Genomic DNA, 461,373 nt, shown 5'->3' with positions numbered 1-461,373 from the left:
GGCCCTTCACATCGGGCGGATCAACCATCACCTGCCGGTCAAAGCGACCGGGTCGCAGCAGGGCCGAGTCAAGCACGTCGACTCGGTTAGTCGCGGCGATGATGATAATGCCGCTGTTGCCCTCAAAGCCATCCATCTCGGTGAGCAACTGGTTGAGGGTCTGCTCCCGCTCGTCGTTGCCGCCGCCAATGCCTGCGCCCCGTTGACGACCCACAGCGTCAATCTCGTCAATAAAGATGATGCAGGGAGCGTTTTCTTTGGCTTTCTTAAACAGGTCGCGCACGCGGGAGGCACCCACGCCCACAAACATTTCGACAAATTCAGAACCCGAGATGCTGAAGAAAGGAACCCCGGCTTCGCCTGCGATCGCCTTGGCCAAGAGCGTTTTACCGGTTCCAGGAGGGCCAACCAGCAGCACCCCTTTAGGAATGCGGGCACCAATGGAGGTGAACCGCTCCGGCTTTTTCAAAAAGGTAACAACTTCTTCTAGCTCTTCTTTGGCTTCGTCAATACCGGCCACATCGTCAAACATGATGCCAGTCTTGGCTTCCATCATGAAGCGGGCCTTTGACTTACCAAAGTTCATCGCCTGACCAGGCCCACCCATCGACCCATTGGAGCGGCGGAACAAAAAGAACAAACCACCAATCAACAGCAGCGGGAACAGCAGATTGCCCAGGGCACCCACCAGAGCGCCGTCGTTGCGGGGCGGATGAGAATCGAGGCTGATGTTGGCCGTACGTAGGCGGCTGACCAGGTCGGGGGAGTTGCCCGGCAGGTCTACCCGCCAGCGCATCACCCGGCTGTCTAGGTCAGGATCAACGGCTTCAACAATGGCTGTTCTGCCGCCGTCATAGAGGTCTACGGCGGTCACCCGACCGGCATCGAGATAGTCGAGAAAGCGACCATAGGTAAGGCGGGTATTGGCCGCATTACGCCCCATATCGGCAGGGGCCGACGAAAACGCTCCTTGCCACAAAAAGAACCCCACTACCAGCAGCGGCAGGGTCCACAGTAAGGCTACTCGCCAGGAAAATTTCATACCAATGGCCTCTTCTGACTAACGTGCACAGTGTTAATGCGGGTTTAGTTAACGGGGTTGACTAAACTTGACCCTGCATTTGGCGTGGCTAACAACCTAAGTTGGCCAGACCTGGCAGGACAATATCCCAACGCGAAAAAGAAATATGAGATAAATCTTTACTTAATGTAACGTAAGCAACGCAACTGGATCAAACTGGCCCAGGAAATGTTGTTAATTCGAGGGATTAACGACAGTCTATCGCTTCTTTAGCGGGAAGGCCGGGGAGCGAGATGCCGAAGCAGAGGTGGTAGAAGAGCAGGGAGCCGCTACCACCTCTTGCCTTATACCAACGCTAGAGCCGCCTTCAGGCGAGACACGTCAAACTCGCGCTGGCGCAAAATTAGCCAAGATTCCATTAGGTCTGGTCCTTGCAGAGCACCCATCAACGCAGCCCGCATCGATTTCATCACCAGTCCTTTTTTAACCCCCTGGGCTTTGGTCACGTCATTGACCAAAGCTTTCAAATCGTCCAGGGTGGCAGGGGCTGGGTCATTCAGCCCGGCGAGAATGCCCTCCAGTACCGCAGCGACGCCGTCGAGTTGCACCTGAGCTTTGGCATCGTCGGCAAAGTCGACGGTTTCGGTAAAGAAAAAGCGGCTTTGCTCAACTACGTCGGTAAGCCGGGTCAGGCTAGGGGCAAGCATGCCCACCAGCGGCAGCAGCCAGCGGCGATCGGCATCAGGGTCAATGGCATAGTCGGCGGCTTGGAGGTAGGGCAGGGTCAGGTCTAACAGGGCGGCGGGCTCCATCGCGTGGAGGTATTGGCTGTTGAGCCAGTCGAGCTTGTCCCAATCGAACTTGGCCCCGGCTTTGTTGACGCGATCGAAGCTGAACTGCTGGGCGGCTTCGGCGAGGGTAAACTGCTCGGCGGCATCGGGAGCCGACCAGCCCAGCAGGGTCATGTAGTTGACCAGGGCCGGAGCCACAAAACCCATTTTTTGAAAGTCAGAAATGGAGGTCACGCCGTCGCGCTTGGAGAGCTTCTGCCCCGTCTGGTTGAGAATTAGCGGCGTATGGGCAAATTCGGGCACGGCAGCACCCAGGGCTTCGTAGAGCAAAATTTGCTTGGCGGTATTGGCAATGTGGTCTTCGCCGCGAATGACGTGGGTAATGGCCATCTCGATGTCATCGACCACTACGGCCAGGTTGTAGAGGGGCTGGCCAATGGTGCTGGCAGAGGAGGCGCGGGCCACTACCATGTCGCCGCCCAGGTCACTGGCCTGCCAGGTGACCGGGCCACGCACCAGGTCGTGCCAGGTGATGGTGCGGCTGTCATCGATCTTGAAGCGAATGACGGCGGTGCGGCCCTCGGCTTCATAGACGGCCTGCTGGTCGGGGGTGAGATCGCGGTGGCGGTTGTCGTAGCGGGGGGCCTGGTTCTTGGCTTTTTGGGTCTCGCGCATGGCGTCGAGTTCTTCAGGCGTATCGTAGGCACGGTAGGCTAAGCCCTTGTCGAGCAGGGTTTGAATGGCCTGGCGGTAGAGATCGAGCCGCTGCGACTGAAAGAAGGGGCCTTCGTCCCACTCCATGCCCAGCCACTTGAGGCCGGTGAGAATGTTTTCGGTGAATTCTGGTTTGGAGCGCTCTTCGTCGGTGTCTTCGATGCGGAGAATGAACTGGCCACCCTCGTGGCGGGCGTATAGCCAGTTGAAGACGGCGGTGCGGGCGGTACCAATGTGCAGCGTCCCGGTGGGGCTAGGAGCAAGGCGAACACGAACGGTCATGGGAAATTCCTGCACTCTCGACAAATGGGACAGTCTTCTATTTTAGGGGGTGGGGGGTTGGCCCTCAAGATCGGTCTTTAGCCACCCCAGGGGCGTCGTCTAACAGACCAGTCCTTAGGGCGCATGCCCTGCGCCCTAAGGACTCGGGGGTTAACCAAACAGGATGTCGTGTGAGCGGTGCATTGCGGCCAAGAGAGTGAGATGAAGATCCCAGGGTTTTTCAAAAACCCTGGGATCTGGGGGTGCCCCGTAGTACCAATCCACCCATGTCCCCATCTACTCCCCCACCGCCTGCCGCACCCAAAGCTCTACCCCCTCAGCCAGGGTTTCGGCCAGCCTCGCCTGCTGTTGCGGGTCGACAATCCACTCAAACTCGTCGGGGTTGATCATAAAGCCCAGCTCTAGCAGCACCGAGGGGGCGACATGGGGGCGAGTGAGGGCAAGGTTGTTCCAAAACACGCCGTAGGAGGGGCGGTCTAGCTCGGCCACCAGATAGTCGTGGAGAAACTGGGCCAGGCTGTGGGCCTGGGTATGGAACCAAAAAGCCCCAATGCCAGCGGTATTTTGGGCGTCGCCAGCGTCGGGCAGGGCGTTGTAGTGAATGCTGAGGGCAAGGGTGGGCTGGTCTTGGGCAATCTGGATGGCGCGATCGTTGACGCCAAGGAAGCTGTCGTCGGTGCGGGTCATGATCACGCGGGCACCCCGCGCTTCTAGGGCCGCTTGCAGCAGCAACGAAACATCGAGGTTGGGGGTCTTCTCGGGGGTGCCGTCGGGGCCACGGGCACCCAGTTCGTCGCCGCCGTGGCCGGGGTCGACAAGAATGGTGGTGCCTGCCAGGGGGCGATCGCGCTGCACTGTGGGCGGCTGTTTGAGGGAGAGTACCAGGGTCGTGCCTTCGTAGCGCAGCTTGTAGCCCCACTGTTGGGCGGGTTTGAGATTAATGCGGTACTGCACCTGGTCGGGCAGCAGGGGCGACCAGTCGAAGCGATCGATCAGGCCATCGTCGGTGACGAAGATGGTGTCGGTCTGGGGCACGGTGTTGTGCAGGGTGAGAGTAAAGACATCGGTGTCTTGCTGAATACTGACGGGTACGGGCACCTGAAGGGGGAAAAGAATCTCCGTCCAGCCGGGCACCTGGCGAGAGGTAATGCCGCGAATCTGCGATCGCACCCCCGAAGCCCCGGCCACCGCCTCTGTCTCACTGACGCGGATCCAGCCGCCGTAGTCGAGGCGCAGCCAGTCGCCTTCGCGGGCGGTGACGCGGGCGCGGGTGCCCTGGGGCAGGGGGGTGAGGCGCGAGTAGTCGGTGCTGGGGCCGGTGCGGGCTACCCCGGCGGGCACCGTTACTTCCACCACCGTCACGGCGTTGACATCCATGACGCTCAAGGTGCCGGTCGCTGTTTCGGTAACGGTGGCTCCATTCTGGCTGAGGCTATAGACGGGCTGGCCCAAAGTGCCTGGCTCTGCTGCGACAAAACAGCGTTGGTAGGGGGTGGGGCCAACTGCGGTGGGGCTGGTCTGATCGATCAACACCCCTGAGTTGGGCGGCAGAGCCTGACTGCTCTGGGGTACCAGGGCGTAGGTCTGCCCCGCTAGCGAGGCCGTCACCGTGGCGTTGGCGGGAGCGATCGCCCCCAGGCACACCCAGTCGCCAGGGGCGTGGGCCACATCTACCGAGGGCACCAGAGAGCCGCCAGCAAAGCCCAGGGTATCGGGCAACTGCGGGCCTGGGGCCAACCGGGTAACGGCGATGGAGAGGGTTTGGTCGCCCTGGCTGAGGGTAAAGGTGTTGGGGCCTAGATCTAGCGATCGCGACGGGGCAAAGTGGCCCGCTGCGCTGCGGCCCTCAATTGGTTCGCCGTTGAGCAGCACCGGTTGATCGGCGGCTCCCGTGCCAATCAAGAAGATTTGCGCCGCCGTGGTCTCGTGGCCATTGGGGGGGTAGACCACCTGGAGCGGAGCCTCGGCACGGGCGATCGCAGCCATGCTCACCGTACCCAGACTCGCCAGCGCCGCTGCGCCCCATACCCACTGCGCCATAGCTTGTACCTAGTGCGATCGCTACTCCGCCAGTCTACGCCCCTGGGTAGCGTTCTCCAACCCTCAACCTGGCCTAGAGCATTGGCCTAGAGCGACTCGCCCAACCCCTGGACCCAATCTTCGCCGAGCTGAATAGTGATGTCAGAGTTGAGCACGCCCGTACTTTCGACCCGCACTTCGCCAATGCCCAAAAGCCGGTGCACCAGTTCGGCGGTGGCTCCATCCCCCCGCTGGGCCACCACCCGACTCATGGGTAGGGGTTGATTGAGTGGGCGATCGATGCGGAGATCAGCGTAGCCGTGGTCGCGCAGGGCCTGGGTCAGGGTTTCGACTGCCACCGGGTCACCCGTGCTGTCTTGAATGGCGATGCGCACGCGGCTGGGGCTACGGGTGGCCACCCGCTGGGTGCCATAGCCAAAATATTGATCGACCAGGCCATCGATCTCACTGTGGTTGGGCAGCCAATAGCTCAGCGAAAAATCTCGGGGGTTGCTGAAGGTGCCGGGCAGCATCAGCATTTTCACGTTAGAGCGATTGATTTGAGCGCCGTAACCCACCAGCGCCAGCAGTTCTTCGACGGTGAGGTTGGTATCGACATTGGACTGAATCACCGACAGAATCTTGGGCAGCCGGGCGATCGTGGCCGGATTGAGCGTCTGTTCGGTAAACGCGCGCATAAACGTCTGCTGGCGCTGCACGCGACCAATGTCACCATGGGCATCGTAGCGAAACCGCAAAAACTGGAGTGCCTTATTGCCATCCAGGACTTGTTCGCCCGCTTTGAGGTTGATGTAGAGGTGCTGGCTATCGTCTTGATACCGCATGTCTTGGGGCACATTCACCGTCACCCCGCCCAGGGCATCGATCAGCTTTTCGACCCCCTGCACGTTGATCCGCACGTAGCGATCGATCGCCACGCCGCCGAGCATGTCACTGACCGACTCTGCCGCCAGGGCCGGACCACCATAGATGTTGGCCTCATTGAGTTTGGTCAGACTACCGCGCACATAGGTGCGGGTATCGCGGGGCAGCGACAGCACCACCAACTGCTCGGTTTGCGGGTTAAAGCGCAGCAGCAGCATCGAGTCTGACCGGCCTTCAAAGGAATCGACTAGGGCGTGATAGCCCAGCCCTTTGAGCTCAGGCGGCACCTCTCTGACATCGGAGGTCAGCACCTTAATGCCCAACACCAAAATGTTGACTGGGCGGGTCAGGCGCGGCAGGCGCAGACTGCCTGAAGACAGCATTGGCGTTTCATGGCTAAATACCTCTGCTTCGTCGGCACTGAGCTGCTGCTGAAGCGGCGCTGTCGACAGCGATACCGCCAACAGGCCGCCAGCCACCCCAGAGATGCCAGCCACCACCGCTAGAGAAACGCCTAACCCCAGCAGCCGAGTCCATCGCCGCTGCTTCCTAGACAGTTTAGAGAGCCCTTGGCGGCGATCGCGCGGCGTTCCCTCGGAGGTTCGGGGTTGCATCTGGGGATGATTACGATGGGACACCAGCGAAAAACCTAGCTATCAACACAAGCAAACGGAGCGGCGGAGAATGGCCTGAGCATGGCTACAGCGACTCGCCTAAGCCCTGGTTCCAATCTTCGCCCAGCTGAATAGTGATGTCGGAATTTAAAGCACCGGTACTTTCTACTCGCACTTCGCCAATGCCCAAATACCGGTGCACCACTTCGGCTGTAGCTCCATCGCCCCGCTGAGCCACAATGCGACTAATCGGTAGAGGATCGTGCAACGTCTTATCGACAAACACGTTGGAATAACCACTATCCCGCAGGGCCTTGGTGAGAGCCTGCACCGCTACCGGATTATTGGTGCTGTCTTGAATGGCGACCCGCACGCGACTGGGGGTACTGGTGGTGGCCACCCGCTGGGTGCCATAGCCAAAGTACTGATCGACCATGCCATCGATATCGCCATAGTTGGGCAACCAATAGCTCAAGTTATAGTCTTGGGGACGGCTAAAGGTGCCGGGCAGCATCAGCATCTGCACATTAGACCGGTTGATTTGTGCGCCGTAACCCACCAGCGCCAACAGCTCTTCTACGGTGAGGTTGGTGTCGACATTGGACTGAATCACCGACAAAATCTTGGGCAACCGGGTAATGGTTGCGGGGTTAAGGGCTTGCTCAGTCAGCGATCGCATGAACATTTGCTGGCGCTGAATCCGACCAATATCACCCTGGGCATCGTAGCGAAACCGCAGAAACTGGAGCGCCTTATTGCCATCCAGGGTTTGCTCGCCCGCCTTGAGGTTGATGTAGAGGTGCTGGCTATCGTCTTGGTACTTCATGTCTTGGGGCACCGTCACCGTCACCCCGCCCAGGGCATCAATCAGCTTTTCGACCCCCTGCACGTTGATCCGCACGTAGCGATCGATCGCCACGCCGCCGAGCAGATCGCTCACCGATTCTGCCGTTAAAGCCGGGCCCCCATCGCGATTGGCCTCATTGAGCTTAGTAAGGCGACCGCGCACATAGGTGCGGGTGTCGCGGGGCAACGACAGCACCACCAGTTGCTCAGTCTGAGGGTTAAACCGCAGCAGCAGCATCGAGTCTGACAGACCATCAAAGGAGTTGACTAAGGCGTGATAGCCCAGACCTTGAAGCTCAGGGGGCACGTTGTCTACATCCGACGACAACACCTTGATGCCCAGCACCAAAATATTGACGGGCCGGGTTAGGCGCGGTAGCCGCAAGTTGCCACTGGATGAAATTGGGGTTTCTTGGCTGAAGACACCCGATTCTTCGGCGCTGAGCTCCTGCTGCATGAGCGGTGCAGCCGACAGCGAAACCGCCAGCAGCGCCCCAGCCACGCCAGATATCCCCGCCACCCCTGCCAGCGCAATTCCCACTCCTAACAGACGCGGAATACGGCGACGCGGCTTAGCAGGCACTGGCTGAGGATGTCCCTGGGGTGAGCGGGCTTTTGAATGTTGGGGATTTCGTTGAGACACCACAAACCTCAGGGGGCAATTAGGAGATGATCGACTGAAGACAGATCTGTCTAAAGACAGAACCTGAAAAATTTTAGCTGCATGGTAACAGCAATTCAGCCAGCCGATTCACGTAATCTAAGCCAGGCCTAAGAATTCACGGTAATTTCTACAAAAATTGGTGATTACCCTAGGGTAGCCGCTTACTCAACTGGCTAAAACCAGGCAAGCTCACAGACTTGCCCTGCAACAGCCGGATCATCAGCACCAGACTGGTCAGGGTGTACCCTGTCGTCACCAGAGTATTGGTAATCAGCAGCCGCAGCGAGAGCCCCGGCGACAGGTGGCTGCCAGCACTGAGCAAGCCATAGGTCACGAGCCAGGTCAAGGCCAGGGTAATCACCAGGCGGCTAACCGCCAGCTCTTGGCGGCTGCCCTGCTTTTGCCACAGGCTATAGACCGCAGGTACTACCCCAAAAATCGGCACCAGATAAAGGGTCAACTTCAAGCGCTCAAGGGTTTCACCCGAGCCGGGGCTAGCTTGTTTCATAAACCAAATGTGCCCTGAACGATGGAACAGCGGAGAGGAGTTGTTATAGGGTATGCCCAGATTTTGGCCTCTACAATCAGCGCCGATGTCCTAAACATCTTAGATTGTGCCACTCGAAGGGAGGGCATCTTCATTGCCCTGCCCCAGCAGGGTGTGCAACTGTTTCAGCAGAATTAGGGGTTTTGAGTGGCAGGCTTTCCTAACGCCTCAAAAATTTGATGGGCCATGTCTAGCTTGGTGCAGGGAGGGATGACAATTTTGTCTCCCGTTTTGGTCAGCAGAATGGCTTGGTTGCGATCGCCCCCAAATCCGCTGCCCGCCACATCAACCGGGTTCGCCACGATCGCATCGAGCCCTTTGCGACGCAGCTTGTCCATCGCTGGGGGCAAAATATCGCCGGTCTGGGCCGCAAAACCAACCAGTTTTTGATGGGGCGATCGCCGCTGGGCCAAATCGGCCACAATATCGGGCACCGGGGCCAGGGGCAGCGCCTCGGGCAGGTCGGCCTTGGTGAGCTTGGTCGCGGCCTGAGTGGTCGGTTTCACGTCGGCGACCGCCGCTGCCATCACAATCCAATCGGCTGGAGCAAGGTGAGCTAGCATGGCCTGGTGCATCTGCGCAGCGGTGGTCACCTCGACGGTCTGAATACCCCCCAAACGGGCCTTGAGGGCCTCTTCCATCGGCCCGTGCACCAGGGTGACCGAGGCTCCCCGATGCAGTGCTGCCTGGGCCAGGGCCACCCCCATTTTGCCGCTGGCTGGGTTGCCAATAAAGCGGACCGGATCTAAAAACTCGCGGGTGCTGCCGGTGCTGATCAACAGTTGCTGGCCCGCTAGATCGCGCTTGCCCCCAGTGTGCAGCAGCGAGTGAATGTGGCTGAGAATGTCGGCAGGTTCGGCCATGCGCCCGGTGCCCACGCGATCGCAGGCCAACACCCCACTGCCTGGGGCGATCGCGTGGTAGCGATCATCTTGCAGCACCTGCTGCCAGTTGCGCTGCACCGACGGCTGCTGCCACATGTCAGTGTTCATGGCTGGGGCCAGCAGCACCGGGCAGGTAGAGGCCAGCACTGTGTTGGTCAACAGGTTGTCGGCTAGGCCGTGGGCCAGCTTGCCCAGGGTATTGGCGCTCAGGGGCGCAATTACAAATAGTTCAGCCCATTCGCCCAGTTCAATGTGCAGCGGTCGTCCCTGGCTAGCCTGCCAAAACTGCTCGTCGGTGTAGGCGGGGTGACGCGCCAGGGTAGCTACGGTCAGCGGCGGAATGAAGGCCTGCCCCTGCTGGGTCAGCACCACCCGCACCGCTAGACCCTCCTTGGCCAGCGACGAAATGACAGAGCAAACTTTATAGGCCGCAATGCCGCCGCTAATGCCCAGTAGCACCCGGCGGGGAGCTTCCCCAGTTGTAGACCTGCCTGTCATGCCCGCTCCGAATGCAGAAACCTCGATTTAACCATAGGCAAGTTAGGGCGAACACCGTTCGCCCCTACCGGTGGGGAATATGCAGCTAGGATTTAGGGCTAGACCCGCTACGATTCATCGTAGGGTTCGAGGTCGAGCAGGTAGACATAGGACTCTACTAGCTCAGGTCGCTGAAAGGCGATCGCCCGCAGTAAGTGCCAGTCTTGCAGCCCCTCAAAAGCGTTCTCGTAGGCATCGGTCTCTAGACGAGTAGCCAGCTCAGCCACCGTATCCGGTGTCATATCTGAGACGGTTTGCTGCGAAACATGTAGGCTTAGCATAGTCCTTTCCCCCTTGGTGACAGTTACCCCAGAGCGGCGCCATACCCCCTAAAGGGCCGATCCTCGATCGCAGCCTGAAGTCATTCACTCTGCTTCTATCCTAAAGGGTGGCTCAGGGGATTCTGCCCGGCCTGCCTCAAATCTTCGCAAAACCCACTAATCAACTCTATGACCTGGGGCGGAATTTCATGCCCCATAGCCAGTTCGTGCCAGGTCACCGGCTGGCCGTGGGCCGCCAAAGCAGCTCTGGCCTGCTGGGCGAGAGCTAGAGGCACCACCGGGTCGAAGGCTCCGTGCACCATCATCACCGGGCGGGGGCTAACCGGAGCCTGGGCCACACCGTGCAGATAGCCACTCAGAATAATCTGCCCCGCCAGGGGAATTTGCGACCCCACATCTAGCGCCATTGCGCCCCCCTGGGAAAACCCAGCCAAGAAGGTTTTTTCTAGGGGAATACCAGTGGTCTGGGGCAGATTCAGTAACCAGGTTTTCAACCGCGCTTGACTAGCTTGCAGATCGTCCTGGGCCGTGAAATCGTGGGGGCGACGAAAATCATACCCCGAAGGAAAGCCGTACCACATCCGCCCCCCAGGCGCTTGGGGATGAGGCCACGGCGCATCGGGAAAGACCATAGCCAGGTTGCTGAGCTTGAGAGCAGGCGCTAAGCCCACCAGGTCGGCGGCGTTGGCTCCCCAGCCGTGCAAGGCCACCAAACACCAGTCGGCGGTATCTGGACCATAGGTGAGCGCCTGAAGCGTTTGATCGGTAGGCAGCATAAGATCCTTAGGTTAGCGGTAGCGTTGACGGGCTGCCAGGCGCACCCGTTTTTCGGGGGTGAGTGCCTCGTAGCAGTGGGGGCAGCTGATCCCCGCTTCGTAGTGGGGGGAGGCTTTTTCGGCAGGGCTGATCGGATGGCCGCAGCCCAGGCACAGGTCGTGGTCGGTGGGTTGCAGATGGTGGTCTACGGCAACGCGCTCATCAAACACAAAGCAGTCGCCCTGCCACAGGCTGTCATCCTCGGGCACGGTCTTGAGATAGTTCAAAATACCGCCCTGGAGGTGGTAGACCTGCTCAAAGCCCCGTTCCAGCAGATAGGCAGTGGCCTTCTCACAGCGAATGCCGCCCGTGCAGAACATTGCCACTTTTTTGTGCTGAGCCGGGTCGAGGTGGTTGGCGACGTAGTCGGGCAATTCTCTAAAGGAGTGGGTTTGGGGGTTGACTGCGCCTTTAAAGGTGCCTAGCTCCACCTCGAAGTCGTTGCGGGCATCGATCAGCACCACCTCGGGGTCGGTGATCACCTGGTTCCAGTTGTGGGGATGGATGTACGTGCCGACCTCCTGCCGGGCAGGGTTGACCTCGGGCCGCCCCAGGGTGACGATTTCGCGCTTGAGTTTCACCTTCATGCGCTCAAAGGGCGCTGCCGCCGTGGTGGATTCTTGGTGGGAGAAGGGGCCAACCTCGGGATGGGAGTGGAGCCAGTCTAAAAGGAGATCAAGGCCCTGGCGATCGCCCGCTACGGTCGCATTCAGCCCCTCACTGGCCAGTAGAATCGTACCCCGCAATCCCCAGGCCAGGCAGCGTTCCAATAGCTCAACCCGCAGCGCCCCTGGCTCGCTCAGCGGCACAAATTTGTAAAAGGTGGCAACAACCCAGGTCATAGTGCGATCGCAGTGGGCAAAGTCATCATTATAGAAGCTCGGGCCGAGGTGGCGAGGGCGGTAGGAGACATCCAACCAGGCTTAGGCCTGATCAGGTATTTGCTCGGTATACCTCTGCCGCCGCCCGATGCAGCAGAGAGTGGCGAAAGATCAGGTCATCCATCGATTTGCCGTAGCCGCCGCCGATGACGCAGGCGACGGGGTAGCCTGCTTTAACGCAGGTTTCTAGCACGTAGCGATCGCGCCCGTAGATCCCCGCATTGGTCAGCGCCAGTTTGCCCAGCAGGTCATCGCGGTGGGGGTCAGCCCCGGCATCGTAGAGCACCAGGTCAGGCCGCACCTGGGCCAGCAGATCGGGCACATACTGCGCTAAACAGTCTAGATAGGCCTGATCTTCCATGCCCAATGCCAGGGGCACATCCAGGTCGCTGGCCTGCTTGCGGGCAGGAAAGTTCTCCTGGCAGTGCATGGAGAAGGTAAATACATTGGGATCATCGCGAAAAATCCAGGCGGTGCCGTCGCCCTGGTGCACGTCTAAATCCAAAATCAGCACTCGATTGACACGACCCTGCTGTTGCAATACACGGGTAGCGATCGCCAAATCGTTAAAAATACAAAACCCTGATCCGTAGTCAGGAAAAGCGTGGTGGGTGCCCCCAGCGGTGTTGCAGGCCAGCCCTCGCTCTAGGGCCAGCTTGGCGGTGAGAATGGTGCCCCCCACCGCCGTGCAGGTGCGCTTGACCAAAGCAGCACTCCAGGGCAGGCCAATGCGGCGCTGGGCCTTGGCATCGAGGGTGCCAAGGCAGTAGGCGTTCACATACTCACGGTGGTGAACAAACTCTAGCCAACTCTGAGGCGGTTCGCCGGGCTGATAGATCTGGTCGGGGGTAATCACGCCGTCGCGCAGCAGGCGATCGCGCAGCAGGCGAAATTTGGGCATCGGAAAGCGATGCCCGTCGGGCAGGGGGGCGACATAGTCGGGGTGATAGATAACCGGAAGCTGACTCAACACCCCAGGGGAAAAGTTTCTATATATCTACATGAATGATGACAGCGATCGCCGCTGTCGCACATCTAGGGCATGGGCGACGCTGCCCTCAGACCAATCTAGCGCCAGATCGGTACCCTCGGGCACTACCGCCGGAGCGTAGGGCTGCACCGCAGTGGCGGGCTTTGGCGGCGGATTCACCGGCTGGGGCCGAGACACTGAACGGCGCTGAGCCTGGGGAATAGGCCTGGGCTTTGGCGGCGGCGCAGTCGGCGCTGCCGGGGGCAGCTCAGAGGGGGTTTCAACAATTCTGAAGCCGGGCACTACCACCCCGTCACGCTGGGGTGAATAGGGAGCTAGACGCTTAGGGTGAGGTGGTCGGGCCGGGGTCGGAGCCTGGGCGACGGGGCGAGGACGCACCTTTTTGCGTTTTGGGCGGGCCGATGCCTTGATCTGCTGGGTCAGCACAAAGCAACCAAACCCACACAGGCCCAGCAGGCTAATCAGGCCCCAGGCCATCACCCCGCTAAATTGCGGCTCGGCCTCAAGAGGCTCGACCTCAATGGGCTCAACCTCGGAGGCGGATGCTAAGGATTGGGGTGTAGCAACGGTGATCGGGGCCTCGCGAACGGGCATATCTTTCACCGGTTCATTGAACATGAGGCCGTGGTAGGCGATCGCCGACACACAAACCAGCACCAACCACAGCCCCCCCAACAAGAACAGGGGTCGATAGGTCAGTAGCCGCGCCCAAAACAGGCCAGAGATCACCGCCGGATCGCGAGCCTCGGAGAAAGGCTCAGGGGGAGGTGGCACAGGGGGTCGAGAGAAGTGCTGGGCCATAACGTCACCTAGAGCCACCGGTTAATAAGCTCAGCGTCGCCAATGCTGCCAATTTCAATATCAAAACACTCAATTTAGAACCAATTGTAGGCGGTCTTGCCCGTGGTTACCAGCCTTGGGTGGTTGGCTGGGGGCGGCGCTATAGGTTCATGCTGCCCACGCTAGGGCTACCTCTATCGCAACACCATAGCAGGCACAAAATCTTGGGGGTTTTGGGCCACCCAGCCGGCGCTAGAGTTGAGTCGCACTTCAAAGAAGAGAAACGAGTTGGCCCCGCTCCGCGTCGTGCCCCCATTGCCATCACCGGGTGCGACAGCCCCCAGGCGATCGCCCTGGCGCACCGTCTGCCCAGCTCGAACATCTAGGTTGGCCAGGTTGGCGTAGCGGGTTTGTAGCCCCTGGGCATGGTTGACGACCACCAGGTTGCCGTAGATCGCATCAGTGCCAGCAAACGCGATCGTGCCTGGCCCCACCGCAAGCACCGCGTTGCTCGGCGGGCTAGCCAGAGCAACGCCTGTGTTAAATACCAGCTTGCCCTGGGCTGGGTCGGGCTGCCAGCCATAGTTGACAATTACCTGCGATCGCTGGGGTAGTGGGTAGCCCCCCAGTGGACTGGCTGACGCCGCCGGGGCCGAGGCGGTAGTGCGCACCCCCGGAAACCAGTTGACCCCTGGCACAAAAACGCTAGCGGGCACAGTGCTGACACAGCCATTGACCTCAAACAGCACATCGGCCCGGCTATTGTAGGCCTCGGCCACCTGCTGCCAGGTTTGCCCTGGGGCCACAGACACCCGCAGACCGTTGTAGGGCGGAATCAGCAGCTCTTCGCCAGGTCGCACAGCGCCCCCTTGGACGGCGGCATTGAGCCCCATGATGGTGGCGGGCAACAAACCGTACCGTTGAGCAATGGTGTCTAGGGTTTCGCCCTGGGCAACCCGGTGACGGGTCAGCCGCGACAGCACTGGTTGAGGACAACGTGACGAGGTGGTTGGGGCGGTAGTTTGGGCGATCGCCCCAGGTAGCAAGGCCCCCTCTAACACCAAGGCGGTGGTCAGCCCCGTGAGCAGCATCGCTGGTTTCATCGCGCTCAGCCAACTACAAGTTAGATAGAGATGGGTCGCCCGCTGTGGGGTCCATCGCTGAAGCCCAAACGGGCCTGAGCTGGGAGCGGCCCAATTGAGAAACCAGTGTTTTATAGAATCGTAAACTGCCATGACGAGTCGCGTTTCAATCCACCTTGACTTAGCCCCATGCCCCAAAGGGGTACAGCCCCTATAATAGGCAAGACAGCCTCGATTGCTCAGGGGTTGCCTCCGATTTTCCGAGGCACCGTCTAACCCTGCGATATTATTCTCTTCAAAGAGTGTTCGTTAGAGTATGACCATTCCCAGGGGCCAGGCCGCTTGGTTACATAGCTCAGGGCAGCCTCAGCAAGCCAAGGCGGGCGGCCAGGTTACACAGGCACAGTAGCAGAGGGCAAAGACATGAACTCGTTGCCAAAGCAGGTTCCCCAGCAGGTTATGTGGATAGCGGCAGCCCTCATGGTCGGGGGCGGTGCGGGTTGGGCCGGTCACAGCTATGTGTCGCAAGCGAACCTGTCTTCCGCCTCGGCTGAAGCGGCCCCAGGGCTGACCGCTGAGACAGCTCCTGCCCTTAAAACATCACTCATTCAGAGCGCTGATCCACCCTCTGAGGCGTCGGCCTCAGCCCAGATGGGGGCTAGCCAAAATTTTATTGCTCTAGCGGTAGAGCGGGTTGGCCCTGCGGTAGTGCGCATTGACGCTGAGCGATCGGTGCCCAATATGACCCCCGACGCCTTTAATAACCCGTTCTTTCGGCGGTTTTTTGAAGAAGAAATACCCCCCTCGAACCTGCCCGATCGCCTAGAGCAGGGCACTGGCTCAGGGTTTATTCTCTCCGCCAGCGGTCAAATTCTCACGAACGCCCACGTGGTAGAAGGGGCTAAAACCGTAGAGGTAACCCTGCGAGACGGGCGCAAGTTTGAGGGCCGCGTCGCCGGGGTCGACTCCGTTACCGATGTCGCCGTCGTCAAAATCGAAGCGGAGGATCTGCCAGCGGTGCAGCTGGGCAGCACCCAAAACCTGGCTCCGGGGCAATGGGCGATCGCCATTGGCAACCCCCTCGGCCTCGACAACACCGTCACCGCTGGCATCATCAGCGCTCTGGGCCGCAGCAGCAACCAGGTGGGCATTCCCGACAAACGTGTGCAGTTCATTCAGACCGATGCCGCCATCAACCCCGGCAACTCCGGTGGGCCACTGCTCAACGATCGCGGTGAAGTGATCGGCATGAATACCGCCATTCGGGCCAACGCCCAGGGCCTCGGTTTTGCGATCCCGATCGAAACCGCCAAGCGCATTGCCGATCAGCTGTTTGCCACCGGCCAGGTGCAGCACCCCTTCCTCGGCATTCAAATGGTGGAGCTATCCGCCGAAATGGTCGAGCGCATCAACGCAGAGCAACAGCTCAACCTTAAGCTCGACGATGACGACGAACCCGGCGTGCTGATTGTCGGCGTGATGCCCAATAGCCCAGCCCGCGCCGCTGGGCTAGAAGTTGGCGATGTCATTCGCGCCATTGAGGGCGTGCCCGTAGACAGCCCCCCTGATGTGCAAGCCCAGGTAGAAGCCAGCGCCATCGGCGATACCCTCACCCTCGAAATTCACCGCGATGGCCGCGACCAAACCATTGCTGTCAAACCCGCTGCCATGCCGTCTGATCAGCGGTAGCGGGCAGGGAGAAGGGTGGCTAGGGTTAAAGAGCCAGGGGAGAACTTGCCCCTAATCGATGGGTTTGGCCAGCCTCGCCCCGGTACGCAAAATTTGCCCGGCCAGCACCGCCGCGCCAAAGCCGTTGTCGATATTGACGACGCCAATGCCCGCCGCACAAGAATTGAGCATGGTGAGCAGGGCCGATAGCCCGTTAAAGCTGGCTCCATAACCGACGCTGGTGGGCACGGCCACAATGGGGCAGTCGGCCAGCCCAGCCACCACGCTGGGCAAGGCCCCTTCCATGCCCGCGACCACAATTAGTACGTCTACGTCGCGAATGAGCTGGCGGTGGCGCAGCAGGCGATGCAGCCCCGCTACCCCCACATCCCATAGCCGCTTGACCTGAAACCCGCTCAGCTCGGCGGTGACGGCAGCCTCTTCGGCCACGGGTAGGTCGGCGGTACCCGCCGTCAGCACCCCAATAATGCCAGGGTGCTGGGCCTGCCAGTGCAGCGGTACCAGAGCACAAATGCGGGCCATCTCGTAGTACAAGACCCCTGGAATCTGCTGCTTGACCTGAGCGAACACCTCGGGTTCGATCCGAGTCGCCATCACGACAGGGTTGTGCTGATGCAGGCTACGCATGATCTGCACAATTTGGTGAACGGTTTTGCCCGGCCCCCAGATCACTTCGGGAAAGCCGGTTCGCAGGGTGCGATGGTGATCGACCTTGGCAAAGTCGTCAATGGGTTCAAAGTCGAGATATTTGAGCTGGTTAAAGGCAGCATCAGGGCTGAGCTGACCTTGAGAAACAGCGCTGAGTAAAGCACGAAGAGCGTCGGGCTGGGTCACAGGGGAACCGGGGCAGGGTAGAAGGGCAGAAATAAACAAGCAGGTAAACCATGGCTGGCAGCATTAGGCCAGATCAGGGTTGGGGAAAATGTCACAGGGTTGACATATCCAGGCTACCTCAGTGACATACTCGCCCCGTACATTAATGATTAATCGTTCACTCCTCAACACCACAAGCGCCGGAGCTAGCTCCGGCGCTTTTTTGTCTTTGGGCATCCGGAAAGCCGGAGGGCAATTCTGTATTAAGTAGCCAGGCTCCAATCCTAAATCCTGTTTGGTCACCCCCCGGTTCAGCAGGGCGCATGCTGTGCGCCCTACGGCTTGGCCGTTGGAGAATCGGGGTTAGGCAATTCGGATTTGGTGTAACTCCATAGCCTGCCGCTGGCTGGGCCGGTGGCCTTTTACCCCCACGGGGGAGCATACTTGTCCTATCTATTAAATGTAAGCGTTATGAAACGGCCTCTACACGCGATCGCTCTGGCCAGCCTAGGCCTAGTGTCTCTGACCCTGCCAGCCCTCGCCCGCCCCGAGATTGCCAGCGGCGACCAGCTACTCACCACCGATGTAGAGGGTTGCCTGACCCGAGCCGACCGGCTGATTGCCAACCTCGGCGTACAGTTTGACCAGGGCGGCATCGATCGCACAGGCTACTTCGAAGATGGGGCCTTTCGCATTCTTTGCTATGGCGCTGGCGATGACAGCAGCCTAGCCGTTGTGTTTGCCACCCATGAGCAATCGGCAGATGTGGCCGCCAGCTTCATTCAAATGATGCTGGGTGAGCTATCGCAGGCGGAGACGATCTCGCAACAGTAGGCCTGGCGAGAGGGTAGCGGGCAGAGCCTGATCCTATAAAACAGAACCAATCGCTAAGCCGATCGCAACTAAGCCAAAGGCAAAAATAGCCGCCCCGGCTAGCCGATTTAACCACTTCAGCCGGGTGGGCGTCAGCCTTTGGCTAAATAGCGTGACCCCCCAGCTCAGGCACAGCCACCACAGGGCCGACCCCAAAAACACCCCAAAAATTAGAGCCAGCGAGGCCCCCCACGACTGACTGCTGTCCACCAGGCCCAGCCCGGCAAAAATTGCGATAAAAGAAAAAATAGTCGCGGGGTTGGTCAACGTCAACACCAGGGTTGAGGCGTAGGCTCCCCACAGCCCGCGACTAGAGAGCTTGGCGGCCTCGCGGGCTGGGTCGGCCCGTAGCGTGGTGAGGCCCAAATAACAGAGGAATAAGCCACCCATGAGCCGCAGCATCTGGGTATGGTCAACCAGCAGATCGGCAACGGCGGTGAGGCCAAAGCCAGCGATGCAGCCATACAACCCGTCGGCGGTGGCGGCCCCCAGCCCCGTGACCAACCCCATCCACCGACCCTGGGTAAGCGACCGGCGAATGCAGAGCAGCCCAATGGGGCCGACAGGAGCCGCGATCGCCAGCCCCAGCCCCATGCCTTTTAGCAACGTCCAACCTTCCATAGCCCCTCCTTACGGCTCGCTCAAGTGATCCAGCGATGGCACCTGGGTTTCTTTTACCGTGGACAGCACGATTAGGGTACGGGTTTTGACGACTCCTGCGATCGCCTTGAGGCGATCGGTAATCAGCGACTCTAGGGCGTGAGTATGGCGGCAGCGCACCTTGAGCAGGTCGTCGTCGCCTGTGACGTGGTGACACTCCAAAATTTCGGCGGTTGCCATAGTTTTTTAACATAGACAATACCTGTAGGGGCGTTGCATGCAATGCTCTTACAGGTGTCTGCGCTGTAACATCCTGTATCCCCTCCATCAATCCAACCTCCATCTCTACCTTTCGATAGAGAAAATGTGGCACCTTAGGAATGGCGCTTTTCACTGCTCTGTTGGGAGAGGATTATGGTTTCTACAATTCGCGGCTATTTGCAGCCCATTGCTGACTTCTTTGCCGGGTTTGGCACCCCGGAACCGATTGTGCATTGGGGCCACCCGGCCATGATGGGCATCGTCATTTTTGTGATGGGTAGCTTTACCGCCTACATGGGCTGGAAGGGCCGCATCGGCGACGACGACCCCCAGAAAAAAGCCGAAAACCGCCACACCCACAAGCGTCTGGCCCTGTGGATGTTTACCTTTATTAGCCTGGGCTACACGGGCGGCGTGCTGTCGCTGGTGATGCAGGAGCAAGACATCTTTCAAAGCCCCCACTTTTGGACGGGCAGCCTGGTGATTGGTCTGCTGGGGCTAAATGGGGCGATCTCCTTTAGCAAATTTGGCGGCGGCAAAGACTCGTTGCGTACCGCCCACGCCTACCTGGGCAGCGTTGCCTTGGCGGTGATGTTTGTCCACGCCTTTTTGGGCCTGCGGCTGGGTCTTTCGATTTAGATGTTGTCGGCGTGATGGCAGAACGCCAACATCAAAAGCCAACCCCCTTGGTTACGATAAGGCATACGATATTGCGCCGGAAGGACTGGGGCTATGACGTCTACTCCGCTGCCTACCCCTCCTGCTACCGATCAGCGTGTGGTTTACGGTGGCATTAGCTGGCAGCAGTTCAAGCTGATTCAGGCTGGGTTTGCCCAGTCGCCGGGGGTGCGGCTGGGTTACTACCACAACACTATCGAGATTCTGATGCCAGGGCGCGACCACGAAATGTTTAGTCGGCTGATTGGTTTCTTGATTGGCCTGTTTTGCCTAGAGAAGGGGATCGAATTTGAACCCACTGGCTCTATGACTCAGGAAAAAGAAGGGGAAGTCTCAGCCCAGGCGGATGAATCTTACTGTTTTGGCGCGTCAAAATCCATGCCTGACCTGGCTATTGAGGTGGTCTTTACCAGCGGTGGCATGGGCAAGCTTCAGCGCTACCAGGCGCTCGGAGTACCCGAAGTGTGGTTTTGGGAAGATGGTGTGTTTAGCCTATACAGGCTGCAAGGTGATAGGTACGAGCCGATTACCCGCAGTGAAATTCCAGAACTCGCCACTCTGGATATAGCTCTGCTGAGCCGCTGTGTGTTGCTAGGTCAAACGTCTCGCTTAGAAGCCGCAAACGAATTTCGCCAAGGGCTGTGATTCTAGAATTCGCCTTTTGAAGGCAGAGATTGAACCAGGGTAAGGCCCCCACAGAAAGCAGTTTTCTGCGGGGGCTTTTGCTTACTCTGCCGCTGGGGCGTAGCGGCGGGTGTGGATGGCGAGGTATTCGCCCTCGCGACCGGTGGGGATGAGCTTAGACCAGCGATCGGGGTCGGCGTAGCCGATCGCCCCGAGGTGGTGGATGGTGTCGCGCACGGCACCGTAGTCGCCAATGGCAATTAGGCGCACCAGTTCTTGGTTGCGCACGGGTAGCTGAAATTCATAAGTCATGGGTGTTCACCTTCGGTAAAGAAAACGGGGAACCGCCTAGAGCATCCCGTAAGGGTGCCGTACCGAAGGCTTGACCTAAAATAGGCTCAGGCATTTCGGCTTAGCTACGATAAGTCGGAATGATTAGGGGTTTGGGAGAGCTGGTACCTCTCTCATTCCCCGCCTAAACCATTCTCCGCAAGAAATAATGTACTAAATGCGCTCTAAAAGCTCAACCGTATTCGCAAAAGGTCATTAAAAATGTACGAACTACAAACTGAGCTTATGGCCATAAGTGTTCGCTACGATACCTTGACCCATTTAATTGTGATGCGCTTAAATAACGGAGCCAACGGAGCCATTTTTAGTTTTCCTACTATTGCTCAAGGGTTAAGCCATGCTGCACTAAAAGGTTCAGCCATGGTCTAAATCCCCCCCAGCGGCACAGGGTTACATTGGAAAAAGCTAGATGCCGACCTCAAAAAATCAGGCATATGGATTCTCAGCTCTTCTCGAAAGAGAAATTATTTCAAAGATATCAGAATCACTTAGTTCTCGGCAGCCTAGCCCCACGTCATCAAGTATCTTTCTTGTGCTTTCTACATCTAAAAGCGTAAAAGGAACCCCTAATATATTATTGGATAATATTTTTGCCTGCTGAAAGCTGACAAACAGGTCTTCCCTGTAAGATTTATAAAACAAGCTATCGGATCTACACATCAGAGCAGGTTGTCGCTCATCTTCTCGCGTGATAACAACGAGACGTGATGAAAAATCTATGCGAAACAAAGAAACTGTATCAACTAAAGCAACTGTTATATTTAGAGCTGGCTCTTGTGCCTTCCATGCATATGCAGATATAATTGCAGAATAAAGTTCTAAGCGAACTCGCAATCCCGTCCACGGCTTATCTTTTGCAGCAGATCTTAATTTCCCTCTAAATGACGAATAGTAATTACATGTTTTTTCGTTGGTGGGATCTAAGATTATCAAAAATATATTCTTGGTGGTATTATCTAGCCTTGCTTCATTAGCCAAGTCGGGAAGCGTAACTGAACGGAAATATCTTCCGGTGTTACCCTTATACCAATATTCTGAAACTCGATCTCTTCCCTTTTTTAGCACTCCCGAAATATGGGGCGAGTCCACAATCTCCATAATGGCTGATTGTTCCTCTGGAGGATTCAGCCAAAGAACCAAACAAGCAATACTTATAGATGTAACGAGAGCAGCCAACAAATTATCTAAGATCGAACTAATGATTCCTGAAGCGGATGCAGTTGGCTTTCCCGAAAAATACGGAACCATAAAAAATCTTGCAATAAGCAAAGATATAAATGCAAGAAACGAGCTGCCAAAAAGCAACCTTTTTTGATATTTTTTAACTAGCATAGGAATTACTACAAGGATACTGAGGGGTTATCAGAACAGCTTAGAGATACTACCAAGAGCCATTGTCAAAATGTGGCTGGGAATAATATATTGATCTTAAAAAAGTACGAGTTTGGCCACTTGAGTCGACATAGATTTTCCTGCCATGTGACACTTTGTCGTTAGCTATAATTATCCCCTGACCTGACAGAAGCCGTTTTTCAAAGAGAAAAGAAGAGCCAGATTTCGTTTTCTCTTTTAGATACTCACAGGCGCGCTTAAAATGACTACAATCTTTAAAATCATAATTCCAAGACGAAGTCACATCTATCGAGTACCTAGTAAATAAATCATTATTCCTTAGCAGAAAAGCTGGGCCAAAAGCAAAGTCACCGCAATCCAAATTCTCTCTTTTCAAACACATACAATCAAGTAAGGAGATGGCAGCTTCCATGTCTTGCTCGGCAAGTTCAACGAAGGCTGCTACAGAGTTAAATATAATACTCTCACCTCCACTAATTGCAGGATTAACGCATAATAGAATAGATGTCTTGATGGAACCTATCGCTTCGAGGGTTCCATCTACATGAAGATTCTGTTCGGAAGCAGTAGTGAATGCATGCAATTTAGTTTGAATGACCGTATTAGGCTGGTTGATCATTTTTCCATTCAAGTGAGATGAAATTATATTCACGCCCTTGCTATAAAGATTGATAATATTACTGCCTTTGTAGCGACATGGAATATACGGTTCACCAAGACATAAGATTGATTCCAAGGTTTTTATGATATCAACATTAATTTCGCAAGATCTGGAATCAAATAAAGCAAAGCCTTGATTCACGTATCTTCTGATGATTTCTCTAGCTTCTTCTTGAAAATCATTGCTATCAAAGTCAATCTCAACAGGTGATTCACTAACAACTTCGCCAAACCTGCATCGATATATACTTTTGGGTGAAATGCCTTTAAGAAAAGCAATAAGATCTTCTTTAGTTATTAGATTATCTATCATGAGGCCAATTAAAAATAAATATAAAAGCCGGCGAATCATTTTGCCAGCGATTATAGAACAAGTCTCCGGTTATTGGCATTGTATAAGATAGAGTCAGAAGAGTGGCTTCAGCAATGTGCCTTCTCCAAGTCGCAACGGCAGCGTTCTCGCCTATGACTACCGTCCTCAACCTAGACGCACTCACCCGCAGCCTGACCAGAGAGCAGTTTATCGGTCTCTGTCAGAGCAACCCAGACCTTCAGCTTGAGCGATCGCAGCAAGGAGAGTTAATCATTGTGAGCCCAGTTGGTGGTGAGAGCGGCAACCGAGAAGCGACCCTAATTACTAAAGTCGGCATTTGGAACGAGCAAACCCAGCTTGGGTATGTCTTTAGTTCCTCCACCATCTTTAGCCTGCCAGAGGGTGGCGATCGCTCTCCAGATGTGGCTTGGGTCGCTAAACCTCGCTGGCAAGCCCTTAGCCCCGCCGAGCGAGAAACGTTTCCGCCCATCTGCCCCGATTTTGTGATTGAGTTGCGCTCTCGTAGCGATCGGCTTCAACCCCTACAGGCCAAAATGCAGGAATATCTAGCTAGCGGGCTTCGCTTAGGTTGGCTAATTAATCCCCAAGATCAGCAGGCAGAAATTTATCGCCCTAACAAGGCTGTTGAGGTGCTGCAACTACCTGCACCCTTGTCTGGAGAAGATGTGTTGCCAGGGTTTGCGTTAGTTCTGTAGAAACCTCAATCAGCCCTAAATTTGATGCTTATGCTTGGTCAAAAAGCGATCGAGCTGGTTGGCGAAGGCTTGGGTATCGCGCTGGTTAAACGGTCGGGGGCCACCAGTTTCTACCCCACCGCTACGCAATTCATGCAAAAAATTTCGCATCGATAGGCGTTCGCGAATATTGCCCTGGTCATAAAATTCGCCGCGCGGGTTGATCGCATAGGCTCCCTTTGCGATCGCATCAGCCGCCAGAGGAATATCTGCCGTAATCACCAGATCGCCAGGCTGTAGCTGCTGAGCAATGTAATTATCAGCCACATCTAAACCCGATCGCACCTGCACCGCCTCAATATAGTCAGACCCAGGAATCTGCAACTCCTGATTGGCCACCAACGTAGTTTTGACCTGCACTCGTTTAGCAGCCCGAAACAAAATTTCCTTAATCACATTCGGGCAAGCATCCGCATCAACCCAGATCTGCATGGTTTATGCTTCCGTCTTAATAGCGGGGGCTGCATCTAAACGTTCTGCCAACCAAACTTTAATAATAGCCTCACGCTGAATACCCAACCGCTGGGCTTCCTTATCCAATGCAGCCAACATCCACTGGGGAAAGGTAATTTCAATCGCTCGAGGCTCTAATCCGGGGCGTCTAAGTGTAGATAGATCAAAGTATTCTAGAACGTCTTCGCCTTCGTCAAATTTGCGATCTAGGTCTTCAGCGTTCATAGAGCAATACCTCATTATCGCGAGAACGACGTACAGAAATAATCCGAAGGTTTGTACCTCGATAGGTAACAATTGCAGACCAAATTTTCCCTTCAATTGTACCAATCACCAAAGAACGAGGTTCCACCGCTGATGTAGCCTCTAACTCCACCCGGTATTGATCACGCCAGAGTAGTTTAGCTGTTTCAAAGTCAATGCCATGTTTAGCTAGATTGCTGCGGCTCTTGTTAGGATCATACTCAAACTGCACTCTGAAGCCCTGCGAGACACCAAGACGTCTAACAGCATAAGTCTAGCAAGCGCAGACTTACCACCACTCAAGGAGAGCTAGATGACGTTGGCAAAGGCTAGTTGGCTCACTCGCTCTGCAAGATCTCTTGATAGTCTTCGGCCTTGAGCTTGCGCTCCATCAGCGCCGCCACCGCTTCTTCAGCAGAAATATCGCCCTTAAGCAACAGGTACACCTGCTGCGAAATCGGCACCGAAATTTGCTCGCGCTGGGCAATATCGTGGAGCACGTAGGCGGTGTTGACCCCCTCAGCAGTGCTGCCCAGTTCTTCTAAAATTTGCTCTAGCGGTTTGCCCTGGGCCAAGCCATAGCCCACCCGGTAGTTGCGGCTGAGAGAACTGGTGCAGGTCGCCAGCATGTCGCCCAAGCCCGAGAGGCCCAAAAAGGTTTCGGGCTGGCCGCCCAGGTGGGTGCCAATCCGCATCACCTCCGGCAGGGCGCGAGTAATTAAGGCCGATCGCGCATTCGAGCCCAGGTTTAACCCCTCGCACACACCGACGGCGATCGCAATTACGTTTTTCAGCGTGCCACCCAGCTCGGCCCCCAAAGGGTCGGGGCTGCGGTAGGCACGAAAGTTTTCGCCGGCAAATACGTGCTGGGCAGCCTCGGCGGCGGTTTCGTTGGCGCAGGCGATCACAGTGGCAGCGGGCAGCCCAGCTTCGATCTCTTTAGAGAGGTTGGGGCCAGAGAGCACCGCCACGGCATGGTTGGGAAAGGCCCGCTGGAAAATCTGCGAGGGGGTCAGCGTCGTTTCGGGGTCGAGGCCCTTGGTGGCGGTGACCAGCACCGTCGTTTCAGGAATATTTAACTCCTTCAACCGCTGCACCAGATCCGGCACCCCCTTCATCGAGATTGCCGACATAATCACCTCTGCTCCGTCCACCGCCTCTTCGAGCGATAGATCGCCGCTGCGCGACCACATCCGCACCCTATGGTCATTGCTGTTGGCAATGTGGGCTAGCGCTTTGCCCCAGGCACCAGAGCCAAGAATGGTCAGGGTAACCTGGCGGTGTTTGTAAGCCTCGAAGACTTGGGCCGGGGTTTGGGTGGCAGTGAGCATGGTGATTAGGTGGTGGGGTGGAGGGTAGATGGGTGGATGGGTGGATGGGTAGGTAGGGGTGAAGGGTGAAGGGTGAAGGGTGAAGGGTAGAGATCCTACCCATCTACCCCCTACCCATCCACTCCTAATTAGGCGGTTTGCAACGAGAGCGACGCTTGCCCCAGAGCATAGTCGGGAATGCAGTTGTCGGCCATGAACTGGTGGTAGGCGCGAATGTTGCGATCGCACAGATCCTCACTCCATCCACAATACTCGCGTAGCACCTGGGCCACTACGGGCAGGGCATCAAAGCCATAGTTGTGGTGCATGGCCACGGTGGTGCGGCGGCGCAAAATATCGACAAAGGTGTGGGCCATCTCAGCCTGGGCCGCAAAGACGATTTGAGCCTGAATGTCGTGGGCGTACTCGACGATGGGCTGAGCCAGGGCGGGGTTGTCATCGACTAGGGCCAGCAGGTCGCCCGTTCGAGCCCCGTAGATGCCGATCAAATGGTCGAGCACGGGGGTAGAAATCCGGTGGCGGTAGCGATCGTGCCATTCGCCGACTTTGGGGTTATCGAGCAGAATGGCACCGGGCAGCGATCGCTTATGGGTGGGGCAGGCGGGCACCGACTCACCCCGATGACGAAAGACCGCATTCACAAACTCTTCGCCCACCTGGCGATGGGTCGTGAGTTTGCCGCCAATCAGCGAGATCAGATTCTTGGCACCCTCTTTGCCGTGGTCGTGCAGAATGTGGGCGCGGCTAATGCTGCCCGCCTTTTTGCCCTCGGCGTAGGGCAGGGGCCGCACACCAGCGTAGGTAAAGCGCACATCCTCACGGGTGAGGTGGGCCGCAGGCAGTACGGCATTGGTCTCTTTAAGCAGGTAGTCGATTTCGGCGTCATCGGCCTTCACGTTATCGAGAGAGCCACTGTAGCGCTCGTCGGTGGTGCCAATCAGGTATTGGCCCAGCCAGGGAATGATGAAAAAGGGCCGTCCGTCCGATTTGGCCTCTACGTATAGCGCCGAGCCAGGCGCACCCGGAAAGGCATCGACAATAATGTGGCTCCCCTTGGTGCCGCCAATCTTTTGCCCCTGGCTAACTGGCGATTCGCTGAGGCCGCAGACCTCATCCACCCATGGGCCAGAGGTGTTGACTACTACGGTTTGGTCGTGGGTGGTCACCTCAAAGGTTTCATCACTCAGCACATCGCGGCAGGTCAGCCCAGTAATGCGCTGAGCGCTGAGGTGAATATCGTCTACCTGGGCATAGTTTAGGGCGATCGCCCCGGCCTGCTGGGCATCAAGAATATTTTCTAAGCACAGGCGCTCGGCATGTTCAGACTGGCCATCGTAGTATTGGGCCGACCCGGCTAGCTCATCGGCATCCATCGCCCGAAACAGCTGCCGGGTCTTCTGGCGCGACAGCATGCGGTGGTTGGGCAGCGACTTGTCGTAGCTGAGCACGTCGTAGAGCACCATGCCCACCTGAATGACCCGGTAGCTGCGCGAGCCGCTGCGATAGATCGGAATCGTCATCTGGAGAGGTTTGGCCAGGTGGGGCGCATTGCGTAGCAGCACCTCCCGCTCATGCAGCGACTCGCGCACCAGATGAAACTCGAAATATTCTAAATAGCGCAACCCGCCGTGAATTAGGCGGCTCGACCAGCTAGTGGTGCCACCGCCAAAGTCGCCCTTATCAATAATGAGCGTTTTAAGCCCCCGCAAGGCCCCATCCCGAGCCGTGGCCGCACCGTTGATGCCGCCGCCGATCACAATCAGGTCGAAGGGTTGGTTGGTGAGGGTTTGAAGATTACGCATGGGGTAGGAGTGGATGGGTGGGCGGGTGATCAGGTGGACGGGTGGATGGGTGGGCGGGTGGATGGGTAGCCTAGGCAGATCCCAGGGTTCTGAGACAGGATGGGGCTACGACAGATAAATTTGTGAGAGAACCCTGGGATCTGACCTGCGTAGACCTGCGTAGGGTGGGTACTGCCCACCACCCACCTAAAGCTAACCGAGAGAATCGCTGGGCTTTGAAGCACAGGGTGCGATCGCAGACAGCTAGCGATCGCACCCGCTACAGGTCTAAACGTTGGTCAGCCATGATCTCCCTCTACAAGTGACGACCCAATAGCGCGAGGAGATCCCAGGGTTCTGCGGTGGGTGGGGCTGTGACAGACCAATTGGGACAAGAACCCTGGGATCTGGGCTTAGCCTAGCGAGTTGGTCTTGAGCCTAGGGTAGGGTGGGCAGTGCCCACCCTACGGGTTATCGGGCAGCGGCATGATCAGGCGATCGCCAGTTCCTTCTCAGGCTCGGGCTCAGGCTCGGGTTCGGTCATATCGACCGCATTCGCTTCCCTAAACATGTGGTTGGCCCACTGCTGCACATCGTACTCAGTGATGGCCTTGTGCATGGTTGCCATACGGCGCTTTTGCTCCTCAAGCGGCATGTCGAGGGCAATGTCGATGCACTCGTCCATATTCTTGTCAGAATAAGGATTGGTGAGCACTGCATCGGGCAACTCCACCGCTGAGCCGGTAAATTCTGACAGCACCAGCACGCCGTTTTCGCCACCGTGGGCAGCGATGTATTCTTTAGCCACCAGGTTGAGACCGTCGCGCAGGGGCGGAATCCAGGCGATGTCGGCGGTTTTGTACAGCGCCATCAGGTCATCGAAGGGAATCGGCTCGGTAAACAGCGAGATCGCGTTCCAGGTGAGGGTCGAGTATTTGCCATTGATCTGGCCAACCAATTGCTCAATTTCGCTCTGGGCGGTTTTGTAGACCCGCATACCAGCAGCGGCCTTCACGGCAGTCATGATCAGGTTGACCTTGCCGCGCAGCTCGGGGCGACGCTCTAGCAGACGCTCGAAGCAGAGCAACATTTCTTTTGCGCCCTTCACATAGTCAACCCGGCCCGCCGAGACAATCAGCTTGTTGTCGCCAATGTCGTTGCGGATCTCGGCGACCCGCTGCTGCACCGAGGGCTTGTTGACCATCTCGTGAATGTAGCCGGGGTTGGTGCCGACGGGGAAGGCGTCAACATTGACCGTGCGGCCTTTGTACTCAAGCCGGGTGGTCATGTCGGGTTCGGCCAGGGCGGTACCGAAGGGGGTAAAGGCCTCGGGCACGGGCTTGCGTTCGACCAGCTTCACATCGCGCAGGCTGCGGGCGGCGGAGACAAAATTCTCGACGTAGCGGGGAATGTGAAAACCGCAGAGATCGCAGCAGAGCAGGCTGTCGATGATCGCCTCGCGCCAGTGCAGAATGTTGAACACATCGGCGGCGGGGAAGGGGGTGTGGTGGAAGAAGGCGATCTTCACATTGGGCATTTTTTGCCGAATGTAGAAGGGCGTTAGCCACAAGTTGTAGTCGTGAATCCAGATCAGGGCGTCGTCGGCAGCCTCTTCGCAGGCGGCGTCGGCAAACAACTTGTTGATGTACTGAAAGTTTTCCCAGTCAGAGCTTTCGTAGGTGAAATGCTCGGGGAAGGAGTGAAGAATCGGCCAGATCGCCTCTTTGGCGGTGATGTAGTAAAAATCTTTGACCCGCTCAGCGGTGAGGGGAATGCGGCGGATAACGGCGCGATCGCTCCAGCCTTCCATGGTGACGCGGTCGTCAAAGCTTTCCTGCTGATCTTCGGCCACCTGTTTCCAGGCCACCCAGGTGCTGCTATCGGCGTTGGCAAAAAAACTTTTTAGGGTCGGCACAATGCCGTTGGGGCTTTTTTTCTCGCGGTAGACGGTTTTGCCGTTTTCAACGACCTCGTCGTAGGGTTCGCGGTGATAGAGAATAACTAAAGAGGATTTCATTATGACTGGTTGCTCCTGGCTTTTTTGCTTTTGGCAATGGGCGCGGGACGGCTGCTGGGCAAACTCCACACGTACTGTTACATTACGTAGCAATTCTATGTATATAGACCTACGCTGGCATCTACCTGGGGGTATATCCCTATGTCTATAGATAGATGCCGTGCCCGAATTCTATGATCTTTGTGAGTATTGCCCAAATCTTGAGGGCTGGCCGGGGGCCTCAGATGGTGATTTGGGGGCGCTGAGCCAACGCTATCTAAACGTCCAGATTTCCCTCATCCAGAGGAATGTAGGGACTGGCCCGACCCAGCGGTAAAGACGAAAGGCGCAGGGTAATAAGAATTTTTAGCTCAATGAGACGATACCCATAGGTCGAAGGGGCTTGGTAGGCTAGATCTGCTGCTGCTCCTAGCGTTTCGTCCTATGCCAGTGCTTTCTGCCCAACCGTCTGCTCAAGATACCGCCTCAGAGGCATTGCCCAGTCAAACCGTGGTGCTAAATGTCAGCGGCATGAAGTGCGCCGGATGCGTGCGGGCCGTCGAGAATCGATTGGCCCAGGTAGATGGGGTGCGATCGGCTACGGTCAATCTAGTAACCGAGGTGGCGGTGGTCGAAACCAAAACCGGGTCTGTTACTGCCGAAGACTTGGTAGAGCAGGTGTCTCAGGCCGGCTTTACCGCTACCCCTCGCGCCACCGACGGCGATGGCGATGACCTGACCGCCTGGGTAGAAGCGAAGCGAGCGGAACAAAAGCAGCAGGGGCGGCGGCTCGGGATTGCGATCGCCCTCCTAATTCTCTCCACCATTGGCCACCTCAACCACTTTGGCTGGCTGACGATCCCCATCCTCAGTGACCTGTGGTTTCACGCCGTTTTGGCGACGGTAACCCTGGCGTTTCCGGCGAGAGAAATTTTGGTCGATGGCTGGGCCGGTCTGCGGCGATTGACCCCCAATATGAATACCCTGGTGGCTCTGGGCAGCGGCAGCGCCTACCTGGCCAGTGTAGTAGCGCTGGTGTTCCCTGACCTGGGCTGGGAGTGCTTTTTTGAAGAGCCGGTGATGCTGCTGGCGTTTATTTTGCTGGGCCGCACCCTAGAGCAGCGGGCGCGGTACCAGGCGGCAGATGCGCTGCGATCGCTAGTCGAACTCCAGCCCGCCGTGGCCCGACTGATCTCTAACCCCGCCACCGCCGGGGCCGCCCAAACCGGCGTCGAGGTGCCCGCCCGCTGTGTGCAGGTAGGCGAATGGGTGCAGGTGCTGCCCGGCGAAAAAATCTCCGCCGACGGCACGGTGGTGGCGGGCCAAAGCACCGTGGATGAGTCGATGCTGACCGGCGAGTCGATGCCGGTGCTGAAGCAGCCCGGTGATAGCGTGACGGCAGGCACAGTGAACCAGAGTGGTGCGATCGCCCTGCAAGTGACCAGCACCGGCCAAAACACCGTGCTGGCCCAGATGATTCGCCTGGTAGAAACGGCCCAAAGCCGCAAGGCCCCGATCCAGCGGCTGGCCGACCTGATCTCGGGTTACTTCACCTACGGGGTGATGTCTTTGGCCACCCTCACGTTTTTGTTTTGGTACTTCATCGGGCTGCACCACTGGCCCCAGGTGATGCACTCGGCCCTGGGCATGGCCCACATGGGCCACACCATGACCTACACCTCCTCGACTCTGCTGGTGAGCCTGAAACTGGCGATCGCGGTGATGGTCGTCGCCTGCCCCTGCGCCCTGGGCCTGGCTACCCCCACCGCCATTCTGGTCGGCTCGGGCCTGGGAGCAGAGCGCGGCCTGCTGATACGCGGCGGCGACAGTCTCGAAACCATTCACCACCTCGATACGGTGGTGTTCGACAAAACCGGCACCCTCACCCTGGGCCAGCCCCAGGTCACCGAGGTTCAGGTGCTGGCAGATGACCTGACCGAAACCGATATTCTGCAACTGGCCGCCACCGTCGAGAGCGGCACCCAGCATCCCCTGGCCAAAGCCATCCATCAAGCTGCGGCCGCGCGGGAACTCGATCTGTTGCAAGCCGACGAATTTGATACCCAACCCGGCCTCGGTGTGGCCGCTCACATTAGCTGGCACGACATCGTGCAGCCCTGCGCCCTGGGCAATCAGCAGTGGATGAGCCAGCGAGAAATGGTGTTGGATGGTGACGTGCAAGACCGGGTCAAGGCCCTGGCGGAAGCGGGGCAGACAGTGGTGTATGTGGCGCTGAGCGATCGCGTGGTGGGGCTGGTGGCGATCGCCGATCAGCTGCGTCACGATGCCGCTGCGGTGGTCAAAGACCTACAAGACCAGGGGCTCCAGGTGCGGGTGCTGACCGGGGATAGGAAAGAAGTGGCGGATGCGATCGCAGCCCAGCTCAACCTCAACCCCAGCCAAGTCACCGCCGAAGTTTCCCCCCAGGGTAAAGTAGACGCGATTCGTCAGCTCCAGGCCGAGGGGCACACCGTCGCGCTGATGGGCGACGGGATTAACGATGCGCCTGCGATCGCCCAGTCCGATGTGGGCATTAGCCTCCACTCCGGCACCGACATCGCTATGGAAACCGCCGATGTCATTCTCATGGGCGACCACCTCTCCGCCCTACTCGAAACCCTCACCCTCAGCCGCGCCACCTTCAATAAAATTCGCCAAAACTTAGCCTGGGCCTTTGCCTACAATCTGGTGGCGATCCCCTTAGCAGCAGGGGTGCTGCTGCCCACTGCCGGAGTTAGCCTCAGCCCCGCCGCCGCCGCCGGCATGATGGCGTTTAGCTCTGTGGCGGTAGTAGTTAATTCGTTACTGCTACGTCGGAAGTTGCCTAATGTGCTGACAGCTTGAGAGTGCAAGAGTGAACGTAATTTTGCACACACAAATTTTCTAGTGAGAAATAACTGATATATCTCTTTTTCAGGCTTCACCCCAATGCAAAGATGGATCCGCGTTCTTGTAAGATGGATTGCTAACCCTTATGCCAAACCAATTGTGAGCAGTTGGCTCAAAGAGCAGGTCAATTCAGTGAATAAATATGAGAGATGGTCTCTTGGCATTGAAGTCACAGGTTTTATTGCTGTTATAATCTCTATTCTTTTGTTATCACAGCAAACGCATGCACAAGTCGAATCACTATACAGCAGTTCATATGCGGCGGTTGTCGACAAACAACTTTCATTAACAAGTATTTTTATTGAAAAGCCAGAATTGGGCTCTTATTTCTTAAAGAATGATAAACCTAATATCGACCTCAAGGATCTGGAAGAAAGCGATCTTAATGCGTATTACCAGGCTATAGCTATGGCCGATTACTACTTAGATTTCTTTGATTTATTCCATGACCAAGTGAGCTATTTTCTTCCACATTCTCGTGACCCTAAAGGTGAGTCGTATTTGGGTTGGGAAAACTATATCACTGAAAGCTTCAAGCAAAGCCCCATACTATGTCAAAGATTAGCGCAGGTTCAAGATTGGTATACACCTGGGTTCAAAGAATTTTCAAGATGTTTTCAAAAAGGATACTAGCCCTTACTGAACCTGGGTAAATATAGAGAGAATGCAATAGTTGCAGCTATTAATAAGGCATCGTCTTTGATCCATGAAATTCAGCTTGAAAACGTTGGCGATTGGAATCTGTTTAATTGAGCGAGGCTCTTCAACTACGAATGAAGAGCCTTCTAGAAAAGAAAAAAGCAAATCAACTCACGACTGATAAAATTGCTGCGCTAGATGCGATTGGCGAGCTAGATAGCATTTTGAATCGGGTTAACGCAATGCTGGCCGCTTAAGCCAAGCTAATTCACGTTTTGCGGAGGTCTTTGCCAACGCTCCTGCGTTGACACCGCATCCCCAGACGCTCCTGCGTCCCCTTAAGTACGGGACGCAGGAGCGCCATCATAGGCAACGATAACGTGGCCATCAACTCTGCGAGGCTCAGATGCGATCGCAGGTTGAGGAAGGCAGCTCTGGCAAAGTTTAGCGATCGGCATTGAAACTGGAACCTTTGCTATAGATAGTTAGTCTAGGGCTTAAAACCATAGCAGCTTAGCGCTATAGGACTTAGTTGCTTACTATTGCTTGAGAATTTTTCTTGGCTTTTCGAGAACTTTGCAAAGGGTCTACTTGAAATGTCAAGCTGTGTCGAATAACAACAGCTAACCAGCCTTCAACGAGGCTTGAATATTTTGTATTAATTGTCACGCAGTGTAGAAATGAGATTCTGGTCTCTTAAAGTAGTATGGCAATTCACAAAAAAAGACTCCTCGGAGAATTTAAGAGAGCCATAAACTTTGGCAGGCGACACCTCGAAGACATATTTATTTTTCAAAACTTCTCTGGAAATCTCTATCGCAAGCGAATTCTTGAGCATGCTGAAACCCTGCCGCCTCTTTGCTCAGAAGACTCTGCCCTAGTTAAACAACTCAGGCAGGATGGTGTAGCAATCACCTCTTGCAACGATCTCGCGATTAATTCTACTCCTTTATTTTTGGAGTTTGCCTACAAAATCAAGGAGAAATTATCAAGGGAGAAGCCTGGCAATGTTTTCAAAGAATTATTTTTACTAGCCTCACCCTCTCTAGTTAGCAATCACTCAGAAATATTTCTTTGGGGATTAAACGAAAAGTTTTTGAACATAGCTGAGACTTATTTAGAATTGCCGGTCGCCTACCACGGAATGTATTTTCACCGAGACTTTGCCAATGTCAAGCCCGCCAAATCAAAGCTCTGGCATCGAGATATGGAAGACTATCGTTCTCTAAAAATCATAGTTTATCTGAATGATATTTATGATGAGTCCTGTGGTCCAATGCAATTCATTCCCAAGAGTATGGGTGAAAAAGCATTAAAGAAGCTCGGTCGTAATTACGGCTACATAGAGGATTCACTCATGCAAAGCCTGATACCTTCCCATAGCTGGCAGTCTTGTCTAGGGCCAGAGCAGACTGTTATTTTGATGGATACGGCGCAACTTTTTCATCGGGGCAAGGTTCCTCGATCTGCAGATCGCTTCGCTATTTTTTTCGACTATACTTCCAGATATCCTAAGCGTCCTTACTATTGCAAGTCATCTCTGCCCAAGGAAAAAATGCTTTCTTTAGCATCGGGTTTGTCTGATCAACAGATAAAAGCTCTTTTTTGGCGAGATGTTGTTGATTAAGTTCCAGATCGCGACGAACTGCGTCAAGAGTTTCTTGAGCTGAGGATGAATATGTTCGTCAAGCGTTGAGTTTTGCAGCGTCTTGTCTCGTCATCCTCATATTTATGGTGAATGCAGGGTAAGCAGGGCGGCTGGCTTAGCTCCGGCGATCGCCGCACCGATTCGTTAGAATCAAGCCGATTACTCCAGGGGCAAACCATGGCAAAGCCAATCATCATCACCGGGGCGTCTAGCGGCATTGGCTACGAGTTGGCCAAAGTCTGTGCGGCCAAAGGCCACGACCTGGTACTCATTGCCCGTCGCGAAGATCGATTGCTAGGGCTTAAAGACAGCCTTCAAGCCGCCCATGGGGTGCAAGTGCTCACCTACCGGGGCGACCTTACCGATGCCAACACCCGCTACCAATTTTTTGACTGGACTCAGTTTAAAGGCATTACCCCCTATGGCCTCATCAACAATGCCGGGTTTGGGGCCTTGGCCCCCTTTGCCGAAACCGATTGGGATCAGCAAAATGCCATGCTTCAGCTCAACATTGTGGCGCTTACCCATTTGACCCGGCTATACCTGCCAAGCATGATCGCCCAGGGGCAGGGTCGCATTCTCAATATGGCCTCGATCGCAGCCTTTTTGCCGGGGTCTTATATGGCGGTCTACTACGCCAGCAAAGCCTACGTGCTGTCATTTACCGATGCCCTCGCCACCGAGCTAGAGGGGACTGGGGTCACAGCCACCACCCTCTGCCCTGGCCCAACCGAGTCTGAGTTTCAAGATAAGGCGGCCATGCAGAATGTAGCCATGTTTGATGCTAAAAACTTGCCCACCTCTGGGGATGTAGCCATCTACGGCTATCAAGCGATGGAAAAAGGACAACGGATTGCGGTTCACGGCACCAAAAACAAAATGCTGACCCTGGTGACCCGGCTGTTGCCCCGCAAAAAGCTGGCTGAAATTTCTCGCGATACCCAAAAGCCCGCCTAGGAGGCACAAGGTGAGCGATCGCGCGATGCAACAGCGCCTTTTAGGGCATCTAGAGCAGGTGGCGCGCGATCGCAACCCCTTCTTCGCCTCTGCCCACCACTTTTTTGTGCAGCAATACATTCAGCAAGAATTCTCCCGCTGGGGTGACGTTGAAAGCCACACCTTTGATTTTCAAGGCCAAAAGCATACCAACTGGATCTTGAACCTGCCGGGCCAAGATCTCAATCGCCTGCCCATTCTCGTCGGGGCTCACTACGACTCAGTGCCTGGCTCCCCCGGAGCCGACGACAACGCCACTGGCCTAGCAGCGTTGCTAGAGTTAGCCCGCGCCTTTAGCACCCAGCCCGGCAAATCTCCCCTGCGCCTGATCGCCTTTGACTTAGAAGAATTTGGCCTAGTCGGCAGCCGTTGCTATGCCGCCGACCTGCATCAGCGGGGCGAGTCGATACAACTCATGCTCTCGCTCGAAATGCTGGGCTACTGCTGCCACCAGCCCCATTCCCAGACCTACCCAGCAGGGTTAGAGCGCCTCTATCCCAACCGGGGCAACTACATCGCCCAGATTGGCCAGTGGCAGAGTCTACCCACCATGGTGCAGTTATGGTGGGGGTTTCGGGCCGCTGGGGTGCGTAGCCAGTGGTTGCCAGTCATCCAGCAGGGTAGGGCGGTACCCGACACCCGCCGCAGCGACCATGCCCCCTTTTGGGATTTGGGCTATCCGGCCATCTTGATTACCGACACGGCTAACCTCCGCAACCGCCACTACCACCAGCCAACCGACACCCTAGAAACCCTAGATCTGGCGTTTCTCACCCAGGTATGCCAGGGGTTACTCCACGGTTTGCGCCGCCTGTAGCTGCTGAGCGTCGGCCCCAGATTTGATCACCATCGCCGGGTCAACCCAAGCCCCGTCATATTTCATACCCCAGTGCAGGTGGGGGCCAGTGGTGCTGCCAGTCATGCCTACCCGGCCAATGCGCTGGCCAGAGGCCACCATCTGCCCCTGGCGAATTTCAATGCCCCCGGCGCGATCGACCAACACCCGGCCCCCTTCTTTTTCGATCACCACGCTGCCCTGCATGTGGCAGTAAATGTGGGTCCAGCGGCCTGACTGAATAATGGCGGCGGTGCCACAGGCGGTGTGGTCATGCACGTCAATCACCTTGCCCTCCCACCAGCTACGAATATAGCTGCCCATAGGGGCGGCCAAATCTAGCCCATAGTGAAAGCGGTGGCCCCCCATGGGGTGCTGCCGATAGCCAAAGGGCGAGGTGTAGCGGGAGAAATTTTCTAACGGAAACGACGCGCCCAGCCAGGGGTGGGCCGAAGCGGTCTCGGCGACAGCCCCCAACTCGTCGGCAATGCCCTGGGCGGTCGATTGAATCAGTTCTGCCATCATGCCAATGCCGACGCTTAACACCACAATCCAGCTCAGGGCCTGCGCCCCGCCACGGTGACCATTCATATTTGCAAAACTTGAGTGGCTGAAATTTGCAACAGTACAACTGCTTCATAAGCATAGTTCATTTGTACCAAATCACCAAGATTTACTGCCAGCTTGAGTTAGACCGAGTCGAGGCAGTTTAGACAAAGTTCTCCCCTGCTACTGTCATCAGGTCGTTCAGCCGATAGATATGGTCGGGGCTAAAGTCTGCAATTTTGAAGAGGAGCCACTTTGGCACTGGGGTTGATGCAACCAACAACAGGCTAAAGGCGATCGGCGATCGCACGGTAAGGCGATGTTTGGAAAATAATTTTCCCAATGGTGAGCAATGCCCACCCTACGGCAGCTACAGTCGCTGGATTAAAGCAGACATCTTCTTCTCCAAAAATCGCCTTAGGCCCACTCAGCGCCAGCCCGTTCAGTTAGCCCGGAGCATCATGACCCAGATCGGGGCAACGATCCCCTGACTCTGGTGCCGGCCCAGCCAAGGCTCCTGGGCCACCATGAATGATTTTGAAGAGAAACCCCCTATTCCGCCATGCCAATCAATTATTTAAATAACCTTAGAGGCGCTGTCACCAAACGTTTGGGTATGGCTGGCCCGCTGCAAGTGTTGGCCTACCGGGGCTACGGCAGCGCCGACCAACTCTGCTTTCGGGGCCGAGTGCTGCGCGATGATGGCCTTCACCCCTGTGACGAAGACTGGCCGCTGTGGAAAAATGCCCTCAATATGTTTCGCCGGTTTGACCACGATGAAGTGTCTGGGGCGCGGCTGCGGCTAACTTTTAACGACCAAACCCACGAGGTGGAAACCGATAAAGCGGGCTTTTTTATCGATGAGGTGCGGCCCCATGCCCCCTTGGCCGACGATACTCTATGGCACGAAGCCCACATTGAACTGCTAGAACCTCGCTCTGATCAGGGAAGCGTTCAGGCGGTGGCCCAGATGCTAGTGCCGCGATCGCAGGCGCAGTTTGGCGTGATCAGCGATATTGATGACACCATTGTGCACACCAGCGCCACCGATCTGTGGCAGATGATTCGGCTAGCCTACTTGGGCAATAGCCAAACCCGTCTGCCCATACCGGGGGTACCAGACCTCTACCAGGCGCTTCAGGTGGGGGGCGATGGGCAGCACGAGAACCCGATTTTCTACGTCTCCAGCAGCGCCTGGAACATGTACGACCTGTTTGAAGAGTTCATGGATGCCCAGGGGCTACCCGCCGGGCCGATCTCCCTGGTGGCCCTCGATCTGTCTTGGTCGAAATTGTTTTCCTTCGAGCACAGCGACCACAAGCGCGGCGAAATCGAACCTATTCTCGACCAATACCCCGAGTTGCCCTTTATTTTGATTGGCGATAGCGGCCAAAAAGACCCCGAGATCTACACTCAGATCGCCTGCGACCATCCCAATCGCATCGCCTGCATTTACATCCGCAACATTCCTAAAGAACACCCCGATCGCCAACCCGAACTAGAGGCTCTAGCAGAGCAAGTACGGCAAGCCGGTAGTGAGCTAGTGACCTTTGAGGATGCGATCGCCGTTGCCCACCATGCCCACGATCGCGGCTGGATTGAAGCTCATGCGATCGAGGCCGTGCAGCAGTCTGCCGCCACCGCCTCGCCCCTTCCCTCCACCTAGCCCTAGCAACGGTGGACAGTCCTAGGTGACTAGCTCTCTTCGTCTCTGGGGGGCAGAGAAGGTAGGGTATGGCTGTGGTTAGCCCCATCGTCGGGAGTATCGATCACCTCGACAATGCCAGTTTCGCCATTGAGCCGCACCCACTGACCGCTGTGCAGGCGCTGGGTGGCATTGGTCACATCCATTACCGCTGGAATGCCGTACTCGCGGGCAATAATTGCCCCGTGGGAAAGGCGGCCGCCCACTTCAGCAATCAGCCCCTGGGCGCGGGCCAGCAGCGGTGCCCAGCCCGCATCGGTGTAGGGCACCACCAGAATGAAGGGGCCTGTCGTCGCTGTCACGGTCTCAAGTTGGGTCATGACCACCACGGGGCCAGCGACCGTACCCGCACTCGCGCCAATGCCAGACAGCTTTTGCCGCACGGTGGCTCCGGGCGCTAGGGCCATCTCGCGGCTGGGAGGTTCGTTGCCAAACACCAAATAGGGCACGACGGCCATCTGCCGGTCTTGATCGTACTGGGCCTGGCGCTGCTCAATCTTCACCCGAATGGATCGCCAATCGGGCGCAGCCTTTGCAACCACGGTTTGAATCTCCTCCAGGGTGAGGAAGAAAATGTCGTCTCGTGCGGCCAGGTGGCCCTGGTGCTGCCACTGGGTCGCCAGGGCTAAAATGCTCCACCGCAACTCGGCCAGCAGCCGGTTATAGAGGGTGTTGACCTGCCCCTTCAGATCGAGGCGGCGCTGCACTAGAGCCATTTTCCGACCCTGGGCAGGGGTAGAGGGGGTCTTAGGTGGGGGTGGCTGCCGCACAAATTGAGCCAGCAGCTCACGCACCGGGCTAGGATTTTCTCGCCAGGTGGCCACGGCAATGTCGGTGCCAACGGGGCTGAGATAACCGTATTTGGCAATAAACTGGCTGATCTCCTGGAGTAGCGAGTCGCCATCGGTGCTTTCGGCCAGGGTAGACATCAACGAAGAGCTATCGGTAATGCGATCAAGCTCCGGGGTCGAGAGCACCTGGCGAATGTCCTGGGCGATCGCCCGCAGATCCTCCAGGGCCTCAATCTCGACATTCTGCATGGGGTTGAGGCTTTCTTCGGGCACCTTGAGCAGGGCGCGGCGCAGGGCAAAGCTCAGTGGTCCCAGAATGTTGTAGTAGGTGACCTGCTTAAGCAGATCGAGGATTGTGTCTACTCGGCTCAGCAATTCCTGGGGCGTGAGGGCATCGTTGGGGGTATTGGCTAAGGCTTGCAGAGCAGGCTCAAAGCGATCGCGGTTTTCCTGGGTAAATTGTTGTTCCAGCTTGAGTTCGCGCCTTAGCAGTCGCACCAGGCCAGGCACGTTCTTGAGGGTAGAGCCCAGGGGCGGGCGGCTAAACTTGGCACCACGGGTCAAAAACTCTAGGCTCTCTGGGGGCAGGCCCATGCGGCGAAAGATATCCCCCAGCAGGGTGGCGTTGAAGTAGGCGTGGGCGTGGTGCAGGGTGGCGGTGGCTTCAAAGTCGAGGCCGCCCGAGCGATCGCCCAGCACCACCGTAAAAATCTCCCCCCAGACGCCACAGGTCAGGGGTCGATTGATTGACCAGGTCAAGGGCCGAATCGTGCCGGGGATCACCTCAGCGGCGATTTTGCGCGTCCACAGGGGTTGCAGGGTGGTAATTGGGCGACTCTGCAACAGCCACAGGGCCTCACCGTCGTAGCTCCACTCGATGTCTTGGGGCACGCCCTGATAGCGGCTCTCCAGATGGCGGGCCAGGTAGGCGACCTGCTGCAACAGCCGCGCCGGGGTTTGGCCTTCGCCGTCTACGGTCAGCGTTAGCGCGTCAGAGATCTGCCAGTCGGCCTCGGCAATCTCCGCCAGGGGAGGCAGATCGTCGGGCTGCACCAGTACCCGGTACTGTTCGGGCGTCACCTGACCCCCAACCACCGCCTCGGCTCCCCCCGGTAGCGCCTCGATCACCACCGCATCACCGCAGCGGGTAATTGGGTCGCGGCTAAAGGCTACCCCCGAAAACTGGCCCTGCACCTGCTGCTGCACAATCACCGCCAGACCCCGTTCTGGCAGGCTCTGGCTCTGGCGATAGGCCAACGCCCGCTGAGAATTGTAGGAGGAAAACACCCGCACGATCGCCGCCGTCAGCCCCTCCTGGTCGGTGATATTCAAAAACGACTGGTAGATTCCCGCCGCCGAGGCGCTGCCCATATCTTCATCCTGGGCGGACGATCGCACGGCAAGCGGCTGAGTGGGGGAGGGATCGGCGATCGCCAGTAGAGCGGTCGGGTCATCCCCAGCGGGCAGCACATAGCCGCGCGGCACCGGGTAGCCCCAGGCTCGCAGCTGGCCCAGAGTAGCGGCTTTTTGGCCAAATTTAGCCGCATCGAGGGGGGCATCAAGGGCAACTAAGCCGCGATCGCCGCGAAAAAACCGAAACATGGTGCGAGACTCCAATCGTCCTTGATCATCGGGCAAATCGAGATCGTCCGGTAGCTTTTGATAGATCCAGGCGATCAGCACGCTAAGACAGGTCATCGCCATAATCAACGCCCCATCCTGGTGGCGCAGAGCGGTAATCAGCGGCAGCAGCACCAGCGACAGCAGTCGACCCTGCCGTCGCTCGCGAAAGATCGTAAATCCTAGCCCGCTAAGAATAAACGTCAGTAGCGCCGTGGGCCAGTCATAGACCGCAATGCCCCACACGACATTGGTGGTGCCTGCCCCCTTAGCAAACCAGTAGCGCCCCATCACCAGCCCAATCAGGGCAATAATTTCCCAAACCGGATCCGCTGGGAAGTAATAACGGGCTAGCAGCACCACCCCAATGCCCTTAGCAGCCTCTAGCAGCACCGCCACAATGCCCGCCACCTTGCCGCCGTGATAAAACGCCGCCGACACCCCGACATTGCCGGTGCCCACCCGCCGCAGTCGCTGCCCAGTCAGCAGTCGCGTTGACCAGCCGGTCAGGGGCAACCCACCGACCACCGGAGCCAGCACAAAAATCAGAAAAGCACCCCAAACCTGGGTCAGGGTCATGGCAATCAACTTAAAAGACTACAGCGGCACAACGGCGAACAGGAGAGATCTAGCCGTACAGGGTCTGAGGCAGATCATCAGGCTGAGCCCTGCGCCTTACACCTTACACCGTGAATCCTATCCCTATTCCCTCTAACCCATACTGTTTGCCGCCCCTAATCTTGGTAGGGCCTAACCTCATACTGGACAAAGGCGTGTGGATGCACGGATGGTGGCAGAGGCTGATTTTCGTAGTATACGTAGGGGTTGGGCGGCATGCGCATGGGATAAACCATCGGGGGCGGCTGAGAAGTGCGCCGCTGAAGGTGCATCAACCACAGGGCAAGAATGGCAAAGGCTGTCCCGCCACCCAGCATGAGCATCATAAACAGGCCCAAAATACCCCAGAGAATCATAGTCTGGGTTTCGTTGTTGCGCGGAATCGACTCCATCAGCCGCACCTGCTGAGAGGTCATATTCTCGACCGTCTCCTGATAGGTATCCAGCTGTTCTAAGACTTTATCGGTTTCAGCCCGTTGCCGCTCCAGCTGAACTTTGAGATCATCGGCCAGATTCTTTTGGGCGCGCAGTTCGTCTTGCAGGCTGCTCACCAGATCTTGCTGCCGAGTCAGATCGCGCTCTAAGCGATCTTGCAAAATTTCTTGGCCTACACCGGGAGGGGGCGGCACCGGCACCGTCTGAATGTTGAGACTTTCGGCACTGGGGGGCGGAGGTGGTAGCGTAGACCTGTTGCTCGGCTCCGATCGCACCAGCATAGTCAAAACGAGCAGTGCCCCCCCGGCAGCACAGCAGGTGATTAAGATAGGTTTCTCCTTCGTCAATCCCTGCAAAATCTCATTCCCTTGTAGTGGTGGTGGCCAGTCAGATTTTCAGGAACTGTCAGGAGCGGGCTTCAGAATGTAGCTTTATCTAGGAGCAAACTTGCCGCAGGTACAGCTCCAAAGGTAGCAGAGTCAAGACCAAGAGGTCTCTAGATCACTATAACAAGAAGCCAACGGCTCCCTAATATCGACGAAATCTTAGAAAATATCCCAGGGAAACCCTCGTTTCTGCGAGATTGATTATCAAATTATTATACATTGGCCAAGAATTGGCACAACAAATATACTGATTGTCCTCGGTTAGTCATCCCCTGGGCCAATCCCGCTATTCTACCTAGTACTGGCTGGCAGAAAACGGGCAACCCTCAGCTAGGGTTACAGAGGCTGGGGATCTCTATAGCGCAGCGAAAAACCGGGTCTTTAGATGACGGCTCCCTAGCCGCCCTCCAAGGAACCCGGTGATGGTGACGATGACTTACCGTTCTGTCGGTAAGCAAATTAGTTAAATGAGCACTCCACCGTAATTTTGAGATTGCTCTCGGCGGTGCCTTTTGTAACGTAGGGAACTCCTGCCTCTCCGCCGACCTTGAGGCCAAACTCTAGGGTGACTTTTTCGACATTGGCGGTGGCCATGTCTTTGAAGGCATTCATGGTGTAGCTAGTGTAGGTACGAATGGTACTTTCAATAGCTTTAAAGCTCTGAGCGGCATGCACCTGGGCGGCTTGGGGGGTCATACCCAGGCCCTTGGCTGTGCGGGTGGTTTCAGCGTAGGGGTCGGGGGCCGAAGGGGGGGCGACCACATCGTCGGTGGCTTCCATATAGATTTCGGTGCCATCCTCTAGGCGGATCGGTACCAGTTGGGTCATAGTGCACACTCCGATGGTTAAGATGCGTATCCACCCATTAGCATGCCCTAACCGGCGCAGGTCTCACCACAGGGAGCGATCGCTGTGCCGATAGGTTTTCCGTACTGCAACCGCCCCCCACATCCCCCAGATTTTGTTTATAAAAATAAGAAGGGATTTATGGGCAAGAGGGCAGCGATGGCTGATTTAACAACTGATTCGTACATCCGGGATGGCGAGTTTCTGTACCCCGCCGAAGATGCCCAGCAGATTTTGAGCATTGCGATCGCCCGTCAAACTGAGTCTGGCGAGCTTTCTCGTACTCAGCTACTAGAAATTGCCGACGAGCTGGGGATCTCCGCTGACCTGGTTACCGAAGCCGAGCGCGAGTGGGACGTCAAGAAATATGAATTGGCCGACCAAAAGCTGTTTGATAGCCAGCGACGGCAGCGCCTTCACCACGATTTGGCCCAGTTTTTGATCATCGGCGGTGGTGTGGTGGTGTTTCAGCTGGTCACGGGCGGCTGGCTGTGGAACTGGTTGCTCTACATCACCTTAGGCCCCTGGGCACTGCAAATTGCCTGGGATGCATGGCGCATCTATCGCCCCAACGAGTATAGCTACCGCAAAGAGTTTCAGCGCTGGCGGCGCAAGCAGCAGATGAAACGGGCCGTAGGTGGCGTCATGCAGCGGCTGTTGAGATTCTCTTGATTTTGGCTTGTCGCCCTGCTAAATCGGGGGTAGCTCACCAGGATTTGATATTAGATGTGAACGTGGGTCTTAGCCGAAGTAGCGGCTGACACGCGATCGCGCACCCATCCAAACCAGTCTTCCAACCCTTCCCCCGTTTTGGCCGAGACAGAAATAATCGTCACATCGGGGTTCATCTGCCGCACGTTGGCGGCGATTTGCTCGATACTGACATCCAGGTAAGGGGCCAAATCTACCTTGGTGATCAGCAGGCAGTCAGCCTCTTGAAACATGATCGGGTACTTGAGGGGCTTGTCTTCGCCTTCGGTGATGCTCAGTAGGGCCACTTTGGCGTGTTCGCCCACCTCAAACTCGGCAGGGCAGACCAGGTTGCCCACGTTCTCGACCAGCACCAAATCCAGGGCATTCGGTTCGTAGCTGTGCTCTAGGGTATGGATCCCACCAGCAACCATTTTGGCGTCGAGATGGCACGATCGCCCCGTATTAATCGCCACCACTGGCACCCCGTACTGGCGCAGGCGATCGGCGTCGAGTTCGGTGGTCATGTCGCCTTCGATCACGGCGATCGCCAGATCCCCATGCAGCCCCTCCAGGGTGCGCTCCAGCAGCGCCGTCTTCCCCGCCCCAGGGCTGCTCATGATATTCATGCAGGTGATGCCCCAGCGGTCAAAGTGGGCGCGGTTGTGGTCGGCCCCGCTCTGGTTGACGTGGAGCAGATCGATTCCTAAAGCAGCGTCAAAGGTTTGGTGCATAGGGCGATTCTAGATTGGGAATTTGCGATTTTGGATTTTCCGATGCCCCTCCTAGGAGGGGCGGGGGTGGGTCTGCAAGACTTTTAGATGAGATTAAGCCGAGACATGAAGCGGTGCATTGCTGCGCTAATACACCCTACGGTTGGGCGATCGCCTCCGCATACTCTACCCGATCGATCTTTAGCTCGCGCCCGGAACGAATGTCGCCCATGGGTGCTTGGCAGGTAGGGCAGGCGTATTGCAGGCCAATTTCGGGCCGGTACTCGCTCTGACAATCGTGGCAGTAGGCGATTAGCGGTGTTTCGTTAATCACCAGCTCGGCCCCGTCTAAAAAGGTGCCACGGGTCTGCACCTCAAAGGCAAACTGTAGGCCCACCGGCTCCACGCAGGTAAACTTGCCGACGGTCAGGTGAACTTTCTCGATCGCAGGCTGCCCCGGCTGCGCCTCCCACCAGTCGCGCACGGTGAGGATGAGAGCCTTGGTCATATCGGTTTCATGCATGGCAGGGAACGGGGGGGAAAGAGTGAAGAGGTAGAGGGGTGAAGAGGTAAAGGGGTAAAGAGCTGGAGACGCGATCACTTCTTCACTTCTTCACCTCTCCACACTTCCCTACTCCCAGGGCTCATCCACGTTCATATTCGCCTCTTCATGGATGTACGAGGGCTTCTCGCGACGGGGTAGCTGGCCCGATTTTACTAAATGGGCCATGGTGTCGCAGATCACGCGGGTGGCCATCAGCGCGGTCATGTCGCTGACGTCGTAGGGGGGCGACACCTCCACCACTTCGATGCCGCAGACGGTGGTTTCTTGAATGATGCGCTTCAGCAGGTAGAGAGCCTCGCGGGGTAGTAGACCGCCGGGTTCGGGCCAGCCGGTGCCGGGCACAAAGCCCGCGTCGATGCAATCGATGTCGAAGCTAATCCAGACGCAGTCAGTGCCGTCGGTGGCGCGCTGGATGGCAAAATCGGCGGCGGCATCGAGGCCCATTTCGGTGATGTCGGTGACGGTGAGAATGTTGGTGGCCCGCTCGCGGCAGACCTTCACCCCCTGGCGCGGCACCTGCCAGCCGCCGATGCCCAGCTGCACCAGGTTTTTGGCCGGGGCGTTGGCCATATTGGTGGCGTGGAACCAGGGGCAGGTGTGCATGCGCTCATCCAGGTCGGTTTCTTGGGTATCGACGTGGCGATCGAAGTGGATGATGCCGACCTTTTTGTCGCCCAGGTGGCGGCAGATGCCCCGCACCGTGGGGAAACCGATGGAGTGGTCGCCCCCCAGCAAGATCGGGAACGCGCCAGAGGCAAACACGTGGGCCACGCCCTTAGAAATCTGGTCGAAGGACTTCTCGTTGTTGGCGGGAATGGTGAACACATCGCCCACATCACAGAGGGTGATGCTTTCGCGCAGGTCGATCCCCATCTCAAAGTTGTAGGGGGTGTAGAGGGCCGAGATGCGGCGAATACCCTGGGGGCCAAAGCGGGTGCCAGGGCGGTAGGTAGTGCCGCTGTCGTGGGGAATACCGACGATCGCCACATCGAACTCGCCCACCCGGCGCACATCTTCGACGTAGGGTGCTTTGAGAAAGGTGTTGATGCCTGCGTAGTGGGGCAGCTCACCACGAGAAAAGGTGGGGATGGTGCGATCGCGAATGCTGGCCGCCGCCTCTAGGCCGTACTCCAGACCCTGGGAGACTTCCTGCTGCCAGCCGGTCATGGGCAAGCGAGCTTCCATCTCTAGGGCGCGCTGGGCCTCAGAAGACTGGCCATTGGGGCTTTGAAATACTGGATCATTGGCGGGGTCGGTGGTCATCGGAAAGCCTCACAGGGATAACTTGAGCACTAGACTAAACGCGATTCCCAGGCCAGGTACAGCAAAGCCCGGGAAAATCAGAGAAGTTGACGCGATCAACTTCTAAAATCCTCCCGGGCTTTTGTCCCGCCGTGTAGTTGGCCATCACCAACCCGCCTCTCTCGGACCAGCCGTTCAGCACCATCGCCAAACCGGAACCCTAGAGGCTTAAATTCAGTTTTAATGCCAACACTCTAAGCCCAGCCATCACTCAGGTCAAGCCTCAGTAGTCACCGCATCTTGGGTCGCATCAGAGGGGATGACCGATCGATCCTTGGGACGAAACAGGTGGGTGTGGTCGGGGTTATACAGTCGTGACCTCACCTTTTGCCCCCGCAGCGCTGGGCTAATCACGTAAAGCGTAGTGCGAATCAGGTCTTTTTCGCGGGTGGTTCGGGCCATTTCCGACAGTGGAACGACTAAAAGCTGCTCATCGGGCCAGCCAATCCGAAAGCAAATCGCCACCGGGGTATCCGGCTCGTAGTGCTTTAAAAGCTGGGCCTGAGACTCTTCCACATGGCGGGCACTCAAATACAGGCACAGGCTGGTTTTGTGGGCCGCCAGACTGGCCAGATCCTCCGCCTCGGGCACCTGGGTGCGCCCGCTAATGCGGGTGAGAATGATCGACTGCACCAGCCCCGGAATGGTCAGCTCAGCATTGAGCTTGGCCGCCGCCGCCTGGTAGGCGCTAATACCCGGCACCACTTCAAAAGGCACCTCAGCCTCCGCCAGCGCCTGAATTTGCTCGTGGATGGCGCTGTAGAGGCTGGGGTCGCCCGATTGCAGGCGAATTACCGACTTGCCGGCCCGCACCCGCTCCACCATCAGCGGCAGAATGCTCTCCAGGGTCATCGTTGCAGTGCCAATACGCTCAGCATCAGGGCGGGTCCACTCAAGGATTTGCTGGGGCACCAGAGAGTTGGCGTAGAGAATCACATCCGCCTGGCTTAGCAGGCGCTGTGCCTTAACCGTCAACAGTTCTGGGTCACCCGGTCCAGCCCCTACGATATAGACCCCCGGCGCTAGGGGCGCAACCTGCGAGGAGGTGCCCGCAGGAAAATCTTGGATTTTAGGCGAGGTCGCGGCGTTGGCCATAGGGCAAAAGTCAAGAATTCATACAGCCCCCAGATCATAGCCACTTTGTTTCAAGTATCCGTGAACTCCAGGTATTTCACCGGAATTTAGCCGCCGCCTCAGGAGAGTGGAATGGTAGATGCACCCTGATTCAGACCTCTGAGGATAGCTAACTCAGGGGTCTTTTTTTATCAATGACCGAGGGCTAAGACCGAGGGCTAAGTAGATAGTTGTGATTAAACGTAGGATAGGCAAAGGGCAAAGCCTGTGCCCATCGCCCTGATGATGGGCATGCAAGGGATGGTTATGATGGCTAGAGCATCGACATCGAGCGAGGATCCAGCCCCATGCTCCCTTTTCTGTCTCGCATTGATATTTTCCCCGTCAAGTCGCTAGATGGGGTTGCGGTGTCCCAGGCGACGGTGTTGGGGAGTGGGGCGCTGAGGGGCGATCGCACCTATGCCCTGTTTGATGCCCAAAACCGCTTCATCAACGCCAAGCGCACCGCCGCCATCCACCGCCTGCGATCGGCTTTCTCTGACGATGGCGAGTTCATCACTCTAGCCGTGGATAGCGATAGTTCAACCGTCACCTTTTCCCTGCACCAGCAGCGCCCAGACCTAGAAACCTGGCTAGCCAACTACTTTCAGCAGCCCGTCACCCTACAAGAAAACCACGACCTCGGCTTTCCTGACGACACCTATGCCGCTGGACCAACGGTAATCAGCACCGCCACTCTCCAGACCGTCGCCGACTGGTATAGCCTTACCCTCGACGAAACCCGCCGTCGCTTCCGCACCAACCTGGAGATCGACGGTGTGCCTGCCTTCTGGGAAGACCAGCTTTTCAGCACCGATGAAACCCCCGTCTGCTTCACCATCGGTGATGTGGTGCTACAAGGCATCAACCCCTGCCAACGCTGCATTGTGCCCACTCGCGACGCCCTCACCGGATCTGCCACCAAAAGCTTCCAAAAAACCTTCGCCCAGCAGCGCACCGCCACCCTGCCGAGCTGGGCACCCCCCCAATGGTTTGACCATTTCTACAAACTGGCGGTCAACACCAACATCGCCAATCAATGCGGGCAAAGTCTTAGGGTTGGGGATAGTGTTAGCCTGCTTTAACACAGGCAAGACCATGCACAGAGCGATCGCCCCCCCGATCACCTACAAGCCGAGACCGATGCGAAGCGCGACATGCCGCCTACAGCCTAATACGTCCGTCGGGTCCAGGGCGGCGGAACGTCCCTGGTTGAGGGGGTCTGGGAACAATCGAAATGTCCCCAGCGGTAGACCTGGCTACAATACCCAATCCTGCCTCACCACTCATGCTTCAACAGGGCAAATGCCATTCGCCCCTACGGTTCAGCCGTTTGGGAATCGGGATTTTGTGCTGCGGATTTGCTCTGAAAATGACCCTAAGATGGTGCATCGCTGCGCGGATGCACCCTACAGTTTTCATCCTTCCAGGTGTCGCCTTAGCGGCATGGACAATTGGTATCAATCCCGGCCTCTCGCTTCAAGGTATAGGCGATGACTACCCTCTCTAGCAATATCTCCAGCCCTGCCGCCGCCTACATCCACATTCCCTTCTGCCGTCGTCGCTGCTTTTACTGTGACTTCCCAATTTCAGTGCTGGGTAACCAGCAGCGTGGCGAGACCTCAGGCACCGTAGAAAGCTATGTGGACGCGCTCTGTGCAGAAATCGTAGCCACCCCAAAGCTGAATGAACACCCCCTCAGCACTGTGTTCTTCGGCGGCGGTACTCCATCTTTGCTCTCTGTCCCCCAGCTAGAAACGATTCTGGCCCAACTCGATCGCCGCTTTGGCATCGCCCCCACCGCCGAAATCTCCATGGAAATGGACCCCGGCACCTTTGACCTAGAGCATTTGCAGGGCTACCTAGCCGCAGGCATCAACCGCATCAGTCTCGGCGTTCAAGCACTAGACGATGTCACCTTAGAAAGCTGTGGCCGCTACCATCGCGTTGCCGACGTATACCAGGCTGTAGATTGGCTACACCAGGTCGCCATGCCTAACTGGAGCCTCGATTTAATCTCTGGATTGCCCCACCAAACCCTGACCGATTGGGAAACCGGCCTATCTAAGGCCGTAGCCCTCCAACCTCACCACCTTTCCATTTACGACCTCACGGTAGAGCCACAAACCGTCTTTGCCAAACGCTACCAACCGGGCGATGCGCCCCTGCCCACCGACGATCAAACCGCCACCATGTATCGGCTGGCTCAGCAATGGCTAACTGCCCAGGGCTACGACCACTACGAAGTCTCTAACTATGCCCAGCCGGGACACCAATGCCAGCACAATCTGACCTACTGGCGCAACCAGCCCTATTACGGGTTTGGCCTGGGGGCCGCCAGCTACACCCAGCACCAGCGCGTCAGTCGGCCCCGCACCCTGACGACCTACGGCGAGTGGGTCAAGGCCTTTCAAGCCGCTGGGGGAGTTCACAGCGAACCACCAACACCAACCCTGGAACAATTATTGGATCGGCTGATGCTGGGGCTGCGGCTCAAAGAGGGGATTAACGGCGATGAGCTGCGATCGCATTGTTCTCCTAAAACCTGGTCAATGCTCCAACAAACCCTCAAGCCTCACATTGAGCAGGGATTTGTCATCGTTGAAGGCGACACCTGGGATGATCTCCGCTGTTTGCGTCTCAGCGATCCCGAAGGTTTTCTGTTTTCTAATGTGGTGCTGTCTGACTGTTTTCGGGCCTTAGAAGAACAGTAAAAGTACTCTCCACGCTAATGCCCTGCCCCGGCTTTGCAGTAAAGTAGATCCCTGTGACATTTTTATGGCTGACCCATGCCCAAGGTTTTAGTTTCCGACCCCATCGATCAAGCGGGCCTCGATATTCTCTCCCAAGTTGCCCAGGTCGACGTCAATACCAGCCTTTCGCCCGAAGAATTGGTGGCGACCATTGGCGACTACGACGCGCTGATGATTCGCTCTGGCACCAAGGTGACCAAGGCGGTGATTGAGGCGGGGCAGAACCTCAAAATCATTGGCCGGGCTGGGGTAGGAGTCGACAACGTCGATGTGCCTGAAGCCACTCGACGGGGCATTGTGGTGGTCAACTCCCCCGAGGGCAACACGATCGCAGCGGCAGAGCACGCCCTGGCGATGATGATGTCGATGTCGCGCTACATTCCCAGCGCCGATCGCTCGGTCAAGGCGGGCGAATGGAAGCGCAAAGATTTCACCGGGGTCGAAATCTATAAGAAAACCCTGGGCGTGGTGGGCCTGGGCAAAATTGGCTCCCATGTAGCCACGGTCGCCCGGGCCATGGGCATGAAGCTGCTGGCCTACGACCCGTTTATCTCCGCCGATCGCGCTGAACAGCTAGGCTGTCGCCTGGTGGAGCTAGACCTACTGTTCCGCGAGGCCGACTACATCACCCTGCACCTGCCCAAAACGCCAGAAACCACTCACTTAGTCAATGAGGCGGCCCTGGCTACGATGAAACCCACGGTGCGGATCATCAACTGCGCCCGTGGCGGCATCATCGACGAAGCGGCCCTGGCTAAGGCCGTACGGGAGGGCACCATCGGGGGTGCCGCCCTGGACGTGTACGAGGCTGAACCCCTGGGCGAGTCGGAACTGCGGGAGCTGGGCAAGGAAATCATTCTGACCCCCCACCTTGGCGCGTCTACCGAAGAAGCTCAAGTGAATGTAGCCATCGATGTGGCTGAGCAAATTCGCGATGTGCTGCTGGGGCTACCGGCGCGATCTGCGGTAAATATTCCCGGTCTGCGCCCCGAGGTGATGCAAAAGCTGCGCCCCTACCTGCAACTGGCGGAAACCCTGGGCAACCTGGTGGGGCAATTAGCTGGGGGTCGGGTCGAAGAACTCACCGTGCGGCTCCAGGGCGACATCGCCGGGGGCGACACCCAGCCGATCATGGTGGCGGCCCTCAAGGGTCTGCTTTCCCACGCCTTGCAAGAACGGGTCAACTACGTTAACGCCTCCATCGAAGCCAAGGAGCGGGGCATCCACGTGATTGAAACCCGCGACGCCGACATTCGCGACTACACCGGCTCGCTGAACCTGTCGGCCAAGGGCAACCTGGGCGAGCACTCGGTGACTGGGGTGCTGCTGGGAGGCAGCGAAATTCGGGTCACCGACATCGACGAGTTTCCGATCAACGTGCCGCCAACGCAGCATATGCTGTTTACCCTGCACCGCGATATGCCGGGCATCATTGGCAAAATTGGCTCGCTGCTGGGCAGCTTTAATGTCAATATCGCTAGCATGCAGGTGGGCCGCAAAATTGTGCGCGGCGACGCGGTGATGGCCCTCAGCCTCGATGACCCCCTGCCCGAAGGCATCTTGGAAGAGATTCTCAAGGTGCCGGGTATTCGCGATGCCTACACAGTTAATTTGTAGGGGGGCAAGGCGTAGGGTGCTTAAGCTGCGGTGGGCTAACGCGATAGGCGGTGAGTAAGTGGTGGGCAGTGCCCACCCTACAGCCGAAAATTTGGGGCTTTAGCCCGCACGGGGCAGGCCCAATCTTGATAGTTGCGAGGCAATCTCTAGAATGGCTGTGGTCAACACCTGGTGGGAAGTAAAGGTACTGTGCGATCCGGCCCTAGAGGATACGGTCTTCTGGCGATTCGACAGTTTTGGCAGCCAGGGTACATCTACCCAGCAGCGGGGTTCCTCCTGCGTAGTTCAGGCCTATTTTCCGCAGCATCGGCTCGAGTTGCTCGATCTATCGGCCCTAGCCCTGCTGATCAAGCAAGATGCCCTGTGCAGCAATCTAGTGTTGCCCCGCATTAGCTGGCAGCTCATTGACGAAGAAGATTGGTCAAAGAGCTGGAAAGACCACTGGCAGCCGGAGCCGATCGGCGATCGCTTCTTGATCACCCCGGCCTGGCTCGAACCGCCCGATGGCAATCAGCGGCTGGTGCTGCGCCTCGACCCAGGGGTAGCCTTTGGCACCGGCAACCACCCCACCACCCAGCTCTGCCTGGAGTCGCTCGAAATGCGGCTCACCTACGAAAAAACCGATGTCACAATTGCCGATATTGGCTGTGGGTCTGGCATTCTCTCAATTGGAGCGCTGCTGCTGGGAGCTAAAAAATCCTACGCCGCAGACATTGACGATCTGGCGGTGCATTCAGCTATGGGCAACCGCACCCTCAACGGGCTGACGGAAGAGCAGCTGCCGCTACTTCATGGCAGTTTAGATGCGATCGCCCAGGCCATGGATGCCCCCGCCGACGGCCTTGTGTGCAATATTCTAGCTGAGGTGATTATGGACTTAATCCCTCAAATGCACACCATTGTCACCGCCGATGGCTGGGGCATTCTCAGCGGCATTTTGCTCGACCAGTCTAAGCTAGTCGCCGATACCCTAGAGCAGCATGGCTGGGTGGTGTCTACCCTCTGGCGACGGCAGGAATGGTGTTGTCTCAACGTGCGGCGATCGCCCTCCTAAGCCCATGACGCTCTCCAATTTCAACTTTGTGCTCAAAGTGGTGGCCGTTTCTGGGGTGCTGAGCGCAGCCATCAAATATGGGGTACCGGCGCTGCTAGCAGATTCCCAAGCAGGGCAAAATCAGCCAGCCCTCAGCCTAGTGCTCCTGCTACTGATTGCGCCTTCAGTGCTGATGGGGGGGTTATTCTGGCTGCGTCGCCGTTCTACCCTCTAGGCACCATCCATGCGCACCATCGACAGCATCAACGCCAAAATTCGCCAAGGCAAAGCGGTGGTGCAAACTGCCGAAGCCTTTAAGCTTCAGGCCCAAGAGCAGGGCATAGCCGCCGCCGCCAAAGCCGTCGATGTGGTGGTAACTGGCACCTTTGAGCCGATGGAATCGTCGGGGGCCATGCTTAACCTCGGCCACACCGACCCACCGATCAAGCTGCTGGAATGTTATCTCGATGGGGTGCCGGCCTACGCGGGCTTTGGCGCAGTGGATGTTTGTCTGGGGGCCAGCCAGCCTGCGGTAGCAGGGCGGGGCGGCGACCTGGGCGACACCGAACCTGTGCGTGAGCACGGCGGCGGCCACGTGATTGCCGATTTGATCGCCGGACGCAGTGTATCCCTCCAGGCCACGGGCCACGGTACCGACTGTTACCCCCGCACCTCGCTCGAAACCACCATTACCCGCGACACGATCAACCAGTTTTACCTGTACAGCCCGCGCGGGCTATACCAAAATTTTATTGTTGGGGTAAACGGAGGCGATCGCACCCTCTCCACCTACCTAGGCCCGCTGCAACCTCGCCTGGGCAACGCGGTCTACGCCAACCCCGGTGCCCTCTCCCCACTTTTAAACGACCCCGATCTTGAAGCGATCGGCATTGGCACCCGCATTTTTTTGGGCGGCGGCGTCGGCTATGTCGCCTGGGAAGGAACACAGCACTTTCCCCTGCAGCGGCGCTTGCCCAACCGCACTCCCATTGGCCCAGCGGCCACCTTGGCCCTGATTGGCGATGCCAAACAAATGCGGTCAGAATGGGTGCGGGGCTGCTATTTCAAAGGCTACGGCCCCTCTTTGATGCTGGGCGTAGGCGTTCCCATTCCCCTACTCAACGAAACCGTTGCCGCCCACTGTGCGGTGCAAGATTCCGACATTGTTGCGCCAGTCATGGATTTTTCCATTCCTCGACGGGTGCGCCCCACCTTTGGCCTGGTGAGCTACGCTCAGCTCAAGTCGGGGGCGATCGCCATCGAAGGGCAAACCGTACGCACGGCACCGCTAGCCAGTGTTTACCTGGCCCGCCAGGTGGCAAACGAACTCAAGGGTTGGATTGAATCTGGCCAGTTTGAGCTGGCGGCCCCGGTGGCATCGCTACCCCAAGACCGCGCCTTTCTGCCCCAAGATGCCCTGAGCGGTTAACCTGGCCAACATGTCGCCTACTCGGCACTGCTCTCGTGGTTTTCTTCGCGCTTTTTAGGGCGATTCGAGAGGCGTTCGGAAACCGGCTCGGAACGAGTATCTGTTCCCAAATTGCTGCCTTTAACCCCAGCAGGCCGACGGCTGGGCATGGGCGGGCGACTGCCCCCTGGCCCACTGCGCAGGCCAGGATTTCCCCGCCGTGGCCCACCCCCCCCGCTGCCCTTAGGCCGTTTCTTCGGTGGCACAATGCCCACCACCGAGGCTTCGCTGAGCACCAAAACCTTGGCTTCACGCTTCACCTTAAAATCCCAGAAGTAGCCCACGGTACGCCCTTCAATCGTGCCGTGAAGCAGCAGCTTGAACGGTTTAGAAGTGCCAGGGGTACGCTTTGCCCCTTGGAGAATTTTGACAGCAATGCACTGGTCTTCAGGCGTGTATTTAATGACTTCGCCACGAATGGAGAAAAAGTTGTCGTTTACCGGCGGCAAATCCGCCAAATCTGGTTTTTCAGCGGTGGTTTCATCCCCGTCTTCTGCGCTGTCCTCGCTGGCGGGGGTTTCGCCAGGCAACCCTAGGGTTTCAGGCTCCCAAACGCCAACGATTTGCAGGTGCAGATCTTGATCGTCATTATCGAGCTCGCGCCGAGTGCGAGGATAGACGACCCACAGGTGAGGCACTGACAGATCGATGTGTTTCTTCACCAAGCTAGTAATGCGGCCCAGCAGGACTGAGTCAATGACGTGACCGTCTTCAGTGATGAGATTGCCCCGGTTGAGCTGGTCAGCCTCGCTGGGTTCGTAGGTGCCACGTACCAAGCCAATCGCCCGGTACTGCATTGGCTCACTGGGGGGCGCAATGGGTTGATAGCGATAGGCATCAGGGTCGATCTCAGGCTCAGGGGGCGGAGCAGGCGGAGCCTTTTTGGCTACCACAGTGTCTACCGGCTTGATCGCTGGCTTAACCGCTACTGCGTTGGTCTCTGGCGCTACAGCCGGTCGCACCGGTCGCACCGGTCGTTGGGGAGGAGACAGTAACGATGGCCGCTCCGCTGCGGGCGCTGCCCCCTGGTCGCTACCGTCTTTAGCTGTAATGTCGCTTTTATTAGAAGCGTCTTGTTCTGCAGAACCCATGACACCACCGATCTCCTCTCAACATGAACCAGCTACCCAACGCAATGGCACTTTGCGCATGACTTAGCCTGTAAGCCTAGCGTAACATTCACCCTTAAATGTGCATTGTTAGGGCAAATATATTAAGCATTAACGCAACCGATCAGAAGCTTTACTCCTGACTGACTGCCCCTGCGATCGCCCACTTGCCCCTAGGGGTCACATCATTTGTCACCGCGAAGGGGCCAATGGAGGTAACTCATCTAGTTTTCATCGCTGACGGTTAGCAATCCGTATTGTTTCTGAACAGCTTGGCAACTTCTTTGCTACTGTAACCCTGTTCATCGGCTTAATTAGCTCTGGGTTCAAGTCCACCCCAAAGCCGAAGCGCTAGAATCATTGTTCTGAATTTTGCGATCGCCCCGACTTTTCGCCGTGATCCGCTGCTCCCCTGATGAGGTAGACCTGTGACTGCAAACCGCAATCGTTGGCTCGTTGGTACCGTTCTAACCCTGGCGTTAGCGGCCTTTTTGTCGATATCGCTCCTGCCCCTTTTGGGTGGCAACGGCACCCGTCGGGGGGGAGAGCCTACCGAGGCCAATCCCACCGCCACCGACCCCGCCTCCGTGCAGGCCGAGCTAGAAGCTCAGGCCCGGGGCTATGAGCTAGTGCTAGAGCGCGAGCCCGACAACCAAACAGCCCTGCAAGGCTTGGTAGATGCTCGAATTCAGCTCAATGATATTGATGGGGTCCTAGGCCCGCTAGAGCGGCTCGTAGAGTTAAACCCCGACGTTCCCGACTACGCAGTGTTGCTAGCCCAAACTAAACAGCAGCTCGGTGATCTAGAAGGTGCCGCTCAGACCTACCGCCAGGTGCTAGACCAACAGCCCGGCAACATGAACGCCCTACAAGGTCTCACCGTACTATTGGTTCAGCAAAATCGACCTCAAGCCGCCATTGGGCTGCTTCAAGACACCCTTAAAACCGCTGAGCAGGTGCAGGCTGAAGGGGCGACAGCGGGCATTGATACCGTTTCTGTGAAGCTACTCCTGGCTCAGGTGCATGTAGAGGCCAACAGCCCTGGCCAAGCGATTGCGCTCTACGACGAAACCATCGCCACTGCCCCAGAAGACTTCCGCCCAGTGTTGGCCAAAGCTCTGGTGCTGCAAGAACAGGGTGAGGCCGACACCGCTCAGGCCCTTTTCGCCCAAGCCACGGCCCTCGCCCCAGCGCAGTTTAAAGATCAAATTGAGCTCATGTCTACCCAAAATCAGGCTGCCCCTACCACGGGCAGCGAAAGCGTAGATCCTTTAGAGCCAGCCCCTGCCACCGAAGGTTCAGCAGACTAATTCGGCGCTGCATTGCCTTAGGAAAATTTCCAGAAGTATCCGGCGACTGTAGCCACCGTAGGGTGGGCACTGCTCACCATTAGGGAACAAGTTTTTCAGGGTCGCCTCCGTTAAAACGCTTCGCACGGCGTGTGGCTATCGAGCCTCCACCGTGCGAAGCGATCAAAATGTTCAAAAAGATAGGCTAGCTCACAGCCCGAGCGGGGGTACCTGAAGTCACCGATTGACCGGAAGCATCGGGGGCAGTCTGGCTATCGGCCACCGTCTCAAACTCAATGTGGTTGAACAGAGTGGTGACAAAGGCAAATAGCAAAAAGGGCAGCGACAGGACTAAAATTAGCCCCACTGTCGCCAGGGCGAACATGGGCTGGCGGGCTCCCATCAGCGCTAGAGAAGTGGCCAGACTGATAAACAAAATGACCAGCCACGCAATAATTTGGCCATAGATATCGCCGAAGGTAAGGGTGCAAGCGAAACGATACTTATTCCCGAATTCCATGGTGCTGTCCTGCCACAATCAGTCCTATAGGGATCAGCATATCGGCCTGACCCTAGCCACCGTTATTTCTCAACATTTCCATAAAAGTTGCAATAAAATGTTGCAGTTCGTAGGTTACGGTTCATACTTCCGAGGGACTATCCCTTGCTCATAGTGCTTAGAGCTATAGACGCTGGGCATTTCTCTGCCGATAGTTAGGGTTATGGGTTACCAATACATTCTGTTTTATAAGCCCTACAATGTGCTGAGTCAGTTCAGCGAGGGGAGCACACCACCTACGTCTGATTCAGCGTCTCGGCTTACCCTCAAAGACTTTGTGCCCATTGCCGATGTCTATCCCGTGGGGCGGCTCGATCGCGATAGTGAAGGCCTCATGCTGCTGACAGACCACGGCCAAGTGCAGCATCGCCTTAGCAACCCACGGTTTGCCCACCCGCGCACCTACTGGGTTCAGGTTGAGCATAGGCCAGCCCCCCCAGCGCTAGCTCAACTGCGCCAGGGGGTTACGATCAAGGGCTATCGTACCCGCCCGTGCCAGGTAGCCTTGATGGCGACCGACCCGCCGCTACCGCTACGAGAACCGCCCATTCGTTACCGCCAAAGCATTCCCACCGCTTGGCTAGAGATGACCCTTCAGGAGGGCAAAAATCGCCAGGTTCGGCGCATGACTGCTGCTGTCGGACACCCGACCCTACGGCTGGTGCGGGTTGCGATCGCCCATCTAGGCCTAGGCAACCTCGAACCTGGCCAATGGCGATTTGTCACCCCCCGCGAGCGCCAAGATCTCTTACAACTTTAGGAGCGAAGGTCAGTCCTGACGAAGACTCCGCTACGTAGCGGAAAGTGGTGGAGTCTTCATCAAGAATCGATAGATTGAGCAGATCAGGGCTAGACCAGTAAGCTACCATGGGCTTCAGCAGGGTAACAGAAGGCAGCTATGCAATACTTAACGTGCAAGCCGATGCCACTCTGCTAGTCGTCTATATCAACGTGCCTCTATCTTGACCAGACCGGGGCTTCCCCAAGTGCTGGTCAACCGACCCACTTATTCACGGCCTAGACCTTTGGGCTGACATTGGATCGAGGGTGCTACAGGTTCCATCGTGCTGGCTAGCTGGTTTACCTTTGGATCATCGCTAGGATGCTAACTTGCCCTTTTTGTGAGTTTGAAAATGCCGCTTCTCAGCGGTCCTGCGAACGATGCGGCCAGCCACTTCAGCGATGGCGAGTCATCGATTTTCCTGCCCCTGGTGCAGCAGCGATCGCCTCCGACGACTGCTACAACGGCTATCTCGACGTTGACCAACGCTACCGCCTCATTCCTGCCTCAACGGTCGGTGCCTTTAGCGAGTCGGCTGCAGCCCTACTAGTCCTTGACTGCCAGCCCAAGGCTGACTCTCCGTTGCAAGCCTTACAGCAGGCCTGGCTTGAAACTCCAGGCCTCGATCCGGCCTACCAGCCGTTGGCCGCTACGGTACCCCTTGAGGCCTATCCCTACCTAGCTCTCCAGGCCGACAACTTTCCAGCCATTCCTGAGCTGCATCACGCCTGGCAAACTCCCCAGCGCACTCTTCTGTTGATCGAGGACCGCAGCACTTGGCTACCGCTGAGTGTGGGTTGGACGGCTATTGACGACCCACTGCAACATATTCAGTGGCTGTTTGAGACCACGCTGCTGTGGCAAGCGCTAGCCCCTTGGCGGGGGCAGGCCACACTACTCAATCCTCAACGGCTGACGCTGAACGAAAATAGCCTGCTCTGCCTGAGCCAGATCGATCAGGTACCCAATCAAACCCCGTTACCGCTACAGACCCTGGGACAGATGTGGCAAGCGCTGCTTGACAGTACATCAACCAGCCTGCCGCCCAAAGTACAAACCTTGGCGAACACCTTACAGGAGGGCGTTATTAACGATATTGCCTATGTGCAAGACACCCTGGCTGAAGCTGCCCAAGCCTATCAACAACCAGAGGTCAATCTACCCCCAGTAGCGTGGGCAGAGACTGAAGATCCGGCCATTGCGATTTCTCAACCTAGCCTTGAAAACCTAGAGCTAGACGTTGACACGGTCTTTGATACCCAAGAGCTTACTGAAGATGAAGGCAGCGGACTGATTGAAGCACCCACTATGGTGTTGCCGATGAAGCTGGCCGATCTCGATGATGCGGGCCAGAGTCATGTAGGGCAACAACGTCATCACAACGAAGATTGGTTTTTTACCCAAACTCAGTTACACAAAGTCAGCGGCCCCCAAGGTACTATCATGCGAGCGAAGGGGCTTTACATCCTCTGTGATGGTATGGGTGGTCACGCGTCAGGAGAAGTAGCCAGCCAGCTAGCAGTGCGCACGTTACGAGACTATTTAACCCAGCACTGGGGCGATCGCCTGCCCAATCAAGAGACGCTTGTCGACGCAGTGATAACCGCAAACCAAGCTATTTTCGATATTAATCAGTCCAATGCGACCTCGGGGATCGGGCGCATGGGTACAACCTTAATCATGGTGCTTGTGCATAACCTCAACATCGCCGTGGTGCACGTAGGCGACAGTCGCCTGTACAGCTACAACAAGCGCTTAGGGCTGCGGCAGATGACTCTCGATCACGAAGTAGGCCAACGTGAAATTAACCGGGGCGTAGAGCCAACGTTAGCCTACGCCCGTCCCGACGCCTACCAGCTAACCCAAGCCCTAGGGCCAAGGGGGCAAGAAGACCTCATTCCCAGCGTGGCTTATCACGAGATTACCGAAGACACATTGCTGCTACTCTGCTCCGACGGTCTCAGCGACAACAACTTACTAGAACGTTATACCGACAGTCATGTTGCTGGTCTCTTGAGTTCTAAAGCCAACCTAGAGAATGGCGTCAATCAGCTCATTGACCTAGCTAACGAAAAGAATGGCCATGATAACATCACGACCATTCTTATTCGGATCAAGCTTCAGCCAGATATGTCATCAATCATTGGTTAGGGTAATGACCGCTTAGGGCTGGCGGCTTGACTCAGCAGTTTAGTACTGGGTTAATCTTCTTCCCAAGACTGTACGGCCAACAGTTCTTGAATTGGATCTTGAGTGGAAAAGTCGAACTCTTCTAGTTCATGTTTCCAGTGGGCCCAGTCATCACCAAACAGGAAAGCGATTTTCCAGATAGGATCGCTGGGACTAACAACTTTGGATTTCTTAACTAGAGACTCAACTTGGCGCTGAAATTTCACCATCGGGTGAGCGACAACTAAGTCGGCGATTGCTTCAGTCATATTTTAGATTAAAAAAGCTCTTGGGAACGTCGGTCTAGGGCTAATCTGCACACTCTTGAAACTTGCGCAGGCACCAACCCTCTATTCAGGAAAACAGCATAACACAAGAAGGAAAAAACGCAATTCCTGTCTATGCATGTTCTGCAGGAGCAGCTTTCCTTTTGTCTATCAGATAGCCACTAGCCCTTAGTATACCCAACGGCAGCGACAGTTGTTGGTTGACCAGCCCCCCAAGAGGGGTAGATAACCGTACCGTGGCTTTAGCTTACGGGCGCTTGGAGCAAAGGGTTACTCAATAGTCGCTAAACTAGAGATCGCACCCTTTGCCGCTTCAGCACTGACCAATGGCTCAAACCGACCTATCTGCACCTCAAGCTAGTGTTCCCATGTCCTTGCCTCGCACCAGTGAGTCAGAGGCTCTCAAGCGCGTTCGCCATACCTTCTCCCACGTGATGGCGATGGCGGTGCAGACCCTGTTCCCTAAAGCCCAAGTCACCATTGGACCCTCGATTGACTATGGCTTCTACTACGATTTTGACAGCCCGACCCCCTTCACCGAGCAAGATCTGAAGGCGATCAAGAAAGAGATGATTAAGATCATCAACAAGAAGCTGTCCGTCACCGAAGAGACCGTCACGCGTGAAGAGGCCCAGCGGCGCATTGAGACGCTGGGAGAGCCCTACAAGCTAGAGATTTTGCAAGACTTGCAAGAGCCGATCACGCTCTACCACTTGGGTGACCAGTGGTGGGATCTTTGTGCTGGCCCCCACGTAGCTAATACCGCTGACCTCAACCCTAAGGCGTTTGAGCTAGAGAGCGTCGCTGGGGCCTATTGGCGCGGTGACGAAAATCGGGCTCAGCTCCAGCGCATTTATGGCACTGCCTGGGAAACCCCCGAACAACTGCAAGAGTATAAGCGCCGCCGCGAAGAGGCCAAGCGCCGCGACCACCGCAAGCTGGGCAAAGAGCTGGGTCTGTTTATCTTTGCTGACGATGTCGGGCCGGGCCTACCCCTGTGGACCCCTAAGGGCACGGTGCTGCGCTCTACCCTAGAAACATTTCTTAAAGAAGAACAGACCAAGCGCGGTTACCTGCCTGTGGTGACGCCCCACATTGCCCGAGTCGATCTATTCAAAATCTCGGGGCACTGGCAGAACTACCGGGAGGACATGTTTCCGCTGATGGCCGACGATGACGCGGCCCGTCTAGCGGAGGAGGGCTTTGTAATGAAGCCGATGAACTGTCCCTTCCACATTCAGATCTATAAGAGTGAGTTGCGATCGTACCGGGAACTGCCCCTGCGACTGGCGGAGTTTGGCACGGTCTATCGCTATGAGCAGTCAGGAGAACTAGGTGGCCTGACCCGAGTGCGCGGCTTTACGGTAGACGACTCGCACCTGTTTGTCCGTCCTGAGCAGCTTGACGATGAGTTCCTCAAGGTAGTGGATCTGATTCTGTCGGTGTTCCGCAGCTTAAAGCTCAAGAACTTTAAGGCTCGGCTCAGCTTCCGTGACCCTGAGTCAACCAAGTACATCGGCGGTGACGCGGTGTGGGAAACGTCGCAAAACGCCATTCGCCGCGCCGTGCAGACTCTGGGGATGGACTATTTTGAAGCACCGGGAGAAGCGGCTTTCTACGGCCCCAAGCTCGACTTTATCTTCCGGGATGCCCTAGAGCGGGAGTGGCAGCTGGGCACGGTACAGGTCGACTACAACCTGCCGGAGCGATTTGATCTGGAGTATGTGGCCGAGGACGGCTCGCGTCAGCGCCCGGTGATGATTCACCGCGCTCCCTTTGGGTCGCTGGAGCGGCTGATCGGTATTTTGATTGAAGAGTATGCAGGCGATTTTCCGCTATGGCTGGCCCCGATGCAGATGCGCCTGTTGCCCGTTACCGAAGAGCAATTGGGCTTTGCCCAGTCGGTGGCCGATCAGCTGTTAGCCAGGGGTGTGCGGGTTGAGGTCGATGGCAGCGGCGATCGCCTGGGCAAAATGGTGCGCAATGCCGAGAAGGCCAAGGTACCGATTATGGCCGTGGTCGGGGCAAAAGAGCTAGAAACCAATGCCCTCAGCATTCGCACCCGTGCCCAGGGCGAGCTGGGTGCACTGCCTGTGGCTGAGGTGGTAGAACGGGTAGCGGGGGCGATCGCCGCAAGAGAAGACTTCTAACCGCTAGGGAGCTTCGGGTAAATCGGCCTCAAGCTGGCGCAGATCGCTGAGCGATTGTTCCATAGCGTCAATCAGCGATCGCACCTCCTGCTCTTGCTGCTCTTGCTGCTGCTGCGCCAGACCAGCTAACACGCTAAGACAAGCATCCATGCCAGCCGCAAACTCATAGCGACTGACAGTAGTTTCGCCCCGAAAGGTGCCGTCGGGGTAGCCACTGATGCAGCCATAGACACCAGCCAGGTTGAGCAATGCCCCATAGGCCCAGTGGTCGGGAGACACATCGGTAAAGGGCAATACCAGCGTGTCCTCACTGGATTGAGCAACAGTGCCTTCATCAATGACCTCTTGCTCAGCTCCCCGACCATCGGCAGTATCGGACTCTGCCTGAGCGGGTGCGACCAAAACCAGCGCCCCTAGCGCAGCACCCAGAGCAATTCCTAGACCTAACCTTGATCGCTTGCGTGAGTGCAGCATTCTCAACCTCCTATACAAAAGTTCATCAACGGATCTCTCATCGCTCTCGCCAGTCGCCCCGGCTTTAGTCTGAGTCTGACAGAGGCTTCCCAAAAAGTGATAGTATCCTTGGCCTGAATGTTCCTCAACCGTCGGAGGCTTTTGCGGTGTCAACGCCTGTTTCTGTTATTGTGCCTGCGACGACTGCCAACCTCGGCCCCGGCTTCGACTGTTTGGGGGCCGCCCTTACCCTATACAACCGCTTCCACTTTACGGCCCTCGATCAGCCAGCCGATACTGTTGCGATCGCAGTCAACGGGCTAGAGGCTGACCGAGTTGTGACAGACGGGTCTAACCTGGCCTACAAAGCGTTTGCTTATTTTTATCAACAACAGGGCTTGGCGGTGCCAGCGGTAGCTATTGCCATCGATCTAGAGGTGCCCCTAGCACGAGGGTTGGGCAGTTCGTCGACAGCGATCGTCGGTGGGTTGCTCGGGGCCAATGCTCTCAGCGATCGCCCCCTCGATCAAACCGCTTTGGTCGAGATGGCCATTGCCATTGAGGGTCACCCCGATAACGTAGTGCCAGCCCTGGTGGGAGGTTGCCAGCTAGCCGTGACCCATGCTGACGGCACATCTACCCTATGTTCGATCCCCTGGCATGCCGACATTACCCCCGTGGTGGCAGTACCCGACTTTGAGTTATCTACAGCCGAGGCTCGTCGGGTCTTGCCTCCTACCTATAGCCGGGCCGATGCTATTTTTAATACCGCTCACCTGGGCCTATTGCTGCGGGGGTTAGAGAGTGGTCGGGGCGACTGGCTGCAAAAGGCTCTAAGCGATCGCATTCACCAGCCCTACCGCCAAGCCCTAATCCCTGGCTATGAGGTCGTGGCCGCCGCCGCCGCCGCCGCCGGAGCCTACGGATTAGTGATTAGCGGGGCTGGCCCCACCCTGTTAACCTTAGCGCCAGCGGCCCAAAGCGCCGCCGTGGGTCAAGCCATGGTTGTCGCCTGGGCAGAGGTTGGGCAATCGGCCCAGGCCCACGAACTCGCTCTAGAAACGACCGGAGCCCAAATCGCTCAAGCCTAGGGCAACCTCCGCCAGAGAGGTCTTGACAGGACTCGGGCTGGGAAAGGTAACGATTTAGATATTGACGTATCTAAATGTGAGCGCTCGCTCCAATTAATACAAATAGGCAAAATGGCTCAAACGCTTGCACAGTCTTGATGCCAGGCTTTTTTGTGTCAATATTTTGAGATTTTCGCCAAAAATCACTTATCAAATGTTTATTAAGTTTCCTATACTGGAATCGAGCGCAAAGATAGGTATATTTCTCTATCGACCTGTCATCCGGTTTATTTCTTTGGTTGTGCCCCTTAAAGCCACAACCCGCTCGCTGAAGTCCTCCGACCTTCTCGCCTAGGGTAGGCCGCCGCGAACAGCATTGGTAGCTACGTCCTTCAACCGATGTCTACCCAAGGTGTGTGTCCGCCTCAAATCAGACACTGAAACCGGAACCTGAATGCGCTGGCTGTTTTGTTGTAGTACTACTCACGCGAATTGTCATGCTGACCGAGCAATTTCCGTGGCTAACGACCCTAGTTGTGTTGCCTTTGCTGGCGATTTTGCCAATCCCTGTCCTGCCCGATCGCAATGGACAGACCCTACGCTGGTATGCCCTAGGGATAGGCTTCATCGAGTTTTCGCTAATTCTCTATACCTTCATTAACTTCTATAACTTCAACCAGCCTGGTCTACAGCTAGTTGAGCGCTATGACTGGGTGCCCCAGGTGGGTTTAACCTGGTCGCTGGGAGCTGATGGCTTGGCCATGCCCTTAGTCGTCCTCAGTGGGTTAGTGACTACCCTGGCGATTTTGGCATCTTGGAACATCACCCGTCGCCCTCGCCTGTATTTCAGCCTGTTGCTGATTATGTATAGCGCCCAGGTCGGGGTCTTTCTGGCCCAAGATCTGGTCATGTTCTTCTTTATGTGGGAATTAGAGCTGGTACCGGTGTACCTACTCATTTCCATCTGGGGCGGTAAAAAGCGCCTCTACGCAGCTACCAAATTTATTCTCTACACCGCCATTGGCTCCATCTTTATTTTGGTGGCGGCTTTGGCCATGGCTTTCTACGGCGACACCGTCACCTTCAACCTGACAGAGCTAGCCCAGAAAGACTACAACCTTACCTTCCAGCTATTGGTTTACGCTGCATTCTTAGTGGCCTTTGCGGTCAAGCTGCCGATCTTCCCGCTGCACACTTGGCTACCCGATGCCCACAGCGAAGCGCCTGCGGCAGTTTCGATGATTTTGGCTGGGGTACTGCTCAAAATGGCGGGCTATGGCCTGATCCGCATGAACATTGAGATGTTGCCCGATGCCCACCTTTACTTTGCCCCGGTGCTAGCTGTCTTGGGCGTAGTCAATGTGATCTACGCTTCGATGACGGCCTTTGGCCAAGACAACCTCAAGCGTCGCATGGCCTACTCATCGGTGGCTCACATGGGCTTTGTGCTGATTGGCTGTGCTTCCTTCACCACTCTCGGTATGAGCGGTGCCATGCTGCAAATGATTTCCCACGGGCTGATTGCGGCGGTAATGTTCTTCCTTTCAGGGGTGACCTACGAGCGCACTCAAACCTTAGATATGGATGCCATGGGTGGGATGGCGCGCAAAATGCCGACCGCCTTTGCGTTCTTTACGGCATCGTCAATGGCATCGCTGGCCCTACCCGGCATGAGCGGTTTCGTCAGCGAGATTGCCGTCTTCTTGGGGATGGCCACCAGCGATGTTTACAGCACGACCTTCAAGACAGTCGTCATCATCGGAGCAGCCGTGGGCGTGGTGCTCTCTCCGATCTATCTGCTCTCTATGCTGCGACGCATTTTTTACGGCGATGCAGGTCAGGTTGTTGCCAAGGTACCTAACATCATCGATATTCGCCCTCGGGAGGCCTTTGTGGCGGCTTGCCTGCTGGTGCCGATCATTGGCATCGGTCTATATCCCAAGCTGGCGACTCAAGTTTACGATGCTAAAACCGTGGAAGTGGCAAGCCGAGTACAGCATACGTTGGTAGCGGCGGCCCCGACGTCATCTCTCTACGCCCACATCATTGTGGCTCCCCAGGTGACAGTAGCCGAACTGCCCACTCTGGCTATCCCTCAAATCGACTAGGTTGAGAAGGCTCAATTAGCTCGGTTTTAACCGCACTTTGGCTATTCGGCCAAAGTGCGGTTTTTTATCGGCTTATGGGATTTCGCGCCATCTTAAGGACAATCTAGACACTGGCTTTGGGTACTCTGACAACGACGTTTCACTCGTCACAATGACACTATCGAGGTGCTTAGATCTCCAATCTCGCTCGATCTAGGTCGTTGATTAGACCATCACCGCAAGTTTTCAAAAAAGCTATGGCTCAGCAATACAAATGCCCTCACTGTAATAACCAACATTTGCTGCGGATTGGGGTGCGGGGTATTCGCCAGTGCTCTCGCTGTAGAGCCTATGTCGATGTGCGATCGCCCCACTGGTTCAGGCGCTGGATTCGTGATTTGGCAGCTTAGGCCTTGGCATTGCTCCCCAGAACGCGCTACAGACTGATTCTCGCGCTGTCTAGCAGGTACTGCTCAGCTCATTGTTGTGCCAGGTTAGGCCCGAGGATAGAGGGATTCCTTGCGCCCCCTCAAAATGCTGCCCCATGGATAGAGCCGACCAGCGTGGGGTGAGGGACAATAGAAAGGCCCTGATCGATTCAGTACCTATGGCCGGCAAGTATTTTGAAAAACCAGGTCCCGAATTAGCCGACCGTGTGCCCCCCGGCCAGCATCTCGCTAAGGGCTTTCCGGTGCTGACCTACGGAGACACGCCTGCGATCGCCCCAGCAGACTGGTCACTCACCATCAGCGGACTGGCTCAGCCCCAAACGTTTTCCTGGGCCGAGATTATGGCTCTACCCCAAAGCGACTTTACCGCCGACTTTCACTGCGTAACCACTTGGTCAAAGCTAGATGTCACCTGGCGGGGGGTTCGCATTAGCGATCTGATGGAGCAGCTAGTGGTGGATCCGGCGGCAGCCCACGTGATGTTGCACTGCTACGGCGGCTACACCACGAATCTAGCCATCGCAGATTTTGTGCGGCCCGACAATTTTTTGGCCCATACCCTAGAAGGTGAGCCACTGCCCCCCGACCACGGTGGCCCCATGCGGTTGGTGGTGCCCCACCTCTACGCTTGGAAAAGCGCTAAATGGCTGAGCGGCATTGAGTTTTTGGCAGGTCCTGCTTTGGGCTTTTGGGAGCGCAACGGCTACCACCAGCGAGGTGAACCCTGGGCCGAGGAGCGCTATAGCGATCGCTAGCTCTTGGCGTTCGAGCGATCGGGGCATTCAACCGCTGAACTTGACCATGCCTCCCACTCGGCGGTAGCGTTAGCCCACCTTGCCCACCTGCCATTCCGCCTGCCTCTATCCTCCTACCGATTGCCGTAGCGCCCCCAGCTAAGAAACGCTGTAACCACATAGAGCACAATAGTAGACCCAATGATAGACGGCACTACCGGCACTCCCTGAAAACTCCAGGTTAGCCAGGTCGAGGTAAAGTCGTACTGCTGAAGGAGATAATCGGCCATCCACTGGCCCACAAATACACCAATTAGACCAATGAGCACTAGGCCCAAAAGTTTGCCCGGCACCTGTCTAGGAACTAAGATATTGGCCGTGAAAGCGCAGGCGATCGCAATCAAGACTTGAACTAGCAGGCTGATCAAATCATCCATGTCGGTGTACTCCTAACCCAGAGCTAATTGGCTGCTGGGATTGCGTGTTATGCAGCTATAGCCAGTCTGGTTGAGACACCTAGCACCGGAGGTTCAAAGGTTTGAACGTCGTTGGTTTTGGGAGGGCTTAACCACTGCGACTATGGCTGTAGCGTTACTGCACTCACCTCAATATTCCCTGGGATCGCTTTAGGCAAGCGCCAACCAGGGACAACAAGCAGCTAGCTAAATCCATCCGTGGATAGCAGCTTGGTAGACGGCCTGATAGCGGTTTTTAGCTTGTAGCTTAGTAAGGCTGTTATTGATGTGGAATTTTACTGTACTTTCGCTGATGTATAGCTGGTTAGCGATATCGCGATCGCGCAGCCCCCGGGCCAACAATGCCATAATTTCGCGCTCTCGCTCTGAAGGGCGAGGGCTGCCTGGAGGCGTGGCTATAGCCTCAACCCACTGGCCCTGATGCACAAGCTGCACAACCTGACAGAGCTGATCGGCAGTCACTGTCCAGTCGATCACAGCTTTGACCTGGGCCGGAGGGGCAGAAAAAGCGTTCACTCTAACCCAGATGACGTTGGCAGCCCCCTGAACCAAGGAGGCGCTGTTGGTAATAATTACGGTCTCTGGATCAACAGGATCGGCAAGGGTGAGTCTAGCTTTGTAGACGAGACAGGTCAGAGCAACCTGCACCAGAACCGCCTCGCACTGAATGCTGACCTTAGGGCCGTACGGTCCGCCACTGTAGGGAACCTGGAGCGTAATTTGCACCAGCTGCTGCTGAGGACCAGGCTGGGTTTGCAAACCGCCCCCGAGACAAGTGGCCATAAATTGTAGCTGGTGACAGCGCGATCGCCAGCGCGCCGCCAGTTGCTGAGCCGAGGGGTCGCCCTCAGCCTCAGGCACGGCCACAATGGCTTCTAACAAAACTCCGGTTGAGCCATAGACCAACCGAGCATAATCACAGTACAGTGCGTCTAGCAGTTCGGCTAGCTGCACAAAAATATGGTTAATGGAAACCGGCAACAGCACTTCGGTGCCCACCAACGCCATCGTGGTGGACTTGAGAATCGTGGCCAGCTGATCGGAGAGGGGCAAGGGTTGGCTGAGAGCAGCGCTTACCGCCGATCCAGGCGACTTGACTTTTACACTGAGGGCAGCATCAAGGGCAACGGTGGCAGTCATGCAGAGCACCTGCAACACCTCTAGAAATTCTGCGGCCATGGGGCTATGGCTAAAGGTAGCCAGCACACCAATCACGCGATCGCCCGTCATCAGCGGATAGCCTGCAAACCCCTGGATGTTGTTGGCGATCGCCCAGTCTCGGTCTTTGACCCAAGCCTCATCGGCCAGGTGGTTGCTGAGAAAGGGTACCCGATTTTGAGCAATTTTGCCCACCTTATAGGCCCCCATGGGCACCTGAGCAAAGGAGCCGTCGGTGTGGGTATATAACCCAGAGGAGGCCACCAAGCGCAGCATGGTCTGATTGGGTTCCACCACCCAGATGCGGGCAAAAGCGCAACCAAACTGATCGACTAAGCCATCGGTAACAAAGCGCGCAATCGTCTCAATCTCAAGACAGCCAGAGAGCCGCTGGGCAATTTTATTAACCCGCTGTAAATTGAGCAGCAGCCGGGCCTGACTGGGCAAAGCAGCTCTGGAACTATCCACGCCGACGGGGGCAGAACTCACGGGTGTTTGAGCCATATCCCCTATAGGGTGAATTGAACCTTCACAATCCTCTGTATCGGCCAACACGGTTTAGAGGCTTTTATAGCGATAGCTAAGCCAATCAAGGCGTTTCCTGAATAAACATGGCTCAACCCATGAAACGGCGTTGCTAAATTGAAGCCTGATGGTGTTGCCGAATTGAAGCATGAATGTGGGTAGGGGCAAACGACCGTTTGCCCCTACGAGAGACATTGCTGCCTGTCATTCCCGCCTCTGCGGGAATGACAGGCAGCCCGTTTTCGGTTGGTGAATTTATCAAACTTCACAGAAGGGTAACCGCTCAGAAGAAAGACACATTTGTCAAGGCTTAGTAAAGTTTATACATTAGGCTCGGCAACGCCTCAGTTTCTTTTGTTAAAACGTGAACGGAGTATGAGTTTTGCCAAACGTTTAACCTTGGCCCGCGAGCTACCCGGACTGTGCATCTGCCTCTCGTAATTATTTAAAGCCCCCCGTTTTGGAGAAGCAGATGAAGGAGAGATCGATCGGTATCGGCCTGGGGGCCGTTGCCTTGCTTACTCTGGGTGCTCTATGGCCAGACTCCGCTCAAGCCTTTTCCCTTGGCACCCCGGTTACCGTCACCAATATCCTCGATAGAGGCGCTTTAGGATCTGATATTTTTCAGGGCCCCACCGATGTCGTAGTGATTGGTGACGAAGTAGAACTCAGCCAGTTCGGCGGTATCTGGGATATCGATCTCGGCGATCGGTCGATTTCATTTACCCTCAACTCACTCTTTGGCAATGTTACGTCCGGCAACGACATCTACCGGTTCCTCGCTACTGATTTTGGTGAACCTGGTCAGTATGCAGTGACCGGGTTCACCGTTATTCCCCAAGAGAACAGCCTAGAGTTTGCCATTAATCCCATAGTCAGGCAGAGGGGAAACAACTGGATTGATATTGTGTTTCCCCTGGGGTTCGCCCCTGGAACTCAACCCAATTTAACAGCCATTCCTGGGCAACTCGGCTTCCGCGTTGATCTCACTGTGGAACCGATCCCGATTCCCACTCCGGCCTTGCTACCGGGACTCATGGGTATGGGGCTAGCGATCTTGCGCCAACGGCGTGGCCAGGCTTAAGCGGGCTAGCGAATCAGTTCATCCAGTCTGATCAGAAGGTTTCTGGCGGCGGGTTAGGGGCCCCAGCGCTGCCAGTAAACCGTTCTTTAGCCGCAGTAAAGGCGTCTTGCATAGCCGATTGAATCTTCTGAGGATCGGGTTTTTTGCCCCCCATTAGATCGCCAAAGTAGACACAGGCCCCTTCCCCGAGTCCCCAGGTGTAGGCAGCGGCCCACGAGGCTGCGATCACACTACCAAAGCCAGGAATGAATTTGACCAACTCTCGCCCCACGGCTTGGGCAAAAAATCCACCCGCGATCGCGCTAATCAGACCGCCCGCCTGAGAAGGGCTGAGGGTTTGGCCGTAGAGTTTGCCCAGCAGCACAACCATCGACACCTGCAGCGACGTCAATACGGGCATGGTGGCAAAGGGCAGGGGCACAGCGGCCAGGGTAGCGGCCATGACCGCAAAGGCGGAGATATAATGTCGCCCCACATCTCGGTAGAGATTGCCCAGCTGTTCGGTGGCTTCGGCTTGCTCATCTAGCAGCTGGTAGAGAGCTTGGGCTTCGGCCTCGGGTAGCAGGTCAGCCAGGGCATCCCGCAGGGCCTCAAGACCATAGAATACGGGGTCAAAGCCGTCTTCTTCTAGGGTGAAATCAATTAGGACGCTGCGATCGGCCAGCCCCTCAAAATTGGCTTGCACCGCCGCAAAGGGGCGATCGACAGATTCGTCCGTGGGGGGATAAGGGAGATGGTTGTCGAGACTGGGGGGGTAGACCTCGTGGCTAGAGGTCACCACCAGCAAGCAGGGTATTGTGGGAAACTGCTGGCGCAGGCGCAGGGCGATCTGCCTGAGGGTGTCGGTAGCGAAGTCATTAATTTTGACGGTCAGGATGAGAATGCGCCCCGGGCTAGTACTCGCACTAAGATCATTTACTAATTCAGCAATGATGTCGTCAGTGGCTTGGGTTACATCGCCCAGACCCACCGTGTCGGTGAAGATCAGCAACGGCAGATCTTCTGAGGGGTAGGCATAGCGCTGAGTATGCTGGGTGTGGGGCTTAAACCCCTGGCCAATGATGTCGGCAGAAACACCGGTTAGCCCTCGGACAATGGAGCTTTTGCCGGCTTGGGGCTTGCCGATCAGTAGGGCCTCGGTGGTGGGCAACTGCTCTCGCACCGCCGCCAAAATAGTGGCGACCTTGTCGTCGTCAACGTTAAACCACCGGTTGAGTTGTTCCGCGGGTCTGAGTTTGCGGGTGCGATCGCGCATTTGCTGCCATACCCCCGTCAAAAAAGACGCCTTCGCCGAGGGTTGGTCTGGTGAGTTAGCTGGTTTAGAATCGCCCATGCCCCTGATTTACCATGGTTTACTGGCTAAAACAACCTCCTTGTATCCTACTGCTAGGGCTGAGTTTCGCCAGGGTGAGCCACCATCAGGGTTCGTCTGCTCAGAATAGGTGACGGGTGTTGTGGCGTGGCGGTTTAGTCGTCAAGCAGCACCGAGGGATTGCCCGGCAGGGTAGCGGGCTGTCGTTTGGTGCTCCCTGCCGATCGATGGTTGCGACCGTCGAGTTTGCCCTGGGCAATGGGCACCGTAAAGTGAAACTGACTACCTTTGTTTTTGCCTTCAGACTCAGCCCAGATCGTTCCCCCCAGCCCCTCGACGATCTGGCGACACATCGCCAAACCCAGGCCCGTGCCCCCGGTGGTGCGGCGGAGCGCGCCCTCCTCTTGATAGAACCGGTCAAATACGATGTTGAGGCGGCTGGGTTCAATGCCACGCCCGGTGTCGGCCACGGTGACCTGGAGGTGGGTAGGGCTAGACCGGGTAACTTGAATCGTAATTTTGCCGGTGGGAGGCGTAAATTTTTGGGCATTGTCGAGCAGTTTGGCTAGCACCTCAACCAGCCACTCACCATCGGCCCGCACCAGAGGAACCTGCTTCGGGATTTTGACCTTAATGGTCGGGGTTTTAGCGTTATCTTGGCTACCGTGGATGCTGCTGAGGGCCAAGTCTACACATTCTTGAATCGATAGCGACTCCAGATTCCACTCGACCCGTCCACTCTCCAGCCTTGACAGGGTGAGAAAGTCTTGCACCAGCTTGCGCATGCGCTCGGCATCTTCGAGGGCCGATTGCAGCATGATCTGGCGAAGCTCGTTGGGCATATCTGGCTCGGTGGCGAGGCTTTCGAGGCAGACCTGAATGGTGGAGAGGGGGGTGCGCAGTTCATGCCCCGTGATCGCGATCAGGTTGGCGCGGGTTCGATCGAGGGCGGCCAGCTGCTGGTTGAGGTCTTGGAGGTTGGCGTAGGCTTCGGCCTGAATGATGGCAACGCTGAGCTGAGTGGCGATCGCATCGACCAGAGCGGTATCGTCTTCGCTCCACTCATAGGGTTGGGGTTGGCAGTGGTGCAGCTCAATCAGGCCCACCAGTCGCCCCTGGTAGGTGAGGGGCACAATCAGCCACGACAAAATTTGCCACCGCTCAATCAACGGCTGAATCGCGTCTAGCTCTTGGCGAAAGGGAGAATCGCGGGCCTGGGTGTCAGCAATGGCAACAATTTCTTTCGTGTCTTGCACATAGTCAAATAGAGGATTGGTTGCCAGGGGCCAGGTCTCGCCCAGCAGAGATTCGACTCCGTTGTTGAGGTGTTGGTGTGCGATCACCAGCGTGGCATCGGTGGCACTACAGGGATAGATCAGGCAGCGACAAACCTGCAGGGCCTGACCCAGTTCTCGAGCCGCCTTGGCAAAAATTTCGTCAGCGTTTAACGACTGACGCACCACCGAGGTAATTGAGTTGACCAGGCGTTCGCGACGCTCTTGGGCGGAGATCGCTTTATAGGCTTTGAGCAACTTGTACTGCCCCGCCTGGAGGTAGGTCACTAACCTCTGGGTAAACGGGTCGGGGCCGCCGCTGCCGTCTAGCCGCGCGGTGGAGGCCAGGGTGGGATCAATGTAGGCCTGCCGGGCGATCGCAATTTTATCGCTCAGGTCAGGGCGATATCCGACGATGCGATCGAGCAGCAGCGCCGCCGCTTGCTGACTGACAAAGCGGTCTTGGGTCCAAATGCCTTCAAACCGTCGGGTTTGGTCGAGGGTAGACCCGCCATGGATCAAGGGCTCAGGCGATCGCTCCCGGCAGATTAAACAGGCGTTGTAATCGTCTCCAATGACAACTAGATGCCACTCCTGGGTGAGAGCGTCGTCAGCATCAAAAGCGATTGTTTCGTAGTTCTCAGAGCGGCTCACAAAGCTGGTACCCAGGGCCGACAGCACGTAGACCTGGTCACTCAGTTCGGCAATGCGTAGGTAGCGATTGGCCTCCTGCAAATAAAACCGCTCCTGCTGAAAACTGGCAATCACCAGCGACTTCGCCGTGCCCGCCAGCACGTGATCTTCCATCGCGTGGGACAACGCCGTCAGCGAGGTTTTGAAATAGAGGCTAGGCCTAAGCTGGGGAATTGCGCTCAGCAATTCTTCCACCACGGATGTGGAATTGCTCATCGTTCAGGGTTAGGGAACTGTCAATTCAAAGATGCTGCACTGGAACTCAAAATAGAAACCACAGAGACCAGGTGCCTCGGCAGCAGTTACTTTCACCTAGACTACCAGTTGCCTCTCTATCTACGGCACTTTGTAACCATTTGCCAAGATCAGTCCTTGCCCCGTTCACATTTACTAAAACTCAAATTCGTGACTTCCCAAAAACTAGGCACCCGAGCCAGTGACTCGGGTGCCTAGACAATCTCCGCGTTGAACCGGAGTAATGAACTAGATGGTATAGCGTAAAGCTACATCACACCGCTCATATCGCTGGTGTCTTTCAGGAAACCGCTGTAGGCTTCCATGCCGTGTTCGCCAATATCCAGACCCTTCATTTCTTCTTCGGCACTTACCCGCAGGCCCATGGTGGACTTGAGGATTAGCCAGAAAATGCTGGAAATTACTACGGTAAACAACCCAACCGACAGAACGCCGAGGATTTGAGCTCCTAGCTGGCCAATACCACCGCCGTAAAACAGGCCGCTGATCGCATCAGGATCACCCGCTTGGGTGAAGTTGTTGGGATTAGCAAACAGACCTACAGCCAGGGTGCCCCAGATGCCGCACACCAGGTGCACGGAGGTAGCGCCCACGGGGTCATCAATTTTGATGCTGTCAAAGAAGCCCACCGAGAACACCACCAGGATGCCTGCCACCAAGCCAATCCAGAAAGCACCGGCGTAACCCACAACAAAGCAGCCAGCAGTAACGCCTACGAGACCAGCCAGAATGCCGTTGATCGTCATCGATAGGTCAGGCTTGCCGCTGAGAGCCCAGGAGGTAAAGGTGGCGGCCACACCACCAGCTGCTGCTGCAAGGTTGGTCGTGACTGCAATGTAGGGAACGGCCAAGTCTGCTGCTAGTTGAGAGCCGGGGTTAAACCCAAACCAGCCCAACCAAAGAATTAGACAGCCCAGAGTAGCAATGCTGAGGTTGTGCCCCGGCAGAGCGCTAACTTGCCCTTCGGCGGTGTACTTGCCCATGCGAGGGCCAAGAAATGCAGCGCCCATGAGCGCGGCCCAGCCGCCAACGGAGTGCACAATGGTCGAGCCAGCAAAGTCGTGGAAGCCCATTTCAGCCAACCAACCGCCACCCCATAGCCAATGGCCAGTGATGGGGTAGGCAATAGCCGTGAGTAAAACGCTAAAGACAATAAAGTCAACCAGCTTGATGCGCTCAGCCACAGCCCCCGACACAATGGTGGCAGCGGTGCCCGCAAAGGCGGCTTGAAACAGAAAGAACGTGTCCTTCGTGAGGCCACCAGCAGAATCAAGACCGTAGAGCTCAGGCGCACCACCGAGGAAGAAGTTGCCCCAGCCAACCCAGCCGTTGCCGCCGCCAAACATCAGCGAAAAGCCAACGAACCAAAACGACAACGTGGCCAAAGCAAAAACGATCAGGTTCTTGGTCAGCACGTTGACGGCATTCTTTTGCCGACAAAAGCCGGTCTCTAGCATGCCGAAGCCGGCATTCATGAAAATAACGAGGAAAGCGGCAATCAGTACCCAGATGTTATCTAAGGTATTTTGCAGATCATCGACAGTCAGCTCTTCTTGAGCCTGGGCCGCAACTCCCCAGATGGCCAGAATAGCTAGCGTTAGAGGAATACAGGCTACCCAAGCCCAGCCGCCAATGCGGCTAAACAGACGCTTAAACGCCTTGTCAAAAGGCGGCACGCTGGAGTCCCAGAAGCCGGTCTTAGACCGTTTCCGAAACCTAGAACGGTTACGCAACACTAAGTTAGACATCTCAACAGACGTTCCTTCAACACAATCAGACAGTGAACACGGCTTAACGGTGTTAGACCTGAACCCTCCACCGCAGCGCGGCGAGACAGACCAGTATGGGAGCTAGGGCCACCAGGACTTAATTAAGCCCGAGGACCGATATGCCAAGAACGCAAACTTCTACTGGCATGGACATCAACAAGGTGATGGCTGTGGAAATTTACGCTCAACTGCCCTGGCACTTCTATGGCGTTAGCAGGCAGATGTATTTGCGCATACTCAGAACAAAACGATTCCATCAATTCTGAGTCAGTCAATCTGTATCGAGGGATACACAATGTACTGTAAAGACGCTATCTGCCTTGTATAGCCTTGAAAACAGAGGACAAATTGACCACAAAATTGTCTTCTAAAAAGAGGCACTGTCAGAAAATTGCGTCCCTCAGCAGTCGGGTCAGGTGCGTTCACTCTGTACGGCTAAAGAAGATCTTGAGAATGATTTTGGGTTAAAAGGGTTTTTAGCGACGTTTTCTGGGATTGGTTTTCCTGGGGTCAATGGTTCGGGGACAGTCCTTTTTGAGAGGACTCTTTTATGGGAGTACATGGAGTCCAGCCAGATTGCAGCTAAACCGGCGGACGATGGGCTTGCAGGTAGCTTTGGGGGCCGAGGCGTTCCAGCTCATTTTGCTTGGTCATGACCGATGCACTCAGATCGCGGCGATATTGCTCTATTTTGTCAAGCAGGGAAGGGCGATCGCAGGCCAAGATTTGCACGGCAAGCAGTCCAGCATTTTTGGCGTTGCCAATGGCCACCGTAGCAACTGGAATGCCTGCGGGCATTTGCACAATTGAGTAGAGCGAATCTAGTCCCTGCATGGTGCGACTGACTACGGGCACCCCGATTACCGGCAGCGGGGTGAGGGCGGCCACCATGCCCGGCAGGTGGGCCGCCCCACCTGCGCCAGCAATAATGATCTTGAGCCCGCGATCGCGGGCCGTCTGAGCGTAGGTGACCATGCGCTCTGGGGTGCGGTGGGCCGACACAATCGCCACCTCGTGGGCTACCCCAAACTCAGCGCAGATCTCTATGGCTGCCGCCATGGTGGGCAGGTCTGAGTCGCTACCCATAATGATGCCAACTTCGGGACCAACGTCAGAAATAGTCATAGCCTAAACCGCTGCTAAACTTGCCCTCCTATCATCCCACTGGCCCGACCCTGAGCGGTTCACCGAGCAGTTCTAGACTCGACGATTGGCGATCGCCAGGAAAGGTTGAGTTTCGTTGCGGGTCGTTTTGACGCAGCAAAACATCATAGAATTTTACAGAAGTTAGCAAATCCCCAAGCCCACCCATGACTGCCACTGACGATAAGACCGTAGTTCGCGAATATTTTAATGCCACGGGCTTTGACCGCTGGCAGCGTATCTACGGTGATGGCGAAGTCAACAAAGTTCAACTCGATATTCGCAAGGGCCACCAGCGCACGGTAGACACGCTCTTGGGCTGGCTGAATGCCGACGGCAACTTAGATGGGCTGACCTGCTGCGATGCGGGCTGTGGGGTTGGCAGTCTGTCTATTCCTCTAGCTCAGGCCGGGGCTAAGGTTTACGCCAGCGATATCTCCGCCAAAATGGTCGAAGAGGCCCAGCGCCGCGCCGAGGTCACCCTAGAGGGCAAAAACCTGCCGACCTTTGAGGTCAAAGACTTAGAAGAGCTAGCGGGCAGTTACCACACGGTGATTTGTTTAGACGTGCTGATTCACTACCCCCAAGACAAAATGCAGGGCATGATTAGCCACCTGAGTTCCCTAGCTGAGTCGCGGTTGATCATGAGTTTTGCGCCAAAGACGGTGTTTTACAGCGCCCTCAAGAAAGTGGGTGAGTTTTTTCCGGGGCCAAGCAAAGCTACCCGCGCTTACCTGCACCGCGAGGCCGATATTATCAAAGCGCTAGAGGCCGATGGCTGGCGAATTGAGCGTCGCGCCATGACCAAGACCCAGTTCTACTTCTCCCGGCTGGTAGAAGCGGTCAAAGACAAGTAAACCTGACGTCTGATGGGGTAGCGCAGCCATGACCTTAGAACGACTGTGGATAGCGATCGCAGCAGTGCTCGGCGGCACCGCCGTAGCGGCTGGAGCCTTTGCGACCCATGCCCTCAAGCCCCAACTCAGCGATCGCCTGCTGGCAGTGTTTGAAACCGCCGCTCGCTATCAGATGTATCATGCCCTGGCTCTGCTACTAGTGGTCCTGATTCGCAGCCAGGGGCTGGGTGCTTCGGGCTGGTTGACCGCCGCAGGCTGGGCTTTTATTGCCGGTACAGCCGTGTTTTCGGGCAGTCTCTATGCCCTGGCCCTGAGCGGACAGACCATTTTGGGCGCTGTAGCCCCGGTGGGCGGCGCAGCACTGATCGCAGGGTGGAGCTGCCTGCTGGCAGCCGGTCTGCTAGGAGCAGCGAAGTCCTAAAGTGAACTCACCCCGACGAACCAGCGAGTTAATCGACCAACCCCATCCACTCCCCTAGCCCCCAGCAGACCCTAAAAGAGCAAGCTATGATAGCCCTGTGTTCCGTCGGGCTTATATGTTTGACTACCTATCGCCATCGCCGCGATCGCTGGCTACACACCAGGAGATCATTGACTATTTGGAGCTTCACCAGGCAGCCCAAGAGTTTCGCCTAGAGCTAGAGCACCGCGACAATTTAGCGGCCTACTGCCAGTGGTATGACCAAATGGCCGCCGAAAACCAGCGCGACTTGGAGCACATGCGATTAGAAGTCAATTTATTGACCCTTTTTAACCGCCGATCACCTTAATTACAGTCCAAACCTGTGCTCACGATCAGACTAATAGTCTGCCAAGCCAAAGATGACAGATGAGTGCGGGTTCAAGGTTTGCGGTGCACGGTTCAAGGCTGGTCGTGAACCTGAAATCTTGGCTAGATAAGCTACAGGGTTTCTAGCTCATCTTTTTTGAGGTGAGCCCGCATAGGGCGCTTTGCCCCTTCGATCTCAAACTCGACTTGCACCGGAAAATTGGGGCTGATAGGGCGACCCTTGTAATCGGTCAGAATGTTCACCACAGTTCCTTCGAGACCCTTGGCATCGAAAGCTTCGTTGCGGTGCAGCGGGTGGTGATAAAAGATAACTGATTCTTTGATCCGGACGCGTTCACCAACATTCATAGCACACACTCGCTCTTACTCAGTCCTCCCTAGCGCCTAGCACTCTAGGTGGAAATTCAATTTCAATCCTATTATCTTTGCACAGGATGGCTCCCGTACCCCAGATCAGGCTCCGCAGATTAGACCAGCCGTCGCGCCAAAGCTAGTCGGTAGGCTGCATCAATTCATGCAGGCGCTGGGCCATCGCGGCCATCTCGGGATTGCTGCGGGCGGTGCTCTCAGTGCGAGCCTGAAATGCTTGCCCAATTTCGGTATCGTAGAGCAAATGCCGCGCCTGGTCGAGTAACTCAGGGGCACGCTCTAGGGGCTGAGGTTGTTTAGCCATCAGCACTTCATCCATCTGTACGATTAGCTGAGAAATGGGCCGCAGCCAGCTAAACTGCTCATGGCTGAGCACTAGACGCAGGTAATCGCCTTTGTTGGCGATCGCCCCATGGTTAGCCTCGTAGCGATCTTTCTCAGCATCCATCAAAATTTTGTGGGCCTTCAGCAGCAGAGGCCGCAGCTCCCGCAGGGGGGCAAAGGCCGGGTCAGAAGCAGGGTTACCAACAGTCATGCAGCTCTCGCGTACTCTTGTCATACCCCCTTTACCATTTCACGAAAAGAGGGCGATTTCAAGGGCGGGGCGGTGGGGGGAGATAACCCCCGTGGTCAAAACGAGTTTGATGTCACAATAACCCTAGGTTTTTTGGCATAGCCATGGATTTCACCACCGTTCACCCGGGTCAGCTTTCGATTATAGCTAGCGATTTTGACGCCCGGCCCATGAGCTTTGTACAAGATGGCGAGCGTCTGGGATACGAGCCCGCCGTTGCCCGCGCCCTCGGCGAGGTGCTGGGCCTCACCCTGGCATGGTTTGACCATCCCCCCGACCAGTTCTACCCTACCCTGAGCACTGGCGACTATGACGTCGTCTGGTTTAGCCAGGCCATCACCCAAGATCGCCGTGCCTGGGCCGACTTTACCCGACCCTACGGTCGTTTTGACGAGGCCGTGCTGGTGCTCAAAGCCAGCCCCATTCGCACCCTCTCAGATCTAGCGGGCAAGCGCCTGGGCACCCTAGCTGGCAGCGCTCCCATGGCCCTAGCCGAAGCCCTACCTGAGCTAGAATGGGTCTGCTTTGCCGGAGCGGAGCAAACCCTACCCAACGTGCTATCGGCCCTCAGCCAGGGCACCGTCGATGCCCTGGTGGGCGACGCGCTGCTGTTGCTCACCGCCGAGGCTGACACCACCAGCCTACGGGTGGCCTTCCAGCTGCCCAGCCAGCACCCGTTTGGCATTGGAGTCCTGCCGGGCAACCGAGAGCTGCTAGAAGCGCTTAACCAGGCGCTCAACCAGCTCATAGTCGACGGCACCCTGGCTAAGCTATGGGCACAGTGGATTCCCTACAAGCCATTTCCCTTCTAGCCTGGATGATTCACCCCCGATTTAGTAGGGCATAGACTATGCGTCCCTACGGGTTGGCTGCTTGAGCATCGGGGTTATGCCATTCGGATTTGCTATAAATCAGCCCAGAAGGCTCAGGGTAAGCGGCATCCACTGAGATCGCCGCTGGCTTGAGTTGAGCAATGAACTCTGTGGCGGCGGCTACGGCCATGGGCTTCGAGAAATAGTAACCCTGCCCCCCCTGGCAATGGTTCATTTGCAGATAACGCATTTGTTCGACGGTCTCGATACCTTCAGCCACCACCGAGAGATTCAGGCTAGTAGCCAAACTCAGAATCGCTTTGACAATTTCGTAGTCACCCGGACAGGGGTTCGGGCTGTGCAAATTGGTGATAAACGACTTATCAATTTTGAGAATGTCGATGGGAAAGCGGTGCAAGTAGCTCAGCGACGAATAGCCGGTGCCAAAGTCATCCATACATACCTGAATGTGGCGCTGACGCAGCTGCTTGAGCAGATCGATCGCCAGCTGAGCATTTTGAATCAGCACGCTCTCGGTAATTTCAATCTTGAGGTGCTGCCCCTGGATACCGTTGCGGGCCAAGGCGGCGTCGATCTGCTGAATCAGGTCAGGGCGCACAAACTGCTTGCCGGAAAGGTTGACATTTAAGGCCAGCTGACGGCTGTGGGCAAAGCGATCGCGCCACTGGCTGAGCTGACGACAGGCTTCATTCAAGGTCCACAGATCAAGCAGGGTAATCAACCCAGTATTCTCGGCCATGGGAATAAACTCGAGAGGCGACACCAGCCCTCGCCGAGGATGTTGCCAGCGCACTAGGGCCTCAAACCCCTGCACCTGGCTGGTGGCCAAGTCAATAATGGGTTGGTAATGCAGCCGCAGTTCATCGCGTTCGAGAGCGCGGCGCAGGTCGTTTTCCAACTCCATTTGCTGCACCACTAGGGTGTGCATGGGGGCGTTAAAGATGGCGTACTCACGGTTGCTGCCCTTGGCTTTGTACATGGCGATGTCGGCGTCGCGCAGCACCTGGTTGGGGTCAGTGTAGGTATTAGCGCTGAGGGCAATACCAATGCTGGCATGCACAAACACCTCATGGCCCTCCAACAGCACGGGGGCTTCGAGAATGGCATGAATTCGCTGAGCCAGGTGAATCGCTACGGTGGCATCGCTGAGGTCAGTCAGCAACACCACAAACTCGTCACCCCCCAAACGGGCCGCTACATCTACCGGGCGCAAGCAGGTTTGTAGCCGCTGGGCCACCACCTGCAGGAGCTGGTCGCCAATGGCATGACCGAGACTATCGTTGATTACCTTAAAGCGATCTAGATCTAAAAACAGCACCGCAAATTGCTGAGAGCAGCACTCGGCTTCAAGGTCGGAGGGTAGGCGATCTGCCAAGGTTGAATCGCTGAGGCCAGGATGTTGATGGCAACGCTCGTGTAGCAGCGCCAGGGCATCGGTCAACCGTTCTGTAAACAGAACTCGATTGGGCAGGCCGGTGAGGCGATCGTGGGAGGCATCGTAGCGGAGTTGTGCTTCGAGACGTTTGCGTTCAGCTAGCTCGGTCTGAGCCTGGGCATATAATTCGGCCTGGTGAATGGCGATCGCCAAATGATCGGCCAGGCGCTTAATCAGCTTGATTTCAGCCTCACTCCAGACGCGGGGGCCAGCGCACTGGTGCACGCTGAGAATACCTTTGACAACGCCCCGATAGCGGATAGAAACGGCTAAAATAGCCCCAATTTCTAGCGACTGGGCCAGGGGCAGCATGGGGGCCAAATCAGGTGATTGGGTCACGTCATCGACCACCACTGGCGCTTCCTCAGCTAAGATTTTCTGGGCGTGGGGATTGCCCTCAATCGGAATCACCTGATGTTTAAGATCTTGGTAGCCAGAGACGGTGGCGGTGGCGGTATGCTCCAGTTCGGTATCGGTGCTCTGACAGAGAATCACCATGCTGCGGCTAGCGTTAAAGGTATGCAACATCTTGTCAGCGGTCCGTTGTAGCAGGGCCGCCAAATCTGAGCTGTCGCTAATGGCGCTAATGATATCGTTGAGCAGCTTTTCTTGCTGGGCCAGCACAGCAGTTTGAGTCAATAACTGACTCTGCTGGAGAGCAATCGCAACCTGGTCAGCGAGTTGGCTGGCCAGAGAAATTTCCTTGGGCTGCCACTGCCGAGGGCCGCGACAGTGATGCACACACAGCAGCCCCCACAGGTCGCCGCCGCAGTTGATCGGCACCACCAGGTTGGCCTGCACTTGAAACCCCACCAGCAAATCGCGATAGCAGGGGTTAATGCTAGCCCCATGAACCGTGTCGGTGTGGTGGGTGCGCCCCTGACGATACTGTTCTACCAGGGTGGGGTTGTTGATCAAGCAGGTATCTTCAATCGTCTTGCCGAGGATAGCGGTCCAAGGCGGCAGCACCGCTTCGACGACCATGGTGCCACTACCATTGGGGTTCAAACGATAGATCAGCACCCGATCGGTTTGTAAAAACTGCCTGATCTCAGATACCGTAGTCTGCAAAATTTGGTCGAGATCTAGCGATTGATGAATGTGCTGAGTAATGGTGCGAATCAGGCGTTCTTCTTTGGCCTGGCGGCGCAGGGCCTCTTGAGCGTCAACCAGGGGAGTGACGTCGGTCGCGACTGAACCCAAGATTAAAATGCCATCTTCCCCAGTGCTGACCGGAAATAGCACCGAGCTAAACACCTTGCGCTGTCCCTCTAGATACAGCGAATCTTTAACGGTGATGGGGGTTTGGGTGGCCACAATCTGCTGCACCCGCTGCATAAAGGTGTTGTGAGCCGAGGGCGGCAGCAGATCGGCAAACTGCTGGCCAGCCATTTCCTCAGGGCTGAGGCCAAATTGGTCAGCGGTGGCTTGGTTAACGCGCAGGTAGCGCCCAGTGGCATCAAACAGGCTAACCAGGGCCGGGGTGTTGTCGATAAAGGCCTGCATCTGCTGACTGGTGTGGACTAACACCTGCTCGGCCTGTTTGCGATCGCTCACATCGAGCACCATCGTATCCCAGGCGATGCGGTTGTCAGCCAGACGAGCCAATCGCCCCATACCCTGGAGCCACTTTTGCCGCCCCGAGGGCGCAACAATGCGCCATTCGCCAAACCAGGGGGCTAGGGACACAGCAGACTGGTGCAGTAGGCTCTGCAATCTACTGCGATCGCCCAGATGAATAGCCTCCCACAGCAGATGGGGCTGCGCATGAAGTTGCTCAACCGACAATTCCCAAAGCTCAGCACACCCCTGGCTGATGTATACAATCTCCTCTACTCCTGAAGGGCAGGAAACGTGGCAAATGAGACCTCCCGGCAAGTTGGTCGTAAACTGCCGCAGTCGCGCTTCGCTGGCTTGGGAGAGCTGTTCAGCCCGGCGCTGATTGGTAATGTCTTGACCAATGCTGGTCATGCTGTGAACAGTGCCGTCTGGGTGAGTCCGTAGGGTGTTGTTCCAGGCCATCAGGCGGCGATCGCCACTGCGGGTGACAATTTCATGTTCGTGCTGAGCGATGCTTTCACCCCGAGCCATGGCGGCTTCAAACAATACCCGCAAGGGCTGCTGGTCTTCGAGAGGAATAAACAAGTCCAGCCAGTTGCCCCCAACCACCTCGTGGCGCTGCCACCCTGTGAGACTCAACAGGTAGTCATTGCAGAGCAAAATTGTGCCTTCAGGATCAACGACTAGCCCAGCTAGGGCCATAGTCTTAAGTACGGCTTGAAAATGTTGTTCTGATGCCTGAAAAGTAACCATTTGGCTATTGACCGGCTCTGCATTGCGATCGCTGACAAGAGGCGTTAAAGCATAGGGGCAACTTGGTGGCCAGTCATCGGTCATAGACTCAGCTCTGGGAGAAAAAGCAGCCCGAGCGGGACATGCTGCACTACCACCCTAAGCTTCTCCCATTTATTTTTCCCAGCATGAGACCACGGACTGCCGTACAGATTCACAGCTCTTAATGCTTTTTAGCTTGTCCGATATAGCCATAGTCACCTGGGTTAGGCCATCCAGCACCCTAAGCACGTTCGAACGTGCTTAGGGAAAATGACTTAACCGGCCTGGCTACAGCTATACCTAATATTCGCATTTTATCGGCGCACACCTAGCCCCCCTTGGGCTGCCCCCAGATCCACACCGTATTTTGCAGTGTTGCCGAAAAATTATGCAACCCTACAGGAACTGTCGCCAGTTTTCGCTGCGAAATAGCGCCCGCTCGGCGCGCCGCCGCCGCTGTAAACCGGGCATCACATTCCCCCCCGCATAGACCCAGCGACCAAACTCCTCAGCTGCTCCCGCGAAATCGCCAGCATTGACTTTTTTCAGCAACGTCGACGCCTGAAGGTTGCCCGCGCCAACGTTAAAGGTAAACGACACCAGGGCCGAAAACTGGTCACTGGTCAGCGGGCGAGTGACGGCAGTAGCGACCGCCTTTTCGTATTTAGTAAGGTCACGCTTGAGAATATCTTCGGCCTCAGCACGGGTGATGGTGAGCCCTGGAAAGACTTGGGGCGGCCCCGCTGCCGAGGTGTGGCCATAGCCAATAGTCCAAGGCTCTCCCCCAGTACCAGGGTCGGGGTAGGCTGTGAGGCCCAGCCCTTCAAACCCCTTAATAATCTCTAGCCCGGCAGCGTTAATGGTGTTGCCTGTAGAAGGCGGCGGCGGTGGCGGCGGTGGCGGCATAGGCTGAGGTTCTGGCGCACCCGTGCCAATGGACACAGTCATGGCACGGGGATAATCGTCCCGCAAAAACCACGTTTTAAGACTGCCAATATTGACTACCTGCTCCTTAGGGTTGCTGGTAGAGGGATACTTGGTGATGCGAGAGATCCAATAACCTCCCTGCATTAGGTAAATCGCAATGTCTGTCTCTTTTATCCAGGTTCCCATGTAACCTCCCCGGAACAGTCCGCATACCAGGAATCTACAATACTTTCAGACTTATGAATCATTTAGTTCTAGGATTGTGCCCCATTCACAGAACAATGCCCCAATTCAATCTCTTTTCAGGCTGGCGATCGCCGGTTCGCGCTCAACCAGACCTGGGCAGAATCCGGCAGATTTTCCCAGCCAGGCGATTCAGTCGTTAAGATATTCGAAGCTTAACGTTTTGCCAGGGTCCTAATTATTTCTATGGCTTTGCTCGCTGCGACCGCTGATCTGCCTTCTCGTCTGGTGTCGCCTACGATTCGCCGTCTGCCCAACGGATTGACCGTGATTGCTGAGCAAATGCCGTTAGATGTGGTCAATCTAAGCCTGTGGCTGCGAGTGGGTTCGGCAGTGGAAAGCGATGCCATCAACGGGATGGCTCACTTTCTAGAGCACATGATCTTCAAGGGCACTCAGCAACTTCAGTGCGGCGAGTTTGAGCGCCGGGTCGAGGATCGAGGGGCCTTTACCAATGCCGCAACCAGCCAAGACTACACCCAGTACTACGTCACTACGGCACCGCAAGATTTTGCCGCTCTAGCACCCCTGCAAATTCAGATGGTGATGGCTCCCCGCCTTAGCGACGAAGACTTTGAGCGAGAACGCCCCGTCATTTTAGAAGAAATTCGCCGGGCCGACGACAACCCGCGTCGCCGCAACTACGCCCGCACCATGGAGCTGGTGTTTGAGCGTCTACCCTACCACCGGCCGGTGCTAGGGCCAGCAGCGGTGGTGGAGGGGCTAACTGCCCAGCAAATGCGTGAGTTTCATAGCACCTGGTACCAGCCCCAGAGCATGACGGCGATCGCGGTGGGCAACCTACCCGTCGAGACGTTGATTGCAACAGTGGCAGAAGGCTTTGAGCGAGCTATGGCCGAGAGAGCCACGGCGGCAGCAGCCACGCAGTCTAATTCGATGGAGCGGTTTAAGCCGCTATTGCCCGGCGACCTAGAGCCTGCGTTTACCACTGTGCAGCGGGCGGTCCATACCGATGTCTCGCTCACCCAGGCTCGATTGGTGATGGCTTGGCGAGTACCGGGCGTGGCCCAGCTAGACGACACCTACGGGCTCGATATTTTGGCCTCAATTTTGGGGCGAGGGCTAACCTCACGCCTGGTGCGCGACTTGAGAGAAGACCGCAAGTTGGTGACTAGCATCAGCTGCAACAACATGACCCTGGCTCACCAGGGGGCGTTTCTGATCTCGGCGCAGTTGCCGGCTGAGCACTTAGAGGTGGCAGAGGCAGCGATCGCTCAGCACATTGCCACCGTGACCCAGCAACGGGTCAGTTCGACAGAGCTGCGCCGGGTTCAGACCCAGGTGGCTAACCGGTTTATCTTTGCTAACGAAACTCCCAGCGATCGCGCCGGGCTATACGGCTACTACCACACCCTCACGGGCGATATTGCCGACGGCATCAACTACCCGGCCTATATTCAGCAGCTGGGCGTAGACGAGGTACTAGAGGCCGCCCAGAGCCATCTCTCGAGCGAGGCCTACGGGGTTCTCGCGGTGCACCCAGCTTAGGCCAATCGATCATCAGGTGAGGAGAGCATGTGGACTGCGATCGCTCAGCATATCAGCGCCAAAACCGGGCAAGCCTTCACCATTCAAGAACGGCGATCGGTGAGTGGTGGGTGCATTAACCAGGCCTACCAGATCAACGACGGTGCCCAGGCGTTTTTTATCAAGCTCAACCAGGCATCGCAGGTAGCTATGTTTGAGGCCGAAGCCCTGGGCCTCAGCGAGATGTATGATAGCCAGACGATTCGGGTGCCCAAACCCCTGTGCTGGGGCACCGTAGATGGTTCAGCCTATATCGTGATGGAATGGCTCGACCTGGGCGGCAGTGGCGAGGCCTGGGGGCCGATGGGCAGCGCTCTAGCTGCTATGCACCGGGTCACGAGCGACCAAGGCTTTGGCTGGCGGCAAACTAACACCATTGGGGCTACCCCCCAGCCCAACCCCTGGACTGAGACCTGGCTGGAGTTTTACCGAGAACAGCGTCTGCGCCACCAGTTTCGCCTGGCGGGTCGTCGCGGCGGGCGGTTTCCGCGACAGCACGAGCTGCTGATGGCGCTCCCCGATTTGTTAGCTAGTCACCACCCAGCTCCAGCCTTGGTGCATGGCGACCTGTGGTCGGGCAATGCGGCAGTGACTGCCGAGGGTGAACCGGTGATTTTAGATCCGGCGACTTACTATGGCGATCGCGAAGTCGATCTGGCCATGACCGAGCTGTTTGGCCGCTTCCCGGAGGCGTTTTATCGCGCTTACAATGCAGCCTACCCCTTAGAGGGAGGCTACGCTACCCGCAAAATTTTGTACAACCTGTATCACGTCATTAACCACTTCAATTTGTTTGGCGGCAGCTACGAAGCCCAGGCCAATCGGATGATCGACCAGCTGCTGCGCTAGTCAGCTGCTTAGGGTTTTGCACCGACAGGCTCAGGTAAGTGATCGCGGCGCGATCGCATCTCCAAATACACCAGCAGCGCATTCACATCGGCGGGGTTGACACCGCCAATGCGCGAGGCTTGGCCAATGGTGAGAGGCTTAATCTGGTTCAGTTTTTCTCGCGCCTCTTTAGAGAGGGTTTCTATGGTCATGTAGTCCAACGATTCGGGCAGTTTGCGGTTAGTGTTTTTAGCCACCTGATCAATTTGGTTCTGCTGTCGCTGAATATAGCCCGAGTACTTGATATCGATCTCGGCTCCTTCTTTCTCTTCCCGCAGCAGATCGCCATGGCCCAACCCATAGTGTTCTAGCGTCCCGTAGTGAAAACCAGGACGTCGTAACAAATCGGATAGGGTAATCGAGCCTTTGATGCGCTGATCGGTATCCGCCGCAATTTGCTGGCCGAGGGCATCATGCTCTTTGATACGAGTGACGTGCAGGCGCTCTTTTTCGGCGGCAATGTTGGCATATTTGTCGGTAAACGTCTCCCAACGGCGATCGTCAATGAGCCCAATCTCTCGACCCAGGGGAGTGAGGCGCTGATCGGCATTGTCCGATCGCAGCAGCAGCCGATACTCAGAGCGCGAGGTTAGCATCCGGTAGGGTTCTCGCAGGTCTTTGGTGCAGAGGTCATCGAGCAGGGTACCAATGTAGCTGCCTTCGCGGGGCAGCACCAGTAGCTCTTGCCCCCGCACCAGTCGGGCCGCATTTACCCCGGCCACAAAGCCCTGGGCCGCCGCCTCCTCATAGCCGGTGGTGCCATTCACCTGGCCCGCACAAAATAGCCCCTCGACGCGCTTGGTCATCATGGTCGGGTAGCACTGGGTAGCGGGCAGATAGTCATACTCCACAGCGTAGGCAGGGCGCAGCATGGTGCAGCGCTCTAGCCCTGGCAGGGTGCGCAGCATCGCCAGCTGCAACGTCTCAGGTAGGCCAGTAGAAAAGCCCTGCACATAGATCTCAGGAATGTCGCGCCCTTCGGGTTCTAGAAAAATCTGGTGGCTGTCTTTGTCGGCAAAGCGAACGATTTTGTCTTCGATGCTAGGGCAGTAGCGGGGGCCTTTAGAGTCGACCCAGCCGCCGTAGATCGGCGACAGGTGCAGGTTGTCGCGAATCAGCTGGTGAGTCTCTGCGGTGGTGCGGGTGAGGTGACAGGGCATTTGCTCACGCTCGACCCAGGCCTCGGGGTCAAAGCTAAACCAACGCACGTCTTCGTCACCGGGCTGAGGTTCTAGCGCGTCAAAGTTGATCGAGCGGCGATCGACCCGGGCTGGAGTGCCCGTCTTCAGCCGCCCGGTCTCAAAGCCCAGGCGGTTGAGGGTATCAGTTAACCCAGTGGCAGCAAATTCGCCCGCTCGGCCCGCCGCCATCGATTTGGCCCCAATCCAGATCGTGCCACCCAAAAAGGTGCCGGTGGTCAAAATTACAGCTTTGCACTTAAAAGCCATACCAAAGTAGGTTTCAACCCCGATGACTTCGTCGTTGGGGCCGAGCACCAGGTCGGTCACCATGCCCTCGCGGATCACCAGATTTTCCTGGTTTTCGACGATGGTTTTCATCACGGTGGCGTATTCACGCTTGTCGGTCTGCGCCCGCAAGGCCCACACGGCGGGACCGCGTGAGCTATTGAGCACGCGCTTTTGTAGGTAGGTGCGATCGGCCATTTTGCCAATTTCGCCCCCTAAGGCATCGACCTCGTGGGTGAGCTGCGACTTGGCGGGGCCACCAACGGCAGGGTTACAGGGCTGCCAGGCAATTTTGTCGAGGTTGAGGGTAATTAGCAACGTGCGGCAGCCTAGCCGCGCCGAGGCCAGGGCTGCTTCACAGCCAGAGTGGCCCGCCCCCACGACGACGACATCGTATTCATCTAAAAACTCTACAGAAGCGTTCATGCAGGCGGCTACTCAATGGGTGACGCAATTAGGGCCAGACATGATCAATTTTAGCGGGTCGGTGGAGCCAACACTGCGGCATTAGGCTCTGCCATGGTTGTCAGTGGCAGCAGCGTATGGGCAAAGATCGTTGGTAGGAGCCAATAAACCCGCCTGACGGTTCGCTCCAGCGGTGGGTTATCTCGCGGCTGGAGCGTCGACATGAGAGTTGTCTTCAGGGTGCGATCGCGGCATACGAACGGTAAAAGTGGTGCCTGCCTGCGCCGTCGAGACAACCTCTACCGTACCCCCGTGAGCAACGACAATCTCGCGCACAATGTACAACCCCAGGCCAATGCTACCTGGCACCCGCTGCGCTGTCGATTCTGGCAGGGTATGGCGCATGAGCGGATCAAAGATCGTGGCCAGCATCTCTGGCGGAATCGGCGGCCCTTCGTTATGCACGCTCAAGACTACGGTTGATGTATTTGAAGAGATCGATAAGTCAACTGGCCTTTCAGTTGCCCCGTGCTGCAGGGCGTTGCCTATCAGGTTAGAGACAACCTGGCGCAGTCGGGCCGCATCCCAGTCACCTGTGAGGTCGCCGTTTGGATGAAAGCGCAGCGTGCGCTGCGGGTAGGCAAGGCAAAATTCGTCGCAGACTTTGCAGCAAAGTTCTTCCAAATCAACCGGACCGCACGTCAGCGGCATCGCGCTGCCTAGCCCTGTCGACGCGAAATCGATCAAGTCGCTAATCAACCGCGTGATCGCCTGCGTGTTCGTCTGGATCATCGCCAGCGCTCTGGCAGAGCCAGGGCCTGCGGCTGTGGTGCGCGAAACCAGTTGAGCGGCCATGCTGATGCAGTTCAGCGGGTTGCGTAGGTCGTGGCCGAGAATAGCCAGAAACATGCGGCGCGACTGATCGACACGGCTGGTGTAGCTGCCGACGGCCTCTGCAAGAGATTGATCGAGCGACTCGTTGAAGCGGGTGATGTCGTCGATGGCACTGAGGTCGAGCTGCGGGTCGCTAAGGTACCACAGGCGGAGCACGCTGGCGCGCAGGGCGCGGTATTCAGCGACGACCTCCACAATGTCAAATCCTGAGCCCACACGGGCCACACCGTGCCGTACCGAGGCGTGGTCGAGCGGGTTGCTCGCGCCGCCGCCAGCGCCACCGTGCCCCTTAGACTTGCTTACCTGCTGCGCAGAGCTTTGGCCGACTTGCATATCCCGTGCGGTTGCCCGCAGCATCGCTTCGGCATCGTCCCGCAGGGCGGGCTTGGTCATCTTTGCCCCAGACTCGAGGCTGCGCGCAAACATTTCCCATTCTGCCAAGATCGGCTCGACGTTCCCCAGAATAAAGTCTGCCAGTCGCATCGATCCCTCTGTTGAGAACGGTTTAAGCATAGAGGAACGATACTTCAGGAGTGGGTGTAAACTTAGCTGCCTAGGGTCTCTGTAAAGACGATTAGCATAGGAATACGTCAGCTCAAATCTACCCAGAGATTGATTAGGTTAAAAAAATTACCATAGCTGTGGTCAGCCTAATCAAGACATCTCCTTTAAGAACGTTTGAACGTTCAAACGTTCTTAGGGCTTCTGGATGTCCTAACCCAGGTGATCATGGCTATATTTACTACAACCAACCTCACAGACTCAGCGCCAGCAGGCAGGGCAGGTTGATCATCGTCGCGATCGCCCACAGCCCAGAGCGTAGACACCTAGATGGTAATTCTGACCAAAACCGGGTGTTGCTGAAGTAGTTAGGAACCTCAGATCCCAGGGTTCTGCTCCGAGCTGATGGGTTGCAGCCAAGAACGCGGCTAGAACCCTGGGATCGTTAGCTCAGCCCCCTTTGCAGCGTAGTTTTGAGGCTTTCTACCAGTTCGTCTACCTCCGACTCCAGCGTCAGGTAGTGGGTGCAGGCTCGCACACAGTTGGGCGCTTGTAGAGTGCGCAAAAACACGCCCTGGGTTTCTAGCTCATCCACCAGCCGCTTGTGCCAGGCTGGGGAAGGTTGACCGTTCTCCAAAACCCAAAACGAGACTAGGCCAGAATCGGGCGGGGTTTGCCGCACCGGGCAAATCTCAGGCAGTTCTTGCAGCTGTGACCACAGCCGCTGGCTGAGGTCTACCAGGCGCTGGTATCGCTGGGCAGCAGTGCCCCATTCAGTCTGATGGGCGATCGCAGTTCGCAACCCCGCCAGCAGCGGGTAGTTAGAGGTGGCCACCTCATAGCGCTGGGCATTGGGCTTCCAGCCAGTGGGGTTGGCAGCGGCATCGGTGGCAATGCCCCGCCAGCCAATAAAGGTCGGAGCCATCTGCGCCATGGCCTCTGGGCGGATGTAAAGGCCTCCCAGACCGGCTGCGCCACACCACCACTTGTGGCCGGTAAAGGCATAGAAATCGACACCAAGGGCAGGCAAATCTAGGGGCAATGAGCCAACCGACTGGGCCGCATCTACCAGGGTGAGCACGGGTTGGGGGCGATCGCTACAGGCTGCCACAATGGCCGACAGCGGCAGCACCTGGCCTGTATTCCAAAAAATGTGGCTAATCACCAACAGCCGGGTGTTGGGTTGCAGATGCTGGGCCACTACCGCCGCCGGATCGCCACCGTTGACGGTTTCCAGCAAAGGGCAGGTGCTGTAGGTGACGCCAAACCGACGGCAGATTTCCTGTACGGCAGCGATCACACCAGGGTGTTCGCAGTCTGACAGCAAGATGTGATCGCCAGCATGCCACGCCAGCCCCCAAAGGGGAATGTTACACCCCACCGTGACATCTTCAGTGAGGGCAATGGTGTCAGCGGTGGTGTTTAGCTCACTGGCGATCGCGGCTCTGGTCTGGGCCGCTTCAGCGCTTATCCACTGGTTAGCCGCTCCTGAAAACGGCCCCACAGCTTGAATTTGTCGGTGGGCCTGAAAAATAGCCTCTAGGGTAGCCTGGGCCATCGGCCCCTGACCGCCATAGTTGAAGTACTGTTTGCCGACTAGGGCCGGAAACTGCTGGCGATGGGCCACAAGGCTATCGACCGATGGGTTAGACAGAGAATTGCTCACGCTGAAGACTTCGGTTCGGGGTCTTTTCAACCCTATACCACAGGGACTGCCTTAGCCCCTTTAGGAGTTCTAAGGTAGGCGATCGCCCTTTTGAACCCGCTGTTTCAAGCACAGTCTTTTAGCATGCTTGGCACCTCACCGGTCTAAACGACCGCACAGCCACCCTCATCCAGGACTCCTGGCTGGGCCACAACCACCTCGGCCTCCCCGGAAACCTCGATAGGGTATACCATAGCTTTTAGAGTAGTTGTAAACGCTGTCTTTTTGGTCTATACGACCTAAATGTTGGCATGACTTGTGGTCTTCTTTGGCTTTGGTTTGACACGCATCAGCGACAGAAATCGCTGAGTCACGCTTTGCGCGCCATTCTTTGCCACCTCATGCTCCGCACCGGTTTTTACAGGCCTCTGCCAATCAGCCCGTTCGGTTCTCGTTTTACTTTCTGTCACACAACGCGCTTTGTCTGCTAGTTACCCCCTGCCGTCACGTTTTAGTTCAGGGGATGGCTCACTCAGTCCCCTGAAGCTTCCGCCTGAGGTAACCACGCCCAATCTTCCGCTGATTCGCTGGATCACCGACGATGTGCTGTTTCACTATCAGCGCTGTAGTCGGCGGGCGTTTTTAGATCTTTACGGCGATCGCGCCCAACAAGCCCCTCCCTCTGACTATCTGCTCAAACTGCGCCAAGACAGCCTGAGCCATCGAGAGCGAGTGTTTGCCGACTACTCCCCCCTCTACCGACCCGAATTTGACTCCGGCGATTGGGCTACCGGAGCCAAAGCCACCCTAGATCTGATGGCAGAAGGAGTTGAGGCCATTCAGCAAGGGGTGTTAGTAGCCGATGCCGCCCTGCCCGGGGTGCAGCTGGTTAGCCAGCCCGACCTACTCATCAAGCAGCCTGGCTGGTCTTGCTGGGGCAACTGGGTATACGTTCCCGTCGATATTAAGCTTGGTAAAAAACCCAAGCTCGACTACCAAATAGTCGCTGCCTACCACGCCTACGTGTTGTCGCGGGTGCAAGGGGTCTGGCCCGATGCCAGCTGTTTGGCCCTCCGTGGTGGCCAAATGTACAGCATCGATCTCGGGCGCTTAGTGCTTAAGCTACAAACGGTGCTGAGCGACTGCCTGCGCGACCTACGCGGTGTTACCGTCCCAGAATTGTTTATTTCCCACAGTCGCTGCGACCTGTGCCACTGGTTTAGCCACTGCTACACCGAAGCCCAAGCCACCCGCCACCTATCGTTGCTGCCCGGCGTCACTCCGGCCCGCTACGAGTTTCTCAAACAGCACAACCTCACAACCGTGGCCGCCCTGGCCCAAGCCAGCCCCGCCTACCTAGCTCCTCTAACGGGCTTTGGCGAACAGGTAGCCGAAAAACTGGTACACCAGGCCCAGGCCCTGCGCGACAACCGGGCTATTCCCCGCAGTGCCCCCCACGCCCCCCACGGCTTTCCCCTGTGGCCTGAAGATTTGCCCGAAGGTGAGATCGAACTTTACTTCGACATCGAAGCGGCCCCTGACCAAAACCTGATCTACCTCCATGGGGTGCTGGTGGTTAACCATCGCACTGGCGAAACCAACTTTCATGCCCTACTGGCCGAAAGCCACCACGAAGAGCGCCGCGCCTGGAATGATTTTCTCGATCTGGTGCACACGTATCCCCACGCCCCGGTCTACCACTTCTGCCCCTACGAAGCACAGACGGTGCGCAAGCTAGGGCAGCTCTACGGCACTCCCCACCGCCAAATAGAGGCTCTGCTCGATCGCTTCTTTGACATACATAAATGTATTACCGACGGGGTGACGCTACCCATTGAGAGCTACGCCCTCAAACACATCGCCCGCTGGATGGGCTTTGACTGGCGCGATCAGGGAGCCAATGGAGCCCAGTCGATCTGCTGGTATAACGCTTGGGCCGAAACCGGCGATCGCACCTATCTCGACGCCATTCTGCGCTACAACGAAGACGACTGCCGCGCCACCTATCACATCAAAGACTGGCTGGTAAAATTTGCAGAGCCCTACTGGGATCAGCTTTATCAAACAATGGGCTAAGGCTAAGGCAGGCTTGGCTCTCAGCCCATTGAGAGTTAGATTATTGGGCAACCGTGCTGTAGGCACCCAAAATCTGGGCCAGATCAGGTACGGCCCCCGCCACATCGCCTTTGACTGACTGGCGCAGTTTGCTGTACGACGACTTCACCAACCCATTGTTGGTATTGGCGATGCGGCTGTCGGTCACACCAAGAATGACATCGGCGGCCTGAACTTGATTTTGGCTCAAATACGCCACCGGATCGCCGGCCTGCACCCCTTCGGCCCACATTGGCTCTAGGGCGGCCACAACCTCCGGCAAGATGCGCTCAATCGCCCCAGGAATATAGCCTGCGCCTACCCCTTTTACCACACCATAGGTGGCCTTAAGGGCCATGCCGCCTAGGCCGCCCTTGGTCGCCACCTGACGATCGATGAGTTGGGCACAGTCCGCCACCACTCTGTCCTTAACCGCTGGATCCTTTGTAATATCGCTTAACGCCATAACAGTACTCTTAAAGCCAATAACAGTTTTTAGACGAGTTTATCTAGCTCTATTGTTCATACCCGCTCAATCCAATCCCCATTTTCCTGGCCAGATTCGAGGGGGCTTAACAGATCTATGAACTTTACTCAAGCAACGGCGATCGCCCTCTTCCCACCGCCAGCCTCGACTACCCTAGGTTAGCCAGGTCAACCACCCAGGTCTGCCCCTCTAGCTCAATGCGATCGCCCGTCACCAGTTTGCGTCCCCGCCGCGTCTCAATATCGCCGTTGACCCTGACCACGCCATCCTGAATCATCAGCTTAGCCTGCCCTCCCGTGCCAACCGCCTGCATTTGCTTTAAGAACTGGTCAAGTTTGATGTACTCAATACTGGGCATAGCGCTAAAAAGAAAATAGTAACGACACAGTCAACAACAACAGAGTAATAGAAAGTCTTCAACTCTACAGGCTAGGCTGCCCCTTACACTCAGGATATAGGGTGTTTTTACCCTTGCCACTAGCGAAGAGGCACGATGTTGACCAACCACCAACTCCTGCAAGAACTAAGACAAAAACAACAGCAGCTAGAGCATTTTCGCCGCGCTGCCGGTAAATCACTTCAGGCGATGTTAGACCAGCACGATTGGGGGATTGTCACGGGGGCCGGTCACCGAGGACTGCCGCTACTCACCCTGCGCTTTGATCATCGCATCGCCCTTGACGATCCGTTCTTGCTGGCCCTAGCAGAAGAAGCTGAACAAACCTGGGGGCCTGTAGATTTTGCCCTGTTCTCTGGTGAAACCCATGACCCGGTCAGAGTGTTAAGCCGCACCCTCCTCGATCAGCGGTGGCGGTGGCGGCAGTCAAGCCGCTAGAGACGGGTCTAGCCTGTAGCGCTGGAGGCAGTCTAATAGCTTAGCTTCAGCGCATTGACGGGCACATCTTCCCACGACTCTACCTGACGCAGTTGGGCAATCCAGCCCGTTGCCCGTTGCTCGTCGGTTAGGTTGTCTTGAAATTCTTGGTGACAGGCCTGAGCCTGAGCCTCATCACAGCAGGCAATGCAGGAATAAATAATCCCAGACGGATCAATTTGCTCGTTGACCCAGATCATGCGTAGCTCCCTAGACATCACCAGCCGACTCTAGCATCTCTACCGGCGCTCAGAGATCAGGATGCCGCCATTTGTGGTGCGCCCACGCTGACTACAGTCTGTCTAAGTTCGGCGATCGCCTGGAGTTGATAATCGTTCACTTCCTGAAGCTTGGTCACGGCACCGGCTAAGTTGTCTAAGGACTGCCGCAAACCGTTGACGCTTTCCTGCGCCGGGTTGATCAACTCTTCGCACACCGCGACCTTACCCATGAGCCCCGCCAAATCTCGATGCTGCTGGTGCAGATCAGCCTCAAAAGACTCAACCTCGGTACGTTGGGTAGCCAAAGCCACCTCACTGCTCTCAATGTCTTTTTTGAGCTGGCTAACAGCTGTTTGAATTTGATTGATCTCCGCTTCTAAGGCCTGAATAGTATCTGTGGTCTGCTGACGCTGAAGATCAATGGTGTTGAGCAACGGTTCTAGATCAATGGCGCTGACCGGAGTTTCTTCCACCGCTAGGCCCTGACGTCGCCGCAGTACCGCCTGGTGTTGGCTCAGCACCTCTTCCCGCTCAATTAAGTTGCGGCGCTGTCCCACCAGAGTTGCATTGAGCATTTGGTAGCGGTCTTCCTCCTCAGCCAGTTCTGTACCCAACTGAAGGCGATCGAACTCACTAGCCTGTTCCATTTTGGCCTGAATCTCTTCTAGGGCCTGCTGCTCCAGAGTCAGCTCTTCTTCTTGATCAGAGACAAAGTGCGACATTTTCTCCAAATCTGTTTCCAAGTCCCTGACCATCGTTTGGAGTTGCTCTAGATCCATCGCCTCTAGAGCCGCTACATTTACCTTTTTGCTCAACCGCACCTTGTCGGTTGTGTTGAGCAAATCATAAATTTTTTGGTGCAGGTTACCCTGGGCTTGTAGGGTAATCGACAGCGCCTGAACCTGATCTTGATGGCTCTTAATCACCTGCTGCCGAAGCTTCAAATCTTCTCGTTTGGCCACCAATTGGGCTTCGGCCTGGCGCCAATCGGCCCAGCGCTGTTTTAGCTGGCCAGCCTGCTGATCTAGCTCCTGCTGACGCTGCTCTAAACCCTGACGCTGATCTTCAAGAGATTGCCGATAGTCGCCCAGCAGCCCCTGATGATAGTTCAAACCATCAGTTGCGTGAGTGAGCGGTTCCCGCAGCGCCTCAACGGGCATAACAGCCTCGGTGAGACGATTGAGCGCTCCCTGAAGATTAGCCACCTGGCTTGGATCCAGGCCAGCCACTGGATTGGTCTCAGCCCGCTGTTCTTCTAGGCGGCGCATTTCGCCATTCAGGTGAGCCCATGCTCCTTCTAAGTCCTGGTTTTTACGGGTTAACTCCTCCTGCTGCTGCTCTAGGGCTTGGCGGAGTTGCTCTAGTTCCTGACGTTGGGCGTCGAGCTGCTCAACGTCTGCTTCAGCCTGCTCAACTTGCTCCTGGCGGGCTTCTAAATCTAGCTCACGTCGGTTCAGCTCCTGACTTTGAAAGGTCAGCGACTGCTTCCACTGCTCAATTTCTTCTTCCTGAGTTTTAGATTTCTTGCTTAGGTTAGAAAAATTCTGCAAAATGCTGGTAAGCGTGCGTCCAGCTTCATAGTGACGCTGTATCTGGCGGTTGCCGCTTACTTCTACCATCACCAGGGCACCGGCATTGTAGGAAGCATCGTCAGGAGCGGTGAGACTTTCGTCACCCGTCACAGCACTCCAGCTATTTTCACTACGCTGGCAGGCCAACAGCTTAAATTCAGGCTTGCCGCTGCCGATAAATCCGGTCTTTTTTTGGACTTCTGCTAGGTACAGCACGCTGGTGGTCCTCGTGGCTTAGAAGGTCAACTTTAGGGGTTAAAACGGCTAGAGAGTGAAGTTAGCGGGGTCAGCGGTCAACAAGATGAATAAGGCACGAGCAAGAGAAAGTCGCTTGACCTCATTTTTAAATGATGTTTCGCCCGACAGGCTAGGCGCTGTAGATCAGCTCACTGGCTAGATTACTTAAACCATTTAAGGACCTAACAAATGTGCCCTAGATGACAAGCTACCAACTCTCAAGGGGCCAGAGCTTGAATCTCAAGGACTGAGCTCACACACTAATCTACTGCCTATCCTAGTCTTAAACTAGGGTTTCTGACGCCTTCTTAGCCCACCTTCCATATGAAGGAGTTGAGTTGTGCCAAGCGATCAGGGCACAGGGCTATACAAAGTGCTAATGAATACCCCCAGGCAATTACGCTGCTACCCCTTGCGCGACTACTGCCAACAGTTGACTATTTCAAGCCATTGCCCCCAATTGTATGTTTAGTTTTGCTGCCAAAGCTATTTGGCATCTTAGCTAATTTTTATGGGACAGCGGCAGTTTTGGGGGTAGCCATGGCTTAACCCTAGAGCCTTCGCAGCGGCACGCCGCTACACTTAATCTTGATAGTGCCCAAGCAGCCCTAAGGTCGAGCAGGCGGTGATAGCGCCTTGGCCCAAAAATCATCAATTGTGCGCTTTATACTGGGAGCAGATGCAAAGGATTAAAGCCCTAGCCCCCGTAGCTTCAAGGGTCAGGCCGGCCGCCCATGACAGGGGCATGTGTGAAGCTCATTAGACAAAGGGGTAGGATTAAGTTTCTAGTTAGGGCATTCTGAGCCAAGCTGGCGTTTTTCCGCCATGCCTGGTTAATCAGGTGTTGTTCCCATCCTTGGGTTGCTTCATGCAGGGTTATTTGTCAGAAATTGATATTCGCAGCATCTTGCAGCTCATCGAACTGGGGCAGCGCACTGGCGAGCTTTACTTGGAGAGCTACGGCAGCAATAGCAATCAGCCCCTCGGACAGCCCTTTGACGGCGCTTTGATGGTGAGTGATCCCCCGTCTTGGATTGTGTTTTTGGCCAACGGTCAGCTTGTTTATGCTGGCACCACCGACAACAAACTCGATCGCCTACGGGACCATTTACACCGCTACGGCATTGATAAGGCATTGCCTGATCCCACGACTACTGCTGCGATCGCCGCCTTTAACTCTCTCGAATACGGCACCCTGTGGGCTTTGCTAGAGCAACACGTCATCACCCCCGACCAAGGGCGAACCATTCTCAGCCATATGGTTCACGAAACCCTATTCGACTTGCTGAGCCTACACCATGGGGCCTTTGTCTTTCAGCTCAGCTCAGCCCTCAGTCCTCAGCTGATGACTCACACGATTAGTAACTTGGTGGCTGGGCTAACCCAGCAAATTCAAACCTGGCATCAGCTGCACCCTCACCTGCAATCTCCCGACCAATGCCCGGTGCTGCTAGCGCCTGAGGCTTTTCGCGCCAGTGTATCTGATCAGGTCTACCGCCGTATGGTCACCTGGATGGACGGCAAAACGTCAATTCGGCGAATTGCTCGCTATCTGAGTCGCGATCTGCTGAGCGTGGCTCGCAGCCTGGTACCCGCCATTCAACAGGGTCAGATTAGCCTCGTATACAACTCAACGGAGGCAAGCCCGGCCCTAAACAGCCAACGCCCCGATCCAAACCGTTTACCCCGAATTGTCTGTGTCGATGACAGCACCACTGTGCGCCAGTCGGTAGAGAAAATTTTGGATGGCCAGGGCTACGAAGCCACCTCCATTGGCAACCCGCTTAAGGCTCTGGGGCTGTTGTTTCAGCTCCAGCCCAACCTGATTCTCTGCGACATTACCATGCCCGAGCTGGATGGTTACGAGCTGTGCGCTATGCTGCGGCACTCCAGTGCCTTTCGGCAGACCCCGATTGTCATGCTGACGGGCAAAGACGGATTTTTAGACCGAGTCAAGGCCAGAATGGTAGGAGCGACTGACTACCTTACCAAACCCTTTGGCTCTGGCGAACTACTGGCCCTAGTTGAGAAATATGTTGGCCCGGGCGATCGCAACCGCCCCCGCCCCGACACGCTACTGGCTGAAGCCATCGAAGATGAGTTTGACATTGACTTCAGTGAAGCCTCCCTGCCTCGGTAACATTCCTTAGATTAGAAACGGTTTTGGATCAATTTCGATAAGATTCGCCATAATCTAAACAATCAGGTTGGTTAATTTGTCTCAACCTACGGCAGAGTTTGCGTTTGAGGGTACGTTAGAGTCACAGGACTTTGCGTGGCAGTCACTGTCCCTAGAAAGACAGACAATTTGCACCTCTAACCCCTAGCGATGCTATCTGCCGGTACGTCTCTGGCCATTGAGCAGGCCTTCTTAAATCAACCTATGAGTACAGTTCTGGTGGTAGAAGATAGCGTTCCCCAGCGGGAAATGATTACAAAGCTACTGCGAGGGGTTGGCCTGACGGTAACCGTCGCCAGCGATGGCATGGAAGCCCTAGAACAGATGAAAAACCAGCGCCCCGATATGGTTGTGCTTGACATTGTTATGCCCCGCATGAATGGCTACGAGCTTTGCCGTCGCATCAAAGCCGATCCCTCTACCCAGAACGTGCCGATAGTCATGTGTTCATCCAAGGGCGAAGAGTTTGATCGCTACTGGGGTATGAAGCAGGGGGCAGACGCTTACATTGCCAAACCGTTTCAGCCGACCGAGCTAGTAGGTACGGTCAAGCAATTACTGAGGGGATAATCTAAGAGGGCTATGGTAGGCAATCCTGACTTTCTCACCCAGACCGGACAAGACCAAGATCCAGAGCTGCAAGAACTGGAAACACCTGACGGCGAATTATTTCTGCGTTTTTTTGTCACAGCCGAAGACGAGTTTGCTCTACCCGCCACCGGCATTCGTCGCATTATTGAGCAACCCCCCGATCGCATCACACCGATTCCTAACGTTTCCCACCTGCTGCTGGGTACTCTCAACGAGCAGGGGCGGGTAGTATGGGTGGCCGATCTGGGTCAGTTTCTCGGCTATTCTGCCATTCTGAACACCGATCGCCCAGAGATTTCGGTCATTGCCATCGAAGACCAGGGAACTATGTTAGGGTTGGCCGTCAACCGAATTGTGGGCACTCGCTGGCTCAACCCTGACAAAACCCAGGCATCAGACAGCAGCCCAGACACCATGGCCCCGTTTTTGCGCGGTGAATGGGTCATTGACGCCGAAGAGAATAAGACTCTCAGGTTGCTCGACCACGTTGCTGTCATTCGCTCAGCTCGCTGGGCCACCTAGGGCCTAGCCCATCCTCACCCCCTTAGGACACTTGCACCGGCAGGAGAAGACCATGGCTTCAGGCATCGATTACTCTCAAGCCTATCAAAAAGCAGAACGAGCCTACGTACAGGGCAACTATCCAGAGGCCGCGGCGGTTATCGATCAGCTCGCTACCGATTACCCCGAAGACCCCAGTGTGCTGCTGCTGCGAGGCCACATCTACTGCTATGGCTTGCAGCAGTACGAGGTGGCAGCGGCTCAATACAGCGCGGTGCTCGACCTCACCTCCGAGCCGGAGTACGTTGACTATGCCAGCAATGGGCTTGATTATGCCAACCAGTTCGCAGCCAATGGCTCAGCCGTAGACTACGAAACTGATGCAGGAGAAACCTTCTTCGACGCGGGTACTTCGCTGTCGATGGATTTAGAAAGTGGTCTTGGGCCAATGAGCGACGCCGACCTATCAGACAGCCATCTCGAGCTGGACGACTTCAGCCTAGAGGACGATTTTCCTGCCTCCATCGCCGAAACTGGCGCGGGTCTAGCCGATCCCTTTTCTAGCAGTTCTCGTGACCCCTTCGGCACACCAGGTATAGGCACAGAGGATAACTTTGGGAGCGACGCGGCGCAGAACAATCGCTGGGCAGCCGGACAAAACGGCCTTAGCGACATCACCTTCGATGACGATCCCCCCTTTGACTCCTTAGAAATTGTCGATGATAGTGATGACCCCTTTGGCGGGACAGTCCTCCATGGCGAGGACCTCTATGGCGGCGGCCTAGCCTCCCAGTCGTTTGATCAAGACTGGCCCCCAGCCGACGATGGTGGCGACGATATGACCGTCTTTGCCCCTGAGCCCGATCTACTGACCGATGATTTGGATACCGCCAGCGATAGTATCGCCGACTACGACGCCTACGCCGAAAATGGCTACCCATCGGCGCTAGAGCTAGACGACAGTGTCCAGCCCAGCAGCAACGTCGATTTTCTAGACGAATTTAGCGATTTTGACGATCTTGGTAACTTGCCTGACTTTGAGCTGTCAGATAGCTCCGCCGGCTTTACTACCCCGTCCGTGGGTACTTCAGGCCTTAGTTCTACCGATGATAACGGCGGTTACAGCAACGGCACTTCAGCCTTTGACCTGAGTGATATGGGCGATCAGGCGGCGATTAGCGATGACGATATCTTTAGTATTGCCGGGGCTACCGATAGCCTGCCGGTCTTTACCCAGGGCGACAGTCATGAGGTAGAGGCGGTGTCGGCTGAGCAAGACTGGCTGGGCTTTTTAGACAATGCTCCTTTGCCCCATAAAGAAATTATCGTGGCGATCGCCGCTGGAGTCGCTTCGGCCTTGGCGGTCGGAGTGATTAACTTTGCCGCCTCTACCCTGCGGCCGGGTCAGTCGATGCCTAAGGATGTACACGCGGCCATGGCTTTAGCCGGTGGCGTTGCTGGATTTGGCGCAGCCTTCGGAGCGAGCCACCTGGCCAACCGCCAGATGAAAAAGAGCGTCGATGATCTACAGCATCAGTTTGACACCGTCATTCAGGGCAACTTGACTGCCCGAGCCACGGTCTTCACCGAAGATGAGTTTGGTCGTCTGGCCAGCAGCTTTAACAAAATGTCGCGGGTGATTTTAACCACCACCAGTGAGGCCCAGCGCAAAGCCCAAGAGCAGGAGCAGGCCAAAGAAGACTTACAGCGCCAGGTTATTCGCCTGCTAGATGACGTAGAGGGCGCGGCACGAGGCGACCTAACCGTACAGGCGGAGGTCACCGCCGACGTGCTGGGGGCTGTCGCCGACTCGTTCAACCTCACCATTCAAAACCTGCGGGAAATTGTAGAACAGGTGAGTGTGGCCGCTCGCCAGGTCAGCAAAGGCTCTACCGAAAACGAGATTTTTGCCCGCAGCCTATCGGCAGACGCCTTGCGCCAGGCCGAGGAATTAGCAGTGACGCTGAACTCGGTACAGGTGATGACCGACTCGATTCAGCGGGTGGCCGAGAGCGCTCGCGAGGCAGAGGAAGTGGCGCGGACGGCATCGTCTACGGCGCTCAAGGGCGGCGAGTCGGTAGAGCGCACAGTGGCGGGGATTCTAGAGATTCGCGAAACGGTGGCGGAAACGACCCGCAAGGTGAAGCGTCTGGCGGAGTCGTCCCAAGAGATTTCTAAAATTGTGGCGTTGATTTCACAGATTGCTTCCCGTACGAACCTGTTGGCCCTCAACGCCAGTATTGAGGCAGCCCGAGCTGGGGAAGCAGGGCGAGGCTTTGCCATCGTGGCGGACGAAGTGCGGCAACTAGCTGACCGAGCCGCGAAGGCCTCGAAGGAAATTGAGCAGATTGTGCTGCAAATTCAAAGTGAGACGGGCGGGGTCATGACCGCGATGGAAGAGGGCACGCAGCAGGTGATTGAAGGCACCCGCCTGGCGGAACAGGCGAAGCGATCGCTCGAAGACATTATTCAAGTGTCAAACCGCATTGACGTGCTGGTGCGATCGATCACCGCTGATACCGTGGAACAAACCGAGACGTCACGCGCGGTGGCCCAGGTGATGCAATCGGTAGAACTCACCGCTCAGGAAACCTCCCAGGAGGCCCAACGGGTGTCGGGGTCACTGCAAAACCTAGTAGGAGTGGCTCGCGACCTACTCACATCAGTGGAGCGCTTTAAGGTGAACAAAGATAACTAGGTGGAGTTAGCAAACGGGAGTGAACTGGTCACGGTAGAAAAGTGTTCAGAGGGGAATCGTCATGTCGCCTGAAGATCAAAAACGAATCTTGGGGTACTTCATCGAAGAAGCCAAGGATCATCTCAACACCATCGAGCAGGGGTTATTGAACCTGGCGGCTACCGTCGACGACCCCGAGATGATGAATGAGGTGTTTCGGGCGGCCCACTCGGTGAAAGGGGGAGCGGCCATGCTGGGGCTGAACAGCATTCAGCGCACCAGCCACCGCATGGAAGACTTTTTCAAAGTGATGAAAGAGTCGCCCATGCGCCCCGATCGCGACTTGGAGACCATGCTGCTGCAAATTTTTGACGGGCTGCAAGAGCAGCTAGAGCAGTTGCAAAGCCCCTTTGGCCTGACCAACGACCAGGCTCAAGAGATCATGGCTCCCCTAGAGCCTATTTTTGCCCAGGCCGAAGCCCATATCGACGCGTTAGTAGCCGCAGCTCCAGCCACCGCTCCGGTTGCTCCGGTCGCTCCGCCTCGTCCGGCAGTGGTCACGCCCCACCCCGAAACCAGCGCCCTTCAGCTGGTATTTCGCAGTGATATTCCCGCACTGCTGCGGGATATGCTGGCTGCCTTTAAGCAACCCGACAATGGCAGTTCCCGTCAGGAGTTGAGACGGATCTGTCACCGCCTGCACAGCATTGGCGAACAGTTTGAGCTGAATGCATGGTGTGCCCTAACCCAGGTTGTTGAAGGGGCAATTACAAACTCGCAGCAAACCTACCGTACCCTAGCCCCGGTAGTCATTAGAGACCTGAAGCAGGCCCAAGACCAAGTGCTGGCTGGGGCCACCAGCCAGGTTAGTGCGTCTACCACTCTGCAAGACCTGCTACCCATCCCCGTTGCCCCACCCATTAGCGACGACTCTGCCCTTGACGCGCTGCTGGCCGAGGCCCTTAACGATGACTCTGGAGAAACCGATCTAGCCGATCTCTTTGCGTCCGCAGAAGAGGGTGGGGTTGACGACCTGGCCTTGACCAATGCCGACAGCTGGCTAGAACAGCTAGATTTAGTCGATAGCGACAATATCACTGATACTAGCCTAGAGTCGGTATTTGGCCAGTTAGACGAACCTTTACCGACTGAACCGACTGTGCCCCAGCGGTCGATTGGCAGCATAGGGCCAGAAGTGGGAGCCGCCGAGCTCAATAGCCTAGCTGATCTGTTTGAAGGAGTGACTGACGGTCTAGATGGTATTTGGGAAGACGACCTCTCTGACGTATCCCTGAATGATTTAGATCTCGATGACGCCGACACACCTGAAGACTTAGACGCAGAGTTTGCCGATTTACTGGCTGCCGATGGTGACGATGGCAATTCTGATGCCCAGGCCAGCGATGATATGGCCAGTCTGTTTGGTTACGATTTAGATGCTGGGCCACCGTCGGCACCGGCTGACGATCTCGACTTGGAGCTGGAGATGACGAGCGGGGGCGATCGCCCTCATACCCCAGCCACCCCCTCCGCTCCCTTGACAGAGCTAATGGCTGACGCGCCAGCACCGTGGGCAGAGGCAAAAGCTGAAGTCACTACGGATCCCTTGGCTGATTTTCTTGTCGATCAGCCGCTACCTGTGGCTTCGGCAGAGAGGCCTACAGTGCCCGAAGGCGATGATTTCTTTAATCTGAGTGAGGCCGACACCGCGACCACCAATGCCGTCACCGCAGACGAGCTGGATGGATTCTTTGCATCGCTTCAGGAGAACGACGTTGAGGGCGAGGGCGACTTTGAGGGCGACTTTTTTGCCAATGATGACGCCCAAGCCATGCCCGAACTCACCCTTGAGCTCGCCCCCGATAGCTCAGATGGTCCTGCCGTTGGGGCCGATCATGGCTTATTCGCAGACAGTTTGACGTCCTCCAATACCCTAGATCCCGATCTAGCGGAGAGTGCTAGTGCTTTTGGTGAAGCGACTGGCAACTTTTTCGCAGCAACAGATCCTTTAGAGGACGACCCCTTTGGGGAATTGATTCTAGGAAACAGTTCGGTAGAACAAACGCTGGAGTCAGCCGATCCCCCTGAGAGGTCTGAAGCCCAGGCAGATGTTAGTTTCGATGCTCCGGTAGAGGATTGGGGAGACGACCTTGGTACTCCTACGGCTGATGTCACCGCTGCCGATGGCAGTAGCTTCTGGGAGGATGACAGTGACTTTGATGACGCTGGTTTCGATGACTTGGACAGCTTGCTCGATGGGGCTGGAACTGATGATGCAAACCAGGCAGACAGTTTTACTCTAGATCCTCTGATGGAGGGTTCCGAGGACGAAGCTCCAGCAGTGCCGGAGGTAGCTAAGGACAAGCAAAATAATCTCGAAAACGGAGCTAGTCATGGACTTGCATCTGCCTCTCAAGCACTGGACGACGATGACTTTGACGACCTAGAGGCGCTGCTGGGGGAAGGGTTCTCCAGTAGCAGCGATCTGAGCGCTGAGCGGATGAGAAGCCGCACCTCACCCCCGAGGCCGCCCGAGGATAGCGCGATCGCTCCAGTCGGTGACGATGAATTTGGTGATTTGGAAAAGCTCTTGGAAGAAGCTGACCAGCTAGGCGGGTCAGCTCCATCACTTGGGTCGCGGCGGGCGACGGGGCAGACCTCTCGGCGATCGCCCCGGCGGGCGACCAATACCAACGACCAAACCATGCGGGTTTCGGTAGGCCACCTCGACAACCTCAGCAACCTGGTGGGAGAACTGGTCGTCAATCGCAACTCCCTAGAGCAAGACCAGGAGCGTCTGCGGCAGTTTCTCGACAACCTGCTACACCAGGTGTCACAGCTCAACGATGTGGGCCAGCGGATGCGCGACCTCTACGAGCGATCGCTGCTGGAAAGCTCTTTAATTGCCAACCGTCAAGCCTTTGCCCTAGGGGTTTCATCCTCTGACCGGGGGGGCGGCAGCCACGCCACCGGAGCCACCTTCGACGCCCTAGAGATGGATCGCTTCACCGGGTTTCACACCCTCTCCCAGGAAATGATCGAGTTAATCGTCCGGGTGCGGGAGGCCTCGTCAGACATTGAGTTCACCATCGACTCTACCGACCAAATTGCCCGCCAGTTTCGTCAGGTCACCACCCAGCTTCAGGAGGGGCTCAACAAGGCGCGCATGGTGCCCTTTGGCCAAACCGCCGATCGCCTGCCCCGCGCTGTGCGCGACATTTCGCTCAAGTGCGGCAAAGAGGCCCAGCTGGTGGTCGAAGGGCGCGACACCCTAATCGACAAAATGATTCTGGAGCGCCTCTACGACCCGATGACCCACCTGGTTAACAACGCCATTACCCACGGCATTGAGACACCGGAAGAGCGCATGGCCACGGGCAAACCGAGGGAAGGCATTATTACGGTGCGGGCTTTCTATCAAGGCAACCAAACCGTGATCTACATCGCCGACAACGGCGGCGGTATTAATCCGGCAGTGGTTAAGGCCAAAGCACTCAAGCAGGGGGTGATCACCCCCGCCGAAGCCCAGACCATGACCGAGATCGAGGTCTACGATCTACTGTTCTTGCCGGGCTTTAGCACCCGCGACCAGGCCGATGACTTCTCGGGGCGTGGCGTGGGCATGGACGTGGTGCGCACTGCCCTATCCGACATTCGCGGCTCGATCACCATCGAGTCTGAGGTGGGCAAGGGCACCAGCTTCACCATTCGACTGCCCCTTACCCTCAGCATTACCAAAGCGCTTAGCTGTGTCAACAACCAGGCCCGCATCGCCTTCCCGATGGACGGGGTCGAAGACATGTTCGACGTGCCCAAAGAGCGCATTCAAACCGATGACCAGGGCCATGCCTGCATTCTTTGGCGCGATACCCTGCTGCCCTTCCGTCCGCTGAGTGAGCTGCTACGCTTTAACCGCAGTCTGGGCCGGGGTCGGGTCTACGGCGGTCCCCAGGACGAAGATGTGGTGTCGATGGTGGTGCTGCGCAGCGCCAGTACCTTTATTGCCCTCCAGGTTGACCAGGTAATTGGTGAACAGGAGATTGTAATTAAACAGTTAGAAGGGCCGGTGCCCAAGCCCATTGGCATCGCGGGTGCGACGGTGCTTGGGGACGGACGCGTCATGCCCATTGCCGATGTGCTAGAGCTCATTGACCTGGCTAGCGGTCGTCTGCGCCGTGACGCGTCTACTTCGCTGTGGGCTCAGACGGTCGATGAGGAACCCATTGAGGTCGTAGCTCACACTGACCCAACAGTCCTGATCGTAGACGACTCAATTACGGTGCGCGAGCTGCTGTCGATGAGCTTCAACAAAGTCGGCTACCGAGTCGAGCAGGCCCGCGACGGTCAGGAAGCCTGGGAAAAACTGCGCTCTGGCCTACCCTGCGACCTAGTCTTCTGCGACATCGAAATGCCCCGTATGGATGGCCTGGAACTGCTCTCTCGTATGCAGAAAGACAGTGCTCTCAGCCAAATTCCTACGGCAATGCTGACTTCACGGGGGGCCGATCGCCACCGGCAGATGGCCGTAGATCTAGGGGCCAAGGGCTACTTTACTAAGCCTTATCTAGAGGAAATGCTGCTGGATGCGGCTAAACGCATGCTCAACGGCGAAAACATGGTGCCCAAAAAGGTTGAATAGCGGCCTCTAACCCACGCCCAAGATAACGCTGGCTGCAATATAGCTGGACAGTCTGTAATTCGCGATAGGATCAAAATACCTTGAGCAACTCAAACCCATGACTGTAGCAGCGCCAGCCGCCATCAACTGGGCACCGATTTTCGACGCTTTTTCAGCGGCCTTAGGCGAGGGCCGAGTGGTGCGGCGCAAAGAAGAAATTTTGGTCTACGAGTGCGACGGGCTGACCAGCTATCGCCAGCGCCCTGCCGTAGTGGTGCTACCTAAGACCACTGAGCAGGTGGCGGCGGCGGTAAAAATCTGCAACCGGTTCCAGGTTCCCTTTGTGGCGCGGGGCGCGGGCACAGGTCTCTCTGGGGGAGCGCTACCGATCGAAGATTCGGTGCTGATTGTCACCGCCACGATGAACCAGATACTCTCGATAGATTTTGATAACCAGCAAGTGGTAGTGCAGCCGGGAGTGATCAACAACTGGGTGACCCAGGCGGTGAGTGGGGCGGGTTTTTACTATGCCCCTGACCCCTCTAGCCAGTCGGTATGCTCGGTAGGGGGGAATGTGGCCGAAAACTCGGGCGGGGTGCACTGCCTCAAATATGGCGTTACGACCAACCACGTGCTGGGACTCAAGGTAGTGCTGCCCAATGGTGACATTGTAGACATCGGCGGTGAGGTGGCCGAAACCCCTGGCTATGACCTCTGCGGCCTGTTTGTCGGCTCCGAGGGCACCCTGGGCATCGCCACTGAAATTACCTTGCGCATTCTCAAAGCGCCTCAGTCGATTCAGGTGCTGCTGGCCGACTTCACCTCGGTGGAAGCGGCGGGGGCAGCGGTATCGGCTATCACCAGCGCGGGCATCATCCCGGCGGGGATGGAAATGATGGATAATTTCAGCCTCAACGCGGTGGAAGATGTGGTGGCGACCAACTGCTACCCCCGCGACGCGGCAGCAATTTTGTTGATTGAGATCGATGGACTGCCGGCAGAGGTGACGGCAACGGGCGATCGCATCGCCGATCTCTGCCGCCAAAACGGTGCCCGCACCCTCACAACCGCCACCGATCCTGAGGAGCGTCTGCGCCTGTGGAAGGGCCGCAAAGCCGCCTTTGCCGCCATGGGCAAACTCAGCCCCGACTACTACGTGCAGGACGGCGTGATTCCGCGCACTCAGCTGCCCTACGTGCTCAAAGAGATTGAAGCCCTAGGCGACAAGCACGGCTACCGGGTGGCCAACGTGTTTCACGCGGGGGATGGCAACCTGCACCCGCTCATTCTTTACAACAATGCCATCCCTGGCGAGCTAGAGCAGGTGGAAGAACTGGGCGGCAACATTCTCAAACTCTGCGTGCGGGTGGGCGGAAGCATTTCAGGCGAGCACGGCATTGGGGCAGACAAACGCTGCTATATGCCCGATATGTTTTCGCCCTCAGACCTAGAAACGATGGGCTGGGTGCGCCAAGCTTTGGACCCAGCTAGGCTAGCGAACCCCACCAAGCTCTTGCCTACCCCCCGCACCTGTGGCGAAGCGGCCCATAGCCCTGCGGCACAGTCGTTCCCCGATGTGGAACGATATTAGCGAGTTGCTTTTGAGGAGGCTCGATGGAGTCTGCTGGAACTGCTCTGGAATGGGTCAGACCGATGCACGGTTAGGGTTGAGATGGTAAAAGATGGCTCGGCTGAGGGCAGTGCCCCCTACGACTGGTTGAATCACTCGTTGACCGCCCTACACCGCGCCCATCGCTACCGGTCGGTACAGGCGATCGAGGGCAGGGCAGGGGCGACGATTCAGTGCCAAGGACAGCCCCTGATCAACTTTGCCAGCAATGACTACCTGGGGCTAGCCAGTGACCCCAGACTAGCGGCAGCAGCGATCGCCGCTATCCAGACCTATGGCACCGGCAGCACTGGCTCCCGCTTGCTCAGTGGTCACCGCCAACTCCATGAGGAACTGGAACAGGCGATCGCCACCCTGAAGGGCACTGACGATGCTTTGGTATTTAGCTCGGGTTATTTGGCCAATCTGGGAGCGATCGCCGCTCTAGTCGGCACCCCAGACCTGATCGTGGGCGACGAATACAATCACTCCAGCCTGCGAGCCGGGGGCAAAGTGAGTGGGGCAACGACACTAGACTACCGCCACAACGATACAGACCACCTGAAGCAACTGCTGGAGGAGCACCGCGATCGCCATCGCCGCTGTCTGATCACCACCGACAGCGTGTTCAGCATGGATGGAGACCTCTGCCCCTTGCCAGCCATACTTGACCTAGCGGCAGCTTACAAGTCTATGGTGCTGGTCGATGAAGCCCACGGTACCGGCGTGTTTGGCGCTGGTGGCAGTGGCGTAGTTGAGCACCTAGACTGCACCAAACGACCGCTGATCACCGTTGGCACCCTAAGCAAAGCTCTAGGTAGTCTGGGGGGCTACGTGGCTGGTTCCAAGCCACTGATAGAATTTTTGCGCAATCGTGCTCCCGGATGGGTTTATACAACCGGGTTATCACCGGCAGATACAGCGGCGGCACTAGCGGCGGTGCAGATTGTACAGCACGAACCCCAACGCCGTGACACCCTGTGGCGCAGCGTTAACCACTTAACGCAACAGATCGATCAGATTTTGGCCGAGGCCAAAAAAAATAGCCTAGGGCTAAAACGATTGCCCTCAGGCTCCCCTATCATTGGGTTGCAAATTTCCTCTGCCGCCGCCGTGGTTGAAGCCAGTCGACAGTTACAGCGGGCTGGCCTGTGGGTAGCCGCAGTACGCCCCCCCACAGTGCCCACCAGCCGCCTACGCATTACGCTGATGGCAACTCATCAGCCAGCCCATCTTGACCACCTGACAACTGCTCTACGAGCCCTAGCCAACCAGCCCTAGCTGGGGCTCAGGGCAGCGGAGAGGGGTGATTTGACGGCCCGTTGAGCAGTGTGAGTCCAAAAGGAGGGTGCAACACTGCCGCCTAGCTCTGGAACGAGCTTGTGATAAGGCAGAGGTAACGTAGTCAGTTGGGGTTTGGCATCGCGGTTTAAAGCATCAAGCACCCAAGGCATCAGCGCCATGGCTTCGTCTGGCAGCAGAGTGAGATAAAACTGACAGGCTTGGTTGTAGCGGCGAATGCCTTTGCCACGACTTACCCCCGCTAGCACCTCTGCCCCCAGATTGACCCCAATACGCAACACCAAAGGGCGATCGGGTACCAAAACATCGGGCGCAGAGTAAGCGTAGATGCAAAGGTAATTCAACCGTTGCTGGGTGTCTGTCCAGGACACCTTGGGTGGTGTACTGGCGTAGGACTTTTCTTTGTTGATAGTGACCGCAGTATTTTGAGCGTCGGCAAACTGGGCATAAAACTCGCTGCGCAGTCTGGAAACTTGCTGAGTTACCTCTGGGGTCATAGCTTGCCTCCATTGTAAACACCTGGACGATCAGCGCTGGAGTCGCTAACGCTTTGAGCTCCAGCGGCGCTGCTTGTGGCGGGCCAGGGTCTTGCGCTTTTTCTTCTCGATGGGGGTTTCAAAGTGGCGGTTTTTCCGCATGTCAGAAAATATGCCTGCACGGGAAACCTTGCGCTTGAATCGACGCAGGGCTGATTCAATATTTTCGTCTTCTCCCAAAACAACTTGGGCCATTTGTACTCCTGAAAATCTTTGCTGGTCTATGGGGATGACATTCCCCAAGCTCAGCCTAACAACAAACAAAGCTTGAAAGCTTATTTAGGCACGGGAAGAAGACGAATCAATCTACCCATGCCATCGGCGCTGAACCCATACGGATTCCACTAACCACGTTAACCCCAGTGTTAGGGTCAACCGACTTACTAGGATTCCATAGAAATCCATGGAATCCTAACTTGACCTCTGGCCTTGGCCTAGCGGCGGCTGTTCCAGCCACCACCACCACCACTGCCGCCACCCCGAGACTCCCGGGGGCGAGCTTTGTTAACCTTCAAATCGCGACCCATCCACTCAGCCCCATCTAGAGCTTCAATAGCGGCATCTTCATCAGCCTCGTTTTCCATCTCTACGAATGCAAAGCCACGAGGCCGACCGGTTTCACGATCGGTGGGTAGGCTAACGCGGCTGACGGCACCGTATTCGGCAAAGACCTCAGTGATTTGGTCTTGGGTGGCGTTAAAAGCCAGGTTGCCGACGTAAATTGACATGATTACATCTCCGAAACAAAGAGAAAGAGAGCATGAAGTTATAGGAGATGTACCCAAACTCAGACGATAGCCAAGCTGGCAATGCAACTAAAAACTTGCTCTACCCACCATAGCATAGGGCCTTTGTGGACCTGGTTATAGATCTGTCAGACAACCCTGGTTGAGGTACAACCTGTAGCTGACTGAGCTGGGTTGTCTAAACCAGGGGCCTAATCTTCTGGCAAGACCCATTTAGGTGGCTGGGAGGCCCGCTCCATAACCCTGCGCCGCACGGCCTCATCGGCGATCGCCAGCATGTCATCGAGGGAGGTGTCGGCAATAAATTTTGAGGCTTCTGCGGTGTACTTCAGGTTAGGGCAGTCGTTGCCCAGCACACAGCCGTTTTTGCAATCTACCGCGCAATTAACCGCCATAGTCTCTATTTCATCCCCATAGTTCAGCATTTGGGCATCGAGATTCTTAAGGATCTCTCAAATAATTGCCCTTAAAAATTGTAACAACCTCGACCCATGCCTTAGGGAGAGAATTTTGGCTGGGTTAGAGCGCGAGGCAAAGGTGTCGGTATTGAGCAGTTTAGGTGGGCGACTTAGGGGTAGTCAGGTATGACTTTACTTTTGGTAGAGCATTATTTAAGAATGTCACGGCCATCTCAGCCCGGATCTCGTCTCATGAGCCGCAGGCCCCAGGCCTGGATAGCTAACTTACCATCACGCTAAGGAGATTTCACCATGGGCGACCCTAGTGAGGTAAGACCCCGCTGGCCCCTATGGCTACTGGGAAGCCTGCTGTTGCTCTTGCTGGCTCTAGCCTATTGCTACATGGTGGATCCTGAACTGATTGATCTACTGGCAGTAGGGCAATAATCGGAACTTGGTATAGAACCTAGGGTTGTTCGTCGAGTTTTCTGGTTTTTGGCGGGTTACTTTAACGTTAGCCCCAGCTAAAAAACGTTAAGCCCAGCCGTATGAAGCCAGTCCCGGGGGAGAGAGATCGCTAGACTTTAAGAGCAACGGTGCCCCAGAGGTGTCTCTGGCGGTGCGCTCTGCCCTTAATTGCAATACCTGTGACCTATTCCCCCGCTAAGTCTTTTCGAGCGCGTCGATTGCTGCCCTGGGTGGTGGCCATTACTCTACTGCTGGTGTTTTCGGGCAGCCTAGTGCATCTGCTCACCGAGTCATGGTGGTTTGAGTCGGTGGGCTATGAGTCGGTGTTTTGGCTGCGCCTGCGGTGGCAGTTGGCTCTGGGGCTAGGCGCCTTTGCCCTCTATGCCGGGGTGCTGTGGGCTAACTACGCCATAGCTCTACGCATTACCCGCGATCGCCCCTACCGGTTCTTGAGCCGCTATAGCGATCTGCACCAGCGGGAGCAGATTGGACGCTTGCTTAACTTGGGGGCACTGGGCCTAATTGTTGTGCTGGCCCTGGGTGTTGCGCTGCGATCGGCGGCGACCTGGCAAACGGTGCTGCAATACCTCAACCCCACCGCCTTCGGCACGGCTGACCCCATTTTTGGACGCGATATTAGCTTTTACGTCTTTCGGCTACCCCTGTGGCAGGGGATACAGGCGAACCTGTTAGGGCTGCTGGTGTGGGGCCTACTGCTGGCCGCCACCGTCTATGCCCTCAAGGGCGAGGTGCGCCCCGAACGCGGCTGGAAGTATTTTCTCACCGGGGAAGCTAAGGCCCACCTGTGTATTTTGCTAGCGGCGATCGCAGTGATGCTGGCGGTAGGCTTCTGGCTCGATCGCTACCTGCTGCTGTACTCCGACAGCGGAGTGATTTTTGGTGCAGGCTATACCGATGTTCATGCCCGGCTTCAGGCCTACTGGCTCATGGGGTTTGTCACCCTGGCCGTGGCAGCGCTGTTTCTGATTGCCCTGGGGCGCAGCGGCTTTTCGCTACCCATCTTTGGCATTGTGATCTATCTGGGAGTGCTGGTGCTGGTGAACGGCCTGTACCCGTGGTTTCAGCAAAACTTTGTGGTCGAGCCCAACGAACTCACCATTGAGCGGCCCTACATTGAGCACAACATTGCCTTTACCCGGCAAGCTTATAACCTCACCAGCGTTATCTCAGAACCCTTCCCCGCCGAAAATAACCTCAGCCGGGCCGTGGTCGATGCCAACGGGCCGACCATTGGCAATATTCGCCTGTGGGACTACGCTCCCCTGCTAAGCACCTACAAACAGCTGCAAGAAATTCGCCTCTACTACAACTTCGAAGATGTTGATATCGATCGCTATACCCTCAATGGCGACTACCGCCAGGTAACGCTCTCGGCCCGAGAACTGCCGGTCGAGCAACTGCCCCCCGAGGCCCAAAACTGGATCAACCGCCAGCTCAAATTTACCCACGGCTTCGGAGTGGTGATGAGCCCGGTCAACCAGGTGACCCCCAATGGACTGCCTGAGTTTTTTATTCGCAATGTGCCCCCCGTCTCGACGGTAGATGTGCCCCTCGATCAGCCTCGCATTTACTACGGCGAAAGCACACGCAACTACATTTTTACCGGAGCCAACACTGACGAGTTTGACTACCCCCTCAGCAATACCAATGCCGCCTATCGCTACACCGGAGTCGGCGGCGTGCCTTTGGGTTCTTGGCTACGGCGGCTGGCCTACGCCTACGATCTGGGCAATTTTCGGATTTTAATCTCCAACTACTTCAGCCCCGACACCCGCATCCACTATCACCGCCTGCTTGCCGATCGAGTGCGTCAGGTAGCCCCGTTTCTCACCTTTGACAGCGACCCTTATCCAGCCCTCGTCGAAGGGCGAATTAAATGGATTTTGGATGGCTATACGAGTAGCGATCGCTACCCCTACTCCGAACCGCTCAACCGGCGCAACGACCTGATTTCTCTCGTAGACAGCGCCAACCCGCTGATGCGCAACGGCGTCAACTACATTCGTGACGCTGTCAAAGTCTTCATCGATGCCTACGACGGCACTCTAGAATTCTATGCCCGCGACGACCAAGACCCCCTGTTAGCGACCTACAGCCGCATCTTTCCCAACCTGTTTAAACCCATCGAAGCGATGCCCGCCACCTACCGTGAGCACCTGCGCTACCCCCAAGATATCTTCACCGTGCAGGCCCAGATGTACCGGGCTTACCACATGGAAAACCCCGAGGTGTTTTACAACCGCGAAGACCTGTGGCGGTTTCCGGAGCATGTAGAAGAGGATGTCGTGACGGCGATGGAGCCTTATTACATCATCATGAAGCTCCCCAGGCTGGCCCAGGAGGAGTTTTTGCAGATTTTGCCGTTTACCCCCGCCAACCGCGACAACATGATCGCCTGGATGGCAGGCGGCTCTGACGGTGAAAACTACGGTCGGCTGTTGCTCTACGAATTTCCTAAGCAAGAACTGGTGTTTGGCCCCACCCAGATCGAGGCCCGCATTAGCCAAACCCCAGAAATTTCTGAACAGCTTACCCTCTGGAGCCAGCAGGGGTCGGGGGTGATTCGAGGGACGCTGCTGGTAATTCCCGTTGAGCAGTCGTTGCTGTACGTGCAGCCGATTTATCTGCGGGCCGACCAGGGCGAGTTGCCTGAGCTGCGGCGAGTTATTTTGGCCTACGGCGATCGCGTGGTTATGCGCGAAACCCTCGACCAAGGTCTAGACGCAATCTTTGGCGATGCGCCCGCACCCCAAGCCGCTACCCCAACCGCTCCTGGTGAGGCAGCCCCCCTGCCAGACACCATGGCAAATTTGATTCAGGCCGCCCTAGAGTCTTACCAGGCGGGTCAGCAGGCCCTTCAGCAGGGTGACTGGCAGCGCTACGGTGAAGCCCAGCAGCAGCTAGAAACTATCTTGAGGCAGCTCGATCAACAAAATCCGTAACATTTGGGGTGACATTAGAGCCGGTTTACACGCGGTTACAGGATGATGTGTCAATATCAGCCACCGCGGGCATACTATAGGGAATTCTCCGGCCTGTGCGCTGAATTCATCGAATTCAATAGACCCCTATGTCTAATACGCCCCCCAATGTTCTGCAAATGGCCCGCCAGGGCAACCCAGATGCGATCGCGGCTCTGATGAATCGCCACCTAGAGGCCCAGGGCATTACAGCCTATGTGGCTCAGCAGGAGAATATCCTGCGGGTTAGCCTGGAGAGTGCCCAAGTGCCCAACCAGGACGATCTGGTGGCCTACGTTAAAAAAGGCATTACTGGCCTAGAGCTAGCCGCTGTTCACCATCTGATTGTGAGTGGCAAACAGATCGGCACTGACACCAGTGCGTGGAGCGAAGACCTGGTGCTGCACGATGTTGCCCCCGCCGTCGCTGACGACTTCACTCTAGATCTTGATCTCGCGAATACAGCTGCCGCACCTGACCTAGACCTCGGGTTTGATCTAAACACTGCTGACAGCACTGACGCCGATCTAGATCTAGGGTTCGATCTAAACCCTGCTGACAACCTCGATCTAGACCTGGGAGATTTTGACACTGCCCTGGGTGGCAACCTCAACGGAGAGGAACTTGATCTGGGCTTTGGCGACGATGGCGGACTCGGGTCTACCGCTGATTTTGATCTAAACTTTGCCGATAGCACCAGCGACTTTGACCTTGCCGACACTGGCACTAGCCCCGATGCCAATGCCGACCTAGATTTCGATTTGGGATTAGACGATACGGCTACCGATGCTGACCTGAGTTTCGATCTGGGGTTAGATAATACCGCCGATGCAACTTCCCCTGCCGCCGACTTCGACTTTGATCAGCTAGGGGAAACCCCAAGTGATGCGACCGGTGTCGCGGCTAGTGACGACTTTGATCTTGATCTGGCATTGGACAACGCGCCTACGGCTAACGCTGCCGACGACTTCGACTTCGCCATGGGCCTAGGACAAGACCCCAGCAATACAACCGGTGATGCAACCAATGACGACTTTGATCTCGACCTGGCCTTAGGCGATGCACCTGAAGTAAACACTGCCGACGACTTCGATTTTGCCATGGACTTAGGGGAAGGCCCCAGTGACGCGGCTAGTGACGACTTTGATCTTGACCTGGCCTTGGGCGATGCGCCTGAAGTGAACGCTGCCGACGACTTCGATTTTGCCATGGACTTAGGGCAAAACCCCAGTGATGCGACCGGTGATGCGGCTAGTAACGACTTTGATCTCGACCTGGCCTTGGGCGATGCGCCTGAAGTGAACGCTGCCGACGACCTCGATTTTGCTATGGACCTAGGGCAAACCCCCGGCGATGCGACCGGTGATGCGGCTAGTGACGACTTTGATCTCGACCTGGCCTTGGGCGATGCGCCTGAAGTGAACGCTGCCGACGACCTCGATTTGGCCATGGACCTAGGGCAAGCCCCCAGTGATGCGCCCGGTGATGTGGCTAGTGACGACTTTGATCTGGACCTGGCCTTGGGCGATGCGCCTGAAGTGAACGCTGCCGACGACCTCGATTTTGCCATGGACCTAGGGGAAGGCCCCAGTGACGCGGCTAGTGACGACTTTGATCTCGACCTGGCGCTGGGCGATGCGTCTGCTGAGGCTACCTCGTCCAACGATTTAGAGGTGGGTCTGGGGTTAGGGGATACCCCTGGAAATGCAGACCTGGATCTAGTTGATGAATCAGCTGCGGATCTCACCGACGACAACTTTGATCTCGACCTAGAGTTCGACAATGCCCCCGCCGAGACAACTGCGGCAACGCTCGATTTTGATCTGAGCTTAGAGGATGATTCGGCAGCGACGGCTGTAGAGGATCTGGGTCTGGGTCTAACCGAAGATCCCTCTGAAGATCCATCTGGAGTTAGCTCGACTGACGCCCTGGACTTTGATTTAGGTTTTGACGAGGCTGCCCCCGACCTTGATCTAAACCTGACCGAGGCCTCTGCTGACAATAGCGAGGCCACCGCTCTCGACTTCGATTCAAATGTTGATGATGGCACTTCTGACTTAGATTTGAGCTTTGATCAGGACGATCCGAGTGAGTCTACGACTGATCTAGGTTTCGATTTTGATGCTGACGCTATTCTGGGTTTAGGTGAAGAGGCTGACGAGGCCGATCTGATGGCAGCCGATGACGCGGCCACTGTAGAGCTAGACGGCATCGACTTTGACCTTGAGACTCCGGCTGCGCCAGCCACTGCGCCCGACGTTAGTGACGATCTAGATGATCTGTGGGGCGATAGCGAGGATAACGCTGCCCTATCTTTCGATGCGGCCCCTGATGTGCCAGGGGTTAGTAGCCCCTGGTCGGAGGATGCCGATTTTCCGGCGATCGATGATATGTCTGCCTTTGACAACGGCTTCGAGCTAGAGTCCGATGCCCCCAGTGACCCGATCAATCTAGACGCGCCTGCCGACGACCTGGGCTTTGACAACCTAGGCTTTGACGACTTGACTGCTGACAGCTCAAGTTCCGACAATCTCGACCCCACTGATCTCGACTCCAATGATCTAAACCTCAGCGACATGGGCGCTGACAATCTAGACATCGATGGCCAGGGTCTAGATCTAGACCTCAATTCTTCGGCGGTTGGAGGATGGGATACCGACGAGCCCGAACCTGCAGAATTCGAACCGGAAGGATTTGAACCTGAAGGATTCGAACTTGGAGAGTTTGAACCCGAGGGATTTGAACCTGAGGGATTTGATACCGAAGAATTTGACCTAGAAGCAGCCACCTCAAACGATGCGGACTTTTCTGACCTCGGACTCTCTACCGATGCCACCACAGGCCCGTTCGACCCAGGTCTAGAAGACCTACCTCCCGAACTGTTAGTGCCAGACGATCTAGCCTTCGAAGACTTGGGGGCCGCCGCCGATCTTGACCTAGCGGCTGAACCCAATAGCCTAGTGGCAGAGGCTGGGAGCACAGAACTCAACATGGCCTTTGATACCGATGAGAATTGGGCAGGCGTTGAAGAGTTGGGTGACGAGGGCACCACTGACTTTGATCTCGATGTCGCCGATGCCGATCTATCTTCTGAATCGTTTGAGATGCCGTTGATCGATGGGGAGGAGTTGACTACTCCCAACGATCTGTCCCCTGATCTGCTCGGTTTCGAGTCATCTGGGTTTGAGGCTGAGGTTTTTGACCCCGGCAGCACAGATTTCGCCTCCTGGGATGAATCAGCAGGGGACTTTGACCCCAGCTTGGTGCTTGACCCGTCCGCCGATTTCGATGACAGCGCCTATGCCACGCCTAACCCCTTCGAAGTTGACGCCTTTTTGGCCGATGACGAAACGCTCACTAGCATTGATACCCTGGAGCTAGATGCAGAGGCAGGCACGGCTGATGCCTTTGGCTTTGAGGCCGATGCTGATATGCCCTTTGCCACTATGGAGCTAGATCAAACTGTGGGGGGTGACTATGCCCCCGCCGATGATCTGAGGTTTGACGGTGACTTAGGAGAACAGGGTCACTATAGCGATGAGTTGGCCTTTGAGCCGCCTGACATCTACGTAGCGGCTGACCCAACGTCAGATCGATTGGTCGATAATGCCGCTGCCGAAGAGCTGGCGCTTGAATCGGTCGAATGGGGTGGCGATGAGTTAAAGCCCCCTGGTTTTGGTGAAGCAGACTTTAGCAACGAGGGTTTTGAATCGCAGGGCTTTGGGGATACAGCGTTTAGCGATCCGGCTTTTGGTGAAGCAGACTTTAGCGATCGCAGCATAGACGACGCAGGGTTTGATGATGAGGGGTTTGACGACGGGGCGTTTGATGCTGACGTGTTTAGCGATCGCCCCGAGACAAACGGCTTCATTCCGAATGGAACGGCAGTCATTGATGACGAACCCGACGCCACCGACGATTTCATTCAAGAATTTGGCTCAGACCCCTCTACCCACGTCTCGCTAGCTCCTGATCAGTTTAACGACGATGGCCGTGGGCGCCGCTCAGGGGGGTCTGGTCTGCCCATGCGGTTAATTTTAGGGCTGGGTCTGGGGGCCGTGGCGCTGGTATTGGCGGGGCTATTGCTCAACAGCCTGCTGGGACGCCCACAACAGCCTACCCCTGGGGACGGCGACCCGGCGGTCATTGAGCCTACCACCCCTGATCCGGGTGGTGAGGCCCCCGCCCCTGATGGTGAGGCGCCCGCCCCCGCCCCAGTTGACCCGGCAGCGGTAGAAGAGGCCGACCTCTTTAGGCAGGCCGTCAATGCGGCTCAGGCTGCCGCGAACCAGGCTCAAACTGCCAATACGGCGGCTGACTGGCAGGCCGTAGCCGACGCTTGGGCCAGCTCGATTGCCCTGATGCAGCAGGTGCCCGAGACTGACCCCAACTATGCGATCGCCCAGCAAAAGGCCGTAGAGTACCAGCCCAATTTGGCCTACGCTCAGCAAAATGTGCAGCGGCTCCAGTAGATCGCCTAGTCAATCGCTGGGGAGATTCTAAGGTGGGTCGGGAGCGAGCATCCCCCCTGACCCACCTTTCAAGGTCAAGATCGGGCGGTGATTTTCCACAGCCTGGGGTGGCCGGGTAGAATGGGACGGTTGTATTCAGACCAAAGCCTTGATTGAACGCTACACCCTGCCCGAAATGGGCGACCTCTGGACCGACGACTACAAGTTTAAGACCTGGCTGCGGGTCGAAATTGCGGTGTGCGAAGCCCAGGCCGAACTGGGCTACATTCCCCAAGAGGCCGTAGACGAAATCAAGGCCAAAGCCAAGTTTGACCCCAAGCGCATTCTCGAGATCGAAGCTGAGGTACGCCACGATGTGATTGCCTTTCTCACTAACGTCAATGAGTACGTGGGCGATGCGGGGCGCTACATTCACCTGGGCATGACCAGCTCTGACATGCTGGATACGGCGCTGTCGCTGCAGATGGTCGACAGTCTTCAGGTGATTATGACCCACGTGGAGAACTTGATTCAGGCGATTCGCTACAAGGCCCAGGAGCACCGCGATACGGTGATGATCGGTCGTTCCCACGGCATTCACGCCGAACCGATTACCTTTGGCTTTAAGCTGGCTGGCTGGCTGGCTGAGATGCTGCGCCACCGGGAGCGGTTGGCCCATCTACAAGATGCGATCGCCGTGGGCAAAATCTCCGGCGCGGTAGGCACCTACGCCAACATTGACCCCAAAATCGAGGCGCTGGCCTGCCAAAATTTGGGGCTGCGTCCCGATACGGCTTCCACCCAGGTCATTTCTCGCGATATTCACGCTGAGTTTATGAATGCGCTGGCGCTATTGGGAGCCTCGATTGAGCGGTTCGCCGTAGAAATTCGCAATCTCCAGCGCAGCGATGTGCTGGAAGTGGAGGAGTTTTTCTCTAAGAAGCAAAAGGGCTCGTCGGCCATGCCCCACAAACGCAACCCCATTCGCTCAGAGCGGTTGACGGGGATGGCTAGAATTTTGCGGGGCAACGCGATGGCGGCGCTAGAGAACGTGGCCCTGTGGCACGAGCGGGATATCTCCCACAGTTCGGTTGAGCGGGTGGCCTTTCCCGACAGCTGCATTCTCACCCACTTTATGCTGGTTGAAACCACCGGGCTGATTAAAAATCTGCTGGTCTACCCCGAAAATATGGCCCGCAATATGAACGTCTACGGCGGCGTAGTCTTTAGCCAAGGGGTGATGCTGGCGCTGGTTGACAAGGGGTTGGCCCGCGAAGAGGCCTACGCCATTGTGCAGTCGTGCGCCCACCAGGCCTGGAACACCGACAACGGCAATTTTCGCCACCTGATTGAGGCCGACGATCGCGTCAAGGCCAACCTCTCCCCAGCGGAGATCGCCACCTGCTTTGACCCCGATCGCCACCTGCGCAACCTCGATCAGGTCTACCAACGCCTGGGAATCTAGGCTGCGATCGCGGCAGCCAAAGAGAACGACTCAAATGGCATAGGCTTAGAGCTAAGACCAAATCCTAATCTGTCTACCCCCGATTTGTAGGGGCATTGCAGTGCAATGCCCCTACGAGGTATCGGTTTCAAATCGGTGTTTTGTGGGTCGGATTTGGTATCAGACCAGTTGTTGTAGAGGCGGCGCTATGGTTGGACTTTTAAGCACATTGCCAAACAGCCCGATCATCGCATTCACAATTTTGCTGCTGGTGACGCTGATTATCCCGCCCATTTTTGAGCGGCTGCGGCTGCCGGGACTGGTGGGGCTGCTGGCAGCGGGGGTAATTTTAGGCCCGAGTGTGCTGGGGTTGTTGAACCCCGCTGGGGAGGTCGAGACCCTGCTTTCTGACGTGGGCAAAATCTACCTGATGTTTGTAGCCGGGCTAGAAATCGACCTCAAAGACTTTAAGCGCACCCGCAACCGCTCTCTAGGGTTTGGCTTTTCCACCTTTGCGGTGCCCCTAACGGCGGGGCTGCTGCTCAGCCGGGCCTTTGGGTTTGACTGGGTGGCGGCGGTGCTGATCGGCTCATTGCTGGCTTCCCACACTCTGCTGGCCTACCCGATTGTGATGCGCCTAGGCATCAGCAAAGAACCCTCAGTCACGGCCACGGTGGGGGCGACAATTTTTACCGATATTGGCGCGCTGCTGGTGTTGGCCATGTGTGTGGCAGCCCAGGCCGGTGAGTTTTCGGCCCAAACGGTGGTGACCCAGTTGGTGATGCTGGGCCTGTTTGCCACGGCGGTGCTGGTGGGCATTGACTGGGCAGGCAAGCAGTACTTTAAGCGCAACGGCGATCGCGAGGGCAACCAGTTTTTGTTCGTACTGGCGGCGGTGTTTGTAGCGGCGGTGGGGTCGCAGCTGATCAACGTAGACAAAATTGTGGGGGCCTTTTTGGCGGGGCTAGCGGTCAACGACGTAGTCGGCCATGGCCCGGTCAAAGAAAAGGTGGAATTTGTCGGCGGGGTGCTGTTCATCCCGTTTTTCTTTGTGTGCATGGGGCTGCTGCTCAACCTCCAGGTCTTTATGGAGTCAATTACCACCAACCTGGCCTTTACCCTGGCCCTGACCAGCACCCTAATCGCCAGCAAGTTTTTGGCGGCCCTAGTGACCAAGCCCTTTTTTGGCTACCGCTGGGCACAAATTTTGACCATGTGGTCGCTGTCGATGCCTCAGGTAGCGGCTACCTTGGCCGCCGCTTTAGTAGGGCTACAGCAAGGCATTATCTCCGAGCTAGAGTTTAACGCCGTCATCGTGATGATGCTGGTCACCTCAGTGGTCGGGCCACTGCTAACCTCCCGCTTTGCCGGACGACTGGTGACACCTAAGCTAATTCGACCTGAGTCAACCTCTCTGTGGTTTGACTACGGATCTGCCCCCGAAAACCGCGCTGACTCGACTATCACCGGCCCGTTTACCGTAGTGGTGCCGATCTATAACCCCATCACTCAGCGATACCTGATCGAAATGGCTGCTCTGCTGGCTAGTCATGAAGGGGGCTATGTCATCCCGGTCACCGTGGCCCGTGCCCATGTGCACATGGATGATCCTAATTTGGTCGATGCCTTGGGCCAGAGCCGCAAACTGCTGCAAAAGGCCGAAAGCCTCAGCCAGGAGTTTAACGCCCAGGCCTACTCGGTGCTGCGCATCGACGATGACGTGTCAGAGGGCATTACCCGCGCTGCCCGTGAGCAAAACGCCAGTCTCATTTTGCTAGGCTGGAGCCGCCAGGGATTTCGGGCCAAGCTATTTGGCACCCTGGTGGACGATGTGTTTTGGTCAAGCCACTGCCCGGTAGCCGTGGCCCGACTGCTCGCCGAACCGATCGACATTCATCGCATTTTGGTGCCGATGAAGAACATTACCCCCCAGGCGGCACGGACGGTGCGCTTTGCCCAAATGTTTGCCGATACCCACAAGGCTGCGGTGACGCTGCTGCACGTGTGCGATCGCCATACCCCCGACGAGCAAGTCAAAGCCCTCGAAGCAGCCCTCAACAAGGTCATGGCCAGCGGTCCCCAGATTAGCTGGAACTTGATTACCCAAATCCACGACAACCCTGCCGAGATCATTCTTGAAACTGCCCGCGACCACGACTTGATTGTCTTGCGATCGATGCGGCGGCGCACCGCCGGTGGGTTGGCTGTGAGCGATGTCACTCACCAGGTGATTGACGAAGCCACTTGTTCTCTCGTGCTGTTTGGCGAACCCCACACCTAAGCTCAACACAGAACCCCCTACGTATCTGAATACGCGGGGGGTTCTGCTAAAGAGATCGCCAGAAAACACGATCCCGGCTTTGTCTAGCGACTGTAGCTGCCGGAGGGTGGGCACGACCCAGCACTAGGGAGAAAGTTTCCCAAAAATCACCTAAATTGCCGCGATCGCCTACAGAGGAGACTTGGCTTTGTCCGAGCGCTGAAACACATCTTCTAACGAAGCGCGCTTACCGTTGGTCTGGTTGGTACGCAGCCCGTTGAGCACATTGGCCAGCAGCGCATCCACAGAAAACCGACCACCGCCGTTGATTACAAAGAACAGGAAGGTAGCTGCGTAGATGGCCGACAGTTCTAGGTAAGGAATGCTAAAGCCCGCCACCTTGATGTGGTGATACATGGCCACCGTCATGGTGAAAAACAGACCCAGAGCAGCAGGCCGGGTAAACAGTCCTAGAGCCACCAGGGGAGCCCCAATCAACTCGGTGAAAGCGGCCATGTAGCTGAGGGTAATGGGAAAGGGCAGACCCAGGTAGGCGACGTAGGCCTGGGCAAAGCTCTCAATGTTAGCTAGCTTGTCAAGACCGTTATGAACCATCACAACACCGGCCACAACTCTCAGAATTGTCCAAGAAATCTGAAAGGCCATGTTGGTGGACTGATTGGGCTGAAGCGCAAGCCCGCCCAAGGATAGGATGCGTTGCTGAGCAATCATGGGGATTAAGAAAAGTTAACATCGTTATTAGTTATCGTAACGAAGTTTTAAGTAAAGTAAAGGGTCTGCTTATACAGATTTGCTTCCTAGGCAAAAAAATGCTCTGGCGGTGTTTGAGGCGAAGAAATGAGTGTTTGGGCTCAGGCGGGTGGGCTGTAGGGCTGCGGGTTATCCCGTCACGGGCGTGCCGATTGAATGTGAGAGCCAGTGTTAACTTTTTTGTCTAGATGTCGCCTTTCCTTGTGAGAGGGCGTAACGGAACTTGATAATCAAAGCAGAAACGCAGATACATCAAGGACATACCCATGGGTTTAATCAAGTCTATTTTTGGGACTATCTTTGGACTGCTGGGCGGCATCTTTAAGGCCGTCGCTGGTCTGGTTAGTGGGGGCAAAAAGTCTGAGTTTTTCTTGGAGCTAGAGGAAGCCGTCAGCGATAGCCTGCCCTCCGCTGACCCGGCTCCTGCAGCTAAGGCTGAGCCAGTGGCCGCTGCCCCAGCCAAGGCCGCGACTAAAACACCAGCTAAAACCCAAGCTCCGGCGGCTCCAGCAGCTCCGGCTCTTGCGCCCGTGGCAACTACCGCCATTGCGCCCGCGCCCACCGGCTTTGCCAGCAACTACCTCACCAGCGTGGGGACAGCCATGCCCCGCCGCCGTCGCCCTGGCCCCAGCCTGTCTCCCTTTATGGATATGGCTAAGCAGGTTAAGGCAAGATAGGTCTAAGACAGGTGCGATCGCGCCTACATTAGCGGGTTACAGTACCTATCTAAGCCAGGGATGCCATTGGTATCTCTGGCTTTGTTTTTGCTTGGTCTTTAGGGGGTGGGGCTAGCCGCCAGAAACCGCAGACTGCTGTACAGGTGAAAGGCCCCATCCCAGGGCGAAGGCAGCGATCGCCCCAGCTCTATATGGGTTTCAAAGGGTGGCAGCAGATCAATAAAATCGAGGGCACCCTCGCCAAAGCCACTGAAGTCGGTTCTGGGCGCAGCCAAAATGCAGTCGGCGAAGTAGCGCTTCATGGCCTTCCAGGCGGTGGCGGCAATCAGTGGTGATGGGAAAGCTTCAGCGGGCGGCAGCGGTATGGCGTCGCGGTATTTGTAGGTGCGATCGCAGAACCGCAAAATGCATCCCCGCCCGTGCAAATGCCAATCGATAATTTCGCCATAGTCTTGGGTGGCATCTTTGCGTTTGAGCTTGCCTCGGGCATCCAGGTCAACCACCGATTCGTAGATCGGCAGTTGACCTACTACCCACTGGGTAATGTCGCGCCAGGCGAGTTGAATAGTGCCCCGCTGACCGGTGCTACTTTGGCAAACTAAGGTGAGCTGTGGGTCTACCGCTTGAATAGACTCTACCCGAAAGGTCGATAGCTCCTTGACCTGCTTGGCCGTCGCCCAGCAGGCCGGAGTGCCCCCGGCCTTGAGCTGTTCGCAAAAGTATTGGAGTTCTCCCGCTGGCCCGACCCGCAGCAGCCGCCAGTGCTTGCTAGGCAGTCGAGTTCTGGCGGTGTAGGCGTCGATCTGCATGACACGGGCAAGGCCCTGGGCAGCCGCCTCGCGTTCAGAGCCTGTCACCGGCTCTAGCACCAGTACCGCTGCCGCCTCGGCCCCCGGCTGCTGCTTGGCGGCGCTGAGGTCGTGCTCTCGCTGCTGGGCTAGGCGATCGCGCACCCGCTGCACGCCCTCGCGGGCCTGGCTGAGCACTTTGGGGTTGGCAGTGCTTTGCAGCAGCCGCGTGTAGATGACCTGGGCTTTTTCTAGCTCGGTTTTGGCCTCCCAGTATTGCCCCATCGCCAGCTTAAGCCACGGGTCTTGAGGGTTCTTTTGCTGCCACTGCTTGATGAGCTGAGCCGCCTGGGTCAGCTGCTGTGCCCCCAGGGCGGCTGAAACAAGGTCATACATGGGTCGAGGGAGAAAGCTTTGCGTGGTAAGACTTTAACACTTGCTCTGAAGTCACAAGGGAGAACACCCTTGGCCTAGGGCATTACGTCGGCTAACCGCAGCTTTAGGTCAGGGAATTGGTGGGATGCGATCGCATCCCCCTGTCGATAAATCTGCTTTTTATAATCTGGCCCCGCCAGTTGGCACACCGTCAGGCTGGGCTGCTTGGGTCGGCCAATAAATTCCACCCCGCCTAACCCCCGAAAATCCAGAATCTAGTATTCGATGATGCCGAGCAGGGCATAGTCTTCTACCTTGCGGGCATAGTCATCTTGCCAATTGGTGCTGACCACCTCCACCACCATGACAATGGGCTGGCCCGAGGTCACAATGGGCTCTCGCTGCCACAGGGGTTCTGCCTCTAGGGCTGGTTCATTCAGAATGATCACGTCTGGGCGCAGGGCGGTGGCTTGATAAGCCGGGGGCTGAATCAAACAGTTCTTCGGAATCGTCCACCGCTCCCCACGCCGCAGAATTTCGGCGAACAGGTAGCCCACTACCTTGCCAGCGACCGACTCGTGGGGGCCAGTGGGTTCCAAATCGCGCAGCTCTCCGTCGATCAGTTCGTAGCGAGGGTCATCGCCATAGCGAGCTAGAAAGTCTTCTAGGGTTAGGGATGTAGATGGGGCTTGCACCATAGTTGTTTACCCACCAGTTCGGCCTAGTTCAATTATGCAGTTAAATGAGGGATGGTTCTGGAGGCCGACTGTGGCTCAGATGCTGTTTACCCCCGCCGAGGCCCTGTGTCAGACGCAAAACCTTCTCGTTCTCTCGCCAACATTGCGGGCATTGTGGCCGTCGCTACGATCATTAGTAAGTTTGTGGGGCTGTTTCGCCAGCAGGCGATCGGGGCGGCCTTTGCGGTGGGGCCAGTGGCCGACGCCTACAGCTTTGCCTATATTATTCCTGGCTTTTTGCTGATTTTGCTGGGGGGCATCAACGGGCCGTTTCACAGTGCGATAGTCAGTGTGGTAGCGCGGCAAGACCGCAAAGACACCGCCAAACTGATCGAGGCGGTCAACACCCTGGTGGGGCTGATTTTGATCGGGGTGTCGCTGCTGCTGGTGGTGCTGGCGGGGCCAATTATCGATACCATTGCCCCCGGTTTGTCGCTGACCGACACAGTGGCCCGAGACATCGCCGTGCTGCAACTGCGGATTATGTCGCCGATGGCGCTGCTGGCGGGGCTGATTGGCATTGGCTTTGGGGCGCTGAATGCCGATAGCCAGTTTTGGCTGCCCTCGATCAGCCCAATATTCTCTAGCGGGGCGGTGCTGGTGGGGCTGGGGCTGCTCTACGGTGCGATCGGCGGCGACATCACCAATCCAGAGTTTTACCTGCTGGGCGGCGCGGTGCTGGCCGCCAGCACCCTGGGCGGCGCGGTGTTGCAGTGGCTGGCCCAAATTCCAGCCCTGTGGAAGTCGGGGCTGGGGCGACCACGCCTGCGGTTTGACTGGTCGATTCCGGGGGTGCGTGAGGTGATGCGGGTGCTGGTGCCCGCCACGCTGTCGTCGGGGATGCTGCAAATCAACCTGTTTACCGACCTGTTCTTTGCCTCGTTTATACCAGGCACGGCAGCGGCGCTGAGCTACGCAAATTTGCTGGTGCAGACGCCCTTGGGCATTATTTCGAACGTGATTTTGGTGCCGTTTTTGCCGATGTTTGCCCGGCTGGCCGCACCCGAAAACTGGCCAGAGCTAAAGACTCGCATTCGCCAGAGCCTGCTGTTTACGGCGCTAACGATGCTGCCGCTGGGAGCGCTGTTTGTGGTGCTGGCGCTGCCGATTGTGCGAGTGATCTACGAGCGCGGAGCGTTCGACCAAGACGCCTCAAACCTGGTGACGTCGTTGCTGATGGTCTACGGCATTGGCATGTTTGTGTACCTGGCCCGCGACGTGCTGGTGCGGGTGTTTTATGCCATAGGCGACGGCCAAACCCCCTTTCGCATTAGCCTGATTAACATTGTGCTGAATGGGGTGCTCGACTTTTTCTTCATTCGCTGGCTGGGGGCACCGGGTCTGGTGTTGGCCACGGTGGGGGTAAATGTGTTTTCGACCCTGGCGCTGACGGCGATTTTGCACCGCAAGCTGCGGGGGCTGCCGCTGGGGGAATGGGCAGGGGCGATCGCACTCCTGACCCTCTTAAGCTTTGTCTCGGGCACCGCCGCCTGGGGCACCCTGCAAGGGCTCGAAATCTGGCTGGGCACCGAGGGCTTGGGGGTGCTGGCGCTGCAACTGGTGATCCCTGGAGGGGTGGGGCTGCTGGTGTTTACAGTGGGGGCATTTTTGCTGCCGATACCGGAGGCAAAGCAGCTGGCCGCCCGTCTGCGGGAGCGGGTAAGGCGGTAGGGGGAGTGGATGGGTGGATAGCCAGCGCTACATATTGAGCCTATTGAAATAAACGAAACGCCCCAGCTGAAAACCCGCTGGGGCGTTTGCATTGGTTAGCTCGTGGTCACCCCTCGGCGGCGGGTCATGATGCTGAGGTATTCGCCGCTGCGCCCGGTGGGTATGGGGTTTGACCAGGCAACTTTGTCGCAGTAGCCTAGCGAGGCCATATGGTTAATGGCTTCTATCAGCGCGGCGTAGTCGCCGAGCAGAATGTGGCGCAGAGTCTCTTGGCGGTAGGTGGGTAGGGTAAAGGAGGTGGGGAGGGCATCCCCAGGGTCGAACTCTTGAAACATACGGGTAACTCCGTTTTCGGTAAAGAAAACGGGGAACTATCCAGATCCCTCTTTGTGGTGAGTTGAGAGACCGGATCTAGAATGAACCCAGTCATCGCAGCTTACCTAACCTAAGTTGGGATGATTAGGGGATTGGAGAGGCGGCAACCTCTCTCTTCCCCGCCTAGAATCATTCCCCGCAAACATTACCCTACAAGAACTTGCCGGGGGGTTCAACCGTATTGCCTAGCCGATATCTAACGGACTCTTGACACCTCTGCCCCCTCGATTAAGCACATGGGTGTAGAACATGTTTGAGTCGAATGGACTCTCGAACCTGGTCAAGCAAACGCGGCGGTTGAGATGGTGACATAGGTAGATGTTGGCTAACCCCGATATAAAAAGTGTTATCCAGCACTTTTGACGGATAAGCAACCCAATCTTTAGAATCAACTATCAGATCTACCGGATAAAACACCGAAAACTCGGGCTTATCCAGCAAATACTCTGTTTAATTCCTTAAATTCGGGTTTCATCCTGTAAAACCGCTAGATAATGCAGAAAATGTAGAGTCCTATCAAGCAGATCTGACACTTAATATATAGTTAGATACAGTAGGTTAGAGCCACAAGAGCCATGAGGTCTCCAGTCAAGTGATTCCTGATACACTCATAGTTCCAACAGAATATGTTCCATCAGCTATAGATATTAAGAGAGCACTGCTTTCTTACAACAAGATTTTACTGGTAACTCCTACTGATAGAGATGTAATACCTTCAAGAACCTTTGGGATTGCGATGGGATTACCCCCAGTAATGACGTGGGATATGGGACCCGTTCAGCCCATGGGAAAAACTGCGAGGTATGACAACGACTTTGATGAATTAGCTAGCACCCTTAAGGATGCCATTGATCAGGGAGTAGTTGAAATTATTTCAACCTACAAGGAGATCTCGCCGGGAAGTATTCTTTTCGGCACTGTGGGTATTGAAGATTATCCACTTAATCCTCAAGCAGTTTTCTGGATTTATAGGTCAATGGCTTCAGATCAGGCTTTGCTTGATGCCGTATTGCATGATCGATACTTATCATCGTTGACTAACAAAGAAGATGTACTAGCTCTTGCCCTTCAGGGATGTGGAGAGGGCAAAATAAATGACATACAAGAGTTGCCTCTCACTGATAAATATCACGAAGATGCAGAATTACGTCAAGCAATCTCTCGTATTAGCTACGCAAGACTGGGTTCTGTAGTCAAATATATTGGCTACTGCCATGAAAAAAATATAGTACCTGTCTTGCCTAGTGAAGGCTATCAAAAAATCACCAATCTCCTACTTCAAAACAGCTCTTCTATTATCAGGCAAAATGTTGAGCCTAGCGACAGTTTTTGGGTTCGACTTAATCGCATTCAAAATGTGATTCATGAGGATTTTGTCGATACTGATGCTCTTGAAAGCCTGAGTATAAAGGAAATATTAAAGCTCCGAAGCAAGGTATGGGGTAAAACTTTCACAGCTAAAGAGAAACTGTTTGAATCGCTTCGAGAAATTGCACTAAACACAAGAAATGATGATGATTTCATGAATGAAGCGACACAGCAGGTCAAAAGCTATAGAGCAGAGGCTGAAGAACTCGAGTCTGAATGGAAAAAAGTTCGTTTAAAGTTGATTTGCGAAATTGGTGTTGTTTCAACTGCTGCTGCCCCAAAATTTGTAGGTGAAATCACTCAGATAGGTAATGGCATGGGCAGTGCAGAATTAATTTTAGTTGCGGGAGGTGTTTGGTTTCTACAACAAGTTAAAGAAATAGGTGCTCAGACTATTGAGCTTCAAGAGAGGGAAGCAAAGTTTAGGAGAGGTGCAGGATTTGGTTTCACAAAATCATACCCTTCCCTTTTCAGGAAACAATAATCTTTAGCATTTAGCAATTGCAGTGCAGCGGATTGACGAAAGACTTTGGTGCTTAATTCGATTTTATTGTAACCACTGACTGCAACCGTTAGATCTACCACTATCGCACTTTGAGTAGCCTTATGTTCGCTAATAGAAGATCGCTCCCGTTAGCCTGGCATCAAGGATTTAGACTTCATCCATGACAACAGCAACATTGATTAATCGAGACGCGGTCTTAGCTAAGATTCGCGCGGGGCTGCGGCGGGGGCAGCAAGAATTGGCCGACTGGGCCGGGGGGCAGCTAGCGGTGTCGGCGGTACCTGGCTCCGGCAAGTCTACAGGCATGGCGGCGGCGGCGGCGATCGCACTAACCCAACCGACAACTGCCGCATAATAGAAGTACGCGCGCAGCGACAGGATGCAGATAATGGCAGAGCCAATCACCCTTAACGATATTTACGCCCTATTCCAAACCTCCCAAGCCGAGGCCGATCGCCGCTTCGCAGAAGCTGATCGCCGTGCTGCAGAAGCTAAAGCCGAGGCCGACCGCCGAGCTGCGGAAGCTGGACAGTCTTTGGCAGAACTCAAGCGGTTGGTTGACAACACTACCCGCGCGGTAGATGGACTCACGACCCGCTGGGGGCAGTTTGTTGAGAACTTAGTAGAACCTGCTGTACTGAGACTATTTCAGGAACGGGGGATCGATGTGCAAGAGGTCAGCCGCCGCATGCGATCGCAACGGCCTGGCGCTGAGATGGAAATTGATATTTTCGCGGTGAATGGTGATGTTGCCGTTGCTGTGGAAGTCAAATCGCGGCTGTCTCGCCAGGACGTAGAGTACTTTTTAGGGTGTCTGAAACGGTTTAAGCAGTCATTTCCCCACTATGCCACCTATGACATTTACGGTGCTGTGGCAGGCATTGAGATCGACGAAGGGGTCGACCGCTTCGCCTATCAGCGGGGACTGTTTGTAATTAAGCAAACTGGCGACACAGTGATGATTGCCAACAACTCAACCTTTCAGCCCACAGCTTGGTAAACCCTATGGTGACAGCAGCACCCGTAGATCGAGAGGCGGCGCTACAGGCCATTCGCGCGGGGCTGCGGCGAGGGCAGCAAGAGCTGGCCGACTGGGCCGGGGGGCAGCTAGCGGTGTCGGCGGTGCCCGGCTCCGGCAAGTCTACAGGCATGGCGGCGGCGGCGGCGATCGCGATCGCCCGCCACCAGCTACACCTCAACCGCCAGCTAGTGCTCGTCACCTTCACGCGATCGGCGGCGGCCAACCTCAAAGCCAAAGTGCGCGGCCACCTCAAAGCCCTGGGCCTGCCCCAGACTAGCTTTACCGTCTCCACCCTGCACGGGCTGGCCCTCACCATCGCCACCCGCAACCCCGAACTGTCGAACCTGAATCTAGACACCCTGACGCTGGTGTCTCCGGCGCAGAACAACCGGATCTTGCGCACCTGCGTAGAGCAGTGGATTGTCGCCAACCCCGACCTCTACCACCGACTGATTGAGGGGCGGCAGTTTGACGGCGAAGAAACCGAGCAGCTGAGGCGGCAGTCGGTGCTGCGTACCGAAGTTTTGCCCAGCCTGGCCCACACCGTCATTCGCGAAGCCAAAAGCTCAGGGCTGATGCCCGCTGATTTGCTCGATTTAGCCCAGTCGGTAAACCACGCTTTGCCGGGGGAGGTCGAAGACTACGACCTGCTGACCATTGCCGCCGGACTGTACGATCGCTACCAAGCCCTGCTTTCACAAAGGGGCTGGATCGACTACGACGACATGATCCTCGGTGCCCTGCGGACACTGGAAGACTCCGACAGCCGCCGTTTCTGGCAGGAGCGCACCTTTGCGGTGTTTGAAGACGAGGCCCAAGACTCTTCCCCCTTGCAAACACGGCTGCTGACGCTGCTAGCGGCCAACCCCGACGATCCAACCGGGGAGCCTAACCTGGTGCGGGTGGGCGACCCCAACCAGGCGATCAACTCTACCTTTACCCCGGCGGATCCGGTGTTCTTTAACCAGTTCTGCGATCGCTGCCGTCAGCTAGGTCGCCTGGTAACGATGGATCAAGCGGGGCGCAGCACCGGGGCAATTATGACCGCCGCCAACCGCCTGCTGGCCTGGGTCAACCAAGCCCAAGTGGCGGGGCCAGAAACCCCTTTTCGCAACCAGGCGATCGCCCCCGTGCCCCCCGACGACCCTCAACCCCTGGCCAACCCAGCCCCCCTCGGAGCCGGAGTCGAAATTTTGTCGCCGCCGACTACGGTAGATTCGGTGAGGCTGATCGCCCAGCGGGTGAGCGATCTTTACACCGAAAACCCTGACCTCAGCTTTGCCATTTTGGTGCGGGAGGGGCGTCAGGGCAAGTTTGTCGGCGATCTGCTGCGAAATCCAGACCAGGTAGGGGTAGATTTGGCCGCGCTGGGGCTAGCGGTTTACGACGTGGGTGAGCAAGATCGCCAAACCCAGGTGCCCACCGAGATGCTCACCCTACTCAAATTTATTGAGCGCCCCCACTCGCCCGACACCCTCAAGGCAGCGTTGCGAGTGCTGGTCGATCGCCAGCGGGTGCCCACCCAAGACCTCAATACCCTGGCCAAAGCGCCAGAGCAGTTTCTCTACCCCGGCCCTCTAGATGCACCGCTCGATAGCGAAGTAGCGCGGACAGCGCGACGATACTGCACAGGGCTGCTGAGAGCCCGCCTAGAGCTGCCCCCCTACAGCCTGTTCTCGTTCATTGGCCTCACCCTGGGCTACAACCAAAGCGAGCTGGCTACCGCCGATAAACTGGCTGCCCGCGTCAGTCAGCAGATCCGCAATGACGACACGCTGGCCGCTGCGATCGCCGTCCTCCAAGACATTGTTGGGTCTGAGCGCTTCACCGCCGTCGACACCGAGGATACCGATGACCTCTATACCCGCCCCGGCCAGCTCACCTTGATCACCATGCACAAGGCCAAGGGGCTCGACTGGGACGTGGTGTTTCTGCCGTTTCTCCACGACAAAACCATCCCTGGTACGCTGTGGGTGCCCCCCCAGGGAGAATTTCTCGGCGATTTTACCCTGGCCGAGGTGGCCCGTGCCCAAATTCGCGCCCATGCCCACGCTGGCTTAGGTCGAGGCGAAATTCCTGACATTGTTACGGCCTGGGAGCAGGCCAAGCATCTTAAAGCGGCTGAAGAATATCGTCTGCTCTACGTCGCCATGACCCGCGCCAAGCGTCTGCTGTGGATGTCTGCATCCCAGCAGGCACCGTTTACCTGGAGCAAACCTGAGACGGTACAGGGAGCCACCCCTTGCCCGGCGCTGCCCGTGCTGCGGGAGGGGCGATTAAATTCAAGCTTTTAGCAGGTTTGAACGTTTCAACGTGCGGGCATTGAAACGTTCAGACTTTTTAGTCGATGCGTTCAATCTGCCAGAGAATTTGGTTGCCCTCTCGCCGCACCCGCGACACTGACCAGTTGCGCCAGGCCCAAAACTCGCCCCTGCTGGTCACAGCACTGGCGTTAACATCCATTAAATCGGCCAGCTCAGAACTGGTGATCAGGTAACCCTGCTTGGCAATTTCGTCGGCAATTTGCAGGGTTTCTAGAACATTGCGGAGGCTGTCAACTCTAACCTCGCGGGGTAATGAATCAAAATTTTCGTTAATCGGAGAAGTCCCAGAGTCTGCCATGATGCATGATGCCGTCCAAAGCTAAAACAAGCTAAATTCTACCCTCTGGCACTGGCATTACGCACTGTAAAGGCTATAAAATATGCCCGCTTTTCATTAAGAAAACTTATATGAAAATTTCTTGCGCACAATTTAATCGATGAATTCACGGTTATCACCCTGTGATTGGTCACTCTAAAACGCTTAGCAATCGCCCTGTCTCGGGTAGCAGCGATCGCCGCTACCCGAGACAGGGCAGCCCTTACACGCCGCTGGCAGAGGGGCGACGACGTTCTTGCTGAATCAGCACGTAGCCGACGGCAAGCCAGAAAATCAGCAGGCCACCGGTAATAGCCAGCACAGGCAGCAAACCCAGACGGCCAATCAGGGCGGGAGCGGCAGCGGTAAACAAGCCACCTCCCACAATAGGCTCAAAAAACAACTGCTTGTAGGCAAACCCCTCAAAGGCACCCGTGCTGTTGTCAGGATCAACCATGCGCAGCAGCAAGATGCCGGTGGCCGTCACCCCCATCGACTGCCCCAGGTCACCAATGCCCTTCTCGAACCAAAAGCTGGGAAAAATGCGCGGTGCCCACAGCAGAAAGCACAGCACGTTCCAGGCGATGCCAACCACGCTGAGAATCAGAAAGACCCCCAGATTGCCGCCGATCACTCGCAAAGAAATAGAGGCGATCGCCGAGATCACCACCACATCTAACGCAACCCCGGCAATGTTCTGCACCATGGGGCGAATCACCAGCGCCCCTATCCCCAGCCGATTGAGAATGGACTGGGTAATGATGCCACCAATCAGCGCCAGCGGAAACAGGGGCACAAACTGAAACACCGCAAAACCGCCGTCGCCACCCCAGGTTGCAGCCTCGACCCACCGGAGGGCTTCGAGAATGAGCCAGCCAATGGCGATCGCCATACCGACAATGGCAAAGTTGATCGACAGCGGGTCAACCAACAGGTTCCGCAGCAGGCGCGCCCGCTGCTGGCGAATCTCTGGGGTCTCGGCAACCACATTGAGATCAGGAATCTCCTCAGGCTCAATCACTCGGCGATTAACAGTATCGATATGGCCCTTGCGTCGGCCCCAGTCGGCCAGGGCGGTGCCAATTACAATGCCTGACACAATGCCCACGGTGGCCAGACCTACGGCCAGATCGGCCCCATCGGTAAAGCCCAGCTCGTTGAGGGTGTCAGCCATACCCCCGGCGGTGCCGTGGCCGCCCTCAAAGCCAATCTCGATCAGGGCAGCGGCAATGGGGTTGACGTCAAACACCGGCCCCAAAATCAGCAGGGTAGCCAAGATGCCTACGACGTACTGGCCCCAGGCCAGGGTTTGGCCAAAGACTACCTGGGGAGCCGCCGTGCGCCAGATCTGGCGCGGGGCCGGAATCGTTTCGCCCAAAAACAGGGCCGCAAACACAATATTGATAAACACCCCCGGAGACTGCGACCAGACGCCACGGATATCTTCAGTAAACAAGCCGCCCGCCAACAGCGACTCTGGCCCGGCAATGGCGGTGGCAATGCTGCCTAGCACCTCTGGCCCCAGCAGCAGCGCCAGCGCCCCCGCCAAAATCGAGGCGGGCAGGTAAAGCCTCTGGCACCATCGAAAGCGCTGCTTGAAGTAACGCCCGGCCAGCAGCAGCAGCGCCAGCAAAACAAAGGCAAATAAAACAGTGCGAAGGTTAAACACAGGCGTCTCCCGGTAGGTGCCAGCAAGAGGCAGGGAACAAACACCCCTTGCATTGCTATACAGCCATTGATCCTAGGAGCTTGCAGTAACCCTGGGCACATGCACTAAATTATTCGTAGACAGAATAATTTATGGAGCGTTACGTCCATGGCCAGCAAAGACCAGATCAAGCAACACCTTGCCCTTACCAGCAAAATCAACTTCAAGGGCGTCACTCCCGCCAAGAGCGAAGACCCCCGCAAGGCGAAGATCATGCAACACGTGAAGAAGAGTCTGGGATAGGTGTGGATGGGTAGGCGGGTGGATGGGTAGGCGAGTAATGTGGGCGAGTTAGAGCTAGGTGCGACTTTCTCACCTGCGCCAAAACCTGCCTACTCACCCACCCGCCTACTCACCTACTTGCCTACAAATACCCCATCGGGTTCACCGGGTTGCCATTCTGGCGCACCTCAAAGTGAAGGTGAGGGCCGGTAGAGAGCCCGGTGGAGCCCACAGCAGCGACGGTTTGCCCCTGCTGCACCGCTTGCCCCTCGCTAACCAACAGGCGGCTGGCGTGGGCGTAGAGTGTGCTGATACCATCGCCGTGATCGATGATCACCGTTTGACCATAGCCGCCATACCAACCCGAGAAGATGACGCGGCCTGAGTCGGCGGCATAGATTGGGGTACCCTGGCTAGCCGCAAAGTCGACGCCCGCGTGGAACCGGCTGTAGCCCAAAATTGGGTGGCGGCGGTTGCCAAAGCCGCTGGAGATGCCGCCATTGGCAGGGAAGACAAACCGCCCTGTGCCGCGAATCACGCCGGTGCTAGCGGCGATTTTTTGGCGAATTAACCCGGCGATTTGCTCAGAGTCGCGGGCGAGCTGAGCCTCGGCGGCCTCTAACGCCCCACGGCGGTCTTTCAGGCGCGCGATTAGCTGCTTTTCTTCGCTGGCTTCAGCCTCGTACTGCTGCTTTTGGGAGAGCAACTGCTGGCGCAGCAGGGCCACCTGGTTGCGCTTGTCTTCTACGGCTGCCTTTTTCTGCTGAATGGCATCGGCCTGGGCTTTGATATCGCTTAGAACCTGGCGATCGGCAGCGTAGACCCGTTTGAGCTGGTACTGGCGATCGAGAAACTCATTAAAATTTCGGCTTTGCAGCAGCACCGCCCAACCTTCGCTGCCCTGCTGACGCTGCAAATATTGCAGCCGGGCTACGGTACCAGTGCGCACGTCTTCGTAGTCGGCCTCGGCTTTAGCTAGCTGAGCTTCATAGTCTTTCAGCTCTTTCTCGGCTTGCTCAAGGCGAAACTCGGTGTCGGCAATTTGGTTGGCGGTGTAAACAATATTTTGCTCGAGATTTTGCAGGGTCGATTCTGAGTCGGCCTGGCGGTTTTGCAGCTCGTTTTGCTGCTGCTGAAGCTGGTTGCGCTGCTCTTCGAGGGTCTTTTGCTTATTTTGCAGGTCTTGAATGGATTCGGCCACCAGGGTAGGCGGCGCTGATTGAGCCTGGGATAGGGTCGCTAACCCCAACCAACTGGCTAGCGCCAGCGCCATCACCACGCCCAGCCACCGCCACCAAAATGCACGTTTCTGCCCCCGGGGCATAGCCAGGGGTTGTCGGAACAGGGTAGACACAAACGGGGATCGCAATGGGGTCACAGGCGGTACCTGATTGTGTAATTGGGAGCTGAGCCCTTGACCGTGAGCACTATGGTCACTATCTCAAGGGCAAAACAACTACGCCAGCCAGCCGATTTAACCACTTCAACCCGGGTAATGCCAGCCTTTGGCTAAAAAGTGTTACACCCTAACTCAGCCCGAACCCTGGGGGACAGGCCCTGCGTCTCTACTGGTAGATATTGGCAGCCTTCAGCATGTGATAGGTAATCAGTAGCTGAGTCAGCGCCAGGGGATAGCTTTGCAGCGTTTCGCCCGTGGTGCCGACCACCTTGCCAATATCGGTATTGCCCTGAATGCTACAGAACTGGCCCAGGTAGGGAATTTCGTTGCACAGGGTGCGCTCTAGCTCTTGCACTGGCTTTTCGGTGGCGTGGCAATCGATTTCGAGCAGGTCTACGGGCTTACCCATGTCGCGATCGAGCCCCATACGCACCGCATCACTCAAAGATCCCCCGTTTTTATCTTCGAGCAGGTGGGTAAAGTCGGGGTGGGGAATAGTGGGCCGCATCACCAGTCGCACGTTGAGCAGCAGTTCGTCTTCGCTTTTTTCATTTTCGGGTGGGTAGAAACTGACCACTACATCGGCCCACTGACGCTGAGGACGAATGAAGGCTTCGGAGTCTTCTTCTCGCGCTTCGATTTGCTTGATCACTTCTTCGGGGGTGTAGCCGCGCTTGCGGGTATCGCGCTTGATCTTCCAGTTGGCCCGCAGGTCTTCGGGGGGGGCTAGATAGACCTTGACATCGTAGGCGTCGCGGCAGGCGCGGGTTGAGTAGCCCAGCAGACCTTCGACAATCACAAAGCGTTTGGGTTCGATATATTCGGGGGCGTCAAACTCGCCGCTGGTGTGGTTGTAAATGGGCTTGAGGATGGGTTGCCCAGTGCGCAGCAGACCTAGGTGCTGCTGAATAATATCGATGTAGTTGCAGTCGGGGTGTAGGGCCGAAATGCCCATCTCCTTGCGCTGTTGGCGATCGTAGCGGTGGTAGTCGTCCGTGCAGATGGTGGTAACCTGGTCTTCGCCTAAAATCTGAGCGATGCCCCGTGTCAGGGTCGTTTTGCCTGCGGCGCTATCGCCCACAATACCGAGGATTACGGGACGACTCATGAATTCCTCCAGGGGGTTCTAATCAATAGTTAATTACCCATTGTAGGAACCAGAGGGATCATCACCAAATTATTTATTGCGCTGCTTACAATGGCTCTAGGCCATTTTTAAGCACAGCTGTGCCATCTACCTGGGCCATCTGTCGCCATCACACCAGCAATGTCTGGCCTTTGCAGCCATAGCTGGCACTTGCGGGCACAGGTTGTGCCCTTGGTCATCCCTAGCCGCTAGGGCGAAATTTTGTGAGCCGAAGCCCATGCCTGCCATCAACCCCGCTCTTTGTTCTGACCCCAGTTCTGACCGCCCTGCCCTGCCTGAGCTGCTGGCCCCAGCAGGCAACTGGGACTGTGCCAAAGCCGCTGTCGAAAACGGGGCCGATGCCATTTACTTTGGCCTCGATCGCTTCAATGCCCGCATGCGGGCCGAAAACTTTACCGAGGCCGATTTGCCTGCTCTCATGGCCTTTCTCCACGGTCGGGGCGTGAAGGGCTATATCACCCTCAATACGCTGGTGTTTCCTTCAGAGCTGAGCGAAGCAGAGCAGTATCTCAAAACGATGATTACGGCTGGGGTAGATGCGGCGATTGTGCAGGATATTGGCATTTGTCGGCTGATTCGCCACCTATCGCCTGATTTTCCCATTCATGGTTCGACCCAGATGACGGTGACTAGCACCGCTGGAGTTGAGTTTGCCAAGGACCTAGGCTGTCAGCTTGTAGTGCTGGCGCGGGAGTGCTCACTGCAAGATATCGCCAAAATTCGGGATCAGATGGGCGATCGCAACCTTACCCTGCCGCTAGAGGTGTTTGTGCACGGAGCACTGTGCGTCGCCTACTCAGGCCAGTGCCTGACTAGCGAAGCCCTGGGGGGGCGATCGGCCAATCGGGGCGAGTGCGCCCAGGCCTGCCGCATGCCCTACGATCTGATCGTTGATGGGGAACGGGTCGATTTGGGCGATCGCGCCTATCTGCTCAGCCCCCAAGATCTCTCTGGGCTTGCGGTGCTGCCTGAGCTGGTGCAAACCGGCGTTAGCTGTCTCAAAATCGAAGGGCGGCTGAAAGCACCGGAGTACGTGGCGAGTGTGACGCAGGTATATCGACAGGCGCTAGATCGGTTGGCGACAGATCGGTCGGCTTCGGGGGCTTTGGGATCAGCTACCCATCCACCCATCCACCCATCCACCCATCCACCCGCCGCAGAGCGCTACCAGCTCGAAATGGCCTTCTCCCGAGGTCTCTACACGGGCTGGTTCGAGGGCATCGACAACCAGGCGCTTGTGCATGCTCGCTTTGGCAAAAAACGCGGTGTTTACCTGGGCGAGGTCACCCGCGTGAGCGAAAATGCGGTCTTTCTTAACGCCCAAGCCCCCCTCAAAGCGGGGGATGGGGTGGTCTTTGACAATGGCCATCCCGCCGAGCACGAGCAGGGGGGGCGCATTTATCAGGTCGATGTCTTGGGCCAAGAGACCCGGCTGGAGTTTGGTCGTGATGCGCTCAACCTACGCCGTATCCACAGCGGCGATCGCCTGTGGAAAACCAGCGACCCGGCGCTAGATAAGGCCATTCAGCAGACTTACAGGGGCGATCAGCCTCAGTTCACTCGGCCCATGACGGTAGACATTCACGGCGGTGTGGGGCAAGCGATGGTGGCGATCGCCCGCGACGGCCAGGGGCATATTGCCCAGGTCACCTCGGCGATGCCCTTAGTTGAGGCTCACTCCAAGCCGCTGACGGGCGATCGCCTAGAGCAGCAGTTTGGTCGCCTGGGCAACACTCCGTTCTACCTAGACGGCCTTAACAATCAGCTCCAGGGCTCGGTGATGATCCCCGTCAGCGAGTTGAACCGGCTGCGACGAGAGCTGGTGGAGCAGTTAGAGACCCTGCGCGAGCGTCCTCGCCTGTGGCAGTTGACCGCTGAGGCAACGCTACAACAGATTCTGCCTCACCCATCACCCGCTTTACCGATCGCCCCAGCGACCCTCACGGCCCTGGTTCGCAATCGTGCCCAACTCGTCGCTGCGACCCAAGCGGGCATCGAGACCATCTACTGCGAGTTTGAAAACCCAGCCACCTACAAACAGGCCGTGGAATGGTTTCGGGCCAACCGCATCGGCCCCGGCCAAACGGTTTGGGTGGCACCTCCGCGCATTACCAAGCCGCTGGAGAACTACATTCTCGACCAGGTCAGGCGATCGCAGGCCGACGGCTATCTGGTGCGCAACTATGACCATCTGGCCTATTTTGCCGACCAGCGCTGTATCGGCGATTTTTCTCTCAACGTGGCCAATGCCCTCACCGCTGACTATCTGCTCAACCACTACGGGCTAGAACGGGTGACCGCGTCCTACGACCTCAATGCCGATCAGCTAGTGGACCTGCTGCGTTCGGCTCCGCCCCATTGGTTTGAGATTACCCTGCACCAGCACATGCCCATGTTCCATATGGAGCACTGTGTATTTTGCGCGTTTTTGTCTGAGGGCAAAGACTTTCGCGACTGTGGCCGCCCCTGCGAGGGGCAGTCGGTGCAGCTCCGCGATCGCGTGGGCACCGAGCACATTCTGCTGGCCGATGCGGGCTGTCGCAACACGGTGTTTAATGGCCTGGCCCAAACCGGAGCCGAGTACGCCCAGCGGCTAATGCAGGCGGGGGCCAGGCACTTTCGCCTGGAGTTTTTAAATGAACCGCCAGAGCAGGTCGAACGGGCGATCGCCCAGTACCGGCAGCTGCTGGCTGGCGACATTAGCGGCAACCAGCTTTGGCGCACTCTCAACGTGCAGAGCAAGCTCGGGGTCACCCGTGGCCCCCTAGACACCAGATCTAGCTCGGGCAGAGGTTAGACCTCCACGAGTGCAGCGTCAAGACCAACCGGTAGGGGCGTAGCAGGCTACGCCCCTACAAATCGGGGGTAACTAACCAGGATTCGGTATCAGTCGCAGAGGTTTGGACCAGCCTCAGGGCCTAGGGCCGGAGGAGCCCTTACCAGGTTGGGTAAAATGCAGGGAATACTGACCTTGACCTGCAATCGCGGTAGACGGCATGGCGATCCAACCCATTCAGTACGAAACACTGCTCTCGGTCTGTACCGACCATGAGGGGGCCTTAGCTCTGCTCAAACATCATCGCCCCTACCTAGAAGCAGTGCCCAGTATGCGGCGGCCCGAAGAGAGCGTGATTACGCTGCCGTTGCCCAACATTCGCGTGCGCGATGCGGTGCACCTCAACCCTCAGGGCCCAGGCATTGCCCCGGGGGCCGTGATGACCCTACCCTGCGATGTGGCGCTGCTGATGTGCGATCCCGAATGGAAAATTAAAACCGGGATCGAAATTTTGATCTACATTCATCGCCCCCAGGAAGATTTTTCAGACCTCCTGATGCGCTGGCGGCACACACAAATTTTGTGCGATCGCGGCTATGAGTGGCTGCTGCCGCAAAAACACGAGCATCTGCTCAGTGACGGCACCGACAAGAGCCATCCTCTGTTTGTGGTGTTTCCAGAAACCCCCGATCACATCCTTCAGGGGCTGCGGGGGGCGGGGCTACCGACGGTGGTACTGCCCTTGGGCCAGACAGAAACACTTTCCTTTGAGCCCGAGAGCGATCTGGAGATTGGCGATATCCCTGAGCTAGACGACATTGACACCAGCGCCTTAGAATCGCCGGATGAGTAAACGCTGGGACTTGTTCGACTCTCCGGTTTGGCGCTGGGGACGCTGGTTTTTGCTGGGGTTTTTGGCCCTGCGGCTGATCTTTTGGGTCACCGCTTTTCCCAACCCCGACGAAGCCTATTACTGGCTCTGGGGCCAAAAGCTGGGCTTTTCCTACTACGACCATCCGCCCTTTCACGCCTGGGTACAGGGGGCGTTTAGCCGGGTGTTGGGGCGATGGCCCGTAGTACTGCGGCTGCCCAACCTGCTGAGCAACGGCATTTTGGGGTTCACCCTCTACCACATCTGCCGCTATCTCTATGGCGATCAAACCCGCGATCGCTTCTGGCTAGCTGTGCTGTTAACCGTGGCGTCGCCGCTATATTTCTGGTATCTGGGGCTGGCCTGGCACGATCACTGGCTGGTGACCTTTGCAGTCATCAGCAGCTTTTTGTTTGTGCGCTATGTCGATGGCAGCGTTGAGGGGGGCCAGGGCAGCAGTTGGGATCTCTATGGCGCGGCCCTATGTCTCGGCCTGGCAGGGCTGTGTAAGTACAATGCGGTGTTTGTGGGGCTGGGCTTTTTAGCGCTGGTGGTGAGCCATCAACGCAGGCGACAGGTGCTGCGCGATCGCCGCCTCTACCTGGCTCTGGGGTTGGTATTGCTGGTGCTCTCGCCCATTCTGATTTGGAATGTGCAGAACGACTTTTTTTCGTTTCGGTTCTACCGCGATCGCACCTCCGGCGATGGGTTTAGCCTCAACCTGCTGCAACCCGTGGTGTTTTTGGCCCTGTGTGGCCTCACGCTCGGTCCTATCCAGTCCTGGAGCGTGGGCCGATGGCTAGGTAAAGGTGGTCAGGGTGCGATCGCGCGATCCTCCTGCTACCCAGCCCTGGCGCTATGGGTGTTTGCTCTGTCTACCGCCGCTTTTACCGCCCTCTCTACCGTCTCCGTCGCCCTGTTTTACTGGAATATTCTGGCCTACCCGCTGCTGTTGCCCCTGCTGAGCGATCAGTTTTATCGACCTCAGCTACAAAAGCCAGTGCGGACGGCTCAGTTGGCGATCGCCCAAGCCCTAGGACTCATAGTCGCCGCTGCTCTAGTGGCCTACTACACCCTAGTGCCCCTAGGCAGCTTCTTTGGGGCCGTTGACCCCGACGGAGCCGCCCTATTTGGCTGGCCCCAGATCGCCCAAGCCGTTACAGCCCAGGCTGACACCCTAACGGATCCGATACTGTTAACCACTGACTACCGCTCGGCCTCAGCCTTGGCCTACACCCTCAACCGCCCCGACGTACTGGCGATCTCAGGCCGCCTCGATCAGTTTGACTTTTGGTATGACGCCCCGGCCCTAGAGGGCCGCGACGCCGTGCTCTTGGGCGAAACCTGGCACCCCATTTGCCCCACCCACCGGGCCATGTTTGACCGGGTAGACCCGCCAGAGATCGTTGAAGTGCGCCGCTTTGGTCAGCCCCTCCAAACCTACGAAATCGTCAGGGGCTACGGCTTTAGGGCCGGGCCAGAGGGATATCCGCTCCAGCCCGACTACCCGCTGGCCTTCACGAGCAATGGCGAACAGTGCTTACCCGAGTGAAAGGGCTTTGAGCCTACTGGTCCGCTAGAGCCTTTTGAGCCTCGTCTTGAGCCAGCTTCAGCACGATGACCCCTAGGGGCGGCAGCGTCAGATCGAGCGAGAAAGGCCGGTTGTGGAAAGCCCAGTCCTCGGACCACTTGCCGCCCAGGTTGCCCATATTACTGCCGCCAAAGTCGCGGGCATCGCTGTTAAACAGCTCTCTGTAGTAGCCCGGCTCGGGCACGCCGACGCGGTAATGGCTATGGGGTTGGGGGGTAAAGTTGCACACGACCACCACAAAGCCGTCGCTGTCCTTGTCGCGGCGAATAAACGCCACCACACTGTGGCGGTTATCGCTGCAATCGATCCATTCAAAGCCGGCTTGGTCAAAGTCTTGGGTAAACAGGGCCGGTTCACTGCGATAGAACTCGTTGAGCTTGCCCATAAAGTACTTGAGATTGGCGTGGGGCTGGTGTTGCAGCAGGTGCCATTCCAGGTCACCCCACACGTTCCACTCGCTCCACTGGCCAAACTCCATGCTCATAAACAGCGTTTTCTTGCCGGGGTGCATGAACATGTAGGTGTAGAGGCAGCGCAAGTTAGCAAACTTTTGCCACTCGTCACCGGGCATTTTGCCCAGCATATTGCTCTTGCCATGCACGACCTCGTCGTGGGATAGCGCTAGCATGAAGTTTTCAGTGAAGGCGTACCAAATACTGAAGGTGACGTTGTTTTGATGAAACTGGCGGAACCACGGATCCATGTTGAAGTAGTCCAACATGTCGTGCATCCAGCCCATGTTCCACTTGAGGTTGAACCCTAGGCCACCGACGTAGGTGGGCCAAGAGACCATGGGCCAAGCCGTAGATTCTTCTGCGATCGACAGCACGCCAGGAAAGTAGGTGAACAACACATGGTTCACCTGACGCAAAAAGTCTGCCGCCTCAATATGCTCGCAACCACCATACTCGTTAGCCACCCACTCACCGTCTTTACGGAAGTAGTTGAGGTAGAGCATTGAAGCCACCGCATCCACTCGAATTCCGTCGATGTGGTACTTTTCAAACCAAAAGATAGCGTTGGCCACCAGGAAGTTGCGCACTTCATTGCGGCCATAGTTAAAGACCAGTGTGCCCCACTCTTTGTGCTCACCTTTGCGGGGGTCAGCGTGCTCGTAGAGGTGGGTGCCATCAAAGAAGGCCAGCCCGTGGCCATCCTTAGGAAAGTGGCCCGGCACCCAGTCCACGATGACGCCGATGTCGTTGGCGTGGCACTGATCAACGAAGTACATGAAGTCGTCGGGAGTGCCGTAGCGGGAAGTGACGGCATAGTAGCCGGTGACCTGATAGCCCCAGGACCCATCGAAGGGGTGCTCGGCCACGGGCAGCAGTTCGATGTGGGTAAAGCCTAGTTCTTTGATGTAGGGAATCAGCCGATCGGCTAACTCCCGATAGGTCAAGAAGCGGGCACCGGGCTTGAGTTCGGCCACGGTAACCACCGGCTCTGGAGTGCCGTCGGGACGCAGGGCTGGGGTAGCCGACGATTCATGCAGCCACGAACCCAGGTGTAACTCGTAGATGGAGACAGGCTGGGTGAGGGGCTCAGTTTGGCGACGCTTCTCCATCCAGTCGGCGTCTTGCCACGCGTAGCTATCTAAATCGGTGACGATCGAAGCCGTTTTGGGTCGGGTTTCTTGCTGAAAGCCGTAGGGGTCAGACTTTTCGTAGATATGGCCGTCGTAGTTCTTGATTTCGTACTTGTAGTGGGCACCTATATCTAGGCCGGGGATGAATAGATCCCAAATGCCGTTAGAGAGGCGACGCATCTGGTGCTTGCGGCCATCCCAGTAGTTGAAATCTCCCAGTACAGAGACGTTGCGGGCATTGGGTGCCCACACTGCAAAGTAGACCCCGGTAACCCCCTCCACCTCGGTGTAGTGAGCACCGAGTTTTTCGTAGATGCGGTGGTGGTTGCCCTCGCTAAACAGATGAATATCAAAATCGGTAATGGCGCGGGTCTTAAACGCGTAGGGGTCGTAGATGACGTGGATGTGCTCCGCAATGGCGTACTTAAGCTGGTAGTTGGCCAGGTCTTGCACCTCTAACACGCACTCAAAGAAGTGAGGGTGGTGGTTGGGCTCCATCTCCACTTCTTTGTGCTCCTGTGGCAGCACTACCCAGGCTTTGTCAGCTTGGGGTAGGTAGGCTCTTACAGCCCAAACAGTTCGGCCGGCCTGCTGCACCATGTGCGGCCCTAAAATCTCAAAGGGGTCGTGGTGTTGGTTCCAGACAATCCGGTCAATCTGCTCAGCGTCAACGGTTGCAGGCATATTATTAAAGGTCCACCGGGGATATAAACGGTTTGTGTGAATTTACTATCTGCGGAATAGAGTAACAAAACTTAGCGGTTTCCACAGGGAAATTTTTGCAGAGGTTAGCTGCTTTGCGCCCCTATCTAAGGAAAGGCACCACAGGTCTAAGCACACGCCTGAGCTGCAACAGATAAATGAGGTGAGCTAGATCGGGGTCAACGACGGTTTCGGTGTTGGGGTCTCGCAGGCGATCTTGCAACACTGCGTAGTCAGCAGCGGTGATAGATTCGCCCGTCAAAGGCGATCGCGCCTCGGTAATGACCTGGGTACGCAAAATTTCTTCAGGAATATCCTCTGGCGGCGGTAGCGCTAGAGCAGTGCTCCCCAGAATGGCTGTAATTGCTGGCCCCAGCAGGAGTAGATGCGGGCGAGGCATAGAGAAAATCGGTGATTTAGCTTTTGTATAACCATAGCTTGCTGGGGGTACTGTCCAGCGTTATCTCCAGGCTGTGCTAGGCTGCATGGCAAGATTTGTGTGTTCGTTATTTCCCTGGGGGAGATTGCATGGGTTTCTTACGGCTGTTTTCTGCAGGAATAGTAGCGCCTGTGACCCTGCTGGGGTTACTGGCTGGGCCGACCATCCTGCCCGCCCGAGCCGACACGATATTAGAAGAAGCAGGCACTATCTACCCAGCAGAGTCGACCTACACCTTTGAGGGCACGGCTGGGCAGACCATGACCATTACCCTCGACAGTACTGACTTTGACCCGGTGTTGACCCTAAGGGATGCCGAGGGTACAGAAATTGCGTTCAATGATGATTTTGGCGGCACGCTCAACTCCAAAATCACAATTACGCTGCCCGCAGATGGAACCTACACCGTTGTGGCTCGGTCGTTTTCGGGGCAGGGGGGTGACTACGATTTGGTTGTCCGCACCGCCACCGAGTTTGAAATCACTTTGGCTGAAGCCGAGGCCCTGGTCTTAGCCGAAGACTACCCAGACGCCATTGTGGCCTACACCGAGGCGATCGCCCTTGACCCCGACCAACCGTCGGCTTATCTGGGTCGCGCCCAGGCTGTTCTCGGGCAGGTCTACCTAGAAGGAGGAGAGGCGATTGAGGGGCCAGAAGATATCCCTCTAGAGGCGCGGGAGTTGGTGATTGCCGATTTTGAGCAGGCGGCCAATCTGTTTGAGGCCAGCGGGTCTGAGGACTGGGCTATTTCCCTGCGGGAGCAGGCTGAGGTGCTACGCAACCTCAATGGCCCCAACTAATTTTCCAAATTCTCCAGCAACTTTTCCGGACGGAGGCTCGTCTAGGCAGAAAAGGTGAATGGTAGATGCACCCTGAAAAGTCCCACTGGCAATTGCCAGGGGATTTTTTTTTGCCTATCCCAAATTATTCATGAGGACAGGCGTTGAAGGCTGTCAGACCAAATCCGAGCCCCATAACTCCGATATGCCAATGCCACTCGTAGGGGCGCAGGGCCTGCGCCCCTCTGAACCGGGGGGTAACTAACAAAAAGGGATGTAGGTCATGACCTACATCCCCTGTGGTGTGTTAGAAACCTAACCGAATGGTACTGAGGCCTTAGTCAACCGTGACTTTGCGGTAGGGCACAGCGGTGGCGATGTTGATTTCGCCGGTAGACACGCGGGCGGGAGCGGCACCAGTAGCACCGATGCTGCGGGCCATGTTCAAGAACATTTGAGGGTTGCCAGCGGTAACCTTCTTCTCTTGAGGAACGTACCGCTTGACCTGAGACTGCCACACAATCTGGGGGAAGCCCAGTTGGTTGCGGTGGTAGGCATCGTAGCGGGGGTTCTTGATGTGAATGGGGCGCTCGCCTTCGGGGCGACCGGGCAGCACACGGCGCTTTTGGTAGGGCACGGTGTTGTAGCCAAAGCTGGTGAGATACTCTTCGCTGTCGAGGAGTTCATCGACCAGGCCTTGGATGCCCTTGTTGGCAACCACAATAGACCAGGCGATTTTTTCGCGATCGCTATAGACATCGCGGCCCAGGATCTTCTGCACGCAGTGTTCAACAAACTTGTAGTTGCTGTTCTTTTCGTAGAAGCTGCTGTAGAACGTGGGCGACAGCGCCAAACCACGAATAAAGTCACGCACGGTGATTTGGCCGTTGCGCAACTGCGATTCCAGGAAGATCTGGCGATCGCACTTGAAGGCGTGGAAGAACATCTGCCGATAGGCTGCCTCAATCAGCGAATCCATATCGCTGGTGTCGTACAGATCATCGGTAGAAAAGAATCTGGGCTGTTCGTCGCCACCGATTTCGTAGCTGGCAACACGCTGGTTTTGGCTGGACGGGGAGTAATTTAGTAGCGGAAGAGACACGTTTGAATCTCCAGAATCTTAGGAAAATTTACAAACTTTAAGGACGATCATACGGGAATGGCTGCCGCGAACCTGGACCACCTGAGTAAATCAACATAGTCCTTAACATTCCATAGGGGCAGGCACTCCAGAGGCGGTAACGCCTAGGGATGGGTCATGCGGTGGGGGTCGATCAGTTGGTCAAAGGCCGCTTCAGACACGTACCCGAGGGCGAGAGCTGCTGCCTTGAGGGTGAGGTCATGTTCAAAGGCGTGGTGGGCAATTTGGGAGGCTTTGTCGTAGCCGATCGCCGGACTCAGGGCTGTAACTAGCATGAGTGACTGCTCCACATACTGGTCGATTTTTTGGCGATTGGGGGTCATGTCAGCCACCAAAAATTCAGAGAAGTTGTGGCAGCTATCGGCCATCAGGCGCGCCGACTGTAGCAGGTTAAAGATGATCATCGGCTTGTAGACATTCATCTCTAGGTAGCCGCTAGCTCCGGCAAAGGCCACCGCTGCGTCGTAGCCCATCACCTGTACCGCCACCATGGCCAAAGCTTCGCACTGGGTAGGGTTGACCTTGCCTGGCATAATCGAGGAGCCTGGTTCGTTCTCTGGCAGGTGGAGTTCGGCAAAGCCCGCCCGCGGGCCACAGCTCAGCAGGCGAATGTCGTTGGCAATTTTGTAAAGCGATACTGCCAGGGTTTTGAGCACGCCGCTGGCCATTACCATGGCGTCGTGGGCACCCATGACAGTGAACTTGTTAGGGGCAGTCACAAAGGGTAGCCCGGTCAGGCGAGCAATGTGCTTGGCGGCAGCCTCAGCAAACCCCGGCCCGGCATTGAGCCCGGTGCCGAGGGCCGTTCCGCCGAGGGCCAATTGGTATAGCCCCGGCAGAGCACCGTCTAGGCGCTTGAGGTTGTCGTCGAGCATGCCCACATAGCCAGAAAATTCTTGCCCCAGGGTGAGGGGCACGGCATCTTGCATATGGGTGCGGCCAATTTTAACGATGTCGGCCCAGGCTGTGGCTTTTTGATCTAAAGCATCTCTGAGGGCGGTAACGGCGGGGCACAGGGTATGGGTAAGCGCCTGAGCAGCGGCAATGTGCATCGCCGTAGGAAACACGTCGTTGGACGACTGGGACATGTTGACGTGGTCGTTGGGGTGAATGGGGGTTTTGCTGCCGATCGCACCGCCGGCCATCTCAATAGCGCGGTTGGCAATCACCTCGTTGACGTTCATGTTGCACTGGGTGCCGCTGCCGGTCATCCAAACGTGAAGGGGAAAGTGATCGTCGAGCTGGCCGGCAATCACCTCATCTGCCGCCTTCGCAATTAACTCGGCCTGCTCTGGAGCGAGTTTGCCCAGATCGGCATTGGTCAGGGCGGCGGCCTTTTTGGTCAGGGCGATCGCATGCACCACCTCCAGGGGCATTTTGTCTTGGCCAATGGAAAAGTAGCGAATCGATCGCTGGGTTTGAGCCCCCCAGTAGCGATCGCTCGGTACGGCGATCGCCCCCATGCTGTCGGTTTCTTGGCGGGTTTGCGGTGCGGTATCGGCCATAAAAAATCCCCTAAAGTGGCATCAGTGCGGCATGATCCGATTCAACCATAACCAAACTTTTATGGCGCTCATGACTTGCGAACTCCGGCCACAACCACCAGGGAGTGAACGCCCCCCTAGCGACGGCGCTGCTTGCTGACCATCTTGCGCGACAGCCGCAGGTTGATTTCCTCCCGCTCGGCCCAGTCTTGCAGCACCCGCAGAAACAGGTGTTTGTCTTGCCCCTGGAGAACGGCGGTTTGGTCGGCGGTTTCAATGCTGTAGGGATAGCCGCCGCCGATAATCACTTCGCCCCGCACCCAGTTGAGGTACTGGGTAATCTGGCCGCTCTCCCACATCCAGCGCGGCATTTCGAGGCGCACGGGGTAGCCATCGCGGGTGGTTTTGAGATAGGTGAAGGCGATCTGGTCGCCGTAGCGGTCGTACTGGTCCAGAATACCGCCGCGATCGCACTGAAATACAGCCGTGCGATCCCCCCAGTCCATCAGCCGGGCCAAGAGTTGGGCATCGTGAATTCCTTCAGTGGCCTCAAGCCCGTAGGCGTGGTGCAGCATGCCGGTCAGGTCGTGGGCGTAGGACGTATCGACGTAGCCCACCAGGGGAACTCGCTTGCGATCGCTAGCTTCTAGCAGCGACAGCATCGACTGCACGTAGGCAGTCTGGCTCTCCTGGTCAAAGGCTTCGGCAAAGGTGACTACTAGCGCGCCGTCAAAAAATACCAGGGTGCGCTCCGGCTCCTGACAGGCGTTGATATATTCCACCAGGCGGGCCACTTCCATTTGAAAGCGACGGATATTGACCCGCCGTTCGACCGGCTGGGCAGGGTTTGGCCCCAGGTCAGCGGGGGTCATCAGATCAACCCGCACATCTTTTTGGTAGGGACGAGTAGCGCTGTGGGGGTTTTCAAACCAGCCAATTTGCAGCAGCGCAATCGGGATAGAGATATCTTTGCCAGGGGCAATTTGGGATCCGTCTACAGCAAAGGTGGTAATGTCTTCGAGCACTGTCTGCACCCACTGGGCGCTCTGCTCGCGGTTAGTCCAGCGATCGCCCACGGGGCCAGATTCGGCAAAAAAGAAGGGCAAAATGCCTTTGTTTGCCTCTGTGTCGGCGGCGATCGCCTCTAACGGACGCGCCCCCACCGGGCCAGAATGGTGGTCTAACTGAGCGAGTTGTTGGCTATGGGTCAGAGCCGCAAACTCAGCCCACGCTCGGTGGTAGGCGTGCAGCAGCTCAAATTTAGCCCGACTAAAGGCGCTAAAGGCCGCCCGTTTTTGGTCGAGCAGGGCTTTAATTTGGCTAGTACTCACTGGCATAACCCATCCGTCGCTTAGAACGCCTGTATTAACGGCTGATTCTAACGGGTTTGATTGGGCTTGTCACGGGTTTGGCCACAAGGCCTGCGATCGCGTTGCCGACCCACCAGACCAGCAGACGATCAAAGCGGACAGGCCTAAGCCCACCCGCTTTAATCGTTTCTATCGGTCTACCTGCTAATAGACCTTGACTGACCCTAGACTCAGCGGGCTAGTGGTGGTGGCCGTGGTCATGGCTGTGCCCATGATCGTGCCCCGGCAGGTGGTGGTCGTGGGTGTGGCCGTGGTGGCTGTGCACCGCTGCCGCCTGGGAAGCCGCCAGAGAGGGATTGATCGCCAGGGCATCTTCTTCGAGCAGATCAGCGATGTGCTTATCGGCCCAGGTGGCGGCCATAGCCAAAAAGGCGGGGTCGTCGTTAACGCAGGGCATTTGCACGTAGGTAACGTGGGGGTGCTTGCGGCGCAGCCCTTCGATGATGTGCTCGACATCGAGCAGGGTTTCGTGGTTTTCGGTGGCAAAGCCGATGGGCATAAACACCAGGGCGGTGGCCCCGAGGTCGATCAGGTTGCGGGCAGCCAAGTCGGCGTTGGGCTGGGTCCACTTGATCAGCGGGGTGTCATGGTTGAGCCAGCCCACCGAGATCAGCGGGTATTTGTGGATCAGCTTATCCCGCACCTTGTCGTAGAGCTTTTGGCTTTCGTCAATACCGGAGGTGAAGCCCTTGGCCTCGTGGGGGCAACCGTGGTTCATCAGTACGATGCCGGTTTGGGAGGGTAGGTGAGCGACGGCCAGGTGGTTTTTGATTTTGTCTTCGACCATCGACGCCAAATAGTCGATATAGTCGGGCGCATCAAAGAAGGACGGAATGTAGCGGGTGCCCTGGACCCAGTGCTCGGTGCCATCAGACAGCTTGACTAGAGCCTGGTTCACCTGCTCGATCGCAATGCCGCTAGTGAAGATCGAATCGACTACCAGCAGAGGATAGATGAGGAGTTTGTCGTAGCCCTCGGCTTTGACTTGCTCAAGCACCTGGTCGGGCAGAAAAGGCTTGCAGAAGTTGAAGGCTTTAAACACCTTGATGCGATCGCCCCAGCGCTCTTTTAAGTTGGCTTCAATACCGGCCCGCTGGGCTTCAAAAATAGCATTGTGGGGAGAAATAAAATTGCCGTGCTGGTGGCTCCACTCGTGCAGGTCGAAGGCAGCTAGCAGCTTTGCCAGCGGGGGATAAACCCAAGTGGGCACCGGAGCAAACTTGGCGGTCAGCAAATTGAGGGCTTGCTCGTTGTAGTTGGCAAAGTCTTCGTAGCTTTCGACTTCGCCGTAGCCCATCAGCAGCACCGCGACCCGGCTTTCGCCAGCGGGTGAAGTGTGGGAGTGAGATGCAGACGCTTGAATAACGTCGGGGGTTGCAACCATAATGCCTGCTCTTCGGAGGAGTGTCTTGTACAGGCTAACATCCCCCTACCGGGGATAACATTAACAAAACCAGCAGGTTCCATAGACCTTGAAGAGTTTATGGACTTAGATTTAACCTGTGTGGGCATAGTACTGAAGCCGGTTGCGGGCTCTTATCCCCCTAGGGGAATATCTATTGGCTAGTGGTGCGGGGGACGGCGATGCCAGCCCCGATCGCTTCGCCAATCGCCTCCAAAAACTCCTGCTCTAAATAGGGTTTAGTAAAGTAGCCGGTCGCCCCCAGCTGCATGGCCAGCCAGCGGTGCTTGTCGTTGCTGCGCGATGTCAGCATCAGGGTAGGAATGTTAGCCAGCGCTGGATGTTGACGGCGAGCGGTGAGAAATTCGAAGCCATTCATATTGGGCATTTCAATATCACAGACCACCAGCCCCACAGCAGGATTTTGCTCAAGCTGCTCTAGGGCGACTTGGCCGTCGCGGGCTTGCAACACTCGGTAGCCTGCCCGCTCCAGGGAAAGCGCCAGGGTGCGACGGGAGGTAATGGCATCATCGACCACCAGCACAGTCGTCGCTGGATGCAAGGCGGCCTGCGAAATAACGGCTGGAGGCGCATCTAGCGTGCCTAGAGTAACAAGACTAGAAGGTTCAAAGCCGAGGCTAACCTGGCGGCTCAGCAAATTATCTAAAAAGGCCTGACCGTCGATCACTGGAATGACGCTACCATCGCCCAGCACGGTACAGCCGTAGGCATAGGTAGGCGGGCTCAGGGACGGGCCAAAGGGTTTGATCACCGATTCTTGCTCGGTGACAAGGCGATCGATTTGAATGGCAAAGTGGCGATTACCCCGCGCCAAAATCAGCACGGGCGCTTCCCAGTCGGTGGGGGAGGGCACGGCGGCTAGCACCTGGCTGAGGGGTAGCTCGGGCCGCAGACAGCGGTAGGTCAACAGATCGTTTAGGCCGTAGACTGGCACCTGCTGGTCGTGCCAGTCTAGCCAAGTCTGAGTTGATGATTGGGTGAGCTGTGCTGATCGAGGCACCAGAACTTCGGTAATGCTGTCGCTGCGAAAGGCGATCGGAGTGGATCCCACAAAACAGATCAGCAGGTTGACAATGCTCAGGGTCATGGGCAGCGAAAGGGTGAAGCGGGTGCCTGCTCCCGGCACGGAATGCACAGTGACAGTGCCCTTGAGCCGCTGTATTTGGTCGCGCACGACATCTAAGCCAACGCCCCGACCTGACAGATCGCTGACCTGTTCGGCGGTAGAAAAACCGGGTTCAAAAAGATAGTTATGGAGTTGAGCGGGGTTAGCCGCAGCGACTTCCTCCGGCGAGAGCCAGTTTAGATCGATCAACCGTTGGCGTACCCGTGCTAGATCGAGGCCACGGCCATCGTCGCTGACCTCGATTTCGATCTGGCGGCCCCGGTAGCAGGCCCCGATGGTGATTTGACCAGCCTGGGGTTTGCCCTGGCGATCGCGCTCTTCAGCCGATTCTAAGCCGTGGTCAAAGCCGTTGCGCAGCAGATGTAGTAGAGGGTCGTAGAGCTTTTCTAGCACGGCTTTATCGACCAACAGGGTAGTGCCTTCTAGGATCAAATCGGCGGGTTTGCCGTAGGCATTAGACAGATCTCGCAACACGCGCGGAAAGCGATTGAGCACCTGGCCCAGGGGCACCATGCGGGCGTACATCAGGTCATCTTGCACTTGGGAGAGCATTTTGCGCTGCTGCCCCAGCAGCTGGTCAGTCTGGTGGTTAAACAAACCAATATCGGCGGCGGCTTCTTCGAGCTGCACCATCTCTTCGAGCAAGGTTTGGGTGTGGGTGTAGAGGGCCGTGTAGGTATCCATTTCGAGCGAGTCAAAGCCGGGGGGGCGGGCCGGGGCAGCGACAGGCGACGCAAAGGTAGATTCGCCGATGGTGATGGGCTGGCGCTGGCGATCGGGGGCGATCAAGATTTGGTCGGAGACGCTTTGGAGCTGCTCTACGGTGGCGCGTACCCGTTCGAAGCGGCTGACCAGTTCTTTGAGACCAAGACGGATTTGGTTGGTTTGCAGCGCCAAACCGTTGCGGTTGATGGTGAGTTCGCCCAGCTGGTTATCGAGGCGGGCGAGACGCTGGGTATCGACCCGGACGGTGAGGGTGGGGGCGGGGGTGGGGAGTGAGGGGGTAGGAGGTGGGGGAGTGGGAGTAGGAGTGGGAAGGCGGGGAGGGGGAGGGGGAGGGGGAGGGGGAGTGGATGAGTGGATGGGTGGATGAATGGGGGAGGTGTCAGGGGGGATATCGGTGGCGGGGGGGGCGGCGAAGGCGGCATGAATAGCGCTGTCTTCAGCGGCGGTGATTAGAGCAGGTGAGCCAAACAGGGATTCGAGGGAAGGGGCGATCGCTGGGCTGAGGATATCGTCGCTGGGGTCAACCAAGCCTAGTGGTTCTGCACCGGGCGGCTGGGTTGGGGCTGGGCTAGGGAAATGGGAGGCTGCCGCTTCTGCCGAGATGACTAGATCGGCTGGGGGGAGCTGGGCTTGGGTGAGCCAGGCCAGGGCATCGGCTTCGCTGGGGAGGTCTGCATCCCAGTTGGGTGTAACCAGGTCTGCATCGTCCCCAGCTTGATCGCCAAAGACAGTCGCTAAGAACGACTCTGCCATGGGTTCTAGAGAGAGTTCTGGGAGAGGTGCTGGCGGTGCAAGGCTGGTGGCTAAGGCTTGCAGAGCGGCTGAGGGTTCGCCGCCAGTGGTGGAGCTAGCGGCTAAGACGGCGGCGCGGCCCTGGGTAAAATCGGCCACAGCCAGTCGAGTGATCTCGATCGCCTGGTCTGGATTCGCCGCTAGAGCCTGGAGGGCGGTCTCCGCGATCTGGGCAAACCCAGAGAGATCGAGCAGTTCGGCAAAGCCCATAAAAATTTCGGCCTGGGCGCGCAGTTCGCCAGCAACTTCGTGGGCTTCGGGCTGCTCTAGCACTCGGTTGAGGTGGTCTAGCCCCTGCTGCACATCGACTTCAAAGATCGAGGTGGCCATGTCAAACCCTAGATCGGAGGAACTGGGGATGAAGTTTTCGGTGGCAGCCATAGCGCTGGCGAGGCGGGTTTCGAGGTCTTGCAGAATCGGGTCTGCCTGGGCTAGGGCCTGGTCGCCGTCGAACGCGCCCTTGATGAGCTGCTGGGTGAGGGGCAGGCGCAGACAGTCAAAAGCTTGCAGCAGCAGGCTTTCTAACTCGCTGTCGAGCACGACGGTGTCGCTGTAGAGGGCTTTGAACACAGCCTCGAGACGGTGGGCGATCGCCTTGATTGGCTCTAACCCCACGCTGGCAGCTCCCCCCTTGAGCGAGTGGGCCGCCCGCATGATTTGGTGTATTTCGGCGGTGTCGCGCTGCGATCGCAGCGCCAGCAGCCCTGACTCAATGGTTTGCAGCAGCTCCGGGGCTTCTTCAAGGAAGAACTGATAGGCCTGGTCACGGATGTGGGGGTTGGTTGCCATGGCAGGGGGGGGTGGATGGGTAGGGGTGAGGGCAGAGGGGAGTGGGGGAGAGAAAGAAAACTGAAGGCAGGTCAGCTGTTGTTGATGCGGTTCTAAGGCAGAGATTTAGGGGTTACCGATGGGTTAATGGTGGGCAATGCCCACCCTACGGGTTCATTGGGGGCCAAATTACACCCATGCACCCCCTACCCCCCACCCATCCACTCTTCTAGCTGACCTTGAATCGACCTACTTCTTCCTGCAACGCCTGGGCTACAGAGCGGAGTTCAGCGAAGGCGTCAGACACTTGGTTGGCGGCGCTGGAGTTTTGGCTGGCGGTGATCGCCACATTATTAATAGTCTTGCTCACCACCTCAGAGGCTTGCGATTGAACGACGGTGGCATCGGCGATCGCCGCGACCAGGGCGCTAATCTGGCGACTGACGGCGGTGATTTGGTTGAGGCTCTGGCGGGTTTCATCCACTAGCTGGGTGCCGGTGACCACCTGCTCGGTACCAGTTTCCATGGCCGTGACTACGGCGTTGGTTTCGGACTGAATGCTGGCCACCAGTTTCTCAATCTCGGTGGTGGCTTCTGCCGACTGCCGGGCCAGTTCGCGCACTTCTTCGGCGACCACCGCAAAGCCTTTGCCCCCTTCACCAGCCCGAGAGGCCTCAATGGAGGCGTTGAGCGCGAGCATGTTGGTCTGGGCGGCAAAGCCGCTAATCAGGTTCACGACGTTAGAGATTTTTTGGGACGATTCGCCCAGGCGCTTCACTTTTTTAGCAGTGTCAGCCACCGTTTCACGAATGGCCATGATGCCGTCTACGGTGCGGTTCATGGCGTCGTCGCCCTGGGCCACGGTTTGCTCTGCCTGGAGCACAGCCGCCTCGGCTTTTTCAGCGTTGGTGGCCACCAACTGCACTGAGCTAGTCAACTCCTGGACGCGATCGAGGGCGGCCAGCATCGACTGGGCCTGCTGCGTTGCCGACTCGGCCAGGGTAAGTACCGAGGTTTGGTTGACGTCAGTGGTGTCGGCCACCTGGCGGGAGGCGTCTTGCACCTGCACCACAATTTTACGCAGGTTAGCAATGGTGGCGTTGTAGGAGTCGGCCAGGGTGCCAATTTCGTCTTCGGTAACCTGGGCGCGCACAGTCAGGTTGCCCTGGCTGACGGGGTCCACATCCATCAGCAGTTGCAGGGCGCTGCGCTGAAGGCCTTCTTTAATCTGCCGCTGTTCTTCGGCTAGGGAGCGGGTTTGCTCGATCAGCTGCACCCGCTCGATCACCAGACCCAGTTGCAGACCAATCTGCTGGAGAAAGTCAACTTCGACCTCCTGCCAAGGGTGCACCGCTTGGCAGTGGTGGGTAATTAGCAAGCCGTATAGCTTACCCCGGCTCAGCACAGGCACGCCCAAAATAGATTTGACTTCAAGACTTTGTAGCAGCGCTAGGTGCTCGGGGTGAAACGTAGCCGTAGCAACGTTGTCTTCAAGGAGCATGCCTGCGCTCCGATATTTATCTAGCGTTTCGGTGGGAATGCAGGGATCGCCCAGCTGCTGATCGTAGGCACTGGATAGCATAGCCGCCACCGACTCAGCCACAATTTGCCCACTCCAGTCGGGGTTGAACTGGTAAATCACGACTCGATCGGACTCAAGAATATCGCGAACCTCAGTTACCAGGCGATCGTAAATGGGCAACAGGTCGGTCGAATCAACGGCTTGAACCCCGGTAATGGCAGCGGCCAGGTTGGCCCGGCGGGTGTTAAGGGTTTGCTCGCGCAGGAAGCCGCGCACCCGCACCACCAGCTCGTTAAAGGTTTGGGCTAGGGTTTGGGCCTCAGACGACCCGGTCAGTTCGGCCCTGGCGTTGAGGTTGCCCTGGGATACCTCTTGAGCTGTGCCAGCCAACGCATCGAGCGGTGAGGAGACCTGCCGGGCTACGGCTACGGTCAGCAGGGTGGCTACACCGCCCAGCACCAAACTTAGCAGCCCCAGGGTAACCAGGTTATCGCGACCAGAAGCGCGAATTTCGGCAATATCCATAGAGGCGATCGCCACCCAGCTAAGCCGGGGCACCGTTGCCATCGAATATTGTTTGCCTTGGTAAGAAAAGGTGGCGACAAAGCTGTCTGAGCCCTCAACAGAGGCGGCAGAGACTTCTAAATCTTTTATCGGCGAGGCAGCTCTGAGCTGCTGTTGAAGGTCGTTGATGGCCGTGGGGGAGTCGGCAAGAGTGGCTGCGGTGAGGGCCGTGGCAAGGTCACCGATCACCTGGCCACCAACCAGGTTAAGAGGTTCATTCGCTAGAGCGGCCTCTTGCCCCTGCTGGTTAAAGTTAGCCAGTACGAAGTTAGCGCTAGGTTCGTACAGCTGCACCTGCTGAGAGCCCTGAAGACCAGCGTTGGCCAGGTACTGGCTGAGCTGCTCAAACTGTAGAGCCGTAATAAAGAACTTCACCACCCCCAAAAATTCGTCGCTGTTGGGATCGCGAATGGCATAGCTCAAGTCAATACCGGCCTGCAAGGTAGCGTCGTCAGAACCGGGCTGGCCAACCCAAACCCCCTCGCTTTTAGCTAGCTCCCACCAGTCTTCACCAGATTGCACAAAGTCAGAGGGCAGGCTGCTATAGCCCACGTTGAAGCCGTTGGCCTCGGTAACGATAATCTCAGCAAACTGTTTAATCTCAGCGGTCTGGGCGAGATACTCATTAAACGCAGGGTTAGGAGCCAGCTGCCTAGACTGCGTGAAGCGTGATTCGAGGGTTGCCTCTGGCTGCTCCGGCAGGTTGAGGCTATCCGCCAGGGTACGATCGCGGCGCACTTTGTCTAAGACGAGGGGGTTTTGGGCGAAGACCTCGGCAAAGGCGATCTGCGTTGTGAGGTTACTACCCATGTTTTCGCTGGCCAGCAGCGCTTGACCCCGCAACTCCTGGTTGATGGCAGTACGGGTGCGGCCTTGGGTTAGCCCGTAGGAAATGACATTTTCCGCTAGCAGAGGTAGCAGAGTCAAGGGCAGAACCGTAGCCAAGAGCTGCTGCCTCAGGGTGCGCCCCGCAAAGTAGGACTTAACGGTTGAGGGTTTGGGCTTAGGGGCAACGGGGCTATAGTCATTGGCCTCAACCATCTGGGATGGTTGGGAAGGCTGAGACAACGAGGGCATTTGAGTCATAGCAAATAACCTTAAAAAGTTGATTAAGTGGGTTGAAGGAAAGGCTGGGGGACAGCCAGCAACGGTGGGCACGGTAGACGGCAAACCGGCGTCAAAAAATCTGGCCGGATTAACGCTGTAGCTGAGCCATGGCCGCCAAAACCGCCGTGCCGTCTAAAATCAGCTGCGGTTGGCCAGCGCTATCGAAGCAGCACCCTTGAAGAAAAGGCAACAGATGGGGTTCAATGGGCAACCCACGCACGCCTTCGGCGGCCCCCGCCCCAGCGTTGAGCACTGGCTGAATGGCGTCGGTGGGGTAAGTCACCATGGCATCGACAGCACTGACCACCAAGCCCAGGGTGGAGGGTTCATCGCCGGACTGGGACGCCGAGTAGGGGGGCTTGAGCACCACCACGGTGTGCCGGGTGGCGGCTTCGGCCTGGTTGTACCAGGGGGCAAACCCTAGGAAATGGCCTAGATCGGCCACCCACAACATGTCGCCCCGCCAGTTATAGATGCCCATCACCCAAGGGGCCATTTCAAACATCGGTACCACCTGGCCAATGGCCAGCTTCAAGATTTCGACCAGGTTGGCCCCCGGCAGCAGCAAGGGCAAATCTCCGTTGAGGGTAACCTGCAAGAATTGCGCCTCTGATGGTCCACTACTGGCCGCTTCGATCAAGCGATCGGCTTCCGCCGCCGGGAAAGAGGGCTCTGGGGAGTCAGAGGTCGCGGCTTTGGCCTCAGAGGCGATCGCGGCTTCAAAATCCATAGCTCAGCATCCTTAAGTTCTAGATATATAGGTGGGCAGAGCACCAGCAGCACCCATCTAGGCCTGTCTCTAGCGGGTTGCACAGCCTTGCATCCCACTCAGCGCTTAGCGGTTGCCTTCGATTTCTCAGGGGATAGCCCTAAACTTTGACCAGCTGATTCACGGTCTGCATCAGTTCGTCTTGGTCAATCGGTTTGGCCAGGTAGGCGTCGGCCCCCTGCTTTAGCCCCCAAAACTTATCCATTTCAGTGCCTTTGGTCGAGCACATGATCACAGGTACCTGCTTAGTGGTGATGTCTTCTTTAAGCTCACGGCAAATTTCAAACCCGCTGCGATCGGGCAGTACCACATCGAGAATAATGAGATCAAAGCGATGGATTTTGACCTGTTCTAACGCTTCTGCTGCGCTGTTTGCGGCAAGCACGGTAATACCGCGATCGCGCAGGCAGAGGGTGAGAATTTCTTTATCGGTCAGGCTATCTTCAACAATCAAAACTTTACTCATAACAAGCTTCACCAAAATACAAATTAATTTGACTCAGACCACGAATTCAATTCCCTAAAAAAGCCTAATTGAGCAAGGCAAGCAGCGTTTTTAGGGTTATACAATCAAGCTACAATCAAATGCTTGAGATATTTTTGAATTACCGAAAGAATGACAATCGGCTCTATTGGCTTGCTCAAAAAGTCGGTAGCCCCCAGCAGGCGAGCTCGCACTTGATCAACCAAGCCATCGTTGCCACTGAGAATAATGATTGGAACATTTTTAAAATAAGAGATTTTGCGTAAATTACTACAAATTTCATAACCACTTGCATCGGGCATAACTAAATCTAGAAATATCAGATCAGGCTTTTGGGCCAGTAAAATTGGAATAGCTTTTACCCCCTCTGTAATAGCCACAAAATTATAGTCTGCGGCTCGAATCACTTGACCCAAAGTTTGACAAACCATAGGGCTGTCATCAACACAGGCAATGGTTACGGAGCGATCGCACAGTTTATTTCCCGCATTCTTGACCGTTGAAGCATTTAGCCCAGCTCCTATAACCGGAGCATAGTCAGCGATTTCAACTAGGCTAATCCAACCTGCGCGAATGTAAGGCTGCAACACTTGGGTTAGCGTAAGCACGTCTTGCCCCAGTTTGACCGCTAAATCTCTGAGACTACGTTGACCATCTAGCAGATGAATGAGCGATGTATAAACCTGAGGCGAAACATGGGTTTGGATTTTCTCAGGATGCACAATTACGGGAGCCAGGTTAGGCGAGTAAGCCTCTAGCCCCACCTCCAGCCACGATTGCCAGAGATCTGTAATCGCAAACAGCCGCTCCGTATTGTCTGGATAGATGGGTGCTTGGTTGGGATCGAGGGCTGGATATCGTGTGAGCTGATATTGCGTTGCTCGGGACTGCACTACATCAAACAAAATGTCGGCAATGATGTTTGCAATAATTGTTCCTAACGCTTTTTTGGACAAATATCCTTGGCGAAACCAATCTAGAAGCAGGTGATAGTCCCAACAGTGAAGCCAGACTGATGGGGAAGTAGCACCCTGCGGCAAAGCCAGTTGCCCCAGATCAAGTTCAGGAGCATGAGCCCGAACCTGACGGTACCATTGCCGGATCGGGTGAACTCCACCCGTGCCATACAGCACCTGGCCTTGATTAATAAACAGAGTCCAGTGGTGTCCTGTAGGAGAAGACCAGAATAGCTCCCCACTGAAGCTTTGGTGTTTTAGAACCGAGAAAATTTTTAGCTTTTTAACCTGCAAATAGTAAGCCAAAGGCTTAGAATACTGAACCGATTTATCATTCATGCCAAGCACTCAATACAGAATAGTGTTATCTAAAACCGTTTTAGATTAGCCACATTCAAAATTAAAGTAGTTCACCAAAATACTCAAAATGCGATCGCAAACCGGGCTTGTTTTCACGTTAAACAGCAATGATCACCTTCCACTCATCAATCATTCAAGTGCCAAGTAATTTCGCCAGTGTACAGCGACTTAAGTCAGACAAATATCCCTAAAATTTAACGTATAGAAGCAGTCTTTCTTAGTCAAATTTGCCATGCTCGACAGACATGCCTAGGGCTTAGTCAGCGCGATCGCCTGATCCCAGAGACCCACAACAAAAAGATTGAGTCAACCAAAAACTAATTCTCCATTTCAGCAGCGGCTTAGCAACTAAAGCATACCTATTACATGAGTTGAATTCCTGATTGAGTTCAACCACTTAAGATTCAGACTCCAGGCATTACACCCTTCATTTTTGGCAAAAATTTACATACTCTACTCGTCAATCAGAAGGATTTAATTACATCTATAATGATAAAACCAAAATGTGACAAAGCTGTGAACAAAGCAATCAAATAAGCCCATTTCAAAGATCATCAAAAAAGCTCCTGAAGTAACTTCAGGAGCTTTTTTATAAACCGATATGATGATTTAATGAAATATTTTAATCAGCCATTTGTTGAGCTCTCTCTTTTAGAGCAGTAGAGAGTCAACCTCTAGTAAGAACAGAGGCGGCTCTGTTGCATCTAACGTGACCAAAGTGGTGATACCCCGAAGATGATTCATCATCAAATATGTGGCAGGTAACGCGCTGAAGTCCGATTTGCGAGCTCTCTTTAGGCTAGGAATACCGTCTACCCGCAGTCCCAGCATCCCAAACTGAGACGAGTCAATGATCACAATTGACTGAAGCAACGGTGTCTGATCGTTCGCTGGCCCATAGGCTGGGACGGTTGAGAGGCTAAGGTCAGAGTTAGTCTGACCTGGCAGCAGCGGCACCGATTGATACACCCGATCAGCGACATCCATAATCGGAACGTTTTCATGGCGCAGCTGAGTCAAGCCCAGACCGCGAGTCGGACCGTCATCCTGGGGAGCAACTACCCGGCGGGCCATCGCCAGGGGCAGACAAAACCAGTTGTGGCGGAGCTGAAAGGCAATCAGCCGCAGGGTGGGTTCTTGGGCGGGAAGACGGCGATAACGGGTGAGGGCAGAAGTCATGGAAAAAGGGGAAGTGAAGAAAGCTTTGAATTTTGAATTTTGAGATTTGAATTTAAGCCCTTAACTAAGCACCAAGCATTTAAACCTAAGCACTTAAAACTCCGTTAGGACGCCACGGCGGGTTGAATCATGTCTTCGAGGGTTTTGAGCAGGGTCTGCTCGTTGTAGGGTTTAGTAAAGTAGGCGGCAGCCCCTAAACTCATGGCCATTTGGCGGTGCTTTTTGCTGCTGCGCGAGGTGAGCATGGCCACGGGCAGATCTCCGTGGTCGGCTTTGGCTTTGAGCCGGGCCAAGAACCCGTAGCCATCGAGGCGGGGCATTTCGACATCGCAGATCACCGCCTCAACCGCCAAACCGGCGGTGAGTTTGTCGAGGGCATCTTGCCCATCTTTGGCTTGGGCTACCTGGTAGCCTGCTTTTTCGAGGGTGAGGGCTAGCAGTCGACGCACATTGATCGAGTCATCGACCAGCAGCACAGTGGGTCTGCGGGCAGCGGTGCTAGCCTCATAGCGCGGGCCACTGGCGAGAAAGGCGGGAATCGGAGTTTCCTCTAGGGTGCTGGCCCCCGAAGCTTCACAGCTCGCGATCCAGTAGAGCAATTCGGCGGTGTTAACCAGGGGCACGACCTGGCCGTCACCCATGATGGTGCAGCTATTGAAGCCCTTGGGCATGGGCAAATTGCCAATTACTCGGCGAAGGGCCACCTCTTGCTCACCCCAAGATCGATCGACTTGCAGGCCGACCAACCGCTGGTTGACCTGCACCAGCATCACGGTAGGGGTCGAGATAGCCGGGGCGGTTTCGGGGCTTTCGATAATCACCGGGCAGTTGAACTGGAGCCAGTCGGCCAGGCGCACCAGCTGCACCAGTTCGCCGTTCCACTCAAAGCTGTCTCGGCCTGCGGTGGTGAGCACCTCGTCCGTGGGTAGGGCAAAGATTTCTTCGATCGCATCCACCGGAAAAGCCATACGCATGCCCTTGCTCTCGGTGATCAGCACCCGCGTCACCGAGAGGGTGAAGGGGATCGACAGGGTGAAGGTGGTTCCTTCGCCAGGCTGGGTATCGACTTGAATATCGCCGCGAATGTCTTTTAGCTTGCTGCGCACCACGTCCATGCCGATACCGCGTCCGGAGAGATCGGTGACTTCTTTGGCGGTGCTAAAGCCCGGCTCAAAAATCAGCGCCAGGAGCTCTTGGGTGCTCGCGGCGGCGAGCAGGCTGGCATCGAGGCCCATTTGACGAGCCCGATCGCGGATTTTTTCTACTGCAATGCCGCCGCCATCGTCGCGGATGGTGATAATGGTACGGCTACTCTGCTGCACAGCGCTGATGGTGATCGTGCCGACGGCGGGCTTGCCGCGCTGCTGCCGGGTGGCGGCGTCTTCAATGCCGTGGTCAAAGCAGTTACGAATGATGTGCATCAGTGGCTCTTGCAGGGCCTCTAGCACGTTGCGATCGACCAGGGTGCGATCGCCTTTGAGCTTGAGTTCTACTGGCTTGTCGTACTGCAACGACATCTGTCGCAGGGAGCGAGGATAGCGATCAAAAATATCTGAGAGGGGCCGCATACGCAACTGGGTAATATTCTTTTGCAGCTGGCGGGAGGTTTTGCGCAGGGTGTGGGTGGTTTGCTCGGTGCCATCGAGCGACAGCTCAATGTCGGCCCCCACCTCTTGCAGCTGAATAATAGATTCAATAATTTCGCGAAAGGGCAGGTGCAGGTCGCGGTATTGATCGAGTTCGAGCACGTCAAACTGCGATTGCAGGGTGGTGTCGGCAGAGACGGGTAGCAGGCTAGAGGAAGCGATCGCCAGGCCGTTCTGCATCGCTGGGGCAGCAGGCAGCAGCGGCACCGACGTATCTTGGGTAGCCACGCGATCGTAGGCCGCGCGCAGGTCACTGTTGGCCTGATCGAGGGTGTGCATGCGAGCCTGCATGGTGCCCACCAGCCCCCGCAGACGACTGACCTCTAGCTCTAGGCGGTGGCGCTCGATCGTGAGTTCACCAAACAGGTCACTGAGCTGGTTGATCTGCTTAACCGGCACTCGCACGGTGCTGTCGTCATCGACCGAGTCAACATCGGGGGCAGGGCTGCTGCTGGGGGCCGTACCTTGGGGGTTATCCCAATCAACCGCCGCCCGATCTTCAAAATTAAACACGGCTCTGCCCCCCACCGCTGACCAGGGGGCAGATACCTCAGGGTCGGCACTACTCTGCACACCGCTTTCTAGCTCTGACCAAGGAACCACCATGTCAGCACCCAGGTCGTCCTCTGGCCAGGTGATACTAGCCTCATTTAGGGCGTCGGCCCCTAGGTCGGCCTCGATATAGTCGGGCCTCAGCGCCGGATCATCCCCCAGGGGCCAGAGGGGGGCCGTAATTTCGCCATCCTCCAGATCGACCAGGAGAGCATCGGGATGGGTGGCAATGGGGATAGTCTCGAAGGGCAGATCGGCGATCGCCAGCTCAACGGGAATTTCGCCTAAATTGCCGGTCAGCACCAAAGCTTGGGTCCGTCGCCACACCGCCAGCGCTGCTTCGACCACTCGCACCAAAACCTCCTCGTCGGCGGCGGTGACCTGGGCCGCCACCGACTGGCACAGGGCCACAAAGGCCTCCAACTGAAGCATTTCGCCCAGCCCACCCAGCTCTTGGGCCAAAATTTGGGCCTCTTCGCGCAGACAGGGTGACTGTTCGCTCAGCGCTCCCTCTAGCCGCGTGAGGCAGCCCTCTACCTCACTTTGAAAGAGCAGGGGAATCACATCCTGGCCCTCTTCAGGAGACAGCATCGAGTAGACGTCTTCTTCTACCGGGTCGCCCAGGCGATCGTGCAGTTGCTCAAAAATGGGAGCGGCGTGCTGCTCAATCCAGGGCTCCTCGACGGGCAACTGGTGGGGGTTGCCTTGGCTGAGACACTGGCGCTGGCCAATCATCACCTGGCTGAGGCAGTCAACCGCCGCCAGCAGCAGCGATTCTAAGGGGTTATCGATCTCGAGTTTGCCCCGCTGCACCTTGAGTACCTTGAGGCTGTCTTCGAGCCGGTGAGCAAACTCGCTCAGCAGCTGAAACCCCATCAGGGCAGCCCCACCTTTGATCGAGTGGGCCGCCCGCAGAGCTTCGTTGATCGTAGCGGCCTCGAAGGTGTGGGACAGCCCCATCAAATGGGTGCCCAGGGTCTCTAGATATTCTTGGGCCTCGTCGAGAAACTGAAGCCGAATCTCAAGTTCCTTTGCGTCGGACATAGGGATAGAGGGGTGGTTGGGTATCGGGTATCGGATATCGGATCAGCGGTTTAGGGTTTACGGTTTACGGTTCACGGTTTAGAGAATGCCTGATGCTCTGTACCCTGCACCTTGGACCGTAAACCCTCTACCCATCTACTCTTCGCCGGTCTTAAAGGTGCCGACGGTGGCCTGGAGCGATCGCGCCACATCGACGGTCGCCCGCAGGGAGGTAGAAATCTCCCGCGAAGACTGGGATGTGCGAGTCGATTCTTCGGCGATGCCCTGCATCAAATGGGTAACGGCTTCAGAAATTTCGACCTGGGAGACCGTGGCTTCAGAAATCGATCGCACTAGCAGGTCGATTTGCTGAGAGACATCGAGAATGCGGCCCAGGCTTCGCTTGGCGTCTTCGACTAGGCGAGTACCCGCGACCACCTCAGTGGTGCTCTGGTCCATCGCGTCGACCACCTCGGCGGTTTCGCGCTGAATGGTTTCGACAATCCGCTCGATTTCCTTGGTGGCTTCGGCAGAGCGGGCCGCCAGCTCGCCCACCTCTTCGGCCACCACCGCAAAGCCCTGGCCTTCTTCCCCAGCGCGGGCGGCCTCAATGCCAGCGTTGATGGCGAGCAGGTTAGTCTGCATAGCAATCTGGTTAATCAGCGACACCGCCTTAGAGATTTGCTGAGATGACTCACCCAGGCGCTTCACCTTTTTAGAGGTTTCACCAATGATTTCTCGCAGGGTGAGAATATTTTGTACCGTCAGATCCATCGCCTGGCCGCTGGTTTCGGCGGTGGTCGAGGCGCTGTTAGCCACTACGGCAGCCTGTTGGGCGCTGCGAGCCACCTGCTGAATGGAGCTGGTCATAGCTTCGACCGAAGCCAGGGTGCGAGTCACGTCGTCGGCCTGGCGCAAGGCTTCGTTGGCCAGGTCTTGAATGGCTCCTTCGTTTTGCCCCAGGGAGGCGTTGACCTGCTCAGCAGAGGTTTTTACCTTAGTCACAATCTGTCGCAGACTTTCCACAATGGAGTTAAAAAAGTCGGCGACGGTGCCAATTTCTCCGGCAGTAACGTCGGCGCGCACCGTAAGGTCGCCCTGGGAGGCCCCTTCGACCTCGCTGAGCAGCTCAATGAGCTGCATTTGCAAGGCTTCTTGCTTTTGGCGACGCTCTTCAGAAAGCGCGGCAGCCTGGGCGTAGACGCGGGACTGCTCTAAGGCAAAACCGAGCTGGAGAGCCACCTGGCGGAAGAAATTGATCTCCAGGGCGTTCCACTCGCGGGGGGCGCTGCACTGGTGGGCAATTAGCAGCCCCATCAGCTTTTCGCCAATCACAATGGGGGCCACCAAGTTGGCCTTGACGTCATACTTTTCAAGCTGGCGCAGATGGCACTCGGTCAGTCCAGATTCGGCGATGTTGGCTACGGCCTGCACCCGGCCCTGGCGATACTGCTCAATAAATTTTTCTTTAAAGCAGGGGTCAAAGACCTTGTCTTCAAGGGCAGCGGGCCAGCCTGGCTCCACCGACTCGGCCACAAAGGTGCCCCGCCAGGTTTCGTCAAATTGGTACACAGTGACCCGTTCAGCGCCTAGGGCTCGCCGGGTTTCGGTGACGGCGGCACGGAAGATACGGGATTCCTCTAGGCTTTCGCGCATGAGGGAGACAATTTCGGTGAGCTGGCGCTCGCGGGTGGCATTGAGCTGCTGTTGCTGAAGCAGACGAGCCTGGCTGAGGGCGTAGCCAGTCTGCACCGACACCTGTTGTAGCAGTTCGATGTCGTCGGGGCTCCAGTCGCGGGGGCGATCGCACTGATGCACGCACAGCAAGCCCATTAGCTCGTCGCCGACCATCAGGGGAGCGACCATGTTAGCCACTACGTTCAGCTTTTCTAAAATCGCACAGTGGCAGTGAGACAGTTCAGCCTCCTGACGATTGGCCATGGTGGTGACTTGCCCAGTGTAGTAGCGCTCTAGGGCCTCGGGGGTAAGAGGGTCTTGAATCGACTGCCCCATCGCCCGCTTCCAGCCGCGTCCCACAGATTCGGCGGTAATATCACCCCCTTTAAACCCAGGATGGAAATGGTAAATCAGCACGCGGTCGACTTCTAGCACCTCCCGCAGCCCTTCCACGGAGGTGCTGAGAATATTTTGCTCGTTGAGCGACTGGCGAATGCGGCCAGTCAAATCGTTTAGTAGGGTGGCGCGAGCGGCAACGCTTTGTTCGCGCTGGCTCTGGCGGCGCAGCAGAGCCTCTGAGCTAGCGATGTTTTCTGCCAATTGGTTAAAGGCTTGGGCCACCTGACCCACTTCGTCGCTGGCAAAGACATCGGCGCGGGCCTGGCGATCGCCCATACCAAAGCGCCAGGTTGCCTGCTGAAGGTTTTTCATCGGTCGCAAAATGGAGCGGCCCAACAGGGTGGCCAGGCCTACGTCAGCGGCGAGGGCCAGTAGCACAATCAGCATTTGCAGCCGCAGGCTGTTGCCAATCAGGGTGTTGAGGGCGGCTTCAGAGGTGCCCCGCACCATCACTGCTACGGGCTCACCGGAAAAATCTTCAATCGTGCGAGCCGCCAGGGTGTAGGTAGTGCCGTTGATCTGGTCGCGGCGGGTCACCTCTTGACCGGGGCGGGCCACCGCCTGCTCAATCAGCGCGGGCGAGTCGAGGGGCACATTAGCTACCGCCTGAGCCAGGTTGGGGTTATCGCCCGCGTAGAGGCCGGTAGCCAGGTCAAAACCGCCGTCGGCGTTGCGCTGGTAAATGGCGCTATAGCCATTGCTAAAGGGGGCGATCGTTCCGCTAGGAATGGCGTCTTTGCCGTTGACAATGTCGCCCGCAACCAGCGCCCCAACCACCGCTCCAGAGACTGGGTCGCTGACCGGGGTGACCGTGTAACGAATCAGCGCATCCTGGTCGGCAAAGCCGGGGGGCAGGGGCGGGGCTTCGTTGCGCAGCTCATTCCAGCTGACAATGGCGCTAGCTTTAATTTGTCGTGGGTTTTTTAGGACTGTGCCCACCAAGCCATTGGGGTCAAACTGCTGCCCCTGGCGATCGCGGTTAGCGTTGGCAATAATTTTCAGGTCATTGCCCACCAGGGTGGCATACTCGATGTTGCGGGCTTTGATTTCGTTTTCAAGAATTTGCTGCACCGTAGCGATCGACCCTGGAGCAACGGTCTCACCTCGGGCATAGGCCACCGCCGCATCCACAATGGCGCGGTTATCAGACTGGCCCCGAAAGCCAAAGCCCATCTGATCGATTTTGATGTTGTACTCAATGTCGGTAACCGCTAGCTCTGCCTCAGCCTGGTTGAGCAGCTGGCTGCGACCGCCGGAGATAATCAACAACGACCCTACCCCCGCCAGACCCAGCACCGAAATCGCCTCGGAGGTCAACAGGCCCGCCAGCTGCTTTTGCCGCACGCTCAGGTTGCTAAACCACTGAACTAAGCCAAACTGCGATCGCCGGGTAATTTTGATTGAATCTTTCACGTCTGTGCCGTAGGCCACACCGCGATAGAGCATCGTCTCCTTACCCGACTGCTCGGGGGGTAAGGCCGCACCATTTTGCGGCACCAAACCACCGTCGTCAGCAGCCGAAGCAGAGGTGTAGGGTCGAAAGTCTGTGGTCATGGGTCAACTACCTTATTGATTTGAGCGGGGGATGAGGCTAAGCCAGGGCCAGCCCTGGGCAAAAACGTTCGCTAGAGATGCGGTAAAACTCACTGATGGCAGGGAGACAGGCAGCAGGCCGAGGCTAGCAGGGCCAGACAAAGGGGCCGGGCCAAAGGGGCCGAGCTAAAGCGCTTGCAGAGCTGGGGCCCGCAGCAAAGCTTCGCCATCTAAGCCCAGCAGCACTGCGCCGTCTTGCAACACACAACCCCGCAAAAAGGGCACCAGCCCAGGGGGCACGTGGGTGGGGGCTGCCTGCATCTGCTGGGGCGGCAGGCTGAGAATGCCTTCGATGTCGCTGACCCGCAGCCCCAGAGTTACCGTGCCAACTTGCAGCAGCACCAGGTTGTACTGTTGAGAATTGGGATAGGCCGTGGGCAAGCCCAGGAGCAGCGCCAGATCAACAACCCACAGCACCCGGCTGCGGCGGTTGATCAGCCCCAGCAGAGCCGGGGGCATATTGGGCATGGGGGTAATACGGGCCGCCGGAGTGGCGATCGCCTCCTGCACCTGGCGAGTTGGCAACAGCGCCACCTGGGTGCCTAGGGTAAAACGGAGGTAGCTATCGGTCAGCGGGCTTAGGGCCTGGGTAGCCAGAGCCGCCCCAGCAGACGTTTGAGCCAAGTGAGAGCTTTGGGCCAGCGATAGATTGCTCATCGGTTGCTCCTCATCACAGTAAGTACCGACTGCACGAGCTGTTCACGGGTGTAGGGCTTAGTGAGATAGGCATCAGCCCCCTGACGCATGCCCCACAACCGATCGATGTCTTGGTTTTTGGAGGTGCACAGCACGATCGGCACATGGGCAGTGGCGGGCTGTTTTTTGAGGCTGCGGCATAGCTCAAACCCGCTCATACCAGGCATCACCACGTCACTAACAATTACGTCGGGAACCTGGTGAGCCGCCTTTTCTAAGGCCTCTTGGGCCGTGACCGCACAGATCACCGTACAGCCGCTTTCGCGCAGATAATGCACCATCAGCTCCATTTCTGAAGGGGTATCTTCAACCACCAGAATGGTGCCTGTTAAAATCGCTTGCATATGAATTCACCTAGATAATGTATGGGCTGCCACAGCTACGATTGGCGAAGGAATGGCTCCAAAAATCACCGATATCGCTGAGTAAGATTGGCCAAGTTTTGGGGACAAAATCTGGCGTTAAGATCAGACAACATCTTGACCTAAGTCTGGATTAGAAATCTCCAGGGGGGCTTAACCTAGGAAAAAATATCTCACCAATAGACTGACCTTAAAGGACTTATTCAGGTCAGTTTTAGGCCAATCTAGTTCAAATATTTAAAAATGAACTTAAGTAGATCAGATTGATTAAAAGGTTTGGTCAAATATCCCGATGCCCTAACCAGTTTTGCTTTAGCTCGATCGATCAAACCAGTATTGCTCGTTACCATAATGATTGGAGTACTTTTGAAGTCTGGATGACGCCGCAGTAGCGAGCAGAGTTCGTAGCCATCTAGGCTAGGCATAGTGACATCGAGTAAGATTAAATCGGGCTTAGTTCTAATCACCTGCATCAACGCTTTAACCGGATCATCAATCATGATGACCGAGAAGATTTTGTCATCTAAAAAGCTATTAATGGCCTGGAGCACCGTAGGGCTATCGTCAATACAAGCAATTGTGTATTGAGCTTTAGACCCCGGCTTGGTCGATCCATTGGGAGCTTTTTCCCTCGACGGCAGAGTCGTAGAGGTCGGAGACCCAGAGGGCGCAGCTACCCCATTGCTTCCCAGACGCTGGTAACCACCGTTGATGTGGCTCATGCTATTACGGCGCTGCTTTAGGCGGGCGTAGCATTCTTCTACCGTAGAGCGCAGATTGAGTTGGCAGTAGCGGGGAGCATTGCCCAAACTATCGCCTTCAAACATTTCATAGCTACCCTCGCGCACATCCAGAAAGTCTTCTAGTACCTCTTTAGACAGGGTTTCGACCAGGGTTGAGGCCTGATTGGGATGCAAGTGCTGCTGCTCTACCAACCAGCAAATGGCTTGATAATCGGCCAAGGGGACAGCTTGCTGCTCAAACAGCAGCCGCACCTGCACTCGCACGGCACTCACTAAAGCAGGAACCTGAAGACTCAACCGCCGTAGATGGCTATCCAAGCGCTCGAAAGCCCGTTCAACGGTTGAAACATAGTTGAGCTGCCCTTGTTCGAGGTAAAGCAGCCAGGTATTAGTCGGCGTCATCACCTGAAGACAGCCGGTCACCTGCCGACTACTCACCTGGGCCAGCAGGCTCAGCGGGTGTAGAGGGGTAGGGGAAGATGAGGATGCCATGGGAACGGTATTTAAGAGCGATGGTTGCATAGCGGTTCACAACAAAGACAAGGAAATGCACAAAAGGGTAGATGGGGTAGCTCAGCCGCAGCGCCCTACAGGCCCAACTGCGACTATCACCAGCCCTCAGGCACCGCAAAAGCCAATTGGCAGGCTGCTGCTGCAATGGGTTGAACAACGGCGATCGCCCCCTAAGGGACACCTCAGCGCCTGCTTGAAAGCTGCACCAACAACCGTTGCACCATCAAAACGTTTTGGGTTTACCTAGTAAAACCAGGTCGCAGACTACACCAAATCGTGACGGAAACAGGTTCTAAAAAATCCTCATTCCTAAGGTTTAGCCTTAGCCTGCGATCACAAGGCAGCCCTAGAAGTTTGGCAACAAACCCAACCATTCACCTCAAAGCCAGCCGCTCAAACCCGTTTTACCATTCTCTAAATAGCTGCCAAAAAGCTCTTAACTATTTAACTTGGAGTAGATGCGAGAAAAGAATGGTGTGAGCAAAGTCTTAAATCTAATACTGGAGGATAGATTAAAACCTAGTCTCAGATAAATATCGGAATTGATGGCTATGACAAAACAATGTGACTTGAAAAATGAACGATAGTCAGGAATGAAGCGCTAAACCGTTACCTAATGTTTTAACTTTAGCAGATTGATGAACTGAGAGTATAAAAACCCAATGAACCCTAGAAAATATACCGAGTGAACCGTGAAGTGGTGGTGAAGTTATACACTCTGCTGAATCTGGGGTTCAGGGCTTTAGTGAACTAGCCTATAGAACCGGTGAAACTACTATGGCATGCGCTCTGCTGAACCAGGGGTAGCTAACCAGGCTTGGGGATGACAGGCCTTTTGCCTAGGCCAGCGATCGCAACAATGCCTGAATCTTGCGGCGCTGTTGGGAAGCCAGCGAGGTCGGGAACGTCAGCTCTAGCACCATGCGTGACTGGTCGGCAGTTAAGCTGGGTAGCTCCATGGCCTGATCGACCTGGGCCACCAAACTTTGAGCCACCGGCAGGGCAGGGCCAGCCGGAAACAGCAGCCCCACCGTGGGCAGGGTTTCAAGCAGAGTAGCGCGATCGAGTTCGGTGACGTTCTGCACCTCTAGGCGCAGGTCGCGGCTGCCCATTTCGACGACGCGGGCCGGGTAGCTTTCGCCGTGCCAACCCTCCCAGGCGAGCTCGACTGGGGCCTGCACCTGCTTGCGCATTTTTTGGCCGGTGGCCGGTTGCAGATCGGTGAACACCCGCCAGAGCGTAGTGGCGATAAATTGCAGCGATCGCAGCGGCTTATCCACCTGGTTGCGGTTCTGGGAATACCATTCTTTAACGTCAGAAAACAGCACCAGGGTGAGATCGTCGGCCTGACTGGGGCTGAGATTGACAAAATCCATTGCCAACTCAGTCTCAAGGCGGCTGGTGGCCGTAGCACGCACAATTTGGGCTTCGAGTAGCGCCCGCCCGTCGTAGTCACCCACCAGCTCGACCCACACCTGGTCAGCCACGTTGGGCCATTCATCGAGCAGAATTTGAGCACCACTCTCGCTGACATCCAGAGTTTTACCCGTCCAGCTCTGGCCGTTGCTGTGGATGATAGCGGTGATCTGCCGAGGCAGACGGTGGGAGCGGCGCATCTGGGGTTGTTCGAGGGCGACCAGGCAGGCGGCCAACACCAACACCAGGTTAAAACTGCACCACAGCGCGTTGATCAGCACGGCCTGGGTGTCTTCGGGGCTAAGCAGCAGCCAAAAGGGTACCGCCACCAGCGAGGCCGCCGTCAGCAACCCCAAAATCAGCAAATACCGTACGCTGCTGGCATCGAAGGTGCGCTGGTTAACCACTAGGCCCTTAGCGGTCACGTTGAAGCTGCCCAGCTTGGGGTTGACCAGGGCCAGCAGCGTCACAATTCCTGCCTGAAACGACATAGCAAACTCGTAGATTTCATTCCAAAACGAGAACCGTACTCGCTTGTAGGGAATGTGGTTGGTCTGCATTGACAGCACAATGTGGGGCAGCGCGTAAAACAGGGTTTCAATGCCCAACCCCTGCACCGAGTTAATGCTAAACAGCAAAAACAGCGTCGGTGCCAGGGCATACATCAGCCGGGGGAAGCCAAAGAAAAAGTGCGAGGTAGCGCTGAAGTAGCAGACCCGCTGGGGTAGTGATAGCTTGAGCTGGCGATTAAACAGCGGGTTCTCTAGCCGCAGAATCTGGGCCATGCCCCGCGCCCAACGCACCTGCTGGCCCACGTAGGCCGAGAATTTTTCTGGGGCCAGCCCCGCCACCATAATCTTGTCGTAGTAAATAGTGCGGTAGCCCAGAGAGTGCAGCCGCAGGGCGGTGTGGCAGTCTTCGGTAACGGTTTCGGTGGCAATGCCTCCCACCTCTAGCAGGTGGTTGCGCCGCACGACTGCCGCCGAACCACAAAAAAAGGCGGCGTTCCAGGCATCATTGCCCTTTTGCAGCACTTTGTAAAATAGCTCGTTGCCCACGGGTATCTGGCCCTGGGTCATCAAATTGCGTTCAAAGGGGTCGGGGTTATAGAACCAGTGGGGGGTCTGCACCAGGGCCACGGTTTTGTCTAGAAAGAAGCCCACGGTTTCTTTCAAAAAGCCCCGCACCGGAATATGGTCGCAGTCTAAAATCAGCACCAGGTCGCCCATGGTGCGCTCTAGCGCAGTATTAATGTTGCCCGCCTTGGCGTGGTCGTTGTTGTCACGGACGAGCAGCGCTGCCCCCAATTCATCGCAGATTGCCTGGAGCTCGGCCCGCCGCTCGGGGTATTTGCGCCCGTCATCCAGCACATAGACCTGCTTTTTCTCCGGTGGGTAGTCGATCGCCACTGCCGCCACCACGGTTTTGCGCACGATCTCTACCTCCTCGTTGTAGGTAGGAATATAGATGTCGACCGTGGGCCACTGGGCTTGAGGCACAGGGGTAAGGTCTACCGAGGCGCGATCGCGCAGCCGCAGCGTCTGAAAGTACGACAAAAACAGCGTTCCCAGGGCATATAGCTCGGCCGCGTAGAGCAGCAGCGAAAAAAAGCCGTCTAGCGGGGTGTCAAAGTTGAGGGTGTTGCGGGTGCGGTAGTAGAGGTAGCGCAGAGTGGTCAGGCTGCTAAGGGCAATCATGAACAGGTGCAGTCGCTCGCGATCGCTGCTGCTGTGGGCATGGCTATCCTCTAGACTCAGCACGCTGTAGCCCAGAGCAATCAGCAGCATCGCCACAATCCCCTGCTGCCAAATCGCGGGATTGACCACCAGCAGCGGCTTGGTCAACAACCCCAGACAGACCAGCAGCAAGAGCATCTGCCAGCGGTTCAGGTACTGGGTGAGCGCATAGATGCGATCGGGCAGGGTTTTGGTTAGCCAGCGGTAGAGGGGCGGGGTGGGATGGAGCATGGGGAGTGGATAGGTGGGGGCAGAGGGTAAGGGGGGTGGATGGATAGGGGGTGGATGGGTAACCGGTGCAGAAGGTCAGGGAAAAGCGTTAAACCACTCACCTAACCCCTACTCCCTCCCCCTACCCACTCCCCTACTCGCCAATACTGCGGCGCATCATCGCCTGCGCCGCGCCATAGAGCAACAGCGACAGAGCCACGGTGGCGGGCACAATTAACATCCAGTTGTTGCGGGTGACCTGCCAGAGCAAGGGGTAGGCAGCGGTAGTGGCAATCTGCACTTGGGGAACCTGGCGCAGGGTAGCGAGGCGGTAGTCGGCGCTGTCGTAGGGGTCGGGGTCGCTTACCTGGGCACTCACCAGCACGGTGTCGCCTTCAATCTGGTAAAAGAGGGGGTCGTAGCGCAGCAGATCGCTCACCTGGGCTAGGCCGGTGTCGTCACGGCCACTGAGGGCCAGCACCACCCGCTGGGGGTTCCAGGGCGAAATCACTGATTTCATCAGCCCTTCGCCATCGGGCAGAGGTTGCACCTGGGTGTTGCCCCACTGGCGGGTGCCACTGCCCCGCAAAGCAAAGCCGCCTTCTGTCAGCAACTCCGGCAAAGGAAAGCGAGACTGAGAGCCGATCGCCACCAGGTGACGGTCGTTGCGCACGGCTTCAGGCAGATCGCGCGGTTGATAGACCGCCAGCTGCACCGAATCGGCCAGGCTGAGGCGGCCCAGGCGCTCGGCTAACTCCAGCAGTACGGTGACATCGGTAGGGGTGGGGCTGTCGGGCAGCACAACCGCCGTGGTGGAGAGATCTTGGGGTGCGGTGAAGGGGTACCCCGTCTTGAGTAGGTCAAGGTCGGGCAGGTTGGTGACAGCGGTACGGTTGAGCGTAAAACTGGTGTCGCTGTGGATGGTGCCCCATAGCTGCTGGTCGGTCACCCGGCTACAGGATCGCCGTTCGCGGGCGTCGAGGCGAAAGTTGACCCGCAGTTTAGAGGTGGGAGTGATGCGATCGCTGGGTAGATCGACCTCTAGGGTACGGCGGTTTGCGCCTTTTATCTCCGTCAACCGTTCGCCGGCAATCGACACCCCGTCTAACTCGACATCGACGAGCGAGGTCAGGGGGTTAACCTGGGGGCCGTAGCTGTAGGAAAGGCGCATTTTGCTGCCCCGCAGCAGGCGATCGTCGGGCAGGGCCTTAAAGTCAATTTCTAGCGCAGGAGAATGGGAGCCGCGCACGGTGACATCATCGAGGGGGGCGCGGGTAGCGGTGGTCAGGTCTGAGAGCAAAAAGCTGTCGTCCTCGGGCAGATAGCCTGGCCATTGGCGAGGCGGTGGCGAGGGCAAATCAGTCGTCTGGTTAACAATAATGCCGTGGCCCGTGGCAATCTGCCGATCGTGGGGCTGCACCAGATACTGCACCGCCTTAGCTACCCCAATTTCACCGTTGCCAGTAATCACCAGCACGGGGGAGCGATCGTCCTGGGCCGTGGCCCACATCAGCAGACCGGCCTCGGCGGGCAACGCCTTGCCCTCGTCATCGACAAACTGACCATTTTCTAAGACAAAGGGCAGAGTCAGGTTAGCTAGGGCGGGCTGCTGAGCCGGGGTGCCCATTACCACCAGGCGTTCTTCTACCGCTAGGGCCTCGGGGTCACCGATCAGGCGACTGTCGAGGGGACGATAGTGGGCCGTGCGGCCCAGGTAGGTTTGCAGTCGTGCCATCGCCGTTAGCCAGAGGCTGTCGGCGGTGGCGGGTTGCAGGTAGGCCACCCGGTTGGTCTGCAAACTCAGCACATCAAACAGTGGGTAGGGAAACTGGCTAAAGTCTGGGGTCACCGCCTGGGGTGCGTAGTCAAACACTAGCTTGGAGTCAGGCAGCACCTCGGTCCACAGCGAGGGGTCGTAGGGGTCTTGGGTGCAGGTGGGAGAGTTGTTTTGCAAAGCCGCCACAATCAGCTCGTTGTGGTCTTGCAGCAGATCAACGGGCACCTCCATCACCGCATCGCCAATTTCGCCCATGGGCTGGTTGAGGGGCAGGCTGCCAATGCTGGTGCCGTTAATCAGCACCGTCAGATTAGAGCGGGTGGCGTAGAGGGCAGCAGAATGGCGGTAGCGCAGCAGCACCTTGACCGACTGGGGCGACCAGTTGCGAGGACGGGTAAAGTGCAGCCGCTGTTCGTCATAAATACCGGTAAAGCGCAGCCGGTTGCCCACCACGGGGCTGCGGTTAAATTCGAGCACGTACTGGCCAGGGTCACCGGGGGCAATCACCGGGGCGAGGGGCAGAGTGGTAGGCAGGGTAATTTCTGCCAGAGGCGGGGCGGCCTGATCGCTGGGTAAATCTTGGGCCAAGAGAGGCTGACCGGTGATCAGCAGCAGCGTGACCAGGTAGAGCGCCAGGCGACGGCGGGCGCGGGGGGAGAGGGGGAAGGGCATGGGAGGGTAGGGGGTGGATGGGTGGATGGGTGAGGGTTCGAGCAGAAACCTAGAGTTCTGCGTAAACCCCTCACCCCTTACGGGCGACAGGCCTGCTCATGACTAGCAGCGATGCGATCGGGGGAGACCTCAAGGGGCAGCAGGCCAAACCAGGCGAGGTTTTGGGTGTAGTAGGCGATGTCGCTATCCCAAAAGCCGTCGCTGTAGGCGGGCTGAAGCTTGGTGGTGAGAATTTCGTTGGCGATCGCCGCATCAACCCGCAGCAGCGCTGGGTAAAGCATGGCGTAGTGGGCGGTGGCTTCGTAGCTGGCCTGGGCTCCACCGTCGAGGGTGAGGCGGGCGGGCAGACGACCCTCCTGCTGCCAGCGGCGAATCAGTTCTGGCAGACGGGCTTCGAGATAGGCCTGGGCGCGGGGTTCATTAAACCAGGCGGCATCTTGAGATACCCGCCACCACACCCGAAAGGCGTCAAAGCTGTAGCGGCTTTGCAGCGGGTAGTCGAGGGGTAGCTGGCGATAGGTTCCGGTGGCGGGGGTGTAGGCAATCCAATCGGGGGGCAAGCCCGTGGTCGAAAATTCTGAGAGATCGTCGAGCAGGGCATAGCCGCTGTCGATCAGGCTCTGCCAGTCGCGATCGGGGTCAACTTCGGCAAACAGGCGAAAGCTGGCCGGAGCAAAGTAGGAGGGGTTGAGAATAATCTGGGCTGGCTCTAGACGAAAGTCTTCGGCGGGGCCGGGAATGAGCTGGCGGGTGCCGTCGGGTAGCTCTACGGTGCCATACTCCCAAATGTCGGCTAGCAGCGCGCGGGCCTCGTCGAGGTATTTGGGGCAGTTCCAGCGTTCGGCGGCCATGATTAAGGCTGTGGCTGCGTCAATGTCGGCATCGGTCGCAAAGTTGGCATCGAGGTCGCCCCAGCTACCGTCGGGGCGCTGGCCCCACTTCCAGGCCCAGAGCAGATCTTTGGGCTGCCCATTCTCATCGACTCGAACAAGGTTGGCCTTAGCCCAGGTATAGGTGCGATTGAAGGTGTCGGGGTCGTTAATGGCCACGGCTCGCAGCATGGCGTAGGCCTGGCCCTCGGAGACGGTGCGATCGCTGTCTTCGCGGTCAATCACCCGGCCATCGGCCTGAATGAAGCGATCGCGGTAGGCCTGCCAACTCTCTAGGAGCTGGTCATTGTGCACAGTGTCTACGGGCAGCACCAGGGTAACGGCCTCGGCCCCATCGAGGCAGGCGCAGGCGGCGGTTTGGGTGCAGCTTGGCCCCGCCACCGCCAGCAGCATGGCCAGGGGTAGCACCGAGAGCAGCAGTCGTTTTTGCGTTCGTCTAAAGCGCAGCAGTTGAAGCATGGTAGGTCACCGGGAGAGAACAGAGGGGCAGAGAGCAGAGGAGGTTAAAACCGTTCCCAGCTAGGCTGAAAGCCTCGGCGGCGCAGCAGGTCAAACTCCACATCCTGGGCGCGTTGTTCCAGGTTGACTGGGGCGGCGGTATCGGGCAGCTGCCGCAGTTGCTCTAGGGCCGAGAGCTTTTGATCGTCGGCAATGTTGAGTTCTGCGATCGCATAGCGCGCCTCCCAAAAATTAGGGTCTAGGGCGAGCACCCGACCGTAGAGGGCGCGGGCGGCGGGCAAATGGCCTAGCTGAAACTGCACACCCGCTAAGGCGCTGAGCGCACCGAGATTGTCGGGCTCTTGGGCCAACACCTGCTGGTAGGCGGTGGCCGCCAGGGGCAAATTGCCCTGGCGCTGGGCCAGTTCTCCTTGAAAGAAATACACCGTGATGTCGTCGGGGTGAGCAGCGATCAAGGCTTCTAGCTCAGTCTGGGCCTGGGTGGGGGCATCGAGGGCCAACAGCTCCAGGCTCCGCCAGCGCAGCCAGAGGTCATCGGGCTGCTGGGTCAGCAGGGTTTGATAGAGGGTTGCCCGCGTGGGATCGGCGGGGAGCGCACCGACGAGGGCCACCAGATCGGGCGAGGCCATAGTCTCCTGATCTACAGGAGAGGACGCTAGCCAGCGCTCTAGAGTTTCCGTGGCGGCGGCGGCGGTGATTTGCCCGGTGCGGTAGGCCAGCAGCGCATAGCCCAGCTCGTAGTCGGGGTTGTTGGGGTCGGCGGCGATCGCAGCGGCATAGATTGGCAGAGCCGCCTCAGGCTGACCTTGCAGCGATCGCACAAACGCCAACCCGCGCAGGGCCGCCGTCGTCACTTGCGTTCCCGGTTGAGCAGCGATAATCGCCTCGTAGCGGCGGCCACTGGCCGCCAACTCATCCAGCTGACGCTCCAGATCGGCGATCAGCAGTTCGGTACCCCAGTCGCCCTGGCCCATGGCGGTCGATCGATAGGTACTGAGGGCAGCCCGAGCCGCCTGCAACTCACCCTGGCTCCGATAGATCTGAGCCAGACGGTAGGTGAGCAAAGGAGCCTCTACCGCCGCCGCCACCGTTTGGTACACCGGCAGTAGGGCTGGGTCGGGGTTGTCAACTTGGCTCAGCGCCGTGGCGATCGCACGCTGCTCCGGGGCCGATGCGGGCACAGGAGCAAGTAATGCCATCAGCTGATCAGCCACAGCAGCAGCATTCTCCTGCCCAAGGCGATAGGCCAACAGACGCGCTCTCACCGCCAGGCTGACCACCGTCGGATTTTCCGTAGCTAGCTGGTCAAACATGGCCAGCGCCACGGCTTCGGTGTCGGGCCATTCGCTCAGCACATCGGCAATTTCGACCCGCAGACCATAGCCGGGGGAAGCATTAGCGGCCAGCGCCTGCCGGTACAGCACCGTAGCCTGCTCAAACAACGTTGGGTTAAGCTGACGGCGACCGATGGCGCTATAGGCACGGGCCAGGGGCAAGCGAGCGTTGGCACGGCCATCTAAGGGGGCGAGCAACGCTAAGGCCTGGGTAGTTTGGCCGTTGGCGTCGTAGGCATTGGCCAGCCCGGCGCGCAGGCTCAGGGATAGATCATCGGTGCGATCGCTCGGTCGTAGCTCAGGTTCTAACAGTGCGATCGCCTCGGCCGCATTGCCGGTCTCTTGCAGCGTCAGGGCATAGGCCGTCAGCGCCTCAACGGGCAATGGCCCCGTCTGCCGGTAGCGGTTAAACAACGCCAGGGCACCGTCAAAATCACCGCTAAAGGCATAAATCTGCGCCGCCCCCAGCACAGTAGCCGGGGAGGGAGCTTGGGCCAGCAGCCGGTCGTAGTCAGCCAAAGATTCTATAAAACGGCCCTGGTAGCCGTAGAGCAGCGCCCGCTGGCTCAAAACCGCAGTATTTTGAGGATTTTGGCCCAGCAGCCGAGTCAATGCCCGAATGCCGTCGAGCTGCCACTCAGGCCGGTAGCCCCCCAGCTCACCCAGGGCAGCTAGGGCAGTGGCCTGCTCAGGGCTCACCTGGAGCACCGCCTGATAGGCCGCCCAGGCATCGGCGTCGCGGCCCGCCCGCTGGTAGGCGATCGCCAACCCCAGCCGCGCCTCTACAGCATTAGGCTCACGGCGCAGCGCCGCCTGAAAGGCCACGATCGCATCATTGACCCAGCCGCGATCGAGCAGCGTGTAGCCCTCGCTCACCTGGGGCGATCGCTGGGCCAGCACCGCCGGGCTGGCGACTAGTTCTAGACCCAAGACAAAGACGCCCAACAGCAGAGAATGTCTTAGCAGAGACAACTCTCTGGGGATCCTATCCTTGCCACCATCCCGTAACCCACTGCCCCCCTTTCTAAGGGGGGTTGGGGGGATCTCATCTTTGCTCCCACCCCGTAACCTATCGTCCGTCCCAAGGGGAGCTGGGGGGATTATCTTCATTCTGCCGCCCTCCGTAATGGGTTCCACCGCAGGTCGTAGCGCACCCGAAAGCCCAGGTACGTCTCTGTAAAGGCGTTGCGCTGCTGCACACTCACCCCAGCCCGCAGGTTGTCAACAATTTGCGCGTCGTAAAATAGCTCCCACACGTCGGGCACCGGCCCGCCGCTAGACTGTCGCAGGGCATCGTTAGAGAGCTGGCGACCATAGCCCAAGCCCAGGCGATCGCCCGGCAAAAACACATCTAACCCGTTGGCACCAAAGCTGTAGGTCTGGCCGCTGACCCCTAGCGCTTGGTTGGTGTACCAACCGTAGCGTCCAAACAGGCCGAGGTTGAGACCAGGGATAAAGGCCTCAGCATTGAGGCCAAACCCCGTCTCGCGATCACCGGGCAGCGGCCCAAACTGGCCATTGCCTCGGTCAATCGAGAAACTTTCTGCCAAGCCATCACCCCGACCCGTATCGGGTGAGGTGACGTAGGTACCTCGCACAATCGCATTGCCAAATCGCACCCCCACCTCCCCGGCAAACGAGTCCAGGGCAAAATTCCCCAAACCGCGGTTCGCCGAAAAGGTCGTGGCCGTGAGTGAAACCGCATCCACGGGCGTCCAGTTCACTAGGGCACCAGGACGCGACGCCACATTCACCGTGCTCAACGCCGGGTTGGTTTGAAACACCGGGTTAAAGAAATGAGTCAGCGAATCTTTAGCAAAACTGTTGCGGTCTAAATAAGCGGTCAAATCCATTAGCCCCACCGTAAACCGCAGTTCGGGCAGGTTGGCAGGAGACGCCGTCAGATACAGCTCGCCGAGGCTAAACCCCGTCTGGTCATTATCTGAAAAGGCCTGGCCAGTACTCAAGTCAGCGGTTACTCCCGCAAATACCGACGGACTGAGCACATAAATGCCGCCTCCCCGCAATCGGGCCGAGCCAGCATCGCCCTGCTGCAAGTAGGCCGCCTGCACAAACACCTCAGAGCGTTCCGCCGGGGCCAACCCCGATTCAGCCTCTAACATCGGCTCTTGGGCGATCGCCGTCGCCGGTTCAGCATCGGTCAACATCACAGGAACCACGCCGTCCAGATTCCCGCTCTCTAGAGTCAGCCTCTCAGGAGCCGGGCCCTCGGGGGTCACACTCGCAGCAGCCTCCCCCTCAGCAGGAGACACAGCATCTGAAACAACGGCTTCGAGGGCCAGCACCACTCCCGACGACCGCACCAACGCTGCCGAGGTGGGCCATAGCGGTCTGCCCTGCACCATCCCTAGGTCAGGGCTAAATTTCTCAGATCCAGGCTTAGACAGCGCTAACTCAATGCCATCGATCGCCCCCTGAGTTGGCGCAAGTTGGGTTTCGGCAAGTTGGGTTTCGGCAAGTTGGGCATTGGTACCTAGGGCCTCGGTAGGCAGCTCACTGCCCCAGGCAGGCAGCACCAGACTAGATCCCGCCGTTGTCAGCACCAAAATACCCATCGTGCCGGGATTCAGCGCACACTTCAGCGCCATCCAAGCACCTACAGAATGCTCCATAAGATACTCAAAATAAGTGGATTTAATAAATGAAGATGGCCTATTTTTTTGCTTTTCAGCGCTAGGCATCAACCCAAATTCAGGCTTTCACACCAAACACCAGGATCGCCCAGCGCACAAGAATATCAGCGAATTTGCCAATTATATTTGGCCATCAAAGCCTAAAATCGCCTAAACGCTGCTTCAATAGCTACCTCTAGGCTGGCATTACCCAGTAAAGGCAAGGGTTCTAATTAAACGATGGTGCAGGGTGGGTTAATCGTAGACATAGCACTCCATTTCAATAAGCTTAATGGGTTACGTTGTTGCTAACGCATCCCTCAAACAATCCAAGCATCCTCTTTAAAAACAATTAGCTATAGATAAAATTTGTGCAAGTTGATGATTGCTTAAAAGAGAAGCCGTTCAATAAAAGGAAATTTTACAAACATATTGATTCAACAAAGAAACCTGAGCATCAAACTCAGGCATCTGCCAATGCGTTAACGACGTCAGGACGATTTTCATTCAGGTACGGTGTTAGCTTCAGGTAATAGCGCTAGTCCACCATACGAGGGGTTTTATATCCATCAGGATAAATATCTAAAATTTTGTCAGACCGTGGGTTCTGTGTGGAGTCGTAAAAGCTGAGGCTCGTTTAGAGGCTCCTGGCTAGCGGCTGTGGTTGCATAGGTAGAGATAGATCCGTACATCCTATGGGTTAATGACTATTCCACTGCTGACGCCATCTAAATGTCTACTGATCCTGGTTTTGCTAACCTGCCTGAGCTGTCAAGCACCGTTGCCGCCGGGGTCACCGCCAGTCTCAGAGGCTACGGTTCTGACCATCGAAGCGACCGCCTCAGGCCAGGGCATCTTTGACCTAGCGGGTACGACCAACCTGCCCGATAACACCCAACTTACCGCCATTGCCCTACGGTATTTAGACCCCGAGACAGCGCTGGTTAGCGACGCTTCTGGAGGGGCGATCGCTCCTCTAAAAGCCCCCTTCTACTCCGTCCTCGACTACCAACCCGTCACCGTCACCAAGGGGCAATGGTCAAGCCAACTAACCCTCTGGCAGGTAGCAGACGATGGCCGCTATCAAGAACCCTGGCAAAACCAGACTAAAGCCCTCAATCTCACGGCCCAGCCCAGAGACACCGTGCAGTTTGCCATTACTCTAGCGCCCCATCGACTGGGAGCCGCCATGAGCGACATATTGGCTCAAGAGGGCCGCCGCCGGATCGCTGGCGTGCTGAGAGTCACCGCTACCGGGGAACCCTTTCTATGGGCCGACCAATCGCTCCCCGTAAGCCTACCCCAGGGCCAAACCGCCCCACCCACCGATCTGGTGGCGCGTACCAATGGCGGTTGGGGCCAGCGCTACCTGCTAGTGCCAGAGCCACCGCTACCCTACACCCTCACCCCTGAAGACGAACGCCAAACCACCGCTCCGTTCAACCCGGCAGAGTTATTGCACTGAGATCAGGCCAGCTGATGGGAGTTGACCGGGCAGTTTAAGTCGCGCGTAGTGCCATCGGGCATCAGAGTCTGGCAAAATTTTGCTCCGACCAAGTTAGCCCCGCTGAGATTGGCCCCAGTTAAGTTGGCATAGCGCAGATTGGCCCAATAGAGGTTGGCATGGCTTAGATCAGCCTGGGTGAGGTTGGCACCCTCTAGGTTGGCGTGGCTTAGATCAGCACGATCAAGGCAACTCGATCGCAGATCGGCATTGATCAACGTCGTCCGGTGACAGTGGGCTTTGCGTAGATCGGCCTCTCGCAGCACCGCATTGGCCAAAGCAGCCCCAGTCAAGTTGGCCTGGGCCAGGGTGATCTGATAGCCATCAATGTGGGTTAAGTCGGCCTGGTGCAGGTTGGCGCGAGTCAAATTAGCGCGACGCAGATCGACCTCAGCCCAGTGAATCGCAGACAGGTCTAAGCCTTGGAAGTCTAGCCCGTGTAAATCTCGGGCACCGACCTGGTAATAACGGTTGACAAGTTCAAGTAAAGTAGCTGGGGTCATCGTGGCTATGCCCTCAAAGTAACGCCCAAAAACATGGGGATATGACCCGGTGGCCATATCCCCATTGTCGCGCTGCGATCGCGCCAGTGCATCAAGCGTTACAAGAATGCTACATTGACAAACCGCTAGACTTGTCCAGCACCCTTACTGCGCTCGTCAGATTTAGTAGTGACCTTACCGGTTTCGTCGGTTTGGTTGATTTCACTCAGTTCAGCTCGCCGCTGCGCTTTATCAGCTTCCGCTTCTTCCCGTAGGTCACCAGGCTCGTTGATATACATTTCTGGCTCAATGGGGTAGTTATTAGCCAGACCTTCTCGGTCTACGGTCTGGCCCCCGCTAGTGTCGATAGAGTTATCAGACTCGTCGCGCAGTTGCTTGAAATTAGCACCCTCGCGCTCTTTACGGGCAGCAGTTTCTGCCGGAACAATATGAGGATCGTAATTATCGCTTTCAACTCTAGGGTTAGACATAGGAGCCTCCATTGAGGATAAATTTTGAGCCACTACTAGCCATTCCGCATCGGTTATTCAGTCGCTTCAGGAATAACGGATGTTTAACAACTGCGTCAGCCGCTCACCACCTCATTACCTTAAAATAAATACCTCTGAACCCTATCTACCAGGGGAAATAACTTCTTTCTATGACTTTTGAAGGAAATCAACCTCAGTCTCGATCGGGTTATCGCCTTCAATAGGGCGCTATCACCGCTCTTTTTTTACTAAGCCTCTCTCATGGCCAGCATTTCAGGTTCCAACATTTCTACATTCCCTTCCCCACCGTCGAGCACTAGGAACTTGTGCATAATCATTCCCTGAATTTAGACCAGAGTTTTTCAGAAGTTTTTCCCCTCGTGCAAATAGGGTATCTGTTCCATGCTGTTAGATGTGTTCCCCGCTGTTGAGTGAAGCGATGCTTCAGCCCTTCTGAAGCCCCTTTGGTTGCCCAATTATTTCCAGGTGTGTAGCCATGACTGTATCTACCCTCACCCCGCCCAGCGTGCAATGCCCTAAATGTGGGGTTCACAGCATTGTGGAATACAAGCCCACGGTGTATCACTGCCTAAAATGCGACTTTGAAAAAGATCTGAGCCTGCCCCCAGAACCCCAAAGTTCTGGACTGGGGGCGACCATTATGGGTTTGATGGGCTTTGGCCTGGTGCTGCTGGTGCTGCTCTAAGGCTAGCTTTAGCTTGATAGTGCAAATGCACCACAGTATTATAGGGGGGCTGCCCCTTAGGCTCCCCTATGGCCATTGTTTCTTCCCACGCTCCCGACGACTCGGCCAAACCCAAAGGGGCTAAGGCCAAACCGCCGACACCGTCCATAGACGAGACCGCTGTGCAGCCCTCACTCTCCCTAGTCAAGGGGGGGAACGTTCAGCCTGAAGATGTTCAACCTGAGCTATCTGCGGCAACCGGAGTGTTAGCAGCAGAAGACAGCCTGCGCCCCCAGCGCCTGAACGATTACATCGGCCAAGCGGCGCTCAAAGAAGTACTCAATATTGCGATTAAAGCGGCCCAATCGCGCCAAGAACCCCTCGACCATCTGCTGCTGTACGGGCCGCCGGGGTTGGGCAAAACCACCATGGCGCTGATTTTGGCTCAAGAGATGGGGGTGGCCTGCAAAATTACCACCGCTCCGGCCCTAGAGCGCCCCCGCGACATCGCCGGACTGCTGGTCAACCTCAAACCCGGTGACGTGCTGTTTATTGACGAAATTCATCGGTTGCCTCGGGTGACCGAAGAAATTTTGTATCCAGCCATGGAAGATTCTCGCCTCGATATCACCATTGGCAAAGGGCAGTCGGCCCGTACCCGCAGCATTCCGCTGTGTCCGTTTACCCTGGTGGGAGCCACTACGCGGGTAGGAGCACTGACCTCGCCTCTGCGCGATCGCTTTGGCCTAATCCAGCGACTGCGCTTCTACGAAATTGAGGAGCTAACGCCCATCGTGCTGCGCACCGCCGACGTGCTCAAAACCCCGATTGAACCTGCCGGGGCCGCAGAAATTGCCCGCCGTGCGCGAGGTACACCGCGTATTGCCAATCGCCTGCTACGGCGGGTGCGTGACTATGCCGAGGTCAAACAAGCCGGCCCCATTACAGCATCGCTGGCAGCTGAGGCCCTAGAGCTGTTCAACGTCGACCCCTGCGGTCTAGACTGGACCGATCGCCGCCTGCTATCGGTCATGGTAGAAAACTTTGGCGGGGGCCCTGTCGGCCTTGATACCATGGCCGCCTCCACGGGTGAAGATCCCCAAACTATTGAGGAGGTCTACGAACCCTACCTGCTGCAAATTGGCTACCTGCAGCGCACCCCTCGTGGCCGAATGGTTACTCCCGCCGCCCGCCGTCACCTCGGCTACGAAGTTGCCCCTGGAGAAGATAGTCAGATGACCCTGCTGTGATGTTTAGGATTTGCGGTGCACGGTTAATGGCCGGTCGTGAACCTGAAACCCTCGCTAACCTTTCATCTTGAGCTTGGCAGATTATAGCCATCGCCAGACGCGTTAGGACATGACCGATATCCCTGAAGCGATGGCTATACGCCATTGCGCCGTCCCAGTTTTTAACCGGAGCAGAGGCCGATGTCCTAAGCGCAATGGCCATCGCTATACTAAGCGGGCTGACTGTTAAACGACACCGTCGTTGTAAACTCTCCCGGCAGGTCAATAATGGCCTGCATGAGGTTGGTCTGGTTCAGGTTGGCCCCAGACAGATCGGTACCTAACAGGTTGGTGCCCATCAGGTTGGCACCACTGAGGTCAGCATTGGCTAAGCAAGCTCCCCAGAGGTCAGTATTCATCAGGTTGGCACCAGCTAGGTTGGCACCACTGAGGTCAACTCCGGTGAGCCGGGCACCGCTGAGGTCGGCTCCCCACAGCGAAGCTCCTGGAGCCAAGTAATAAAGGGTTTCAGGCAGGTGAAACCCGCGCGGAAACTGAGTGGCATCGGAATACAGCGCGCCGTCTAGGTTGACTCCGGCCAGCTTGCAACCGCGTAGATTAGCACCGATTAAATTGGCTCGGCGAAGGTCTGCCTGGCGGAGGTCGGCCCCGCGCAAGTCAGCCAGCATGAGCGTAGCGTGGCGAAGGTCGGCATAGCGCAGATCACTATCGCCCAGCAAGGCACTGAGTAGATTGGCGTCTTTAAACACAGCGCCAAAGAGCTGGCTGTTGACTAGTAGAACACCGCTCAAGTCGGCGGCACTCAGGTCTATGCCACCTAGGTCGCGATCGCGTAGGTCTTTAGCTGCCAGCAGGGCACCGGGTTCTAATCTCCACATGCGGGCTTGGTTGGGGTCAAACCCCTGGGGAAAGCAGGTCTGAGCATTGTAGAGGGCTCCCTCCATGCGAGCTTCACTCAGATCAGCCCCGATGAGCACCGAGTCTCGCAGGTCAGCCCAACGCAGATCGGCCCTGGTAAGGTTGGCATTTCTAAACTGCGCCTCCTTCAGATTGGCCCGACGAAAGTTGGCCTGGGTGAGATTGGCACCGCTAAAATCAGCGCCCCAAAAGTCGACCCGAGACAAACTCCAGTGGTTGAGGTCGGCCCCGGCCAAATCAATGCCGGTAAAGTCTCGCTCGCCCGCCACAAAGGCCGTCCAAAGATTTTCTAGCGTTTTCACGTTCATGCCGGTGTACTGCTCAGAGTTGCCTGTCATCATGGTTTACCGTTTGCCTGGTTCTGCCCATTGGGTTATGCCCCCTAGCTACTCACCGCCAGTTCGGGCCAAGGTCTCGCTTGGGCTGCCGCATTGGGCCAATGCACCCAGACAACGTAGCCATGGTCATCACAGGTGGTCATAGACCGCTGACCCCGCCGCTGCAGCTCTTGTACTAGCGATCGCGCTTTGTCTAGGTCAGGACGATGGCGGTAGTAGCGAAAATATTCACCCCCGTTGGCCACAGCTAAGCAGCGGTGTTGGTCACCCGATTGAATGTGGTAAAACCGATGGCCTTCAATGGGAGTCGCCAACAACTCTACTTCGACCGCAGCCGGCTGATCGGGGTTGATGGGGGTGGCCTGCACAAAACTCGCCCAATCAAAGGCGTCAGCCGCGCGATCGCCAGGGGCAGTCTCCGCATCCGCAGCGCCGTTTATATCGGCAAGCTTTGGTTCTAGTACCTGGGTCGAAGACGCCTCTAGATCCGGCGAGTCCGCTAAGGGGCGATCAGCCTCTGTCTTGGCCAGCACAGCATCAAGTAGCCCTTGGTGACGCTGCACTCGCACCTGCCGCAATCGCATGGTCTCAGCCGTGCCAATCCCGATAGCTACACTCGATAAAATCGCGAACCCAATGTAGCGAATCGAAAATTCTTTGTGTTGGGTGATGCTCAATGCTGAGCCACCCCAACGATCGAGGGGAGCAGGCAGGCGCTCAGTCAGCCGAGCGGCACTGTCAGATGCCATCGGCCATGTGAGGGCAGCAAACCCAGCGCTAGAGGCCAGTAGAGCTGGCAATACAATACGGCGGAAGGGCGAATCATCCATAACGAAAGCACAATGAGAAAATAACCCGGGCCAGTAGAGCCCTACAGCGGAATCCCCTTCAGAATACGCAATCAATCAGCAAGAATCTGCGAATTCACGGGTGGTGCTCTGTGATACTTTGATAAATTCTTTCCGCTGTATCAGTATTTATACGTAGACAGCCGCCGATTTTTCACCCTGTTCAGCGTTTCTTTACACAACCTGATCTAGTTCCATCACAACTTAATGCCTCTGCTCCCGATCGCCTGAGATCATCCGCGAGTATTAAAACCAGAGTCTTTGATCAGCAACGGGATACAACTTATGCGGTGGAATATTGTTGTGAGTCTGCTAGTCCTGCTAACTGCCGTCATGCCTGCGGCCCTGCGAGTCGCTCGTGAGCAGCTCAGTCAGTATCAATCAGGCGAGGCCATAGCCACAGAATCCGGAGCCACCGTGCGATCGGCCCTGCCGACGTCCGATCAGCCCTGTCAGCAGTGCGACCTAGTCGCCGCCGACCTCAGTGGTCAAGACCACAGCCGCAAAAACTTTCGTGAGGCCAACATGGCTGGGGCCAACCTTACCCGCACCCAACTCATCAATGCGGTACTTCACCAAGCTAACTTGACCCAAGCCACCCTCCAAGGGGCCAACCTCCAGGGAGCCGACCTGTCCCAGGCCATCCTTACCCAGGCCGACCTATCCCAAGCCCAAATGCTCCACGTCAGTCTAGTTCAAGCCGACCTGACCAGCGCCTCTCTTACCCAAGCCGAGCTGCGCGATGCCGCCCTGTGCTCAGCCCAACTTCAGGGAGCCGACCTCTCAGAAGCCAGCCTCTACGGCACAATTTTGCGTCAGGCTGACCTGTCAAACACCGACCTGCGAGGAGCCGATCTGCGCTATGCCGACCTCTATGAAGCCAACCTCACCAATGCCAACCTCACCGGAGCACGCCTAGAGTTTGCTACCATGCCCGACGGTAGCACCTACAACCAGGGTTATATCCAACCCATCAACCCCTCCCAGGGCTGCGACCCCACGGCGGCAGCCAACATTGCCGATCAGCCCAGACCGCAATCACCTCGCCAGCAGCCTTAAACTCCCGCCTACAGGCAGACCTCCTCCCCCCTTCTCAGGCCGCCACAAACCGCTCTCTCCTCGGTTCTCACAGGCGAAACCCACCTAAAACGACATAACCTACTGTGCCCTGGGCGACAGCCCTCCGGCAGCCGCTTCAGTAGCTACCTGGCCACCACCAATTACCACGTCATCTAGCTCTAGGGCGGCAATCAAGTAGTTGAACCAATGCCGCCCGCGCGCCCATTTTAAGTTTTGCCAGCCAAGGGCATCGGTTTCACCAGCATGCCTTTAGAAAGCGCCCCTAACATCACTGAAAGTTGACAATCCGAGCAAAGCTATCGGGTTCCAAGCTAGCACCGCCCACCAAGGCCCCGTCGATCTCAGGCTGAGCCATCAACTCATCGACGTTGCTGGGTTTAACCGAACCGCCGTACTGAATGGTGACATCAGGGTTTTTCAGCAGCTTGCGAATGCCGCCAATCACCTGGTTGGCATCAACCGCTTCGCAGGTGTCGCCAGTACCAATCGCCCAAATGGGCTCGTAGGCAATAATCAAGTTGTTTTGATCGACATCGACCAGGCCTTGCTCAATCTGGGTGGCAATCACCGCTTCTGTTTCTCCCGCATCGCGCTGGGTCTTGGTCTCACCCACGCACAAGATCGGCGTCAGGCCGCACTTTTGTGCCGCTTTCAAGCGCAGATTCACCGTCTCGTCGGTGTCAGCAAAATATTGACGGCGTTCGCTGTGGCCCACAATCACGAAGCGCACCCCTAGCTCCCGCAGCATATCCCCAGAGATTTCGCCGGTAAAGGCACCTTCAGGCATCCAGTGAATATTTTGAGCACCCACCTTAATTCTGGCTCCGTGCAGACTCTTAGACAGTGCCCCCAGAGCCGTAAACGGCGCACATAGCACTATTTCGCGCCCGTCTGGGGTCTCGGTCAGTTGCCCCAGGAAATGACGCAGAAAATCCAGGGTTTCGCCCTGGGTCTTATACATTTTCCAGTTGCCAGCAATTACAATTTTTCGCACGGTAGTTTAAGGTCGAGGGTTGTACAGATCAACTCGCATCACTGCATCCTACTAAGTAAAGGCACCCCTGATCAAATTCAATTCACCCCAGCGAGGTGCAACCTAGAACCCTGGAGCCTAGTCATCGTAGCCCAGGGTCTCGGCGGCGCGGCGTTGCAGAGAGGCAGCAATATCGGCATAAAGAGAGGCATCTCGATAGGAGTTGCCCACGGGGTTGCACTCTAACAGAAATCCGTACACCACACAGGCAGCCAGATAGGTGCCGTAAACCGTGGAATGGGCATCGGGGGAAGCCAGTTCCAGCCCGAGTCGAGCTTGGCGAGAGAAACCCAAGGCCAGCGCCACCACGCTAACCATCATCAAAAACTGGACGATAGCCTTACCCTGTTTCAATCGGTTAGCCATCGTCCAGTTTCCCTGAACAGCCTAGTTTCACGCACCGGGCCGTCTTAGGTTACGGGCAGTGACGTCTAGCCCGTAGTCACCTACGGGAGTTCCTCAATGGGGAACCAACCTAGTCTCACACACCAGCCGCCGCACGGGCAGCCGCCGCTTCGTCGGGGTGAATGTTGAGGCGGGTCAGGTTAATGCGACCGCGACCGTCAATTTCACGCACTTTGACAATCACCTCGTCGTCTACATTGACCTCATCTTCAACCTTGGCCACTCGGTAGTCAGCCAGCTGAGAAATGTGAATCATGCCCTCCTGGCCGGGCATAAACTCAACAAAAGCCCCGATGGGAATAACCCGAGTTACCTTGCCGACAAACACATCGCCAGCGGCGGGCTTGAAGACAATCGATTCGATCAGGGCTTTGGCCTGCATCGCCTTTTCGCCCTCGATCGCCGACACAGTCACGGTGCCATCGTCGTTAATATCGACTTTAGCGCCGGTTTGCTCGGTAATCGCTTTGATCTTCTTGCCACCGGGGCCAATCACCATACCGATCATTTCGGGGTCGATCTTGAAGCTAATCAAGCGCGGCGCGTAGGGCGATAGCTCGGTTCTGTGGGTGTCAATGGTGGCCAGCATTTTCTCTAGAATATGCAGCCGGGCAGGCTTGGCCTGGTTGATGGCGTCCGCAATGACCTGCAAGGGCAGCCCGGTGATTTTCATGTCCATTTGCAGGGCAGTGATACCGGTATCGGTACCGGCCACCTTAAAGTCCATATCGCCCAAGAAGTCTTCAATACCCTGAATGTCGGTGAGGATGCGCACCTCGTCACCCTCTTTGATCAGGCCCATGGCAGCACCGCTGACCGGCTTGGTAATGGGCACGCCGGCATCCATCAGCGACAGGGTAGAGCCGCATACCGACCCCATCGACGTGGAGCCGTTAGATGACAGCACCTCTGACACCACACGAATGACGTAGGGAAACTCTTCTTTGGGCGGCAGCACCGGCACCAAAGCTCGCTCAGCTAGCGCACCGTGGCCAATTTCACGCCGACCGGGCGATCGCATCGGCCGAGTTTCGCCCACCGAGTAGGGAGGAAAGTTGTAGTGGTGCAGGTAGCGCTTCTCTTCGTCGGGGTGCAGATCATCCATCATCTGGGCATCGCCAGGGGTGCCCAGGGTGGTCACCGACATCACCTGAGTCAGCCCACGCTGAAATAGCCCCGTGCCGTGGACTCGTTTGGGTAGCAGGCCGACTTGACAAGAAATGGGGCGCACCTCGTCGAGCTGACGGCCATCAACCCGCACTTTGTCTACGACGATTTGCTGCCGCATCAGCTTTTTAGTCACCGATTTATAGGTGTTGCCCAAAGCCTTAGCGTTCTCGGCAACGGCTACTTTGACCGAGTTATCGTCCTCTAGGGCATCAGTGGCGGCAACTAGCTCCTCTTTAATCGCATCGAGCTTTTCATCGCGCTCGGGCTTCGTGAGGCTAAACTGCTTCAGCACCTCTTTGATCGCCGCTGCCGTTTTTTCTTCAATAAAGGTAGCCAGGGTGGGGTCGGTTTCGGGTTCCGCTTCGGTAACGACCTCAATGCCCAACTCCTTGATCAGCTCTAGCTGAGCTTTGATCAGGTCTTGCACCACCTCATAGCCAAAGTCGATGGCTTCAATCACATCGGCCTCAGGCAACTGGTTAGCGCCAGCTTCAACCATGATCACACCGTCGGGAGAGCCAGCTACCACTAGGTCCAGATCACCGTTTTCCACTTCTTTGTAGGTGGGATTGATCACAAAATCGTCGCCCACTAGCCCAACGCGCACTGCCGCCATCGGACCGCTGAAAGGAATTTTAGCCAGCAGCACAGCGATGGAAGCGCCGGTTGCCGCCAAGACATCGGGGGGCACTTGCTCATCCATAGCCAGCGTGGTCGCGACAATCTGAATGTCGTCGCGCAACCATTGGGGAAACAGAGGCCGCATCGGGCGATCAATTAGGCGGCAGATCAGAGTAGCCCGCTCGGGGGGCCGTCCCTCTCTACGCAAAAATCCGCCAGGAATGCGCCCAGCAGCATAGAGTCGCTCTTCGTAGTCAACCAACAGGGGCAAAAAATCGATGCCCTGACGACCGGCTGAGCGGGTTGCGGTCACCAGAACCGCTGTTTCCCCCGACTGCACCAGCACAGCACCCCCGGCCTGGGGAGCCAGCAGCCCACCTCTCAGGTGAATATCACGGCCGCCGAAGGATATTGTTTTTTCAAATTCTTGCATGTACGCCTACGTCCTTTCTCTTTTCCATTCTTCTGTGTTACTTTGGCCTGATCCTAGCACCGATGGCGGCAATGGCTTCTTGCCGAGGCCACCGTAGACAAAATTAGGCAAAAGACTTAAGGTTTTCAGCCTGGCAGCAACCCAATGTAACCCTGATCAAATGGGGCTACGGCCAACAAGAGAAACCGTTATTGCAGTATTGGTGAGCGAAGCAGCAAGGTTTTGTAGGTCAATCGCAGCCCAGCGCTATGAGCTAGCGGTCTTGAGATGTAAGGGCATTGACCATTTCAATAACGACTGCAAGGCAAGCTCAAACGCGATCGCATTACTGTTCTCATTCCCGCGATCGCTGACCGTTAAGCCTCTAAACTCATTAGATTGCCAACATGCTGACGTTATGGGCTAGCGATCGCTTCGAGTAGGTAACTTAACCCAATAGCCTCAGAATTTGACAACAGGCTTACAGTGGTTGGCAAAACTACAATATTTCTTGCTGAGGGGTGCATCCCGGCTTTGTGAATGCGCTGCGTCATTCCCACGCAGGTGGAAATCTACGGGAGAGTAAGCTATCCGGCGTGGGGTCCCCGCCCCACGCCTTCGCGGGGGCAGGCTCTGCACGGGAACCACAGGCAAGCTGTTCGTCAGAGTAATGACTTTGCAAAACTGGGATGTACCCTTGCTGAGGATGCTCTTGCCGAGAGTGATCGAATCCTAGGAGCCAGGATTGAAAAACAGTGAGCTGCCTTATGCACAGAGTGCTAATAGGCCAGAGTTTCCAATGTTTCGCGCAGATAACGACGCACTAATTGGTCTAAAGGGGCAGACTCAGCCTCAGAAACGGGCAGTTCACCTTTCCAGCTTTTGAAGCCAGAGCTACCGGCGATCGCACATTTAAGGCCATACCAAATACGGGCGTGGTCAGAAAGCTGTGTAGAGTTTGCAGAACGAGTTACGGCCATAGCTGCCTCAAAGAAAGCTTAGATAAACGCTAAATCCTGTGCCATTCCAAGAATCAAGCCTGCTCAAACACCCGTGAGCTAAGAGACAATTCTGGAGCGTTGAACGACTACCTATACACCATAGCGCAACCCTTCCCCAGGGATTGTGACAAAGACCACAGTATATTGAATTGACAAAAATCTATGGATATAAATTTAACCCCTGCGATCCTTAATTGATGAATGTACCGGCACCGACAGTGCACCGGCATCGGGTAGCAGCGTCTTTTCAGTAGGCTGAGGGCAATCCTCCATCGCCATTACATCATGTTCAGCCGAATCTGTAGTTAAGTCATCGTTCTCAGGATGCTGCCACCCTAGACGACCCTGGAGTGGATGGATGATGTCTGCATCGCTCACTTCGGGATGAAGAGCCTCAGGATGTATTGCCTCAGGATGTATGACTTTGGGATGGAGCGTCATCGCCTCAGGTAATTTTTCAGGCAGCAATGATTCTTCAGGAGGCCTTGGGTTGAGATCGCCCTCGGCGGAGATGGCCTGAGCGATCGCCCCATCGACTGTAGACTTACCCACAACAGCAGCATCACCCATCGAAGCCGACTGGTCCGAGGCGGGTGGCGCTATCACAGGCAGAATCTGGCCCACAGACAACCCCAACCAGCTAAAATCGGCAGCGATTTTGTCGGTTGGATAGGGCAAAACCTTTTGCAGGTTTCGATCGGGGGTAGCTAATACCTGGAGTACCGCTACTGGCACCTGCAAAAACAAGTTGGCCATGAAAAAACTCAGAGCAGCGATCGCGACTCCCCCTACCCGTCCCCAGTCCCCAAACGGCGTCAGATCTCGGGCTAAAAACGCCAGAGGATAGAGTTTAACTAAAACCCAAACCAGGGGTATGGGCACCACTAAAGCACCCCATCGAACCCGCCATTGGCGAAACTGAGACAGCAGGCGACGCTGATCAGCCTGCAAAACCGAGGGCCTTAAAGCCAACCCAGGCAAGCTGAAAATATAGAAGGGACGACGCAGCTGCATCGAGAGTACCGGCAGCACTCCCAAAAGAACCATGAAACCCAGCTCCAGCCCTGGCAGCGTGGGATTGCCCACGGCCAGACCCATCAGGCACAGATCGATCCACAGCGGTACAGTGGCCAAACCCGCCAGATGTACCCACAGATATGGATCACAGCGCCAGGGTTTCATGGTTGACTCCGTTGCTTGCTAGACAGCTACTCTCCTAGGGTTACCCAGCGGGCTGCTTAGGCCATAGCCAAGGTACGGCGCTTCGTGATCATCTTGAAGGCGTCAATAATGTCGCCTTCCTTCCAATCACTGAAGTTGTCAATGCCGATACCGCACTCAAACCCGGCCGCTACATCCTTAGCGTCTTCTTTCATGCGCTTAAGAGAATCGAGTTTGCCGGTGTAAACCACCTCGCCACCTCGCACCACCCGCAGGTTGCAGTTGCGGGTAACTTTGCCCGAAAGCACATAGCAACCAGCCACAGCACCCTTGCGCACGGGGAAGACAGCCCGAACTTCGACTTGCCCCAGGGTCTCTTCCACCATTTCGGGGTCGAGTAGGCCTTCCATGGCCCCCTGAATATCATCGAGCAGGTTGTAGATCACTTCGTAATCGCGCACATCGACCCCTAGGCGATCGGCAGACTGCCGTGCCCCGGGAGCCAGGGTAGTGTTGAAGCCAATGATGACCGCGCCACTAGCAGCAGCCAAATCGACATCGGTTTCGCTGATCTCGCCAGGGGCCGCCAACAACACCCGAATCTGTACCTCGTTCTGGGGCAGCTGCTGAAGTGCCGCCAGAATGGCTTCGATTGACCCCTGCACGTCGGCCTTCAGCAGTAGGTTGAGATCCTTGAGATCGCCTTCTAGCACCTGGGCCGAGATAGTGTTGAGCGTCACCCGCCGAGAGGCCATAGACTGCTGCAAGCGCGACTGGCGCTGGTCAAGCATACGCTTGTCGGCCACAGCCCGAGCGGTTTTCTCATCAGCATAGACTTCAAACTCGTCACCAGCAGCAGGCACATCGTTGAGGCCGAGCACCTCAACGGCAAAGGAAGGCCCTGCCACCTTAACTCGCTGCAGGCGGTCGTCGAGCATGGCCTTGACCTTGCCCAGGATAGGACCAGCCACTAGGGAATCGCCCACCCGCAGGGTGCCGTTTTGCACCAGCAGGGTAGCTACTGGTCCGCGAGCCTTGTCGAGGTTAGCCTCAATCACAGTACCCCGAGCCATTCGGTCAGGATTAGCCTGTAGATCGCCTACCTCAGCCACAAGTACGATCATCTCAAGCAAGCTATCGAGATTGTCGCCAGCGAGGGCGCTAACCGGCACCATGATGGTGTCGCCGCCCCATTCCTCGGGCACAAGACCGTGCTCCATCAGCTCTTGCTTAACGCGATCAGGATTAGCAGTCTCCTTATCGACCTTGTTGATGGCAACAATTAAGGGCACTTCAGCCGCCTTGGCATGGCTGATGGCCTCAATGGTTTGGGGCCGAACACCATCATCGGCGGCCACCACTAGAATGGCGATGTCGGTAACCCGAGTACCCCGCGCCCGCATGGCGGTGAAGGCTTCGTGACCAGGAGTGTCGAGGAAGACGATTTGATGAGACACCCCGTCGTGCTCCACATCGACATGGTAAGCCCCGATGTGCTGGGTAATACCGCCAGCCTCTCCCTGGGCCACCTTGGTCTTACGGATGGAGTCGAGCAGAGTAGTCTTACCGTGATCCACGTGACCCATGATGGTGACTACGGGAGGTCGCCGCTGAAGACTATCGAGGTCAGTTGCGTCGAGCATCTCTGTGACCTTCTTGGCCTCTGACTCGACTTGGCTGGTTTCGACCATGACCTCAAACTCTTCGGCCACCATCTTGGCCGTTTCAATATCGAGGGTCTGGTTGATGTTGGCAGCAATGCCTTTAAAGAACAGCGATTTGATCAGTTCTGTTTCAGGCACCATAATCTGCTCAGCCAGCTCATGCACCGTGAGCCCTTCAGAGAGCACAATCAGCTCTGGGCGCTCTTGGGTAGGTTGAGCTTCGCGACGACCTCGACGAGAGCGACCGCCACCACTGCTGCTGTCGCGGTGTTGAGGCTTGTGGCTCTTCATCGTGGGTGACGACGGTTTGCCGCCCCCCTGACTCTTAGGCTTAGGCGGACGAGCCAGAGAAATGCTCAGTTGAGCGACTTCAGAAGGCTGATCATCGCCTTCTTCTAGCTCATCAACCAGCACGTCAAGATCTTCGTCGTCTTCGCCCAGTACTCCCTGGCCCCGACGCTTGGTCTTGCCGACCTTGCTGGCCTTTTCACGCATCTTTTGATCGTCATCCTCATCATCGCGCTCTTCGCGCCGATGGCGAGGGGGCGAAGGACGACGCAGATGAGACTCATCTAGACCACCTACCCCAATCACAGAGATGGAGTCACCACCGGGTGCCGCTTTCTCGGCGCGCTCTGCTTCGGTTCTAGCCGTGTCAGCATCAGTGGTGGGACGACGCAGCTTGGGCTTGGGCTTCAGCCGAGGCACATCCTCATCGGCATCAATTTCGCGAATGGGAATGGTAGGACGCGGTGCCCCATTGCCATCAGCACTACGGCTCTCAGGGGCACGATCTTCCCTAGAGCGGATTTCGGGCCGACGAATAACCGGGCGGGGCGGACGAGGCATGTCTACCGTCGATTCGGAGCGATCGCTGGCAGTCTCGACCCGCTCACGCGACACTGGGCTCACCAACTCAGGGCGAGGCTTGACCACAGCCGGAGCAGGAGCCTCTTCAACCACCTCTGGCGCAGAGATAGCCGAAGGGTCTGACGGCTCGACAGCAGGGCGATTTAACGCCACCGGAGGGCGCGGCTTAATATCAGCCTGCTCGCTGCGGGGAGCGACACTGGGACGGCTAGGCGGCTTTGATAGATTGTCGCTACTGCCACCACTGGGCCGGGTCGGGGGCGTGCTTGGAGCCGCCGCCGGAGGCGTAGGTGCAGTCACCTCAGCGCCACTGTCAGCCTTGGGGGTAACCCGGTGCCGACGAATTTCCAAAATTTGCTGTTTGCGCTCAGGCCGAGCCCCATTTTTCACGGGGGCTGGGGGCCGAGGGCGATCGGGCCGATTAGGGCCGCTGCTGCTACTACGAGACTGACGAGCCGCCGCACGAATTTGGTCGGCTTCTGACTCAGCGATGGTGCTGCTGTGACTCTTCGCGGCAATGTCAAGGCGACTGGCGATCGCCAAGATGTCCTTGTTATCCAAATCCAATTCCTTTGATAACTCGTAAATTCTCACTTTGCCGTTCATCCACATCTCCCTACGCTAGTCAAGCTTGTTACATAAACCAACCTGCTTCGTCCAACAAAACGACATCAAACCATTCTGACGGATACTTAGCCCTAGCAAGGCATTGTAACCTAAGGCCAGGGGTGATGGGGCCCTAAGCAAGTTTACCGACGGCTGGGCTGCCGGTTATTTACCCATACTATGAGTGTAATCAGTTGCTCCCCTAATGAACAGAATCTCAGAGGGAGAGCCAATTAGGACGATTCATTTGCAAAAATTGTTGGTTGAATCTTTAGTAAACACAAAATTTTTCCTTACGGCTGGGGTGAACTGGGGCTCAAAGCCTGGGGAAGTAGTGCGATCGCCGCTTGATCAGCCCCCTCCAGCCGCTGCCATAGAGTTTGATAAAGCTCCTCTGGCACATTGGCTTTAAGGGCACGACCTAACCGACCCTTTTTTTGGGCTTGGCGCAGGCAGGCGGCCTGGGGACAGATATAGGCCGATCGCCCCATACCTTCTCCCAAAACCACCGTGCGGTCTGGATAAACCCGCACCACTCGCCAAAACTCGGCTTTAGGCGCAACCCGCCGACAGCTTACACAGCACCGATGGTTTGGTTGCATGGGTTTACTCTAGGGTCTCGTCCTCCAAAGACTCGTCTTCTTGGGTTTCGTCTTCTAAGGTCGCGTCTTCAGGGGACAAATCTGCCTCTGCGACCAAGTCAGCCTCAGTGTCATCATCGGTCTCTTCCAGTGTCGTGTCTTCTGGAGCAATAACCGCTGTGGCGAGCGGTTCGGGGGCATCTGCCGCCCCATCGGTGTCCTCTTCAGGCTCTACCCCTAGGGCAACTTTAGGAGTAGCCGCTGCTCCGCTGGCCGCCGCTTCAGCCGCCGCGCGTTCTGCTGCCGCCGCCGCTCGCCACGCCGCCGCTTCGGCTTCTTCAGCCGCCTGTTCTGCCGCTTCTCGGGCAGCTTCTTCCCGAGCCGCTAGAAGTTCAGCCATCTTGCGATCTTCTTCGTCGTAGTCGTACTTGCCCGAATCTTTGATATCGATCTTCCACCCGGTGAGGCGAGCCGCTAAACGAACATTTTGGCCCTCTTTACCAATGGCCAGGCTGAGCTGGTCTTCAGGCACTAGCACATGGGCCTGGCGATCGTCGGGATTAACCAGGCGCACTTCGTCAACGCGGGCCGGACTGAGGGCGTTAGAAATATAGGTGGCGGGGTCAGGCGACCAACGAATCACGTCGATTTTTTCACCCCGTAGCTCATTGACCACCACCTGAATGCGCGATCCCCGTGCCCCAATACAGGCCCCAACCGGATCCACATCCCGCTCTAGGGTATCCACCGCAATTTTGGTGCGAGGGCCAACGGAGCGAGACGGCGGATTGGCCTCCCGCGCCACCGCCACAATCCGAACAATTTCGTCCTCAATTTCGGGCACTTCGTTGGTAAATAGCTCGACCACCAAAGCGGCATCGGCGCGAGACACCAGCAGCTGAGGCCCCCGATGAGACCCCTCAGATACCTTCTTCAGGGCGACACGGAAGGTGGCGTTGGCGCGGTAGTTGTCGTTGGGGAGCTGGTCGCGCTTGAGCAGTTCGGCTTCAACCTCGGGCTGACCGACGCTGCTACTGACGGCCATAATCACCGACTGGCGCTCAAACCGCAGCACTCGGGCCGATAGAATACTGCCTTCTAAATCTTGGAACTCTTCTTGAACAAGCTTACGCTGCTGATCGCGCAGTTTTTGAGCCAGCACCTGCTTGGTTTGAATCGCAGCCATCCGGCCAAAGTCACGCTGATCCGGGGTGACATCGAGCACTACGGTGTCGCCTGCTTGGGCTTCAGGCGCGACTTCGCGCACTTCGGCTAGGGCAATTTCGTGGTCTTGGCTAGTGACCTCGTCAACGATGGTTTTGGTGGCCAGCACCCGAAAGCCCTGATCGTCGTAGTCGTCTACGTCTAGCTCAATATCGAAGTTGTCGAAGTACTCTTCATCGAAGTGGGTATCGATTTCTCGGGTACGACGATAGCGCTCGTATCCCTTTAGCAGAGCTTCGCGAATGGCATTTTCGACCGCGTGCTTGGGCAAATTGCGCTCGCGGCTAATGACATCAATCATTTCCTGCAGGTTTGGCAGACTAACTAGCGACATAATCACTCACCTCTAGGGGCTAAATCTTCAGTTGTGGCAGAATTCTGAGCGCAGAGGGCGCTAATCGGGACTTTGATCACTGAGCTGTACCGTCGTCACCAGCTCCCGAGGCAGGGTGACCGTTTTACCTTTTTGGCTCAGCACCACAGCGGCGTCATCTCGCCGCACTAGCTGGCCGACCCATTGCCGCTTGTCTTTGTGGGGAGCAGACAGGTTGACCTCTACCATGAACCCTTTAAACACGACGAAGTCGCGGTCGGTTTCTAGGGCCGCAGACACCCCAGGGCTAGACACTTCGAGTACATAGGCATCGGGGATGAGATCGGTGGTATCGAGGACGGCCTCAAACGCCTGACTCATTTTTTCGCAGTCACTCAGGCCAGTGTCTTCGTTTTCGAGGCTGCGCACGTTGATGCGCAGCACCGGAGGCGATTGGTTGGTCTGAAATACCGCTTCAACCACCTCTAGCCCCAGTTCTTCGGCAACGGGGGCCGCTAACTCAAGCACCTGGGGAATCAGAGGATGTACCATGTAACGTCTGAAATAATGCCAATAAAAAAGTGGGCCTCGACCCACCTCCCTAAACATTTCTGCTAAAGGACCCCAAGCCCGAAGACCTGAGTTTCCCTATAGTAGCGAATTGTGGCGGCAATAAAGCAGTCAGGCCCGGGATTGACCTGACGGAGCCGATTTAGGCAACAGCGACATTCGGCTATAGCCAGCCTAAAACTCAAGGTATCTAGCCCTTGCCCCAACCATAGGTCAGGGCAGTGGCGACGGACAAAACGGAGACTTGGCAGCGATAACGACATGTCTGCCCCCGCCCCCAGAGGATGGCTAACGCCGCCGTAGCCACATCAGCACCGCTAAGGCAAACCCAATTAGGGGCAACACCAACAGGGCGAACACGCCCAGACCAATCTGCTGCTGCACGGTCATGGTGATGCGGCGGTTGGTCACCTCTCGGGGACGAATGGAGAGGGTGGCATCGGTCTGCTGACCGAGCCAGCTGACTGAGTTGAGAAACACATCGCCGTTGAGCTGTTGATCAAACAGGCCATCGGTAGCAAACGTGGCATTGCCAATGACGACCAGACGCGACTCAGGAGAGGGCTCACTGTCTTCGACGGCGGGGGCTTGATTAACCGGACGGCTGAGCGCTACCCCCAGGGTGTAGGGGCCGGAGGGGGGAGCATTTTCGTCGAACTGAAGCTCGCCTTCAGGGGAAAGGGCTTCGGCCCGACTTTGGGAGTTGCTTTGGAGTAGAGGCACAGCCGTGACGCCAGGCACCTCTTCGACATTGACCGGGCGCACCAGAGGAAAGAACGATCGCCCATTGCGAAAGTCACGGGTGATGGGGTGATCGCCGTAGTCGGTGACGAGGGGAGCGGCAGGCCCCAGGCCCACCAGCTGACCAGTACCGGAGGTGTCGAGCACGATGCGATCGTCAAGGGTGACGCCCCAGGGATCTAACAGACTGTCAAGGCCGGGGCTGGTGCGGGGGTCGATCAGCAGCATGAGGCTACCACCACTGTCGAGGTAGGTCTGTAGGGCGTCTACCTCCGCCTCAAAGAACTCGGCGGCGGGGCCAGCCACGATCACCACACTGGCATCGTCAGGCACTGACCCGGTTTGGGAGAGATCGAGGGGCTGAACCAGGGCACTTTTGTCTTCTAGGGCGGTGGTGGCTTGCAAAAAGCCGGTTTCGCTGCCGTCGATGGCAAACTCTTGATGCCCCTGGGTGAAATAGACGGCGAGGGCGCGATCGCTCGCCACCTGATCAAGTGCGTTCGTCAGGGTTCGCTCTGACAGCCGCTCGTTGGGGCCGACATTCTGCAAAAAGCGGCGGGTATCTCCACTTTCTACAAACACCATGCCGGTTTGGGTCGCGCCAAACTCCTGGGCTTGGCGCGGGTCGTTGTAGGGGTTGACATAGTCAAAGGTAAACCGTGACCCAGCCTGGCGATAGCTTTCGAGGAGCTGCCGATCTTGAGGATTGGGTAGCGGGTCAAACACCACAATGCGGGTGGGGTTTTCAAGGGTACGCACCACCTGCTGCGACTGGGGAGCCAGGGTAAATAGCTGATTTTCGGTGAGGTCTACTCGGCTGGCATAGCGCACTGCTAAAAAGTTGACCAAGCCCAAAATCGCCAGTACCGCCAGGGCTGACACCAGCGCATTGGCCCCGGCTTCGGTAGATCGCTGAGCCCAGAACCGGCCTTGGCCATAGTTGCCCAGTACCAGCCCGATAAGTAGAAGTCCGGTGCCTCCCACTAACAGACCAGCAGGCAGCAGCGTCCATCCGGCTAGCACTCCGGCCAGCAGGCCTGCTGTAACCAGGGCCAGCCCCGGCAACGCCAGGTACTTCAAATACTTCTGGTAGATCGCAAACGATTTCATCGCCATAGAAAACCCGCTAAACCCGCTAAAACTAACCTGCCATCACTCAACTGTTGCTAAGTGCTGCTAAGAGCGCTGAAACCTCAGGGTCTCAATGGATTGGGCAGTGAGGTATAAACCCAACACAATAAATGAGAGAAACAGCACTAACCCACCGGTGTCAAAAATGCCTTCAGTGAAATCGGTGAAGTGCTTTAGCAGGGAGAGGTGGCCGAGGGCCTGTCCCAGGATCCCTGGCAATCCCTGGGCGATCGCATCGACGAGCCACAGCAGTAAAATCAGCGCGAAGGTCATAATTGCCGCCAGCACCGTGCTCTCGGTCAGCGACGAAATGAACATGCCGAGGGCCAAGATACTGGCAGCCATTAGCACGAGCCCCAGGTGAGACAGCAAAAAGACGCCTGAGCCAGTGGGGGGAGTCGCGGCCCCCAACGCTACCGCCTGGCACACCATTAGCGGCAGCACCATGGCGATGTAAAAGCTCACCACCGCCATCAGCTTGCCCAGGGCCACGGCCCAGTTGGCCACGGGCGAGGTGGCCAGCAGTTCGAGGGTGCCCTGCTTGCGCTCGTCCGCGTAAAGCCCCATGGAGAGCATCGGTAACACAAACAGCGACAGCGACCCCAACAGCCCAACGTAGCCCTTATTAAATTCGTAGGCTACATCGAAGGGCGGTGCCGGAGGCATCCCCATCTGCACTGCCTGGTCGGCCATGGCAGCCTGGGCCAAAATGCCCTGGGGGCCAAGCAAAATAGCCACCAGAAAGAAGCCCCCCAGCAGCCAGAACAGAGCGGCAATGATATAGGGCAGCGGTGAAGCAAAGTAGCTCTGAAGCTCTCGCTGGTAAATAGCGAGGATGTTTTTGAAGAGGAGGGTCATGGGGCAACGGGGATGGAGTGGGTTGGGTATTGGGGTGGATGGGTGGCGAGAACGGCAACCCTAAATCCAACATAGCTAGGCTTCGGGATCCTCAGGCATTACTTCAGTTGTCACCCCATCGCCCATGGGCCCTTCGGATTGGGCGATCGTTCCAGGGGCGGGTTCGGTGGTAGTGAGGTTGAGAAAGACATCTTCGAGGGTGGCCTGTTGGCGGCGCAGTTCGTGGAGTTCGAGGCCAGCGTTGACAAGGGCGGCAGACATAACGGCTCCCAAGGTGCGATCGGCTTCCGCGCTCACCCGCAATCGGTGATGATACTCCGGCAGATGCTCTAACCCCAGTAGGGTCACCTGGCGCACAGGGGACATCGCTGCCAGCAGGCGCTGGGCAGTATCGACATCGCCTTTGATCTCTAACTCATAGGCCGATTCACCCGAAAGGCGAGTGGTGAGGTTGTCGGGGGTATCGGTGGCCACAACCTGGCCCCGGTTGATAATGGTGACGCGATCGCAGGTCATGCTCACCTCCGGCAAAATGTGGGTGGAGAGAATGATCGTATGGCTGCCTGCCAGACCCTTAATCAGCTGACGCACCTCATTGATCTGGCGTGGATCCAACCCTACGGTGGGTTCGTCTAAAATAATGACCGGCGGGTCGTGAATAATCGCCTGGGCAATGCCCACCCGCTGTCGATAGCCCTTCGACAGCTTGCGAATCAGCACCTTGCGCTTATCGCGTAGACCGCAGTGATCCATCGCAATGTCGGCCCGCTGCTGGCGGAGGTCGGAGGGCACCCCCTTAATTTTGGCCACAAAGTGTAGAAACCCCTGCACCGTCATCTCGGGGTAAAGCGGCGGCGACTCGGGCAGATAGCCAATCCGCTGCCGCACTGCCATTGAGTCGGTGTGCACGTCGTAGCCCGCCACCCGCGCCGTACCGTCTGAGGCTGGCAGATATCCTGCCAAAATTCGCATGGTGGTCGTCTTACCCGCCCCGTTAGGCCCCAGAAACCCCAAGATTTCTCCGGGCTGGGCCTCGAAGGTAATATTTTGAATGGCCGTAGTAGACCCGTAGGTCTTACTCAGGTGCTCAACTTCAATCATGGGTGTAGAACCGCCAGCAAACCATTGGACATTGTACTGCTGAATACAGTAGCGATTTTTTACTCCAATGCGTTTAAGTCGCCCGATCTAGTCCATCCCTTATCTCCCCCACCCCCCGCTAGCTATCCTCTACTCGGAAGCTCTCAGTTCCTGACCTTGGGACAAGGTTGGGGATCGCGAGTCGCAAGCGAGCAATGATCGATCAGACAGGGCTGTTTATAGGCGTCCTCAGTCTCCAAGGGCGGCGGGGGCTGGCCAAACACCATCTCGCAGCTAAAGTCTTCAAAGTTGGGCACCATCGTTAGGGGAATGCCAAAGTCTTCGGTAAAGAAGCGCTGGGTAGGCCGCTTACACATGTTGACGCACATGCCAACGCAGCGGCTCTCGTCGAGATAGCGACATTTTTTGATATGGACGCCGCTGCGCTGCTGCCGCACCTGGCCCTGGGCGTCAGTGAACTCTACAGTTTTGACCTCGCAGGGGCCGACCAGCCACTCAAACAGCAGCGTGGCAAACCAGGCATTGAGCTCACACACTAGCCGGGTCGGTGAAAACAGGGTGCGAATGAGCCACAACACCTGGGTGGGCACCAGCGACTTGAGCACGACGGCCACTAGTGCCTGCTGCTGCTGGGCATTGCGTCCCTGCATGATTTGGTTCGACAAATCGACAAAGCCATCGTAGCCACTCAAGGCAGTGTCTTTGCCAACCGCCTTGGCCATCTTGCGGCTGAAGAGCCAGATAAACAAGCGCGCACCAGGGCCATCGTCATAGATGGCTTTTTCTGAAGTGGGGCCAAGGCCCGTGGCCGGGGGCGATGCCATGACAAACCAGGAATAATTACTTACTCCAGGGTAGTACTTACGGGGGTCGACTGACAGGGTTGAGGCACCTAGCCTGCGCCGCTGCCCGCAAACTGCTGGGCATAAAACTGGGCGTAGCGGTTCTGGTTGGCCAAAAGCTCGCTGTGGGTGCCCGATTCAATCACCTGGCCCTTTTCCATCACCAGAATGCGATCGGCCTGGCGCACGGTGGCCAACCGGTGGGCAATGATGAACACGGTGCGATCGCTCATCAGGCGATCGAGAGCCTCCTGCACCAGGGCCTCTGACTCAGCATCGAGGGCCGACGTGGCCTCGTCAAGAATGAGAATGCGAGGGTTCAGCAGCACAGCCCGAGCGATCGCCACCCGCTGCCGCTGCCCTCCCGACAGGTTGACCCCCCGCTCTCCCATCCAGGTGTAGTAGCCCTGGGAAAACTGAGTGATAAAATCGTGGGCGTTGGCAATACGAGCCGCCGCTTCTACAGCTTCTATGTCAAAGTCTTTTTGACCAAAGGCAATATTCTGGGCGATCGTGCCAGAAAACAGCGTAGTCTCCTGGGGCACAATGCCAATCTGTCGCCGCAGGCTGCGCAGCTTGACGGTGGCGACATCGACATTGTCGATCAAAATTTGGCCCGCCTGGGGATCGTAAAAACGAGGCAGCAGGTTCACTAGAGTTGACTTACCAGCGCCCGAAGAGCCCACCAGGGCAATTTTCTCCCCGGGCAGGGCCAGTAGATCGAGGTTGTGCAGTACGGGTTCGTCAGCCTCATAGCCAAAGGTGACATTGCGGTACTCGACGCGGCCAGTCACCTTCGGCAACTCAGCAGCAGTGGGCAGCTCGCGTACCGCCGGTTCTAGATCGAGCAGCTCAATCACGCGATCCACCGAAGCTTCGCCCTGCTTAAATTCGCCATAGTTGATGATCACGTGGTTGACCGGATCAATCAACATCAGCGCGGCAACGACGTAGCTCCCAAAGGAAGCCCCAGTGAGGTTGCCTTCGGCGATTTGCCAGGTGCCCACCAGCAAAATCAGCATCACCACTACAGCGTAGGTAAAGCCCACTACCGGGTACTGCACTGCCTGCAACCAGGCCGCCTTGTACCGGGCCTGGCGATTTTTTTCGGCCTCTTGGGTAAAGCGCTCTACTTCATAGTCTTCGGCGGCAAAGGCCCGCACTAGACGAATACCGCTAAATACCTCGGTTACCAGTGATGACAGGTCAGACACCAAATTTTGGCTGCGCCGCGAAAACGTCAGCATCTTCTCGCCAAACCATCCGGCCAGCACAGCCAAAATGGGTACCAACACTAGAGCGGTCAGGGTGAGCTGCCAATTGAGATAGACCATGTAGCTCAGCACCACAACGAGTTGTAGCACCGAGGGCAAAAAGTCGTGGAACAGCTTCTGCACGACTTCGCCAATGCGATCGATGTCTTCGGTCAGCCGATAGGACAGATCGCCGGTTTGGCTGCGCTCAAAATAGGTAAGACTGAGCCGATGAATGTGGGTATAGACGTCTCTACGCAGGTTAAAGGCCACCTCTAGGGCGGCCTTAGCCATCAGCGAGTCTTGAATATATTGCCCAATTTTTTGCAGCCCAAAGCCCGCCATAGTGATCGCAATGAATCGACCCACAACCGGCACATTGCCTGCGGCTAGCTGCTCTAAAATGTTGCCCGACAGCCAGGCCAAAATCGGCCAGTAGGACACAAAAATAATGGTGCCAATCAAGGCCTGGGCGATCGTCGGCCACTCACGCCGCACGTAGGGGGCAAGCGTCCAATAGTTGGAGCTTTGGGAGGGGCGCTTGGGGGTCAAGGGTTAAACCTTCGCATTGGCAATCACTGTTCAACCACGCTACCAGGTTTGGGCTCGATCTGCATTTGATGTCTCAGCCATTTGTGCGCCTGAATAAGACACTACAATCGACCTATAGCTAACGTTTGATGAATAGGTCGCGGTCTATGCCCACGGTTATTGTTGCCACCGGAAACCCCGGCAAGCTCAAAGAAATGCAGGTCTATCTCAACGATCTAGCCTGGCAGCTAAAGCTGAAGCCCGACGATCTAGATATTGAAGAAACCGGCGCTACGTTTTTAGAGAATGCTCGGCTGAAGGCAACAGGGGTAGCCAAGGCCCTAAACCAGTGGGCGATCGCCGATGACTCGGGCCTAGCGGTCGATGCCTTGGGCGGTGCTCCCGGCATTTACTCGGCTCGCTACGCCGACAGCGATACTGCCAGAATCGATCGCCTACTGAGAGAGCTAGAGGACAGCCGCGATCGCCAGGCTCAGTTTATCTGCGCTCTCGCCTTGGCTAACCCCCAGGGCGAGATTGTGCTCGAAACCGAGGGCATTTGCCCTGGGGAAATTTTGCTGGCTCCCCAAGGAACCGGCGGCTTTGGGTATGACCCGATCTTTTATGTACCCGCCCTGGGCAAAACGTTTGCCACCATGTCACCCGAGCAAAAAGAGGCCAACAGCCACCGGGGCATCGCCTTTCGCCAGCTCATGCCCCACCTAGCAACGTTGTCGATGGAGTAAACCTGGACCCATTCGACCATGGATACCGAATCCGAATCGCATAACCCCGATTCCAAACAGGCGGATTGCGCAGGGGTAAACGGTGCTTGCCCAGTCTAACCGGGGCTAGCCAGGGCGGATTCAGGGTGAGAGCCAGATCAAAAAATCAGGGGTGCGATCGCACCCCTGATTCTCAAGCCTGTAAATCTAAGCTTCCCGGTTGAGAAAATCTTGCAGTTGCCCTAGGGCAGCCCGACCAATATTAAACACAGCCCAGCTTCCCGCTACAGCAATCGGCAGTAAAACAACAACGACTCTCCAGTCCATGGGGCACGCCCTCCTAAATCGGTTTTACTTAAACAGTTGTCACAATTTTCTCATAATGTACACCATCTGGGGCGATCGCAGGCGGGAGGATTTGGGGGTTTACCTAGACCAACCGGGCCAAGGGCGATCGCTGGTAGCCCTAGTAGCCCAACTCCCCTGCCTACCCAGAAGCTTTAAAATCTGCCTAACCCTGGCCACAGACACGCCACTACCCAACCCTTGAGCCTCATCAATCCTTGAGCGAATATTAATTGAGGATAGAGAGGGCTGGTATTGCCCCCGGGCTGGGCACCCTAAACCAACTGGAGTGATGCTCTCATGCTTCTAGTCATCACCCACCTCTCTACTCTTTATTAAATCTAGATCGTACGACAGCTTAGGCCGCGCCACTGGCGATCAATTACTCATTGAAATGGCTCAGCGACTTCGGAGAATGAGCAACTGGGTAGCGCATACAGAGGTAGGGCAAATAGGGGATAAGAGCTGTTCTAACTTCAAGCGATCTCGAGCAGATAAATATCTGCAACGAGAGGATTTTACGGTCCTGCGATCGCCCCAAAAATTCTCCGGAAAAATAAATAGCCTCCGAACATCTGCCTTTTTCCTACGGCGATCGAGCAGCTGAATTTAATTTCGCCAGAGTTATTAACTTGTGAAAACTTCGCTTACCAAGGGCGGCAGTGATTCTGTAGTTTGTTACTTAACCTGCCGTTATTTTACGGATGGCAAGGGCTCTACGCTATCTGCTAGAGGCTTTCCCCCATCTTCAAAACTGTGGCAGTTCAAGGCCATCAGCCGTTTTCACAGGCTATCCTAACCGTTAGCCCAATGAACTTACCTGACCGCTCAGGTCGGCTTTTGGTGCTCAAGACCCTTTTTATTCAAGCTTTCTATAGCTCAGTTCGTATCTGTCTCTGTAGTAGGAAGCGCCTTTATCCGCTCTGTATTTTCGAGTAGAAGAGAGGAGAGTCCCATGACCATAAGTCCCCCTGAACCGGGACAAAAAGTCAGGGTCGTGGTCGATAAAGATCCGGTGCCCGTCTCATTTGAGCGATGGGGCAAGCCCGGCCACTTCGACCGCACGTTGGCCAAGGGGCCCAAAACCACCACCTGGATTTGGAACCTGCACGCCGACGCCCATGACTTTGACAGTCACACCAGTGACCTAGAAGATATTTCGCGGAAGATCTTCAGTGCTCACTTTGGCCACTTAGCCGTCATTTTCATCTGGCTAAGCGGCATGTATTTCCACGGTGCCAAGTTCTCCAACTATGAGGCTTGGCTCACCAATCCCATTGGCATTAAGCCTAGTGCCCAGGTGGTTTGGCCCATCTTTGGCCAAGAAATTCTCAATGCCGATGTAGGCGGTGGCTTCCACGGCATTCAGATCACCTCTGGCCTATTTCAGTGGTGGCGCGCCAACGGCATTACTAACAGCTTCCAGCTATACTGCACCGCTATTGGTGCGTTGGTCATGGCAGCGCTAATGCTGTTTGCCGGCTGGTTCCATTACCACAAGCGGGCTCCCAAGCTGGAGTGGTTCCAAAATGTGGAATCGATGATGAACCACCACCTGGCCGGGCTGCTAGGCTTGGGCTGTCTGGGCTATGCCGGTCAGCAGATCCACGTATCATTGCCCATCAACGCCTGTATGGACGCCATTGATGCGGGTCGTCCGTTGACCATTGGTGGCCGGGTAATCGATTCGGTGGCAGCAATACCATTGCCCCACGAGTGGATTTTGAACAAAAACCTGATGGTAGATCTGTACCCCGGATTTGCCGAAGGACTGAAGCCCTTCTTCACCCTAGACTGGGGAGTCTACGCCGACTTCCTCACCTTCAAGGGCGGGCTCAACCCTCAAACTGGCGGGCTGTGGCTGTCGGATACGGCCCATCACCACTTAGCGCTGGCTGTTCTATTCATTGTGGCCGGCCACTTCTACCGCACCAACTGGGGTATTGGCCACAGTTTCAAAGAGGTACTGGAAGCCCACAAGGGTCCCTTTACCGGCGAAGGCCACAAGGGCATGTATGAAGTGTTCACGACCTCTTGGCATGCCCAGCTGTCGTGGAACCTGGCCCTGATTGGGTCCCTCACCATCATCGTGGCCCACCACATGTACGCCATGCCTCCCTATCCGTATCTCGCAACGGATTATCCCACTCAGCTGTCGCTGTTTACCCACCACATGTGGATTGGCGGCTTCTTGATTGTGGGGGGAGCAGCCCACGCCGCCATCTTCATGGTGCGCGATTATGAGCCATCGGTGCATGTCAACAACAACCTCGATCGCGTACTACGCCATCGGGATGCGATTATTTCGCACCTCAACTGGGTCTGTATTTTCCTGGGCTTCCACAGCTTTGGGCTATACATCCACAACGACACCATGCGGGCGTTGGGGCGACCCCAGGATATGTTCTCAGATACGGCGATTAATCTACAACCCGTGTTTGCTCAGTGGATCCAAGGCATCCATGGGGCCGCAGCGGGCAATACTGCGCCGAATGCGCTGGCCGGCGTTAGCCCGGTGTTTGACGGCGGCTTAGTTGCTGTCGGCGGCAAGGTGGCTATGGCGGCAATTCCCCTGGGAACAGCCGACTTTATGGTGCACCATATCCACGCCTTCACCATCCACGTGACCGTGCTAATTCTGCTTAAAGGCGTGCTGTTTGCTCGCAGCTCTAGGCTAATTCCCGACAAAGGTGAGCTGGGCTTCCGGTTCCCCTGCGACGGACCAGGCCGGGGCGGCACCTGTCAGGTTTCCGGTTGGGACCATGTGTTCCTGGGCCTGTTTTGGATGTACAACTGCATCTCAATTGTAATTTTCCACTTCAGCTGGAAGATGCAATCGGATGTGTGGGGTACGGTGTCGCCGGATGGAGCCGTGTCGCACATTACTGGCGGCAACTTTGCGGCCAGCGCCATCACCATCAACGGTTGGTTGCGCGACTTCCTGTGGGCTCAAGCTTCCCAGGTGATTGGTTCCTACGGGTCGGCGCTGTCGGCCTACGGTCTGATGTTCCTTGGAGCGCACTTTGTGTGGGCCTTTAGCCTAATGTTCTTGTTCAGCGGTCGCGGCTACTGGCAAGAGCTGATTGAATCAATTGTTTGGGCGCACAGCAAGCTGAAACTGGCTCCAGCGATCCAGCCCCGGGCCTTGAGCATTACCCAAGGTCGGGCCGTGGGTGTAGCCCACTACCTGCTAGGGGGAATTGCCACGACGTGGGCCTTCTTCTTAGCGCGAATAATTGCGGTGGGATGACCCGTTTGGTCATGGGATCCCGTCGGGGCACAGGATGCTGTGCCCCGACACAACCCAGACCACCGCATTTCACGAATTGCGTTTTCTGACCCATTCGTACATCAAACCTGTTTTGATTCATGGCAACTAAATTCCCTAAATTTAGCCAGGACTTGGCCCAAGATCCGACCACAAGGCGGATTTGGTACGGGATTGCCACGGCCCACGACTTTGAAAGCCACGACGGCATGACGGAGGAGAATCTTTACCAAAAGATTTTTGCTTCTCACTTTGGCCACTTGGCAATCATCTTTTTGTGGACGTCGGGCAACCTATTCCACGTCGCTTGGCAAGGCAACTTTGAGCAGTGGGTCAAAGATCCACTGGGTGTGAAACCAATCGCTCACGCGATCTGGGATCCGCAATTTGGTCAACCCGCCGTGGATGCCTTCACCCAGGCGGGAGCCAGCTATCCGGTTAATATTTCATTTTCTGGGGTGTATCACTGGTGGTACACCATCGGCATGCGCACCAATGCCGACCTCTACGGCGGTGCCATGTTCCTGCTGATTTTGTCAGCAGCGTTCCTGTTCGCGGGTTGGCTACACCTGCAACCCAAGTTTCGCCCTAGCCTGGCCTGGTTCAAAAATGCAGAATCGCGCCTGAACCACCACCTGGCTGGTCTATTTGGGGTCAGCTCTCTGGCCTGGGCCGGTCACTTGATTCACGTAGCGATCCCTGAGGCTCGGGGCCAGCATGTAGGCTGGGATAACTTCTTGTCGGTGCGGCCCCACCCAGCTGGGTTGAAGCCGTTCTTTACCGGCCAGTGGGGGGTCTACGCCCAAAATCCAGACACGCCAAACCATATTTTCAACAGCAGCGATGGAGCTGGGACAGCGATTCTCACCTTCTTGGGTGGGTTCCATCCCCAAACCGACGCGCTGTGGCTGACGGATATTGCCCACCACCACCTGGCGATCGCGGTGCTCTTTATCGTCGCAGGCCATATGTACCGGACTAACTTCGGTATTGGCCACGACATGAAGACCATCATGAATGCCCACCGTCCCCCGGAAGGCACCCCCTTTGGCGGTGCGCTTGGGGAAGGCCACAAGGGCATTTACGACACCTACAACAACTCACTGCACTTCCAGCTAGGTTGGCACTTGGCCTGTCTGGGCGTGGTGACATCGCTGGTAGCACAGCACATGTACTCGCTGCCGTCCTACGCCTTTATCGCTAAGGACTACACCACCCAGGCAGCGCTGTATACCCACCACCAGTACATTGCTGGCTTCATTATGGTGGGGGCTTTTGCCCACGGGGCAATTTTCTTAGTGCGCGACTACGATCCGAAAGCCAACGAAAACAACGTGCTCTATCGCATGTTGGAGCATAAGGAGGCACTGATCTCCCACCTCAGCTGGGTATCGCTGTTCCTGGGTTTCCATACCCTGGGACTGTACGTGCACAACGATGTGGTAGTCGCCTTTGGCACGCCCGAAAAGCAGATTCTGGTCGAACCAGTATTTGCTCAATGGGTGCAAGCGGCCCACGGTAAGCTGCTCTACGGTATGGATACTCTCCTATCCAACCCCGACAGTATTGCCACTACAGCTTGGCCCAACCACGGCAACGTGTGGCTCGGCGGTTGGCTTGATGCTATCAACAGCAGCACTAACTCGCTGTTCTTAAATATTGGCCCTGGCGACTTCTTGGTTCACCATGCGATCGCCCTGGGTCTGCACACCACCACTCTGATTCTGGTCAAGGGTGCGCTGGATGCGCGCGGCTCCAAGCTGATGCCTGACAAAAAAGACTTCGGCTACAGCTTCCCCTGTGACGGTCCTGGTCGGGGCGGCACCTGCGACATCTCCGCGTGGGACTCGTTCTACCTGGCGATGTTCTGGATGTTGAATACCATCGGCTGGGTGACCTTTTACTGGCACTGGAAGCATCTGTCGCTGTGGTCAGGCAACGTGGCTCAGTTTAACGAAAACTCGACCTATTTGATGGGCTGGTTCCGAGACTATCTGTGGCTGAACTCGTCACAGCTAATCAACGGCTATAACCCCTATGGCATGAACAACCTCGCGGTTTGGGCCTGGATGTTCCTCTTTGGACACCTGGTCTGGGCGACCGGCTTCATGTTCTTGATCTCTTGGCGGGGCTACTGGCAGGAGTTGATCGAGACTCTGGCCTGGGCCCACGAGCGCACTCCTTTGGCGAACCTGGTTCGCTGGAAGGACAAGCCCGTTGCCATGTCGATTATTCAGGGCCGAGTGGTGGGTCTTGCTCACTTTACCGTGGGCTACATTCTCACCTACGCCGCCTTCCTCATAGCCTCGACATCAAGTCGCTTTGGCTAACAACCCGTAGGGTGGGCAGTGCCCACCTTACACCCTTGGGGAAAACCCACCCCTCCAGGGAAAGGTGCCCCAGGGCCAGGTGGGTCGAGCCTTAGCTAGGTTAGACCCACCCCTACTGGTCGAGAAACAAGATTTTCTAGTCAGCAAACTTTCTGAGTCAAAGCAGTCTTCCATGGTGGGCAATGCCCACCCTAAAAAGCATTTTGAATAATTTAAGGTGCATGACGGCTCTCTACAATCGCCCGCTGCACCCTCCAAGCTTGAGACGGATGGAGACTCTCCGCTTCTCAAGAGTCCTGGTTCTTCGGGGTAGTTGAGCCAGGACTTTTACTGTCTACAGAGCCAACTTTTCTACCAAACAAACACCGTCGAAATCCGCCGAATGCCCCCATGGTGTTACCGCGCTAGTCTAGGATAAGCAGCAATCGAGCGATTCGATGAGACAGAGTCCCTGAGTTTAACTACCCCTGAGTCGATATTAGGGCTAGCGAGCACCGGTATGGGAGAGGTCTACACTACCAAAGTTGAGGCTGAGAGCAATGTTGATGTTCTCAAACATATTCACCAGCCAAGCCACGGTTTCGCTAGAGGCCGTTTCATAGTGATTAAACAACATTGAAAAGCGTCTATCTAGAAAGGGCCTGACCTTTTGGCAAATTAGCAAAATTCTCAGCAGCAGTCCTGTGGTGTGAATTGGCCCCAGGTTATTAATCAAATCGAGAAACACGTAGTGTTGTCGCCCGGCGCTGGGATCCATAACCAAAAGGTTAAATAAGTTGCTACAGGTACGCACTTTCAGAAAATCATCGACAGGCTTACCATCGCTATCGGCAAAAGCAGTAAGCAGGTGATCGTGCAGCATGGCTTTGAACTGTCGCTGGCTATAGCTAGAGTCGACATCGGCAATGATGTACTCAAACAGGTCTTCTTTAAACTGTCTAAAAGAGGCACCCTGGTTGTGGGCAAGCAAAAATCGCTGGGCCCCATCGCGATAGCTTTGGCCATGGTCGCGACGCCGGGCAAATTGCTTAAGCGACGACACTAGATCTTGGTCGTTGAGTAGGGTTGGGTTGGGCACGACCCGCAGCCTTTCAAAATCTGTCTGCCCCTGGCGGTGCATCCGTCCCTGGCGCACTCGGTAGGTAACATAGTGGCTGAGGTTTACCTCAAACTTGTGCTGAGCTTCAGCCTGCATGGTACGCACATACTGTTGATGTTGCAGATCGCTGTCTTCGGTCACCAGACAGTGTTCATAGAGGTAGGGATAGCGGTTAATTAATGCCCCCAAGGGCACTGCCATAGCCTGCCGATTGCGGGGCAGCGCAGAATGGCGAGCCTCGATCACACGAGCGAGGCGCTTGAGGGCTAGGTACTGCTCAGTGTCGAGAAACCCTTGGGTAACCTGACGCAAACGACGCACAGAGCGCGATCGCGATAGTTCTGACATCCGCTCAGTCGGAGTAGTCTCTAGCAGCTCGACCAGCAGGGGGATAGCAGGCTGAAGCTGCGTATTGGTTTGCCAACGGTTGATGAGAATGTGGCAGCAACGGTTGAGAATAAAGCGGAAATAGTCTTCAATTTCGTAGCAGCTGAGCAAGCGATCAAGGGAAGCCACCACATCGCGATCGGGATAGCCAAACCCATCTAGAAAGAGCGCCTGAAAGCGATCAATCATAGCATCGGGAGACTCTACCGCCACACAGGCAAGTAAGTGACTATACAAGTGTTGTTCATCAGCACTTGTAGTTCGGCTGTTATAGGTTGCTTTTGTCTTCACGGCTTCACCGCCCTTGCCCCATCAACAGATGAGCTCAAGTAACCAGGCTCATACAGACTGCGATGAGAAAAACTCGAAATTGACTCACTTGCTAAGGTTACGACCCTAAGAGATGCACGGTTTTGATGGCAGTAACAGTCCTTCAGTCTATTAAAACCATTAAAGAACCACACTCGCGTCAGTTTTTACACTGAGCTCCCATCCGAATATCTTTAGATTACTGCCTGGATTTTCCGGTTTCGGGGTATATGTCGGTAGGGTTAACGAAATTCAGGTGAACCTTTTAACCCAACTATGAGGCCACTATAAACCCCAAGCTTAATGTTGGGCTCCTAACCTATGCCTCTGTCGCGTACCTAAGAGCTCCTAAACAATAGCTTGAAGCCCAATTCCTGAAAAGGGGGCTTACAGCCATCACCTAGTTTGACAAGCCTAACCCGCTGCGCCAAGCCTGCCTATTGAGCTCAGTCGGCCGGCCTGACCAATAGAATACCCAAACTCCAGAAGCGGATTTCATCCTATCTCTGCTCTCAATTCCTTTACAATCAAATCACCTTACAGAAAAGCTCTGGTAAAGACTAAATCCAGCGCTATGACCGCTACAGCATTTTAGGTTGAGGTTATGGGTTTTTCGTCACTGGCTACCTTGGCAGCAGCTATACAGGCTCCCTTAGACAAGGTGCCACTACCAACTCAGCAGATTTGCGTAGCAAATATCACTACAGATACTAGAGATATCCGTGAAAATGCCCTCTTCGTAGCGCTGGTAGGTGAGCGATTTGATGGCCATGATTTTGTCGAAGCCGCGATCGCCCAAGGTGCCCTTGCTGCCGTTGTCGAGCAAGGTAGACAATTATCTCACCTGCCCTGTCTACCGGTAGCCGACACCCTAGTGGCTTACCAAGACCTAGGTCATTGGTGGCGCACCCAACTCCCGACCCGCATCATCGCGATTACTGGCTCTGTCGGTAAAACCACCACGAAAGAATTGATCGCGGCGGCTCTGGCGACCCAGGGCTCGGTACACAAAACCCAAGCCAACTACAACAATGACATTGGGGTGCCCAAAACCCTGTTGCAGATCCAGCCAGACCACGCCTTTGGGGTTGTTGAAATGGGCATGCGGGGGCCGGGAGAAATTGCCCGCTTGGCTCGGATTGCGGTGCCCGATGTGGCGGTGATTACCAACGTGGGGACGGCTCACATTGGTCGTTTGGGGTCAGAGCAGGCGATCGCTGAGGCCAAATGTGAGCTACTGGCTGAGTTGCCCAAGCAAAGCATCGCTGTACTCAACCACGACAATCTCCGGTTGATGGCGACGGCTAGCACCGTATGGTCGGGGAGAAGTCTGACGTTTGGTTTAGAGGGTGGTGATGTCCAGGGGCAACTCATCGATGCTCAAACCTTAGAGGTTCAGGGAATCAAACTGCCCCTACCGCTGCCCGGTCGCCACAATGCCCTCAATCTGCTGGCGGCGATCGCAGTGATGCAGGCCCTTGATCTCGACTGGCGAGTCCTCAGTCAGGGCTTGGCAGTAGAGCTACCCGGTGGCCGCGCCCGGCAGCTTGCCCTGGCCAATGACATCGTGCTGCTCGACGAGACCTACAACGCTGGGGCAGAGTCAATGGCTGCCGCGCTGCACCTGCTGGCCGAAACGCCTGGCCAGCGACGGATCGCCGTGCTGGGAACCATGAAAGAGCTAGGAGAACGATCGATTGATCTCCACCGTCAGATAGGGCAGTTGGTCGGCCAACTGGGGCTAGATGCTCTGCTGACGTTAGCCGATCCCGAGGAGGCCCTGGCCTTGGCGGAGGGGGCTACAGGCGTGCACACCCTAGCGTTTACCGACCACGACTCGCTGGCGCAGCATCTACTAGAGAGCCTGCAACCGGGCGATCGCGTCTTGCTAAAGGCCTCACGCTCTGTTGCGCTCGATCGGGTGGTCGATCAACTGCTCAAGACCCTACTGCCCCCCGTTCTATAACGCCCTAGTCGTAAACTGCGACGCTATGACATAGGGCATTTAACCCCATGCCGCAGATAACCGGTGATTAATGGCTAGTACGGGTTGGCAGAGATAGGGCAACCATTGCTGAGGATTTCAGGTGCTGGGTTTCAGGTGCCAGGAACAGTTGGCTGATTTATGCCGCAGGGTCCTAGACAGGCAGCCGGGATTAAAGAAGTCTAAAAATAGTCGTACTCAGCCGTCGGATTCATGGGGTCGGGAGCAAAGGCCAGCCACAGCGGAAATTGCAGCAGCGCCAGACTAATCACCGATTCGGCTTCATCGACCACAATAAACGGTAGGCCATTGTCAGCGGTGATGCGATCGGCTCGCTGCGCTAGGGGCTCAGGCGCATCGAACAGCATTACCCCTTGGCCGGTGCCAAAGTCGCCCCGAGAGATGCCCAGGCAGTCTTGCAACCCCCGTCGCCACTCGCCCAGCCGCTCAGGGCTATTGGATAGCACCAGCGTGCGCAGGCGGTTACCGTAGAGAGCATACAAAATCGACACGGCCGCCGAAGCCACCAGCACATTTTGCAGGCGGCTGCCCATGCTCTTAACAGCCCCGCGCCCTCCCTGGGCAAAGAACCAATTAGACACTCGCTCAGCGTGGATGGGCTCGAAGGTGCGGCGCAATTGCCACACCGGGCCATAGTAATCGGGCCGCATGCGGTACTGGTCGAGCAAACTGCGAATGCGCTCGGTCTGGTCTTGGAAGCTGTTTGAAGCAAAGGCAGGCTGAGCCCCAGAAGGCTCGGCAGCGGCTCGACGGGAGGAGGAGCGATCGCGCCCACGCTCTACCTCTGGCATAGCAGTAGGTCGAGCCGCTGGAGCCAGGTCAAGTTGCTCTGCCGCCACCGCCAAATCTTGCAGGCTGCCCACCAGGTAATCTTTAAAGCCCTGCACTCGCACCGCCAAGTCTTGGGATGCCCCCGCAAAGGTTGTGCGCATTTCGACTTGAATGCGCTCTTGGCGTCGCTCCAGAGTTTCAATTTCTTGTTGCAGGGTGCGCTTGCGCTGCTCTAGGTCTGCAGTGCCCTGCTGCACCATGCGGCCAATATCAGTCTGAATTTTTTGAAACTGATCTTGGGTGAGTCGATTGTAGGTCAATTGCAGATCGGCAATGCTGCGCTTGAGGTCAACCTCCTGCTGGCGCAGGGCATCAATGCGAGTGCTCCAGTCTGACTTGAGACCGGTCGAATCAGCCGACCCGACGCTGGCATCACTGCTGCTGCCCCCTCCGCTGGGGTTGTTCCCTAGGCTTGATTTCGATAGCTCCTCTGCGGTCATACCGGCTCCCATAGACCTGTTGTCAGCCTATCAGATGCAGGCCAAATTCGCCCCCGACACCTCAAGAGACAACTGGTCGGGGCCTATTTCCTAGGTCTACAGCTACCCGGTCTTGCCCCGGCCCTAGGCCACAGCCTCTTAGGCTGGGTCTTGAGCCAAAGCACAATGGGTTTCAAGGCAAGCCCGCAGTGCTGGGGGGCTAAATAAAACCGGCAAAAAGTGAATGCTGTTGACCTCACGAAAGTAAAACAGCACCGGCACCGGCTCCCAAAAAATCTCCCAATGCTGCCACTCAGCATAGGGAAAGTGGCGAATTACGGTATCTCCCCGATACACGTCTAGGGCTGTCTCGGTAAACCGCAGAGTAAGGATTTTGGCCTGCACCATCAAAAATAGTCCAAAGGCACCGACAATGCCGCCGATCCACAGGTTGGCTAGCGCCAGGGGAATTGCAGCCCCCATCACCACCAACGGAATGCGGTAGCTAGCGGGCAGGTCAGTGTAGGTAGCCGTTGTAGTTGAGGTCACGGATTTATGCGCGATAGGGACAATTACTCAAAAGTATAGTTGGTCTAAAAGTTGCTGATGACGGCACTGCCGGTTCCCTGAAACATCACCCAAGAAAGAAAAAAGTTGCTAATGAAGATGGCCAGTAGCGCCGTCACCACGGCGGTGGTCGTAGATTGGCCTACGCCTTTAGCACCACCAGTAGTGGTTAATCCCCAACTAGTACCAATGATGGCAATCAAAATGCCAAAGAAAAAGGCTTTGATTAATGAACTAACCAGATCCCAAATGGAGAGAAAATTCTTAGCCGAGTCTAAGAAGACCGATAGCGGAATGCCGTACTGATTGGTAGCAATCAGCATTCCGCCGGTCATACCGGTAATAAACGATAGTACGTTGAGCAAAGGCAGCATCAAAGCGCAGGCAATTACCCTGGGAATGACTAGATAGTCAATCGGATCGGTTTTGAGAATTTGTAGGGCATCGATCTGCTCAGTGACGCGCATGGTGCCAATTTCGGCGGCAAAGGCCGACCCAACCCGACCGGCGATGATCACCGCCGTTAACACAGGGCCAAGTTCTCGGGCCAAGGTGAGGGCTAGCACACCGCCTACTGCCGCTCCAGCGCCAAAGCTGAGAAATTCTCGCGTGACTTGAATGGTAAACACCATGCCTACAAAGGCTGCGGTGATCAGAGCAATCAGCAGCGACTCTGGCCCCACTGCCGCCATTTGATCTAGGGTATTGCGCCGATGCAAGGGGCGTGAAATTAGGTGCATAACCACCTGACCCGACAAAAAGGTGGCCGCTAGCGCCCGCCGCCCCCACTGCCTCAAGTTTGAGCTATCCGCCGCCTGTGTCAATGCCCGACCCCTCTAAGGAAGAAAATAAAGGACAATACTGATGGAACCAGTTGGCGTAGGTGACGTCACCGAGGAATGCCAGCCCTCTGAGCCAGCCAGCCTCGGGACTGCGATCGCAACCTATAGTCGAGCAGTGCGATCGCTCTAGGGTTGTTACAAACACAAGTCCTGTTACAAACACAAGCCCTGTTACAAACACAAGTCTATGGGAACTTTACCCAGGTTTAGAGGCTTTGACAACTGCCTTGAGGCAGGTCGCTATCCTCCCCAGACTAGGGGTGTGGTCATTGCCTGTAAGACTCCACTATCCTGAAAGGCGGAGTCTAACCCGCCCGATTTCGCCGGTATTGTTTCTCTCAGTGTTGTTTCACCGTGTTTGAGTACAGCCTATGACTGGAAAACCGCAGACGGCCCGAGGGTATGTAGCCGTTCAGCGCCTGCGCCCGGCTTTAGTCGGCCTAATGGCCATAGTCGGCCTTTGGCTTTGGTGGCCCATTGCTCCAGCAGCGGCGCGCGAGCCTCTGCACAGCGCCCAGGCCATTCAGCCCTACCTCGATCGGGTTGCCGATGCGGTTACCGAGTTCACCCTCGACAACGGCATGGCGTTTATTGTCATGGAGCGACACCAGGCCCCGGTAGTGTCGTTTATGATTCACGCCAACGTGGGCGCGGTGGATGAAACCGACGGCAAAACTGGCGTGGCTCACTACTTAGAGCACCTTGCCTTTAAGGGCACCAGCCGCATTGGCACCCGAGATTTTGCGGCCGAACAGGCCGTCTTAGACCAGCTAGATGCTGTATTTACCAACCTGCTGGCGGCCCAAGCCGCAGGCGATACGGCCCAGGTCACACAGCTTGAGAGCGAGTTCGAAACCCTACGACAGCAGGCAGCCAGCTTTATCGAGCAAAACCAGTACGGCCAGATTGTGCAGCAAGCGGGTGGGGTCGGCCTCAATGCCACTACCTCCGCCGATGAAACCCGCTACTTCTACAGCCTGCCCGCCAACAAGCTAGAGCTGTGGATGTCGCTGGAGTCCGATCGCTTTTTAGATCCCGTTTTTCGTGAATTTTACGAAGAAAAAGACGTAATTCTCGAAGAGCGCCGCATGCGGGTCGACAATTCTCCCATTGGCACCATGATCGAGCGATTTTTGGAGGAGGCGTTTGTCAGCCATCCCTATCGCCGCCCGGTAATTGGCTACCAAGACGATCTATTCGTTGCCACTCGCGACGATATTCAAACGTTCTATGACACCTACTACGGCCCTGGCAACCTGACCGCCGTGGTGGTCGGCGACGTAAACCCCGCCGAGGTGAAGCGTTTGGCAGAAGTGTACTTTGGTCGCTACCCGTCGAGGGCGGCCCCCCCCGAGCCGACCATTGATGAACCGGCGCAAACTACACCCAGGCAGTTTACGCTCACGCTGCCCTCAGAACCCTGGTACTTAGAGGGCTACCACCGACCTAGCCTGGGCCATCCCGACCACGTGATCTACGGCATGATTGAGAGCCTGCTGGTGGGGGGCCGCACTTCTAGAATTTACAAAACCGTCGTGGATGATGCCCAAGTTGCCTTAAATATTGGCAGTTTGAATGGGTTTCCGGGCGATCGCTACGACAATATTTTCTTACTCTACGGGCTAACCGCACCGGGCAACAGCCCCGATGAAATTGGCGCACTTTTCGCCCAAGAGCTCCAGAAACTTCAGCAAGAACCCATTAGCGCCCAAGAGCTAGACCGGGTGAAAACTCAAGCCCGCGCTGGGCTGCTGCAAAGCCTAGCCTCCAATAGCGGGATGGCATCGTTGCTAGCTGAGTATCAGGCTAAAACCGGCGACTGGCGCAATATCTTCGACAATCTCACCGCCATTGAGGCTGTTTCGGCAGCCGACATTCAGCGGGTAGCCCAAACGCTATTTCAACCCACCAACCGCACCGTTGGCAAGCTATTGCCGCCCCCATCGGCACAGTAGCCCTGGGGCTTGGGGCTAGTGAACTCAGTCAGTCGTCAAAACAAACCTATTCGAGACCTACGGTAGTGAAACGCACAGTGATGAATGCGAACAGTTGGTTGAGGGGTGGCCGTCGCACCCTACGGCGGGGCCTCATGCCAATACTGGCTCTGGTCGGGCTGTTGGGGGTATTGCTGTTGGCTTGGCAGGCTCCGGCTAATGCCCAAACACCGCGCTTTTACGACGAGCTAGAGTTTCCACCCCTGCGGGATATTGAGATTCCGGCCTACGAACGCTACACACTGCCCAATGGGTTGGTGGTCTATCTGCTGGAAGATCATGAACTCCCCTTAGTCAGTGGCTCTGCTACCTTTCGGACGGGTTCACGGTTTGAACCCGCTGACAAAGTAGGCCTGGCCAGCCTGACAGGCGACGCCATGCGCGCCGGAGGCACAACCCGTCTCGATGCCGATGCCCTCAACCAGCAGTTAGAACAGCGGGCGGCATCAATCGAAACCAGTATTGACCTGAGCGAGGGTACCGCCAGCTTTAGATCGTTGACCGAGGATACCGAGGCGGTATTTGGCCTGTTTGCCGATGTGATTCAGCGGCCTGCCTTTGCTAACGACAGAATTGACTTGCTCAAGCGCCAGTACAGCGGTAGCATTGCCCGCCGCAACGACAATCCTGACGGCATTACCAGCCGCGAGTTTCGCAAATTGGTGTACGGGGCCGACAGTCCCTACGCCCGCACTACAGAATACGCCACCCTAGCGGCCATCAGCCGAGCCGATATTCAGCAGTTTTACCAAGCTTCGATCCGCCCTGAACAAACCATTTTGGGGATTGTGGGCGACTTTGACAGCGCCCAAATGAAACAGTGGATTGCCGCTTCCTTTGGCGACTGGCAACCGTCAGGCGTAGAGTTAAACGCGACTATGCCCCAGGTCAACCAGGCGAGGGCCGGAATTTTTACGGTGGCGCAGCCCCAGCTCACCCAGAGCTACATTCAGCTCGGTCACCTAGGTGGACAGCTCGACTACCCCGATCACGCTGCTCTGGCGGTGATGAATGAGGTATTGAACGGTTTTAGCGGGCGGCTGTTTAACGAGGTGCGATCGCGCCAGGGGCTGGCCTACTCGGTCTATGCTTTTTGGTCGCCCCGTTACGACCACCCCGGCCTGTTTGTTGGCGGCGGCCAAACCCGTTCTGAAGCCACGGTGCCCTTTATTCGATCTACCCTGGCCGAGATCAACCGCATGCGCACCACCCCAGTGACTGCTGACGAACTGGCTCAGGCTCAAGATGCGGTGCTCAACAGCTTTGTGTTTAACTTTCAAAGCCCTGGCCAAACCCTGGCCCGTCTAATGCGCTACGAATACTACGACTATCCCCAGGATTTTGTCTTTCAGTTTCAAGACCAGGTGCGCCAGACTACCGCGTCGGATGTGCTGGCTGCGGCCCAAGCCCGGTTAGCCCCAGACCAGATCGTCGTTTTGGTAGTCGGCAACCCCGAGGCGATCCAGCCGAGCCTCGATTCGTTGGCACCGAATACTGCGGTTACCCCCATTGACATCACGATTCCCCAGCCGGGAGCGTGAGGGGGTAGGCGATATAGCTAGGCATTTTGGTCAGCGTTACCTAGATCAGCCTCGCCAGAGTCCGTCTCTTCGACAGTGTCAAACCACTCACCAGGCAGCATTCGAGTGGTTTCGTTAGCGGCTTCTGGATCATCCATGTTGTCGGTAGCAACACTGTCAATGTGCACACCATAGGCAAGATGACCTGCGTACCCAGAGGCGCTGGGGTCAGCAATATCGTCGGCGGGAAACTGCGATCGCAACACCGCCTCCACCTCGGCCAGATCAGCCAACACGGCTTCGGCCCGCTGATAGCGATCGGTAAAGTCGTAAAACACGAGTCGGCTGATAATATCGGCGAACCTAGGGTCAAGCTTAGAGGCTTCATGACGCCAGATCAATTCGCCATTGACATCGCGGCGGAGGGCATAGGCCGGTATGCCCGTCAACGCCTCAACGGCCGTGATGCCCAAGGCGTAGAGGTCGCTGCCATACTTAGGCAATCCAGCCGACTGCTCACTGGGCATATAGCCCTGGGTGCCGACCCCCACGGTAGAGGTAGAGGTGAGGTTGACGCCAGTATCAGCCAGTTGGTTGGAGATGAGCTTAACCGCGCCAAAGTCAATCAGCACTAGCTGCCCGTCTGACTGCCGCCGAATAATATTTGAGGGCTTAATATCGCGGTGAATGACGCCCTGGTCGTGGACAAAGGCCACCACCGGCAATAGGCCTAGTAACAGGTCGAGCACATAGGTCTGGGGCATCGGCCGGCGAGAGGCTAGCTCATCTTTGAGCAGGCGGCCCTCGATCATTTCTTCTACCAAATAGAAAGAGTTTTGCACCTCAAAATAGGCCAGCAATCGCGGAATCTGCGGATGATGACCCAGTTTTTCTAAGGTTTCAGCCTCGCCTTCAAAAAATCGACGCCCGAGCCGGTGAGCTCTGGGATCATCGCTGATGATCCGTAGCTGTTTGACAACGCAGATGGGCGAACCTGGGCGCTGGGTATCTTCGGCCACATAGGTTTCGCCAAAGCCCCCCGACCCCAGCAGTTGCACAATCCGGTAGCGGTTGGCCAACAGCAGGCCAATCACCTCTGCTTCCCGCAGTTTGAGCAGGTCTTGCAGGTCGTCTTGCTGACTGATGATTTCCTGCACAATGGGAGAGGTGACGTACTGCTCTAGGGTTTGGCGCAGGCGTTGCTTGCGCAGTTGCTCGGTGATGATATCGGCCACGATGTAGGTGCTGCCTAACACCATCAGCCCCACGATGGGTGCCCCGGTAGGCAGCAGCAGGTCCAGGCCCACAAAGGCTCCGTAGCTTAACCAAAACCAACTGCCCAGGCTAGCCGCCGTCCAACCCAGGCGGGCAATAGGGCGGTTAAATCGCCGCAGCAGCAGCACAAATCCAGCCCCACCCACGAGCACCAACAGCCCCCGCAACCAGGGGTTGGGAATGCCCAGACGCAGCGTGTAGCCACCGCGCAGATTGGCAATATCGGTGGCTAAAATCTCGACGCCGGCCATTTTTTCGGGGTGCAGCAGAGTTTCTGAAAAAGGAGCTTGGTGAAGGTCTTGCAGAAACTTGGCGGTCCCGCCAATCAGCACAATTTTGTTTTCAAAGTAGCGCCCGTCGTTGAGGTGGTTAGCCCAGGGGTCGGGATCGAGCACGTACCAAAAGGGCAGGTGGTGGAAGCTGCGAGTCGGCCCGTAGAAGTTGAGGAAGTCTCCCCGGTAGGAGGGGTGATCGATGTTGGCAGCCTTCAGCGTGGCCTCGGCAAAGGATTGGGTGGTCTCGACATCGCTCTCTAGGCTACTGGCAGCATCAATCTCGGCTAGGCTGAGGCCAAGGTCGTTGAGGTAAGCGCGCCCGTGGCGGTGAATCCGACTATCGGGCTCAATTGGAGAATTGACGTTGCCGATATGAACGGGGGTATTGAGTAACTGAGGAAGCGGCTGGGTGGGGCGCACCAGCGCTCCCTGGCGTAGCTGGGCATCATCGACGGAGGTGGCCAGCACCACGCGATCGCCGTAGCGAGTCAGCACGTCGGTCAGGGCCTGGTCATCGGCAGGGCCGTAGCTGCTGTCGGAAAACATGAGCACATCGACCGCCACCGCCTTGGCCCCAGCCTCTAGCAACCGCTCAATGGCGATCGCATAGGCACGACGCTGCCACGGACTACCGGCAATGGGGGCGAGGTGACCATACTGATCCGGGTCAGCCCGGTAGTATTCGGCCTGACCAAAAGACTCGTCATCCATGGCCAGAATGACGATGTCGTTGGGGGGGGCAACTGGGCCACGAATGTCAAAAAAGAGGGTTTGAATTTGCCCCTCAAGCAGCCGAGCTGGAGTCGAATCGGTGGCCACGTGAGCCGCCACAAAACTGAGCCACAGACCAGCCAGCGAAAGCTTGACCCAGTCGCGCTTGATCTGTCGCTGCATCCAGCCTTTGACGCGGTAGCCCGTAGAGAAGTCGGCGGTCTTAGTCTTTGACGACAGAGTCATGGGCGATCGGGGGCGAGGGTTAGGCCGCTGCCTACAGCAGGAAGACAGGCCAATGGGGGCACCCCTAGCTTAATCATCAAACCATCCCAGTGGGAAAGGAGTTTACGGAATCTTAGCCCCAGCAGGCTAGGGAATAGCGATCTGATCGCCGCTGTCGAAGTGAGCCTGCAACCGCAACGTTAACGATTGCAGCAAACCGGGAGCCAGCTGGGGATGGGGAACTGTGTCGGCCATGATCAAGGTGGCGAGCACTGCCCACAGCAGACGATGCCACTGGAGAGGGAGACGGGCATGAGTTGACATAGGACAAACCGCCTAAACTGGCAGGGACATTTGAGAGCGTAACATCCTGCAATTAAACTAAACGGTTTGGTTAAATTAGTCAATTCCTTTTTAAGATAAAGCTAGAGCAGCGATTGAAACAGCCTAATCCGTTCCAGTCATACCGAGGCAGTATTCTAAGAGAGACTAGGAGGCGATCGCTGCCGGCAGCCTGGAATGGTGTTTGCCCGACAAGTGGGTGGTATACATTAATTAGCCTGAACAGGAGGGGTCAACGCGTGGTTCAAAGTCCGCCAGTGCTGAATGACAAAGCGGTTCAGATTTTGCAGGGAGCCATGCAAGAGTTTCTGCAAAACGGATACGCTGGCACCAGCATGGACAAGGTAGCCGCTACGGCTGGGGTATCTAAACCGACGGTTTATAACTATTTCAAAGATAAAGAGGGACTGTTTCGCGCTCTGATTCAGTATGTAGCCCAGGCTCGATGCGCCCAGGTGATGGGCGATGGCAACCTGGAGGGTCGCCCCGAAATAGTGCTGCGCCGCCTGATCTCTAACGCCATTGAGAGCGAGTTGCACGACCTTGACTACCAAAACTTTGTGCGCCTGGTAGCGGGCGAGTCGGGCCGGTTTCCCCAGCTGGCCCAGGCCTTTGTGGAGTATCTAACCAAGCCTGCCGCCGATCAGCTGACCGCCTACCTCAAAACCTGCCCAGAGCTGAACTTGCCCGACCCAGAGGCGACGGCCCGGATCGTGCTGGGGGCCACGATATTTTTTATCATGACCCAGAGCATGATGCACGGAGAGCACATCATGCCGATGGATCCGCAGCGGCTGATCGATAGCCTGGTGAGTCTGGTGATGCGATCGCAGGTCGCCTAGACAGCCCCAGCCAGCTCTGCCGGTAGATCGATCTCGCCGCCGTCTGGCCCTTCGAGCACAAAACCAGCATCGCGAATCATGGCATAGTCGGCCTGAGCTGCTTGGCCTGGGGTAGTGAGATAGTCGCCCACAAAAATCGAGTTAGCCGCGTATAACCCTAGGGGTTGTAGCTGTCGCAGCTGCACTTCCCGCCCCCCGGCAATACGAATTTCTTGGGCGGGCAACAGCAATCGATAGAGACAAAGAATCCGCAGGCACTGGCGCGGGTTGAGGTCTTGCCGCCCCTCAAAGGGGGTACCCGGAATGGGAATGAGGAAATTGAGCGGCACGCTGGTTACCTCTAGCCGCCGCAGGGCCAGGGCCATATCAATGATGTCATCGTGAGATTCGCCCAGGCCAAAAATGCCGCCCGAGCAAGTCGTCATGCCCGCTGACTGCACTGCTTGAATGGTTGCCGTGCGATCGTCAAAGGTGTGGGTGGTGCAGATATCGTCGTAGTGGTTTTCGCTGGTGTTGAGATTGTGGTTGACCCGGTCAACTCCCGCCGCCGCCAGTCGCTGGGTTTGCGACTCATCGAGCAGGCCCAGGCAGGCACAGATTTTCATCGGGTACTGGGCCTTGACCTGGCGTACGGCATCGAGCACTTCGCCAAAGACACGCTCTGAGGGCGATCGCCCTGAGATCACCATACAAAACGTGCCCGCCTTCAGGCTATTGGCCCGCTCGGCGGCAGCCAAGATTTTCTCCTGGGCCATAAAGGGATACTTTTCAATCTCAGCGCCAGAAAGCTTCGATTGAGAACAGTAGTGGCAATCTTCGGGACACAGGCCGCTCTGGGCATTGAGCAAAAAGTGCAGCCGCACCCGGTTGCCCCAGTAATGACGACGCACCCGGTAGGCCGCCGCCAACTGATCGAGCAGCTCTGTATCGGGGGCGGCGAGCACCGCATGGGCCTGATCGCGGCTGATCATGTCCCCGGCGAGAGCCTGGTCTGCCAAGGCTTGCCAATCAACGCGAGCGGGTGCAATGGGGGTAACGGTCATAGCAATGAGGTCAACTATTCTGGATTAGATCAGGCTTCCATTGTCTCAGATCAGATCCCCCTGCCCTTGCTGAGGCGACTTCTGAAAACTGTCGCCCCTGGCAGTGCCCACCCTACGGTGGCTACAGTCACCGCAGAAAGCCGGATCTGCTTTTCTAGAAATCTCCTCAGTCTTTTTCTGGGCCTTTCGTAGGGCAAATCTGGGTTAGCTGGCTTCGAGCACCCTAACGCCTACGGTACTGGTGTTGAAGTTGTAGAGGTCGCCATCAAGCTCGATCTGAGTTCCGACCTTGACCTTGCTATTGCCAAATACCGGCCCGGTGGAGGTGATTTGGGCGTTGTCTTCGAGGGTGATCAGCATGTCAATGGTGTAGTTTAGCTCTGGGCGAGGGTCAGGCACCGCCAGCACTGTGCCATCGGGCTGAGGGGCCACCGTACTGCGAGGCAGCTTTTGCACACTTTTGATTTTGACTTTGCCGTAGGGTTGGTTACGAATAATAATGTTGGTGGTTTCAGAGTTTTGAATTGACTGAAACAGCCCTTCGGGGTCAGAGGAGGTCAGCCCTCGCACCATGACATCTACTTCCACCGGTTGGCTAGTAGACCCCACCTGAGCCACCGACCCCGAGGTGCCGGGGTAGAGAAAAATGCCAAATAGCACCATCAAGATAATCAGCGCTGCTGCCACATCTAAGATGCTGACTTTGCCAAACAGGCGGCCTTTAGAGTCAAGTAGAGTCATGGCTTAGGTGCCCTCGACGGAGGGAGGGAGTGAAGGATTTTGTGCAGGAGAATGCCGATACCATTGAACCACAGGCAGACTCCTTTGGGGCGCATGCCAGCCAGCTCGTGGTTGGGCACCACGTTAGCTACCGCTAGGGTACCAAGCACAGGGGCCAAATTTATTATTGACCACTGGTTGTGGTCGTCAGTAACTGAGCCGGGCAAGATGGTAGTAACTACGACCCTCAGCAGCACGTGAGGCGCTCCTTCCTATGCTTTCTCCTCTCACTTATCTCAAGCAGAATTCTCTGCTGCGGCGCGGGCTTTACAGTCTTATGGCCGCCCTGATGGCGATTACCATTGGCCTGGCCACCCCAACGCCCTCCCATGCCAGCATTTTTGACCTGATTTTTCAGGGCATTCGCTATGTGCAGCTGGGCAATATGTCTAATCGAGATGAGGTTAACCTGGGCACTCAGATCGACCGGCAGCTCAAGGCCCAGCAAGGGGTAAGAATTTATAACCGCAACGCGTCTATTAATAGCTATATCAACGAAATTGGGCAGCGCCTGGCGGCTACCAGCGATCGCCCCGATTTGCCCTATACCTTTCAAGTGGTTGACGACAACAGCGTCAATGCCTTCGCCACTACCGGAGGCTTTGTTTACATTCAAACCGGACTGATTCGCGCCGCTGAAAACGAAGCCGAGCTGGCCGGGGTGATGGCCCATGAGATCGGCCACATCACCGGACGGCACGCCCTCAACCAAATGCGACAGCAGGCTCTGGCCAGCGGCGTAGCTGGCAGTCTTGGCGTGCGTCAAGATGCCCTGGTGGGTCTGGGGGTGCAGTTGGCTCTCCAGTTGCCCAACAGCCGTGAGGCCGAGCACGACGCCGATCGCCGAGGGTTTCACAACTTAGGACGGGCAGGCTACGATACTGCGGGCTTCATTAGCTTTATGCAAAAGCTGGAGGGTAGAAATACTGCCGAATTTCTCAGCACCCACCCCAACCCCGGCAACCGGGTAAACAACCTTCAGAGCATGCACAATGCTGGCACCTACGCCAATGCCGGAGCCGGTACCGATGCGGCGGCCTACCGCAACCGCATTCGCGGTCTATAGGCTCGGGTTGTTCTCCCCCTGCTGACGACGACAGACCCTCAATCCCCAAAAGCCCAGATCTGGATCGTGATGGATCCGCTGGGCCTTTGGGGATTGTTGTTTAAGGACCTGGTAAAAAGCCGGTACCGATGCGGCGGCCTACCGCAACCGCATTCGCGGTCTATAGGCTCGGGTTGTTCTCCCCCTGCTGACGACGACAGACCCTCAATCCCCAAAAGCCCAGATCTGGATCGTGATGGATCCGCTGGGCCTTTGGGGATTGTTGTTTAAGGACCTGGTAAAAAGCGGTGCTGTCGCCCCCCGTGAGCACGATCGCCCCCTCGGGCCAATCGGCCTGCCAGGCGGCAATAAAGTCGCCCATGCTCGCTAGCTGGGTATGCCAAACACCGCTGGCGATCGCCCCGGCTGTATTGGTAGCCCAGCGCTGAGGCCACGGATCTAAGGTTAGATCGGCGCTGAGATCTAAGGCCGGTAGCTGATCGGTATGGGCATGCAGGGCGCGAAACTGCGATCGCAGTCCCGGCACAATGGCACCACCAATCAACCGTTGGTCTACCCCAGCGGTAAAGGTCAGGGCAGTGCCGCAGTCGATCACCAGCACAGGCCAGCCCCAGGTTTCACCCGCTCCCACCAAGGCCAAAGCGCGGTCTACTCCCAGGGTAGGGTAGGTATTTTGCAGGGGTACCTGGGCCGTTTCCACCCGATTTAGCCTGGGGTAATCTGCCAGCCAGTCCACCGGAGACGCGACCACCGAAGCCATCCACAGGGGAGGATAGGTTTGGGGTGACCAGAGCGAATCGGGCCGATCAGCCGGTAAGGCCGGGTTGATGCCGAGCTGCCACCAGACTGCGATCGCAAAGCGACCCTCCTGGAGCTGCTGCACTTGAGCGGCAGTCAAAGGAGCGGTGTGCCAGGCCCCTAGCCAGCGATCGCCCTCAAAGGCCCCCCAATGCCAGCGGCTATTGCCAATAATTAATGCCAACCAGGACTGCTGAACTAGACCCATCACTCAATAGCTACCCAGTTAGACACAGCAGAGAAGCCTGCGGGCCGACATCAAATCAATTCATCAATCCATGATTGAGCGAGGCCATACCGATAATTCCCTAGGGCAGCACAGCCCTTGGCCAGCACTTCAATCGACCAGAAAAGCGTGGCCAGCCGCTAAAATCAATAATTTAAGCATCGCCCCTTTAAACAACTGAAGAGTGACCATCGTGGCCACTCTTCGTTAAGACTTTTGCTGTATGTGAGCCAGACAACCTTGGGGTTATCTTGACCAAACTAGGTTGCTTAACCGAGGTAAACACCTCTTGAATAAACAGAAAATGGAGCAGAATCAGAAAACTCACTAAACTACAGGTGCTCTTGTCAACCCATTGCCTGACCGGCATCTAGAGTAGGTAAGGCCAACAATGGCCACCTCAAGGAGGGTTGATATGCAGCAAATTTGGTTGGTTTTATGACCTACAAGCCAGCTCAAACAAACTGTTAAATTGAGGAGAGCTTGTTGGGCTATTCAGTTGTTTTCCATGTATCCAAATTATCACAGCAAAAGAGCAGTGGGAAGGTTGTTGGCCAATTGTTACCCCTCGTTACAGGGGTTAGCAATGGTAACAAAACTCTCCCCAAAAAATAAAGTTTTGCCATCTTCTCCTCACGGACGGTGTAGGGGTGCGGAAAAAGCTGACATACATAGCAATGGCACTCGCCTCATCACGCTAGATTGAGCGGGTCAACATCTATGGTGAGGCTGACTGCGGCTGGGCAGTGCTGCTTCAACCCCTGCACATTGGGAAGAGGTTGATGGAGCGGCCCTTTAATCAACAAATGCCAGCGAAAGCGGCGCGCTACCCGAGGAATGGGAGCCGGGGCGGGGCCTAGCAGCTGATAGTCAGAATCGCCCAATAGCTGGGTTACATCATGGGCAAGCCTTTCGGCGGTTTGCTGCACCAGCTCAGCCTCAGTGCTGCTCAGCCGCAGCAAAATCATTTGCCCAGCGGGAGGGTACTGCAACATCTGCCGCTGCGCCCATTCTTCGGCGATAAACCCCTCATAGGCATGGCGGGTAACCGCTTCGACCACCGGATGATCGGGGGTATAGGTCTGCAACATCACCTGCCCCGGCTGCCTGCCCCGGCCCGCGCGACCCGCTACCTGAATCAGCATCTGCAAGGCCCGTTCACTGGCCCAGTAGTCGTTCATATATAGGAGGCCGTCGGCGGCGATAATGCCGACTAGAGTGACCTGAGGTAGATCAATGCCCTTGGTTAACATTTGAGTGCCCACTAGCAGATCGGCCCCGCCCTCGGCAAACCGGGTGAGCAAAGCGCGGTGGGCTCCTTTCGTGCGCGTGGTATCGCTGTCGAAACGAATGCAGCTCAACTCGGGAAAGGTTTCGGCGATGGCATTAACCACCCGCTGGGTACCGCTGCCAAAGTGCTTTAGGTAGGGCGAACTGCATTGGGGGCAGTGCTTAGGGTGACCCTGGCTAAAGCCGCAGTAATGACAGCGCAGCGTCATTGGGCTATGGGCTCCTGGCTGATGGTATGAGAGCGACACATCGCAGTGGGGGCACATCATGACGTGGCCACAGCTGCGGCACGAGACAAAACTGCTGTGCCCCCGCCGATGAATGAACAATAGACCCTGGTTACCATCGGATTTCATCTGGGTCAACGCCGTTTGCAGGGGGCGGCTGAGAATGCTGCGGTTGCCGTCTTGCAGCTCTTCGCGCATGTCTATGACGTTGACCTCGGGCAGCGGTTGGGCCTGCACCCGCTGGGGTAGGGAGAGGTAGGTCCAGGGGAGGGAGTGGGGAGAGAGGGGGTGGATGGGTGAATGGGGGGATGGGGGGATGGGGGGATGGGGGGGGGAAGTGCCGGGTTTGGAGGGGGGTGAAGGGCTTTGATGGGCCTCGGCTGCAGGGAAATCGGTGGGTTTTGGGCTGATGGTGGGCAGTGCCGACCCTACTGGTTCTGTTTGGCTTTTGCCGAGGCCCTGGCACTGCACCCAGGTTTCGAGGGAGGGGGTGGCAGACCCGAGCACTAGGGGGCAATTCTCCAGTTCAGCCCGCCAGCGGGCGACGGTGCGGGCATGGTAACAGGGGGCCACGTCTTGCTTGTAGCTGCTGTCGTGCTCTTCGTCGAGAATGATTAGCCCCAGGTTGGGCAGGGGCATAAATATAGCGGAACGAGTACCGACGATCACCAGGGGTTTAAAGGGCTTAAGGCTCTGCCGCCAGGTATCATAGCGTTCGCCATCGGACAGACCGCTGTGGTAGACCCACACCTGATCGCCGAAGCGGCGACGAAAGCGATCGGTGAGCTGAGGGGTCAGGCCAATTTCGGGCACCAGCACCAGAGCCGACTGGCCAGCGGCGAGACGGGGGGCGATCGCCTGTAAGTAGACCTCGGTCTTCCCCGACCCAGTAACCCCGTGAAGCAAAAATTGGCTGCCCTGCTGACTCCTATTTATATAGTTGAGCGCAGTAGCCTGATCTGGGGTTAACGGCTTTGGCCGATCGGCGGTCAGGGTAGGCCCAGCCTCGGTGCGCAACTGTTCTCGCGGTTCGATGACCAAGCAGCCCGCCTGGGTGAGGCGCTTGAGGGTGGGGCTGGTGGTTTGACACAGTTGCAGAGCATCGCTCAACCACAGATCGCCCCCTTGGCGACGAAGCGTGGCAAGAATGTCTTGCTGACGAGGGCTTAGTTCTGAGGGTAAAACATCGCCACAGACGAGGGTAACGGCCTGGCGCTGTTTGGTCTTGGGCGGCTGGGGCGGTGCCAGATACGACTCGACCCAGCCCAGCTGAATTAGCTGCTGGATGGCTCGGTAGCTGTGGCCGCGCTTTTGCAGATAGGGCCAGGTGTAGTCTGCGCTGCGCGATCGCTGAAGGTCATCGAGCAAAGCTATTGCCCCCGGCGGTAGAGCATCGGGAACCGCTAAAGGCAGGCGATCGCGCTTTAACCGCAACCGTCGCTGCGATCGCGCCAGCAGCCCCGGCGGCAAGGCTGTTTTGAGTACCTGCATCAGCGGCACTTGGTAGTGGTCGGCTACCCGCTGCAACAACGCCCAGTAGGGCGGGGCAAAAAACCGCTGTTCGACAATGCCCTCTACCGACCGAATTTGATCGGGCAGCAGGTTAGCTGGGGGGGTCGTCACCAAGGCCAGGGCGATCGCACCAATGCTCTGATGGCGAAAAGGCACCGTTAAGATATCGCCCACCTGCACATTTAAACCAGCTGGTATCGCGTAGGTATAGGTTGCGGGCTGACCGCCATAGTCCACCAAAACGTTGACCCACTGGGGCAGAATTGCACTATCGCCAAAGCCCACGCGTCGTTATCCCGATACATTACCTCTGCCAGTGTAAGAGGTGGATTGAGACGCCGGGAAGAGTCTGCCCTCAATTGCAATCTAACCGCCCAGTCGTTTTCTATTTATAAAGAGTCCTTAGTTTCCACGGTCTGTGGAAAACTTTTCCACAGTTTAAAAAACTTTTCCACAGACCGTGGAAAAGTTTTCCTCACCACTCCAGAAAATTTGAGAGACTCACCGCAAACCATCAGCAAGCGATGTTTGCCTGCCCGGTTGGGTAGATTCTTCCTAGATAGAGATCAATAGATCAACAAAGCAACCGAGGATAGCAAAAATTGGCGGCTAATTACCGCTAAGTTGCCGTTCATTTTGTGGATTCGCTGTTACACTACGCAAGATGCCAAAGAAATGTTACATTGCCTAGGAATTCGTAGAAAAATCCGTATTGTGGACTCACAAAATAAATCCAAAGATTTGGTTTGGGATCAAGAGGTTTTGCTGGAGGGTTGCCGTCGGCAGGGCAGCCTGATATTCATTCTTCAATCTGCATGCTTCGTCCTGTAGGTATACCGTTTTATTTACCCCATGACTACTACGTATAACTCCGACAGAGATAGTTCTATAGCCTGGGCCGACGAATCGCTGGATGGATTTGCCCCCGACCTAAATAGGGTGGCCGAAAAGGTCTCTGCTGCCGATAGCGAATTAACCCCTGACCTAACCGCATGGGACGAAGATCGCGAGGTCTTAGCCAAGTTTTCTCAGTCAGAAGCCATGTCGGAGATGGGGTTGTCGGGCTACAGCAAAACCCTCACCGATGATGCCGTAGGTGCCTTCTTTAAAGAGATGGCCCGCTATCCCCTGCTCAAACCCAGTGAAGAAATTGAGTTAGCCCGGCAGGTTCGCTTCTTATCTAAGGTAGAAGCTGCCAGCGAAAAACTTCAGAAGGAGCTAGGTCGAAAACCTACCCGGCAAGAACTGGTCGAAAAAATGAAGCTCAGCGAACCTGAGTTTACCCAAAAGCTCCATGAGGGTCGCACGGCAAAGCGGCGCATGATCCGATCAAATCTGCGGCTGGTGGTGTCGATCGCCAAGCGCTATTTAAATCGTGGGGTGCCTTTTCTCGATTTAATTCAGGAAGGTGCCCTCGGCCTAAACCGCGCTACCGAAAAATTTGATCCCGACAAAGGCTACAAATTTTCGACCTACGCCTACTGGTGGATTCGTCAGGGCATTACCCGCACCATTGCCAACGATGCCCGCACCATTCGTTTGCCGATCCACATTGTGGAAAAGTTGAACAAGCTTAAAAAAGCTCACCGCGATCTGCGTCGCGATTTACAGCGCAACCCCAGCGAACAAGAATTGGCCGATGCCCTAGATGTGACGGTTGAACAACTGAGAAGTTTGCAGCAGGTGCGCAGGCGATCGCTCTCTCTAAACCACCGCGTCGGCAAAGGCGAAGACACCGAGCTGATGGAGCTGCTCGAAGACAGCCGTACCCAAACGCCGGAGTCAAAAATTAGCGAAAACATGATGCGCCAGGAGATTACCAGCGTGCTGGCCGAGGTGCTGACCGAGCGCGAAAAAGACATCATTACCCTGCGCTATGGCCTCACCACGGGCGAAACCCACACCCTCGAAGAGGTGGGCGGCATCTTTAATCTGTCGCGGGAGCGGGTGCGCCAAATTCAAACTAAGGCCATGCGCAAGCTGCGGCGGCCCCAGGTAGCCGCCCGCCTAAAGGGCTGGCTCAAGTAGGGGCAAACGGTGGTTTGCCCTCCGGCAGTTGTTGGCCCTCCGGCAGCAGACTGTCTCCCAACCCAATTTCCCTCCAGGATCTCCCCTGCCCCCCTTAGTAAAGGGGGGTTTTAGTTGGTATACAGCGCCCGACACATGGATGCCATTCACCTCACCAACATTCGCGCCTACGGCTACACGGGGGCACTGCCCGAAGAAAATGTGCTGGGCCAGTGGTTTCAGGCCGACATTATTCTGTACTTGGATTTAGCAGAAGCCACCCAGAGCGATCGCCTCACCGACACCCACGACTACCGCACTGTGATCGCGGGCACTCAGCAGATTATTCGAGAAGCCAAGTTTGCGCTGATTGAGCGGCTGGCAGGGGCGATCGCCGCCTCTGCCCTAGAGTCTGATCCGCGCCTACAGCGGGTGACCGTCAAAGTAACCAAGCTCACCCCCCCCATTCCTGACTACACCGGCCAGGTCGCAGTCGAGATTAGCCGCGATAGAATCCAGTAGGGGCAGACGGTCGTTTGCCCTGAGCCTATGGGGTAATTTAATCCTGCTGGCGGCAAAGCATTTGGTGGGCAGTGCCCACCCTACGGAGGTTATGGCTTCTTCTACAGCAGATCAACGACAGCAGTTGCGGGATGAGCTAGAGCGCATGCCCGACTGGCTGCGGCGACCCATTGGCAAGGCCAGCGAGATCTCGACGGTGCAGCGGATTGTCAAAGAGCGGCAGATTCACACCATTTGCGAAGAGGGCCGCTGCCCCAACCGGGGTGAATGCTACGCCAACCGCACCGCTACGTTTTTGCTGATGGGGGCGGTGTGTACCCGCGCCTGCGCCTTCTGCCAGGTAGACAAGGGCCACGCCCCCATGCCCCTCGACCCCCACGAACCCGAAAAAGTAGCCGAATCGGTGCGACTGCTGGGTCTGCGCTATGTGGTACTGACCTCAGTAGCGCGGGACGATTTGCCCGACCACGGGGCAGGCTGGTTTGTGCGGGTGATGGAGACCATTCGCCAGGTGAACCCAGGCACGGAGATCGAAGTGCTGACCCCCGATTTTTGGGGTGGGCCAACCCGCGAGGCTGGCCAGGCCGATCGCATTCAGACCGTCGTAGCGGCCAAACCCACCTGCTATAACCACAATTTAGAAACCGTGCGACGGCTGCAAGACCCGGTGCGGCGGGGGGCCAAGTACGATCGCTCTCTGCGAGTGCTGGCCTTAGTCAAAGCGTTTGACCCCACTGTTCCCACCAAATCGGGGCTGATGGTGGGCCACGGCGAAACCGAGGCTGAGCTAATCGAGGCCATGCAAGATTTGCGGGCGGTGGGGTGCGATCGCCTCACCCTCGGCCAGTATATGCGCCCCTCCCTCGATCACCGCCCGGTCGATCGCTACTGGACACCGGAGGAATTTGACCACCTGGGGAATATTGCCCGCGACCTGGGGTTTACCCACGTGCGATCTGGCCCGCTGGTGCGCAGTTCGTACCACGCCGGAGAGGCCCCGTGAGTGGAACCCCCTGGCGGCTGCTTCCATTCCTAGAAGCGCCCGGTGCCGTGCACATGGCGATCGATACCTGGCTGCTCGACCAGCACCAGCACCACGGCCACCCGCCCACGCTGCGGTTCTACACCTGGCATCCGGCGGCAATCTCGCTGGGCGTCAGCCAGCGCAACCAAATTCCTGAGCACTGGCAACACCTGAGCTGGCAGGGGCAGCCTGTGGATCTGGTGCAGCGACCCACAGGCGGGCGCGGCGTGCTGCACCAGGGCGATCTAACCTATGCGGTGGTGACCTCGCAGCTGGCTGGAAACCGTGACCAGGCCTATCAATTTCTGTGCCAGTTCTTGATCAAAGGCTGGGCAGAACTGGGTGTATCCCTCAAGTTTGGCCAACCAGGCCGAGACTATAGCCGATCGCCCAACTGCTTTGCCCTGGCCACCAGCGCCGATTTGGTCGATGCCCACGACCACAAAGTGATCGGCAGCGCCCAGCGACGACGGGGTGCCTACCTGCTACAGCATGGATCGATCGCTCTTCACCCCGACCCAACCCTCTGGCAGCAGGTCTTTCAGACTCCTGCGCTGCCGCCCAGCCAAGCCCAGATCGCCATGCAGAGCACACTCACCCTAGATCAGGTGATCGCCTCGCTCACCCAGGCCGCTAGCGACTGTTTTGGCGCGCAACTCGTAACCCAGCCGTTGACCGAGCTAGAGTGGGCCGACATTGATGCGATCGCCCACAAAAAAGGCCCGGAGTGCCAGCGCACCGGGCCATCTGCCGTAAAGACTTAAGCGTTAGCTCATGGCGGCTGAGCCGCGATCGTAACCAGAGAAATCGTGGGGCATTTTGCCCTGAATGTGGCTTTCGTAGTGGGCCGCATCTTCTACGGGAATACCGACTTCAGCGGCTAACCGCACCATCATGCCCTGTTCGCGCCGACGGCTGCGCTGGTGGCGGCGAATGAACAGATTTCTAGCCAAGTCAGGAATGTTAGTGGGAGTCATCTCAGGACCTACTTCTGGGGTAACAACCGGGTCTGCAATGCTAGCTGCAACAGCAGGAATTTCAAGGGGTGGCACGGGGGTGGCCGCGACCGGAGCCGCAATGCCTGTGCGGTGGGGCACACCGCGCCAGGTCAAATTGTCACCGGGCTGAGCGGGCAGTTCGGCCAGCGTATTCAAAACCACCGGAGCCCCGCGATAGCGGCCTACAGCCAGGGTTTTGCTCAGCTGTGGAGCTGCGCTAGGGGTAGCATCGTAGCTAATGCCGCGATAGGTGAGTTTCATAAGGTCGCCTCCTAGAAGCGATGCGTAGTGAGGCGCGTTCCTTCGGGAGTGTCCCTACTTCCGTCTTTCGGCCAGGTGCCTGAGGGGCATGCACCAAGGCAAAAGATGAACGTTTTATCTCTATGTCTGTATAATACGCTACTGTTTTTTCAAAATATCAGCTTTTGATAATTCTACATAGAGGAGTAGGCCGCCGTACTACCCATGAAAGTTTTTCATGTTTGCCATGACAGAAAGCTTTTGTTCTTTTTGATACAGAAATCTATTCTTAGAGTGTGAATGGAAGTTCGCAGACACACCTCACCCATAAATTAGGAGATTTACTATGAACAGCAGCTACTGGCCCATCAATACTGCTCACCAGCGCCCCAGCCTCGTTACCCAACTGGCTAGCGTTTGGCACGGCATCTTAGCTCATCTAAATGCCACCAACGAACCCCATGTCTGGCCAGCCACCGACGACTCGGGCGCAACCCTATGGAATGCCTACGACCCCCTGACTCAACTGACCATCAACCACGCCTCTGACGATGAACTGCGCGTTTGGCTAGAAGAGCTGCACTATCGCAACTAGGGATTTGGGGTTCAAGGTTCAAGGTGCAAGGCGGCCCTCGAACCGGGAACCTTCCACCACGATCATTGACTTTGCCCAGCAGTTCCACGACGAAAGCCCAAGGCGGCGCTAGACAGACGATTGGCAGCGGCAGCGCCTCAGTGCTGCGTCGACTACGCCTTTCACGTCATTCTCACCGATATCAACCCAGGGTCGCTGGCCGAACTGCCCGACTTGATCAACAACGATGGGGTCTCTCGCTTTAAGCTCTACATGGCCTACCCCGGCGTGCTGATGGTCGATGCTGCCGATAGCTTTAGAACCATGCGCCACACCGGTGACCACGGCGGCATGGTTAACCTCCACGCTGAGAACGGCGTGGTGATTCAGGCGCTGATCGAAGAAGCGCTGGAGCAGGGCAACACCTCGCCCAAGTCCCACCAAAACCCATACCCTCAGCGGCGCGAGATGACGGGCAAAGTTTTGCTATTGGGGGTATGGCACTCGGATTCGGTATTATGTCGTGCCGACGACTAGGCTCAGACTTCCCTTACTAGTTTTTTCCACAGCTTTTTCCACAGAAAACTCCGCGCTTTTCAAGTTGGGAGATGATTGCGACGGCATTGGCCACCCCAGCTTCAGCTTGAATTTTTGCTCAAGGATTGGCGGAGCGTTGACGCATTGCTCGATCGCTCACAGCCTCATGCATTGCGTCTGCTAGTCTTTCAGCAGTGAGTTTGTTACCAGCATGGGGTAGCCTGTTCCTCCCATCCTTTAAGCCCTACGCGCTTGGCCATTCATCTTGAGCTTCGTCCTTAGTATTGGTGCGTCGCTCGGGGGTTTGGCGCTCAAAGGTCATATGGATATTTCGGCTCTGCTCGCCATCGGCTGCTACCGCCATGATCGGGTACTCAATAGTGCCGTCCTGGAAGGAGGTCTGGAACCGGAAGGTGCCGTCTTCGGCCAGCTGAATGGGCACGCCGCCCACCGTTACCGACGCGTCGGGTTCCGTGGCACCGTAGACAATCAGTTCAGCGTCGGCCACCAGCCAAAACTTGCGGGGGCGGATCGGCGGCATAGACGCGCCCAGCCCCACCCCTGACATAGTTAACCCCGAAACACCTGACATGGTTAGCCCCGAAAAGCCCGACATCGTCAGCCCAGCAAACCCCATCCCTGACGGGGTTAAACCAGGAAATTCGGCCATGGGGCCAGGAAACCCAGACAGCGTAAAGCCCGAAACTCCAGACATGGTGAGCCCCGGCCCCATAGCCGCAGCCTGTAACCCTGCCCCAGAGGGGAAGATAAAGGAACTCATGGGCGGTGCCATTGATCCAGCCACATGGTGCATAGAGCCAAATAAAGACCCATCTACTCGCAGAGCTTCACCCCCCTGGGCTAGGGCATAGAGCTGTTCGTGCAAACCTGCATCGGCCCTTGCGGTGCTGGGGTCACTCAGGGTCATGATAGTTCTGCCGCGCAGATTTTCTTCCCAAGTGACCGAGAGAAAGTGTTCTTCTGTCCAGTCGGATGGGTAAACGGGGGGAATGCGAATGGGGTTGGAACGGGCTAGTACCAGCCAACGACCATCGCCCGTCAGATAGCCGATCTCGACTTGGTAGTCGCGATCGCTGACCGGAATCTGCATGTACCACTCGCGAGCCATTTCATCGCAGCCCACCTGTTGCAGGCTGTGGGGAGCCTGATCCTCCAGATTAATGCCGGTGACATCGTAGAGGCGCAGGGCCAGATGTTCTCCTCCCTGGCGGCGCAGTTCTTCTTTGTGGGTATGGGGTGTATCCCAATAGGCGTAGGCCCACTGGGGGTCACGGGGCATCAGCACAATGCGGCTTTCACCATAGCCGTCGGGCAAGGGCGGCAGGCCATCATCAATGGTCGATAGATCAATGTCGCCATCGGTAGGGCGACCCACCACGTTAAACTTGCTGGCTTCTACCGCCGACTGGTCTTTAGTACTTGCTAAGGAAGCGGCTGCGCCAGCGGCCAACCCTGCCAAACCCATTCCGGCAGCAACAACCGGCGGCACTACTGGCTGGGGCGGTGGCGGTTCTGCCACAGGTTCGGCAGGGGGTGGCACCTCTTCTACAACAATAATCTCAGGCTCGACAATACTCTCTTCGACAACGATAAGCTCGGGCTCGGGAACGATTTCGGGCTCGGGAATAGTCGCAGGCTCGACAATACTTTCTTCGACAACGACAAGCTCGGGCTCGGGAACGATTTCGGGCTCGGGAATAGTCGCAGGCTCGATAATACTTTCTTCGACAACGACAAGCTCGGGCTCGGGAACGACTTCGGGCTCGGGACTACTCTCAGGTTCGGGGGTAACTACTATTGGTTCGGGTACTGACACATCGGCCACGATTAATTCGGGCACTTCTGGCTCAGGTACGACTGGTTCAGGTACGACTAGCTCAGGGACAACTGGCTCAGGCACAGCTACCACTGCGGGCTCATCGACCAAGGGCACTGCCGGGGGCGGTGCCACGGGCGGCTCAACCACAGGGGGAACCGGATGTTCGGCGGTGGGCGGTGGGCCAGGGAGGTCGGAGGCGGCAGGGGTCACAACGGACGTATCGGGATTGGGAGCCATACTGCCTCGGCTACGACCGAGTAGCCAGGCCAAACCACCCAGGGCCGCGAGGGGCAAGAGCACCCACCACCAGGCAAAGCCACCCTCATTGGCTTCGACAGCCGGGGCTGGGTCGGTTGGCGCTTGAGCCACGGTGTCTGAGTCGGCAACACCCGGAGCAGCGACGGGATCCGCTTCAGGCAGGGGCTCGGCAGGGGCGACGACGCCTGCGGTTACCGCGCCCACTTCGGCAACCTGGGCCGCAGTCAGGGCCGTTGCTCCTTCAGGAGAGGTCACATAGCCTAAAAAGGCGGCCACTGCTGGACTCGGCTCACCCCGGTAGACAAAGTAGCGGGGCTGAGAATAAGGGTAGCGCGGGTCATCGGGCAGGGTCTGGTGCATCGGCACGACGGTAACCGCCGGTTGGTCGAGTACGTGGGGGGCGATCGCATAGCTAATGCCGTCATCGCCTAACGCCTGAATGACCGCGGCCGTATCGTCTTCAGCCACTGTGTCGGCAGTGGCCCCAGCCACAAAAGGAGCATTAGCAAAGACGTCGTACTGCCCTAACGAACGGCGGGTGTCGCTGTCTTCGGGGCGATCGACAAAGCGAATTGGGCCGGGCTGACCGCCTACCGCTGACCAGTCGGTGATTTCGCCACGAAACATGGCGGCAAACTGCTCAAAGGTAAGGCTACCGGTAAAGGGATTGTTGGGGCCAATCACGATCGCAATTTTGGCCCGATCTAAGGCAACCGTATTCAGGTCTTGGGCCTGTTCTGCTTCAGTCAGCGGCCGACCGATCGCCGCTAGATCAGTAGTGCCGTCGAGTAGGGACGCGATCGCCTGATCGCTATTGGTCACCGCGACGCCGACATCAGTCCCTTCGTAGGTCGCCTCAAATTCTTGTTTAAGTGCCTCAGTGGCAAAGCCCAAATTGGGGGAACTCTGAATCGATAGGGTCGTTCCTGCGGGCACCGTTTCGGGTACTGAAAACGCTGGCGTCACCTGGGCTAGGGCAAACGTCTTCAGATTGGGGTGAGCTGCCGGGCTAAGGGCAAACAGTGCGGCAACAAGAAGCTTGACTGAATACTGCATCGTTTGACGGGGGAGGCAAAGAACTGAAGGCTAGGCAAATATACCAAGTGAGCAATCAGAACAGGAGTATGCTATCTCGCAAAACCCGTTAATTAACCCAGATTTGGTGCGTACCCGAGAATTACGCTCAACTATTGCAGCATTCGCCAGGGGAGTCAATGGGGAAAGGCTGGGGAATACACCAGGCCAAATTTTGGCCTAAACAGCCTAATTATCGGCTAAATTCGGCTCTTTTGCCCAATCAAAATAGGGCTTTGTCGCCTCCAAACACCCATTCGTCACTCCTGATTTCAACCCAGGGTTAGCGTTAAATCCGGCGAAGTTTTCTCCTAGAGTTCTGCCTAACCAAACTCTGGATCTAAACCCTCTCGGTACCACCGATCTTCTTCCATCTGACAGACGACTGACCCTGTGCTGTTGGCCTACACCTAGCAAGAACCCCAACCTCCATTGTCTTGACAGCTTGGGCTGGCCCCCTACTCCTCCACCCCAGGTGCAGCCCCAGTAGCGTCCAATCTCCCGGCCCTGCTAGCTGCGAGTTATCATGGGGAAAACCATTGACATTTCTTAACAAACTCCGAGGTGCGTCTAGCACGCTTTTCTAACACGCTTATTTTGCAAGACATTACTGCATGACGGTTTCTCATTCCACTTCCAGCGGCATCAAAGGCTTTGTAGAAACTCGCATTCTGCTGGGCCAGCCTCTGACCTCAGAACTCGCAGCCATTTTGCTGGTGTATTTTGTCCAGGGCATTTTGGGGCTAGCGCGACTAGCGGTGAGCTTTTTCCTGAAAGATGACCTGGGTTTAACCCCGGCAGAGGTCGCCGCGCTGTCGGGCATTGCCACGCTGCCCTGGACAATCAAGCCCGTGTTTGGTCTGCTCTCAGATGGTCTCCCCATCTTTGGCTACCGACGGCGGCCCTACCTGATTTTGTCGGGAATTTTGGGGGCAGGGGCGTGGCTGGCGTTGGCAACGGTGGTGCAGACGGGCTGGGCTGCGATCGCAGCCATTACCCTCAGTTCTCTCTCGGTCGCCGTCAGCGACGTGATCGTCGATTCTCTCGTGGTAGAGCGTGCCCGGGGTGAATCGTTGGGCAACGCCGGTACCCTGCAATCACTGGCCTGGGGCACCTCAGCGGTGGGCGGCATTCTCACGGCCTACCTGGGCGGAGCATTGCTCCAGCATGTCAGCACCCGTACCGTATTTGGCATTACCGCCACCTTTCCCCTAATTGTGTCGCTGGTGGCGGTGCTGATCGCCGAAGAGGCCGTCGATTCGCCCAGCTGGACGGTGGTGAATCACCAGGTTAAGCAGCTCTGGCAAGCTGTTCGCCAGCGCGCCATCTGGATGCCCGCTCTATTTCTCTTTCTGTGGCAGGCCACCCCCACCGCCGATGCCGCCTTCTTTTTCTTTACCACCAACGATTTGGGCTTTCAGCCCGAGTTTTTGGGCCGGGTGCGGCTAGTGACTAGCCTGGCGGCGCTGCTGGGCATTTGGGTATTTCAGCGGTTTTTGCGCACGGTGCCCTTTCGCACCATCTTTGCCTGGTCGACGGTGCTCTCCAGCGTGCTGGGCATGAGCATGCTGCTGCTGGTCACCCACGTCAACCGCAGTCTGGGCATTGGCGATGAGTGGTTTAGCCTGGGCGACAGCTTAGTGCTCACGGTTATGGGAGAGATTGCCTTTATGCCGGTGCTGGTGCTCTCGGCCCGGCTATGCCCCCCCGGCGTCGAGGCCACCCTATTTGCCCTGCTGATGTCGGTGGTGAATTTGGCCGGGCTGCTCTCCCACGAGCTAGGGGCGCTGCTCACCCACTGGCTTGGCGTTACCGAGACCAACTTCGACCACCTGTGGCAGCTGGTGCTGATCACCAACCTCACCACCCTGCTGCCCCTGCCGCTGTTGTTTTTGCTGCCAAACTCCTCATCCCAGGGGGTGGGCGATAGTCAACCTAACGCCCACCCCCCGGTTGAGACACCCCTAGTGTCAGAAACGCTCTTTGCTATTCCGTCTACGGAGCGCCCCGTTCCTGCCGGCGATCGCGACTAGCCCTTTTTTCTCTAGAACCTTTTTCTCTTAAGGCTTTTTTCTCCTAGAGAAAGATGTATGGCTGCGTCCAGCCAGCCTACAGTTGTCTTCCCACCGCCTGATCTATCCCACTACCCCTTATTTTCTTCGCCCAGATGTCTACCTACCCCATCATCAACTCCCCAACCATGACCGCCCCCGAGGCCGGTCCGAACGCTGATACCTTTTCCGTTGATGACTGGAGCAGCGGCTACCGCTCCCAGCCCGACGAGCACAGCTATTGGATTACCGACATTGAGGGCAGCATTCCCACCGACCTAGACGGAACTCTGTTTCGCAATGGCCCCGGCCTGCTCGATATCCACGGCCACCCGGTCAAGCACCCCTTTGACGGCGATGGCATGATCAGCAGCATCGCCATTCGCAATGGACAGGCATTTTTTCGCAACCGCTTCGTGCGCACAGCGGGCTACGTCGCCGAGCAGCAGGCTAAAAAACCCCTCTTTCGCGGCGTATTTGGCACCCAAAAGCCCGGTGGGCCTTTAGCTAACGCCTTTGACCTCAAGTTAAAGAATATTGCCAATACCCACATTGTCTACTGGGCCGACAAGCTGCTGGCCCTGTGGGAAGCCGCTGAACCTCATCGGTTAGATCCATCTACTCTAGAAACCCTGGGGCTAGACTACCTCAACGGGCTGATTGCCCCCGGGGGTTCTTTCACCGCTCACCCCAAAATTGACCCTGGCCACCACGGCGACCAGCGGCTAGTGGGCTTTTCGGTCAAAACCGGGCTATCTAGCACGATCACGCTCTACGAAATTGATGCCCAGGGCAACGCCCTCAGCCAGCACAGCCACACGATTCCTGGCTTTGCCTTCATGCACGACTTTGCCCTAACGCCCAACTACGCCATCTTCTTTCAAAATCCGGTGAGCTTTGGGCCGATTCCCTTTTTGCTGGGGCTCAAGGGGGCAGCAGAATGCATTAGCTATAACCCCAAACAGCCCACCAAAATTTTGATCATTCCCCGCAATGGCGACCCCATGCAGGTGATCGAAACCGACCCCTGTTTTGTGTTTCACCACGCCAATGCCTTCGAGCAAGAAGGCCAGATCGTAATCGACTCTATTTGTTACGACAGCTTCCCGTCCCTAGACGGTAGCAGCGACTTTCGCGAAGTCGACTTTGACCGAGTTCCGGCAGGAGAGCTGTGGCGCTTTAGCTTAGATAGGGCGGCGGGTACCGCTGAGGTCAGCAAGCTGCTGACCCGCTGTGTAGAGTTCCCTACCCTGCATCCTGACCGTGTGGGGCGACCCTACCAACATCTATTTATAGGTACAGCTCACGCGCCCCAGGGCAATGCCCCGCTGCAAGCCATCCTCAAGCTCGACACTCACACAGGCGAGACCCAAACCTGGAGCGCGGCCCCGCGCGGGTTTATGGGAGAACCCTTGTTTGTGCCCCGGCCCCAGGGCCAAGGAGAAGATGACGGCTGGGTGTTGGTGCTGATGTACAACGCCGAGCGCCAGTGCTCTGACCTGGTTATTTTGGAGGGGCGTGACCTCACGGCTGGCCCAGTGGCACGGCTCAAGCTGTCTCACCACGTGCCCTACGGTCTGCACGGCTCGTTTGTGCCCCACTACTTTGGCCCTGAACAGAGCTAGTTTTCGCCCCAGCGGGGAGATGAGTGGGGGTTTGAGGTTCACGGTGCAGGGCTTAGATTGCGCCGTGAACCTGCCCTCGCCACAATACCTTTGGTCGAGGCTGGGCAGAAAAGCTGGGCATTAAAATAAACCTAGCTAGAACTATACGGGCTGCGATCTATGGCCCCCATCTTCTTTAATTCATCGAGCCAGGTTGCTCAAGAGCCGTTTGTTGGGGCGATGCGTGAGTTAGCGCGGGCCTACCATGCGTTTTCGACTTACTCTGATGCTCACATGCGGCAGTTTGACCTTACCCCCGCTCAATTTGATGTGCTTGCGACTCTGAACAATACTGTGGGCATGGCCATGGGCGATATTGGCGAAAAAACGCTGATCACGAAGGGCACCCTCACAGGGGTGGTCGATCGCTTGGTGCAAAAGCAGCTAGTGCTGCGAGAAACCCCTGCTGACAATCGCCGCAGCGTGATTGTGCGGCTCACCCCGGCTGGGCAATCTCTGTTTGAGAAAGCCAGTGCGGCGCACCTTGCCCAGCTTAGACAACGGGTTGAACGGCTCGACCCGGCAGATCTCGATCAGTTGCAGACGCTGCTGGGTCGACTGCGCCAGGTGTTTTAAGGCAACGCTCTTTATTACAAACGTCTATGGGATAAGCAAGTGCGACGTAGGGGCAGTGCAATGCCCCTACCAGAGGCTTCTGCCGGTCAACGTGTTCTAACTCAATAAACTGCCGCAATAAGATCCTTAGGGTTGAGCTTTAGGGCAATGCTCTGTCTAACTCTCGACAGAGCACTTCTATCGATCGGGTTATGCCCAGGCTAGCCTCGGGAGGGACGAACCCAGCGGTGGAATCAAAGAAGATTGAAATTGGCTTTTTTTACTGGTTTTTTTGCATGGTTCTGACCGGACGCCCCATTTCCTACTGGATTGACTCGACATTGCCGTCTAGCTATCCAACCCTTAGTACAGATATAGCTGTCGATGTGGCCGTAGTGGGTGGGGGTCTGGCCGGGGTAGTCACCGCTAAATTGCTGAAGCAGGCGGGCAAAACCGTGGCTCTCATTGAGGCCGATCGCATTGGATGTGGCGTCTCAGGCCACACTACCGCCAAGCTCTCGGCCCTGCACCAGCTGATCTATGCCGATTTGGTTGACGAGCACGGGCAAGAGAAGGCACGACTCTATGGGGAGTCGAACCGGGCGGCGATCGCCCGCCTGGCCGATCTAATTGCCACTGAAGCCATCGATTGCAACTTTGAGCGCAAAGCCAACTACACCTTCGCCACCGATGAGGACGGCTTAGCTAAGGTCAAAGCCGAAGTGGAAGTCAGCCAAGCCCTGGGTTTGCCTACCCGCTTTGTGGAAAGCGTCGATCTACCCTTTGCCATCACGGGGGCGATCATGATGCCCGACGAGGCGCAGTTTCACCCGCGCAAGTTTATGCTGGCGATCGCCGCCACCCTGCCCGGCGACGGTAGCCACGTCTTTGAGCAAACCCGCGTCACCACCGTTGACGATGAAAGCCCCTGCCGCGTGATTACTGAAGGGGGCGCTACCGTGACGGCCCAAGATGTGGTGATCACCACCAACCTGCCCATCCTCGATATCGGGCTGTACTTTGCCAAAACCTATCCCCAGCGGTCTTACATCGTCGGGGGCCGCATTGAGGCGACCCAAGCCCCCCAAGCCATGTATATCGGTGTGGGTCAAAACTATCGCTCTATTCGCACCGCCCCTACCGATGACGGCAGCACAATGCTGATGGTCGGCGGCGAGGGCCACAAGGTGGGTAGCGACGAGGCCACAGACGAACGCTTTCAGCGGTTAGAGAACTATCTGCAATCGACCTTTGGGGTCACCCCTGAGTACCGCTGGTCAACCCAAGACATGGTCTCTTTTGACAAGTTGCCCTACATCGGTACGCTGACCCCGGCACACCGGCATACCTACGTCGCCACTGGGTTTAGCCTCTGGGGCATGGCAAAGTCGGTGCTTTCGGCCATGGTGCTGTCAGACCGCATTTTGGGCCTTGAGAACCCCTGGGCAGACCTCTATGAAGCCACCCGTCCCACCCCTTTTGTGACCACCACCTCAATTCAGAAAAATTTGGAAGTGGGAACGCGCTGGGTGGGCGATCGCTTCAAAGGGCTGTTTGATTCCACCGATAGCGTGGCTCCAGGGGAAGGTAAACTTGTCACCCACAAAGGCAGCAAAATCGCCGCCTACCGCGACGAGCACAACCAGCTCCACACTGTCTCGGCGGTGTGTCCCCACCTGGGCTGTATCGTCGCCTGGAACGAAGCCGAAACCAGCTGGGATTGCCCCTGCCACGGCTCCCGCTTTAGCACCGAGGGTAAAATTCTCCACGGGCCTGCCGTAAAGCCCTTAGATGCAAAGGTTTGTGATTGATTAAGCCCGTGCGACAATAGCGGCGTCTTTTAGCCCTATTTCCCCATGAGTGGCGACACTATCTTTGGCAAAATCATTCGCAAAGAGATTCCGGCCAATATCGTCTATGAAGACGATCTTTGCCTGGCGTTTACCGATATCACGCCCCAGGCTCCGACCCATATTTTGATCATCCCCAAGCAGCCAATTCCTAGCCTTGCTGAGGCCACCCCAGACGACAAAGAACTGCTGGGCCATTTGTTGCTCACGGTAAAGGCGATCGCCGATCAGGTAGGCCTCACCGAAAATGGCTATCGAGTCGTGATCAACACGGGCACTGACGGTGGGCAAACCGTCTTTCATCTGCATCTACATTTGCTTGGCGGTCGCGGTTTGGCTTGGCCACCAGGCTGATCCATTTACTTTTGTACAACGAAATAAACTTTCCTTTCTCGTGATTTTCTAGAGAAAAGAGAAACTTTACACTGCATATGGATGGGTAAGTCTATTCATCCACTATTCATTTTTCGTTGTTATTCATTGGCACTCTTACTATGACTACTTCTCTTCGCGCCCGCGATAATGCGGGAGCTTGGGAGCAGTTTTGTCAGTGGGTTACCAGCACCGAAAACCGCCTGTATGTAGGCTGGTTTGGCGTGCTGATGATTCCTACGCTGCTGGCTGCAACCACCTGCTTCATCATTGCGTTTATTGCCGCTCCTGCGGTAGATATCGACGGCATCCGTGAGCCCGTGGCTGGCTCTTTGATGTACGGCAACAACATCATCTCTGGTGCGGTTGTGCCTTCCTCTAACGCCATCGGCCTGCACTTCTACCCCATCTGGGAAGCCGCTTCCCTCGATGAGTGGCTGTACAACGGTGGTCCCTACCAGCTGATCATTTTCCACTTCCTGATCGGCATTTTTGCCTATATGGGTCGCCAGTGGGAACTGAGCTACCGCCTTGGCATGCGCCCCTGGATCTGCGTCGCTTACTCTGCACCACTGTCTGCTGCTACCGCCGTATTCCTGATCTATCCCCTCGGTCAGGGTTCTTTCTCCGACGGCATGCCTTTGGGTATCTCGGGTACCTTCAACTTCATGCTGGTGTTCCAGGCTGAGCACAACATTCTGATGCACCCCTTCCACATGCTGGGTGTAGCCGGTGTGTTTGGTGGCAGCCTATTCTCTGCTATGCACGGCTCTCTGGTTACCAGTTCACTGGTGCGTGAGACCACCGAGACCGAGTCGCAGAACTACGGCTACAAGTTTGGTCAAGAAGAAGAGACTTACAACATCGTTGCAGCCCACGGCTACTTCGGTCGGTTGATCTTCCAATACGCCAGCTTCAACAACAGCCGTTCTCTGCACTTCTTCCTGGGTGCGTGGCCGGTGATTGGCATTTGGTTTACGTCCTTGGGCATCAGCACCATGGCGTTCAACCTGAACGGGTTCAACTTCAACCAGTCGATTCTCGACAGCCAAGGCCGCGTGATTGGCACCTGGGCTGACGTGATCAACCGGGCGAACCTGGGTATGGAAGTGATGCACGAGCGCAATGCTCACAACTTCCCCCTCGACCTAGCGTTTGCTGGTGAGGCTACCCCCGTGGCATTGCAGGCTCCTGCTATCCACGGCTAGGTTTGCGTTGGGTAAGGCCCCTGCCTTACCCTGTCTGTGAACTGGTCGAATGAAGGTTTAAGCGTCCCAGACTTCTGGGGCGCTTTTGTGTGGCTGTAGGTCTTCACGAGAATGACGGGCATTTCTCCAGCACTATGAATAATGCAGGCTAACTCAATCAACTGTGGCAATAGAAATAGGCGGAAAGATTCCAGAAGCGTGGTAGCTTTCATTAGCTCTCTGCCGTTAGCAACGAGCCTGCCCCTTAAAGTAAGAGATACGTCCCTATGGCGGCGCATAGTCCAGGCTGGTCTTTAGATGTTCGAGATCCTGAGTTTATTCAAGCGTTTCAGCCGCTGTGGGGCTGGCTCTACGACCATTACTTTCGCGTTCAAACGTCTGGGTGGGAGCAAATTCCTGAAGGTCAGGTGATGCTGGTCGGCTCCCATAACGGCGGCTTGGCCGCGCCCGACATGTTTATGATGATCTATGACTGGGTCAGGCGGTTTGGGGCTGAGCGATTGGTCTATGGTCTGATGCACCCTAAGGTGTGGGCCGCTAGCCCACCGCTGGCCGCCCTAGCAGAACGGGCGGGGGCGATCGCGGCTCACCCCAAGACAGCCCTGGCGGCCCTCGATCGCAATGCCAGCATTTTGGTGTATCCCGGCGGGGCGCAAGATGTGTTTCGTCCCTTTAGCCAGCGGCGGCAGATTTGTCTGGGCGATCGCAAAGGGTTTATCAAAATTGCCCTCCAGCGCCACCTGCCCATTGTCCCGGCGGTTTCCTGGGGTGCCCACGAAACGCTGCTGGTGTTAGCCGATATCTATCCCCTCGTAGAACGCCTCCACGACCTAGGGATGCCCTGGCTATTGGGGATCGATCCGGAGGTGTTCCCCATCTATTTAGGGCTGCCGTGGGGGCTGGCCCTAGGGCCGCTGCCCAATATTCCCTGGCCCCGGCCCATTGCCACTCAGATTGGCACACCGATCTATTTTGAGCACTATGGGGCCGATGCAGCGCGCGATCGCACCTACGTTGAGGTCTGCTATCGGCAGGTTCGCGACCACATGCAGCAAGACCTCAATCGCCTGATCGCTAAGCATGGCGACGGTTGAAGGGGCGATCGCAAGGAGGAACCATGGCCTGAGGTTACGTGGAGAGTTGCCCAGCCGCTGACCTAAGCCCTAGCCCAAAATGGTGCCCACCTCTTTCAGGTAGACGCGGTTAAAGGGTTCTGTGCCACCCAGACGGTATTGCTCAATTAACCCCTCCTGGCGAATTGAGACTTGGTTACCCTCTCGCACAATCACAGTTGAATGGGGAAAAACATCGCGGGCCAGCAGGGTTTCCGTTTCGGTGGGGTTATCTAAAATCACCATGTCGCTACCCGAGTAAAACACCCCATCTTGCTCAAAAATATCGCCTCGATATTCGGCAATCAGCATATCAAGTCTGGGGTTGCGCAGCAGGTTACGCACATTGACGTTGTAGTCTGCGCTCAAGACTTTTTCAGAACGGTTGATCAATACCCCTTCTCGGCAGACCGCCCCGATCACCCAGTTGGGATGCTGCAACAAAATATGGTCAATCAGTTCTTGCAGATCGCGCATCGACACCCGGTTAAAGGTCATAGTCGGAATTCGAGCGCTGATTTCGGCAGGAAAGAAGGTTTCTAAAATGGGGGAAGTGACATCGACGCGATCGCCTTGGGCGGGGTTGAGGTGCATAGACACTCCCGGTGCCGCGTTGATTTCAATAATGCCAAAATTGCCGTCTCTCCACGATCGCGTTAGGTCACGGGCAATTACATCAATGCCCAAACAGGTGAGCCGAAAGTGTTGGGCAACATCCTGCGCCAAGATCACATTGTCGGGATGAATCGTAGGGGTGGCATCAATGCTCAACCCGCCAGCAGACAGGTTGGCCACTTTACGCAGATACACCGTGCAGCCTTGGTCTAAAACGCTGTCTACCGTAAACCCCTGCTCCTCTAGGTACATCTCCATAGCGTCATCGACTTTGATTTTGCCTAACGGAGAAGTCGGGGTGTCGCTGCGATCGCTCGATTGGTTGGCCTTTTTAATCAGCTCACTAACGGTAGATCGCCCGTCCCCCGTGACTGAGGCCGGTTGGCGTTCCATCGCCGCTACAAACCGACCATTGACACACAGGATCCGAAAATCGGAGCCCGCAATACTCTGCTCGACAATCACCCGTACGGGCTGATCTTTTGGAATTGACGCCAAGGCGCGATCGAAGGCGGCTTCAAGTTCGTCGTCGTCTTGCACGCCTGCCGTTACCCCTTCGCCCTTGTGCCCCGACACCGGCTTGACCGCAACGGGATATCCCACTCGTTCGGCAGCGGTTAAGGCCTCATGGCCAGTCTCCACGATTTCTCCTCTAGGTACCGGAAAGCCCAGAGTCTTGAGAAAGGCTTTGCAGTCGTCTTTGCCGGTCGTGAAGTCTGAATCTAAGTGGCTATCGGTATCAAAGGTAGTCGCTATGCCGCGCACTAGCTTTTTGCCGTAGCCATACTGCATCAGCCCCTCATCCCACAGATAAAAAGCCGGAATCCCCTTCTCATGGGCAGTTCGCAGCAGTGCATAGACGGTGGGGCCACCATAGACCGACTGCCGAAACAGGTTTTGAAAGACTTCAACTTGATCTTCAATATAAAAATGCTGGTCTTGGGTGATAGCCTCAAACCAATCCCACACAGCGTAGATGACCGATCGCGTGGTGCGCCCGTGTAGAGCCTCAATGGCAATACAGCAGCGATTGCCCCGATAGGTCACGCTCCAGCGCTGCAAATGCAGCCCGATATCGAGCCGGTTAACCTCGGCTGCCACCTGGGCAAAGAGATGGGCATAGGTTTCGTAGGTCTGCTCTTTGAGGTGAGGATAGCGATCGCTCACCGCGTCTACGTAGGTTGCGATCGGCAACGGGTCAATGTTTCCGGTGAGGGCAAAGTCGAAGACGAAGGCCGCCGTGTTTAGGTAAGGATTACTGCCCTCACAAAACCGACCGTTATGAATGTCAAACGCATCAGTCTTGCGAGCGTTCACGCGGGATACCGGAAGCTGATCGACAACCATTGCCCCTCCTAAGCAAATACCCCTCATCCTAGGCAGTAATTGCAGCCCATGACCTATACCGCAAGCATGATAAATTCAGCCGGTAGGTCGCTCATACCACTAGAATTCGGGATTATTTCAGCGCAAACTCCTAAGCAACCCAAGACGTCAAGCCTGATCGCGCCCGTGTACCACCGCGGGGGGCGATGTCACTTCTACAGCGGTGAAGGGCTCTAAAATTTTGTAGGTGTGAGATGCTCCTTCAGGAACCACCCAGGAGTTGCCGGGTTCGAGCACCACCATTTGGCCTTCGAGGTGTAGCTCCGCCCGCCCATCGATCACGTAGCCGATCGCTTCATAGGGACGCTGGGTCTCTGGTTTGGCCTCACCGGGCTGCTCATTTTCCCACAGCCGCATTGCCATCGTTTTGCTCAGGGCCAGGTGCTTTTGCCCCATAGCCCCCATCGGAGCGGCTTCAGAGGTGACTTTGATGATGGTGGTATCGCTCATGGTTTTATAAATTTGGCGGGTAGAGCAGAGTCGAGAACTGGCGTGAGGCAGGCAAGACCCCAGCAGAAATGCTGGCCAACCGGCTTGGCACAGCCCTGATTCTTATCTTCACTCGCATCCTAAAGACCCCAGGGCAGGGCAACCTCTTTCTAATGAGGGAGCATGGCGCTAACTCAGGGCGATCGCCCCCATGAAGCTCCTAGGCAGGTCACCCAAGCCACCCTATGCGCCATTTGGCTCTCTCCTCAGGTCAATTCTGCTCTCAGCCTAAGTCGTTAAACTGCTGAAGCAAGTGAGCAGGGTTAGAGATGTGGTGAGCCAACCAATGAGCGCGGATTTGCAGCACAAAGCGATCGCCATTCACGATCGTCTCTGTGCCGAATATGGCTGTCCGATACCCTATTTTCATACGCTCGACCCGCTGAGCGAGCTAGTGTCATCGCTGCTGTCTCACCGCACCAAAAACCGCGATTCGGGGCGCGCCTTTAAGCAGCTCGTGGCTCAGTTTCCTACCTGGGCCGCCGTGCGCGATGCACCCACGGCAGCGGTTGAGGCAGCGATCGCACCCTGCACCTGGCCCGAGCAAAAAGCACCCCGCCTTCAGCAAGTGCTGAAACTAATTGGGGAGGCAACCAACGGCGAATGGTCCCTCGACTTTCTGCAAACAATGCCCGTGCCCCAGGCCCGCGCCTGGCTAGAAACCCTGCCCGGCGTAGGACCAAAAACCAGCGCGGCAGTGCTGTGCTTTAGTCGGCTGCGGGGGCGGGCGCTGCCGGTCGATAGCCACCATCACCGGGTCGCCCAGCGGCTGGGGCTAATTGCTAAAAGCTTGGCGGTGGGGCCATCCCACGCAGTCCTCGAAGCGCTCTTGCCCGAGGAGTGGAACGCCCAGCAAGTCTACGACCACCATGAAGTGATGATGCTACACGGGCAACGGTGCTGCTTTTATAAACATCCAGCCTGCGATCGCTGTGTGGTTTTCAATTTATGCCCCCACGGCCAGGCCAGCCTGAGGGCAGACCGCACGGTTTGAGCGATCGCGGCGCGTTTATCCACCACCCCAGACTTGGGATTACGTCAACAGACAGGGGGTCAACAGACACCAGGCAAGGCGGAGTGTTACTCTCAAAAAATCTGCCTGTGCCCCTTACCTCGAGCATGCTAGATCTACTACTCATTGCTAGCGTCGGATTTTTAGGCAGTTTTGGTCACTGCCTGGGCATGTGCGGCCCCATTACGGTAGCCTTTTCCCTATCTCAGTCATCGGCAGCGCCCAGCCGTTGGCAGCATATCTTCTTTCACCTGCTGATCAACCTGGGCCGGCTGATCAGCTATGGCCTAGTCGGCATTGGGATTGGAGCGCTAGGCTCGGTGCTGGTGGCCAGCGGGCAAATGGCGGGCATTGGCAGTCCGCTGCGACAGGGAGTTGCCATCGTGACCGGGCTGCTGTTGATCTGGTTTGGGCTGGCCCAAATTAGCCCCCAGTCCATGCCCAAGGTGCCCTTTCTCAACCCCATGTCTGGCCTGCACGATCGCCTCAATCGCGCCATGCAGGGCCTTTCCCTCAACCCCCAGCGCTGGACACCGCTACTGCTGGGGCTGGCGTGGGGGCTGATTCCCTGTGGTTTTTTGTATGCGGCTCAGCTTAAAGCGGCAGAGACCACCAACCCCTGGGCCGGCGGGGCTACGATGCTGGCCTTTGGCCTTGGCACCCTGCCGATGATGCTGGGGGTCGGTGTTTCAACTAGCTGGGTGAGCAGCGATCGGCGGGGCCAACTGTTTCGCCTCGGCGGCTGGATTACCCTAATCATTGGTCTGCTGACTGTGTTTAGGGGCAGCAGCAGCGTCGATCTCACCGGGCATGGGGCACTGGTTTGCCTATTTTTAGCCCTGATTGCCCGCCCCGTTAGCCGCTGCTGGCCGTCGCTGCTGGTCTACCGTCGTGCCCTGGGGGTGGGGGCGTTTGTGCTCTCGATCGCCCACATCGGCCATATGGTCACCATGGGCTGGAACCCGCTAACATTGCCCTTTCTGCTGCCCAGACTCCAGGTAGGCGGCTGGGCCGGCATCGTCGCCTTTGGGCTAATGACACCCCTGGCCCTGACCAGTTTTGACCAGGCCCAGCGCTACCTGGGCTACCAGTGGCGACGGCTGCATCTGCTGAGTTTGCCGATTTTTGTCTTGGTGGTGATCCACACGCTGCTGCTGGGGTCGCGCTATTTGGGTGGGTTTGAGCGGTCTACCCCCAACCAGCTGGCGGCGATCGCCCTGGTTACCCTGGCGCTAGTGGCGCTGCTGCTGCGCTGGCGTTGGTTTTGGTCCCTGTTGTCTCTAGAAAAATACTATGTCTCGGCCAAGCATTAGCGTCGTTGGCAGTCTTGCGGTGGGTATCAGTCTTTTGGCCGGAGGACTTCCCGCCCTGGCCCACAAAACCGAGGTGTCAGGCGATGTGGCAGGTACCTGGCACCTAGAGCCCAACCACAGCGCCCGAGCTGGAGAACCCGCCCGAGTGTGGGTGGCGCTCACCCAGCAGGGCGGCAGGGTGATTCCGCTGGAGCAGTGCGACTGCACCCTGGCGGTTTACCGAGCTAACCAGACCGACTCTGCGCCCGTGATGCAGCCAACACTGACGGCAATGTCACCCGAAAGCTTCGAAAATATTCCTGGGGCCGAGATCACGTTTCCTGAGGTGGGCGAATATCGAATTGTGCTCACCGGCAACCCCACTGCCGATGCCACGTTCGCACCCTTTGAGCTGAGCTACACCACCGTGGTTGCTGCCGGTAGCGCCAGGGCCATGACACCACCGCCTCAACCAGCAGTGCAGGACAGTTTAGAACCGCTCGCAGCCAGCGATCGCCGATTTTTGTGGCCAGCGATCGCTGTTAGTGGGGTGGGGCTGGCGATCGCAGCCCTCCTGCTTCTGCGCCAGCAAAAACTCCCGCGCTCATAGGACGATAGGGAAATGTCTTCGGCCCGAAACTCGTTCTGCGGTAATGCCGCACGTAGGACGCAGGCACGGGCTAATTGTTCAGTGGGAGAAGTTTTATGGTTCTATCTTGGTACTCCTTCCCATCACTACACCAGTAGCTACAGGCTTACTGAGGGTTTAACGCAAGAGTAATGCCTTGAGCGCTACCCACTACCCCTGGCGTTACGTCTACCCCCGAATCTGGACCGGCATCACCAGGTAGGTAATCTTGGTTTCGCCTAGGGGCACAAACACTGCCGGGCTGGTGGCCGCATTGCACTGCATTTGCACCTCGGTGGTATCAAACGCCTTCAGGCCATCCAGCAGGTAGCGCACGTTAAAGGCAATATCGAGGTCGTCGCCAGTCACCTGGGCGGGCAGTTCTTCGCGACCGCTGCCCACTTCCTGGGCTTCGACCGAGAGCGCAATCGATTGATCGCCGCTGTTGAGGGTGATTTTGATGATGTCATTTTTCTGACTGGCCAGCACCGCAATCCGCTCCAGGCTCGACATCAGCAGGCGGCGATCGACGGTGACTTGGCGGGCAAACTGCTTGGGCAGCAGCTGCCGATAGTTGGGGTACTGCCCCTCCAGCAGGCGAGTGGTGAGGCGCTGTGCCCCCAGGTCAAACAGCACCTGGGTTTCATCGAGGCGTAGGGCCACCGGCTCGTTAGAGCTGTAGCCCTGAATCATGCGCTCTAGCTCGCGTAGAGCCTTGGCCGGTACGGTAACATCCATCGCCGGGGTGGCGGTGGATGAGTCATCACTGGTCTGCACTACTGAGAGGCGGTGACCATCGGTGGCGGCAAACTCCAGAGCATCGGTTTCAGCAAGCAGGTGTACGCCGGTGAGCACCTGCTTGGTTTCGTCGCCGCTGGTGGCAAACAGCGAGCCACGCAGGCCGTTGAGCAGCGCATCGGCAGAGAGCGAAATCGCTTCGCCATCGTCGACCGTAGGCAATGAGGGATAGTCTTCGGCGCTGAGGCCCCGCACCTCGTAGCGGCCTGAGGAAGAGGTGAGGGTAACGGTGGTGCTGTCGCCGTCAGATTCGAGGGTAATGTCTTCGTTGGCCAGCCTCGACACAATGTCGCCCCAGAGCTTAGCAGGCAGCGTTAGGGTGCCGGGCTCTTCGACCTGAGCACGAAAGCGAGTTTCGATGCCCAGCACTTCGTCAAACCCCACTAGGGTGACCGACTGGCTTTCAATATCGGCCTTTACCAAAATATTGGCCAGCACAGGCCGACTGGGGCGCGACGATACGGCACGGCTTACCGACGACAGTTGGGCACTTAGCTCGTTCTGGGGGCAGATAAACTTCATGGCAACAGAGAAAACAAAACGCAACTGGAGCGGAACTACCGGACAGAATGCTGATCTGTCAGGACTGACTCATTCCGTACTAGCAGTATCTCATCTTTGCAATGAATTCCTAGATAGCCCACTCTTTTTGCAAAAACTTGAAGGGCTGGATCCTTTTTGCTGAAAGCTTTTTGGCAATTCAAGAAGTAGGTACTTTTTGATTGGGTGCTCATCCTATCACCCTTTTGAAACTTGACAAATGCTAACCCTGTTAAACAAAGTTCGCGTTCCGGAAGAAGATAATTTTAAAAAGTAGTAGTAGTAGTAGAGCCTGTGAAAACTGTGGAGAACGGCTGAAAACTTTAGCTGGTATAGATCGTAATGTTAACTCTGCTGTGGAAAAGTTGTGGAAAAGAAGAGAGAGTTTCCACAGTTATGGAAGGGGCCACGGTAGCTTCTCTTTTTTAATGGAGGTTATCCCCTTTAAAGCTGGGGTTTTCCCCCAGTTTTCCCCGGGTTTTCCCCAGAGAATTTGCAGAAAATGATCATAAATCGTTACTCCTCGCTCAAGCTGCTGTTTACTACGGATCCCATATTACTGCTTAAATTTGATCCCGAGGTGTTTTGGGCTGAAGATGTTTGGTGTGGATCCTTTAAAGATCTATTTTGTGATCCTATGGGGCTCGGCTAGATGCCCTCGCTCGATCGCTCTCAATCCCTTATTTGAAGGGGAAAACGGATCCTTTATTAAGATAAAACTGCATCCTCTGGTTGGAAAAAATCTGCCTTTCTTTGACGGGGAATTTTATGGAGTTTTGTTGACAGATTGGTCGTACCACGGCTGATTTCATCAGTTAGTTCCCAGGAGAAGGGTTTCTCTTGGGAACTAACTGGGTTGAAGCCAAAATTGCTACCCGGCGATGTCAGCCATGTCAGGAGTTTGACTGGCTTCGATCGCGGCGGCTTTCATCACTAGCACCGAGCAGGGGGCTTTGTGCATCACCTCATTACTGACGCTGCCGAGGAACAGTTCGGCCAAGCCTTTGCGGCCCCGGTTGCCGATCAAAATCAGGTCAGCTCCCCATTCTTGGGCGGCTTTGCAGATGACGGCGGCGGGGTTGCCGATCAGCTGGCGAAATTCGGCGGTGACGCCGACGGTGTTGGCGATCGCAGCCTGACTGCGCAGTCGATCCAAACTTTCGGTTTCATAGCGCACCCAGTCTTGACGCCAGGCTTCTAGATCGAGTTCGGTGCCCGGTGCCCAGTAGATGCTGTCGAGCTTGGCCGACATCGGTAGGGGGCTGCTTTCGTCTTGGTTAGTGAGGCTGTGCACTAGCAACAGCTGGGCCTGGGTGGCCTGGGCTAGTTCGAGGGCCTGCTCAAAGAGATGGTCGCTGGTGGCGCTGTTATCGAGGGCGACGAGAATTTTGCTGTACATGGAGTGTCCTCTGAATAATGGGCAAGAGGCCGAAGCTAACGTGTAAGGGCCTGGGTGCAGGGCCTGGGTTTTAGGTTCACCGTCCCGCTGACGTCTAGACGCTAAGGCTGATGGTGCTCTAGGCGAGGGGCCAACCAACAGAGCAACAGCACTAGGCCCAGAGCACCGAGTTCGGTCGCTAGGTAGAGCGTGTCGTGGTAATTGAGCAAAAAAGCCAGCATGGGTTGAGCCTCCCGGTGCAACGCAGTGCAACGCACCCTGGGGGATGGTTCTTTGCAACCGTTCCCCTATATCTCTATTGTCTTGCTAGGCTCTGGCGGTGGCGAAAGACTGCAACGAACCGTGATATGCGATCGCATTTGATAACCTTTCGCCGGAAGAAATTGTGCGGGTTGGGGGTGGATGAGGGGGGGTGCTATAGACCTTTCAAGAAGCCTGACTGGGATAGAGGTGGCTGTGCTAACGGGGTACAGATGCCTCAAACGCCTGCCCGTCTTCCCGGCAGATTTCGGTGATCATGTTCCGGCCCGACAGCGCCACGATCGGCAGGCTGCCCCCCGGCTCGGTCCACTGGCTGACCATGTAGAACTGGCCCAGCCCCGGCAGGCGCTTGGGCACGCCTTTGATCATTAAGGGCAGGGTGTCTTTGGTCAGCAGCCAGCCGCAGCTGGCCCCCTGCCAGTTGCCGGTAAATTTTTCGTAGCTGAGCGGGGTGATCACATCTATGCACTCAATGGCCGATCGCAGACCGGGGTAGAACCGCTCCATGCGATCGATCAGGCGATCGGCCTGCGCTTGGGCATCGTCGCGGCCCTGCCAGTCGCGGTAGTGGGTGGTCGCCATTAGGCTGACCACCGATTTGCCCGCTGGGGCTAGCGACGGGTCAAAGCCGTAGTGTTTGACGCCGATTTCGCGGTGGGGCTGGTCTGCGATCGCGATCGGCTCTTCTAATAAGTGAGTCACCCAGTGGGGCCGGGGCGAAAAGTCCAGATCTACCCCTAGCGACACCTGAAACTGAGAGTGCATCGGCAGGTGCCCGTCGTAGAGCTTTTCGATGCGGCGGTTGAGGTACTTGCCCCCCAGCAGGTCGAAGATGGTGCGGCGACCGTCGCAGGCGGAGATCACCCGCGCGGCTCGATGTTCTTCGCCGCTGGTCAGCCTCACCCCCACGGCCTGGTCCTGCTCCACCAGCACCCGCTCCACCGGGGCCGAGTAGTGAATTTCGCCGCCGAGGGCCAGGTAGCGCTGGGCGATCGCGCGGGAAAATGCGATCGCACCCCCCACGGGTGACCCGGCGTTGCCGTTGTCTAGGTAGGCCAGCAGCGACATGCCCACCATCACCGGCACATCGGGCCAGGCAAACATATGGGGCATCGCCCGCCGCAGAAAAGGGTTCTTTGCCTGGGCCGCCAGGTCGCTCAGCGACAGCTGGCTCCACTTGCCCAGCACGCCCATGAAGGGCAGTACCTGCTTGCCCAGCCGTGCCCAGTCTGCCGCCGTCATCAGCGATTTGGGCTTTTGTTGCAGCATCGACAGGTCAAATTCTTTAAACTTGCGCACCCCCTGGCAGAAGCCCTCAATCAGCTTGGCATCTTCCGGGGCCAGCTCTAGCAGGTGCGCCTCTAGCGCGTCGGGCTGGCTGTGCACCCGCAGCACCTCCCCCTGGGCACCGTGGATCTGCATGAACTCGGTCTGGTTGGTAAACTCGACGCCCTCAAAGGCACCCAACTCGCGCCACAGCTCGTAGAAGGGTTGCCCCTCGCCGGTGCCAAAGATGTAGTGAATGCCCGCATCAAAGGTGTAGCCCTGGCGCTGCCACGCGGTGCACAGCCCCCCCGGCTGGTCGTGGGCTTCAAAAATAACGCTGGGGTAGCCGTTCATCTGGGCGTAGCACCCGGCGGCTAGCCCAGAGATGCCAGCGCCAATGATGATGATGTCTGCGGTAGGGGCCATGGGGAATGCGATCGCGCGCTGAATGTCTCAATGCTAGATCGCCTAGGGGACAGGTTCCCAAACGAGTGCATTCCGAGTTCGCAAAGTCATCATTACATTCGGTACTATAGAGCTCTTTATGAATAGATGCTCAACAAAAAGACACAGAAATCTTAGTCACAATCTACCTTAAAGCATAATTTTAAACCCTCCTTTTTCCCTACAACGAGAGTGAGGTTCAGCTGATGTAGGTGGAAATGATTGTAGATAAACCGATTCAGGTGCCCAGCGAGGAAGATGTTTTTGTCTTTCCTGCCTCGTTTGCCCAGCAGCGTTTGTGGTTTATTGACCAACTATTTCCGGGAGATGTTCTCTATACAAGTCCCCTGGTGTTTCGGCTGAGTGGTCAGCTACAGCGATCGCACCTCCAGCGCAGTATGCAGGCGATCGCGCAGCGGCACGAAATTTTGCGGACTGCGTTTGAGGTAGTTGACGGTCAATTAATGCAGATTGTCGTGAATCAGGTAGACCTGCCACTGCCGTTGATCGATTTGCGATCGCACCCTGCCCACCAGCGCGAAGCCATAGCGTTGCAAGACATTTGGCAAACCCTTCAACACCCGTTTCACCTCAATCAACGACCTCTCTTTCGAGTGCAGCTGTGGCAATTGCAGGATGACGAATATTTGATGTTGATTGCGCTGCATCACATTATTTTTGATGAATGGTCGAGTGGCGTTTTGATTAGAGAATTGGGTGAAGGATACGCCGCTTTAGTTAAAAATAAATCTAATGCACTGCCCGAATTGCCGATTCAGTATGCAGATTTTGCTCATTGGCAACGGCAACGGTTGCAGGGTGAGGTGCTGAACACCCAGTTAAGCTATTGGAAACAGCAGTTAAAAGACATCCCAGTTCTACAATTGCCAGGTGCGTTGTCACCTATATCGGGGCAACCACTATCTCAAAAATCTCAGGGCGCAAGTCAATTGCTGGAATTGCCTCAGCGATTGTTGAAGGCGTTAGAAGACCTGAGCCAACAGGCGGAGGTGACGCTGTTTATGACCCTGCTGGCGGCATTTCAAACCCTGCTGCATCGCTACACCGGACAAACCGATCTGGCGCTCGGTACTCCCATTGCCAATCGACATCAGAGCGAACTGGAAGGGCTGATTGGCTTTTTTGTGAATAGCCTGGTTCTGCGGACTAACCTGGAGGGCGATCCGACGTTTTTGGAATTGTTGGAGCAAGTCCGAGAGGTTACCCTAGCTGCCTACGATCATCAGGATTTGCCGTTTGAAAGGCTAGTCGAGGAACTTCAACCTATTCGTAACCTCGGTCAAAATCCCCTATTTCAAGCAGTGTTTGCCCTGCAAAACACACCCATGACACAACTAGAATTGCCAGGATTAATTCTCAGTCCGGTAGATCTAGAAACTAAGACAGCTCGCTTCGAATTGGAATTTTACCTTTGGACCTGTGGCGACAACTTTAGAAATTTGTGGGGTAAGGGTTGGCAGCAGTCAGACGGGTTACGGGGGATGGTGATTTACAACACCGAATTGTTTGAGGCAAGCGCGATCACATCGCTGCTCAAGCACTTTCAAACGTTGCTAGAGGGAATTGTTGCCAACCCAAACCAGCCTCTTTCTGCCCTACCATTACTCACAACTGAAGACCAGCAAGAATTGCTCCAGCGCTGGAGCAGCAACCGATCCAGCTATCCTGCCAACGACTGTATTCATCACCGGTTTGAAGCACAGGTGAGAGAACGACCCGATGCGATCGCCATCCAATTTGGCACCCAACAATTCACCTATCAGCAGTTGAATCAGGGCAGCAACCAACTGGCGCGATATTTGCAACGGTTGGGCATTGGCGCAGAAATGCCTGTCGGCATTTGCCTGGAACGCGGAATAGAAGCGATCGCCGCTATGCTGGCGATTCTCAAAGCGGGAGGAGCCTACGTGCCTCTCGACCCCAGTTATCCGGCAGAACGGTTGCGCTTTATGGTGGAGGATGCGGGCATTACCGTTATTCTCACCCAGGCCAGTTGGGTAGGCGAGTTGCAGGCAGCAACCACCAACGTAATTTGCTTGGAGCAAGCCTGGGACGCGATCGCCCAGGAATCAGAGCAGAACTTACCCACTTCCGGTACCGCCGATCAGCTAGCCTACGTGATCTACACCTCTGGCTCTACCGGAACCCCGAAAGGCGTGATGGTGCCCCATCGAGCAGTCAATCGGTTGGTGTGCAATACCGATTATGTGCAGATCAATGCTGGCGATCGCATGGCGCAAGTGGCAAACCTCGCCTTTGATGCCGCCACCTTTGAAGTGTGGGGTGCCTTGTTAAACGGCGCACACCTGGTCGGCATTGAGCGAGAAACCACGCTGTCTCCCGCTGATTTTGCGACCACATTGCAGCAGCAGCAGATTAGTATGCTGTTTCTCACTACGGCTTTGTTGAATCAAACCGTGAGTCAAATTCCCGATGCCTTTCGATCGCTTAAGTATCTGCTGTTTGGCGGTGAAATGGTGAATGTTGATCGGGTGCGATCGCTAGTGCAACAGGGTAAACCTCAACACTTGCTCCATGTGTATGGCCCCACCGAAAACACCACCTTTTCTACTTGGTATGAAATTCAGGAAGTTTCTCAAAATGCTGCCACTATACCCATTGGCAAGGCGATCGCTAACACTCAGGTGTATGTACTGGATGCCCATTTTAATCCGGTTCCTGCAGGGGTAATTGGTGAAATTTATTTGGGTGGGAATGGATTGGCAAAAGGATATTTAAATCGCCCAGACTTGACGGCTGAAAAGTTTGTGGATTGCTCATCTGTCACTGGGGCACAGGAAACTATCAATGGGTTCTTATACAAAACAGGCGATCGCGCTCTTTATCACCCCGACGGCAATTTGGAATTTTTGGGCCGCGTAGACAATCAGATCAAAATTCGGGGATTTCGAGTCGAGCTAGGTGAAATTGAACAGGCGATCGCACAATATTCATCGGTGCAAACCGTGGTTGTCGTGGTGCGGGAGATCGACCAAGACCGACAGCTGGTGGCCTATATTGTGCCCAGCGCAGTCGAAGTTATAAGCAAACAAGAACTGCGATCGCTGCTCAAAAAACGGCTCCCTGTCTACATGATTCCTGCGGCGTTTGTTGTGCTGGATGCGCTTCCTCTAACGGCCAACGGCAAAGTAGACCAAAAAGCATTACCACCCCCAGCGCTGCATAGGGCAGAACCCAGTTTAATGGCGGCTCCTACAACGTCCTTAGAAGCAACGTTAGTGGAAATTTGGGTGAAGCTGCTAGGACAACAAGTGGGCATTGACGACAACTTTTTTGAACTGGGAGGGCACTCCCTCTTAGCCACTCAGTTCGTTTCACGGGTACGCGATCGCCTCCACATCGAGCTGCCCCTGCGCACCATCTTTGAAACCCCGACCATTGCCGAACTGGCGCAGCAGATCAACACTCTCCAAGCAACGCTTCAACCTGACTTCACCGCATTAACGAGCGCTCAGAGCGGAGCCAATTCTCAACGACGTGAGGAAATAGACCTATGACCAACCGGGCGATCGCTGACTTTATTTCTCACCTCAACCAACTAGATATTAAGCTCTCCCTCGACCCCGATTCTACCGTTGCAAGCAACCAAACCCGACTCCGCTGCAACGCCCCCGAAGGCACCCTCACCCCCACCCTCCGCCAAGAATTAACCGATCGCAAAGCCGAACTCATTACTTACTTACAGAAAAACCCAGATAGCAGAAAACCGCAGTTAGAAGGTAGTCTCCCATCCACCCACCTACCCATCCACCCATCCACTCCCACCCCCCTCTCCTTCGCTCAACAGCGACTCTGGTTTCTTTACCAGCTCGCCCCTCATAATCCCTTCTACAACGTACCTGCCGCCATTCACCTCACGGGAACGCTCGATCGATCGGCATTGGAGCGATCGCTTCAAGAAATTGTGCGTCGTCATGCTGCCCTGCGGACCCGGTTTACAACCGTGGATGGGCAACCCGTTCAAGTTGTTGAACCCAACGCCAACGTCGAACTTGCTGTCGTGAATTTGCAGTCGGTTGCGATCGCCGATCGCAACCGCATTCGGAAACAGTTAGCGACGGCCGAAGCCCAACGCCCCTTTAACCTGACGACCGATTCTCTGTTGCGCGTGACGTTACTGCAATTTAGTGCAGCGGAATCAGTGTTGTTGCTGACGATGCATCACATTGTTGCTGATGGGTGGTCTTTAGGAATATTGATTCGAGAATTGGGGTATTTTTACACGGCATTTGTGGAGGAACAAGTGCCGATCCTCCCTCCCTTACCAATTCAATACATCGACTTTGCCCGTTGGCAGCACAACTGGTTGCAGGGAGAAGTTTTAGAAAAACAATTGAGCTATTGGCGGCAGCAATTGCAAGATTTGCCTGTGCTGGAATTGCCGAGCGATCGCCCCCGTCCTTCTGTTCAAACCTATCGAGGCGCGACCTATCCCGTACACATTTCCCCTACTCTTTCCCAGGCGTTAGAGACGTTCAGCCAGCAGTCTGGAACGTCTCTATTTATGACGCTGCTGGCGGCGTTTCAAACCTTGCTTTACCGATACACGGGGCAACAGGATATTGCGATCGGATCTCCCATTGCCAACCGCCACCGCAGCGAGGTGGAGGGACTAATTGGCTTTTTTGTGAACAGTCTGGTGATGCGGTCAGATTTGTCGGGCAATCCCACCTTTCGTGAATTGCTAGAGCAGGTTCGCCAGGTTGCTCTAGGGGCCTATGAGCATCAAGACTTGCCCTTTGAGAAATTGGTTGAAGAACTAGACCCGGATCGCGACCTGAGCTGCAATCCCTTGTTTCAGGTGGCCTTTGCCCTGCAAAATGCCCCCATGCAGCCTCTAGAGCTACCCGCACTGACCCTAGAACCTGCCCCCCTAGAGTCTGCCAGCACCCGCTTTGATCTGGAGGTTCATCTGTGGGAACCGGCCCACGGATTGAAGAGTTTCTGGCGATCGCAGGATGGTTTGGGCGGCTTCATCTCCTACAGCACTGATCTGTTCGATCGCGATCGAATTGCGCGTCTGGTCGGTCATTTTCAAACACTTTTAGCAGGGATAGTCGCAAATCCAGATGCCCGGTTGTCAGACCTGCCGTTGCTCACACCGGAGGAAAGTCAGCAGTTGTGTGACTGGAGTGGATCCCCCCTAGCCCCCTTTGTGAAGGGGGGGATCGGAGGTGCAGCCCAAGAGGAACCTAAAGTCAAAGTCCCCCTTACTAAGAGGGATTTGGGGGGATCAACGCAGAATTTTGTAGCACCACCGGATCTCTACTTCCATCACATTGTTGAAGCCCACGCAAAACAAGCTCCAAACGCGATCGCCCTGGTCACCGAGTCTCAAACTCTTACCTACCAAGAACTTGATCACCATGCTGATCAATTAGCAGAAACCCTAAGGCAAATGGGAGTTCAGCCCAATTCACTGGTGGGGTTGTGTGTCGATCGCTCTGCCGACCTGGTGATTGGCATTCTCGGTATTCTCAAAGCGGGGGGAGCCTATGTGCCGCTTGACCCGACCTATCCGAGCGATCGCCTCCAGTTCATTCTCAATGACACGCAAGTTTCCATTCTGCTAACGCAATCCTGGTTAGTAGAATCGTTGCCTGCATCTCAGGCGCTGGTCGTTTGTTTAGACCAACCGTACCCTTCTCCTATTACAAAAAACGATAAGCCAGAGAATAGGGCTAGTGAGGGTGCTTCCGACCTTTCCTACGTCATCTATACCTCTGGCTCCACGGGCACCCCCAAGGGAGTTTTGCTCTCTCATCGGGGGTTGTGTAACGTTGTACAGGCTCAGCAGGTCTTTCAGCCCACCCGCACCAGCCGAATTTTGCAATTTAGCTCGCTCAGCTTTGATGCGTCTATTTTTGAGATTGCCCTTGCTCTCGGCTCTGGCGGCACCTTGTATATTCCTCCTCAGTCTGCCCAACTGCTGGGCATCGCACTGATGCAATTTCTGCACGAGAATGCCATCACCCACGCCCTACTCACGCCCGCCGTACTCGCCGTTCTGCCCTTTGAGGAACTACCTGACCTTCAAGTGTTAATTACCGGGGGAGAAGCCTGCTCCAGCCAGGTGATCGATCGGTGGGCTGTCAACCGCCGCTTCTTCAACGCCTACGGACCGACCGAAACGACTATCTGGGCAACTGTTGCCGAGTTTCAGCCCGGAGACAATCCCCTCACGATTGGTCGCCCTATTCTCAATACTCAAGTCTATGTTTTGGATGCCAACTTGAATCCCGTTCCGGCAGGTATTCCAGGGGAACTGTACATCGGCGGTGTAGGCGTGGCGCAGGGGTATCTCAATCGCCCGGAGCTGACGGAGGAACGGTTTATTAGTGCTGATTTAAACAGTGCTTTCTCAACATCCCACAAACAGCAGTCCACCCTCTACAAAACAGGCGATCGCGTCCTTTACAACCGTGACGGCACCCTCCAATTTCTGGGTCGTGTCGATCACCAGATCAAGATCCGGGGGTTTCGGGTTGAGTTGGGTGAAATTGAAACCACTCTACAGCGCCATCCCGCCATCCAAGATGCCGTGGTCATCCCCTCCGCTGCATCGTCCCTGATTGCCTACTTCAGCCTTGATACTGAATATCTGCAAGCAACCAGTGTGCGATCGCTCCAAACTCAACACCTGGAGCAGTGGCAAACCCTCTACAACCAAACCTACCAATCCACAGAACCCACTCAGCCCTCAGTCCCCAGCCCTCAGCCCTTCGACATTACCGGATGGAACAGCAGCTATACCGGAGAGCCCATTCCTCCGGAGCAGATGCAGGAATGGGTGAGCGATCGCGTTCAGCAAATTCTTGCCTTGAAACCCAAGCGCGTTTTAGAAATTGGCTGCGGCACAGGATTATTGCTATTTCAACTTGCACCGCACTGCCAGCAGTATGTCGGCACAGACTTTTCGCCGGTTTCTCTAGCATCAGTTCAAACTCAACTAGACACGCTTAATCTCTCCCATGTTGAGCTTCTGCATCGTATAGCAACCGACTTTGAGGAAATTGATCTGGCATCATTTGATGTCGTGATTTTAAACTCGGTTGTGCAGTATTTCCCGAGTGAAGCCTACTTGATGCAGGTCTTAGAAAAATCGTTTGAAGCCGTAGCAGAGGGTGGTGTTTTATTTGTTGGCGATGTGCGAACCCTAGCTTTGCTACCGGCGTTTCATAGCTGGATGAAATTTGCTCAGGCAGATGATGGTGTCGAGCGATCGCAGCTCTGGCATCAGGTTGAGCGATCGCAGTTTGAAGAACCAGAATTGGCCATTGATCCGGCATTCTTTTATGCGCTGCAAGAGCAATTTACCCAAATTCAACAGGTTAATGTTCGGCTAACACGGGGTCGCAGTCAGAATGAAATGACTCAGTTCCGCTACAACGTTTTGCTGCGAGTGGGACAATCTCATGATGTTGGGTTTCGTGCCTCAACCCAACCTACAACTGCTATTGAAAGCAACACGGGGGAGCAAATCAACTGGAGACATCAGCCAATGACTGCCCAGGAGATCCACCAGCAGCTCCTTGCCACGGAACCAGAGATTTTAATCATCTCGAATGTGACTAATAGCCGAGTGAATGCCGCTGTTACAACAGCAAATTGGCTCCAGCAGAAGCAAGCACCCAAAACCGTTGGCCGAATGCGAGAGCGATTGCAAGACGCTAAAAACTTAGCCATCGATCCGCAAGACTGGTGGGATTTAGAAACAACGCTGCCCTACACCGTAGAGATTACCTGGTCTACATCGCTTGAGACTGGAGATTACGATGTGGTGCTGATTCGTCATGGGGTTGATGCAGCGGATGCTGGATTGCAGCATAGGGAGCGATCGCCCCAACCGTTCACCAACCATCCCCTTCAGGCGAATGTCGCTCGGCACCTCATTTCTGAGCTGCGGCAACATCTCAACCAGACATTACCCGACTACATGGTGCCTTCTGCATTTGTGCCGTTAGCCACCCTGCCGTTAAATTCGAGTGGCAAAGTCGATCGGCGTGCCCTTCCCCCGCTTGACCACGCTCACCACAGCGATTCACCTGCGGCCAATGCACCCCAAACCTCAACCGAGACGGCTCTGATTGAGATCTGGCAAGAGCTATTACAGCTCAAGCAGGTCAACCGTCACGACAACTTTTTTGAGTTGGGCGGGCATTCCCTATTAGCCACCCAAATGACCTCTCGCATCCGCGACACCTTTAAGCTAGAACTCCCGCTGAAGCATGTCTTTGCAGCGCCCACCATTGCCCAATTAGCGCCCATTTTGGACGCATTGCGCGATACCACCCTAAACACTCCTCCCCTCGTTCGGCTCGATCGCACTGCCTATCGACGCAAACCCTCGGCGTTACTCAGTCAGCCGGCTTCGGTTATTCCCCTTCCTCCCCAGCAGGAAGCTTCAGCACCCAACCCGCTCCCCCTTACGTCACCGCTAGTTCCCCTAACCTTGGGCGGTAGCGAGCCTCCCTTTTTCTGTGTGCATCCTATGTTTGGGGTCGTGTTTCCCTATTTGGAGCTGGCGCATCACCTGAAGTGCGATCGCAGTTTCTACGGGTTGCAACCCCTGGGGTTAGATGGCAAATCTCGTCCCTTAAATCAGATGGAGGCGATCGCGGCCTATTACATTCAGGCGATTCAAACCCTTCAGCCCCACGGGCCTTACTACCTGGGAGGCTGGTCGTTTGGGGGGTTAGTTGCCTTTGAGATGGCGCAACAACTCACTCAAGCAGGCGAAACAGTTGAGCTGCTGGCCATTCTAGATACGACTGCTCCCTGCACCAAACCCTCTTTCTATCAAAGCTTTAAGTTTCTAGCGAAAACGGCTCTCTGGTCTACGCTGCCATTCTTGCTGGATATCGGCGCACTGGCGACCGACCGCCTGCACTCTAAAAATCCGTGGTTCTCTCGCTGGCAGTGGTCAGCCATCACCCGACTTATTCCTGACGAGTCGCGATTGCGTCTGTTGGATGAATCGGCCATCAACGCCATGTTGCCCATTGTCTATGCGAATAGCCAGGCAACCCAAAATTATGTGCCTCAGCCTTACTCTCACGCGATCGCGCTATTTAAGGCCGCAGAACAATCAGACGCGAATCGACAGGATGAAACATTGGGCTGGAGTGAATTAGTAAAGAACATTCAACTGCACGAAGTCCCTGGCAACCATTTATCGTTGCTAAAACAACCCCATGTGCAAGTTCTGGCACAACAACTTAGGTATTATCTGACTTAGATACAGTGTTGCTCTAGCTTCACCCCAGTACGGTGTTTGAGTCTTCCCATTACTCTCAGAGTCAATCTAACGTTGCCTATCACCCACCGCAGTTAGTAAGTTGGGTTGATCTAGGGAAACCCAACCTACAGGAGCTCTGCGATCGCACTCGGTCTGGTTGGTAAACTCGGTACCCTCAAAGGCTCCCAACTCGTGCCACAGTTCGTAGAAGGGCTGCCCCTCGCCGGTGCCAAAGATGTAGTGAATGCCTGCATCAAAGGTGTAGCCTTGGCGCTGCCACGCGGTGCACAGCCCCCCCGGCTGGTTGTGGGCTTCAAAAATTTGGCTGGGGTAACCGTTAGATGCATCTAGATACATAGTGCTAAATCTATGGCAAATTGCCAAAGGAGCGATAGATCATGAGTCTCACAGTTGCGTAAGATAGTCCTAACCCAACGGATAGGTATTTATTCTTATCGTGATAGAACAGTTCCCCTGGCTGACCGTGATCGTGCTATTGCCGTTGTTAGCCGCATTATTCATTCCTGTGATCCCTGATAAAAGCGGCAAGACTGTCCGCTGGTATGCATTGGGGGTTGGCGCGGCTGATTTTATTCTGATGTCCTACACCTTTTGGCGGCATTACGACGCGAGCCAGGCGACATTCCAACTGGCGGAAAAGGTGGTTTGGTTACCGCAGTTAGGCTTGAGTTGGGCGCTGTCGGTAGATGGTATTTCGGCTCCGCTAGTGCTGTTAGCGGGCTTGGTGACGACGCTGTCGATGTTTGCCGCCTGGCGGGTGGATCGGCGATCGCGCCTGTTTTATACACTGATGTTGATTCTGTATGCGGCCCAGGTAGGGGTGTTTTTAGCCCAAGACCTGATGCTGTTCTTCATCATGTGGGAAGTGGAACTGGTGCCAGTCTATCTGCTGGTGTCCATTTGGGGTGGGCAAAATCGGGACTATGCAGCGACGAAGTTCTTGATGTATACGGCCCTGTCTTCGATTTTCATTTTGGTGGCAGCCCTAGGGATGGGACTCTATGGTGATACGCTCACCTTTGATATTGCTGAACTAGGGAGAAAGCAGTTTCCCTTAGGGCTGGAATTGTTTTTGTATGCTGGACTGCTGGTGTCCTTTGGGGTCAAGTTGGCAATTTTCCCCTTTCATACTTGGCTACCAGACACCCATGGCGAAGCTTCTACTCCTGTATCCATGATTTTGGCAGGAGTATTACTGAAAATGGGGGGGTATGGGCTGATCCGGTTTAACCTGGAACTATTGCCCCATGCCCATGTGTATTTTGCGCCGCTGTTGGTGATTTTAGGGGGAGTCAACATCGTCTATGGGGCGCTAAACTCCTTTGCGCAGACCAATATGAAGCGGCGGTTGGCCTATTCTTCAATTTCCCACATGGGGTTTGTCCTACTGGGGATTGCTTCCTATACCGATTTGGGTGTGAGTGGGGCGATGCTGCAAATGCTGTCCCACGGGCTGATTGCGTCGGTGTTATTTTTCTTGGCAGGCGTTACCTACGATCGCTCCCGCACGATGATGATGAATCAGTTGGGTGGGTTGGGGCAGGCAATGCCCACGGTGTTTGCTCTGTTCACCATGGGGACAATGGCATCCTTGGCTTTGCCCGGAATGAGTGGGTTTGCTGGAGAACTGGAGGTCTTTGTCGGCTTGGCCACAACGGACATCTATGGTTCGGTCTTTCGCTCGGTAGCCGTTTTTCTGGCAGCAGTAGGGTTGATTCTGACACCGATCTATCTGCTGTCGATGGTGCGGCAGGTGTTTCATGGGGCCAGTGCCGATCAAATGTGTGACCTGGTGCCTGCCTGTGATCTCGATGATCTAGATCTGAAGGCCCAGGGTAACCAAGAGGCGAACTGTTTTGGCACTGACTGCATCTTGCCAGAGGAGGCAGAGTTTAGGGATGCCAGTGCCCGGGAGATTTTCATCGCGGTTTGTTTTCTGGGGCTGATTATTGCGATCGGGTGTTATCCCAAGATGGCGACCCAGATGTATGACGTGAAAGCGATGGCGGTCAATTCCCAGGTGCTGACGGCGTATCATGAGACCTATCCAGATGCGTTGCAGCGCTTGGCGCAGGGGCGATGGAATTCGGCGATCTCAGCGGCTCAATCTGTGGATGTCTTGGGTGTTGTCAAATAATGGACGCCCGTCAATCACGCTAGCCAGGGGCAGCCCATGCCTAACACCTCTGGTAACAGCTTTGCCACGCACTTGCTCGAGGATGGCTACGACACTCGCGCCGTGCAAAAGTTGTTGGGCCATACAGACGTGAAGACGACAATGATTGACACCCACGTATTAAATCGGGGCGACAGAGGCGTCACAAGTCCGTTAGATCTGGCCTGAACAGCTTGATCGCAATCAGCCAAATCGCAGATGACAGCCCTTAGTTACCGATCGCCCCCACTCCCTGGGCACCCTAAATCCTAGAATCAGGGGTCATCTCAGGGGAAACACAACATGCTGGCAAGGGTCTGGAGCGCAGCGCTGGTGGGCATCGACGCCCTCAAAGTCGGGGTCGAAGTCGATATCTCGGGCGGTCTGCCCGGTGTGGTCGTCGTTGGCCTACCCGACACCGCCGTGCAAGAGTCCCGCGAGCGGGTCAAAGCCGCGCTCAAAAATGCGGGCTTCCCCTTCCCCATGCGCAAGGTGGTAATCAACCTTACCCCCGCCGACCTGCGCAAAGAAGGCCCCATTTTTGATTTGCCCATCAGCGTTGGCATTCTCGCCGCCTCCGAGCAGGTGAATACCGACGCCCTCAACGACCTGCTGTTTCTCGGCGAAGTCTCGTTAGACGGTAGTTTGAGGCCCGTGGCCGGGGTGCTGCCGATCGCCGCCGCCGCTCAAAAACTGGGCATTCGCGGTCTGGTGGTGCCCACCGACAATGGCCGCGAGGCCGCTGTGGTACCGGGGCTAACGGTCTACAGCTTTAGCCACCTGTCCGAGGTGGCCGATTTCCTCAACCATCCCTCCGGCCATACCCCTGTGGCGGTCGACACCACCCTGGCGATGAGTGCTGCCCCCAACGCGCTAGATCTGCGGGATGTGAAAGGCCAGGCCCAGGCCCGCCGAGCGCTAGAGATCGCCGCAGCGGGCGGGCACAATTTGATATTCGTCGGTCCACCAGGCAGCGGCAAAACTATGCTGGCCCGCCGCCTGCCCTCCATTCTGCCGCCGCTACAGTTTGAAGAAGCCCTAGATGTGACGCAGATTCACTCGGTTGCGGGATTGCTGAAAGAAAAAGGCACCCTGGTCAACACTCGCCCCTTTCGCAGCCCCCACCACTCGGCCTCTGGCCCCTCTCTAGTCGGCGGCGGCAGTTATCCCAAGCCTGGGGAAATCTCTCTGGCCCACCGTGGGATCCTTTTTCTCGATGAACTGACGGAATTTAAGCGCGATGTGCTGGAGTACCTGCGTCAGCCCCTCGAAGACGGCTACGTCACCATTACCCGCACCCGTCAGTCCGTTGTCTTCCCCGCCCAGTTTACGCTGATTGCCAGCACCAACCCCTGCCCCTGTGGGTTCTATGGCGACTCGGTGCAACCCTGCACCTGTAGCCCCCGCAGCCGCGAAAACTACTGGTCGCGCCTCTCTGGCCCCCTGATGGATCGGATTGATTTGCAGGTGGTAGTCAGCCGCATCAAGCCCGAAGAAATGACCCAACACCAACCGGGGGAAGCCTCGGAACCGGTGCGCGATCGCGTCCAAGCCGCCCGCCAGCGTGCCCACGATCGCTTCAAAACCGAGCCCGCTCTGCAATGCAACGCCGATATGCAGAGCCGCCACCTCAAACACTGGTGCCCCCTCGACGACTCGATCAAAACGCTGCTAGAAGGGGCCGTTCGCAAGCTAGGCCTCTCGGCCCGCGCTATGGATCGCATTCTCAAAGTGGGCCGCACCATCGCCGACCTGGATGGTGCTGACGATTTGCAAACCCACCACATTGCCGAAGCGATCCAGTACCGCACCATCGATCGCATGCAGTGATCGGGGTTCAGATCCCAGGGTTCTGGCCTAACAGCATGATTGGCTATCGATGGCTAACCAGAACCCTGGGATCTGTCATGGCGCACCATCGATCGCACGCAGAGATCGGGGTTCCGATCCCAGGGTTCTGACCTAACAGCATGATTGGCTATCGATGGCTAACCAGAACCCTGGGATCTGTCATGCCGTCAAATACCCCTTCGCGACAGACTCTTCAATCACCTCCACCACTAAAGGCCACAGCTCTGGGGCTCCTTTCTCTACTGGGGCCATGCGCTGCATCACCTGGGCGCGGCTAATGCTGTGCTGTTTCCAGGTGCCGCCCTGGGTCTGCCAGTTGTGCAGCAAGGGCTGAATGCGATCGATCGAGGCCGCGAAACGGGCGGTGGGGGTCGCCTGGGCCTCAAACTCATCCCACAGTTGGCGCAGGTCTTGGCCAATGGGCGCAGGCAGCAGGCCAAAGATGCGCTCGGCGGCCCGTTGCTCCCGCTCGACCTTGTCGTCATGCCCGGCAGCGTCGTAGCAGAAGGTATCGCCCGCGTCGATTTCTACCAGGTCATGAATTAGCACCTGGTGGATCGCCCGCTGGATATCCACCTCGGCGGGGGCATATTCTGCCAGCACTAGGGTCATCATCGCCAGGTGCCAGGAATGCTCGGCGCTGTTTTCTCGGCGGCTAGCATCCATCAATACGGTCTGGCGCAAAACTTGTTTGAGGCGATCGATTTCGATCACAAAGGCGATTTGTTGCTGGAGTCGTTGGTTGGTCATGGAGGCAGGTGTTATAATGAGGATGACTCGGACCCATGCGGTCGCAACGCCCAAATCATGTCAGGACCGGAAGGTAGCAGCATTACGGGATGCTTGTGACAGGCGTGGACTCCGGGTCTTTTAATTGGGCGCTTGAAGGTTCTCTCGCTACATCGTTCAAGCCGCTAGAGTAACGTAAGATTTCCGACTATCCTCAAAGTTGACGGTTTTGCTTAGTCTGGGGCTAGGGGGTGGGGTTTTCCGCCTTAGACGGCGTGCCATTGCCCCTGGTCAGTGAGCCAGCATCTTTTCTAAGCTGGCAGGGTACATAGAGCGACGGGGAGGCTGTCCACCATGGCTGGTTTCGGCGATTTAGTTAAAAAAGCGTTTTATTTAGGGGTCGGGGTTGCGTCCTACGCGGGCGAGAAAGCGGGTGGCACGCTGAAAGATTTGCGCGAACAAACCCAGGGCATTGTCAACGAACTGGTGGCACGGGGCGAAATCACCGCTGAAGACGCTCAGAAACTGGTTAATGAGATGGTTAACCGGGCTCAGGATACGGCAAATACTGCGCCTGAGAACCTGACCCAGCCTCGGCCCATCGAAATTTTGGATGACGAGGCTCCGCTGGCTACCGTAGTGAGCCCCGCCGATGCTCAAACGGCAATCCTTCGCGAGCAGGTAGCCGCTCTGCGCCAAGAACTAGAAACCCTCAAGCAAAAGTCGAGTAACTAGCCCTATGGATGACTGGTCTAAGCAATTCTTTAATGCCTTTGGCGACGCTGTCCACGATTTTACTCAGCAGTTTTCGGAGGATACCGAGCGCTGGCTAGATAGTCTGACTGAGCAGTTGGCGAGTGCCTCTGAGACCTTGGTGCAGACCACCGATCACTGGGCAGAGCAGGTCCAGGAGGCAATTGATCCAGAAATCGATCGCATTGTCGATGAGCTTAGCCATGTGGTTGAGCCGTTTCGATTTACGATCAATGCTGAAATTAACTACGTGGCCGACGAGCTTAACGAGATTTTGGGGCCGCTGGTAACGGGGCTGTCGGGCATGGATCAGTGGTTTGAAGAGGTGTCTGGCCCCTTCAATAGCACCGTAGAGCCGCTGCTGCAAAATTATCCGGCTTGCGTGGGTTGTCGCAATTTCTGTGGTCAGTCCTACGGTGGCAACACGCTGGTGTGCGCCATGCACCCCTTTGGCCCGGAAGAAGAACGTCAATGCCCCGACTGGGAATCGGTCTGGCCGCAATCGAAAGATCAATAGATAGTAGACGGGGCTTGATCTAGATCAAACCCCGTCTACTCGTTTAGAAGCGGGAAGAAATGACCCACCGGGCCTTGGCCTTGGCCAATGGCCAGAGCATGGTTGAGGGCGCTGGTCACGTAGTCTTTGGCGGCTTGGACGGCAGTGAGGGGGTCTTTTCCCAAGGCTAGGTTAGCGGCGATCGCCGCCGACAGCGTGCAGCCGGTGCCGTGGGTGTGCTTGGTTTCTACCACTTCTGCCTCTAGCACTACGACCTCGCGCCCGTCATACCAGATATCGGTACTGCGTAAGTCAGCGGTCATGCCGCCGCCTTTCACCAAGACGGCCTGGGGGCCGAGCTGATGGATTTTGCGGGCGGCCGCTTCCATATCGGCCAAGGTCGCAATGTCTAAGCCGCTGAGCAGCTGGGCCTCGTAGCGGTTGGGGGTGAGAATGCAGGCCTGGGGAATCAGGCGGCGGGTGAGAGTGGCGATCGCGCCATCGTCAATCAGCTGTGCCCCAGTACGCGACACCATCACTGGGTCGACCACTAGCGGAATGTTGCTGGGCAGGGATTTTAGGGCTGTAGCCACTGCCTGAATAATGGCTTCATTCAGCAGCATGCCGGTCTTGATACCCTGCACGGCAATGTCGCCGGTCACCGCATCGAGCTGGGCGATGACGGCTTCAGGCGACAGCGCATCGACCCGCGTGACCCCCAACGTATTTTGGGCGGTAACACAGGTCAGCACGCTGGTGCCGTGAATTCGGTGGAAGGCAAAGGTTCGTAGATCGGCCTGAATACCAGCCCCACCCCCACTGTCTGAGCCAGCGATGGTGAGGGCCGCAGGCCATGAGGGCGGCAGGGTCATGGCTAACGGTTGTTGTTGGGTCGCCGCCGCTGCAAAAATTCGGGAATGTCGAGCCCGGCTCCCAACCCGCCACTCCCCCCACTGCTAGCCGGAGGGGTAATGGGAGGAGCCGCCAGGGTGCGTTTAAAGGGGGTAACGCGGGCCACCTCGATCTCGGGCTGAGCCCCGGCACGAGTGTTAAAGCCGGTGGCAATCACGGTGATGCACACCTCACCCTGCATGCGCTCGTCGATCACGGCCCCAAAGATAATGTTGGCGTTGGGATCAACCCCTTCGTAGATGATCTCGGCAGCGGCATTGACTTCATGCAGGGTAAGATCGGATCCGCCCGTGACGTTAAACACTGCCCCAGAGGCACCGTCGATGGAGGATTCGAGTAGGGGAGAGGAGATCGCTGCGATCGCCGCTTCCCGCGCCCGCGACTTGCCCGATCCCATACCAATGCCCATCAGCGCCGTACCCGCATCGGCCATAATGGCGCGCACGTCGGCAAAGTCGACGTTGACTAAGCCGGGGATGGTAATGATGTCAGAAATGCCCTGCACCCCCTGGCGCAAAATGTCGTCGGCGGTGCGGAAGGCTTCCTGCACGGGGGTCTGCTCAGAGATCACCGAAAGTAGCTTGTCGTTGGGGATGATAATCAGCGTATCGACTCGGCCCTGGAGGGCGGCAATGCCCTCGTCGGCCTGGTTCATGCGGCGGCGTCCCTCAAAGGTGAAAGGGCGTGTGACCACACCTACGGTAAGGGCACCGGCTTCCTTCGCTACCTCTGCCACAATGGGGGCAGCCCCCGTACCGGTACCGCCCCCCATACCAGCGGTGATAAAGACTAGATCAGATTCTTCTAGGGCGGCGGCAATTTCTTCGCGCGACTCTTCGGCGGCTTTCTGGCCGATAGCAGGGTTGCCCCCCGCCCCTAGCCCACGGGTCAACTTTTGACCAATGTGCAGGCTGTTGGTCATGGTGGTGTTGTCGAGGGCCTGGGCATCAGTGTTAACTGACCAGAACTCAATCCCGGCGAGGCCGCTGCTAATCATGCGGTTGACGGCGTTACAGCCGCCACCACCGACCCCAATTACCTTAATGCGGGCGACGCTGCTGGGCAAAGCCGAGTTATTGGTGTACGTTTCTCCGGGCATAGCTCTGGCATTATGGGGTTGACTGGAGTTAAGCTCGCCGTGGCTAAATGGGTTAGACGGGCTAGCGAAGGCGGTCACAGCATCAGCCGACGAACGCGGATCCGAGGTCGCAGACTCAGCTTGGTGAGATGAGTAAGCCTCGTAGCCAGCATCGCTGTGGCCAGCACCATTGCCGTGGGGATCGTCAGGAAGCATAGAATTTGAGGCCGTAGACAATATATTAATTACCCGTACTAGATAACCGAAGATAGCACCTAAGCCCTAAAAATCTAAACCCCAGCTGATTCTAGACAACTATAGAGTACTTCGCTGAAAAAAAACAAATTGCCTTGGCAAGTCTTAAACTACCTGATTTAACCACTGAAATTAGAAAAATAACCGCTCCAGCCCAAATATATGGAGTCAATTTTGAGTGGCAAAAAGCCCTGGTTGGTGAAAGGGTCTAAGGCCAATCCTTTGAGCGATCGCCCTAGACAATTCTTTTAGATGACTCTCCTAGACGATTCAAGGAGTGGATCCTGAATTGGTTGATGTTGCTCGGGCTGCTGGGCTAGGAGCGTCTACTACGGCGACCGACGGCACCTCAGGGTTGCTGAGGTCAATGCGGGCCACCTCGGTGTCAGAGAGCTGGTTGGGGAGGTTGCGCATTTTGTCGAGGGTGGCCAGCTGTTGCTCTAGCTCTGGGCTGTAGGGGCCTAGGTAGACGGTGCCCAACGCGGTTTCGAGCACCAGGTTATTGGGGTCGTGCCAGTTAATTTCGCTAATGGTGACGGGGCTGTTGCTGATGGTCTCGTAGATTTGGGGCCAGTAGCGTTGGTACTGGGTCTGAATGCCCCGCAGTTGCAAAGTCGGTAGTTGTGGAGAGGCGCTGCCTAGGCCAAAGCTAGCCAGGGGCATCCAGGCCCCGTGGGCATCGAGAAACCCAGCCTGAAGATATTGAGCATCGGTGGTGTCGGCATTGCCGACGGGCAGCACCAGTGCCACGGGTACGCGCTCCTGCACCCGTACATTGAGGCGGGGCGGCAGCAACTGCCGGGTGACTTCGGCCGTCACAATCGGGCCGCGATCGCGCAGCTGTCGAGCTAAGATTTCTGGCTCGACCTTCATCAGGGGCTGCGGGTAGGCCAGCGGTACCAGGCTCTGCACGGTCTCATCGCTGAGCAAGTGGTTGCCGCTGACATTGATCTGAGCTGGGCTCTCGATCAGCCACACGGGGCGGGTCGCTCCCCAAAAGATGGTGGCCGTGAGGCCCGTCAAAGCCCAAAATCGCCACAACGCCTGGCTAATCGAAATTCGCCGGCGGCGGCGGAGGGTTTGCCGTCGAGTCTTGAGTTCGTCGCGGGAAAGGGATGAAACGCGGGTCATGGCATCGGGGTAGAGCTGCTAGCCCAGGGATAGGAGCTGCCACAAAACGCTGGCCGCAGGAGTCAATCGGGCTGAAACCTCTGCTGACTTTGGGCCGCCTTTAGGCTGATGCCGATTTTAGCGTCTGTAGAGATTCCTGCAACGCTTTTTCCCACCGACTGGCTAAATCGGGGTCGGTAAAGGGAATGCGGTAGGTTTCGCCGCTGGTGGTGGCGATCGCCAACTCAATGGTGCCCTTGGCCGAGTCAACATCGTCAGCCGCCGGCTGACCGTCAATCTCTAGCTGAAGGGTGGCCACCTCGTGCAGCGATAGGGTGGTTAAGTCAATGGGGCCTTGGCGGGTGGGGCGGCCCCAGGTGAGGTCGTCGCCCCGCTGCCCCAGCATTGAGCGAATGTCATACTTACTGCGATCGAACTCGGTGGCCCAGGCCTCATAGGCCTGCACCTTTTGAAATTCGTGCCAGCCGGCCCAAGCTAAACCAATAAATACTGCCAGTAGGGGCAGCCACAGCAGTCCTCGTTCCATGGGGGTTATTGGGAAATGAGTGAGCAACCGGCGCGAGCCGGGGGGTATGCCTTGTATCCTAAAGCCTGGGTCGGCTTACCAAAATGTAAAGTCTTACTACAGCGGGTAACGGAACATCCCGCCCCCGTGGAAAAGTAAGCCTTAAGCAGGCAACCTGCTGACTTAATTCACGTTATGGAGGCTGGTACATTGGTATTTTTACCTATTTTGGCGGCGGTTCCCCACACCCCTAGCTGGAGCCCCACGGTGGGAGCGGTCATGATCCTTTGCAATATTTTGGCCATTGTCATTGGCAGGCTCACGATCAAGTATCCTAGCGCTCCGCCAGCGATGCCCTCGCCCTCTCTGTTTGGTAATTTTGGTCTGCCCGCCGTGCTGGCTACCACTAGCTTTGGCCACTTGCTTGGTGCCGGGGCAATTTTGGGTCTGGCCAACTTGGGTGTGCTCTAGCGCAGCGCCTTTGGGGTCAAGACATTTGAGGTCAAGAGAATAGTTGGCGATCGCCGTCGGTGGAGGTGGCGCGGCTGCTCTAGGGTGCGCTGGGGCTCTAGGTCAGTCTTGCGTCTACCTCGGCCAGGCGATCGGCTTCGGACTAAGCCAGGGCTTCGCGACAGTCAAGTTCTTGGCTAGCAGCCAAAAATCGATCATCGAGGCGGCTGAGGCGCTGACTCGTCGGTGTAGTCTGATGTCACCCAGGCGTTGAGGGTAGTGGCATAGGGCCGTAGCCTGTCGAGTTGTTCTTGTATTCAGTCGGGGCTAAACACGGCCCGATAGATGAGTTTTTGACTTGTATATGGCCCTTGCGGCGATCGACTAGGCCCAGGGGTAGCAGTTCACTCTGCACTCAAGAGTTGTCGATGGGAACGGTAGTTTGCTCAAGCACCTTTTGTTAGAGACTAAGGATCGGCACTCGCAGACTCGACTGGTCCATCTGCCGAGCATTGAACGCATAACAAAAATGGCCGACTAGGAATTTTGCCGCAGGGTGGTATCGGCACAGCGCTAGACGCCGGTGGGAGCGGTGGCGGTAGACGGCTCCCCTGATAGGGAGCCTGACAGGGCTGGGTGAACACTAACACGACCAAAATTCACCCAAATTGTAAACGTCAAGCCAGCAGATTTTAGCTTACAAAAGTATCTTGCGATCTTGAGTAGACGTCTAACGGCTGCTCAAATTATGTTAGTTCTACTTCGGGTCAAGCCTGCTTATGGATTGACCTGGCAACGGTGCTATCGGGTCGGTTTAGCGCGATCGCGGCGGTGGGCAAAGGGCCAACTGTCATGGAAGCGTTAGCCGGACCCGAGTCAGACTCCTGCCAACCCGGAGCGATCGCTGGACTCCAGATCTAGATTTGCGTTTAGCCTAAACCTGTTCCCTGTAGCTATTTCTTCCTATGACACAACTCACTTCAGGTTTAAAACCTTGTCGAACAGTATGGCCAACCGATTTGCCCTAAAGCCTACGTCGCCGGTTTCACAGTCGAGCAGTGTGGTACGGATCCATAGCGCTATCGCTTCTGCCTCAGCTCCGGCTCGGCAACTGCTGTTGATTGATGATGAACCGGATATCTGCTGTTTGGTAAAAGATGCCCTGGGAGAATTTGAGGGCTGGCAGGTGACGACCTGTCAAAATCCTAGTCATCTCGATGCAGTTAACTCGCCGCTGTGGGATGCTATTTTGCTAGAGGTCTCGGTAACTCGGCTGGGGGGCTTTGCCTTAGTACCCGCCCTTCGTGCCAACCCGCTCACCCGCCAAAGCCCGATTGTGCTGTTGACGTCTCAGGTGATGCCCCGAGACTACGCCCGGTTTCAGCAGATGGCGATCGCGGGTGTGATTCCCAAGCCCTTTGACCCAGTTACCCTGGGCCGTCAGATCGCTGTGCTGTTGGGTTGGCCCGAGGCTAGGGGCGGTTGCTAGCCGCGACCACTCTCTCTCTCCCAGTGGTTTTTCTGTTGTTTGCACCCTATGTCTCTACTGCCCTCTTGGCACTTAACCCCCACTCGGCAGGCCATTCTAGACTTTGTAGCCGATGTCACCAATCCCAGGCATCCCGATTTTGTCGATCGGGCCAGTCGCATTGCTGTGTTCGATGACGATGGCACCCTCTGGCCCGACTGCCCAATGTCATTGCAGTGCTACTTTTTGATCGATCAAATTCAAGCGCTGGCCCCTAAGACCCCGGCTGTCGCGAACCGACAGCCCTTTAGAGCCCTGCTAGAGCAAGATTATGTCAGCCTGCAAACGGTGAGCAAGCCAGATCTGCTAGCGCTATTTGACGAGATTCATGCCGGGCTGACGCCCGAAGAATGCGCAGCGTTAGCCCAAGACTGGTGGGGCAGCGCTATTCATCCTCATCTGGGTCGGCCTGTGGGGAGCTGTTACTTTCAACCCATGCAAGATTTGCTGGCCTACCTGACGGAGCACGGGTTTGTTCCCTATATTCTGACCTCTGGCAGTCTCGATTTTGCTCGGGTGGCAGCAGCAGTATGCTATGGACTGCCGCCTGAGCGGGTGATTGGCAACAGCCCCCGCACCCGTCTGAAGTTTTGTGCAGAGCGAGCTGATCTGGTCAATTTGGCGAGCCTGGGTAGTATTGCTCCGCCTGAGGAGGCAGTAAATGTCTTACACCGGCATCTGGGGCGGCGACCGGTGCTGGCGGCTGGGAATGGCCTCAGTGACTTGGCGGTGTTAAGGTACACCGCCAGCGGCCCAGGCCGTCGCTTGACGCTGCTGATCAATGCCAACCTGCCGTCCCCGATCGCCTCGGTAAACCCTGCCCCCGCTAGCTTAATGCGGCGATCGCCGCCGGGCGTGCTACCGGCAGATTTGCCCCGAGGTGGGCTGATGGTAGAGGCTGAGCGAGACTTTAGCCAACCGTTCCCGACGGTGGCGGTGCCTCTATCGGCTGTGGGGTAGCCAGCGATGCCTGCTGACTGCGTTCCCAGAAAAAGCCCAGGATGTTAGCTATTTGAGACAACATCAGCAGGCCCGACAGCGCTAGGCCTTGGCCCAGGGGGCGCTGGGGAAGAGGATAGGTGAGCAGCTGCCAGTAAAACCGCAGGGGCTCTACCTTGACCTGACCTGCCTGGCGGCGAGCTTTAACCTGGTGGAAACAGTAGGCTCCTCGACCGTAGTTAAAGTGCTGTCGCCAAAACCGCTTGAGAGACAGGTGATGGGTGTGGTAGACCTGCATGCCCGGAGCGTAGGCCATCGGCAAGAGATGCTGAAGCCAGCGATCGCAGAATTCGCGATCCTCCCCCGCAGCCAGGGAAAAGGCGGTGTCGAACCCGCCCAACCGCCGAAATTGCTCTGTGGCCATGGCAAAGTTGTTGGAGGCAAAAAAGCTGGGCTGGTGATGGGTGTTGTAGTAGTCGTAGAGGTAGTCGATTAAAACCTGGCTGGCGGTTGAAAAGAGATTGTCAGGAAGGGCATTGATGGTGTGGCCGCCGACGAGGGCCTGGGGCTGGGTTTGCAGCTGGGCCTCTAGGGCTTGCAGCCAGTCGGGTGCGGGCTGGCAGTCATCGTCAGTAAAGACCAGGTATTGGCCCTGAGCTTGGGCGGCCCCGGCATTGCGGGCGCGGGCGGGGCCGCCGTTGGTCTGACGCAGCAGGGTGAGATTAAGGGTGCTTCTAAAAGGGGCTATGGTAGAGGCCATAGATTGGGCGCTGCCGTCGTCTACTACCACCACCTCAACGCGATCGCGCGGGTAGTCGAGCTGAGTTAGGGCCGTTAGACAGCGGGTCAAATACTCAGCTCGGTTGTAGGTGGGAATCACAATCGAAAAGAAATAGGCTGACATAGATGACATCTCACAGGGATGGTGCGGTACAGGTGGCGTCGTCCTGATAGTGCGCTAACGATGTTCCTAATGAATCATTAGCTCTAGGCCCTGGGGTCTTTGACCGGGCTTTGAGCAAGATTGGAGCATGGCGTTGGCTTTGCGGCAGCCGCCCAAGGAGTCACTGACATCAACTATGCTTTAGCAACGACTTTCAAGAGCCGCTATCTGGAACTGCCTATGCAGGTCAAACTAGACCGTTTGAGATAAAGGGCGATCGGTAGAAGCTACTCCATTGCCCTGCTTTATCTTCGACCATTCTTGGTCGGTAAAGTTTTCGTGGTAAGAACGCTCAACGTTGATATTCCAAATGTCGTGGCTTTCGCCCACAATATTTTTAGCTGCTAGTAGCGCCGACAACATGGAATGATCTTGGTTGTTGTAACGATGCATGCCATTGCGGCCTACCGTTTGCAGGTTTTCAAACGTCTTGATGTAGTCCTCTAGCACCTTAAGATGCTGACGATATTCGCCGTCATACACCGGGTAGGCCTTAAACTGGCGAATAACGCAGCCATCCTCTACATCTTCTGCTTCAACCCCTAGGCTTAGACGGGCGATCTCTTGGGAGGCCAGTTTGATCAGCTGATCATTGGGCATTTCCCACAGATCGTCTCCTTCGCTGCAAAAATATTCCATTCCCAGGCAGGTTTTGCTCGGATCAGGCACCATTTCTGGGCTCCAGTTCTTGAAGTTTTGAATGCGTCCCACCTTAAATTCAGGGCTGTGAATGTAGAGCCAGTTATCAGGAAAAAGATCGGGCTTGTCGATCACCAAAGACACAATTAAGAAATCGCGATACTTTAACCCCCGTGCCGCCGCGAGTACCTCCTCCGGAGGCAATGGGTCAAGTCGGTGCACCAACAGGGCGATCGGCATTGAGTTGATAAAGTGATCGCCGACTAAATCAAAGGTTTGGTCTCCTGTTTTGGCTACTACTTTAGTAATACGTGTGCCTTCGCGCTCAACTCGTACCACTTCGGTGTTGAGATGTACCGGTGAACCATGCACATTCAGCAGGTCTTGGCAGCGCTCCCACATCATGCCTGGGCCGAGGCGAGGGTAGTCAAAGGTTTTGATCAGGCTTTTAGCATTTTGATTGCCAAAGACCGCATTGAGAACTGCTTGCTTAAGTGACATATTCTGAATGCGCTGAGCAGCCCAATCGGCTCGAATCTGGCTACAGGGAATGCCCCAAACCTTCTCAGTGTAGGTCTTGAAGAAAATGCGGTAGAGCCGTTCACCAAAGCAATCAATCACCCATTCTTCAAAAGTTTCAGGCTCAACGCCTTGAGCTAAGTACTTACGACTTTTGGCTTTTAAATAGCTGAATAGAATGAGAGCACTAGTAACTGGGCCTAGATTTTTTAGGGTTTTTAATAAAGATAATGGATAGTCGTAGAATTTGTTGTCATAATAAATTCTTGATAGCCGAGGTGTTTGGATGAAATCATCACCTAAAATTTCTTTCCAAACTACCTTTACTTCGTCTACTTTAGTAAAAAAGCGGTGGCCACCGATATCGAAGCGATAACCTTTATAGGTTTCAGTGCGAGAAATACCACCTACCTTATCGGCTTTTTCCAGCACGATTGACTTACGACCATGCTTCATTAATTCATAGCCTGCGGTCAATCCGGCTGGGCCACCACCGATGATAACTACGGGAGAAGAGTCCATCGATTTTCAAATCTCCGAAAAACAATTGTAGACTGCGAGACTTAGATATACTCTTAAATGCTAATACTCTCGACGCAGATCAAGCAACTTTGTTGCGGGTCTCAGGTGTAAGGAAGGGTTAGTCGATGAATACCAGGCCGTTAGCTGCTTAGGTTTTTAGCCAAGATAGCTTTCGGAAATGATACCTTACTGAGCCGTAGGCAAAGGCTGCACCACCGTAGATAAAGTAAAACCAATGCCACGGAATCACGCACAGGGTAAATAGCCCTCCCCGCTTGCGCCAGAAAAAGTGATAGACCCGACGATTGATGATTAAGAGGCTAAGGGCGCAGGCGATCGCCACTAGTCCCAGTCCAGGTAAAGCCCAGAGGGTTGCTAAACTCCCTACTAAAACAAAACTGAGCACCACGCTCAAGCGATTCGACCAATCTAGGTTGAGATCGTTCATGGGCTGGCGCTGGTTAAGAATCAGCTCAGTCCAGGGGAGGGCACGGTAGAAAATTTCGGCTCGCAACAGCGAGATGGGCCGCCAGCACTTAAGGTGTTTAACCTGAATATGCTTGCATAGACGAATGCTGTATCCCGCCTGCTTCAGCCGGTAGCCCAACTCAATGTCTTCGACGCAGGGTTTGAGGTAGCGTTCGTCGAACCCGCCTACGGCCTTAAAGGCCTCAGCGCGAACGGCCCCGCAGGCCCCCCAAAAGGTGGACGCAATTTCTGACGACACCTGGTGGGTGTAGTGGTGGAACAGATTTTTATACTGTGACAAAAAATTGTCGGCCCCTGGTTGGTCGTCGTAGGAACCAATGAGCGCGGCCAGGTTTTGGTCTTGTTGAAACGCCGTTGCGACGTTGAGAATGGTGTCGTGGCCAACCGTAACATCGGCATCGACAAAGAACAAAATGTCACCTTGGGCCATACTGGCACCCTGGTTGCGGGCGCGGGCTGGACCGCCTGCTGAGTCGTACCGAAACAGCTTGACTCCAAAGGCCTTGGCCAATTGCCACGAACCATCGGTATCGCCATCGGCGACCACAATAATCTCGTCGGGCTGTTGGCTAGACTGCTTCAAGCTGTTAAGGCAGCGACGAAAACTCTCGCCGCCGTTGTGCACGGGAATGACAACAGAAATTGTCAGCCTGGGGACTATATGGTCTATATCAACACTCATTGATCAGTGACTCCTAAAATCATGCCCAGACTTACCTAAAAATGCTGTTTTAGGCGATGATTAAATGCCACTAACATTGACATTATCCTCTAACTTAAATTAACTATCAAGCGCTTAAGCAGTGCTGTGTGTTTCTAATATCGGGTTTAAAATCTTGGCCAAGTGGTTCTTCCAGGGAGTTTTTTGATGGCTAACTCTCAAATGCGTGATTTCTGTGAACCTAACACGGTCATTTTGGCCTGATCATCGGAGATTTCTTATCTTTACCAATCCTTCATGATTATCTTCGCAGGCCTTTCTAGACCCTTGTCACTGACTGGAACGACCGCTCTTATCGATCTCTGTCGCTTGGTAGATGCGGACGAGGGTGTTGGTGCATGCAAGAACCTGTCTGTAATGCTATGAACGGTTTGGCCGGTTAAGGCTTGCGTTGTAGCGACTCCTGATTTAGTAGGTACACCATGGTTGGGTTCTATGCCCCCAAGGTCTGCCGGGGTTGTGTGGTACCAAAAACCTCGGTAGCCTACAGATGTCCTTAAGTTCTGCTCAAACTGAAGCGCCCAACCATGCCTACTGGAGCTCTTTATGCGATCGCCTACGCGGCCCTCTCTGCGATCGGCGGCCTAATCGGCTATGCCCAAGCCCGCAGCAAAGTTTCACTGATTAGCGGTTTGGTTAGCGCTGTGCTGCTGCTGGTGGGGGCTTGGCTGTGGCAAGTGGGTTCTCCCGGTGGTGCGGGTATGGCCATGGGGGTGACCGCAGCTCTAGTGGTGATTTTTGTGCGCCGCTGGGTGCAGACTCGCAAAGCTATGCCCGCAGCCATCATGATTGTGGCCGGGGTGCTGGCCTTTGTGGGCATGGGGGTGTCGCTTGTGGGAGGGCGTTAGGGGGGCGGGTTCTGGGCGATCGCAAACCGCCACTGTAGGGTGGGCACTGCCCACCATTAGGGAGAAAGTTGTCCAGAAGTCGCCTAGGGGGCGGGTTTCGTGCGATCGCAAACGGCAAGGCCAATAGATTTAGCAATTAAAGAGAGTCTGTAGAGTTACTCGGTGCTGGGGAACCTGAGGGGGGGGAAGACTGTCGGAGCAAATCTTTGGCCGAAATGCCTTCGGTTTGATCGCCAAAACGCCATAGCACGGCGGCAGCCTCGGCCTGGGTGACGCCTTTTTGGGGCTGCAAGAGGGTAGTGTAGCCAAAGGCGCGGCGAATGTTGGCGAAGTCACCGTTTTGGTGATCAGCTAACACGGCCCGCAGGGCCAATGGTTCGACCTGGGAAGTATCTTGAAACCCCCAGGCGGTGGTGACGGCTTCGGCATTGGCGGTCGGTAGGGGGGCACGGGTATCTAGGGGTACCTTCCACAGCACTAGGGTTTCACGGGTAAGCGGGGCGTCGGGCCGAAAGGTGACGGCGGTGGCGTTGCCGGACTTGGCACTGGGAATAATGCCGGCCTCGGCTAAGCCTTGAATAGCGGCAAAGTGAGGGTGCGAGGCGGGCACGTCTTGAAAGGCAGGGTCGGCGCTACCACGGGCGGCGCGAATACGCTTGGCGGGTACGTCTTGGTAAAACTGGTTGTTGGCGGTCAGCAACCAGTGGGCAAATTCTGCCCGGGTAATGGTTTCGTTGGGCTGAAACTCAAGGGCCGGGGCCGACTCGCTGGCGGGCTGCTCAAGCGATCGCTCAACTACGCCCAAAGCCAGCCAGTCTTGAACGTAGGGGCGTAGATCGTCGGGCACCTCGGCGAGGAGGGCCGTGGTGGTCGATCGCGGTGGTGGATTGGTGCTGGCGCTGCCGTCGCCACGGGGGGTGGAGTCTTCTGGTTCTGCCTCGGCCACAGGCTCGACGACTTCGGGTTCTTCGTCGCTAAAGACGGGCCGATCTTGCAGCTGAGGGTCGGCCTCTAAAGACTGTTGCAGCTGACTGCCAGCACAACCGGTGGCCAGCAGCAGCCCCAGCCCAGATACCATAAGAGCCATGAGACGAAGCGCAGCAGACAAGGGGGCAACCTCCTTAAACAGTGAAATCTATCAAGACCCTTTACCCGTATTCTAGGGCAGCCCCGGTCGCCCCTGTTGGCTATGCTGTGCCACCCTGCTATAGCTATAGAGCTTCCCTGGGACTATAGCTATGCCACCTCGACCATTAATCATTGACTGTGACCCTGGGGTGGACGATGCGATCGCCCTGCTGCTTGCCTTCGCTAGCCCCGACGAGTTTGATCTGCTGGGCATTACCACGGTGGCGGGCAATGTGCCCCTGGCGCTGACAACGGCTAACGCTCGCCGCATTGGTCACCTGGCTCAGCGCACCGATGTGCCAGTGTATGCAGGATGCCCCCGCCCATTGGTGCGATCGCTCACCACCGCCGAAGATATCCACGGCGCGACGGGTTTGCAGGGGGCCGATCTGCCCGAACCCACCCTGCCGCTGCCCGCTCAGCACGCCGTTGCCTACTTAATCGAACGTCTCACCACTACGAAAACTCCCATTACCCTGGCTACCCTCGGTCCGTTGACCAACCTGGCAGTGGCGCTAATTCAGTGCCCCGACATTGCCCAGGGCATTGACGAGGTGGTGATGATGGGCGGTGCTCTGGGCGGCGGTAACATTACCCCCGCCGCCGAATTTAATCTCTATGTCGATCCCCACGCGGCTAAGGTAGTGATCGATGCGGGCCTTCCTCTGACGATGGTGGGTCTAGATGTCACCCACCAGGTGGTGACGACCGCCGATCGCCTAGCGGCTCTCGAACAGCTGCGTACCCCCGTGGGTCAGGCCGCCGCTGGCATGCTGCGCTACTACGGCCAGATCGATATTGAACGTCATAATCTGGTCGCCCCGCCGCTCCACGACCCCTGCGTGATTGCCTACCTGCTGTGCCCCGAGCTGTTTTCTGGCCGACCCATGCACCTGGCGGTTGAAACCGAGGGGACGCTGTGTTTGGGCCGCACCGTGGCCAACCCCTGCCCCACGGCCGCCGCGCCCGCCAACGCCATCGTGCTTGAAACAGCCCACGCCGTCGGTATCTACTCGCTTTTGACAGAACGGCTGGGGAAACTATAGGCGAACACAAAACTCCGCCGTAGCGCTTGATAAAATAGCCCCATGAGCTACACCACCGAACAACTCCTAGATTTTCTCGATCAGGAACTTCGCGCTACTTGGCAGGGCAAGCGGGTGGTGCTGTCCTCCACCGATCGCATTGATAACCCAGTGCTGTCGAAGGCGATCGGGGCCGACAAGCTCAGTAAAGTATTTGCTATTCAAGATTTTCGTGCCCAGATCCACGCCTACCAGCACCAGCACGGTGTATCGGGCCTGGTATGGCACACCTGCCAGTTTCAGGGCCGCAGCCTTCGCGTGCCCGAGCTGCACCCTCAGCTGATTGCCATCCCCGCCGATAAAGCGGCCCTGGCCGCCGCCCGGCCCGCCATCCTCGACTTTTGGCGACAGTCTATCGATGGGCTACGCCTGTGGATGGCCGGAAACCAGCCTGAACCTACAACTCTAGAGGCGATAGAACAGCTCATCGCTGTCAGCGAATGGGCCGAGCTAGCCGCCACCCGCACCGAGCTTTACCTCAGCCTGTGTTGGGGTGACCCCAAAGACTGCCACTGCGACTGGGCCAAGCCCGAGTCGGGCTGCGATCGCATCATCGCCACCGCCGGAGAACCCAGCGGCATCAAGGTGTAGTTTAATGTTGAGCAGGGCTCAACATTAAACCACACCGCAGGAGCAGACCTATGGCGATCGCAGTCGGCGTCATCGAAACCCAAACCTTTCCAGCGGTACTGGCCGCCGCCGACGCTATGGTGAAGGCAGGCAACGTCACCATTTCTGTGCAAGATCGCTCCGAGAGCGGGCGGCAGTTTGTGGTGGTGCGTGGCTTAGTCGCTGAGGTTAAGCGCGCTATGGAAGCGGGCCTGGTCGCCGCCAATGCCTGCCCCAATCTGGCCGAAGTCACCACCCACGTGATCATCCCTAACCCCACCGACAACATCGACGCGATCTTGCCGATTGGCTTTACCTCGGCCTCAGAACCATTTCGGGTATAGGCCCTGCCGGGTATAAGCTCTGCTGTTACAACCCCCCCATAGTCTTTAATAAATCGACACGGCGCGATCGCTACCACCGCCCCGTACAATGAAGGTTGAATTTTTTACCCACAAAACTTTCTCAGGAGTACAACCATGCCACAGGCTGTCGGGTCGCTCGAAACCAGAGGGTTTCCCCCGGTGCTAGCCGCCGCCGATGCGATGGTTAAAGCCGGGCGCGTGACGCTCATCGGCTACATTCGTGCCGGTAGTGCCCGCTTCGCCATCAACATTCGTGGTGATGTCTCCGAAGTTAAGGCGGCCATGGCCGCTGGAGTAGAAGCCGCCGAAAAAACTCCCGGTGGCATTCTCGAAACCTGGGTGATTATTCCCCGTCCCCACGAAAACGTTGTGGCCGTGCTGCCCATCGAGTTTAACGAGGAGACCGAGATCTACCGCCTGGCGGTAGAACAACCTATTCTGCCCGGCTCCACCGGTCGCTAGAACAGGTCTTTAGCAAACCCTGGGGCGGGCGGTGTGATGAAGCGCCCTGGGGTTGACTGTGGGGGCTTAAGGAGAGTTAAGCCCCCGCAGACACTAGTTTTCCTTCGTTAACGCGTCTGGTTTGTGGGCGGCTTGGCTACCGGTCTTGTCGCTCTCTACGAGATATTGCGGATCATCGTCAGAGGCCGCTACCGTATGGCCTTTGATCTCGGTGCGCGAAGTCAGCTTTTTGACCACCTTGCCCACGGTTTTGCCTTGAGCTGTGTTCCAAGAGACCTGATCTCCTGGTTTGAAAGATTGTGCCATGGCGATCGCTTAGGTTTTGATAGATCGTTTGCTTGGTCTGTAGACAAGCTAGGTAATTTCGCTGTGCTCTACATCATTCGCTGGTCATATCTGGGTGTTGGGCGTTCTTTTTCGCCTACTCCGCTGACCAACCGCCACCCATTGACCAACTGCTAAACCTGCTTTCACCTCGTTCTTTTGACATTAGAAACGGCAGCACTTCTGCCTTAAGTATGAGATCAAAACCTGAGTTAGGTTAGGGATAGGCCGTGGGGTTGAGCGTTTAAGGTATTTGAGTGCCCACAATGCCAGTACTTCATCACAACCGGATGAGCACGTTGTCTAAATTTGCCTAAACCTATGGTCTGTTACTTTCCAGCCGTGTCTCCTGGTGACCCAAACTTTGCCTTGGTGATGGAAGAGGTTTTGGCGATGTTGGGGCAACAGCTGCGGTGCGATCGCGTCTTTCTCTACCTGCGCTCTCCCGAAACTCACCTGGGGCGAGTGCCGTTTTGCTGGAGAAAGCAACGATCGGTACCCCTCATCTACGACCCTGACTGGAAACCGGAAGCCCCTTCTCTGGCCACAGAGGATCCAATGTTTGCGGCGGCGCTTCAGGCCCAGCCCAGCATTTTTGTGGAAGATGTAGAGCGGGCTAGCCCAGAGGTTTTGAACCGTGAGTTTGAGCGCGAAACCTTTGGCCACAGGGCTTTAGTGCATGCCCATCTATGTTCGGCCCAAACCCTGTGGGGCGTTTTGCAAGCCTGCGTCTTTGGCGTTCCTCGGGTGTGGAGCCAGGGCGATCGCCAAGTGATCGACCAAGCCGTCGCCTGGCTCACACCCCTAGCCCTAGCTTATGTGCAAGCTCATCAACCCCCACTCAACGGGGCAATTCTCTAGCCAGGCATGATGGTGACCCATCATGCCTGGCTAGAGAATTGCCCTAGGACGGGGGGAGTCTGGCTGTTAGGCGGTGAGGGTGCCCCCTTAAGTCACAGGAACCGCCAACGGCAAAATTGCCTGCCGCTGCGCGGGTGTAATCGTTGCCAGCCCTCGGTTGACGGCGCTAACAACCGCCAGCAGCGAAGCGGTGACAATGCTGCTGTGGATGCCGACCCCATAGATAGTGCCCCCTAGCCAGTCGGCGGCAATTTCGACCATGGCGATCGCATCGGCATCGCTACCGTGGCCGATGGCCCGTTCCTCATAGCTATGTACCCGAATGCCCAGATCGAGCGCATCTACAAAGGCATCAATGGGACCGTTGCCCTGGCCCTGACGAGTCAGCACGGTGCCGCTCAATTCCACAGTTGTGGAAATAGCCGATGGGGATTCATCGTCGCGCCAGTGGTGAGTCACGTATTTAAACGGCGCATTGGCCCGCAGATACTCTTGCTCAAACAAGTTCCACAGCATGGGGGCAGTCATCTCTTTGCCCGTGGCATCCATGGCTCGCTGCACTACCTGGCTAAACTCAATCTGCAACCGGCGGGGCAAGCTGAGGTTGTAGTCGCGCTCCAGCAAGAAAGCAATCCCCCCCTTGCCCGACTGGCTGTTCACCCGCACCACCGACGCGTAGGAGCGGCCCAGATCTGCCGGATCCAATGGCAAGTAGGGCATATCCCACAGGTCGTCAGGGTTGCGGGCGGCAAACCCCTTGCGAATCGCGTCCTGGTGAGAGCCCGAAAAGGCGGTAAACACCAGATCGCCCACGTAGGGGTGGCGGGGGTGAATGGGCAACTGGGTGCAGTCTTCGACCACACGGGCCACCTCGTTAATCTGCGAGAAATCGAGGCCAGGGTGAATGCCCTGGGTGTAGAGGTTCAGCGCCAGGGTGACGATATCGACATTGCCGGTGCGCTCGCCGTTACCAAACAGGCAGCCCTCCACCCGGTTGGCCCCAGCCATCTGGCCCAGTTCGGCGGCGGCGATCGCACAGCCCCGGTCGTTGTGGTTATGCACGCTCAAATCGACGCTGTCGCGGTAGGCCAGGTGGCGATGCATCCATTCCACCTGGTCGGCAAATACGTTGGGGGTGGCACTTTCTACCGTGGCGGGCAGGTTGATGATCGCTTTGCGATCGGGGGTTGGCTGCCACACGTCAAGGACGGCATTGCAGATGTCGCGGGCAAACTCCAGCTCCGTCTGCGAAAACACCTCCGGCGAATACTGGAAGCGCCACTGGGTTTCGGGTCGCTCTGCCGCCAGATCGCGAATCAGCGTCGCGGCGCTTACGGCTAGGGCAATTGTCTCCTGGGGGTTGTGGCGAAACACTACCTGCCGAAACACCGGTGCTGTGGCGTTGTAGACGTGCACGATCGCCCGCTTCGCCCCCGCCAGTGACTCAAAGGTGCGGCGAATCAGGTCTTCCCGCGCCTGGGTCAGCACCTGAATTTCCACATCGTCGGGCACTCGGTTTTCGTCGATCAGGCGGCGCACAAAGTTAAAGTCGGTCTCCGATGCGGAGGGAAAGGCTACCTCAATTTCTTTGAAGCCGATCGCTACCAGCAGCTCAAACATCCGCAGCTTTTGCTCTACAGACATGGGTTCGATCAAGGCCTGGTTGCCGTCGCGCAGGTCGGTGCTGAGCCAGATCGGGGGCTGGGTAATGGTGCAATTGGGCCAGGTACGGCCGGCCAATGCGATCGGCGCAAAGGGGCGGTATTTTTCGGCGGGGTTGGTCAACATGGGGAGATCTCTCGAATATTAGATAGCAATACTTGGGTGATTTCTAAACATCACCTGGCGGGATGGTGGGCATTTCCCACCCTATAGGGCCTAAAAGTCACCAGCATTTTTCAGCTGCAAAGGCTGCTTTGCCAGAACTCCCATGCGGTAGTTAGGTCTAGGCAAAGCCTGGGACCTGGGGAGGGAAACTATTCAGGGCATTTCGCCTTTGTTTTAAAAATTAGTTGCGCCCAAGGCGCAGCAGCAGTCCCAGCCCTAGTAGCAGGCTGAAGAGAGGGGCGAGGGATAGCTGCAAAGACAACATCAAACGGTGACGGCGCAAAATTGCACAACAAGAGCATCGTAACTGCGCAGAAAATTGGCGTCAAGGGCGCGATCGCGATCGAGGCAGTCTCCAGCCAAGTTTGAACAGTGCGAGCTCAAGTCCTGTTTAGGGGAGAAACTGGGCTGAAATCACGCTTTTGATAGCATACTCACCCCCAATTGGTGACAATAGAAGCTGAGCATCTAGCTGCTTTAATTAGCTGATCGATCACGTTGGGGAAACGCAACCTCCCTGGCATTCTCTGACTGCTTGTATGCCCCCTGTGTCTACTGGTGCAGGGGGTTTTGTAGACTCTGCTGCCTACAGACACTGAGTTCATTGCCCTACCGCGCCCCTATATGACCGCTGAACCAAACTTCGTCCTTGATCTCACCCTGGCCTTGGGGTGTTCTGCTATTGGCGGCTATATTGCCCATCGCCTCAAGCAGCCCGCCCTGCTGGGCTACCTGCTCACCGGACTGGTGATTGGCCCCTTTGGCCTGGGCCTTCAGACCGACGTAGAGCAAATTCAGGGGCTGGCGGAGGTGGGCATTGCCTTTTTGCTGTTTGCTCTGGGGGTCGAATTTTCGCTCACGGAGCTACAACGGGTAAGGGCGATCGCCCTCAAGGGCAGCCTGCTACAAATTGGCCTCACCACGCTGCTGGTGTGTTCGGTGTCGCTGTTGTCAGGCACAGCCGATTCGGTGCTTCAGGGCATTTTCCTGGGGCTGGTGTTGTCGCTGTCATCCACAGCGGTGGTACTCAAAACCCTGACCGATCGCGGCGAAACCGCCACGGTCCACGGCCAGGTGATGCTGGGTCTGCTGATTGCCCAAGACATTGCCTTAGGCCTCATGCTGGCGGTGCTGCCGGTGCTTAACCAGCCCGATGCCCTAGGGCCAGCCCTGGCGATCGCAGCGCTCAAGTTTGGGCTGTTTCTGGCGGGGGCGATCGCCCTGGGCCGCTGGGTGGTGCCGCCGCTGATTCAGCACATTGCCGCCACCGAGAGCAGCGAGCTGTTTTTGCTCACGGTAGTCGCCCTCTGTTTGGGCATTGCCTGGGTGACCTCCATCCTGGGTCTCTCGATCGCTATGGGGGCCTTTGTTGCCGGGTTAATGATTTCTGAAATCGACTACGCCGATCAGGCCCTGGGCAAAATTTTACCCCTGCGCGACACCTTTGCCTGCCTGTTTTTTGCCTCCATCGGCATGCTGATCGACCCCCATCTAATTTTCAACAACCTGGGTAAAATTTTGGAGCTGGTGGCCCTGATCATGGTGGGCAAGGCGCTGATTATTTTGCCCATTGTGATGAGGTTTGGCTATTCGCTCAAAACGGCGGTCAAGGCCAGCTTTGGCCTCAACCAAATTGGCGAGTTTTCCTTTGTGCTGGCCTTAATGGGGCTAGAGCTGGGGCTAATTACCGAGCAGCGCTACTCGCTCTTGCTGGGCACGATCGCCATTTCGCTGATGCTCACCCCCCTGTGGATTAACCTGGCCCCCAAGGTGGCCGACTGGCTACACAATCTGCCGGTGCTCAAGGATTTTCTCAACCAGGCGGAAGAACCCAAACTGCTGTCGGTGCCCGGCGACATTCGCGACCACGTGATTGTGGCGGGCTATGGCCGGGTCGGCGAGGTGCTGGTGAATGTGCTGCTCAGCCGGGGCTATTCGGTGCTGGTGGTCGAAAACAGCGAAACCGCGATTCAGCGTCTGCGCAACCGCCACGCCCCCCTGGTGCAAATTCCCTTTGTCTACGGCGACGCCGATAGTGAACTGGTGCTGGAGAAAACCTATCTAGAAACCGCCAAAGCCCTGGCCATTACCCTGCCCGACCCTACAACCACCCGTTTGGTGCTGCAACGGGCGCTGCTTAGGGCACCAGAGCTGGATATCATCGCGCGATCGCACACCAACGAAGAAATCGACGTGCTTACTCAGCTAGGAGCCAGGGAAGTGGTGCAGCCCGAGTTTGAAGCCGCCCTAGAATTGGGATCGCACCTGCTCAATACCTTAGGAGAAAAGTCAATTGAAATTCAGTCAGTGCTGGACTGGATTCGCCAAGACCGCTACCGCAGCATTCGCCCGGTACCTCAGGTGGGCGAGGGGTCGTGGGTAAATACCAGCGGTGGACTGGTGATCGGTGATCAGGGGATCGCCGACAAGGCAAAGACGGTAGCTTAGGGCTTGTCTGTGACTAGATATTACAATTGCTGGCCGTGAGCGGGTCTCAATGCCAGGCAGCCCGCTGTCGCGCAGATGACTCTTGCTCAATCGGCATTGACCTGACCCCAGATACCCCTCACTTCACCTGAGTCACCCGCCAGCTCAGCTTGAGGTTGAGCCAAAAATTCCAGAAAGTAACAATGGCGATCGCCACCAGGTTAGCCAGGTAGGGCCAGCGCTGACCAAACACGAGGTCATAGATGACTCTCAGCATTAGCACATTGAGTACGAGACCCGCCAAGCAAATCGCATTGAACTTGAAAAACCGCTTTAGCCGAGCCGACCACCCCTTTTGCAGCATGCTGACATCGGCAAAGGTCCAGGCATCATTCCAAATAAAGTTGTTAATAATCGCTACCTCAGCCGCCATAATTTTGCTGCGGGTCAACGGCAGCCCCAGAGTGCTGTGCAGCAGGTAGAGAATCACCATATCCACCACCACGCCGCTCAGGCCCACCACCCCAAATCGCACAAACCGCTGCATGGGAAACCGCTGGTGCAGTTGTGACAGCTTGCCCCCCAGCCGCAGCCGCAGCAGGTGGTGAATGTAGTCGATGTACTGCCGCCAGGTGACCTTACTAGCCCCCTCCCGGCGCTCCTGAAACACGTAGCCCACCTCAGCGATCGCACCGATGTCGCCGCGCCCTAGCACCTCTAGCAAAATCTTGTAGCCCTTGGGGTTGAGCAGGGGGCCAGCGATCGCCTCTCGCCGCACCATAAAGTAACCACTCATAGGGTCGCTCACCCGGCCTACCACATTGGGCAGCAGCAGCAGCCCTACGGTTTGTGCCCCCCGCGACAGCACCCGCCGAGCCAGACTCCACTCGCTAACGCCGCCGCCCTCCACATGGCGACTGCCTACGGCCAAATCTGCTCCCTGTTGAATCGCCTCTAGCAACCCAAGCAGCACCTCTGGCGGATGCTGTAAGTCGGCATCAATGACGCCCAATATTTGCCCGCGAGCCCCCTGCCAGCCTCGAATCACCGCCGAAGACAGCCCGCGCTCCCCCTGGCGACGCATCACTCGCAGCTGGGGGTAGGTAGCCGTCAAGGCTAGCGCCTGCTGCCAAGTTAAATCGGGGCTGTCGTCATCGACTACGATCAGCTCGTAGTCATTGGGCAAAGCCGCATCGAGCAGCGCTGTTAAGCGCTGTACCAGCGGGCCAATATTTTGACCCTCGTTGTAGGTCGGTATGGCTAACGACAGCGTCACGGTCTTCAAATCAAACCGGGTCTCGGTCGTGCCTTTGTCTACTGCGTCTCTGTCTACAACGCCTCTCGGGATCGTGCCTAGCGCTGCCAGGGGCAGAATTTGCAATGGGCCGCTAGGGCAAGACTGAAGCTTCTGCAACGGGGATTGAGGAACCATGGCAACGGCACGATAGACCAAGTTTTCCGGAAGCCCGAGCCCTAGATCGCTGCATCAATCGAGCGCTAATGCCTGAACCTGGCCGAAATTTACGCAAGCCTTATCCTACAGCAGCCGATTCCCGCCGTAAACGATCGGGGTACCTAGGCAGAAACCGCACCAGAGGGGTTTCACAATTCTAAAATGCCGTGCTAACCAGCCGATCGGGCTAGATTGCCGCTGCTGCAACTCGCCTATGCTCAGTAAATCTCAGCCGACAACCTATGTCTGTCGGTAGAGCAACAGGGACAATTGGTTGCGTAATATACAGCTTAAGCTAGTTTTTGTCATCAAGAGACCATATTCCCCTCAATTTTCTGCAAAAACGCAGTTTTCTACGATAAGTCCCACTATCCCCAGCATTAGGAGTCCCTATGCAACGTCTGATCTCGTTGATTCAATCAGTCTCTAGCCGTCGTTTGCGATCGCTCGTATTGCTGGGTTTCGCCAGCATCACTAGCTGGCTGATGATGGCCCACCAGCCTGCCTACGCGGCCCAAGCCCAAAGCCCCTCTACCCCAGTCGATCAGGTGATGACTGAAGAACCCCGAGAGCAGGCCTACGAAGAAGCCCTAGATGTGATCGACGACCCCAACGGGGTGCAGAAAGCATACAAAGCCAATCTCAAGCAGTACCGTCAACAAAACCCCGAGGAAGGGGGGGTGGTGAACAACGCTAAAGATCTGGTCGAAAAAATTACCCCAGGCCGTAAATAGCCTCTAGCCCAAGTCTGGTTGTCTCCAGGCTGCCACGGTTATCCCACAAGACTTCCCCAGAGACCCCCAAAGGATCAAAGGGATACCCTCTTGTGGGATGGGCCTCTAGCCTGTCTTGACCCAATCGCCTACGCCCCTACCTAAGACTTTCACTTTAATAAATCCACCTTCCTAAATCGATATTTAAACCAATTGGCATCTGTGCTTAACTCCGGTGGCTCAGCCCTACCGCCTCGGCGATGGTGGTCAGCCGGTGCTCTTCCAACTGGGTCAACAAGCCTTCCAATATTCGGCGCGCCATCCATGGGCCTTCATAGATCCAACCGGTATAGACCTGGAGCAAGCTGGCCCCGGCAGCAATCTTTTCCCAGGCATCGGCAGCGGTAAAAATCCCCCCTACCCCCACAATCGGTAGTTTGCCTTCGGTGCGCTGGTAAATGTAATGAATGATGGCGGTAGAGCGCTGCCGCAGAGGAGCACCGCTAATTCCCCCCGCTTCTTCAGCAACGGCGTTGCCGGTTTGTAGCAGGGTTTTGGTTTGTAGCCCGGTACGAGCAATGGTGGTATTGGTGGCAATAATGCCCGCTAGACCGTGGGCTAGGGCCAGATCAATTACCGCATCAAGGTCAGGATAGGCGAGGTCAGGGGCAATTTTGACCAGAATGGGCTTGTGATCTCGGTTCTCTTCCTGCAGGGCGGCCAAAATGGGCGCGAGTTGGTCGGTGGCCTGTAGCGACCTTAGCCCTGGCGTATTGGGCGACGACACATTCACTACAAAGTAATCGCCGTAGGGGTAGAGCTGCTGAAAGCTAAACCGATAGTCTTCAGCGGCATCGGCTAGCTCCGTCACCTTAGACTTACCCAGGTTAATCCCGATGGGCACGGTGGGCCGGGCCGAGGCCCAGTAGGTGGCCAGTCGTTTTGCCAGGGCCGCTGCACCGTGGTTATTGAAGCCCATGCGGTTAAGCACTGCCTCATCCTTCACCAGCCGAAATAGGCGGGGTTGGGGATTGCCCGGCTGCGGGTGGCGAGTGACGGTGCCTAACTCGGCAAAGCCAAAGCCCATCAGAGGCCAGACTGGGGCCGCTTCACCATCTTTATCAAACCCTGCCGCTAGGCCCAAGGGGTTAGCAAACGGCAGTCCCCAGTAGGTCTGAGCCAGGCGGGGGTCGGCAAGGCAAAATTGCTGCCGTAGCCAGGGGTGGGCTTGGGCCGCCACCCCTGACTTTTGAGATTGACCCAGCCAGGTCAGCAGGTTAATCGCGCGGCGGTGGAGGAACTCAGGATCTAGGGTGACGCCGTGAAATAGCAGCGGGCGCACAATCTGACGGTAGGGATCTTTCACAGACTGTATTGGTGAATGCAAACGGCGGGCGGGGTAAACTGATATTCAGGCTACAGGCATAATTCTGGCTGTCTGTGGCTTTTTGCACCAAGGAGCACGCCAGGTGAGCACAACGGTTGGTGGTCTTGAGGTTAAGAGGGCTGTGCTGGTCTTGCAGTCTTCTTTCATTAAAGCAGCCCTCATGGGTTGCTTGTGATCACTGAGCAGATCTGGGTGGAGTCTACAGCAATCACGACCGCCATAGCCCGGTAAGTCAAGGTCTTGTCGAAGAACCTGGTCGGGTTTGAGTGGGCGGTTAGGTTAGCACCCTGGGTTAATTCTGGGGGTCGGGCATCGGGTCTGCTAAGACACCGGGCTAGACGTTTTGCCTGCTTATCCCTTTCCTGCAACCGAGGAGTTTGTTGACGTCAATGGCGCAATTGCGATCCAACGATTCCCCCTACGAGCATCACGACCAAAAGATCATGGCCCTGTCGCGCCTACTCAAGGCGCTGCGGAGTACGACTACGCCAGAAGAGGCGATGACTTTGGCCCTCGATCATGTGCACCAAGAGCTGGCCTTTGAGGTGGCTTGGATCGGGCGGTACGATCGCATCAACCAGCGCCTACTGACCAAAGGCTGCCATAGCCCCAGCCAAATGCGATCGATTCGCACCATGATCAACCTCACCTCTGGGGATGTGATGGAGCAGGTGGTGATTCAACAGCGCCCCCTGATTGTGGCCGACCTGCAAAATGAAATTCGGGCGGGGGAGTGGGGCACCATTGCCAAGCAGCTGGCGTTGCAGAGTGCGATTATTTTTCCCATCAAGCACCAGGATGTGTGTTTTGGGCTGCTGGTGCTGGCGTCTCCTGATTGGGGCAAGAGTGCCTCTCTGGGTGAGCGATCGTACTTAGCCATTGTGATGGGCGAGCTGGCTGAAGCCCTGCACCACTTTGAGGCCGACCAGCAGCGTCAGCAGACTAAGCGCTTAGATCAGCCCTTGCTAGGGCTCATTGGCAGCCTGGGCAACTTGCCCGATGTCGACAGTCAGCTTAAAGAGGTGTTGCGCGAAGTTCAGCGGTTTATTTCACCCCACCGCGCCCGCATCTTTTGGTTTGAGCCGAAAGGCAACTACTTCTGGCAACGCATGCCCGCCTTGGCCCTACGCCCCACCACCCAAGAGCCTGACCCCAACGCCCATATTGCTGTCGATGAAGTGCGGGGTCTCTACCAGGCCCTGTGTAACCAACAGCTAGTGGTCGTGGTCGAAAGCAAGGGGGCGCTCAAGACCATTGTCTCCGATCGCCTCATGCAGCACATTCATGCCCAGTCGCTTTTGGTTGCCCCCATTAGTCAGCAGGGCGACCTGATCGGCTTTGTCTCGGTAGAAGGTAACCTGCCCCGAATTTGGAAAGAGGTGGAGAAACAGTTCTTAATTGGCGCTGCCCAACTGCTCAGTTTGGCCTTACCCGCCGCCACTGCCCGCGAGAGCAGTCGCCAAATTGAGCTTGACCTGCACCTCACTACCGGGGTGATCCAGGGCATTCACGGCGATGCTGACTGGCAACACACGCTGCAAACCTGCTTTACGGTGCTGCAAGCTCGCCTCGCCATTCAGCAGTTTTTTGTTCTCCTGTTCAACCCCGATCGCAACGGCTATGACCTCTGCTTTCAAAGCCAAGCCAGCCGACCTCGGGGGGTGCCCATGCTGTGGCCCTGCCTCGACGATGTCGATTGGCAAATGCTAGAGCGCAGCCCCTCCGCCGTGAGCATTGATAGTTTGAGCACCAACCTCAAGCTGATGGCCTGGCGACCTTACCTACTCGAACTCGGTGCCCAGGCCGTACTGATTAGTAATGTGGCCCCAGGCCAGGCCCCCGAAGGTATCGTCATGATCTGCGATCGCATTAGCCGCCAGTGGACCTCGATCGAACAGTCCCTGTTTGAGGCCGTAGCCCGACAGATCGGGGTGATATTGCACCAGTGGCAGTTGCAGCGCCAACTCGATCAGCAGCAGCATGTCTATGAGTCAATTCAGTGGGGGCTGCAGTCGTTGCACAAAGGGCTGCACTCCGATCAGGTGGAGCAGGTCACTCTCCAGCACATCATGCAGCTCCTCCAAAGCTCCATGGTGCTGCTAATCAGCTGGCACCCCGGTAGCATGACCGCCGAGGTTACCCAAGTGGCCAGCCAAAATGCCAGCGTGCAGGTGAAAACCAATCACCCGATTTCCATAGGGGCCGATGCGGTGATTAACTGGGCGCTGCAAACCGATGGTATGCTGCCCCTTACCGTAGAGGAATTGCCTGCCGAGACCGCTGATTGGTTCACCGCTCCACCGGGTAGTCGGCTGCTCATCACTGCCCTGCGCACCGCCCCGGTTCACCTGGTGACTGGGGTCATAGTGGTGGTTTCACCCCCCCACTGGCAGTGGGCTAATCACCACCTGACCATCTTTAAATTACTCACCAGTCAGCTAGCTTGGTCGCGCCGTCATCTGTCGATGACCACTATGCTCACCCAGCAGCGCCAGGAGCTGGAAAATCTCAACTGGTATAAGCACCATCGGCTTGAAGATCTCTACCGGGTTCTCGGTAAGCTAGCTCAAGATCTAGACCACCTGCACGGTCGAGATAGCACTCTGAGCAGCGACCTTCAGCTGCTTCATGGTCAGATTGTCGCGGTTCTAGATACAGCTGAGGAGTTATTGGTAGGCGAGCGTTGGCAGCTCCATAATCAGTATCAAACCATGCCCCTAGTCAGCCTGCTTAATCGCTTAGTAGAGCGCATCAACCCCATTTTAGAGGCCCGTCAGTTATGGTCTAAGGTGCACAACGAGAGCAATGTAGTGCTGGGGGGCGACATGCTCAAGCTAGAGCTGATTCTCTATGAGGTTATGGCCGCTGCCTGCAATCGTTCTCCTCTGGGAGGGCGTATTGACCTCTGGTGCCGGGTGCTCAACCTCGACTGGGTCGAGCTTTCAATTACCGACGATGGCAATTGCCCGCCCCGCCTGATCGATGAGCTTCAGCAGGGCCATCCCCTGGATGTGCTGGCTCCATCGCTCCTCGATGGCTCACCGGGACTACACCTGGCCATTTGCAAAATGTTGATTGACCAGCTTGGCGGCGAAATGAGCTTCTCAACCCTAGACGATGGCCGTACCCATAGTCGTCTGCTCCTGCCCCTGGCGGCCTACCCCGACCTGACTAAGCCAAAACCTAAAACGCTGCTGGCTTCTTCCCCGGAAAACGGTAAGCCCAGCCTGACTTAAGTCGGGCTGGGCTATAGATTAAATCCATCATGTGAGGTAAGTGCAGAATTTTGGCGTAAACCCCGCACTCAAATCCTAGAAAACATTACTCTTGCGTCGTTGCTATGGGGCGCACCGCTACCTGGGCCGCAGGGCTTTGAAGCATTGGGGTTTGGGTAACGGCGTTATTGGCGATGGTAAATAATGGGTTTGACAAGATGCCCGCTAACGAGGTGGCCACCACTGCCAAAATCAGACTGACCTGCATGGGGCGTAGACCAGGCAAATCCCAACGGATAGCGGGGTAGCCTTTGACAGCGTCAGACATTTCTTGGGGTTCTTTGACCACCATCATCTTGATGACGCGAATGTAGTAGTAGATGGAAATCACACTGGTGACCAAACCCAACAGCACCAGTCCGTAAGCTCCAGCCTGCCAACCGGCCCAGAAGATGTAGATTTTGCCAAAGAACCCAGCCATGGGTGGAATGCCCCCCAGCGATAGCAGGCAAATGCTCAACCCTAGGGTGAGCAGCGGATCTTTTTGGTAGAGCCCGGCATATTCACTAATTTGGTCGGTACCTGTGCGCAGCGAGAACAAAATGACGCAGGTAAAGCCGCCCAAGTTCATAAATAGATAGACCAGCAGGTAGTAGAGCATGCTGGCATAGCCCGCATCGGTACCCACCACAAGGCCAATCATCAGAAAGCCTGCCTGGCCAATGGAGGAGTAGGCCAGCAGCCGCTTCATGCTGGTCTGGGCCAGGGCTACTACGTTGCCCAGCACCATGCTCAGAATGGCCAGGGCGGTAAAGACAAAGTGCCATTGCTCTGACACCAGCGGGAAAGCCGTGACCAGAAGCCGAATCGCCAGGGCAAAACCGGCGGTTTTAGACCCCACCGACAAAAAGGCCACCACTGGAGTCGGTGACCCCTCGTACACGTCAGGGGTCCACTGGTGAAAGGGCACAGCGGCAATCTTAAAGGCAATCCCGGCGATCACAAACACTAGGGCCACGACTAGGCCAATCGGGGCCTCGCTGCCGTCGCTGACGATATTGGCTGCGATCGCACTCAGCCGAGTTTCACCCCCCGATAACCCGTACAGCAGCGACGACCCGTAGAGAAAAATAGCTGAGCTAGCCGCGCCAATCAGCAGGTACTTGAGCGCCGCTTCGTTAGAGCGAGGATCTCGCTTCATGTAGCCGGTTAACAGGTACGACGAGATACTTAGGGTCTCTAGGGCAACGAAAATCATCACCAGCTCGCTAGCCCCTGAGAGAAACATGCCCCCCAGAGTAGCGGTGAACAAAATCACCAAAAATTCGGCTAGGGGGGTGCCTGACTGCTCGACGTAGCGGATTGACATCGGCACCGTTACTACCGCCGAGAGAGCAATAATGCCGCGAAACACAATACTTAAATCGTCGGCGTTAAAGGCTCCTAAAAACCCAATTGGGTTGGCCATTGACCACTGCAACACCAGCATCACCACAGCACCTAGACCCCCAGCTATGGCGGCGTAGGGTGTCCAGGCTGAGGAGGAGCGGCCCTGAATCAGGTCGCCTACCAAAATCACCAAAATCGTGGCCAACAGAACGGCCTCTGGCCAGATAGTGCCAGCGTTGAGCTGTGCCCCGAGGTTGACGAGATCCATTGGGTACCTTTTCCGCGAAATTCTATGTTTAACCGTACCAGTTCAATCGTGCGGTGACCAGGGGCCAAAGCTCAAGGGTGATCGCAACTGTAAATTATCTCTGCCTCACCATACTCGGTAATCGTGAGGTCATCAGCATCAATCAATGGGCCGATGGTAGCGCGATCGCAGCCTCTCGGCCAGGGGAGAGCCCAAAACTTTCCTGCTGGCGTTGCTCAGTCAAGGCTAGAGTCAGGGCTAGACGATCGCCAGCGGAATGATCTATGTATGGAACGTATAGCCCGGCAGGTGAGAACCATAGATCAGGTCCAAGGTTTTGACTCTAGGGTGTCAATGGTTAAGTTTTCATGGCCAAGAGCACCAGCAGTTCTATAGGTGTGCAGTACAGTGTTGATTATCTGGCCATCATCCTTGCCAAATATATAGATAGGTTTTTAGAACCCGCTCCGCTACAGATTGATCCTGTAGGTTAAAAAGAGCTCAACCGCGATTGCTAACGATATCCCCCAGTGCCAGCAGCCCTATGTCAACCCTTGTTATTGTCGAGTCTCCTACTAAGGCCAAAACGATTCGCAACTATCTCCCGGCGGGGTACAGGGTTGAGGCGTCTATGGGGCACGTGCGCGATTTGCCGCGATCGGCCAGCGAAATTCCTGCCAATGTCAAGGGCGAAAAATGGGCTCAGCTAGGGGTCAATCCGGAAGATGACTTTGCGCCGCTGTACATCGTGCCCAGCGACAAAAAAAAAGTCGTCAAAACCCTCAAAGACGCCCTCAAGAACGCCGACGAACTACTACTAGCCACTGACGAAGACCGCGAAGGTGAGAGCATTAGCTGGCACCTGCTTCAAGTGCTCAACCCCAAGGTGCCTACCCGGCGCATGGTGTTCCACGAAATCACCCAAGAGGCCATCCAGGCCTCCCTCGACAACTGCCGCGACATTGATAGTCAGCTGGTGCATGCCCAAGAAACCCGCCGGATCTTAGACCGCCTGGTGGGCTACACTCTCTCGCCTCTGCTGTGGAAGAAAATTGCTGGCGGCCTCTCGGCTGGTCGGGTACAATCGGTCGCCGTCAAGGTGGTCGTTAAGCGTGAGCAAGAACGCCGCGCCTTCCGGCGAGGCTCCTACTGGGATCTCAAAGCCAGTCTGCTCAAAGACAAAAATGCCTTTGAGGCCAAGCTCTACTCCCTCGGCGGTACCCGCCTGGCCAACGGCAGCGACTTCGATGAGTCTACCGGGCGTGTGGCCGAGGGCCGCGAGGTGGTGCTGCTTGACGAGGCTCAGGCCCAAGACCTGCAAACCCGCCTGCAAGCCGGGGTCTGGACGGTCAGCAATCTCGAAGAACGCCCCAACACCCGCAAACCCTCACCGCCCTTCACGACCTCCACCCTGCAACAGGAGGCCAACCGCAAGCTGCGGCTCTCGGCCCGCGACACCATGCGGGTAGCCCAAAACCTCTACGAGCAGGGTTACATCACCTACATGCGTACCGACTCGGTGCATCTGTCGGAGCAGGCGATCGCCGCTGCCCGCGCCTGCGTCACCACCAAGTACGGCACCGACTACCTCAGCCCCAAACCCCGCCAGTACGCCACTAAGTCGAAGGGTGCCCAGGAAGCCCACGAGGCTATTCGCCCCGCTGGCAGCACCTTTAGAACCCCTAAAGAAACTGGCCTGACCGGTCGCGAAGCCGCCCTCTACGACCTGATCTGGAAGCGCACGGTGGCCAGCCAAATGGCCGAGGCCCGCCAGACCAACATCACCGCCTCCATTGAGGTGGAAAACGCCATTTTCCGGGCTACCGGCAAGCGCATTGACTTCCCTGGCTTCTTTCGCGCCTACGTCGAAGGCTCCGACGACCCCGATGCGGCGATCGAAGATCAAGAGGTGCTGCTGCCGGCTCTGGCTACGGGAGATGCCCTCAGCTGTACCAATCTAGATGCCATTGGCCACGAAACGCAGCCTCCGGCGCGCTACACCGAAGCCACCCTGGTCAAAACCCTAGAGAGTGAAGGCATTGGTCGCCCCAGCACCTACGCCACCGTGATCAGCACGATCATCGATCGCGGCTACGTCAACCTGGTCAACAACAGCTTGATCCCCACGTTTACGGCCTTTGCGGTAACCGAACTGCTCGAGCAAAATTTCCCCGATCTGGTGGATGTGCACTTTACGGCCCGAATGGAGCAGACCCTCGACGATATCTCCACAGGCGAAGTCGAATGGCTGCCCTACCTGAAGGCCTTTTACTCTGGAGATCAGGGGCTAGAAACCCTAGTGCACGAGCGCGAAACCCAGATTGACCCCACCACCGCCCGCACGGTGTTGCTAGACGATCTAGAGGCCAAAATTCGCATTGGTCGCTATGGCCCCTACGTTGAGATTGGCACCGGCGAAGAGTCGGTGAAGGCTTCGATTCCTGCCGATGTGCCCCCCGCCGATTTGGATGGCGAACACATTGAGCGGATCATCAAGCAAAAGGTTGAAGGCCCCGACAAAGTCGGCCTACACCCCGACACCGGGGAACCGATCTTTATGCGCATTGGCCCCTACGGCCCCTACGTGCAGCTAGGCGAACCTACCGACGATAACCCAAACCCCAAGCGGGCTTCTTTGCCCAAGGGCACTCAGCCCGAGGCAGTTACCTTGGAGATGGCGGTGGGGCTGCTGCAACTTCCCCGTAACCTGGGTGCCCATCCAGAAACGGGCAAGTCCATCAAGGCCGGGCAGGGTCGCTTTGGCCCCTATATTGTGCATGACCAGGGCAAGGAAGGGCGCGACTATCGTTCGCTCAAAGGCGATGACGACGTGTTGACTGTCACCCTAGAGCGAGCTCTAGAGCTGCTGGCTCAGCCTAAAGCCGGGCGGGGCCGTAAAAAAGTTGATCCCCTTAAGGAGTTGGGGGCTCACCCTGACGATAATGAGCCAGTGGCGGTGTTTAATGGCCCCTACGGTCTCTACGTTAAGCATGGCAAAATCAATGCCTCAGTGCCCGAGAACACCGAGCTAGATTCAATTTCTTTAGAAGAGGCCCTCAGCTGGATTAACGCCAAGGCATCAACTAAAAAGACTAAAGGCGGCAGCAAAAAAACGACCACTTCCCGTACGACCAAAACGGCTGCGGCCAGCAAAGCCAGTGGCACCAAGAAAACCACTAAGGCAACTAGCACCAAAGCGTCTACCACTAAGGCGTCTGCCACAAAGTCTGGTACAGAAGCGAAGAAGGCTACGCGATCGACGGCGGCTAAAACCACCAAGACTACAACCCGCAAAGCCACGTCTAAAAAAGCTACTGACCCAGCCCCAGAGCCTGAGGCTTAGTCCGACGACTAGCGCATGGGGATGGATAGTCAAAGCCCCAGGTTCATCAGAGAACCTGGGGCTTTTGAAGAAATGTTGGCGATCGCGATTAGTAAACCACACCCCGGTACCGTCGTACGGTAACACCTTCGGCCAGTTTTTCGTCGGAGGCTACGGGTTTAGGTAGGGCGCTAGACTTAACCGCTGGTGGGGGTGAGGCTAACGTTTCCTTCGTAGGTTTGCGGGCTATCCCATTGCCCAGAGCCCGTAGCCCAGAGGTCACCCAGTCGATATCGTTGAGAGGGTCAGCAGAGGGCTTACCCGTCTCCTGAGAGCTTGTCAAGGTCAATCCGCTGCCCTTTGTGGGTAGTGGGATGGGCTTGGCCGAGGCGGGGGCGGTGCTGGCCTGGGACAGATTTAGCTGGCGGCGAATGTTCAGTAGCACCGTCAGCAGCGCTTTTTCGTTGAGGAACGGGTAGTCGAGGCTGCTGAGAATGCGCTTAGTGTTTTCCGTAGCGCCGCTCATCAGGGTGTTGCGATCGAAGCCACCCAGAAATTCGGTTGCTCCCTGCTGCTTGGCCCATCGTCGCTCGGTATCAGAGATATGTAACTGACGGCAGCGGGTTAAAAAGATCTGGATGTGGGGATGGGTATCGCGGCACCATCGACAAAATTCGTAGGGGTTGAGTTCTGGGGCCTCGGTATCCAGCACGATGATGTCAGGGAGAGTAAGCCCGGCGCTGGCAATCTGACTTACGCAGTCGGCCAAGTCGCTTTTGGCCGGCTCTAAAATAACGGCTAATTTTTGCGACTTGAGTAGGGCTTGCCACATTAGCCCCTGAAGGCGGTTAGATTGAACAACGAAAGCCAGTTTCTGCGGTGCATCCACGAAAAAAATCCCCTAAACGTGCATCCAAACTAAATTCTGGTTTGACGATAACAGCTACACAACGCTTCAACCCTAACCTCAAAGCCTGGTCAAGGCGATTAAAAACTGACTCAAAGCGATCGCTCCAGTGGCAGTATCTAGAACCGACAGGTGGCCCAACTTACCAGCTTTGGGGATCAAACACGCTTAGAGCGGCTTGGAAGAATAACCCTGATTACAGCTACGCTAATCATCCCTCAAAGGGAAGAATTAGCGGTGTTTACTTAAATGTAGTTGCGATTTGTCTTTCAAAAAAGACAAGCCCGCTACATAACTGAAAAAAAGAATCAGTTTGTCCACTGGTGACCCTAGAGATTTGCTCAGCTTGGCTGCTCTCGATCGCGTTAGACATATGGCTGTCTGACAGACTGAGGCTGCTCAATGCTACGAGTCACTTGCTGAGGGCTAGGAGGCAGATCGCCATAGTGGTTGCGAATGAACCGCTCAAACTCAGCCATTAAGGCTGGGTCTCGCCAGCCCCGCTCGACCTCTTCGCCCATAATGCGCAGCGATTCTTCGATGGAGAAGGCTGGTTTGTAGGGGCGATCGTGGGTTAAGGCGTCGAAAATGTCGATGAGCTGAAAAATCTGTGCCAGTCGGGGAATGGCTGCCCCAGCTAACCCATCGGGGTAGCCGCTGCCGTTCCAGCGCTCGTGGTGGTGGCGAATGATGGGCAATACGCCCTGCATGGTGCGCAAGGGGCGGCAAATTTCTTCGCCAATGGCGACGTGCTGTTCCATAATCGTGCGCTCGGCAACGGTGAGTGGGCCGGTTTTGAGTAGCACGGCGTCGGGGATGCCCACTTTGCCGATGTCGTGGAGGTAACCTGCCCAGGCCAAATCGCGAATATGGGCGGCAGATAGCCTCAGGTATTCGCCAAGGCTGCGCCCCAGGCTGACGAGGCGATCGCAGTGGTCACCGGTATTGGGATCGCGGCTCTCGATCGTGCGAGCGATAGAAAACAGCACCTTTTCGGCGTGGTCGAGATCTTCGTTGAGACGTTTTTGGTGAATTAGCGACTTGACTCGGGCCGATAGTTCGAGCTGGTCAAAGGGCTTGGTTAGAAAGTCGTCGCCGCCCGCTTCAATGCCCCGCAACCTGGCTTCGCGATCGCCTAGGGCCGTCACAAACACCACGGGGATCAGCCGAGTATTGTCATTTTCCTTGAGCTGGCGACAGACCTCATAGCCGTCAAGGCCAGGCATCATCACATCTAGCAAAATCAGGTCAGGTTGGTGCTGAAATACCCGGCTGAGGGCACTTTGGCCACAGTTGGCCTGCTCTACCTGGTACCCCTCCACCGACAACAGGGCAACGGCAGTCATGCGGCTAGGGGCGTGATCATCGACCACTAGCACGCGGGGCGGCAAAGAATTTCGGTAGGGCACAGCGACAACCATGAAAATGGCAACAACCGGTCAAAGGACGGATCTCTTTAGCCTATCGAGCAGGGAGGGTGTTTGGGTGCGGGGGTTAGCCACCGCTTGCTTGAGAGCGAGGTTTGAACTACGTCTCAAATGTTGTCAGTGAATGTTGTCAGTGGTAGGTGGCTGCTAAGGGATGGGTAGCCTATCCGTTGCCTTGGGATCGCGGTTTGAAGCGCTACCCATACCTGATTCTATGTCAGCAAAAGTTTGCCCTAGAAACCTCCAGATCTATCATCACCCATCGCCAATGGTTACCGATCGCAATTGGAGTAATCAGGTATTTTGATCCCCAGTCTCCCGGTTTAAAGCGAGAATTAAGAAACATGTCGATTGCTAAACTCAGTTTGGCTTAGAACCGCAGTGCTCAATCTTGCCCATTGCCCTTGTCCTTCAGGAGAGCGTGTGAGGGTGAAAATGGCTCCCGGTTCCTCAGTGAACGAGGTTTAAACTTTAGAATTGAGCTTGATCTCTCGAGTTAGCAGCACCTAATTTTGCAGGAGGTTCTCCATGGTTGTAGCGGCACCAGCGCAAAAGCGCCTCACCATTCAGGTCGAAGGGGTAGCTGACGACACCACTACCATTCGCTCCCTCGATTGGGATCGCGATCGCTTCGACATTGAGTTCGGCCTGCAAAATGGCACTACCTACAACTCTTTCATTATTCGCGGCGAGAAAGTCGCCCTGGTCGATACTTCCCACGCCAAGTTTCAGGAGCTGTACCTCAAGACCCTAACGGGCGAAATTGACCCCAAAACCATTGATTATTTGGTGATTAGCCACACCGAGCCCGACCACAGCGGCCTAGTGCGCGATGTGCTAGAGCTGGCTCCCCAGGTGGTGGTGGTGGGGTCTAAGGTGGCGATCGCTTTCCTCGAAGACTTGGTGCACCACCCCTTCGAGCGCATAATCGTCAAAAACGGTGACACCCTAGAGCTAGGCAACGGCCACACTCTAGAGTTTGTCAGCGCCCCTAACCTGCACTGGCCCGACACCATCTTCACCTACGACCACAAAACCGGTGTGCTGTTTACCTGCGATGCCTTTGGCCTGCACTATTGCAGCGATGCCCCCTACGACGAAGATTTAGAGGCGATTTCCCCCGATTTTCGCTTTTACTACGAGTGCCTGATGGCTCCCAATGCCCGCTCGGTGCTGGGGGCAATGAAACGTATGGATGCTCTGCCCCCCGTGAATATGGTGGCTACGGGCCACGGCCCCCTGCTGCGCTACAACGTGGGCGAGCTAACGGGCCGCTATCAGCGCTGGAGCCAGGAAAAAACGAAGGCCGAAGATTTAGTCGCGGTGTTCTACGTATCTGACTACGGCTATAGCGATCGCATTTCCCAGGCGATCGCTCGCGGTATTACCAAAACCGGTGTCGCCGTCGAAATGATGGACATGCGCTCCGCCGATCCCCAAGAGGTGATGGAGTTGGTGAGTCGCTCTAAGGGCTTAGTTGTTGGCATGCCCCCCGTTGCCGGGGTAAGGGCTCAGGAAACCCAGACCACCCTGGGCACGATTTTGGCGGCAGTGCACGGCAAACAAACTATTGGCCTGTTTGAATCCTACGGTGGTGACGACGAGCCGGTCGATCCCTTGGCCAACAAGTTTCAAGATCTAGAACTGATCCAAGCGTTTGCGCCCATTCGCATTAAAGACAGCCCCACCGAAGGGCTGTACCAGTCGTGCGAAGAGGCGGGCACCGACCTGGGCCAGAGCCTCGCCCAGGCGGGCAAGCTCAAGAAACTCAAATCTCTCGATGCCGACCTTGAAAAGGCCCTGGGCCGCATTAGCAGCGGGCTATATATCATCACCGCCAAAAAGGGTGAACTGTCTAGCGCTATGTTGGCTTCCTGGGTGTCTCAGGCCAGCTTTCAGCCCCTGGGCTTTACGGTGGCGGTGGCCAAAGACCGCGCCATCGAGTCGCTGATGCAGGTGGGCGATACCTTCGTGCTGAATATTCTTGAAGAGGGTAAGCACCTAGGGCTGATGAAGCATTTTCTCAAGCGGTTTGCCCCCGGTGCCGATCGCTTTGCTGGTGTGCGCACCCGCCCAGCTACCAATGGCTCACCCCTGTTGGCCGATGCCCTGGCTTACATTGAGTGCGAAGTGACTACTCGTATGGAAGTCAGTGATCACTGGATTGTGTATTGCACGGTGCACGACGGTAAGGTGTCTGACCCTGAAGGTCAGACCGCTGTGCATCACCGCAAGGTTGGCACCTACTACTAAGCTAAAATCGCCGGCAACCCAGCCATGGTAGGACGGCTATCCCACCAGTAGCCACCGTAGGGTGGGCACTGCCCACCATTAGGGAGAAAGTTGTCTAAAAATCGCCTAAGTCGAGATTACCCAGGATCCCAGCTCCGGTTGGATAGCCGTCCTACCAGAGCTAAATGACGCTGAAGTTGTGGGCTAGCCGTCCCGGCTGTCTAGTGCGGCTTTTCCACGGCTACGTGCAGAGCAAAGCTACAGACAACGCGATATTTCTCGGCATTTCTCAGCTTTGGAGTAGTGAAGTCTTCTAAGATTGAGTACCCCAGATTCTTTGAGGTCTTTTGTTGTCGTCCTTCGCTGCGATCGCTGTCACCCCCGCCGGGTTTAAGTCTCTGCTGCCCCTGGTCACCGGTCTCCCCGCCGATCTGTGGGTTTCTCCTAGCCTCGTTGCCGATGCAGAGGCACTAGGTGTGACGGTGCAGGTCTGCGATCGCTCCCTTAAAGACACCCTGGTTGATTTGTGGACCGCCTACGACGGCGTGATCTTTGCCCTCGCCACCGGGGCTGTAGTGCGGCTAATTGCGCCGCTGCTGACCGACAAAGCCACCGATCCCGCTGTGCTCGTGGTGGCGGAAACTGGTGATCAGGTGATTAGTCTCTGCGGCGGGCACCAGGGCGGTGGGGATGCCCTCACTCGTCAGGTCGCCCATCTGCTTGGGGCCGTGCCAGTAATTACTGGATCCTCTCCAGCCCACGGCCTGCCAGGGGTGGATGTGCTGGGGGTGCCCTTTGGCTGGAGCAAGGGCAGCGGTGACTGGACAGGGGTGAGTGCCGCGATCGCCCACGGTAAACCCGTCGAAATTTTTCAAGAGGCTGGTTCTACGCTCTGGCAAGACCATTTGCCAGAGGGCCATCCCTTGGTGTTTGAGGCGGTAAAATCTCCGGTGGCAAGGCTCTGGATTAGTCCGATTCAGCGGCGGTTTGCTCCCGACGGCACCTTGCCCAAGGCCCAGTGGCACCCCCGCGTATTATGGGTGGGGGTAGGTTGCGAACGGGGCACGCCCCAGACTGTGATTGCGGCGGCGATCGAGCGGGTGTGTCGGGCCGGGCACTTTGCCTTAGAGGCGATCGCAGGCATTGCCAGTCTTGACCTCAAAGCCGATGAAGTGGGGTTAGTCGCCCTCTGCACCGAACGCCAGTGGCCTCTACGCTGCTTTACCGCCGAGGAGCTGAAGGCCATTCCGGTGCCCAACCCGTCCACGGTGGTGGAACAGGCGGTGCAGACCCCTAGCGTGGCCGAGGCCGCTGCCATTTTGGCTGCAACGGGGGCGGGGGGCGGCCAACTGCGGGTGGCCAAGCAGGTGGTGCGGCTGGAAGGGCAGCCGGGGGCCGTGACAGTGGCGATCGCCCAGGCCGAGCGCGAGTACATTCCCCACCCTGGCCATCTAGCGCTGGTAGGCACCGGCCCCGGCGACTTGAACCAAATCACTCCCGCCGCCAAACAGGCGATTGCTCGGGCCGATGTGGTCATTGGCTACGGCCTCTACATCGACCAAATTCGCCCCCTGTGCCGCCCTGGCCAAATCGTTGAACCCTGGCCCATCACCCAAGAGCGCCAGCGGGCCGATCGCGCCATTGACCTGGCTCGCTGGGGGCTGAGCGTAGCGGTCGTGTCGTCGGGTGACTGCGGTATCTATGGCATGGCGGGGCTGGTGCTAGAGCAACTCCAGGCCACCGGCTGGGATGGGGCAACGCCTTCGATCGAAGTCTTTCCCGGAATTTCAGCCCTGCAGGCGGCGGCGGCGCGGGTAGGAGCCCCTCTCATGCACGACTTCTGTGCCATTAGCCTCAGCGATCTGCTGACTCCCTGGGAGGTGATTGTGAAACGGCTGGAGGCGGCGGCCCAGGCCGATTTTGTGGTGGCACTCTACAATCCCAAATCTAAAACTCGCACCGAGCAAGTCGCGATCGCCCACCGCATTTTGATGGCTCACCGCGCCCCGACCACCCCTGTAGCGGTGGTGAAATCGGTCTACCGACCCGATGAAACTATCCATCGCACCACCTTAGCCAACCTCCTAGAGGCCCCCATCGATATGCTGACGGTGGTGTTAATTGGCAACCAGAGCACCCAGCGCCACGGCCCCTGGCTAATCACCCCTCGAGGCTACAACGCTAACCTCCGTTAGCCGGATCTTAAAAACTTTCATGTGAATCGTCCCCGCAGGGGATATAGCTAACTTTTCTGCTCCAGAGGATGCCATCGAACTGAGGTTAAAGGATTGGTTTTTCTAAAAGCTCAGGCTCACCCCGCAGGGCGTCTAGGCTGCGCCGCAGGTCTTCACCATGAAGCCACCCCACATAGCCAGCATAGAGACAGTCGCCCTGGGCTGATGCAAGGAAGACATGATCAATGCCAAAGGGGCTACGCCACAGGTGAATGCTAGTGCCGTCGGTAAAGGTGTGCCAGGGGGTAGACCGGGCAAAGTCACGCAGATGGGCATCGGTCATGCCCGGTATTTGGCGTAGCCGGTTGACCAGGGGGTGCGGTATCAGCGGTTCACTCAGCCGCTTCCCTGCCCAAAAATCCTGAATGTGCTCAATCACCTGGGGATGACAGCGCATCGCTGCGTGGCTCAGCCCTGGTAAATAGACAAATTGGGCATTGGGTACCCGAGTGCTCTCTACCGTAATCGTGCCGTCGCTACCACCATCAATGTCTCCGGCGATGGTCAAGGTGTTGATGGCAGCGGCAATGCGGCCTGCTAGGGGGCGGCGGTCTTTGCCCAGGTCAGCGGCAACTCCCAGCCCCACCTTGAGCGGGTCTAAAATGCGGCCCAGGTCTGCCCCGCCCACCGGAGAAGCGACCAGCACCAAAAAATCGACCCGGTCCCACCAGTCTGGATGGCGATTGAGCACCTCTAGCCAAATCAACCCGCCCATGGAGTGGCCCACAATGCGCAGGGGTAGCTCGGGCTGCTGGGCCAGAGTAGCTGTCGCCAGAGTCTCAACCTGATCAATCAGAGGAGCTATCCGCAGCCAGGTCATGGCGTAGTCTAAACAGGGGGCCATGATCTGCGCCTCGTCCTTGGCGGTGAGAGCAGTAGCCAACGCCATCATCGACTGGTTGGTATCAGCCCAGCCGTGCTGTGTAAACAGAAGGTATGGCCTAGGCATGGGTAACGGGTTAGGTGAGGGTTTTGCGGGTAGCTAGGGCAGCACTCAGTAGTGAACCCCCGCTCAACAGTAGGCTAATCCCAACGTATAACCCAATGAGCCACATCGCACCGAAGGGCCATCGGTTAAAGACCAAAATGCCCAAAATTAGCGTGAGAATGCCGTTGATCGCCACAAACCACGACAGCTTGTGCCCCACTCGGTAAACAAAGGCCATGGCAATGGTGAAAAAGCCCTCAGCAATAAACAATAGGCCCAAGGCAAAAGCAAACACCACCGCCGACTTAACTGGGTTAAACCCGATATACAACCCAGCGATGACGTAGAGAGCACCGACCACCAGGTTTAGCCATAGGCCCTTAAGGGGTTGGGCCTTAAAGGCCTGAACAATCTGTAAAATGCCGCTCACCAACACCAGCCACCCGATCGCAGCGGTGAAAACGGTAAGGGCAACTCCGGGCATCAGAATTGCCACCACTCCTAACAGCATTAAACCCAGGCTGAGGGCCATAACCCAGCCCGTCGCCGCTTTCACCTCAGTACTCAATTGAGGGTCTATCACCATGACCTACGCCTCGATGACTTAATAGTCTGCGGATTAAAAAATTGAACCTAAACTAGTGGAATATTGATATCCCACCACGGCCAGCTTCATGCTCGATGCGTGTTGCCAGTTCAGCAACCTTATACCCTACTTCTATAAAGCAACGCTATCCCCTCTTTGAGATAGCTGCGGCTAGCTGCCAAACAGCGATGAAACCTCTCTAGACCCATTGCCCTTGCCCTATGACCTATACTCGCAACCTAGTCACGGCGGACTGGCTAGCCCATCACTTAGACGACCCCAGGGTAGTGGTGGTGGACTGTCGCTTTGCTCTGGCTGACCCCACCCAGGGGCAGCACCAGTATGCCGATAGCCACATTGCCGGTGCCTGGTATTTAGACCTCAACCAGGCTATGTCTAGCTCGGTGCAGGCCCACGGCGGTCGTCATCCCCTGCCTGACTTCAATACCTTTAGCGATCGGCTCACAGCTATGGGTGTGGTATCGGAAGGGCCAGGGGCTACTCTGGTGGTCGCCTACGATGATTCACGGTTTGCCTTTGCCGCCCGGCTTTGGTGGCTACTGCGCTACTTGGGCCATGACGACGTCGCCGTGCTCGATGGCGGCTGGTCGGGGTGGGTGCAGGGGGGCTATCCCACCAGTTCAGAAAGGCCTATGCCCCGAACTGGCTGCTTTGTGCCTGCGCCCCGCGCCGACTGGATTGTCGATATTGACACCGTGCGCCGCCGTAAAGATGACGAGGGGGTGATGCTGATTGACTCGCGATCGCCCGAACGCTACCGTGGCGAGGTTGAACCTATCGACCCCGTAGCGGGAAGCATTCCTGGCGCGGTGAACTACTTTTGGCAAGACGTTTCTGAGACCAATGGCCTGATGAAATCGCCAGCGACCTTAGCCCAACACTGGGCCGATATAGATGAGGCCGAAGAGGTGATCGTCTACTGCGGCTCGGGGGTGACAGCCTGCGTTAACTTGCTCAGCCAAACGGTTGCTGGTCGTCCTATGGCCAAGCTTTACCCCGGCGGCTGGAGTGATTGGTGTTCTTATCCCTAGACTTAGAGTGCGAAAACCATAGGGCTGAGGCCAGGTTGCCAAGGTTCGCTCCCCAAGGGTAGAAAGTACCTAACCCTGCCCCCATACTCCTCAACCCCTCACCGCTGGCCCTAGTCTGACTGGAGGGGCAACGCTGGGGTGGGGTCTTCTGAGTCGGCGACCCGATCGCCACCCCGGCTTTCTAGCTCCGCAATAGTTGGCACTTTGCCATTGGTGGCAGGGCTGGGTTCGTCTAGCGTGGGTGCTTCGACCCGCTTTGAGAAGCCCCAGGCAAAGACCAGGGCAATCACCAGTACCATGGCCCATTCTGGCGGTACCAGGGTGGGGTCGATCACCCGCACTAGCAGGCGAATGCCCACAAAGGCCACGGTGATAAAGCCGGCATCCTCTAAATGCTCAAATTCTTCTAACCAACGAATAAACAGCCCCGCCATAAACCGCAGGGTAATGATGCCAATCGTGCCGCCCAGCAAAATCACCACTACATCTTTAGATAAGGCTAGGGCGGTGGTCACACTATCAAGCGAAAAGGCCAGGTCGGTAAAGGCAATTACCGGGATAGCCTGGAGTACGGTGGCAAACCGAGGCCCATGGTGATGGGCGGCTTCGTCAGAGTCCGAGGTGAAATGCTTAAACACAAGCCACAGCAGGTAAGCCGCTCCCATCACCTCAAACTGCCAAAATTGCAGCACCCAGCCTGCTGTCAAAATCAGTGCCACCCGCAAAATGAATGCGATCAGCAACCCGTAGTTTAAGGCCCGTCGCTGCATAGCTTCGCTCTCTAGACCTTGGGCGATCGCAGCTAGAGCGATCGCATTGTCGGCTGACAGCACCGCCTCTAGGGCAATCAGCACCGGCAGCAACAGTAGGGTATCGACCCCAAAGTTTGTAGAGATGTCGAGTAGTCGATCTAGCATTAGCTCAGTTCAACCGCCTAGGGCAGCAGACAAATAGTTCAGGGGAAAGGTATCGGCTGGCTGGTTTATCCGGCCCTCGGTCGCAGGCTGTTAAGGGAATTTCCCTCGCCTACTCTGACCTGGGCGCATTGGGCCAGCGGCGCAATGGTTTCAGTTTAACGTGCCCCACTTCCTTAGAATAGTACGGTTACCATCCACCCGCAGGGGAGACTTACAGCGTGCTGAGTTCGCTGCTGACGCAATTTCGACAACAGTATCCCCAGGGCAGTCTGACCTCAGACCTGGTGACAATTCACGATGGGTTGTATGTAGTGCGGGCTTGTGCCGGGGCTGAGGAGGGCATTCTCGCCAGTGGGTTTGGGGCGAATACAACCCTAGAGCTAGCAGAAGACACGGCGACCACCCGTGCCCTAGAGCGCCTAGGGTTGGCTGCTCCCCAGGCGACTAACCGCCTGCCTCAGGCTGATGTTGCCCCGCAACCTTTGCCTGCTTCTCCGGCCACCTTGCCAGGGGCGACCCGTGTCTTGTCTGCCAACGATTCAGCCCCCGTGGCCTCAGGTGATTTAGACCAGGGGCAGGCTGATCAGGCTAGTAGTCAGGTAGAGCTACCAACGGCGATCGCCCCGCTAGAGCCAGATCTAGAGCCTCAGCCCCATCTGTTTACCCCAGAACCACTTACCCCAGAACCACCTCTACCAGGGGTAGCCCCACCGTCGCTACAGCCAACAGCCGCTCCCAATCTGCCGTTTCCTGCTCCAGATCTGCCGCTCCCTGCGCTAGATGATTTTGCTGACGAGTTTGTGACCTTAGGAGCTGGGCCAGTTGCCCCCGTCGATCTCTCAGACATTATTGCCCAAACCGATGTAGAGCTTCAGCGGTTGGGCTGGGGCGTTAACCAGGGCCGCGAGTTTTTAGAGAAGACCTACGGCAAGCGATCGCGCCACGATCTCACCGACGAAGAACTGCTGGAGTTCTTGCTCTACCTCGAAACCCAACCCACCCCCGGCAGACCCTAGCCGCCGAGTCCTTGGGTTAGGCAATAAAAAGCCCCCAGAGCGGGGGCAAGGGGCCAAAGCCTTGGCTGTTAAGTAAAGGTTTACATGACTGCCAATGGGCGGGCACCTACTGACGTGCGATCGATCACCTGGTCAATTAGGCCATACTCCACCGCTTCGTGGGGGCTCATAAAGAAGTCGCGCTCGGTATCTTGGGCGATTTTTTCAATAGGCTGGCCAGTGTTGTTGGCGATCGCCTCGTTTAGCTGCTTTTTCAGGTAAAGAATTTCCTTGGCCTGAATCTCAATATCCGTAGCTTGCCCCTGGGCACCGCCGAGGGGCTGGTGAATCATAATCCGGGAGTTGGGCAGGCTCATGCGCTTGCCCTTTTCGCCAGCCGTCAGCAAAAAGGCTCCCATGCTGGCCGCTAGACCCACGCAGATGGTGCACACCTGGGGCCGAATGTGGTTCATGGTGTCGTAGATACCCAGACCCGCACTCACCGACCCACCGGGGGAATTGATATAGAGATAAATATCTTTGTCTGGATCCTCAGCTTCGAGAAACAGCATCTGGGCCACAATCAGATTGGCCGAGTCAGCGGTGACTTGCTGGCCTAAAAAGATGATTCGCTCTCGCAAAAGACGGGAATAAATGTCAAACGCGCGTTCGCCACGCCCGGATTGCTCAATAACGGTTGGAATCATGAGGATCAGCCACTTGTACTGCTTTACCTGATTCTAGCGACTTGTGTTCACCAGGGGGATGCCCGATTGGAGGGATAGCCGAATCTACCGCACCACAGCCCTCAGAGACCGAGCTTCTGTGGCTATGCCAGGGCTTGGCTACCCTCAATGCCATCAGCTCCGATCGCTAGGATCGTCCCAAAGCGCATGGAAGCCGCCGGTCATCTAAAGACGATGCCTGCGTGAAGCTCCGGTGTGCCTGCCCAAAGCCGATCTGGGCGACGCTGAGGGGGGCACGGTTTGTTATTCTGGCAACCATAACCCCTTTGTAGGCGCAGCCCATGGCCGTCAGCGTAGATCACATTTTGCGGTGGAAGCAGACGGATCGCCCGGCTCAGCCCCTAGCCGTGCTCACTGCCTGGGACGTGATGTCGGCGCAAATTGTCGATGCGGCAGGGGCCGACATTGTGCTGGTGGGCGATTCGTTGGCCATGGTGGCCTTGGGCTACGACACTACTCTGCCTTTAACTATGGAAGACATGTTGATCTGCGCCAAGGCGGTGCGGCGGGGGGTAACCAATGCTCTGGTGGTCGTTGATCTGCCCTTTCTCAGCTATCAGACCAGCGGGTCAGATGCCATTCGCGCAGCGGGTCAGATGCTGAAGATTGGGGCCCAGGCGGTGAAGTTGGAAGGGGGCCATGGGGAGGTCGTTGAAACGGTGCGTCGCTTGGTGCAATGGGGCATTCCTGTCATGGGCCACGTGGGGCTGACGCCACAGTCGGTAAACCAGCTGGGTGGCTTTCGCAAGCAGGGGAAAACCCAGGCCGAGGGCGATCGCATTCTCACCGAAGCCAAAGCCCTGGAGCAGGCGGGGGCGTTTTCTATTGTGTTAGAGCACATTCCGTCCGAGCTGGCCCGCGACATCACTAAGGCGCTGAGTATTCCTACCATTGGCATTGGGGCGGGGGTGCACTGCGACGGTCAGGTGCTGGTGACGGCAGATGTGCTGGGGCTATCGGCCTGGCAGCCGCCCTTTGCCAAGGTCTATGCCAACCTGAGACAGCAGGCTATTGAGGCGGCTCAGCAGTTCTGTGGAGAGGTGCGATCGGGGCAGTACCCCGGATGACAGGTTCGAAGCAATACCCAGGGTGAAATTCCGTTAAGCTAGGAAAGCTGGGCAGAGACGATTTATTACGGTTGATTTCTAAGCTATGACCACAAGCCTTCAATTTAAGTACGACGTTAAAGATATTTCCCTGGCCGCCCAGGGCAAGCAGCGGATTGAGTGGGCCGGGCGCGAGATGCCTGTGCTGCGCCAGATTCAAGATCGTTTTGCCCAAGAGAAACCCTTGGCAGGTATTCGAATTTCGGCTTGTTGTCACGTCACCACGGAGACAGCTCACCTGGCGATCGCCCTCAAAGCAGGCGGTGCCGACGCCATTCTGATTGCTAGCAACCCCCTCTCTACCCAAGACGACGTTGCGGCCAGCTTAGTGGCCGACTACGGCATTCCCGTCTTTGCTCTGCGCGGCGAAGACAGCGCCACCTACCACCGCCACGTCGAAACCGCCCTTGACCACCGCCCCAACATCATCATCGATGACGGTAGCGACGTGGTTGCCACCCTGGTCAAAGAGCGCCAGGCCCAACTGTCTGACATCATCGGCACCACCGAAGAAACCACCACCGGCATTGTGCGTCTGCGGGCCATGTTCAATGACGGCGTGCTCAGCTTCCCGGCGATGAACGTCAACGACGCTGACACCAAGCACTTCTTCGACAACCGCTACGGCACCGGCCAGTCTACCCTCGACGGCATTATTCGCGCCACCAACGTGCTGCTGGCCGGTAAAACCGTGGTTGTGGCTGGCTACGGCTGGTGCGGCAAAGGCACCGCCATGCGGGCAAAGGGCATGGGGGCCAACGTCATCGTCACTGAGATCGACCCGGTGCGCGCCATTGAAGCGGTAATGGATGGCTTCCGAGTGATGCCGATGGCTAAGGCGGCTACGGTGGGTGACCTGTTCATCACCGTCACCGGCAACAAGCATGTGATTCGCCGTGAGCACTTCGAGGCGATGAAAGACGGCGCGATGGTCTGTAACTCCGGCCACTTCGACATCGAAATCGACCTGAAGTCTCTGGGTGAGATGGCCAGCGAAGTTAAGCAGGTGCGCAACTTCACTCAGCAGTACATGCTTGGCAACGGCAAGTCGGTGATTGTGCTGGGCGAAGGTCGCCTAGTCAATCTGGCCGCCGCCGAAGGTCACCCCAGCGCCGTAATGGACATGAGCTTTGCCAACCAGGCCATGGCCTGCGAATACCTGGTGAAGAACAAAGGCTCCCTCGAACCGGGCCTGCACTCCATCCCCGTTGAGGTAGATAAGGAGATTGCTCGGCTGAAACTGGTGGCTATGGGCATCGAAGTCGATAGCCTCACTCCTGAGCAAGAGATCTACATTAACTCTTGGACCGTAGGCACCTAAGCGATTCGAGTTCTAACCCAGGCCCCAGAGTTTCTGAAAACTCTGGGGCCACTTCTATTAAATAACCCCCGATGCCAAGGCACCGGGGGCTGTTTAGTATAAAGAGTTCGCTATAGGTTGCGCGAAGGCCGCCGTATCTGTACCTAGAATGCCCCAAAGGCCATCGATTCGTCACGCTTGCCTCGGCATCTTCATGGCAGGTTGGTCAAAGGGTAGCCGTCGCCAAGAGTTTGGCCAAATGTGACGCCTGTCACTTACAAGGCTCCGTTAGCCAATGCTATAACGGTTGGCTGCATCGCTATCTCCAGGGTGTAGATGCAGCGTGAATAGAACGACTCATCAACAAAATGAACGGCCTCAAGGTTAATGCTAAAGGGCGAATTCAGAGTGGTTACAGAATGGCCCTGAGGGATGTCGGTGATCTCTAACCGGCGGTAGTGCCTTTGATGGCAACAACGCGTCTATCTTGAGAAAATCGTCAAAAACCGTTGCGGGCGAACAACGCTACAGAGTGAACTGTCTAAACTATTCACTAACTTGCGTCTCCATCGACTCTGAACGTGATTCGTCACCGATTTCAGCCCAGTCCTACCGGCTTTTCCCCAATCTATGGTCGCCTGACGGGGCAGATTTCCGCTGCTCCGTTGTCGCTCTGGTCTATAAACAGGGCAGTTTTTGGCTGATAGGCCTGTCGCCAGCGGTGGAGCGAGTTGTCTGTAAACCTCGTTTTTATTCCCCGTTTAACCATGAGCTATAGCTTTGACATCATTGGCATTGCCCCGGTGCTGCAATTCTTCAACCACCAGCAGCAGGTAGAAACAACGCGCGATCGCAGCCAGGCCTATCTGGGCAGCTACTGCTGCACCCTTGATGCCTTTATTGAAGCCACCGAGGTGGTGCACCGCAAGCCCGATTGGGATTGGGATGCGATCGTCAGCACCATCGTTGCCTTCTGGCTGAACCAAGAGAAAGATGTGCGCCATTGGAAGCAGCAGTTTGCCACCGCCGAGGGCAGCCAAAACCTAATTGTGGCCCGCGTCGTCAACTACGACAGCCTCCGCCACGAGTTTGAAACTCTGTTTGACGGCTGAGAGCAAGGCTAAGATGTAAAGAACATGCCAGAATAAAGGCTGAATTTACCCTTTGGTATTACCATCCCGTTGATCAGGCTCCTGGCTAAAATCCGTGATATCTTCCTGCGCTGGTGGGGCGACTTCACTCTACAGACTCGGCTCATGGCCGGGGCAACGTTAGTGGTGTCGATGATTACCAGTGCGCTCACCTTTTGGGCTGTCAACACCATCCAAATGGATGCTCGCCTCAACGACACCCGTTTTGCTCGTGATCTGGGGTTGTTGCTGGCTGCCAACGTCGCCCCCCTGGTCAACGAGGCCGATCGCACCGAATTGGCCCGGTTTTCCTACAGCTTTTACCAGAGCACCTCTAGCGTGCGTTACATGCTCTACGCCGACGAAAATGGCGACATTTTCTTTGGCATTCCCTTCTCTGAATCGGCAGTGCAAAACTCGCTCTCTCTTAGACGGCGGATGCAGCTGCCTGAGGGCTATGCCCAAAACACCGATCGCCCCCTGGTGCGTCAGCATGTTACCCCCGCTGGTGAAGTCACTGATGTGTTTGTGCCGCTCAACTACAACGGCACTCACCTGGGTGTGCTGGCCTTGGGCATTAACCCCAACCCCACCGTGGTGGCCTCGTCGCACCTGACGCGCGACGTTACCATTGCCGTGTTTGTCTCAATCTGGGTGATGGTGATTTTAGGCGCGGTGTTTAACGCCCTCACGATTACCCAACCGATTAAAGAACTGGTGCTGGGGGTGAAAAATATTGCCGCTGGCAACTTCAATCAGCGCATTGACCTGCCCCTGGGCGGCGAACTGGGGGAGCTTATCTATAGCTTCAACGACATGGCCGAGCGCCTAGAAAGCTATGAAGAGCAAAACATTGAGGAACTTACCGCCGAAAAGGCGAAGCTTGAAACCTTAGTCTCAACCATCGCTGACGGCGCTATTCTGCTCGACAGCGACATGCACGCTGTGTTGGTCAACCCCACCGCCCGCCGCATCTTTGGATGGGATGATCAGATTCTAGATGGCCGTAATATTTTGGAGCATTTTCCCAGTCCGGTGCGAGTACAGCTAACTCGCCCTTTGTTTAAAGCGGTCAAAGGTGAGGCCGAGGCCATGGAATTTCGAGTGCCGATCACCGAGCCCAGCCATCGCACCCTGCGGATTTTGCTCAACACTGTGCTTGACCAGGCCAAAGAGAACGTTAAGGGTTTAGCGATTACGGTGCAAGATATTACCCGTGAGGTGGCCCTGAACGAGGCTAAAGCTCAGTTTATTAGCAACGTTTCCCACGAGCTGCGTACGCCGCTGTTCAATATCAAGTCCTTCATCGAAACCCTGCACGAGTACGGCGAAGACTTGAGCGATGGCGAGCGCAAAGAATTTCTCGAAACCGCCAACCACGAAACCGATCGCCTTACCCGCCTGGTCAACGATGTGCTCGACCTGTCGCGCCTAGAGTCGAGTCGCCAGTACCAGATCGAAGCGGTCGATATTGTGCAGCCCATTGAGCAGACCCTGCGTACCCACCGGCTCAATGCCCGCGATAAACAGATTGAGCTTTTGCAAGACGTAGAACCTAACTTGCCCCCGGCCATGGGCAACTATGATTTGCTGTTGCAAGTGTTCAGTAACCTAGTGGGCAACGCTTTGAAGTTTACTGAACCCGGTGGTCAAGTGATGTTGAGGGCGCATCAAATTGTTTCTCCCAGCGAAGACCCTGGTCAGTCTGGCTATATTCGGATAGAAATTTCTGACACTGGCATTGGCATTGCCCCTGAAGATCAGCAGGCTATTTTCGATCGCTTCTTTCGGGTCGAAAACCGCGTCCATACCTTAGAAGGCACTGGCCTGGGGCTCTCTATTGTCAAAAACATTATCGAAAAGCACAGCAGCCAGGTGCATCTGGTCAGCGAGGTGGGTGTTGGTACCACTTTCTGGTTTGATGTGGCGGCCTATCAGTCCGATGCGATCGAAGTGTTGGCTCAAGATACCACCCATAGCGACGGCGGCAAAGATTTAGCGATCGCTGCCATCAGCCCTGCGCCTACGGATGCTTCGCTGATCGCTCCCAAGCCTGATTAAACGATTTGCCTAGGCTTTGTAGCCTTGTAGGGTGGGCACTGCCCATCAGCGGTCACCCTACTTCTCAACCTGAAGGTGTAGCCAGGGCTGTAATTGCTCAAACAGGTGTTGTACCAAAGCCAGATCTTTCACGCCAGGACTCTGCTCTACCCCACTAGAGAGGTCAATGCCGTCAGGTTTGAGGGTCGAGAGCGCCGTGGAGATATTCTCAGGAGTGAGCCCGCCTGCCAGCATCCAGGGGCAGGCGGGTCTAAACGACACCAGAGCATCCCAATCTAGGGTTAGCCCCGTGCCGCCCAGCTGGTCGGGATGGTAGGCATCGAGCAGCAGCGCATCGACATAGGGGGCATAGGTTTCGGCCCTTGCTAGGTCGGCGGTGGTGCGTACGCGAATTGCTTTGATCAGGAAGATGCCAGGTAGTTCGGCCAGTAGTTGTTGGCACTGCTCTAGGGTTTCTTGACCGTGGAGCTGAAGGTGGCTGAGGTTGGCTTGACGGGCGATCGCGCCTATGTCTGCTAGGGACGCATCGGCAAACACGCCGACGGTTTTGGTCACCACTCCAGCCGCATCGAGCGCTTGAGTAATGTCTGCTAGAGCGGCGGGGGCCAGGTAGCGAGGCGACTGGGGTACGCAGATAAAACCCAGATGCGTAGCCCCGTGGCGGGCGATCGCGATCGCCTGCTCCGCCTGGGTAATGCCACAAATCTTGACCCGCATGTTAACTCTATTAAACATTCCGTTGGGGGGGTGCCGTCAGATTTTTATAATCCAACCATAGCCGAATGCCCACCATGGCCTAGACCGTGCGCGGGGCGATCGCTTTAAATTCTGTTTCTCAAGCCCCAATTTTAGACCTCTAGCGGAGAAATAACATTGCTGCTTTCTAACCTGCTTGCTGCCTACACCGTGCCTACCACCCCCGAGTGGTCGTACAAAGTAGCGCTGATCATGATTACCTGCAACCTGTTTGTGCTGGCCATTGGCAAATATGCCATTCGCAAGCCTGGGGCAGGACCAGCACTACCCGTGGGCTTACCGATGTTGTTTGAAGGCTTTGGTCTACCTGAGCTGCTGGCGATCGCCAGCTTTGGCCACATTTTAGGGGCAGGCATGATCCTAGGCATGGGTAACGCCGGGCTACTGTAGCGTTTCTGTAACCCGGTCTCCGGCGAGTTATTGGGCCGATTGATAGAATAAGACCATATCCCAGACCTAAGCCCCCAACTAATGGGTGTGGCTAAGGGTCTGGGTTGGCGTTAAGAGGTTAGGGCGATGCAATCCAGCTGGCGTATTGGGGCTATCTTAGGCATTCCCCTATTTATCGATAGCTCTTGGTTTATCATTTTGCTGCTGGTGACGGTGTCCTATGGTCTAGAGCCTAGCTGGCACTCGGCCTGGGGCAGCTTAGCCTGGGTGATGGGGTTTGCCCTGGCGCTGCTATTGTTTGCCTCGGTGCTGTTGCACGAACTGGGCCACAGCCTTGCGGCTAAGGGTCAGGGCATCGCGGTTAACTCAATTACGCTGTTTCTGTTTGGCGGCATTGCCTCTATCGACAAAGAGTCAAAAACTCCCGAAGATGCGCTCAAGGTGGCGATCGCTGGTCCTTTGGTGAGTTTTGGCCTGTTTCTGTTGCTAACGGCCTTCTCCCAAATTCCAGCCCTGCCCACGCCTATATCAATCATTACCGGTAGCGTCGCTCAGATTAACCTGGTGCTGACGCTGTTCAATATGATTCCTGGCCTGCCCCTCGACGGCGGCCAGGTGCTCAAAGCCCTGGTATGGAAGGCAACCGATAGCCGTATCAAAGGCATTCGCTGGGCCGCGCGATCGGGCCAGCTATTGGGATGGGTAGCAATTACCTTTGGTTTAGTCATGGCTCTGGTCTACCAGGCCTTCTCTGGCTTTTGGATCGCCGCCATCGGTTGGTTTGCCCTGCGCAACGCGGCTGCCTACAACCAGGTGACCAACCTGCAAGAGGCCATGCTGGCCCTCACCGCAGGCGATGCTCTGGCCCGCGACTTTAAGGTGGTAGACGCTACGATGTCGCTCCGGCAGTTTGCCGACACCTACCTGCTCGACGAAAACCGTCCTCCCGCCTACTTTGCCGCTTCCGATGGGCGCTACCGCGGGCTAGTTAGCATTGACGATATGCGGGCGATCGAGCGCAGTCAGTGGGAAACCCTACCTCTCAGCCACATCGCTAAGCCCCTGCTAGAGCTTCCCTCTGTGCGAGAGAGCACGCCCCTAACCGCTGCTATTGACCAGCTCGAAGCGCTTCAGTTGCCTCGGCTAACGGTGCTGACCCCCGCCGATGCCGTCGCTGGCACCCTTGATCGAGGCGATGTGGTGCGGGCGATCGCCGATCGTCTGGGTCTACGGGTTTCCCCCGCCATGATTCAGCAGATTAAAGAAGAAGGCCAGTACCCGCCGGGGTTGCAGCTGCCCTCGATCGCAAAATCGGTGCTTGAAGAAGCGAACGCATAAGGAGAACTATCGTGTAGGGCCGTCTTTTGACCCCCAGGCCCTACACCTGCTCCTTAAGACCCCGCCTAACCCATGCCAAATTCTGCCACAAGGGCTTCATCGGAGTCGTCAGCGATGGTAGCTACAATCGTCAGTAGCCGAGAAATTTCGGCGGCAGAAATATCTTTGAGAATGCGGCTCGAAATCACCAGCACTTGGTTGCCAGAGATACCAAAGCGGGCTTCTAGGGTTTCGTTACAGTTTTTCTCAAGCAATAGCTTCATGAGCTGAGATTCGTTTTTGGCGGGCAGCGTCAGCACGGGTGACCAAGCTGTGAGGGTATCGGCTTCGGTTTCGCCGGTTAGCTGCACATATACCTCTACGCTGCCATACTTAAACCGCCACAGATGGCCCTCGGTAGTCTGGCTCACCATTGCCCCATCGCCCTGATCGAGGCTGGTAATCACCGCCTCAATGGTTTCTAGGTAAGTCGCTGTCTCCAAGCCATCCTCAGATAGTGAGCTGGCGTAAGACAGTTCCATATCCATTGTCTCGTTAGCCATAACAAACCCTTGGTAGCTGTTGTCGAACTAAAAAACTACGGCAGAATTACTCTGCTCATTGCCGCCTAACCTGCTTACCCCTGCAAAGAGAGGTGTGGCGCTGAGCAATCGCTGAACCTTGAGGCGATCGCTGCACCTTCCCAACTGTATCCCCTTGCGCTTTCTCTGGCCATCCCCCTGTGGGTTATCGGCACGCCTGCGTGCTCTTGAGGAGCGATACGGGTGTATAGGCTCTGCCGCCGAGGCAACGGCAAACCTAGAAACTGCCAGTCAGGCCAGAGGTGCTAGCGGGTTCTGTGTCTATCTCATACTGAAACTGGTCTTCTAGCGTATCAAAGCTATATTCTTTGACCTGGGGCACTTGGGGGGGAACCTCAAACCCGTTAACGCTACAGGCTTTGCGCCGTTCGGGTCGCGACGAGTAGCGACAGAGATGCTCAATAAAGTGAAACACCACTTTGGGGTCAGACCACTGCATTTCGGCCCGCTGCTTGAGAATAATCAGGGCTTCTTTATCGCTCATCGAACTGCGCCACCCCTTCCGCTGCCGACAGGATACCCAGGCGTTTAACACCTGAAAAATGCGGGCCAACGCATTGGGCGGAATCGCCCGCAGATGATACTGCTCTAGCACGTCAGCCACTTCTGTGAGGCCAGCATCCTTAGCCAGTTCGGCGCTGGCATTAAACAGCACCTCCATTTGAGCAACGGCTTCGCTGTGATCAAGGTACTCTTGCCTGAGATTTTGATCGTCGAGATAAATAGCGCCTAAGTTTTTGAAATGGGCTGCCAAGAAAAGAGTTTTTTTGTCGCGATCGTTTAACCCAGCAATCGTGCCGTAGGCTAGGCACAGATCGGCCAAAAAAATAGATTCTTCAAACAGCCAGGGCTGTCTGCGCTTGAGCAGGCTGCGCAGTAGTTTAATAAAGCTGTGGAAGCTCGGGTAGCTCATGGGTCAAGGGTTCCCTGAGAGGTCTGGTGGTTAACGCCGCATCGCCAGATAAAGCGTTGCAAAATATACAGAACAATAGCGAACGCGGCTAATGCTGCTCGGTCGCGGGCATTGGTCTGTCGTCAACCCCGTCTATCCTCAACTTCGATTGCCGAATCAGTAAAACCAGGTGACCACTATCTTCAGGAACCCCCCAAGTCTAAAGCAAAAGTATGGAGTGGTTAACCAGGTTTGCTACCTCTCTCAGTATCTTTAAAATCAGCATCTTTAAATTAGAGACGAATGAGATGGATAGAAGCCAACCAATCGGCCAAGCCATTGAGAATGAGCTGCACCCCGATCGCCATCACAAATAACCCCAGCAACCGGCTCATCGCTTGAATACCGCTGGCCCCTAAGGCTTTAAGCAGCAGTGTCGATGATCGTAGCGACAGGTAAATCACCAGCCCAATCAGCCCGATCGCAGCGGCGATCGCCAGCAAATTCATTGCCGTAGACACCGACAAATCGCCCCCGGCTTGGGCGGCGAGGCCCAGAGCCACCGCGATCGCCCCCGGCCCCGCCAGCAGAGGAATAGTCATGGGCATGAACGAAATATCTTTGTGCTCGTCGAGGCGGTGAGCGACATCCTGATTATCCACCTCGTTGAGCTTGGGGTCAGAGTTCATCGCTTTCCAGGCGGCATGGAACACGACAATACCTCCCGCAATGCGCACCACCGCCAGCGACACGCCAAAAAACCGCAGCACACTGCCCCCTACCAACACGCTGGCAATCAGCAGCACGACTACGTTACGAGCTATGTGCAGAGCGTAGCGATTGCGTAGGCTAGCGGGTATGCCCGTAGTCAGTACCAAAAAGATGGGCACACCCCCAATGGGGTCTACCACCGGAAACAGCGCCGCCAGGCTGCCCACCATAAAGTCTAGAAAAATGCGCACCGCTCGCTTGCCTGAGAAAAACCTGGTTTTACTCTACGGCTATTTTCTAGCCAATATCGGCGGTTGCGATACAGATAGCTAGACTCAACGCTAGCCTACTTCCAGGCGCGGTTTTCCAGGTCGCGCACCTGACGCTCTAGGCGATCGAGTCGACCGCGCAGCTCATCCATTTCAGCCTGTCGGGGCACGCCTAGGTCTTGTAAAGTATTGCGAAACAGCCGCTGAAACTGATCTTCGAGCGCCCCGTTGCCCTCATTGAGTTGGGTCATGACCTCATCCACCAGGGTTCTCGCCTGCTCGGGGTTAAACTTACCCTCGCGCACCCACTCTTCGGCCACTACCTTGACCCGCTCTGCCACCAGGGAGGTAGTGCCCACGCCAATCATCAGTAGCTGGCGCAAAAGGTTGTTAGTATCCATTTAAATCTCCTTGTTATAAGCGGGGCTGGGCCGGGCAAGTTATCCGTTGTACATAGAAACTTCAACGCCATTAACGGCTTGTCAGCCACCCGTCTATTCTGTCAGAAATTACCAAATTGCCGGGTATAGAAAGCCGTACTGAACCTGACGGATGCCCAGTCAGGATCCAGAATTGCTGAACAGAAAAATCTGTGGAAATAGAACTAGAGAAACTCCATTGTGGAACCCCACCCCACGCCTTCGCTGGGGCAGGTTCTGTACGGGAATGACGGACTGGCTAGCTGTTAATTGCCCAATCTCAACTCTACGATCGCGACCTAGCTCTTTAAGTACGCCAAAACCGTGGCTCAACTCTAGGTTGGCGCAGCGGCTGCCTTCAGCTACTAGTCAGCTCCTCAACCTTCGCCTTCACCGCCTGAATATCTTGCCACATCAACCATTTGGGGCTGCCCTTGTCGCGCGACGGGTTGCGCAGCAGGTAGGCTGGGTGAAAGATGGGCATGCACAGTCGGCCTTCCCACTCCATCCACTGGCCGCGCACCTTGCTGATGCCCGACTTCACCCCCAGCAACGCCTTGAGGGCTGTTGCCCCAGTAAGTAAAATAATTTTTGGATCCACCAAGCGAATCTGCTCAAGTAGGTAACCTTTGCAGGCGGTCACTTCGGCGGTGGTCGGCACCCGGTTTTCAGGCGGGCGGCACTTTACAATGTTGCAAATGTAAACATCTTTTTCCGTGTCAAAGCGCACCGAGGCCAAAATTTTCTCTAGCAGCTGACCCGATTTGCCCACGAAGGGCAGGCCCTGTTCATCCTCTTGCTGGCCGGGGCCTTCGCCGATGATCAGCACAGGGGCGGTGGGGCTGCCTCGGCTGACGACGACGTGGGTGCGAGTTTCCGCTAGCCCGCAGCGCACGCATCCCCGGCAGTGGGTACCCAGGTCGGCCAAATTGTCGTAGGTACCGGGCACAATGGGAATTGACGCGTCGGTGGGTATGGCGTCAAAATTGGCTGCACTGGGGCTGGTTGCCCCTGCGGAAATATCAGTAGCACCAGGGGCACCGCTGCCAGCAGTAAACAGGCTAAATTGCTCGTCGGCCATGGGTTCTTGGGGGCAACATTATCCTCTCGGCATTTATTGTAAAGGGTCTCGGCTTGCCGTGCTGGGTTGGCGGCTGGAGTCGGCGTTGTATAGTAGAAAGCTAGTCTAATTATGTTTGTGTCTAGGAGTCTCACCCTTGACTTTCTCCGCTGAAGATTTTGCCAAAGCCCTTGAGGCCCACGACTACGACTTTCAGGTGGGCAGCACCGTGCGGGGTACCGTGATTTCCTTTGCCAATGACGGGGCGACCATCGACATTGGCGGCAAGTCATCAGCCTTTTTGCCCATTCGCGAAGCGGCGGTGCGGGCAGTGTCGTCCTTTGATGGAATTTTAGAACCCGGCGTTGAGTACTCGTTTCAGGTGATTCGCGACCAGGATGCCGACGGTCAGGTGCTGCTGTCGATTCGCAAGCTGCAATTACAACAGCTGTGGCAAAAGCTGGCCCAGCAGGCCGAAGAAAGTGCGGTGATGGAGGTCAAGGTCACTGGCTTTAACAAGGGTGGCGTGACGGTCGATGTAGAAGGGCTGCGCGGGTTTGTGCCGCGATCGCACCTAGGCCGCACCTACGAAAATCTAGAAGATGCCGTGGGCCAGCGCCTCACCGTGGGCTTTTTAGAGGTCAACCCCGCCGCTAATAAACTGGTGATGTCGGCTCGCCTCGCGGCTCGTAGCCAGGTGATGAGCACCCTAGGGCTGGGCCAGCTCATTGAGGGTACGGTGGGTAGCCTTAAACCCTTTGGTGCGTTTGTCGAATTTGACGGCATTAGCGGGCTGCTGCACATCAAGCAGATCAGCAAAAACTATGTTGAGTCGCTACCCACGGTGCTGAAGGTGGGGCAGTCGATCAAAGCGGTGGTGGTGGGTCTAGACCCAGAGCGCAACCGAATTTCGCTCTCGACTAAGGTGCTTGAGAAATATCCCGGCGAGGTGATCAAAGAGCCCGAGGTCGTGTTTGCCGATGCCGAAAATCGCCTGGGTGATGTCAGCCGTATGCTCAACGACAGCGAGGCCTAAGCGCTATGGGCACCGTGTGGGAACTCGATTTTTACTCCCGGCCTGTGCTGGATGAAAACCAAAAAAAACTGTGGGAAGTGTTGTTGTGTGAGGGGCTAGTCGATAGCCAGACCGACAATACCCAGACCTTTCGCTACAGCAAGTTTTTGCCCAGCAGCGATGTCAACTCCATTGCGCTCAAAGCGGCAATCGATGAAGCGATCGCCGAGGCCGGTGCCCCCCCCGGTCGTATTCGCTACTTTCGCTATCAAATGCAGAATATGATTCAGCGGGCCTGCGATGAGGCGGGCATTCCGGCTCGGCCTAGCCGTCGTACTCTGGCGCTGCAGCAGTGGCTGAGCGATCGCAACCAAACCGTCTACCCTGCAATGGAGGGCTACACCGATGTGCCTTCTCCCTCGGTAGCGGCACCGCCTCCTAGCCCCCAGCTCCTACCCGATGCTCTGCTGGGTCAGCAGTGGGCCTTTGTTACGCTAGAGGCTGCCGCCTTTGCCGATTTGCCTGAGTGGGAAATTGGCTTTGGCGAAACGTTTTCCCTAGATCTGGCTACCGTGTCCCCCGACACTCCGATCCCCGGCTTGCTGATTTTTTCTCCCCGATCCACCGCTCTGGCGGCTTGGATGTCGGGGTTAGAACTGGCCTACTGGCGCATTGAGTCCGGCAAAAATCCTGCGATCGTCCTCGAAACTGGGGCCTCTGATAGCTGGATTTTGGCTGGATTACCCAACCCCAACCTTCTGGCTGAGGCTTTGGCCTTTGAGGCCGCTAAGGCCAAAGCCAATCAGGTCCATTTCATCGGTGTCCAAGACAGTCCTGAAAGTGAATCCTTCGCGGGCTTCTGGCTCTTGCAGCAGCTCAATTTTGGGTAACTCAGTGGTTTTTGGGAGGGGGAATTCTCGCTACTCAGATCCCCGGTTTCTTCAAGAAACCGGGGATCTGGTTCTCCCCCATTGGAGCGACTAGTGATGCCAGATTTTAAGCAATCAGCGTTTTTCTCTGCCATTGCTAAGTGGCCCCACTGGCGCAATCTGGGGATCTACACGCTGCTGCTAGCGATCGCCTTTGTGATGGTCTTTCCATTACTCTGGCTGCTCAGCACCTCCTTTAAGGGGCCAACCGAGAATCTGCTGGCTACCCCACCCCAACTGTTACCCCAGCAGCCTACCCTGGCCAACTACCGCCAGGTGTGGCAGACCAACCCCTTTGGCCAATATTTTCTCAATAGCACCATCGTGGCGGTGTTGACGGTGGCGGCCAATTTGCTGCTGTGCTCGCTGGCGGCTTATCCCTTGGCGCGGTTGGTGTTTGTGGGCCGCGATACCACCCTGGCCCTGATTGTGGCCACAATCATGATTCCGTTCCAGGTGGTGATGATACCGCTGTACATTTTGGCGGTTAACTTGGGCCTGCGAAACACTTACCTGGGGCTGGTGCTGCCCTACCTGGCTTCTGCCTTTGGCATTTTTTTGATGCGCCAGGCGTTTCAAGGGGTGCCTAAAGAACTGGAAGAAGCGGCTCGTATGGATGGCTGCTCTGATTTGGGTATTTGGTGGAATGTGATGCTGCCCGCCACCCGTCCAGCCCTGGTGACCTTGGGCATTTTTGTGTTTATTGGCACTTGGGGAGAATTTCTCTGGCCGCTGATTTTGCTCGATCGCCCCGAGCGCTACACCTTACCCCTGGGAGTAGCCCGGTTGGCAGGCAGTTTCTCCCTCGATTGGCGGCTAATTGCGGCGGGGTCAATTTTGTCGGTGCTGCCTGCGATCGCAGTCTTTATTCTGCTTCAACGCTACATTGTGCCGACGGAGACGGGAAGTGGGGTGAAGGGGTAGAGGGGTGGGGGGAGCGTGTAGTTGTTATACTACTGGTGAGTAATAAAATGAACTCTTAACCTTTTCTTGCCGCCTGGTCTACATCTATGGCTTCTTCATCTACGGTTGAGCAATCGCTGCCCATGGGGAGCGATCGACAGTCCGTTCACCTCTCTCCCGAGACCCTACAGCTGGTGGCCGATTTCTTTAAGGTGCTGTCTGAGTCGAGCCGGTTGCAGATTGTCTGTGCCCTGAAGACGGGGCAAAAAAATGTCACCGAGATCATTGAGGCGACCGGGCTGGGCCAGGCCAATGTGTCTAAGCATTTGAAAATTTTGGCCCAGGCAGGCATTGTCAGTCGCCAGCAGCAGGGGGTCTGCGTCTACTACCAGATTGCCAGCAGCTTTGTGTTTGATCTGTGCGAACTGGTGTGCGACTCGCTGCTGGCGCAGATTCAGCAGCAGTCTGAGAAAATGTCTAACCTGGGGGCTTTTCGCCAAGTTTAGCCATTGCCAAAAGTTGACTAGTCGGTCAATTTGGCGAAACTCTATGGGGTGAAAAAGTCGGCCATATCCCCTTGATGCCGCCATCTGAACTGGGGTTAGTCAGGTAGGATCTGCTATCACCCCCTATGGGCTACGAGGAAATAGCGATCGCACGTTTACCCTGCACGAGCATCAACTTAAGGCTAAAAAAACGCCACTTTTCAGCGAGTTAAGCGCTAAGTCACCAGAGTGCTTATAATCCGTAATGCTGAAAAAGTAGATAAAAGCAGGAATTTTCAATGATTTTTTCCCGTCTATCCGCTGCCAAACTGTCTATGGGTGCCTGGAGCCGCCTAGGTGCCGCTACTATCCTTTGCCTGATCGGTGCCGTGGGCTGTACCACCCCAGTCGAAGTGCTCGACCCCAACGCTCCCCCCGCCACTGAAACCCCTGACACCGAGGAGCCGGGAGCCACGATTGATGTTTTCTTTGGCGATGTGGAAAGCCCCGCTGGCGGCACCGTCAAAGAGCTACGCCTGCCCGGCCCCGAAGCCGCTGCCATGGTAGCCTGTGACCAAGAAGGCTTTGTACCCTTCGCCTACAGCGACACGGGCATGGATTGGGTCGGCTGTCAGGTGCCTAACCCCGGCGATGCCGTCGGCCCCGAGTCGGCGCTAACTGAGCCTGAACTGTCCGACGTGCCCAGCCCCGTCGGCGGTACCGTGTCGATGATCACCCTCCCTGGCCCCCAGAGCGCCATTTCGGTGGTCTGTGATCAGGGCACCCCCTTTGTCTACGAAGACCAGGGCACCTGGATTGGCTGCCAGGGTAGCTAGGGGTAGCCATGTAACGCTCTTCAATGACTCTAAGCAGAGGAAAGTTTTTGTGGATTTGTAATAGACGCACCTGGGAACAGATTCATGAGCCCTGTGAGCGTCTGAAATCCTTGTTCCAACTTGGGGATCGGAAAAATCTTTAGCCAAGGTTTCAACAGATTTGAACTCACCCAGGGCAACAGAATCAGGCGTAAGTTATTGAGCCAGTTCTTCCATCCATTCCCTGCGCCCCAGGCTGAATGATGGGTAAACGACAAGACTACACCTGAATCATCTTGTTCCGGTGGGATAGTTCCCTTAGGTCGCATCGGTGGTGTGTGTAACGTGACCATCAAATAAGCGCTCATGACAATCTCCCACCACTTTTCAATCGAGGTATAGTCGGTCACTCGAAAGTCAGCCCATCCGAGTTCGTTTTTGCTTTGCTTAAAGCCATATTCCACCCAGTTTCTCAGGCCATAAAGGTCTCCGACCTGTTTGTAAGACAGACCCTTAACCCAAGTCATAACCATCCAGGTTGAAGCCGACGGTAAAACGTCTCTGTCAGTCGTTAGTTGCCAGTAGCGCTGAGCGCGGCGTTTGCCATAAACGATCTCTCGAATAAAACGAGTTTCGCGTTTACCATCACTGAACTGCCGGTCATACTCGCGCCAGCGATTGGTCCTGACCCGTTGCTCCTTGGGCAATAGCACAGCATGGTTGGAGCGAATCGCAAGCACGTAGGGGAGTTCTAATTGATGCAGTGTCCTAACGAAACTACTCCCGCTTTCCCCATAGGCACTATCGGCAAGAACTAACTCAAACTTAAAGCCCAATTGACAGAGGTCTTGAACCATCGCTGCGGCGATGGCAGGTTTGGTGCGATGACACTCTCCCGCTTTTAATCGCTCTTTTGGCTTATAGATCTCAAAAGTCAAGGGAAAAGTGATGTTGTCAAGGACACCATAGGCATCAACTGAGACAATGCCGTTCTCTACTTTGCCCAAGTTGCCGATGTACTGCCGTTTAACATAGTCCGTGACATGTCCCTTCTTACGGTCTCCGGTTTCGTCAATCACTAGGACTAGCTTGCGGCCCGCCACGAGGGCAAGAATCAACTCAATGCGTCGCTGTCTCAGGTCTCTTGCCTGCCAGGGAGAGTTGACCAAGAACTGCTGCAATGATTGGGCATTGGGTAGGCCTGCAACCTTCGCAATAGTAGGTAGCGATTTCCGCTTTGCTTCCGAAATCATCCCCGCATGCAGATGCTTAAATGCTTCAAAGCTTCTTACTTCGACAAATAAGTCACGGTAACTTTCGCAATATTCGTCTACAAACCTCACAGTCGGTCTGGCCATACGGGGCGCTGTCATCACGTCTGCCTAGCTCTCAGCCCTTTTACCCTAAATTATCTACCGCCAGAGTCATTGAAGAGCGGTAAGGCGAGACAGCGTTCTGCTACAGAATTGAGCTAGGAGCCAGGAGCCGGTCATGGCGGCACTCCTGGCTCCTTTGGCATTGGCGGCTAGCCTAACTGTCGATGCCGAATCAGGTAGCTAAACGCCTCCCCCTGCTCTGGGGTAATCAAAATTCCTGACTCTGGTATCGCTATTAACTGGCTCCAGGTCATCTGTTCCGCATAGTTCAACACATGCAGGGTGTGGATGGTGGAGCGCACCCCATCGGGCGAGCCTATCACCAGATGGCGCAATCGTTCGCGCCCGGGCGAGGAGATAGGAGAGGCCAGTTGCAGCGGGTTCAGATCCCTGGGTTCTTCAAGAACCCAGGGATCTTGGCGGGTAAAACACAACATAGTTCAGGGATTCCTTACTAACGATGGGTAGGAATCCCAAAAACTTGGCCGCCCCAGACATGTGCAGTTCGGGGCGGCCAGGTAAAATCAACCTTAGCCTCCGAGACTGGCTAGGACAGTCGACGGGGTTAGCCGCTGGTTGGTGTTGGTAGCACCTTCCAGTGGCGTTAGACCAAATTTTTGGGAAGCTCAGACTGCACGCACACAGCCATAGCTCAGTAAAGTACTCTATTCAGACTTCCAAATCAAGTCAAATTCGCTACAGAGCCTAGAGCACCAATTCAGTCTTTGCTTCATATAATCCTGCCAGGATGCTTCCTCTGCGGAAGCACCCTAGCGGTTTGGGGGCAGATTCTTTTACCAGCGATATAGTTGTAGAAACTGCGCCCACGGGCCTGAAAGCTATGGTGTTGGACATTCTTGCTGCGATCGGGTTGAAGGAAACAGGCAAGTACGTCGCTAAAGATGTGTTGCTGCCCCTGCTGCAAGGCAGTCTGGAAGATTATGCCAAAGATTTTTTTAAGGGCTGCATTGCGGATGCAGCGGGTTTAGCCAGCCAAGCGCCTGTGCAGAAAGCGCTTGGCGAAGCGCTAAAGGCGTTTGTGGAACTGGTGGAGGAAGAGCTAAAGTTTCAGGGCTGCTCTGGGGCGGAGATTCGCGACTTTTATGAGATTCCGCTGCGGGAGTTCATGAAAGATAAGGACGTGAAGGCGACCTTGGGCAAAGCTTTTGAGCCGGATTGCCGCGCCATTGATGCCGAGATGCTGGCGCTGCGGTGGGACACACTAGAGTTGCGACCTTTGCCGGAGGAGTTTGACTGGCCACAAATTGGCAAGCAGTACGTGCGGGCGGTAAAGGGCATTTTGCGCAGTTCGGATGAACTGCGGGACTTGCTGAAGCTGCACAACCAGGAGGCGATGCGCCAGGGCATTGAAGAACTGGTAGGGATTCCGCCGGATTTTGACTTGCAGAAGTATCAGGAGACCCTGCGGGAGCAGTACGGCAACCTGAAGCTGGAGTCGCTGGACACCTCTGCCTATGCCTACAACGACCTGAAGCTATGGCGCATGTTCATTCCCCAGGATGTGCGGACGTGCCAGGAGTTTAACCCCAAGGTGTACGAGATTCCTAAGGAAAAGCTGAAGGAACTCCAGCAGCGGGGCGAACTGGATGCCGAAGCGCTGGAAGCAGCGCAAATTGAAGCCTATCGCCAGACCTATGTAGAGCAGCCCATTCAAAATGTGCTGGAGGTGGTGGGGCGCACGGCAGGGGTGGGGCAGCGGAGCCGCCCAGTGGCAGACTGTGCCGTGGTGCTAGGCGATCCGGGGTCGGGGAAATCGACGTTGTTGCAGTATGTGGCATTGCAGTGGGCCGAACAGCCGATTCGCGACCTCAAGGAGCTGACCCAGCGACCGCTGCCGCTGCTGATTGAGCTGCGAAAGTATGCGCGCGATCGCAACGACCAGAAATGCAGCAGCATGGTGGAGTATCTGCACCAGGGGGATATTGCCTGTCGGCTGAACCAGCAGCGGCTTCATGAGGTGCTGCTGGCGGGGGATGCCATTGCCCTGTTTGACGGCATTGATGAGGTGTTTGACCCCAACCTGCGGGATGTGGTGGTGACGGATATTCACCGCTTTACCAACGACTACCCCCCGGTGCAGGTGGTGGTGACCTCGCGGTGGCTGGGGTACAAGGCGCAGACCCTGCGAGATGCCGGGTTTCAGCACTACATGCTGCAAGACCTGACGGATGAGCAGATTGCCGAGTTTATTGCGCGGTGGCACGACCAGACGTTTCCGGAAGGGGCGGATAAGGTGCGGAAGCGGGAGCGGCTGCACAAGGCGATTCGAGAGTCGAAGGCGATTCGGGAGCTGGCGGGGAACCCGCTGCTGCTGACGATGATGGCGATTTTGAACCGCAACCAGGAGCTACCGAGGGATAGACCGGAGCTGTATAACCAGGCGTCGCGGGTGCTGCTGCACCAGTGGGATGTGGAGCGAAATTTGATTGAACAAAAGCTTGACCCGGTGACGATTGACTATCGCGATAAGCAGGCGATGCTGCGAAAGGTGGCGTATCACATGCAGTCGGGCGAAGCGGGGCTGGCGGGAAACATCATTAGTGCTCAAGATTTAGAAGCGATTTTGACGGACTATTTGAAAGCTATTGATGTGGATCAACCTCGCGATGTGGCGCGACGGATGATTCAGCAGCTACGAACACGGAACTTCATTTTGTGCTATTTGGGTGCCGACAATTACGCCTTTGTACATCGCACGTTTCTAGAGTTCTTTGCGGCCTGGGCCTTTGTTTGGGAGTTCAAGGAAACCCAAACGATTACGTTTGAGAAATTGCGCGATCAGACCTTTGGAGCCCACTGGCAGGAAGAAAGCTGGCAAGAGGTCTTGCGCCTGATTGCAGGAATGATTGAAGCAAAATTTGTTGGTAGCCTAACTACGTTACTGCTCGATCAAAAAGTTGATAAGGTAGCTTTTTCTAATGGTGGTTCCCTTGAAAGAGAGGGGTTGAGCAACTTACTGTTAGCAGCAAACTGTCTTTCAGAAGTCCGCAATCGCAAAGAGCTGACCACTCAAGCCGACCAGCTTTTTCAACGGCTTAAAGCTGAGGTCGAAGACCAGTATCCCTATAATCTAGATCGAAATGCTTCGGATGCTGTTGTCGGAGCCGCTGTCAGTGCGTGGCGAGAGCATATCAATTTGCTCCCGCTTCTCAAAAGCTGGATTCGAGTTAACCCAGACTCATACATTCCAGAGGCGGTGGTTGCCGCGATCGCCCAGAATTGGTTCACTGCATCAGATACCCTGCCCTGGCTCAAAACCCGTGCCCAAAGTGATGAGAATTACGCTGTGCGGATGGCGGCGGTGCAGGAGTTAGCCAAGGGCTTCAAAGACGACCCCGAGACGTTGCTCATTCTCAAAACCCGTGCCCAAAGTGATGAGAATTACGATGTGCGGATGGCGGCGGTGCAGGAGTTAGCCAAGGGCTTCAAAGACGACCCCGAGACGTTGCCCTGGCTCAAAACCCGTGCCCAAAGTGATGAGAATTACGCTGTGCGGAGGGCGGCGGTGCAGGAGTTAGCCAAGGGCTTCAAAGACGACCCCGAGACGTTGCCCTGGCTCAAAACCCGTGCCCAAAGTGATGAGAATTACGCTGTGCGGAGGGCGGCGGTGCAGGAGTTAGCCAAGGGCTTCAAAGACGACCCCGAGACGTTGCCCTGGCTCAAAACCCGTGCCCAAAGTGATGAGAATTACGCTGTGCGGAGGGCGGCGGTGCAGGAGTTAGCCAAGGGCTTCAAAGACGACCCCGAGACGTTGCCCATTCTCAAAACCCGTGCCCAAAGTGATGAGAATTACGCTGTGCGGATGGCGGCGGTGCAGGAGTTAGCCAAGGGCTTCAAAGACGACCCCGAGACGTTGCTCATTCTCAAAACCCGTGCCCAAAGTGATGAGAATTACGCTGTGCGGAGGGCGGCGGTGCAGGAGTTAGCCAAGGGCTTCAAAGACGACCCCGAGACGTTGCCCTGGCTCAAAACCCGTGCCCAAAGTGATGAGAATTACGCTGTGCGGAGGGCGGCGGTGCAGGAGTTAGCCAAGGGCTTCAACGACGACCCCGAGACGTTGCTCATTCTCAAAACCCGTGCCCAAAGTGATGAAGATAACGCTGTGCGGATGGCGGCGGTGCAGGAGTTAGCCAAGGGCTTCAAAGACGACCTAAACTTATTTGAGCTTTGGTGCGATCGCGCGCTCAACGATCCTTTTGAACGCGAGTATGAATGGGATGATAACCCTCGCCAAACCGCCCTCAACGTGCTGGTACAGCAACATCCCGGCCATCCCAAAACTCTAGAACTGCTGCAAGACCGCGCTCAAAACGACAACGACGTGCAGCTCAGAGAATGGGCGGCGGAGCAGTTAGAGAAATTGAAAATGCAAAATTAAAAATTCAGAATGAGGGTTGGGGTGCATTAGCGCTAGCGTGACGCCACTAACGAAATCAGTAAGGAGCAAAATTGATGGCAAAACTTATACTCGACGATCTCGATCCCCAAATGCTAGAAAGCCTCAAAATGAGAGCAGCTAAACACAATCGTTCTGTAGAGAGCGAGTTAAAGGCCATCTTGCAAGACGTCATCACCGCAGAAGCAGCAACCCAAGCCCAAAAAATGGCGACTTTCCGCGCAGAGGTCACCCAAATGCGCCAGTCACTACCACATCAAAATTACACAGATAGCGCAGTCATGGTACGAGAGGACAGGGATCAGTGAAACGGTATGTCGTTGACGTTTGTATTGCCGTCAAGATGCCTTCTCTCTAGCCAATCAAACCGAGCGCAGCATTTATGACTGCTTTTATCTTCAACTAGCGATCCAGGAAAACCGTCAAATGGTGACCTCAGACGAAAAGTTATACAACGCTTTGAAAGATACAAGCTGGTCTAAGTACCTGTGCTGGATAGAGGACTTAGCAGAACTTGAGGAGGAATAGCGAATGGTAAGCGTCTCTAGGACTACGCTGGCTGAACGGAGTCGTTTGTCCTTTGGACAGGCTGCGCCAACGTGAAACGTCTCCCGAAGGGAGAAAGCCAAGATCGTCCCGGCATCAGGGGTCAGGTGCCTTTTAGAGCAGGACAGTTATCTATCGCAGCATCAAAGGCACCTGACCCCTTTGACGAAATCTCTCATCGCCAATTGTTGTCGCGCAGGCTGGCAATGTCTAGCCTGGTAATCGGCTAGGTCGTAGTGAAGGCCGATGCTACGATCGTACAGCAGCTCTTGAAAGGCCATTTGATTCATCCCAGCGAGTTGGCTGGCCGTGCCAAGGGTAATTAGCTCTTGCCGAAAGAGCGCTACGGCAACCTCTTGTAACCAATCAACCTGAGAGAAGGTGTGGCTTGCGGCTAGGCTATCAGGAATATCTAGGGTGATTTTCATGGTTTAGATTTTGCTCACAGGTCACCGTGAGCAAGCTCGAATCCTATCCATATTGTGGCACGTGGCCAAACATCTCCTACCTCAAGGTTCAGGGGTCAGGTGCCTTTTTAAGCCATGACAGTTATCTATCGCAGCATCAAAGGCACCTGACCCCTTAGAAGGAGCCTCCACAAACCGCCGGTACGCCTCCGCCGAGCCTACCTGCTTTAGCACACACTCCATCTGCGGCAGCGTGCCCCGCCGCAACCCCACATAGTCGCAATAGCTCGAAAACTCCCACTCCTGCGGGTGCTGCACCAAACACGCCCTCATCGGGTTCAGGTGAATATAACGAGTTAGATGCAGTAAATAGGCATCGCTATCGACATGAATAGTTTGAAACCTACCTTGAAATAGCGATCCGCAGCGACCATAGCGACGATTCATCGCGTTGGTGTACGACATTGTAAATCGCTGCATCGCCTTCGATAGCCCGACTTCGCGCAGGTAAATTAGCACATGGTAGTGGTTGGGCATTAGGCAGTAGGCCACAACATGCACCGTTTCTTCAGCGACAAAGTAACGAAACTGTTTGAGAAAATAGAGGTAGTTCTCTCGCTCGAAAAAAATATTCTGGCGATTGTTGCCTCGGTTATAGAGATGGTAGTACTCCCCTGGCACCAGGTCGCGCTGAGGTCGAGGCATGACTCTACATTTTGAATATCATGGCCTAGAGTTCCCCGACTTCAGGGGTCAGGTGCCTTGCATCAAGGGGTCAGGTGCCTTGCATCAAGGGGTCAGGTGCCTTTGATGCTGCGATAGATAACTGTCATGGCCTAAAAGGCACCTGACCCCTTAGACGACCTACGCTCCCACCGCCTCCTTCGCCGCGTACAGCACCTCGGCGGTGATGCTGGCGACGCCCTGGTCGCGGGCAAACTTCTCGGTGTTGCGTTTTACCTTGCCGCGCACAAAGCCGGGGATTTTTTGCAGCTCGGCCAGGCCGTCGGCGCTCCAGCCTAGGCCGGCCTCGGTGGCGGCATCGGCACTCATGGTCTTGGTGAGAATTTCTTTGGTGTCGTGGCCGCCAAAGAACTCCAGCAGGTGGTCTTCCATGCCCAGGGTAAAGGAGTTGTATACCAGGTCAACGATCTGGTTGGCTCCTTCGTAGCCCATAAACGGGCGGTAGCCCACCGGGAAGTTTTGGATGTGAATGGGCGCGGCGATCACGCCGCAGGGGATATCCAGCCGCTTGCCCACGTGGCGCTCCATCTGGGTGCCAAAGATGGCGGCGGGTTCGAGCTGGGCGATGCGATCGCCAATTTCCCCGTTATCTTCACTGACCAAAATCTCGTCGCAGTATTCGCCTACCTCGGCGGCAAACCACTCGGCGTCGTACTTGCAGTAGGTGCCCGCCAGCACCACGTGAATGCCCATTTCGCGGGCGAGAATCTTGACCATGGCGGCGGCGTGGGTGGTGTCGCCAAACACCACGGCCTTTTTGCCGGTCAGGTTCTGACAGTCGATCGAGCGTGAGAACCAGGCCGCCTGCGACACAAATCGGGTCTGCTCGTCGATAAAGGCGTCGTAATTCACATCGGCCCCCTGCTCATTCAGCACCGTCTGGATGGCGCGAATGCAGCGGGCGGTTTCGACAATGCCCATGGGGGTGATATCGACGTAGGGCATCCCCAATTCGTCTTTCAGGTATTCCGCCGTCAGGGGGCCGACCTCGCGGTAGGGCACCAGGTTAAACCAGGCGCGGCCCATGTCTTTGATTTGCGTGACCAATGCGCCCTCGGGCATCACCAGGTTCACCTCAATGCCGAGCTGGGCCATCAGGGTACGCAGCTCGCGGCAGTCATGGTTGTTGTGAAAGCCCAGGGTGGTGAGGCCAATGATATTCACCGAGGGCTTTTCGGTTTTGCCTTCGGGCAGGGTGCCCTGCTTGCGGGCCTTGTCAGTGTAAAACTGCACGATCTGCTGAAGGGTGCGATCGGCAGCTTGCAGCTCGTTCACTCGGTAGTGGTTGACATCGGCCAGCAGCACGTCGCCCTGAGAATCGAGGCTAGCCCGTTGCACGAAGTTGGCCAGATCCTCTTGCAGAATGCTGGAGGTGCAGGTGGGGGTGAGCACGATCAGGTCGGGGTGCTCTTCTTGGTCTTTGCGGACAATATTGTCGACCACCTTTTCTTGGGAGCCGCGCGCCAAAACGTTGCGATCGACAATGCTGGCGGTCACAGGCGTAAAGTCGCGCTCCCGCTCCAGCATCGATCGCATCACATTGAAATAGTCGTCCCCCAGCGGCGCGTGCATGATCGCGTGCACGTTCTTAAACGAGCTGGCGATGCGCAAAGTGCCAATGTGCGCCGGGCCGGCATACATCCAGTAGGCCAGTTTCATCGGGTGAGTCTCCTTGGTGGCGGTGGTCAGCGTGAGTTTGCCGAAACACCCTGGGCCGCGCAGCCATGGCAGACAGCTTTGATTGTCGCTAAGCCGGGGTAGAGTTGGGGGCCTCTGAGAGAATTCTTTACCTCACGCTACCGAGGGCTGGCGATGGTTAGGGTTGCTCTCAAATGGCTAGCTATCCACCGAAGGAAGCTAACCTAGGCGGCCTATATTTGCCCTTGGCTCATCAGCACTACCGACGATCGCGGCCCTACCGGGTAGCGATCGCTTTCAAATACCGGTGCTTCTTCTGGATAGCAAAAATCTCGCGGTGGAGCCACCGACGTATCAACAATGCGGTGCCAGCGTTGGTCAAAGACCGGCCCCCGATGGCCATCGCGTAGCCCTAGCCCTGGTAGCTCAAACATCAGGGGTTTCCAGTAGGCGTTGAGCATGACGTGAATTTGCTCCTTGGCGTCGGGGTGGCGTAGGGTAAAGGCCAGGGTGCGCGAGTGCTCAGACCAGTCGGGCTGGCCCAGGGTAGTGCCGTGCCAGACAATGTGGGGTTCGTAGTGCCAGGTGTTGGTCACCCGCAGCAGGTGCTCCAGGCGAAACACCTTGAGATTTTGGATAAAGTGAATTAGCCCCTGGGTAAAGCGCAGCAGCGACTGTTCTTTTTCGACGGCATCCCAGTTGAACCAGCTAATGTCGTTGTCTTGGCAATAGGCGTTGTTGTTACCGCGCTGGCTGCGGCGCACCTCGTCGCCCATGAGTAACATTGGGGTGCCCTGGGCCATAAACAACAGGGTGAGAAAATTTTTGGTCTGGCGATGGCGCAACTGCTCGACTGCAGGCGGGGCTTGGGGGCCTTCAACCCCGCAGTTCCAGCTATAGTTGGCATCGGTGCCGTCGCGGTTGAGTTCGCCGTTGGCCTCGTTGTACTTTTGGTTGTACGACACCAGATCTTGCAGGGTAAAGCCATCGTGGCAGGTGACAAAGTGAATGCTGCGGTTGGGTTCTCGGTTGGGCTTTTGGTAGATGTCGGGGCTGCCGAGTAGACGGGCCGCCAAGTCGGGCACCACACCTTCGTCGCCTTTGATAAACTGGCGCACGTGGTCGCGGTAGGGGCCATTCCATTCGGCAAAGCGATCGCCAATAAAGCTGCCCACCTGGTAGAGCCCTGCCGCATCCCAGGCTTCGGCGATGATCTTGGTACCTGCCAAAATCGGCTCTGACTCAATATTCCAAAGAATCGGTGGGTCTTCGAGGGGGTTGCCCATCATGTCGCGTGACATCACCGAGGCGAGGTCAAAGCGAAAGCCATCCACATGCATCTCCGACACCCAGTAACGCAGGCTGTCGAGAATCATGCGGCCAACCACCGCGTGGTTGGGCGACAGGGTATTGCCGCAGCCACTGTAGTTAGAGTAGTAAATTGGGTTGTCTTCGAGCAGGTAGTAGGTTTCGTTGTCGATGCCCTTAAAGCTCAGGGTGGGGCCTTCGTGGTTGCCCTCGGCGGAGTGGTTAAACACCACGTCGAGAATGACTTCAATGCCTGCCCGGTGAAGCGCCTTGACCATGTCGCGAAACTCGTTCACTGGCCCCATGGGGTCTTTGTTTGAGCTGTAGGCGCGATGGGGGGCGAAAAAGCCCAGGGTGCTGTAGCCCCAGTAGTTCTCTAAGCCGGGCATGGCATCTTGGCGATCGAACTGGTGAATGGGCAGCAGTTCAACGGCGGTGATCCCCAGTGCTTGCAGGTACGGAATTTTTTCGATCAGCCCCGCGTAGGTGCCCCGCTGCTCGTCGGGCAACCCTGAGGAGGGGTGGCGGGTAAAGCCGCCCACATGCATTTCGTAGATGACGCTGCTGGAGTAGGGGATGTTTAAGGGGCGATCGCCTTGCCAGTCGTAGTTGCGAGTATCAACTACAACCCCCTTGAGAGCAGTGGCGCAGTTGTCACCGGGGCCAATGGCTTGGCTGCGATCGTAGGTGTCGTCGCCGACAACCGCTCGGGCATAGGGGTCAAGCAGCACCTTGGTGGCATCGAACCGATGGCCGTGTGCAGGGTCAAAGGGGCCATGGACCCGGTAGGCGTAGATCTGCCCGCTTTTAAGCCCTGGCACAAACAAATGCCAGTAATAAAAGGTGCGGTTCCACTGGGGATCAAACGTCAGTACTCGACTGGGCTGAGTCAGATCATCCGCTTCAAATAGCAGCAGTTCAATGGCCGTGGCATGTTTGGAATAGAGACAGAAGTTGACCCCCACAGCGTAGACCGTAGCCCCTAGGGGGTAGCTCTGGCCAGGTAAAACTTTCGGACTCATAGTGGAACTCTACGGCCCCCATCGGCGGGTCTAAAACGATGACTAACCCTAGCATCTGAGGCGCTGAGGGGTTGGAGTTGCAATACTAAATTAAGAGTGTGGTGAATAACCACGCAGGATTTGGTATACGGGGAAAATGTCTGGAGACCATCACAAGACGTTGAACGGCAGCAGCGGCGAACCCTCGGGAGCAAGGCTGTGCCTGAAGCGGAATGCGTTTACAATTTAAGACACCGTTGTTCAGGCCGTTCAGGTTTTGCCCATGCCCTTAGCTGAGCCTAGCCCAGCCCTATCTATTAGCTACACGCGGCGATCGCTAAAGCGGGCCGAGCGGGCCTTTCGGTGCTCCCCCTTTCGGCTCGATCTGCTGGCCGATATGCGATCGCAGAGCATCTCCATTCGCCAGGTGTGTGGCCCAGCCGGGGTCAAAAGCCGCTATAGTCGCCGCCCTATGGCCGAGCTTAAAGCCGAAAATGAAATGATGTGGCTAATCGCCGTGGGCCTTTTACGCCGCGAAGTTGATGGGCAGGGGTTGACCGATAGCTTTCGCCTCACCCCCATGGGTCGTCAAGTCTTTGAGCATCTCTCACCGCTCAACTCGACCCAGTATCGTCCCACCCTAGGCGATCATCTCTATAATGCATGGTGCCGATGGATGCGATCGCCCAGCTGGTGGCAAGGCTAGGCTTGCTTCTATGCCAAGGCCAGTGAGAGATAGTAAACCTACAATTCTCTCCATAGACTTGGTATAGCATCGTCCTGATCAGTTGTGTTGTTCCTGAAGAATCTGCATAGGGTGTCGCTGCGAGCTGGGCCTTCGTCCTCAAGGACGAAATCTCAATTCATCTCCAGCCCTTCGCCCTACGGTTGACCTTATTCGACATTGGAGACGCTCCATGAGAGCCATCATGGTAGTGGGAACAGCCTCCCACGTGGGCAAATCACTGATTACCACGGCCCTCTGCCGCATTCTCAGCCGTCGTGGCTGGCGGGTCGCCCCCTTCAAGGGGCAAAACATGGCCCTCAACTCCTACGTCACCGCGACCGGTGGCGAAATGGGCTACGCCCAAGCCGTCCAGGCCTGGGCGGCTGGCGTGCCTCCCCAGGTTGAAATGAACCCCATCCTGCTCAAGCCCCAGGGTGATATGACTTCCCAGGTCATTCTCAAGGGCCGAGCCGTTGGGCGCACCACCGCCATGCAGTACTACGAAAATTTCTTTGACCAGGGTTGGCAGGCCATTCAAGACAGCCTCACCCGCCTGGGCCAAGACTACGACTTTATCGTCTGTGAAGGGGCTGGTAGCCCAGTCGAGGTCAATCTCAAGCATCGTGACCTCACCAACATGCGCGTGGCAAAACATCTCAATGCTCCGACGGTGCTGGTGGCTGACATCGATCGCGGCGGTGTATTTGCCCACATCATTGGCACCCTAGAGCTGATGGATCCCGACGAGCGAGCCTTAGTAAAAGGCATCATCATCAACAAGTTTCGCGGTCAGCGCGAGGTGCTAGAGCCGGGGCTGGCGTGGATTAAAGAACGCACCGGCATCCCTGTGATTGGCGTAGTGCCATGGATTGAAAACGCCCTGCCCGCAGAAGACTCCCTCAGTCTGCTCGATCGCACCCCTGGCAGCAAAAAACAGGCCGACATCACCATCGCTGTCATTCGTCTACCGCGCATTTCCAACTTCACCGACTTTGATCCTTTAGAGGCCGAGCCCAACGTGCGGGTCGTCTATCTCAGCCCTAAAGAAAAGCTCGGCTACCCCGACGCGGTGATTATCCCCGGCACCAAGACCACCATTGCCGACCTGCTGATCTTGCAGCGCACCGGCATGGCCGAAGAAATTCAGAACTATGTGGCGGCTGGGGGCACGGTCATGGGTGTCTGCGGCGGCTTTCAGATGATGGGCCAATTTCTGGCCGATCCTGAAGGGATTGAGGGGCACGAGGGACGTTTCCCCGGCCTTGACCTGTTCCCCCTGCGCACGGTGATCACCCAGCAAAAAATTGCCCGCCAGCGCACTGTTAGCTCTCGTTTCCCCCAGGAGGGGCTGCCAGTGGCAGGCTACGAACTGCACCAGGGGCGCACCCAGCTGCTGCTCTCTGAGGGGAAAGACGAGAAGGGCACCCAGTTTGAGTTCTTGTTCGAAGACCGTAGCTTGGGGGTAGTTGATGCCAGCCAGTCGCTGTGGGGCACCTATCTGCACGGCGTCTTCGACAATGGCCCCTGGCGGCGGGCCTGGCTCAACCGCCTGCGCCAGCAGCGCGGTCTGGGGTCGCTGCCTACAGGCATTCCCAACTACCGCGAACAGCGCGAGGCGGTGCTCAACGAACTGACCGAAGCCGTAAGTGAACATTTGGATCTGACGCCACTGCTAGGGTAATCAAAACTGAGCATCCTACGCCTAACTCGATATCCCATGACTGCTACGTCACGCAAAACATCCCATCACCTCTGGCCTCTAGGTATCACCATTCCCCAGCGGGTGATTCCCTATCTGTTTTTGCTACCGGCTCTAGCGGCCTTGGGGATCTCGGTGTTTTGGCCGGCGCTGCGGGCCTTTTATCTGAGTTTCACTACCTTTGGGGTAGACCTGACGGCGGCCCCAACCTGGGTAGGCACTGCCAATCTGCGTCGGCTGATGGTCGATCCGATCTTTTGGCAGACAGTGCGCAATACCCTGGTGTACTTAGCGGGGGTGGTGCCCATTTTGACCTTTGCCCCGCTGGGGTTGGCAATTCTAGTCAACCGGAAGCTGCGGGGCATTCACTGGTTGCGCGTGGCCTACTACTCGCCCGTGGTGGTGTCGATGGTGGTGGCTGGCATTGCCTGGCGCTGGCTCTACGCCGAGACCGGTTTATTTAACCAGGTGCTGAAAAGTCTAGGGCTAACCGAGAGCGGCGTTCCGTGGCTGACCAGCCCAACCCTGGCACTGTTTAGCGTTATGGCGGTGACGGTGTGGAAGGGGCTGGGCTATTACATGGTGATCTACTTGGCGGGGCTTCAGGGCATTCCTCAAGACCTCTACGAGGCGGCGGCGCTCGACGGCTCCGACGGCTGGCGACGCCACTGGGATATTACCCTGCCCCTGATGCGACCCTACCTGGTTTTGGTGGGGGTGATTTCGGCGATCGCAGCGACCAAAGTCTTTGAAGAAGTCTATATCATGACCCAGGGAGGCCCGCGCCACAGCTCTAAAACCGTGGTCTACTACATCTATGAGCAGGCCTTTCAAAAGCTCGAAATTAGCTACGCCTGCACCCTTGGGCTGGCGTTATTTTTGGTGATTTTGGCGCTGTCTGCTCTGCGGCTAGCCGTCAACAACAGCACCCAACCCCTGGTCTAATGCCCTGCAGCCTAGGCCGACAACGGTTCTTAAACCCTCGCACCTGAAATCCTGAGTTAGGGTTATCCAACTTCTGCCGACCAGTACTAAGCTACTTGAACCGGCTGAACCATCGCCAAACTATTGACCTGTACATCTTGGACTTCAACGTGGGTGGCCCCTTCGGTGTGTAGAGCCAAATTGACCAGCTGATCTAACAGGTGAAGGCTATCTACCCGACCGCTGAGAATAACCGTTGATCCGCGCTGCTTGACGGTGATTTGTCGGACAGCGGCGCGTCCGGCATGGCTACAAAAGTTTGCCTGAATACGTTTGGCTAGCCCGTAGTAATCGTACTCGCCACTCAAGCCGACCCGCTCTGGGGGAATGGCTGACAACTCAGCTACGGCCTGACTGATGTAGTGGGCTTGAGGGTAGCAAACCCCGCGAATAGTATGGCCTGTTGCCACTAACGATTGCACGACTTTAGCCATCTGAGCCTTACCCCTTCTGTCTCTAGGACAAAACCACCATCTGTAGCTAGAACCCGATCTAAATTGCCTCAAAGGCAAAGTTTCTATAAAGCTCAGCGGTAGGTGCATAGTCTTAGTACCCCCAGTCTGCATGCTTGAGAGCCGCAAACTTGAAGATATTATAAAGTATCCTACGGGTTTTTCTAGAAGAATACGTATCTTTTGCAACCGTTGCCAAGCTTTATCGATTTAAATCTGTGAGTACAGAGGTCGCTGATCTATAAAGATTTGACAAAGTTTTTTGACTTTACCTACTGCCAAAAAGTTCCTAGCTTGGGCAAGGGAGAGCAATCCTTCTCCTAGCGCCTTCCTGCCACGACGCTGGGCAGTAGCTTAAGGGGCTGGGGCTGATTGACGTGACTCTGCCCCTGGCAAGCTACTCAATCTCTAATTGCCTTGGGTCAACAGAGCTACGGCGTAGGCCGCTATGCCCTCCTGACGGCCTACTGGGCCGAGGGTTTCGTTGGTGGTGGCCTTAACCCCTACCTGGTCGGGAGCCAGCCCCAGGGTGTTGGCTAAGTGCGATCGCATCGCTTCAATGTGGGGTTTTAGCTTGGGTTGCTCGGCCACTATGACGGTATCCAGGTTGCTAACCTGCCAGCCTCGCTCTCCCACCATGGCACTCACCTGGGCCAGTAGTTTGAGGCTGTCGGCCCCCGCCCACTGGGGATCGCCCGGCGGAAAATAGAGGCCAATATCACCTAAGCTCAGTGCTCCCAACAGGGCATCCATAATGGCGTGGGTAAGCACATCGGCATCGCTGTGGCCATCGAGCCCCAGGTGGTGGGGAATGGTGACGCCGCCGAGAATTAGCGATCGCCCCTCCACCAGCCGATGAATATCGTAGCCATTGCCGATTCGAATGCCTGTCATGGTGCCCCTTTACTCCTGTGGTTTACTAGCTTTCAAGACCCTATAGAACGGTGCATCGCTGCGCGGATGCACCCTACGGCTGCCCATCCATCCCTCTACTCACCCACGTCCCCAGATTCCCCCACCCATCGCTCGTAGAGATCGGGCCGCCGCTGGCGCGTGCGCTCGACCTGCTGTTGCCGCCGCCACTGGGCGATCGCCTCGTGGTTGCCCGATCGCAGCACCTCGGGTACTTCCCAGCCGCGAAAGTCGGCGGGGCGGGTGTATTGGGGGTAATCGAGCAGCGGCGTTTCAAAGCTCTCGTAGCGCAGGGAGTCGGTTTTGCCCACGGTGCCGGGCAGCAGCCGCACCACGCCGTTAATCAGCGTCAGCGCCGGAATTTCGCCGCAGGTGAGCACAAAGTCGCCTAGGGACACTTCTCGAGTGAGTAAATGGCTGACCCGCTCGTCTACCCCTTCGTAATGGCCGCAGATCAGCACCAGCTGATTGCAGCTCGCCAGTTCCTTAAATAAACCCTGAGTCATGGTTTCTCCTTGGGGGGTGAGGAGAATGACTTCGCGCCGGGGCAGTACCGGCAACGATTCGACCGCAGCAAAGATCGGGTCAGGTTTCATTAACATACCGACCCCGCCACCGTAGGGTTCGTCATCGACCCGGCGGTGCTTATCCGTTGTAAAGTCCCGTGGATTGGTAAGATGAATTTCTGCAATTTGGCGCGCCAGGGCTTTACCAATCAACCCTGACTCTAGGGGAGATTGAAAAAAGTCTGGGAACAGGCTGACAACATCTACTCTCAGATGGGAAGCCCCGTGGATGCCAGTTGTCATAGCCTAGACTGCTGAGGCCTAAAGACCTGATGGGTTGCGTGAACTGCATCCAAGTCTAGCCCCAAAGGCTCGCCTGTAGGAAAACTACAGATCTCGTGCTGGACTTGGCATGTAACGCTCTCTATCATGCAGTAATTGAGTCTAGGTAGCAATTTCTCGTCCCTTTGTTGAGCGGCCCATGTCTCCCGTTAAGCACAATGCTATTCTCGCCATTGGCGGCGCAGAAGATAAAGTCCACGGTAAAGAAATTCTGCACACCTTTTTTGAGCGCTCGGGGGGGACGGCAGCCCGCATTGGCATTATTCCCTGCGCGTCGCGCGATCCGGTGGCGATTTCGGGTCGCTACCAGCAAATTTTTGCTGACATGGGTGCCCCCGAGACGGTGGTGATGGATATTCGCGATCGCGCCCAGGGCGAAGATCCCAGTTGGAAAACCTTAGTAGAGCCCTGTACAGGGGTGTTTATCACTGGCGGCGACCAGGTGCGGCTGTGCGGTCTGCTGGCCGACACTCCCCTGATCGATGTCATTCGTCAACGGGCGCAACTGGGCGAGATTACCCTAGCGGGCACTAGCGCCGGGGCGGCTGTCATGGGCCATCACATGATCGCTGGGGGCGGCAGCGGCGAGTCGCCCAACCGCTCTTTGGTAGATATGGCCATTGGCCTGGGCTTTGTGCCCGAGGTGATTGTCGATCAGCACTTCCACAACCGCAACCGCATGGCGCGGCTGATGAGCGCCATGGCCATGCAGCCTAACCGTCTGGGCCTGGGCATAGACGAAGACACCTGTGCCCTGTTTGAGGGCGACGGTAGCTTTCAGGTGATCGGCAAAGGGGTAATTGCGGTGGTTGACCCCGGCGATATGACCCACACCAATGAGCCCGACATCACCGCTGCCGACCCGCTCAGCATCCACGGGTTGCGGCTACACCTGCTGGCCCACGGCGATCGCTTCGATATCCACCACCGCAAAGTCTTGGCGACAGCCAAGAGCTAGCGTTCTGGCGGTTGATTTAAGCGCCAGAGCCGAATCACCGGTTGAGTGCCACCGATCGTGACGATTTGACCATTGGGCTGCACGGTAAACCGCCAAATATCGGTTTCAAAACCTGTGATCCGTTGAAGGGGAATCTTCTGCTGGAGATCCCACACAAAAATAGTTTTGTCAGCGTCAGCACTCCACAGCCGAGGCCCCTCTACGCGTAGGGTGTTGACGTAGCTCTGATGACCTTTCAAGGCTGCGGTCTGGGCGTTGCTGGTCATATCCCAAAGCAGCACGTTCTGATCGGCTGAAGCACTAATTAATGTCTGATCGTCGTCGGTGATGTCGATGCGGTTGACAAAACTGGTATGCCCTTCCAGGGTAATCGGTACGATCTCACTCCCTCCATCGGTAGCCTTCAGATCGGCTAGGGGCCATAGCTGAAGACTGGCCCCACCGCTGATCAGAACGGTGTTGTCGCGGGTAAACAATAGGTCGTTAATCGTGCCGTTGGCCTGGAGAGTATGGCTAGCCCCAGCCATCTCCATGCCCAAGAGGTTGAGGGTACCGGTGCTATCGGTCAAGGGCCACAATTTGATCGCCCCTTCGCTATCTGCACTGACTAAGACTCGACCATTGCGGCTGACCTCCAGGGCGCGAATCGGGGTGCCGTGGGCATTGTTGATCTGGCCTAGGGGAATGCCATCGGGCAGTGACCAAAAGCGAATCACCCGATCGTCGCCAGTGCTGATTAAGGTGGTTTGGTCGATGGTGGTGACAAGGGACTGCACCACATTGGTGTGGGCCAGGGTATGCAGCAGGCTGCTCGCCTCTAAATCCCAAATGCGCACTGTGCTATCGGCACTGGCCGATATCAGGGTTTTGCCGTCGCGCAGTAGGAGCAGATCGTAGATGTCGTTGCTATGGCCAGTGAGCACCGCCCCAGGGCTGACGGTCAATTTTTCCACAGATGGGTTTGTTATCCCAGGTTGGCCAGGGGCAAAGGGGCTATACCCTTTGCTCAGGGCATACCAGCTGAGGGGTATGGCCAAGGCCAGACCGGTCAACCCGGCCAGCAGCCAGGGGCGTTGGTCGAGCCAGGGAGGGAAAAAACTGTGGGAGGGCTCAGCTTGGGTATGGGTTGTATTGGGGTTGAGCGTGGTTTCAGCCCAGAGGGTCGAGCTAGTGGCTAAGCGAGGCAGGCCAGACACTTGACGCGATCGCACCTGGGCCAGCCGTTCTAAAATCACCTCCGTGGTCTGGGGCCGGTTAGCGGCGGCGGGGGCAATCAGGTCGTCGATTAAATCAGCCAGGGGAGCAGAAATGTGGGGGGCCGAAGACCGCCACATAAAGGCATTAGTGCGCGAGTTGTAGATGGCCGAGTCGTTGGGCAGCTTAGCCGTCATTAAATAAATCAGCGTGCGGCCCAGGGCATAAAAGTCAGACTGGGGCACGGCCTGGCCCTGTTCTTGCTCAGGCGGTGTATAGCCCGCCGAACTCACGGTGGTGATGCCGCTGTCACCCAGGTTGGCCATATAGGTTTGGGTCATCTCGCGGGCGGCCCCAAAATCGACTAGCACCAGCTGTCCTGAGGGGCGCAGCATAATGTTTTCGGGCTTGATGTCGCGGTGAAAATAGTTGTGCTGGTGCACCAGACTGAGCACGTCGATCAGCTGGGCCAGCCAGAGCATGGCCTGTTTTTCACTGATTGGGTGGTTGCCCTGCTGCACCATCCACTGCTTGAGGTTGGGGCCATCGATTTTCTCCATAACCAGGCAGTGCAGCGGCTCGCTACGGTCGGCGGGGTGGTAGAGAAAATAGCCTTCGGCTTCGACTCGGGGCACGCCGGGATGGTTGAGCTGGCTCAGCACCTGAGCCTCGCGGCGAAAGAGCTCAACGACTTTGTCGTTGGTGTTGTAGCTCTCTTTGAGCACCTTGAGAATTTTGGGCACGTTGCGATCGTAGGCTTCGTACACCCGACCAAAGCCGCTGTTGCTGCTGATCAGGCGCATGACGCGGTAGTGCCCCTGAAGTACCAGGGAAGACCCGCAGGCGGCGCAGGTAGCGCTACCTCCGTTATCGGGATGGTTAGGCTGGCGGCAGTTTGGGTTAATACAAAGACTCATAGCCGACGGTAGAATGCACTCCCCTGTACTCCCAGTGTTTCACGGAATGCGGGCGCTTGATCTTAGCCATAGGGCTTTCTTTGCAATTGATCCGAAGGGAAAACGAAGGCTTAGGCTACCATTTGCCGCTGGCCCCGCCTCCCGACGACGACCCACCTCCTGACGACGACCCACCTCCCGACGACGACCCGTAACTTGAGGAACTGGAATCATGGCGCTCTAGCCTTGGTAGAATCACCTTTTCTTGATCGGTGTGACTACAGTAGTGACAGCTGCGATCGACCACGGCTTCCCCCGAGGACTGGTAGGTTGCTGGAACCAGTGTTGTTTGCTTCACCACTTTTAGCGTCCGATAGCGGCAGCTGGGGCAAGGGCTAAAGGAGCTCCAGGTAGGAAATTGGCGCTTGAGAGACTGATGGCACTGGGGGCACTCTAGAACCTCGTGGTTGACAGAACCCAGCTCCAGTTCTTTGGTTTGCCCGGCGTTGAGGTGGGCTTTGACGGCGTCTTTACTCAAGGGCTGCATGCGCACTGCGCACTGTTTGCATTTGGGGCGCAAAAAGTTGTGCGTCTGCTGGATGGCCATCAAGGTTCCCCCACCAAGAACTAGGGCCACAGCACCGCTGCCAACGGGGTTTAGCCCCGAGAGTGGCGACGTGTCTACCTCAGTGGGCGGTGGGCCGGTGAGTTGACGAATGATGGCCTGGGTACCGGCGTAGAGCCCATCGCTGTAGTCCCCATTGCGAAAGCGGGGCACCATGTATTCGTCAATGATGGTTTGCATGGGGGCATCATAGGCGCGACTGTAGCCCCGACCTAACTCAATTCGCACGGCGCGATCGCCCTGGGAAAATAGCACCAGCACCCCGTCGTGGCGCTGAGCATCGCCAATGCCCCAGGTGTTGAACAGACTGGTCGCAAACGCCTCAAAGCTGCGATCGCCCGCGCCATAGCCCTCGGTCGAAGGCACGGTGACCACGACGGCCTCAATGCCAGTCGATGCCTTGAGCTGTTCTAGATCGTCGCGCAGGCGATCGGCATCGGCCGGTGTCAAGACCTTGCCGTAGTCGTTAATAAAGCTGGCTTGGCGCTGGGGGTAGCCCGTCTGAGCCTGGGACAGCAGGGATGTAGCGGCAGCCGAGGCGAACCCAGGCTGGGCGGTAGCCATGGCTAGGCCTAGCCCAGATACGACCACCACTGCGCCTAGCAGCCCGGCCCTACTGGCGAGCCGTCGCCATCTCTGCTGAGAGTGACCCCTTAACTGTTGCACTGTTTATTCTCGCTCTTGGCGTAGTGGGCTATCTCTAGGGTTCCCCGCCGAACGGTGTTGATCGATCTGGGATCGATCTGGCGCAGCGGGACTGCACACTAGCGTTAGACCACCTTGGCCGCAGGCTGGAACAGCGACACTCCTGCTGCTGCCACCATCACCAGACCAATGGCTGCAACCATCGCTAGCGTTAAGGTTTCGCCCAGCCATAGAAAGCTAATCACCGCCGCGATCGCAGGCTCCAAACTCATCAGCACCCCAAACACGTTCACCGGCATGCGTCGCAGGGCCGTCATCTCTAGAGAATAGGGCAGGGTGGAGGCCAGCATGGCCACCCCTAAACCCAGCAGCAGAATGGTCGGCGACAGCAGCGATCGCCCCTCAGCCAGTATCCCCACTGGCAGCAGCAGCAGTGCCCCCACCGCCATGGAGAGCGCCAGCCCCTCCCCGCCGCGAAAGGCTTGACCCATGCGGGCCGACAGCACAATATAGCTGCCCCAGGCCACCCCAGCCAGCAGCGCAAATACAACTCCCCACGTGTCTAACGATGGCGTGTTGAGGGGCGACAGCAGCACAATGCCCACTGCCGCCAGGGCTACCCACAGGCCGTCGATCCAGCGGCGCGAGTGCAGCAGTGCCACGGTCAGCGGCCCCGAAAACTCCAGCGCCACGGCCACGCCAATCGGAATGCGGGCGATCGCGCAGTAAAATAGCGCGTTCATCACCGCCAGCGATAGCCCAAAAGCGATTAGCAGCCGATAGTCTGAAGGGCGGTGGCCCCGCCAGCGAGGGCGGCACCAGGCCACCAGCACTATTGCCGACAGCCCCACCCGCAGCAGCACCATGCCCAACGGCCCCACCTGACTAAATAGGCTTTTAGCCAGGGTTGACCCCAGCTGAGTCGAGGCCATTGCCGCTATCACCAGTACGGGGGGCGGGGGGGTAAACGCAGGCAATAGTGGTTTTGGCAGTAAAAACTTCGGCGACAAGATCCCATCCCCCCAACGTGAGTAGGCAGAGCCCTTCAACTCTAGCGCTCCCGACTCACCCCTCCTAGCCATGGCATCGATAATGGGGTATGACCGCTATCGATGACCCATTCAGCCAATCATTCCTTAGTCGTCTGCTAAGCCAAAGAGGACAGGTAAAGAACCAGTGAGGATGGCCACACCTCTGAGGCTTGCTGGTTTTGGCTATGATCCGCTTTAGACTGATAACGATTTAACCCCAGTGCCTGGCTAGTAGGTGGCGCTGGCTATCTCAGGATGGTTTTCCCCATGGCTGCTTTTCTAGCCCTTGTCTCGACCCTACCCGCTCTGCCCCAGGGCATGGTGCAGTTTTATGCTCAGGTGAGCCAGTGGGTGGCTCAGACGGCTAGCACTACGGCAGCCTATCTAGGCCAGACCGGCCCCACCGCTGCCCATCTGATCGCCCAAGCATCTGTCAGCACCACCTCCCCAGCCCTCTGGCATCCGCTCCTGTATTGGCTGCTGGTGTTGGTCATGGTGTTCGGTGTTGTGGGAGCAGTGGTACCGGCCCTACCCGGCATTACGCTGATTGTGGGCGCGATCGCAGTATGGGGCCTAGTGGTGGGGTTTGCTGGGCTCCAGTGGGCTTTGGGAGTCGCGATCGCTGCTCTTATCCTCAGCTTTGCGATCGATTACCTGGCCGGAGTTCTAGGGGCGCAACGGGTGGGGGCTAGCAGCTGGGGCCAGATTGGGGCCTTCATTGGCATGTTTGTGGGACTATTTGGGTTGCTGCCCCTACTACCTACCGGCATTCCCTTGCTGGGGCTGCTGCTGGGCACAGTGCTAGGCGCGTTTATCGGCGAGTTTTTGCACCGCCGCGAACTTAAGCTGCTCCAGCGCGTGAAGCAGTCGGTCAAGGTGGGAGTGGCCATTGTAGTGGGCACTATCGTTGGCAACATTCTGCAGGGTGTGCTTGCCCTGATTAGCCTGATCGTGTTTTTGGTTACCACCTGGTCTGGCAACGGAGGGCTATGAAGATAGGCTCTAGCGTGATGCGACTACGACGCCCTAACTATTAGAGCTGTTTAGAAATAACCGAAAGAACTGTCTTCGATGACAGAGGTTCTATTTTAATGCTGGTCTTAAGCTGTCATCGGGTAAAAATTGACCTTCTGCCTGCTCCCTAAGGTTCTCCCTTTGGGTACCTTAGGGAGCAGGCAAATATTGACCTATTGCTGCTGTCATCCCAGAAAGCCCAGGTCAATTTCAATTGGAATCTCATCGAGACTATGCCCAGAAATGTCATCTCTTCAGATTGTTCCCCAGTAAGTCTATTGGGCTTGATGCTGCACTCGAGAAACGAGCGAGCATGTTTTATCAGTTAAGGACAGGGGGGAGCATCCCACGTTCGCGAAAATAGGTTCAGGGGGGAGAATAGAGGAGTAGCCCCAGGGACAACTCATCATGACACTTGAAGACCAAAAGTGCTTGGCAACCTGTACGGCAGAGATTGCCGAGATTTTGCACCGCAATAGCACCTCAGAGAACCTTTATAAACTTGAAGGCATCGAGCAGACCGTTCGACAGCAGATACTGGAAAAGGTGAGTCCTTGAGTGGCCCTGGTTTGGTCAACCAGCGAGCTGATCTGGCCAAAGCTGTCGCTGCTGTCTAAAAAGTTAGCCGACACCCTCGAGATTCACAAAAGCTAAACAGATCCACTGGGGATGAAGGCTTATAACCGTTTCAGTAGCGGGTTGGACAACGCTAACTTACGCTTAAGTGCCAAGGAATTGTTTCAAGCTGCAGAGGCTGATATAGCAGCGCTCACTGGCATGACAGTAGGGCATTCGGCTCTCTTCCCAGACTGTCGGTGCAAGCAAGCCTGCAATTTTGAAACCTGTCTGGGTTAACCATCAGGCCCGCATCGTCAACTATGGTTTCGACTAGGCCGAGAACTCTGCCCCATTGGCTCAGGCGCGGTCGAATCCGCTGTCAAGCAGATTGGGTGACGTCCACTGCCCGCTGGAACATGGCCTCTGTCAATGCGATGGTGAGCCTACGCTGCGTCTATATCAATGGTCTGCTCACAAGTTGACTCTTTGGTTGAAAACGGGGTGCTTCTAGGACAGAAGGACAGGATCTTTGTTCAGCCAGTTCGCTGAAGTACAAAGCTACTTCCGAGAAACTACTGAGACTTTTCGGAAATGAATTGATTGAGTTGGGATTTATGCCCATTAATTGCGGCTTTCTCTGTTGCGATCGCGACTAAGACGCGCTCAAGCAAAAGTTTTTGCGTGTTTTTTCGGATTCAATTTATTTTTTATAAAATTGCATTTTTGGTAAATCATTTTTATAGGGGTCTAACCCCTCTTAGAAGATTTTTGGCAAGTCGCTAAACTAAACCTATTGAGGCGTGAGGGCTTGGATTGCGAAAGAATTCCTCGAAATTCATCGTGAGCCAAGTTATTGAAAATCACACCTAAATTAATGGCTAGAGTTGCTATTTTCCTAACACTATTGGCCCATCAGCCAGATTTAGATAATGCCAAATCAGGGTGCGAGAAGAAATGTCAAGGGATGCGCTTGTTGTCGGAATAAACACCTACCAGTACTTGCCTAGTTTGCAAGCTCCGGCTCAAGATGCCGAGGCCGTGGCACGGTGTTTAGAGAGCTTTGGCGAATGCCGTGTGGGGCGGTTGCCAGAGGCAATTACCCATCAAAAGCCAACAATTAGTCAGCGGGGTGCTGTGACTACCCCTATGCTGGAAGAAGCGCTAATTAGGTTATTTAAACCTGCGGGAAAAAACATTCCCCAAACTGCTATCTTTTACTATTCTGGTCACGGGTTACAGCGTCAGGCTGGTATTCAAGAAGGCTATTTGGCCACTAGCGACGCCAACCCCGCCACCGGCCACTATGGGCTGTCGCTGCATTGGCTCCGGCGACTGCTGCAAGAAAGCCCAGTGCGCCAGCGGGTAATTTTGCTCGACTGTTGCAACAGCGGTGAATTTTTCAACATGCTAGAGGCCGATCCCGGTGCCAGAGCGGGGACCGATCGCCTATTTATGGCCGCCGCCCGCGAGTATGAAGCCGCCTACGAGGCGCTAGATAGCCATCACAGTGTTTTTACCCAGGCGCTACTGTCGGGGCTGAACCCCTATACGGTTAAGGGGGGAATTGTTAACGGCCATTCGTTAACTGACTTGGTCAACCGCGAACTCAAGGGCGAGCTACAGCAGCCCCTGTTTGAAAGCTCCGGCGGTGAAATTGTGCTCACCCGAGCAGCGGGACTGATGGCACCAGCCCCCGACACAGCCCCGTCGCTCATCGATCGTCTCCAAGGGCTACGCTATCGGTTTTGCCCCTTTCCAGGGGCGGCTCCCTTTGAGGCGGGCCAGCGAGAGTTTTTCTTTGGCCGTGACGAGATTACTCAAACTTTGGTCGAGCAGGTGCGAACATCTCGTCTGTGTGCTTTAGTAGGCGCTTCCGGTTCGGGTAAGACGTCACTCTTGCAGGCTGGCCTGATGCCCCGCCTGAGCGAAATTGATGATGCCTTGCCCTGGGAAGCGCGTTATCTGACTCTGGGGCCTGCGCCGTTGACTAACCTGGCCGAGGCCTTTGTAGAGGCTCAGGCGACGGGGTTGGCGCGAGCTGAGCAACTGCGCTGGGCTGAATCGTTCTTGCAGCAAGGTCCAGAGGGGTTTTGTCAGCTGGTGCAGGCTGTCGCCGGAGCTACGCCGCTGGTGTTGGTGATCGATCAGTTTGAGGTGTTGCTGACCCCTGGCTTGGTTCCCGATCGCGATCGCCGCCTGGTGATTGACTGCCTAACGGCGGCAATCCAGCAAGACTGTTTGCCCCTACACTTGGTGCTAGGGCTGCGGGCTAGCCACCTACAGAGCCTCTCCGACTTTCCTGACTTTGAGTCGCTGGTGCATGGCCACACCTTGGCCATGCCTGCTATGACCTATAACCAGCTTAAAGCCACTATTGTTGGCCCTTTAGAAAAAGTGGGGTATCGCTACGATACTAATTTGGTCTATACCCTGTTGCTCGATGTGGTGAGTGCCCCGGCTGATCTGGCTCTGCTACAGCTCGCACTCAAGGCTCTGTGGTCGCGGCGAGAGGTCAATCCCAGTGCGTCTGAGCCTCCTCGCCTAACCCTGGCTGCCTATGCCGATATGGGGGGCATTCGTCACCTGCTCAACCAGCAGGCCAACGATCTATACGACAGTCTGTCGGCGGCTGAGCAGGCGATTGCCCAACGTGTGTTTTTGAGCCTCTGCGATCTGGGGGATGGGGCAGCCCTCAGCCGTCGTCAGATTGCTTTAGCGGAGTTGGTCACCGAAACGATGCCTCAAGCGGCGGTAGTTAGCACCTTAGAAAAGCTGATCAACGCTCGTCTAGTGGTTTCTCAGGCCCCAGCGGTTGACCTCAACGATAGTTCGTCACTGCTGGCGGTGCCCGGCTGGTCACCTGCATCGACTGAAGGCGACGCGCTGATGGTGACGAGTAGCCTGCTGGTTAACCTGCCGTTGCCTTTGGTCGGCGATCCTTACTTTGACATTGCCCATGAAGCGTTGATTCGCAATTGGCCGCTACTGCAACAGTGGTTACAAGCCCAAGGGCCGATGGTGCGGCAGCAACGCACCATTGAAGTGGCGGCTCAGAGCTGGCAACACCATCAACAGCCCAACCACCCCGACTATTTTTTGACTAAAACCCGCTTAAACGAGGCCAAAGTCTTTCGTCAGACTCATCCTGGTCAGCTCTCGGTGTTGGCAATTCGCTATCTTGAGGCCTGCGATCGCTATACCCGCCGCTGCTGCCGCCAACGCTACCTGGTGCGACTCTTGATTCCGTTGAGCATGGCGACTGGCATGGTCACAGCCTATGGTCACAGCCATATGACGCGTCCTGATCTAGCGTTAACACTAGCTGAGGTGCCACCGGGGATGAGTGATGTTGTTCCTTCCTTTCAACTGGTGCCCCCGGCTCTAGAAAGCTCACCCGCACCGATTTTAGGGTCGCCCCAGACGGGAGTTGTACGCACTGACCTGCTCAATCTCGCCCCTGGTGCGATCGGTGGTCACTCGCCCCAGCCCCATCACACGGCGGCCTCAGACCTACTCAATGCTCTGGATAGATCGGCCCAAGGCTTTCGCCCTATGGCTACCCAGGCTGCTGCCCTGAATGCCGCACTCCAGCGGGAGGTACCATCGGCGGTAGCATCTGCTCAGCCTGTGGTGCCTCAAACAGCTCCGGTTCAGACCGCTCCTATTCAGGTCACCCCCAAACAGGCTGCACCAGGGTCCGCTAGTGCTAAAGGCCACAGCTTGCCCGCCGCTAATCAAGTCGTCGATCTAGAGGCCTGGTGGATTTCCCCTAGCGATCCCTCACTGGTGATTCAAATTTGGTGTACTCGCACCCAGCCTGAGCCGGTATGTTTTACGTCGACGGCTGCCCGCAGCCATTAGCAGTTGGCCATGCCTCGGCTAAAGAAAGTTATCCTAAGGGGGCGGGCTTGAGCGATGGAACGGTATGCAAATTTTGTCGGTGGCGCTGCAAAACTTCAAGACCCACCGCGATCGCTATTTTGAGTTTCAGCTCGGTACCAACGCGATCTGTGGAGAAAATGGCGCTGGCAAAACCAGCATTCTAGAAGCGATCGCCTGGGTGCTGTTTAACTATCAGGGCGACTATGCCAAAGAAGATTTGATTCGCAATGGCAGCGGCAGCGCCCAGGTGACGGTGGCGTTTACCTCCAACTACGATAGCCGTACCTACCAGGTGCAGCGCTGCACTCAGCGGGGCTATGCCCTATTTGACCCTCAGCTCAACGAGCGACTGCCCTACACCCGCGTCAAAGACGAGGTGTTGCCCTGGCTGCGCCAGCATTTAGGGGTTGGCCCCACCACCAACTTGCCCCAGTTGTTTGCCCGCACGCTGGGAGTGCCCCAGGGAACATTTACAGCCGACTTTTTGCAGCCGGCTGAGCATCGCAAGGCCGTGTTTGACGCGATTCTTAAGGTAGAAGACTACAAACTGGCCTTTAAGCAAATGAACACCCTGCGCCGCTATGCGGAAGACCAGGTAGAGGCAACCAAGGGCAAAATTGCTCAGTATGAAGAGTCGCTGACGGTTTGGGATGATCTGTGCCAGCGCCAGCAGACGCTGCAGCAGGCGATCGCTGCCAGTGAAGCCCGCTTAACTGAATTGCAGGCTACTCTGACTACGCTACAAACCCAGCGCGATGGGTTGCAGGTACAGGCTCAGCAGGTGCAAAACCTGGCTAACCAACGTCAGGGGTTGAGCCATCAGCTTGAGGCCCAGCGAGCGGGGTTGGCCCGACTTCAGCAGTCGGTGGAGCAGGCCGAACAGGCGATCGCTTACTGTAAAGCCAATCGAGAGGCCTATCAGGGCTATCAGGCGGCGGAGCAGGCGCTCCAGGCTTTGGCCCAAGATCAGCAGCGACGGCAGGCGTTGCAACTTGAGTACCAAACGCTGCAAAAGACCCAAAGCCAAAAGCAGGTTGAGCTGATGCGGTGGCAAACTCAGCTAGAGTCCTTTGCGGCTACTGAGCGCGATCTGGCCCAGTTGCAACCCCAGATTGCGGTCCAGGCCGAGCTAGAGACCCAGCGCCAAACTCTTCAGCAGCAGCTCGAACAGTGCCAGCGGTGGCAGTTGCAGCAGCAGCAAGGGCAGACCCAATTGGCCCTGCTGGCTCAGCAGCTCGCAGGGGTAGTGCAAACCCGCGATCGCCTAGCGACGCTCCAGCCCAGGGTAGATGAAATTGCTGGGCTAGAAGACCAGCGCGATCGCCTTCAGCAGCAGCTCAGCCGCATAGCTGCGGCCCGGCAGTTTGAAACCGAAATTAGCGCCCTGGTGGCGACCAGCCAAAGCCAAGGCCAAACCCAACGGGCTGAAATTGAAGCGCTACTCCAAGAGCTAACGACTTTGGCCGCCAGCCAGCCCCTCCTCTCGGGGCAAACCCTAGATCGCTTAGAGCAGGCGCTTCAGGGCAGCGCTACGCTGCACCAGTCTTTGGTGGCAGCTTTAGAGGCAATTCTGCATGACCTGGCCGACCAGACCGATGCAGCGGCGCTCAGAACCTCCCTCAAAACCGTAGAAACCGATCTCAAACAGCGCTATGGCTGGCGCGCCGAGCTAGCCCAGTTGAGTCATGTAACCGACCAGATTGAACAGCTTCAGCGGTCTCAGGCTGAGGTGAGCCATCAGCTGGACATTCTGGCGCAGCAGTTGGCCGGCCAATCTACGGCGATCGCCGCCCTAGCGGCTCTGAATCAACAGCTAGAGGTACTGGGTCGCCCGCGAGAAAAAAGTCAGATTTTAGCGCGTACCCTCCAAGACAAAGGGCGGGTAGAGCAGGCCCACATGGCCCAAACCCATGCCCTAGCGGAGCTTGACCAGCAGCTAGCGGGGGTGACGACTCAGCTAGAGCAGTTTGCCCAGCTAGACCAGCGCTTGGTTGAGGTCCAGGGCGATCGAGCTAGGCACCAGGCTGGCTATGGGCTATACCTGCAAAATCAGCAGCTAGCCAACCAGCACAGCCAGCTTCAGGCTGAGTTAGCTACCGCCGCCGCCGCATTTACCCAGCTTCAGCAGCAATACACCGCTATCAATCAGGCCTATGAATCGGCGCTGGCCACCTTTGATCCTGCTGCCGCTGCTGCCCTGGATACCCAGTTTAGTACCGCAAAATCGGAGACTGACCAGCTCTCGGGCAGTCTACCCCAGCAGCGGCAGCGACTGGCCGATATTCACCAACAAATTGCGGGGTTAACCGCTATTGCCCAGCACCGTGATGTGGCTAAGCAACAGCTTCAGGCTCAAGAAAAGGCCAAACGCTTTGTCAACTTTGCCCGCAAGGCCTACAACGAGGCAGGGCCGCGCATTACTGAGCAGTACGTACGCAGTATTTCTCGCCAGGCCGACCAGCTGTTTCGAGAGCTGCTTAATCGTCCGAATGTAGCCCTAGAGTGGACTAGGGACTACGAAATTTTGGTGCAGGATGGCCCTAACCAGCGCCGCTTTGTCAACCTATCGGGGGGCGAGCAAATGTGTGCGGCCCTGGCGGTGCGCTTGGCCCTGCTGAAGGTGCTAGCCGATGTCGATATTGCCTTCTTTGACGAGCCGACGACCAATATGGATCGCCCTAGGCGGCAGGGGTTAGCTGAGGCGATTGGCCGCATCAAAACCTTTCAACAGTTGTTTGTAATTAGTCACGACGACACCTTTGAGCAGGTGACCGAAAACGTCATCATGGTCGAGCGGGAAGCGGTTTAGCCTGCGATTCCACTGGGCGAACGGCGGTTAGCGCCTACAGGTTGACCGATTGGGTATCGGAGGTATGGAATTCGGATTCGGTGGAACAATAAAAAAACCGCTTCCTTTAGAGAAGCGGTTGCCTAGAGTAGGAGAGTTTTTAGTCGATACCTTGCAGATAGTGGGTATCAGTCAACGGTGAAACATTACTGACTAGACAAGGCCTGGCTAGAGTAAGCGTCGCCACCGTAGGCGGGCACGCGATCGCCAAAGCTGGTGGCCTGGCCCGTGACCGATTCGGCAAGCTGGTCGAAGGAGTCGGAGCGCCAGTTGCGTTCGTGGATGGGCTTGGTTTGCTCGCCTCGGAAGTAGGCTTGACTACCAATGAGTGCGGCAGCAACCCAGCCAATGACAAAAAGAGAAATGAGTAGAGCAGTCATGGGTGAACCTCCAGTTCGAAGTGGTGACAGCTGCAAAACACGCCTCTAAAGTTGGGCAAAGTGGGCTGGCGCATTCCGCTTATGTAAATAAATGTAACTCTAATGTAACGAAATGTCAAATTGAATTGCATTTTCTTTGCTTCGGATGATAAGGCTCACGCCTTGCTGGTCTGTTGGTGTTGTCGAGGCTGGGCTCAGGTGGCGCAGGTTGGTTGGTTTTGCCGGTTGGTAATCTATTTATGTGAAGGATGTAAATTATGTGAAGGGTGCAAAGAGTTAAGGGAGATAACCTTGTAACGTGCGACAAATCTCCTAGGATAGGCAGTAAGGGAAATGCGCTAACCCAGTCTGGTAAACGGATTGAGGCAGGTAAGTCAAGCGCATTGGCGTCATCTATCGGTCGCGCGATCGCGATCTCAAGTCAAGCATTCGCCTTTACGCTGCTTAATCGTCGCCCATGGCTACCAATAGTCGTTACTCTCTTGATTTGCTGAACCAGTGTTTTAGCCGAGGCCAGCTGAAATTTCAGGATTTAGATCTGCGCCACCTGTCCTTAGAGGGCATCAAGCTGCCGTTTGTAGAATTTATCGATTGCAATTTGCAGGGCTTAAACCTATCGGGGGCGTTTATGCCTGGGGGCGTGTTTACCCGTAGCTGTCTGCGACACAGCCGGCTCAACTGGGCCAATCTTATTGGCACCGATTTCTTTCGGGCCGATGTATCTGCGGCTCAGCTCAAACGAGCGATTCTGTCCGGAGCCAGTCTCATGGGGACAAATTTTCAGGGTTCCCTATTGCAAGAGGCCGTGATGGCGGGCAGCGATTTACGGGGAGCCAATCTTAGACAAGCCAATTTGCGGGGCGCTAATCTGAGCAACGCCAATCTACAGGGAGCTGACCTGCGCCATGCTGACATCACCAACGCCAACCTCGATGGGGCTAACCTAATTGGGGCAATGATGCCCGACGGCACCTATATGGATTATGGGGTTGAGTTGCTGACCGCCGGAAGCGAATGAGGCAAACACCTCCGCCTAGTGCGGCCTAATGCAGCGCCATCCCAGCGCCCCCAAACAGCATCAGCGATAGAAAGAAATCAACCACGAATAGGCCCACCCAGGTGGTGACTACTGCCGAGGTCGCCGCTCGACCGACCGATCGGCTACAGGTGGTGGTTAAGCCCCAGGTACAACCCGCCAGGGCTACAATCACCCCAAACAAAATCGATTTAATCAGGACGGCAATCAGGTCGTTGAGCACCATTAGCGATCGCACCGAATCTAAAAACTGCTCAATGGGCATGTCATAAAAGTGAAACGCTACTCCGGCTCCGCCGAAGATGCCTAGCACTAGCCCCAATACCGTGAGTACCGGCAGCATGACACAGCAAGCTACTACTCGGGGCACCACCAGGTAGTCAACCGGGTCGGTGCGCAGTACTTTGAGTGCGTCGATCTGGTCAGTCACTTTCATACAGCCGATTTCGGCGGCGTAGGCGGTGCCCACTTGACCCGCCATAATGCCAGCGGTCAAAATTGGCGCTAGCTCTCGGCAAAAGGCCATGGCAAATGCTCCGCCCAACGCGTGCAAAGCGCCAAACCGTTCTAATTCTCGGGCGGTCTGAATTGTAAAAATCATGCCCGCAAACAGGTTAGTCAACAGCACCGGAGTTAGGGTCAACGGCCCCGCTGCCACCATCTGTTCTACGGTACGCTGACGGTTGATGCCGTTGCGTAGAATTCGCATGAGCACCTGGCCGCCCAAAAAGCAGGCCATGACAATATGGTAGGCGCAAGATTTTGGCTTGACGACCGATGTAGGGGTAAATTCGGGCGCTCGCTTACAGTCTCGTGCGGCTGGCTCTGGAAAACGCAGTGAAAGCCGCAGGGCTTTGTTATAGGTCTTAACCATAGCGACAGCTCGTAGGGGAAAGTTGATGAACGCAGATGTTCGAGTACAGTGTGCCCCGAGCACCTAGGGCAGTCAAACAGTATGAAGAACAATAAGACAACAACGAGAGTAGTCAGGCGCTGGTCTACCTAAATGGCTCGGCGTTGGAGACCCCCCTAACCACACTTGAACCTTATTTTGCGGTGATTGGATGGGGTGCCTGAGGAAGCACCCGAGCAAAACGCCTTTAGGACTGCCAACAATTTACAGAGTTCGAGCGCGTTTTTAGGTTTTGTGCGGATAGTTTTCAGATTGTTAAGCCCAAGGGTGCATCTATCCTGTGGATGAATTTGCTCGAAGGGTGATTGAACCGCTCAGCGATCGTGCCTAGTTAGCTGAGGATGCCCCTAAAACTTTGCCATCTAGGACTTGACCAAGCTGATGGACCGGCTCAACGGTCTGGAGTTCAAGGTGCAAGGTTCGGGGTGCAAGCACAAGGTTTACGGCCAGCCTTGAACCTTGTACCGCAAACCCTGAACCCTCACTCACCTGTCATCGGTGGCTTGGCAGACTACTGGGAATTAGCCAGAACAACTAAACATAGTACGAAAGCAGTACGCTTTCTCGATATTCATGGTACGCTTGTACCATCTCTTTTGAGGCCTGTCCTTGATGAGAGATGGTTTGGAGTTCTCCCTAAGCCCTGACAACTCAGGATTGGGGAAATCGTCTTGGGTTCACTTTTGCCCTCCCTTAGGGATTACTGTGCGATGGATTTGCAAAGCATTCAAACCAAGCTGATTCAAACGGTCAATACCCTCAACCAAAGCAATGGCGAGGTTCAGGTGGATTGGGTCGGTGGCCCCCATCTGCCCATCTCGCTGCCCCAGCCTGAGGCTAGGACTCGGCCTGGGGTAGACTTTGCTGCTGCCGTAGATGCCTTACAGTGGCGGGCGGTGGAGCAATCGAGTGCAGTCAACGGTTTGTCTCAGTCTGGGGCTGTGCCTTCAGGGGTGCCTTCAGAGGTTTTCCTCAAACGGCTCCGTGCCATAGTCGATAAGATCAACACTCTGTCCGCTGAGCAAGCGCGGGCGATCGCAGAAATGCAGTCAATTCAGGCTCGCCTGACTCAGGGGCAGCCGATGGTGCCGCCCATACTTGACCTCAGTCAAGCCATGATCGCGGTGGCCGAGGAGGATGGTCAGGGCAACATACTGCTCTCTTGCCGCACGGTCTCGCCGCAGAGGGCCAGCCAGCCTGAGTCTAGCAGGGGGCACAGTGCCCAGGTCATACCTCCAACCCGACGGCGATCTGCCCAGGGACGACCGGCTAGGCGATCGCGGGGGCGCGGTGGCCTGTCCCACGACGTGCTGGCTCTGGGGCAAGAACCCCTACAGCTTTTGAGCCGCCTGGGCCGCCTTGCCTGGAGCTTGGTTCAAGGCTTTACCGGCGTTGCTACTGCTGCTAACTCCGGCAGAGCATCGGGCCAAACGATTGACCCGTCGAGCGGTGCCCCCTCGCTGTCGGTAACCGATGGGGTGATCTGGTTGGGTGGTGGGGTAATTGGCCGTCTAGCCCTAAATGTAATGTTGGCGGCATTTCCGCCCTTCTGGTCTGTGGCGGTAGCGGCGATTACGGCGATTACGGCCTATGCCCTCTATCGAGCTACCCTGGCTCCCAAACTCGCCTTTGGCCCGGCTCTACGGGTGTTCTTGCTGGTGGTCGGGTTAGTGGTGGGTGGACAAATTTAGCGGCCATGCGTGACTTAAGCGACTTCTGGAAAACTTTCTCCCTAATGGTGGGCAGTGCCCACCCTTGTATCTTTAGAGGTGTGTGGCAGACCGTCCCACCCTAGGTTGTCCAAAACCGAACGTAGCATGGGTCGCTGCACACCTCTGAAGTTAACTCGCAAAATCGCCAGGAGCTTAGACTCCGTATCGAGCAAGGACGAGTGATGTCAGATTAACCTCCTACACGGGTGGATACAACCATGACTGAACTATCACAAGCGCATCAATGGGTTGGCATTGACGTATCCAAGCGCACCTTAGATGTGTACGTCCGTCCACTTGGATTAAGCGTTCAGGTGGCCAACAGTGACTCTGGTTTAAGAGAGTTGCTACAGGCGTTAACGGCGTTTCGTCGCGAGACGAGTCTGATTGTGCTGGAAGCGACCGGGGGCTATCAAGCCCTGGCGGCGCGAACGTTGATGGCGGAGGGCTGGCCCGCCGTTGTGGTGAATCCACGTCAAGTGCGTGATTTTGCCCGGGCCACGGGGCGCATGGCTAAAACAGACAAAATTGATGCCGAGGTGTTGGCTCACTTTGCCGATGCCATCCGTCCAGAGGTACGGGCGATGGCGAGTGAGGCCAGTCAACACCTTCAAGACCTCGTCACGCGACGGCAGCAACTCGTCGAGATGATGAGTGCCGAAAAAGCCCGGCAACGCTCAGCACGAGCCAGGACGGGTCAGAGCATTGAGCAGCATATTGACTGGCTCAAGCAACAGATCCAAGACCTCGATACCCAGATTGAGCAGCTCATCGCCCAGAGCGATCAGTGGCAGCGCACCCGCGAGATCCTCACCAGTGTGCCGGGTATTGGGGCTGTGACGACGGGGCTCCTCTTGGCCTCACTCCCCGAGTTAGGACAGATCTCAGCGAAGCGCCTAGCCAGCTTGTGTGGCCTCGCCCCGTTCAACCGCGATAGCGGCCAGATGCGGGGTAAGCGGATGATTAGCGGCGGTCGAGCCACCGTGCGCACAGGCCTCTACATGGCCGCGTTAGTCGCCACTCGCCATAATCCGGTCATTCGCGATTACTACCAGCGCCTGCTGCAGCGGGGAAAACTCAAAAAGGTTGCCCTGGTGGCCTGCATGCACAAACTGGTGATTATTCTCAATGCCATGGTAGAACATGACACCCTCTGGCAGGCTCCGGCTTGCTCCCTGCCCGCCGCCACATAAGGAACAGCAAGACTCTGTCTGATGCAGGCAGGGCTCCTGGCTTGATTTCCGCTGCCATCCCGCCGAGGCTAATCGCATAGCAGGATGAGCTTGACAAAGAAGATAATCGCTACGGTGGCTACAGTCGTCGGACACAGCGGGGAACTTCTTTTCTAGAAATCTCCTTAACCCTCACGTTTCATCAAATGTATAAGGAGTCAGGTTATGGTTTCAACCCATCAGTCAGGCGGCGGGGTGGCGCTGTCTACCGCCAAGCCATTCATTGCCGGGGGATTGGTGTTTGCCATTGGGCTGATGGCCGTCGATGGTCAGAGCCTGGGTCGTTGGCTGTCAACGGCCAGCCCTGAAACTGTCCAGGGGTGCGAAAAGATGGTGCAGAGCAATGCCCAGCTTAGCCGTGAGCAGTTGGCCAAGCTGCTGGTTGTGCCCGAGCGTGACCCTAAGGAAGCCGTGCGCAAAATTGTGGCCGAACCCTATTGCAGCCTGCCCCAGCTGCAAGTGCGCTCTGGGGTGGTTTCTGAGCGAGAGGCCTACCCCATGGCCTGGGACCCCGCTGTTCAGCTAGTGATTTTGTATGAAAATGACGAGTACGCTGGCTATCGTTTTCGGTTTCAGTAGTGCTGTGGCTCTATGCGGTAGCTGTAGCACCGGGCGATCGCCCAGTGTTTTCCGCCAGCTCTATGCTGCCTTGGGTCGCTGGGGCGATGGCGCTCTGCAAGGCTACTGGCTACGCTGCTGCTTGAAGGCTGGGCTAGGGCTGCTGCTAGCAGGCCTGGGCAGCTGTAGCCATCTCTCTGGGGTGGTGCCCCGCCAGATTGTGCTGAAACAGACTTGGGAGATTGAGTCGGGCGATCGCGTCGCTGGGCAACTGGTAACTGGTGGTCTCGGAGATATCTCTGTGCAGTTGCAGGGCACCCGGCTGCGGGCTCCCTTTGCCGGACAGGTTGAGCTGGCGGCTAAGGGGTTTCGCTGCATTTATTTCTCTACCCCAGAGGTGCCCGCTTATCTATTTCGCTACTGCGGCATTCGACGGCCCCGGCTGGGTGCACTTCAGGCGGGGGACGTTATGGGGCGGGGGCGGCACATTCACTTTGCTACCCTGCGCCGTCAGCCCGATGGGGCCTGGGCCATTGTCGAACCCTCCGATCGCGTACTGGAGCGATCGCTGAATCAGCCTGCATCTAGCCTGGGTTTTTAATGCCTGCTCCCATTGTTTGCTCTCAATTGTGCCGAGTAGTTGACCTGACCCGTCAGTTGTTGCCCTACAGATTTGCCCCCATGAAGCTATACCCCACTCTGTTAGCTGCCAGTGCTTTGCTGGCTATCTTAGGTGCTTCCCCCGCCCGTGCCAATGATGGTGTGCTCACCTTTGAGCTGGAGGAGCCACAGTGGGTGCAGGAGAAGCTGGCAGCCGTAGTTACTATCTCCGCCCCTGCCCCGGAGAACCAGCCCTTGCCCATACCAGCCCACGGCCTGAACCCGCCCATGCGCTACCACTCACCCCAGCAATTGCCTGCCGGGGTCTATCGGCGAGGAGTCGCTGTTGCCCTCAACGACTCGACATCCGCCACGGCATTGCTGCCACCAGCGCCGCCGCCGCCGTCTGCGGCTCCAGTTCTGGTGGCAGTGGCCCCTCCCGAGCCTGAGCCAACGCCCCAGCCCGAGGAAACCCCCGAACCCGCTCTGCTGGCCCTAGACTTTGAGATGGCGCCTTCTCCGGCGGTGTTGGTGGCTCAAGCCGAGCTGGCTAAACCTCAGCAGCCCGCGAACCCGCTGCTGAGCCTGTTTGAGGGTGACACCAACTCCTTGGTGGCCTGGGCTGTGGGCAGTGCCGAAGGAACTCGTACCCCTAACGGGGCGATCAACCCGGCCTACTTTGGTCATACTGATCCTGGCAATCGGGTCTGGAATATGGGCACTTTTTCGTACCAACACGGGGCCAAAACCCCGGCAGAAGCCGATCAAAAACAGCTGGCCCGACTTAAAAATCAGGGAGACGTATTGCGCCAACGGGCCTTGAGCCACGGTCTCAATCTCACTCTCGAAGAAACCCTCAATGGGCTAGACCTGGCCAACCAGTCACCCCTGGCCGCCATTGGCCGGGTGGGGTACATAGAGCGCTTAGCCGAGGCGAAAGCCAATGGCTATGAGGGGGCCGAAGCAATTGTAGTGGCCCGGACTCGGTCTTACATCAACCCCAACACTGGCCGCTGGAACGCCCCCGGCCTAGGCAATACCGAACCCAGCATTCGGCGTGACCAAAAGCGCCGCGCCGATGCGGTCGCCAAAGCGATCGCCGCTTATGAGGCTAAAGACCCAGACCTCAGATCTCAGACCTGGACCTTGACCCCCAGCGAAGACCCCGCCCCCGATATGCTCGTGGCCCTAGCCGAAGCGCCAGCCGAAGCCATCGACGAGATTCTGGAAATGTGGACGTCTCCGAGCGATCCTGTGGCCCAGATTGACCCTGCTGTTGATGAACAGATCGCCGCAGTCGCAGACGAGGCATCCCACGATCATCGCCTAGCGGTGCTCTGGCAAATTACCACCGAAAAACTCTCAGAGATTGGATCCGTATCCTTTAAAGCCCCAACGCCCCAGACGGCATCCTTAGCGGGAGTACGGTTTGCTCGAGGCAATGCTTTAGAGCCTACGGTGGCGGAGACTGACGTTGCCGCTGCCCCTACCCCAGCGGCCATTGATGCGGAAATTGCCCTGGCGAATCATCCTGAAGAAAATTCCAACCCTTCAGCTTCCCTAGAGCCTGAGACGAGGGTGGCCCAAACCGACACTGGGACTGCATCTCCCTCCTGGGCTGATGTTCGAGAGGCTAATCAGTCTTCGATCGCATCGGAGCTAGAACCCATGGTGCTCGAATCAGTAGCCTCTGTCGAGGCCGAAGCGATCGCACCTCCCACCTGGGCCGAAACCCGAGAGGCTCATCAGTCTGCCCCCGCTGAGCCCCTTGCCGCTGTGCTGCCCGATCGCGCTGGCTATTCCCCTGAGTCCACCTCGTCTCTCGGGGCCGAGGATTCTCTTACTGTGCCGTCAGCCCAGGAGGCTGTTCTGGATCCTGCGATCGCCCCTGCCCTAGACAAAGCGGCCCTGACGAAAGCAACCGGTACCCTGAAGTTTGACAAAGCTGATTTCTCCACCCCTTGATACCCATCCGATTGGGCAAACCCCGGTCCATAATCAGGAACCCCGTCGGGGCGTAGTAGGCCACGCCCCGACAAATCGGGGGTATTCATTAGCGCTGCGACGATCAGGAGGGAGGCCTGGGCTCAGGCACTGTTGACATTAAAGGCACGACCTCGGGATAGTTATCCCGAGGCCGTGCCTTTGATGCAGCTGTTTATACCAGATTCTGCTTGGTTACCCCCGGTTCAGCAGGGCGCATGCCGTGCGCCCCCTACGGTTTGGCCTTTTGGAAATCGAGGGTATGCAATTCGGATCGGGTATTAGACTTTTACTGGCTGACCGGTGGGGCTTTTAGCACGGGCAAAGCCGCCAGCGGAGCGGTATTTGTAGCGCTGGCTTCGCTGACAAACACCTGGTTTAGTCGGGCGGTGAGCTTCTGGGTGGTGGCATCGTAAATCTGGGTCAGCATCTTGGGGTAGAAACCAAACCCGATAATTGGCACCAGCAGGCAGGCGATGATGAACACCTCACGGGGCTCGGCATCGGCTAAGACCTCATGCTCGATCAGTTCCTTATTCTCAGGGCCGTAGAAGATCTCCCGCAGCATCGACAGCAGGTAGATCGGGGTAAGAATGACGCCGATCGCCATAAAGATGACGGTAATTAGCCTGAAGGTAAAGCTGTAGGCATCGCTGGTGGCAAAGCCCACAAACACCATTAGCTCGGCCACAAAGCCGCTCATGCCCGGCAGCGCCAGCGACGCCAGCGAACAGGTCGTAAACATGGCGAAGATCTTGGGCATCTTTTTGCCCACGCCGCCCATCTCATCCAAAATCAGGGTGTGGGTGCGATCGTAGGTGGCCCCGACTAAAAAGAACAGGCTGGCCCCGATCAACCCGTGGGAGATCATTTGCAGCACTGCGCCGCTCAGGCCCAGGTTGGTGAATGAGGCAATCCCGATTAGCACAAAGCCCATGTGGGAAATCGAGGAGTAGGCGATCTTGCGCTTCAGGTTGCGCTGGGCAAACGACGTCAGCGCCGCGTAGACAATATTGATACAGCCCAAAATCACCAGCACCGGCGCAAAGTAGGTGTGGGCGTCGGGCAGCATGCCCAGATTCATCCGAACCAGCGCGTAGCCGCCCATCTTGAGCAGAATGCCCGCCAGCAGCATGTGCACCGGGGCCGTGGCCTCGCCGTGGGCATCGGGTAGCCAGGTGTGCAGCGGAATGATCGGTAGCTTGACGGCGTAGGCAATCAAAAACGCGCCGTAGAGCAAGAGCTGCATGCGGAGCGGGTAGACCTTCTCCGCCAGAGCCCGCATGTCAAAGGTGATGGTGTCGCCGTAGAAGGCCATGGCCAGCGCCGCCACCAAAATAAACAACGACCCACCCGCCGTGTAGAGAATGAATTTGGTCGCTGCGTAAAGCCGTTTCTTGCCGCCCCAGATCGACAGCAGCAGATACACCGGAATCAGCTCCAGCTCCCAGAACAGGAAGAACAGCAGCATATCCTGCACGGCAAACACGCCGATTTGGCCACTGTACATGGCCAGCAGCAGAAAATAAAAGAATTTGGGCTTGAGGGTTACTGGCCAAGCCGCCAACGCCGCCAGGGTGGTAATGAACCCCGTCAACAGCACCAGAGGCATTGACAGACCGTCTACCCCGACCGACCACTTGAGGTCGAGCTGGGGCACCCAGGTATAGCTCTCGACTAGCTGTAGACCCGGCTGGCTAAAGTCGTAGTTGAGGTAAAAGGCGGCCACGATCAACACAAAGTCGATCAACCCCACCGAGAGGGCATACCAGCGCACGGTCTTGCCTTCGTCATCGGGCAAAAACGGAATCGCTATGCAGGCCACCAAGGGCAGCAGCGTAACGGTGGTCAACCAGGGAAAAGTCGCGAGGTCCATATCGTCGTTTCTCGTCGCGTTCGGCTAAAAGGGCGGAATATTGCGGGGAATTAGGGAGATGGTAAGGATCAAGGGATGGTTGGAAAGTTGACAGGTTGACAAGTTCGAACGTTCTAACCTGCCAACCTTCTAACCTGTAAACCCTAGGTCACCCCCGACAGCAGCACCAATCCCAAGACAGCGCCAAACACAATCAGGGCGTAGAACTGAGCCCGTCCGTTCTCCAGGTACTTTAACCCTTCCCCAGTCACCAGGGTGACGAAGCCTGCCAGGTTGACGATGCCGTCGACAATGCGGATATCGACTTCGAGCACCTGTTTGGCTAGCTTACGGCTGCCCTGGACAAAGACCACCTCATAGATGTCGTCGATGTACCACTTGTTCAGCGACAGGTTGTAGAGGGGCTTGAGCTTGGCTGCGATCGCACCGGGATCAATCACCTTCGTGCGGTACATCAGCACCGAGATGATGATGCCGACCACTGCGATCGCCACGGAACTCCCTGCCATCAGGGCAAACTCATGCCAGTCAAAGGCCTCTGCCGCCTCTACCGCTTCCATTACTTCCCCTGGGGGGTGAATGAAGGCTTCGAAGTAGTTGGCGAAGGGCGTACCCACCAGACCAATCAGTACCGAGGGCACCGCCAGGGCCATCAGCGGGAAGGTCATTGACAAGGGCGACTCATGGGGTTCGTGGGCGTGGTCATGATCGTGGTCGTCGTGCTCGCCACCGGGGGCATCCAGGGTTAGCTCCTGGGGGTTCATGGCACCAGGGCCAAGAGACATGCCCATTTTTTGCATCTGCGCCCGCTTGAGGTCGCGGCGAATGCCTTCGTCGTTGCCTCTAAAGCTGCCCTCAAAGGTGGAGAAATACATGCGGAACATGTAGAAGGCGGTAATGCCCGCCGTCACCCAGCCCACGGCCCACAGCACCGGGCTGACTGCAAAGGTGGATCCTAGAATCTCATCCTTTGACCAGAAGCCTGCGAAGGGTGGAATGCCGCAGATGGCCAGGGTGCCAATTAAGAACGTGTAAGCGGTAACGGGCATGTACTTGCGCAGACCACCCATCAGGCGCATATCTTGGGCCAGCACCGGGTCGTGGCCCACCACCGCTTCCATACCGTGGATCACAGAACCGGATCCTAAAAACAGCATGGCTTTGAAGTAGGCGTGGGTCATGAGGTGAAACAGACCGGCGCTGTAGGCCCCTACGCCCATGGCCATGACCATATAGCCCAGCTGCGACATGGTCGAAAAGGCCAGCCCTTTCTTGATGTCGTTTTGAGTGATGGCAATGGTAGCCCCCATGAAGGCAGTAAATGCCCCGGTGTAGGCAATCACGGTCATCACCGTAGGGATATGCTCAAACACGGGGTACATGCGGGCCACGAGGAACACCCCTGCTGCCACCATCGTCGCTGCGTGAATCAGCGCTGAGATGGGGGTAGGGCCTTCCATGGCGTCGGGCAGCCACACGTGCAAGGGGAACTGGGCCGACTTGGCTACCGGGCCAAGGAACACCAAAATAGCAAACACAGCGGCCATGCCAGCACTCAGGCTGCCGGTGTTGACCATATCGGTCAGCCGTTCACCCATGACGTCAAAGTCGAAGCTGCCGGTGGCCCAAAACAGGGCCAAAATGCCCAGCAACAGGCCAAAGTCGCCCACCCGGTTCGTGACAAACGCCTTTTGGCAGGCATCGGCGGCGGGTTTGCGATCGTACCAAAAGCCGATCAGCAGGTAGGAACACATGCCCACCAGCTCCCAAAACACGTACACCTGGAGCAGGTTAGGACTAATCACCAGACCCAGCATGGAGGAGCTAAACAGGCTCAGGTAGGCGTAGAACCGCACATAGCCCGGATCGTGGGCCATGTAGCCATCGGTGTAGATCATCACCAAGAAGGCGACGGTGGTGACGACCACCAGCATCAGCGCCGCCAGGTGGTCGATGGTGTAGCCCATCTCAATGCGGAAGTCGCCCGCCGAGGCCCACTCGAACATGGCCTGGTAGGGGGCATGGCCCTGCCACTGGCTCCAAAAAATCGCAAACGAATACACCATCGCCGCCCCAATTAGGGAGACGATGAAAATAGAGGCCGGCTGCCGCAGCTTAGTGGTGGCCTGGCCGTAGGAAATGAGCCCGGTGCCCACCACCGCCGCGCCGAGGAGCGGCAGCACTGGTATGAGCCAGGCGTATTGATAAAGCGTGTCTACAGAATCCATCTTGACTGCCTACTCCAAGAGCTTGCGTGAGTTGGCAAAAAACCGCTTACATTCTGACATACCCTTCCCCAAGGAAAAGTCGGTTTCATAGCAAAGTTGGGGAATTTGGGGCGCGATCGCGGCCTTCACCACCCACCTAGAGCGGGTCAACGCTGACCCTAAAAGCACAGTCAGGCTGGCTCTTAGCTCATTCTCTAGAGCTTAGATGCGGAAGGGGCTTTTTCTTAAGAAAGATGTCCAATTCTTTGAGCAATAGCTCCGCCACAGCAAAAACCAATCCCTAAGCCATAATTAATCTGCCTGGATATCTCTATCGAGAGTCCAATGGTTGAGCGCTCGACGATTTAATTTAGTTAGCCCTGTGGGCAAAGTATAGTTTTTCTGCTATGAAGCTCTGGCTGGTTTGTTTTTTGGTGCTATTTTTTGGGGCAGAAGCCGCTCAGTGGTTGGGGCAAGTGCCTTGGATCAGCCACGTTGAACTGTCGCTGCCGCTGACGGTGGTAGGCGGCATTGGTTTGGCGATCGCCTCTAACTACCGCAGCCGGCCCACCTTTGGCCCGCCTTCCCCCCAGCCAGCGCCTCCCCCGCTAACCAATCCTACGCCACCACCGAGTCCAGCCATTAAGGCTCCCGTCCAGCCCATTCAGACCAGATCCAAAGGCGATACGATCTCCTTTGAAATCAAGAAGCCACCGAGAAAAGTCTAAGGAGGGGCAGGCTATAAAGACCTGAGCCTAGAGAAATTACCCCGCTCTGGGCACCTCTCGACTCATCCACGCCCCCACCCTCACGACCTCCCCATCTGTCGCTTCAGCTCCTCTAGCTCCTGCTCAGTCTCCCACTGCTGAAATGACTTTTCAAGTGGATCCATAGAACCCCTGCCGGAGCCTTCGAAGGGAGACTTGGCCCAGCCTGCATCCCAGCTAGTGGTGCGCTGAGCAGTGCGTTGGGCCTGGGTTTCGGCGATTTTGGCTTTGAGTTCGCGGCGGCGATCGTGGATCTCTTTTTGCAGGGTGCGGGTCTGCTCAATTTGATCTTTGACCCCTTTGAGCTGGCCCCAGTACTGGTTGCCCTGGCGCAGCAGGGCGGCTTCGCGCTCTTGGGCCGCTTTGACCAAGTCGAGGCGATTCGCAGCCTGAGCGTTTTTAATCCGTTCGTGCCAGCGCTGAATGTCTTGAGCAGTGGCAAGAATGCTGTCTTCGAGCTGCTTTTCGCGCCGCTTGAGGTCACCCAGCAGGCGAATGGCATCTTGCTCTTGACCCCGCAGCTGGTCTTCGAGGCCAAACAACTCCAGGTGGGGGTTGGCTTTGAGAAATTCGTCGAGCCGGGTTTCGAGAAATTTGCTCAGGTCTTCAAAGAGGCCCATGGTTTAACTCCTGCCGCAACGCCTGCCTTTCAGGATAACGGGTTGCTGTGGTGGGATGCACGGGGCTGGGCCAAGACAGCACTCACCGGAGTGATGCTTTAAAAGCGCTGGCCAATGTAAATCGATCGCACGTCGCCGTTGCGGCGAATCACCGCTTCTTCGTTAGATACTGAAACCAGGCTCCAACCGCTGCTGCCAATGCGTTCGCCAATGTAGACCCGTTGGGAGACGCCGCTGATCTCGAACAGGGCGGCTGAGCGATCGCCCAGTTCTAAAATGCCCACCAGTGCATGAATGGGAGCCGCCGCAGGCGCGGTTGGGGCGGCTGGGGCTGTCGGCGCTGTCGGCGCAATGGGGGAGGGCAGCACCGTGGTGCCGGGTTGGGGCACCACGCCAGGCACGCTGGCAGTAGGCTGCTGGGTGGTCTGGTAAGGAATGTAGACCCGCTCAATCACGTTGACGGGGCCAGACCCTAGACTGCCTACGGTGCCCCCTGCGCCGAGGGGCGGCAGCATAGGCGGGCTTGGCACACCGGCTCCGGTGGGCAGCTGGCTAGCGGTGGCCCCATTGCCCAGTTCGCCGCGCTCAACCTTGCCCGAGATCACCTCTAGCGATCGCTGCAAGTAAGCCAAAAATTCTTCGTCAGACTGTTGCGCTAGGGTGTCGGGGTTGGGCGATCGCCCCAGCCAAGACCGATTGCCCTGCTGGTTAAACCACAGCAGGCCACCTACCCCCAGCAGCGACAGGGCCGTAATGCTCAACAGCAGGCGATCGAAGAGTTTGCCAAAGCGGGTCTTGGTTGGTGCCGCTGGCGGTGGGGGAGGCACATCGTCAGCTCTAAAAAAGTCGATTTCGCTGCCCACAGGGGCTAGCGGAGCCTCGACCGCTGGCGGGTCGGTCACTTCGGCGGTGGTGTCAACGATGGGCGCGATCGCAGTTGACGCGGGGTCAGGGGCCGCTTCCACTGCTGCTAGGGCGGTTTCGTCGCCGTCTAAAATTTTTTCGACATCGTCAAACAGCTCAGTAATTAAGCTGTCGGCGTAGGTGGTCACCAGAGTATCTGGATCAACCGGGGTAGGCTCCTCGGGCGACAATGTGGCGGTGCTGAAGGATTCTTCCTGGTTCATAGGTCGATTTAATCCTGGCGTTGGCAAAGGGAGGTATTGACGGTGCTCGGTGGGCGTTGCTGAATGAATCGCCCCAATCGTTGAAATAGGTTGAATAGAGAGCTAAACCCTAGCTCTAGCAGACACTTCCCCCATGGTCTGATGAAGTTTACCCCAACTTTCTAAATCTTTCATCCACAGATTGAGGAACCTGACAATTTTTTAGGTTTAGAGGTGAGTAGGCCGCTGTAGTTAAGAAAGCTGGTGAACCCCCGCCGCAGGCCGTTGTTGATAACGCCGACCAGCGGGTTGTTGCAGAACCCGGCGGTGTAGTAGCCACTGGCCTCTAGGCGCTCGGCCAGGGTGCGCAAGTCTTGGAGCATCTGATCGTAGCCGTAGCACGACAGGCGATCGGCCCGTTGAGTATCGAGCACAAGCAACAGAATATCGGGGCGATCAGCCATGGGGTTTAGCCAATGTATCGACAGCGAGTCAAGCCCCATCGTCAACAGAACCGCAAGCGATCGCCTGAGCCAGGGGTAAGACCTTCGCCCGATCAATCGCCCAAGGTGGCACGGGCAGCCTTGGCTAAGGCCTTTAGATCCTCTAGTGCCGGTGTTTTGCCAGCTGTCTCCTCCCCCGTCTGGCTCAGCCACAGCAGATATTCGATATTGCCCGCTGGCCCCAGCAGGGGCGACCAGGTGAGGCCCCGATAGGCCCAGCCCAGAGCTTGAGCCGCCGCCAAAACGCTAGCCATGGCATCGGCCTGATCGCCGGGGTCGCGCACCACGCCCTTTTTGCCGACGCGATCGCGCCCCACCTCAAACTGCGGCTTCACCAGCAGTACGACTTCCCTTGGCGGCACCAGCAAGGCCCAAAAGGCGGGCAGCACTTTGGTGAGCGAAATAAACGACACATCCATCACCCCTAGGTCGGGGCGCGGGCTAGGCTCGCCCCCTGTGTCGCTCTCAGCCTCGCCGTAGAGCTGCTCAGGGGTAAGGTGGCGCAGGTTGGTGCGCTCGCGCAGCACCACGCGGGAGTCTTGGCGCAGGTTCCAGGCCACCTGGCCGTAGCCCACATCAATGCCGTAGACCTGCTTGGCTCCGGCTTGCAGCAGACAGTCGGTAAAGCCGCCGGTCGAGATGCCGCCATCGAGGGCAATGCGTCCGGCGATCGCAATGGGGAACTCCGCCAGGGCTTTGGCCAGCTTTTCGCCACCGCGCGACACGTAGGGCGATCGCGCCTTTACCAGCAACTCCACATCCGCCGCAAAGGCTGTGCCCGGTTTATCGACCACCGCATGGTTGACCTGTACCTCTCCGGCGCGAATCAGCCGCTGGGCCTGCTGCCGCGATTCACACAGGCCACGCTCCACCAGTAGGGCATCTAGGCGTTGTTTTGCCATCGGTGTATCTCCTAGGCCGTGGCGCGAGGGCTGAGGCCCCGGCGTCCAGCGATCTGCTCTAGCTGCTGTTTGACCAAATCCAATCCTGGTTTGGTGCTCTGTTGGTCGTACAAGTCGCTAGCCTTGAGCAAGGCCTGCACCGCCAGGCCGTCGGTGCCCATGTTGGCGTAGGCCAGCCCGCCATTGTGAAAGGCTTCGGCACAGGTCGGTTCGGCGGTCATGACGGCGGTAAACTGGTCGATCGCCGCTGGGTAGCGGCCCTGGGCAAAGGCAGTGCAGCCCGACTCAAACTGAGCGCGGGCCTCGTCACTTAGCGGAGTGGACAGCTCGGTCACTGGGGTAGGGAAGAGGGCGCTGTTGCCCAGGGGGCGGCGGTAGGCCCACACCATTACCCCCATGCCAAAGCCGAGGATGGCCGTCACCACCGATAGCCAAATCGCCAGTTCCACAGGTATTGATCTCCAGTAAATGACTCTAATTACATCATGCCCTGCCGGAATCTTAGCCCGCCCGCCTGAATACCTTAGATAAAGACCTGGCCTTTTGCCCCTGTCGTCACCTCACCCTAGCCATGCCACCTATCTCTAAGTTGATACCCCTAGCTCTGCTGTTGGTCGGGAGCACCGCTCTGACCAGCTGCGAACCGGCCCGCACCCCCGAAAGCAGGACTGACCTATTGCAGGCAGAGCAGGCGATCGCCGCCACTATTCAAGACATTGTGGCTAGCCCCGTCTCAGTCACCCTAGGCCAGAGTGAGCCGGTGCCTGCCGAGCTAAATCAGGCGATGACCTTTGGCGATCGCATTGCCACCCAAGATCAAGCCCTGGCTGAGGTGGGTCTGGCCAATGGTGCTATCTTTCGCATTGGCGGCGATGCGTCCCTTACCCTACAGCCCAATCAACTGCTGCTAAACTCCGGCCAAATGATCACCTGGGTCGAGGGGGCAGTTTCAGAACCCCTAGAAATTGTTACCCCAGCCGGGATCGCAGGCATTCGCGGCACCACGGTGTTTGTCAATATCGCCGATGACCCGGCTGCCCCCGTCGAGTTCTTTGCGTGGGAAGGGCAGGTGGCGGTACGCCTGCCCGACAGCGCAGGCGAAATTGTGCTCAACAGCGGTGAACAGTTATTGGTGCCTCCCGGCACCCTAGACCTCAGTGCCCTAGAGGCCCAGCCCCTCGACCCGGCAACGGCCCGCCAGCGTCTGGAAAACAGCCCGCTGATCAACGGCTTTAGCCGCCCCATACCGACCCGCCCTGCGATCGAAGCCACCGTCGATGCGTTAGATTGACCCGCTAAGCTCGGCCAATTGCTCAAGCTTTTCTGACCCTAGATGGAGCTATGAACCCATCTTCTATCGCTCACTCCAGCGAAGAAAGCTGAGGCTGTGCATCTTGGTTAATTGCCAAAAAATGATTGCAGGGAGCTGGATACTTTGCTGTGCAGTAGTTTTGTAGGACGACCTGCCTTTGGCTGGTGGTGGCCTTGCTTCAGCGAAGTAAGGTCATACCTTCTATGGATACGGTTTTCTCTTTGATGTCGAGGAAACCTTTCTCAATAACCGATCCAGCAGTTAAAATCTCCAGAAATTCGAGATTCGTCCAGAGTTGTATCACCTTCGGGCTCTTATCGACTGGTGTTGAACCACGTACTGCTGTGTTACCGATTAGTGATTGTCAGTCAACTAGCCGAAAAGTTTACAATATCTCAATTAAAGTATGAAGCATCAAAGATATTTAGCTATCCAAATAGCCAGTTTTTTAGAATCCCTCCTAGGATGTGGGATGAGCTTACTGCCACTAACTTGATCGAATTATTCGTTTGAATGAGTCACTGGCATACGTGAGAAATTTCCTTCTTTTAAGGAATTATATAAGAACAAGAATAAAAATAAAAAAGTCTCCCTTAATGATATGAAAAAACTCAGATGAGTTCCAAATGAGACGATACAATAGACAAAAATAAATGCTGAAATGACCTAGGTTTGTTACGTCACTGCCTTGCTGTAGACGAATTTTAGAAGTTGCTGTTGTGCCAAAACTCTTGCATACCAAAGTCTTAGGGTTTGCCGGAACAGCCAGTGATACCGAATCTGAGTTTCATGCCCCCGATACCTAGTCGGTCAACCCTCAGGGGCGTTGGCATAGCCTAGCCGGAGGCCTTACCGCCGTTTGTCCAGTGGAATCGGGAATAGTCAAGTAGAACTTGGTATGAGGTCTCCAGTAAAAAGTTCTCCGAGAACGTAGAACGTCATGATGGCTTTAAGGTTTGGATCACCAACAAGGTTGGGAGCTGCTCAAGGACCGATGGCAACAAAATCTGGACGTCTTTAACCCTCAAGTTCTGAAAGAATTTCCAGTTCTTCAGACGTTTTGACGTCAAAAATTTCGCGTAGTTCATTTTTCTTGCATAAGAAGTCTGAACACTGCAAGAAAAGTGATTGATTGGTTGACTCAGGTGCTCTGAAATTCTGGATTTACTAAAACTGTTGATGCCAGGTATTTGTGCATAAAGCAGGGCTTTGTGAATTTATATTTTTGAAAGGCTGACTGGTAAAAAATTTTGGTTATTTTTGAATAGGTTGTTCCGCCTCATAGAGAAGGCTGAGACAAAATTGCCACTATTCCAAAAGTGCTTGATTCTCAAGGTTTCAGGCTGTCGTGCTGTGTCCAGTCTCAAGTTTCGAAGGTCGAAAAGTAAAGGTTTTTAAATTTAATTTAAAGGGTTATGGAAGAAAATAATTTTGCAGGCAAAAAGATTCTCATTACTGGCGGCTTGGGTTTTATTGGAAGTAACCTTGCTAGGCGGTTAATTGGATTGGGTGCAGAGGTGCAGCTTGTAGATAGCCTAATTCCTGAGTATGGAGGTAATTTCTTTAATATCTACGATATTAAAGATCAAGTAAATGTCAATGTTTCTGATGTTCGTGATGAACACAGCATGTGCTATCTAGTGCAAGGTAAAGACTTTCTGTTCAACCTGGCAGGGCAGACAAGTCATTTAGATTCGATGCAAAACCCTTATGCCGATCTAGAGATTAATTGTCGGGCACAGCTTTCTATGCTTGAAGCTTGCAGAAAGCATAACCCAGGCATTCGCATTGTGTTTACCAGTACTCGCCAACTTTATGGTAAACCTGACTATTTGCCTGTAGATGAAAAGCACTTACTGCGCCCAGTGGATGTGAATGGAATTAATAAGATGGCGGGTGAGTGGTACCATATTCTCTACAATAATGTTTATGGAATTCGTACTAGTGCTTTAAGGCTAACAAATACCTATGGTCCCGGAATGCGAATTAAAGACTCTCGTCAAACGTTCTTGGGTATTTGGGTTCGCATGTTAGTCGAAGAAAAGCCCTTTGAGGTTTGGGGCGGTGAGCAGTTAAGAGATTACACCTATGTTGATGATGTGGTAAATGCTCTCATAGTTACTGCATTGAATGATAAAGCTGAGGGCAAGATTTTTAATCTGGGTGGGGACTGTGTTGTAAGTTTGTTGGATACAGCAAGATGCATGATCGAGGCCAACGGTGGCGGTGACTTTACCGTTCGAAAATTTCCCGCTGAACGTAAGCGCATTGATATTGGAGATTACTACAGTGACTATAGTCTGATTCGGTCAGAACTTGGATGGGAGCCTCAAGTTCCTTTATTAGATGGTTTATCTAAAACCCTGAAATACTATCGAGAAAACCTGGAGCATTATTTATGAACTTAGTAGATCAATATGAGCCAATTCTGCAAACCGATCCTAAGGCAGGCTATTTAGCTCACAAGGCAGAAATTGATGCTGCAATTCAACAAGTTTTAGATGGTGGCTTCTATATCCTGGGGCAGGAAGTGGAGGCATTTGAACAGGAATTTGCTGCTTACATTGGTGCCAGCTATGGAATTGGCTTAGCGAATGGAACAGATGCTATTGAAATGGCTTTGAGAGCTTGCCATATTGGGGCAGGAGATGTGGTGATCACAGTTTCTCACACAGCCGTGGCGACCGTTGCAGCTATTGAACGGGTTGGGGCAACACCGCTTCTGGTAGATGTCGATCCAGTGACTTTCACGATGGACGCAGAATGTTTAGAAGACGCGATTGCCCAGGTCCATCAAAATCCTTCCCTTGGAAAGCTCAAAGCAATTGTGCCCGTTCACTTGTATGGCCATCCGGCGAATATGCCTGCCGTCATGGAACTTGCTAACCGCCATGACCTATTTGTAATCGAGGACTGTGCTCAGGCTCATGGCGCAACCCTAGATGGGCGCAAGATTGGTACCTGGGGGCACCTAGCTGCTTTCAGTCTCTATCCCACTAAAAATTTAGGTGCCCTAGGTGACGCTGGCATTGTAGTCACCAGTGATGCCGTTTTAGCAGAGGCGGTTTCGGTCTTGCGTCAATATGGTTGGCGCAAACGTTACATCAGCGATATTCCTGGCACGAATACACGTCTGGATCCGATTCAGGCTGCCATCCTGCGGGTCAAGTTGCGCTCTTTGGATGCAGATAATGCCGCTCGCCAGTCCGTTGCCCAACAGTACAATGACTCTTTTGTGGGGTTACCACTGCAACTGCCTCAACTCCAAGGAGATGTAACCCACGTTTATCATCAATACGTGGTGCAAGGGTCGGCACGGGATAGCCTGAGACATTTTCTAGATAGCCACCAGATTGGGACGGCCATTCACTACCCGGCTCCGGTTCATCTGCAGCCAGCATACCAATCGAGAGTGCCGCTTGGTCGGCGAGGGTTGCCCGTTACGGAGCAACTCTGCCACAACATTCTGAGTTTGCCGATGCATCCGTTTCTCACCACCGAAGCGGTACAGCGAACGGCTGAAGCCATATTGCAATGGCACCAACAGTGAGGAATTAGCAATCTCCCCATTTAGATTTAGGGAGTGTTTTGTTGGCCAAAAAGCATCAGCATTGTGAATTTTTTTCGCCAAATAAAAAAGTAAGAAATAGAATCATTAGCCTCTTTAAGCAGTTGCTATGCTAATAATTCTCATTTTGCATAACAGCGTCATGAGTTGTCAGTTAGTGCATGATCTGAGGCAGTGAGCAAAACCAAGATTCGCTCTTGGAATAGCTTTGGAAGTAATTTTGAAAGGTATAGGATAAAAACAATGAGGATCGTAATCGCGACTGAAAATGCGTCATTGTCAATGAGTGGAGAAGCTGGTTTGCCGCTCTACTATTTCGATCGCTTGCGAGCGAATAACGTGGATGTCTGGTTGGTTTGTCATGAAAGGATTCGTAAGGAATTGCGTGAACGTTATCCAGATGAACTGGTTTTCCAGAAGATTTACTTCATTAAAGATTCTTGGATACAGGCTTTAATCTCCAAAATTGGCGTATGGGCTCCATTTTGGCTTCGAGATATGATCCTGGGTCCGCTCATTTACATGAGTACTCAAAGTCGGTCACGTAGTCTGGTCAAACAATTAGTTCAGAAATTTGATATTGAGTTAGTTTACTCACCTACGCCTATTTCCCCTAAATCAATCAGCTTCATGTACGGTGTGGGAGCACCCGTGGTTATTGGTCCTATGTGTGGTGGACTAGACTTCCCTCCTGCATTTCGTTACCTAGAATCCCCAGTCACGCGTCTTTCTACCTACTTGGGTCGTGCCGCCGCTGAGGTCTTAAATTGGCTCATTCCTGGTAAGTTGCAAGCAGAGATATTGCTGGTTGCCAACAGTCGTACAGCCAAGGCTTTGCCCAAAGGGACTAAAGGTAAAGTATACGAGGTGGTAGAAAGTGGCGTAGACCTGAGCCTGTGGCAACCTTCAGAACGCCCAGAGTCCCATCCAGATAGCCCTACTCGGTTTGTCTACATGGCACGATTTGTAGACCAGAAAGGGATTCCATTTTTGGTGGAAGCATTTAAACAGGTGGCGGAACGGACAAACTCAGTTCTAGAGCTGATTGGCAGTGGCGAATTAATGGAAGCAACACAGGCCCAGGTTGCTACTCTTCAGATTCAAGATAAGGTTAACTTTTATGGTTGGGTTCCACTAAAGCAGGCCACCGATCTGATTCGTGAATGTGATGTTTATATGGTGCCTGCGATCCGCGATTGTGGTGGATGCGCCATGCTAGAAGCGATGGCAGTTGGAATGCCTGTGATTGCAGCTAATTGGGCAGGGCCTGGAGATTATGCAGATTCTAGCTGTGGCATTCTGGTTGACCTGACTTCGAAAGAAGACTTTGTCAATGGACTGGCAGAAGCGATGATTCGTCTGGCGGAGTCACCAGAATTGCGCCAGCAGATGGGGAAAGCAAGTTTAGAGCGGGTGCGAACCAGTTACTTTGACTGGGATGCCAAGGTCGAGCGCGTGATTGAAGTGTTTGAGGAGGCGATCGCTGAAAACCAGCCTAAACTTGCAAGTTCCCACGCCAAGCCAGCAGTGCAAAGTTAGCTGAACCGCTTATCCTGCTTAGACCCTGCCCAAGATCGAGACAACAGAGACCATTAATCAGACGTTAGCCGGTTTGTGATGCGATCGCAGGCGAGGTGATTCGCATCACTAGATCATCAAGTGCCCTACTTGGATCGCAGACGAGTCTAAAACTCCTGCCTGACCCAACCTTGTATGATTAATCATAGTCACACTTCGTTACATCTCTGTCTATGGTTGCTGAACTGGTCTCTCTGTCGCTAGCCTCGCTCAAAAAGCACACCTGGACTTGGCGAGGCCATGCGATCGCCTACACCGTAGCGGGTGAAGGCACCCCCATCGTTCTTATTCACGGTTTTGGCGCATCCCTAGGCCACTGGCGCAAGAATATTCCCGCTTTAGCGGCGGCGGGGCACCAGGTCTATGCGATCGACCTGCTGGGCTTTGGCGACTCCGACCAGCCCGAGCTGCCCTACACCCTGGATCTCTGGCAAGACCTGCTGGCCGAATTTTGGGCCGAGTTTATCGGCACCCCCGCCATCTACGTCGGCAACTCCATCGGTGGCCTGCTCACCCTGATGATGCTGGCCAATCACCCCGATAAGGCGAGGGCTGGGGCCGTGCTCAACTGCGCTGGGGGCCTCAACCACCGCCCTGAAGAACTTTACCCGCCCCTAACCTGGATTATGGGAGCCTTTACCTGGCTGGTGAGTTCCCCCAAGGTAGGGCCACTGGTGTTTAATCAGGTGCGCCGCAAGGGCCGCATTCGCAGCTCACTTCAGCAGGTCTACCGCGATCGCGCCGCCGTCACCGACGAGCTGATCGACATGATCTACACCCCCGCCTGCAAACCCACTGCGCAGAAGGTATTTGCCTCGATTGTCACCGCACCGCCGGGGCCAAAGCCCGACGACCTGCTGCCCCACATCACCCAGCCCCTGCTGGTGCTCTGGGGCGAAAATGACCCCTGGACGCCGATCAAAGGAGCCGACATTTACCGCAAGCTGGCCGAAGAAGTGGCCCGTCCTGGCCTGGTCACCTTCCACAGCATCCCCAACACCGGCCACTGCCCCCACGACGAGCGCCCCGAAGTCGTCAACCCCCTGCTGACCGACTGGCTAGATACCCTGCCCCAAGGTTAGCTATTAACACCAAGCGTCCATGCCGCTGACGCGGCACCCCCAACGATCAAAACCTATGTTTTAGAGCCAATCCAAATCCCATAACCCCGATGCCAAACAGGAGGCTGGCGTAGGGGCAAACGGTATTTCCCCAGCTCAACTGGGGGTAGCCAGGTGAAACGAAGGGTCACCCAACGACCAATTCGGGTTTGTTGGGTTCTGCCAATGTACCGCCCAACCTACAGCTATGGGTGCCAGTCAATCGGTGCGTCAAAGTGTAGAAGTCTTGCACTCAACAGTCTTGCGCTCAACGGATCGCCGATGCCCAAGAGTCGTCGTTACAGCCTCTAGCCTGTAGTTTGGTCGAGCGGCGCAACGCTGATAGGATCAGGATTTTAGCCGGAATTGATGACACGCCCTAGAGCCAAGGGTGCATTTCAGACTTCTGCGTAGCAGGCTCCCTGCTCAATCATCAGAATTCTGTAATCTCCATGACGGCTCTCTGGTCAATTGCCCCTAGAGTGGGTTAAAACCCGATTAATTTCTGTCCCTGTCGTTCTCCTTGCCGTCGCCTATGTCTTCAGCCGCCCTTCAAGAGCAGCTCGATCGCTACTACCAGCAGGTCAAAACCGTGATTTTGTCGCGGCAGCACCCGGTGAGCGGCCTTTTACCGGCCAGCACAGCGGTGAATGTGCATGGCAACTACACCGACGCCTGGGTGCGTGACAACGTCTTCAGCATTTTGGCGGTGTGGGGGGTAGCGCTGGCCTACCGCCACCTCGACGACGACCGGGGCCGCACGGTTGAGCTAGAGCAGAGCGTAGTCAAGCTGATGCGCGGGCTGTTGCAAGCCATGCTGCGCCAGGCTGAGAAGGTAGAACGATTCAAAGAACGGCAGGATCCGCTACAGGCGCTGCACGCCAAGTACGACACGGGCACTGGGCTACCGGTGGTGGGCGACGACGAGTGGGGCCACCTGCAAATCGATGCCACCTCGGTGTATTTGCTGATGCTGGCTCAGATGACCGCTTCGGGGCTGCAAATCATCTTCACCCAGGATGAAGTCAACTTTGTGCAAAACCTGGTCTATTACATTGGCCGGGCCTACCGCACCCCCGACTACGGCATCTGGGAGCGGGGCAACAAAATGAACCACGGCAAGCCGGAACTCAACGCCAGCTCTGTGGGGTTGGCCAAGGCAGCTCTAGAAGCGCTACGAGGGTTCAACCTGTTTGGCATGCGCGGCGGGCAATCCTCCACCATCCATGTACTCACCGACGAGATTGCCCGCGCCCGTATCACCCTAGAGTCGATGCTGCCGCGAGAATCTGGCTCTAAGGAGGTCGATGCTGCCCTGCTCAACGTGATTGGCTACCCTGCCTTTGCGATCGACGATGCCGATTTGGCCCGCAAGACCCGGCAGAAGATTGTCGATAAGCTCCAGGGGCGTTACGGCTGCAAGCGGTTTTTGCGCGACGGTCACCAGGCGGTGATCGAAGACACTACGCGGCTGCACTACGAGCCCGAAGAACTGCGCCAGTTTGAGCACATTGAGTGTGAGTGGCCGCTGTTCTTTACCTACCTGTGGCTAGACAGTCTGTTTGCCGGCGATAAAGACCAGATCCAGTTCTATCAAGAGCGGCTGGCGGCCCTAGAGGTCGAGCGCGATGGGGTGGGCCTGCTGCCTGAGCTGTACTACGTACCCGCCGACAAGATCGAGGCCGAGCGGGCTAAGCCCGGCAGCCAGACCCGCCTGCCTAACGACAACCTGCCTCTGGTGTGGGCCCAAAGCCTGTATCTGCTGGGGCAGCTGCTCTCTGACGGGTTGCTTAAACCCAGCGATATCGACCCTCTGGGGCGGTATCGCGCTTTGGGTGACCATCGCTACCCGGTGGTGCAGATAGCGCTGCTGGCCGAAGATAAGGCGCTGCAAATGGAGTTGGCTACCTACGGCCTACCCACCCAAACCCTAGAAGAGATTGCTCCGGTACAGGTATTTCCCGCCAGTGAGCTGTCGTCGATCTACGCCGAAATTGGCAAGAACGACAAGCTGGGGCTCAGCGGTCGTCCGGTGCGTCGGTTACGCAGCCTCACCACCGCCCGTATTTTTCGGATCAAGGGCAAGTCGGTGGTATTTGTGCCGTCGTTCTTAGACCAGCAGCGGTTTTATCTCACCCTCGACTATCACTTTTTAGTGGCTCAAATTCGCAGTGAGCTGGCCTATATCTACGACCACTGGCGCGAGCCGGGTCGCCCCACGGTAACACTGCTGCTCACCCACACTATGTTTCAGCTGGGTCGCAAACCGATCTACGAATCGCCGCTGATGGCGCTGATGCAAGAACTGCAGGACGATCGCTGCGACCACGTGCCGGTCAAGCTTGGCCCCCTGCACCAGCTCATGATGACGACCAACCTAGAGCGAGTCGAAAACGTCAACGGGTATCAGCTGGGCACTATCTCCGTGGGCTATGCCCCCCTGTGGACCTCCTATTTGGGCTTTGAGCCTGGCCACGACGGCCCCCTCTCCCTGATTGAAGAATACGACGTGGAGCACGAAACCGATCTCGATCGGCTGCTGACTCAACTGCGCGACTCAAACAACATTTACGAACAGTTAGAGCTGCTCAGTACCCTGCAACACCTGCACGGCAATGGCTTTGACACGGGCTTTGGTGGCCCCAACCATGCGGTCACCGTCGAAGACTTGCTCGATGAGGTCTACGCTAAGGCCAGCCAGCTCGAACAGTGGGGAATTTTGCGCCGGGCAGCCGGGCTGCTGGGCAAAGCCGATATTACGCTGTCAGATGCCGTTACCGAGCTGCTAGTGCGTCAAAAGCAGATTTCGGTGGGCAAGTCTTACAGTGAGGCCTCGCTGATTACCGAGCCGATGGGCCATAGCGAAATTGTCGATAAAATTCGCACGTTCTGCGGCGATGACGTGCGCGACCATGTGCTTACCCAAGAAGTCTTAATTGACCTGAGCATTTTAATTAAGGCCGAACCCACTCTGTTCAACGGGCTCATGACTCTGCGAGTGGGGTATTTGTTGCTGCTGATTACGAGCGAACTGGCTCGGGAGCGGGGTATTCCCCAAGATGAGGCCTACGGCCAGCTCATCGAGCTCAGCCCCTTTGAGCTCAAAACTCGCCTGCGCCAAGTGCTGGCCGGGTTTGATGGGCTCAACCAGTCGGTCTTTCGACGGGAGTCGCTGCATGTCAAGCCTCACAACCCCATTAACTGGAAGGTGTTACCCGACGACATTGAGCCTGAGGAGGCCGAAGCAGCCGAAGCTGAACCGATCGACTGGTGGCGCAAGCGCGTGATTGATGGCGAAATTGCCCGGATCTCCGAAGGATTTTATACCCAGGTCTGGGAGGTGCTAAAGCACTCTAAGGGGATTGTGATTGGCAATAAGTTCGATCGCAAAAACCGCCTCGATAGCGATCGCATTCTCTCGGAGATGACCCCTGGCGAACAAAACTTCGAGCGCTACATTACCCACCTGCTCAACAAAATCCAGGCTCCGGAGTATCGCCACCTCAACCTTGAGGCCCTGCGGGAGATGGGCGAAATCTTTAAGGTCAACTCCGACCTTTACTTTGAAGACCACATCTACCTCGATGTGCTGATCGGCCACGCCGTACGCCTCGGCTGGCTCGACCAGCAGCCCGATCGCCTTGGGGCCTACGAGTCTGACAAAGCCGCCGCCTGGCAGTCGTTCTATCGGCTACCGCCGACCCAGTGCGCCACCTACATTGCTATGGGGCTGCAGTTCCTCACCGTACTGGGTGAAGTCGAAACTGGAGAAGATTCTTTTGAGAAAACCCTGGGAGATGTGGCTTAGATGTCTCTCTGCCACAGATTCCAGGGTTATACCCTAAAGCTGGGTCAGCCCCAGGGTTAGAAAACTGGGTTTAAGGGATCGCTCCTCTTAAACCTAAGTCGATTGCCTACTATGCAGGGATAAGCACAGTATCAATGATGTGAATAACACCATTGTCGGCGGCCACATCAGCTGTAGTTACCGTGGAGTCGTTAATTTTGACACCTTTAGAGGCATCAATTTTGACATCAGAACCTTCAACGGTGGTAGCTGAAGTCATCTTGGTCACATCTGCTGCCATGACCTTGCCGGAAACGACGTGGTAGGTAAGAATTTTCTTAAGTTTAGGCACATCCTTTAGAAGCGCATCCACGGTGCCCGCTGGGAGTTTAGCAAAAGCATCATCTGTGGGCGCAAAGACGGTAAATGGGCCTGTGCCCTTGAGAGTATCGACTAAACCAGCAGCTTTAACAGCAGCCACTAAGGTATTAAATGAACCTGCGCTTACGGCAGTATCTACAATGTTAGCCATGGGTTTTGCCTGAATTTATTACTGGTTAACTGAGGTCATCTGTCACAAATGAGCGGCTAACAATTAGAGTATAACAGCTTAATAGAGGGCCTGCCGCCAATCTATCTCGATACAGTTTTTTCTCAAAATAAACCAGAAAAGCCTTAACACACTTTGATTAGGCTTTGGTGGTCAATTCAGTTTTATAGCCATAGTCACCTGGGTTAACACACCCAGAAACCTCGAGAGCGTTTGAACGTTTGAACGTTCTTGAGACCTCTGGATGTCCCAATTAGGCTGGCTAAAGCTATATGCTAATTATTCAGTTCAATGATTGGTTGAATTCACTTCAAAAAAGGCGACAGTTTATATGCTCATTAATGAAGCATTGGCTAAGAGACTTTGTATGTATGATGCAAATTGAGAGTGTTTCAACTATTCTTTGCTTGACGAGTAGCTCAACGCTTGCAAAGAAGCTCAAAAATTCAGTTAGAGTTTCGTCCACAGGACTAATGCTTAATCCTGCTTAGTTATCCCCGATTCAGCAGGGGGAATGGCATTCGCCTCTACGGTTTGGCCTTCTGGAAATCGGGGTTATGTAATTCGGATTTGGGATAATTCCACTGCACCTAATGGACTGGCCCGATCGCTTAGGGCAGGGCTGCTGTTTAAGGTGCTGGAGTCTGGGACAGCAATCAAAGGATAGGGCGTCGGCCAGACTAAGCCTTCGCCGTACCGCGTCCCGATAGCGTCATCGCAAACCATGCGGTCAGCAGCGTCAGCGCTCCGGCAATCCAAAATGGGAAACTGTAGCTGATGCTGACCAGTAGCCCCGCCGTGGCCGGGCCGATTGCATTGGAGATACTCAGGTACGAGGCATTGAGCCCCATCACCTCGCCCTGCTCGCGGGGGCCGCTATTGAGCGACAGCAGGGCATCGATCAGCGGCATCGGGAACGAGTTGACGGCGCTGAAGACCACAGCGATCGCTGCAAAGGCCACAATATTCGGAAACGCGGGCATCAGCAAAAACAAAATGCCTCGCGCCGCCAGCGCCCCTACCAAAATCTGCACCAGGGCCAACCGCCGCCGCAGGGGTTCTAGGGCAAACACCTGGGTGACAAAGCCGATGACGCCTACTGCCGCAAACATGATCGCCAGGTTACGGGCATCTTGCCCCAGCACATTGAGAAAGAAAGGCTGAAACGCAAAGGTGAAGATCGTAAAGGTAAAGCCGCTAAAGAAGGTGAGCCAAAAAATGCGACCAAACCGCCTATCGCTGGCCGATCGCGCCAGGCGATCAAAGCCAAAATCGCGCCAGGAGATTTGAAACCGGTCGGAGCCAGTTTCCAGGGTTTCGGGCAGCAGCACCAGGCAGACCACGGTGGCAAATAGCGCGATCGCTGCCGAAAACAAAAACCCCATGCCCAAACTGGTAAACCCCGGCAGCGGCGGTACCAGCTGCGCTACATAGCTCAGCGGTGGCCCCACCACAAACCCCAGTCGAAATACCGCCCCAAAAATGCCGTAGGCCCGCGCCCGCTGATCTGGAGTGGTGATATCGCTGACGATCGCCTGGGCGATCGAGGTATTGCCCCCGGTAATGCCGTCGAGCAAGCGGGCTGCAAACAGCACCCAGGCCACCGGGGCCAGCCCCGCCATCAGATTCGCAGCCACCGTACCCAGCAGACTGAGAATCAGCAGCGGCTTGCGGCCCGTGCGGTCTGACAGCCGCCCCAAGATCGGCGTCGCCACAAACTGCGCTGCTGCATAGGCCGTCGTTAACAGGCTGGCCTGAAAATCGCTGAGGCCAAACTCTACCGCATAGGGATAAATCAAGGGAATAATCAGCGTGAACCCCACCGCATTGATGAACGCTACCAGGGCGGCAATCCAAAACCGCAGGGGCAAGCGCGAGGGATCAGCTGAGGCCATAAAATTAGTCCATGAAAAACATTCTTGTGGCAGGGGCGATCGCCCTGGGGCTGCCAGTGGTGGCTCTGGTAGGCACCTTCGTCTATATCAGTTCGCCCAACGGTCAAGTCGCTGACTACGACAACCTGGTCACCTACGAGGCGCATGCCCCCGGTGCAGCCAACCCTGAGCAGCTTAACGTAGTCAGCTACAACATTGGCTACCTGTCGGGGTTGACCAACCAGCAGGCGATCGAGCGCGACAAGGCGTTGTTCACAAGCAATCAGGCTACCGCTGTCAAAGCTCTAGGAGAGCTAGCGCCCGATATTCTAGCGCTGCAAGAAATCGATTTTGACGCCTACCGATCGTTTAACCTTAACCAGCAGTACGCGGTGGCGGCGGCGCTGGAGATGGCCTTTGGGGCGATCGCTGTCAACTGGGACAAGCGCTACGTGCCCTTCCCCTACTGGCCGCCCCAGGCTCACTACAAACAAGTGGTGTCGGGCCAGGCGGTGCTCAGCCGCTACCCCATTCGCCGCAACGAACGGCTGGTGCTGGAGAAAGTACCCACAAACCCCTTCTACTACAACGCCCTCTACCTCGATCGCGTTGCCCAGGTCACCGAAATCGACGTCTCTGGCCAAACCCTGATCGTGATCAACGTGCACCTCGAAGCCTTTGATGCCCCTACGCGGATCCGCCAGACCCAGGTGGTGCGCGAGTTAGCTGAAGGCTACGCCGAGGATTACCCCGTTTTGCTGGTGGGCGACTTCAACAGCAGCCTCAACCGCGATGAGGGCGACGAGCCGCGATCGATTGGCATCCTACTCGACTCCCCGGCGCTGGCTTCGGCGCTGCCTGCGGCCCCATCGTCGTTTACCTTTCCGTCTGACCAGCCCCAGTACCTCCTCGACTACATCTTCTACACCCCCGCCACCCTGGCAGTGGTCGAGGCTGGGGTAGTTGCAGAAGCAGCTCAAGCGTCTGATCACCTGCCGGTGCAGGCCCAGGTGAGACTTCGCTGAGTCGTCTTTAAAGTGTCTTGGCCTCAAGCCGTAGTTCTGGTTGGCACCCATGGGTTCAACTCAGATGATGGCCGCGGTGAACCCGTTGATGCAATGACCTGTGCAATTGCATTGGCAACTTTCTGATTGCTCCAATAGCTACCGTGGGCTTTGCCCCCGTTGATCAACGGCAAAAGCGTTTGGCTAAAGGGCTGCATCCAAGGATTGCCGGTAGTTATGACATCTTCAATTTTCACCTTATCACTATCATTTTGGAGCAGCAGACGCATAACTCCCTCTAGGGCGTAGGCAATTGGATCGCCAGGATGTACATAATTCATCCAAGGGAGGGGTTTCCCTTCGGTTTTCTGATACAGCGACTCCAGCATCAACTTTAAGTTGGGAGTGAGGTCGAAACTACGCCCATTGTTCAGATTGATGAGACTGAAAAGGGTAATAGGTGAGCCCATAGTGTGAATACTAGCTATTGGAATACCAAAGTTTTTGTTGGCGTCAGACCCTAAGCCAAAGAAACCCGTACGGATATTCATAATGTTCTGGCGAATGCTAGGGTCGAGATCTGCTGTCTCCCAACGTAGGGCGAACAAAATATCAAACAAAATCACAGTGCCCCAGCTATGGGTCACGAGGTGTAAGCGATCATTGCCATCCAAAGATGTCAGATTTTCTGGGTTGAGGCCCATTTGACATAAAGCCTGATCTGTAATCTGGCGCACGACTTGAGCACTAACGCCACGGCTTAGGTAAAGAGCTGCGTCACCGACAAAGGGCAGGATTTGCTCCGTACGGAACTTCTGAAACCAAGATTGTCTCCATTTTGAGGAGGACTCTAATCCTGAAAGCAAGGTCTTAGTGCCGTCCTCACCAACATTTCCCCAAAATAGATAAACTGGTTTGAGCACCCTCGACGGATCGTTAATAGATGACCGAATACGGCTCAAAAGCGTTTCTGCTTCCTGCCGAAATCTACCCTCATACCGTGTGTTAACGCCGTGAATAAATAAGATGTAGTCAGTTGCCATAGTGATAAACCTAAAGCTACAGAGATAAAAATTAACTAAAGAGAATAGTCAATTCTGATTCCCTTCAGTCTTCACAAGGGTGCATTGTTTCCGTTAGGGCACCTACAATAATCTTCCACCTGCCATCTACTTTGCGCATGGTGTAATTCAAGTCAAAGCATTCAAGAACTGTTTTGGGTTCACTGCTTTTGCACTGCTTGTAACGAATTACTAGCCCGGTCACTACTGCCAAATTATCACTAAGTTGCTGGACTTTTAGGGATTTAGTAATACTGTTCCGGAAGCAACGCAGCTTTAGATCTTTCATCACTTTCCTAAACACAAAGTGGCCGACAACTGGATTTCCGAGCACTGCAACTTTTTCGGGTGAAATTAGCATTGCTGGAAAGTGAATGAAAGGGATAACTGTGGCAGGCTTAAGGGTCTGAAATGAATCCGCATACTGCTCAAACGTTTTCTTGATCAGGGCTTCTTCGTCTGTCATGATCAAGGCTCTAGAAAATTGATGATGGTGGTGGCAGTAGCGAGTGGATGGCTAAAGCTAAAGGCGTGGGCAGCGTCTTTGATAATCTCTTGCTGAGCATTGGGGATGTTTTGTGCCAAAAAGGCACTGTTTTCTGGGGGGATGACGCGATCGCGATCTCCTGTAATTACCAGCGTAGGCGCAACGATTTTTCCTACTGCATTGCAGGTATCGTGGCTGCTCATAGCGTTGAGCTGCCGCAACAATGCCTCACCAGTACTGTGGTATGGCTTGGTTGCTTGGAGAAAGAGATCTAGATCAGCTTGGTTATGCCGAATAAAGTCTGTTGTAAAAAGCAGCTTTAATAAATCATCGCCAAAAAAGCTTCCGATATCTCCTGTCTGGCTACAACTGCCGCCTGCCATGGTGCAGCCTAAAATCAACTTATTCAGCTTGTCGGCATGGTCAAGTGCAAAGTACTGGGCGATCATGCCGCCCATGCTGACGCCAAACACATGGGCTTTTGGCTCGCCAATGGCGTCGAGCAAACCTGCGGCATCGCTGGCCATTTGGGCGAGGCTGTAGGGATAAGGCGAGCAGCTGGTTTCTCCGGCATCGCGATTGTCGAACAAAATGACTTTGTAATGTTGCGAGAGTAAGTCAGGCAGCTTGATGCCCCAATCGAGCAAGCTAAAGCTTAACCCGACGATCATTAACAGGGTCTCACCCTGGCCTTGAATTTTATAGTTAATGTCGATATCGCCAACGGTAACTTTAGGCATGCTATCTATTGGTGGTTTTTATGCTTTATGCGATAAACTGAGCTGTCGATTTCACATGAAATATATAGCTGGGAGTGATAGAAGTTTTAGATGCTATATTTTTATACGCCCCCAGCCCTAGCGAACTAATGTTAGTGAAAAACGGCTACGGCTTCAAACTGCTTGCGCCGACACAGCGCATCACCCCCAGCCCAATTAACCCCGGCAGGAGCGCTGGAGTAGGTACAGAGGTAGTTATAAACGGGTCAGGGAACGTAACACAGCCATAGGAGTTTGCCCCAGTTAGGTAGGTGCCAGTGTTGAAATCATAGGAGTATACCTGAGCGAAGGCGATAGACAAGGGAGACCCATCGGAGTACTGGCCTAAATAGCTTTTGGCCTGAATATAGTTAGAGGGTGTCGATAAGTCATAAGCTTGGAAGCCAAAAAATATGGTTGAGATCAAACTCAAAGGATAATTTTTGTCTCGCTAGCTTTAGCTTAGCTACTGTATTTGGCAATTGTCAGTCGGCAAAAAAAACAGAAAAAATCAGAAAGAAACCCTAATTATTCGGGGTTGCAATGATTGCAAAACCTAGACGCGGTGACTCAATTGCAGGAGTACAATCTCCTGTACTGACTACACATTTCTGTATTATTTCAGGTGTCTCTACTACTTTCACGGAGATACTGTAACCATTTAAATTCGCTGATCCGCTTCCAGTCATCATCGACATAATCTGTTCAGAACCCAAAGAGATCGCTGCTTGAGAAAGGGTAGAACTAATGCCAGCAAGCTCTATTCTTAATTTCTCTTCAACTTGCCGCATGAATTCCGCACTATACGATCCACCCGACACGAGGGTAAGGAGGGCGCTAGCTGAATGGTTTTCAACAGATGCCCAACGAACGAAAGATGCGGAAGAAAAGTAGACTATGGAACCAGGATGACTAGCAATAATCCGGTTTCGTGTTTCATCATATGTATCATGATTGGCATCTCTAAACAGAGGCGGCGTAATACTTATACTTGTTATTAAACTACTCAAGCTGGGCATTTGGCCATTTAGGATGCTTGTAATTGCACTTGCATCTAATTTGTAAGTACCCAGACTTCCTCGCCCGCAACTAAAAACTGGTCGTCCTTCGGTCGTAGATAAATTAAGCGAATAATTATACGTACATGTGGTTGATGCCGTTTCAGAAACTGTTCTTGCTGGCGTAATGGTTCGCCACTCCATTTCTACGTAAGGTACTCTTTCCCTCCGATGATTAGTGAAAGGTACTGGTACATTCACGCAGACACCAAGTCTACAACGTCTTTCCATACGCACATCAGGATATGGAACTTCCACCCAACGGTATTTATCAACGGGTACTCTTTCTCTTACAGCAGGGACGTTCACACTCCAAGTGTGCCTAGCCTGTACCCTAGCAACAAGATTAATAGTATTTCCTACTATGTTGTATTCTAGCTTTTCAATACTTGTGTTTCCTTGATTACCTATTCGTACTTGACCGATTGATGACTGGATCTGATTTGCCCTTGCACGCCATTGACTTGCAATTGAATCCAGACTTGGGATGCAATTAATCATTCTTTGATCAAGAGGTTGAAGTAAGTTGATTACTTCAGGGGTAGATATCATTGGATTTTCAATACAAGCTTGCAAATTATAAGCCTTACCTTGCTGGCAAATCCCTAGCACAGCCAAGCAGGCAAAACCCGAAAGAAGCGGAGCCTTGAAAGTACCCACCCTCTTAAGGTACGATATTTTAGAGTAGGGTGCCTTTAAGCTTCCCAAGAATTTTAAGCAGATGTACATGATGAATCTCCTCTATAAATAATCTTGAATCAACATTTCAGAACACTAATTTTTGGCGTCCATTCTTACCCTTAACCTTTTGTCGTGACTAGATGTTTAGATGCTTGGCAGTCTGTTTTCTAGTTTGTATTTACTCCTAACTTTCCTTTATCTGCTTTATCCTCTGGAGCAATGACATGCTGTTAAGTGATGGATAGCCGAATTCAAGATTTAAATAAGCTCACCTTGAAGCCTTCCGGAAGCTTTCTTTTTTCGTTGAACTATGCATTGAGAAATAATGGGTTTTCCACTTGTATCATGCGCAAATAAAATCTAGTTCGCTATGCTAAGTAATCTAGTTATTTATTGCTCAAGCCAATATTTTTTAGGATTTTCTAAACTCATGAGTGAATCCTAATCAAAGGAAGTGCCCTTGTCAGTCGGCAAAAGGTCATGGGAAAGTCAGATGAAGGTCAGGTGAAGAATTAGGAAGTTTGGTATGGCGGCAATGAGTCGGGCCAAAAAACATACTCTAATGGGGAAACAATCAGGGTTTTGCGGCTTTGACGGTGAATGGCAGGGTATCTATCATGTCAGCACCACCAGAGGTGGTGGCAGTGCGTTAAGCGCCGCAGAGCGCCAGGTTGTAATCTTTAGCCTGAAAACGTACCTCTATGACCGTTGAAGAAGCGATCGCCCTCGTCGAGCAGGTTATTGCCCAAGGCCAGCTCACCAAAATTCAGGCCTTGGTCTTTCGCCAGGCGTGGGAAGGGCGATCGTACAGCGAGATTGCCCGCGCCTCGGGCTACGACCCCGGCTATATCAAAGATACTGGCGCTAAGCTGTGGCAAATCTTGTCGGAGGTGTACGGCGTCAAAGTCACCAAGCTCAATCTTCGGGGCGTGCTCAAACGTGCAGTGTGCAAGGCCCAAGGGTCAAGCCTGCTTGCCCCAACCGCCACATCTCGCCGGATTGATTGGGGTGACGCCATTGATGTCTCTATTTTCTACGGACGCGCTGAGGAGCTAGCTACCCTGCAGCGGTGGATTGTGGGCGAGCCATCCGAAAATGAGGCCAGCCAGCGTTGCCGCCTGGTGACGCTGCTGGCTATGGGCGGCATGGGCAAAACCTCGATATCAGTCAAGATTGCCGAGCAGGTGCAGGATAACTTTGAGGCGGTAATCTGGCGATCGCTGCGCGATGCGCCTCCCCTAGTCGACCTATTGACCACGCTGATTCGCTTTTTGGCTCCGGCAGACCAGGGCGTTCTCCCCCTGCCGGAAACCGTTGGCGGCAAGATCTCTATCTTGATTGAGCACCTGCGGGCCGCTCGTACCCTGGTGGTGCTCGACAACTTTGAGGCTGTGCTGCAAGGAGCCCAGCGGGCGGGCACCTACCGCAGCGACTACACTGACTACGGTGAACTGCTCAAGCGCCTGGGCGAAATCGCCCACCAGAGCTGTGTACTGATCACCACCCGCGAAAAACCCCAGGAGATCGCCGCCCAGGAGGGGGATCTGTTGCCCGTGCGCACCCTGCCACTGCTGGGGGTCGATATCGACACAGGCCACCAAATTATTGTGGCCAAGGGGTTAGCGGCCAATACTCCAGACCTCGATTGCCTGGTGGCCCACTACCGGGGCAACCCCCTAGCGCTCAAAATTGCGGCCACCTCCATTCGCGATGTGTTTGGGGGCAGTGTTACCCAGTTTCTAGCTCAAGGCAGCAGCGTCTTTAGCGGCATAGGCACTCTGCTGCAACAGCATTGCGATCGCCTGTCCCCCACCGAGCAGCAGATCATGTACTGGCTCGCCATCAACCGCGAACCGGTCACCTGTGCCCAACTGCTCACCGACATCCTTCCCACCGTTCCCCAGCGCACAGTACTGGAGGTGCTGGAGTCGCTGCGCTGGCGCGGTCTGCTGGAGTACACGGCAGCGGGCTTTACTCTCCAGCCGGTAGTGATGGAATGCCTGACCGAACAGTTGATCGACCAAGTGAGTCAAGAAATTGTGGTCGAGGCTCCTGTGCTGCTGAGTAGCCATGCCCTGATCAAAGCCCAGGTCAAAGACTACATCCGCGATAGCCAAATTCGGCTGATTTTGCAGCCCGTGGTCGATCGCCTCATTTTGCGCCTGGGGTCGAGCAAGCAGGTTGAGCACAAGTTCGATCGCCTCCTGGCCAAGCTCAAAGCCCAGCCGACAGATGCCGCTGGCTATGGCGGCGGCACTCTGCTCAATCTCTATCGCCAGCTCGAAACCAATCTCACTGGCTACGATTTCTCGGAGCTGAGCATTCGCCAAGCCTACCTACAAGACGTGAACCTGCACCGGGTCAACTTCGCGGCAGCGATGTTTGACCAGTGCGCCTTTGCCGCCACCTTTGGGGGCATTACCTCGGTGGCCTTTAGCCCCCTGTGCGGAACATCTCCGGGGGAGAGTGGGCAAACCCTGGCAACCAGCGACACTACGGGCGGCATTCAGCTGTGGCGCATTGTCGATGGCCAACAGCTAAAGCTCTTTAAGGGGCACAATAGCTGGGTGTGGCAGGTGGCCTTTAGCCCCGTGCATCCCATTCTGGCCAGCGGTGGCCAAGACCACCAGGTGCGACTGTGGGATCTAGACTCAGGCGAATGTCTAAGAATTTTGGCGGCGCATAGGGGCATTGTCACCGCCGTTGCCTTTAGCCCCGACGGCACCCTGCTGGCCAGCGCCAGTGGCGACCAAACCGTGCGGGTGTGGGAGGTGGCCACAGGAGAATGCCGCCAGGTGCTGCACGGCCACGAGGACTGCGTATGGAGCGTGGTGTTTCAGCATGATGGGCAAACCCTCTTTAGCGCGGGCGAAGACAGCGCCGTGAGAGCCTGGGATCTGACCACCGGTATCTGCCGCTCGGTGTGGCAAGAGCACCAGAGCTGGATTCGCGCGATCGCCCTCAGCCCTGACGGCGAAACCCTGGCTAGCGGCAGCTTTGACCACACCATCAAGCTCTGGGATGTGGGCACTGGCGCTTGCCTAGATACCCTGACCGGGCACCACAAAACCGTCACCTCAGTCGCCTTTAGCTCAGACGGTGAGTGTTTGGCCAGCGCCAGCTACGACCAAACTATCAAACTCTGGGATATGACCACTGGCGACTGCTGGCAAACTCTCCAGAAGCACACCAACCTGGTGTGGGCCGTGGCCTTTCACCCCCAGGAGCGCATTCTCGCCAGCGGCGGCGAAGACTACACCGCCCGCCTTTGGGAGCTAGAAACCGGCTACTGCACCAAAACGCTGCAAGGCTATAGCAATACTATTTATGCGATCGCCCTGCACTCCTCCCAAGGTTTACTGGCCAGCGCCCATGAAGACCAGACCATCAAACTCTTTGACTTCAATGGCGCTGCTGTTGCTCATGCCAAAGAACTATCTCCGGCTCAGGCAGACCCCTTTCGAGTGCTGCGGGGTCACACAGGCCGGGTGCTCTCCGTAGACTTCAGCCCTGCCGGGCATCTGCTGGCCAGTGCGGGTACCGATCGCACCATCAAACTTTGGAACTCCGACACCGGGCACCTGCTGCAAACCCTTCAGGGGCACCAGAGCTGGGTCTGGGCGATCGCCTTCCATCCCCAAGGTCATCTGCTGGCCAGCGCCAGCTACGATCAGACGGTTAAACTGTGGGATGTGACCACGGGGGAATGTCGGCAAACTCTCCAGGGCCATGACAGTTCCGTATTAGCCGTTGCCTTTAGCCCAGACGGTCACTGGTTGGTCAGCGGAGGCTACAACCAGACCATCAAACTCTGGGAGGTAGCGACAGGCCAATGTCGCCACACCTTGCAGGCCCACATCAACCGCGTGTGGGCCGTCACTTTTAGTCCTGACTCGCGTTATCTGGTGACTGGCGGCGACGACGGCACCATTCAGGTTTGGAATATTGCCACGGGAGAGCGGCAGAAAACCCTAGCGAGCCATTCTGACCCGGTGCTCTCCCTAACGTTTAGCCCCGATGGCAGCATTCTGTATAGCGGTGGCGCAGACAAAACCATCAACGTCTGGGATCTGGAGACGGACAATTGTACGGCAACGCTGACCGGACATCAAAGTTGGGTGTGGTCGTTGCAGTACGACCTAGAGTCCTCGATTCTCCTCAGTGCGGGACAAGATGAAACGATTCGGTATTGGTCTACCGAAACAGGGGCATGTTTGAAGACGCAGCAGTGCGATCGCCCCTACGAAGGCATGAGGTTTGAAGGTGCGATCGGCCTAACCGAAGCCCAAAAATCTACCCTCAAAGCTCTAGGTGCAGTCGATAACTAAGGACGCCGATGGCCACTCTGGCGGCCCTAATACGATGGTCTATGTCCCATACCAGGGTACTGAGCGCAGAATACTAAGTCGCCTCAGCGACTCCCACTTGAGCGCACATGTCGGCTAACGGGCAGCGCCCACATTTAGGCCGGTTACCGGTGCAGATGTGCTTGCCAAAGGGCACCAGCAGCCGGTTGATTTCAACCCAGTAGGGCTGCGGCAGTTTGGCTTCTAGGGCGGTCATGGTCTTTTCGGGCGACTTGGTTTGTACGTAGCCCCAGCGGTTGGTGACCCGGTGCACATGCACATCGACGCTAATGCCGGGATAGCCCAGTGCCACCCCCAGCGCCAGATGGGCACACTTCGGCCCCACCCCTTTGAACTGCATTAGCACCTCGGGGTCGGCGGGCAGGTCGCCGCCGAATTCATCCAGAATGTGCTGAGAAATCTGGCGGATCTGCGGGGCTTTATTCTCGGCAAAGGTAGACCCTTGAATCAGGGCCAGAATCTCTTCGATCTCTAGCTCTACCATCTGCGCTGGCGATCGCGCCCGAGCAAACAGCCGCTGCGACACCGGCACGCTCACCTCGTCGTAGGTGCGAATCGAGATGATGCAGGCGACCAGCTGCTCGTAGAGCGTGTCAAAGCCCTCCTCCGCCAGTTGAAACATAGCGGCTTTGGGAAACGGGGCCACCGCCTGGCGCAGCAGTGCGATCGCCCGGTCGATATCAAAGTCCTTGGTAGCCACGACGCGATCGGGTTGCAGAACTTAACTCATTACCAACGGGGCCATCAGCTCGGGGTCTTGAAAGAGCGGTGTGCTCAGGTAGCGCTCGCCAAAGCTGGGCTGAATGATCACAATCAGCTTGCCCTCGTTTTCAGGACGGCAGCCCACATCCACGGCGGCTTTGACAGCGGCCCCGGTGGAAATGCCCGACAGCAGCCCCTCTTCGCGGGCCAAACGGCGACCGTAGGCGATCGCGTCGTCGTCGGTCACCTGCACCACTTCGTCGATCAGCGCTGTGTTGAGCACCTCCGGCACAAACCCGGCCCCAATGCCCTGAATTTTGTGGGAACCGGGCCGCCCGCCCGAGAGCACCGGGCTATTGACGGGTTCGACGGCGATCGCCTTAAAGCCCGGCTTACGCTGCTTCAGCACGTCGGTTACCCCGGTAATGGTGCCGCCTGTGCCCACGCCGGCCACCAGCATATCGACCTGGCCATCGGTGTCGGCCCAGATCTCTTCGGCGGTGGTGCGGCGATGAATATCGGGGTTGGCGGGGTTGCGAAACTGTTGCAGCATGTAGGCGTCGGGCAGATTGTCGAGAATATCTTGGGCGCGCTGAATGCAGCCCGACATGCCCGCTACGCCAGGGGTTAGCTCTAGCTCGGCCCCGTAGGCCCGCAGCATGGCCCGCCGTTCTGAGCTCATCGTCTCGGGCATGGTAAGAATGAGACGGTAGCCCTTGGCCGCCGCTGCCATGGCCAGGGCAATGCCCGTGTTGCCTGAGGTGGGTTCTACCAAGGTCGTCTTGCCAGGGGTGATTAGCCCTTCGGCCTCGGCGGCTTCAATCATATTGATGCCAATCCGGTCTTTGACCGAGGCGGAGGGGTTCATGCCCTCCAGCTTAATCACCAGACGGGCCAGGCAGCCCGCCTCTTGGGGAATGCGGTTGAGCTGCACCAGCGGGGTGCGGCCAATCAGTTGGGTCACGTTTTCGGCAATTCGCATGGGGCCTGAATGTAGTAATGGGCCTAGATGTAATACATAATGTCGACTTGCTGCTGGGCGTTGCGCTTCTCGACCAGGTCTTGCAGGGTGTATTTTTGTAGCACCCCTTCGGCGGCCTGGCGCACCTCTCCCCACACGCCCTGAATCACTCGCCCCTCTGGGGTGTCAGCCCCGTGGGTCGGGTCTGTTTGGGGTTCAAACCCCTCAATGCAGCTCACCACATCATAGAGGGTAATCTTCCACGGATCACGGGCCAACAGATAGCCGCCCCGCGCCCCCCGCTGACTCTTGACTAGACCCGCCCGGCGCAGGGTGGCCAGCAGCTGCTCAAGATAGCGATCGGGAATATTTTGCTGGCTAGCAATTTGCCGAATTTGCAGCGGTTCGCCGCCGTTGTAGTGGGGGCTAAGCTCCAGCAGAGCCAGCAGGGCGTATTCACTTTTAGACGACAAATCCACAGGGCAGGCGGGGTAAAGAGCGATACTTTTAGTATACTCCGGTTCTCCACTGGGGTTTGCAGGATTGGGCGATCGCAGGCAAGACTGTCTCGTTTTGTATTGCGATTCACTAAACGTCACAGGGCTTCAAGGTACTGTGCTCGGATGCGGGCAGTGTTCTGGGATACCTAGATATAGCGGCGATCGCGCTGACTTCTGGGGCGTTGGCCTTTGGCCAGTCTCAGTCGATCGCCCCAGCGCCACTCCTCCCAGTCACGTCAGTACCACCGGCACATTTCTGGCAGGCCCTTGTCCTATGAGCCCACTGAACCTGGTTGTTGATCAACTCGTTGGCCCCACAGTGTCTGCCCAGGCGGCTTTAGCCGCTGACCCAATGCCCTTAGAGGGGCTGGCCGACTTTCTCGAAATTCTACAATTTTTGATTCGTGAACCCTCAGTAGTCGGCAGCGAAGACGCCTTCTTTCGGGTGCTGCGCCGCGAACTAGAAGAAGTCGGTGCTGAGGTGAGCCACTACCACGGTGTGCTGGTCGCCCAGGGCCGCCGTCCCCACGAGCTGATGCTGTCGGCCCACATCGATCGCCACGGGCTGCTGTGCACCGGCCCCAATGAGTTTCAGTATGCGGCTTTTATTGCGGGTAACCAGAGTGAGCTGACCGGTGACTCGGTCTCAGAGCAAATGCTCCACACTATCGAGAACCGCTTCCAGGGCCAGCGGGTGCAGGCCCACCTGCCCTATACCGGCACCTACATCGGCCAGGGAATCATCACCAACTCCTACATATGCCCCGAGCGCAAGAACCTGATCTTTGAGGTCGATGGGCTCGATTACCTGCAACCGGGCACCCCCGTTGCCTTTCTCGATCGCCTCCAGTTCAACAATGGCTACATTTCGGCCCAGCTCGACAATGTGGTCAGTGCTGCGATCATTATCTTTTTGTTTCGCTGCGGGTTTGAGGGCACTGCCCTGTTCACCGCCCAAGAAGAGTCGGGCCGCAGCTGGCGCTATGCCCTGTCGTGGTTTCAGCGCCAGCGCCTGGGCACCGATCGCTTGATCGCCCTTGACACCAGCCCCTACCACAGCCGCGAGGCCGCCGACCAGCAGCTCGTCACCCTGCGCCGCAAAGACGCCAGCGCCGACTTTGCCCCTGGCATTACCCAAGAGCTGGCCGATCGCTGCGACCAGCTCGCCATTGCCTACAGCTACAAAGACGACTACATCGCCGCCCAAAACCTCACGCGGCCCAAGCCCTACTCGTTGGGCCGCACCGAAATGGGCCGCCTGACGGCGGCTACCGATGGGGCGGTAACGGGTACTACGCTGCAAATTCCCACCACCGAATACCACACGGCGACCGAAACCGCCTCGCTAGCCTCGGTGGCGGCAGTGATTCGGCTGTTGCAGACCTATCTTGATTAAAGAGAAGGCGGACTAGAGAACCAGAAGGGAACGTCATGAGAGGCGATCGCGCCTGAGCTTCTAAGTACGCTAGCTCTCTACCCGTTATTAGCGTCGTTGACAGCAGCGCCTTGTTCTAGACGATCCCAAGCGTCCTGGCTGGCGTGCCGAGCGGTATCCCAGCTTAGGCGGCTGGAGCCATACTCTTGCTCGTACCGCGTTCTGAGATGGGGCTCAGCATCCTTGTAGGTCGATCCATCCTTTGCATAGGTGGAATAGCCTTCATAACCGGTGCGGTAGGCGGGGCTGTAGTCTTCGTAGCTATGATCAGGCTCTACGTAGGGGCGAGTGGCGTAGTTATGACGCCAGTATTCATCTTCCACACTAAGGTCGAGGGTTTCGTTCATGTTGATAGCTTTCCATGCTAAACACCTGGGCTCAACAACGTTATCTGTGACAGCTAACCCTGATGAACTTCGTACCACCAACCATAGTCATTGGCTGTTCAGACTGAATCGCCTGTGGGAGTAATCTTTCACAGCCAGTGGAGGGAGATAAGCCGAGGAACATCCAGTCGTTAGCTCAGAAAGCCATCGCTATCAATTCCGAGGGAAAGCTGATAGATCGTCTTTTTGGGCTGTCCAGTTGCTTTGGCGAGTTGGCGGCTGGCATCGGCGCGAGACATGCCCTGCCGCAGCAACTGCTCTAGCTCTGCTCGGATGGCTTCGGGTGAAAGCACGGGCGTTTCGCGGGTCGCACCTTGAATAACGACGGTGAACTCGCCCTTGGGGGCTTCGCTCTGGTAATGGGCCAGGGCCTCGGCCAGGGTGCCGCGCCAAAATTCTTCGAAGCGCTTGGTCAGTTCGCGGCCCAGGGTAACGGGGCGATCGCCCCCTAGGGCAGCAACCAAATCCTCCAGGGTTTTGATTAGCTTGTGGGGCGCTTCGTAGAGAATGACGGTGCGACTTTCTTGGGCGATCGCCTCTAACCGCGTGGTTCTCTCCTTACCCTTCAGTGGCAGAAAGCCCTCGAAGACAAAGCGATCGCTGGGCAACCCCGCCACGCACAGCGCCGTAATCGCCGCCGTTGGCCCCGGAATGGGGATCACCGGAATCTGTGCTTCAATGCAGGCGGCAATTAGCTCATAGCCAGGGTCAGAAATGCCTGGCATACCGGCATCGCTGACTAGGGCAACGGCCTGCTGGCGGGCTTGCAGGTGGTGCAGCACCTCGCTAATGCGGCTGTGGCGGTTGTGCTCGTGGTAGCTGATCTGCGGCGTGGTGATTTGAAAATGCTGGAGCAGTTTGCCCGTGTGGCGGGTGTCTTCGGCGGCGATTAGATCCACCGACTGCAACATTCGCACGGCGCGGAAAGTCATATCTTCCAGGTTGCCCAGGGGGGTGCCCACCACGTAGAGATGGCCGGGTTTGGGGTCAGAGTCGGGGGCCGGGGGCATGGGTGTAGCGATAGACGTTCTTACAGGCTAGCGTACTGCCTGGGGGCGATCGCCAGAGTCTGGCCCGAGGCCCACTGCGCAGCACATACCATGGGCCATACTAAACGACAGTGACTGAGCGTGATCAAGTCTGTGCAAAGGAGAGTGATGATGCAATACCTGAAATCGTTGGGATTGGCGCTAGGGGCCGCTGCCTTGATCGGGGCGATCGCTCCGGCTTGGGTGCAGGCTTCAGACGACCGGGTGGCCGCCGCTGAGGCTGCACCCACTGTACCCGCCCTAGAAACCCGCAGCTACACCTACGCAGACTTGTTTTCGATCGCGTTTCCGGTTGGGTGGCAGATTGACGAACGGGCCGAGGCTCCTCAGGTGGTTGCCGAAAGCACTGGGGCCAACGGCCACCTCCCCGCAATACGCACCGAGGTGAGCTGGCAAAATGCGCCCCCGCGACAGGTGGTGGGTGAATCGCTCGAAGCCCTGCGGGAAAAGGGCTACACCGTCACCCGTTACGATGCCGCCACCATTGACGGGGTCACCGCCGTGCGCCTATGGGTGAGTGAGATTCCGGATGATTTGCCTAATGCGTTTATCACCTACGTGGGCTACCCCACGGCCACCGCTACCATTACTAGCTACTACGGCGACACCACAGGTAATATGGATCCGGTGCTGATGGGCATTCACCAGTCTTTTGCGCGATCATCGCAGTAGGGAAGCCGTAGAGACTTCGGGGATCCTATCCTGCGGTACTCCGAACTAGGTTTGTGGCCGATCCCGCAAAGCTATCTCGTTGGGGCAGCGATCGCAATCCTTAACCTGGCAGAAGGCCTTGGTCTTCTAAGATTTGGGCACTGATTTTGGGGCATGCTGTTTTATGCCCCTAGTCAACCAGTGCTATGCAAATTGATTTTCACCACGGGGTCACCTATGTGTGCGCCCGCTTGGCAGGGTTTGAGCATAGAGAGGCCAGTGTTGTGGCCTACTGTGCTCAGTACGTTGACGACTCGACCCAGGCAGGCTTAATTCGGTTTGACAACGGGGCCATGTTCGATCGCATCAGCTCGGCCCACAAACTGCTCGACTACCGCAACTTCAAAGAACTCGCCAACTATAAAGTGTGGATCCCCTTTCATTTCTTACCCGGCAACGGTGGGTTGCCCGCCGGGCAAGACCCACCAGGCTCCTTCATCGAAAAGCTGATCTGCCGCCCCAACAGCCCTGTCGCTCAAGCCATGGTGCGCGAATGCATTGACCAACGCGATCGCAGCTACGGTCTGCACCGCTTGGGCATTACTCTCCATGTTTTTGCTGATACCTGGGCTCACCAGGGCTTTGCGGGCGTTAGCCACGTGATCAACAACGCCCGAGACTTGGTAGACGGCAACAACAACCCCGACCAAAACCTGAAAAATCGCTTGTCTAACTTTTTTATTAGCGGGGCGCTGCCTTTGGGCCACGGCACGGTGCTCAGCAACCCCGATCGCCCTTACCTGCGCTGGGGCTACACCAATGGCCGGGGCGAAAAAATTAGCCGCGACAACCCCAAAGATTATCTGACTGCTGCCAATGAAATGTGCAAAGCCATGCAGCGGTATCAGTTGGGCGACCCCAATGCCCCCGTTGAGGGCCTGCTAGATGCCGACAAAGCTACCATTGCCGCCCTGTTTGAATCTACTCGCGGTGAAGGCGACAGCCGCCACCAGCAGTGGCTGGCCCACATTGCCCAGGGGGCCTTTAGCTTTGGCCCAGCTAGGGTGAGCTATGTTGCCAAGGGTTACGGGTCTTGGAAGCATCAGGCGCTGGGCATTGTGGGTGAGGGCGATCGCAAGGAAACGCGCCTGGCCTACTCTCCCAGCTTTCTCACCAGCGACTGGAAGCTGTTTCACGATGCTCTCCAGGCCCATCACTTTTACGTCATCCATGATCTACTGCCCCAGTACGGCATCTGCGTGGCGTAGGGGCGTGGGGGGGTGGGAGCGTGGATGGGTGGATGGGTGGATGGGTGGATAGGTGGGCGGGTGGGCGGGTGGGCGGCGTTAACAGACCTATGGTGGATTGCTCCAGCTTTTAGTTTTCCTGCAAAAACGGGTCTATGAGCAGGGGGGCAAGCTATGCTAAGCCTTGATCGATCACGCCTACTTTCAACAACTTCCTGTGGTTTCTCCTGTCATTTCTCGCCCTGCTTTAGATATTTCGCCGCCGCCGCCGCCGCGATCGCCCCTAGTGGTGCAGCGGCGGGGGTGGCGGTCATCACTATTGTCGCTGCCGCGCCCCAAACACCCGCAAATGTGGGGGTTGGGGGTGGGCAGTTTGGCCCTGGGCTTAGTCAACGGTGCCCTGGTGATCTCCGCCGGAATTGGCTTGGTGGCCTACCAGCAGTTGTTGCAGCTCTCGCCCCGCCAGCGCCAGAGCTTAGTTGATCGGCTACAAAAGGGGCTGCCGCTGCCCGCCACGCCTCAGCAACAGGCGTTGGTGCTCAGTTTGGTGGCAGGGGTGAGTACCTACACCTTTAGTGCCCTGTGGCACAGTACTCACTCACTGCTGATGGCGCTGCTGCTTACTGGGCAGGGGGCGCTAGCGTTGTTTGCCCTAGGGGCGCTGGTGCGATCGTCTCGGTCGGCTGAGACTGGCCGCGATCGGTGGAATGCGGCCCCGGTCGCGCAGGTAGAGCACAACCTATCGGTGCTGAGCCATCCCGATCCGCTCAAGCGGCTGGTGGCGGTGCGGCGACTGGTGCGGCTGGGGCAGACCGATGAAGCCTATCTGGTGGGAGTATCGGTGCGATCGCACCTGCTCGACTGCTTTGCGATTCGGCTCAGTCAGGAGAGTGATGCGATCGTGCGATCGGCGCTCGAAGAAGGGCAGGCTTTACTGCGATCGGCCAAGCCCCTACCCCCTGGCGCTGCCGCTGCCTTTGTGGCCAACGCTGCCTCTGGCCCGGCTGAGCTAAGCCATTCAACCTTAGCAACTCAGTGGGTGGCAGCCCCAGATCTTTCAGACTCTCTCCAGCCTTCACAAGGGGGGCATCTAGACGCATCGCCAGGGCAAGCTAGTCCGGAGCAGCATGCCGCGATCGCGTTAGCAGAAACGCCAGAGGTCTCTACCCCCACAGCGCCGACCCCTGCGGCTGAACCTGCTCCTAAAGGGCGGCGCACCGTCGAATACGTCGAATACGCAGACATCTAACCCCTAGACCATCCAACCCTAAAAAATAAGCTATGGATCGCTTCACCGTTGAGGTCATTTCTCAGACCCCAAACCCTCAACAGACTATGTATGCCGCCATGCACCAAGACTACGCCGAGGGCTTTGTGGCGCACGATCGCGATGCTTGGCCCAGCGAAGAGCGCTGCGGTGAAATTCTGGTCACCAGCCTGCTCAAGGGCGGACGCGGCCACTACGGCCCGCTGGAGCACCCGCAGATTGTGTTTAACGTGGGCTGGTTTCCCCACAGCACCATGCAGCAGATCCGGACTCATCGGGTTGGCGTGAGCTTCGATGTTCAGAGTTTTCGGTATACCGGCCAGCGCATTCTAGACGTTGTAGACGGCAAGCGCGAGGTCGAAGAGGTTTTTTACCTGAGGCCTTTGGGTTTCTACAGCGATCGCCAGGGCAAGAAGTACGAGTACACCGCCGAGGCTCGTCAGCAGGATCTCGACTGGTGCCTAGAGGCCAGCCGCCGCTACAAGATTCGCATTGATCAGGGCTTTGCCGAAGAGCATGCTCGGGGGCTGATTCCCTTCGACATTCGCCAGCACTGGGTGATGTCGGCCAATGTGCGATCGGTCATGCACCTGCTCGACCTGCGCTGGAAGGCCGATGCCCAGCTAGAGGCGCAAAAAATGTGCGAAGCAATCTGGCCCCACTTTCAAGCCTGGGTACCCGCGATCGCCGCCTGGTACGAAGACAACCGCCTCAAAAAAGCTCGCCTGGCCCCTTAGCCCAAGCCTTGAGGCACTAGTTCTGCGGCCCCAAGGGCCACCAGCGGCTCTGGGGGCAAAGGGTTGAGATCTAAGTCAGTGGCAGCGCCGGTGCTGCCTAAGCTCAAGCCTGCCAGATCTTCGACAGCCGCCACCGGCAGGGCCGCCGGCTGGGCAAACTGCACCCGCACGCGCTGCCGTGCTGGGGTAGCGTAGTAATCGCTGAGGGTGATCGATCGCCCGGCTCCCAGATCAATCAAGCGATCGTTGCCGCGTCGGCTGCGGGTGACATTGGCGCGCGAAAAGGCGCTTAGATCGAGCAAATCTTGACGATTGGCCCCCACAATCACATCATGGCCGGTAGGGGTAAACAGATCGTAGCCGCCAAATACATTGGCCGCCCCATTGGCAATGATTAAGTCGTCACTCGACGAATTAATCACGTTTTCGATGGTGGTGTCGAGGCTGAGCCAGGTGCCCCGGCTGGCCAACCCGGTCACGTTGTCAAAGTCGGCCTGGGTAGAGAGGCTGCCGCCGGGCCGCAGATCAATGCGATAGCCCGATTCGTTGAACGGCAGAGTTGAGAGAACTAGCGTATCTACCCCACCGCTATCGACCAGGGTAAGGCGTTGGGAGGCTGCACCACCCGCCGTAAACGGAGAACTGCCCTCGGTGCTGTAGGCGTGGGTGTGGGTAAAGCTATAGATCGTATCGTTGGCGTTAAATGCTTTAGCGCCATACATCGACTGTAGTGCCGCAATGTCTAAGGGCATTAGCGTGGTTGGGGCAAACCCGCCAAAGTTGTAGGTCATCACCGTGTTGCCCAAGTTGTCGAGATTTGCGGCTAGATAAGGCCCCGCCGTTCCGCCACCGCCCGCATTGTAGTTGCCGGGGTGCTTTAGCCCCAGGGCGTGGCCAATCTCGTGAATTAGGGTGGTATAGCCGTGGCTGCCAGGGCCAGAGGCAAAGTTGTTGTAGGGGGCGACGGCGGGGTCGCTGTAGCGATCGCTCAAATGCACATCGCTACCGACGCTATAGAAGCCAGTCGCATCGGGGTAGTAGGCGTAGGCATACCCCCCAAAGCCGCCCAAGTCAGAAAACATCAGCCGTATTTGGCCAAAATTGTCCGGCGACTCCGCCACTTCTGTAAAGGTTAGATTGATTAGCGGCTCAATATAGCTCTTTAAAATCGTGCGAACGCTGTGTTTGATCGGATCGCTTACCTCAGCCACCCGCTCGTTGTTGGGGCTGTTGTAGCTTGGGGCGGTGAAGCTGTTGACAAAGCTAAAGGTGATATTGGTATCAAAGCTAGTGTCGAGTCGATAGCCGCTCAGCAGTGCGTCAACGCCGCTCTCGCTAAAAAACTGCCCCGTGCTATCGACCGGTGCCAGCCCGTCACTCGCCGCAGACTGGCATTGGCGGCAAGCGCAGGCCCGCAGGTGGGTAGCATCTCCCCAGCCGGTCAGCCGATCGCCCTCGCCGCCGAGGTCTTCTTCCGCTGGCGCTAGTGAGAACAACCCTGCCGAGACATCGAATGTTTTGAGAATTTGGCCCAGATTTTGCCAACGGGGTCTGGCGCTCAGCTCAGGGGGCCAGTCTGCCCGCTCTAACTGCTGAAGGGCCGTCTTGACAGCTGGGGCGATCGCCTCGGTGACTGCCGGGCTAGCGATCGCCCCCGTCCAGCCCTCTGCAAGGGCCATCCAGGCGGCGGTGTCGCCACGGTCTGCCCCCATCAGCCTGGCGAACTCAGGCAAAAGCGCTGTCTCTAACCCGCCCCAGTCCGCAGCCCACAGTGGGTGAGTCCCCATCGGTGTCTCCTCTCAATCAAGGACTATGATCTCGACGCCAAGCCCAGAGCCGTGGTTTAACGGGGTGCGCCTGGAGCGCGATCGCAGATTTACCCAACTTTGCCCTGCAACTCAGCAAAAGTGGGGGACGCGATCGCCACAGTGCGCCTAAACCCCTAGAAACAGGCCCTTAGGGCAACAGTATGCGGTGATTGTTGTCTCTAGCTATAGCCTATCTACGTCGCCAGCCCCTGGAGAGATCTGGCCACAGCTATACAGAAACATCACCATTGCGTAGAAAACACCTAGGCCCACCTTACAACAGAACCGCCCTGATGGGAGGTGGCGGGCGCTTATAGCGATGGCTATAAACCAAACCGCAAAAAATCAGGGGCCGCGATCGCGGCCCCTGGTCTAAATCAGACTTGGTTGAACTCGCACCTTGGCCCTAGCGATACCGGAAATTGCGGTAGACCAACCGCGAGTTGAGCCCGCGCCCGCGCAGGAAGCTCACTACAGCTCCGGCGTCGTTGCGATCGTTACACTCAGCCGCATTGATAAACCGACCTTGGGGGGCGCTCTCAAACTGGGGGTTAATCACGCAGGTCAGACCGCCCACGCCTCGGCCCCCTGCAGGGGTGAGCACCTGGCGCACCTGTTGCAGCTCCGCTTCGCCGCCAAACACGGCGGCAATGAAGGGAGCCAGCGACCCGCTGACCGTGCCGCTATCGCCAAAGCAGGCCGGGCGATCGGCCTGGGGAATATTGGTCACCAGGGGCGCAGTGCTGACCCGAGGCTCTGACAATAGCACCGCACCATTGGCCCCGATCGCCTCTAGCAGCGCCTGACCGTCGCCGCTGACTCGAATAAAGTAGCGGGCCGCCGTACCGGCAAACCCTTGACCGCCAAAATAGGTCACCCAGCACTCGTAGGGAGCCATGCCGGGCACTTCAGCCGTCGCGGGCTGACCATTGACCACCTGCTGCCCGGAGTTCTTGTTGTACACATTCATTTTGGTCACACCGGCATCGGTAAACACCCGCACCGAGTAGTTTTGGGTGTCGAAGCCCACCAGGGTGCGGGCCAAAATATTGTCTTGGCCAGGGGTGATCGCGGGCAGGTTCAGGGCGACGATGCGAGTGCTGTTTTGGCTGATCAGCACTGAATCGCTGGCGGCGTCAATAATTTCGAGCCGGGCCTGAAACGAATTGCGATTGCCACTAGCCCGGTAAATGACGTTGCGGCCATTGCGCGACCCGTAGCTGTCGTAGGCTACCCAACCGTCGCTATTGATGGATCCGCGAAACACCACGGGAGCCCCCAGCTGTTCAGACTGTCGGGTATCGCGGTTGTAGACGTTCATGCTTAGAAACTGAGTGTTTCTAGGGTGAACGCTGACCGTGAAGGTTGGGGTTTCGAAGTAGAGGGTGGCATTATTTGAGGTGTTGGGGTCTTGGGCCAGCAGCCCCTCTAGACCCGCCTCGGCAGCGGTGGTGGGCGTCAGGGCGGTCGGCTGGGCGGCACCGTAGCCTGGCACCGATAGGCTGGTGACCAGAAAAACTGAGGTGATAAACAGCGAAAGCGTCTTGAATAGCCGCTTTGACCAGCGGCTAAGGGGGACGTTGGGCCAGGCTGGTTTCATGGAAATTGCTCCCTATACTCCTCACTAGAGAAACCCGTCAGGCCACCAAGTCGGGAACATGCGGGCGTAGAACCCCGGTTTCTCTGCAAATATGGCTGTAATTTTAGCTAACTTTCCCTGAAGCGCTCTTTCTTTTTAGAGTTAGCCCTGTTTTTGGGTGGCTTCTCGAAAACTTTCTCCTTAATGGTGGGCATTGCCCACCCTACGCGGCTTCCTGATATGGTGGGCGGTGCCCACCCTACAGCAGCTGTCTCGCATTCATACCTGTATCCAGCAACACCATCAATTTGAAGATCAAAGGCTGCCCTTGCGGTGATTGTTCAGATTGCCAGTCAGGCCCTCCAAAAACTGCTGCGCTTCGGGCGATAGGTCGATGGGCAAATGCCCAGAGCGAATGTGCAGATCGCGCTGGGGAAAGGGAATTTCTATACCGTGATCGCGCAGGCTAGCCTCAATGGCAAAATAGAGGTCGCTTTTGATCACCAATTGGCGGCTGGGCTGGGCAATCCACACGAGCAGTTGAAAGTTGAGGGCGTTGTCGCCAAAGCCCAGAAAAAACACCTGGGGGGCGGGGGCGGAGAGAATTTCTTGATTTTTTTTGCAGGCTTCGAGCAGGGCGGCTTTAACCGCTTGGGGGTTGGCGCTGTAGGCTATGCCCACCGGCAGCCGAATGCGCGACACTGGGTTGCCATGGCTCCAGTTGGTGACTTCTGAGTCTAAAAAGTGGGAGTTTGGCACAATAATTGACACCTGATCGAGGGTGCGAATTTCGGTGCTGCGCGAGCCAATGCGGGCTACGGTGCCCTTGACCTGGCCAAAATCGACAAAGTCGCCCACCTGCACAGGCCGCTCAAACACCAGCACCAAACCGCTGACAAAGTCTTTCACCAAGCCTTGCAGGCCCAGACCGACACCAATACCTAGACCGCTGGCAATCAGGGCGATCGAGCTGAGGTCGAGGCCCCACAGCTGCAAGATAACCACGGTGCCCAGCAAAATTAGCGTGTATTTCGAGAGTACCGAGATCGCTTCCTGGGCGGCCAGGCTAATGCCCGTTACCCGCAGTACCCGCGATCGCAGCAAGTTGGTGGCAGCGCTAGCCATAATCACCAGCCCCAGCAGGGCGGCCACCACCAGCAGCAGATCGAGCAACGAGTACGATCGACTCCCCAGCAGTAGACTGCGGGCAAACAGACCATCCCGTAGGCTGCGCATTACCTGGTAGCTGACTCGGCGCGTGATGGGAAACAGATTGGCGGCGTAGGTCAGGGCTGCTAGCCAGACCATAGTTCGCACCAAAAACAGCGTCAGCCGCAAGAACAGTCTGAAGGGTTGGGCGTTGTTGTCGTCATCGTCGTCTGCCTCAGTCGACCAAAGGGTAAACCGATCGACTAGCGACTTGAACCAGTACTGCCACAGCCACCCGGCCAGAACGTGCAGCACGATCGCGATCGCTAGCGCGCTCAGGGCTTTAATCATGGCTCGGGTCAAAAAGCCGTCCTGTCGCTCGGCCCTGGCCTGGGTGAGGGCTGTAGAGATCGTGTTGGCCCAGCGGTCGGCCAGCAGCGGCGGGCTATCGGCCCCGCTCACCTGTACATCGGCGTTGGTCACCGTCATGATGTAGCGATCGCCCGCAAAAATGACCGGGTTACCTCCCTGGGAGGGGTCACCATTGTCTCCGGCCCCCCGAATTTCGGTCTCTACCGACACGGGTTCATCGCTTTCGACCAGCGGCATCAAGTTGGTTTCAATGGCCAGGGCTCGCTCCAGGGCCGTGAGGTCGCCAGCGGCGGGTACGTCAAACAAAAATAGGCCGTTGATAAAGACCGGCTCAGCATCCGGTACCTGGGCCAAACTTGGCAACGCCACCACCCCATGCAGCAGCAGCGACAGCAGCAGCCCTAAGAGTAGGCGGGTTAGCCAATCGATTGGGTTTCCTCGTACTGGCATAGGCCTCTGCTGCTAACTGGGTCGAAACACCGACACCAGCATAGCGCCCAGGGATGCTGGCCGTAGCCCCGAGAATTGTCTAGGGGCTTGACCAGGGCGCGGCTTCAGCCAGGGCAGTCTAAGGCTGGTCAGAAGCTACGCCTTCATCTTGGGGCAGGGCTTCGTTTAGGGCGGTGCGGGCGAGGCGGGTAATGTAGAGGGTGACGGCTACCGTTGCGATCAGGCCCACAATGCGAATGATCCACTGCACGGTGACGGCTTCGGGGGGCTGGCTGCTGTCGGCTCCAAGGGTGGCCAGGTTGCCCACCAGCGATCCCAGATAGACATACATAATGGTGCCGGGCAGCATGCCCACAGAGCCAATCACGTAGTCTTTGAGCGAAATTTGGCTCAGCCCCAGAGAGTAGTTGAGCAGGTTAAAGGGAAACACGGGGGATAGGCGCAGCAAAAAGATCAGTTTGCGACCATCTCGGGCGATCGCATTGTCAATCAGCTGAAATTTTGGGTTGTTAGCGATCTTGCTGGCCACCCAGCCTCGCGCCCCGTAGCGCCCGACCAAAAACGCTGCTGTCGCTCCTAGCATGGCCCCGACAAACACCAGGGCCGAGCCTTTGACGACGCCAAACACCACACCGGCCCCCAGGGTGACCACCGAAGCCGGTACAAAAGCGACGGTAATCACAATGTAGAGCAGGATAAAGGCCAGGGGGGCGATCGCCCCCAACCCGTCAATCCACGCCAGGGCGTTGACCAGCTGTTGCTGGAGCGATGCCCAGAAAGACGCCTCTGCCGCTGGCCCTTGAGCCAAGGTTTGAGCCAGGGCGGGAGCCATCGGAGCCATCACTAGGGCAATCCCTAACCAGACGATAAAGCGAAGCATGGCGGCGGATACCGGGCGTTGTTGGGGTCGAATAGCCATAATTTTAAGCGGGATCAGGGCAGGGGATAACATCGGAGCGGGATGGCCAGATTGGGGTGAAAGCAGTCAGGCAATTCACCTGGTTTCATTCAAGCGCCGTCATCTGAGATTGCCCTGAGAATCACCTAAGCCTGAAGACCGGTGCGTATCAGCCCTTTCTCAGACTGAGCTGATAGAGTCAAGATCAAGGCAGGACTGGTGCGTCTCTGCTTTCCCTGTAGGCTCATCGGTATGGCGTATTTTTGGCTCCAACCCATCACTCCCTTTCGCCACCTGCTACGGGGGGGGCGAATTGATCCGGGGTCACTGCAAACCCGCCTCACTGCCGGGGTAGTGCTGGCCTCGCTGGTTGGCATTGGCGCTCTGGCCACCTGGATGGGCTGGCGGATGCAGCAAATTATGCTCAGCAGTTACCGTCAGGGCACTGCCCTGGTGGCCGATCGCCTACAGGAAGACGTGCGCTACTACAGCGAGATGATGCCTCCCTCGGCGGCCCTAGAGCGGGTGATTGACCACCGAGCTACCGGTGATCTGGCGATCTGGGTAGAAACTTCGGGGGGCGATCGCCTGGCCCAGTCTGCCATTTTGACGATGGGGTCATGGCAAACCGCTGGGGTCAGCCAGGCTCTGCTGAGCACCCCCATCGCTCCGGGAACTAAAATTGTGTCGGTGCAGGGTTGGCGATTGGTGGTGTGCGCCAGCCCCCTAGAGCTAGCTGGGCTACCCCCCGCCATGCTCTACATTGCTGACGACATCACCGCCGACTATCAAGGGTTGCAGCGGCTGGTGCGCATGCTGCTGTTGGCCAGCCTTGGGCTGGTGAGCCTGTTGTCTCTGGCCTTTGCCGTTTATATTCGTCGCACCCTCAGCCCGATTCGCCAGCTCAACCACCTAGCGGGCCAGGTTACCGCCGACACCCTCGACCAGCCGCTCAGCCTAGAGGCGGCTCCTACCGAACTGCAAGAACTGGTGCGCACCTACAATTTGATGTTGACCCGTCTAGCCAAGGCCTGGACGCAGCAAAAGCGACTGGTTAACGACGTTTCCCACGAACTGCGCACGCCCTTGTCGCTGGTGCAGGGCTACCTAGAGAGCACTCTGCGCCGGGGGCACAATCTCACCGCCGCCCAGCGCGAAGGGCTAGAAATTGCTGCTGCCGAGGCCGATCGCACCACCCGGCTGCTGGGCGAAATTCTTGACCTGGCCCGGCTGAGCCATGGCCAGGAGGGGCCAACGTTAGCGGTGGCCGACCTCAGCGACATTGTGTACGAAGCCATTGCCCTAGCAACCCACGCCCTGACCAGCCCTAGCGATCGGGTCAAGGTGGTGATTGGCGACCCCGTGGTGGCTTGGGTCGATCGCCAAAAGCTGCGCACCGCCCTGGTCGAACTGATTGACAATGCCCTGCGCTACGGCGATCCCCAGCAGCCGGTGCAGGTGACCCTAGGCCGTCAGCCAGGCTGGGCCAGGGTGCAGGTGCAAGATCACGGGGTGGGCATTCCTCGCCATTGCCAAGGCGATATTTTTGACCCCTTTTTTCGGGTCGACGAAGCCCGATCGCGATCGAGTGGCGGCACGGGGCTGGGGCTAACCCTAGTGCGATCGCAGGTCGAAGCCATGGGCGGCAAAGTCACCGTTGAGTCTCACCCCAACCAAGGCAGCCGATTTACCCTCTACCTGCCCCTCTAGTTACCCCCTACCCTATCCCCCCTTACCCTTCAGGAGACACCCCATGGGCGCTCGTATTCTAGTCGTCGAAGATGAGGAAAAACTGGCCAAGTTTGTGCAGCTAGAACTGTCCTACGAAGGCTACGAGGTCAGCGTGGCCCACGACGGTCTCTCGGGGCTGATGGTCGCCCGCGATCAATCTCCCGATCTGATCATTCTCGACTGGATGATGCCGGGGCTAAGCGGAGTGGAGGTTTGTCGTCGTCTGCGCCAGACCGGCAACGCCACCCCAGTGATTTTGCTGACGGCTAAGGATGAGGTCAGCGATCGCGTTGAAGGCCTAGATGCCGGAGCCGATGACTACGTGGTCAAACCCTTCAGTATTGAAGAACTGCTGGCTAGGGTGCGTGCCCACCTGCGCCGCACCGAACCCCAAGATGCCGAAATGTTGGTGTTTGGCGATCTCACCCTCGATCGCCGCAGCCGCGAGGTGCGCCGAGGCTCTCGCCCGATCGAACTCACCGCCAAAGAGTTTGATCTGCTCGACTACCTAATGACCAACCCTCGTCAGGTGCTCACCCGCGATCGCATTCTGGAGCAGGTGTGGGGCTACGACTTTATGGGCGATTCCAACATTATTGAGGTCTACGTGCGCTACCTGCGCCTCAAGCTAGAGGCCGAGGGCGAAAGCCGCCTGATCCAGACCATGCGCGGGGTAGGTTACGTGCTGCGAGATTAGTGGCCCAGCCTATACCCCCCGATTCCCCAATGGCCAAACCGTAGAGGGCGCATAGCGTGCGCCCTGCTGAACCGGGGGTAACTTAGCTCTGCCATTCGCCAAACACAATCGATTGAGCCGCCTTGCCAATGCGCCCAAGGTCTTCGTCGAGCAGAGGTGGCCAGGTGACCCCTGCTTTTTGGCCTTGGGCATAGAGTTGGCGGCTTTCGTAGGAGAGAATGAATAGGGCTTTGACCAGGGTGCGATCGAGGGTAGGCTCGGCCTTGAGCCCTTCAAAGAGCACTTTGAGGCCGAGCAGCAATGAGGTCACCTGACCAGGCACCGGGGGTTTGCCGTGGCGCAGACAGGCGATGAAGGTATCGGGCAGATCGGCGGTGGTGCCTAGGGTTTGGCGCACCACAAATTCACGAGCAGTTTCAAAATCCATAGAGGTAAAACGGTAGCTGAATAAGGGTATTTAGCCCCGCGTGTGCTGAACATAGCGCGGCCAAAGGCCGTCTTGATCTGGCGTGGGTGGTGGCTACCCACTGACTGTCGCTATGTCTGCCCCAGTCTATCGCCTGGGCTGAGATGCGGGCCGCAGTTCCTCGACCGATGGCTAAGTATAGCGATGGCCATTGCGCTTAGGGCATCAGCCCCTGGCCTTCGCGATAACTGGGACAGCGCAATTTCGTTTCCACGGCCAGAGGGTTTCACTGACGGGGTTGCAAACCTTAGGCTGGCTCAATCAGCAGGGTGTTGCCCTGGCGATCGATCGGGCGAATCGTATCGCCTGGGTTAAAGCTGTGGTCTGCTAGGGCCGCACGGGCTGTCCAGTAGACCCCGTTAACGCGCACGACCCATTCCATGCCGGGTTTGACGACGGAATGAATCACTCCCTTGCCGGGGTAGAGTTTGCTGTCTAAAACAGTACTCATCGGCTGATTTAAGACGGACATGATTTACCACCTCCTAGTGCTTGTTAGTTAGTGGAGGAGAGGCAAATTATGTGACAGGTTGTAGTACGTTCTGTAACAAGAAGCCTGTTCCCTATGAAGAACAGACTAAAGTCTCGCGCCTCCCTTAGGAGATTTCTAGAAGAAGCCCCCCGCTGTATCCGGCGACTGTAGCCACCGTAGGATGGGCACTGCCCACCATTAGGGAGAAAGTTTTTCATAAGTCGCCTCAGTTGGGCTAGACGCAACTGTGTTGGCCTTGGGTGATTGCTGCAACCGCTAGCGTCAGATTCCCTGAGGCTATTCCACTACTAAGCGGGAGAGGCTGGTACCGGGGTAGTAGTTGCTCAAAATTTGGGTGTAGTTGTAGCCCTTAGTGGCCAGTTCCATCGCGCCGGTTTGGCTCATGCCGTTGCCGCCGTGGGCTGCCTGCACGATCGCATCCGACGCAGCGTAGAGCGATTCAACGATACCGCCGTTGTGGCTAATAAACTCACCCGTTGTGGCGACCACCGCTGCCTGGGTCGTGTTGGTTTCTTTGGCAATGCCCAAGTAAGCCTGGTAGCGCTGGGTATTGTCGAGATCGTAGGCCCGTTTGGCGTGGCGCACGTGGTGCACGAGGGCGTAGGATCGGGCGGCGACTGCCTGAGCTTTGAGGGCTTCCAGGGGCCAACTGACGTACATTTCGCTGCCGACGACGCTACTGAGGTAATCGTGCATCAGCACAAAATTGACGGCCATCAGGCCAGAGCCATCGGTGAGCAACAACACTCGGCCCTTGTACCAGCTATTGCCCACGTAGACGTAGCCGCCCTCGCCAGGCTCTAGCCAGACACTATTGCTGAGGGAGCAGCTACCCGCAGCTATCCCCGACCCCTGGGGGCGCAGCACCACGCTGCTCTGGGCGGGCAGATTGCAGTAGTTTTGACCGCTCAAATCCATCAAATAACCGTTGACGGAGGTGGCGACCTCTAGGGTTGAGGCGTTTTTGGCGAGTGCCACCCGCATCTCTAAGTTGGTATCAATGGTTTTGCTGGGGTCGAAGGCACTGTTAGCTGCCGCTGGGGCTGGGGGAGCTGCGGGCTGAGGCAGCGATCGCGCTGCTCCGGTAGTCGTAGCCTGGGGCTGGGCCGTTGCGGCCGCACTGGCGACAACGGGCTGCCCACTGGGTGGGGGGGCAGCAGCAGCGGCATTGGGGCTGGCTGTCTCCGGCTCAGCCGGAATAGTGGCTTGTACCAACAGGCGTCTAGCCCGATACAGATCAACAATTGACTGCCGCACCATGCCCGTGGTCTGCCAAAGGGCCGGGCTCAGGGTGCGGGGCTTAGCGGTGTTGTGGCTGCCCAAGGGCGATGAAACCTGCACCAGTAAGAGACTGGCAAAGGCCAACCCTCCAAATACTTTTAGGCGAGCGCCCTTCTCCCCGGTTACCCAGGGCGATCGCCCCAGAGAGCCGGTCTGCGGCCAGCGCAGATGGAGCGGCTTGAGCCGAACAGACTTGAGCTGCACCGACCCTAGCTTTGGCAGCCGAGCTTTCCAGAGATTTCCCATGGTGGTCGAACCCAACACCTACTCTTCACAATCAAGGTCAGCAGACCTGGCCAGTGGCCCAATACCTATCTAAAGATAAACGTTACCAAATGAATCAATCCGAATACTTTTTAATATATGTCTAAGGGAAGAGATCGCCTAGGGATAAAACACCTCGTTCAGAGCTTGCCAAAGAGGACTTTATACTTAACAAAAGAAAAACAGCAGATAATTCTGTGCTCTAGAAAGACTGATGTACAAGGATTTAGAGCAGGCTCAGCCCCCCACGCCAAATTATTTTTGGAACGTTGCGGAACTTTCTGGGGCATTTTAGCGTCGCTTAGAATTTTTTCTGGGGTTAAATTGAATAGGAGTTTGCGCTGAAGTCTAGAGCGGTGATCGGCGATAGGGATAGCCCGATCAGACGAGTAGCGCGAAAATCTGCTCAACGCATTTTTCCGCAGGGACTTAGCAGACTACGTCCCTGCGGAAAAAATAGATGCCAAACTGGCTTATACCGAATCCGAGTTCCATCACCCCTGATCCCCGACCGGTCAACCTGTGGGGGCGCAGGGCGTGCGCCCTCCGGAATCGGCGGTAGCCAGGCCGGATTTAGGATTAGTGGTTCGCCTACCCCAGTAGTAGGTGGTGGCCTTAGCGGCCTAGCCGCGCCCGTCCCAGCGCGGCCAGCGCCTTAGATCTCCGCGTCAGCGACAGAGTTGAGGCCCACAATGTCTTCGTAGGCCGCCGCCACAATGCAGACCGACAGCGGCAGAGTCACCAGTAAACCGATGCCCAGCAGCAGGGCACCGCCCAGGTTGAGCACGAAAATTGCCAGCAGCAGTGCAAAAAACGAAAACCATTTCTTGGTAATCAGCTTGCGGCTGGTTTCCATCGCTTGCCAAAAGTCTGCGCTTTTGTCGATTACTAGAGGTTGAGCAAACAAATAAGCGATCGCCAGATAAATGCCAGGCAACAGCAGAAACACAAACCCAATAGCTGTCAAGAGGGTAGACACTAGGGCTGTGAGAAAGATGGGTAAAAACTTGTTAAAACCCAGAAAGAAATCATTGAAGCTAACACTACGCCCCCTCGCTACCTGAAAGGCAACGAAGTAGTAACCGGCTGACAGCACTGGGGAAATCACGTTGAAGGCAACGTTCAAAATGCCTCCAACGCCGCCCTCTTCACTTCTTGCCCCTAGGGGAAATGGCAGTATGGCGATCACAACTTGGATTGCCACCAGCATCACGGTAAACAAGACAAAGAGCAGTGCTTGCTGCTTAAAAATTGACCACCCCCGGCCAAAGTAATCGCCAATGTTGACGGTGTAATCTCGACTAGATAAATCAGAGCTAAAGCTACTCATCGTCGGTCTCCAAAGCCACAAATAGTATGTGTAGAATATCGACTTCAGGTTGAGCCAAGCTAAAGTTGCGGCAAAAATTAACCTCAGGGAGGATGCGCTCCGTTATAACTTGTGCTGGCAAGGCTTACATTAGGGCGATCGCAGGCGCTGGGCTCAATCGACGACGGGGCTACCGTGGTGGTGGATCATGTACCACTGCCCAGCCATGCGCTCAAACCCGTTGGTGGCCATAGATTGGCCCTCTAGGCGGCGACCGCTGCTAATTTGCAGCACGTTTTCGATCAGCACTACGTAGGCCAGATCGCCGCTGACCTCGACAGTGAGAATGTCGATGTCTACCTCTAAATAGCTGGTGTTTTGAAAAATGCGCTCCCAGGCGTCACGGATGTCGGCCCAGCCCTTGAGGGCATCGCGCCCCGGATGAATGCACAGACAGCCCATGCCCTTTGACCAGACCGCTTCCATGGCCTCTAGGTCCTTCTTCTCAAAGGATCGGTAGAAAGCTTTGTTTGCGGCCAAGACCAGTTCGCGATCGCCAGCCATAGGGTCCTCACTGATAAGATACAGGGGCGTTTCCCTGCCTCCTGTCTTGAGCATAACCAACGGCGGGGGGAGGCAACCACCTCCGGCTCTAAAGTTGTAGGCCTGCATGCTAAAACTTGAAAATTTGTCGAAGCGCTACGGGACCAAGTCAGTACTGCACGACCTCACCATTACCCTACAGCCGGGGGAAATTTATGGCTTGCTAGGCCCCAATGGGGCGGGCAAAACCACCACCATTAACATCATCTGCGGGTTGCTCAAGGCCGATGGCGGCAGGGTCACCATCGGCGATCGCCCCGCCGGAGAGGCTACCAAAGCCTGGGTCGGTGTCATGCCCCAGAGCAACCTGCTCTACGGCAGCCTCACCTGTAGCGACAACCTGTTCTTTTTTGGCCGACTCTACGGTCTCTCTCGCCAAGATTGCCTGCGACGGGTCGATGTGTGCCTGGAGTCGGTCAATCTGTTAGCGCAAAAGCACACCCCAGTCGAGCGCCTCAGCGGCGGCATGCAGCGGCGGCTGAGCATGGCGGCTGCCATGATTCACCGCCCCAAGCTGGTGATTCTTGACGAACCCACCACCGGGCTCGATATCGAAGCCCGCCAAGAGCTGTGGCAGTTGATTCGCCAGTTTAAGGCAATGGGGGTAACGGTGCTGCTGACCTCCCACCTGCTGGATGAAGTGGAGCGGCTGTGCCAGCGCATCGGTATTTTAGGCCAGGGGCAACTGCTAGCCGAGGGCACCCTCGCAGAGCTGCGATCGCGCATTCCCGCCCAGGAGATCGTCACTGTGGAAACAGCGGATCCCAAGAGTGCGATCGCCCGGGCTCAGCAGCTGGGCTATCCTCACCGCCTCTACGGTGGCGATTTGGCGTTTTGGGTGCCCGATCAGCTCGAACTCAAGGATTTAATCGACCAATTTGCGGGTATTCCCCTCGACTCGATCGCGCGTCATCCCGTCAGGCTAGAGCATGTTTACCTCGAAGTGACGCGTCAGCCTGAAGCCTTGGTTAGGGCTTAGGTGTCGGGTATCGGGTGTTTGGTCAGAATTCTGCCTAACTCCAGACTGCCGACCCCCAACACCCCATGGCTACCCCTGACTAAACCGGCGGCTATACCCTACGCACAGGCCAGCCAGCAAAAAGGCTACGGCGGCGATCAGGGTCAGCAGCGCGGGGGCCAGGCCGCTATTGCTAAACAGCCCGCCTCCCAGGCTGGCGGCGAGGGCACCACCGCTGAAGTACGTGCCGGTACCCACCCCTGCCCGAGTGGGCGGCACCATTGCCAGGGCAAAGGGCAGGGTACCGTTAGACACCAAACTTAGGGCCGCCCCAAACAGGGCTGCCAGCACTACCCCTACCGCCGTGCTCGAAACTACCCCGACTAAAATCGCGAGACCTGCCATAGCGCTTAGCCCTAGCACCATCGCCCGGCGATTGCCCAGGCGACGAGCCATCTGCCCCGCCGGAATCGCCGTCAGGGCCAGGGCAATAAACAGCGCCCCCAGCACCAGGGGAACATTGGCTCCTGGCACTCTCTGGGTCAAGGCGGCTGGTAAGGCTGTCATCACGAGCCGAAAGCCCAAACCGACCCCAACACCAGCTCCAAAGACCAGCCCCAACGCCGCCCAGGGCAGCGAACTCACCCCTGGGTGAGCGGCCATGTCGGCTGGTATGCTAACCGGCATGGCGTCTCTGGGAGGCTCTACTTTGCGGGTTGGCCCAGCCCAGCGTAGGGTCAGGGATGCCAACAGCAGTACTCCAGAGCCTAGGGTAAACGCCACGAATGGCCCCAACCCCAAAATAAATGGCCCAGCTATCGGCCCCATGGCCCCCGACAGCCCTCCCACCAGCGTGAGAATGCTCGCCGCTTGAGGCAGCTGAGTGCCCATAGCGTAGCGCCCCAGCAGTGACAGGGCTGGACTGCGAAACACCGCCATCGCCATGGCCCAGGCCACCAGCAGCAGCGGCAACCCCCAGCGAAGAGGCCCCTGACCCCAGATCAGCGCCGTGGGAATCACAATAAACAGGGCCACCGTCAGCATTACCCCCAAACTAATCAGGGGTAAGCGAGTGCCGATCTGGTGCTGCATTTGGTCAGAAAAGGTGCCCATCAGCGGTTCGATCACCATGGCCAGCAGGTTCTCTAGCACCAGTAAGCTCACCGCCAGCCCTGGTGGAAACCCCAGCTGGGTGAGGAGCTGCACCAGATAGAGGTTGTAAATCACCCACAGCAGCGTGATTGCTCCCTGCATGAGCGCCAGCCCCCACACGGGTCCCCAGAGAATCGGTTTGGCTACGGGTGGGTGGGTCATCGATCGCTTGCGCCAGTGCAGTATCACGACCTTAGCGCTTCGACGACCATTGCCGCTAGCTTGGCCGAGGCTCCAGCTTCGCCCCGCACCGATCGCAGCGCGTGGCGCATGGTGGTCAACTGCTCGGGATGGTCTAAGTAGTCCACCACCTGGGCCGCTATGGTCTCGGGGTTGAGCGCTCCTAAGCGTTCGGGCACGACTTCTCGCTTGGCCCAGATATTGGGCCAGGCAAAGAGTTTTCCCTCCTTATATATTTGTCGCAGCACCAGAGTGTTGATCAGCTTGGCAAAGCCATTGCCGACCAAGGGCAGGTTGGCCAGCAAACCAGGAATGCCGTCCCAGGCTTTCATCACCTCTAGTTTTTGGGTAGGTAGCAGCACCATCATGGGCACGGCGAGGGCACCCAACTCGGCGGTATTGGCCCCGACGGTGGTAATACAGAACTGCATCAGCCCCATCACCTCGTAGGCGGGGTGCTCTTGCCACAGCAGCACCTCCAGGCCACTGGGGGTGCGCAGCCGAGGCAGGGGAGAATTGGCCTCGACGAGTTCTGCCGTCACTGCCCCCTCAAACAGATGCATATCGGGATTTCGCTGGGCATCGGCAAACTGCGCCAGGGCCGTCAAGGAGAGCATCGGCGCGACGGGAATGACAAACTGAGTCTGGGGGCGCAAGCGGTGAACGGCCTCAGCAATGCCCAGGCAAAAGGGGAGGCCGACAGTGAGTTTGTCCTTTTTAGATCCGGGCATTAGGCCGATTAGATCGTAGTCGGGCTGAAGATGCAGGCGATCGCACACTTCCTGGCGATCGCCTGTGCCCTGCACATCCGCCATCAGATCGCCAATCACCTCACACTTGGCCCGAAACTGGGCCGGTGCCGCCTCTACCACCGAGGCAGTCATACAGCCAAACCGATCGATCCAGCGGTGCCAACGGGCATCCCACTCGGCATAGATCACAGTGCGATAGCCCAGGCGTTTGCCAATGATCACAGGATAAATCTGATCGCCGCCGAGAAACAGCACGACGCCTTGGGGGTGCCAGTTCCAACTATCGGCGGTTTTGCCGGTCAGTAGAAAGGGGAAAAAATGCGCTGGCCCCTGTACGCGATCGACCTCTGGCAAACTGCGGGCCATCGCGGCCTCGCGCCCCGAGGCGTTGGCGCAGGGGGCCAGTACGACGGAGATGCGCGCCTGGGCTGGATCGGGCAGCATCGCCCGTAGCGCCCGCACCACCGGGCGTACCCAGGTCGAAATCTCCCCCGGTCCGTTAGAGAGAATCACAATATCGCTGGGGGCCGCAGCCCTGGTAGAAATGGGGTCAACGCTCATTAACGGGGGATGCCTCCTGGAGATGCGGCTAGGCGAAAAGCTGCTAGGGATAGCGCTAGGCCGAAGTGGGCTAGTCAGAGCCTGGGGCCAAGCAGCAGACTCCCACACTCAAATCCCCATCATAGGGATTCTCCGGCGGTAGTTTCTCACCAGCAAGGCCGGGATAGTCCACAGCCAGCGCTCGCCCTTCGGGCAAATAGCCGGGCAACGTTGCTTTGTGTAATACAACGATACGTAACTTAGGATACAAGTTAGGTTTCTCAGATTTAGGTTCCTAGCTGCGATCGCTCTCATAGACGCATGCAGATTCCCAGGGCGTTTGTAGAATCAGAATTCTCTGAAGGCTATAAAAAGTTGCATCTGGAAAACTAGCGTTTTCCCCGCACTCATTTCTGAGAAAGCTGATAAGCACTGTTACAATCTGCCGACTTCATTCAGGATCGTTGTCGGTGCCTGATCCCGGTGCTAAGGTCTGAGTCAATGGTTCAAAAGGTCTTTCGCTAAGGAGAGCTAAAAACCATGACCCAAATTCAGCCATTCAGGCTTTAGGACAGTGCCGCGCCCCCCGAGGGGTACCTCTAAAGCCAGCGTTACCTAGGCGATCGCACCCTCACTCGCCTAGACACAACCAAGCCGCTAGCTAGCCCCGCAAGGTCTTCAATCCTTTGGCCTGTGCTTCCCGTTGGCCAATAACCTACGCCCAAATTTTCGATTACTGTTCGAGCCCGTTACTTAACCAATACTCGATCACGCTGATGTCTATTGCAGACTCAGCAGGAGGTTTCCCATGGATTTTTACGGTAAAACCGCTCTGGTCACCGGAGCGTCTCGCGGCATTGGCCGCGCCATTGCCCACGCCCTAGCCCGTCAGGGTATGCAGCGTATTTTGCTGGTGGCCCGCAACGCCCAGCGCTTAGAGGCCGTCGCCACCGAGGTGCGGCAGTTAGGGGCCGAGGCTGTTGTGCTGCCGGTCGACCTGAGTGACCCCATTCAGGCCAATGTGGTGATTGCCCGCGCCTGGCAGCACCACGGCCCGGTGCATCTGCTGGTCAACTGTGCTGGGGTCGCCCATCAAGTCCCATTTTTGCAGGCCAAGCTACCCCAGGTGCAGTCTGAAATTTCGACCAATTTAATCGGCCTCTACACGGTCACCCGCTTGGTGGCCCGCCGTATGGCCGTGCGCCAAGAAGGCTGCATCGTCAACGTTTCGAGCCTGATGGGTAAGGTGGCGGCCCCCACCATGGCCACCTACTCAGCGACCAAATTTGCGATCGTGGGCTTTACCCAGGCCCTGCGTAGCGAACTGGCCCCGCACCGGGTCAGGGTCGTGGCGCTGTTGCCCTCCCTGACCGACACCGATATGGTGAAGGGCTTCGAGTGGTTTCGCGGAGTGCAGCCCTCAACCCCAGACCAGGTAGCGGCCGCCCTCGTGCGGGGCCTCAATCGAGGCCAGGCTGAGATTTTGGTGGGTTGGCAGAGCCACGCCGCTATCTGGACCCAACGGTTGGCTCCTTGGCTGATCGATCCTATGGTGCAGCTCTTGGCACCCCCTAAGCCCGAACCCCAGCGGCGACCAGTGCGATCGAGCTAGAGCGTTATCTAGGGGTTCACAAATGGTGTGCCCCTACTGCACCGCTGCGGTAGTGCCAAAAAAGTCGATACGATAATCGGTAATGGTGACCCCAGTGCGGGCCTCGATCTGCTCGATCAGGTCGGTTGGCAGAGTCACCTGAATGTCGATGATCTCGTTGGTATCGAGGCAGTTGACGTGGCTGTGGGAGTCGCTGAGGTGGCCATAGAGACGACCATCGGCGCGTTCAACGCATTCAATGATGCCCTGCTCAGAGAGAGCATCAAGGTTTTGGTAGACCGAAGTATGGCCAATCTCCCGACCTTGCTGGTTGAGGCGATTGTAGATTTCTCGGGCGGAGAGGTGCTCCTGATGCTGCCAAAGCAGTTCTAGAATGTAGCGTCGTTGCCGACTCAGCCGCATGCCTAGAGACTGGCAGCGCTCAATAGCCGCTTCCAGCGATGTAATGGGAGAGGTGAGCGCAGCTTGATCATCCATAGTGGAAGCGTTAATTCATACTCAGTACCACTTTAACTTGTTTGAAAGAATCGTGTCCATAACTACAGGAACTACAGCCTTTGATCCCGCTCAGGTGTGAGCCATGGCTCTGCGCTTATCTGTCCTCGGCGCTGGGCCATGACCTCGCGAGATCTTGATCGAGTTAACGGCAACTACTGATGCGATCGCAGCCTAGTGCGACGTCAAGCTAAACCTCGCGGCCCCCTAGGTGGGGGCGGCGGACAAAACCCAACCGCAGCAAACCTGGTTGGTTTCCCCTCGGGCATGTGCGAGGTACTTCCTAAACCCATTCAACGCTTCACTCACAATCTATAGGCCAATATCTCTGCCTTTGGATAAGACAAGTCCCGACCTACAGTCGATTGCATCGACTCAGTCAATCAGTAGGGTTGAATCATGAGTTCAACGGAGCTATTTCTTCAGGCCATGCTGTGGATTGGCGACTGTTGAATAGCAGTTTTTACTATGGAAGTTTAACTAGCATGACTATTAACGAAGAAGCCCATGTTCATCCTCACTCCGACAGCAATCCTGATCCCATTACCGGTGAGCAAGGAGCTCGCCCGGTAGGCACTGGGGTAGGAGCCGTTGGGGCAGGCACAATTGGTACTGCCGTTGGCGTAATTGTCGGTGGCCCGGTTGGCGGTGCGGTAGGGGCCGTCGTTGGTTCTGTGGCTGGAGGCTTACTCGGTAAAGGAGTGGCAGAGACCCTCGACCCCACCATTGAGGACCACTACTGGCGTCAGAACTACAGCAGTCGTCCCTACATCGAGCCTAACTATACCTACGACGATTACAGCCCCGCCTACCGTACAGGCTACGAAGGCTACTCAACCTACTCGCGCCAAGGCCTCTCCTATCAACAGGCTGAGCCCCACCTAAAACAGCGATATGAAGAGCAGTATGGTGCGGGTCGCCTAGGTTGGGATCGGGCTCGATACGCCAGTCAAGATGCTTGGCACCGGCTCGAGTACGGTGCTGCTGCTACTGACAGCGATCTGAAGTAGGCGGCTAGCTGAACTTAGGGTGAAAGGCGCGATCGCGCCTTTCACCGGTCGATGCAATAGCTTCGCGCCAGCCTAAATTATTTACGCTTCTCTATTGACGCCCCCAGACCAAATCCTGCTGGGCTACCGCCGATTCTGGAGGGTGCATGTCATGCGCTCCTACGGGTTGGTCAACTGGAAATCGAGGGTATGGAATTCGGATTTGGTATAAGCCACCCGATGGCGGGGTAGCTGTTTCTCAACTGCCTACTTAGGCAGTCTAATAACAAACTTTGTCCCTTGAGCCTCACAGCTGTCAATTTCGATGGTGCCTCTGTGGGCTTCAATAATATTTTTAGCTAAAAATAAACCTAGACCCCAGCCGGTTTTTTCCTCTGCCGAGGGGGGACGACGAAACTGCTGAAATAAAATGGCCTGGGTCTCTGGAGGAATGGGATTACCTCGGTTGTGGATGGCGAGCTGGATATGGTCGCTAGTTTTTTGTAGGGTTAGGGTAATGGGGGCATCAGAGTCGCCATACTTGATGGCATTAACCGCTAGATTTTCAATCACCCTGCGGATTTGTTTGCGACTGCAACGGCTGACCACATTTGACTCTGAGACGATCACAAAGCGATCGCCATGGGTAAAGCTTAAATCTTCAATTACCTCGTGAAGCAGCTGATCCAGCTTGCAGTCTTCAAACTCTAGCTTTAACCCCTGTCCGGCTCTTAGCCGACTGGCATCGAGCAGGTTCTGAATCATGGCATCCATCCGCTCAATGGCGCTAATCATTCTCACCGTAATATCTAAGTGGGTGTCGCCTAGCTCAAACCGACGGAGAATCAGTTGAGTGCCCATCTTTACAACATTAACCGGGCCTCTAAGGTCGTGAGTTAGAGTTACCATAAACATCTCTTGGATGTCTCTCAACGTATCTGAAAATTGAGTGGCTGCATCATTAACGGCTTGCTCAATGGAGTCAATAATAATGTCGCGGGCGCGCGGACTTAAAGGGGTTTCTTTTTCTAAAATCTGAAATATTACCTGCCGCAAGATGTGATATTCCAAGATAAGCTGACTCATAGTGTAGTCAACATAACCGGCTCGCTCGTGGCCATGATTTCTGCCGATTTGAGTATTTTTTAACTTGACATCTTCAGTTTGAAGAGATGTTTTTTTAGACTGGTTAGAGAGTTCGTCAGCTAGCTGATCTAAATATAAAGGTAAAGAGTTTTGTAAGGCCAGAGAGTCCTGGTGAATAGACGCACTTACCTCATCACGGGCACGCTTCTCCCATAATTCCATAATTTTTTTAGAATTTCTTCTCAGTTCCTCAGAGGTTTGGCTTAGCTTAGCTTGGTTGTCTGAGGAGTGGGAGACTAGCATTGGAAAGGCTTGTAATCAAACAATATTGAGACATTTATAGCAGCCTAATCAGAGGGAAATCATCATCCATATGATAGAAAGCATTGGCGACAATTTAGCCGTTTATGACATTGGCTGCACTAGAAGTATGGAGCAATACATTGCGTTGCTTCCAAAATAAGCAAGGTGTGCTTTCTATAAAACTACCGCCAACTAAAAATGTTTTTAGTTGGCGGTATTGCTTGCTTCTGAGCTAATAGACCCTGTCAAGCTCAGCACAAGGCTCCTAGTCACCGACAGTTGGGTGGGGTTTGGCAGGCGGAGTTTGGCGGTTGCCTTAGGGCCGCGATCGCATTGCTGAGCTAAAGTAGGGCTTGACTTAGGGGAAAAAGCGATCGCAGCTCGGTCTTTGACACGCTGGGGAGGAGCACTAAGGCTGGTCAGCCAGTAAAAATCTATCCTAGGGTTGACCTGTAAATACATCCCAATTGAGGAAAATAAAGAGTCGACAAACATCAATTGCTATAGTGACTGTACTCGCACCTATCAGCGGACAATAGCTTGATCGCCTTAGGGAAGGTTTCAAGTGTGCTTTTTCCCTGTGATGCACCCCGTTGCTCATTCCTTAAGCTGTAGATAGTAGACCAATAGCCTAGGTGGGCAAAGGGCTTTAGCCCGTTTATGAAGCGATTTGCTTACAACCATAAATCTTCCCAACCGCAGCATTCTAGTGCTCGGGTACTCTCCTTACGGTGGTATCTAGTCTTGCTCGTCGCGGGCACCTTGCTTCCTGTTGTACTATTCGCCATTGCCGTTGTATTTAAGCTGTCGGTTCAAGATCAAGAAGCCTCAGAGCGACGGATGCTGCGCGAAGCCCGTAATCTGGCCTCAACCGTCGAGCGTGAATTTACGACTACAACCCGTACTTTACAAGCCTTAGCGGCATCTGAACCGCTCTATGAAGGAGACTTTGAGGCATTTTACAGCGAAGTAACTCGATTGACGGAGACGCAGTCAATTTGGTCCGCTGTAATTTTGCTTGATGCTGAGGGGCAACAGCTAATCAACAGTACCTTGCCCTTGACAACGCCATTGCCCTCAGAAAACAACTCAGAAAACTTGACCCGATTACTTAACACCCGTCAGCCTGTCCTAGGTGATCTGGTGGAGGGAGCGTTGGGGGAAGACTTTGCTTTTCCTCTACATGTCCCTGTTATTTATGACGGCAGCTTGCAATACGTTTTAACAGCTGTCATTACTCCCCGTTCCCTCGTCAATGTGATTAATGAACAGATCCCGGCTGAAGGAGAGTGGACGCGTACTGTTGTCGATGGACAAGGGAGTGTTGTAGCCCGCACGCTCAGTCTTGAACGGTTTGTCGGACAGCGGGGCACTCCCGTGTTTTTACAAAAAATTGGAGCGGCTAGTGAGGGGGTTTTTCAAACTGAAAATTTAGAAGGCATCAGGGTGTACGTCGCCTTTAGCCGAATCCGTAATTCTCCTTGGACGGTGGCGGTTACTGTGCCTATTGAGGTGGTGCATAAGCCAGCCCAAGAAGCGATGGGGATGGTATTGGGCGCTGGTATAGTTGTGCTTTTGGTCAGTGGTATTGGGGCCTTTCTGCTCTCACGGCAGATTTCTCGTAGTATTAACTCGGCTGCTTTGGCTGCGGCTGCTCTAGCCAATGGTGAGTACCCGCAGATTAGCCCGCTTTCGATTAGGGAAGTTGTCTTGCTAGGGCGATCGCTAGAATTTGCGGCTGACCTGTTGTCACAGCGAGAGCAAGAACGAACTGAACATTTGCAACGGGCCGAGGCGGCTCGAGAGGAGGCGGAAACAGCTAACCGGATTAAGGATGAGTTCTTGGCCGTGTTATCCCACGAGTTGCGAACACCACTTAACCCAATTTTGGGCTGGTCTAATCTACTGCGCCATGGCCAATTAAGCGCTGAAAAAACAGCCTTTGCTATAGACACTATCGAGCGCAATGCCAAACTGCAAACCCATCTGATCGAAGATTTGTTAGATATTACCCGCATCATGCGGGGCAAGGTAAGACTCAACAAAACGTCGGTCAAATTAGCCTCTATTGTAGATGCGGCGCTAGAAACGGTGCGGTTGACGGCAGAGGCAAAATTCATTCATATTCAAGCCGATCTAGATCGAACCGTTGGAGAGGTATTTGGCGACCCTACGCGGCTTCAGCAGGTCGTTTGGAACTTGCTCAGTAATGCCGTTAAATTTACTGAAGAAAAAGGCACTATCAAGGTTAACCTAGTGCAGATTGGTAATCAGGCCCAAATTAAAGTTAGCGATACCGGCAAAGGAATTCATCCTAGCTTTTTGCCTCATGTGTTTGAGTATTTTCGCCAAGAAGATGGCACCACTACCCGCAAGTTTGGCGGCTTGGGCCTAGGGCTGGCGATCGTGCGCCACCTGGTAGAACTGCACGGTGGCACAGTGCAAGCCGATAGCCCAGGAGAAGGGCTGGGGGCCACGTTTACCGTCAGGCTACCGCTGATGAATCAATGATCTTGCTGCAAGAGTGTACTTAGGCCGTTGGGCTGAGTGCGGCTGCTTCGGTTTGCCTAGCGATCGCTTTGTCGGCCAAGTCTTTTAGTCGTTGAATTCGATCCGCTGTAGAGGGGTGGGTCATAAACAAGGTCATCATCCCTTCTTTAGAGAGGGGGTTGACAATAAACATGGCCGAAAAGGCTGGGTTGCCATGAATGGGAACTTTCTGCCCCATGGCTTCTAGGGTTTCTAACGCTCGCACCAGGGCCATGGGGTTTTCGGTGATTTCGGCGGCTCCGGCATCGGCGGCGTACTCACGGGTGCGCGAAATGGCCATGCGAATCAGCCCGGCGGCAAAGGGCGCAATTACCAACAAAAACAAGATGGCAATGGGGTTGCTGCCCCGACGTCCGCCCGCCCGTGCCATGGGGAAATAGAGCGCCCCCAGGGTGAGAATGCGCCCCAGAAAAGTGAGCGACCCGGCCAGGGTGCCTGCTACGGCCTGGGTCAGGGTGTCGCGGTTGCGTACGTGGGTGAGTTCGTGGGCAATGACGGCGTCGAGTTCGTCATCGGGCAGCAGATCAATGATGCCTTCGGTGAGGGCGATCGCCGCGTGGTTTGGATCTCGCCCCGTGGCAAAGGCGTTGGGCGACTCCGACGGCACCAGGTAGAGAGCAGGGGTAGGAATACCGGCGCGATCGCACAACTGATCTAGCCTTGCGTAGAGTTCTGGGGCGTCGTCTCGGGGGGTGGGCTTGGCCTTAAAGGCTGCCAGCGCCGCTTTGTCAGAGTAGTACCAAGAGCCAAAACTGCCCAGAGCGGCAAACCCCAGCCCATAGATCAGGCCGGTTTCATTGCCCACCAGCAGATACCCTGCCAGCACAATTAGCCCGCTGAGCAAGGCCAACAACGCAAAGGTTCTGAACAGATTCATTCCAGCCATAGGTAACCCCTCGGGGCGCAGTGCAAGTTCGTGTTTCCTCAGCATCTCAAAGGAACCCACGGCTGAGGTCTACCTAGAGAAAGAAACTAGGGTTGAGGGCTGGGTGGCAACAATTTGGCTTCTGGCAAAATCAGCATGGCATCGCCAAAGGAGTAAAACCGATAGTCTTGCTCAATGGCCTCGGCATAGAGGGCCAGTAGCCGCTCTCGCCCCACCAGGGCACTGACCAGCATCAGCAGGCTCGATCCAGGCAGGTGAAAGTTGGTGATCAGCCCATCCACCACCCGATACTGGTAACCAGGATAAATAAATAGATTGGTTTTGCCCTGCCAGGGGCCTAGCTGACCGGTTTGGGCGGCCCCTTCTAAGGCGCGCACGGCGGTCGTGCCCACGGCAATCACCCGTCCGCCCTGGGCTTTGGTGGCGTTGATTTGCGCTACCGTTTCTGCCGAGACATCGATCCATTCGCCGTGCATTTTGTGCTCAAGAATGTTGTCGGCTTCGACGGGGCGAAAGGTGCCTACCCCCACGTGGAGCGTAATGTGCGATCGCCCCACCCCAATCTCATCGAGGCGCTCAAATAGCTCAGGGGTAAAATGCAGCCCCGCCGTTGGGGCCGCCACCGCACCGGGGGCTGTGGCGTAAACCGTTTGGTACTGCTCAGGCGAGGCGGCGGTATCGGTAATGTAGGGAGGGAGGGGAACTTCCCCCAGGCGCTCAAAGAGGGCAAACAGAGACTCACCGCCCTGGGGCTCAAACTGGAGCAGGCGACCGCTAGTCTCGGGGTCGGTAGCCAGCACCTGGGCCACCAGGTCGGGCTGGTCGGGGTTGGGGCCAAAGTGCACCGTTGCCCCTGGCTTCAGGCGGCGACCCGGACGCACCAGCGCCAGCCACTGGTGGTTGCCCTGGTCTTCTAGCAAAAACACTTCGACTTGGGCACCGCCCGGCTTGTGGCCGAGCAATCGAGCCGGTATTACCCGCGTATCGTTGAGAACCAGCAGATCGCCGGGGCGCAGCAGGGTCGGCAGGTCGCGAAAGTGGTGGTGGCGATGGGTGGTGGGGCTATCGACCACCAGCAGCCGTGAGGCATCTCTCGGCGTAACCGGGGTTTGAGCAATTTTTTCTGGCGGCAAGAGATACTGATACGCCTCCAAGGCATAGTCAGGGGATGAGGGTTGGTCCTGGGGGCTTGATGCCAGGCCTAAGGTTGAGTCTGTTGGGGGTGTCAGTTGTTGACGATCGTGCATAACCTGTCCAGGTTGGGGGGATACACCCAGGTGATGTGGGGGGACTTAACCCTAACCGCCCCGAGCCTTATCTCCGACAATGAAGTCAATAAGAACTGTAGCACCTGCCTAAAGGTCAATGATGGAATACACCTACTATCTCGCCAACGCCAGTTTGACCCTTCGTGTGGTCGAACACCTGCTCGGCTACTGTCGGCTGCCCCTGGAGTTTATGACGGTGATTCATCAAATTGATGGTTGGGTCATTCGCGTCAAAATGAACGACAACATCGCCGTCTCGGATGCCGAAGATTTTCGCGCCTACATGAACGAGCTGGGCATTGCCTACGACCCCGGTATTCGGGTGCGGATGGCCCTGTGGGGTCTAGAAACCGGCCAGTCGCCCATCGATGTCATGCGCCGCTACCAGGTAGCCATTGTTTCTCACGGCAAACCCGATCGCGAAGAGATCGAAGCCTTTCGTCGTCAGTTTGTCATGGGCTTGGGCTATTGCCCTGAAACGTTGGCCTAGGGCAACGAGTAACACCAGATTGTCTGTAAGACATATCTCCTGAAGGGGCGGGGCAACCTGCCCTTTTTCGTAGCTTTTTATAGAAAAAGCTGTAAGACCGAATCTGACCTACAAAACCCCGGTTCAAAACCAGTACCTGTAGGGGCAATGCCCCTACAAAAATGCCCCTACAAATCGGGGGTATACAGATAGGATTTGGTATAAGGTTTGATTCGCCAGCTTGGTCAGACCCTCCAGCTTGGTTAGACGGTCAGGGATGGATCAGCTGGGGTCAGCCTTGACCCAGAGCGCGAGCCCCCCGCCCCGGCCCCGAGCAGCCACGTAGCCTGGCTCAACGGCAAAAAACGAAAAGAAGGGCAGCTTGCCTACCGAAGCCGCTAAAAACGGCTCAGGTTTAGCGGCTTTGCCCTTGAGGGGCAGATTGACTAGGCAGAGATCGCCCACTAGCACCTGAAGCCGCACAAAATCGAAGGCGAGCAGATTCTTTTTGGGCAAAAATTTGGCTGGTCCGGTAAACCGCAGCTTGAGTGCCCCCACCTGAAGCTGGTTTTGTATGGTGAATAGATCGGTGGTGGGGGCTAGGTCAGGGGCGCGATCGCGGCTAAAGCTCAAAGTGGCCACCGCCAACCCCGGTATATAAAAGCCGCTGCTGGTGGGTTTTCCGGCTTGGGTAGTGGGCTTTTTTGGGGCTGTAAACCGCAGACGCCAGGTGCCCAGCAGTCCATCGGGCGAAAACTGCTGCCGCTGCTGCTTAACCTGCCGCTCGGCTGTCAGCAGAGCCGCCGTTACAGACTCTGCCCCCGGTCGCGATCCTGAGGCCGCAGCCTCCAGCACTTGGGTAGTAGATAGGGCAGAAAGGCTATCGGTGGCGGTCATGGGGGTTCCTAGAGGGTGGGAGGGGTAGCTCTGCGGCAGGGGCTTGGAGGCACAGGGGTTAACCTGGCCTAGCTTTAGCTAGATTCATTATGCCAAGGTCAGCGCGGGGGCTATCGCCTGGCTCTGGCATAATGGAATTCCGTTCTAAACTGCGCTGCTATGGCCACTACTCCGCGATCGCCCCTGCTGCGCAACCCTGCCACCAAGTCAGCGGCCAACGTCTCGGTGGTGCTGATGTGGGTCGGCATTGTCATTACGCTGGGGTTCATTCTCATCGCTCTGCTGGCTCCGGTCATGCAGACCTGGGGCTGGGTGGCCAATCCCACCACCGCTCTCCAAAACCCGATTCACCAGCCCCCCGGCGGTGACCACTGGTTTGGCACGACTCGCCAGGGCTACGACGTCTTTTCTCGCACGCTGTTTGGCACCCGTGCTGCCTGGCAGGTGGTGCTGCTGGCGACCCTACTCAGTGTGGCGATCGGGGTGCCTTTGGGCATGGTCAGCGGCTACCTGGGTGGCTGGCTCGATCGCGCCCTGCTGTTCTTCATGGATACGATCTACACTCTGCCGGGGCTGCTGCTCTCGGTCACCCTGGCCTTTGTGGTGGGTCGGGGGGTGCTCAATGCCGCGATCGCCCTCAGCATTGCCTACATTCCCCAGTACTACCGGGTGGTGCGCAATCACACGGTCAGCATCAAGACCGAGCTGTTTATTGAAGCGGCCCAGGCCATGGGGGCTTCTACCTGGACGGTGCTCACCCGCTACCTGTTTCTCAACGTGATTCAAAGCGTGCCGGTGCTGTTTACCCTCAACGCCGCCGACGCCATTTTGGTGCTGGGGGGCCTAGGGTTCTTGGGCTTGGGTCTGCCCGAGCAGGTGCCCGAGTGGGGGGCCGACATTCGCCAAGCCCTTGATGCCCTGCCCACTGGCATCTGGTGGACGGCCCTGTTTCCTGGCCTAGCCCTCACCCTAATGGTGACGGGGCTGTCGCTGGTAGGCGAAGGCCTAAACGAATTGATGAACCCCCTCCAGCGCCGCGAAAACTGGCGCTAGATTCAGCCCCATCCCGCGCGCATGGGCAAACGCCGTTTGCCCCTACCCATCCACCCATCCACCCTTCACCCTTCACCCCTCACCCTTCACCCTTCACCCCTCACCCTTCACCCTTCACCTCCCCCCTCGCCCGCAGCGCTGTCACCGAGTACAACAACAGCGCCGCCCAAATGCAGCCAAAGGTAACCCCATGCACGGGGGTAAACGGTTCGCCGTACACAAACACCCCCAGCAGCAGCGATAGCGAAGGGGCCAGGTATTGAAAAAAACCAAGCGTCGCCAGCTTCAGGCGTTTGGCGGCATTGTTAAACCACAGCAGCGGCATGGACGTGGCTACCCCAGCGCCAACAAACAGCAGCGTCATCGGCCAGCTTTCGCCAAACCGACCTTGCCCGGTGGCCCCTAGCCAGCCCACAAACAACAGCGTGATCGGTGTAATCAGCAACGTTTCGACGGTGAGGCCCACCAGGGGAGTCACCGTCACCACCTTGCGCAGTAGCCCGTAGAAGGCAAACGAAACGGCTAAGCTCAGCGCAATCCACGGCACGGTGCCCAACTGCCAGATAAAGTAGCCCACCCCCACTACCGCCAGGGCCACAGCCACCTGCTGCCCCCGATACAGGCGTTCTTTGAGAAAGACAAACCCTAGCAGCACGGTCACCAGGGGGTTGATATAGTAGCCCAGGCTGGCCTCTACTACGCGATCGCTATTGACCCCGTAGATGTACAGCCCCCAATTAAAGGTGAGCAGGCTGGCGGTTAGCAGCAGCACTAAAACCTTGCGGGGCGACTGGAGCAGCGCCCTGAGATCGCCCAGCCGCCGCTTCACCAGCAAAATGCCCACCAAAAATACAGCCGACCAAATCATCCGGTGGCTCAGCACCTCTACCGCGGGGGTGCCGCCAAAAAACTTCCAGTAGACGGGCAACAGCCCCCAACTGCTGTAGGCCAGTAGGGCATAGAGCGGGCCTAGGCTGGCCTCGCTGTGCTGGCTCCGGGTAGCAGAGGTAGGTAAGGTCAAGTTAGTTGCTGCAATGCAGACCCATAATCGATGGATAGGAAAAATTCTAGCGGCCTGGGTGGCGAGTCGCTATCGACCTAGGTGGCCGAATTCTATCGATGGGGTCTATTGACAAAAGGCCCGTGACAAAGGCTTGCAACAGAGTCCCGTGACAGAGGCCGAATGGGGCTAACGGTCGGGGCTGCTGTGGTAGAGGGGTAACCGCACCACCATCGTCGTCCCTAGGTCGGGCTGGCTGTGGGCCACTACGGTGCCGCCACAGTACAGCAGTAGCTGCTGCACAATCGACAGCCCTAGCCCAGCTCCCTCGGTTTCGTCGGGGGGCAGGTTGCGACCGCGATAAAAGTGATCGAAGATGCGAGGAAGATCGCCTGAAGATAGGCCAATACCGGTATCGCGTACTTCGATCTCAGCGAAGTTGGGGGTGCTACGAGCTGTCACCCACACTTGGCCGCCGCTGGGGGTATATTTCAGGCTGTTGTTGAGCAGGTGCATCATGATTTGCCGCAGCCAGCTGTCGGGGCAACTTACCGCAGGCATCTTTTTGGGAATTGTGTAGGCCAGCATAATGCCCTTTTCGGCGGCTAAGGGTTGGTAAGTGCTCACCACCGGGGGTACGGCTTCTGCCAGATTGAGCGGGTCTAGCTCGGTTTGGCTGAGGCTAGTTTCGACCTGGAGTAGGTTGAGCACACCGCTGATCAGAGCACTTTGGCGATCGCACTCATGGCTGATCATCTCCATATAGCGCTGTCGCTGGGGGGGCTTGATATGGGGCGAGTCGAGCAGGGTGAGGGCGGTCTTAATGGTCGTTAGGGGGGTGCGTAGCTCTTGACCTACGGTGTTGAAAAAGTTGTCTTTGAGCCGCAAAGTGTTGAGCAGCACTTCGTTTTGGGACGACAGCGTCGACATGCTCAGGGCCTGGCGGCGGTAGGTAGAAGCCGACTGGCGCAAATGCTCTTGGCGCTTGAGCTGCCAGTTGAGCCAGCGATCGATCAGGGCTAAGGACACTGAGGTTGGAGCGGTACTGGGGCCGGGCTGAGGCCAAGCTTGGGCAAGCGCCGCCACCTCTGCATCTAAATCACCTGCGGCTATCTCCTGGTCGATGGGGTAGCGAATGGCCTCGACCACCGTGGCAATTAATTCAGGATTGACCGAACAGCACACCGACAGGTATGACGACCGAGCGCTAGCATCTTCCCCTGGGGAAGATCCATCGTCGTCCTCATCGGTCTCAGTGGGCAGTCTTTGCCCCTCACTCGGCGGGGTCGCGGACAGCGGCTGCATGCGGTGGGCCACCACCATGGCCGCAAACACCTCAGACTGAACCACAATGAAATAGTCGCCGCGCCAAGTATGTCCCTCTCGTAGAGCTAGCAAAACCTCATGATCGGTCGCTGCGGGCAGGGGCTGATGGGGAGCCAGCCGCAGAAATCGCCACACTCGGTAGGGGGGCACCAGCCCCTGTCCGTAGCGCTGAATATCATCATTCCAGGCGGTGCCCCCCGGCAGCTTGACCAGCAGGTGCGCCTGAATATCTTGGGCTTCGAGAAAGTCTACCGTCGATTGCAGAATGGCCTTAAACCCTTTGGGTTTGACCTGTACGTAGTCAGGCACCGCTGCACTATGCTGAAGTAGCCGGTGTAAAGATAGCTCTTGATAAGACTGCATAGTGCTCCAACGGGCCGGGGCCAGGCTAGAACCAGGCGGCCATAACGATCGGCTATGGAAATCGGTGCTAGCACCTATTAGGGTATCTTTAACCACCCAAAATGACGGAAAGAATGTTGCGTGTATTCACATACCACCGTCATTTTTGGGCAAAAATGTTAGCTAATATACCGTTTTTTAAGGAAACAGCGAGCCTGCTCGCGATCGTCAAAGTGGATCTTTTCGGTACCGAGAATCTGGTAATCTTCGTGGCCCTTGCCTGCAATCAAAATGCCGTCGCCCGGCTGGGCCATCTCGATCGCAGCCTGGATAGCGGTAGCGCGATCGCCCACCACCTGGTCTGCCCCTAGCTCGGCTGGAATGCCCGCCACGACATCGCGCAGGATCTGCTCGGGGTCTTCGGTGCGGGGGTTGTCGGAGGTGACCACCACGGCATCAGCTAATTCGTAGGCAATGCGACCCATCTGGGGGCGTTTGGTGCGATCGCGATCGCCGCCGCAGCCAAATACGCAGATCAGCCGCCCCGGCACAAAGGGCCGCGCCGCCTGCAATGAATTTTTCAAACTATCGGGTGTGTGGGCGTAGTCCACGATCACGCTGATGTCTTGGGCCTCGGCCACCTTCACCTGCTCCATGCGTCCCGGCACGCCGCCAAAGCCCGGTAGGGCAGCTGCGATCGTGTCTAGGGAAACGCCCAGGTGCAGGGCTGCCCCCACCGCCGCCAGCAAATTCTCTAGGTTAAACTGCCCCACCAGCGGCGAGCTAAAGGGCACCGTGCCTAGAGGGGTTGTCAGCGTTCCCGTCACGCCATTGGCCTGGTAGGTCAGATCGCCCGTATACAGGTCGGCTCCAGAGTTTTGGGTGCTGTAGGTCCAGACGCGATCGCTCGCCAGTTGGGCAACGAGGCGATCGCCGTAGGGCGTATCGATATTCACCACCGCGCGACCAGCCAGATAGGTCTCGTTAAACAGCAGCGCCTTGGCCTGGAAGTAGTCCTCCATGTCGCGGTGGTAGTCGAGGTGGTCCTGGGTCAGGTTGGTGAACACCGCCACCTCAAAGGGGCAGCCCCACACCCGCTTTTGGGCCAGGGCGTGGGAGCTGACTTCCAGCACCGCGTAGCGACAGCCTGCATCCCGCGCGGTGGCCAGTTCGGCCTGGAGTTCGACCGCAAAAGGCGTAGTGTAAAGCGCTGTCTTTTGGTACCCTGGCCAGCGAGTGTAGAGCGTGCCTAACAGGGCTGTGGGCTGCTCTGATGCATTCAGCAAGTGCTCTACCAAATGCGTTGTGGTGGTCTTGCCATTGGTACCTGTCACCCCGATTAAGCCCATCTGCCGGGCTGGATAGTTGTAGAACTTGGCTGCCACTTCGGCACAGGCCACCGACATATCGGTCATGGGTACCACACAGGCATCGCCCTCGACCGGTCGTACCTGGAGCGCCTGAGCCGATACCAGAGCCGCTGCCGCCCCAGAGTCGATCGCGCTAGGCCAAAACTCACCGCCATCGACGCGGGTACCTGGCATACCAATGAATACATCCCCAGGCTGGCAGGCGTGAGAATTGGTGCAAATGCCTTTGATGTCAGGGTCGCCCATCCCCTCCGATAGCGAAAATCCAGCGTCGATCAGCCCGGCGGGCAGGTCCTCAAGCAGTTGGCGCAGCTTCATGTCAGCAACTCCTCACATCATTGAAGTTGCCCTATTCTGCCTTACTCTGGCCCAGATAAGTCTGTATCAATTGCTCCACCTTGGCCTGGGGTGCCCGAGGCGATAGGCGCGGCAGAGGAATTTCTTGGCTGCCCGACTCTGCCTGGATCACCTGACACAGTACTGGAATCTCGTACTGGTAGCGCTGAAACCAGTCGTCGCGGGTGGTGATGTCGCGCACTTCTAGCTTGAAGGGCAGGTGGTTGGCGGCGGTCAGTTTTTCTTCGAGCCCTTCGCACAGGTGGCAGCCGGGCTTGCTATAGAGCACGAATTTTGTCATAGAGTTCAGTCACAGGAAAGACAGTCACGGCACAGCGGCTCGGTAGACGCTGGGGTAGATATAGATTGGGTTAAGGCCTGTTGGCAAAACTTTGCCGAAGGCAGTAAAACAACGCCTCTTGGGTTGCGCTAACCCATCCTACAGTTGAATTAACCTACCTCTCTAGACCTGATGGCCAAGTCTTTGTGGAACGGAGCTAAAGCGGTTTTTCACCGCAATGGCAGTATAGCTGTCGATCAATTTGATATTTTCTGCGTGCAGCGATCGCAAAACTCAATTGGAGCCCGATCGGCTAGCCAATGCCAAGTTTTACCCCATCTAGGTTGGAACTATGGCAGTCAATCCAACTAACAAAAATTGGGTGTGTCGTTGTAATGCAATACAGCAACACACCCAACCGCAAAAATAGCTAAACCGTCGCCCTAAGGCGTACCTCCAGGGGTCCCAGGTGCTGCCGGATCAGCAGGATCGGTGGGCTCAACAGGAACCCCACCGGGTGCGGGTTCGCCAGGATCAGGGGCGGTAGGTTCTGGGCCACCGCAGGCAACCCCAACTATAGATAAACCTACAATTAAAGGTAGCGCAAGCAACTGTTTAAACGTCATGGAGATATCTCCTTGATTGGGTTTGGATCATCGTTTGCCGGTGCCAGCGAGGCTAAGCCTCGCTTTCTAAGCGTGCAGCCTAAGCCTGGAGTGCTAAGCAGCACTTTGACAGTGACTTGAGGAAACTCCTCTGACAAAGATATGACATTTTTGTATAGATAATGTTAAGCACTAAAAATTTATGTCTTTAGGTATAGTGCTCAGAGTTCTAAAGTCTAATGCCAAGTCTGAATCATATAATCCCAATTCCCAAAAAGCTTGCCTGTAAGGGCATAGGCGTAGCCGCGCCAAAGGATCTATTGCCTTCGCCCTGCTAATATGAAGTCCAATTAATTAACCAACAGAAAACGGCTTGCCTATCATTCCTGCAGAGGCGGGAATTTATCCTGGAGTCACTTATCCACAATGGATTCCCTCGGAAGTGGGAATGACAGATTAGGAGCATTTAAGCGGACCTGATATAAGGAGATTTTTGGAAAAGAATCTCTCCACTGTCTTCGGCGACTGTAGCCACCGTAGGGCGGGCACTGCCCACCATTAGGGAGAAAGTTTTCCAAAAGTTGCTTACATCGGAGTACCCAAGCAAAATTGGGTACAAGGGGGACGAGATTACAACGTCTTGGTTTCCATCGGCAAAAATACCGTCAGCACTTCGCCTGCCTGGGGCCGCTGCCGCACGATCAGCTTGCCGCCCAACGCCTGAAATAGGTTTTTGGTAGCGTTGAGGTTGAGGCTCAGGCCGCCGGTTTCGGGTTGAAACATCAACAGTTGCCCCAGGGCCTTAAAGGGCGACGAGAAGGGATCGTGTTCGGGCTTAGACTCGGCACTGCCCTCCGGGGGCTGCGACTGAAACTGGAGCTTGAGCTGGTGCCCTGCCAGGGTGACAGCCAGTTCAATGTGGCTGTAGGGGGGCAGGCTGTGGGTGAAGCGGTCGATTAACCCGGTGAGCACCTGGGTGAGCATGGCCGGGTCGCTGTTGACCATGGGTAGGCAGGGGGGCACATTGACCGTCAGGCTAAGGTTGCGGCGGCTTGCTTGCTGCTGCCAGTGGGGAATGGCGTCGTCGAAGAGTTGGTTGAGAGAAATGGCCGACAGGGGCGATCGCGGTCTGGGGGCGCGATCGGTCTCTAGCTCTACGGCGCGAAAGATGAGGCTAAAGCGATCGATCTGTTGGGTGCATTCGCGATCGATCAACCGCAATCGCTTAGCGACCTCGTCGCCAACGTCTTTGCGCTTGAGCAGCGATCGCGTCAGGGTGCGAATGGTGGTTAGGGGCGTGCGAATTTCGTGGGCCATAGCCTTTAACAGCTCGGTGTCGGGGCTGTCTTGGCAGGGTGGCCTCGGGTCTGGCTTGGGCGGAGCCGTGTAGTGAGCACCACCAACGTGAGGACTGGGGTCGGTCTGAAATGCTGCGAGAGTAGGCCGGGCCGGGAGTGCTAAAGACGCCAGCGCCCCAGCAGAACTGTGAGATTCTGCAGCGACATCGACTTGCACCTGCTGACGCAGTTGGGTCATGAGCAGGTGGCTGTAGCGAGTTACGAGGCGGTAGTCGGGCGTGACAGGTGGAAACTGGTCGATCAGGCGATCTAGGGCTGGCACCAGCGGGGGACGAATGGCGACAACGCGATCGCGCAACTGCTGCCAACCTTGCTCTACCACCGCTGGATCAAAGGAAAACTGAAACTGGGGCAACCCATTGGCCCCCTGCCCCAACACCAGCAAAAGGCTAAAGTTGCGGGTTAGCAGTAGACAAAACCGCTCTTCTCCAACGGGGTCGTGGCTCGCTAAGGGCACCATCTGTAAATCACAGGCTGGGGCTGCTGTCGACCCTCTGCCTTGGCCAGGCAAGAGGGGCCGAGTGACGGAGAGAATCTGCTCTAACTGCTCAGGCACCAGCAGCCAGTGGGAGAGCCGCTGCCCTAGGAGGCGATCGGGCAATACTGGAAATGGCCCTGACAAGACTCCTCCCATCAGGGGCAGTAGCTCACTGGCTTGAGCAGCCGTTGAAGCGCCCGGGGGGGGAACATCAGGGGGAAGTTCTATCAGTAGCCGAATCAGGGCCGCCAGCCCACTCAGCCATTCTTGCTCAGCCTGTCTATGAAAAACGCTGGAGCTGCCACCGGGAAAACCCAGCGCTGCCCCCCGCCCACGGGGAGCCTCCTCTGACCTGGGGCCAAAGGAGGTTTGGTGCTCGTTGAGCAATTGACTGAGGGGTAGAAACTGTTGCACCAAGGGTTACCTGCCTCTGCAATAGGCTAGCCGTGGCACCTAAACCACAGCGGGTGGGTTGTCTACAGCAGACAACCCAATGTCTATTACGAGACTAAGCCCTTAGCGCCAGATGGGGCTATGGGTAGAACCGAACGAAAACCCGGCCATGACCTAACCAAACCAGCTAGAAGGAATCGCCTCAACCTCGACCCGCTCAGGACTATGACGGCGCTGCCAAATTTCAGGCCGACCCAGCAGGGCTTCAATGCCCTGGTGAATGAGCTGGTTGATCTGAGCATGCTGCTCAGAGGAATAGCAGTGGCCGGTGGACTCCAAACCGCAGGCGGTGCCGCTGTCCATGGTGACATAGACCACGGGCAACCGCGCGAGCACATAAGTCGTGAGCTTTTGCCGCAGTTCAGGAACGGCAAAAACCTGACGGTACTCGTAGAGCGGATAGGCGGCTAAAATGTCGTCAATTTTGTCTGTTACGATTGGCAAAGTTAAGTTGACAATGGTTTGGGTCATTGAATTCAGCTCCAGGGATGTCTAGTAGTGAAACCGAGGGATATTACTTGTCCTGACAGGCAGGGTTACTTGTCCTGACAGGCAGGGATCAAACTAAAAAAGCAGAGAAATGGCGACTCATTGGATGAAGTGTTGGTGAATTAGGCCTTTTGCTAGTCCTCAATTCGGCTCAGAGATTGCCTCAAGAAAACAATTGCAGCTCAGTCAGCACGAAGGTTCTAAATCATTGAATTGAACGTGTCCCAGCGATCTCAGGTATTCCCCATATAAGCGTGACAATGGCGATCGCCCTATCTAAGTTTTAGAAAGAAATAATTTTTCTCTTGCAAATGATTATGAAAACTACGTAAAGTGAAGTCTTTCTCAATCCTTGTTGTTTTTGGCGTAAGTGTTTGTCTCATGGTTTATTACATTGTGTAATCTGGGGGCCAAATGTTTAGGTTTTGGGCTAGCTAAGCAGTTGATCTGAGGGCAGTGTTGCAACAGGTTGTTTTATTAGTCGTGGGGGGTATGCACCCGCCCAGCTACACCGGCCAGATCCTCTCTACCATTGCCAGAGATGAGGTGCTGGGTCAGCTCAGGCGAGTCGTGTGTGCGCCCCAGCGGTCTGGGGATGTGCTCTCGGCCTATGCCCTACGCCAAGCCCTCGACAAGGCTGAGAAAGCATCCCTTCCCGAGCCGGAGCTAGGGCTGCTCATCTGGGCGTTTAGCGCCGGGTGTGTGGGGGCAGCGGCCCTGGCGGCCCACTGGCAGCAAGGCCGAGGGCCGGTGCTGGCTCTGTTTATGGTGGATGGTTGGGGGGTGCCCCGCCCGCCCGGGGTACCTGTGCATCGTCTCAGTCACGATCGCTTCACCCACGACAGTTCTCGCTGGTTGGGGGCAGGCGATGAGGATTTCTACGCCGACCCGGCGGTACCTCACCTACACCTGTGGCAGCAACCGCAGACCACTAATGGCTGGGCCACCGCTGGGCGCGATCGCGAAAGCCTGACTGCGGCAGACTTTCTCTGCCGGCGATCGCGGGATCACCTCTGCCGCTATGGCCTAAATATCAACGGGCCATAACCCGAGGTCTAAACTGGGCTTTAGGGCCATAAACACCCTAGCCTCTGCTGCTAATATGAAGGGAATTGTTGCTCATTTAACAGCTTTTCCTGCCTATTTCTGCAACGTCATTCCTGTAAAGCAGCGGCGGTGAGCTAATTCACCGCTCGTGTGGCCTCAAGGGGAAACGGTCTACCTTACTTTTCTTCTGAAGCAATGCACTCTAGCCCAACCCAAGCACCCGCCGCTATGACGACAACTCCCGTTGCTACTCCTAACAGTGTTCTTGTGCGCCGCGCCTCCGGGGCCTTTGCTCTGATTGATAGCCTGAGACGGCATGGGGTAGAGCATATCTTCGGCTACCCCGGTGGGGCGATTCTGCCTATCTATGATGAGCTGTACCGGGCTGAGGCGGCTGGGGGCATTAGCCATATTTTGGTGCGCCACGAGCAGGGGGGTGCCCACGCCGCTGACGGTTACGCTCGCGCTACGGGCAAGGTAGGGGTCTGCTTCGGCACCTCTGGGCCTGGGGCTACTAACCTGGTCACAGGCATCGCCACCGCCCAGATGGACTCGGTGCCCATGGTGGTGATTACCGGTCAGGTGCCCAGCCATGCGATCGGTAGTGACGCCTTTCAGGAGACCGACATTTTTGGCATTACCCTGCCCCTGGTGAAGCATTCCTACGTGGCCCGGCGGCCCGACCAAATTCCTCAGATGGTGGCGGAGGCGTTTTATATTGCCCAGACCGGTCGCCCTGGGCCGGTGCTGATCGATATTCCTAAAGACATTGGCTTAGCCGAGTTCGACTACGTGCCCGTAGAGCCGGGCCAGGTCAATCTGCCGGGTTATAAGCCCACCATCAAGGGCAACCCCCGCCAGATCAACCATGCCCTGCGGCTGCTGCGCCAGAGTGAACGGCCTCTGCTATACGTAGGCGGCGGTGCCATTACCGCCAATGCCCATGCTGAGGTTCTGCGGCTGGCCGAATACTTTCAAATTCCGGTAACGACGACGCTGATGGGCAAGGGGTCGTTTGATGAACACCACCCCTTGGGCCTGGGCATGCTGGGCATGCACGGCACCGCCTACGCCAACTTTGCCGTCAGCGAGTGTGACCTGCTGATTGCGGTGGGCGCTCGCTTTGACGATCGCGTTACCGGCAAGCTCGACGAATTTGCCGCTCGTGCCCAGGTCATTCACATTGACATTGACCCAGCGGAAGTGGGTAAAAACCGTAGCCCCCAGGTGCCGATTGTGGGCGATGTCAAGCAGGTGTTAACCACCCTGCTTCACCGCTTGGAAGAAGAGAACCAGGTGCCACCCCCCAATCAAACTAAGGCCTGGCGCGATCGCATTGACCGCTGGCGACGTGACTACCCCCTGGTGGTGCCGACCTACCCCGACGTGCTGTCGCCCCAAGAGGTGATCTTCGAGCTGGCTACCCAAGCTCCCCACGCTTACTACACCACTGATGTCGGTCAGCACCAGATGTGGTCGGCCCAGTTCTTAAAGAATGGACCTCGCCAGTGGGTTTCTAGCGCTGGTCTAGGCACGATGGGTTTTGGCATGCCTGCGGCGATGGGAGTGCAGGTGGCGCTGCCCAACGAGACAGTGATCTGCATTAGCGGTGACGCTAGCTTCCAGATGAACCTGCAAGAACTCGGCACCCTGGCCCAGTACGGCATTCCGGTGAAGACCGTGATTGTCAACAACGGTTGGCAGGGCATGGTGCGCCAGTGGCAGCAGGCGTTCCACGGCGAACGTTACTCGTCTTCAAATATGGAAGTGGGCATGCCTGACTTTGAGGTGCTAGCCCAGGCCTACGGGATCAAAGGTATGGTGGTGCGCGATCGCGATCAGCTCAGCATGGCCGTTGCCACCATGCTGGCCCACGATGGTCCAGTGCTGCTGGATGTACATGTGCGCCGTGACGAAAACTGCTATCCGATGGTGGCTCCTGGCAAGGGCAACCACCAGATGTTGGGGTTACCCGAGGTGCACGGCACTGGTGATGGCTATGGCCCCGATCCCTGCGTTAACTGTGGCCACCAAAACCCCTCCACCAGCAACTTCTGTTCGGAGTGTGGCACCAAGCTCTAGGGAGCGACAAACGGTCTACGACTAGCCCCCTATGGGCGCAAAAACGTTTGGGCGTTAGGGGCAAGGCTGAAGGTTTTAGGAGATTCCACCAAGCTTCAGCCTGCCCTTAAACTCGGTCTTTTTGTCGGGTGAATGGCTCAATTTTTTCAGAATGCAGTATCCTAACCTCAGTTTCATTACTGGTGTGGGTCGTTTATGTCCGCTGCGCTGAAATCCTATGTGCCTCGCCCCGTGCCATCTCGGCGCAGAACAGCCACAGCCCGTACCCGAGCTTCATTGCGTCACGGTTCTGCCGTTTTGTCGGCGCAGGTACAGCCTAGACCCCCGCAGC

General features: G+C 56.4%; 367 protein-coding genes, 1 other RNA gene, 5 pseudogenes and 2 riboswitches (2 of these 375 cut by a window edge). Of the genes and pseudogenes, 165 read left to right on the top strand and 208 right to left on the bottom strand.

What is annotated here, in order from left to right; translation table 11 throughout:
- From ftsH2 to RRF56_RS16350, 13 genes are all read right to left on the bottom strand, one after another.
- Positions 1-1,042, bottom strand: the 5' portion of a protein-coding gene (gene ftsH2 / locus RRF56_RS16410) for an ATP-dependent zinc metalloprotease FtsH2 (RefSeq protein ID WP_317034254.1). 845 nt of this gene lie to the left of the window's left edge; only the first 1,042 of its 1,887 coding nucleotides appear in the window; it begins with the start codon at positions 1,040-1,042; its stop codon lies off the left edge, out of view.
- A gap of 323 nt (positions 1,043-1,365) precedes the next feature.
- Complete coding sequence (gltX, locus tag RRF56_RS16405) at positions 1,366-2,808, bottom strand: glutamate--tRNA ligase (RefSeq protein ID WP_317034253.1); 1,443 nt, start codon at positions 2,806-2,808, stop codon at positions 1,366-1,368.
- A gap of 276 nt (positions 2,809-3,084) precedes the next feature.
- Complete coding sequence (locus tag RRF56_RS16400; protein ID WP_317034252.1) at positions 3,085-4,848, bottom strand: N-acetylmuramoyl-L-alanine amidase; 1,764 nt, start codon at positions 4,846-4,848, stop codon at positions 3,085-3,087.
- Positions 4,849-4,934: 86 nt separating this feature from the next.
- Positions 4,935-6,326 (bottom strand): LCP family protein, encoded by a 1,392-nt coding sequence (locus RRF56_RS16395; RefSeq protein WP_317034251.1) that lies wholly within the window; start codon positions 6,324-6,326, stop codon positions 4,935-4,937.
- Positions 6,327-6,411: 85 nt separating this feature from the next.
- Positions 6,412-7,815, bottom strand: coding sequence for an LCP family protein (locus RRF56_RS16390; RefSeq protein WP_317034250.1), 1,404 nt, complete (start codon positions 7,813-7,815; stop codon positions 6,412-6,414).
- Between the two features lie 169 nt (positions 7,816-7,984).
- The gene (locus RRF56_RS16385) at positions 7,985-8,344 is read right to left on the bottom strand and encodes a hypothetical protein (protein WP_317034249.1); all 360 of its coding nucleotides are present in this window, start codon (positions 8,342-8,344) and stop codon (positions 7,985-7,987) included.
- Between the two features lie 173 nt (positions 8,345-8,517).
- Positions 8,518-9,765, bottom strand: coding sequence for a bifunctional phosphopantothenoylcysteine decarboxylase/phosphopantothenate--cysteine ligase CoaBC (gene coaBC / locus RRF56_RS16380; RefSeq protein WP_317034248.1), 1,248 nt, complete (start codon positions 9,763-9,765; stop codon positions 8,518-8,520).
- 107 nt (positions 9,766-9,872) lie between these two features.
- A complete protein-coding gene (locus tag RRF56_RS16375) occupies positions 9,873-10,085 on the bottom strand; it encodes a DUF2555 domain-containing protein (protein ID WP_317034247.1) in 213 nt (70 codons plus the stop codon).
- Positions 10,086-10,180: 95 nt separating this feature from the next.
- Positions 10,181-10,861 carry an esterase gene (locus RRF56_RS16370; protein WP_317034246.1) on the bottom strand — a complete coding sequence of 227 codons (681 nt, stop codon included), beginning with the start codon at positions 10,859-10,861 and terminating at the stop codon, positions 10,181-10,183.
- 12 nt (positions 10,862-10,873) lie between these two features.
- Positions 10,874-11,743 (bottom strand): rhodanese-related sulfurtransferase, encoded by an 870-nt coding sequence (locus RRF56_RS16365; protein WP_317034245.1) that lies wholly within the window; start codon positions 11,741-11,743, stop codon positions 10,874-10,876.
- Positions 11,744-11,834: 91 nt separating this feature from the next.
- On the bottom strand, positions 11,835-12,683 hold the full coding sequence (locus tag RRF56_RS16360) for a histone deacetylase (RefSeq protein WP_410510622.1): 849 nt from the start codon (positions 12,681-12,683) through the stop codon (positions 11,835-11,837).
- Between the two features lie 96 nt (positions 12,684-12,779).
- Positions 12,780-13,547 carry a hypothetical protein gene (locus RRF56_RS16355; protein ID WP_317034243.1) on the bottom strand — a complete coding sequence of 256 codons (768 nt, stop codon included), beginning with the start codon at positions 13,545-13,547 and terminating at the stop codon, positions 12,780-12,782.
- A 200-nt stretch (positions 13,548-13,747) separates the two neighbouring features.
- Positions 13,748-14,656: a M23 family metallopeptidase gene (locus RRF56_RS16350; protein ID WP_317034242.1), complete on the bottom strand. Its 909-nt coding sequence runs from the start codon at positions 14,654-14,656 to the stop codon at positions 13,748-13,750.
- A 402-nt stretch (positions 14,657-15,058) separates the two neighbouring features.
- Here RRF56_RS16350 and RRF56_RS16345 point away from each other — a divergent pair, with 402 nt between their 5' ends.
- Positions 15,059-16,324 carry an HhoA/HhoB/HtrA family serine endopeptidase gene (locus RRF56_RS16345; protein ID WP_317034241.1) on the top strand — a complete coding sequence of 422 codons (1,266 nt, stop codon included), beginning with the start codon at positions 15,059-15,061 and terminating at the stop codon, positions 16,322-16,324.
- A gap of 51 nt (positions 16,325-16,375) precedes the next feature.
- Here RRF56_RS16345 and larB read toward each other — a convergent pair whose 3' ends face one another.
- Positions 16,376-17,158 carry a nickel pincer cofactor biosynthesis protein LarB gene (gene larB, locus RRF56_RS16340; protein ID WP_317034240.1) on the bottom strand — a complete coding sequence of 261 codons (783 nt, stop codon included), beginning with the start codon at positions 17,156-17,158 and terminating at the stop codon, positions 16,376-16,378.
- 450 nt (positions 17,159-17,608) lie between these two features.
- On the opposite strand from larB, the gene RRF56_RS16335 reads away from it, so the two are divergent.
- Positions 17,609-17,971: a hypothetical protein gene (locus RRF56_RS16335; protein WP_317034239.1), complete on the top strand. Its 363-nt coding sequence runs from the start codon at positions 17,609-17,611 to the stop codon at positions 17,969-17,971.
- Positions 17,972-18,004: 33 nt separating this feature from the next.
- Here RRF56_RS16335 and RRF56_RS16330 read toward each other — a convergent pair whose 3' ends face one another.
- On the bottom strand, positions 18,005-18,631 hold the full coding sequence (locus RRF56_RS16330) for a LysE/ArgO family amino acid transporter (RefSeq protein WP_317034238.1): 627 nt from the start codon (positions 18,629-18,631) through the stop codon (positions 18,005-18,007).
- Positions 18,632-18,640: 9 nt separating this feature from the next.
- Entirely contained in the window at positions 18,641-18,850 is a 210-nt protein-coding gene (locus tag RRF56_RS16325) for an Lrp/AsnC ligand binding domain-containing protein (protein WP_317034237.1), read from the bottom strand.
- A gap of 174 nt (positions 18,851-19,024) precedes the next feature.
- Between RRF56_RS16325 and RRF56_RS16320 the strand changes: the two genes are divergently transcribed.
- Positions 19,025-19,510, top strand: a complete 486-nt coding sequence (locus RRF56_RS16320; protein ID WP_317034236.1) for a DUF4079 domain-containing protein — start codon at positions 19,025-19,027, stop codon at positions 19,508-19,510.
- A gap of 93 nt (positions 19,511-19,603) precedes the next feature.
- A complete protein-coding gene (locus RRF56_RS16315; RefSeq protein WP_317034235.1) occupies positions 19,604-20,194 on the top strand; it encodes a Uma2 family endonuclease in 591 nt (196 codons plus the stop codon).
- Between the two features lie 81 nt (positions 20,195-20,275).
- Here the strand turns inward: RRF56_RS16315 and RRF56_RS16310 are convergent, their stop codons facing one another.
- On the bottom strand, positions 20,276-20,485 hold the full coding sequence (locus tag RRF56_RS16310; protein ID WP_317034234.1) for a hypothetical protein: 210 nt from the start codon (positions 20,483-20,485) through the stop codon (positions 20,276-20,278).
- Positions 20,486-20,725: 240 nt separating this feature from the next.
- Here RRF56_RS16310 and RRF56_RS16305 point away from each other — a divergent pair, with 240 nt between their 5' ends.
- Entirely contained in the window at positions 20,726-20,893 is a 168-nt protein-coding gene (locus RRF56_RS16305) for a hypothetical protein (RefSeq protein ID WP_317034233.1), read from the top strand.
- 57 nt (positions 20,894-20,950) lie between these two features.
- Here the strand turns inward: RRF56_RS16305 and RRF56_RS16300 are convergent, their stop codons facing one another.
- A complete protein-coding gene (locus RRF56_RS16300; protein ID WP_317034232.1) occupies positions 20,951-21,856 on the bottom strand; it encodes a hypothetical protein in 906 nt (301 codons plus the stop codon).
- 49 nt (positions 21,857-21,905) lie between these two features.
- Positions 21,906-22,889 carry a TauD/TfdA family dioxygenase gene (locus RRF56_RS16295; RefSeq protein WP_317034231.1) on the bottom strand — a complete coding sequence of 328 codons (984 nt, stop codon included), beginning with the start codon at positions 22,887-22,889 and terminating at the stop codon, positions 21,906-21,908.
- A 113-nt stretch (positions 22,890-23,002) separates the two neighbouring features.
- On the opposite strand from RRF56_RS16295, the gene RRF56_RS16290 reads away from it, so the two are divergent.
- A complete protein-coding gene (locus tag RRF56_RS16290; protein WP_317034230.1) occupies positions 23,003-23,566 on the top strand; it encodes a Uma2 family endonuclease in 564 nt (187 codons plus the stop codon).
- Positions 23,567-23,581: 15 nt separating this feature from the next.
- Here RRF56_RS16290 and RRF56_RS16285 read toward each other — a convergent pair whose 3' ends face one another.
- The 6 genes from RRF56_RS16285 to ggpS all read right to left on the bottom strand — a co-directional run bounded on the left by RRF56_RS16285 (position 23,582) and on the right by ggpS (position 29,430).
- Positions 23,582-24,037, bottom strand: a complete 456-nt coding sequence (locus RRF56_RS16285; RefSeq protein WP_317034229.1) for a YaiI/YqxD family protein — start codon at positions 24,035-24,037, stop codon at positions 23,582-23,584.
- A gap of 3 nt (positions 24,038-24,040) precedes the next feature.
- Positions 24,041-24,283: a type II toxin-antitoxin system BrnA family antitoxin gene (brnA, locus tag RRF56_RS16280; RefSeq protein WP_317034228.1), complete on the bottom strand. Its 243-nt coding sequence runs from the start codon at positions 24,281-24,283 to the stop codon at positions 24,041-24,043.
- Positions 24,273-24,533, bottom strand: coding sequence for a BrnT family toxin (locus RRF56_RS16275; protein ID WP_317034227.1), 261 nt, complete (start codon positions 24,531-24,533; stop codon positions 24,273-24,275). Before RRF56_RS16275 ends, brnA begins: the two co-directional genes overlap by 11 nt.
- A gap of 106 nt (positions 24,534-24,639) precedes the next feature.
- Complete coding sequence (locus RRF56_RS16270) at positions 24,640-25,632, bottom strand: NAD(P)H-dependent glycerol-3-phosphate dehydrogenase (protein WP_317034226.1); 993 nt, start codon at positions 25,630-25,632, stop codon at positions 24,640-24,642.
- A gap of 128 nt (positions 25,633-25,760) precedes the next feature.
- Positions 25,761-27,434 carry a glycerol-3-phosphate dehydrogenase/oxidase gene (locus tag RRF56_RS16265; protein WP_317034225.1) on the bottom strand — a complete coding sequence of 558 codons (1,674 nt, stop codon included), beginning with the start codon at positions 27,432-27,434 and terminating at the stop codon, positions 25,761-25,763.
- A gap of 469 nt (positions 27,435-27,903) precedes the next feature.
- A complete protein-coding gene (gene ggpS, locus RRF56_RS16260; RefSeq protein ID WP_317034224.1) occupies positions 27,904-29,430 on the bottom strand; it encodes a glucosylglycerol-phosphate synthase in 1,527 nt (508 codons plus the stop codon).
- A gap of 423 nt (positions 29,431-29,853) precedes the next feature.
- Here ggpS and RRF56_RS16255 point away from each other — a divergent pair, with 423 nt between their 5' ends.
- The 5 genes from RRF56_RS16255 (at position 29,854) to RRF56_RS16235 (ending at position 36,398) form a co-directional block, all read left to right on the top strand.
- Positions 29,854-32,253 (top strand): heavy metal translocating P-type ATPase, encoded by a 2,400-nt coding sequence (locus RRF56_RS16255; protein WP_317034223.1) that lies wholly within the window; start codon positions 29,854-29,856, stop codon positions 32,251-32,253.
- 84 nt (positions 32,254-32,337) lie between these two features.
- On the top strand, positions 32,338-32,931 hold the full coding sequence (locus RRF56_RS16250) for a hypothetical protein (RefSeq protein ID WP_317034222.1): 594 nt from the start codon (positions 32,338-32,340) through the stop codon (positions 32,929-32,931).
- A 712-nt stretch (positions 32,932-33,643) separates the two neighbouring features.
- Positions 33,644-34,564, top strand: a complete 921-nt coding sequence (locus tag RRF56_RS16245; protein WP_317034221.1) for a hypothetical protein — start codon at positions 33,644-33,646, stop codon at positions 34,562-34,564.
- A 198-nt stretch (positions 34,565-34,762) separates the two neighbouring features.
- Positions 34,763-35,542: an SDR family oxidoreductase gene (locus RRF56_RS16240; protein ID WP_317034220.1), complete on the top strand. Its 780-nt coding sequence runs from the start codon at positions 34,763-34,765 to the stop codon at positions 35,540-35,542.
- Between the two features lie 25 nt (positions 35,543-35,567).
- On the top strand, positions 35,568-36,398 hold the full coding sequence (locus RRF56_RS16235) for a M28 family peptidase (RefSeq protein ID WP_410510621.1): 831 nt from the start codon (positions 35,568-35,570) through the stop codon (positions 36,396-36,398).
- On the opposite strand, the gene RRF56_RS16230 is transcribed toward RRF56_RS16235, so the two are convergent.
- Both RRF56_RS16230 and RRF56_RS16225 read right to left on the bottom strand, forming a co-directional pair.
- Positions 36,372-37,007 (bottom strand): M23 family metallopeptidase, encoded by a 636-nt coding sequence (locus RRF56_RS16230; RefSeq protein ID WP_317034218.1) that lies wholly within the window; start codon positions 37,005-37,007, stop codon positions 36,372-36,374. The two genes, RRF56_RS16235 and RRF56_RS16230, sit on opposite strands and share 27 nt — an antisense overlap.
- A gap of 118 nt (positions 37,008-37,125) precedes the next feature.
- Positions 37,126-37,305 (bottom strand): hypothetical protein, encoded by a 180-nt coding sequence (locus tag RRF56_RS16225; protein ID WP_317034217.1) that lies wholly within the window; start codon positions 37,303-37,305, stop codon positions 37,126-37,128.
- Positions 37,306-37,524: 219 nt separating this feature from the next.
- On the opposite strand from RRF56_RS16225, the gene RRF56_RS16220 reads away from it, so the two are divergent.
- Positions 37,525-38,628 carry an App1 family protein gene (locus tag RRF56_RS16220; protein ID WP_317034216.1) on the top strand — a complete coding sequence of 368 codons (1,104 nt, stop codon included), beginning with the start codon at positions 37,525-37,527 and terminating at the stop codon, positions 38,626-38,628.
- A gap of 29 nt (positions 38,629-38,657) precedes the next feature.
- Here the strand turns inward: RRF56_RS16220 and RRF56_RS16215 are convergent, their stop codons facing one another.
- The 3 genes from RRF56_RS16215 to RRF56_RS16205 all read right to left on the bottom strand — a co-directional run bounded on the left by RRF56_RS16215 (position 38,658) and on the right by RRF56_RS16205 (position 43,345).
- Positions 38,658-41,657, bottom strand: a complete 3,000-nt coding sequence (locus tag RRF56_RS16215) for a glycerol-3-phosphate acyltransferase (RefSeq protein ID WP_317034215.1) — start codon at positions 41,655-41,657, stop codon at positions 38,658-38,660.
- Positions 41,658-41,812: 155 nt separating this feature from the next.
- Positions 41,813-42,412, bottom strand: coding sequence for a hypothetical protein (locus tag RRF56_RS16210; RefSeq protein WP_317034214.1), 600 nt, complete (start codon positions 42,410-42,412; stop codon positions 41,813-41,815).
- A gap of 564 nt (positions 42,413-42,976) precedes the next feature.
- Positions 42,977-43,345 carry a CU044_2847 family protein gene (locus RRF56_RS16205; RefSeq protein ID WP_317034213.1) on the bottom strand — a complete coding sequence of 123 codons (369 nt, stop codon included), beginning with the start codon at positions 43,343-43,345 and terminating at the stop codon, positions 42,977-42,979.
- A 177-nt stretch (positions 43,346-43,522) separates the two neighbouring features.
- On the opposite strand from RRF56_RS16205, the gene RRF56_RS16200 reads away from it, so the two are divergent.
- The gene (locus RRF56_RS16200; RefSeq protein WP_317034212.1) at positions 43,523-44,035 is read left to right on the top strand and encodes a 2TM domain-containing protein; all 513 of its coding nucleotides are present in this window, start codon (positions 43,523-43,525) and stop codon (positions 44,033-44,035) included.
- A 50-nt stretch (positions 44,036-44,085) separates the two neighbouring features.
- On the opposite strand, the gene hypB is transcribed toward RRF56_RS16200, so the two are convergent.
- The 4 genes from hypB to cobM form a co-directional block, all read right to left on the bottom strand.
- Positions 44,086-44,787 (bottom strand): hydrogenase nickel incorporation protein HypB, encoded by a 702-nt coding sequence (gene hypB / locus RRF56_RS16195; RefSeq protein ID WP_317034211.1) that lies wholly within the window; start codon positions 44,785-44,787, stop codon positions 44,086-44,088.
- A gap of 136 nt (positions 44,788-44,923) precedes the next feature.
- Complete coding sequence (gene hypA / locus RRF56_RS16190) at positions 44,924-45,289, bottom strand: hydrogenase maturation nickel metallochaperone HypA (RefSeq protein ID WP_317034210.1); 366 nt, start codon at positions 45,287-45,289, stop codon at positions 44,924-44,926.
- A gap of 108 nt (positions 45,290-45,397) precedes the next feature.
- Complete coding sequence (locus RRF56_RS16185; protein WP_317034209.1) at positions 45,398-46,594, bottom strand: agmatinase family protein; 1,197 nt, start codon at positions 46,592-46,594, stop codon at positions 45,398-45,400.
- A gap of 108 nt (positions 46,595-46,702) precedes the next feature.
- A riboswitch (guanidine-I (ykkC/yxkD leader) is annotated at positions 46,703-46,808 on the bottom strand.
- A 41-nt stretch (positions 46,809-46,849) separates the two neighbouring features.
- On the bottom strand, positions 46,850-47,728 hold the full coding sequence (gene cobM, locus RRF56_RS16180) for a precorrin-4 C(11)-methyltransferase (RefSeq protein WP_317034208.1): 879 nt from the start codon (positions 47,726-47,728) through the stop codon (positions 46,850-46,852).
- Positions 47,729-48,054: 326 nt separating this feature from the next.
- Between cobM and RRF56_RS16175 the strand changes: the two genes are divergently transcribed.
- The 6 genes from RRF56_RS16175 (at position 48,055) to RRF56_RS16150 (ending at position 54,578) form a co-directional block, all read left to right on the top strand.
- Complete coding sequence (locus RRF56_RS16175; protein ID WP_317034207.1) at positions 48,055-48,831, top strand: MOSC domain-containing protein; 777 nt, start codon at positions 48,055-48,057, stop codon at positions 48,829-48,831.
- A 408-nt stretch (positions 48,832-49,239) separates the two neighbouring features.
- Positions 49,240-50,460, top strand: a complete 1,221-nt coding sequence (gene hemW, locus RRF56_RS16170; RefSeq protein ID WP_317034206.1) for a radical SAM family heme chaperone HemW — start codon at positions 49,240-49,242, stop codon at positions 50,458-50,460.
- A 75-nt stretch (positions 50,461-50,535) separates the two neighbouring features.
- Positions 50,536-52,116: a phosphoglycerate dehydrogenase gene (gene serA, locus RRF56_RS16165; RefSeq protein ID WP_317034205.1), complete on the top strand. Its 1,581-nt coding sequence runs from the start codon at positions 50,536-50,538 to the stop codon at positions 52,114-52,116.
- A gap of 157 nt (positions 52,117-52,273) precedes the next feature.
- Positions 52,274-53,170 carry a 50S ribosomal protein L11 methyltransferase gene (prmA, locus tag RRF56_RS16160; protein ID WP_410510492.1) on the top strand — a complete coding sequence of 299 codons (897 nt, stop codon included), beginning with the start codon at positions 52,274-52,276 and terminating at the stop codon, positions 53,168-53,170.
- A 4-nt stretch (positions 53,171-53,174) separates the two neighbouring features.
- Positions 53,175-53,384: a hypothetical protein gene (locus tag RRF56_RS16155; protein WP_317034203.1), complete on the top strand. Its 210-nt coding sequence runs from the start codon at positions 53,175-53,177 to the stop codon at positions 53,382-53,384.
- Between the two features lie 9 nt (positions 53,385-53,393).
- A complete protein-coding gene (locus tag RRF56_RS16150) occupies positions 53,394-54,578 on the top strand; it encodes a homocysteine biosynthesis protein (protein WP_317034202.1) in 1,185 nt (394 codons plus the stop codon).
- A 17-nt stretch (positions 54,579-54,595) separates the two neighbouring features.
- On the opposite strand, the gene RRF56_RS16145 is transcribed toward RRF56_RS16150, so the two are convergent.
- The gene (locus RRF56_RS16145) at positions 54,596-55,708 is read right to left on the bottom strand and encodes a hypothetical protein (RefSeq protein ID WP_317034201.1); all 1,113 of its coding nucleotides are present in this window, start codon (positions 55,706-55,708) and stop codon (positions 54,596-54,598) included.
- A gap of 446 nt (positions 55,709-56,154) precedes the next feature.
- On the opposite strand from RRF56_RS16145, the gene RRF56_RS16140 reads away from it, so the two are divergent.
- Positions 56,155-57,036 (top strand): tetratricopeptide repeat protein, encoded by an 882-nt coding sequence (locus tag RRF56_RS16140; protein ID WP_317034200.1) that lies wholly within the window; start codon positions 56,155-56,157, stop codon positions 57,034-57,036.
- A gap of 184 nt (positions 57,037-57,220) precedes the next feature.
- Here the strand turns inward: RRF56_RS16140 and RRF56_RS16135 are convergent, their stop codons facing one another.
- On the bottom strand, positions 57,221-57,535 hold the full coding sequence (locus RRF56_RS16135) for a hypothetical protein (RefSeq protein WP_317034199.1): 315 nt from the start codon (positions 57,533-57,535) through the stop codon (positions 57,221-57,223).
- Positions 57,536-57,737: 202 nt separating this feature from the next.
- Between RRF56_RS16135 and RRF56_RS16130 the strand changes: the two genes are divergently transcribed.
- A complete protein-coding gene (locus RRF56_RS16130) occupies positions 57,738-58,334 on the top strand; it encodes a pseudouridine synthase (protein WP_317034198.1) in 597 nt (198 codons plus the stop codon).
- Between the two features lie 342 nt (positions 58,335-58,676).
- On the top strand, positions 58,677-60,506 hold the full coding sequence (locus tag RRF56_RS16125; protein ID WP_317034197.1) for a serine/threonine phosphatase: 1,830 nt from the start codon (positions 58,677-58,679) through the stop codon (positions 60,504-60,506).
- 50 nt (positions 60,507-60,556) lie between these two features.
- On the opposite strand, the gene RRF56_RS16120 is transcribed toward RRF56_RS16125, so the two are convergent.
- Positions 60,557-60,793, bottom strand: a complete 237-nt coding sequence (locus RRF56_RS16120; protein ID WP_317034196.1) for a DUF4327 family protein — start codon at positions 60,791-60,793, stop codon at positions 60,557-60,559.
- 386 nt (positions 60,794-61,179) lie between these two features.
- Here RRF56_RS16120 and thrS point away from each other — a divergent pair, with 386 nt between their 5' ends.
- On the top strand, positions 61,180-62,961 hold the full coding sequence (thrS, locus tag RRF56_RS16115) for a threonine--tRNA ligase (protein WP_317034195.1): 1,782 nt from the start codon (positions 61,180-61,182) through the stop codon (positions 62,959-62,961).
- Positions 62,962-62,964: 3 nt separating this feature from the next.
- Here thrS and RRF56_RS16110 read toward each other — a convergent pair whose 3' ends face one another.
- A complete protein-coding gene (locus tag RRF56_RS16110; RefSeq protein ID WP_317034194.1) occupies positions 62,965-63,363 on the bottom strand; it encodes an S-layer homology domain-containing protein in 399 nt (132 codons plus the stop codon).
- Positions 63,364-63,581: 218 nt separating this feature from the next.
- Between RRF56_RS16110 and thrB the strand changes: the two genes are divergently transcribed.
- From thrB to RRF56_RS16090, 4 genes are all read left to right on the top strand, one after another.
- Positions 63,582-64,505, top strand: a complete 924-nt coding sequence (gene thrB / locus RRF56_RS16105; protein WP_317034193.1) for a homoserine kinase — start codon at positions 63,582-63,584, stop codon at positions 64,503-64,505.
- Between the two features lie 476 nt (positions 64,506-64,981).
- On the top strand, positions 64,982-66,592 hold the full coding sequence (locus tag RRF56_RS16100) for an NAD(P)H-quinone oxidoreductase subunit 4 (protein WP_317034192.1): 1,611 nt from the start codon (positions 64,982-64,984) through the stop codon (positions 66,590-66,592).
- A gap of 236 nt (positions 66,593-66,828) precedes the next feature.
- On the top strand, positions 66,829-66,981 hold the full coding sequence (locus tag RRF56_RS16095) for a hypothetical protein (protein WP_317034191.1): 153 nt from the start codon (positions 66,829-66,831) through the stop codon (positions 66,979-66,981).
- Between the two features lie 197 nt (positions 66,982-67,178).
- Positions 67,179-67,775, top strand: coding sequence for a sulfite oxidase-like oxidoreductase (locus RRF56_RS16090; RefSeq protein ID WP_317034190.1), 597 nt, complete (start codon positions 67,179-67,181; stop codon positions 67,773-67,775).
- Between the two features lie 113 nt (positions 67,776-67,888).
- Here the strand turns inward: RRF56_RS16090 and RRF56_RS16085 are convergent, their stop codons facing one another.
- Both RRF56_RS16085 and RRF56_RS16080 read right to left on the bottom strand, forming a co-directional pair.
- Positions 67,889-68,191, bottom strand: coding sequence for a hypothetical protein (locus RRF56_RS16085; protein WP_317034189.1), 303 nt, complete (start codon positions 68,189-68,191; stop codon positions 67,889-67,891).
- A 225-nt stretch (positions 68,192-68,416) separates the two neighbouring features.
- Positions 68,417-69,892, bottom strand: a complete 1,476-nt coding sequence (locus RRF56_RS16080; protein ID WP_317034188.1) for a LuxR C-terminal-related transcriptional regulator — start codon at positions 69,890-69,892, stop codon at positions 68,417-68,419.
- 493 nt (positions 69,893-70,385) lie between these two features.
- Between RRF56_RS16080 and RRF56_RS16075 the strand changes: the two genes are divergently transcribed.
- Positions 70,386-70,997, top strand: a complete 612-nt coding sequence (locus tag RRF56_RS16075) for a PTPA-CTERM sorting domain-containing protein (protein ID WP_317034187.1) — start codon at positions 70,386-70,388, stop codon at positions 70,995-70,997.
- A gap of 31 nt (positions 70,998-71,028) precedes the next feature.
- Here RRF56_RS16075 and RRF56_RS16070 read toward each other — a convergent pair whose 3' ends face one another.
- The 4 genes from RRF56_RS16070 to purE all read right to left on the bottom strand — a co-directional run bounded on the left by RRF56_RS16070 (position 71,029) and on the right by purE (position 77,425).
- Entirely contained in the window at positions 71,029-72,330 is a 1,302-nt protein-coding gene (locus RRF56_RS16070; protein ID WP_317034186.1) for a YcjF family protein, read from the bottom strand.
- Positions 72,331-72,464: 134 nt separating this feature from the next.
- Positions 72,465-74,492, bottom strand: coding sequence for a DICT sensory domain-containing protein (locus tag RRF56_RS16065; protein WP_317034185.1), 2,028 nt, complete (start codon positions 74,490-74,492; stop codon positions 72,465-72,467).
- 287 nt (positions 74,493-74,779) lie between these two features.
- On the bottom strand, positions 74,780-76,279 hold the full coding sequence (locus tag RRF56_RS16060; RefSeq protein WP_410510491.1) for an ammonium transporter: 1,500 nt from the start codon (positions 76,277-76,279) through the stop codon (positions 74,780-74,782).
- A 603-nt stretch (positions 76,280-76,882) separates the two neighbouring features.
- Positions 76,883-77,425 (bottom strand): 5-(carboxyamino)imidazole ribonucleotide mutase, encoded by a 543-nt coding sequence (gene purE / locus RRF56_RS16055; RefSeq protein WP_317034183.1) that lies wholly within the window; start codon positions 77,423-77,425, stop codon positions 76,883-76,885.
- 185 nt (positions 77,426-77,610) lie between these two features.
- On the opposite strand from purE, the gene bchM reads away from it, so the two are divergent.
- From bchM to RRF56_RS16040, 3 genes are all read left to right on the top strand, one after another.
- Positions 77,611-78,300 (top strand): magnesium protoporphyrin IX methyltransferase, encoded by a 690-nt coding sequence (gene bchM, locus RRF56_RS16050; protein WP_317034182.1) that lies wholly within the window; start codon positions 77,611-77,613, stop codon positions 78,298-78,300.
- Positions 78,301-78,328: 28 nt separating this feature from the next.
- Positions 78,329-78,721: a DUF423 domain-containing protein gene (locus RRF56_RS16045; RefSeq protein WP_317034181.1), complete on the top strand. Its 393-nt coding sequence runs from the start codon at positions 78,329-78,331 to the stop codon at positions 78,719-78,721.
- A gap of 97 nt (positions 78,722-78,818) precedes the next feature.
- On the top strand, positions 78,819-79,070 hold the full coding sequence (locus RRF56_RS16040) for a hypothetical protein (RefSeq protein WP_317034180.1): 252 nt from the start codon (positions 78,819-78,821) through the stop codon (positions 79,068-79,070).
- A 131-nt stretch (positions 79,071-79,201) separates the two neighbouring features.
- Here the strand turns inward: RRF56_RS16040 and RRF56_RS16035 are convergent, their stop codons facing one another.
- Together RRF56_RS16035 and RRF56_RS16030 are read right to left on the bottom strand one after the other, a co-directional pair.
- Positions 79,202-79,438, bottom strand: a complete 237-nt coding sequence (locus RRF56_RS16035; RefSeq protein WP_317034179.1) for a ferredoxin-thioredoxin reductase variable chain — start codon at positions 79,436-79,438, stop codon at positions 79,202-79,204.
- A gap of 142 nt (positions 79,439-79,580) precedes the next feature.
- Entirely contained in the window at positions 79,581-79,994 is a 414-nt protein-coding gene (locus tag RRF56_RS16030; protein ID WP_317034178.1) for a hypothetical protein, read from the bottom strand.
- A 143-nt stretch (positions 79,995-80,137) separates the two neighbouring features.
- Here RRF56_RS16030 and RRF56_RS16025 point away from each other — a divergent pair, with 143 nt between their 5' ends.
- Positions 80,138-80,845 carry a transporter substrate-binding domain-containing protein gene (locus RRF56_RS16025; RefSeq protein ID WP_317034177.1) on the top strand — a complete coding sequence of 236 codons (708 nt, stop codon included), beginning with the start codon at positions 80,138-80,140 and terminating at the stop codon, positions 80,843-80,845.
- A gap of 46 nt (positions 80,846-80,891) precedes the next feature.
- Here the strand turns inward: RRF56_RS16025 and RRF56_RS16020 are convergent, their stop codons facing one another.
- Together RRF56_RS16020 and RRF56_RS16015 are read right to left on the bottom strand one after the other, a co-directional pair.
- Entirely contained in the window at positions 80,892-84,698 is a 3,807-nt protein-coding gene (locus RRF56_RS16020) for an EAL domain-containing protein (protein ID WP_317034176.1), read from the bottom strand.
- A gap of 333 nt (positions 84,699-85,031) precedes the next feature.
- Positions 85,032-85,541, bottom strand: coding sequence for a lysozyme (locus RRF56_RS16015; RefSeq protein ID WP_410510620.1), 510 nt, complete (start codon positions 85,539-85,541; stop codon positions 85,032-85,034).
- 450 nt (positions 85,542-85,991) lie between these two features.
- Between RRF56_RS16015 and RRF56_RS16010 the strand changes: the two genes are divergently transcribed.
- Positions 85,992-87,314, top strand: coding sequence for a pitrilysin family protein (locus RRF56_RS16010; RefSeq protein WP_317034174.1), 1,323 nt, complete (start codon positions 85,992-85,994; stop codon positions 87,312-87,314).
- Between the two features lie 27 nt (positions 87,315-87,341).
- A complete protein-coding gene (locus RRF56_RS16005; protein ID WP_317034173.1) occupies positions 87,342-88,202 on the top strand; it encodes a fructosamine kinase family protein in 861 nt (286 codons plus the stop codon).
- Positions 88,203-88,210: 8 nt separating this feature from the next.
- Here RRF56_RS16005 and mnmG read toward each other — a convergent pair whose 3' ends face one another.
- From mnmG to RRF56_RS15990, 3 genes are all read right to left on the bottom strand, one after another.
- Entirely contained in the window at positions 88,211-90,133 is a 1,923-nt protein-coding gene (mnmG, locus tag RRF56_RS16000; RefSeq protein WP_317034172.1) for a tRNA uridine-5-carboxymethylaminomethyl(34) synthesis enzyme MnmG, read from the bottom strand.
- A gap of 177 nt (positions 90,134-90,310) precedes the next feature.
- Complete coding sequence (locus RRF56_RS15995; RefSeq protein WP_317034171.1) at positions 90,311-91,222, bottom strand: HAMP domain-containing sensor histidine kinase; 912 nt, start codon at positions 91,220-91,222, stop codon at positions 90,311-90,313.
- Positions 91,223-91,952: 730 nt separating this feature from the next.
- Positions 91,953-93,173 carry an aminotransferase class V-fold PLP-dependent enzyme gene (locus RRF56_RS15990; RefSeq protein WP_317034170.1) on the bottom strand — a complete coding sequence of 407 codons (1,221 nt, stop codon included), beginning with the start codon at positions 93,171-93,173 and terminating at the stop codon, positions 91,953-91,955.
- A gap of 459 nt (positions 93,174-93,632) precedes the next feature.
- Here RRF56_RS15990 and RRF56_RS15985 point away from each other — a divergent pair, with 459 nt between their 5' ends.
- Positions 93,633-95,228, top strand: a complete 1,596-nt coding sequence (locus RRF56_RS15985) for a TM0106 family RecB-like putative nuclease (RefSeq protein ID WP_317034169.1) — start codon at positions 93,633-93,635, stop codon at positions 95,226-95,228.
- A gap of 40 nt (positions 95,229-95,268) precedes the next feature.
- Here the strand turns inward: RRF56_RS15985 and RRF56_RS15980 are convergent, their stop codons facing one another.
- Both RRF56_RS15980 and RRF56_RS15975 read right to left on the bottom strand, forming a co-directional pair.
- A complete protein-coding gene (locus RRF56_RS15980; RefSeq protein ID WP_317034168.1) occupies positions 95,269-95,712 on the bottom strand; it encodes a DUF6918 family protein in 444 nt (147 codons plus the stop codon).
- 169 nt (positions 95,713-95,881) lie between these two features.
- Positions 95,882-96,091 (bottom strand): RNA-binding S4 domain-containing protein, encoded by a 210-nt coding sequence (locus RRF56_RS15975; RefSeq protein WP_317034167.1) that lies wholly within the window; start codon positions 96,089-96,091, stop codon positions 95,882-95,884.
- A gap of 135 nt (positions 96,092-96,226) precedes the next feature.
- Here RRF56_RS15975 and RRF56_RS15970 point away from each other — a divergent pair, with 135 nt between their 5' ends.
- The gene (locus RRF56_RS15970; protein ID WP_317034166.1) at positions 96,227-96,568 is read left to right on the top strand and encodes a hypothetical protein; all 342 of its coding nucleotides are present in this window, start codon (positions 96,227-96,229) and stop codon (positions 96,566-96,568) included.
- A 32-nt stretch (positions 96,569-96,600) separates the two neighbouring features.
- Here RRF56_RS15970 and RRF56_RS15965 read toward each other — a convergent pair whose 3' ends face one another.
- Positions 96,601-96,825 (bottom strand): glycogen debranching protein, encoded by a 225-nt coding sequence (locus tag RRF56_RS15965; protein ID WP_317034165.1) that lies wholly within the window; start codon positions 96,823-96,825, stop codon positions 96,601-96,603.
- Positions 96,826-96,863: 38 nt separating this feature from the next.
- Positions 96,864-98,615: a pilus motility taxis protein HmpF gene (hmpF, locus tag RRF56_RS15960; protein ID WP_317034164.1), complete on the bottom strand. Its 1,752-nt coding sequence runs from the start codon at positions 98,613-98,615 to the stop codon at positions 96,864-96,866.
- 889 nt (positions 98,616-99,504) lie between these two features.
- Here hmpF and RRF56_RS15955 point away from each other — a divergent pair.
- The 7 genes from RRF56_RS15955 to bioF all read left to right on the top strand — a co-directional run bounded on the left by RRF56_RS15955 (position 99,505) and on the right by bioF (position 112,092).
- Positions 99,505-100,776 (top strand): response regulator, encoded by a 1,272-nt coding sequence (locus tag RRF56_RS15955; protein ID WP_410510490.1) that lies wholly within the window; start codon positions 99,505-99,507, stop codon positions 100,774-100,776.
- Positions 100,777-101,019: 243 nt separating this feature from the next.
- Entirely contained in the window at positions 101,020-101,385 is a 366-nt protein-coding gene (locus tag RRF56_RS15950) for a response regulator transcription factor (protein ID WP_317034162.1), read from the top strand.
- 12 nt (positions 101,386-101,397) lie between these two features.
- Entirely contained in the window at positions 101,398-101,928 is a 531-nt protein-coding gene (locus RRF56_RS15945) for a chemotaxis protein CheW (RefSeq protein ID WP_317034161.1), read from the top strand.
- A gap of 52 nt (positions 101,929-101,980) precedes the next feature.
- Complete coding sequence (locus RRF56_RS15940; RefSeq protein ID WP_317034160.1) at positions 101,981-104,605, top strand: methyl-accepting chemotaxis protein; 2,625 nt, start codon at positions 101,981-101,983, stop codon at positions 104,603-104,605.
- A gap of 61 nt (positions 104,606-104,666) precedes the next feature.
- Positions 104,667-109,223 (top strand): response regulator, encoded by a 4,557-nt coding sequence (locus tag RRF56_RS15935; protein WP_317034159.1) that lies wholly within the window; start codon positions 104,667-104,669, stop codon positions 109,221-109,223.
- Between the two features lie 97 nt (positions 109,224-109,320).
- Positions 109,321-110,793 carry a glycolate oxidase subunit GlcD gene (gene glcD, locus RRF56_RS15930; protein WP_317034158.1) on the top strand — a complete coding sequence of 491 codons (1,473 nt, stop codon included), beginning with the start codon at positions 109,321-109,323 and terminating at the stop codon, positions 110,791-110,793.
- Between the two features lie 81 nt (positions 110,794-110,874).
- On the top strand, positions 110,875-112,092 hold the full coding sequence (gene bioF / locus RRF56_RS15925; protein ID WP_317034157.1) for an 8-amino-7-oxononanoate synthase: 1,218 nt from the start codon (positions 110,875-110,877) through the stop codon (positions 112,090-112,092).
- On the opposite strand, the gene RRF56_RS15920 is transcribed toward bioF, so the two are convergent.
- The 4 genes from RRF56_RS15920 to RRF56_RS15905 all read right to left on the bottom strand — a co-directional run bounded on the left by RRF56_RS15920 (position 112,089) and on the right by RRF56_RS15905 (position 113,790).
- Positions 112,089-112,610, bottom strand: a complete 522-nt coding sequence (locus tag RRF56_RS15920) for a hypothetical protein (protein WP_317034156.1) — start codon at positions 112,608-112,610, stop codon at positions 112,089-112,091. The genes bioF and RRF56_RS15920 overlap by 4 nt on opposite strands.
- A 45-nt stretch (positions 112,611-112,655) precedes the next feature.
- A complete protein-coding gene (rpsU, locus tag RRF56_RS15915) occupies positions 112,656-112,844 on the bottom strand; it encodes a 30S ribosomal protein S21 (RefSeq protein WP_317034155.1) in 189 nt (62 codons plus the stop codon).
- 239 nt (positions 112,845-113,083) lie between these two features.
- Positions 113,084-113,377 (bottom strand): RNA-binding protein, encoded by a 294-nt coding sequence (locus tag RRF56_RS15910; protein WP_317034154.1) that lies wholly within the window; start codon positions 113,375-113,377, stop codon positions 113,084-113,086.
- Between the two features lie 209 nt (positions 113,378-113,586).
- Positions 113,587-113,790, bottom strand: coding sequence for a hypothetical protein (locus RRF56_RS15905; RefSeq protein ID WP_317034153.1), 204 nt, complete (start codon positions 113,788-113,790; stop codon positions 113,587-113,589).
- Positions 113,791-114,105: 315 nt separating this feature from the next.
- Here RRF56_RS15905 and RRF56_RS15900 point away from each other — a divergent pair, with 315 nt between their 5' ends.
- The 5 genes from RRF56_RS15900 to RRF56_RS15880 all read left to right on the top strand — a co-directional run bounded on the left by RRF56_RS15900 (position 114,106) and on the right by RRF56_RS15880 (position 125,418).
- On the top strand, positions 114,106-114,240 hold the full coding sequence (locus tag RRF56_RS15900; RefSeq protein ID WP_317034152.1) for a hypothetical protein: 135 nt from the start codon (positions 114,106-114,108) through the stop codon (positions 114,238-114,240).
- Between the two features lie 200 nt (positions 114,241-114,440).
- Entirely contained in the window at positions 114,441-117,224 is a 2,784-nt protein-coding gene (locus tag RRF56_RS15895) for a UPF0182 family protein (protein ID WP_317034151.1), read from the top strand.
- Positions 117,225-117,352: 128 nt separating this feature from the next.
- Positions 117,353-121,714 carry a hypothetical protein gene (locus RRF56_RS15890; protein WP_317034150.1) on the top strand — a complete coding sequence of 1,454 codons (4,362 nt, stop codon included), beginning with the start codon at positions 117,353-117,355 and terminating at the stop codon, positions 121,712-121,714.
- Between the two features lie 148 nt (positions 121,715-121,862).
- Positions 121,863-123,158 carry an adenylosuccinate lyase gene (gene purB, locus RRF56_RS15885; RefSeq protein WP_317034149.1) on the top strand — a complete coding sequence of 432 codons (1,296 nt, stop codon included), beginning with the start codon at positions 121,863-121,865 and terminating at the stop codon, positions 123,156-123,158.
- Positions 123,159-123,345: 187 nt separating this feature from the next.
- Positions 123,346-125,418 (top strand): cation:proton antiporter, encoded by a 2,073-nt coding sequence (locus RRF56_RS15880; RefSeq protein ID WP_317034148.1) that lies wholly within the window; start codon positions 123,346-123,348, stop codon positions 125,416-125,418.
- A 168-nt stretch (positions 125,419-125,586) separates the two neighbouring features.
- On the opposite strand, the gene RRF56_RS15875 is transcribed toward RRF56_RS15880, so the two are convergent.
- Positions 125,587-126,063 (bottom strand): DoxX family protein, encoded by a 477-nt coding sequence (locus RRF56_RS15875; protein WP_410510619.1) that lies wholly within the window; start codon positions 126,061-126,063, stop codon positions 125,587-125,589.
- Positions 126,064-126,434: 371 nt separating this feature from the next.
- Between RRF56_RS15875 and RRF56_RS15870 the strand changes: the two genes are divergently transcribed.
- Positions 126,435-126,845 (top strand): hypothetical protein, encoded by a 411-nt coding sequence (locus RRF56_RS15870; RefSeq protein ID WP_317034146.1) that lies wholly within the window; start codon positions 126,435-126,437, stop codon positions 126,843-126,845.
- 98 nt (positions 126,846-126,943) lie between these two features.
- Here RRF56_RS15870 and RRF56_RS15865 read toward each other — a convergent pair whose 3' ends face one another.
- Both RRF56_RS15865 and RRF56_RS15855 read right to left on the bottom strand, forming a co-directional pair.
- Positions 126,944-128,029: a hypothetical protein gene (locus tag RRF56_RS15865; protein WP_317034145.1), complete on the bottom strand. Its 1,086-nt coding sequence runs from the start codon at positions 128,027-128,029 to the stop codon at positions 126,944-126,946.
- A 74-nt stretch (positions 128,030-128,103) separates the two neighbouring features.
- Positions 128,104-128,706, bottom strand: a pseudogene (locus tag RRF56_RS15855) (Uma2 family endonuclease).
- 105 nt (positions 128,707-128,811) lie between these two features.
- Between RRF56_RS15855 and murJ the strand changes: the two are divergent.
- Positions 128,812-130,416: a murein biosynthesis integral membrane protein MurJ gene (gene murJ, locus RRF56_RS15850; protein ID WP_317034142.1), complete on the top strand. Its 1,605-nt coding sequence runs from the start codon at positions 128,812-128,814 to the stop codon at positions 130,414-130,416.
- 95 nt (positions 130,417-130,511) lie between these two features.
- On the opposite strand, the gene RRF56_RS15845 is transcribed toward murJ, so the two are convergent.
- Positions 130,512-130,751 carry a hypothetical protein gene (locus tag RRF56_RS15845; protein ID WP_317034141.1) on the bottom strand — a complete coding sequence of 80 codons (240 nt, stop codon included), beginning with the start codon at positions 130,749-130,751 and terminating at the stop codon, positions 130,512-130,514.
- Between the two features lie 632 nt (positions 130,752-131,383).
- On the opposite strand from RRF56_RS15845, the gene RRF56_RS15840 reads away from it, so the two are divergent.
- The 4 genes from RRF56_RS15840 (at position 131,384) to RRF56_RS15825 (ending at position 135,979) form a co-directional block, all read left to right on the top strand.
- Positions 131,384-132,643 (top strand): hypothetical protein, encoded by a 1,260-nt coding sequence (locus tag RRF56_RS15840; RefSeq protein WP_317034140.1) that lies wholly within the window; start codon positions 131,384-131,386, stop codon positions 132,641-132,643.
- 181 nt (positions 132,644-132,824) lie between these two features.
- Positions 132,825-133,019, top strand: a complete 195-nt coding sequence (locus RRF56_RS15835) for a hypothetical protein (RefSeq protein ID WP_317034139.1) — start codon at positions 132,825-132,827, stop codon at positions 133,017-133,019.
- Positions 133,020-133,052: 33 nt separating this feature from the next.
- Positions 133,053-133,664, top strand: coding sequence for a hypothetical protein (locus tag RRF56_RS15830; RefSeq protein WP_317034138.1), 612 nt, complete (start codon positions 133,053-133,055; stop codon positions 133,662-133,664).
- Between the two features lie 5 nt (positions 133,665-133,669).
- Positions 133,670-135,979 (top strand): ATP-dependent helicase, encoded by a 2,310-nt coding sequence (locus RRF56_RS15825; RefSeq protein WP_317034137.1) that lies wholly within the window; start codon positions 133,670-133,672, stop codon positions 135,977-135,979.
- A gap of 46 nt (positions 135,980-136,025) precedes the next feature.
- Here the strand turns inward: RRF56_RS15825 and RRF56_RS15820 are convergent, their stop codons facing one another.
- Both RRF56_RS15820 and RRF56_RS15815 read right to left on the bottom strand, forming a co-directional pair.
- Complete coding sequence (locus RRF56_RS15820; RefSeq protein WP_317034136.1) at positions 136,026-136,307, bottom strand: hypothetical protein; 282 nt, start codon at positions 136,305-136,307, stop codon at positions 136,026-136,028.
- A gap of 241 nt (positions 136,308-136,548) precedes the next feature.
- The gene (locus RRF56_RS15815) at positions 136,549-137,994 is read right to left on the bottom strand and encodes a sodium/glutamate symporter (RefSeq protein ID WP_317034135.1); all 1,446 of its coding nucleotides are present in this window, start codon (positions 137,992-137,994) and stop codon (positions 136,549-136,551) included.
- A gap of 147 nt (positions 137,995-138,141) precedes the next feature.
- On the opposite strand from RRF56_RS15815, the gene RRF56_RS15810 reads away from it, so the two are divergent.
- A complete protein-coding gene (locus RRF56_RS15810; RefSeq protein ID WP_317034134.1) occupies positions 138,142-138,276 on the top strand; it encodes a hypothetical protein in 135 nt (44 codons plus the stop codon).
- 121 nt (positions 138,277-138,397) lie between these two features.
- Here RRF56_RS15810 and RRF56_RS15805 read toward each other — a convergent pair whose 3' ends face one another.
- Positions 138,398-139,609, bottom strand: coding sequence for a murein hydrolase activator EnvC family protein (locus tag RRF56_RS15805; protein WP_317034133.1), 1,212 nt, complete (start codon positions 139,607-139,609; stop codon positions 138,398-138,400).
- A 211-nt stretch (positions 139,610-139,820) separates the two neighbouring features.
- Positions 139,821-140,762, bottom strand: a complete 942-nt coding sequence (locus RRF56_RS15800) for a phosphoribulokinase (protein WP_317034132.1) — start codon at positions 140,760-140,762, stop codon at positions 139,821-139,823.
- A 256-nt stretch (positions 140,763-141,018) separates the two neighbouring features.
- Here RRF56_RS15800 and RRF56_RS15795 point away from each other — a divergent pair, with 256 nt between their 5' ends.
- The 3 genes from RRF56_RS15795 to RRF56_RS15785 all read left to right on the top strand — a co-directional run bounded on the left by RRF56_RS15795 (position 141,019) and on the right by RRF56_RS15785 (position 146,000).
- Positions 141,019-143,598 (top strand): U32 family peptidase, encoded by a 2,580-nt coding sequence (locus RRF56_RS15795; protein WP_317034131.1) that lies wholly within the window; start codon positions 141,019-141,021, stop codon positions 143,596-143,598.
- A 199-nt stretch (positions 143,599-143,797) separates the two neighbouring features.
- On the top strand, positions 143,798-144,430 hold the full coding sequence (locus RRF56_RS15790; protein ID WP_317034130.1) for a hypothetical protein: 633 nt from the start codon (positions 143,798-143,800) through the stop codon (positions 144,428-144,430).
- Complete coding sequence (locus tag RRF56_RS15785; protein ID WP_317034129.1) at positions 144,423-146,000, top strand: ArnT family glycosyltransferase; 1,578 nt, start codon at positions 144,423-144,425, stop codon at positions 145,998-146,000. The genes RRF56_RS15790 and RRF56_RS15785 overlap by 8 nt, the downstream gene beginning before the upstream one ends.
- 13 nt (positions 146,001-146,013) lie before the next feature.
- On the opposite strand, the gene glgB is transcribed toward RRF56_RS15785, so the two are convergent.
- Both glgB and RRF56_RS15775 read right to left on the bottom strand, forming a co-directional pair.
- Complete coding sequence (glgB, locus tag RRF56_RS15780; RefSeq protein ID WP_317034128.1) at positions 146,014-148,308, bottom strand: 1,4-alpha-glucan branching enzyme; 2,295 nt, start codon at positions 148,306-148,308, stop codon at positions 146,014-146,016.
- Between the two features lie 121 nt (positions 148,309-148,429).
- Positions 148,430-148,726, bottom strand: a complete 297-nt coding sequence (locus tag RRF56_RS15775; RefSeq protein WP_317034127.1) for a hypothetical protein — start codon at positions 148,724-148,726, stop codon at positions 148,430-148,432.
- A gap of 128 nt (positions 148,727-148,854) precedes the next feature.
- Here RRF56_RS15775 and RRF56_RS15770 point away from each other — a divergent pair, with 128 nt between their 5' ends.
- Entirely contained in the window at positions 148,855-149,565 is a 711-nt protein-coding gene (locus RRF56_RS15770; RefSeq protein ID WP_317034126.1) for a pre-peptidase C-terminal domain-containing protein, read from the top strand.
- 316 nt (positions 149,566-149,881) lie between these two features.
- On the opposite strand, the gene RRF56_RS15765 is transcribed toward RRF56_RS15770, so the two are convergent.
- From RRF56_RS15765 to RRF56_RS15670, 20 genes are all read right to left on the bottom strand, one after another.
- On the bottom strand, positions 149,882-150,646 hold the full coding sequence (locus RRF56_RS15765; protein WP_317034125.1) for a phycobilisome rod-core linker polypeptide: 765 nt from the start codon (positions 150,644-150,646) through the stop codon (positions 149,882-149,884).
- Between the two features lie 143 nt (positions 150,647-150,789).
- Positions 150,790-152,190 (bottom strand): class II fumarate hydratase, encoded by a 1,401-nt coding sequence (gene fumC, locus RRF56_RS15760; RefSeq protein WP_317034124.1) that lies wholly within the window; start codon positions 152,188-152,190, stop codon positions 150,790-150,792.
- Between the two features lie 116 nt (positions 152,191-152,306).
- Positions 152,307-153,506 (bottom strand): DNA double-strand break repair nuclease NurA, encoded by a 1,200-nt coding sequence (locus RRF56_RS15755; RefSeq protein WP_317034123.1) that lies wholly within the window; start codon positions 153,504-153,506, stop codon positions 152,307-152,309.
- Between the two features lie 211 nt (positions 153,507-153,717).
- On the bottom strand, positions 153,718-154,923 hold the full coding sequence (locus RRF56_RS15750; protein ID WP_317034122.1) for a ferrochelatase: 1,206 nt from the start codon (positions 154,921-154,923) through the stop codon (positions 153,718-153,720).
- Between the two features lie 172 nt (positions 154,924-155,095).
- Positions 155,096-158,395 (bottom strand): response regulator, encoded by a 3,300-nt coding sequence (locus RRF56_RS15745; protein ID WP_317034121.1) that lies wholly within the window; start codon positions 158,393-158,395, stop codon positions 155,096-155,098.
- Between the two features lie 208 nt (positions 158,396-158,603).
- Positions 158,604-161,546, bottom strand: a complete 2,943-nt coding sequence (locus tag RRF56_RS15740; protein WP_317034120.1) for a methyl-accepting chemotaxis protein — start codon at positions 161,544-161,546, stop codon at positions 158,604-158,606.
- 109 nt (positions 161,547-161,655) lie between these two features.
- Positions 161,656-162,297, bottom strand: coding sequence for a chemotaxis protein CheW (locus tag RRF56_RS15735; protein WP_317034119.1), 642 nt, complete (start codon positions 162,295-162,297; stop codon positions 161,656-161,658).
- A 139-nt stretch (positions 162,298-162,436) separates the two neighbouring features.
- Complete coding sequence (locus tag RRF56_RS15730; RefSeq protein WP_317034118.1) at positions 162,437-162,802, bottom strand: response regulator; 366 nt, start codon at positions 162,800-162,802, stop codon at positions 162,437-162,439.
- Between the two features lie 104 nt (positions 162,803-162,906).
- Positions 162,907-164,115 (bottom strand): response regulator, encoded by a 1,209-nt coding sequence (locus RRF56_RS15725; RefSeq protein ID WP_317034117.1) that lies wholly within the window; start codon positions 164,113-164,115, stop codon positions 162,907-162,909.
- A gap of 672 nt (positions 164,116-164,787) precedes the next feature.
- Positions 164,788-165,315 carry a hypothetical protein gene (locus RRF56_RS15720; protein ID WP_317034116.1) on the bottom strand — a complete coding sequence of 176 codons (528 nt, stop codon included), beginning with the start codon at positions 165,313-165,315 and terminating at the stop codon, positions 164,788-164,790.
- A gap of 104 nt (positions 165,316-165,419) precedes the next feature.
- A complete protein-coding gene (locus RRF56_RS15715) occupies positions 165,420-168,557 on the bottom strand; it encodes a response regulator (protein WP_317034115.1) in 3,138 nt (1,045 codons plus the stop codon).
- A 135-nt stretch (positions 168,558-168,692) separates the two neighbouring features.
- Positions 168,693-172,166 (bottom strand): GAF domain-containing protein, encoded by a 3,474-nt coding sequence (locus RRF56_RS15710; RefSeq protein WP_317034114.1) that lies wholly within the window; start codon positions 172,164-172,166, stop codon positions 168,693-168,695.
- 165 nt (positions 172,167-172,331) lie between these two features.
- Positions 172,332-172,862, bottom strand: a complete 531-nt coding sequence (locus tag RRF56_RS15705; RefSeq protein WP_317034113.1) for a chemotaxis protein CheW — start codon at positions 172,860-172,862, stop codon at positions 172,332-172,334.
- Positions 172,859-173,245 carry a response regulator transcription factor gene (locus RRF56_RS15700; RefSeq protein WP_317034112.1) on the bottom strand — a complete coding sequence of 129 codons (387 nt, stop codon included), beginning with the start codon at positions 173,243-173,245 and terminating at the stop codon, positions 172,859-172,861. The genes RRF56_RS15705 and RRF56_RS15700 overlap by 4 nt, the downstream gene beginning before the upstream one ends.
- A gap of 242 nt (positions 173,246-173,487) precedes the next feature.
- The gene (locus RRF56_RS15695; RefSeq protein ID WP_317034111.1) at positions 173,488-174,498 is read right to left on the bottom strand and encodes a response regulator; all 1,011 of its coding nucleotides are present in this window, start codon (positions 174,496-174,498) and stop codon (positions 173,488-173,490) included.
- A gap of 860 nt (positions 174,499-175,358) precedes the next feature.
- Entirely contained in the window at positions 175,359-177,902 is a 2,544-nt protein-coding gene (gene bcsA, locus RRF56_RS15690; protein WP_317034110.1) for a UDP-forming cellulose synthase catalytic subunit, read from the bottom strand.
- Between the two features lie 133 nt (positions 177,903-178,035).
- Positions 178,036-180,330 carry a cellulose biosynthesis cyclic di-GMP-binding regulatory protein BcsB gene (locus tag RRF56_RS15685; RefSeq protein ID WP_317034109.1) on the bottom strand — a complete coding sequence of 765 codons (2,295 nt, stop codon included), beginning with the start codon at positions 180,328-180,330 and terminating at the stop codon, positions 178,036-178,038.
- 77 nt (positions 180,331-180,407) lie between these two features.
- Positions 180,408-181,679, bottom strand: coding sequence for a glycosyl hydrolase family 8 (locus tag RRF56_RS15680; RefSeq protein ID WP_317034108.1), 1,272 nt, complete (start codon positions 181,677-181,679; stop codon positions 180,408-180,410).
- A gap of 44 nt (positions 181,680-181,723) precedes the next feature.
- Entirely contained in the window at positions 181,724-183,985 is a 2,262-nt protein-coding gene (locus tag RRF56_RS15675; protein ID WP_317034107.1) for a tetratricopeptide repeat protein, read from the bottom strand.
- Between the two features lie 134 nt (positions 183,986-184,119).
- Complete coding sequence (locus tag RRF56_RS15670) at positions 184,120-185,646, bottom strand: hypothetical protein (protein WP_317034106.1); 1,527 nt, start codon at positions 185,644-185,646, stop codon at positions 184,120-184,122.
- Positions 185,647-186,349: 703 nt separating this feature from the next.
- Between RRF56_RS15670 and RRF56_RS15665 the strand changes: the two genes are divergently transcribed.
- On the top strand, positions 186,350-187,111 hold the full coding sequence (locus tag RRF56_RS15665; RefSeq protein ID WP_317034105.1) for a hypothetical protein: 762 nt from the start codon (positions 186,350-186,352) through the stop codon (positions 187,109-187,111).
- 2 nt (positions 187,112-187,113) lie between these two features.
- On the opposite strand, the gene RRF56_RS15660 is transcribed toward RRF56_RS15665, so the two are convergent.
- Positions 187,114-187,653 carry a pentapeptide repeat-containing protein gene (locus RRF56_RS15660; RefSeq protein WP_317034104.1) on the bottom strand — a complete coding sequence of 180 codons (540 nt, stop codon included), beginning with the start codon at positions 187,651-187,653 and terminating at the stop codon, positions 187,114-187,116.
- Between the two features lie 125 nt (positions 187,654-187,778).
- A complete protein-coding gene (locus RRF56_RS15655) occupies positions 187,779-188,123 on the bottom strand; it encodes a hypothetical protein (protein ID WP_317034103.1) in 345 nt (114 codons plus the stop codon).
- 496 nt (positions 188,124-188,619) lie between these two features.
- Here RRF56_RS15655 and RRF56_RS15650 point away from each other — a divergent pair, with 496 nt between their 5' ends.
- Entirely contained in the window at positions 188,620-188,829 is a 210-nt protein-coding gene (locus RRF56_RS15650; protein ID WP_317034102.1) for a hypothetical protein, read from the top strand.
- A 254-nt stretch (positions 188,830-189,083) separates the two neighbouring features.
- Positions 189,084-190,058, top strand: a pseudogene (gene ruvB / locus RRF56_RS15645) (Holliday junction branch migration DNA helicase RuvB); the annotation flags it as partial.
- A gap of 209 nt (positions 190,059-190,267) precedes the next feature.
- Here the strand turns inward: ruvB and RRF56_RS15640 are convergent.
- On the bottom strand, positions 190,268-191,317 hold the full coding sequence (locus RRF56_RS15640; RefSeq protein ID WP_317034100.1) for a pentapeptide repeat-containing protein: 1,050 nt from the start codon (positions 191,315-191,317) through the stop codon (positions 190,268-190,270).
- A 41-nt stretch (positions 191,318-191,358) separates the two neighbouring features.
- Positions 191,359-192,144, bottom strand: a complete 786-nt coding sequence (locus RRF56_RS15635) for a hypothetical protein (protein ID WP_317034099.1) — start codon at positions 192,142-192,144, stop codon at positions 191,359-191,361.
- A gap of 321 nt (positions 192,145-192,465) precedes the next feature.
- Between RRF56_RS15635 and RRF56_RS15630 the strand changes: the two genes are divergently transcribed.
- Positions 192,466-193,221 carry a pentapeptide repeat-containing protein gene (locus RRF56_RS15630; protein ID WP_317034098.1) on the top strand — a complete coding sequence of 252 codons (756 nt, stop codon included), beginning with the start codon at positions 192,466-192,468 and terminating at the stop codon, positions 193,219-193,221.
- Positions 193,222-193,510: 289 nt separating this feature from the next.
- Here RRF56_RS15630 and tpiA read toward each other — a convergent pair whose 3' ends face one another.
- From tpiA to RRF56_RS15560, 14 genes are all read right to left on the bottom strand, one after another.
- The gene (gene tpiA / locus RRF56_RS15625; protein WP_317034097.1) at positions 193,511-194,236 is read right to left on the bottom strand and encodes a triose-phosphate isomerase; all 726 of its coding nucleotides are present in this window, start codon (positions 194,234-194,236) and stop codon (positions 193,511-193,513) included.
- 117 nt (positions 194,237-194,353) lie between these two features.
- Positions 194,354-194,641 carry a hypothetical protein gene (locus tag RRF56_RS15620; RefSeq protein ID WP_317034096.1) on the bottom strand — a complete coding sequence of 96 codons (288 nt, stop codon included), beginning with the start codon at positions 194,639-194,641 and terminating at the stop codon, positions 194,354-194,356.
- Between the two features lie 115 nt (positions 194,642-194,756).
- Positions 194,757-196,904 carry a polyribonucleotide nucleotidyltransferase gene (locus RRF56_RS15615; RefSeq protein WP_317034095.1) on the bottom strand — a complete coding sequence of 716 codons (2,148 nt, stop codon included), beginning with the start codon at positions 196,902-196,904 and terminating at the stop codon, positions 194,757-194,759.
- A gap of 758 nt (positions 196,905-197,662) precedes the next feature.
- Positions 197,663-197,863 carry a hypothetical protein gene (locus tag RRF56_RS15610; RefSeq protein WP_317034094.1) on the bottom strand — a complete coding sequence of 67 codons (201 nt, stop codon included), beginning with the start codon at positions 197,861-197,863 and terminating at the stop codon, positions 197,663-197,665.
- A gap of 195 nt (positions 197,864-198,058) precedes the next feature.
- Positions 198,059-199,066, bottom strand: a complete 1,008-nt coding sequence (locus RRF56_RS15605) for a low-complexity tail membrane protein (protein WP_317034093.1) — start codon at positions 199,064-199,066, stop codon at positions 198,059-198,061.
- A 56-nt stretch (positions 199,067-199,122) separates the two neighbouring features.
- The gene (gene infB, locus RRF56_RS15600; RefSeq protein ID WP_317034092.1) at positions 199,123-202,185 is read right to left on the bottom strand and encodes a translation initiation factor IF-2; all 3,063 of its coding nucleotides are present in this window, start codon (positions 202,183-202,185) and stop codon (positions 199,123-199,125) included.
- Positions 202,186-202,478: 293 nt separating this feature from the next.
- A complete protein-coding gene (locus RRF56_RS15595; protein WP_317034091.1) occupies positions 202,479-202,787 on the bottom strand; it encodes a YlxR family protein in 309 nt (102 codons plus the stop codon).
- Positions 202,788-202,791: 4 nt separating this feature from the next.
- A complete protein-coding gene (nusA, locus tag RRF56_RS15590; RefSeq protein ID WP_317034090.1) occupies positions 202,792-204,324 on the bottom strand; it encodes a transcription termination factor NusA in 1,533 nt (510 codons plus the stop codon).
- Positions 204,325-204,384: 60 nt separating this feature from the next.
- Positions 204,385-204,855, bottom strand: a complete 471-nt coding sequence (rimP, locus tag RRF56_RS15585; RefSeq protein WP_317034089.1) for a ribosome maturation factor RimP — start codon at positions 204,853-204,855, stop codon at positions 204,385-204,387.
- A gap of 306 nt (positions 204,856-205,161) precedes the next feature.
- A complete protein-coding gene (locus RRF56_RS15580; RefSeq protein WP_317034088.1) occupies positions 205,162-206,730 on the bottom strand; it encodes a GldG family protein in 1,569 nt (522 codons plus the stop codon).
- A gap of 60 nt (positions 206,731-206,790) precedes the next feature.
- Positions 206,791-207,603: an ABC transporter permease gene (locus RRF56_RS15575; RefSeq protein WP_317034087.1), complete on the bottom strand. Its 813-nt coding sequence runs from the start codon at positions 207,601-207,603 to the stop codon at positions 206,791-206,793.
- A 75-nt stretch (positions 207,604-207,678) separates the two neighbouring features.
- A complete protein-coding gene (locus tag RRF56_RS15570) occupies positions 207,679-208,704 on the bottom strand; it encodes an ABC transporter ATP-binding protein (RefSeq protein WP_317034086.1) in 1,026 nt (341 codons plus the stop codon).
- 143 nt (positions 208,705-208,847) lie between these two features.
- Entirely contained in the window at positions 208,848-209,528 is a 681-nt protein-coding gene (locus RRF56_RS15565; protein WP_317034085.1) for a DUF4033 domain-containing protein, read from the bottom strand.
- A 68-nt stretch (positions 209,529-209,596) separates the two neighbouring features.
- Positions 209,597-211,351, bottom strand: coding sequence for an ABC transporter ATP-binding protein (locus RRF56_RS15560; RefSeq protein ID WP_317034084.1), 1,755 nt, complete (start codon positions 211,349-211,351; stop codon positions 209,597-209,599).
- Positions 211,352-211,497: 146 nt separating this feature from the next.
- Here RRF56_RS15560 and rdgB point away from each other — a divergent pair, with 146 nt between their 5' ends.
- Positions 211,498-212,076, top strand: coding sequence for an RdgB/HAM1 family non-canonical purine NTP pyrophosphatase (gene rdgB, locus RRF56_RS15555; RefSeq protein WP_317034083.1), 579 nt, complete (start codon positions 211,498-211,500; stop codon positions 212,074-212,076).
- Positions 212,077-212,262: 186 nt separating this feature from the next.
- On the opposite strand, the gene RRF56_RS15550 is transcribed toward rdgB, so the two are convergent.
- Positions 212,263-212,382, bottom strand: a complete 120-nt coding sequence (locus RRF56_RS15550) for a photosystem II protein Y (protein ID WP_073610157.1) — start codon at positions 212,380-212,382, stop codon at positions 212,263-212,265.
- A 973-nt stretch (positions 212,383-213,355) separates the two neighbouring features.
- On the opposite strand from RRF56_RS15550, the gene psaA reads away from it, so the two are divergent.
- Positions 213,356-215,650 (top strand): photosystem I core protein PsaA, encoded by a 2,295-nt coding sequence (psaA, locus tag RRF56_RS15545; RefSeq protein ID WP_317034082.1) that lies wholly within the window; start codon positions 213,356-213,358, stop codon positions 215,648-215,650.
- Positions 215,651-215,769: 119 nt separating this feature from the next.
- Positions 215,770-217,998 carry a photosystem I core protein PsaB gene (psaB, locus tag RRF56_RS15540; protein ID WP_317034081.1) on the top strand — a complete coding sequence of 743 codons (2,229 nt, stop codon included), beginning with the start codon at positions 215,770-215,772 and terminating at the stop codon, positions 217,996-217,998.
- 484 nt (positions 217,999-218,482) lie between these two features.
- On the opposite strand, the gene RRF56_RS15535 is transcribed toward psaB, so the two are convergent.
- Positions 218,483-219,673, bottom strand: a complete 1,191-nt coding sequence (locus tag RRF56_RS15535) for a hypothetical protein (RefSeq protein ID WP_317034080.1) — start codon at positions 219,671-219,673, stop codon at positions 218,483-218,485.
- Positions 219,674-220,397: 724 nt separating this feature from the next.
- Between RRF56_RS15535 and RRF56_RS15530 the strand changes: the two genes are divergently transcribed.
- Positions 220,398-221,759 carry a UDP-N-acetylmuramoyl-tripeptide--D-alanyl-D-alanine ligase gene (locus tag RRF56_RS15530; RefSeq protein ID WP_317034079.1) on the top strand — a complete coding sequence of 454 codons (1,362 nt, stop codon included), beginning with the start codon at positions 220,398-220,400 and terminating at the stop codon, positions 221,757-221,759.
- Positions 221,760-221,959: 200 nt separating this feature from the next.
- Here RRF56_RS15530 and RRF56_RS15525 read toward each other — a convergent pair whose 3' ends face one another.
- From RRF56_RS15525 to RRF56_RS15515, 3 genes are all read right to left on the bottom strand, one after another.
- Entirely contained in the window at positions 221,960-223,069 is a 1,110-nt protein-coding gene (locus RRF56_RS15525) for a DUF3086 domain-containing protein (RefSeq protein WP_317034078.1), read from the bottom strand.
- 138 nt (positions 223,070-223,207) lie between these two features.
- Complete coding sequence (locus tag RRF56_RS15520) at positions 223,208-223,597, bottom strand: DUF3119 family protein (RefSeq protein ID WP_317034077.1); 390 nt, start codon at positions 223,595-223,597, stop codon at positions 223,208-223,210.
- A gap of 44 nt (positions 223,598-223,641) precedes the next feature.
- Positions 223,642-224,439 (bottom strand): MlaE family lipid ABC transporter permease subunit, encoded by a 798-nt coding sequence (locus tag RRF56_RS15515; protein ID WP_317034076.1) that lies wholly within the window; start codon positions 224,437-224,439, stop codon positions 223,642-223,644.
- A 389-nt stretch (positions 224,440-224,828) separates the two neighbouring features.
- Between RRF56_RS15515 and RRF56_RS15510 the strand changes: the two genes are divergently transcribed.
- Together RRF56_RS15510 and RRF56_RS15505 are read left to right on the top strand one after the other, a co-directional pair.
- Positions 224,829-226,412: a pitrilysin family protein gene (locus RRF56_RS15510; protein WP_317034075.1), complete on the top strand. Its 1,584-nt coding sequence runs from the start codon at positions 224,829-224,831 to the stop codon at positions 226,410-226,412.
- A gap of 134 nt (positions 226,413-226,546) precedes the next feature.
- Complete coding sequence (locus tag RRF56_RS15505; RefSeq protein WP_317034074.1) at positions 226,547-227,992, top strand: pitrilysin family protein; 1,446 nt, start codon at positions 226,547-226,549, stop codon at positions 227,990-227,992.
- Positions 227,993-228,009: 17 nt separating this feature from the next.
- Here the strand turns inward: RRF56_RS15505 and RRF56_RS15500 are convergent, their stop codons facing one another.
- Complete coding sequence (locus tag RRF56_RS15500; protein WP_317034073.1) at positions 228,010-230,478, bottom strand: serine/threonine-protein kinase; 2,469 nt, start codon at positions 230,476-230,478, stop codon at positions 228,010-228,012.
- A gap of 126 nt (positions 230,479-230,604) precedes the next feature.
- The gene (locus RRF56_RS15495) at positions 230,605-230,781 is read right to left on the bottom strand and encodes a hypothetical protein (protein ID WP_317034072.1); all 177 of its coding nucleotides are present in this window, start codon (positions 230,779-230,781) and stop codon (positions 230,605-230,607) included.
- A 257-nt stretch (positions 230,782-231,038) separates the two neighbouring features.
- Here RRF56_RS15495 and RRF56_RS15490 point away from each other — a divergent pair, with 257 nt between their 5' ends.
- On the top strand, positions 231,039-231,641 hold the full coding sequence (locus RRF56_RS15490; RefSeq protein WP_317034071.1) for a TetR/AcrR family transcriptional regulator: 603 nt from the start codon (positions 231,039-231,041) through the stop codon (positions 231,639-231,641).
- On the opposite strand, the gene bioB is transcribed toward RRF56_RS15490, so the two are convergent.
- The gene (gene bioB / locus RRF56_RS15485; protein ID WP_317034070.1) at positions 231,638-232,684 is read right to left on the bottom strand and encodes a biotin synthase BioB; all 1,047 of its coding nucleotides are present in this window, start codon (positions 232,682-232,684) and stop codon (positions 231,638-231,640) included. The two genes, RRF56_RS15490 and bioB, sit on opposite strands and share 4 nt — an antisense overlap.
- 204 nt (positions 232,685-232,888) lie before the next feature.
- Positions 232,889-233,425: a DUF4330 domain-containing protein gene (locus RRF56_RS15480; RefSeq protein ID WP_317034069.1), complete on the bottom strand. Its 537-nt coding sequence runs from the start codon at positions 233,423-233,425 to the stop codon at positions 232,889-232,891.
- A gap of 253 nt (positions 233,426-233,678) precedes the next feature.
- Here RRF56_RS15480 and RRF56_RS15475 point away from each other — a divergent pair, with 253 nt between their 5' ends.
- Positions 233,679-234,530: a M48 family metallopeptidase gene (locus tag RRF56_RS15475; protein WP_317034068.1), complete on the top strand. Its 852-nt coding sequence runs from the start codon at positions 233,679-233,681 to the stop codon at positions 234,528-234,530.
- Between the two features lie 160 nt (positions 234,531-234,690).
- Here the strand turns inward: RRF56_RS15475 and RRF56_RS15470 are convergent, their stop codons facing one another.
- Together RRF56_RS15470 and priA are read right to left on the bottom strand one after the other, a co-directional pair.
- A complete protein-coding gene (locus RRF56_RS15470) occupies positions 234,691-235,536 on the bottom strand; it encodes a pantothenate kinase (protein WP_317034067.1) in 846 nt (281 codons plus the stop codon).
- A gap of 710 nt (positions 235,537-236,246) precedes the next feature.
- Positions 236,247-238,868 (bottom strand): primosomal protein N', encoded by a 2,622-nt coding sequence (gene priA / locus RRF56_RS15465; RefSeq protein WP_317034066.1) that lies wholly within the window; start codon positions 238,866-238,868, stop codon positions 236,247-236,249.
- Positions 238,869-239,435: 567 nt separating this feature from the next.
- Here priA and RRF56_RS15460 point away from each other — a divergent pair.
- The 4 genes from RRF56_RS15460 (at position 239,436) to RRF56_RS15445 (ending at position 242,900) form a co-directional block, all read left to right on the top strand.
- The gene (locus RRF56_RS15460) at positions 239,436-240,611 is read left to right on the top strand and encodes an RNA polymerase sigma factor, RpoD/SigA family (protein ID WP_317034065.1); all 1,176 of its coding nucleotides are present in this window, start codon (positions 239,436-239,438) and stop codon (positions 240,609-240,611) included.
- A gap of 135 nt (positions 240,612-240,746) precedes the next feature.
- The gene (gene folB / locus RRF56_RS15455; protein WP_317034064.1) at positions 240,747-241,112 is read left to right on the top strand and encodes a dihydroneopterin aldolase; all 366 of its coding nucleotides are present in this window, start codon (positions 240,747-240,749) and stop codon (positions 241,110-241,112) included.
- A gap of 91 nt (positions 241,113-241,203) precedes the next feature.
- Entirely contained in the window at positions 241,204-242,115 is a 912-nt protein-coding gene (gene lipA, locus RRF56_RS15450) for a lipoyl synthase (protein ID WP_317034063.1), read from the top strand.
- Positions 242,112-242,900, top strand: a complete 789-nt coding sequence (locus RRF56_RS15445; RefSeq protein ID WP_317034062.1) for a lipoate--protein ligase family protein — start codon at positions 242,112-242,114, stop codon at positions 242,898-242,900. Before lipA ends, RRF56_RS15445 begins: the two co-directional genes overlap by 4 nt.
- A gap of 3 nt (positions 242,901-242,903) precedes the next feature.
- Here the strand turns inward: RRF56_RS15445 and RRF56_RS15440 are convergent, their stop codons facing one another.
- On the bottom strand, positions 242,904-243,395 hold the full coding sequence (locus RRF56_RS15440) for a DUF4278 domain-containing protein (protein WP_317034061.1): 492 nt from the start codon (positions 243,393-243,395) through the stop codon (positions 242,904-242,906).
- A gap of 31 nt (positions 243,396-243,426) precedes the next feature.
- A riboswitch (Glutamine riboswitch) is annotated at positions 243,427-243,509 on the bottom strand.
- A gap of 211 nt (positions 243,510-243,720) precedes the next feature.
- Between RRF56_RS15440 and RRF56_RS15435 the strand changes: the two genes are divergently transcribed.
- Positions 243,721-243,969 carry a hypothetical protein gene (locus RRF56_RS15435; RefSeq protein ID WP_317034060.1) on the top strand — a complete coding sequence of 83 codons (249 nt, stop codon included), beginning with the start codon at positions 243,721-243,723 and terminating at the stop codon, positions 243,967-243,969.
- A 120-nt stretch (positions 243,970-244,089) separates the two neighbouring features.
- Complete coding sequence (locus RRF56_RS15430; protein WP_317034059.1) at positions 244,090-244,485, top strand: hypothetical protein; 396 nt, start codon at positions 244,090-244,092, stop codon at positions 244,483-244,485.
- A gap of 244 nt (positions 244,486-244,729) precedes the next feature.
- Here RRF56_RS15430 and RRF56_RS26445 read toward each other — a convergent pair whose 3' ends face one another.
- Complete coding sequence (locus RRF56_RS26445) at positions 244,730-245,971, bottom strand: DUF4912 domain-containing protein (protein ID WP_410510618.1); 1,242 nt, start codon at positions 245,969-245,971, stop codon at positions 244,730-244,732.
- A gap of 864 nt (positions 245,972-246,835) precedes the next feature.
- Positions 246,836-247,639: pseudogene (locus RRF56_RS26440) on the bottom strand (substrate-binding domain-containing protein); the annotation flags it as partial.
- A gap of 632 nt (positions 247,640-248,271) precedes the next feature.
- Here RRF56_RS26440 and RRF56_RS15420 point away from each other — a divergent pair.
- From RRF56_RS15420 to RRF56_RS15390, 7 genes are all read left to right on the top strand, one after another.
- On the top strand, positions 248,272-249,690 hold the full coding sequence (locus RRF56_RS15420; RefSeq protein ID WP_317034057.1) for a folate/biopterin family MFS transporter: 1,419 nt from the start codon (positions 248,272-248,274) through the stop codon (positions 249,688-249,690).
- A gap of 167 nt (positions 249,691-249,857) precedes the next feature.
- A complete protein-coding gene (locus RRF56_RS15415) occupies positions 249,858-251,333 on the top strand; it encodes a carotenoid oxygenase family protein (protein ID WP_410510617.1) in 1,476 nt (491 codons plus the stop codon).
- Between the two features lie 159 nt (positions 251,334-251,492).
- Positions 251,493-251,948 (top strand): MarR family transcriptional regulator, encoded by a 456-nt coding sequence (locus RRF56_RS15410; protein WP_317034055.1) that lies wholly within the window; start codon positions 251,493-251,495, stop codon positions 251,946-251,948.
- 275 nt (positions 251,949-252,223) lie between these two features.
- Entirely contained in the window at positions 252,224-253,738 is a 1,515-nt protein-coding gene (locus RRF56_RS15405) for an FAD-dependent oxidoreductase (RefSeq protein WP_317034054.1), read from the top strand.
- Positions 253,739-253,783: 45 nt separating this feature from the next.
- The gene (locus RRF56_RS15400) at positions 253,784-254,131 is read left to right on the top strand and encodes a histidine triad nucleotide-binding protein (protein WP_317034053.1); all 348 of its coding nucleotides are present in this window, start codon (positions 253,784-253,786) and stop codon (positions 254,129-254,131) included.
- 140 nt (positions 254,132-254,271) lie between these two features.
- Positions 254,272-255,357: a photosystem II q(b) protein gene (psbA, locus tag RRF56_RS15395; protein WP_317034052.1), complete on the top strand. Its 1,086-nt coding sequence runs from the start codon at positions 254,272-254,274 to the stop codon at positions 255,355-255,357.
- 266 nt (positions 255,358-255,623) lie between these two features.
- A complete protein-coding gene (locus RRF56_RS15390) occupies positions 255,624-256,451 on the top strand; it encodes a glycerol acyltransferase (protein ID WP_317034051.1) in 828 nt (275 codons plus the stop codon).
- Positions 256,452-256,520: 69 nt separating this feature from the next.
- Here the strand turns inward: RRF56_RS15390 and RRF56_RS15385 are convergent, their stop codons facing one another.
- Complete coding sequence (locus tag RRF56_RS15385; RefSeq protein ID WP_317034050.1) at positions 256,521-258,431, bottom strand: acetate--CoA ligase family protein; 1,911 nt, start codon at positions 258,429-258,431, stop codon at positions 256,521-256,523.
- A 147-nt stretch (positions 258,432-258,578) separates the two neighbouring features.
- Complete coding sequence (locus tag RRF56_RS15380; RefSeq protein ID WP_317034049.1) at positions 258,579-258,920, bottom strand: cupin domain-containing protein; 342 nt, start codon at positions 258,918-258,920, stop codon at positions 258,579-258,581.
- Between the two features lie 325 nt (positions 258,921-259,245).
- On the opposite strand from RRF56_RS15380, the gene RRF56_RS15375 reads away from it, so the two are divergent.
- From RRF56_RS15375 to RRF56_RS15365, 3 genes are all read left to right on the top strand, one after another.
- Positions 259,246-259,953, top strand: coding sequence for a Fe-S cluster assembly protein HesB (locus RRF56_RS15375; protein ID WP_317034048.1), 708 nt, complete (start codon positions 259,246-259,248; stop codon positions 259,951-259,953).
- Between the two features lie 125 nt (positions 259,954-260,078).
- Positions 260,079-261,284: a sulfite exporter TauE/SafE family protein gene (locus RRF56_RS15370; protein ID WP_410510616.1), complete on the top strand. Its 1,206-nt coding sequence runs from the start codon at positions 260,079-260,081 to the stop codon at positions 261,282-261,284.
- Positions 261,265-261,873 (top strand): hypothetical protein, encoded by a 609-nt coding sequence (locus RRF56_RS15365; protein ID WP_317034046.1) that lies wholly within the window; start codon positions 261,265-261,267, stop codon positions 261,871-261,873. The genes RRF56_RS15370 and RRF56_RS15365 overlap by 20 nt, the downstream gene beginning before the upstream one ends.
- Before the next feature lie 207 nt (positions 261,874-262,080).
- Here the strand turns inward: RRF56_RS15365 and dnaN are convergent, their stop codons facing one another.
- The 3 genes from dnaN to RRF56_RS15350 form a co-directional block, all read right to left on the bottom strand.
- Positions 262,081-263,211, bottom strand: a complete 1,131-nt coding sequence (gene dnaN, locus RRF56_RS15360; RefSeq protein WP_317034045.1) for a DNA polymerase III subunit beta — start codon at positions 263,209-263,211, stop codon at positions 262,081-262,083.
- A gap of 889 nt (positions 263,212-264,100) precedes the next feature.
- Positions 264,101-264,628: a universal stress protein gene (locus RRF56_RS15355; RefSeq protein ID WP_317034044.1), complete on the bottom strand. Its 528-nt coding sequence runs from the start codon at positions 264,626-264,628 to the stop codon at positions 264,101-264,103.
- Positions 264,629-265,087: 459 nt separating this feature from the next.
- Entirely contained in the window at positions 265,088-266,581 is a 1,494-nt protein-coding gene (locus RRF56_RS15350; RefSeq protein ID WP_317034043.1) for an NAD(P)/FAD-dependent oxidoreductase, read from the bottom strand.
- Between the two features lie 236 nt (positions 266,582-266,817).
- On the opposite strand from RRF56_RS15350, the gene RRF56_RS15345 reads away from it, so the two are divergent.
- Together RRF56_RS15345 and RRF56_RS15340 are read left to right on the top strand one after the other, a co-directional pair.
- A complete protein-coding gene (locus RRF56_RS15345; protein ID WP_317034042.1) occupies positions 266,818-270,138 on the top strand; it encodes an amino acid adenylation domain-containing protein in 3,321 nt (1,106 codons plus the stop codon).
- Complete coding sequence (locus RRF56_RS15340) at positions 270,135-275,879, top strand: non-ribosomal peptide synthetase (protein ID WP_317034041.1); 5,745 nt, start codon at positions 270,135-270,137, stop codon at positions 275,877-275,879. Before RRF56_RS15345 ends, RRF56_RS15340 begins: the two co-directional genes overlap by 4 nt.
- Positions 275,880-275,945: 66 nt before the next feature.
- Here the strand turns inward: RRF56_RS15340 and RRF56_RS15335 are convergent, their stop codons facing one another.
- Entirely contained in the window at positions 275,946-276,236 is a 291-nt protein-coding gene (locus RRF56_RS15335) for an FAD/NAD(P)-binding protein (protein ID WP_317034040.1), read from the bottom strand.
- Positions 276,237-276,333: 97 nt separating this feature from the next.
- Here RRF56_RS15335 and RRF56_RS15330 point away from each other — a divergent pair, with 97 nt between their 5' ends.
- The 3 genes and pseudogenes from RRF56_RS15330 to RRF56_RS15320 all read left to right on the top strand — a co-directional run bounded on the left by RRF56_RS15330 (position 276,334) and on the right by RRF56_RS15320 (position 279,885).
- The gene (locus RRF56_RS15330) at positions 276,334-278,037 is read left to right on the top strand and encodes an NAD(P)H-quinone oxidoreductase subunit 4 (RefSeq protein WP_410510615.1); all 1,704 of its coding nucleotides are present in this window, start codon (positions 276,334-276,336) and stop codon (positions 278,035-278,037) included.
- A gap of 39 nt (positions 278,038-278,076) precedes the next feature.
- Positions 278,077-278,244 (top strand): annotated as a pseudogene (locus RRF56_RS15325) (tyrosine-type recombinase/integrase); the annotation flags it as partial.
- 114 nt (positions 278,245-278,358) lie between these two features.
- Positions 278,359-279,885 carry a YifB family Mg chelatase-like AAA ATPase gene (locus RRF56_RS15320; RefSeq protein ID WP_317034038.1) on the top strand — a complete coding sequence of 509 codons (1,527 nt, stop codon included), beginning with the start codon at positions 278,359-278,361 and terminating at the stop codon, positions 279,883-279,885.
- 180 nt (positions 279,886-280,065) lie between these two features.
- On the opposite strand, the gene RRF56_RS15315 is transcribed toward RRF56_RS15320, so the two are convergent.
- Positions 280,066-280,656, bottom strand: a complete 591-nt coding sequence (locus RRF56_RS15315; protein WP_317034037.1) for an HD domain-containing protein — start codon at positions 280,654-280,656, stop codon at positions 280,066-280,068.
- 24 nt (positions 280,657-280,680) lie between these two features.
- On the opposite strand from RRF56_RS15315, the gene ffs reads away from it, so the two are divergent.
- From ffs to RRF56_RS15300, 3 genes are all read left to right on the top strand, one after another.
- Positions 280,681-280,777, top strand: an RNA gene (ffs, locus tag RRF56_RS15310) — signal recognition particle sRNA small type.
- A gap of 212 nt (positions 280,778-280,989) precedes the next feature.
- Positions 280,990-281,370: a hypothetical protein gene (locus RRF56_RS15305; protein WP_317034036.1), complete on the top strand. Its 381-nt coding sequence runs from the start codon at positions 280,990-280,992 to the stop codon at positions 281,368-281,370.
- A 4-nt stretch (positions 281,371-281,374) separates the two neighbouring features.
- Positions 281,375-281,905: a hypothetical protein gene (locus tag RRF56_RS15300; protein ID WP_317034035.1), complete on the top strand. Its 531-nt coding sequence runs from the start codon at positions 281,375-281,377 to the stop codon at positions 281,903-281,905.
- A 35-nt stretch (positions 281,906-281,940) separates the two neighbouring features.
- On the opposite strand, the gene thiD is transcribed toward RRF56_RS15300, so the two are convergent.
- The 4 genes from thiD to RRF56_RS15280 form a co-directional block, all read right to left on the bottom strand.
- Positions 281,941-282,756: a bifunctional hydroxymethylpyrimidine kinase/phosphomethylpyrimidine kinase gene (gene thiD / locus RRF56_RS15295; RefSeq protein WP_317034034.1), complete on the bottom strand. Its 816-nt coding sequence runs from the start codon at positions 282,754-282,756 to the stop codon at positions 281,941-281,943.
- 2 nt (positions 282,757-282,758) lie between these two features.
- Positions 282,759-284,090, bottom strand: a complete 1,332-nt coding sequence (gene ftsZ, locus RRF56_RS15290) for a cell division protein FtsZ (RefSeq protein ID WP_317034033.1) — start codon at positions 284,088-284,090, stop codon at positions 282,759-282,761.
- A 309-nt stretch (positions 284,091-284,399) separates the two neighbouring features.
- On the bottom strand, positions 284,400-285,260 hold the full coding sequence (locus RRF56_RS15285) for a cell division protein FtsQ/DivIB (RefSeq protein ID WP_317034032.1): 861 nt from the start codon (positions 285,258-285,260) through the stop codon (positions 284,400-284,402).
- A 100-nt stretch (positions 285,261-285,360) separates the two neighbouring features.
- On the bottom strand, positions 285,361-285,786 hold the full coding sequence (locus RRF56_RS15280) for a hypothetical protein (RefSeq protein WP_317034031.1): 426 nt from the start codon (positions 285,784-285,786) through the stop codon (positions 285,361-285,363).
- Between the two features lie 174 nt (positions 285,787-285,960).
- Here RRF56_RS15280 and psaK (RRF56_RS15275) point away from each other — a divergent pair, with 174 nt between their 5' ends.
- From psaK (RRF56_RS15275) to RRF56_RS15260, 4 genes are all read left to right on the top strand, one after another.
- Positions 285,961-286,236, top strand: coding sequence for a photosystem I reaction center subunit PsaK (gene psaK, locus RRF56_RS15275; protein WP_410510489.1), 276 nt, complete (start codon positions 285,961-285,963; stop codon positions 286,234-286,236).
- Between the two features lie 777 nt (positions 286,237-287,013).
- Positions 287,014-287,136 (top strand): hypothetical protein, encoded by a 123-nt coding sequence (locus tag RRF56_RS15270; protein ID WP_317034029.1) that lies wholly within the window; start codon positions 287,014-287,016, stop codon positions 287,134-287,136.
- An 85-nt stretch (positions 287,137-287,221) separates the two neighbouring features.
- Positions 287,222-287,704, top strand: coding sequence for a response regulator (locus RRF56_RS15265; RefSeq protein ID WP_317034028.1), 483 nt, complete (start codon positions 287,222-287,224; stop codon positions 287,702-287,704).
- 48 nt (positions 287,705-287,752) lie between these two features.
- Positions 287,753-288,703, top strand: coding sequence for an HAD family hydrolase (locus RRF56_RS15260; RefSeq protein WP_317034027.1), 951 nt, complete (start codon positions 287,753-287,755; stop codon positions 288,701-288,703).
- On the opposite strand, the gene RRF56_RS15255 is transcribed toward RRF56_RS15260, so the two are convergent.
- The 3 genes from RRF56_RS15255 to RRF56_RS15245 all read right to left on the bottom strand — a co-directional run bounded on the left by RRF56_RS15255 (position 288,654) and on the right by RRF56_RS15245 (position 292,476).
- Entirely contained in the window at positions 288,654-289,586 is a 933-nt protein-coding gene (locus tag RRF56_RS15255) for a glycosyltransferase family 2 protein (RefSeq protein WP_317034026.1), read from the bottom strand. The genes RRF56_RS15260 and RRF56_RS15255 overlap by 50 nt on opposite strands.
- A 231-nt stretch (positions 289,587-289,817) precedes the next feature.
- Positions 289,818-291,305 (bottom strand): NAD(P)/FAD-dependent oxidoreductase, encoded by a 1,488-nt coding sequence (locus tag RRF56_RS15250; RefSeq protein WP_317034025.1) that lies wholly within the window; start codon positions 291,303-291,305, stop codon positions 289,818-289,820.
- Between the two features lie 148 nt (positions 291,306-291,453).
- Positions 291,454-292,476 carry a glycosyltransferase gene (locus tag RRF56_RS15245; protein WP_317034024.1) on the bottom strand — a complete coding sequence of 341 codons (1,023 nt, stop codon included), beginning with the start codon at positions 292,474-292,476 and terminating at the stop codon, positions 291,454-291,456.
- A 566-nt stretch (positions 292,477-293,042) separates the two neighbouring features.
- On the opposite strand from RRF56_RS15245, the gene RRF56_RS15240 reads away from it, so the two are divergent.
- Positions 293,043-293,363 carry a TMEM14 family protein gene (locus RRF56_RS15240; RefSeq protein WP_317034023.1) on the top strand — a complete coding sequence of 107 codons (321 nt, stop codon included), beginning with the start codon at positions 293,043-293,045 and terminating at the stop codon, positions 293,361-293,363.
- A 136-nt stretch (positions 293,364-293,499) separates the two neighbouring features.
- Here RRF56_RS15240 and RRF56_RS15235 read toward each other — a convergent pair whose 3' ends face one another.
- Positions 293,500-294,471 carry an S-layer homology domain-containing protein gene (locus RRF56_RS15235; protein WP_317034022.1) on the bottom strand — a complete coding sequence of 324 codons (972 nt, stop codon included), beginning with the start codon at positions 294,469-294,471 and terminating at the stop codon, positions 293,500-293,502.
- Positions 294,472-294,601: 130 nt separating this feature from the next.
- On the opposite strand from RRF56_RS15235, the gene RRF56_RS15230 reads away from it, so the two are divergent.
- From RRF56_RS15230 to RRF56_RS15215, 4 genes are all read left to right on the top strand, one after another.
- Positions 294,602-295,537 carry a nucleoside hydrolase gene (locus RRF56_RS15230; RefSeq protein ID WP_317034021.1) on the top strand — a complete coding sequence of 312 codons (936 nt, stop codon included), beginning with the start codon at positions 294,602-294,604 and terminating at the stop codon, positions 295,535-295,537.
- A gap of 42 nt (positions 295,538-295,579) precedes the next feature.
- On the top strand, positions 295,580-296,167 hold the full coding sequence (locus RRF56_RS15225) for a hypothetical protein (RefSeq protein ID WP_317034020.1): 588 nt from the start codon (positions 295,580-295,582) through the stop codon (positions 296,165-296,167).
- A 50-nt stretch (positions 296,168-296,217) separates the two neighbouring features.
- Positions 296,218-296,529 (top strand): BMC domain-containing protein, encoded by a 312-nt coding sequence (locus RRF56_RS15220; protein WP_317034019.1) that lies wholly within the window; start codon positions 296,218-296,220, stop codon positions 296,527-296,529.
- A 135-nt stretch (positions 296,530-296,664) separates the two neighbouring features.
- Positions 296,665-297,012 (top strand): carbon dioxide-concentrating mechanism protein CcmK, encoded by a 348-nt coding sequence (locus RRF56_RS15215; protein ID WP_317034018.1) that lies wholly within the window; start codon positions 296,665-296,667, stop codon positions 297,010-297,012.
- A gap of 93 nt (positions 297,013-297,105) precedes the next feature.
- Here the strand turns inward: RRF56_RS15215 and RRF56_RS15210 are convergent, their stop codons facing one another.
- Complete coding sequence (locus tag RRF56_RS15210) at positions 297,106-297,318, bottom strand: DUF2945 domain-containing protein (RefSeq protein ID WP_317034017.1); 213 nt, start codon at positions 297,316-297,318, stop codon at positions 297,106-297,108.
- A gap of 339 nt (positions 297,319-297,657) precedes the next feature.
- On the opposite strand from RRF56_RS15210, the gene RRF56_RS15205 reads away from it, so the two are divergent.
- Positions 297,658-298,197: a GAF domain-containing protein gene (locus tag RRF56_RS15205; protein ID WP_317034016.1), complete on the top strand. Its 540-nt coding sequence runs from the start codon at positions 297,658-297,660 to the stop codon at positions 298,195-298,197.
- 87 nt (positions 298,198-298,284) lie between these two features.
- Here RRF56_RS15205 and leuA read toward each other — a convergent pair whose 3' ends face one another.
- A complete protein-coding gene (gene leuA / locus RRF56_RS15200) occupies positions 298,285-299,985 on the bottom strand; it encodes a 2-isopropylmalate synthase (protein ID WP_317034015.1) in 1,701 nt (566 codons plus the stop codon).
- 663 nt (positions 299,986-300,648) lie between these two features.
- Here leuA and RRF56_RS15195 point away from each other — a divergent pair.
- Positions 300,649-302,472, top strand: a complete 1,824-nt coding sequence (locus tag RRF56_RS15195; RefSeq protein ID WP_317034014.1) for a cation:proton antiporter — start codon at positions 300,649-300,651, stop codon at positions 302,470-302,472.
- Positions 302,473-302,590: 118 nt separating this feature from the next.
- Here RRF56_RS15195 and RRF56_RS15190 read toward each other — a convergent pair whose 3' ends face one another.
- On the bottom strand, positions 302,591-303,883 hold the full coding sequence (locus RRF56_RS15190; protein WP_317034013.1) for a glycosyltransferase: 1,293 nt from the start codon (positions 303,881-303,883) through the stop codon (positions 302,591-302,593).
- A 413-nt stretch (positions 303,884-304,296) separates the two neighbouring features.
- Here RRF56_RS15190 and RRF56_RS15185 point away from each other — a divergent pair, with 413 nt between their 5' ends.
- Entirely contained in the window at positions 304,297-304,638 is a 342-nt protein-coding gene (locus RRF56_RS15185; RefSeq protein ID WP_317034012.1) for a hypothetical protein, read from the top strand.
- Positions 304,639-304,843: 205 nt separating this feature from the next.
- Here the strand turns inward: RRF56_RS15185 and RRF56_RS15180 are convergent, their stop codons facing one another.
- Complete coding sequence (locus RRF56_RS15180; RefSeq protein ID WP_317034011.1) at positions 304,844-305,983, bottom strand: quinone-dependent dihydroorotate dehydrogenase; 1,140 nt, start codon at positions 305,981-305,983, stop codon at positions 304,844-304,846.
- 410 nt (positions 305,984-306,393) lie between these two features.
- On the opposite strand from RRF56_RS15180, the gene RRF56_RS15175 reads away from it, so the two are divergent.
- On the top strand, positions 306,394-309,240 hold the full coding sequence (locus RRF56_RS15175; RefSeq protein ID WP_317034010.1) for a GAF domain-containing protein: 2,847 nt from the start codon (positions 306,394-306,396) through the stop codon (positions 309,238-309,240).
- 85 nt (positions 309,241-309,325) lie between these two features.
- On the opposite strand, the gene RRF56_RS15170 is transcribed toward RRF56_RS15175, so the two are convergent.
- Entirely contained in the window at positions 309,326-310,876 is a 1,551-nt protein-coding gene (locus RRF56_RS15170) for an NAD(P)H-quinone oxidoreductase subunit N (protein WP_317034009.1), read from the bottom strand.
- Between the two features lie 523 nt (positions 310,877-311,399).
- Here RRF56_RS15170 and topA point away from each other — a divergent pair.
- Positions 311,400-314,198: a type I DNA topoisomerase gene (gene topA / locus RRF56_RS15165; RefSeq protein WP_317034008.1), complete on the top strand. Its 2,799-nt coding sequence runs from the start codon at positions 311,400-311,402 to the stop codon at positions 314,196-314,198.
- Between the two features lie 88 nt (positions 314,199-314,286).
- Here the strand turns inward: topA and RRF56_RS15160 are convergent, their stop codons facing one another.
- Together RRF56_RS15160 and RRF56_RS15155 are read right to left on the bottom strand one after the other, a co-directional pair.
- Positions 314,287-315,066 (bottom strand): response regulator, encoded by a 780-nt coding sequence (locus RRF56_RS15160; RefSeq protein WP_317034007.1) that lies wholly within the window; start codon positions 315,064-315,066, stop codon positions 314,287-314,289.
- 383 nt (positions 315,067-315,449) lie between these two features.
- Positions 315,450-316,493 (bottom strand): HD domain-containing phosphohydrolase, encoded by a 1,044-nt coding sequence (locus RRF56_RS15155; protein WP_317034006.1) that lies wholly within the window; start codon positions 316,491-316,493, stop codon positions 315,450-315,452.
- A 546-nt stretch (positions 316,494-317,039) separates the two neighbouring features.
- On the opposite strand from RRF56_RS15155, the gene RRF56_RS15150 reads away from it, so the two are divergent.
- From RRF56_RS15150 to cobJ, 3 genes are all read left to right on the top strand, one after another.
- Positions 317,040-318,764 (top strand): diflavin flavoprotein, encoded by a 1,725-nt coding sequence (locus RRF56_RS15150; protein ID WP_317034005.1) that lies wholly within the window; start codon positions 317,040-317,042, stop codon positions 318,762-318,764.
- Positions 318,765-318,928: 164 nt separating this feature from the next.
- Positions 318,929-319,060: a hypothetical protein gene (locus RRF56_RS15145; RefSeq protein WP_317034004.1), complete on the top strand. Its 132-nt coding sequence runs from the start codon at positions 318,929-318,931 to the stop codon at positions 319,058-319,060.
- A 33-nt stretch (positions 319,061-319,093) separates the two neighbouring features.
- Positions 319,094-320,938, top strand: coding sequence for a precorrin-3B C(17)-methyltransferase (cobJ, locus tag RRF56_RS15140; protein WP_317034003.1), 1,845 nt, complete (start codon positions 319,094-319,096; stop codon positions 320,936-320,938).
- Between the two features lie 85 nt (positions 320,939-321,023).
- Here the strand turns inward: cobJ and RRF56_RS15135 are convergent, their stop codons facing one another.
- Together RRF56_RS15135 and RRF56_RS15130 are read right to left on the bottom strand one after the other, a co-directional pair.
- Positions 321,024-321,926, bottom strand: a complete 903-nt coding sequence (locus RRF56_RS15135; RefSeq protein WP_317034002.1) for an alpha/beta hydrolase — start codon at positions 321,924-321,926, stop codon at positions 321,024-321,026.
- A 10-nt stretch (positions 321,927-321,936) separates the two neighbouring features.
- A complete protein-coding gene (locus RRF56_RS15130) occupies positions 321,937-322,491 on the bottom strand; it encodes an HdeD family acid-resistance protein (protein WP_317034001.1) in 555 nt (184 codons plus the stop codon).
- 221 nt (positions 322,492-322,712) lie between these two features.
- Between RRF56_RS15130 and RRF56_RS15125 the strand changes: the two genes are divergently transcribed.
- Positions 322,713-323,543 carry a sulfurtransferase gene (locus RRF56_RS15125; RefSeq protein ID WP_317034000.1) on the top strand — a complete coding sequence of 277 codons (831 nt, stop codon included), beginning with the start codon at positions 322,713-322,715 and terminating at the stop codon, positions 323,541-323,543.
- 110 nt (positions 323,544-323,653) lie between these two features.
- Here the strand turns inward: RRF56_RS15125 and RRF56_RS15120 are convergent, their stop codons facing one another.
- Positions 323,654-324,460, bottom strand: a complete 807-nt coding sequence (locus RRF56_RS15120; protein ID WP_317033999.1) for a TerC family protein — start codon at positions 324,458-324,460, stop codon at positions 323,654-323,656.
- A gap of 218 nt (positions 324,461-324,678) precedes the next feature.
- On the opposite strand from RRF56_RS15120, the gene RRF56_RS15115 reads away from it, so the two are divergent.
- Positions 324,679-325,476 (top strand): hypothetical protein, encoded by a 798-nt coding sequence (locus RRF56_RS15115; RefSeq protein ID WP_317033998.1) that lies wholly within the window; start codon positions 324,679-324,681, stop codon positions 325,474-325,476.
- An 80-nt stretch (positions 325,477-325,556) separates the two neighbouring features.
- On the opposite strand, the gene clpP is transcribed toward RRF56_RS15115, so the two are convergent.
- Positions 325,557-326,162, bottom strand: a complete 606-nt coding sequence (gene clpP / locus RRF56_RS15110) for an ATP-dependent Clp endopeptidase proteolytic subunit ClpP (RefSeq protein WP_317033997.1) — start codon at positions 326,160-326,162, stop codon at positions 325,557-325,559.
- A 320-nt stretch (positions 326,163-326,482) separates the two neighbouring features.
- Between clpP and panB the strand changes: the two genes are divergently transcribed.
- From panB to nblS, 4 genes are all read left to right on the top strand, one after another.
- Positions 326,483-327,268, top strand: coding sequence for a 3-methyl-2-oxobutanoate hydroxymethyltransferase (gene panB / locus RRF56_RS15105; RefSeq protein ID WP_317033996.1), 786 nt, complete (start codon positions 326,483-326,485; stop codon positions 327,266-327,268).
- A gap of 85 nt (positions 327,269-327,353) precedes the next feature.
- Entirely contained in the window at positions 327,354-328,628 is a 1,275-nt protein-coding gene (gene ahcY, locus RRF56_RS15100) for an adenosylhomocysteinase (RefSeq protein WP_317033995.1), read from the top strand.
- A gap of 746 nt (positions 328,629-329,374) precedes the next feature.
- On the top strand, positions 329,375-329,719 hold the full coding sequence (locus RRF56_RS15095) for a hypothetical protein (RefSeq protein WP_317033994.1): 345 nt from the start codon (positions 329,375-329,377) through the stop codon (positions 329,717-329,719).
- A 69-nt stretch (positions 329,720-329,788) separates the two neighbouring features.
- Complete coding sequence (nblS, locus tag RRF56_RS15090) at positions 329,789-331,798, top strand: two-component system sensor histidine kinase NblS (RefSeq protein ID WP_317033993.1); 2,010 nt, start codon at positions 329,789-329,791, stop codon at positions 331,796-331,798.
- Between the two features lie 57 nt (positions 331,799-331,855).
- Here the strand turns inward: nblS and RRF56_RS15085 are convergent, their stop codons facing one another.
- A complete protein-coding gene (locus tag RRF56_RS15085) occupies positions 331,856-332,515 on the bottom strand; it encodes a phosphoribosylanthranilate isomerase (protein ID WP_317033992.1) in 660 nt (219 codons plus the stop codon).
- 156 nt (positions 332,516-332,671) lie between these two features.
- Here RRF56_RS15085 and psaK (RRF56_RS15080) point away from each other — a divergent pair, with 156 nt between their 5' ends.
- Positions 332,672-332,944: a photosystem I reaction center subunit PsaK gene (gene psaK, locus RRF56_RS15080; protein WP_317033991.1), complete on the top strand. Its 273-nt coding sequence runs from the start codon at positions 332,672-332,674 to the stop codon at positions 332,942-332,944.
- 126 nt (positions 332,945-333,070) lie between these two features.
- Positions 333,071-334,282 carry a site-2 protease family protein gene (locus RRF56_RS15075; RefSeq protein ID WP_317033990.1) on the top strand — a complete coding sequence of 404 codons (1,212 nt, stop codon included), beginning with the start codon at positions 333,071-333,073 and terminating at the stop codon, positions 334,280-334,282.
- Positions 334,283-334,347: 65 nt separating this feature from the next.
- Here the strand turns inward: RRF56_RS15075 and RRF56_RS15070 are convergent, their stop codons facing one another.
- The 5 genes from RRF56_RS15070 to RRF56_RS15050 all read right to left on the bottom strand — a co-directional run bounded on the left by RRF56_RS15070 (position 334,348) and on the right by RRF56_RS15050 (position 338,235).
- Entirely contained in the window at positions 334,348-334,803 is a 456-nt protein-coding gene (locus RRF56_RS15070; RefSeq protein WP_410510614.1) for a YbjN domain-containing protein, read from the bottom strand.
- A gap of 277 nt (positions 334,804-335,080) precedes the next feature.
- Positions 335,081-335,776 (bottom strand): hypothetical protein, encoded by a 696-nt coding sequence (locus tag RRF56_RS15065; protein ID WP_317033988.1) that lies wholly within the window; start codon positions 335,774-335,776, stop codon positions 335,081-335,083.
- 272 nt (positions 335,777-336,048) lie between these two features.
- Positions 336,049-336,717 (bottom strand): MarC family protein, encoded by a 669-nt coding sequence (locus RRF56_RS15060; protein WP_317033987.1) that lies wholly within the window; start codon positions 336,715-336,717, stop codon positions 336,049-336,051.
- Positions 336,718-336,812: 95 nt separating this feature from the next.
- Positions 336,813-337,136 carry a phasin family protein gene (locus RRF56_RS15055; protein ID WP_317033986.1) on the bottom strand — a complete coding sequence of 108 codons (324 nt, stop codon included), beginning with the start codon at positions 337,134-337,136 and terminating at the stop codon, positions 336,813-336,815.
- 376 nt (positions 337,137-337,512) lie between these two features.
- Complete coding sequence (locus RRF56_RS15050; RefSeq protein WP_317033985.1) at positions 337,513-338,235, bottom strand: uracil-DNA glycosylase; 723 nt, start codon at positions 338,233-338,235, stop codon at positions 337,513-337,515.
- A gap of 136 nt (positions 338,236-338,371) precedes the next feature.
- Here RRF56_RS15050 and RRF56_RS15045 point away from each other — a divergent pair, with 136 nt between their 5' ends.
- The 5 genes from RRF56_RS15045 to RRF56_RS15025 all read left to right on the top strand — a co-directional run bounded on the left by RRF56_RS15045 (position 338,372) and on the right by RRF56_RS15025 (position 342,382).
- Positions 338,372-339,250 carry a S1 RNA-binding domain-containing protein gene (locus RRF56_RS15045; protein WP_317033984.1) on the top strand — a complete coding sequence of 293 codons (879 nt, stop codon included), beginning with the start codon at positions 338,372-338,374 and terminating at the stop codon, positions 339,248-339,250.
- A 5-nt stretch (positions 339,251-339,255) separates the two neighbouring features.
- A complete protein-coding gene (locus RRF56_RS15040) occupies positions 339,256-340,119 on the top strand; it encodes a Tab2/Atab2 family RNA-binding protein (protein WP_317033983.1) in 864 nt (287 codons plus the stop codon).
- A 96-nt stretch (positions 340,120-340,215) separates the two neighbouring features.
- On the top strand, positions 340,216-341,082 hold the full coding sequence (locus tag RRF56_RS15035) for a carbohydrate ABC transporter permease (protein ID WP_317033982.1): 867 nt from the start codon (positions 340,216-340,218) through the stop codon (positions 341,080-341,082).
- Positions 341,083-341,168: 86 nt separating this feature from the next.
- Positions 341,169-341,567, top strand: coding sequence for a metalloregulator ArsR/SmtB family transcription factor (locus tag RRF56_RS15030; RefSeq protein ID WP_317033981.1), 399 nt, complete (start codon positions 341,169-341,171; stop codon positions 341,565-341,567).
- Positions 341,568-341,845: 278 nt separating this feature from the next.
- Positions 341,846-342,382, top strand: a complete 537-nt coding sequence (locus RRF56_RS15025; RefSeq protein WP_317033980.1) for a hypothetical protein — start codon at positions 341,846-341,848, stop codon at positions 342,380-342,382.
- A gap of 29 nt (positions 342,383-342,411) precedes the next feature.
- Here RRF56_RS15025 and RRF56_RS15020 read toward each other — a convergent pair whose 3' ends face one another.
- Positions 342,412-343,734 carry an IS701 family transposase gene (locus RRF56_RS15020; RefSeq protein WP_317033674.1) on the bottom strand — a complete coding sequence of 441 codons (1,323 nt, stop codon included), beginning with the start codon at positions 343,732-343,734 and terminating at the stop codon, positions 342,412-342,414.
- A gap of 152 nt (positions 343,735-343,886) precedes the next feature.
- Positions 343,887-344,174 carry a hypothetical protein gene (locus RRF56_RS15015; RefSeq protein WP_317033979.1) on the bottom strand — a complete coding sequence of 96 codons (288 nt, stop codon included), beginning with the start codon at positions 344,172-344,174 and terminating at the stop codon, positions 343,887-343,889.
- 404 nt (positions 344,175-344,578) lie between these two features.
- On the opposite strand from RRF56_RS15015, the gene RRF56_RS15010 reads away from it, so the two are divergent.
- Positions 344,579-348,136, top strand: coding sequence for a HEAT repeat domain-containing protein (locus tag RRF56_RS15010; protein WP_317033978.1), 3,558 nt, complete (start codon positions 344,579-344,581; stop codon positions 348,134-348,136).
- Between the two features lie 74 nt (positions 348,137-348,210).
- A complete protein-coding gene (locus RRF56_RS15005) occupies positions 348,211-348,462 on the top strand; it encodes a FitA-like ribbon-helix-helix domain-containing protein (RefSeq protein ID WP_317033977.1) in 252 nt (83 codons plus the stop codon).
- 381 nt (positions 348,463-348,843) lie between these two features.
- Here RRF56_RS15005 and RRF56_RS15000 read toward each other — a convergent pair whose 3' ends face one another.
- The 4 genes from RRF56_RS15000 to glgX form a co-directional block, all read right to left on the bottom strand.
- Positions 348,844-349,128 carry a UPF0175 family protein gene (locus tag RRF56_RS15000; RefSeq protein ID WP_317033976.1) on the bottom strand — a complete coding sequence of 95 codons (285 nt, stop codon included), beginning with the start codon at positions 349,126-349,128 and terminating at the stop codon, positions 348,844-348,846.
- A gap of 81 nt (positions 349,129-349,209) precedes the next feature.
- Positions 349,210-349,812 (bottom strand): REP-associated tyrosine transposase, encoded by a 603-nt coding sequence (locus RRF56_RS14995; RefSeq protein ID WP_317033975.1) that lies wholly within the window; start codon positions 349,810-349,812, stop codon positions 349,210-349,212.
- A 159-nt stretch (positions 349,813-349,971) separates the two neighbouring features.
- Positions 349,972-351,510, bottom strand: a complete 1,539-nt coding sequence (gene bchB, locus RRF56_RS14990) for a ferredoxin:protochlorophyllide reductase (ATP-dependent) subunit B (RefSeq protein ID WP_317033974.1) — start codon at positions 351,508-351,510, stop codon at positions 349,972-349,974.
- A 212-nt stretch (positions 351,511-351,722) separates the two neighbouring features.
- Positions 351,723-353,819 carry a glycogen debranching protein GlgX gene (glgX, locus tag RRF56_RS14985; protein WP_317033973.1) on the bottom strand — a complete coding sequence of 699 codons (2,097 nt, stop codon included), beginning with the start codon at positions 353,817-353,819 and terminating at the stop codon, positions 351,723-351,725.
- A 262-nt stretch (positions 353,820-354,081) separates the two neighbouring features.
- On the opposite strand from glgX, the gene RRF56_RS14980 reads away from it, so the two are divergent.
- The 3 genes from RRF56_RS14980 (at position 354,082) to RRF56_RS14970 (ending at position 357,169) form a co-directional block, all read left to right on the top strand.
- Entirely contained in the window at positions 354,082-354,504 is a 423-nt protein-coding gene (locus tag RRF56_RS14980; protein ID WP_317033972.1) for an Npun_F0494 family protein, read from the top strand.
- 211 nt (positions 354,505-354,715) lie between these two features.
- Positions 354,716-356,206, top strand: coding sequence for a cobyric acid synthase CobQ (cobQ, locus tag RRF56_RS14975; RefSeq protein ID WP_317033971.1), 1,491 nt, complete (start codon positions 354,716-354,718; stop codon positions 356,204-356,206).
- A gap of 36 nt (positions 356,207-356,242) precedes the next feature.
- Positions 356,243-357,169, top strand: a complete 927-nt coding sequence (locus tag RRF56_RS14970) for a sugar ABC transporter permease (RefSeq protein ID WP_317033970.1) — start codon at positions 356,243-356,245, stop codon at positions 357,167-357,169.
- A gap of 86 nt (positions 357,170-357,255) precedes the next feature.
- Here RRF56_RS14970 and RRF56_RS14965 read toward each other — a convergent pair whose 3' ends face one another.
- The 3 genes from RRF56_RS14965 to trmD all read right to left on the bottom strand — a co-directional run bounded on the left by RRF56_RS14965 (position 357,256) and on the right by trmD (position 359,381).
- Entirely contained in the window at positions 357,256-357,642 is a 387-nt protein-coding gene (locus RRF56_RS14965) for a hypothetical protein (RefSeq protein ID WP_317033969.1), read from the bottom strand.
- Positions 357,643-358,068: 426 nt separating this feature from the next.
- Positions 358,069-358,554, bottom strand: coding sequence for a 2-C-methyl-D-erythritol 2,4-cyclodiphosphate synthase (ispF, locus tag RRF56_RS14960; protein ID WP_317033968.1), 486 nt, complete (start codon positions 358,552-358,554; stop codon positions 358,069-358,071).
- A gap of 95 nt (positions 358,555-358,649) precedes the next feature.
- Positions 358,650-359,381, bottom strand: coding sequence for a tRNA (guanosine(37)-N1)-methyltransferase TrmD (trmD, locus tag RRF56_RS14955; protein WP_317033967.1), 732 nt, complete (start codon positions 359,379-359,381; stop codon positions 358,650-358,652).
- Positions 359,382-359,559: 178 nt separating this feature from the next.
- Between trmD and RRF56_RS14950 the strand changes: the two genes are divergently transcribed.
- Positions 359,560-360,378: a cyanophycinase gene (locus RRF56_RS14950; protein WP_317033966.1), complete on the top strand. Its 819-nt coding sequence runs from the start codon at positions 359,560-359,562 to the stop codon at positions 360,376-360,378.
- Here RRF56_RS14950 and RRF56_RS14945 read toward each other — a convergent pair.
- The 3 genes from RRF56_RS14945 to RRF56_RS14935 all read right to left on the bottom strand — a co-directional run bounded on the left by RRF56_RS14945 (position 360,375) and on the right by RRF56_RS14935 (position 364,682).
- Entirely contained in the window at positions 360,375-362,489 is a 2,115-nt protein-coding gene (locus RRF56_RS14945) for a serine/threonine-protein kinase (RefSeq protein ID WP_317033965.1), read from the bottom strand. The two genes, RRF56_RS14950 and RRF56_RS14945, sit on opposite strands and share 4 nt — an antisense overlap.
- Positions 362,490-362,604: 115 nt before the next feature.
- Positions 362,605-363,657, bottom strand: coding sequence for a TPM domain-containing protein (locus RRF56_RS14940; protein WP_317033964.1), 1,053 nt, complete (start codon positions 363,655-363,657; stop codon positions 362,605-362,607).
- Between the two features lie 206 nt (positions 363,658-363,863).
- Positions 363,864-364,682 carry an EamA family transporter gene (locus RRF56_RS14935; RefSeq protein ID WP_410510613.1) on the bottom strand — a complete coding sequence of 273 codons (819 nt, stop codon included), beginning with the start codon at positions 364,680-364,682 and terminating at the stop codon, positions 363,864-363,866.
- Positions 364,683-365,036: 354 nt separating this feature from the next.
- On the opposite strand from RRF56_RS14935, the gene RRF56_RS14930 reads away from it, so the two are divergent.
- The 3 genes from RRF56_RS14930 to RRF56_RS14920 all read left to right on the top strand — a co-directional run bounded on the left by RRF56_RS14930 (position 365,037) and on the right by RRF56_RS14920 (position 373,032).
- Positions 365,037-365,762: a DUF456 domain-containing protein gene (locus RRF56_RS14930; protein ID WP_317033962.1), complete on the top strand. Its 726-nt coding sequence runs from the start codon at positions 365,037-365,039 to the stop codon at positions 365,760-365,762.
- Positions 365,763-367,295: 1,533 nt separating this feature from the next.
- Complete coding sequence (locus RRF56_RS14925; protein WP_317033961.1) at positions 367,296-370,202, top strand: caspase family protein; 2,907 nt, start codon at positions 367,296-367,298, stop codon at positions 370,200-370,202.
- A 64-nt stretch (positions 370,203-370,266) separates the two neighbouring features.
- Complete coding sequence (locus RRF56_RS14920) at positions 370,267-373,032, top strand: SMC family ATPase (RefSeq protein ID WP_317033960.1); 2,766 nt, start codon at positions 370,267-370,269, stop codon at positions 373,030-373,032.
- A gap of 185 nt (positions 373,033-373,217) precedes the next feature.
- On the opposite strand, the gene RRF56_RS14915 is transcribed toward RRF56_RS14920, so the two are convergent.
- Positions 373,218-373,451, bottom strand: coding sequence for a photosystem II protein, Psb35-related (locus RRF56_RS14915; protein WP_317033959.1), 234 nt, complete (start codon positions 373,449-373,451; stop codon positions 373,218-373,220).
- Between the two features lie 457 nt (positions 373,452-373,908).
- Here RRF56_RS14915 and RRF56_RS14910 point away from each other — a divergent pair, with 457 nt between their 5' ends.
- Positions 373,909-374,469: a pentapeptide repeat-containing protein gene (locus RRF56_RS14910; RefSeq protein ID WP_317033958.1), complete on the top strand. Its 561-nt coding sequence runs from the start codon at positions 373,909-373,911 to the stop codon at positions 374,467-374,469.
- Between the two features lie 25 nt (positions 374,470-374,494).
- Here the strand turns inward: RRF56_RS14910 and RRF56_RS14905 are convergent, their stop codons facing one another.
- Positions 374,495-375,226, bottom strand: coding sequence for an MlaE family lipid ABC transporter permease subunit (locus tag RRF56_RS14905; RefSeq protein WP_410510612.1), 732 nt, complete (start codon positions 375,224-375,226; stop codon positions 374,495-374,497).
- 884 nt (positions 375,227-376,110) lie between these two features.
- Here RRF56_RS14905 and RRF56_RS14900 point away from each other — a divergent pair.
- The 5 genes from RRF56_RS14900 to RRF56_RS14880 all read left to right on the top strand — a co-directional run bounded on the left by RRF56_RS14900 (position 376,111) and on the right by RRF56_RS14880 (position 381,467).
- Positions 376,111-377,091 (top strand): hypothetical protein, encoded by a 981-nt coding sequence (locus RRF56_RS14900; protein WP_317033956.1) that lies wholly within the window; start codon positions 376,111-376,113, stop codon positions 377,089-377,091.
- Positions 377,092-377,330: 239 nt separating this feature from the next.
- Positions 377,331-378,305 (top strand): IS110 family transposase, encoded by a 975-nt coding sequence (locus RRF56_RS14895; RefSeq protein ID WP_317033747.1) that lies wholly within the window; start codon positions 377,331-377,333, stop codon positions 378,303-378,305.
- 204 nt (positions 378,306-378,509) lie between these two features.
- Complete coding sequence (locus RRF56_RS14890) at positions 378,510-378,923, top strand: hypothetical protein (protein WP_317033955.1); 414 nt, start codon at positions 378,510-378,512, stop codon at positions 378,921-378,923.
- A gap of 4 nt (positions 378,924-378,927) precedes the next feature.
- On the top strand, positions 378,928-379,503 hold the full coding sequence (locus tag RRF56_RS14885) for a hypothetical protein (RefSeq protein WP_317033954.1): 576 nt from the start codon (positions 378,928-378,930) through the stop codon (positions 379,501-379,503).
- 80 nt (positions 379,504-379,583) lie between these two features.
- Positions 379,584-381,467 (top strand): hypothetical protein, encoded by a 1,884-nt coding sequence (locus tag RRF56_RS14880; RefSeq protein ID WP_317033953.1) that lies wholly within the window; start codon positions 379,584-379,586, stop codon positions 381,465-381,467.
- Positions 381,468-381,774: 307 nt separating this feature from the next.
- Here RRF56_RS14880 and RRF56_RS14875 read toward each other — a convergent pair whose 3' ends face one another.
- On the bottom strand, positions 381,775-383,361 hold the full coding sequence (locus RRF56_RS14875; protein WP_317033952.1) for an NAD(P)H-quinone oxidoreductase subunit 4: 1,587 nt from the start codon (positions 383,359-383,361) through the stop codon (positions 381,775-381,777).
- A gap of 143 nt (positions 383,362-383,504) precedes the next feature.
- Positions 383,505-385,589 (bottom strand): NAD(P)H-quinone oxidoreductase subunit 5, encoded by a 2,085-nt coding sequence (locus RRF56_RS14870; protein WP_317033951.1) that lies wholly within the window; start codon positions 385,587-385,589, stop codon positions 383,505-383,507.
- 386 nt (positions 385,590-385,975) lie between these two features.
- On the opposite strand from RRF56_RS14870, the gene RRF56_RS14865 reads away from it, so the two are divergent.
- Positions 385,976-386,296, top strand: a complete 321-nt coding sequence (locus RRF56_RS14865; RefSeq protein WP_317033950.1) for a hypothetical protein — start codon at positions 385,976-385,978, stop codon at positions 386,294-386,296.
- 80 nt (positions 386,297-386,376) lie between these two features.
- On the opposite strand, the gene RRF56_RS14860 is transcribed toward RRF56_RS14865, so the two are convergent.
- The 5 genes and pseudogenes from RRF56_RS14860 to RRF56_RS14840 form a co-directional block, all read right to left on the bottom strand.
- The gene (locus RRF56_RS14860) at positions 386,377-386,955 is read right to left on the bottom strand and encodes a TIGR04376 family protein (protein ID WP_317033949.1); all 579 of its coding nucleotides are present in this window, start codon (positions 386,953-386,955) and stop codon (positions 386,377-386,379) included.
- A gap of 98 nt (positions 386,956-387,053) precedes the next feature.
- The gene (locus RRF56_RS14855; protein WP_317033948.1) at positions 387,054-388,082 is read right to left on the bottom strand and encodes a hypothetical protein; all 1,029 of its coding nucleotides are present in this window, start codon (positions 388,080-388,082) and stop codon (positions 387,054-387,056) included.
- Between the two features lie 197 nt (positions 388,083-388,279).
- A pseudogene (locus RRF56_RS14850) lies at positions 388,280-388,525 on the bottom strand (sulfatase); the annotation flags it as partial.
- 92 nt (positions 388,526-388,617) lie between these two features.
- On the bottom strand, positions 388,618-389,466 hold the full coding sequence (locus RRF56_RS14845; RefSeq protein WP_317033946.1) for a TlyA family RNA methyltransferase: 849 nt from the start codon (positions 389,464-389,466) through the stop codon (positions 388,618-388,620).
- Between the two features lie 11 nt (positions 389,467-389,477).
- A complete protein-coding gene (locus RRF56_RS14840; protein ID WP_317033945.1) occupies positions 389,478-389,915 on the bottom strand; it encodes a hypothetical protein in 438 nt (145 codons plus the stop codon).
- A gap of 122 nt (positions 389,916-390,037) precedes the next feature.
- Between RRF56_RS14840 and RRF56_RS14835 the strand changes: the two genes are divergently transcribed.
- From RRF56_RS14835 to RRF56_RS14810, 6 genes are all read left to right on the top strand, one after another.
- Entirely contained in the window at positions 390,038-390,757 is a 720-nt protein-coding gene (locus RRF56_RS14835; protein WP_317033944.1) for a FecR family protein, read from the top strand.
- A 1,436-nt stretch (positions 390,758-392,193) separates the two neighbouring features.
- Positions 392,194-393,180, top strand: a complete 987-nt coding sequence (locus RRF56_RS14830; protein WP_317033943.1) for an NAD-dependent epimerase/dehydratase family protein — start codon at positions 392,194-392,196, stop codon at positions 393,178-393,180.
- A complete protein-coding gene (locus RRF56_RS14825; RefSeq protein ID WP_317033942.1) occupies positions 393,177-394,328 on the top strand; it encodes a DegT/DnrJ/EryC1/StrS family aminotransferase in 1,152 nt (383 codons plus the stop codon). Before RRF56_RS14830 ends, RRF56_RS14825 begins: the two co-directional genes overlap by 4 nt.
- A gap of 192 nt (positions 394,329-394,520) precedes the next feature.
- Positions 394,521-395,885 carry a glycosyltransferase family 4 protein gene (locus RRF56_RS14820; RefSeq protein WP_317033941.1) on the top strand — a complete coding sequence of 455 codons (1,365 nt, stop codon included), beginning with the start codon at positions 394,521-394,523 and terminating at the stop codon, positions 395,883-395,885.
- A gap of 212 nt (positions 395,886-396,097) precedes the next feature.
- Positions 396,098-397,006, top strand: a complete 909-nt coding sequence (locus tag RRF56_RS14815) for an alpha/beta fold hydrolase (RefSeq protein WP_317033940.1) — start codon at positions 396,098-396,100, stop codon at positions 397,004-397,006.
- Positions 397,007-397,559: 553 nt separating this feature from the next.
- Positions 397,560-400,832, top strand: a complete 3,273-nt coding sequence (locus RRF56_RS14810; protein WP_317033939.1) for a glycoside hydrolase family 15 protein — start codon at positions 397,560-397,562, stop codon at positions 400,830-400,832.
- A 109-nt stretch (positions 400,833-400,941) separates the two neighbouring features.
- On the opposite strand, the gene RRF56_RS14805 is transcribed toward RRF56_RS14810, so the two are convergent.
- Both RRF56_RS14805 and RRF56_RS14800 read right to left on the bottom strand, forming a co-directional pair.
- Positions 400,942-401,343: a fasciclin domain-containing protein gene (locus RRF56_RS14805; RefSeq protein ID WP_317033938.1), complete on the bottom strand. Its 402-nt coding sequence runs from the start codon at positions 401,341-401,343 to the stop codon at positions 400,942-400,944.
- A gap of 698 nt (positions 401,344-402,041) precedes the next feature.
- Positions 402,042-403,256 carry an MFS transporter gene (locus RRF56_RS14800; RefSeq protein ID WP_317033937.1) on the bottom strand — a complete coding sequence of 405 codons (1,215 nt, stop codon included), beginning with the start codon at positions 403,254-403,256 and terminating at the stop codon, positions 402,042-402,044.
- 11 nt (positions 403,257-403,267) lie between these two features.
- On the opposite strand from RRF56_RS14800, the gene RRF56_RS14795 reads away from it, so the two are divergent.
- Entirely contained in the window at positions 403,268-404,260 is a 993-nt protein-coding gene (locus RRF56_RS14795; RefSeq protein ID WP_317033936.1) for an endonuclease/exonuclease/phosphatase family protein, read from the top strand.
- Between the two features lie 23 nt (positions 404,261-404,283).
- Here the strand turns inward: RRF56_RS14795 and RRF56_RS14790 are convergent, their stop codons facing one another.
- The 5 genes from RRF56_RS14790 to RRF56_RS14775 form a co-directional block, all read right to left on the bottom strand.
- On the bottom strand, positions 404,284-405,282 hold the full coding sequence (locus RRF56_RS14790; protein ID WP_317033935.1) for a hypothetical protein: 999 nt from the start codon (positions 405,280-405,282) through the stop codon (positions 404,284-404,286).
- A gap of 64 nt (positions 405,283-405,346) precedes the next feature.
- Positions 405,347-405,766, bottom strand: coding sequence for a hypothetical protein (locus RRF56_RS14785; protein ID WP_317033934.1), 420 nt, complete (start codon positions 405,764-405,766; stop codon positions 405,347-405,349).
- A 2-nt stretch (positions 405,767-405,768) separates the two neighbouring features.
- Positions 405,769-406,527 (bottom strand): alpha/beta hydrolase, encoded by a 759-nt coding sequence (locus tag RRF56_RS14780; RefSeq protein ID WP_317033933.1) that lies wholly within the window; start codon positions 406,525-406,527, stop codon positions 405,769-405,771.
- 145 nt (positions 406,528-406,672) lie between these two features.
- A complete protein-coding gene (locus RRF56_RS26435) occupies positions 406,673-406,867 on the bottom strand; it encodes a PTPA-CTERM sorting domain-containing protein (protein ID WP_410510488.1) in 195 nt (64 codons plus the stop codon).
- A 202-nt stretch (positions 406,868-407,069) separates the two neighbouring features.
- On the bottom strand, positions 407,070-408,332 hold the full coding sequence (locus tag RRF56_RS14775; RefSeq protein WP_317033932.1) for a hypothetical protein: 1,263 nt from the start codon (positions 408,330-408,332) through the stop codon (positions 407,070-407,072).
- 653 nt (positions 408,333-408,985) lie between these two features.
- On the opposite strand from RRF56_RS14775, the gene RRF56_RS14770 reads away from it, so the two are divergent.
- Complete coding sequence (locus RRF56_RS14770) at positions 408,986-412,612, top strand: NB-ARC domain-containing protein (protein ID WP_317033931.1); 3,627 nt, start codon at positions 408,986-408,988, stop codon at positions 412,610-412,612.
- A 73-nt stretch (positions 412,613-412,685) separates the two neighbouring features.
- On the opposite strand, the gene RRF56_RS14765 is transcribed toward RRF56_RS14770, so the two are convergent.
- The 3 genes from RRF56_RS14765 to RRF56_RS14755 are packed head-to-tail and all read right to left on the bottom strand — an operon-like array spanning position 412,686 to position 414,793.
- On the bottom strand, positions 412,686-413,351 hold the full coding sequence (locus tag RRF56_RS14765; RefSeq protein ID WP_317033930.1) for an endonuclease III: 666 nt from the start codon (positions 413,349-413,351) through the stop codon (positions 412,686-412,688).
- Between the two features lie 21 nt (positions 413,352-413,372).
- Positions 413,373-414,335, bottom strand: coding sequence for a cysteine synthase A (cysK, locus tag RRF56_RS14760; protein WP_317033929.1), 963 nt, complete (start codon positions 414,333-414,335; stop codon positions 413,373-413,375).
- A gap of 23 nt (positions 414,336-414,358) precedes the next feature.
- The gene (locus RRF56_RS14755) at positions 414,359-414,793 is read right to left on the bottom strand and encodes an Rrf2 family transcriptional regulator (protein ID WP_317033928.1); all 435 of its coding nucleotides are present in this window, start codon (positions 414,791-414,793) and stop codon (positions 414,359-414,361) included.
- Positions 414,794-415,088: 295 nt separating this feature from the next.
- Between RRF56_RS14755 and RRF56_RS14750 the strand changes: the two genes are divergently transcribed.
- Positions 415,089-416,210, top strand: a complete 1,122-nt coding sequence (locus tag RRF56_RS14750) for a peptidase M42 (protein ID WP_317033927.1) — start codon at positions 415,089-415,091, stop codon at positions 416,208-416,210.
- Between the two features lie 77 nt (positions 416,211-416,287).
- On the opposite strand, the gene RRF56_RS14745 is transcribed toward RRF56_RS14750, so the two are convergent.
- Positions 416,288-416,596: a hypothetical protein gene (locus tag RRF56_RS14745; protein WP_317033926.1), complete on the bottom strand. Its 309-nt coding sequence runs from the start codon at positions 416,594-416,596 to the stop codon at positions 416,288-416,290.
- A 170-nt stretch (positions 416,597-416,766) separates the two neighbouring features.
- Positions 416,767-417,645: a 16S rRNA (cytidine(1402)-2'-O)-methyltransferase gene (gene rsmI / locus RRF56_RS14740; protein ID WP_317033925.1), complete on the bottom strand. Its 879-nt coding sequence runs from the start codon at positions 417,643-417,645 to the stop codon at positions 416,767-416,769.
- A 147-nt stretch (positions 417,646-417,792) separates the two neighbouring features.
- Here rsmI and RRF56_RS14735 point away from each other — a divergent pair, with 147 nt between their 5' ends.
- The 4 genes from RRF56_RS14735 to thyX all read left to right on the top strand — a co-directional run bounded on the left by RRF56_RS14735 (position 417,793) and on the right by thyX (position 421,586).
- Positions 417,793-418,356, top strand: a complete 564-nt coding sequence (locus RRF56_RS14735; protein WP_317033924.1) for a hypothetical protein — start codon at positions 417,793-417,795, stop codon at positions 418,354-418,356.
- Positions 418,357-418,541: 185 nt separating this feature from the next.
- Entirely contained in the window at positions 418,542-419,603 is a 1,062-nt protein-coding gene (locus RRF56_RS14730) for a DUF6765 family protein (RefSeq protein ID WP_317033923.1), read from the top strand.
- A 196-nt stretch (positions 419,604-419,799) separates the two neighbouring features.
- The gene (locus tag RRF56_RS14725) at positions 419,800-420,831 is read left to right on the top strand and encodes a hypothetical protein (RefSeq protein WP_317033922.1); all 1,032 of its coding nucleotides are present in this window, start codon (positions 419,800-419,802) and stop codon (positions 420,829-420,831) included.
- Positions 420,832-420,863: 32 nt separating this feature from the next.
- On the top strand, positions 420,864-421,586 hold the full coding sequence (thyX, locus tag RRF56_RS14720) for an FAD-dependent thymidylate synthase (protein WP_317033921.1): 723 nt from the start codon (positions 420,864-420,866) through the stop codon (positions 421,584-421,586).
- On the opposite strand, the gene RRF56_RS14715 is transcribed toward thyX, so the two are convergent.
- From RRF56_RS14715 to RRF56_RS14700, 4 genes are all read right to left on the bottom strand, one after another.
- A complete protein-coding gene (locus RRF56_RS14715; protein WP_317033920.1) occupies positions 421,583-423,373 on the bottom strand; it encodes a M10 family metallopeptidase in 1,791 nt (596 codons plus the stop codon). The two genes, thyX and RRF56_RS14715, sit on opposite strands and share 4 nt — an antisense overlap.
- 427 nt (positions 423,374-423,800) lie before the next feature.
- Complete coding sequence (locus RRF56_RS14710) at positions 423,801-424,994, bottom strand: hypothetical protein (RefSeq protein ID WP_317033919.1); 1,194 nt, start codon at positions 424,992-424,994, stop codon at positions 423,801-423,803.
- A gap of 294 nt (positions 424,995-425,288) precedes the next feature.
- Positions 425,289-426,944: a mechanosensitive ion channel family protein gene (locus RRF56_RS14705; protein ID WP_317033918.1), complete on the bottom strand. Its 1,656-nt coding sequence runs from the start codon at positions 426,942-426,944 to the stop codon at positions 425,289-425,291.
- Positions 426,945-427,062: 118 nt separating this feature from the next.
- The gene (locus RRF56_RS14700) at positions 427,063-427,863 is read right to left on the bottom strand and encodes a TVP38/TMEM64 family protein (RefSeq protein WP_317033917.1); all 801 of its coding nucleotides are present in this window, start codon (positions 427,861-427,863) and stop codon (positions 427,063-427,065) included.
- Positions 427,864-428,094: 231 nt separating this feature from the next.
- On the opposite strand from RRF56_RS14700, the gene RRF56_RS14695 reads away from it, so the two are divergent.
- Positions 428,095-429,552 carry a HAMP domain-containing sensor histidine kinase gene (locus RRF56_RS14695; protein ID WP_317033916.1) on the top strand — a complete coding sequence of 486 codons (1,458 nt, stop codon included), beginning with the start codon at positions 428,095-428,097 and terminating at the stop codon, positions 429,550-429,552.
- Positions 429,553-429,595: 43 nt separating this feature from the next.
- Positions 429,596-430,270 (top strand): response regulator transcription factor, encoded by a 675-nt coding sequence (locus RRF56_RS14690; protein ID WP_317033915.1) that lies wholly within the window; start codon positions 429,596-429,598, stop codon positions 430,268-430,270.
- An 82-nt stretch (positions 430,271-430,352) separates the two neighbouring features.
- On the opposite strand, the gene RRF56_RS14685 is transcribed toward RRF56_RS14690, so the two are convergent.
- The 5 genes from RRF56_RS14685 to RRF56_RS14665 form a co-directional block, all read right to left on the bottom strand.
- Positions 430,353-430,697: a Dethiobiotin synthetase gene (locus RRF56_RS14685; protein ID WP_317033914.1), complete on the bottom strand. Its 345-nt coding sequence runs from the start codon at positions 430,695-430,697 to the stop codon at positions 430,353-430,355.
- A 286-nt stretch (positions 430,698-430,983) separates the two neighbouring features.
- Positions 430,984-431,208: an NfeD family protein gene (locus tag RRF56_RS14680; RefSeq protein WP_317033913.1), complete on the bottom strand. Its 225-nt coding sequence runs from the start codon at positions 431,206-431,208 to the stop codon at positions 430,984-430,986.
- Between the two features lie 297 nt (positions 431,209-431,505).
- Positions 431,506-432,756: a SpoIID/LytB domain-containing protein gene (locus RRF56_RS14675; protein WP_317033912.1), complete on the bottom strand. Its 1,251-nt coding sequence runs from the start codon at positions 432,754-432,756 to the stop codon at positions 431,506-431,508.
- Between the two features lie 673 nt (positions 432,757-433,429).
- Complete coding sequence (locus tag RRF56_RS14670) at positions 433,430-434,104, bottom strand: hypothetical protein (protein WP_317033911.1); 675 nt, start codon at positions 434,102-434,104, stop codon at positions 433,430-433,432.
- Between the two features lie 153 nt (positions 434,105-434,257).
- A complete protein-coding gene (locus tag RRF56_RS14665) occupies positions 434,258-434,647 on the bottom strand; it encodes a nuclear transport factor 2 family protein (protein WP_317033910.1) in 390 nt (129 codons plus the stop codon).
- 106 nt (positions 434,648-434,753) lie between these two features.
- On the opposite strand from RRF56_RS14665, the gene RRF56_RS14660 reads away from it, so the two are divergent.
- Entirely contained in the window at positions 434,754-435,665 is a 912-nt protein-coding gene (locus RRF56_RS14660; protein WP_317033909.1) for an ABC transporter ATP-binding protein, read from the top strand.
- A 69-nt stretch (positions 435,666-435,734) separates the two neighbouring features.
- Here RRF56_RS14660 and RRF56_RS14655 read toward each other — a convergent pair whose 3' ends face one another.
- Both RRF56_RS14655 and RRF56_RS14650 read right to left on the bottom strand, forming a co-directional pair.
- Positions 435,735-436,958, bottom strand: a complete 1,224-nt coding sequence (locus RRF56_RS14655) for an MFS transporter (protein ID WP_317033908.1) — start codon at positions 436,956-436,958, stop codon at positions 435,735-435,737.
- 23 nt (positions 436,959-436,981) lie between these two features.
- A complete protein-coding gene (locus RRF56_RS14650; protein ID WP_317033907.1) occupies positions 436,982-438,289 on the bottom strand; it encodes a lipid-A-disaccharide synthase in 1,308 nt (435 codons plus the stop codon).
- Between the two features lie 787 nt (positions 438,290-439,076).
- Here RRF56_RS14650 and RRF56_RS14645 point away from each other — a divergent pair.
- A complete protein-coding gene (locus tag RRF56_RS14645; protein ID WP_317033906.1) occupies positions 439,077-439,880 on the top strand; it encodes an SDR family NAD(P)-dependent oxidoreductase in 804 nt (267 codons plus the stop codon).
- Between the two features lie 33 nt (positions 439,881-439,913).
- Here the strand turns inward: RRF56_RS14645 and RRF56_RS14640 are convergent, their stop codons facing one another.
- Positions 439,914-440,357, bottom strand: a complete 444-nt coding sequence (locus RRF56_RS14640; RefSeq protein ID WP_317033905.1) for a Fur family transcriptional regulator — start codon at positions 440,355-440,357, stop codon at positions 439,914-439,916.
- 503 nt (positions 440,358-440,860) lie between these two features.
- Between RRF56_RS14640 and RRF56_RS14635 the strand changes: the two genes are divergently transcribed.
- Positions 440,861-441,385: a hypothetical protein gene (locus tag RRF56_RS14635; RefSeq protein WP_317033904.1), complete on the top strand. Its 525-nt coding sequence runs from the start codon at positions 440,861-440,863 to the stop codon at positions 441,383-441,385.
- A gap of 246 nt (positions 441,386-441,631) precedes the next feature.
- Here RRF56_RS14635 and RRF56_RS14630 read toward each other — a convergent pair whose 3' ends face one another.
- Positions 441,632-442,753, bottom strand: a complete 1,122-nt coding sequence (locus RRF56_RS14630; RefSeq protein ID WP_317033903.1) for a HAMP domain-containing sensor histidine kinase — start codon at positions 442,751-442,753, stop codon at positions 441,632-441,634.
- Between the two features lie 762 nt (positions 442,754-443,515).
- Here RRF56_RS14630 and RRF56_RS14625 point away from each other — a divergent pair.
- Positions 443,516-445,264, top strand: coding sequence for a sensor histidine kinase (locus RRF56_RS14625; RefSeq protein WP_317033902.1), 1,749 nt, complete (start codon positions 443,516-443,518; stop codon positions 445,262-445,264).
- Between the two features lie 19 nt (positions 445,265-445,283).
- On the opposite strand, the gene RRF56_RS14620 is transcribed toward RRF56_RS14625, so the two are convergent.
- Both RRF56_RS14620 and queA read right to left on the bottom strand, forming a co-directional pair.
- The gene (locus tag RRF56_RS14620; protein WP_317033901.1) at positions 445,284-446,189 is read right to left on the bottom strand and encodes a M48 family metalloprotease; all 906 of its coding nucleotides are present in this window, start codon (positions 446,187-446,189) and stop codon (positions 445,284-445,286) included.
- A gap of 86 nt (positions 446,190-446,275) precedes the next feature.
- Positions 446,276-447,436, bottom strand: coding sequence for a tRNA preQ1(34) S-adenosylmethionine ribosyltransferase-isomerase QueA (queA, locus tag RRF56_RS14615; protein WP_317033900.1), 1,161 nt, complete (start codon positions 447,434-447,436; stop codon positions 446,276-446,278).
- A 121-nt stretch (positions 447,437-447,557) separates the two neighbouring features.
- On the opposite strand from queA, the gene RRF56_RS14610 reads away from it, so the two are divergent.
- Positions 447,558-447,947: a hypothetical protein gene (locus RRF56_RS14610; protein ID WP_317038362.1), complete on the top strand. Its 390-nt coding sequence runs from the start codon at positions 447,558-447,560 to the stop codon at positions 447,945-447,947.
- Positions 447,948-448,208: 261 nt separating this feature from the next.
- Here RRF56_RS14610 and RRF56_RS14605 read toward each other — a convergent pair whose 3' ends face one another.
- Positions 448,209-448,823 (bottom strand): hypothetical protein, encoded by a 615-nt coding sequence (locus RRF56_RS14605; protein ID WP_317033899.1) that lies wholly within the window; start codon positions 448,821-448,823, stop codon positions 448,209-448,211.
- 159 nt (positions 448,824-448,982) lie between these two features.
- On the opposite strand from RRF56_RS14605, the gene RRF56_RS14600 reads away from it, so the two are divergent.
- On the top strand, positions 448,983-449,876 hold the full coding sequence (locus RRF56_RS14600; protein ID WP_317033898.1) for an ABC transporter permease: 894 nt from the start codon (positions 448,983-448,985) through the stop codon (positions 449,874-449,876).
- Between the two features lie 100 nt (positions 449,877-449,976).
- Here the strand turns inward: RRF56_RS14600 and rarD are convergent, their stop codons facing one another.
- From rarD to RRF56_RS14570, 6 genes are all read right to left on the bottom strand, one after another.
- On the bottom strand, positions 449,977-450,897 hold the full coding sequence (gene rarD / locus RRF56_RS14595; protein WP_317033897.1) for an EamA family transporter RarD: 921 nt from the start codon (positions 450,895-450,897) through the stop codon (positions 449,977-449,979).
- 168 nt (positions 450,898-451,065) lie between these two features.
- Positions 451,066-452,565, bottom strand: a complete 1,500-nt coding sequence (locus tag RRF56_RS14590) for an ATP-binding protein (protein ID WP_317033896.1) — start codon at positions 452,563-452,565, stop codon at positions 451,066-451,068.
- 158 nt (positions 452,566-452,723) lie between these two features.
- Positions 452,724-454,232, bottom strand: a complete 1,509-nt coding sequence (locus tag RRF56_RS14585) for a UDP-N-acetylmuramoyl-L-alanyl-D-glutamate--2,6-diaminopimelate ligase (protein ID WP_317033895.1) — start codon at positions 454,230-454,232, stop codon at positions 452,724-452,726.
- A 31-nt stretch (positions 454,233-454,263) separates the two neighbouring features.
- On the bottom strand, positions 454,264-454,551 hold the full coding sequence (locus RRF56_RS14580) for a glutaredoxin family protein (RefSeq protein ID WP_317033894.1): 288 nt from the start codon (positions 454,549-454,551) through the stop codon (positions 454,264-454,266).
- 1,214 nt (positions 454,552-455,765) lie between these two features.
- Positions 455,766-457,385: a HAMP domain-containing sensor histidine kinase gene (locus RRF56_RS14575; RefSeq protein ID WP_317038361.1), complete on the bottom strand. Its 1,620-nt coding sequence runs from the start codon at positions 457,383-457,385 to the stop codon at positions 455,766-455,768.
- A 153-nt stretch (positions 457,386-457,538) separates the two neighbouring features.
- Complete coding sequence (locus RRF56_RS14570) at positions 457,539-457,895, bottom strand: late competence development ComFB family protein (protein ID WP_317033893.1); 357 nt, start codon at positions 457,893-457,895, stop codon at positions 457,539-457,541.
- A 477-nt stretch (positions 457,896-458,372) separates the two neighbouring features.
- Here RRF56_RS14570 and RRF56_RS14565 point away from each other — a divergent pair, with 477 nt between their 5' ends.
- The 3 genes from RRF56_RS14565 to RRF56_RS14555 form a co-directional block, all read left to right on the top strand.
- Entirely contained in the window at positions 458,373-458,960 is a 588-nt protein-coding gene (locus RRF56_RS14565; protein ID WP_317033892.1) for a hypothetical protein, read from the top strand.
- Positions 458,961-459,188: 228 nt separating this feature from the next.
- Positions 459,189-461,042, top strand: coding sequence for a biosynthetic-type acetolactate synthase large subunit (gene ilvB / locus RRF56_RS14560; protein WP_317033891.1), 1,854 nt, complete (start codon positions 459,189-459,191; stop codon positions 461,040-461,042).
- 195 nt (positions 461,043-461,237) lie between these two features.
- Positions 461,238-461,373 carry the start of a hypothetical protein gene (locus RRF56_RS14555; RefSeq protein ID WP_317033890.1) on the top strand. It continues 422 nt past the right edge of the window, so 136 of the gene's 558 nt are visible here — the first part of the coding sequence; it begins with the start codon at positions 461,238-461,240; the stop codon falls past the right edge of the window.

This window comes from Nodosilinea sp. E11, from assembly GCF_032813545.1.
Lineage (GTDB): Bacteria > Cyanobacteriota > Cyanobacteriia > Phormidesmidales > Phormidesmidaceae > Nodosilinea.
Note: the sequence above shows the minus strand (reverse complement) of the source record. Positions and strands in the feature narration are given on the sequence as shown.

What these genes read in the sequence shown, in the direction of transcription:
- gltX (WP_317034253.1), bottom strand. Translation starts at nt 2,808, where the DNA reads ATGACCGTTCGTGTTCGCCTTGCTCCTAGCCCCACCGGGACGCTGCAC.
- RRF56_RS16400 (WP_317034252.1), bottom strand. Translation starts at nt 4,848, where the DNA reads ATGGCGCAGTGGGTATGGGGCGCAGCGGCGCTGGCGAGTCTGGGTACG.
- RRF56_RS16395 (WP_317034251.1), bottom strand. Translation starts at nt 6,326, where the DNA reads ATGCAACCCCGAACCTCCGAGGGAACGCCGCGCGATCGCCGCCAAGGG.
- RRF56_RS16385 (WP_317034249.1), bottom strand. Translation starts at nt 8,344, where the DNA reads ATGAAACAAGCTAGCCCCGGCTCGGGTGAAACCCTTGAGCGCTTGAAG.
- coaBC (WP_317034248.1), bottom strand. Translation starts at nt 9,765, where the DNA reads ATGACAGGCAGGTCTACAACTGGGGAAGCTCCCCGCCGGGTGCTACTG.
- RRF56_RS16375 (WP_317034247.1), bottom strand. Translation starts at nt 10,085, where the DNA reads ATGCTAAGCCTACATGTTTCGCAGCAAACCGTCTCAGATATGACACCG.
- RRF56_RS16370 (WP_317034246.1), bottom strand. Translation starts at nt 10,861, where the DNA reads ATGCTGCCTACCGATCAAACGCTTCAGGCGCTCACCTATGGTCCAGAT.
- RRF56_RS16365 (WP_317034245.1), bottom strand. Translation starts at nt 11,743, where the DNA reads ATGACCTGGGTTGTTGCCACCTTTTACAAATTTGTGCCGCTGAGCGAG.
- RRF56_RS16360 (WP_410510622.1), bottom strand. Translation starts at nt 12,683, where the DNA reads ATGCCCAAATTTCGCCTGCTGCGCGATCGCCTGCTGCGCGACGGCGTG.
- RRF56_RS16350 (WP_317034242.1), bottom strand. Translation starts at nt 14,656, where the DNA reads ATGAAACCAGCGATGCTGCTCACGGGGCTGACCACCGCCTTGGTGTTA.
- RRF56_RS16345 (WP_317034241.1), top strand. Translation starts at nt 15,059, where the DNA reads ATGAACTCGTTGCCAAAGCAGGTTCCCCAGCAGGTTATGTGGATAGCG.
- RRF56_RS16335 (WP_317034239.1), top strand. Translation starts at nt 17,609, where the DNA reads ATGAAACGGCCTCTACACGCGATCGCTCTGGCCAGCCTAGGCCTAGTG.
- RRF56_RS16330 (WP_317034238.1), bottom strand. Translation starts at nt 18,631, where the DNA reads ATGGAAGGTTGGACGTTGCTAAAAGGCATGGGGCTGGGGCTGGCGATC.
- RRF56_RS16325 (WP_317034237.1), bottom strand. Translation starts at nt 18,850, where the DNA reads ATGGCAACCGCCGAAATTTTGGAGTGTCACCACGTCACAGGCGACGAC.
- RRF56_RS16320 (WP_317034236.1), top strand. Translation starts at nt 19,025, where the DNA reads ATGGTTTCTACAATTCGCGGCTATTTGCAGCCCATTGCTGACTTCTTT.
- RRF56_RS16315 (WP_317034235.1), top strand. Translation starts at nt 19,604, where the DNA reads ATGACGTCTACTCCGCTGCCTACCCCTCCTGCTACCGATCAGCGTGTG.
- RRF56_RS16310 (WP_317034234.1), bottom strand. Translation starts at nt 20,485, where the DNA reads ATGACTTATGAATTTCAGCTACCCGTGCGCAACCAAGAACTGGTGCGC.
- RRF56_RS16305 (WP_317034233.1), top strand. Translation starts at nt 20,726, where the DNA reads ATGTACGAACTACAAACTGAGCTTATGGCCATAAGTGTTCGCTACGAT.
- RRF56_RS16300 (WP_317034232.1), bottom strand. Translation starts at nt 21,856, where the DNA reads ATGCTAGTTAAAAAATATCAAAAAAGGTTGCTTTTTGGCAGCTCGTTT.
- RRF56_RS16295 (WP_317034231.1), bottom strand. Translation starts at nt 22,889, where the DNA reads ATGATTCGCCGGCTTTTATATTTATTTTTAATTGGCCTCATGATAGAT.
- RRF56_RS16290 (WP_317034230.1), top strand. Translation starts at nt 23,003, where the DNA reads ATGACTACCGTCCTCAACCTAGACGCACTCACCCGCAGCCTGACCAGA.
- RRF56_RS16285 (WP_317034229.1), bottom strand. Translation starts at nt 24,037, where the DNA reads ATGCAGATCTGGGTTGATGCGGATGCTTGCCCGAATGTGATTAAGGAA.
- brnA (WP_317034228.1), bottom strand. Translation starts at nt 24,283, where the DNA reads ATGAACGCTGAAGACCTAGATCGCAAATTTGACGAAGGCGAAGACGTT.
- RRF56_RS16270 (WP_317034226.1), bottom strand. Translation starts at nt 25,632, where the DNA reads ATGCTCACTGCCACCCAAACCCCGGCCCAAGTCTTCGAGGCTTACAAA.
- RRF56_RS16265 (WP_317034225.1), bottom strand. Translation starts at nt 27,434, where the DNA reads ATGCGTAATCTTCAAACCCTCACCAACCAACCCTTCGACCTGATTGTG.
- ggpS (WP_317034224.1), bottom strand. Translation starts at nt 29,430, where the DNA reads ATGAAATCCTCTTTAGTTATTCTCTATCACCGCGAACCCTACGACGAG.
- RRF56_RS16255 (WP_317034223.1), top strand. Translation starts at nt 29,854, where the DNA reads ATGCCAGTGCTTTCTGCCCAACCGTCTGCTCAAGATACCGCCTCAGAG.
- RRF56_RS16250 (WP_317034222.1), top strand. Translation starts at nt 32,338, where the DNA reads ATGCAAAGATGGATCCGCGTTCTTGTAAGATGGATTGCTAACCCTTAT.
- RRF56_RS16245 (WP_317034221.1), top strand. Translation starts at nt 33,644, where the DNA reads ATGGCAATTCACAAAAAAAGACTCCTCGGAGAATTTAAGAGAGCCATA.
- RRF56_RS16240 (WP_317034220.1), top strand. Translation starts at nt 34,763, where the DNA reads ATGGCAAAGCCAATCATCATCACCGGGGCGTCTAGCGGCATTGGCTAC.
- RRF56_RS16235 (WP_410510621.1), top strand. Translation starts at nt 35,568, where the DNA reads ATGCAACAGCGCCTTTTAGGGCATCTAGAGCAGGTGGCGCGCGATCGC.
- RRF56_RS16230 (WP_317034218.1), bottom strand. Translation starts at nt 37,007, where the DNA reads ATGAATGGTCACCGTGGCGGGGCGCAGGCCCTGAGCTGGATTGTGGTG.
- RRF56_RS16220 (WP_317034216.1), top strand. Translation starts at nt 37,525, where the DNA reads ATGCCAATCAATTATTTAAATAACCTTAGAGGCGCTGTCACCAAACGT.
- RRF56_RS16215 (WP_317034215.1), bottom strand. Translation starts at nt 41,657, where the DNA reads ATGACCCTGACCCAGGTTTGGGGTGCTTTTCTGATTTTTGTGCTGGCT.
- RRF56_RS16210 (WP_317034214.1), bottom strand. Translation starts at nt 42,412, where the DNA reads ATGCTGGTGCGATCGGAGCCGAGCAACAGGTCTACGCTACCACCTCCG.
- RRF56_RS16205 (WP_317034213.1), bottom strand. Translation starts at nt 43,345, where the DNA reads ATGACCCAACTGGTACCGATCCGCCTAGAGGATGGCACCGAAATCTAT.
- RRF56_RS16200 (WP_317034212.1), top strand. Translation starts at nt 43,523, where the DNA reads ATGGCTGATTTAACAACTGATTCGTACATCCGGGATGGCGAGTTTCTG.
- hypB (WP_317034211.1), bottom strand. Translation starts at nt 44,787, where the DNA reads ATGCACCAAACCTTTGACGCTGCTTTAGGAATCGATCTGCTCCACGTC.
- hypA (WP_317034210.1), bottom strand. Translation starts at nt 45,289, where the DNA reads ATGCATGAAACCGATATGACCAAGGCTCTCATCCTCACCGTGCGCGAC.
- RRF56_RS16185 (WP_317034209.1), bottom strand. Translation starts at nt 46,594, where the DNA reads ATGACCACCGACCCCGCCAATGATCCAGTATTTCAAAGCCCCAATGGC.
- cobM (WP_317034208.1), bottom strand. Translation starts at nt 47,728, where the DNA reads ATGGCCAACGCCGCGACCTCGCCTAAAATCCAAGATTTTCCTGCGGGC.
- RRF56_RS16175 (WP_317034207.1), top strand. Translation starts at nt 48,055, where the DNA reads ATGCTCCCTTTTCTGTCTCGCATTGATATTTTCCCCGTCAAGTCGCTA.
- hemW (WP_317034206.1), top strand. Translation starts at nt 49,240, where the DNA reads ATGACTACCCTCTCTAGCAATATCTCCAGCCCTGCCGCCGCCTACATC.
- serA (WP_317034205.1), top strand. Translation starts at nt 50,536, where the DNA reads ATGCCCAAGGTTTTAGTTTCCGACCCCATCGATCAAGCGGGCCTCGAT.
- RRF56_RS16155 (WP_317034203.1), top strand. Translation starts at nt 53,175, where the DNA reads ATGACGCTCTCCAATTTCAACTTTGTGCTCAAAGTGGTGGCCGTTTCT.
- RRF56_RS16150 (WP_317034202.1), top strand. Translation starts at nt 53,394, where the DNA reads ATGCGCACCATCGACAGCATCAACGCCAAAATTCGCCAAGGCAAAGCG.
- RRF56_RS16145 (WP_317034201.1), bottom strand. Translation starts at nt 55,708, where the DNA reads ATGGGTTCTGCAGAACAAGACGCTTCTAATAAAAGCGACATTACAGCT.
- RRF56_RS16135 (WP_317034199.1), bottom strand. Translation starts at nt 57,535, where the DNA reads ATGGAATTCGGGAATAAGTATCGTTTCGCTTGCACCCTTACCTTCGGC.
- RRF56_RS16130 (WP_317034198.1), top strand. Translation starts at nt 57,738, where the DNA reads ATGGGTTACCAATACATTCTGTTTTATAAGCCCTACAATGTGCTGAGT.
- RRF56_RS16125 (WP_317034197.1), top strand. Translation starts at nt 58,677, where the DNA reads ATGCTAACTTGCCCTTTTTGTGAGTTTGAAAATGCCGCTTCTCAGCGG.
- RRF56_RS16120 (WP_317034196.1), bottom strand. Translation starts at nt 60,793, where the DNA reads ATGACTGAAGCAATCGCCGACTTAGTTGTCGCTCACCCGATGGTGAAA.
- thrS (WP_317034195.1), top strand. Translation starts at nt 61,180, where the DNA reads ATGTCCTTGCCTCGCACCAGTGAGTCAGAGGCTCTCAAGCGCGTTCGC.
- RRF56_RS16100 (WP_317034192.1), top strand. Translation starts at nt 64,982, where the DNA reads ATGCTGACCGAGCAATTTCCGTGGCTAACGACCCTAGTTGTGTTGCCT.
- RRF56_RS16095 (WP_317034191.1), top strand. Translation starts at nt 66,829, where the DNA reads ATGGCTCAGCAATACAAATGCCCTCACTGTAATAACCAACATTTGCTG.
- RRF56_RS16090 (WP_317034190.1), top strand. Translation starts at nt 67,179, where the DNA reads ATGGCCGGCAAGTATTTTGAAAAACCAGGTCCCGAATTAGCCGACCGT.
- RRF56_RS16085 (WP_317034189.1), bottom strand. Translation starts at nt 68,191, where the DNA reads ATGGATGATTTGATCAGCCTGCTAGTTCAAGTCTTGATTGCGATCGCC.
- RRF56_RS16080 (WP_317034188.1), bottom strand. Translation starts at nt 69,892, where the DNA reads ATGGCTCAAACACCCGTGAGTTCTGCCCCCGTCGGCGTGGATAGTTCC.
- RRF56_RS16075 (WP_317034187.1), top strand. Translation starts at nt 70,386, where the DNA reads ATGAAGGAGAGATCGATCGGTATCGGCCTGGGGGCCGTTGCCTTGCTT.
- RRF56_RS16070 (WP_317034186.1), bottom strand. Translation starts at nt 72,330, where the DNA reads ATGGGCGATTCTAAACCAGCTAACTCACCAGACCAACCCTCGGCGAAG.
- RRF56_RS16065 (WP_317034185.1), bottom strand. Translation starts at nt 74,492, where the DNA reads ATGAGCAATTCCACATCCGTGGTGGAAGAATTGCTGAGCGCAATTCCC.
- RRF56_RS16060 (WP_410510491.1), bottom strand. Translation starts at nt 76,279, where the DNA reads ATGTCTAACTTAGTGTTGCGTAACCGTTCTAGGTTTCGGAAACGGTCT.
- purE (WP_317034183.1), bottom strand. Translation starts at nt 77,425, where the DNA reads ATGACTATTTCTGACGTTGGTCCCGAAGTTGGCATCATTATGGGTAGC.
- bchM (WP_317034182.1), top strand. Translation starts at nt 77,611, where the DNA reads ATGACTGCCACTGACGATAAGACCGTAGTTCGCGAATATTTTAATGCC.
- RRF56_RS16045 (WP_317034181.1), top strand. Translation starts at nt 78,329, where the DNA reads ATGACCTTAGAACGACTGTGGATAGCGATCGCAGCAGTGCTCGGCGGC.
- RRF56_RS16035 (WP_317034179.1), bottom strand. Translation starts at nt 79,438, where the DNA reads ATGAATGTTGGTGAACGCGTCCGGATCAAAGAATCAGTTATCTTTTAT.
- RRF56_RS16030 (WP_317034178.1), bottom strand. Translation starts at nt 79,994, where the DNA reads ATGACTGTTGGTAACCCTGCTTCTGACCCGGCCTTTGCCCCCCTGCGG.
- RRF56_RS16025 (WP_317034177.1), top strand. Translation starts at nt 80,138, where the DNA reads ATGGATTTCACCACCGTTCACCCGGGTCAGCTTTCGATTATAGCTAGC.
- RRF56_RS16020 (WP_317034176.1), bottom strand. Translation starts at nt 84,698, where the DNA reads ATGACCGATGACTGGCCACCAAGTTGCCCCTATGCTTTAACGCCTCTT.
- RRF56_RS16015 (WP_410510620.1), bottom strand. Translation starts at nt 85,541, where the DNA reads ATGCCGCCACCGCCGCCACCGCCGCCGCCTTCTACAGGCAACACCATT.
- RRF56_RS16010 (WP_317034174.1), top strand. Translation starts at nt 85,992, where the DNA reads ATGGCTTTGCTCGCTGCGACCGCTGATCTGCCTTCTCGTCTGGTGTCG.
- RRF56_RS16005 (WP_317034173.1), top strand. Translation starts at nt 87,342, where the DNA reads ATGTGGACTGCGATCGCTCAGCATATCAGCGCCAAAACCGGGCAAGCC.
- mnmG (WP_317034172.1), bottom strand. Translation starts at nt 90,133, where the DNA reads ATGAACGCTTCTGTAGAGTTTTTAGATGAATACGATGTCGTCGTCGTG.
- RRF56_RS15980 (WP_317034168.1), bottom strand. Translation starts at nt 95,712, where the DNA reads ATGGCGTTAAGCGATATTACAAAGGATCCAGCGGTTAAGGACAGAGTG.
- RRF56_RS15975 (WP_317034167.1), bottom strand. Translation starts at nt 96,091, where the DNA reads ATGCCCAGTATTGAGTACATCAAACTTGACCAGTTCTTAAAGCAAATG.
- RRF56_RS15970 (WP_317034166.1), top strand. Translation starts at nt 96,227, where the DNA reads ATGTTGACCAACCACCAACTCCTGCAAGAACTAAGACAAAAACAACAG.
- RRF56_RS15965 (WP_317034165.1), bottom strand. Translation starts at nt 96,825, where the DNA reads ATGTCTAGGGAGCTACGCATGATCTGGGTCAACGAGCAAATTGATCCG.
- RRF56_RS15955 (WP_410510490.1), top strand. Translation starts at nt 99,505, where the DNA reads ATGCAGGGTTATTTGTCAGAAATTGATATTCGCAGCATCTTGCAGCTC.
- RRF56_RS15950 (WP_317034162.1), top strand. Translation starts at nt 101,020, where the DNA reads ATGAGTACAGTTCTGGTGGTAGAAGATAGCGTTCCCCAGCGGGAAATG.
- RRF56_RS15945 (WP_317034161.1), top strand. Translation starts at nt 101,398, where the DNA reads ATGGTAGGCAATCCTGACTTTCTCACCCAGACCGGACAAGACCAAGAT.
- RRF56_RS15940 (WP_317034160.1), top strand. Translation starts at nt 101,981, where the DNA reads ATGGCTTCAGGCATCGATTACTCTCAAGCCTATCAAAAAGCAGAACGA.
- RRF56_RS15935 (WP_317034159.1), top strand. Translation starts at nt 104,667, where the DNA reads ATGTCGCCTGAAGATCAAAAACGAATCTTGGGGTACTTCATCGAAGAA.
- glcD (WP_317034158.1), top strand. Translation starts at nt 109,321, where the DNA reads ATGACTGTAGCAGCGCCAGCCGCCATCAACTGGGCACCGATTTTCGAC.
- bioF (WP_317034157.1), top strand. Translation starts at nt 110,875, where the DNA reads ATGGTAAAAGATGGCTCGGCTGAGGGCAGTGCCCCCTACGACTGGTTG.
- RRF56_RS15920 (WP_317034156.1), bottom strand. Translation starts at nt 112,610, where the DNA reads ATGACCCCAGAGGTAACTCAGCAAGTTTCCAGACTGCGCAGCGAGTTT.
- rpsU (WP_317034155.1), bottom strand. Translation starts at nt 112,844, where the DNA reads ATGGCCCAAGTTGTTTTGGGAGAAGACGAAAATATTGAATCAGCCCTG.
- RRF56_RS15910 (WP_317034154.1), bottom strand. Translation starts at nt 113,377, where the DNA reads ATGTCAATTTACGTCGGCAACCTGGCTTTTAACGCCACCCAAGACCAA.
- RRF56_RS15905 (WP_317034153.1), bottom strand. Translation starts at nt 113,790, where the DNA reads ATGGCGGTTAATTGCGCGGTAGATTGCAAAAACGGCTGTGTGCTGGGC.
- RRF56_RS15900 (WP_317034152.1), top strand. Translation starts at nt 114,106, where the DNA reads ATGGGCGACCCTAGTGAGGTAAGACCCCGCTGGCCCCTATGGCTACTG.
- RRF56_RS15890 (WP_317034150.1), top strand. Translation starts at nt 117,353, where the DNA reads ATGTCTAATACGCCCCCCAATGTTCTGCAAATGGCCCGCCAGGGCAAC.
- RRF56_RS15880 (WP_317034148.1), top strand. Translation starts at nt 123,346, where the DNA reads ATGGTTGGACTTTTAAGCACATTGCCAAACAGCCCGATCATCGCATTC.
- RRF56_RS15875 (WP_410510619.1), bottom strand. Translation starts at nt 126,063, where the DNA reads ATGGCCTTTCAGATTTCTTGGACAATTCTGAGAGTTGTGGCCGGTGTT.
- RRF56_RS15870 (WP_317034146.1), top strand. Translation starts at nt 126,435, where the DNA reads ATGGGTTTAATCAAGTCTATTTTTGGGACTATCTTTGGACTGCTGGGC.
- RRF56_RS15865 (WP_317034145.1), bottom strand. Translation starts at nt 128,029, where the DNA reads ATGTATGACCTTGTTTCAGCCGCCCTGGGGGCACAGCAGCTGACCCAG.
- RRF56_RS15845 (WP_317034141.1), bottom strand. Translation starts at nt 130,751, where the DNA reads ATGTTTCAAGAGTTCGACCCTGGGGATGCCCTCCCCACCTCCTTTACC.
- RRF56_RS15835 (WP_317034139.1), top strand. Translation starts at nt 132,825, where the DNA reads ATGACAACAGCAACATTGATTAATCGAGACGCGGTCTTAGCTAAGATT.
- RRF56_RS15830 (WP_317034138.1), top strand. Translation starts at nt 133,053, where the DNA reads ATGGCAGAGCCAATCACCCTTAACGATATTTACGCCCTATTCCAAACC.
- RRF56_RS15825 (WP_317034137.1), top strand. Translation starts at nt 133,670, where the DNA reads ATGGTGACAGCAGCACCCGTAGATCGAGAGGCGGCGCTACAGGCCATT.
- RRF56_RS15820 (WP_317034136.1), bottom strand. Translation starts at nt 136,307, where the DNA reads ATGGCAGACTCTGGGACTTCTCCGATTAACGAAAATTTTGATTCATTA.
- RRF56_RS15810 (WP_317034134.1), top strand. Translation starts at nt 138,142, where the DNA reads ATGGCCAGCAAAGACCAGATCAAGCAACACCTTGCCCTTACCAGCAAA.
- RRF56_RS15800 (WP_317034132.1), bottom strand. Translation starts at nt 140,762, where the DNA reads ATGAGTCGTCCCGTAATCCTCGGTATTGTGGGCGATAGCGCCGCAGGC.
- RRF56_RS15795 (WP_317034131.1), top strand. Translation starts at nt 141,019, where the DNA reads ATGCCTGCCATCAACCCCGCTCTTTGTTCTGACCCCAGTTCTGACCGC.
- RRF56_RS15790 (WP_317034130.1), top strand. Translation starts at nt 143,798, where the DNA reads ATGGCGATCCAACCCATTCAGTACGAAACACTGCTCTCGGTCTGTACC.
- RRF56_RS15785 (WP_317034129.1), top strand. Translation starts at nt 144,423, where the DNA reads ATGAGTAAACGCTGGGACTTGTTCGACTCTCCGGTTTGGCGCTGGGGA.
- glgB (WP_317034128.1), bottom strand. Translation starts at nt 148,308, where the DNA reads ATGCCTGCAACCGTTGACGCTGAGCAGATTGACCGGATTGTCTGGAAC.
- RRF56_RS15775 (WP_317034127.1), bottom strand. Translation starts at nt 148,726, where the DNA reads ATGCCTCGCCCGCATCTACTCCTGCTGGGGCCAGCAATTACAGCCATT.
- RRF56_RS15770 (WP_317034126.1), top strand. Translation starts at nt 148,855, where the DNA reads ATGGGTTTCTTACGGCTGTTTTCTGCAGGAATAGTAGCGCCTGTGACC.
- fumC (WP_317034124.1), bottom strand. Translation starts at nt 152,190, where the DNA reads ATGGCCGATACCGCACCGCAAACCCGCCAAGAAACCGACAGCATGGGG.
- RRF56_RS15755 (WP_317034123.1), bottom strand. Translation starts at nt 153,506, where the DNA reads ATGCCAGTGAGTACTAGCCAAATTAAAGCCCTGCTCGACCAAAAACGG.
- RRF56_RS15750 (WP_317034122.1), bottom strand. Translation starts at nt 154,923, where the DNA reads ATGGTTGCAACCCCCGACGTTATTCAAGCGTCTGCATCTCACTCCCAC.
- RRF56_RS15745 (WP_317034121.1), bottom strand. Translation starts at nt 158,395, where the DNA reads ATGGCAACCAACCCCCACATCCGTGACCAGGCCTATCAGTTCTTCCTT.
- RRF56_RS15740 (WP_317034120.1), bottom strand. Translation starts at nt 161,546, where the DNA reads ATGACTCAAATGCCCTCGTTGTCTCAGCCTTCCCAACCATCCCAGATG.
- RRF56_RS15735 (WP_317034119.1), bottom strand. Translation starts at nt 162,297, where the DNA reads ATGGATTTTGAAGCCGCGATCGCCTCTGAGGCCAAAGCCGCGACCTCT.
- RRF56_RS15730 (WP_317034118.1), bottom strand. Translation starts at nt 162,802, where the DNA reads ATGAGTAAAGTTTTGATTGTTGAAGATAGCCTGACCGATAAAGAAATT.
- RRF56_RS15725 (WP_317034117.1), bottom strand. Translation starts at nt 164,115, where the DNA reads ATGAATGATAAATCGGTTCAGTATTCTAAGCCTTTGGCTTACTATTTG.
- RRF56_RS15720 (WP_317034116.1), bottom strand. Translation starts at nt 165,315, where the DNA reads ATGACTTCTGCCCTCACCCGTTATCGCCGTCTTCCCGCCCAAGAACCC.
- RRF56_RS15715 (WP_317034115.1), bottom strand. Translation starts at nt 168,557, where the DNA reads ATGTCCGACGCAAAGGAACTTGAGATTCGGCTTCAGTTTCTCGACGAG.
- RRF56_RS15710 (WP_317034114.1), bottom strand. Translation starts at nt 172,166, where the DNA reads ATGACCACAGACTTTCGACCCTACACCTCTGCTTCGGCTGCTGACGAC.
- RRF56_RS15705 (WP_317034113.1), bottom strand. Translation starts at nt 172,862, where the DNA reads ATGAGCAATCTATCGCTGGCCCAAAGCTCTCACTTGGCTCAAACGTCT.
- RRF56_RS15700 (WP_317034112.1), bottom strand. Translation starts at nt 173,245, where the DNA reads ATGCAAGCGATTTTAACAGGCACCATTCTGGTGGTTGAAGATACCCCT.
- RRF56_RS15695 (WP_317034111.1), bottom strand. Translation starts at nt 174,498, where the DNA reads ATGGCATCCTCATCTTCCCCTACCCCTCTACACCCGCTGAGCCTGCTG.
- bcsA (WP_317034110.1), bottom strand. Translation starts at nt 177,902, where the DNA reads ATGCTCCATCCCACCCCGCCCCTCTACCGCTGGCTAACCAAAACCCTG.
- RRF56_RS15685 (WP_317034109.1), bottom strand. Translation starts at nt 180,330, where the DNA reads ATGCCCTTCCCCCTCTCCCCCCGCGCCCGCCGTCGCCTGGCGCTCTAC.
- RRF56_RS15680 (WP_317034108.1), bottom strand. Translation starts at nt 181,679, where the DNA reads ATGCTTCAACTGCTGCGCTTTAGACGAACGCAAAAACGACTGCTGCTC.
- RRF56_RS15670 (WP_317034106.1), bottom strand. Translation starts at nt 185,646, where the DNA reads ATGGAGCATTCTGTAGGTGCTTGGATGGCGCTGAAGTGTGCGCTGAAT.
- RRF56_RS15665 (WP_317034105.1), top strand. Translation starts at nt 186,350, where the DNA reads ATGACTATTCCACTGCTGACGCCATCTAAATGTCTACTGATCCTGGTT.
- RRF56_RS15660 (WP_317034104.1), bottom strand. Translation starts at nt 187,653, where the DNA reads ATGACCCCAGCTACTTTACTTGAACTTGTCAACCGTTATTACCAGGTC.
- RRF56_RS15655 (WP_317034103.1), bottom strand. Translation starts at nt 188,123, where the DNA reads ATGTCTAACCCTAGAGTTGAAAGCGATAATTACGATCCTCATATTGTT.
- RRF56_RS15650 (WP_317034102.1), top strand. Translation starts at nt 188,620, where the DNA reads ATGACTGTATCTACCCTCACCCCGCCCAGCGTGCAATGCCCTAAATGT.
- RRF56_RS15640 (WP_317034100.1), bottom strand. Translation starts at nt 191,317, where the DNA reads ATGATGACAGGCAACTCTGAGCAGTACACCGGCATGAACGTGAAAACG.
- RRF56_RS15635 (WP_317034099.1), bottom strand. Translation starts at nt 192,144, where the DNA reads ATGGATGATTCGCCCTTCCGCCGTATTGTATTGCCAGCTCTACTGGCC.
- RRF56_RS15620 (WP_317034096.1), bottom strand. Translation starts at nt 194,641, where the DNA reads ATGGCTAACCGATTGAAACAGGGTAAGGCTATCGTCCAGTTTTTGATG.
- RRF56_RS15615 (WP_317034095.1), bottom strand. Translation starts at nt 196,904, where the DNA reads ATGCAAGAATTTGAAAAAACAATATCCTTCGGCGGCCGTGATATTCAC.
- RRF56_RS15610 (WP_317034094.1), bottom strand. Translation starts at nt 197,863, where the DNA reads ATGGCCGTAACTCGTTCTGCAAACTCTACACAGCTTTCTGACCACGCC.
- RRF56_RS15605 (WP_317034093.1), bottom strand. Translation starts at nt 199,066, where the DNA reads ATGAAACCCTGGCGCTGTGATCCATATCTGTGGGTACATCTGGCGGGT.
- infB (WP_317034092.1), bottom strand. Translation starts at nt 202,185, where the DNA reads ATGAACGGCAAAGTGAGAATTTACGAGTTATCAAAGGAATTGGATTTG.
- RRF56_RS15595 (WP_317034091.1), bottom strand. Translation starts at nt 202,787, where the DNA reads ATGCAACCAAACCATCGGTGCTGTGTAAGCTGTCGGCGGGTTGCGCCT.
- nusA (WP_317034090.1), bottom strand. Translation starts at nt 204,324, where the DNA reads ATGTCGCTAGTTAGTCTGCCAAACCTGCAGGAAATGATTGATGTCATT.
- rimP (WP_317034089.1), bottom strand. Translation starts at nt 204,855, where the DNA reads ATGGTACATCCTCTGATTCCCCAGGTGCTTGAGTTAGCGGCCCCCGTT.
- RRF56_RS15580 (WP_317034088.1), bottom strand. Translation starts at nt 206,730, where the DNA reads ATGGCGATGAAATCGTTTGCGATCTACCAGAAGTATTTGAAGTACCTG.
- RRF56_RS15575 (WP_317034087.1), bottom strand. Translation starts at nt 207,603, where the DNA reads ATGACCCTCCTCTTCAAAAACATCCTCGCTATTTACCAGCGAGAGCTT.
- RRF56_RS15570 (WP_317034086.1), bottom strand. Translation starts at nt 208,704, where the DNA reads ATGATTGAAGTTGAGCACCTGAGTAAGACCTACGGGTCTACTACGGCC.
- RRF56_RS15565 (WP_317034085.1), bottom strand. Translation starts at nt 209,528, where the DNA reads ATGGCATCGCCCCCGGCCACGGGCCTTGGCCCCACTTCAGAAAAAGCC.
- rdgB (WP_317034083.1), top strand. Translation starts at nt 211,498, where the DNA reads ATGCCCACGGTTATTGTTGCCACCGGAAACCCCGGCAAGCTCAAAGAA.
- RRF56_RS15550 (WP_073610157.1), bottom strand. Translation starts at nt 212,382, where the DNA reads ATGGACTGGAGAGTCGTTGTTGTTTTACTGCCGATTGCTGTAGCGGGA.
- psaA (WP_317034082.1), top strand. Translation starts at nt 213,356, where the DNA reads ATGACCATAAGTCCCCCTGAACCGGGACAAAAAGTCAGGGTCGTGGTC.
- psaB (WP_317034081.1), top strand. Translation starts at nt 215,770, where the DNA reads ATGGCAACTAAATTCCCTAAATTTAGCCAGGACTTGGCCCAAGATCCG.
- RRF56_RS15535 (WP_317034080.1), bottom strand. Translation starts at nt 219,673, where the DNA reads ATGATTGATCGCTTTCAGGCGCTCTTTCTAGATGGGTTTGGCTATCCC.
- RRF56_RS15530 (WP_317034079.1), top strand. Translation starts at nt 220,398, where the DNA reads ATGGGTTTTTCGTCACTGGCTACCTTGGCAGCAGCTATACAGGCTCCC.
- RRF56_RS15525 (WP_317034078.1), bottom strand. Translation starts at nt 223,069, where the DNA reads ATGACCGCAGAGGAGCTATCGAAATCAAGCCTAGGGAACAACCCCAGC.
- RRF56_RS15510 (WP_317034075.1), top strand. Translation starts at nt 224,829, where the DNA reads ATGACTGGAAAACCGCAGACGGCCCGAGGGTATGTAGCCGTTCAGCGC.
- RRF56_RS15505 (WP_317034074.1), top strand. Translation starts at nt 226,547, where the DNA reads ATGCCAATACTGGCTCTGGTCGGGCTGTTGGGGGTATTGCTGTTGGCT.
- RRF56_RS15500 (WP_317034073.1), bottom strand. Translation starts at nt 230,478, where the DNA reads ATGACTCTGTCGTCAAAGACTAAGACCGCCGACTTCTCTACGGGCTAC.
- RRF56_RS15495 (WP_317034072.1), bottom strand. Translation starts at nt 230,781, where the DNA reads ATGTCAACTCATGCCCGTCTCCCTCTCCAGTGGCATCGTCTGCTGTGG.
- bioB (WP_317034070.1), bottom strand. Translation starts at nt 232,684, where the DNA reads ATGACCGTTACCCCCATTGCACCCGCTCGCGTTGATTGGCAAGCCTTG.
- RRF56_RS15480 (WP_317034069.1), bottom strand. Translation starts at nt 233,425, where the DNA reads ATGACTCTACTTGACTCTAAAGGCCGCCTGTTTGGCAAAGTCAGCATC.
- RRF56_RS15475 (WP_317034068.1), top strand. Translation starts at nt 233,679, where the DNA reads ATGCTTTCTCCTCTCACTTATCTCAAGCAGAATTCTCTGCTGCGGCGC.
- RRF56_RS15470 (WP_317034067.1), bottom strand. Translation starts at nt 235,536, where the DNA reads ATGGGTCTAGTTCAGCAGTCCTGGTTGGCATTAATTATTGGCAATAGC.
- RRF56_RS15460 (WP_317034065.1), top strand. Translation starts at nt 239,436, where the DNA reads ATGACTACTACGTATAACTCCGACAGAGATAGTTCTATAGCCTGGGCC.
- folB (WP_317034064.1), top strand. Translation starts at nt 240,747, where the DNA reads ATGGATGCCATTCACCTCACCAACATTCGCGCCTACGGCTACACGGGG.
- lipA (WP_317034063.1), top strand. Translation starts at nt 241,204, where the DNA reads ATGGCTTCTTCTACAGCAGATCAACGACAGCAGTTGCGGGATGAGCTA.
- RRF56_RS15440 (WP_317034061.1), bottom strand. Translation starts at nt 243,395, where the DNA reads ATGAAACTCACCTATCGCGGCATTAGCTACGATGCTACCCCTAGCGCA.
- RRF56_RS15435 (WP_317034060.1), top strand. Translation starts at nt 243,721, where the DNA reads ATGAACAGCAGCTACTGGCCCATCAATACTGCTCACCAGCGCCCCAGC.
- RRF56_RS26445 (WP_410510618.1), bottom strand. Translation starts at nt 245,971, where the DNA reads ATGGGTTTGGCAGGGTTGGCCGCTGGCGCAGCCGCTTCCTTAGCAAGT.
- RRF56_RS15420 (WP_317034057.1), top strand. Translation starts at nt 248,272, where the DNA reads ATGACGGTTTCTCATTCCACTTCCAGCGGCATCAAAGGCTTTGTAGAA.
- RRF56_RS15415 (WP_410510617.1), top strand. Translation starts at nt 249,858, where the DNA reads ATGACCGCCCCCGAGGCCGGTCCGAACGCTGATACCTTTTCCGTTGAT.
- RRF56_RS15410 (WP_317034055.1), top strand. Translation starts at nt 251,493, where the DNA reads ATGGCCCCCATCTTCTTTAATTCATCGAGCCAGGTTGCTCAAGAGCCG.
- RRF56_RS15405 (WP_317034054.1), top strand. Translation starts at nt 252,224, where the DNA reads ATGGTTCTGACCGGACGCCCCATTTCCTACTGGATTGACTCGACATTG.
- RRF56_RS15400 (WP_317034053.1), top strand. Translation starts at nt 253,784, where the DNA reads ATGAGTGGCGACACTATCTTTGGCAAAATCATTCGCAAAGAGATTCCG.
- psbA (WP_317034052.1), top strand. Translation starts at nt 254,272, where the DNA reads ATGACTACTTCTCTTCGCGCCCGCGATAATGCGGGAGCTTGGGAGCAG.
- RRF56_RS15390 (WP_317034051.1), top strand. Translation starts at nt 255,624, where the DNA reads ATGGCGGCGCATAGTCCAGGCTGGTCTTTAGATGTTCGAGATCCTGAG.
- RRF56_RS15385 (WP_317034050.1), bottom strand. Translation starts at nt 258,431, where the DNA reads ATGGTTGTCGATCAGCTTCCGGTATCCCGCGTGAACGCTCGCAAGACT.
- RRF56_RS15380 (WP_317034049.1), bottom strand. Translation starts at nt 258,920, where the DNA reads ATGAGCGATACCACCATCATCAAAGTCACCTCTGAAGCCGCTCCGATG.
- RRF56_RS15375 (WP_317034048.1), top strand. Translation starts at nt 259,246, where the DNA reads ATGAGCGCGGATTTGCAGCACAAAGCGATCGCCATTCACGATCGTCTC.
- RRF56_RS15370 (WP_410510616.1), top strand. Translation starts at nt 260,079, where the DNA reads ATGCTAGATCTACTACTCATTGCTAGCGTCGGATTTTTAGGCAGTTTT.
- RRF56_RS15365 (WP_317034046.1), top strand. Translation starts at nt 261,265, where the DNA reads ATGTCTCGGCCAAGCATTAGCGTCGTTGGCAGTCTTGCGGTGGGTATC.
- dnaN (WP_317034045.1), bottom strand. Translation starts at nt 263,211, where the DNA reads ATGAAGTTTATCTGCCCCCAGAACGAGCTAAGTGCCCAACTGTCGTCG.
- RRF56_RS15355 (WP_317034044.1), bottom strand. Translation starts at nt 264,628, where the DNA reads ATGTACAGCAAAATTCTCGTCGCCCTCGATAACAGCGCCACCAGCGAC.
- RRF56_RS15350 (WP_317034043.1), bottom strand. Translation starts at nt 266,581, where the DNA reads ATGGCCCCTACCGCAGACATCATCATCATTGGCGCTGGCATCTCTGGG.
- RRF56_RS15345 (WP_317034042.1), top strand. Translation starts at nt 266,818, where the DNA reads ATGATTGTAGATAAACCGATTCAGGTGCCCAGCGAGGAAGATGTTTTT.
- RRF56_RS15340 (WP_317034041.1), top strand. Translation starts at nt 270,135, where the DNA reads ATGACCAACCGGGCGATCGCTGACTTTATTTCTCACCTCAACCAACTA.
- RRF56_RS15335 (WP_317034040.1), bottom strand. Translation starts at nt 276,236, where the DNA reads ATGTATCTAGATGCATCTAACGGTTACCCCAGCCAAATTTTTGAAGCC.
- RRF56_RS15320 (WP_317034038.1), top strand. Translation starts at nt 278,359, where the DNA reads ATGCTGGCAAGGGTCTGGAGCGCAGCGCTGGTGGGCATCGACGCCCTC.
- RRF56_RS15315 (WP_317034037.1), bottom strand. Translation starts at nt 280,656, where the DNA reads ATGACCAACCAACGACTCCAGCAACAAATCGCCTTTGTGATCGAAATC.
- RRF56_RS15305 (WP_317034036.1), top strand. Translation starts at nt 280,990, where the DNA reads ATGGCTGGTTTCGGCGATTTAGTTAAAAAAGCGTTTTATTTAGGGGTC.
- RRF56_RS15300 (WP_317034035.1), top strand. Translation starts at nt 281,375, where the DNA reads ATGGATGACTGGTCTAAGCAATTCTTTAATGCCTTTGGCGACGCTGTC.
- thiD (WP_317034034.1), bottom strand. Translation starts at nt 282,756, where the DNA reads ATGACCCTGCCGCCCTCATGGCCTGCGGCCCTCACCATCGCTGGCTCA.
- ftsZ (WP_317034033.1), bottom strand. Translation starts at nt 284,090, where the DNA reads ATGCTTCCTGACGATCCCCACGGCAATGGTGCTGGCCACAGCGATGCT.
- RRF56_RS15285 (WP_317034032.1), bottom strand. Translation starts at nt 285,260, where the DNA reads ATGACCCGCGTTTCATCCCTTTCCCGCGACGAACTCAAGACTCGACGG.
- RRF56_RS15280 (WP_317034031.1), bottom strand. Translation starts at nt 285,786, where the DNA reads ATGGAACGAGGACTGCTGTGGCTGCCCCTACTGGCAGTATTTATTGGT.
- psaK (WP_410510489.1), top strand. Translation starts at nt 285,961, where the DNA reads ATGGAGGCTGGTACATTGGTATTTTTACCTATTTTGGCGGCGGTTCCC.
- RRF56_RS15265 (WP_317034028.1), top strand. Translation starts at nt 287,222, where the DNA reads ATGGCCAACCGATTTGCCCTAAAGCCTACGTCGCCGGTTTCACAGTCG.
- RRF56_RS15260 (WP_317034027.1), top strand. Translation starts at nt 287,753, where the DNA reads ATGTCTCTACTGCCCTCTTGGCACTTAACCCCCACTCGGCAGGCCATT.
- RRF56_RS15255 (WP_317034026.1), bottom strand. Translation starts at nt 289,586, where the DNA reads ATGTCAGCCTATTTCTTTTCGATTGTGATTCCCACCTACAACCGAGCT.
- RRF56_RS15250 (WP_317034025.1), bottom strand. Translation starts at nt 291,305, where the DNA reads ATGGACTCTTCTCCCGTAGTTATCATCGGTGGTGGCCCAGCCGGATTG.
- RRF56_RS15245 (WP_317034024.1), bottom strand. Translation starts at nt 292,476, where the DNA reads ATGAGTGTTGATATAGACCATATAGTCCCCAGGCTGACAATTTCTGTT.
- RRF56_RS15240 (WP_317034023.1), top strand. Translation starts at nt 293,043, where the DNA reads ATGCCTACTGGAGCTCTTTATGCGATCGCCTACGCGGCCCTCTCTGCG.
- RRF56_RS15230 (WP_317034021.1), top strand. Translation starts at nt 294,602, where the DNA reads ATGCCACCTCGACCATTAATCATTGACTGTGACCCTGGGGTGGACGAT.
- RRF56_RS15225 (WP_317034020.1), top strand. Translation starts at nt 295,580, where the DNA reads ATGAGCTACACCACCGAACAACTCCTAGATTTTCTCGATCAGGAACTT.
- RRF56_RS15220 (WP_317034019.1), top strand. Translation starts at nt 296,218, where the DNA reads ATGGCGATCGCAGTCGGCGTCATCGAAACCCAAACCTTTCCAGCGGTA.
- RRF56_RS15215 (WP_317034018.1), top strand. Translation starts at nt 296,665, where the DNA reads ATGCCACAGGCTGTCGGGTCGCTCGAAACCAGAGGGTTTCCCCCGGTG.
- RRF56_RS15210 (WP_317034017.1), bottom strand. Translation starts at nt 297,318, where the DNA reads ATGGCACAATCTTTCAAACCAGGAGATCAGGTCTCTTGGAACACAGCT.
- RRF56_RS15205 (WP_317034016.1), top strand. Translation starts at nt 297,658, where the DNA reads ATGGTCTGTTACTTTCCAGCCGTGTCTCCTGGTGACCCAAACTTTGCC.
- leuA (WP_317034015.1), bottom strand. Translation starts at nt 299,985, where the DNA reads ATGTTGACCAACCCCGCCGAAAAATACCGCCCCTTTGCGCCGATCGCA.
- RRF56_RS15195 (WP_317034014.1), top strand. Translation starts at nt 300,649, where the DNA reads ATGACCGCTGAACCAAACTTCGTCCTTGATCTCACCCTGGCCTTGGGG.
- RRF56_RS15190 (WP_317034013.1), bottom strand. Translation starts at nt 303,883, where the DNA reads ATGGTTCCTCAATCCCCGTTGCAGAAGCTTCAGTCTTGCCCTAGCGGC.
- RRF56_RS15185 (WP_317034012.1), top strand. Translation starts at nt 304,297, where the DNA reads ATGCAACGTCTGATCTCGTTGATTCAATCAGTCTCTAGCCGTCGTTTG.
- RRF56_RS15175 (WP_317034010.1), top strand. Translation starts at nt 306,394, where the DNA reads ATGGCGCAATTGCGATCCAACGATTCCCCCTACGAGCATCACGACCAA.
- RRF56_RS15170 (WP_317034009.1), bottom strand. Translation starts at nt 310,876, where the DNA reads ATGGATCTCGTCAACCTCGGGGCACAGCTCAACGCTGGCACTATCTGG.
- topA (WP_317034008.1), top strand. Translation starts at nt 311,400, where the DNA reads ATGTCAACCCTTGTTATTGTCGAGTCTCCTACTAAGGCCAAAACGATT.
- RRF56_RS15150 (WP_317034005.1), top strand. Translation starts at nt 317,040, where the DNA reads ATGGTTGTAGCGGCACCAGCGCAAAAGCGCCTCACCATTCAGGTCGAA.
- RRF56_RS15145 (WP_317034004.1), top strand. Translation starts at nt 318,929, where the DNA reads ATGACGCTGAAGTTGTGGGCTAGCCGTCCCGGCTGTCTAGTGCGGCTT.
- RRF56_RS15135 (WP_317034002.1), bottom strand. Translation starts at nt 321,926, where the DNA reads ATGCCTAGGCCATACCTTCTGTTTACACAGCACGGCTGGGCTGATACC.
- RRF56_RS15130 (WP_317034001.1), bottom strand. Translation starts at nt 322,491, where the DNA reads ATGGTGATAGACCCTCAATTGAGTACTGAGGTGAAAGCGGCGACGGGC.
- RRF56_RS15125 (WP_317034000.1), top strand. Translation starts at nt 322,713, where the DNA reads ATGACCTATACTCGCAACCTAGTCACGGCGGACTGGCTAGCCCATCAC.
- RRF56_RS15120 (WP_317033999.1), bottom strand. Translation starts at nt 324,460, where the DNA reads ATGCTAGATCGACTACTCGACATCTCTACAAACTTTGGGGTCGATACC.
- clpP (WP_317033997.1), bottom strand. Translation starts at nt 326,162, where the DNA reads ATGATTCCAACCGTTATTGAGCAATCCGGGCGTGGCGAACGCGCGTTT.
- panB (WP_317033996.1), top strand. Translation starts at nt 326,483, where the DNA reads ATGGCCGTCAGCGTAGATCACATTTTGCGGTGGAAGCAGACGGATCGC.
- ahcY (WP_317033995.1), top strand. Translation starts at nt 327,354, where the DNA reads ATGACCACAAGCCTTCAATTTAAGTACGACGTTAAAGATATTTCCCTG.
- RRF56_RS15095 (WP_317033994.1), top strand. Translation starts at nt 329,375, where the DNA reads ATGAGCTATAGCTTTGACATCATTGGCATTGCCCCGGTGCTGCAATTC.
- RRF56_RS15085 (WP_317033992.1), bottom strand. Translation starts at nt 332,515, where the DNA reads ATGCGGGTCAAGATTTGTGGCATTACCCAGGCGGAGCAGGCGATCGCG.
- RRF56_RS15075 (WP_317033990.1), top strand. Translation starts at nt 333,071, where the DNA reads ATGCAATCCAGCTGGCGTATTGGGGCTATCTTAGGCATTCCCCTATTT.
- RRF56_RS15070 (WP_410510614.1), bottom strand. Translation starts at nt 334,803, where the DNA reads ATGGAACTGTCTTACGCCAGCTCACTATCTGAGGATGGCTTGGAGACA.
- RRF56_RS15065 (WP_317033988.1), bottom strand. Translation starts at nt 335,776, where the DNA reads ATGAGCTACCCGAGCTTCCACAGCTTTATTAAACTACTGCGCAGCCTG.
- RRF56_RS15055 (WP_317033986.1), bottom strand. Translation starts at nt 337,136, where the DNA reads ATGGATACTAACAACCTTTTGCGCCAGCTACTGATGATTGGCGTGGGC.
- RRF56_RS15050 (WP_317033985.1), bottom strand. Translation starts at nt 338,235, where the DNA reads ATGGCCGACGAGCAATTTAGCCTGTTTACTGCTGGCAGCGGTGCCCCT.
- RRF56_RS15040 (WP_317033983.1), top strand. Translation starts at nt 339,256, where the DNA reads ATGGGCACCGTGTGGGAACTCGATTTTTACTCCCGGCCTGTGCTGGAT.
- RRF56_RS15035 (WP_317033982.1), top strand. Translation starts at nt 340,216, where the DNA reads ATGCCAGATTTTAAGCAATCAGCGTTTTTCTCTGCCATTGCTAAGTGG.
- RRF56_RS15030 (WP_317033981.1), top strand. Translation starts at nt 341,169, where the DNA reads ATGGCTTCTTCATCTACGGTTGAGCAATCGCTGCCCATGGGGAGCGAT.
- RRF56_RS15025 (WP_317033980.1), top strand. Translation starts at nt 341,846, where the DNA reads ATGATTTTTTCCCGTCTATCCGCTGCCAAACTGTCTATGGGTGCCTGG.
- RRF56_RS15020 (WP_317033674.1), bottom strand. Translation starts at nt 343,734, where the DNA reads ATGACAGCGCCCCGTATGGCCAGACCGACTGTGAGGTTTGTAGACGAA.
- RRF56_RS15015 (WP_317033979.1), bottom strand. Translation starts at nt 344,174, where the DNA reads ATGTTGTGTTTTACCCGCCAAGATCCCTGGGTTCTTGAAGAACCCAGG.
- RRF56_RS15010 (WP_317033978.1), top strand. Translation starts at nt 344,579, where the DNA reads ATGGTGTTGGACATTCTTGCTGCGATCGGGTTGAAGGAAACAGGCAAG.
- RRF56_RS15005 (WP_317033977.1), top strand. Translation starts at nt 348,211, where the DNA reads ATGGCAAAACTTATACTCGACGATCTCGATCCCCAAATGCTAGAAAGC.
- RRF56_RS15000 (WP_317033976.1), bottom strand. Translation starts at nt 349,128, where the DNA reads ATGAAAATCACCCTAGATATTCCTGATAGCCTAGCCGCAAGCCACACC.
- RRF56_RS14995 (WP_317033975.1), bottom strand. Translation starts at nt 349,812, where the DNA reads ATGCCTCGACCTCAGCGCGACCTGGTGCCAGGGGAGTACTACCATCTC.
- bchB (WP_317033974.1), bottom strand. Translation starts at nt 351,510, where the DNA reads ATGAAACTGGCCTACTGGATGTATGCCGGCCCGGCGCACATTGGCACT.
- glgX (WP_317033973.1), bottom strand. Translation starts at nt 353,819, where the DNA reads ATGAGTCCGAAAGTTTTACCTGGCCAGAGCTACCCCCTAGGGGCTACG.
- RRF56_RS14980 (WP_317033972.1), top strand. Translation starts at nt 354,082, where the DNA reads ATGCCCTTAGCTGAGCCTAGCCCAGCCCTATCTATTAGCTACACGCGG.
- cobQ (WP_317033971.1), top strand. Translation starts at nt 354,716, where the DNA reads ATGAGAGCCATCATGGTAGTGGGAACAGCCTCCCACGTGGGCAAATCA.
- RRF56_RS14970 (WP_317033970.1), top strand. Translation starts at nt 356,243, where the DNA reads ATGACTGCTACGTCACGCAAAACATCCCATCACCTCTGGCCTCTAGGT.
- RRF56_RS14965 (WP_317033969.1), bottom strand. Translation starts at nt 357,642, where the DNA reads ATGGCTAAAGTCGTGCAATCGTTAGTGGCAACAGGCCATACTATTCGC.
- ispF (WP_317033968.1), bottom strand. Translation starts at nt 358,554, where the DNA reads ATGACAGGCATTCGAATCGGCAATGGCTACGATATTCATCGGCTGGTG.
- trmD (WP_317033967.1), bottom strand. Translation starts at nt 359,381, where the DNA reads ATGACAACTGGCATCCACGGGGCTTCCCATCTGAGAGTAGATGTTGTC.
- RRF56_RS14950 (WP_317033966.1), top strand. Translation starts at nt 359,560, where the DNA reads ATGTCTCCCGTTAAGCACAATGCTATTCTCGCCATTGGCGGCGCAGAA.
- RRF56_RS14945 (WP_317033965.1), bottom strand. Translation starts at nt 362,489, where the DNA reads ATGAGTCTTTGTATTAACCCAAACTGCCGCCAGCCTAACCATCCCGAT.
- RRF56_RS14940 (WP_317033964.1), bottom strand. Translation starts at nt 363,657, where the DNA reads ATGGCTACCGCCCAGCCTGGGTTCGCCTCGGCTGCCGCTACATCCCTG.
- RRF56_RS14930 (WP_317033962.1), top strand. Translation starts at nt 365,037, where the DNA reads ATGGCTGCTTTTCTAGCCCTTGTCTCGACCCTACCCGCTCTGCCCCAG.
- RRF56_RS14925 (WP_317033961.1), top strand. Translation starts at nt 367,296, where the DNA reads ATGTCAAGGGATGCGCTTGTTGTCGGAATAAACACCTACCAGTACTTG.
- RRF56_RS14920 (WP_317033960.1), top strand. Translation starts at nt 370,267, where the DNA reads ATGCAAATTTTGTCGGTGGCGCTGCAAAACTTCAAGACCCACCGCGAT.
- RRF56_RS14915 (WP_317033959.1), bottom strand. Translation starts at nt 373,451, where the DNA reads ATGACTGCTCTACTCATTTCTCTTTTTGTCATTGGCTGGGTTGCTGCC.
- RRF56_RS14910 (WP_317033958.1), top strand. Translation starts at nt 373,909, where the DNA reads ATGGCTACCAATAGTCGTTACTCTCTTGATTTGCTGAACCAGTGTTTT.
- RRF56_RS14905 (WP_410510612.1), bottom strand. Translation starts at nt 375,226, where the DNA reads ATGGCCTGCTTTTTGGGCGGCCAGGTGCTCATGCGAATTCTACGCAAC.
- RRF56_RS14900 (WP_317033956.1), top strand. Translation starts at nt 376,111, where the DNA reads ATGGATTTGCAAAGCATTCAAACCAAGCTGATTCAAACGGTCAATACC.
- RRF56_RS14895 (WP_317033747.1), top strand. Translation starts at nt 377,331, where the DNA reads ATGACTGAACTATCACAAGCGCATCAATGGGTTGGCATTGACGTATCC.
- RRF56_RS14890 (WP_317033955.1), top strand. Translation starts at nt 378,510, where the DNA reads ATGGTTTCAACCCATCAGTCAGGCGGCGGGGTGGCGCTGTCTACCGCC.
- RRF56_RS14880 (WP_317033953.1), top strand. Translation starts at nt 379,584, where the DNA reads ATGAAGCTATACCCCACTCTGTTAGCTGCCAGTGCTTTGCTGGCTATC.
- RRF56_RS14875 (WP_317033952.1), bottom strand. Translation starts at nt 383,361, where the DNA reads ATGGACCTCGCGACTTTTCCCTGGTTGACCACCGTTACGCTGCTGCCC.
- RRF56_RS14870 (WP_317033951.1), bottom strand. Translation starts at nt 385,589, where the DNA reads ATGGATTCTGTAGACACGCTTTATCAATACGCCTGGCTCATACCAGTG.
- RRF56_RS14865 (WP_317033950.1), top strand. Translation starts at nt 385,976, where the DNA reads ATGAAGCTCTGGCTGGTTTGTTTTTTGGTGCTATTTTTTGGGGCAGAA.
- RRF56_RS14860 (WP_317033949.1), bottom strand. Translation starts at nt 386,955, where the DNA reads ATGGGCCTCTTTGAAGACCTGAGCAAATTTCTCGAAACCCGGCTCGAC.
- RRF56_RS14855 (WP_317033948.1), bottom strand. Translation starts at nt 388,082, where the DNA reads ATGAACCAGGAAGAATCCTTCAGCACCGCCACATTGTCGCCCGAGGAG.
- RRF56_RS14845 (WP_317033946.1), bottom strand. Translation starts at nt 389,466, where the DNA reads ATGGCAAAACAACGCCTAGATGCCCTACTGGTGGAGCGTGGCCTGTGT.
- RRF56_RS14835 (WP_317033944.1), top strand. Translation starts at nt 390,038, where the DNA reads ATGCCACCTATCTCTAAGTTGATACCCCTAGCTCTGCTGTTGGTCGGG.
- RRF56_RS14830 (WP_317033943.1), top strand. Translation starts at nt 392,194, where the DNA reads ATGGAAGAAAATAATTTTGCAGGCAAAAAGATTCTCATTACTGGCGGC.
- RRF56_RS14825 (WP_317033942.1), top strand. Translation starts at nt 393,177, where the DNA reads ATGAACTTAGTAGATCAATATGAGCCAATTCTGCAAACCGATCCTAAG.
- RRF56_RS14815 (WP_317033940.1), top strand. Translation starts at nt 396,098, where the DNA reads ATGGTTGCTGAACTGGTCTCTCTGTCGCTAGCCTCGCTCAAAAAGCAC.
- RRF56_RS14810 (WP_317033939.1), top strand. Translation starts at nt 397,560, where the DNA reads ATGTCTTCAGCCGCCCTTCAAGAGCAGCTCGATCGCTACTACCAGCAG.
- RRF56_RS14805 (WP_317033938.1), bottom strand. Translation starts at nt 401,343, where the DNA reads ATGGCTAACATTGTAGATACTGCCGTAAGCGCAGGTTCATTTAATACC.
- RRF56_RS14800 (WP_317033937.1), bottom strand. Translation starts at nt 403,256, where the DNA reads ATGGCCTCAGCTGATCCCTCGCGCTTGCCCCTGCGGTTTTGGATTGCC.
- RRF56_RS14795 (WP_317033936.1), top strand. Translation starts at nt 403,268, where the DNA reads ATGAAAAACATTCTTGTGGCAGGGGCGATCGCCCTGGGGCTGCCAGTG.
- RRF56_RS14790 (WP_317033935.1), bottom strand. Translation starts at nt 405,282, where the DNA reads ATGGCAACTGACTACATCTTATTTATTCACGGCGTTAACACACGGTAT.
- RRF56_RS14785 (WP_317033934.1), bottom strand. Translation starts at nt 405,766, where the DNA reads ATGACAGACGAAGAAGCCCTGATCAAGAAAACGTTTGAGCAGTATGCG.
- RRF56_RS14780 (WP_317033933.1), bottom strand. Translation starts at nt 406,527, where the DNA reads ATGCCTAAAGTTACCGTTGGCGATATCGACATTAACTATAAAATTCAA.
- RRF56_RS14775 (WP_317033932.1), bottom strand. Translation starts at nt 408,332, where the DNA reads ATGTACATCTGCTTAAAATTCTTGGGAAGCTTAAAGGCACCCTACTCT.
- RRF56_RS14770 (WP_317033931.1), top strand. Translation starts at nt 408,986, where the DNA reads ATGACCGTTGAAGAAGCGATCGCCCTCGTCGAGCAGGTTATTGCCCAA.
- cysK (WP_317033929.1), bottom strand. Translation starts at nt 414,335, where the DNA reads ATGCGAATTGCCGAAAACGTGACCCAACTGATTGGCCGCACCCCGCTG.
- RRF56_RS14750 (WP_317033927.1), top strand. Translation starts at nt 415,089, where the DNA reads ATGAGCCCACTGAACCTGGTTGTTGATCAACTCGTTGGCCCCACAGTG.
- RRF56_RS14745 (WP_317033926.1), bottom strand. Translation starts at nt 416,596, where the DNA reads ATGAACGAAACCCTCGACCTTAGTGTGGAAGATGAATACTGGCGTCAT.
- rsmI (WP_317033925.1), bottom strand. Translation starts at nt 417,645, where the DNA reads ATGCCCCCGGCCCCCGACTCTGACCCCAAACCCGGCCATCTCTACGTG.
- RRF56_RS14735 (WP_317033924.1), top strand. Translation starts at nt 417,793, where the DNA reads ATGATGCAATACCTGAAATCGTTGGGATTGGCGCTAGGGGCCGCTGCC.
- RRF56_RS14730 (WP_317033923.1), top strand. Translation starts at nt 418,542, where the DNA reads ATGCAAATTGATTTTCACCACGGGGTCACCTATGTGTGCGCCCGCTTG.
- thyX (WP_317033921.1), top strand. Translation starts at nt 420,864, where the DNA reads ATGGATCGCTTCACCGTTGAGGTCATTTCTCAGACCCCAAACCCTCAA.
- RRF56_RS14715 (WP_317033920.1), bottom strand. Translation starts at nt 423,373, where the DNA reads ATGGGGACTCACCCACTGTGGGCTGCGGACTGGGGCGGGTTAGAGACA.
- RRF56_RS14710 (WP_317033919.1), bottom strand. Translation starts at nt 424,994, where the DNA reads ATGAAACCAGCCTGGCCCAACGTCCCCCTTAGCCGCTGGTCAAAGCGG.
- RRF56_RS14705 (WP_317033918.1), bottom strand. Translation starts at nt 426,944, where the DNA reads ATGCCAGTACGAGGAAACCCAATCGATTGGCTAACCCGCCTACTCTTA.
- RRF56_RS14700 (WP_317033917.1), bottom strand. Translation starts at nt 427,863, where the DNA reads ATGGCTATTCGACCCCAACAACGCCCGGTATCCGCCGCCATGCTTCGC.
- RRF56_RS14695 (WP_317033916.1), top strand. Translation starts at nt 428,095, where the DNA reads ATGGCGTATTTTTGGCTCCAACCCATCACTCCCTTTCGCCACCTGCTA.
- RRF56_RS14690 (WP_317033915.1), top strand. Translation starts at nt 429,596, where the DNA reads ATGGGCGCTCGTATTCTAGTCGTCGAAGATGAGGAAAAACTGGCCAAG.
- RRF56_RS14685 (WP_317033914.1), bottom strand. Translation starts at nt 430,697, where the DNA reads ATGGATTTTGAAACTGCTCGTGAATTTGTGGTGCGCCAAACCCTAGGC.
- RRF56_RS14680 (WP_317033913.1), bottom strand. Translation starts at nt 431,208, where the DNA reads ATGTCCGTCTTAAATCAGCCGATGAGTACTGTTTTAGACAGCAAACTC.
- RRF56_RS14675 (WP_317033912.1), bottom strand. Translation starts at nt 432,756, where the DNA reads ATGGGAAATCTCTGGAAAGCTCGGCTGCCAAAGCTAGGGTCGGTGCAG.
- RRF56_RS14670 (WP_317033911.1), bottom strand. Translation starts at nt 434,104, where the DNA reads ATGAGTAGCTTTAGCTCTGATTTATCTAGTCGAGATTACACCGTCAAC.
- RRF56_RS14665 (WP_317033910.1), bottom strand. Translation starts at nt 434,647, where the DNA reads ATGGCTGGCGATCGCGAACTGGTCTTGGCCGCAAACAAAGCTTTCTAC.
- RRF56_RS14660 (WP_317033909.1), top strand. Translation starts at nt 434,754, where the DNA reads ATGCTAAAACTTGAAAATTTGTCGAAGCGCTACGGGACCAAGTCAGTA.
- RRF56_RS14655 (WP_317033908.1), bottom strand. Translation starts at nt 436,958, where the DNA reads ATGACCCACCCACCCGTAGCCAAACCGATTCTCTGGGGACCCGTGTGG.
- RRF56_RS14650 (WP_317033907.1), bottom strand. Translation starts at nt 438,289, where the DNA reads ATGAGCGTTGACCCCATTTCTACCAGGGCTGCGGCCCCCAGCGATATT.
- RRF56_RS14645 (WP_317033906.1), top strand. Translation starts at nt 439,077, where the DNA reads ATGGATTTTTACGGTAAAACCGCTCTGGTCACCGGAGCGTCTCGCGGC.
- RRF56_RS14640 (WP_317033905.1), bottom strand. Translation starts at nt 440,357, where the DNA reads ATGGATGATCAAGCTGCGCTCACCTCTCCCATTACATCGCTGGAAGCG.
- RRF56_RS14635 (WP_317033904.1), top strand. Translation starts at nt 440,861, where the DNA reads ATGACTATTAACGAAGAAGCCCATGTTCATCCTCACTCCGACAGCAAT.
- RRF56_RS14630 (WP_317033903.1), bottom strand. Translation starts at nt 442,753, where the DNA reads ATGCTAGTCTCCCACTCCTCAGACAACCAAGCTAAGCTAAGCCAAACC.
- RRF56_RS14620 (WP_317033901.1), bottom strand. Translation starts at nt 446,189, where the DNA reads ATGGCTGGAATGAATCTGTTCAGAACCTTTGCGTTGTTGGCCTTGCTC.
- queA (WP_317033900.1), bottom strand. Translation starts at nt 447,436, where the DNA reads ATGCACGATCGTCAACAACTGACACCCCCAACAGACTCAACCTTAGGC.
- RRF56_RS14610 (WP_317038362.1), top strand. Translation starts at nt 447,558, where the DNA reads ATGGAATACACCTACTATCTCGCCAACGCCAGTTTGACCCTTCGTGTG.
- RRF56_RS14605 (WP_317033899.1), bottom strand. Translation starts at nt 448,823, where the DNA reads ATGACCGCCACCGATAGCCTTTCTGCCCTATCTACTACCCAAGTGCTG.
- RRF56_RS14600 (WP_317033898.1), top strand. Translation starts at nt 448,983, where the DNA reads ATGGCCACTACTCCGCGATCGCCCCTGCTGCGCAACCCTGCCACCAAG.
- RRF56_RS14590 (WP_317033896.1), bottom strand. Translation starts at nt 452,565, where the DNA reads ATGCAGTCTTATCAAGAGCTATCTTTACACCGGCTACTTCAGCATAGT.
- RRF56_RS14585 (WP_317033895.1), bottom strand. Translation starts at nt 454,232, where the DNA reads ATGAAGCTGCGCCAACTGCTTGAGGACCTGCCCGCCGGGCTGATCGAC.
- RRF56_RS14580 (WP_317033894.1), bottom strand. Translation starts at nt 454,551, where the DNA reads ATGACAAAATTCGTGCTCTATAGCAAGCCCGGCTGCCACCTGTGCGAA.
- RRF56_RS14570 (WP_317033893.1), bottom strand. Translation starts at nt 457,895, where the DNA reads ATGACCCAAACCATTGTCAACTTAACTTTGCCAATCGTAACAGACAAA.
- ilvB (WP_317033891.1), top strand. Translation starts at nt 459,189, where the DNA reads ATGACGACAACTCCCGTTGCTACTCCTAACAGTGTTCTTGTGCGCCGC.